Source organism: Enterobacter sp. T2 (assembly GCF_010692925.1).
GTDB lineage: Bacteria > Pseudomonadota > Gammaproteobacteria > Enterobacterales > Enterobacteriaceae > Enterobacter > Enterobacter kobei.
Window position 1 is genome coordinate 458,769 of the sequence record NZ_CP048736.1, and the last position, 461,373, is coordinate 920,141.

409 protein-coding genes, 7 tRNA genes, 3 rRNA genes, 13 pseudogenes, 1 riboswitch and 1 other annotated feature (2 of these 434 running past the window's edge) are annotated in these 461,373 nt (G+C 54.6%); of the genes and pseudogenes, 233 read left to right on the forward strand and 199 right to left on the reverse strand.

Annotation, left to right across the window (positions count from 1 at the left end):
• The 5 genes from ytfQ to G0034_RS02210 form a co-directional block, all read left to right on the forward strand.
• Positions 1-426, forward strand: the 3' portion of a protein-coding gene (gene ytfQ / locus G0034_RS02190) for a galactofuranose ABC transporter substrate-binding protein YtfQ (protein ID WP_047626912.1). The gene continues 531 nt to the left of window position 1, outside the view; only the last 426 of its 957 coding nucleotides appear in the window; its start codon lies beyond the left edge, outside the window; its stop codon occupies positions 424-426.
• Between the two features lie 102 nt (positions 427-528).
• Positions 529-2,031: a galactofuranose ABC transporter, ATP-binding protein YtfR gene (ytfR, locus tag G0034_RS02195; protein WP_045134407.1), complete on the forward strand. Its 1,503-nt coding sequence runs from the start codon at positions 529-531 to the stop codon at positions 2,029-2,031.
• A gap of 10 nt (positions 2,032-2,041) precedes the next feature.
• On the forward strand, positions 2,042-3,067 hold the full coding sequence (gene ytfT, locus G0034_RS02200; RefSeq protein WP_014882273.1) for a galactofuranose ABC transporter, ATP-binding protein YtfT: 1,026 nt from the start codon (positions 2,042-2,044) through the stop codon (positions 3,065-3,067).
• The gene (gene yjfF / locus G0034_RS02205; protein ID WP_023331880.1) at positions 3,054-4,055 is read left to right on the forward strand and encodes a galactofuranose ABC transporter, permease protein YjfF; all 1,002 of its coding nucleotides are present in this window, start codon (positions 3,054-3,056) and stop codon (positions 4,053-4,055) included. Before ytfT ends, yjfF begins: the two co-directional genes overlap by 14 nt.
• Before the next feature lie 93 nt (positions 4,056-4,148).
• Positions 4,149-5,720, forward strand: coding sequence for a methyl-accepting chemotaxis protein (locus tag G0034_RS02210; RefSeq protein ID WP_014882275.1), 1,572 nt, complete (start codon positions 4,149-4,151; stop codon positions 5,718-5,720).
• On the opposite strand, the gene G0034_RS02215 is transcribed toward G0034_RS02210, so the two are convergent.
• Together G0034_RS02215 and fbp are read right to left on the reverse strand one after the other, a co-directional pair.
• A complete protein-coding gene (locus G0034_RS02215) occupies positions 5,692-6,048 on the reverse strand; it encodes a helix-turn-helix domain-containing protein (protein WP_179120455.1) in 357 nt (118 codons plus the stop codon). The two genes, G0034_RS02210 and G0034_RS02215, sit on opposite strands and share 29 nt — an antisense overlap.
• 150 nt (positions 6,049-6,198) lie before the next feature.
• Positions 6,199-7,197, reverse strand: coding sequence for a class 1 fructose-bisphosphatase (gene fbp, locus G0034_RS02220; RefSeq protein ID WP_014882277.1), 999 nt, complete (start codon positions 7,195-7,197; stop codon positions 6,199-6,201).
• A gap of 197 nt (positions 7,198-7,394) precedes the next feature.
• On the opposite strand from fbp, the gene mpl reads away from it, so the two are divergent.
• Positions 7,395-8,768, forward strand: coding sequence for a UDP-N-acetylmuramate:L-alanyl-gamma-D-glutamyl-meso-diaminopimelate ligase (gene mpl, locus G0034_RS02225; RefSeq protein WP_014882278.1), 1,374 nt, complete (start codon positions 7,395-7,397; stop codon positions 8,766-8,768).
• Positions 8,769-8,868: 100 nt separating this feature from the next.
• On the opposite strand, the gene yjgA is transcribed toward mpl, so the two are convergent.
• Positions 8,869-9,420 carry a ribosome biogenesis factor YjgA gene (gene yjgA, locus G0034_RS02230; RefSeq protein WP_014882279.1) on the reverse strand — a complete coding sequence of 184 codons (552 nt, stop codon included), beginning with the start codon at positions 9,418-9,420 and terminating at the stop codon, positions 8,869-8,871.
• A gap of 95 nt (positions 9,421-9,515) precedes the next feature.
• Here yjgA and pmbA point away from each other — a divergent pair, with 95 nt between their 5' ends.
• From pmbA to G0034_RS02300, 14 genes and pseudogenes are all read left to right on the forward strand, one after another.
• The gene (gene pmbA, locus G0034_RS02235) at positions 9,516-10,868 is read left to right on the forward strand and encodes a metalloprotease PmbA (protein WP_023336694.1); all 1,353 of its coding nucleotides are present in this window, start codon (positions 9,516-9,518) and stop codon (positions 10,866-10,868) included.
• A gap of 38 nt (positions 10,869-10,906) precedes the next feature.
• Positions 10,907-11,293 (forward strand): cytochrome b562, encoded by a 387-nt coding sequence (gene cybC, locus G0034_RS02240; RefSeq protein WP_032637638.1) that lies wholly within the window; start codon positions 10,907-10,909, stop codon positions 11,291-11,293.
• A gap of 316 nt (positions 11,294-11,609) precedes the next feature.
• A complete protein-coding gene (locus G0034_RS02245) occupies positions 11,610-11,948 on the forward strand; it encodes a glycine dehydrogenase (RefSeq protein ID WP_086527803.1) in 339 nt (112 codons plus the stop codon).
• A 10-nt stretch (positions 11,949-11,958) separates the two neighbouring features.
• The gene (locus G0034_RS02250) at positions 11,959-12,321 is read left to right on the forward strand and encodes an SFCGS family glycine-rich protein (RefSeq protein WP_006179053.1); all 363 of its coding nucleotides are present in this window, start codon (positions 11,959-11,961) and stop codon (positions 12,319-12,321) included.
• A gap of 2 nt (positions 12,322-12,323) precedes the next feature.
• The gene (locus G0034_RS02255; protein ID WP_008501409.1) at positions 12,324-12,623 is read left to right on the forward strand and encodes a DUF4312 family protein; all 300 of its coding nucleotides are present in this window, start codon (positions 12,324-12,326) and stop codon (positions 12,621-12,623) included.
• 22 nt (positions 12,624-12,645) lie between these two features.
• Entirely contained in the window at positions 12,646-13,422 is a 777-nt protein-coding gene (locus G0034_RS02260) for a DUF4311 domain-containing protein (protein WP_008501408.1), read from the forward strand.
• A gap of 13 nt (positions 13,423-13,435) precedes the next feature.
• Positions 13,436-14,077, forward strand: coding sequence for a DUF4310 family protein (locus tag G0034_RS02265; protein ID WP_003856081.1), 642 nt, complete (start codon positions 13,436-13,438; stop codon positions 14,075-14,077).
• Positions 14,078-14,119: 42 nt separating this feature from the next.
• Positions 14,120-15,253 (forward strand): amidohydrolase/deacetylase family metallohydrolase, encoded by a 1,134-nt coding sequence (locus G0034_RS02270; RefSeq protein WP_048997304.1) that lies wholly within the window; start codon positions 14,120-14,122, stop codon positions 15,251-15,253.
• A complete protein-coding gene (locus tag G0034_RS02275; RefSeq protein WP_179120456.1) occupies positions 15,237-16,355 on the forward strand; it encodes a DgaE family pyridoxal phosphate-dependent ammonia lyase in 1,119 nt (372 codons plus the stop codon). The genes G0034_RS02270 and G0034_RS02275 overlap by 17 nt, the downstream gene beginning before the upstream one ends.
• Entirely contained in the window at positions 16,352-17,095 is a 744-nt protein-coding gene (gene dagF, locus G0034_RS02280) for a 2-dehydro-3-deoxy-phosphogluconate aldolase (RefSeq protein ID WP_179120457.1), read from the forward strand. Before G0034_RS02275 ends, dagF begins: the two co-directional genes overlap by 4 nt.
• Before the next feature lie 17 nt (positions 17,096-17,112).
• A complete protein-coding gene (locus tag G0034_RS02285) occupies positions 17,113-18,249 on the forward strand; it encodes a lactonase family protein (RefSeq protein WP_023338954.1) in 1,137 nt (378 codons plus the stop codon).
• Between the two features lie 19 nt (positions 18,250-18,268).
• Positions 18,269-20,179 (forward strand): BglG family transcription antiterminator, encoded by a 1,911-nt coding sequence (locus G0034_RS02290; RefSeq protein WP_023338955.1) that lies wholly within the window; start codon positions 18,269-18,271, stop codon positions 20,177-20,179.
• A gap of 77 nt (positions 20,180-20,256) precedes the next feature.
• Entirely contained in the window at positions 20,257-20,499 is a 243-nt protein-coding gene (locus G0034_RS02295; RefSeq protein ID WP_023331889.1) for a type II toxin-antitoxin system RelB/DinJ family antitoxin, read from the forward strand.
• Positions 20,459-20,566 (forward strand): annotated as a pseudogene (locus G0034_RS02300) (hypothetical protein); the annotation flags it as partial. The gene G0034_RS02295 and the pseudogene G0034_RS02300, both read left to right, overlap by 41 nt.
• A gap of 28 nt (positions 20,567-20,594) precedes the next feature.
• Here the strand turns inward: G0034_RS02300 and nrdG are convergent.
• The 5 genes from nrdG to G0034_RS02325 all read right to left on the reverse strand — a co-directional run bounded on the left by nrdG (position 20,595) and on the right by G0034_RS02325 (position 28,294).
• Entirely contained in the window at positions 20,595-21,059 is a 465-nt protein-coding gene (nrdG, locus tag G0034_RS02305; RefSeq protein ID WP_023338956.1) for an anaerobic ribonucleoside-triphosphate reductase-activating protein, read from the reverse strand.
• Between the two features lie 141 nt (positions 21,060-21,200).
• Positions 21,201-23,339 (reverse strand): anaerobic ribonucleoside-triphosphate reductase, encoded by a 2,139-nt coding sequence (nrdD, locus tag G0034_RS02310; protein WP_014882293.1) that lies wholly within the window; start codon positions 23,337-23,339, stop codon positions 21,201-21,203.
• Between the two features lie 369 nt (positions 23,340-23,708).
• Positions 23,709-24,281 (reverse strand): PTS sugar transporter subunit IIA, encoded by a 573-nt coding sequence (locus tag G0034_RS02315; RefSeq protein WP_050862213.1) that lies wholly within the window; start codon positions 24,279-24,281, stop codon positions 23,709-23,711.
• Position 24,282: 1 nt separating this feature from the next.
• A complete protein-coding gene (locus G0034_RS02320; protein ID WP_050862212.1) occupies positions 24,283-26,880 on the reverse strand; it encodes a glycoside hydrolase family 38 N-terminal domain-containing protein in 2,598 nt (865 codons plus the stop codon).
• A gap of 10 nt (positions 26,881-26,890) precedes the next feature.
• On the reverse strand, positions 26,891-28,294 hold the full coding sequence (locus tag G0034_RS02325) for a PTS fructose transporter subunit IIC (RefSeq protein WP_071978045.1): 1,404 nt from the start codon (positions 28,292-28,294) through the stop codon (positions 26,891-26,893).
• A 179-nt stretch (positions 28,295-28,473) separates the two neighbouring features.
• Between G0034_RS02325 and G0034_RS02330 the strand changes: the two genes are divergently transcribed.
• Positions 28,474-29,133 (forward strand): MurR/RpiR family transcriptional regulator, encoded by a 660-nt coding sequence (locus G0034_RS02330; RefSeq protein ID WP_014882297.1) that lies wholly within the window; start codon positions 28,474-28,476, stop codon positions 29,131-29,133.
• Between the two features lie 8 nt (positions 29,134-29,141).
• Here G0034_RS02330 and G0034_RS02335 read toward each other — a convergent pair whose 3' ends face one another.
• The 4 genes from G0034_RS02335 to treR form a co-directional block, all read right to left on the reverse strand.
• The gene (locus tag G0034_RS02335) at positions 29,142-29,888 is read right to left on the reverse strand and encodes an oligogalacturonate-specific porin KdgM family protein (protein ID WP_023331894.1); all 747 of its coding nucleotides are present in this window, start codon (positions 29,886-29,888) and stop codon (positions 29,142-29,144) included.
• A gap of 136 nt (positions 29,889-30,024) precedes the next feature.
• Positions 30,025-31,680, reverse strand: coding sequence for an alpha,alpha-phosphotrehalase (gene treC / locus G0034_RS02340; RefSeq protein ID WP_032637631.1), 1,656 nt, complete (start codon positions 31,678-31,680; stop codon positions 30,025-30,027).
• Positions 31,681-31,731: 51 nt separating this feature from the next.
• Entirely contained in the window at positions 31,732-33,150 is a 1,419-nt protein-coding gene (gene treB / locus G0034_RS02345) for a PTS trehalose transporter subunit IIBC (RefSeq protein ID WP_014882300.1), read from the reverse strand.
• 127 nt (positions 33,151-33,277) lie between these two features.
• Complete coding sequence (treR, locus tag G0034_RS02350; RefSeq protein ID WP_023338960.1) at positions 33,278-34,225, reverse strand: trehalose operon repressor TreR; 948 nt, start codon at positions 34,223-34,225, stop codon at positions 33,278-33,280.
• A 390-nt stretch (positions 34,226-34,615) separates the two neighbouring features.
• On the opposite strand from treR, the gene mgtA reads away from it, so the two are divergent.
• Positions 34,616-37,324, forward strand: coding sequence for a magnesium-translocating P-type ATPase (mgtA, locus tag G0034_RS02355; protein ID WP_047343872.1), 2,709 nt, complete (start codon positions 34,616-34,618; stop codon positions 37,322-37,324).
• Between the two features lie 200 nt (positions 37,325-37,524).
• Positions 37,525-39,909 carry a beta-N-acetylhexosaminidase gene (locus tag G0034_RS02360; protein ID WP_179120458.1) on the forward strand — a complete coding sequence of 795 codons (2,385 nt, stop codon included), beginning with the start codon at positions 37,525-37,527 and terminating at the stop codon, positions 39,907-39,909.
• A gap of 85 nt (positions 39,910-39,994) precedes the next feature.
• On the opposite strand, the gene gbpA is transcribed toward G0034_RS02360, so the two are convergent.
• From gbpA to G0034_RS02385, 5 genes are all read right to left on the reverse strand, one after another.
• Entirely contained in the window at positions 39,995-41,446 is a 1,452-nt protein-coding gene (gene gbpA, locus G0034_RS02365; RefSeq protein ID WP_059373012.1) for an N-acetylglucosamine-binding protein GbpA, read from the reverse strand.
• A 133-nt stretch (positions 41,447-41,579) separates the two neighbouring features.
• Positions 41,580-41,966 carry a 2-iminobutanoate/2-iminopropanoate deaminase gene (gene ridA, locus G0034_RS02370; RefSeq protein WP_014882305.1) on the reverse strand — a complete coding sequence of 129 codons (387 nt, stop codon included), beginning with the start codon at positions 41,964-41,966 and terminating at the stop codon, positions 41,580-41,582.
• 74 nt (positions 41,967-42,040) lie between these two features.
• Positions 42,041-42,502 (reverse strand): aspartate carbamoyltransferase regulatory subunit, encoded by a 462-nt coding sequence (gene pyrI, locus G0034_RS02375; protein WP_014882306.1) that lies wholly within the window; start codon positions 42,500-42,502, stop codon positions 42,041-42,043.
• A gap of 12 nt (positions 42,503-42,514) precedes the next feature.
• Positions 42,515-43,447, reverse strand: a complete 933-nt coding sequence (pyrB, locus tag G0034_RS02380) for an aspartate carbamoyltransferase (RefSeq protein WP_014882307.1) — start codon at positions 43,445-43,447, stop codon at positions 42,515-42,517.
• Between the two features lie 34 nt (positions 43,448-43,481).
• Positions 43,482-43,586 carry a pyrBI operon leader peptide gene (locus G0034_RS02385; RefSeq protein WP_176608854.1) on the reverse strand — a complete coding sequence of 35 codons (105 nt, stop codon included), beginning with the start codon at positions 43,584-43,586 and terminating at the stop codon, positions 43,482-43,484.
• Between G0034_RS02385 and G0034_RS02390 the strand changes: the two are divergent.
• Positions 43,566-43,683 (forward strand): annotated as a pseudogene (locus G0034_RS02390) (hypothetical protein). The gene G0034_RS02385 and the pseudogene G0034_RS02390 overlap by 21 nt on opposite strands.
• Positions 43,684-43,686: 3 nt before the next feature.
• On the opposite strand, the gene G0034_RS02395 reads toward G0034_RS02390, so the two are convergent.
• The 5 genes from G0034_RS02395 to arcA (G0034_RS02415) form a co-directional block, all read right to left on the reverse strand.
• The gene (locus G0034_RS02395; protein WP_014882308.1) at positions 43,687-44,166 is read right to left on the reverse strand and encodes an arginine repressor; all 480 of its coding nucleotides are present in this window, start codon (positions 44,164-44,166) and stop codon (positions 43,687-43,689) included.
• Positions 44,167-44,246: 80 nt separating this feature from the next.
• Positions 44,247-45,650 carry a YfcC family protein gene (locus G0034_RS02400; RefSeq protein WP_045134401.1) on the reverse strand — a complete coding sequence of 468 codons (1,404 nt, stop codon included), beginning with the start codon at positions 45,648-45,650 and terminating at the stop codon, positions 44,247-44,249.
• Positions 45,651-45,697: 47 nt separating this feature from the next.
• Positions 45,698-46,702: an ornithine carbamoyltransferase gene (gene argF, locus G0034_RS02405; RefSeq protein WP_023310201.1), complete on the reverse strand. Its 1,005-nt coding sequence runs from the start codon at positions 46,700-46,702 to the stop codon at positions 45,698-45,700.
• Between the two features lie 26 nt (positions 46,703-46,728).
• The gene (arcC, locus tag G0034_RS02410) at positions 46,729-47,640 is read right to left on the reverse strand and encodes a carbamate kinase (protein ID WP_032637623.1); all 912 of its coding nucleotides are present in this window, start codon (positions 47,638-47,640) and stop codon (positions 46,729-46,731) included.
• Positions 47,641-47,650: 10 nt separating this feature from the next.
• On the reverse strand, positions 47,651-48,871 hold the full coding sequence (gene arcA, locus G0034_RS02415; protein ID WP_014882312.1) for an arginine deiminase: 1,221 nt from the start codon (positions 48,869-48,871) through the stop codon (positions 47,651-47,653).
• Between the two features lie 675 nt (positions 48,872-49,546).
• On the opposite strand from arcA (G0034_RS02415), the gene G0034_RS02420 reads away from it, so the two are divergent.
• From G0034_RS02420 to G0034_RS02440, 5 genes and pseudogenes are all read left to right on the forward strand, one after another.
• The gene (locus G0034_RS02420) at positions 49,547-49,999 is read left to right on the forward strand and encodes a YhcH/YjgK/YiaL family protein (RefSeq protein WP_179120459.1); all 453 of its coding nucleotides are present in this window, start codon (positions 49,547-49,549) and stop codon (positions 49,997-49,999) included.
• A gap of 227 nt (positions 50,000-50,226) precedes the next feature.
• Positions 50,227-51,135 (forward strand): annotated as a pseudogene (gene yagE / locus G0034_RS02425) (2-keto-3-deoxygluconate aldolase).
• 14 nt (positions 51,136-51,149) lie between these two features.
• Positions 51,150-53,117 (forward strand): xylonate dehydratase YagF, encoded by a 1,968-nt coding sequence (gene yagF / locus G0034_RS02430; RefSeq protein WP_014882315.1) that lies wholly within the window; start codon positions 51,150-51,152, stop codon positions 53,115-53,117.
• Between the two features lie 224 nt (positions 53,118-53,341).
• On the forward strand, positions 53,342-54,724 hold the full coding sequence (locus G0034_RS02435; protein WP_014882316.1) for an MFS transporter: 1,383 nt from the start codon (positions 53,342-53,344) through the stop codon (positions 54,722-54,724).
• Positions 54,725-54,735: 11 nt separating this feature from the next.
• Positions 54,736-56,346, forward strand: coding sequence for a glycoside hydrolase family 43 protein (locus tag G0034_RS02440; protein WP_179120460.1), 1,611 nt, complete (start codon positions 54,736-54,738; stop codon positions 56,344-56,346).
• Positions 56,347-56,350: 4 nt separating this feature from the next.
• Here the strand turns inward: G0034_RS02440 and xynR are convergent, their stop codons facing one another.
• From xynR to argL, 3 genes are all read right to left on the reverse strand, one after another.
• The gene (xynR, locus tag G0034_RS02445) at positions 56,351-57,109 is read right to left on the reverse strand and encodes a DNA-binding transcriptional repressor XynR (protein ID WP_179120461.1); all 759 of its coding nucleotides are present in this window, start codon (positions 57,107-57,109) and stop codon (positions 56,351-56,353) included.
• 185 nt (positions 57,110-57,294) lie between these two features.
• Complete coding sequence (argF, locus tag G0034_RS02450; RefSeq protein WP_023331910.1) at positions 57,295-58,299, reverse strand: ornithine carbamoyltransferase; 1,005 nt, start codon at positions 58,297-58,299, stop codon at positions 57,295-57,297.
• The gene (gene argL / locus G0034_RS23235) at positions 58,269-58,364 is read right to left on the reverse strand and encodes a putative translational regulatory protein ArgL (RefSeq protein ID WP_217906299.1); all 96 of its coding nucleotides are present in this window, start codon (positions 58,362-58,364) and stop codon (positions 58,269-58,271) included. The genes argF (G0034_RS02450) and argL overlap by 31 nt, the downstream gene beginning before the upstream one ends.
• A 99-nt stretch (positions 58,365-58,463) precedes the next feature.
• Here argL and rraB point away from each other — a divergent pair, with 99 nt between their 5' ends.
• The 10 genes from rraB (at position 58,464) to G0034_RS02500 (ending at position 71,879) form a co-directional block, all read left to right on the forward strand.
• Positions 58,464-58,889 (forward strand): ribonuclease E inhibitor RraB, encoded by a 426-nt coding sequence (rraB, locus tag G0034_RS02455; protein ID WP_179120462.1) that lies wholly within the window; start codon positions 58,464-58,466, stop codon positions 58,887-58,889.
• A gap of 46 nt (positions 58,890-58,935) precedes the next feature.
• A complete protein-coding gene (gene miaE / locus G0034_RS02460) occupies positions 58,936-59,694 on the forward strand; it encodes a tRNA isopentenyl-2-thiomethyl-A-37 hydroxylase MiaE (RefSeq protein WP_179120463.1) in 759 nt (252 codons plus the stop codon).
• A gap of 30 nt (positions 59,695-59,724) precedes the next feature.
• Positions 59,725-60,447, forward strand: a complete 723-nt coding sequence (locus G0034_RS02465) for a topoisomerase II (RefSeq protein WP_179120464.1) — start codon at positions 59,725-59,727, stop codon at positions 60,445-60,447.
• Between the two features lie 106 nt (positions 60,448-60,553).
• Positions 60,554-60,638, forward strand: a tRNA-Leu gene (locus G0034_RS02470).
• A 197-nt stretch (positions 60,639-60,835) separates the two neighbouring features.
• Positions 60,836-62,092, forward strand: coding sequence for a tyrosine-type recombinase/integrase (locus G0034_RS02475; RefSeq protein WP_179120465.1), 1,257 nt, complete (start codon positions 60,836-60,838; stop codon positions 62,090-62,092).
• Positions 62,093-62,431: 339 nt separating this feature from the next.
• Positions 62,432-65,956 carry a type I restriction-modification system endonuclease gene (gene hsdR, locus G0034_RS02480; protein WP_179120466.1) on the forward strand — a complete coding sequence of 1,175 codons (3,525 nt, stop codon included), beginning with the start codon at positions 62,432-62,434 and terminating at the stop codon, positions 65,954-65,956.
• A gap of 79 nt (positions 65,957-66,035) precedes the next feature.
• Positions 66,036-67,655: a class I SAM-dependent DNA methyltransferase gene (locus tag G0034_RS02485; protein WP_179120467.1), complete on the forward strand. Its 1,620-nt coding sequence runs from the start codon at positions 66,036-66,038 to the stop codon at positions 67,653-67,655.
• The gene (locus G0034_RS02490; RefSeq protein WP_062936021.1) at positions 67,655-69,010 is read left to right on the forward strand and encodes a restriction endonuclease subunit S; all 1,356 of its coding nucleotides are present in this window, start codon (positions 67,655-67,657) and stop codon (positions 69,008-69,010) included. Before G0034_RS02485 ends, G0034_RS02490 begins: the two co-directional genes overlap by 1 nt.
• Positions 69,010-70,713 (forward strand): AAA family ATPase, encoded by a 1,704-nt coding sequence (locus G0034_RS02495; RefSeq protein ID WP_062936002.1) that lies wholly within the window; start codon positions 69,010-69,012, stop codon positions 70,711-70,713. The genes G0034_RS02490 and G0034_RS02495 overlap by 1 nt, the downstream gene beginning before the upstream one ends.
• Positions 70,713-71,879, forward strand: coding sequence for a hypothetical protein (locus tag G0034_RS02500; RefSeq protein ID WP_074135968.1), 1,167 nt, complete (start codon positions 70,713-70,715; stop codon positions 71,877-71,879). The genes G0034_RS02495 and G0034_RS02500 overlap by 1 nt, the downstream gene beginning before the upstream one ends.
• 34 nt (positions 71,880-71,913) lie before the next feature.
• Here the strand turns inward: G0034_RS02500 and G0034_RS02505 are convergent, their stop codons facing one another.
• Positions 71,914-73,080 (reverse strand): PD-(D/E)XK nuclease domain-containing protein, encoded by a 1,167-nt coding sequence (locus G0034_RS02505; protein ID WP_286079228.1) that lies wholly within the window; start codon positions 73,078-73,080, stop codon positions 71,914-71,916.
• Complete coding sequence (locus G0034_RS02510; protein WP_286079229.1) at positions 73,068-75,194, reverse strand: argonaute/piwi family protein; 2,127 nt, start codon at positions 75,192-75,194, stop codon at positions 73,068-73,070. The genes G0034_RS02505 and G0034_RS02510 overlap by 13 nt, the downstream gene beginning before the upstream one ends.
• A 53-nt stretch (positions 75,195-75,247) precedes the next feature.
• Between G0034_RS02510 and G0034_RS02515 the strand changes: the two genes are divergently transcribed.
• Positions 75,248-76,228, forward strand: coding sequence for an IS5-like element ISKpn26 family transposase (locus G0034_RS02515; protein ID WP_000019473.1), 981 nt, complete (start codon positions 75,248-75,250; stop codon positions 76,226-76,228).
• A gap of 843 nt (positions 76,229-77,071) precedes the next feature.
• Here G0034_RS02515 and G0034_RS02520 read toward each other — a convergent pair.
• Both G0034_RS02520 and G0034_RS02525 read right to left on the reverse strand, forming a co-directional pair.
• A complete protein-coding gene (locus tag G0034_RS02520) occupies positions 77,072-77,464 on the reverse strand; it encodes a VOC family protein (protein ID WP_179120468.1) in 393 nt (130 codons plus the stop codon).
• Between the two features lie 47 nt (positions 77,465-77,511).
• A complete protein-coding gene (locus G0034_RS02525) occupies positions 77,512-77,763 on the reverse strand; it encodes a zinc ribbon domain-containing protein (RefSeq protein WP_074026060.1) in 252 nt (83 codons plus the stop codon).
• Between the two features lie 337 nt (positions 77,764-78,100).
• On the opposite strand from G0034_RS02525, the gene G0034_RS02530 reads away from it, so the two are divergent.
• Complete coding sequence (locus G0034_RS02530) at positions 78,101-78,643, forward strand: DUF1062 domain-containing protein (protein ID WP_286079245.1); 543 nt, start codon at positions 78,101-78,103, stop codon at positions 78,641-78,643.
• A 245-nt stretch (positions 78,644-78,888) separates the two neighbouring features.
• On the opposite strand, the gene G0034_RS02535 is transcribed toward G0034_RS02530, so the two are convergent.
• Both G0034_RS02535 and G0034_RS02540 read right to left on the reverse strand, forming a co-directional pair.
• Entirely contained in the window at positions 78,889-79,098 is a 210-nt protein-coding gene (locus tag G0034_RS02535) for a helix-turn-helix transcriptional regulator (RefSeq protein ID WP_179120469.1), read from the reverse strand.
• A gap of 107 nt (positions 79,099-79,205) precedes the next feature.
• Positions 79,206-79,784 carry a YagK/YfjJ domain-containing protein gene (locus tag G0034_RS02540; RefSeq protein ID WP_179120470.1) on the reverse strand — a complete coding sequence of 193 codons (579 nt, stop codon included), beginning with the start codon at positions 79,782-79,784 and terminating at the stop codon, positions 79,206-79,208.
• 419 nt (positions 79,785-80,203) lie between these two features.
• Between G0034_RS02540 and G0034_RS02545 the strand changes: the two genes are divergently transcribed.
• The gene (locus G0034_RS02545) at positions 80,204-81,121 is read left to right on the forward strand and encodes a hypothetical protein (protein ID WP_179120471.1); all 918 of its coding nucleotides are present in this window, start codon (positions 80,204-80,206) and stop codon (positions 81,119-81,121) included.
• A 400-nt stretch (positions 81,122-81,521) separates the two neighbouring features.
• On the opposite strand, the gene G0034_RS02550 is transcribed toward G0034_RS02545, so the two are convergent.
• From G0034_RS02550 to G0034_RS02560, 3 genes and pseudogenes are all read right to left on the reverse strand, one after another.
• Entirely contained in the window at positions 81,522-82,964 is a 1,443-nt protein-coding gene (locus tag G0034_RS02550) for an IS1182 family transposase (RefSeq protein ID WP_179120472.1), read from the reverse strand.
• A 224-nt stretch (positions 82,965-83,188) separates the two neighbouring features.
• Positions 83,189-83,284, reverse strand: a pseudogene (locus tag G0034_RS23585) (major capsid protein); the annotation flags it as partial.
• 11 nt (positions 83,285-83,295) lie between these two features.
• Entirely contained in the window at positions 83,296-83,997 is a 702-nt protein-coding gene (locus G0034_RS02560; RefSeq protein WP_047057990.1) for a lecithin retinol acyltransferase family protein, read from the reverse strand.
• Positions 83,998-84,250: 253 nt separating this feature from the next.
• Here G0034_RS02560 and G0034_RS02565 point away from each other — a divergent pair, with 253 nt between their 5' ends.
• Positions 84,251-85,177 carry a hypothetical protein gene (locus tag G0034_RS02565; RefSeq protein ID WP_286079230.1) on the forward strand — a complete coding sequence of 309 codons (927 nt, stop codon included), beginning with the start codon at positions 84,251-84,253 and terminating at the stop codon, positions 85,175-85,177.
• Positions 85,178-85,345: 168 nt separating this feature from the next.
• On the opposite strand, the gene G0034_RS02570 is transcribed toward G0034_RS02565, so the two are convergent.
• The 3 genes from G0034_RS02570 to G0034_RS02585 form a co-directional block, all read right to left on the reverse strand.
• The gene (locus G0034_RS02570) at positions 85,346-85,624 is read right to left on the reverse strand and encodes a hypothetical protein (protein WP_179120391.1); all 279 of its coding nucleotides are present in this window, start codon (positions 85,622-85,624) and stop codon (positions 85,346-85,348) included.
• A 705-nt stretch (positions 85,625-86,329) separates the two neighbouring features.
• Positions 86,330-86,926, reverse strand: coding sequence for a hypothetical protein (locus G0034_RS02580; protein WP_179120474.1), 597 nt, complete (start codon positions 86,924-86,926; stop codon positions 86,330-86,332).
• Positions 86,927-87,106: 180 nt separating this feature from the next.
• Entirely contained in the window at positions 87,107-87,703 is a 597-nt protein-coding gene (locus G0034_RS02585; RefSeq protein ID WP_179120475.1) for a hypothetical protein, read from the reverse strand.
• Between the two features lie 350 nt (positions 87,704-88,053).
• Here G0034_RS02585 and G0034_RS02590 point away from each other — a divergent pair, with 350 nt between their 5' ends.
• From G0034_RS02590 to G0034_RS02635, 10 genes are all read left to right on the forward strand, one after another.
• Entirely contained in the window at positions 88,054-88,929 is an 876-nt protein-coding gene (locus G0034_RS02590; RefSeq protein WP_179120476.1) for a GTPase family protein, read from the forward strand.
• A gap of 243 nt (positions 88,930-89,172) precedes the next feature.
• A complete protein-coding gene (locus G0034_RS02595; RefSeq protein WP_160862976.1) occupies positions 89,173-89,889 on the forward strand; it encodes a helix-turn-helix transcriptional regulator in 717 nt (238 codons plus the stop codon).
• Between the two features lie 35 nt (positions 89,890-89,924).
• The gene (locus G0034_RS02600; protein ID WP_031593203.1) at positions 89,925-90,377 is read left to right on the forward strand and encodes a hypothetical protein; all 453 of its coding nucleotides are present in this window, start codon (positions 89,925-89,927) and stop codon (positions 90,375-90,377) included.
• A 71-nt stretch (positions 90,378-90,448) separates the two neighbouring features.
• Positions 90,449-90,922 (forward strand): YfjT/YkfB family phage-associated protein, encoded by a 474-nt coding sequence (locus G0034_RS02605; protein ID WP_031593204.1) that lies wholly within the window; start codon positions 90,449-90,451, stop codon positions 90,920-90,922.
• A gap of 120 nt (positions 90,923-91,042) precedes the next feature.
• Positions 91,043-91,864, forward strand: coding sequence for a DUF932 domain-containing protein (locus tag G0034_RS02610; protein WP_179120477.1), 822 nt, complete (start codon positions 91,043-91,045; stop codon positions 91,862-91,864).
• 30 nt (positions 91,865-91,894) lie between these two features.
• The gene (locus G0034_RS02615; protein WP_160862973.1) at positions 91,895-92,338 is read left to right on the forward strand and encodes an antirestriction protein; all 444 of its coding nucleotides are present in this window, start codon (positions 91,895-91,897) and stop codon (positions 92,336-92,338) included.
• A gap of 12 nt (positions 92,339-92,350) precedes the next feature.
• Positions 92,351-92,893: a RadC family protein gene (radC, locus tag G0034_RS02620; RefSeq protein WP_179120478.1), complete on the forward strand. Its 543-nt coding sequence runs from the start codon at positions 92,351-92,353 to the stop codon at positions 92,891-92,893.
• 10 nt (positions 92,894-92,903) lie between these two features.
• Entirely contained in the window at positions 92,904-93,245 is a 342-nt protein-coding gene (locus G0034_RS02625) for a type IV toxin-antitoxin system YeeU family antitoxin (RefSeq protein ID WP_179120479.1), read from the forward strand.
• Between the two features lie 20 nt (positions 93,246-93,265).
• Positions 93,266-93,607, forward strand: coding sequence for a TA system toxin CbtA family protein (locus G0034_RS02630; protein ID WP_179120480.1), 342 nt, complete (start codon positions 93,266-93,268; stop codon positions 93,605-93,607).
• 276 nt (positions 93,608-93,883) lie between these two features.
• Positions 93,884-94,873, forward strand: coding sequence for a restriction endonuclease (locus G0034_RS02635; protein WP_077905735.1), 990 nt, complete (start codon positions 93,884-93,886; stop codon positions 94,871-94,873).
• A gap of 275 nt (positions 94,874-95,148) precedes the next feature.
• On the opposite strand, the gene G0034_RS02640 is transcribed toward G0034_RS02635, so the two are convergent.
• The 7 genes from G0034_RS02640 to G0034_RS02665 form a co-directional block, all read right to left on the reverse strand.
• Positions 95,149-96,990, reverse strand: coding sequence for a response regulator receiver domain (locus tag G0034_RS02640; protein WP_179120481.1), 1,842 nt, complete (start codon positions 96,988-96,990; stop codon positions 95,149-95,151).
• Entirely contained in the window at positions 96,980-97,639 is a 660-nt protein-coding gene (locus G0034_RS23240) for an ATP-binding protein (protein ID WP_286079247.1), read from the reverse strand. The genes G0034_RS02640 and G0034_RS23240 overlap by 11 nt, the downstream gene beginning before the upstream one ends.
• Positions 97,640-97,681: 42 nt before the next feature.
• Positions 97,682-99,019: a hypothetical protein gene (locus G0034_RS23245; RefSeq protein ID WP_286079231.1), complete on the reverse strand. Its 1,338-nt coding sequence runs from the start codon at positions 99,017-99,019 to the stop codon at positions 97,682-97,684.
• Positions 99,001-99,981: an IS5-like element ISKpn26 family transposase gene (locus G0034_RS02650; RefSeq protein WP_000019473.1), complete on the reverse strand. Its 981-nt coding sequence runs from the start codon at positions 99,979-99,981 to the stop codon at positions 99,001-99,003. Before G0034_RS02650 ends, G0034_RS23245 begins: the two co-directional genes overlap by 19 nt.
• 40 nt (positions 99,982-100,021) lie before the next feature.
• Positions 100,022-101,152, reverse strand: coding sequence for an ATP-binding protein (locus G0034_RS02655; protein ID WP_179120482.1), 1,131 nt, complete (start codon positions 101,150-101,152; stop codon positions 100,022-100,024).
• Positions 101,153-101,224: 72 nt separating this feature from the next.
• Positions 101,225-102,409 carry a DNA cytosine methyltransferase gene (locus G0034_RS02660; RefSeq protein WP_179120483.1) on the reverse strand — a complete coding sequence of 395 codons (1,185 nt, stop codon included), beginning with the start codon at positions 102,407-102,409 and terminating at the stop codon, positions 101,225-101,227.
• Between the two features lie 155 nt (positions 102,410-102,564).
• The gene (locus tag G0034_RS02665; RefSeq protein WP_179120484.1) at positions 102,565-103,437 is read right to left on the reverse strand and encodes a phosphorothioated DNA-binding restriction endonuclease; all 873 of its coding nucleotides are present in this window, start codon (positions 103,435-103,437) and stop codon (positions 102,565-102,567) included.
• Positions 103,438-103,738: 301 nt separating this feature from the next.
• On the opposite strand from G0034_RS02665, the gene G0034_RS02670 reads away from it, so the two are divergent.
• The 4 genes from G0034_RS02670 to G0034_RS02680 all read left to right on the forward strand — a co-directional run bounded on the left by G0034_RS02670 (position 103,739) and on the right by G0034_RS02680 (position 105,722).
• Positions 103,739-104,209: a SymE family type I addiction module toxin gene (locus G0034_RS02670; RefSeq protein WP_179121305.1), complete on the forward strand. Its 471-nt coding sequence runs from the start codon at positions 103,739-103,741 to the stop codon at positions 104,207-104,209.
• Positions 104,210-104,421: 212 nt separating this feature from the next.
• Positions 104,422-104,880, forward strand: a complete 459-nt coding sequence (locus G0034_RS23250; protein WP_286079232.1) for an STM2901 family protein — start codon at positions 104,422-104,424, stop codon at positions 104,878-104,880.
• Positions 104,874-105,206 carry a DUF1493 family protein gene (locus G0034_RS02675; protein WP_179120485.1) on the forward strand — a complete coding sequence of 111 codons (333 nt, stop codon included), beginning with the start codon at positions 104,874-104,876 and terminating at the stop codon, positions 105,204-105,206. Before G0034_RS23250 ends, G0034_RS02675 begins: the two co-directional genes overlap by 7 nt.
• A gap of 18 nt (positions 105,207-105,224) precedes the next feature.
• On the forward strand, positions 105,225-105,722 hold the full coding sequence (locus G0034_RS02680) for an Hcp family type VI secretion system effector (protein WP_023315311.1): 498 nt from the start codon (positions 105,225-105,227) through the stop codon (positions 105,720-105,722).
• Between the two features lie 573 nt (positions 105,723-106,295).
• On the opposite strand, the gene trpS is transcribed toward G0034_RS02680, so the two are convergent.
• Positions 106,296-107,300: a tryptophan--tRNA ligase gene (trpS, locus tag G0034_RS02685; RefSeq protein ID WP_179120486.1), complete on the reverse strand. Its 1,005-nt coding sequence runs from the start codon at positions 107,298-107,300 to the stop codon at positions 106,296-106,298.
• 199 nt (positions 107,301-107,499) lie between these two features.
• Here trpS and fosA point away from each other — a divergent pair, with 199 nt between their 5' ends.
• Entirely contained in the window at positions 107,500-107,925 is a 426-nt protein-coding gene (fosA, locus tag G0034_RS02690; RefSeq protein ID WP_032637598.1) for a FosA/FosA2 family fosfomycin resistance glutathione transferase, read from the forward strand.
• Here fosA and G0034_RS02695 read toward each other — a convergent pair.
• Positions 107,911-108,918 (reverse strand): LacI family DNA-binding transcriptional regulator, encoded by a 1,008-nt coding sequence (locus G0034_RS02695; RefSeq protein WP_179120487.1) that lies wholly within the window; start codon positions 108,916-108,918, stop codon positions 107,911-107,913. The two genes, fosA and G0034_RS02695, sit on opposite strands and share 15 nt — an antisense overlap.
• Positions 108,919-109,103: 185 nt before the next feature.
• Here G0034_RS02695 and G0034_RS02700 point away from each other — a divergent pair, with 185 nt between their 5' ends.
• Both G0034_RS02700 and G0034_RS02705 read left to right on the forward strand, forming a co-directional pair.
• Positions 109,104-110,192 (forward strand): cellulase family glycosylhydrolase, encoded by a 1,089-nt coding sequence (locus G0034_RS02700; protein ID WP_179120488.1) that lies wholly within the window; start codon positions 109,104-109,106, stop codon positions 110,190-110,192.
• A 50-nt stretch (positions 110,193-110,242) separates the two neighbouring features.
• Entirely contained in the window at positions 110,243-111,637 is a 1,395-nt protein-coding gene (locus G0034_RS02705; protein ID WP_179120489.1) for an MFS transporter, read from the forward strand.
• A gap of 40 nt (positions 111,638-111,677) precedes the next feature.
• Here the strand turns inward: G0034_RS02705 and mcrC are convergent, their stop codons facing one another.
• The 6 genes from mcrC to G0034_RS02735 all read right to left on the reverse strand — a co-directional run bounded on the left by mcrC (position 111,678) and on the right by G0034_RS02735 (position 119,638).
• The gene (gene mcrC / locus G0034_RS02710; RefSeq protein WP_179120490.1) at positions 111,678-112,811 is read right to left on the reverse strand and encodes a 5-methylcytosine-specific restriction endonuclease system specificity protein McrC; all 1,134 of its coding nucleotides are present in this window, start codon (positions 112,809-112,811) and stop codon (positions 111,678-111,680) included.
• Positions 112,808-114,760 (reverse strand): AAA family ATPase, encoded by a 1,953-nt coding sequence (locus G0034_RS02715; protein ID WP_179120491.1) that lies wholly within the window; start codon positions 114,758-114,760, stop codon positions 112,808-112,810. Before G0034_RS02715 ends, mcrC begins: the two co-directional genes overlap by 4 nt.
• 131 nt (positions 114,761-114,891) lie before the next feature.
• Positions 114,892-115,713 carry an alpha/beta fold hydrolase gene (locus G0034_RS02720; protein WP_179120492.1) on the reverse strand — a complete coding sequence of 274 codons (822 nt, stop codon included), beginning with the start codon at positions 115,711-115,713 and terminating at the stop codon, positions 114,892-114,894.
• Positions 115,714-115,743: 30 nt separating this feature from the next.
• Positions 115,744-117,363 (reverse strand): MFS transporter, encoded by a 1,620-nt coding sequence (locus tag G0034_RS02725; protein WP_023331926.1) that lies wholly within the window; start codon positions 117,361-117,363, stop codon positions 115,744-115,746.
• A complete protein-coding gene (locus tag G0034_RS02730) occupies positions 117,360-117,767 on the reverse strand; it encodes a DoxX family protein (RefSeq protein WP_014882379.1) in 408 nt (135 codons plus the stop codon). Before G0034_RS02730 ends, G0034_RS02725 begins: the two co-directional genes overlap by 4 nt.
• A complete protein-coding gene (locus tag G0034_RS02735; RefSeq protein WP_179120493.1) occupies positions 117,767-119,638 on the reverse strand; it encodes an amidohydrolase in 1,872 nt (623 codons plus the stop codon). The genes G0034_RS02730 and G0034_RS02735 overlap by 1 nt, the downstream gene beginning before the upstream one ends.
• 216 nt (positions 119,639-119,854) lie before the next feature.
• Here G0034_RS02735 and G0034_RS02740 point away from each other — a divergent pair, with 216 nt between their 5' ends.
• The 5 genes from G0034_RS02740 to G0034_RS02760 all read left to right on the forward strand — a co-directional run bounded on the left by G0034_RS02740 (position 119,855) and on the right by G0034_RS02760 (position 127,074).
• The gene (locus tag G0034_RS02740) at positions 119,855-120,541 is read left to right on the forward strand and encodes a hydrolase (protein WP_023331928.1); all 687 of its coding nucleotides are present in this window, start codon (positions 119,855-119,857) and stop codon (positions 120,539-120,541) included.
• 61 nt (positions 120,542-120,602) lie between these two features.
• Positions 120,603-120,818 carry a DUF1427 family protein gene (locus G0034_RS02745; RefSeq protein WP_179120494.1) on the forward strand — a complete coding sequence of 72 codons (216 nt, stop codon included), beginning with the start codon at positions 120,603-120,605 and terminating at the stop codon, positions 120,816-120,818.
• Entirely contained in the window at positions 120,815-121,075 is a 261-nt protein-coding gene (locus G0034_RS02750; protein WP_014882383.1) for a XapX domain-containing protein, read from the forward strand. The genes G0034_RS02745 and G0034_RS02750 overlap by 4 nt, the downstream gene beginning before the upstream one ends.
• Before the next feature lie 23 nt (positions 121,076-121,098).
• Complete coding sequence (locus G0034_RS02755; RefSeq protein ID WP_014882384.1) at positions 121,099-121,479, forward strand: response regulator transcription factor; 381 nt, start codon at positions 121,099-121,101, stop codon at positions 121,477-121,479.
• Between the two features lie 9 nt (positions 121,480-121,488).
• On the forward strand, positions 121,489-127,074 hold the full coding sequence (locus G0034_RS02760) for a trifunctional serine/threonine-protein kinase/ATP-binding protein/sensor histidine kinase (RefSeq protein WP_179120495.1): 5,586 nt from the start codon (positions 121,489-121,491) through the stop codon (positions 127,072-127,074).
• On the opposite strand, the gene G0034_RS02765 is transcribed toward G0034_RS02760, so the two are convergent.
• A complete protein-coding gene (locus tag G0034_RS02765; protein WP_023338979.1) occupies positions 127,075-127,692 on the reverse strand; it encodes a response regulator transcription factor in 618 nt (205 codons plus the stop codon). It lies immediately after the preceding gene.
• 275 nt (positions 127,693-127,967) lie between these two features.
• Here G0034_RS02765 and G0034_RS02770 point away from each other — a divergent pair, with 275 nt between their 5' ends.
• Together G0034_RS02770 and G0034_RS02775 are read left to right on the forward strand one after the other, a co-directional pair.
• The gene (locus G0034_RS02770) at positions 127,968-128,570 is read left to right on the forward strand and encodes an ATP-dependent Clp protease proteolytic subunit (protein ID WP_014882387.1); all 603 of its coding nucleotides are present in this window, start codon (positions 127,968-127,970) and stop codon (positions 128,568-128,570) included.
• Positions 128,571-128,704: 134 nt separating this feature from the next.
• The gene (locus G0034_RS02775; protein WP_014882388.1) at positions 128,705-129,826 is read left to right on the forward strand and encodes a ribosomal protein uL16 3-hydroxylase; all 1,122 of its coding nucleotides are present in this window, start codon (positions 128,705-128,707) and stop codon (positions 129,824-129,826) included.
• Between the two features lie 61 nt (positions 129,827-129,887).
• Here G0034_RS02775 and G0034_RS02780 read toward each other — a convergent pair whose 3' ends face one another.
• Positions 129,888-131,306 (reverse strand): aminotransferase-like domain-containing protein, encoded by a 1,419-nt coding sequence (locus G0034_RS02780; RefSeq protein WP_014882389.1) that lies wholly within the window; start codon positions 131,304-131,306, stop codon positions 129,888-129,890.
• Positions 131,307-131,482: 176 nt separating this feature from the next.
• Between G0034_RS02780 and G0034_RS02785 the strand changes: the two genes are divergently transcribed.
• Positions 131,483-131,644: a DUF1127 domain-containing protein gene (locus G0034_RS02785; protein ID WP_014882390.1), complete on the forward strand. Its 162-nt coding sequence runs from the start codon at positions 131,483-131,485 to the stop codon at positions 131,642-131,644.
• A gap of 40 nt (positions 131,645-131,684) precedes the next feature.
• Here G0034_RS02785 and pdxR read toward each other — a convergent pair whose 3' ends face one another.
• Positions 131,685-133,073, reverse strand: a complete 1,389-nt coding sequence (gene pdxR, locus G0034_RS02790; RefSeq protein WP_179120496.1) for a MocR-like pyridoxine biosynthesis transcription factor PdxR — start codon at positions 133,071-133,073, stop codon at positions 131,685-131,687.
• 103 nt (positions 133,074-133,176) lie between these two features.
• On the opposite strand from pdxR, the gene G0034_RS02795 reads away from it, so the two are divergent.
• Positions 133,177-133,656 (forward strand): carboxymuconolactone decarboxylase family protein, encoded by a 480-nt coding sequence (locus tag G0034_RS02795; protein WP_014882392.1) that lies wholly within the window; start codon positions 133,177-133,179, stop codon positions 133,654-133,656.
• On the opposite strand, the pseudogene G0034_RS02800 reads toward G0034_RS02795, so the two are convergent.
• A pseudogene (locus G0034_RS02800) lies at positions 133,643-134,531 on the reverse strand (LysR family transcriptional regulator). The gene G0034_RS02795 and the pseudogene G0034_RS02800 sit on opposite strands and share 14 nt — an antisense overlap.
• 100 nt (positions 134,532-134,631) lie before the next feature.
• Here G0034_RS02800 and G0034_RS02805 point away from each other — a divergent pair.
• The 7 genes and pseudogenes from G0034_RS02805 to G0034_RS02830 all read left to right on the forward strand — a co-directional run bounded on the left by G0034_RS02805 (position 134,632) and on the right by G0034_RS02830 (position 140,071).
• Positions 134,632-136,047, forward strand: coding sequence for an aldehyde dehydrogenase family protein (locus G0034_RS02805; RefSeq protein ID WP_179120497.1), 1,416 nt, complete (start codon positions 134,632-134,634; stop codon positions 136,045-136,047).
• A gap of 153 nt (positions 136,048-136,200) precedes the next feature.
• Complete coding sequence (locus tag G0034_RS02810; protein WP_179120498.1) at positions 136,201-136,530, forward strand: antibiotic biosynthesis monooxygenase family protein; 330 nt, start codon at positions 136,201-136,203, stop codon at positions 136,528-136,530.
• Positions 136,509-136,643, forward strand: a pseudogene (locus G0034_RS23255) (amino acid-binding protein); the annotation flags it as partial. The gene G0034_RS02810 and the pseudogene G0034_RS23255, both read left to right, overlap by 22 nt.
• Positions 136,618-137,319, forward strand: a complete 702-nt coding sequence (locus G0034_RS02815) for an ArsR/SmtB family transcription factor (protein ID WP_179120499.1) — start codon at positions 136,618-136,620, stop codon at positions 137,317-137,319. The pseudogene G0034_RS23255 and the gene G0034_RS02815, both read left to right, overlap by 26 nt.
• 151 nt (positions 137,320-137,470) lie before the next feature.
• On the forward strand, positions 137,471-137,941 hold the full coding sequence (locus tag G0034_RS02820; RefSeq protein ID WP_014882398.1) for a MarR family winged helix-turn-helix transcriptional regulator: 471 nt from the start codon (positions 137,471-137,473) through the stop codon (positions 137,939-137,941).
• The gene (locus tag G0034_RS02825) at positions 137,938-139,005 is read left to right on the forward strand and encodes an HlyD family secretion protein (protein ID WP_179121306.1); all 1,068 of its coding nucleotides are present in this window, start codon (positions 137,938-137,940) and stop codon (positions 139,003-139,005) included. The genes G0034_RS02820 and G0034_RS02825 overlap by 4 nt, the downstream gene beginning before the upstream one ends.
• Positions 138,995-140,071 carry a DUF2955 domain-containing protein gene (locus tag G0034_RS02830; RefSeq protein ID WP_014882400.1) on the forward strand — a complete coding sequence of 359 codons (1,077 nt, stop codon included), beginning with the start codon at positions 138,995-138,997 and terminating at the stop codon, positions 140,069-140,071. The genes G0034_RS02825 and G0034_RS02830 overlap by 11 nt, the downstream gene beginning before the upstream one ends.
• Here the strand turns inward: G0034_RS02830 and G0034_RS02835 are convergent.
• Genes G0034_RS02835 through G0034_RS02845 form a run of 3 tightly spaced genes read right to left on the reverse strand, consistent with a single transcriptional unit; the run spans position 140,068 to position 142,787 of the window.
• Positions 140,068-141,339, reverse strand: coding sequence for a DUF445 domain-containing protein (locus G0034_RS02835; RefSeq protein ID WP_014882401.1), 1,272 nt, complete (start codon positions 141,337-141,339; stop codon positions 140,068-140,070). The genes G0034_RS02830 and G0034_RS02835 overlap by 4 nt on opposite strands.
• Before the next feature lie 3 nt (positions 141,340-141,342).
• Positions 141,343-141,996, reverse strand: coding sequence for a LysE family translocator (locus G0034_RS02840; RefSeq protein WP_014882402.1), 654 nt, complete (start codon positions 141,994-141,996; stop codon positions 141,343-141,345).
• A gap of 38 nt (positions 141,997-142,034) precedes the next feature.
• The gene (locus tag G0034_RS02845; protein ID WP_045268934.1) at positions 142,035-142,787 is read right to left on the reverse strand and encodes a helix-turn-helix domain-containing protein; all 753 of its coding nucleotides are present in this window, start codon (positions 142,785-142,787) and stop codon (positions 142,035-142,037) included.
• 151 nt (positions 142,788-142,938) lie between these two features.
• Here G0034_RS02845 and G0034_RS02850 point away from each other — a divergent pair, with 151 nt between their 5' ends.
• The gene (locus G0034_RS02850; protein WP_023331941.1) at positions 142,939-144,309 is read left to right on the forward strand and encodes an NAD-dependent succinate-semialdehyde dehydrogenase; all 1,371 of its coding nucleotides are present in this window, start codon (positions 142,939-142,941) and stop codon (positions 144,307-144,309) included.
• 102 nt (positions 144,310-144,411) lie between these two features.
• Here G0034_RS02850 and G0034_RS02855 read toward each other — a convergent pair whose 3' ends face one another.
• A complete protein-coding gene (locus G0034_RS02855; protein ID WP_023331942.1) occupies positions 144,412-144,957 on the reverse strand; it encodes a YfaZ family outer membrane protein in 546 nt (181 codons plus the stop codon).
• 410 nt (positions 144,958-145,367) lie between these two features.
• Here G0034_RS02855 and G0034_RS02860 point away from each other — a divergent pair, with 410 nt between their 5' ends.
• A complete protein-coding gene (locus G0034_RS02860; RefSeq protein ID WP_063666880.1) occupies positions 145,368-146,726 on the forward strand; it encodes an esterase-like activity of phytase family protein in 1,359 nt (452 codons plus the stop codon).
• Between the two features lie 45 nt (positions 146,727-146,771).
• Here the strand turns inward: G0034_RS02860 and yjiA are convergent, their stop codons facing one another.
• The 14 genes from yjiA to hpaG all read right to left on the reverse strand — a co-directional run bounded on the left by yjiA (position 146,772) and on the right by hpaG (position 161,722).
• Positions 146,772-147,725 carry a GTPase gene (gene yjiA, locus G0034_RS02865; RefSeq protein ID WP_023331944.1) on the reverse strand — a complete coding sequence of 318 codons (954 nt, stop codon included), beginning with the start codon at positions 147,723-147,725 and terminating at the stop codon, positions 146,772-146,774.
• Positions 147,726-147,735: 10 nt separating this feature from the next.
• Complete coding sequence (locus G0034_RS02870; protein WP_003856610.1) at positions 147,736-147,939, reverse strand: YbdD/YjiX family protein; 204 nt, start codon at positions 147,937-147,939, stop codon at positions 147,736-147,738.
• Between the two features lie 97 nt (positions 147,940-148,036).
• Positions 148,037-150,190, reverse strand: coding sequence for a carbon starvation CstA family protein (locus tag G0034_RS02875; protein ID WP_014882408.1), 2,154 nt, complete (start codon positions 150,188-150,190; stop codon positions 148,037-148,039).
• A 191-nt stretch (positions 150,191-150,381) separates the two neighbouring features.
• Positions 150,382-151,299, reverse strand: a complete 918-nt coding sequence (locus tag G0034_RS02880) for a helix-turn-helix transcriptional regulator (RefSeq protein ID WP_023338986.1) — start codon at positions 151,297-151,299, stop codon at positions 150,382-150,384.
• A gap of 178 nt (positions 151,300-151,477) precedes the next feature.
• Positions 151,478-151,987 carry a 4-hydroxyphenylacetate 3-monooxygenase reductase subunit gene (locus tag G0034_RS02885; protein WP_014882409.1) on the reverse strand — a complete coding sequence of 170 codons (510 nt, stop codon included), beginning with the start codon at positions 151,985-151,987 and terminating at the stop codon, positions 151,478-151,480.
• 17 nt (positions 151,988-152,004) lie between these two features.
• Entirely contained in the window at positions 152,005-153,567 is a 1,563-nt protein-coding gene (hpaB, locus tag G0034_RS02890; protein WP_023331946.1) for a 4-hydroxyphenylacetate 3-monooxygenase, oxygenase component, read from the reverse strand.
• Positions 153,568-153,762: 195 nt separating this feature from the next.
• A complete protein-coding gene (hpaA, locus tag G0034_RS02895; RefSeq protein WP_045268931.1) occupies positions 153,763-154,653 on the reverse strand; it encodes a 4-hydroxyphenylacetate catabolism regulatory protein HpaA in 891 nt (296 codons plus the stop codon).
• Positions 154,625-155,977, reverse strand: a complete 1,353-nt coding sequence (gene hpaX / locus G0034_RS02900) for a 4-hydroxyphenylacetate permease (protein ID WP_045281853.1) — start codon at positions 155,975-155,977, stop codon at positions 154,625-154,627. The genes hpaA and hpaX overlap by 29 nt, the downstream gene beginning before the upstream one ends.
• 21 nt (positions 155,978-155,998) lie before the next feature.
• Positions 155,999-156,796, reverse strand: coding sequence for a 4-hydroxy-2-oxoheptanedioate aldolase (gene hpaI / locus G0034_RS02905; protein ID WP_014882413.1), 798 nt, complete (start codon positions 156,794-156,796; stop codon positions 155,999-156,001).
• A 10-nt stretch (positions 156,797-156,806) separates the two neighbouring features.
• Positions 156,807-157,610: a 2-oxo-hept-4-ene-1,7-dioate hydratase gene (hpaH, locus tag G0034_RS02910; RefSeq protein WP_014882414.1), complete on the reverse strand. Its 804-nt coding sequence runs from the start codon at positions 157,608-157,610 to the stop codon at positions 156,807-156,809.
• A gap of 127 nt (positions 157,611-157,737) precedes the next feature.
• Positions 157,738-158,118 carry a 5-carboxymethyl-2-hydroxymuconate Delta-isomerase gene (locus G0034_RS02915; protein ID WP_014882415.1) on the reverse strand — a complete coding sequence of 127 codons (381 nt, stop codon included), beginning with the start codon at positions 158,116-158,118 and terminating at the stop codon, positions 157,738-157,740.
• Between the two features lie 9 nt (positions 158,119-158,127).
• Positions 158,128-158,979 carry a 3,4-dihydroxyphenylacetate 2,3-dioxygenase gene (hpaD, locus tag G0034_RS02920; protein WP_045281852.1) on the reverse strand — a complete coding sequence of 284 codons (852 nt, stop codon included), beginning with the start codon at positions 158,977-158,979 and terminating at the stop codon, positions 158,128-158,130.
• Between the two features lie 2 nt (positions 158,980-158,981).
• Positions 158,982-160,448 (reverse strand): 5-carboxymethyl-2-hydroxymuconate semialdehyde dehydrogenase, encoded by a 1,467-nt coding sequence (gene hpaE / locus G0034_RS02925; protein WP_014882417.1) that lies wholly within the window; start codon positions 160,446-160,448, stop codon positions 158,982-158,984.
• A complete protein-coding gene (gene hpaG / locus G0034_RS02930; protein ID WP_023331949.1) occupies positions 160,445-161,722 on the reverse strand; it encodes a 4-hydroxyphenylacetate degradation bifunctional isomerase/decarboxylase in 1,278 nt (425 codons plus the stop codon). Before hpaG ends, hpaE begins: the two co-directional genes overlap by 4 nt.
• 270 nt (positions 161,723-161,992) lie before the next feature.
• Here hpaG and hpaR point away from each other — a divergent pair, with 270 nt between their 5' ends.
• Together hpaR and tsr are read left to right on the forward strand one after the other, a co-directional pair.
• The gene (hpaR, locus tag G0034_RS02935; protein WP_014882419.1) at positions 161,993-162,433 is read left to right on the forward strand and encodes a homoprotocatechuate degradation operon regulator HpaR; all 441 of its coding nucleotides are present in this window, start codon (positions 161,993-161,995) and stop codon (positions 162,431-162,433) included.
• 83 nt (positions 162,434-162,516) lie between these two features.
• Positions 162,517-164,181: a methyl-accepting chemotaxis protein gene (gene tsr, locus G0034_RS02940; protein WP_014882420.1), complete on the forward strand. Its 1,665-nt coding sequence runs from the start codon at positions 162,517-162,519 to the stop codon at positions 164,179-164,181.
• A 138-nt stretch (positions 164,182-164,319) separates the two neighbouring features.
• Here the strand turns inward: tsr and G0034_RS02945 are convergent, their stop codons facing one another.
• From G0034_RS02945 to G0034_RS03030, 18 genes are all read right to left on the reverse strand, one after another.
• Entirely contained in the window at positions 164,320-164,826 is a 507-nt protein-coding gene (locus tag G0034_RS02945) for a GNAT family N-acetyltransferase (RefSeq protein ID WP_179120500.1), read from the reverse strand.
• A gap of 29 nt (positions 164,827-164,855) precedes the next feature.
• Positions 164,856-165,329, reverse strand: coding sequence for a FidL-like protein (locus G0034_RS02950; protein WP_179120501.1), 474 nt, complete (start codon positions 165,327-165,329; stop codon positions 164,856-164,858).
• A gap of 1 nt (position 165,330) precedes the next feature.
• Positions 165,331-166,071 (reverse strand): winged helix-turn-helix domain-containing protein, encoded by a 741-nt coding sequence (locus G0034_RS02955; RefSeq protein WP_032637566.1) that lies wholly within the window; start codon positions 166,069-166,071, stop codon positions 165,331-165,333.
• 128 nt (positions 166,072-166,199) lie between these two features.
• Positions 166,200-167,156 (reverse strand): Csu type fimbrial protein, encoded by a 957-nt coding sequence (locus tag G0034_RS02960; RefSeq protein ID WP_179120502.1) that lies wholly within the window; start codon positions 167,154-167,156, stop codon positions 166,200-166,202.
• Positions 167,147-169,426, reverse strand: a complete 2,280-nt coding sequence (locus G0034_RS02965) for a fimbria/pilus outer membrane usher protein (protein WP_232952330.1) — start codon at positions 169,424-169,426, stop codon at positions 167,147-167,149. Before G0034_RS02965 ends, G0034_RS02960 begins: the two co-directional genes overlap by 10 nt.
• Entirely contained in the window at positions 169,347-170,123 is a 777-nt protein-coding gene (locus tag G0034_RS02970; RefSeq protein ID WP_023331956.1) for a fimbrial biogenesis chaperone, read from the reverse strand. The genes G0034_RS02965 and G0034_RS02970 overlap by 80 nt, the downstream gene beginning before the upstream one ends.
• Before the next feature lie 2 nt (positions 170,124-170,125).
• Complete coding sequence (locus tag G0034_RS02975) at positions 170,126-170,623, reverse strand: Csu type fimbrial protein (protein ID WP_117580860.1); 498 nt, start codon at positions 170,621-170,623, stop codon at positions 170,126-170,128.
• Positions 170,624-170,655: 32 nt separating this feature from the next.
• Positions 170,656-171,198 carry a helix-turn-helix transcriptional regulator gene (locus tag G0034_RS02980; RefSeq protein ID WP_117580862.1) on the reverse strand — a complete coding sequence of 181 codons (543 nt, stop codon included), beginning with the start codon at positions 171,196-171,198 and terminating at the stop codon, positions 170,656-170,658.
• The gene (locus tag G0034_RS02985) at positions 171,195-171,833 is read right to left on the reverse strand and encodes an EAL domain-containing protein (protein WP_023331959.1); all 639 of its coding nucleotides are present in this window, start codon (positions 171,831-171,833) and stop codon (positions 171,195-171,197) included. The genes G0034_RS02980 and G0034_RS02985 overlap by 4 nt, the downstream gene beginning before the upstream one ends.
• A gap of 180 nt (positions 171,834-172,013) precedes the next feature.
• Complete coding sequence (opgB, locus tag G0034_RS02990; protein WP_014882430.1) at positions 172,014-174,305, reverse strand: phosphatidylglycerol--membrane-oligosaccharide glycerophosphotransferase; 2,292 nt, start codon at positions 174,303-174,305, stop codon at positions 172,014-172,016.
• Positions 174,306-174,575: 270 nt separating this feature from the next.
• Positions 174,576-175,058, reverse strand: coding sequence for a YjjA family protein (locus G0034_RS02995; protein WP_179120503.1), 483 nt, complete (start codon positions 175,056-175,058; stop codon positions 174,576-174,578).
• 84 nt (positions 175,059-175,142) lie between these two features.
• Positions 175,143-175,880, reverse strand: coding sequence for a replicative helicase loader DnaC (gene dnaC, locus G0034_RS03000; RefSeq protein ID WP_014882432.1), 738 nt, complete (start codon positions 175,878-175,880; stop codon positions 175,143-175,145).
• Positions 175,877-176,422, reverse strand: a complete 546-nt coding sequence (dnaT, locus tag G0034_RS03005; RefSeq protein ID WP_023338998.1) for a primosomal protein DnaT — start codon at positions 176,420-176,422, stop codon at positions 175,877-175,879. The genes dnaC and dnaT overlap by 4 nt, the downstream gene beginning before the upstream one ends.
• A gap of 148 nt (positions 176,423-176,570) precedes the next feature.
• Positions 176,571-176,999: an organic hydroperoxide resistance protein gene (locus G0034_RS03010; RefSeq protein WP_010427173.1), complete on the reverse strand. Its 429-nt coding sequence runs from the start codon at positions 176,997-176,999 to the stop codon at positions 176,571-176,573.
• Positions 177,000-177,083: 84 nt separating this feature from the next.
• Entirely contained in the window at positions 177,084-177,536 is a 453-nt protein-coding gene (locus G0034_RS03015; RefSeq protein ID WP_014882434.1) for a MarR family winged helix-turn-helix transcriptional regulator, read from the reverse strand.
• A 41-nt stretch (positions 177,537-177,577) separates the two neighbouring features.
• A complete protein-coding gene (locus tag G0034_RS03020) occupies positions 177,578-178,219 on the reverse strand; it encodes a TetR/AcrR family transcriptional regulator (RefSeq protein WP_023331963.1) in 642 nt (213 codons plus the stop codon).
• Positions 178,220-178,286: 67 nt separating this feature from the next.
• Positions 178,287-178,760 (reverse strand): threonine/serine exporter, encoded by a 474-nt coding sequence (locus tag G0034_RS03025; RefSeq protein WP_014882436.1) that lies wholly within the window; start codon positions 178,758-178,760, stop codon positions 178,287-178,289.
• Positions 178,751-179,527, reverse strand: coding sequence for a threonine/serine exporter family protein (locus G0034_RS03030; RefSeq protein ID WP_014882437.1), 777 nt, complete (start codon positions 179,525-179,527; stop codon positions 178,751-178,753). Before G0034_RS03030 ends, G0034_RS03025 begins: the two co-directional genes overlap by 10 nt.
• A 410-nt stretch (positions 179,528-179,937) precedes the next feature.
• Here G0034_RS03030 and G0034_RS03035 point away from each other — a divergent pair, with 410 nt between their 5' ends.
• On the forward strand, positions 179,938-180,675 hold the full coding sequence (locus G0034_RS03035; RefSeq protein WP_023331965.1) for a helix-turn-helix transcriptional regulator: 738 nt from the start codon (positions 179,938-179,940) through the stop codon (positions 180,673-180,675).
• Positions 180,672-181,307 (forward strand): DNA-binding transcriptional activator BglJ, encoded by a 636-nt coding sequence (bglJ, locus tag G0034_RS03040; protein WP_032637559.1) that lies wholly within the window; start codon positions 180,672-180,674, stop codon positions 181,305-181,307. The genes G0034_RS03035 and bglJ overlap by 4 nt, the downstream gene beginning before the upstream one ends.
• 36 nt (positions 181,308-181,343) lie before the next feature.
• Here the strand turns inward: bglJ and G0034_RS03045 are convergent, their stop codons facing one another.
• The gene (locus tag G0034_RS03045; protein ID WP_014882440.1) at positions 181,344-181,802 is read right to left on the reverse strand and encodes a YbaK/EbsC family protein; all 459 of its coding nucleotides are present in this window, start codon (positions 181,800-181,802) and stop codon (positions 181,344-181,346) included.
• Positions 181,803-182,130: 328 nt separating this feature from the next.
• Between G0034_RS03045 and G0034_RS03050 the strand changes: the two genes are divergently transcribed.
• Positions 182,131-183,477, forward strand: coding sequence for a PTS sugar transporter subunit IIC (locus G0034_RS03050; RefSeq protein ID WP_179120504.1), 1,347 nt, complete (start codon positions 182,131-182,133; stop codon positions 183,475-183,477).
• 97 nt (positions 183,478-183,574) lie between these two features.
• Here the strand turns inward: G0034_RS03050 and fhuF are convergent, their stop codons facing one another.
• Together fhuF and G0034_RS03060 are read right to left on the reverse strand one after the other, a co-directional pair.
• Positions 183,575-184,363 (reverse strand): siderophore-iron reductase FhuF, encoded by a 789-nt coding sequence (fhuF, locus tag G0034_RS03055; protein ID WP_023336732.1) that lies wholly within the window; start codon positions 184,361-184,363, stop codon positions 183,575-183,577.
• A 94-nt stretch (positions 184,364-184,457) separates the two neighbouring features.
• A complete protein-coding gene (locus G0034_RS03060) occupies positions 184,458-185,522 on the reverse strand; it encodes a GGDEF domain-containing protein (protein ID WP_087529116.1) in 1,065 nt (354 codons plus the stop codon).
• A 216-nt stretch (positions 185,523-185,738) separates the two neighbouring features.
• Here G0034_RS03060 and G0034_RS03065 point away from each other — a divergent pair, with 216 nt between their 5' ends.
• Entirely contained in the window at positions 185,739-186,008 is a 270-nt protein-coding gene (locus G0034_RS03065) for a DUF1435 domain-containing protein (RefSeq protein ID WP_173674974.1), read from the forward strand.
• A gap of 42 nt (positions 186,009-186,050) precedes the next feature.
• Here the strand turns inward: G0034_RS03065 and G0034_RS03070 are convergent.
• The 4 genes from G0034_RS03070 to rsmC all read right to left on the reverse strand — a co-directional run bounded on the left by G0034_RS03070 (position 186,051) and on the right by rsmC (position 187,571).
• A tRNA-Leu gene (locus G0034_RS03070) sits at positions 186,051-186,137 on the reverse strand.
• A 32-nt stretch (positions 186,138-186,169) separates the two neighbouring features.
• Positions 186,170-186,255: transfer RNA gene (locus G0034_RS03075), tRNA-Leu, on the reverse strand.
• 28 nt (positions 186,256-186,283) lie between these two features.
• Positions 186,284-186,370: transfer RNA gene (locus tag G0034_RS03080), tRNA-Leu, on the reverse strand.
• 172 nt (positions 186,371-186,542) lie between these two features.
• A complete protein-coding gene (gene rsmC / locus G0034_RS03085; protein WP_048996654.1) occupies positions 186,543-187,571 on the reverse strand; it encodes a 16S rRNA (guanine(1207)-N(2))-methyltransferase RsmC in 1,029 nt (342 codons plus the stop codon).
• A 102-nt stretch (positions 187,572-187,673) separates the two neighbouring features.
• Here rsmC and G0034_RS03090 point away from each other — a divergent pair, with 102 nt between their 5' ends.
• The 8 genes from G0034_RS03090 to G0034_RS03125 all read left to right on the forward strand — a co-directional run bounded on the left by G0034_RS03090 (position 187,674) and on the right by G0034_RS03125 (position 194,035).
• Complete coding sequence (locus G0034_RS03090; protein ID WP_014882446.1) at positions 187,674-188,087, forward strand: DNA polymerase III subunit psi; 414 nt, start codon at positions 187,674-187,676, stop codon at positions 188,085-188,087.
• Positions 188,056-188,499, forward strand: a complete 444-nt coding sequence (rimI, locus tag G0034_RS03095) for a ribosomal protein S18-alanine N-acetyltransferase (RefSeq protein WP_014882447.1) — start codon at positions 188,056-188,058, stop codon at positions 188,497-188,499. Before G0034_RS03090 ends, rimI begins: the two co-directional genes overlap by 32 nt.
• A 19-nt stretch (positions 188,500-188,518) precedes the next feature.
• Positions 188,519-189,196, forward strand: a complete 678-nt coding sequence (gene yjjG, locus G0034_RS03100; protein WP_014882448.1) for a pyrimidine 5'-nucleotidase — start codon at positions 188,519-188,521, stop codon at positions 189,194-189,196.
• A 91-nt stretch (positions 189,197-189,287) separates the two neighbouring features.
• The gene (prfC, locus tag G0034_RS03105; RefSeq protein WP_008502076.1) at positions 189,288-190,877 is read left to right on the forward strand and encodes a peptide chain release factor 3; all 1,590 of its coding nucleotides are present in this window, start codon (positions 189,288-189,290) and stop codon (positions 190,875-190,877) included.
• A gap of 299 nt (positions 190,878-191,176) precedes the next feature.
• Complete coding sequence (gene osmY, locus G0034_RS03110; protein WP_023332031.1) at positions 191,177-191,794, forward strand: molecular chaperone OsmY; 618 nt, start codon at positions 191,177-191,179, stop codon at positions 191,792-191,794.
• A gap of 127 nt (positions 191,795-191,921) precedes the next feature.
• Positions 191,922-192,083, forward strand: a complete 162-nt coding sequence (locus G0034_RS03115; protein ID WP_003856556.1) for a DUF1328 domain-containing protein — start codon at positions 191,922-191,924, stop codon at positions 192,081-192,083.
• Positions 192,084-192,203: 120 nt separating this feature from the next.
• Positions 192,204-193,256, forward strand: a complete 1,053-nt coding sequence (locus G0034_RS03120; protein ID WP_179120505.1) for a patatin-like phospholipase family protein — start codon at positions 192,204-192,206, stop codon at positions 193,254-193,256.
• Positions 193,253-194,035 (forward strand): TatD family hydrolase, encoded by a 783-nt coding sequence (locus G0034_RS03125; RefSeq protein WP_179120506.1) that lies wholly within the window; start codon positions 193,253-193,255, stop codon positions 194,033-194,035. Before G0034_RS03120 ends, G0034_RS03125 begins: the two co-directional genes overlap by 4 nt.
• Here the strand turns inward: G0034_RS03125 and G0034_RS03130 are convergent.
• On the reverse strand, positions 194,030-194,890 hold the full coding sequence (locus G0034_RS03130; RefSeq protein WP_014882453.1) for a YjjW family glycine radical enzyme activase: 861 nt from the start codon (positions 194,888-194,890) through the stop codon (positions 194,030-194,032). The genes G0034_RS03125 and G0034_RS03130 overlap by 6 nt on opposite strands.
• Complete coding sequence (locus tag G0034_RS03135) at positions 194,865-196,400, reverse strand: YjjI family glycine radical enzyme (protein WP_047344055.1); 1,536 nt, start codon at positions 196,398-196,400, stop codon at positions 194,865-194,867. Before G0034_RS03135 ends, G0034_RS03130 begins: the two co-directional genes overlap by 26 nt.
• Positions 196,401-196,662: 262 nt before the next feature.
• Between G0034_RS03135 and deoC the strand changes: the two genes are divergently transcribed.
• From deoC to deoD, 4 genes are all read left to right on the forward strand, one after another.
• Positions 196,663-197,442, forward strand: a complete 780-nt coding sequence (gene deoC / locus G0034_RS03140; RefSeq protein ID WP_023310320.1) for a deoxyribose-phosphate aldolase — start codon at positions 196,663-196,665, stop codon at positions 197,440-197,442.
• Positions 197,443-197,551: 109 nt separating this feature from the next.
• Positions 197,552-198,874, forward strand: a complete 1,323-nt coding sequence (gene deoA, locus G0034_RS03145; protein ID WP_023332036.1) for a thymidine phosphorylase — start codon at positions 197,552-197,554, stop codon at positions 198,872-198,874.
• 53 nt (positions 198,875-198,927) lie between these two features.
• Positions 198,928-200,151, forward strand: a complete 1,224-nt coding sequence (gene deoB, locus G0034_RS03150) for a phosphopentomutase (RefSeq protein WP_179120507.1) — start codon at positions 198,928-198,930, stop codon at positions 200,149-200,151.
• 103 nt (positions 200,152-200,254) lie between these two features.
• Positions 200,255-200,974, forward strand: coding sequence for a purine-nucleoside phosphorylase (gene deoD / locus G0034_RS03155; protein WP_014882458.1), 720 nt, complete (start codon positions 200,255-200,257; stop codon positions 200,972-200,974).
• Between the two features lie 42 nt (positions 200,975-201,016).
• Here the strand turns inward: deoD and G0034_RS03160 are convergent, their stop codons facing one another.
• The 8 genes from G0034_RS03160 to G0034_RS03195 all read right to left on the reverse strand — a co-directional run bounded on the left by G0034_RS03160 (position 201,017) and on the right by G0034_RS03195 (position 209,196).
• Positions 201,017-201,721: a DUF1120 domain-containing protein gene (locus tag G0034_RS03160; RefSeq protein WP_023332037.1), complete on the reverse strand. Its 705-nt coding sequence runs from the start codon at positions 201,719-201,721 to the stop codon at positions 201,017-201,019.
• 112 nt (positions 201,722-201,833) lie between these two features.
• Positions 201,834-202,391: a DUF1120 domain-containing protein gene (locus tag G0034_RS03165; RefSeq protein WP_179120508.1), complete on the reverse strand. Its 558-nt coding sequence runs from the start codon at positions 202,389-202,391 to the stop codon at positions 201,834-201,836.
• Entirely contained in the window at positions 202,388-204,778 is a 2,391-nt protein-coding gene (locus G0034_RS03170) for a fimbrial biogenesis usher protein (protein ID WP_240512288.1), read from the reverse strand. The genes G0034_RS03165 and G0034_RS03170 overlap by 4 nt, the downstream gene beginning before the upstream one ends.
• A gap of 45 nt (positions 204,779-204,823) precedes the next feature.
• On the reverse strand, positions 204,824-205,525 hold the full coding sequence (locus tag G0034_RS03175) for a fimbria/pilus chaperone family protein (protein ID WP_023332040.1): 702 nt from the start codon (positions 205,523-205,525) through the stop codon (positions 204,824-204,826).
• Between the two features lie 69 nt (positions 205,526-205,594).
• Positions 205,595-206,311: a DUF1120 domain-containing protein gene (locus G0034_RS03180; protein ID WP_179120509.1), complete on the reverse strand. Its 717-nt coding sequence runs from the start codon at positions 206,309-206,311 to the stop codon at positions 205,595-205,597.
• Positions 206,312-206,550: 239 nt separating this feature from the next.
• Positions 206,551-207,261: a DUF1120 domain-containing protein gene (locus tag G0034_RS03185; RefSeq protein ID WP_014882464.1), complete on the reverse strand. Its 711-nt coding sequence runs from the start codon at positions 207,259-207,261 to the stop codon at positions 206,551-206,553.
• Between the two features lie 234 nt (positions 207,262-207,495).
• A complete protein-coding gene (gene lplA / locus G0034_RS03190) occupies positions 207,496-208,512 on the reverse strand; it encodes a lipoate--protein ligase (RefSeq protein ID WP_032637539.1) in 1,017 nt (338 codons plus the stop codon).
• Positions 208,513-208,551: 39 nt separating this feature from the next.
• The gene (locus G0034_RS03195) at positions 208,552-209,196 is read right to left on the reverse strand and encodes a YtjB family periplasmic protein (RefSeq protein ID WP_014882466.1); all 645 of its coding nucleotides are present in this window, start codon (positions 209,194-209,196) and stop codon (positions 208,552-208,554) included.
• A 117-nt stretch (positions 209,197-209,313) separates the two neighbouring features.
• Between G0034_RS03195 and serB the strand changes: the two genes are divergently transcribed.
• From serB to nadR, 3 genes are all read left to right on the forward strand, one after another.
• Complete coding sequence (gene serB / locus G0034_RS03200) at positions 209,314-210,282, forward strand: phosphoserine phosphatase (RefSeq protein WP_008502066.1); 969 nt, start codon at positions 209,314-209,316, stop codon at positions 210,280-210,282.
• A 74-nt stretch (positions 210,283-210,356) separates the two neighbouring features.
• Entirely contained in the window at positions 210,357-211,742 is a 1,386-nt protein-coding gene (gene radA, locus G0034_RS03205; RefSeq protein WP_179120510.1) for a DNA repair protein RadA, read from the forward strand.
• 35 nt (positions 211,743-211,777) lie between these two features.
• A complete protein-coding gene (gene nadR / locus G0034_RS03210) occupies positions 211,778-213,010 on the forward strand; it encodes a multifunctional transcriptional regulator/nicotinamide-nucleotide adenylyltransferase/ribosylnicotinamide kinase NadR (protein ID WP_006810194.1) in 1,233 nt (410 codons plus the stop codon).
• 53 nt (positions 213,011-213,063) lie between these two features.
• On the opposite strand, the gene G0034_RS03215 is transcribed toward nadR, so the two are convergent.
• A complete protein-coding gene (locus tag G0034_RS03215) occupies positions 213,064-214,065 on the reverse strand; it encodes a zinc-binding alcohol dehydrogenase family protein (RefSeq protein ID WP_063666895.1) in 1,002 nt (333 codons plus the stop codon).
• A 109-nt stretch (positions 214,066-214,174) separates the two neighbouring features.
• On the opposite strand from G0034_RS03215, the gene G0034_RS03220 reads away from it, so the two are divergent.
• The gene (locus tag G0034_RS03220; RefSeq protein WP_179120511.1) at positions 214,175-215,074 is read left to right on the forward strand and encodes a LysR family transcriptional regulator; all 900 of its coding nucleotides are present in this window, start codon (positions 214,175-214,177) and stop codon (positions 215,072-215,074) included.
• A 126-nt stretch (positions 215,075-215,200) separates the two neighbouring features.
• Here G0034_RS03220 and ettA read toward each other — a convergent pair whose 3' ends face one another.
• Entirely contained in the window at positions 215,201-216,868 is a 1,668-nt protein-coding gene (gene ettA / locus G0034_RS03225) for an energy-dependent translational throttle protein EttA (RefSeq protein ID WP_014882470.1), read from the reverse strand.
• Positions 216,869-217,095: 227 nt separating this feature from the next.
• Here ettA and sltY point away from each other — a divergent pair.
• Both sltY and trpR read left to right on the forward strand, forming a co-directional pair.
• Positions 217,096-219,032 (forward strand): annotated as a pseudogene (sltY, locus tag G0034_RS03230) (murein transglycosylase).
• Between the two features lie 55 nt (positions 219,033-219,087).
• Positions 219,088-219,414 carry a trp operon repressor gene (trpR, locus tag G0034_RS03235; protein ID WP_014882472.1) on the forward strand — a complete coding sequence of 109 codons (327 nt, stop codon included), beginning with the start codon at positions 219,088-219,090 and terminating at the stop codon, positions 219,412-219,414.
• Here the strand turns inward: trpR and yjjX are convergent.
• Complete coding sequence (gene yjjX, locus G0034_RS03240) at positions 219,411-219,926, reverse strand: inosine/xanthosine triphosphatase (RefSeq protein ID WP_014882473.1); 516 nt, start codon at positions 219,924-219,926, stop codon at positions 219,411-219,413. The genes trpR and yjjX overlap by 4 nt on opposite strands.
• Positions 219,927-219,977: 51 nt before the next feature.
• Between yjjX and gpmB the strand changes: the two genes are divergently transcribed.
• A complete protein-coding gene (gpmB, locus tag G0034_RS03245) occupies positions 219,978-220,625 on the forward strand; it encodes a 2,3-diphosphoglycerate-dependent phosphoglycerate mutase GpmB (protein WP_014882474.1) in 648 nt (215 codons plus the stop codon).
• On the opposite strand, the gene robA is transcribed toward gpmB, so the two are convergent.
• Positions 220,622-221,491: an MDR efflux pump AcrAB transcriptional activator RobA gene (robA, locus tag G0034_RS03250; RefSeq protein WP_023336739.1), complete on the reverse strand. Its 870-nt coding sequence runs from the start codon at positions 221,489-221,491 to the stop codon at positions 220,622-220,624. The genes gpmB and robA overlap by 4 nt on opposite strands.
• Positions 221,492-221,702: 211 nt before the next feature.
• On the opposite strand from robA, the gene creA reads away from it, so the two are divergent.
• Genes creA through creD form a run of 4 tightly spaced genes read left to right on the forward strand, consistent with a single transcriptional unit; the run spans position 221,703 to position 225,710 of the window.
• Positions 221,703-222,173: a protein CreA gene (gene creA, locus G0034_RS03255; protein WP_023332045.1), complete on the forward strand. Its 471-nt coding sequence runs from the start codon at positions 221,703-221,705 to the stop codon at positions 222,171-222,173.
• 14 nt (positions 222,174-222,187) lie between these two features.
• Positions 222,188-222,877: a two-component system response regulator CreB gene (gene creB, locus G0034_RS03260; RefSeq protein WP_014882477.1), complete on the forward strand. Its 690-nt coding sequence runs from the start codon at positions 222,188-222,190 to the stop codon at positions 222,875-222,877.
• Positions 222,877-224,301: a two-component system sensor histidine kinase CreC gene (gene creC, locus G0034_RS03265; RefSeq protein ID WP_179120512.1), complete on the forward strand. Its 1,425-nt coding sequence runs from the start codon at positions 222,877-222,879 to the stop codon at positions 224,299-224,301. The genes creB and creC overlap by 1 nt, the downstream gene beginning before the upstream one ends.
• Before the next feature lie 56 nt (positions 224,302-224,357).
• Positions 224,358-225,710, forward strand: coding sequence for a cell envelope integrity protein CreD (gene creD / locus G0034_RS03270; protein ID WP_014882479.1), 1,353 nt, complete (start codon positions 224,358-224,360; stop codon positions 225,708-225,710).
• Between the two features lie 49 nt (positions 225,711-225,759).
• On the opposite strand, the gene arcA (G0034_RS03275) is transcribed toward creD, so the two are convergent.
• Positions 225,760-226,476, reverse strand: coding sequence for a two-component system response regulator ArcA (gene arcA, locus G0034_RS03275; protein ID WP_003856501.1), 717 nt, complete (start codon positions 226,474-226,476; stop codon positions 225,760-225,762).
• 95 nt (positions 226,477-226,571) lie between these two features.
• Here arcA (G0034_RS03275) and yjjY point away from each other — a divergent pair, with 95 nt between their 5' ends.
• The 7 genes from yjjY to G0034_RS03310 all read left to right on the forward strand — a co-directional run bounded on the left by yjjY (position 226,572) and on the right by G0034_RS03310 (position 233,427).
• Entirely contained in the window at positions 226,572-226,712 is a 141-nt protein-coding gene (gene yjjY / locus G0034_RS03280; RefSeq protein WP_085928893.1) for a YjjY family protein, read from the forward strand.
• Positions 226,713-227,111: 399 nt separating this feature from the next.
• Positions 227,112-227,798, forward strand: a complete 687-nt coding sequence (locus G0034_RS03285; RefSeq protein WP_023336742.1) for a tRNA/rRNA methyltransferase — start codon at positions 227,112-227,114, stop codon at positions 227,796-227,798.
• A 211-nt stretch (positions 227,799-228,009) separates the two neighbouring features.
• The gene (thrL, locus tag G0034_RS03290) at positions 228,010-228,078 is read left to right on the forward strand and encodes a thr operon leader peptide (protein ID WP_015572623.1); all 69 of its coding nucleotides are present in this window, start codon (positions 228,010-228,012) and stop codon (positions 228,076-228,078) included.
• Positions 228,017-228,134 (forward strand) — a sequence feature (Thr leader region). (Overlaps the previous gene by 62 nt.)
• Positions 228,135-228,158: 24 nt before the next feature.
• Complete coding sequence (gene thrA / locus G0034_RS03295; protein WP_014882481.1) at positions 228,159-230,621, forward strand: bifunctional aspartate kinase/homoserine dehydrogenase I; 2,463 nt, start codon at positions 228,159-228,161, stop codon at positions 230,619-230,621.
• A gap of 1 nt (position 230,622) precedes the next feature.
• Positions 230,623-231,552, forward strand: coding sequence for a homoserine kinase (gene thrB / locus G0034_RS03300; protein WP_014882482.1), 930 nt, complete (start codon positions 230,623-230,625; stop codon positions 231,550-231,552).
• A gap of 3 nt (positions 231,553-231,555) precedes the next feature.
• Positions 231,556-232,842 carry a threonine synthase gene (gene thrC, locus G0034_RS03305; protein ID WP_179120513.1) on the forward strand — a complete coding sequence of 429 codons (1,287 nt, stop codon included), beginning with the start codon at positions 231,556-231,558 and terminating at the stop codon, positions 232,840-232,842.
• A gap of 291 nt (positions 232,843-233,133) precedes the next feature.
• Positions 233,134-233,427, forward strand: a complete 294-nt coding sequence (locus G0034_RS03310; protein ID WP_014882484.1) for a DUF2502 domain-containing protein — start codon at positions 233,134-233,136, stop codon at positions 233,425-233,427.
• Positions 233,428-233,459: 32 nt separating this feature from the next.
• On the opposite strand, the gene yaaA is transcribed toward G0034_RS03310, so the two are convergent.
• Positions 233,460-234,233, reverse strand: coding sequence for a peroxide stress protein YaaA (gene yaaA / locus G0034_RS03315; protein ID WP_014882485.1), 774 nt, complete (start codon positions 234,231-234,233; stop codon positions 233,460-233,462).
• A 66-nt stretch (positions 234,234-234,299) separates the two neighbouring features.
• A complete protein-coding gene (locus G0034_RS03320; RefSeq protein ID WP_023336743.1) occupies positions 234,300-235,730 on the reverse strand; it encodes an alanine/glycine:cation symporter family protein in 1,431 nt (476 codons plus the stop codon).
• 262 nt (positions 235,731-235,992) lie between these two features.
• Here G0034_RS03320 and tal point away from each other — a divergent pair, with 262 nt between their 5' ends.
• The 3 genes from tal (at position 235,993) to G0034_RS03335 (ending at position 239,089) form a co-directional block, all read left to right on the forward strand.
• Entirely contained in the window at positions 235,993-236,946 is a 954-nt protein-coding gene (tal, locus tag G0034_RS03325; RefSeq protein ID WP_014882487.1) for a transaldolase, read from the forward strand.
• A gap of 110 nt (positions 236,947-237,056) precedes the next feature.
• Positions 237,057-237,644, forward strand: coding sequence for a molybdopterin adenylyltransferase (gene mog / locus G0034_RS03330; protein WP_032637529.1), 588 nt, complete (start codon positions 237,057-237,059; stop codon positions 237,642-237,644).
• A gap of 122 nt (positions 237,645-237,766) precedes the next feature.
• Entirely contained in the window at positions 237,767-239,089 is a 1,323-nt protein-coding gene (locus G0034_RS03335) for an MFS transporter (protein ID WP_179120514.1), read from the forward strand.
• Here G0034_RS03335 and satP read toward each other — a convergent pair.
• The gene (satP, locus tag G0034_RS03340) at positions 239,066-239,632 is read right to left on the reverse strand and encodes an acetate uptake transporter (protein WP_048996009.1); all 567 of its coding nucleotides are present in this window, start codon (positions 239,630-239,632) and stop codon (positions 239,066-239,068) included. The genes G0034_RS03335 and satP overlap by 24 nt on opposite strands.
• A 296-nt stretch (positions 239,633-239,928) precedes the next feature.
• Between satP and dnaK the strand changes: the two genes are divergently transcribed.
• From dnaK to nhaR, 4 genes are all read left to right on the forward strand, one after another.
• Positions 239,929-241,842: a molecular chaperone DnaK gene (gene dnaK, locus G0034_RS03345; RefSeq protein WP_014882491.1), complete on the forward strand. Its 1,914-nt coding sequence runs from the start codon at positions 239,929-239,931 to the stop codon at positions 241,840-241,842.
• Positions 241,843-241,929: 87 nt separating this feature from the next.
• Complete coding sequence (dnaJ, locus tag G0034_RS03350) at positions 241,930-243,075, forward strand: molecular chaperone DnaJ (RefSeq protein WP_014830600.1); 1,146 nt, start codon at positions 241,930-241,932, stop codon at positions 243,073-243,075.
• A 172-nt stretch (positions 243,076-243,247) separates the two neighbouring features.
• Positions 243,248-244,423, forward strand: coding sequence for a Na+/H+ antiporter NhaA (gene nhaA / locus G0034_RS03355; RefSeq protein ID WP_063943959.1), 1,176 nt, complete (start codon positions 243,248-243,250; stop codon positions 244,421-244,423).
• Between the two features lie 57 nt (positions 244,424-244,480).
• Positions 244,481-245,380 carry a transcriptional activator NhaR gene (nhaR, locus tag G0034_RS03360; RefSeq protein WP_014882493.1) on the forward strand — a complete coding sequence of 300 codons (900 nt, stop codon included), beginning with the start codon at positions 244,481-244,483 and terminating at the stop codon, positions 245,378-245,380.
• A gap of 57 nt (positions 245,381-245,437) precedes the next feature.
• Here the strand turns inward: nhaR and rpsT are convergent, their stop codons facing one another.
• On the reverse strand, positions 245,438-245,701 hold the full coding sequence (gene rpsT, locus G0034_RS03365; RefSeq protein ID WP_003856458.1) for a 30S ribosomal protein S20: 264 nt from the start codon (positions 245,699-245,701) through the stop codon (positions 245,438-245,440).
• 152 nt (positions 245,702-245,853) lie between these two features.
• On the opposite strand from rpsT, the pseudogene G0034_RS23260 reads away from it, so the two are divergent.
• The 10 genes and pseudogenes from G0034_RS23260 to G0034_RS03420 all read left to right on the forward strand — a co-directional run bounded on the left by G0034_RS23260 (position 245,854) and on the right by G0034_RS03420 (position 258,082).
• A pseudogene (locus tag G0034_RS23260) lies at positions 245,854-246,021 on the forward strand (DUF2575 domain-containing protein).
• A 7-nt stretch (positions 246,022-246,028) separates the two neighbouring features.
• Entirely contained in the window at positions 246,029-246,955 is a 927-nt protein-coding gene (ribF, locus tag G0034_RS03380) for a bifunctional riboflavin kinase/FAD synthetase (protein WP_014882494.1), read from the forward strand.
• A gap of 45 nt (positions 246,956-247,000) precedes the next feature.
• Positions 247,001-249,817 carry an isoleucine--tRNA ligase gene (ileS, locus tag G0034_RS03385; protein ID WP_023332058.1) on the forward strand — a complete coding sequence of 939 codons (2,817 nt, stop codon included), beginning with the start codon at positions 247,001-247,003 and terminating at the stop codon, positions 249,815-249,817.
• Positions 249,817-250,317, forward strand: a complete 501-nt coding sequence (gene lspA, locus G0034_RS03390; RefSeq protein ID WP_008502034.1) for a signal peptidase II — start codon at positions 249,817-249,819, stop codon at positions 250,315-250,317. Before ileS ends, lspA begins: the two co-directional genes overlap by 1 nt.
• A 117-nt stretch (positions 250,318-250,434) precedes the next feature.
• On the forward strand, positions 250,435-250,884 hold the full coding sequence (fkpB, locus tag G0034_RS03395; protein ID WP_003856450.1) for an FKBP-type peptidyl-prolyl cis-trans isomerase: 450 nt from the start codon (positions 250,435-250,437) through the stop codon (positions 250,882-250,884).
• Position 250,885: 1 nt separating this feature from the next.
• Positions 250,886-251,836, forward strand: a complete 951-nt coding sequence (gene ispH / locus G0034_RS03400; protein ID WP_014882496.1) for a 4-hydroxy-3-methylbut-2-enyl diphosphate reductase — start codon at positions 250,886-250,888, stop codon at positions 251,834-251,836.
• A gap of 205 nt (positions 251,837-252,041) precedes the next feature.
• Positions 252,042-252,863, forward strand: coding sequence for a 4-hydroxy-tetrahydrodipicolinate reductase (gene dapB, locus G0034_RS03405; protein WP_179120515.1), 822 nt, complete (start codon positions 252,042-252,044; stop codon positions 252,861-252,863).
• Between the two features lie 454 nt (positions 252,864-253,317).
• A complete protein-coding gene (gene carA, locus G0034_RS03410) occupies positions 253,318-254,466 on the forward strand; it encodes a glutamine-hydrolyzing carbamoyl-phosphate synthase small subunit (RefSeq protein WP_014882498.1) in 1,149 nt (382 codons plus the stop codon).
• Positions 254,467-254,484: 18 nt separating this feature from the next.
• Positions 254,485-257,709, forward strand: coding sequence for a carbamoyl-phosphate synthase large subunit (carB, locus tag G0034_RS03415; protein WP_014882499.1), 3,225 nt, complete (start codon positions 254,485-254,487; stop codon positions 257,707-257,709).
• 139 nt (positions 257,710-257,848) lie between these two features.
• Positions 257,849-258,082: a YgdI/YgdR family lipoprotein gene (locus G0034_RS03420; protein WP_014882500.1), complete on the forward strand. Its 234-nt coding sequence runs from the start codon at positions 257,849-257,851 to the stop codon at positions 258,080-258,082.
• A 46-nt stretch (positions 258,083-258,128) separates the two neighbouring features.
• Here the strand turns inward: G0034_RS03420 and G0034_RS03425 are convergent.
• Positions 258,129-258,932 (reverse strand): annotated as a pseudogene (locus G0034_RS03425) (autotransporter family protein); the annotation flags it as partial.
• Positions 258,933-259,012: 80 nt separating this feature from the next.
• Here G0034_RS03425 and G0034_RS03430 point away from each other — a divergent pair.
• Positions 259,013-260,035: an IS110 family RNA-guided transposase gene (locus tag G0034_RS03430; protein ID WP_000156887.1), complete on the forward strand. Its 1,023-nt coding sequence runs from the start codon at positions 259,013-259,015 to the stop codon at positions 260,033-260,035.
• Positions 260,036-260,288: 253 nt separating this feature from the next.
• Here the strand turns inward: G0034_RS03430 and G0034_RS03435 are convergent.
• A pseudogene (locus G0034_RS03435) lies at positions 260,289-262,394 on the reverse strand (autotransporter outer membrane beta-barrel domain-containing protein); the annotation flags it as partial.
• Between the two features lie 375 nt (positions 262,395-262,769).
• On the opposite strand from G0034_RS03435, the gene kefF reads away from it, so the two are divergent.
• The 3 genes from kefF (at position 262,770) to folA (ending at position 265,752) form a co-directional block, all read left to right on the forward strand.
• The gene (gene kefF, locus G0034_RS03440; RefSeq protein WP_014882502.1) at positions 262,770-263,300 is read left to right on the forward strand and encodes a glutathione-regulated potassium-efflux system oxidoreductase KefF; all 531 of its coding nucleotides are present in this window, start codon (positions 262,770-262,772) and stop codon (positions 263,298-263,300) included.
• A complete protein-coding gene (kefC, locus tag G0034_RS03445; protein WP_032637522.1) occupies positions 263,293-265,158 on the forward strand; it encodes a glutathione-regulated potassium-efflux system protein KefC in 1,866 nt (621 codons plus the stop codon). The genes kefF and kefC overlap by 8 nt, the downstream gene beginning before the upstream one ends.
• 114 nt (positions 265,159-265,272) lie before the next feature.
• Positions 265,273-265,752, forward strand: coding sequence for a type 3 dihydrofolate reductase (gene folA / locus G0034_RS03450; RefSeq protein ID WP_006173915.1), 480 nt, complete (start codon positions 265,273-265,275; stop codon positions 265,750-265,752).
• Positions 265,753-265,786: 34 nt separating this feature from the next.
• Here folA and apaH read toward each other — a convergent pair whose 3' ends face one another.
• The 6 genes from apaH to lptD are packed head-to-tail and all read right to left on the reverse strand — an operon-like array spanning position 265,787 to position 272,516.
• Positions 265,787-266,635, reverse strand: coding sequence for a bis(5'-nucleosyl)-tetraphosphatase (symmetrical) ApaH (gene apaH, locus G0034_RS03455; RefSeq protein WP_063614425.1), 849 nt, complete (start codon positions 266,633-266,635; stop codon positions 265,787-265,789).
• A gap of 4 nt (positions 266,636-266,639) precedes the next feature.
• The gene (apaG, locus tag G0034_RS03460) at positions 266,640-267,017 is read right to left on the reverse strand and encodes a Co2+/Mg2+ efflux facilitator ApaG/CorD (protein WP_014882505.1); all 378 of its coding nucleotides are present in this window, start codon (positions 267,015-267,017) and stop codon (positions 266,640-266,642) included.
• Between the two features lie 3 nt (positions 267,018-267,020).
• The gene (gene rsmA, locus G0034_RS03465; protein ID WP_008502020.1) at positions 267,021-267,842 is read right to left on the reverse strand and encodes a 16S rRNA (adenine(1518)-N(6)/adenine(1519)-N(6))-dimethyltransferase RsmA; all 822 of its coding nucleotides are present in this window, start codon (positions 267,840-267,842) and stop codon (positions 267,021-267,023) included.
• The gene (gene pdxA, locus G0034_RS03470) at positions 267,839-268,825 is read right to left on the reverse strand and encodes a 4-hydroxythreonine-4-phosphate dehydrogenase PdxA (protein WP_014882506.1); all 987 of its coding nucleotides are present in this window, start codon (positions 268,823-268,825) and stop codon (positions 267,839-267,841) included. The genes rsmA and pdxA overlap by 4 nt, the downstream gene beginning before the upstream one ends.
• Positions 268,825-270,111, reverse strand: a complete 1,287-nt coding sequence (gene surA, locus G0034_RS03475) for a peptidylprolyl isomerase SurA (protein ID WP_023332066.1) — start codon at positions 270,109-270,111, stop codon at positions 268,825-268,827. The genes pdxA and surA overlap by 1 nt, the downstream gene beginning before the upstream one ends.
• Before the next feature lie 53 nt (positions 270,112-270,164).
• Positions 270,165-272,516, reverse strand: coding sequence for an LPS assembly protein LptD (gene lptD, locus G0034_RS03480; protein WP_014882508.1), 2,352 nt, complete (start codon positions 272,514-272,516; stop codon positions 270,165-270,167).
• A gap of 239 nt (positions 272,517-272,755) precedes the next feature.
• On the opposite strand from lptD, the gene djlA reads away from it, so the two are divergent.
• On the forward strand, positions 272,756-273,571 hold the full coding sequence (gene djlA, locus G0034_RS03485; RefSeq protein WP_014882509.1) for a co-chaperone DjlA: 816 nt from the start codon (positions 272,756-272,758) through the stop codon (positions 273,569-273,571).
• 30 nt (positions 273,572-273,601) lie between these two features.
• On the opposite strand, the gene rluA is transcribed toward djlA, so the two are convergent.
• From rluA to araB, 6 genes are all read right to left on the reverse strand, one after another.
• On the reverse strand, positions 273,602-274,261 hold the full coding sequence (rluA, locus tag G0034_RS03490; protein WP_023332069.1) for a bifunctional tRNA pseudouridine(32) synthase/23S rRNA pseudouridine(746) synthase RluA: 660 nt from the start codon (positions 274,259-274,261) through the stop codon (positions 273,602-273,604).
• A gap of 13 nt (positions 274,262-274,274) precedes the next feature.
• Entirely contained in the window at positions 274,275-277,181 is a 2,907-nt protein-coding gene (gene rapA / locus G0034_RS03495; protein WP_014882511.1) for an RNA polymerase-associated protein RapA, read from the reverse strand.
• Positions 277,182-277,309: 128 nt separating this feature from the next.
• Positions 277,310-279,667, reverse strand: coding sequence for a DNA polymerase II (gene polB, locus G0034_RS03500; protein WP_179120516.1), 2,358 nt, complete (start codon positions 279,665-279,667; stop codon positions 277,310-277,312).
• 115 nt (positions 279,668-279,782) lie between these two features.
• A complete protein-coding gene (araD, locus tag G0034_RS03505) occupies positions 279,783-280,478 on the reverse strand; it encodes an L-ribulose-5-phosphate 4-epimerase (RefSeq protein WP_179120517.1) in 696 nt (231 codons plus the stop codon).
• 47 nt (positions 280,479-280,525) lie between these two features.
• The gene (gene araA / locus G0034_RS03510) at positions 280,526-282,028 is read right to left on the reverse strand and encodes an L-arabinose isomerase (protein ID WP_014882514.1); all 1,503 of its coding nucleotides are present in this window, start codon (positions 282,026-282,028) and stop codon (positions 280,526-280,528) included.
• A 10-nt stretch (positions 282,029-282,038) separates the two neighbouring features.
• The gene (araB, locus tag G0034_RS03515; RefSeq protein WP_179120518.1) at positions 282,039-283,748 is read right to left on the reverse strand and encodes a ribulokinase; all 1,710 of its coding nucleotides are present in this window, start codon (positions 283,746-283,748) and stop codon (positions 282,039-282,041) included.
• A 337-nt stretch (positions 283,749-284,085) separates the two neighbouring features.
• Here araB and araC point away from each other — a divergent pair, with 337 nt between their 5' ends.
• Both araC and G0034_RS03525 read left to right on the forward strand, forming a co-directional pair.
• Positions 284,086-284,931: an arabinose operon transcriptional regulator AraC gene (gene araC / locus G0034_RS03520; protein WP_014882516.1), complete on the forward strand. Its 846-nt coding sequence runs from the start codon at positions 284,086-284,088 to the stop codon at positions 284,929-284,931.
• A 128-nt stretch (positions 284,932-285,059) separates the two neighbouring features.
• The gene (locus G0034_RS03525) at positions 285,060-285,827 is read left to right on the forward strand and encodes a DedA family protein (protein ID WP_014882517.1); all 768 of its coding nucleotides are present in this window, start codon (positions 285,060-285,062) and stop codon (positions 285,825-285,827) included.
• Positions 285,828-285,869: 42 nt separating this feature from the next.
• Here G0034_RS03525 and thiQ read toward each other — a convergent pair whose 3' ends face one another.
• From thiQ to sgrR, 4 genes are all read right to left on the reverse strand, one after another.
• Positions 285,870-286,571 (reverse strand): thiamine ABC transporter ATP-binding protein ThiQ, encoded by a 702-nt coding sequence (gene thiQ / locus G0034_RS03530; protein WP_045134562.1) that lies wholly within the window; start codon positions 286,569-286,571, stop codon positions 285,870-285,872.
• A complete protein-coding gene (thiP, locus tag G0034_RS03535; protein WP_045134563.1) occupies positions 286,555-288,165 on the reverse strand; it encodes a thiamine/thiamine pyrophosphate ABC transporter permease ThiP in 1,611 nt (536 codons plus the stop codon). The genes thiQ and thiP overlap by 17 nt, the downstream gene beginning before the upstream one ends.
• On the reverse strand, positions 288,141-289,124 hold the full coding sequence (gene thiB / locus G0034_RS03540; protein WP_047344030.1) for a thiamine ABC transporter substrate binding subunit: 984 nt from the start codon (positions 289,122-289,124) through the stop codon (positions 288,141-288,143). The genes thiP and thiB overlap by 25 nt, the downstream gene beginning before the upstream one ends.
• A 31-nt stretch (positions 289,125-289,155) precedes the next feature.
• A riboswitch (TPP riboswitch) is annotated at positions 289,156-289,256 on the reverse strand.
• 36 nt (positions 289,257-289,292) lie between these two features.
• A complete protein-coding gene (gene sgrR / locus G0034_RS03545; protein WP_179120519.1) occupies positions 289,293-290,948 on the reverse strand; it encodes an HTH-type transcriptional regulator SgrR in 1,656 nt (551 codons plus the stop codon).
• Between the two features lie 88 nt (positions 290,949-291,036).
• Between sgrR and sgrT the strand changes: the two genes are divergently transcribed.
• The 3 genes from sgrT to G0034_RS03560 all read left to right on the forward strand — a co-directional run bounded on the left by sgrT (position 291,037) and on the right by G0034_RS03560 (position 292,858).
• Positions 291,037-291,189, forward strand: coding sequence for a glucose uptake inhibitor SgrT (sgrT, locus tag G0034_RS03550; protein ID WP_014882529.1), 153 nt, complete (start codon positions 291,037-291,039; stop codon positions 291,187-291,189).
• Positions 291,190-291,309: 120 nt separating this feature from the next.
• A complete protein-coding gene (locus G0034_RS03555) occupies positions 291,310-292,488 on the forward strand; it encodes a sugar efflux transporter (RefSeq protein ID WP_179120520.1) in 1,179 nt (392 codons plus the stop codon).
• A 217-nt stretch (positions 292,489-292,705) separates the two neighbouring features.
• Positions 292,706-292,858: a Hok/Gef family protein gene (locus G0034_RS03560; protein WP_010427008.1), complete on the forward strand. Its 153-nt coding sequence runs from the start codon at positions 292,706-292,708 to the stop codon at positions 292,856-292,858.
• A gap of 92 nt (positions 292,859-292,950) precedes the next feature.
• Here G0034_RS03560 and leuD read toward each other — a convergent pair whose 3' ends face one another.
• The 5 genes from leuD to leuL form a co-directional block, all read right to left on the reverse strand.
• Complete coding sequence (gene leuD, locus G0034_RS03565; protein ID WP_014882531.1) at positions 292,951-293,556, reverse strand: 3-isopropylmalate dehydratase small subunit; 606 nt, start codon at positions 293,554-293,556, stop codon at positions 292,951-292,953.
• Between the two features lie 10 nt (positions 293,557-293,566).
• A complete protein-coding gene (gene leuC, locus G0034_RS03570; protein ID WP_014882532.1) occupies positions 293,567-294,967 on the reverse strand; it encodes a 3-isopropylmalate dehydratase large subunit in 1,401 nt (466 codons plus the stop codon).
• A 2-nt stretch (positions 294,968-294,969) separates the two neighbouring features.
• On the reverse strand, positions 294,970-296,061 hold the full coding sequence (gene leuB / locus G0034_RS03575; protein WP_014882533.1) for a 3-isopropylmalate dehydrogenase: 1,092 nt from the start codon (positions 296,059-296,061) through the stop codon (positions 294,970-294,972).
• Entirely contained in the window at positions 296,061-297,632 is a 1,572-nt protein-coding gene (leuA, locus tag G0034_RS03580; protein ID WP_179120521.1) for a 2-isopropylmalate synthase, read from the reverse strand. The genes leuB and leuA overlap by 1 nt, the downstream gene beginning before the upstream one ends.
• Before the next feature lie 91 nt (positions 297,633-297,723).
• A complete protein-coding gene (gene leuL / locus G0034_RS23515) occupies positions 297,724-297,810 on the reverse strand; it encodes a leu operon leader peptide (RefSeq protein ID WP_099458923.1) in 87 nt (28 codons plus the stop codon).
• A 615-nt stretch (positions 297,811-298,425) separates the two neighbouring features.
• Here leuL and leuO point away from each other — a divergent pair.
• The 23 genes from leuO to mutT all read left to right on the forward strand — a co-directional run bounded on the left by leuO (position 298,426) and on the right by mutT (position 325,602).
• Positions 298,426-299,370 (forward strand): transcriptional regulator LeuO, encoded by a 945-nt coding sequence (leuO, locus tag G0034_RS03590; protein WP_032629721.1) that lies wholly within the window; start codon positions 298,426-298,428, stop codon positions 299,368-299,370.
• Between the two features lie 379 nt (positions 299,371-299,749).
• Positions 299,750-301,474 (forward strand): acetolactate synthase 3 large subunit, encoded by a 1,725-nt coding sequence (ilvI, locus tag G0034_RS03595; RefSeq protein WP_045281052.1) that lies wholly within the window; start codon positions 299,750-299,752, stop codon positions 301,472-301,474.
• Between the two features lies 1 nt (position 301,475).
• Positions 301,476-301,967 (forward strand): acetolactate synthase small subunit, encoded by a 492-nt coding sequence (gene ilvN, locus G0034_RS03600; protein WP_014882536.1) that lies wholly within the window; start codon positions 301,476-301,478, stop codon positions 301,965-301,967.
• Between the two features lie 180 nt (positions 301,968-302,147).
• Positions 302,148-303,155: a catabolite repressor/activator gene (cra, locus tag G0034_RS03605; protein WP_014168621.1), complete on the forward strand. Its 1,008-nt coding sequence runs from the start codon at positions 302,148-302,150 to the stop codon at positions 303,153-303,155.
• 598 nt (positions 303,156-303,753) lie between these two features.
• The gene (gene mraZ / locus G0034_RS03610) at positions 303,754-304,212 is read left to right on the forward strand and encodes a division/cell wall cluster transcriptional repressor MraZ (protein ID WP_014882537.1); all 459 of its coding nucleotides are present in this window, start codon (positions 303,754-303,756) and stop codon (positions 304,210-304,212) included.
• A 2-nt stretch (positions 304,213-304,214) separates the two neighbouring features.
• Entirely contained in the window at positions 304,215-305,156 is a 942-nt protein-coding gene (gene rsmH, locus G0034_RS03615; protein WP_014882538.1) for a 16S rRNA (cytosine(1402)-N(4))-methyltransferase RsmH, read from the forward strand.
• Positions 305,153-305,518 (forward strand): cell division protein FtsL, encoded by a 366-nt coding sequence (ftsL, locus tag G0034_RS03620; RefSeq protein WP_014068894.1) that lies wholly within the window; start codon positions 305,153-305,155, stop codon positions 305,516-305,518. The genes rsmH and ftsL overlap by 4 nt, the downstream gene beginning before the upstream one ends.
• 15 nt (positions 305,519-305,533) lie before the next feature.
• Positions 305,534-307,300 carry a peptidoglycan DD-transpeptidase PBP3 gene (gene ftsI, locus G0034_RS03625; RefSeq protein WP_014882539.1) on the forward strand — a complete coding sequence of 589 codons (1,767 nt, stop codon included), beginning with the start codon at positions 305,534-305,536 and terminating at the stop codon, positions 307,298-307,300.
• Positions 307,287-308,774 carry a UDP-N-acetylmuramoyl-L-alanyl-D-glutamate--2,6-diaminopimelate ligase gene (gene murE / locus G0034_RS03630; protein WP_179120522.1) on the forward strand — a complete coding sequence of 496 codons (1,488 nt, stop codon included), beginning with the start codon at positions 307,287-307,289 and terminating at the stop codon, positions 308,772-308,774. Before ftsI ends, murE begins: the two co-directional genes overlap by 14 nt.
• A complete protein-coding gene (gene murF, locus G0034_RS03635; protein WP_045134570.1) occupies positions 308,771-310,129 on the forward strand; it encodes a UDP-N-acetylmuramoyl-tripeptide--D-alanyl-D-alanine ligase in 1,359 nt (452 codons plus the stop codon). Before murE ends, murF begins: the two co-directional genes overlap by 4 nt.
• On the forward strand, positions 310,123-311,205 hold the full coding sequence (gene mraY, locus G0034_RS03640; protein WP_008501985.1) for a phospho-N-acetylmuramoyl-pentapeptide-transferase: 1,083 nt from the start codon (positions 310,123-310,125) through the stop codon (positions 311,203-311,205). The genes murF and mraY overlap by 7 nt, the downstream gene beginning before the upstream one ends.
• A 2-nt stretch (positions 311,206-311,207) precedes the next feature.
• On the forward strand, positions 311,208-312,524 hold the full coding sequence (gene murD, locus G0034_RS03645) for a UDP-N-acetylmuramoyl-L-alanine--D-glutamate ligase (protein WP_032637505.1): 1,317 nt from the start codon (positions 311,208-311,210) through the stop codon (positions 312,522-312,524).
• Complete coding sequence (gene ftsW, locus G0034_RS03650) at positions 312,524-313,768, forward strand: cell division protein FtsW (protein WP_014882543.1); 1,245 nt, start codon at positions 312,524-312,526, stop codon at positions 313,766-313,768. The genes murD and ftsW overlap by 1 nt, the downstream gene beginning before the upstream one ends.
• Positions 313,765-314,829, forward strand: a complete 1,065-nt coding sequence (murG, locus tag G0034_RS03655) for an undecaprenyldiphospho-muramoylpentapeptide beta-N-acetylglucosaminyltransferase (RefSeq protein WP_014882544.1) — start codon at positions 313,765-313,767, stop codon at positions 314,827-314,829. The genes ftsW and murG overlap by 4 nt, the downstream gene beginning before the upstream one ends.
• A gap of 56 nt (positions 314,830-314,885) precedes the next feature.
• Positions 314,886-316,361 carry a UDP-N-acetylmuramate--L-alanine ligase gene (murC, locus tag G0034_RS03660; protein ID WP_014882545.1) on the forward strand — a complete coding sequence of 492 codons (1,476 nt, stop codon included), beginning with the start codon at positions 314,886-314,888 and terminating at the stop codon, positions 316,359-316,361.
• Positions 316,354-317,274: a D-alanine--D-alanine ligase gene (locus G0034_RS03665; RefSeq protein ID WP_014882546.1), complete on the forward strand. Its 921-nt coding sequence runs from the start codon at positions 316,354-316,356 to the stop codon at positions 317,272-317,274. The genes murC and G0034_RS03665 overlap by 8 nt, the downstream gene beginning before the upstream one ends.
• A gap of 1 nt (position 317,275) precedes the next feature.
• On the forward strand, positions 317,276-318,118 hold the full coding sequence (gene ftsQ / locus G0034_RS03670; protein ID WP_014882547.1) for a cell division protein FtsQ: 843 nt from the start codon (positions 317,276-317,278) through the stop codon (positions 318,116-318,118).
• Positions 318,115-319,371 carry a cell division protein FtsA gene (ftsA, locus tag G0034_RS03675; RefSeq protein WP_006173845.1) on the forward strand — a complete coding sequence of 419 codons (1,257 nt, stop codon included), beginning with the start codon at positions 318,115-318,117 and terminating at the stop codon, positions 319,369-319,371. The genes ftsQ and ftsA overlap by 4 nt, the downstream gene beginning before the upstream one ends.
• A gap of 63 nt (positions 319,372-319,434) precedes the next feature.
• Positions 319,435-320,586 carry a cell division protein FtsZ gene (ftsZ, locus tag G0034_RS03680; RefSeq protein WP_008501978.1) on the forward strand — a complete coding sequence of 384 codons (1,152 nt, stop codon included), beginning with the start codon at positions 319,435-319,437 and terminating at the stop codon, positions 320,584-320,586.
• Between the two features lie 101 nt (positions 320,587-320,687).
• Positions 320,688-321,605, forward strand: a complete 918-nt coding sequence (lpxC, locus tag G0034_RS03685) for a UDP-3-O-acyl-N-acetylglucosamine deacetylase (RefSeq protein ID WP_014882548.1) — start codon at positions 320,688-320,690, stop codon at positions 321,603-321,605.
• 279 nt (positions 321,606-321,884) lie between these two features.
• On the forward strand, positions 321,885-322,388 hold the full coding sequence (secM, locus tag G0034_RS03690; RefSeq protein WP_072169721.1) for a secA translation cis-regulator SecM: 504 nt from the start codon (positions 321,885-321,887) through the stop codon (positions 322,386-322,388).
• A gap of 58 nt (positions 322,389-322,446) precedes the next feature.
• Positions 322,447-325,152: a preprotein translocase subunit SecA gene (gene secA / locus G0034_RS03695; RefSeq protein WP_179120523.1), complete on the forward strand. Its 2,706-nt coding sequence runs from the start codon at positions 322,447-322,449 to the stop codon at positions 325,150-325,152.
• A gap of 57 nt (positions 325,153-325,209) precedes the next feature.
• Positions 325,210-325,602: an 8-oxo-dGTP diphosphatase MutT gene (gene mutT / locus G0034_RS03700; RefSeq protein WP_014882551.1), complete on the forward strand. Its 393-nt coding sequence runs from the start codon at positions 325,210-325,212 to the stop codon at positions 325,600-325,602.
• A 33-nt stretch (positions 325,603-325,635) separates the two neighbouring features.
• Here mutT and yacG read toward each other — a convergent pair whose 3' ends face one another.
• From yacG to coaE, 3 genes and pseudogenes are all read right to left on the reverse strand, one after another.
• Complete coding sequence (yacG, locus tag G0034_RS03705; protein WP_014882552.1) at positions 325,636-325,830, reverse strand: DNA gyrase inhibitor YacG; 195 nt, start codon at positions 325,828-325,830, stop codon at positions 325,636-325,638.
• 9 nt (positions 325,831-325,839) lie between these two features.
• A pseudogene (gene zapD / locus G0034_RS03710) lies at positions 325,840-326,582 on the reverse strand (cell division protein ZapD).
• Complete coding sequence (gene coaE / locus G0034_RS03715) at positions 326,582-327,202, reverse strand: dephospho-CoA kinase (RefSeq protein ID WP_023332085.1); 621 nt, start codon at positions 327,200-327,202, stop codon at positions 326,582-326,584. The pseudogene zapD and the gene coaE overlap by 1 nt, the downstream one beginning before the upstream one ends.
• A 228-nt stretch (positions 327,203-327,430) precedes the next feature.
• On the opposite strand from coaE, the gene G0034_RS03720 reads away from it, so the two are divergent.
• A complete protein-coding gene (locus G0034_RS03720) occupies positions 327,431-328,474 on the forward strand; it encodes a GMP reductase (protein WP_045269083.1) in 1,044 nt (347 codons plus the stop codon).
• 38 nt (positions 328,475-328,512) lie between these two features.
• Here G0034_RS03720 and hofC read toward each other — a convergent pair whose 3' ends face one another.
• The 4 genes from hofC to nadC form a co-directional block, all read right to left on the reverse strand.
• Positions 328,513-329,697, reverse strand: coding sequence for a protein transport protein HofC (gene hofC, locus G0034_RS03725; RefSeq protein ID WP_179120524.1), 1,185 nt, complete (start codon positions 329,695-329,697; stop codon positions 328,513-328,515).
• The gene (gene gspE / locus G0034_RS03730) at positions 329,687-331,069 is read right to left on the reverse strand and encodes a type II secretion system protein GspE (RefSeq protein WP_179120525.1); all 1,383 of its coding nucleotides are present in this window, start codon (positions 331,067-331,069) and stop codon (positions 329,687-329,689) included. Before gspE ends, hofC begins: the two co-directional genes overlap by 11 nt.
• Before the next feature lie 10 nt (positions 331,070-331,079).
• A complete protein-coding gene (gene ppdD, locus G0034_RS03735; protein ID WP_014882558.1) occupies positions 331,080-331,517 on the reverse strand; it encodes a prepilin peptidase-dependent pilin in 438 nt (145 codons plus the stop codon).
• Positions 331,518-331,690: 173 nt separating this feature from the next.
• Positions 331,691-332,584, reverse strand: coding sequence for a carboxylating nicotinate-nucleotide diphosphorylase (gene nadC / locus G0034_RS03740; protein WP_045281046.1), 894 nt, complete (start codon positions 332,582-332,584; stop codon positions 331,691-331,693).
• A gap of 87 nt (positions 332,585-332,671) precedes the next feature.
• Here nadC and ampD point away from each other — a divergent pair, with 87 nt between their 5' ends.
• Together ampD and ampE are read left to right on the forward strand one after the other, a co-directional pair.
• Positions 332,672-333,223, forward strand: coding sequence for a 1,6-anhydro-N-acetylmuramyl-L-alanine amidase AmpD (gene ampD / locus G0034_RS03745; protein ID WP_014882560.1), 552 nt, complete (start codon positions 332,672-332,674; stop codon positions 333,221-333,223).
• Between the two features lie 9 nt (positions 333,224-333,232).
• Complete coding sequence (ampE, locus tag G0034_RS03750) at positions 333,233-334,087, forward strand: beta-lactamase regulator AmpE (protein ID WP_023332090.1); 855 nt, start codon at positions 333,233-333,235, stop codon at positions 334,085-334,087.
• Positions 334,088-334,105: 18 nt separating this feature from the next.
• Here the strand turns inward: ampE and G0034_RS03755 are convergent, their stop codons facing one another.
• The 4 genes from G0034_RS03755 to G0034_RS03770 all read right to left on the reverse strand — a co-directional run bounded on the left by G0034_RS03755 (position 334,106) and on the right by G0034_RS03770 (position 338,271).
• Complete coding sequence (locus G0034_RS03755; protein ID WP_179120526.1) at positions 334,106-335,056, reverse strand: glycoside hydrolase family 43 protein; 951 nt, start codon at positions 335,054-335,056, stop codon at positions 334,106-334,108.
• A gap of 10 nt (positions 335,057-335,066) precedes the next feature.
• Positions 335,067-336,464, reverse strand: a complete 1,398-nt coding sequence (locus G0034_RS03760) for a glycoside-pentoside-hexuronide (GPH):cation symporter (protein ID WP_014882563.1) — start codon at positions 336,462-336,464, stop codon at positions 335,067-335,069.
• Between the two features lie 163 nt (positions 336,465-336,627).
• Positions 336,628-337,998, reverse strand: a complete 1,371-nt coding sequence (aroP, locus tag G0034_RS03765) for an aromatic amino acid transporter AroP (protein WP_047625524.1) — start codon at positions 337,996-337,998, stop codon at positions 336,628-336,630.
• Between the two features lie 45 nt (positions 337,999-338,043).
• The gene (locus G0034_RS03770; RefSeq protein WP_078309342.1) at positions 338,044-338,271 is read right to left on the reverse strand and encodes a hypothetical protein; all 228 of its coding nucleotides are present in this window, start codon (positions 338,269-338,271) and stop codon (positions 338,044-338,046) included.
• A gap of 263 nt (positions 338,272-338,534) precedes the next feature.
• On the opposite strand from G0034_RS03770, the gene pdhR reads away from it, so the two are divergent.
• The 5 genes from pdhR (at position 338,535) to traT (ending at position 346,522) form a co-directional block, all read left to right on the forward strand.
• Positions 338,535-339,299, forward strand: a complete 765-nt coding sequence (gene pdhR / locus G0034_RS03775; protein WP_014882565.1) for a pyruvate dehydrogenase complex transcriptional repressor PdhR — start codon at positions 338,535-338,537, stop codon at positions 339,297-339,299.
• Between the two features lie 123 nt (positions 339,300-339,422).
• On the forward strand, positions 339,423-342,086 hold the full coding sequence (aceE, locus tag G0034_RS03780; RefSeq protein WP_014882566.1) for a pyruvate dehydrogenase (acetyl-transferring), homodimeric type: 2,664 nt from the start codon (positions 339,423-339,425) through the stop codon (positions 342,084-342,086).
• 14 nt (positions 342,087-342,100) lie between these two features.
• Positions 342,101-343,996: a pyruvate dehydrogenase complex dihydrolipoyllysine-residue acetyltransferase gene (gene aceF, locus G0034_RS03785; RefSeq protein WP_014882567.1), complete on the forward strand. Its 1,896-nt coding sequence runs from the start codon at positions 342,101-342,103 to the stop codon at positions 343,994-343,996.
• A gap of 175 nt (positions 343,997-344,171) precedes the next feature.
• The gene (gene lpdA / locus G0034_RS03790) at positions 344,172-345,596 is read left to right on the forward strand and encodes a dihydrolipoyl dehydrogenase (protein WP_023332094.1); all 1,425 of its coding nucleotides are present in this window, start codon (positions 344,172-344,174) and stop codon (positions 345,594-345,596) included.
• A gap of 194 nt (positions 345,597-345,790) precedes the next feature.
• Entirely contained in the window at positions 345,791-346,522 is a 732-nt protein-coding gene (traT, locus tag G0034_RS03795; RefSeq protein ID WP_047026716.1) for a conjugal transfer complement resistance protein TraT, read from the forward strand.
• 63 nt (positions 346,523-346,585) lie between these two features.
• Here the strand turns inward: traT and G0034_RS03800 are convergent, their stop codons facing one another.
• Together G0034_RS03800 and G0034_RS03805 are read right to left on the reverse strand one after the other, a co-directional pair.
• Entirely contained in the window at positions 346,586-347,377 is a 792-nt protein-coding gene (locus G0034_RS03800; RefSeq protein ID WP_045269077.1) for a DUF2950 family protein, read from the reverse strand.
• A 10-nt stretch (positions 347,378-347,387) separates the two neighbouring features.
• A complete protein-coding gene (locus G0034_RS03805) occupies positions 347,388-348,941 on the reverse strand; it encodes a DUF3300 domain-containing protein (protein ID WP_045269076.1) in 1,554 nt (517 codons plus the stop codon).
• Between the two features lie 429 nt (positions 348,942-349,370).
• On the opposite strand from G0034_RS03805, the gene acnB reads away from it, so the two are divergent.
• Together acnB and yacL are read left to right on the forward strand one after the other, a co-directional pair.
• The gene (gene acnB, locus G0034_RS03810; RefSeq protein ID WP_023332097.1) at positions 349,371-351,968 is read left to right on the forward strand and encodes a bifunctional aconitate hydratase 2/2-methylisocitrate dehydratase; all 2,598 of its coding nucleotides are present in this window, start codon (positions 349,371-349,373) and stop codon (positions 351,966-351,968) included.
• A 189-nt stretch (positions 351,969-352,157) separates the two neighbouring features.
• A complete protein-coding gene (gene yacL / locus G0034_RS03815; protein ID WP_121527449.1) occupies positions 352,158-352,520 on the forward strand; it encodes a protein YacL in 363 nt (120 codons plus the stop codon).
• Positions 352,521-352,567: 47 nt separating this feature from the next.
• Here the strand turns inward: yacL and G0034_RS03820 are convergent, their stop codons facing one another.
• The 4 genes from G0034_RS03820 to G0034_RS03835 form a co-directional block, all read right to left on the reverse strand.
• On the reverse strand, positions 352,568-353,539 hold the full coding sequence (locus G0034_RS03820) for a hypothetical protein (RefSeq protein ID WP_121527450.1): 972 nt from the start codon (positions 353,537-353,539) through the stop codon (positions 352,568-352,570).
• An 18-nt stretch (positions 353,540-353,557) separates the two neighbouring features.
• Entirely contained in the window at positions 353,558-354,007 is a 450-nt protein-coding gene (locus G0034_RS03825; protein ID WP_048995960.1) for a lysozyme, read from the reverse strand.
• Entirely contained in the window at positions 354,000-354,719 is a 720-nt protein-coding gene (locus tag G0034_RS03830; protein WP_045134585.1) for a DUF2589 domain-containing protein, read from the reverse strand. The genes G0034_RS03825 and G0034_RS03830 overlap by 8 nt, the downstream gene beginning before the upstream one ends.
• Before the next feature lie 79 nt (positions 354,720-354,798).
• On the reverse strand, positions 354,799-355,470 hold the full coding sequence (locus G0034_RS03835) for a DUF2589 domain-containing protein (RefSeq protein ID WP_023332101.1): 672 nt from the start codon (positions 355,468-355,470) through the stop codon (positions 354,799-354,801).
• A gap of 312 nt (positions 355,471-355,782) precedes the next feature.
• Here G0034_RS03835 and G0034_RS03840 point away from each other — a divergent pair, with 312 nt between their 5' ends.
• Positions 355,783-356,403: a LuxR C-terminal-related transcriptional regulator gene (locus G0034_RS03840; protein ID WP_179120527.1), complete on the forward strand. Its 621-nt coding sequence runs from the start codon at positions 355,783-355,785 to the stop codon at positions 356,401-356,403.
• Between the two features lie 66 nt (positions 356,404-356,469).
• On the opposite strand, the gene speD is transcribed toward G0034_RS03840, so the two are convergent.
• From speD to G0034_RS03855, 3 genes are all read right to left on the reverse strand, one after another.
• Positions 356,470-357,264, reverse strand: coding sequence for an adenosylmethionine decarboxylase (gene speD, locus G0034_RS03845; RefSeq protein ID WP_014882580.1), 795 nt, complete (start codon positions 357,262-357,264; stop codon positions 356,470-356,472).
• Positions 357,265-358,134, reverse strand: a complete 870-nt coding sequence (gene speE, locus G0034_RS03850) for a polyamine aminopropyltransferase (protein WP_014882581.1) — start codon at positions 358,132-358,134, stop codon at positions 357,265-357,267.
• Positions 358,135-358,249: 115 nt separating this feature from the next.
• Positions 358,250-358,597: a YacC family pilotin-like protein gene (locus G0034_RS03855; protein WP_014882582.1), complete on the reverse strand. Its 348-nt coding sequence runs from the start codon at positions 358,595-358,597 to the stop codon at positions 358,250-358,252.
• Positions 358,598-358,742: 145 nt separating this feature from the next.
• On the opposite strand from G0034_RS03855, the gene cueO reads away from it, so the two are divergent.
• Positions 358,743-360,302, forward strand: coding sequence for a multicopper oxidase CueO (gene cueO, locus G0034_RS03860; RefSeq protein ID WP_045269070.1), 1,560 nt, complete (start codon positions 358,743-358,745; stop codon positions 360,300-360,302).
• Positions 360,303-360,435: 133 nt separating this feature from the next.
• Here cueO and G0034_RS03865 read toward each other — a convergent pair whose 3' ends face one another.
• Complete coding sequence (locus tag G0034_RS03865) at positions 360,436-362,826, reverse strand: glucose/quinate/shikimate family membrane-bound PQQ-dependent dehydrogenase (protein WP_023332104.1); 2,391 nt, start codon at positions 362,824-362,826, stop codon at positions 360,436-360,438.
• A gap of 208 nt (positions 362,827-363,034) precedes the next feature.
• Here G0034_RS03865 and hpt point away from each other — a divergent pair, with 208 nt between their 5' ends.
• Entirely contained in the window at positions 363,035-363,571 is a 537-nt protein-coding gene (gene hpt / locus G0034_RS03870) for a hypoxanthine phosphoribosyltransferase (RefSeq protein ID WP_014882585.1), read from the forward strand.
• Between the two features lie 129 nt (positions 363,572-363,700).
• Here hpt and can read toward each other — a convergent pair whose 3' ends face one another.
• Positions 363,701-364,363, reverse strand: a complete 663-nt coding sequence (gene can, locus G0034_RS03875) for a carbonate dehydratase (protein WP_014882586.1) — start codon at positions 364,361-364,363, stop codon at positions 363,701-363,703.
• Between the two features lie 107 nt (positions 364,364-364,470).
• On the opposite strand from can, the gene G0034_RS03880 reads away from it, so the two are divergent.
• The 4 genes from G0034_RS03880 (at position 364,471) to G0034_RS03895 (ending at position 368,020) form a co-directional block, all read left to right on the forward strand.
• Positions 364,471-365,397, forward strand: coding sequence for an ABC transporter ATP-binding protein (locus G0034_RS03880; RefSeq protein ID WP_023332105.1), 927 nt, complete (start codon positions 364,471-364,473; stop codon positions 365,395-365,397).
• Positions 365,394-366,164, forward strand: coding sequence for an ABC transporter permease (locus G0034_RS03885; RefSeq protein ID WP_023332106.1), 771 nt, complete (start codon positions 365,394-365,396; stop codon positions 366,162-366,164). The genes G0034_RS03880 and G0034_RS03885 overlap by 4 nt, the downstream gene beginning before the upstream one ends.
• 104 nt (positions 366,165-366,268) lie before the next feature.
• The gene (locus G0034_RS03890) at positions 366,269-366,709 is read left to right on the forward strand and encodes a PTS sugar transporter subunit IIA (RefSeq protein WP_032637491.1); all 441 of its coding nucleotides are present in this window, start codon (positions 366,269-366,271) and stop codon (positions 366,707-366,709) included.
• Positions 366,710-366,772: 63 nt separating this feature from the next.
• Complete coding sequence (locus G0034_RS03895; protein ID WP_045269069.1) at positions 366,773-368,020, forward strand: polysaccharide deacetylase family protein; 1,248 nt, start codon at positions 366,773-366,775, stop codon at positions 368,018-368,020.
• A 2-nt stretch (positions 368,021-368,022) separates the two neighbouring features.
• Here the strand turns inward: G0034_RS03895 and G0034_RS03900 are convergent, their stop codons facing one another.
• From G0034_RS03900 to thpR, 16 genes are all read right to left on the reverse strand, one after another.
• Positions 368,023-369,099: a fimbrial protein gene (locus tag G0034_RS03900; RefSeq protein ID WP_157843862.1), complete on the reverse strand. Its 1,077-nt coding sequence runs from the start codon at positions 369,097-369,099 to the stop codon at positions 368,023-368,025.
• 25 nt (positions 369,100-369,124) lie between these two features.
• Positions 369,125-369,727: a fimbrial-like protein gene (locus G0034_RS03905; protein ID WP_014882592.1), complete on the reverse strand. Its 603-nt coding sequence runs from the start codon at positions 369,725-369,727 to the stop codon at positions 369,125-369,127.
• A 13-nt stretch (positions 369,728-369,740) separates the two neighbouring features.
• Positions 369,741-370,304 (reverse strand): fimbrial protein, encoded by a 564-nt coding sequence (locus tag G0034_RS03910; protein WP_047026707.1) that lies wholly within the window; start codon positions 370,302-370,304, stop codon positions 369,741-369,743.
• A gap of 25 nt (positions 370,305-370,329) precedes the next feature.
• A complete protein-coding gene (locus G0034_RS03915) occupies positions 370,330-370,902 on the reverse strand; it encodes a fimbrial protein (protein ID WP_023332110.1) in 573 nt (190 codons plus the stop codon).
• Positions 370,903-370,925: 23 nt separating this feature from the next.
• Positions 370,926-373,523: an outer membrane usher protein gene (locus tag G0034_RS03920; RefSeq protein WP_045134590.1), complete on the reverse strand. Its 2,598-nt coding sequence runs from the start codon at positions 373,521-373,523 to the stop codon at positions 370,926-370,928.
• A gap of 77 nt (positions 373,524-373,600) precedes the next feature.
• Positions 373,601-374,344 (reverse strand): fimbrial chaperone, encoded by a 744-nt coding sequence (locus G0034_RS03925; protein ID WP_179120528.1) that lies wholly within the window; start codon positions 374,342-374,344, stop codon positions 373,601-373,603.
• Positions 374,345-374,425: 81 nt separating this feature from the next.
• Complete coding sequence (locus G0034_RS03930; RefSeq protein ID WP_023336764.1) at positions 374,426-375,037, reverse strand: fimbrial protein; 612 nt, start codon at positions 375,035-375,037, stop codon at positions 374,426-374,428.
• Between the two features lie 333 nt (positions 375,038-375,370).
• Positions 375,371-375,751 (reverse strand): aspartate 1-decarboxylase, encoded by a 381-nt coding sequence (panD, locus tag G0034_RS03935; protein ID WP_014882598.1) that lies wholly within the window; start codon positions 375,749-375,751, stop codon positions 375,371-375,373.
• Between the two features lie 32 nt (positions 375,752-375,783).
• Positions 375,784-376,635: a pantoate--beta-alanine ligase gene (panC, locus tag G0034_RS03940; RefSeq protein WP_014882599.1), complete on the reverse strand. Its 852-nt coding sequence runs from the start codon at positions 376,633-376,635 to the stop codon at positions 375,784-375,786.
• A gap of 11 nt (positions 376,636-376,646) precedes the next feature.
• On the reverse strand, positions 376,647-377,438 hold the full coding sequence (panB, locus tag G0034_RS03945; RefSeq protein WP_014882600.1) for a 3-methyl-2-oxobutanoate hydroxymethyltransferase: 792 nt from the start codon (positions 377,436-377,438) through the stop codon (positions 376,647-376,649).
• Positions 377,439-377,559: 121 nt separating this feature from the next.
• Positions 377,560-378,039 (reverse strand): 2-amino-4-hydroxy-6-hydroxymethyldihydropteridine diphosphokinase, encoded by a 480-nt coding sequence (gene folK, locus G0034_RS03950; protein WP_179120529.1) that lies wholly within the window; start codon positions 378,037-378,039, stop codon positions 377,560-377,562.
• Positions 378,036-379,433, reverse strand: a complete 1,398-nt coding sequence (pcnB, locus tag G0034_RS03955; RefSeq protein WP_232952366.1) for a polynucleotide adenylyltransferase PcnB — start codon at positions 379,431-379,433, stop codon at positions 378,036-378,038. Before pcnB ends, folK begins: the two co-directional genes overlap by 4 nt.
• Positions 379,434-379,475: 42 nt before the next feature.
• Positions 379,476-380,366, reverse strand: a complete 891-nt coding sequence (gene gluQRS, locus G0034_RS03960; protein WP_014882603.1) for a tRNA glutamyl-Q(34) synthetase GluQRS — start codon at positions 380,364-380,366, stop codon at positions 379,476-379,478.
• 59 nt (positions 380,367-380,425) lie between these two features.
• Positions 380,426-380,881, reverse strand: coding sequence for an RNA polymerase-binding protein DksA (dksA, locus tag G0034_RS03965; RefSeq protein WP_001155232.1), 456 nt, complete (start codon positions 380,879-380,881; stop codon positions 380,426-380,428).
• A gap of 176 nt (positions 380,882-381,057) precedes the next feature.
• Positions 381,058-381,762, reverse strand: coding sequence for a DNA/RNA nuclease SfsA (gene sfsA, locus G0034_RS03970; protein WP_014882604.1), 705 nt, complete (start codon positions 381,760-381,762; stop codon positions 381,058-381,060).
• The gene (thpR, locus tag G0034_RS03975) at positions 381,762-382,307 is read right to left on the reverse strand and encodes an RNA 2',3'-cyclic phosphodiesterase (protein ID WP_032637482.1); all 546 of its coding nucleotides are present in this window, start codon (positions 382,305-382,307) and stop codon (positions 381,762-381,764) included. Before thpR ends, sfsA begins: the two co-directional genes overlap by 1 nt.
• A 73-nt stretch (positions 382,308-382,380) precedes the next feature.
• Here thpR and hrpB point away from each other — a divergent pair, with 73 nt between their 5' ends.
• The 10 genes from hrpB to fhuB all read left to right on the forward strand — a co-directional run bounded on the left by hrpB (position 382,381) and on the right by fhuB (position 398,840).
• Positions 382,381-384,810, forward strand: coding sequence for an ATP-dependent helicase HrpB (hrpB, locus tag G0034_RS03980; protein ID WP_248229205.1), 2,430 nt, complete (start codon positions 382,381-382,383; stop codon positions 384,808-384,810).
• Between the two features lie 182 nt (positions 384,811-384,992).
• A complete protein-coding gene (gene mrcB / locus G0034_RS03985) occupies positions 384,993-387,518 on the forward strand; it encodes a bifunctional glycosyl transferase/transpeptidase (RefSeq protein ID WP_014882607.1) in 2,526 nt (841 codons plus the stop codon).
• A 344-nt stretch (positions 387,519-387,862) separates the two neighbouring features.
• Positions 387,863-388,435 carry a fimbrial protein gene (locus G0034_RS03990; protein ID WP_137984526.1) on the forward strand — a complete coding sequence of 191 codons (573 nt, stop codon included), beginning with the start codon at positions 387,863-387,865 and terminating at the stop codon, positions 388,433-388,435.
• Between the two features lie 42 nt (positions 388,436-388,477).
• Positions 388,478-389,191 carry a fimbrial biogenesis chaperone gene (locus G0034_RS03995; protein ID WP_047344006.1) on the forward strand — a complete coding sequence of 238 codons (714 nt, stop codon included), beginning with the start codon at positions 388,478-388,480 and terminating at the stop codon, positions 389,189-389,191.
• A gap of 20 nt (positions 389,192-389,211) precedes the next feature.
• Positions 389,212-391,689: a fimbria/pilus outer membrane usher protein gene (locus tag G0034_RS04000; RefSeq protein ID WP_179120531.1), complete on the forward strand. Its 2,478-nt coding sequence runs from the start codon at positions 389,212-389,214 to the stop codon at positions 391,687-391,689.
• A gap of 13 nt (positions 391,690-391,702) precedes the next feature.
• Positions 391,703-392,707: a fimbrial protein gene (locus tag G0034_RS04005; protein WP_014882611.1), complete on the forward strand. Its 1,005-nt coding sequence runs from the start codon at positions 391,703-391,705 to the stop codon at positions 392,705-392,707.
• Positions 392,708-392,912: 205 nt separating this feature from the next.
• Positions 392,913-395,123, forward strand: coding sequence for a ferrichrome porin FhuA (fhuA, locus tag G0034_RS04010; protein WP_045134597.1), 2,211 nt, complete (start codon positions 392,913-392,915; stop codon positions 395,121-395,123).
• 50 nt (positions 395,124-395,173) lie between these two features.
• Positions 395,174-395,971 (forward strand): Fe3+-hydroxamate ABC transporter ATP-binding protein FhuC, encoded by a 798-nt coding sequence (gene fhuC / locus G0034_RS04015; protein WP_014882613.1) that lies wholly within the window; start codon positions 395,174-395,176, stop codon positions 395,969-395,971.
• Entirely contained in the window at positions 395,971-396,861 is an 891-nt protein-coding gene (gene fhuD / locus G0034_RS04020; protein WP_045134599.1) for a Fe(3+)-hydroxamate ABC transporter substrate-binding protein FhuD, read from the forward strand. The genes fhuC and fhuD overlap by 1 nt, the downstream gene beginning before the upstream one ends.
• On the forward strand, positions 396,858-398,840 hold the full coding sequence (gene fhuB / locus G0034_RS04025) for a Fe(3+)-hydroxamate ABC transporter permease FhuB (protein ID WP_179120532.1): 1,983 nt from the start codon (positions 396,858-396,860) through the stop codon (positions 398,838-398,840). Before fhuD ends, fhuB begins: the two co-directional genes overlap by 4 nt.
• 96 nt (positions 398,841-398,936) lie before the next feature.
• Here the strand turns inward: fhuB and hemL are convergent, their stop codons facing one another.
• Entirely contained in the window at positions 398,937-400,217 is a 1,281-nt protein-coding gene (hemL, locus tag G0034_RS04030; RefSeq protein WP_179120533.1) for a glutamate-1-semialdehyde 2,1-aminomutase, read from the reverse strand.
• A gap of 177 nt (positions 400,218-400,394) precedes the next feature.
• On the opposite strand from hemL, the gene clcA reads away from it, so the two are divergent.
• Positions 400,395-401,795 (forward strand): H(+)/Cl(-) exchange transporter ClcA, encoded by a 1,401-nt coding sequence (gene clcA / locus G0034_RS04035; protein WP_023332123.1) that lies wholly within the window; start codon positions 400,395-400,397, stop codon positions 401,793-401,795.
• A 79-nt stretch (positions 401,796-401,874) separates the two neighbouring features.
• Entirely contained in the window at positions 401,875-402,219 is a 345-nt protein-coding gene (gene erpA, locus G0034_RS04040) for an iron-sulfur cluster insertion protein ErpA (protein ID WP_008501923.1), read from the forward strand.
• 59 nt (positions 402,220-402,278) lie between these two features.
• Here the strand turns inward: erpA and G0034_RS04045 are convergent, their stop codons facing one another.
• The 3 genes and pseudogenes from G0034_RS04045 to mtnN form a co-directional block, all read right to left on the reverse strand.
• The gene (locus tag G0034_RS04045; protein ID WP_014882618.1) at positions 402,279-402,902 is read right to left on the reverse strand and encodes a TRIC cation channel family protein; all 624 of its coding nucleotides are present in this window, start codon (positions 402,900-402,902) and stop codon (positions 402,279-402,281) included.
• Between the two features lie 27 nt (positions 402,903-402,929).
• Positions 402,930-403,729 (reverse strand): annotated as a pseudogene (gene btuF, locus G0034_RS04050) (vitamin B12 ABC transporter substrate-binding protein BtuF).
• Complete coding sequence (mtnN, locus tag G0034_RS04055; protein WP_014882620.1) at positions 403,722-404,420, reverse strand: 5'-methylthioadenosine/S-adenosylhomocysteine nucleosidase; 699 nt, start codon at positions 404,418-404,420, stop codon at positions 403,722-403,724. Before mtnN ends, btuF begins: the two are co-directional and overlap by 8 nt.
• An 82-nt stretch (positions 404,421-404,502) precedes the next feature.
• On the opposite strand from mtnN, the gene dgt reads away from it, so the two are divergent.
• From dgt to cdaR, 3 genes are all read left to right on the forward strand, one after another.
• Positions 404,503-406,017 carry a dGTPase gene (gene dgt, locus G0034_RS04060; protein WP_050861693.1) on the forward strand — a complete coding sequence of 505 codons (1,515 nt, stop codon included), beginning with the start codon at positions 404,503-404,505 and terminating at the stop codon, positions 406,015-406,017.
• Positions 406,018-406,148: 131 nt separating this feature from the next.
• Positions 406,149-407,585 (forward strand): serine endoprotease DegP, encoded by a 1,437-nt coding sequence (degP, locus tag G0034_RS04065; protein WP_179120534.1) that lies wholly within the window; start codon positions 406,149-406,151, stop codon positions 407,583-407,585.
• Between the two features lie 146 nt (positions 407,586-407,731).
• Positions 407,732-408,889: a DNA-binding transcriptional regulator CdaR gene (gene cdaR, locus G0034_RS04070; RefSeq protein ID WP_014882623.1), complete on the forward strand. Its 1,158-nt coding sequence runs from the start codon at positions 407,732-407,734 to the stop codon at positions 408,887-408,889.
• A 105-nt stretch (positions 408,890-408,994) separates the two neighbouring features.
• Here cdaR and G0034_RS04075 read toward each other — a convergent pair whose 3' ends face one another.
• The gene (locus G0034_RS04075) at positions 408,995-409,384 is read right to left on the reverse strand and encodes a DUF3461 family protein (RefSeq protein WP_008501916.1); all 390 of its coding nucleotides are present in this window, start codon (positions 409,382-409,384) and stop codon (positions 408,995-408,997) included.
• 321 nt (positions 409,385-409,705) lie between these two features.
• On the opposite strand from G0034_RS04075, the gene G0034_RS04080 reads away from it, so the two are divergent.
• A complete protein-coding gene (locus tag G0034_RS04080) occupies positions 409,706-410,338 on the forward strand; it encodes an ECs1377 family protein (protein ID WP_023332126.1) in 633 nt (210 codons plus the stop codon).
• On the opposite strand, the gene dapD is transcribed toward G0034_RS04080, so the two are convergent.
• The 3 genes from dapD to map form a co-directional block, all read right to left on the reverse strand.
• Positions 410,335-411,159 carry a 2,3,4,5-tetrahydropyridine-2,6-dicarboxylate N-succinyltransferase gene (gene dapD, locus G0034_RS04085; protein WP_008501915.1) on the reverse strand — a complete coding sequence of 275 codons (825 nt, stop codon included), beginning with the start codon at positions 411,157-411,159 and terminating at the stop codon, positions 410,335-410,337. The genes G0034_RS04080 and dapD overlap by 4 nt on opposite strands.
• 32 nt (positions 411,160-411,191) lie before the next feature.
• The gene (gene glnD, locus G0034_RS04090) at positions 411,192-413,867 is read right to left on the reverse strand and encodes a bifunctional uridylyltransferase/uridylyl-removing protein GlnD (RefSeq protein WP_032637948.1); all 2,676 of its coding nucleotides are present in this window, start codon (positions 413,865-413,867) and stop codon (positions 411,192-411,194) included.
• Positions 413,868-413,929: 62 nt separating this feature from the next.
• Positions 413,930-414,724 carry a type I methionyl aminopeptidase gene (map, locus tag G0034_RS04095; RefSeq protein ID WP_014882626.1) on the reverse strand — a complete coding sequence of 265 codons (795 nt, stop codon included), beginning with the start codon at positions 414,722-414,724 and terminating at the stop codon, positions 413,930-413,932.
• A gap of 321 nt (positions 414,725-415,045) precedes the next feature.
• Between map and rpsB the strand changes: the two genes are divergently transcribed.
• The 20 genes and pseudogenes from rpsB (at position 415,046) to tilS (ending at position 438,529) form a co-directional block, all read left to right on the forward strand.
• Positions 415,046-415,771: a 30S ribosomal protein S2 gene (gene rpsB, locus G0034_RS04100; protein WP_003856207.1), complete on the forward strand. Its 726-nt coding sequence runs from the start codon at positions 415,046-415,048 to the stop codon at positions 415,769-415,771.
• A gap of 117 nt (positions 415,772-415,888) precedes the next feature.
• Positions 415,889-416,740, forward strand: coding sequence for a translation elongation factor Ts (tsf, locus tag G0034_RS04105; protein WP_014882627.1), 852 nt, complete (start codon positions 415,889-415,891; stop codon positions 416,738-416,740).
• 150 nt (positions 416,741-416,890) lie between these two features.
• On the forward strand, positions 416,891-417,616 hold the full coding sequence (pyrH, locus tag G0034_RS04110) for a UMP kinase (RefSeq protein WP_023332129.1): 726 nt from the start codon (positions 416,891-416,893) through the stop codon (positions 417,614-417,616).
• A gap of 167 nt (positions 417,617-417,783) precedes the next feature.
• On the forward strand, positions 417,784-418,341 hold the full coding sequence (gene frr / locus G0034_RS04115; protein WP_014882629.1) for a ribosome recycling factor: 558 nt from the start codon (positions 417,784-417,786) through the stop codon (positions 418,339-418,341).
• A gap of 95 nt (positions 418,342-418,436) precedes the next feature.
• On the forward strand, positions 418,437-419,636 hold the full coding sequence (gene ispC / locus G0034_RS04120; protein ID WP_179120535.1) for a 1-deoxy-D-xylulose-5-phosphate reductoisomerase: 1,200 nt from the start codon (positions 418,437-418,439) through the stop codon (positions 419,634-419,636).
• Between the two features lie 186 nt (positions 419,637-419,822).
• Positions 419,823-420,580, forward strand: a pseudogene (ispU, locus tag G0034_RS04125) ((2E,6E)-farnesyl-diphosphate-specific ditrans,polycis-undecaprenyl-diphosphate synthase).
• 12 nt (positions 420,581-420,592) lie between these two features.
• On the forward strand, positions 420,593-421,450 hold the full coding sequence (gene cdsA, locus G0034_RS04130; RefSeq protein ID WP_014882632.1) for a phosphatidate cytidylyltransferase: 858 nt from the start codon (positions 420,593-420,595) through the stop codon (positions 421,448-421,450).
• 11 nt (positions 421,451-421,461) lie between these two features.
• Positions 421,462-422,814, forward strand: a complete 1,353-nt coding sequence (gene rseP / locus G0034_RS04135) for a sigma E protease regulator RseP (protein ID WP_014882633.1) — start codon at positions 421,462-421,464, stop codon at positions 422,812-422,814.
• A gap of 31 nt (positions 422,815-422,845) precedes the next feature.
• The gene (gene bamA, locus G0034_RS04140; RefSeq protein ID WP_179120536.1) at positions 422,846-425,263 is read left to right on the forward strand and encodes an outer membrane protein assembly factor BamA; all 2,418 of its coding nucleotides are present in this window, start codon (positions 422,846-422,848) and stop codon (positions 425,261-425,263) included.
• A 122-nt stretch (positions 425,264-425,385) separates the two neighbouring features.
• On the forward strand, positions 425,386-425,880 hold the full coding sequence (gene skp, locus G0034_RS04145; RefSeq protein ID WP_014882635.1) for a molecular chaperone Skp: 495 nt from the start codon (positions 425,386-425,388) through the stop codon (positions 425,878-425,880).
• A gap of 3 nt (positions 425,881-425,883) precedes the next feature.
• Positions 425,884-426,909, forward strand: coding sequence for a UDP-3-O-(3-hydroxymyristoyl)glucosamine N-acyltransferase (lpxD, locus tag G0034_RS04150; RefSeq protein WP_179120537.1), 1,026 nt, complete (start codon positions 425,884-425,886; stop codon positions 426,907-426,909).
• Between the two features lie 102 nt (positions 426,910-427,011).
• Complete coding sequence (gene fabZ / locus G0034_RS04155) at positions 427,012-427,467, forward strand: 3-hydroxyacyl-ACP dehydratase FabZ (protein WP_010426706.1); 456 nt, start codon at positions 427,012-427,014, stop codon at positions 427,465-427,467.
• Between the two features lie 3 nt (positions 427,468-427,470).
• Positions 427,471-428,259 carry an acyl-ACP--UDP-N-acetylglucosamine O-acyltransferase gene (lpxA, locus tag G0034_RS04160; protein ID WP_014882637.1) on the forward strand — a complete coding sequence of 263 codons (789 nt, stop codon included), beginning with the start codon at positions 427,471-427,473 and terminating at the stop codon, positions 428,257-428,259.
• Positions 428,259-429,407, forward strand: coding sequence for a lipid-A-disaccharide synthase (lpxB, locus tag G0034_RS04165; RefSeq protein ID WP_179120538.1), 1,149 nt, complete (start codon positions 428,259-428,261; stop codon positions 429,405-429,407). The genes lpxA and lpxB overlap by 1 nt, the downstream gene beginning before the upstream one ends.
• Positions 429,404-430,000: a ribonuclease HII gene (gene rnhB, locus G0034_RS04170; RefSeq protein ID WP_179120539.1), complete on the forward strand. Its 597-nt coding sequence runs from the start codon at positions 429,404-429,406 to the stop codon at positions 429,998-430,000. Before lpxB ends, rnhB begins: the two co-directional genes overlap by 4 nt.
• A gap of 38 nt (positions 430,001-430,038) precedes the next feature.
• Positions 430,039-433,521, forward strand: coding sequence for a DNA polymerase III subunit alpha (dnaE, locus tag G0034_RS04175; protein ID WP_179120540.1), 3,483 nt, complete (start codon positions 430,039-430,041; stop codon positions 433,519-433,521).
• 12 nt (positions 433,522-433,533) lie between these two features.
• The gene (accA, locus tag G0034_RS04180) at positions 433,534-434,493 is read left to right on the forward strand and encodes an acetyl-CoA carboxylase carboxyl transferase subunit alpha (RefSeq protein WP_013095666.1); all 960 of its coding nucleotides are present in this window, start codon (positions 433,534-433,536) and stop codon (positions 434,491-434,493) included.
• 100 nt (positions 434,494-434,593) lie between these two features.
• Positions 434,594-436,726 (forward strand): lysine decarboxylase LdcC, encoded by a 2,133-nt coding sequence (locus G0034_RS04185; protein WP_014882641.1) that lies wholly within the window; start codon positions 434,594-434,596, stop codon positions 436,724-436,726.
• Between the two features lie 65 nt (positions 436,727-436,791).
• Positions 436,792-437,181 (forward strand): VOC family protein, encoded by a 390-nt coding sequence (locus tag G0034_RS04190; protein ID WP_014882642.1) that lies wholly within the window; start codon positions 436,792-436,794, stop codon positions 437,179-437,181.
• Between the two features lie 58 nt (positions 437,182-437,239).
• Positions 437,240-438,529 carry a tRNA lysidine(34) synthetase TilS gene (gene tilS, locus G0034_RS04195; RefSeq protein WP_014882643.1) on the forward strand — a complete coding sequence of 430 codons (1,290 nt, stop codon included), beginning with the start codon at positions 437,240-437,242 and terminating at the stop codon, positions 438,527-438,529.
• Positions 438,530-438,557: 28 nt separating this feature from the next.
• Here the strand turns inward: tilS and rof are convergent, their stop codons facing one another.
• Together rof and G0034_RS04205 are read right to left on the reverse strand one after the other, a co-directional pair.
• Positions 438,558-438,818: a Rho-binding antiterminator gene (gene rof, locus G0034_RS04200; protein ID WP_014882644.1), complete on the reverse strand. Its 261-nt coding sequence runs from the start codon at positions 438,816-438,818 to the stop codon at positions 438,558-438,560.
• The gene (locus G0034_RS04205; protein WP_008501889.1) at positions 438,805-439,005 is read right to left on the reverse strand and encodes a YaeP family protein; all 201 of its coding nucleotides are present in this window, start codon (positions 439,003-439,005) and stop codon (positions 438,805-438,807) included. The genes rof and G0034_RS04205 overlap by 14 nt, the downstream gene beginning before the upstream one ends.
• Positions 439,006-439,200: 195 nt before the next feature.
• Between G0034_RS04205 and G0034_RS04210 the strand changes: the two genes are divergently transcribed.
• From G0034_RS04210 to nlpE, 3 genes are read left to right on the forward strand one after another with little or no spacing between them, the layout of a single operon-like run.
• Positions 439,201-439,746: a YaeQ family protein gene (locus G0034_RS04210; RefSeq protein ID WP_014882645.1), complete on the forward strand. Its 546-nt coding sequence runs from the start codon at positions 439,201-439,203 to the stop codon at positions 439,744-439,746.
• Positions 439,743-440,165, forward strand: coding sequence for an alternative ribosome rescue aminoacyl-tRNA hydrolase ArfB (arfB, locus tag G0034_RS04215; protein WP_014882646.1), 423 nt, complete (start codon positions 439,743-439,745; stop codon positions 440,163-440,165). Before G0034_RS04210 ends, arfB begins: the two co-directional genes overlap by 4 nt.
• 34 nt (positions 440,166-440,199) lie before the next feature.
• Entirely contained in the window at positions 440,200-440,898 is a 699-nt protein-coding gene (gene nlpE / locus G0034_RS04220; RefSeq protein WP_014882647.1) for an envelope stress response activation lipoprotein NlpE, read from the forward strand.
• 47 nt (positions 440,899-440,945) lie between these two features.
• Here nlpE and proS read toward each other — a convergent pair whose 3' ends face one another.
• The 6 genes from proS to metN all read right to left on the reverse strand — a co-directional run bounded on the left by proS (position 440,946) and on the right by metN (position 446,525).
• Positions 440,946-442,664, reverse strand: coding sequence for a proline--tRNA ligase (gene proS, locus G0034_RS04225; protein ID WP_014882648.1), 1,719 nt, complete (start codon positions 442,662-442,664; stop codon positions 440,946-440,948).
• A 112-nt stretch (positions 442,665-442,776) separates the two neighbouring features.
• Complete coding sequence (tsaA, locus tag G0034_RS04230) at positions 442,777-443,484, reverse strand: tRNA (N6-threonylcarbamoyladenosine(37)-N6)-methyltransferase TrmO (protein WP_014882649.1); 708 nt, start codon at positions 443,482-443,484, stop codon at positions 442,777-442,779.
• Positions 443,481-443,885 carry an envelope stress sensor lipoprotein RcsF gene (rcsF, locus tag G0034_RS04235; RefSeq protein WP_008501883.1) on the reverse strand — a complete coding sequence of 135 codons (405 nt, stop codon included), beginning with the start codon at positions 443,883-443,885 and terminating at the stop codon, positions 443,481-443,483. Before rcsF ends, tsaA begins: the two co-directional genes overlap by 4 nt.
• Before the next feature lie 106 nt (positions 443,886-443,991).
• Positions 443,992-444,807, reverse strand: a complete 816-nt coding sequence (gene metQ / locus G0034_RS04240) for a methionine ABC transporter substrate-binding lipoprotein MetQ (protein ID WP_014168729.1) — start codon at positions 444,805-444,807, stop codon at positions 443,992-443,994.
• Between the two features lie 40 nt (positions 444,808-444,847).
• Positions 444,848-445,501: a methionine ABC transporter permease MetI gene (locus G0034_RS04245; protein WP_003856130.1), complete on the reverse strand. Its 654-nt coding sequence runs from the start codon at positions 445,499-445,501 to the stop codon at positions 444,848-444,850.
• The gene (gene metN, locus G0034_RS04250) at positions 445,494-446,525 is read right to left on the reverse strand and encodes a methionine ABC transporter ATP-binding protein MetN (RefSeq protein WP_014882650.1); all 1,032 of its coding nucleotides are present in this window, start codon (positions 446,523-446,525) and stop codon (positions 445,494-445,496) included. Before metN ends, G0034_RS04245 begins: the two co-directional genes overlap by 8 nt.
• Positions 446,526-446,713: 188 nt before the next feature.
• Between metN and gmhB the strand changes: the two genes are divergently transcribed.
• From gmhB to dkgB, 8 genes are all read left to right on the forward strand, one after another.
• A complete protein-coding gene (gene gmhB / locus G0034_RS04255) occupies positions 446,714-447,280 on the forward strand; it encodes a D-glycero-beta-D-manno-heptose 1,7-bisphosphate 7-phosphatase (protein ID WP_014882651.1) in 567 nt (188 codons plus the stop codon).
• A 368-nt stretch (positions 447,281-447,648) separates the two neighbouring features.
• Positions 447,649-449,188: ribosomal RNA gene (locus G0034_RS04260) — 16S ribosomal RNA — on the forward strand.
• Between the two features lie 70 nt (positions 449,189-449,258).
• Positions 449,259-449,335 (forward strand) — tRNA-Ile (locus tag G0034_RS04265).
• A 42-nt stretch (positions 449,336-449,377) separates the two neighbouring features.
• Positions 449,378-449,453 (forward strand) — tRNA-Ala (locus tag G0034_RS04270).
• Positions 449,454-449,633: 180 nt separating this feature from the next.
• Positions 449,634-452,537 (forward strand): 23S ribosomal RNA (locus G0034_RS04275).
• Positions 452,538-452,602: 65 nt separating this feature from the next.
• Positions 452,603-452,718 (forward strand): 5S ribosomal RNA (rrf, locus tag G0034_RS04280).
• The 16S, 23S and 5S rRNA genes sit together here with 3 tRNA genes alongside, the layout of an rRNA operon.
• A 56-nt stretch (positions 452,719-452,774) precedes the next feature.
• A tRNA-Asp gene (locus G0034_RS04285) sits at positions 452,775-452,851 on the forward strand.
• Between the two features lie 160 nt (positions 452,852-453,011).
• Positions 453,012-453,815: a 2,5-didehydrogluconate reductase DkgB gene (gene dkgB, locus G0034_RS04290; RefSeq protein ID WP_023336782.1), complete on the forward strand. Its 804-nt coding sequence runs from the start codon at positions 453,012-453,014 to the stop codon at positions 453,813-453,815.
• Between the two features lie 29 nt (positions 453,816-453,844).
• Here dkgB and yafC read toward each other — a convergent pair whose 3' ends face one another.
• Complete coding sequence (yafC, locus tag G0034_RS04295; RefSeq protein ID WP_023336783.1) at positions 453,845-454,750, reverse strand: DNA-binding transcriptional regulator YafC; 906 nt, start codon at positions 454,748-454,750, stop codon at positions 453,845-453,847.
• 104 nt (positions 454,751-454,854) lie between these two features.
• On the opposite strand from yafC, the gene G0034_RS04300 reads away from it, so the two are divergent.
• The 3 genes from G0034_RS04300 to G0034_RS04310 all read left to right on the forward strand — a co-directional run bounded on the left by G0034_RS04300 (position 454,855) and on the right by G0034_RS04310 (position 457,816).
• Positions 454,855-456,030, forward strand: a complete 1,176-nt coding sequence (locus G0034_RS04300; RefSeq protein WP_023332149.1) for an MFS transporter — start codon at positions 454,855-454,857, stop codon at positions 456,028-456,030.
• A gap of 135 nt (positions 456,031-456,165) precedes the next feature.
• Positions 456,166-456,966, forward strand: a complete 801-nt coding sequence (locus G0034_RS04305; RefSeq protein ID WP_014882655.1) for an endonuclease/exonuclease/phosphatase family protein — start codon at positions 456,166-456,168, stop codon at positions 456,964-456,966.
• 76 nt (positions 456,967-457,042) lie between these two features.
• On the forward strand, positions 457,043-457,816 hold the full coding sequence (locus G0034_RS04310) for a class I SAM-dependent methyltransferase (protein WP_014882656.1): 774 nt from the start codon (positions 457,043-457,045) through the stop codon (positions 457,814-457,816).
• A 52-nt stretch (positions 457,817-457,868) separates the two neighbouring features.
• Here the strand turns inward: G0034_RS04310 and mltD are convergent, their stop codons facing one another.
• Both mltD and gloB read right to left on the reverse strand, forming a co-directional pair.
• Positions 457,869-459,233 (reverse strand): murein transglycosylase D, encoded by a 1,365-nt coding sequence (gene mltD / locus G0034_RS04315; RefSeq protein WP_023336785.1) that lies wholly within the window; start codon positions 459,231-459,233, stop codon positions 457,869-457,871.
• A 68-nt stretch (positions 459,234-459,301) separates the two neighbouring features.
• Positions 459,302-460,060 carry a hydroxyacylglutathione hydrolase gene (gloB, locus tag G0034_RS04320; protein WP_179120541.1) on the reverse strand — a complete coding sequence of 253 codons (759 nt, stop codon included), beginning with the start codon at positions 460,058-460,060 and terminating at the stop codon, positions 459,302-459,304.
• A gap of 32 nt (positions 460,061-460,092) precedes the next feature.
• On the opposite strand from gloB, the gene G0034_RS04325 reads away from it, so the two are divergent.
• Entirely contained in the window at positions 460,093-460,809 is a 717-nt protein-coding gene (locus tag G0034_RS04325) for a class I SAM-dependent methyltransferase (protein ID WP_179120542.1), read from the forward strand.
• Here G0034_RS04325 and rnhA read toward each other — a convergent pair whose 3' ends face one another.
• Positions 460,810-461,277 carry a ribonuclease HI gene (rnhA, locus tag G0034_RS04330; RefSeq protein WP_014882660.1) on the reverse strand — a complete coding sequence of 156 codons (468 nt, stop codon included), beginning with the start codon at positions 461,275-461,277 and terminating at the stop codon, positions 460,810-460,812.
• Positions 461,278-461,340: 63 nt separating this feature from the next.
• Here rnhA and dnaQ point away from each other — a divergent pair, with 63 nt between their 5' ends.
• Positions 461,341-461,373, forward strand: the 5' end (the start) of a protein-coding gene (gene dnaQ / locus G0034_RS04335) for a DNA polymerase III subunit epsilon (RefSeq protein WP_032629739.1). 699 nt of this gene lie beyond the right edge of the window; the window shows 33 of its 732 coding nt (coding positions 1-33); the start codon lies at positions 461,341-461,343; its stop codon lies off the right edge, out of view.

The window sequence follows — 461,373 nt, forward strand, 5'->3', positions numbered from 1 at the left end:
GCGCCAAACATCAAGATTATCCGCTCTCAGTCCGGCGACTTTACCCGCAGTAAAGGTAAAGAGGTCATGGAGAGCTTCATTAAAGCGGAAAACAACGGCAAGAACATCTGCATGGTTTACGCCCATAACGATGACATGGTGATTGGTGCGATTCAGGCGATTAAAGAAGCGGGCCTGAAGCCGGGCAAAGATATCCTCACCGGCTCTATCGACGGTGTGCCGGATATCTACAAAGCGATGATCGACGGCGAAGCCAACGCCAGCGTAGAACTGACGCCAAATATGGCGGGTCCGGCATTTGATGCGCTGGAGAAATTCAAGAAAGACGGCACGATGCCTGAGAAGGTGACCGTCACCAAGTCCACGCTCTACCTGCCTGACACGGCGAAAGAAGAGTTAGAGAAGAAGAAAAACATGGGCTACTAAGCCAGTGAAATTGCCGGGTGGCGCTGCGCTTGCCCGGCCTACGATACGCTCTTTTGTAGGCCGGATAAGCGTAGCGCCACCCGGCTTGATGTAGGGGGAACCATGACCACTGAACAGCACCAGGAAATCCTCCGCACAGAGGGCTTAAGCAAATTTTTCCCGGGTGTAAAAGCGCTGGATAACGTTGATTTCAGCCTGCGGCGCGGTGAAATTATGGCGCTGCTGGGCGAGAACGGCGCGGGAAAATCGACGCTGATTAAATCTCTGACCGGCGTTTATCACGCCGATCGCGGCACCATCTGGCTGGAAGGCAATGCCATTTCGCCAAAAAATACCGCCCATGCTCAACAGCTTGGGATTGGGACGGTCTACCAGGAAGTGAACCTGCTGCCAAATATGTCGGTGGCGGATAACCTGTTTATTGGTCGTGAACCAAGACGTTTTGGCCTGCTACGGCGCAAAGAGATGGAAGCGCGGGCGACGAAACTGATGGAATCCTACGGCTTCTCCCTCGACGTTCGCGAGCCGCTGAACCGGTTTTCCGTCGCGATGCAGCAGATCGTCGCCATTTGCCGCGCGATCGATCTCTCCGCGAAGGTGCTGATCCTCGACGAACCTACCGCCAGCCTCGATACCCAGGAAGTCGAGATGCTCTTTACCCTGATGCGCCAGCTGCGCGATCAGGGCGTCAGCCTGATCTTCGTCACACACTTCCTCGATCAGGTGTATGAAGTGAGCGATCGCATTACCGTACTTCGTAACGGCAGCTTTGTTGGCTGCCGTGAAACCCGCGAGCTGCCGCAGATTGAGCTGGTCAAAATGATGCTGGGCCGTGAGCTGGAGACCAATGCGCTCCAGCGCGCAGGGCGCACGCTGCTGAGCGAAAAACCGGTGGCCGCGTTCAGCGATTACGGCAAAAAAGGGATCATCTCACCGTTTAACCTCGAAGTGCGCCCCGGCGAAATTGTCGGGCTGGCGGGGCTGCTAGGGTCAGGCCGGACCGAAACCGCCGAGGTGATCTTCGGCATCAAGCCTGCGGACAGCGGTACCGCGTTGATCAAAGGTAAACCGCAAACCCTGCGATCGCCGCATCAGGCCTCCTGTCTGGGAGTGGGGTTCTGCCCGGAAGACAGGAAAACGGACGGCATTATTGCCGCCGCCTCGGTGCGGGAAAATATCATTCTGGCGCTACAGGCGCAGCGCGGATGGCTGCGTCCAATTCCGCGTAAAGAGCAAAACGCCATTGCCGAGCGCTTTATTCGCCAGCTGGGTATTCGTACGCCGAGCGCGGAACAGCCGATCGAATTTCTCTCCGGCGGTAACCAGCAGAAAGTGCTGCTGTCACGCTGGCTGCTGACCAAACCGCAGTTCCTGATCCTGGATGAACCCACGCGCGGCATTGACGTTGGCGCGCACGCCGAAATTATCCGGCTTATCGAAACGCTGTGTGCCGACGGGCTGGCGCTGCTGGTCATTTCGTCCGAGCTGGAAGAGCTGGTGGGGTATGCCGATCGCGTGATCATCATGCGCGATCGCAAACAGGTGGCTGAGATCCCGCTGGATAAGCTGTCCGTTCCGGCGATCATGAATGCCATCGCGGCATAAGGAGTGAATTGTGATGTCCCGTTCGCTTTCGCAAACCGGTGAGTCAAAGCGCCGCTTTAACTGGCCAACCGGCACGCCGCAAATCGCAGCGCTGCTGGTGGTGTTACTGGTGGATAGCCTTGTCGCACCGCATTTCTTCCAGATTATTGTTCAGGATGGTCGCCTGTTTGGCAGCCCGATCGATATTTTGAACCGTGCCGCGCCCGTCGCGCTGCTGGCGATTGGTATGACGCTGGTGATTGCCACCGGCGGGATTGACCTCTCCGTCGGCGCGGTGATGGCTATTGCCGGGGCCACCGCAGCCTCCATGACCGTAGCGGGCCATAGCCTGCCGGTGGTACTGCTGGCGGCATTGGGAACCGGCGTGCTGGCCGGACTGTGGAACGGCATTCTGGTGGCGGTACTAAAAATTCAGCCTTTCGTCGCCACCCTTATTTTGATGGTGGCCGGGCGCGGGGTGGCGCAGCTGATCACCTCCGGACAGATAGTCACCTTTAACTCCCCGAGTCTGGCGTGGATCGGCAGCGGCAATTTCCTGTTCTTTCCAACACCGGTGATCGTGGCTCTGGTTACATTAGTGGTGTTCTGGCTTTTCACCCGCAAAACAGCGCTCGGCATGTTTATTGAAGCGGTGGGGATCAACATTCGTGCGGCACGAAATGCCGGGGTCAATACGCGGCTGATGGTGATGCTGACCTACGTGCTGAGCGGCGTTTGCGCCGCCATTGCCGGGGTGATTGTCGCGGCCGATATCCGCGGGGCCGATGCCAACAATGCCGGGCTCTGGCTGGAGCTGGATGCCATCCTCGCGGTGGTGATTGGCGGCGGATCGTTGATGGGCGGGCGCTTTAACCTGCTGCTCTCGGTCATTGGCGCGCTGATCATTCAGGGCATGAACACCGGGATCCTGCTCTCCGGTTTTCAGCCGGAACTCAACCAGGTGGTAAAAGCGGTGGTCGTACTCTGCGTGCTGATCGTCCAGTCACCGCGCTTTGTCAGCATCATTAAGGGGATCCGTGGCCATGATAAAACGTAATTTACCGTTAATGATCACGCTGGGCGTGTTTGTGCTGGGGTATCTCTACTGTCTGACCCAGTTCCCCGGTTTTGCCTCAACACGCGTGATTTGCAACATCCTGACCGATAACGCCTTTTTAGGCATCATCGCCGTCGGGATGACCTTTGTGATCCTCTCCGGTGGGATCGATCTCTCCGTTGGCTCGGTGATCGCGTTTACCGGCGTGTTCCTCGCCAAAGCGATCGGTTTCTGGGGGATCTCCCCTCTGGTGGCGTTTCCGCTGGTGCTGGCGATGGGCTGTGCGTTTGGCGCCTTTATGGGGCTACTGATCGACGCGCTAAAAATTCCCGCTTTCATTATTACCCTCGCCGGGATGTTCTTCCTGCGCGGCGTGAGTTACCTGGTATCGGAAGAGTCCATCCCGATTAACCACCCGGTGTACGACACGCTCTCCAGCCTGGCGTGGAAAATCCCCGGCGGTGGCCGTCTGAGCGCGATGGGGTTATTGATGCTGGGCGTGGTGGTGGTGGGTATCTTCCTTGCCCACCGTACCCGGTTCGGTAATCAGGTTTACGCCATTGGCGGGAACGCCACGTCGGCAAACCTGATGGGGATCTCGACCCGCAGCACGACCATCCGCATCTATATGCTCTCAACCGGCCTGGCAACGCTGGCGGGTATTGTCTTCTCGGTGTATACCCAGGCGGGCTATGCCCTTGCAGGCGTAGGCGTGGAGCTGGACGCGATTGCCTCTGTGGTCATTGGCGGCACGCTGCTCAGCGGCGGAGTGGGGACGGTGCTGGGAACGCTGTTCGGCGTAGCGATCCAGGGGCTGATCCAGACCTATATCAACTTTGACGGCACGCTCAGTTCCTGGTGGACCAAGATCGCCATCGGCATTCTGCTGTTTATATTTATTGCCCTGCAGCGCGGTCTGACGGTGCTCTGGGAGAACCGTCAAAGCTCGCCTGTTACTCGCGTAAACACCTCGGTAACAGAGCGATAACACGCTGAATTTGCTTAAAGTCTAAACATTTTCCGGTAGCGGCCGATAACCTTTTTTTCTGTCCAGAAATATCTCGCTACCGGAAATAATATCATGCTTAAAACGCTATCGATTCGTACCGGCTTGCTCTCTTTACTGGCCGTTATGACCCTTCTGCTGCTGATTGTCAGCGGCATTGGCATTTATGCCCTCACACAGAGTTCTTCTTCACTGCAGCGCATTAATCACCTTCAGGGTGAGCAGATGGTGCAGCTAAATACCGGCTATACGCTGATTCTGCGCGCGCGCAATGAGGCGGGCCAGGCCGTCCGGATGATGGAAATCGGCATGCTCGATGATGCGGCCAAATCGGTCAAAAACATCAATCAGGAAATCGCCGTGGCTCAGAAAACGCTGAAAGGCGTGATCGACGGCGGCGTGGCTGACGAGCAGGGGCAAAAGTTGCTGGATAACGTGGCAACCAGTCTGGCGACGTATAACCAGCAGGGCATCAACCCGATGCTAAAAACCCTGAATGACCAGAGCGCGGACAGTTATTACGACCTGCTGGAGAATACGCTGATCCCCGTGGCGAAGCAGTTTGATAACGATATGCAGGCGTTTCAGACATGGAGCGAAGCGCGAGGGAAGGCGGAAGTCACTGCCGTGCAGGCGAGTAAAACCCGCGTGCTGATCCTGATTATTGTCGCCGCGCTGCTGACGGCTGGCATCATCGTGCTTGCCTGGCTGGTGCTGCGCCATATGCTGCTTAAGCCGCTCTCTGCTTCCATTGCTCAGCTGGAGAATGTGGCGGCGGGCGATTTAACCCACACGCTGAATGCCCCGGCGAGCCAGGAATTTAACCGCCTTAACGCGGCGATAGAGGTGATGCGTCAGTCGCTGATGCACTCGGTGATGCGGGTACGCGATGCCAGCTCGCAAATCGACACCGGCAGCCGTGAGCTAACGGCGGGCAACCGGGATCTTGCCGAGCGTACAGAATCCACCGCCACCTCGCTTGAGCAGACCGCTGCCAGTATGGAACAGATTACCGCCACGGTGAAACTCAACGCCGATAATGCCGAGCAGGCGCACCAGCTGGCGAAATCGGTTTCTGATACCGCCGATCACGGCAGCGAAATGGTCTGCTACGTGATTGAAAAAATGCGTGATATCTCCGGCAGTTCAGCGCGTATTGCTGACATCCTGAGCGTGATCGATGGCATTGCCTTCCAGACCAATATTCTGGCCCTTAACGCCTCCGTGGAAGCGGCGCGCGCGGGCGAGCAGGGGCGCGGGTTCGCCGTCGTGGCGGGTGAAGTGCGTAACCTTGCCAGCCGCAGCGCCGACGCGGCGAAAGAGATCCGCTCCCTTATCAGCGATTCGCAGACCCACGTTAACGAGGGCAGCGAGCTGGCCCAGCAGGCGGGTGAAACGATGGATGAGATTGCCACCGAAGTGCTGCGCATGACCAAACTGATGCGCGAGATTGCGACCGCGTCTCAGGAGCAGAGCCGCGGCATTGAGCAGGTGAATATTGCGGTGAATCAGATGGACGAAACGGCGCAGCAGAATGCGGCGCTGGTGCAGCAATCCTCCGCCGCGACCCGCTCTCTGGAAGAGCAGTCGCGTCAGCTGATGGAGGCCATGTCATCATTTAAATTAACGGCTCAGACTGCGGCATAATATTTCCCTGCCCCGGTACGTTCTGTGCCGGGGATTTATTTCGCCCTGAATTAATGGCCGCAATATTATCGTGAATATCGCCCATTAATATTTCCAGCGAGTGGGTTAACGCTAACGCTTTTTCAGTTGGCTCAAGGTATAAACCTTTGCGGAAAAATAATGGCTCATCAAACAGTTGATTAAAACGCTTCAGGGCCAGGCTCACCGCAGGACGTGACATCTCCAGGCGCACAGAGGCCTTTGCCATGCTGCCGCAGCGGACCACTTCAATAAATACAGGAATAAGGTTTAAATCAATGCCGGTATTCGCCCGGGAATAATTTTTCATTGCGATACTGCTCCACGAAATATCTGTCAAACTGTTATGGAAATAATGCAGGAGCAATGGCGAATATTAAAGCGTGTTTTTTATAAACACTTATACGGTAAAAGATATAAATGTGTTGGGGAGCCAGACGGGCTCCCCGGGAGTGAGAGATTACGCGTCCGGATACTCGCGGATAAAGCGCTCAACGTCTTCAACCATGTGGTTGTTGCCGACGAAGAAGGAACGACGCTGGTGGAGGCTTTCCGGCACGATGTCCAGAATACGCTCTTTACCGTCGCTCGCCTTGCCGCCCGCCTGTTCGGCCAGGAACGCCATTGGGTTGCACTCGTACAGCAGGCGCAGCTTTCCGTCAGGGTGGCTGGCGGTACTTGGGTAGAGGTAGATACCGCCTTTCAGCAGGTTACGGTGGAAATCCGCGACCAGCGAGCCAATATAGCGGGAGGTGTACGGGCGCTGAGTCGCTTTATCTTCTTCCTGACAGAATTTGATGTACTTCTTCACGCCGTTCGGGAATCGGATGTAGTTGCCTTCGTTGATGGAGTAGGTGTTGCCCTTCTCCGGGAAGCGCATACGCTCCTGGCTCAGACAGAAGACGCCCAGCGATGGATCGTAGGTAAAGGCGTGAACACCACACCCGGTGGTGTACACCAGCATGGTGGAGGAGCCATAGACGACGTAACCGGCAGCCACCTGATTACTGCCCGGCTGCAGGAAATCTTCCTCGGTCACCGGCGTGCCAACTGGCGTGACGCGGCGGTAGATGGAGAAAATGGTACCGACAGAAACGTTAACGTCGATGTTGGAGGAACCGTCGAGCGGATCCATCAGTACAACGTATTTCGCGTGTTCACAGCCTTCGAAAACAACAATTTCATCTTCTTCTTCGGAGGCGATACCCGCAACGATGTCGCGCGCGCGCAGTGCAGCTTTCAGTTTTTCATTTGCGAACAGATCGAGTTTCTGTTGAACCTCGCCCTGAACGTTCTCGGCACCGCTGGCACCCAGGATATCGACCAGACCGGCCTTGTTGATATCACGATGGATGATCTTAGCGCCCAGCTTTATTGCCGACAGCAAAGCAGTGAGTTCACCCGTAGCATGAGAGAACTCGTGCTGCTTTTCGACAATAAATTCACCTAACGTTTTCATAACACTTTCCCTGCATCTTTGTGAGTAGAGCGATTGTATGTTCACTAAAACGACTAAAGCCCAACAATCTTAACAAATATTCAAATAGTAGCGCAGAGGTGAATCGCGCCAGCAACATACGGATTTACCTGAAATGCGTTTCACAGCCGCTAACATGTGAGTAAAATGTGCGCCACATTGAAGAAGGATAGTGACGTATGCGCATTCATATATTGGGGATTTGTGGCACTTTCATGGGCGGGCTGGCAATGCTGGCGCGCTCGCTGGGCCATGAAGTGACAGGTTCGGACGCCAATGTGTATCCGCCGATGAGCACGCTTCTGGAGAAGCAGGGTATCTCTCTGATTCAGGGCTACGATGCAAGCCAGCTGGATCCCGAGCCGGATCTGGTCATTATTGGCAACGCCATGACCCGCGGCAATCCGTGCGTTGAAGCTGTGCTGGAGCGCAATATTCCGTTCATGTCCGGCCCGCAATGGCTGCATGATTTCGTCCTGCGTGACCGCTGGGTGGTTGCCGTTGCGGGTACCCACGGCAAAACCACCACCGCCGGCATGGCGACCTGGATCCTCGAAGCCTGTGGCTACAAGCCGGGCTTTGTGATCGGCGGCGTGCCGGGTAACTTCGACGTTTCTGCGCGTCTGGGCGATAGCCCATTCTTTGTCATTGAAGCGGATGAATACGACTGCGCGTTCTTCGACAAACGCTCCAAGTTTGTCCATTACTGCCCGCGCACGCTGATCCTCAACAACCTTGAGTTCGATCACGCGGATATTTTTGACGACCTGAAAGCGATTCAGAAGCAGTTCCACCACCTGGTGCGCATCGTGCCGGGGCAGGGCCGTATCATCCTTCCGGAGAATGACATTAACCTGAAGCAGACTCTGGCGATGGGCTGCTGGAGCGAGCAGGAGCTGGTGGGCGAGCAGGGTCACTGGCAGGCGAAGAAACTCAACGCGGATGCCTCCGAGTGGGAAGTGTTGCTCGACGGCGAAAAAGTGGGTGAGGTGAAGTGGGGTCTGGTGGGCGAACACAACATGCACAACGGCCTGATGGCGATTGCAGCAGCGCGTCATGTCGGCGTTCTGCCTGCGGATGCCGCCAATGCGCTGGGCACGTTTATCAATGCCCGCCGTCGTCTGGAACTGCGCGGTGAAGCGAATGGCGTGACGGTGTATGACGATTTTGCACACCACCCAACGGCTATTCTGGCGACGCTTGCCGCGTTGCGTGGCAAGGTCGGCGGCACCGCGCGCATTCTGGCCGTGCTGGAACCGCGCTCGAACACCATGAAAATGGGCATCTGCAAAGACGATCTGGCCCCGTCGTTAGGCCGTGCCGATGAAGTCTTCCTGCTGCAGCCGCAGCATATTCCGTGGCAGGTGGCGGAAGTGGCCGATGCCTGCATTCAGCCTGCCCACTGGAGTGCGGATGTGGATGCGCTCGCGGATATGGTGGTGAAAGCCGCACAGCCTGGCGACCATATTCTGGTGATGAGCAACGGCGGGTTTGGTGGGATCCATCAGAAGCTGCTGGACGGTCTGGCGAAAAAGGCCGAGGCCGCAGAGTAAAAAAAGCCCGGTGGCGCTAGCGCTTACCGGGCCTGGATTTTGCACGACCTTGTAGGCCGGATAAGGCGTTTACGCCGCCATCCGGCGAGAACCGCACAGATTACCCTTCGTTCTCAGACAGCTCGCGCAGATACTGGAAAATCAGACGCGCAGACTTCGGCGGTTTATTCCCTTCTTTCTCTTTCTTCGCGTTGCGGATCAAAGAGCGCAGCTGCTGACGGTCGGCATTCGGCCACAGGTTCAGCACTTCCGGTACCGCATCATCGCCCTGTTCAATCAGACGATCGCGGATCTGCTCCAGCTTATGGAACAGCGCAACCTGCTGGTTGTGGCGGTTTTTCAGTTTATCCAGCGCCTGGCGGATCGGATCTACGTCGCGCTGACGCAGCATTTTCCCGATAAGCTGAAGCTGGCGACGACGGCCTTCTTTTTTGATTTTCTGTGCCAGTTCAATGGCATCACGCAGATCCTGGTCGAGCGGGATTTTGTCCAGCGCGTTTTTACCCAGTTCTACCATTTCTGCGCCAAGCTGTTTTAACTCTTCGGCGTCGCGTTTAATTTCACTTTTACTGACCCAGATGATCTCATCATCTTCGTCTTCGATGTCATCACCGGGAACGTCGTCGAGCCAGTCTTCGGGCTGCTTAGTCATGTCAGGCTCCTTAAAAAAAGAGGCTAATGTTACCAGTTAAGACGCGCACTGAAAAACGGTTCTCTGTTAGACTTCATTTAACTCTCTCTTACAGTATGGCATTTGCGATGAAAGTAACCTCACAAGTTGAAGCGCAGCGTAAGATTCTGGAAGAAGCCGTCTCCACCGCGCTGATGCTTGCTTCAGAAAAATCAGATGGCGCCGAAGTGGCGGTCAGCAAAACCACCGGTATCAGCGTGAGCACCCGCTATGGCGAAGTGGAGAACGTAGAATTCAATAGCGATGGCGCGCTTGGGATCACGGTGTATCACCAGAATCGCAAAGGCAGCGCGTCGTCTACCGATCTCAGCCCGGATGCCATTGCCCGCACGGTGCAGGCGGCGCTGGATATCGCCCGATACACCTCGCCGGATCCTTACGCCGGCGTGGCCGATAAAGAGCTGCTGGCCTTTGACGCGCCGGATCTTGATCTCTTCCACCCGGCAGAAGTCACCCCGGATGAAGCCATCGAGCTGGCCGCGCGTGCCGAGCAGGCTTCCCTGCAGGCCGACAAGCGCATCACCAATACCGAAGGCGGCAGCTTCAACAGCCACTACGGCATCAAAGTTTTCGGCAACAGCCACGGCATGCTGCAGGGCTACTGCTCCACCCGTCACTCGCTCTCCAGCTGCGTCATCGCCGAAGAGAACGGTGACATGGAGCGTGACTACGCTTACACCATTGGCCGCGCGCTGGGGGATTTGCAGTCGCCGGAGTGGGTGGGCAAAGAGTGTGCCGAACGCACGCTGTCTCGCCTGTCGCCGCGTAAACTCTCTACCATGAAAGCCCCGGTGATTTTTGCCAATGAAGTGGCAACCGGTCTGTTTGGTCATCTGGTGGGCGCTATCGCCGGTGGCTCCGTTTACCGTAAATCCACCTTCCTGCTCGACTCGCTGGGCAAGCAGATCCTGCCGGAATGGCTGACCATTGAAGAACACCCGCATCTGCTGAAAGGGCTGGCCTCTACGCCGTTCGACAGCGAAGGTGTGCGCACGGAACGCCGCGATATCGTTAAGGACGGCATTCTGACCCAGTGGCTGCTGACCAACTACTCCGCGCGCAAGCTGGGGCTGAAAAGTACTGGTCACGCGGGCGGTATCCATAACTGGCGTATTGCCGGGCAGGGCCTGAACTTTGAGCAGATGCTGAAAGAGATGGGCACCGGTCTGGTGGTAACCGAACTGATGGGCCAGGGCGTCAGCGGCATCACCGGAGACTATTCTCGCGGGGCGGCGGGCTTCTGGGTCGAAAACGGTGAAATTCAGTATCCGGTGAGCGAAATCACCATCGCCGGCAACCTGAAGGACATGTGGCGCAACATCGTTACGGTCGGTAACGATATTGAAACACGTAGCAATATACAGTGTGGTTCTGTACTGCTGCCCGAGATGAAAATTGCGGGTCAATAAAGATAGCGTTTTGTTAATAATAAAAAAGGAAGTGAGCAATGCGTAAACATCTGTTAGCGATCGTCGCGGCTTCAACGCTGGTTCTTGGCTCTTCTGCGTTTGCTGCCGATCTTGAAGAAGACATGGGCATCCTCGGGCAAAACCTGAAGGTGGTGCAAAAGACGGACAATGCGGCGGAAATGAAAGACGCCCTGACCAAAATGCGTGAAGCGGCGCTGGACGCCCAAAAAGCGACACCGCCGAAGCTGGAAAGCAAAGCGGCTGACAGCGCAGAGATGAAAGACTATCGCCACGGCTTTGACGTGCTGGTCGGCCAGATCGACGGCGCGCTGAAGCTGGCCAACGAAGGCAAAGTTAAAGAAGCCCAGGCGGCAGCCGATCAGTTCGTGACGACCCGCAACACGTATCACAAGAAATACCGTTAACCGATCGCGCATCGGACCAACACCCAACGGGAGCCAGTGGCTCCCGTTTTTTTTGCGTGGTGATAAGTAAACCCTATCGCCATCACATTTTTGCATTACCACGCCTGAACGTTTTCGTTGCCTCTGCCCGCCTTTGACCGCTGGAATCAGTGATATTCATCACGTAAATGCATTGATTTGACCGCATTCACCGTATTTATGTGGCACAGATCACTGCCGCGGCTTGCCTTTCCACTTCGAAGTGGAAAACAACTCGCTACAAACCCTTCCTCCCCACCGTTAGTTTTATTCCAGAGCCATTAACGGGGTAAGACGAGTGATTAACGGAGCGGTAATGAACGACGTTGGGGAACAGGCGGTGCAAACAGAACAGCTCGCGAACACCATGCTACAGCAGGTCTATGCCCTGCTGGCCCGGCACAACATCATCCCCAACGCAGTACAGGAGCAAATGCTCACCTCCCACGTTCGCGCCATGGCGCACCGGTCCGTGACCGGCGAGCCGCTGCCGGAGGTTGAAGCAGAGCTGTTTGACGAAATTTCACCGGATTCAATGCGGCTTGCCCGTGAAGTGGTGGCGCAGTTTGGCAACCTTCCTGATGAAGAGGCCTGGCTGCTCTCCGTTCACTTTGAAGTCGCGAAAGACAACCTTTAAGGAGCAACACATGGAACAGATTACAGTCGTGATTGGCGATCGCCTGGGTAAAGGTCAGAAAGTGGCGGCCGGGGTGGAAAAAGCAGGTGGACGCGCGGTGGTTGTGCCGGGCATGGCAGCGGATATGAAGCTCGGCGACGTAATGAAAGCGGAAAACGCCACCTTCGGCATCTCCTTCTGCGGCAGCGGCGGCGCGGGCGCGATTACCGCGCAAACCAAGTATGGCTACAAAGCCAAATACGGCATGCGTTCGGTGGATGAAGGCGTCACCGCCATCAACGAAGGCTGCAACGTGCTGGGCTTTGGCTTTATGGACAAAGAAGAGCTGGGCGAGCGTCTGGTGCAGGCGTGGCAGAAGAAACACGGCGCATAAGCATGAAAGAACAGTTCACAACCACGGTGAGAGTGAAGGGGAAGGGCGACGCCAAAGCGCGCGCCTTTGCCGACGCGCTCAACCACGTTCAGGCCGCGGTGATGAAAGCCTCACCGCATATCTTACTGCGTATTGAGCCACAGGATGTGCAGGTCGTTCAGGCGCAAGAAGCGGTGCGTAAAGAAGCGTTTCTGTTCTTCTTTTTGCGCCGGGAAAGACGCACCTACAGCGTGGAGCTGGATGTGACCGTCAACGTGACCGCCATCAATCTCGATCGGGTGGACTTCGTCACGCAACGCTGATTATTCATAAAAGGGCAGACTGATGTTCTTAATTATATTAATAAAATCGCTCATTATCGGCGGCCTGGTAGGCGTCGGTGTTGGGGCCGGGGCTGCACGCATGTTTCATGCGCCTACCACTCAGGGTATGGGCGCGTTTCGTACGTTGGGGGAACTAAACTCCTGCGAAGGGGATCCCGCTTCTCACTTCTCCTTTGGGTTAGGTTTCTTCTTTAACGCCTGGGCCTCTTCCGTGGCCGCGGGTGCTTTCACACAGGACGTTGACCACCGCATCATCCCGAACTGGGGCGCGGCGGCACTGATGATCAAAAACCGTAACGTCGGCGAAACGCTGCACGATCCGCGCAAAATGGCGATTGCCTGTGGCGTGATCGGCATGATCGTCGTGACTTTCCTTAACCTGACGGCCTCCTCCGTACCGGCTGCGCTTCAGGTCACCGCCGTGAAGGTGCTGGTGCCCGCTGCGAACCTGCTGGTCAACACCGTGATGCCGGTGATCTTCTGGCTGGCGGCCATCGACGCCGGTAAAAAATCGGGCTTCTGGGCCACAATCTTTGGCGGCGCGGCACAGCTGATCATGGGTAACGCCGTACCGGGCCTGGTGCTGGGGATCCTGATCGGTAAAGGCGTTGAAGAGAGCGGCTGGAACCACGTCACCAAAGTGATGATGGCGGCGATCGTTCTGCTCTTCGTGCTGAGCGGCTTCTTCCGCGGCTTCGACATGAAGATGATCGAATCCTTCCATCTGACCGTGCCGAACTGGCTCGACATGATCCACAACTCGCTCAGCGGTAAATAACAGGAGCCTCGACATGGAACAGAATAAAGGTTTTTGGTATGCCGACTGGTCGTTCCCGATCTTCGTTGGCCTGCTCTCCTCCGGCGTGTTCGCCGGGACGCACATGTACTACCTCTACGGCATCGGCGCGTTTAACGAAGTGGCCTTCGTGGCGATGCTGAAAGCCGGGATTGATACCGGGGTCTACGGTGCGGTGGCGGCATTCGGCGCAAGCTTCCTGTTCGCCCGCATCATTGAAGGCTCACTGGTGGGTATTCTCGACATCGGCGGTGCGATTCAGACCGGCGTCGGGCTCGGCGTGCCGGCGCTGCTGTTGGGGGCGGGGATCATGTTCCCGGTGACCAACTTTATTGCCTCGCTGATTACCGGCCTGGTGATTGGCCTGGCGATTGGCTACGTCATCATCCTGGCGCGTAAGTTCACCATCAACCAGAGCAACTCCACCTACGGGGCTGACGTGATGATGGGCGCGGGTAACGCCTCAGGCCGCTTCCTCGGGCCGTTGATTATCCTCAGCGCCATGACCGCCTCTATTCCTATCGGCGTCGGTTCGCTGGTGGGCGCGCTGCTGTTCTACATCTGGCAGAAGCCGATCACCGGTGGCGCCATCCTCGGTGCAATGATTTTGGGCTGGCTGTTCCCGGTCGCCCTTTAATACCCGCGGGCGCTCAGGCGCCCGCCTTATCAGGAGAACCCCATGTTTGATTTACTCCTGCGCCGCGCGCGCCTCGCCGACGATACCCTGACCGATATCGCCATTCAGGACGGGAAAATCGCTGCGCTGGGCGACATTGACGCTCCCGCCCGTAAAACGGTTGAGCTGAGCGGTAATGTGTTCGTCAGCGCAGGCTGGATTGACTCTCACGTCCACTGCTATCCGAACTCGCCGATTTATCACGACGAGCCGGACAGCGTAGGCATTGCCACGGGCGTCACCACCGTGGTGGATGCCGGCAGTACCGGGGCAGATGACGTGGATGATTTCTATGAAATTACCCGCAAAGCCGCCACCGAGGTGTTTGCCCTGCTGAACATCTCCCGCGTCGGGCTGATTGCCCAGAACGAACTGGCCAATATGGCGAATATTGATGCCGATGCCGTGAAGCAGGCAGTAAAACGCCACCCTGATTTTATCGTCGGCCTGAAAGCGCGCATGAGCAGCAGCGTGGTCGGTGAAAACGGCATTACGCCGCTGGAGCGCGCGAAAGCCATCCAGAGCGAGAACGGCGATCTGCCGCTGATGGTGCACATCGGCAACAACCCGCCGAACCTCGACGAAATCGCCGAACTGCTCAGTTCCGGCGACATCATCACCCACTGCTACAACGGCAAACCCAACCGTATTTTGACGCCCTCCGGCGAGCTGCGCGCCTCCATCACCTCCGCCCTGAAGCGCGGCGTGCGTCTGGACGTGGGGCACGGTACGGCGAGCTTCAGCTTTGAGGTGGCGAAACGCGCCATCGCGATGGGCATTCTGCCGCACACCATCAGCTCGGATATCTACTGCCGTAACCGGATTAACGGACCGGTCGGGTCGCTTGCAAGCGTGATGTCGAAGTTTCTCGCCATCGGCATGTCTTTGCCGCAGGTCATTGACTGCGTCACCGCCAACGCCGCGGATGGCCTGCGCCTGACGCGTAAAGGCCGCATCCAGCCCGGCCTTGACGCCGACCTGACGCTGTTCACGATTAAACGCCAGCCAACGGTGCTGACGGATGCCGAAAACGACAGCCTGCAGGCTGAACATATTCTGGTGCCGCTTGCCGCGATCCGCGCGGGCAAGGGCTACATGACCGAACAAGGGAGCACGGAACATGCCTTCGATTTATGAGAAGTACCACTTAAAGCAAGTTATCAACACCTCGGGCCGCATGACGGCGCTGGGCGTTTCCACGCCGCGCCCGGAAGTGGTGCAGGCGGCAATGGACGGCATGAATCACTATTTTGAGATGAAGGATCTGGTCAACAAAACCGGGGAATACATCGCGAAGCTTCTTGATGTGGAAGGCGCGACGGTGGTCTCCTGCGCGTCGGCGGGCATTGCCCAGTCCGTAGCGGCAGTGCTGGTCAAAGACAGCGACTGGCTGCTGGAAAACCTGCACGTGACCCCGATTGCGAACAACGAGATTGTCCTGCCGAAAGGCCACAACGTTAACTTTGGCGCGCCGGTGGGCACCATGGTCGCGCTGGGCGGCGGAAAACTGGTCGAAGCGGGCTATGCCAACGAATGTTCCGCCGATCAGCTGGCGGCGGCGATCACCCCGCGCACGGCGGCGATCCTCTATATCAAATCTCACCACTGCGTGCAGAAAAGCATGCTCAGCGTCGAGCAGGCGGCAGTAGTCGCACGTAAACACGATCTGCCGCTGATCGTCGATGCCGCAGCGGAAGAAGATCTGCATGTTTACTACCGTTCCGGCGCAGATCTGGTGATCTATAGCGGTGCGAAGGCGATCGAAGGGCCAACCAGCGGGCTGGTGATCGGCAAAACCCAGTACGTTGAGTGGGTGAAACGCCAGACGGCAGGTATTGGCCGCGCGATGAAGGTGGGTAAAGAGGGCATTCTCGGCCTGACCTGCGCCATCGAACACTACCTCACGGCGACCAAAGAGAGCGGTGCCGAGATGGTGGCGAAGATGATGCCGTTTATCGACGCGCTTAACACCCTGAACGGCGTCACCGCGCGCGTAGTCTGGGATAGCGCCGGGCGCGATATTGCCCGCACCGAGATTAAATTTGACGAAGCGACCACCGGCGTGGGCACCGGTGACCTGGTGAATAAGCTCAAGCAGGGTGAATACGCCATCTATTTCCGTGGCTACAAGGCCAACGAAGGGATTATCGAAGCGGACGTGCGCAGCGTAAATGTTGACCAGCTGAACATCGTGTACCGCCGCATTAGCGAAGTGTTAGGACAGGAGAAAAACGCATGAAACTGACCCCCAATTTTTACCGTGACCGCGTCTGCCTGAACGTGCTGGCAGGTTCGAAGGCCAATGCCAGCGCCATTTACGAGGCGGCGGAAGGCCATGTGCTGGTGGGCGTGCTCTCCAAAAATTACCCGGACGTGGCAAGCGCGGTGGCGGATATGCGCGAGTACGCGGCGCTGATTGATAACGCGCTTTCCGTGGGACTGGGCGCGGGCGACCCGAACCAGTCGGCGATGGTCAGTGAAATCTCCCGTCAGGTACAGCCGCAGCACGTCAACCAGGTCTTTACCGGCGTGGCGACCAGCCGCGCGCTGCTGGGGCAGAACGACTCTGTGGTGAACGGTCTGGTCTCACCGACCGGCACCGTCGGTATGGTGAAAATTTCCACCGGTCCGCTGAGCAGCACGGCACCGGACGGTATCGTCCCGGTGGAAACCGCGATTGCCCTGCTGAAAGATTTTGGCGGCAGCTCGATCAAATACTTCCCGATGGGCGGCCTTAAGTGCCGTGACGAATACCTGGCGGTAGCGGAAGCCTGCGCCCGTTACGACTTCTGGCTGGAACCGACCGGCGGGATCGATCTGGAAAACTTTGAGGCGATCCTGCAGATCGCCCTCGACGCGGGCGTGAGCAAGATCATCCCGCATATCTATAGCTCGATTATCGACAAGGCCAGCGGTGATACGCGTCCGGAAGATGTGCGTACGCTGCTTGAGATGACGAAGAAACTGGTTAAGTCATAACACCCAAAGGAGCCACCATGCACACCCGTAACCTGCTTGTTGCTTCACTCTCTTTGCTTGCTACCGCCGCCGTCGCGCAAACCCAGTATGCCTGGGTCGGCACCTACAACCCCAACGGCGAAGGGCTGTACCGTTTTACCGTTGACGCGCAAACCGGCGCACTCGGCAACAAAACGCTGGTGAGCAAACTGCCGAACGCCGCGCAGTTGGCCGTCTCACACGATGGCAAAACGCTCTATCTGGCAAGCGAAGTGGAGCAGGGCGTGGTGCAGGCGCTGCGGGTGGAAGATAACGGCGAGCTGAGCGAGTTGAATCAGGTGGCCTCCGGCGGCGCGGGGCCGGTTTATCTTTCGCTGACGCCGAATGGCCAGCACCTGCTGGTGGCCAACTACGTCAGCGGATCGATTGCCGTTTTGCCGGTCAAAGCAGACGGCAGCCTGGGAGATGCCACGGATAAACATCAGGATCAGGGCGAACCGGGTGCAGCAAAACCAGAAGCCGCTGTAGAGGGCAGTTTTGCTATCAGCGATCACAACGGTCCTCATGCGCACATGATCGCCGCCGATCCGAGCGGGAAGTACGTGTTTTCGACCGATCTGGGGTTAGATCGCATCTATCAGTACCGTTTTGACGATCGAAGCGGAAAGCTGACCCCCAACGATCCGCCGTTTATCAGCGCCTCCTCGAAAGGGGCCGGACCTCGCCATTTCGTCTTTACGCCGAAAGGGGATGCCCTGTGGCTGATTAACGAAGAGGCCTCAACGCTCACCCATTATACCGTGAATGCCAACGGCACCTTGAAAGCGGGTAAAACACTCTCTGCCCTGCCAAAAGGGTACAAAGGCACCAGTTTTGCTGCCGGGCTGGCGTTAAGCGCCGACGGTAAACAGCTGTATGTGGCTAACCGTTTGCATAACAGCATCGGGCACTTTACCGTAACAGCAGAAGGCACGCTGAGGCATCAGGATGACGTGTGGACGCGTGGCGACTACCCGCGCACCCTGACGCTCGATAAACAAGGACGCTGGCTGTACGTTATGAACCAGCGCAGCGATAACATTACCCGTTTTCGCGTGGCGCAGGATGGGAAGTTGAGCTTCGAGCCAGACTATACGCCGGTCGGCAGCCCATCCCAGATGGTCATTTCACCCTAAGCCGTAAGAGGACAACGACGTGCGATTTCCGAACCAACGTTTAGCGCAACTTTTCGATCTGTTGCAAAACGAGACGCTGCCGCAGGACGAGCTGGCGCAGCGGCTGTCGGTCTCCACGCGAACCGTCCGTGCTGACATCACCGCCCTGAACGCGCTGCTGGCGAGCCACGGGGCGCAGTTTATTCTGAGCCGTGGAAATGGCTATCAGCTTAAAATTGACGACGCCGCGCGTTATCAGCAGCTCCAGGCCTCCCATCCGCGCGCGCTGCGTATTCCCCGTACGGGCGCGGAGCGCGTGCATTATCTGGTGGTGCGTTTTCTGACGTCGGCGTTTTCGCTTAAGCTGGAGGACCTGGCGGACGAGTGGTTTGTCAGCCGCGCCACGCTGCAAAGCGACATGGCGGAAGTGCGCGAGTGTTTTCATCGCTATAACCTGACGCTGGAAACCCGTCCACGCCATGGGATGAAGCTGTTTGGCAGCGAAATGTCGGTTCGCGCCTGCCTGACCGATCTGCTCTGGGAGCTGGCGCAGCAGGACAGCCTGAACCCGCTGGTGACGGACGTCGCGCTCAATGCGGGCGTGGCGGAAAAGATGGTGCCAGTGCTGCACGACGCGCTGACGCGTCACCACATTCGCCTGACGGACGAAGGGGAATTGTTCCTGCGCCTGTACTGCGCGGTATCGGTGCGACGCATCAGCGAAGGCTATCCGCTGCCGGAATTCCATGCGGAAGATGTGGAGGAGAACGTGCGGGAAGCGGCGAAAGATATTGCCGTGGCCATTCAGGAACTGGCGGGCAAAGCGCTTGCACCCTCGGAGGAGAACTGGCTCTGCGTGCACATCGCTGCGCGGCAGATCCAGGAGATCGCCCCAAGCGCCATTAACGCCGATGACGAAGAGGCGCTGGTGAACTACATCCTGCGCTACATCAACACCCACTACAACTACAACCTGCTCAGTGACGCGCAGCTGCACGCGGATCTGCTCACGCACATCAAGACGATGATCACCCGCGTGCGGTATCAAATCATGATCCCCAATCCGCTGCTGGATAACATCAAGCAGCACTACCCGATGGCCTGGGACATGACCCTGGCGGCGGTATCGAACTGGGGAAAATACACGCCGTATGCGATCAGCGAAAACGAAATTGGTTTCCTGGTGCTGCACATTGGCGTCGGGCTGGAGCGTCACTACAACATTGGCTACCAGCGCCAGCCGCGCGTGCTGCTGGTCTGTGACGCCGGTAATGCGATGGTGCGTATGATTGAGGCGGTACTCCAGCGTAAATACCCGCAGATTGAGGTCACGCGCACGCTCACGCTGCGCGAGTACGAGCAGGTGGAATCGCTCAGCGAGGACTTTGTTATCGCTACCGCGCGCGTCAGTGAAAAAGCAAAACCGGTAGTGATGATCGCACCGTTTCCGACTGATTATCAGCTGGAGCAGATTGGCAAGCTGGTGCTGGTAGACCGCACCCGCCCGTGGATGCTGGATAAATACTTCGACGCCGCCCATTTCCGCATCATCGACGCGCCGATTGACCAGCAAACGCTGTTCCGCGAGCTGTGCGAACAGCTTGAAGGTGAGGGGTTTGTGGGGACGGCGTTTCTGGAGTCGGTGGTTGAACGTGAAGCCATCGTCAGCACCATGCTCGGTGACGGCATTGCGCTTCCGCACTCCCTCGGTCTGCTTGCCCAGAAAACCGTGGTCTACACCGTACTCGCCCCGCAGGGGATTGCGTGGGGTGACGAAACCGCGCACGTGATTTTCCTGCTCGCCATCAGCAAAAGCGAGTATGAAGAGGCGATGGCGATCTACGATATCTTCGTCACCTTCCTGCGCGAGCGCGCCATGGCGCGGCTCTGTAGCTGCGGCGATTTTGCCGAGTTTAAAACGGTGGCGATGGAGAGTTTGAGTCGGTTTTGAGAGGCGTTATCCAGAATTCGATGTAATGCGAATGTAATGCTAAACTGCATTACACATTCAATTCTACTGGAGACATAATGGCCACGCTGAACGTCCGTCTGGATGACAAACTCAAAAATGAGGCTTATGCCGTGCTGGAAAAACTCAATATCACGCCAACGGAAGCTGTGCGTTTACTGTTTCAGTATGTCGCGGAAACGGGACGCATGCCGGTGAAAACGGTCACCATTAGCGACAGTGAAGATGAACTGATACAGACAGTCCGGGAGCGACTGGCTAATCCGCAAAAGGGAATTAAGGTCAGTCTGGATGACTTATGAACTGGTATTTGACCCGAGGGCGTTAAAGGAGTGGAGCAAGCTGGGCGATACCGTAATCAGCCGTTTATCATGACGCAAACAAACGGCTTTAGCGATTACCGCAAATGATGCACAACCTGGTTACTGCTGCCGCGCCAGATCAGCGCGGGGTCTTTTAAATCCTGAACGAACTTGCCGTCGACCAGCACGTTAATCAACTCCACCACTTCCATCTGAGCCGCATTCAGTTCATCCAGCCTGTAACCCGTCCAGACCCAGATATCCTTTCCTGCGCACTCGCGGCGAATGCGTTTTACCAGATTCAGGATCTCCGGCACGTTTTGCGGGTGAAGAGGATCGCCGCCGGAGAGCGAAATTCCCTGTCGTTTGATGCGCGTATCGTTGAGATCGTTAATGATCCGGTCTGCCATTTCCGCGGTAAACGGCATACCAGAATTTAAGCGCCAGGTGCTTTTGTTATAGCAACCCGGGCACTCGTGGACGCAGCCTGACACGAACAGGGTGCAGCGGGTGCCGGGTCCGTTGACGATATCAACGGGGTAGTATTGATGGTAATTCATAGCGTTAACCTGATGCCCTCACCCCGGCCCTCTCCCACAGGGAGAGGGAGAAAACCGGAGCCGGGCTCAACAATATGCTCGATCGGTTCCCTCTCCCTTGAGGGAGAGGGGTAGGGTGAGGGGGAGAACCCAGAGCAGAACTTACCCGATCTGCCCATTCCCCAGATGCTTCACGCGGCGTTTCACCTCTTCCTGCTTACCGGCGTTAAACGGACGCGCATCCGGGCTACCGAGATAGCCGCACACGCGGCGGGTTACCGACACGCGTGCCGCGTCGTGGTTACCGCATTTCGGGCAGGTAAAGCCTTTGCTGGTACACTCGAACTCACCGGTAAAGCCGCACTCGTAGCATTCGTCGATGGGCGTGTTGGTGCCGTAATACGGCACATGCTGATAGCTGTAATCCCACACGTCTTCCAGCGCCTTCAGGTTGTGCTGAATGTTCGGGTACTCGCCGTAGCAGATGAAGCCGCCGTTGGCGATCGGCGGATACGCCGCTTCAAAGTCGATCTTGTCGTACGGGTTTACCTTCTTCTCCACGTCGAGGTGGAAGCTGTTGGTGTAGTAACCTTTATCGGTCACGCCTTCCACGATGCCGAACTCGGCGGTGTCCAGACGGCAGAAGCGGTCGCACAGGTTCTCGCTTGGGGTACTGTACAGGCTGAAACCGTAGCCGGTTTCCTCTTTCCACTGGTCCACGGCATCGCGCAGGCGCTGAACAATCGCCACGCCTTTTTCACGCAGCGCGTCGCTGTCATACATATGCGTGCCGCCAGACAGGGCATTGATGGTTTCATGGATGCCGATATAGCCCAGCGAAATCGACGCGCGGCCGTTTTTGAAGATCTCAGACACGTCATCGTCCGCTTTCAGGCGCACGCCGCAGGCCCCTTCCATATAGAGGATAGGTGCCACGCGGGCTTTGACCCCTTCAAGGCGAGCGATACGGGTCATCAGCGCCTTGCGCGCCAGCTGCAGACGTTCATCCAGCAGCGTCCAGAATTCCGCTTCATTGCCTTTCGCCTCCAGCGCGATGCGCGGCAGGTTCAGGCTGATGACGCCGAGGTTGTTACGCCCGTCGTGGATCTGCTCGCCGTTTTCATCTTCGTATACGCCGAGGAAGCTGCGGCAACCCATTGGCGTTTTAAATGAACCGGTTACTTTTACGACCTGATCGTAGTTCAGAATATCCGGGTACATGCGCTTGCTCGCGCACTCCAGCGCCAGCTGTTTGATGTCGTAATTCGGATCGCCAACTTTGTGGTTCAGCCCGTCGCGGATGGCGAATACCAGTTTCGGGAACACCGCCGTTTTGCGGTTCTTACCGAGGCCGGAGATACGGTTGCGCAGGATGGACTGCTGGATCAGACGCGATTCCCAGCTGGTGCCCAGGCCAAAACCGAAGGTCACAAACGGCGTCTGGCCGTTGGCGGTATGCAGGGTATTCACCTCATACTCCAGCGACTGGAACGCGTCATAGCACTCTTTCTCGGTGCGCGAGTGCGCATAGCCGTCGGCGTCCGGGATCTGCCACTCTTCGGCCGTTTTGCGGTGCTTGTTGAAGCTTGCGGTCACAAACGGGGCCAGCACTTCGTCAATGCGGTTAATGGTGGTGCCGCCGTAAATGTGGCTGGCGACCTGGGCGATAATCTGTGCCGTGACCGCAGTGGCGGTGGAGATGGATTTTGGCGGTTCAATCTCGGCGTTACCCATTTTAAACCCGTGGGTCAGCATGCCTTTCAGGTCGATCAGCATACAGTTGAACATCGGGAAGAACGGTGAATAGTCGAGATCGTGATAGTGGATCTCACCGCGCTCGTGCGCTGAGACCACATCGCGCGGCAGCAGGTGCTGACGGGCATAGTGTTTGGCGACGATACCGGCCAGCAGATCGCGCTGGGTGGGGATCACTTTACTGTCTTTGTTGGCGTTTTCATTGAGCAGGGCAGAGTTGGTCTGCTCTACCAGGCCACGGATCTCCTGGTTCAGGCGGCCGCGCTTTTCACGCTGCACGTCACGATCGTGGCGGTACTCAATGTAGGCGCGGGCCAGCTGCTTGTAGGGGCCCGCCATCAGCTGATTTTCAACCGCGGTCTGGATCTCGTTGATATCAACCTGGCTGCGTTCATTCATCTGGCTGCTAACGACTTCTGCGACGGTGGCGCAGTAATCTGCGTCATCGACTCCCGCTGCTTTAGCTGCACGCAGAATGGCTTCCTGGATGCGCTCTGATTTAAACGGCACTTTACAGCCATCACGTTTCATCACATGCGGTGTCATGATCACTCCATTTTTAAAAACAGTTTATCCACAGAGGTGGAGAAGTATTCACCGGGCGCATTCCCCGCCAGGCCAAAGACTTCCCGCGTTCCCGGCTCGTGTTATCCACAATTCCGGCCAGCGTAAGCGCCGTCTTGTTGTTGGAATAGTAGACGATTAATACAACATGTTGGGTCGGCGAGCATTTTAAGTGCTACATATAGTGATTTGCATCAAACTTGTTTGCGATTTATTTGATGCAGAACAAAGTAAAAAGACGAGAGTACAAACGGCGGGCGCTTCAGCGATTGTAAAGACCAGAAGGAAAAATCTGATTAATTATTCAACAAAAACAAGCGCTCAGCACGGTCTGTACTGAGCGCTACGTGATTAATGGATGCCGCGCACCCAGCTTAAACCTGCCTGTAAAAAGGCGGCGATAGCGACAGTGCCCAGCACCAGTGGGATGAGAAGGGAACGCGCGGCCACCGCATCCTCAATGTGCGGTTCTTCCGTACTCAGGGCAGACAGCGCCTCTTCCCGGGTGCGTGCCGCCAGAAGCTGCTCACGCACACGGTCTTCCGTCAACAGGCTGGTTAGCGTCGTGAGCAGCTGCATATGCGTGCTGCCTGCTTCAGCAGGGGGAATGGCGAGCAGGAAGACCATTCTGACCTCTTCATCCCCCTCCAGCCCCGGCCAGCGTATCGGGTCGTCAAAAAGCGCCAGACAAAACGCCGCCTCATGCACCGTCTCGGTTTTACCGTGTGGAACGGCAAGTGCTTCGCCCAGAGCCGTGGGACCTTCACTTTCACGCTTTAAAACGCTCTGGATAAATGTCTCTTGATCGCCGATGACGTTTCGCCTGACGAGCGGTTCGGCGAGCCAGCGGATCAGCGCTTCAGGGGTACGGTGCGGCGGGTTGATAAAAACCAAATCGGGGTGCGTCAATGCAAGCAAGTTCATATTAAGCCTCTAACAAAAAATCGCAGGTCGCGGAAGGGTGGATCGCCGTTACCGGCTGCACGGGCTCTTCCAGATAGTTGATCTGAGGAAGCCCCGCGAGATCTGCCGGAACGGGAACCGGCTGCGTGCCAGCGTTAAACACGCGGATGACCGTGCCATGCGACTGTTGGGCATGGGGCAGGGCAGACAGAATAAGCGGCTCCGGTAGGGTCAACAGCGAGAAGTGTGCCGGAAGCTGGCGTTCGGGCAGGCGCAACGAAAAGCGCTCAAGGCGATGATCGAGCGTGTGCAGCGTTTGCCGTTGATAGGTAAACGGCTGCCCGGTCGCGAGATTTTCCAACTGACGTAGCGTCAGATGATCGGCACTGTCGGCCAGCGCGACGCTGAATGAAAAGTGCAACGGCTTCAGCAATTGGGCATCGGGGGTCTCAACCACCGTATTATTAATCCCGGATGCCCGACCCGGTCGCCAGTCAAGGTCATTTCGTCCGAGCACACCCGTTGACTTAAACAGCGTCAGGGCAATCACTGCCGGTTCGTGCCCGAGGATCTGAAACTCCTTCATGCCGCGGCTATTCACCACCAGCGCTTTGCCTTCTTCTGCGACAGCGATAATGCCCTCGCTGGTTTCGATATCCACGGGCAGCTCGCGATAGCGTTCCTGCCAGTTTTCATCGTCATACCCCGTTTCGCGTTGGATGATCGCAAAGGGCTGTGAGGCGATAGCGTGATGCGTGTGAATATCGCTGTTGATCAGCAAGCGCAGCCGGTGATCGCAGTGGCTGTTTTCCAGCGCACCGTCGACATACAGGTTCGGATCGTCATGGCGCAATTCACACGCCAGACGCAGGCATAACGGTTTTCTGACTGCATCCTGATGTCCGGCGAGATCCGGCGGCAGAAGCAGCGTCGCCTCAATAACCAGCTTTTCGACAAGAGGCGTTTTCAGGCAATCAATGAGTGTGAAATGGGAACAGCGCGTTGGCGTATCGCCTGCAAGCGGGGAGAAATCGTAGCTGTCGCCCGCATCCGCGCAGTCTTCGAGGGTAAAGAACGCGGGGATGCATCTGCCCGTGTGTTTGTCCTCAAGGGTAAGCGTTCCGGCGTCCAGCATCAGCCGATAATGCGCATTTTCTATTTCGCGGCCCTTTTCCTGTTCAGGCTGCCGTAACGGCGCAGGGTTATTCTCAACGTTCACGGTGAGATAGCCAACCGACGGCAGAACCGGCGTATGCACAGCAATGTGCCAGCGGAAATAGGGAGGAAGAGGCGTTTCACACTCGCCTTCGGCAGTGAGGGAGATCGCCGTTCCGCCGGGTAAAATGTCTCTTTTCAGGACGTCGAAGCGCACGGGCTGCCCCTGATACGTCAGCGCGATATGTTCAGCCCGGCTATACAGCGTGGTTTTAACCACGCGCCGCATTGGGGTGGTCAGCGGATTGAAGATCAGCAGGTCCCCTTCCTGAGCACAGGCGGCGGCCAGCGTTTTTACCACCAGATTCCACAGGCTGTGACACAGCTGCTCGGTTTGTTCCAGCCGATGCAGAATGTCGCGATTGGTCGCATCGCTATTACAGCCGCCGATAGAGTCGTGGGCGTGGCTTCGCAAAAGCGTCTTCCAGAGGGTATCGACCACAGAGAGATTGACCGGTAGCCCCTGATGCCGCGCCATGGCAATCGTCGGCTCCAGCTGTCGCAGGATAAACTGCTCAATCTCATCATTTTTCTTTTTAATGTCGTAGCGCACGGAGCCGATCGTTTTATGGATGCGGGTGTAGCGTGGCGATTTCAGCTCGCCTTCCCAGCATTCAAACTGCTCACGCTGCGCGCGCAGGATGTCCACGTAACGCTCCAGCGAACTGATGGTGTACCAATCCTGGTTGGGAGAGTGTTTGCTGGCGACCTGCAGGATAGTCGGCAGCGCCGGGTCGATGCTGACCTGATCGCCGCCGCAGGGCAGGAGCAGGTCATCGATACCGGCCCGTGAACGCAGCAAATCGACCATCGGGTAGATTTTCCCCTGCAGATGGCTGGCTTGCGAAGCGATATTTTTAGCCGCGCCATACCCGAGCGCCATCGCGCAGGCGATGACGCTCGCCCCTGACGGTGCGCGCCAGATAAACTGGCTGCGTTTGGCCTGCCGGTCGTGATCGATACCGCGCCAGAAGACGATGTTATCGATATTGCAGCTCTGCAAAATCGTCGGCATTTGCGCATTGTGGCCGAAGGTATCAGGCAGATAACCGACCTGCATCGCATGTCCCAGCGTTCGTGCGGCGAAGATGCCGTACTTCAGGTTGCGGATAATGGATTCGCCATGCACGTTGTAGGTGTCCGTCTGGGTATACCACGGCCCGACGAAAATCCTTTTTTCTCTGACCAGCTTTTCCAGCCTGGCGCGATAATCGGGATTGATCGCAAGAAAGTCCTCCACGACCGCCATCTGCCCGTCAAGGTGATAGCAGGCATAAGCCGGGTCCTGCTCCAGCGTGTTGATAACATCCGCAAAGTTATATGACGCCAGCACCATGCTGTCCTGACGGGTGAAATACCACTCCTGATCCCAGTGCGTGTGGGCAATAACGTGGATCTGACTCATGATGTTTCCCTCACCTGACGTTCTTTGGGCTGACATAAAGCACGCCCAGGGCGCAAATCAGTGCGCCAATAAAGACGCTCGCCAGATAGCCCGCCACATTGGTCGCCAGCGGCCAGCCCCAGATGGCGGGCAGAGGCAGCGTCTGCTTCACGCCGAGTGCAATCGCCACCAGTGCACCGGCGACGGCACCGGTCATGAACACCGGGATCAGGCGTGGGTTTTTCAGGATGAACGGGATAGCGCCTTCTGAGATCCCGATTACGCCCAGCAATAACGAGGTGCTGCCAACGGTTTTTTCTTCCCGGCTGAAGACATCCGGCAGACCAAAGCGGCCGTTGAGGAATGCGGCAAAACCGACGCCAATGGAGGGGATCACGATAGAGAGTTCGCGGGCGGTTAAATCAAACGTCTCGCTCATGCCATTCAGGCCGAGCGCGACCGAGCCTGCCGCCTTATTGACCGGACCACCAAGGTCGAAAGCGGTGCCCGCGGCGATCATTGCGGAATAGAACCCGCGACCGGTGTCGCCTGCCGAGGTAAAAAAGACCACCATCAGCTGATTAAGCGAGCCAAAAATCGGGTTAATCAGATATTCCATGACCATCACCAGCGTAATGCCGGTGATCAGCGGGACGATTAGCATGGTTTTAATGGTGGTGAGCTGCTGGCGGACATGAATCGAATCGTTGAGCCAGCGCACCAGATAGCCCACAAAGAAGCCAATCCCAATCGCGCCAAAAAAGCCGGAGGGCATAAAGCCCTCGATATCAAAGAAGCGCTTGTAGACTTCGTCTGACATGATGCCGCCGATAAGCCCGGGGATCAGCGCCGGTTTTCCGGCAATGGCAAACGCCAGATACATGGCGAAGACCGGATACATGAACTTGATGGTCATAAAGCCCACTTTATCCAGCACGCTGAACGGCGAATGTTCAATGTTAATAAACTGGCCGGTAATTTTGGCCGTCGCCATCATCAGCCCCCCCATGACCACGACCGGTAACATATAGCTGATGGCCGCCATGATATGGCCAATAAATATCTGGTAAGCCGAACGCCGGAGATCGTCTTCGTCTTCATCTGCTACAGCGGTAGCATTTTTTTCCATTGCCAGCGCCTGACGCAGATAGCGATCGGTGTGCTTGATCAGCTCTTGTGTTCGTGTCTGAAGGTGAGGAATGTCATCAAAACGTTCGGCATCCTGAATGGGGACGTCGGTTGCCAGAATAATGGCGGTGGCAGAGGCAATTTCCTGTTTTGTTAAGCGATTTTTAACACCGTCGCTACCCTGCGTTTCGACCTTTACCTCAATGTTATGCGCTTTAGCCCATGCGATAATTTTATTCGCGGCCATAAACGTGTGTGCAATGCCTGTCGGGCAGGCCGTTACCGCGACAACTTTTTGTTTCGTCATTGTCATAATTCCCTGGATGTGAAAACAGGGAAAGTATAAAGAGAAGCCAAAACAGTTTTTAATGTTTGCTAATACTTATTACGTATCGTCATACGCGGGCTTGCAATATGTGAAGCGCCTTCCAGAGGATATTTTTCGGCTGTGGTAAAATCATGGCAGGATTAAACAGGGTGTAATATATGAATTCATTTCAGGGAAGTGAGCGTTTGATATTTGAATACATTCAGCATCACGCTACTCATATTTCTACTATATCGGCAAAAGAGATTGCCCGTGATACTTTTACCACGACAACCTCCGTTAATCGCGTGTGTAAGAAAATGGGCTATAAGAGCTATACAGAGCTTCGGTATCGTTTTTTACGCGATCATTTTACCCCTGCGCCTGTAAACCCTGACGTGGGGCCGCAGGCGGAGGAGATTGTGGTGGAGATGTCCAGGTTGCTGACCCATTCCAGCCATATTTTTCTCTATGCACGGGGCGCATCACTCACCAGCCTCAACTACCTGTCGCGTTTTTTATCTCTGGCGAGCCTGCCGCATCTTATTCTCAACGATATGCACCAGCTGACGCGGGTATCGAAGGGAACGCTGGTGTTGATCAGTAAATCCGGAGAGACGCAGTCGTTAATTGAAATGGCGCGTAACGCGCTGCGCAAAGGATTAAAGATTATTGCGATCACGCGCGAGGGGTCTACGCTGGCCGCGCTCTCTTCTCTATGCTGGCCGTTGTTGATTGATATCAACGCGGTATCGTTATATCAGCGGGAAGGGCAGCTGGAACTGTTAAGTGCGGTAGACCGTATCGGCTGCAGGCTGCTGCAGCACGATACGGTGTAGTCAGGTCGTCAGAGCTGCTTCACTATCCCCAGACGGACGGCATAATCATTTTCATGGTTGCCGTCATCGTTGATATAGGTTTTATCCAGTGAAACCAGTTCGACGTAAGGCGTCCAGCCATCGTCGAGCTTGTAGTTGAAGGCGACGGTATGTTCCCAGTAGGTATCATCCCCGGTTCCCTGATCGACACCATCCTGCCAGCGGAAGCGTGGGTTGTAGGACATCCCGAATTTGCCAATGTTATACGCGAACCAGATGTCGAACTGGTGTGACTGGCGGCGGGTATACCCGCTGCCGTCGAGTTCTTTGTCGCTGTGCGCGTCATTGACGGTGTTATAGCGATAACGGGCGGCGAGATTCAGACCGTTATCGAACGCTTTCCAGCCCTGAATGAAGGGGCGGTAATGGGTATTGCTGGCGGTGAAAACCGTCACCATGCCCGGCGCTACGGCAAAGCCGTTTCCAAGATCGAAGCGCCAGCGCGTTTCAATCTCTTGTGCCGCTTCCGTTAAGCCTTTTTCGTCTGGGTTATATCGGTCGGTATCGCCAAAAAAGGTATCATTGTGGTTTTGTGCGGCTTCAACGGAGAAGTAAAAACCATTCTCCGCCTGATGCATGACCTTAATACGGGAATCATTGACGTCTGAGTTTGTGTTGTGACCAAAACGAAGGTCGACGGATGTATTTCCGCACCATCCCTGTGTACTTAATAATAGTGCGCTAATACACGTTGCTTTAATAATTCTCTTTTTCATAATGTCCTGCCGAGGTTATTTGATTGGCAGGGCTATTTTTATTTTCGGCACGCCACGATGTAAAAGTTATCGTCGTACATTTAGCGTATCGCTAAACATAAAAAAAAGAGATACAGCATGCTGTATCTCCTGATAGTTATTCCTGCACCCACCAGATAGCTTCAAACGGGCGCAAGAGCAGCGTGTCGGGACGGGTGGGGACATCATCATAGTTGCTGAGTGCGACCCGCCATGCGCCCTGTACCGGCTCCGGTTGCCACTGCTGACGCTCGCGGCTCAGGTTCGCCACCACCCTCAGCGTCTGCCCCTGCCACTGACGGCGATAACACCACAGGGAAGGATGGTCCGGGAGCAGATCCTCGTAGTCGCCCCACGTGAGCAGCGGCAGCGTTTTGCGCAGGCGAATCAGCGACTGGTAGGTGTAAAACACCGAGTCCTGGTCGTCCAGCGCCGCGCGGGCGTTCACGGTTTCGTAGTTATCGCAGACGCCAATCCACGGCTCGCCCTCGCTAAAGCCCGCATTGTGCGAGGCGTCCCACTGCATTGGCGTGCGGCCGTTATCGCGGGATTTGCTTGCCAGAATCGCCAGCAGTTCCTCAGGATCGCGACCGTTTGCCCGCATTTCGGCGAACATATTCAGGCTTTCCACATCGCGATAATCGGTGATGCGGCTGAAGTGCGGGTTGGTCATCCCCAGCTCCTCGCCCTGATAAATGTACGGCGTGCCCTGCATACCGTGCAGCACCATGCCCAGCATTTTCGCTGCGGCTACGCGGTGTTCCCCTTCGTCGCCAAAGCGTGAAACGATGCGCGGCTGATCGTGGTTACACCAGAACAGCGCGTTCCAGGCTTTGTTGTGCATCCCCTGCTGCCAGTGGCGGAAGAGGGTTTTCAGCGCGACAAAGTCCGGTTTCGCCTTCGTCCATTTTTCACCGCCCGGGTAATCCACCTTCAGGTGATGGAAGTTAAAGGTCATCGACAGCTCGCGCCCGTCGAGCGAGGCATACTGCTGGCAATTCTCCAGCGAGGTCGAGGACATTTCGCCCACCGTCATCAGGTTGCGCGGGGTAAAGACGTCGCGGCTCATCTCCTGAAGATATTCGTGGATGCGCGGCCCGTCCGTGTAGAAGCGGCGACCGTCGCCCGTTTCGTCATTCGGGAAATCCTGATCTTTTGAAATCAGGTTAATGACGTCCAGACGTAAGCCGTCCACGCCGCGATCGGCCCAGAACTCGCATACCTTTTTCAGCTCGGCGCGCACCTCCGGGTTTTCCCAGTTGAGATCCGCCTGCTCCGGCGCGAAGAGGTGCAGGTAATACTGCTCGCTCTCGGCGTGCCAGCGCCAGGCGTTGCCGCCAAACTTGGAGCGCCAGTTGTTAGGCAGTTGCTCCGGCGTACCGTCGCGCCAGATGTAGAACTGGCGGTACGGGCTTTCCTTATTCAGTGATTCCCGGAACCAGGCGTGCTGGGTTGACGTGTGGTTGAACACCATATCCAGCACGATGCGAATACCGCGTTGATGCGCCCCGGCGACCAGTTCGTCAAAATCATCCAGCGTACCGTACGCCGGGTCGATGGCGATGTAATTCGCCACGTCATAGCCGTTATCCACCTGCGGCGAGATATAAAACGGCGTCAGCCAGATGGCGTCAATGCCGAGGGTTTTCAGGTAGTCCAGCCGCGCGGTCACGCCGCGTAAATCGCCGGTGCCACTGCCGGTCGTGTCCTGAAAACTCTTTGGATAGATCTGATAGATGACGCCGTTCTGCCACCAGTGAGGAAGGGTATTCATAATGCGTTCCTGCAAATGCGAAGGGGCGCAACTGCGCCCCGAAAGATGAAGTTAAACAATCTGCAGCGCGCCCTGACGGAACTTACGCTGATAAACCACGGTGGTGAGTGCCATTGGGACGATAATCGCAATCGCCATTGCCAGGGCAAACACCTGCCAGTAAGCGGGCTGGATGGAGAGAATGCCCGGCAGACCGCCCACGCCAATCCCGTTCGCCATCACGCCGTTCAGACCACACACCAGGCCTGCCAGACCGGAACCGATCATCGCGCAGAGCATCGGGAAGCGGTATTTCAGGTTGATTCCGTACATCGCCGGTTCGGTGACGCCGAGGTAGGCGGAGATCGCGGCCGGAACGGAGATCTCGCGCTCGTTGTGCTTACGGCTGACGATGATGATGCCGGTCACCGCAGACGCCTGCGCAATGTTAGACAGGGCGATAATCGGCCAGACCGGCGTGCCGCCGAGGCTCTGGATCATCTGCATATCAATGGCCAGCGTGGTCTGGTGTACACCGGTGATCACCAGCGGGGCGTACAGGAAGCCAAACAGCGCGGCGCCAATCGGTGCGAAGCTGCCGGTCATCAGGTGGCGCACCGCGAAGGCCACGCCGTCGCCGATCATGCGGCCAAACGGACCGATAAACGCATGTGCCAGGAAGACGGCCAGAATCAGCGAGCAGACCGGAACGACCACCAGATAGAGATAATCCGGCACGATGCGCTTCAGGCGTGTCTCAATAAAGCCCAGCATCAGCCCCGCCAGCAGGGCCGGGATAACCTGCGCCTGATACCCCACTTTGGCGATGGTGAACAGACCGAAGTTCCACACTTCAGGCACCTGCTGACCAAGTAAGTAAGCGTTCATTAACTGCGGAGAGACCAGCGTGACGCCCAGCACGATACCGAGAATCGGCGTACCGCCCATTTTGCGCACCGCGGACCAGCAAATCCCGACCGGCAGATAGAAGAAGATCGCTTCACCAATCAGCCACAGGAAGTCGTAAACGGTTTTCAGCGCCGGATACATCTGCGCCAGGGTTTTGCCGTCGCTCATCGGCACATCACCGATGACGTTACGGAAACCGAGAATTAAGCCGCCGCTGATCAGCGCCGGCAGCAGCGGGAAGAAGATCTCCGCGAAGTGGGAAATCAGCTGCTCGTGCCACTTCATATTCTGGCGTGCAGCCTTCTTGGCCTGCTCTTTATCCGCCGAGCTGTGCCCGGTGGTTGCCAGCAGAGCCTGATAGTAATCGCCCACTTCGGTACCAATGACCACCTGGAACTGCCCGGCGTTGGTGAAGCAGCCTTTAACCATTTTGAGTTCTTCAATCGCCTTCGGGTTCGCTTTGGCCGGATCGTTCAGCACGAAGCGCAGGCGGGTAATGCAATGGCTAACGGTTGCGATGTTTTCGCGGCCGCCGACCAGGACGATCAGCTGATCAATATCTGCTTGTTTGACTTTACTCATCATGAAACCTCATGACAGATGGTGAGGGGTGTAATGACCTGAGCGCAAGCCTACTCTTTCAGCGTGACGGCGAAAATGGGAACGTTCCCGAAATCGGGCGAAGATCACAATAAACGCTTCAGGGGGGCTATGAAAGATGAGCGGGAATCACGATCTGCCGCGGCTCACTCCGCCCGTTGATCTGCTCGATCAGCTGCGCGGCGGCCTGTCTGCCGGACTCGGCATAACCCGGATCGACGGCGATGATCTCCGGGTGCAGAAACTTCATCAGCGGCGTGCTGCCGACGCTCGCCACCTGCAGGCTGTCGATGCGCTGCTCCTGAAGGTATTTGCTGGCTCCCAGCGCCAGCGTATCCGTGGCGCACACCAGCGCGGTTGTCTGCGGGGTCAGGACACTGGCAACCTGCTCGTAGCCTTGCTTCATGCCCAGACCCGGCAGGGAGGCGACGGCCGGGAGGTTGTGCTTTTTGCAAAACGCCAGATAGGCCTCATGGCGACGCTTGCCGGTGGTGACGTCGGTGTGGGGTACGCCGAGGAAGCTGATATGGCGATGGCCTTTATCGTACAAACGCTGCATCAGGGTGATAATCGCCCCCTCGTCGTCATAACAGACAGAGGCAAAACCGTGGGCGTCGCGCGCCATCATGACCAGTGAGGGCTGCCAGGGTTTTAGCATCTCGTCTTTAATGCCGGTAAAGCCGAACAGCACCACGCCGTCAATGTTGCGTCGCTGGAGCATGCCCAGATGCTCTTCAACCAGCTGCGGCGAGAACTGGCTCTCCATCATGATGGGGTCATATCCCTGCTCGTAAAAGGCGGGCAGCATGGTCTGCACGGCAAGGTTCTCCGAGAGCGAATCCAGACGAGAGACAATAATCGCGACCACTTTATCACTCTGCCCACGCATAGCGCGCGCGGAGCGGGAAGGGGAAAAGCCGTGCTGATTCATCACCGCCTCGACGCGCTCGCGGGTGCGTTCGCTGACACCGCTTTCGTTATTCAGCACGCGTGAGACGGTCGATTTCCCCACGCCGCTTAAACGCGCGATGTCTTTAATGGTAAGGCGGTTCTGCATGCTGTTTTCCCTGTAACAACGACAAAATGATCAATTGAGCCTAATGCTATAGCGCGATTTCGCTATGGGCAAAGTCTGGTTTACGTTCGGTTTATTTGCAGGGGGGTATAATACCGCCCGAATCGTCACAAAGGGTACGCTTAAATCCTTATACTGCGCGGCGACACCCTGTTTTTTACTTACCGGAGGCTCCATGGATCCCGATCCCACACCTCTCCTGAACGGGAGAACACGTTCTTTCCGGTAAGCCAGCTTTTGCTGTCTCACCGGTGATGTGAGGCAGCAACGTCCCAAACGTTCCTGCTTGAAAAATTGAGTGCCTGACAGGTACGGCTTTGCCATGCCTGAAGGGAATGCTGCGTCCGCCGTTGCGGATGCGGAGGAATGACTATGTTTAAAAATATCACCCGGCAGCTGCAGGCTCTGCTGAGCCGCCACCTGCCACATCGTCTTATTCAGCGCGACCCGCTGCCTAATGCCAAAAACATCGCGGGTGCAGCGATTCCCGCTTCCCTGACCGAACGCTGCCTGAACGTGGCGGCAATGGATGAGAACGAAGTCTGGCGCGCCTTTGGCGGCCACCCGGAAGGGCTGAACGCGACGGAAGTGGACAAAATCCGCGCCGTGCACGGCGATAACCACATTCCGGCGCAAAAACCATCTCCGTGGTGGGTGCACCTGTGGCTCTGCTACCGCAACCCCTTCAACCTGCTGCTGACCGTGCTCGGCATCATCTCCTACGCGACGGAAGATCTCTTTGCCGCTGGGGTGATTGCCCTGATGGTGGGGATTTCCACGCTGCTGAACTTTATTCAGGAAGCCCGCTCCACCAAAGCGGCGGACGCCCTGAAAGCGATGGTCAGCAACACCGCGACCGTCTCGCGCGTGATTAACGACCTCGGCGAAAACGCCTGGGTGGAGCTGCCCATTGACCAGCTGGTGCCGGGTGACCTGGTGAAGCTGGCCGCGGGGGACATGATTCCTGCGGATTTACGCATCATTCAGGCGCGGGATCTGTTTGTCGCCCAGGCCTCCCTGACCGGGGAATCCCTGCCCGTTGAAAAGGTGGCGCGCAGCCGTGATCCGCAGCAGATGAACCCGCTTGAGTGCGACACCCTGTGCTTTATGGGAACCACGGTCGTCAGCGGTACGGCGCAGGCGATTGTCACCGCGACCGGGGGCAACACCTGGTTTGGTCAGCTTGCCGGACGCGTCAGCGAGCAGGAGAGCGAGCCGAATGCCTTCCAGAAAGGGATTGGCCGCGTCAGCATGCTGCTGATCCGCTTTATGATGGTGATGACGCCGATTGTGCTGTTGATCAACGGCTACACCAAGGGCGACTGGTGGGAGGCGGCGCTGTTTGCCCTCTCCGTGGCCGTTGGCTTAACGCCGGAAATGCTGCCGATGATTGTCACCTCCACGCTGGCGCGTGGGGCGGTGAAGCTCTCGAAACAGAAAGTGATCGTCAAGCACCTCGACGCTATCCAGAACTTTGGCGCGATGGACATTCTCTGCACCGACAAAACCGGCACCCTGACGCAGGATAAAATCGTGCTGGAGAACCACACCGATATCGCCGGTAAAACCAGCGAACGCGTGCTGCACAGCGCGTGGCTGAACAGCCATTACCAGACCGGGCTGAAGAACCTGCTCGACGTGGCGGTGCTGGAAGGGGTCGATGAGGAAGCCGCCCGCACGCTCTCCGGTCGCTGGCAGAAGGTGGATGAGATCCCGTTTGACTTTGAACGCCGCCGCATGTCGGTGGTGGTGAGCGAGCAGCCGGACGTGCACCAGCTGATCTGCAAAGGCGCGCTGCAGGAGATCCTGAATGTGTCGACGCAGGTGCGCCATAACGGTGAGATCGTGCCGCTGGACGACACCATGCTGCGCCGCATCAGGCGCGTCACCGACAACCTGAACCGTCAGGGGCTGCGCGTGGTGGCGGTTGCGAGCAAGTTTCTGCCCGCGCGCGAGGGGGACTATCAGCGTATCGACGAATCCGATTTGATCCTCGAGGGTTACATCGCATTCCTCGATCCGCCGAAAGAGACCACCGCGCCTGCGCTCAAAGCGCTGAAGGCGAGCGGTATCACCGTTAAAATCCTCACCGGCGACAGCGAGCTGGTGGCCGCGAAAGTGTGTCACGAAGTAGGGCTGGATGCGGGCGATGTGGTCGTGGGCAGCGACATTGAGCACCTGTCCGACGACGAGCTGGCGAAACTGGCGCAGCACACCACGCTGTTTGCCCGCCTGACACCGATGCACAAAGAGCGCATTGTTACCCTGCTGCGTCGTGAAGGGCACGTGGTCGGCTTTATGGGCGACGGCATCAACGATGCGCCCGCCCTGCGTGCCGCGGATATTGGCATCTCCGTGGACGGCGCGGTGGATATTGCCCGCGAAGCGGCGGATATTATCCTGCTGGAAAAAAGCCTGATGGTGCTGGAGGAAGGCGTTATCGAAGGGCGTCGCACCTTTGCCAACATGCTCAAGTACATCAAAATGACCGCCAGCTCCAACTTCGGTAACGTGTTCAGCGTCCTGGTGGCCAGCGCGTTTCTGCCGTTCCTGCCGATGCTGCCGCTGCACCTGCTGATCCAGAACCTGATGTACGACGTGTCCCAGGTAGCGATCCCGTTTGATAACGTCGACGACGAGCAGATCCAGAAGCCACAGCGCTGGAACCCGTCCGATCTGGGGCGCTTTATGCTGTTCTTTGGGCCGATCAGCTCCATCTTCGACATCCTGACCTTCTGCCTGATGTGGTTTGTATTCCATGCCAACACGCCGGAACATCAGACCTTGTTCCAGTCCGGCTGGTTCGTGGTGGGTCTGCTGTCGCAAACGCTGATTGTGCATATGATCCGCACGCGCCGCATTCCGTTCATCCAGAGCCGTGCCGCATGGCCGCTGATTGTGATGACGGGCATTGTGATGGCGCTCGGCATCGCGCTGCCGTTCTCGCCGCTGGCAAGTTACCTGCAGCTTCAGGCGCTGCCGCTGAGCTACTTCCCGTGGCTGGTGGCGATCCTCGCGGGCTACATGGTGCTGACGCAGATGGTGAAAGGGTTTTATGCGCGTCGGTATGGGTGGCAGTAACGGCAAGCCCGGTGGCGCTGCGCTTACCGGGCCTACGTTCGGATCGTAGGCCGGGTAAGGCGAAGCCGCCACCCGGCAACTGGCTTTCCTCCCAAATTTAACAACCTGTGATCGCCGTTGGCGCATTCGCTTGACGACAATTTGTACGCATGTTAACAGAATGTTTTGCCTTTATTTGGCCCGTCAGATAAGGAACATTCATGTTACGGTACAGTCTCTTAACCGCCGGGCTGCTGCTCGGCGCCTCTGCCTTTGCCGCCCCGGCAGGGGATCTCCCGTTAATGCCCTGGCCTGCGAAGGTGGAACGCCCGACCACGCAGGGCGCACTGGTGCTCACCAGCCAACTTTCCGTGACCGTCAGCGGCGACGATCTCGGCGCCGCTGTCAACCGCCTGCGTCAGCGTATCGCCCTGCAAACCGGCTGGACGCTACAGCCGCAGGCTGAGCAACCGGACAAACCGACCATTCGCATCGCCATCGCCAAAAAGGTGAAGCCACAGCCGCTGCCGGACAGCGATGAAAGCTATAAGCTCACGGTGGATGCCAACGGTGTGAACATCTCCGCCAACACCCGCTTCGGCGCGCTGCGGGCGATGGAAACGCTGCTTCAGCTGGTGCAAAACGGCGCGGAAAACACGTCGCTGCCGTGGGTGACCATTGAAGACGCGCCGCGCTTCCCGTGGCGAGGGCTGCTGCTCGACTCGGCGCGCCATTTCATTCCCGTCGCGGATATCAAACGCCAGATTGACGGCATGGCGGCCGCAAAGCTTAACGTCCTGCACTGGCACTTAACCGACGATCAGGGCTGGCGCTTCAGCTCGAAGCGTTACCCGAAGCTGACGCAGCTTGCCAGCGACGGGCTGTTCTATACCCCTGAGCAGATGCGCGAGATTGTTCGCTATGCCACCGAGCGCGGCATCCGCGTGGTGCCGGAGATCGACATGCCGGGCCACGCCTCGGCGATTGCTGTGGCCTACCCGGTGCTGATGAGCGCGCCGGGGCCCTACAAAATGGAGCGCAACTGGGGCGTGCTGAAGCCGGTGCTTGATCCGACCAAAGAGGCCACATACGCCTTTGCTGACGCGATGGTCAGCGAACTGGCGGCGATCTTCCCGGATCCGTATCTGCACATCGGCGGGGATGAGGTGGACGACAGCCAGTGGAAAGCGAATCCTGCCATTCAGCAGTTTATACGTGACCACAAGCTGGCGGACAGCCACGCGCTGCAGGCCTATTTCAACCGCAAGCTGGAGACGATCCTCGAGAAACATCATCGGCAGATGGTCGGCTGGGATGAGATCTATCATCCTGACTTACCGAAAAGCATTCTGATCCAGTCCTGGCAGGGGCAGGACGCGCTGGGTAAGGTGGCGCAAACCGGCTACAAGGGCATTCTTTCGACCGGTTTCTACCTCGATCAACCCCAGTCCACCGCCTATCACTACCGCAATGAAATCGTTCCCCAGGGGCTGAATGGCGTGGACGTGATAGCAGACACCGACAGCGCCCAGAGCTGGGCCTTCTCCATGCCGCGTCTGAAAGGCAAGCCAGTCGAGGGGAGTTTTACCCTGGTGAAAGGGGACGCCGGCTGGCGCGGTTTTATTGATTTTGCCGGGAAATCCCGCCGTGCGGTGCAGGATATTGCGTGGCGCGACGACAATCAGGTGACGTTTACCGTTGACACCTGGATGGGCGAAACGCGCCCGGTCGTCTCGGTCGATAACGACAAGCTCACCGGTTACTTCCTGGTGGGCAATACCCGCTATCCGATTAGCGGTAGCCGTCTGGACGAGGTGCCGAAAGGGATCCCACCGGTAGTGCCGGACGTGGCGAATCAGGCTAATTTGCTCGGCGGAGAAGCCGCGCTGTGGGCGGAAAACGTGGTCGCGCAGGTGCTGGATATCCGCCTGTGGCCTCGGACGTTTGCGGTGGCGGAGCGGTTATGGTCCGCGCAGGACGTCAATGATGTCGACAACATGTATACCCGCCTGCAGGCGATGGACAGCTGGACGACGGTGTCGGTTGGCCTGCAGCAGCATACCCAGCAGCAGGTGCAATTCACGCGGCTCGCGAATAATGCCGACACGTTGCCGCTGCAAATCCTCGCGCAGGCGCTTGAACCGGCCCAGTATTACACCCGTCAGCACCTCAAGTTCCAGGCGAGAAACTATCACCAGTTTGAGCCGCTTAACCGCCTCGCGGATGCGCTGAATGCGGAAAGCATCACCGTGCGTCAGATGAACAAATGGGCGGACCGTCTGGTGAGCGATGCGGAAGACACGGAAAGCGCCGACGCGCTGCGCCACGTCTTTAATCGCTGGCAGAGCAACACCAGCGACGCGCTGGCGCTGAGCGAAAACAGCTATCAGCTGAAGGCGATTAAACCGGTGATCCTGGAGGTGGATAAGCTTGCCGCAATTGGCCTGAGGCTGACGGATCTGGTGGCGCGACAGGGCACGCTGGATGACAAAGAGATCGCCTCGATTCAACGCGAGCTGGATAACGCGGCGAAGGTGCAGGACGAAGTGGTCATCGCGGCGGTCTATCCGCTGGAGACGCTGCTCAGGGCGACGCGAAACCAGTAACATAAGCGCCCGGTGGCGCTACGCTTACCGGGCCTACGTGACGTGTAGGCCCGGCAAACGAAGTGCCGCCGGGCGTAAAGGCAACTCAGTTCTTCAACATCCACGCCTCTTTCCAGTCTGATCCCACGCCGGGCTCGAACTGGGTAGAGGTCGAACTGTACTGTTTGCAGTACCCGCTGTACGGGAATGGCTTGCACTCGTAGGTCTTACCGTCTTTTGGCTGCAACACCACGGTGCCCGCCTTATAAGAGGCAAGGTTATCCGGGAAGATAAAATCAGATTTACCGGTATCGCCGGAGGTTGCTTCACCTTCGAGCATCATATCCAGCACGTCCTGCGCGAACAGGGTGCCGGCTTTATTGGTAGCGTAGTATTTCAGCATGTGGTGCCCTGGCGTGACGTTTGTCAGGTTCATGGTCACATCCTGGTTGCTGTTATTCATATCCTGCTTCAGATAACCTTTTTCCGCTCCGGGATGGTTCAATACGTGTGCTTCAAGGTTCACGTCACCCTGCGTATTGACGTGGAATGTCACCGTCGCGGCACCGTGAGTCACTTTGCTGTAATGCAGGTCAGTCACGGCAATGGATTCATTAACCACCGCTTTTTGCTCTTCATAAGAGATAGCCACTGACTTCAGCGTACTGTCTTCTTTTACGAAGACGCTGTTTGCGCCGTGAACCGGGCTAACGTCTCCGCTTTCATCCTTCACGCCGACGCGCACGTCGTGATGAGCGCTGTTAATTTTTTGCGCAAGATCGTAGGCCCACTGGTTGGCATCTCCCTGTTGAGCCGAGGCGATAGTCAGCTCGGTCGCCATGGAGGCAATTTCGCCGTTGGCATCGAAGAAGCGAGCAATCACTTTATCGCCCACGTTGAGGTTGTTACCTGCAACCTGGCCGCTCAGCGTTTTGCTCCATACGGAGGCGGCGGCCGGGGTTTCATCCGGCGTGACGTTGCCGCCGTTACCGAAGTCCACGTCGATGGCCTGATAGAAACTGTTGGGCGTATCGGCAATTTCCCACACGCCGTAAATCACCTGATAACCGGTACGTTCCGGCACGTTACAGTTCATCGACTGGGTCATTGCTGGCGCCTGGCCGTTGCCGTTTACCGTACAAAACGGCGTTAAGTCGAACTGGTCGCGGGTCAGCGGCTTATTCGGGTTCCAGTTTTGTTTGGTGATGTAATAGCGCCAGTTGGTGGTTTTGTGCGGCGCGGTGTGGTGCCAGACAAACTGATGTACCCCGGCTGTCATCGGCGTTTTGGTCCAGGCATTCTGGCTTTGCTTATCAAGCTGCGAGTAGTTGGCAATCCCGGCGCTGGCGAGTTCGCCATCCGGCGGCAGGCTCCCTGACGGGAAACCGGAGGCACGTTCTACGCTCTGGGGTTCATATTCCACCAGACCGCAGTCAATATTTTGTCCCTGTTTACACATATAAGCGCGGCTGGCAGGGGATTCGATATAGCCGTGTGCCAGCGCAGAAGAGGCTACCGTAAGAGTGGCCATAGCCAACGCAATTCTGGAGATTTTCATTTTTGTCCGAAGCGGGAATTTATAAAGGTGTGCGAGTGTATTTATTCCCGGACCGCGTCGTCATCGTATTACGAAGGTAAAAATAGCCAAATAAAAAAGGCAGCCGAAGCTGCCCTGGTTTGCCTGAAATTGATTAGCGGCGCACGGCGATCGCTTCGATTTCAATTTTCACGTCTTTTGGCAGACGCGCCACTTCAACGCAGGAGCGCGCCGGGAAGGTCGCATTGTGTTCGGTAAAGAATGCTTCGTAAGTGGCGTTAACGGTCGCGAAATCGTTCAGATCTTTCACGAACACGGTCGTTTTCACGATGTCGCCCACTTTCAGACCGGCAGATTCAACGATAGCCTGCACGTTTTCCAGCGACTGACGCGCCTGTGCCGCTACGTCGGCTGGCACTTCACCGGTTTTTGGGTTCACCGGGATCTGGCCCGAGGTGATGATCATGCTGCCCAGATCAACGCCCTGAACGTACGGGCCGATAGCCGCGGGTGCATTTTCCGTCGCGAGTACTTTGGTCATGATTTCTCCAGAATAACAGCTGATTAAATGTTCCCGGCCATTATAGGGAGGCCGGGATCCTTTACCAACCTCAATTAGTTGGCCAGCACCACATAATGAGAAAACTCTTTTTCGCAGTATTTACATTTGAGTGCGATGTCATCAGCGCGTTTTTTCACTGCAAAACTGGATGAAACCGGCTCAGCATGACTGATGCAGTTGCTGTTCGGACAGACCAGCACACTCTCGATGCGATCCGGCAGGCCAGGATGGGATTTGCCGACCACTTCATACTCGTCGATGCGGTTGACGGTGGCATCCGGTGCGTACAGCGACAGCTGGTTGACCTGCTCGTCGGTCAGGAAGGTATTCTCGATTTTGATCAAGTCCTTGCGGCCCATCTCGCCCGACGGCAGGTTCAGGCCAATGGTGATGCGCTGATCGGTTTCGGTCAGTTTGAACAGCGTCAGCAGCTTAAAGCCCACCTGCGCAGGGATGTGGTCAATCACGGTGCCACGTTTGATGGCTTCAACCTGGAGTTTGTTATCGTGTGTCATGGTCGTCTCCCCTTACAGAGCTAAGTCGCGATTCAGAACCAGTGCCAGTAACGCCTGGCGGGCGAAGATACCGTTCCCGGCCTGCTGGAAGTACCAGGCGTGCGGCGTTTTATCCACGTCTGTGGTGATCTCATCGATGCGCGGCAGCGGGTGCAGCACCTTCATGTTGTCGCGCGCGCCGTCGAGGTCGCTGGCGCGCAGGACAAACTGCGCCTTCACGTTGGCGTACTCGGAAGGATCCAGACGCTCTTTCTGCACGCGGGTCATGTAGAGAATATCCACGTGGCTCATCACCTCTTCGATGCTGGCGTGCAGGCTCCACGCAATGCCTTTTTCGTCCAGCATATCGAGAATGTACTGCGGCATCGCCAGCGCGTCTGGGGCGATGAAGAAGAAGCGGTTGCCGTTAAATTTCGCCAGCGCCTGGGTCAGGGAGTGGACGGTGCGGCCATATTTCAGGTCGCCGACCATGGCGATGTTCAGGTTCTCCAGCGTGCCCTGCGTCTCCTGAATGGTGAACAGATCCAGCAGGGTCTGAGTCGGATGCTGGTTAGCACCGTCCCCGGCGTTCAGTACCGGGATGCCACCGGAAAACTCGGTCGCCAGGCGCGCCGCGCCCTCCTGCGGGTGGCGCATCACAATCGCGTCTACGTAGGTGCTGATCACTGAAATGGTATCCGCCAGGGTCTCGCCTTTTTTACCCAGCGACGTGTTGCTGCTGTCTGAGAAGCCCACCACGCTCGCGCCCAGGCGGTGCATGGAGGTTTCAAAGGAGAGGCGGGTGCGGGTCGAGGCTTCAAAGAAGCAGCTCGCAATCACCTTGTGCTTCAGCAGCTCCGGTTGCGGATTGGCCTTCAGTTTTGCCGCGGTTTCCAGAACCAGTTCCAGCTCTTCGCGGCTGAGGTCGTTTATGGAAATGATGTGTTTTTGATAAAGCGGATTCATGTTTATCTCCTGACGCCGGGCAAAAAAAAGCCCCTCAAATGAGGGGCTCTGGGAATAGATTACGCAACGGGAAGAAAAACGGCAGGCCAGCGTCTGATTTCAGACGCGGTAAGACGTTATGTCGTACACGCTTGACCATGCTTCCTCCCGGCAAATTGTCGGGCATTATACGCAGCTCGCTTTGCGGATCAAGCGATTTAATGCACGCTTTACTCAATGCAAACGGTTCTTTATGAATATTAATGCGTTCTGAGTAAATAATTAATTTGCTTATGCACCAGCGCGGTGCGCTTCACCACCCGAGGGGCGACCCAGACGATACTGCTTCCGGCCACCACGCCTAAAATTTCCGGTAACTGGTGATAATCCAGGATACGCGCCACCGCGCGGCCATATCCGGCAACGGTATGGATAAGGATAAATTCGCTATTGTGCTCAACGCTCACCACCATTTCGGACACGGTGCGCGCGGCATCAGGAGCCGGGCGCAGCTGGGGATTCAGCGAATAAATCTTTAGCCCTTTGGCATTTCGAATTTTTATGACACCGAGCAACTTGAGCAGACGTGAAACGGTGGACTGGCTGATGGTCTCAAAACCCCGCTCCTGTAAGTCGCGGCGGATCTCCTCCTGAGAGAGATAGCCCTTTTCCGCGATCAGACGCTGGCAGACCGTTAGCTGTAGTTGCTCTTTGGGAGAGTACTCTTCGTAATCCATCATAGTTCCCATATCAGTTCCCGAAATAACCGGTGACACCGCACCGATCCACAGGCCGGATAAGCGCAGCGCCATCCGGCAAATTACAACAACGCCCCCAGACTTAACGCCACCATAATCACCACCGTTAAAATCCCCAGCAGCGGCGCGACCCATTTCAGATAGCGCACGTAAGGCACGCGGGCGATAGCCAGCCCGCCCATTACGACGGCAGAGGTGGGAGTGATCAGGTTAACGATACCGGACGCCGACTGGTAAGCCGTAACCACCAGGTCGCGGTTGACGTTAGCGAAATCGGCAAGAGGCGCCATGATCGGCATCGTCAGAACGGCCAGGCCGGACGAAGAAGGCACAAGAAACGACAGCACCACCTCCAGCCAGTACATCACGTTGATGAACGCTACCGTCGATAAGCCGGTAACCATTCCCTCGGCGCTGTGCAAAATGGTGTGGGTAATCATGCCCTTATCCATGATCACTACGATACCGCGCGCGATACCGATAATCAGCGCGACGCCCAGCAAATCTCGCGCGCCGTTGATAAAGGTTGAGGTCAGTTCCTCTTCGCTCATGCGGGCGATCAGGCCGACGATTATTGCACTGGCGAGAAACACCGCTGAGATCTCCGCCATCCACCAGCCGAGCACCGCCACGCCGTAGATCATGACCGCGAAGGCAAGGGCGAAAATCACCAGGATGATTTTGCGCACCGGGGTGAATTCCAGCGACTGTTCGCCCTTGTTGCCGAGGAAGTGGGCGAGGTTCTCCTCCTGTTTGTCCGCCACGATGGAGAGAGAGGGATCCTTGCGCACTTTACGGGCATAGCGCATCACCCACGCCACGCAGATGATCCACCCGATGACCAGCAGAGCCACGCGCAGGGCGATACCGTTGGTGAAGGGGATCCCGGCGGCGTTGGCGGCGATCACCGTCGCGAACGGGTTAATGGTGGAGCCAAGCGTGCCGATCCCGGCGCCGAGCAGCACGGTGGAGGCGGCTACCACCGGGTCGAAACGTGCGGCCAGCATCACCGGTACCAGCAGGGTATAGAACGGCAGGGACTCTTCGGCCATGCCGTAAATGGTGCCGCCTGCGGCAAACAGCGCCATCAGGATCGGGATCATCCACTCTTCACGACCGCGCAACCGGGTGGTGACGCGTTCGATCCCGGCGTCAATGGCCCCGGTTTTGGTGACGATCCCGAGGAATCCCCCGATGATCAGTATAAACAGCGCAACGTCGATCGCCCCGGCCTGGCCGGACTCGGGATCGTACAACCCGGCAATCGGGGCCATCAGCACGGAAACCAGCCCCTGCGGATGGGCCGCTACGTGCGCATAGGTTCCGGCAACTGGCACGTCCTTGCCGAGCGCCTCGTTCATGGCCATGTGATACTGCCCGGCCGGAACAATCCACGTCAGGACGGCAACGACGGCAATCAGAAAAAAGAGAATGGTGTATGCGGAGGGAAATTTGAACTTGCCCATGATGTTCTCCTGAAACCCGGCGCACCCCGCGGCGCGCCGGGCGGTGATTAGTCGCCGAGTGTCGCCACCATGACCGCTTTAATGGTATGCATGCGGTTTTCTGCTTCATCAAAGACGATAGAGTTCGGGGATTCGAAGACCTCTTCCGTCACCTCCAGCCCTTTCAGGCCATAGGCCATTTCGATTTCGCGGCCCACTTTGGTGTGCTCGTTGTGAAACGCCGGCAGGCAGTGCATGAACTTGACGTTCGGGTTGCCGGTGGCTTTCATGACGTCCGCGTTGATTTGATACGGCTTCATCAGGCTGACGCGTTCGGCCCACGCCTCTTTCGGCTCGCCCATGGAGACCCACACGTCGGTGTAGAGGAAATCCGTCCCGCGCACGCCTTCTTCCACGTCGTCGGTCAGGGTGATGCGCGCGCCCGTTTCTTTCGCGATGGCACGGCACTGCTCAACCAGACCCGCTTCCGGCCAGAAGGATTTCGGTGCCACCAGGCGGATGTCCATCCCCATTTTGGCCGCGCCGACCATCAGGGAGTTGCCCATGTTGTTGCGTGCGTCGCCGAGATAAGCAAAGCTCAGCTCCGGCAGGGTTTTGCCCGGGGCGTGCTCCAGCATGGTCATCAGATCGGCGAGGATCTGCGTCGGATGGAATTCGTCGGTCAGGCCGTTCCACACCGGTACGCCCGCGTATTCACCCAGCTCTTCAACAATCGCCTGGCCGTAGCCGCGGTATTCGATACCGTCATACATACGCCCCAACACGCGGGCGGTGTCTTTCATCGACTCTTTATGGCCGATCTGCGACCCGCTTGGGCCGAGGTAGGTCACCTGCGCACCCTGGTCAAACGCGCCCACTTCGAAGGCGCAGCGGGTGCGGGTGGAGGTTTTTTCAAAGATCAGGGCGATGTTTTTGCCGACCAGGGTTTGCTTTTCGCGTCCGGCTTTTTTGGCCGCTTTCAGCTCGATGGCGAGGTCGATCAGGTACTGGATCTCCGCCGGGGTGTAGTCCAGCAGTTTCAGAAAGTTGCGGTTTTTCAGGTTGATGGTCATATGGGAAATCCTTTTTAAATGTATGTTCAGTTACGAATCAACGTGCCTTTCTCGCCCGCCAGAATCTCTGCCCCATCGGCCAGCGCGCCGATCCCGGCAATGCCGTTGCAGGCTTCAACAAACTCGCGGCAGGCGGCCACTTTCGGCCCCATCGATCCGGCGTCAAACTGCATGCCTCTGAGCAGTTCTGGCGTCACCTGCGCCAGCGGGCGCTGGGTCGGTTTTCCCCAGTCGAGGTACACCGCGTCGGCATCGGTGAGGATCAGCAGGGCGTCGGCCTCAATCTGGCGCGCCAGCAGGGCGGCGGAGAGGTCTTTATCGATCACCGCCTCAATGCCGTGATAGCCGTTGGCGTTTTCCACCACCGGCACGCCGCCGCCGCCGTTGCAGATCACCAGGTGGTCGCGCTGGATCAGCGCCGTGATGGCGTCGCTCTCGACGATGCGTTTCGGCTGCGGTGACGGCACCACGCGACGGAAGTAGCTGCCGTCGGCCTTAAACACCCAGCCTTTTTCCGCGGCCAGCGTTTTTGCCTGGGCTTCGCTGTACACCGGGCCGATGTATTTGGTCGGGTTGCTGAACGCCGGGTCGGCGGCGTCCACTTCCACTTGCGTAAGCAGGACGCTCACCTCACGCTGCGGCAGGCTGTTTTTCAGCGCCTGCTGGAGCATGTAGCCGATCATCCCCTGGCTTTCGGCACCAAGAACGTCCAGTGGGTAAGGGGTCACTTTGTCGTAGGCGCTGTTCTGCAGCGCCAGCAGCCCGACCTGTGGACCGTTGCCGTGGACCAGCACCACGCGCCACTGCGCCGTGAGCCCAGCGATGGTGCGGGCGGCCTGCTCAATGTTCTGGCGCTGGATCTCTGCTTCCAGCGGCTCGCCGCGCTTCAGCAGCGCGTTGCCGCCAAGGGCCACAACCAGAGTGGGTTTTCGTTCCATGATGGCTCCTTTAAATTCCGTCGCGTTCCAGTGGGCAGCTCATGCAGCGTGCGCCGCCGCGGCCGCGTCCCAGCTCATCGCCCGGGATGGGCAGCACGGTGATGCCGGCTTTGTCGTACTTCTCGTTAGTCCAGACGTTGCGTTCGTAGCCAATCACCACGCCGGGACGGATGGTCAGAACGTTGTTGGCGTCATTCCACTGTTCGCGTTCGGCTTCAAAGGCGTCGCCGCCGGTGGTGATCAGGCGCACCTGGTTAATGCCGAGCGCTTTCTCGATGGCGTGCAGCAGGTCGGTTTCCTGGGTACGTTGCAGGCCGCCGCGCCCGTCCGGGGTGAGCGTCCAGCACTGGGCGTCTTTGCGCACCACTTCCGGGTAGACGGAGAAAGTGTCCACGTCGATGTGGGTCATCACGGTGTCGAGGTGCATGCAGGAGCGGTGTTTTGGCAGCTCAACGGCGATCACGCGCTCGGCCTGGCGGTGTTTGAACAGGCTGTTGGCGAGGAACTCCACGCCCTGCGGCGTCGTGCGTTCAGACATGCCGATCAATACCGCCCCGCGACCAATCACTAATACGTCGCCGCCTTCCAGGGTGGCATGATCGTAATTAATATTTTCGTCGCCGAAATACTTTATAAAATCGCCGTCGGCAAATGCCGGATGCCAGCGATATATTGCCCGAAGGTTATTAGTTTCACGCTGACGGGCGGGTTTAGCCATCGGGTTAATGGACACGCCGTTATAAATCCAGCAGGAAGTGTCGCGGGTAAATAAATGGTTCGGCAGCGGCTTCATAATAAAGTCATTGGCCGTGTGGGTATCTACCACCATATTTTTGATGGCCGCCGGAATTTCGCCGTAGGTTAATCCGCCGCTTAATCTGCGCGCCAGTTCACGGTGCGGCATGTCCGCCAGCCAGCCGCGCACGTCGCCCGCAAAGGTAGGCCCGAGGCGATAGTCCGAGATTTGCGTCTCCAGCAGCCAGGCTTTCGCTTCAGTAATATCAAGCGTTTGTGTCAGGAGGTCGGTTAACAGCAGGACTTCCACACCCTGCTCGCGCAGCGTGTTTGCGAAGATATCATGCTCTTCGCCCGCCCGTTCAACCGAGAGCACATCATCGAAAAGCAGTTCCTGACAATTCGATGGCGTTAAACGTTTCAGACTTAAATTTGGGCGGTGCAGCATAACGCTACGCAATTGACCAATTTCAGAACCGACGTAATGCTTTTCCATAATTATTCCTTTAACTGTTTTTCAGAATAAAAAGGGCATGCGCCATGTGATGTGTTTAATTTCATGGCGGCTAAGCTCAATTGATTTCGTGGTTCATACTAGGCGGTTAAATAATCATTGTTGTGATGCAGTTCACGCGAAAATGGATATTAAGGTGTTTGTTTTCATTTGCATGATTCGCATCAGATAATGATTAATTTCATATTATTGGCACGTGAATAGCTAAGCAGCATTCGGTGGCAATATTTGTATTTGTTATTATTTTGTAGAATTTAATGTTTCGAAATAATTAGTTATATCATTGATTTTAAATGTTAAAATTTGGTGGTGGGAATACCTATGCAATAATGGCAGTTAACTATTTTTGACTTAAGGAAAATCCATAAATAATTATGAGTTTATAAAGGAAATTATTAAAGTGATAAAATGTGATACGGCAGCAGGTTTTGTGATTTACGCTTTCGATTCAGGAAGTTATGTTGGCGCTATCGCGCGCGCGAAATGAGGTTATGCATAACCGCTGCATAATTGCCTGTGTGTGATTAACAGTGAATTAACACCTTTCCCGATAAACATGCGCTCGCGCAAAGGTCACAGAAAAAGGACTGGTATGGCAGCGCGAACTCTCGTATAAAAGACAAAAATGAAACGTCGTTTTACATTGAGAGGTTTTTCATGATCATCGGCAACATCCACCATCTCCAGCCCTGGCTGCCTGACGCGCTGCGCCAGGCCATTGACTATATAAAGCGCCACGTCACCGACGCCACGCCGCCCGGCAAGCATGATATCGATGGCAACACTCTGTTTTATCTGGTCTCGGAAGACATGACTCAGCCGTTTGCTGAACGCCGCGCCGAGTTTCATGCGCGCTATCTGGACATCCAGATCGTGATGAAGGGTCAGGAAGGGATGACCTTCAGCACCCTGCCGCACGGTACGCCGGATACCGACTGGCTGGCGGACAAAGACATCGCGTTCCTGCCGGAAGGCGAGCAGGAGAAAACCGTGGTGCTGAGCGAAGGGGATTTTGTGGTGTTCTGGCCTGGCGAAGTCCATAAGCCGCTGTGCGCGGTGGGGGCGCTTACTAAGGTGCGAAAAGTCGTGGTGAAAATGCTGATTGAATAACTCCATTACCCCCGGTAGGGAGTAAAAGTCCTCTCTCCCTGTGGGAGAGGGAGAGGGTTAGGGTGAGGGCAACAGACCGCCTCCTTCAATCTGTGATCCAGCTTAAATTTCCCGCACTACCTCCTCATCTCCCATTTACCTGCGCTTTTTCTGCGTCATAGTATGTTCGTTAAATTAATGAACGCTGTTCTATAATGTAGAACAAAATGATTCAGCAAGGAGATCTCATGCCGCAGCCTGTGTTGTTTACGGGAATCATTCCCCCTGTCTCCACCATTTTTACCGCCGATGGCCAGCTCGATAAGCAGGGCACCGCCGCGCTGATCGACGATCTGATCGCCGCAGGCGTTGATGGCCTGTTCTTCCTCGGCAGCGGCGGCGAATTCTCCCAGCTCAACGCCGAAGAGCGTAAAACCATTGCCCGCTTTGCTATCGATCATGTCGATCGTCGCGTGCCGGTTCTGATCGGCACCGGCGGCACCAACGCCCGGGAAACCATTGAACTGAGCCAGCACGCGCAGCAGGCGGGCGCGGACGGCATCGTGGTCATCAACCCCTACTACTGGAAAGTCTCGGAAGCGAACCTGATTCGCTATTTCGAATAGGTGGCCGACAGCGTCACGCTGCCGGTGATGCTCTATAACTTCCCGGCGCTGACCGGGCAGGATCTCACGCCAGCGCTGGTGAAAACCCTCGCCGACTCGCGCAGCAACATCGTAGGCATTAAAGACACCATCGACTCCGTCGCCCATCTGCGCAGCATGATCCACACCGTCAAAGCGGCCCACCCGCACTTCACCGTGCTGTGCGGCTACGACGACCATCTGTTCAATACTCTGCTGCTCGGTGGCGACGGGGCGATCTCGGCGAGCGGCAACTTTGCGCCGCAGGTGTCGGTAAATCTTCTGAAAGCCTGGCGCGATAAGGACGTGGCGAAAGCGGCTGAGTATCATCAGACCTTGCTGCAAATCCCGCAGCTGTATCAGCTGGATACGCCGTTCGTGAACGTCATTAAAGAGGCGATTGTACTTTGCGGTCGCCCGATCTCCACGTACGTGCTGCCGCCCGCTTCACCGCTGGACGAGCCGCGCAAAGCGCAGCTGAAATCCCTGCTGCAACAGCTCAAGCTCTGCTGAGCCGGAAGATAACCATGACCATCGAGAAAATTTTCACCCCACAGGACGATGCGTTTTATGCGGTGATCACCCACGCGGCGGGGCCGCAGGGCGCGCTGCCTCTGACCCCGCAGATGCTGATGGAATCCCCCAGCGGCAACCTGTTCGGCATGACGCAAAACGCCGGGATGGGCTGGGACGCCAACAGGCTGACCGGCAAAGAGGTGCTGATCATCGGTACCCAGGGCGGCATCCGCGCCGGGGACGGACGCCCGGTTGCGCTGGGCTACCACACCGGGCACTGGGAAATTGGCATGCAGATGCAGGCGGCAGCGAAGGAGATCACCCGCAACGGTGGGATCCCGTTCGCGGCCTTCGTCAGCGACCCCTGCGACGGGCGCTCTCAGGGCACGCACGGCATGTTCGACTCCCTGCCGTACCGCAACGACGCGGCGATCGTGTTTCGTCGTCTGATCCGCTCCCTGCCGACGCGCCGGGCGGTGATCGGCGTGGCAACCTGCGATAAAGGGCTGCCTGCGACCATGATCGCGCTGGCCGCCATGCACGATCTGCCGACCATTCTGGTGCCGGGCGGCGCGACGCTGCCGCCGACCGTGGGTGAAGATGCGGGCAAGGTGCAGACCATTGGCGCGCGCTTTGCCAACCACGAGCTGTCGTTGCAGGAGGCCGCCGAGCTGGGCTGTCGCGCCTGCGCGTCGCCGGGCGGCGGGTGTCAGTTTCTCGGCACGGCGGGCACCTCTCAGGTGGTTGCGGAAGCGCTGGGTCTGGCACTGCCGCACTCCGCGCTGGCACCGTCCGGGCAGGCGGTGTGGCTGGAGATCGCCCGCCAGTCGGCGCGGGCGGTGAGCGAGCTGGATAACCGCGGCATCACCACGCGCGATATCCTCACCGATAAGGCCATCGAAAACGCCATGGTGCTCCACGCGGCGTTCGGCGGTTCCACCAATTTACTGCTGCACATACCGGCCATCGCCCACGCGGCGGGCTGCACCCTTCCTGACGTCGCGCACTGGACGCGCATCAACCGTAAAGTTCCGCGCCTGGTGAGCGTCCTGCCCAACGGCCCGGACTACCATCCGACCGTGCGCGCGTTCCTGGCAGGCGGCGTGCCGGAGGTGATGCTCCACCTGCGCGATCTCGGCCTGCTGCATCTGGATGCCATGACCGTGACCGGCCAGACGGTGGGCGAGAACCTCGACTGGTGGCAGGCCTCGGAACGTCGGGCGCGCTTCCGTCAGTGCCTGCGCGAGCAGGACGGCGTCGATCCGGATGACGTGATCCTGCCGCCCGAGAAGGCCAAAGCGAAAGGGCTGACCTCAACGGTCTGCTTCCCGACGGGCAACATCGCGCCGGAAGGATCGGTGATCAAGGCCACGGCGATCGACCCGTCGGTGGTCGGTGACGATGGCGTTTACCGCCACACCGGTCGGGCGCGGGTGTTTGTCTCAGAAGCGCAGGCGATTAAGGCCATCAAGCGGGAAGAGATTCAGCAGGGCGATATCATGGTGGTGATCGGCGGCGGACCGTCCGGCACCGGTATGGAAGAGACCTACCAGCTCACCTCCGCGCTGAAGCATATCTCGTGGGGCAAAACGGTGTCGCTGATTACCGATGCGCGCTTCTCGGGCGTGTCGACGGGCGCCTGCTTCGGGCACGTGTCGCCGGAGGCGCTGGCGGGCGGGCCGATTGGCAAATTGCGGGATAACGACATCATTGAGATTGCCGTGGATCGTATGACCCTGACGGGCAGCGTGAACTTTATCGGCACGGCGGACACCCCGCTGACGCCGGAAGAGGGCGCGCGCGAGCTGGCACGGCGGCAGACGCATCCGGACCTGCACGCCCACGACTTTTTGCCGGACGATACGCGGCTATGGGCAGCATTGCAGTCGGTGAGCGGCGGCACCTGGAAAGGCTGTATTTATGACACCGATAAAATTATTGAGGTAATTAACGCCGGTAAAAAAGCGCTCGGCATTTAATTATTTTTAGAAAAAAACGTCTGCGGGAAATATTCCGCGGACGGCTTTCGTGTTTTTATAATTTATTAATTTAAACAATCAGTTGCGATATATCGCTGGCGTCACAAAAGCAAAATAACATAATTCAGAAATAAGATATGACCATTGCTGGTTAATTGAACAGCTCATTACACTCCATTAACACGATGTTGTTATTCAGCACACGACATAAGGGTGTAATTCTGATGACGCAATTAACCATGAAAGACAAAATTGGCTACGGGCTGGGTGACACCGCCTGCGGCTTCGTCTGGCAGGCCACGATGTTTCTGCTGGCCTATTTCTATACCGACGTCTTCGGCCTGTCGGCGGGCATTATGGGCACGCTGTTTTTGGTCTCCCGCGTGCTCGACGCCGTCACCGACCCGCTGATGGGGCTGCTGGTTGACCGCACCCGCACGCGGCACGGCCAGTTCCGCCCGTTCCTGCTGTGGGGCGCGATCCCGTTCGGCATCGTCTGCGTACTGACCTTCTACACGCCGGACTTCTCGGCGCAGGGCAAAATCATCTACGCCTGCGTGACCTACATTCTCCTGACCCTGGTCTACACCTTCGTTAACGTGCCGTACTGCGCCATGCCGGGCGTCATCACCGCTGACCCGAAAGAGCGTCACGCCCTGCAATCCTGGCGTTTCTTCCTGGCGGCGGCGGGTTCGCTCGCCATCAGCGGCATTGCCCTGCCGCTGGTGAGCATCATCGGCAAAGGGGACGAGCAGGTGGGCTATTTCGGCGCCATGTGCGTGCTGGGGCTGAGCGGCGTGGTGCTGCTCTACGTCTGCTTCTTTACCACCAAAGAGCGTTACACCTTTGAGGTGCAGCCGGGCTCGTCGGTGGCAAAAGATCTCAGGCTGCTGTTCGGCAACGGCCAGTGGCGCATTATGTGTGCCTTTAAGATGATGGCGACCTGTTCCAACGTGGTGCGCGGCGGGGCGACCCTCTACTTCGTCAAATACGTGATGGATCACCCGGAGCTGGCGACCCAGTTTTTACTCTATGGCAGTCTCGCCACCATGTTCGGCTCGCTCTGCTCCTCCCGCCTGCTGGGCCGCTTTGACCGCGTCACCGCCTTCAAGTGGATCATCGTTGCCTACTCGCTGATCAGCCTGCTGATTTTCGTCACCCCGGCGGAGCATATCGCCCTGATTTTCGCCCTCAACATTCTGTTCCTGTTCGTCTTTAACACCACCACGCCGCTCCAGTGGCTCATGGCCTCTGACGTGGTGGATTACGAGGAGAGCCGCAGCGGGCGCCGCCTCGACGGGCTGGTCTTCTCCACCTACCTGTTCAGCCTGAAGATTGGCCTGGCGATTGGCGGGGCGGTGGTGGGCTGGATCCTGGCGTACGTCAACTACTCCGCCAGCAGCAGCGTGCAGCCGGTTGAGGTGCTGACCACCATCAAAATTCTGTTCTGCGTGGTGCCGGTAGTGCTCTACGCGGGCATGTTCATCATGCTGTCGTTCTATAAGCTCACCGACGCCCGCGTGGAGGCCATCAGCCAGCAGCTGATCAAGCACCGCGCGGCCCAGGGGGAAGCCGTTCCCGACGCCGCGACAGCCGCATCCCATTAACCGGAGGCACTATGGAAATCACTAACCCGATACTCACCGGCTTCAACCCGGACCCGTCCCTCTGCCGCCAGGGCGAGGACTACTACATCGCCACCTCGACCTTCGAGTGGTTCCCGGGCGTGCGCATCTACCACTCCCGCGACTTAAAAAACTGGTCGCTGGTCAGCACCCCGCTGGACCGCGTGTCGATGCTGGACATGAAGGGCAACCCGGACTCCGGCGGCATCTGGGCGCCGTGCCTGAGCTACGCCGACGGCAAATTCTGGCTGCTCTACACCGACGTGAAGATTGTCGACTCGCCGTGGAAAAACGGCCGCAACTACCTCGTCACCGCGCCGTCCATTGAGGGGCCGTGGAGCGAGCCGATCCCGATGGGCAACGGCGGGTTCGACCCGTCCCTGTTTCACGACGACGATGGCCGCAAATATTACCTTTACCGCCCGTGGGGGCCGCGCCACCACAGCAACCCGCACAACACCATCGTGATGCAGGAGTTCGATCCGCAGACCGGCACCCTCTCGCCGGAGCGTAAGACCCTGTTTACCGGCACGCCGCTCTGCTACACCGAAGGCGCGCACCTGTATCGCCACGCAGGATGGTACTACCTGATGGTTGCCGAAGGCGGCACCAGCTACGAACACGCCGTCGTGGTGCTGCGTTCAAAAACGATCGACGGGCCGTACGAGCTGCACCCGGACGTGACGATGATGACCAGCTGGCACCTGCCGGAGAACCCGCTGCAGAAGAGCGGCCACGGTTCGCTGCTGCAGACCCACACGGGGGAATGGTATATGGCGTACCTCACCAGCCGCCCGCTGCGCCTGCCCGGCGTGCCGCTGCTGGCCTCCGGCGGGCGCGGCTACTGCCCGCTGGGGCGCGAGACCGGCATCGCCCGCATCGAATGGCGCGACGGCTGGCCGTATGTCGAAGGCGGCAAGCACGCGCAGCTGACCGTGAAAGGCCCGCAGGTGGCCGAGCAGCCTGCGGCCGCTCAGAACAGCTGGCGGGACGATTTCGACGCCAGTTCGCTTGACCCGGAACTGCAGACCCTGCGCATTCCGTTCGACGACACCCTCGGCTCGCTCACCGCGCGCCCCGGCTATTTACGGCTCTACGGCAACGACTCGCTTAACTCGACCTTCACCCAGTCGACCGTGGCGCGCCGCTGGCAGCACTTTACCTTCCGGGCGGAGACGCGGATGCAGTTCTCGCCGATCCACTTCCAGCAGAGCGCCGGGCTGACCTGCTACTACAACAGTAAAAACTGGAGCTACTGCTTTGTGGACTACGAGGAGGGGCAGGGGAGAACCATAAAGGTGATCCAGCTCGACCACAACGTGCCGTCATGGCCGCTGCACGAGCAGCCGATTCCGGTACCGGAGAGTGCGCAGAGCGTCTGGCTGCGCGTCGATGTGGATACGCTGGTCTATCGCTACAGCTACTCGTTCGACGGCGAGACGTGGCACACCGTGCCGGTAACCTATGAGGCGTGGAAACTGTCGGACGACTACATCGGCGGGCGCGGCTTCTTCACCGGCGCATTTGTGGGGCTGCACTGCGAGGACATCAGCGGTGACGGCTGCCACGCGGACTTCGACTACTTTACCTACGAGCCGCTGTAGCGGCTCAGGCCGGGTAGCCCAGCGCGCGTGAGAGCTGGAGCCCGGCCTGCTGAAGCTGCTCGCGGAAATTAGCCAGCTCGGCGTCGTCCACGCGCGAGGTCAGCGTCGACAGGCTCAGGGCGGCAATCACGCGTGACTCGTGGTTCCACACCGGCACCGCCACGCAGCGCACGCCCTGCTCGTTCTCTTCGCTGTCCAGGGCGTAGCCTTGTTCGCGGGTTTTTTTCAGCGCATCCACCAACGCTTCGCGGGTGGCAAGAGTGGAAGGGGTAAAGGTAGTGTACTGATAGCCCTCCAGCAGGGCGTTCAGCTCGGCCTCGCCCAGCCAGGCAATCAACACCTTGCCGATGGCGGTGGCATGAACCGGCAGGCGACGGCCAATGCGCGAATAGGCGATGGCGGCCAGCTTGCCTTCAATCTTCTCGATATAGACCCCTTCACGCCCGTCCAGGATCCCCAGATGGGTGGTCTGCCCAGTCCGCCGGGATAGATCCGTCAGCCAGCCTTTTGCCTTCTGACGAATATCCATTGAGCCCACGACGAAATGGCCGCGCTCGACCAGCTTCATGCCGAGGCGATATTTACCGTTCTCCGGGTTCTGATCGATATAGCCGTAAAGCTGCAGGGTTTTCAGCAGCGAATGGAGGGTACTTTTGCTCAGCCCCATCAGTTTGCTGATGTCGGTGATCTTAAGCTCGGTGGCCTGCTCGTTGAACAGGTCGAGGATCTGCAACGCACGTTCAACAGACTGAATAATCGGCATAATGCTGGCATGTCCACGCTGGAATTAAGGCGAAAACGTACCTTTTTTGGGGTGAAAAATCAATTGAGCAGGCCTGATTTGCCCGGCGGCGCTTCGCTTGCACGGGCCTACGGGTTTTGTAGGCCGGGTAAGCGCAGCGTCACCCGGCAAGAAGAGCGCACCGAATAAAAATGTGGGAGAGAGGATCACTCCCCAAGCGTCGCCACCATCACCGCCTTAATCGTATGCATCCGGTTTTCCGCCTGGTCGAACACGATGCTCGCCGCCGACTCAAACACCTCGTCCGTCACCTCCATCCCGCCGTGCAGATCAAACTCTTTCGCCATCTGCTTGCCGAGCGTAGTCTGGTCGTCATGGAACGCCGGCAGACAGTGCAGGAACTTGACGTTCGGGTTGCCGGTCAGCGCCATCATCTGCGCGTTCACCTGATACCCACGCAGCAGCGCAATCCGCTCCGCCCACTTCTCTTTGGCTTCGCCCATCGACACCCACACGTCGGTATAGATAAAGTCCGCGCCCTTCACGCCGGCCGCTACGTCTTCCGTCAGGGTGATTTTGCCGCCGTGCTTCTCTGCCAGCGCGCTGCACTCCGCTACCAGGCTCTCTTCCGGCCAGCAGGCTTTCGGGGCCACCAGACGCAGATCCAGCCCGGTCAGCGCCGCCGCTTCCAGCATCGAGTTGCCCATGTTGTTGCGCGCGTCGCCCGCGTAGACCAGCGTCATCTCGTTAAACGCTTTGCCCGGCAGGTGCTCCTGCATGGTCAGCAGGTCCGCCAGCAGCTGCGTCGGGTGGAACTCGTTGGTCAGGCCGTTCCACACCGGCACGCCCGCATATTGCGCCAGCGTTTCGACCACGTCCTGGCCGTGGCCGCGATACTGAATGCCGTCGTACATCCGCCCGAGCACCCGTGCGGTATCCTTAATTGACTCTTTATGCCCAATCTGGCTGCCGCTCGGCCCTAAATAAGTGACGCGTGCGCCCTGGTCAAATGCGGCAACTTCGAAAGAGCATCGTGTACGGGTCGAGTCTTTTTCGAAGATGAGCGCGATGTTTTTACCAGTAAGCTTTTGTACTTCCTTGCCCTTTTTTTTATCGGCTTTAAGCTGTGCGGCAAGAGTCAGCAGAGAAGTGAACTGTGCAGGGGTAAAGTCGAGCAATTTCAGAAAGTGTTTCTTGTACAAATCGGACATTTTATCCTCGCCTGGCAAACGCCACTTATTGAATTAAAATTCACTTTATATGTGTAATTATTCATTTGCAACCCCGTTTCACAATTCTTTCTTACAAAGGTGGAGGCAAACCCGTCCGTGTGTGAAAATAGAAGTATCTGCCGCACTTTAAAGAGGATTGAGCCATGGCAAACCCGGAACACCTGGAAGAGCAACGCGAAGAGACGCGTCTGATTATTGAAGAGCTGCTGGAAGACGGTAGCGATCCGGACGCGCTGTACACCATCGAGCACCATTTCTCTGCGGATGATTTCGACGCGCTGGAAAAAATGGCGGTGGAAGCCTTCAAGCTGGGTTACGAAGTGACCGAGCCGGAAGAGCTTGAAGTGGAAGAGGGCGACACCGTCATCTGCTGCGACATCCTGAGCGAAGGCGCGCTGAAGGCGGAGCTGATCGACGCGCAGGTAGAACAGCTGATGAACCTGGCCGAGAAGTTTGAGGTGGAGTACGACGGCTGGGGAACCTACTTCGAAGATCCGAACGGTGAAGACGACGAAGAAGGCGACGACGAAGATTACGTCGACGAAGACGACGACGGCGTGCGTCACTAAGCGTTTCAGGCGGTGGCCCTCGCCACCGCTTTTTCAAGGCAGAACCATGGATTACCCGCAGATACTCGCCCCCGTACTCAACTTCCTCCCGTGCCCGACCCCGCAAGCATGGATTGATAAAGCCCGCGACCCGGCAAACCTGCCGCTGCTGCTCACCGACCACATGGTGTGCGAGCTCAAGGCCGCCCAGACCGCGCTATTACTGGTTCGTAAATACGTCGCCGACGAAAGCGGTGCCGACGCGCTGCTCGACTGGCTCAAACCCTACGAACTGTTCACCTTCCGCGACGGCCCGGAGCCGGACTTTATTGCCCTGCACAGGCAGATTGGCAAAAGCGTGATGCCCAAAACCGACGACCCGTGGGGCCAGGCGCTCATCGACAGCATGGTGCTGCTGATTAAAGAGGAACTCCACCACTTCTGGCAGGTGCGCGAGGCGATGCTGGCCCGCGACATTCCGTACGTCAAAATCACCGCCAGCCGCTACGCCAAAGGGATGCTTAAAGAAGTGCGCACCCACGAACCGCTGACGCTGATCGACAAACTCATCTGCGGCGCCTACATCGAAGCCCGCTCCTGCGAACGCTTCGCCGCGCTGGCCCCGTTCCTCGAGGACGACCTGCAAAAGTTTTATCTCTCGCTGCTGCGCTCGGAAGCGCGCCACTATCAGGACTACCTGACGCTGGCCCAACAGGTGAGCGACGACGATATCTCACCGCGCATACAGCATTTTGGCGAAATTGAAGCCACACTTATCTCGACACCGGACAACGAGTTTCGCTTCCACAGCGGCGTGCCGGTGTAAACCGGCATAACGCAAGGATAAGGATGCGAGATGAATAAAACGTGGACCCGTATTGTGATTGTCGTCGTCGCGGCCGCCGCCGTGGCGTTCTGGGTGTTCTTCGACAGGCAGCGCGCGCCGGAACAACAGATGGATGCTGCCCTCAACGCGATGCCCGCCTGGCAGGTGATTAAGGAGCAGGAGCCTGCGCTGCATCAGCGCATCCTCGACCAGATGGCCGCCCTGCAAAAAGCGGGCGAGCCGGAGCAGCAGATTATCGACACCATCCAGCCGCAGATCCTGCATCTGCAGATGTCGCGCCTGCAAAACGCCCCGGACGCCAACGTGGTGAACTACATGACCATCAACATGGAGCAGACCGCCGCCATCCAGAAGGTGAGCGACGACGCCTGCTTCCGCTTCCTCTACCCGATGGTGAAGGGCGGCGTGAACCCAATGCGCATGCTGGATAAAGACCTGATGGCGCGGCGCATGCAGGCCGACGCCGACATGATGCGCGCGGCCTACGGCAAAAACCGCCACACCGTGACCAAGGCCGAACGCGAGGCGGCAGTCGAGGATGTGCGGCCGATTATGAAGGCGCTTGCCGATAAGTACGGCGAGGACATCCAGCTGTTGCAGATGCCGGAGAAGGCGGCGGGCAAAGAGAAGCTCTCCTGCGATATGGTGCAGGAGATGTGGGCGAAGGTGCTGGCGCTGCCGGAGCAGAAGGCAGCAGGGGTGATTCGGCTGGCGGTGTCTGAGCTGGAGTGACGAAGGGCGCTGGTTTTTTGGGCACTTAGCGTGGGTTTCGCGCGTCGCCGCTTGCATGGCGGCGCGCGACAGGTATAATCCACAACGTTTCCGCATCCCCTTCAGTGCCGAAGTGGCGAAATCGGTAGACGCAGTTGATTCAAAATCAACCGTAGAAATACGTGCCGGTTCGAGTCCGGCCTTCGGCACCATCGGAACATCAATAGACGTCAACGGACGTCTTTTTTTGTGCCTGAAATCCAGTATCCGCAAGGCTTTCCTCGCTTTTTCACTCAACCTAAGTCAACCTGATTCAATCTACATCAACTTACTGATGCGGGTACAACTGCGGGTATATCCCGGTTCGATAATGGTTGTACCCACACAGACCCTTGAAAGGATACTCATCATGGCTCTGAGTGATGTGAAGGTTCGTTCGGCTAAGCCTGAAGCAAAAGCCTATAAACTAACTGACGGTGAAGGCATGGTTTTGCTGGTTCACCCTAACGGTTCCAAATATTGGCGGCTTCGTTATCGCTTTGGAGGTAAGGAGAAGATGCTGGCGCTGGGGAAATATCCTGAAGTGTCGCTGGCGGATGCCCGGGCACGCAGGGATGAAGCGCGTAGGCTATTAGCTAATAGCGTCGATCCTAGTGAGAACAAGAAAGCTGTTAAGGTAGGACAAGAGCAAGAAGCGATAACGTTTGAATCGGTCGCCAGAGACTGGCATGCCAGCAATCAAAAGTGGTCGGCATCGCATAGCGCTCGTGTATTGAAAAGCCTTGAAGATAATCTTTTTGCTGTCATCGGTAAGCGGAACATTGCTGAATTGAAGACGCGGGATCTTCTTGTACCCATCAAAGCGGTGGAATCATCCGGACGACTCGAAGTTGCGGCTCGTTTACAACAGCGAACTACCGCGATTATGCGGTTTGCCGTTCAGAGCGGCTTAATCGACTACAACCCTGCACAAGAAATTGCCGGTGCGGTTGCTACGGCGAAAAGACAGCACCGTGCTGCTCTGGAACTTAACCGTATTCCTGAATTACTTCACCGTATTGATCACTATTCTGGCAGGCCGTTAACTCGACTGGCTGTCGAACTCACGTTGTTGGTTTTCATCCGTTCAAGCGAGCTGCGTTTTGCCCGCTGGTCAGAAGTAGATTTTGAAACGGCCATGTGGACGATCCCCGGTGAGCGTGAATCGTTGGACGGTGTTAAACATTCTCAACGTGGTTCAAAGATGCGGACTCCCCATCTTGTTCCTTTATCGCGACAGGCTCTGGCTATTTTGGAAAAAATCAAAAGCATGAATGGGAATCGAGAACTGATATTCGTGGGCGATCACGATCCATGTAAGCCTATGAGTGAGAACACGGTGAACAAAGCTTTGCGAGTGATGGGCTATGACACGAAAACGGAAGTGTGTGGCCATGGTTTCAGGACGATGGCGTGTAGTTCTCTGATTGAGTCAGGATTGTGGTCGAGGGATGCGGTAGAGCGGCAGATGAGTCATCAAGAGCGTAGCTCTGTGCGTGCGGCGTATATTCATAAGGCCGAGCATCTGGATGAGCGCAGACTGATGCTGCAGTGGTGGGCTGATTTTTTGGATGTGAATAGGGAGAAGGCGGTTAGTCCGTTTGATTTTGCCAAGCTTGGGCGGTGATTAGTCGCGGTTTCTCCCACAACATGCGGAGTGGGGACTGTGCATAAGTTAAAGCGGTCTATCCAAAGGAGACCAACAGTGCCAGCAGTGATGCTGGTGCTGCTAGTTAATGACACTGCTTATTTTTTGTCTATTTTGCAATATGCGTTATGTCTCTCGAGAGTAACCCTGTGTTAAATATCTATAGGGCCAGTCTGCCGCAATGAATAATCGAAAGAAGGAATTGATTTAAGTGGGGGAGTGTTTACTTACCTGTTCTGACCGATTTTTTTCGATACAATGCTACCAAGTATTTAACAAATTCTAAGCACAGGCGCTTTATAATCGAGAGGCGATTGAATGGATGCTTTAAGGGCTACAACATCGACAAATTTCAGTTTTCTCGCTGAACATGACCCGCTGTTTCTACAAATCGCCACTGCTGCAGAAAACGCCTTCTCAGGCGATCCCAACACCACCTTGATTAAGTTGCGCCAACTAGGTGAAGCCTTAGCACAACATATTGCTGCGCTGGTCGGGCTCACGTTTGATGAACCGCCCACTCAGGCTGATTTACTCTACCGCCTCAATCGCGAGCTAAAATTTGAACCCACGGTACGCGAGCTATTTCATCTATTGCGGATAGAGGGCAACAAGGCCACTCACCAGTTCAAAACTAAGCACAAAGAGGCGCTAGATGGCTTAAAAGTGGCGCGAGCGCTAGCTATCTGGTTCCACCAATCTTTCGGCAAGCAGGGCGCGGCCTTTAAACCCGGCGCTTTTATTGCTCCTCCAGACCCGAGCAATCAGCTCAGGCAACTCCAAACGGAAATCGATCGCCTCAAAAGTGAGCTCACTACCGCCAACATACAGCTAGATTCCAGCCAACAGCTGCAAAATTTGCTGGTGCAGGAAAAGAGTGAATATGAAACGCTGGCGCTAGCCATGGATGATGAAACTAAGGTGTTAGCATCGCAGGCGAAAGAGCAGGAAATTGCACTCGAACAGCTTCGACAGCAATACGAAGAAAAATTAAAAATCCTGCAAGCGCAACTGACCGAAAAAGATGAAAAGCAGGCCCGAACACAACGGCAAGAGTTTGCCCAGAAGAGCCGCCGTGCCAGCCAACATATCGCGTTAAATGAAGAACTCACCCGTATACTGATTGACCAAAGCTTAAATGATGCGGGCTGGCTTGCTGACAGTCAGGAACTGACCTGGGCTAACGGAACTCGCCCTGAAAAGGGGATAAACAAAGCCATTGCCGAATGGCCTACGGAGCATCAGGGTAAAAAAGGTCGCGCTGATTACGTTCTATTTTGCGGCTTAACTCCGCTGGCCACGGTCGAAGCCAAAAAAGAAAACACCGATGTTGCGGGAAAAATTCCGCAGGCAGAACGCTACAGCAAAGGCTTCAAAATCACTTCCCCCATGATTGGCGCATGGGAGCGGGAAGGCCGAACCATTGCATGGGCGGATGAAACTGACGGGCATTACATTATCCCGTTTGTATACTCCTGCAACGGTCGCCCCTACGTGCCACAGTTGGTCGAGTCATCAGGAACTTGGTTCCGGGACGTGCGCGAACCGTCCAACATCCGCCGTGCGCTGCAAAAGTTTCATACCCCGCAAGGCTTGCTGGATAAACTCGAACGCAGCAAAGACAGCGCCGAACAGAAGCTAAAGCAAGAAGGCTTCGCTTACCTCCGGTTACGCGATTATCAGCAAAAGGCCATTCTCGCCGTTGAAAGCACATTGGCGCAAAACATCCGCAATGCCCTGCTGGCGATGGCGACCGGCACCGGGAAAACACGCACCATTGTTGGTCTAATGTACCGTTTTCTGAAAACTGAACGCTTCAAGCGCATCCTGTTTCTGGTTGACCGTACGGCTTTGGGCGAGCAAGCCACGGACACCTTCAAAGAAGCGCCGTTGGAGCAAAACCAGACGCTGTCTCAGATTTACAATATCGCTGAGCTCGGCGATATGGCTACACAGGCAGAAACCCGAGTACAGGTCGCGACGGTACAGGCCATGGTTAGCCGCATTTTTTCCTCGGACACACCACCGCCGGTGGATGAATTTGACTGCATCATCGTTGATGAAGCCCACCGAGGCTACACCTTAGATCAGGAAATGACTGAAGGGGAACTCTCGACCCGCGACGCCAGCCAATATCTCTCCAGCTACCGTCGGGTGCTCGATTATTTCGACGCGGTAAAAATCGGCCTTACCGCCACACCAGCGAAACATACCAGCGATATCTTCGGCAAACCGATTTACATCTACTCCTACCGAGAAGCCGTGGCGGATGATTGGCTCATCGATCATGAACCCCCAATCCGTTATGAAACGCTGCTGACGCAAAATGGCATCCACTTTGACAAAGGGAGCCAGGTGCATGCCATTAATATCCACACCGGAGAGGTTGAGATTGATCAGCTAGAAGACGAAGTGGATTTCAACGTTGATGCATTTAACCGTAGCGTCATCAGTGAAAACTTTAATCGGGTTATTTGCCAACAGCTCGTGAAAGAGCTCGACCCCTTTGGCGAAGAGAAAACGCTGGTTTTCTGCGTTACAGACAAACATGCCGACATGGTCAAACGCTTGTTGGATGAAGCGTTCTCTGCCGAATATGAAAACTATAATCAAGCGGCCGTCGAGAAAATCACCGGTGAAAGTGACAAAGTCAAACAGTTGATCAAACAGTATAAAAATGAACGCTATCCGAATATTGCAATCACCGTTGATTTGCTCAGCACCGGCATTGACGTGCCGAAGATTTGTAATCTGGTTTTCATGCGTCGGGTGAAGTCACGTATTTTATTTGAACAAATGATTGGTCGCGCAACGCGCCGCTGTGATGACATTGGCAAAACGGTCTTCCGTATTTACGATCCAGTGGATATTTATGAGGCCCTCAGCGACGTCAACACTATGAAACCGTTGGTCAAAGACCCCAATATCACGCTTGAGCAATTGGTCAGCGAGTTAATCGATACTGAACAGCTTGAAAAAGCGCTCAACAGCCCCGGCGAACAGACAGGTGAAACTCAGGCTGATGTGGTGCTCAGTCAGTTAAGCCAAAAGGTGATGCGCATCCTGCGTAAAGCGGAAAAACGGGCAGAAAATCGCCCAGCGGTGAAACAAAAATTGGCTGACCTCCATCAAATGTGGGGCGTTGAGCCAAAACAGCTGCATCAACATCTGCATCACTTAGGGCCGCGTCAGGCGGCAGCCTTCATCCAACAACAGCAAGGGCTAATTAGCCAGCTCAACGAGATAACTACATTACTCGGAAGTGAATACCGGCCGATTATTTCTGAGCATCATGACCAGCTACAGGAACGTAATCAGAGCTACGGTAGCCATCAGCGGCCAGAAGATTACCTGGAAAGCTTTGCGGATTTTATTCAGCAGCAGCTTAACCAATCCACTGCGCTGGCCGTGGTTGTCAACAAACCCCGCGACCTCACTCGTGAACAGCTTAAAGAGATCCGCTTATTATTAGACGGTGCGGGTTATTCCGAAGCTAAACTACAAACTGCCGTGCGTAATCAAACCAATCAGGATATCGCCGCAAGCATTGTCGGCCATATTCGCCGTGCTGCACTAGGGGAACCGCTTGTGCCTTTTGCACAGCGCGTATCACAGGCAATGATCAACATTTATAACAGCCACGCATGGACAACCCTGCAACGAAAATGGTTGGATCGTCTGGCAAAACAGCTGGTTCATGAAGTGATCATTGATCACCAATTTATTAACAGTAGTTTTGCTGATGACGGCGGCGTAAAACAGCTTAATAAGATATTGGTAGACCAATTGGACAGCGTGCTGGATGAACTTAACGGTGCGATCTGGCCACAACAAAGCGCGTGATTTTAGTAAAATTCGCCGCTGAAATTAGCTTTTTTAATCGTGCTTGCGGCATGTTCCGTGAGCGAATGCAGGAAAAATAATGAGTAAAAATAACGATATCGTACAAAAACTGTGGAACCTGTGTGATGTACTACGTGACGACGGCATCAACTACAGCGATTACGTCACCGAACTAGTACTTCTGCTATTTATCAAAATGGTGCATGAAAATACCGAAGCAGAATTATTAGATCAGCACACCTTACCGCAGGGCTGCCGCTGGGGCGATCTTAACAGTTTATCGGGCCTTAACCTGCTTAACCATTACAAGCAAATGCTACTGAAACTTTCCACCGGCAAAGATGCTGAAGGCAATTTGATTCATGCCGACCCGCTGATTAGCGCCATTTACGCCGATGCGCAAACTCGCCTGCGTGAGCCTCGTCATCTCGAACAGATGATCCGCACCCTCGACCAGATTGACTGGTTTAGTGCTAAAAAAGACGGTCTCGGCGATCTTTATGAAGGTCTGCTGGAGAAAAATGCCGGAGAAACAAAATCTGGCGCAGGACAATATTTTACGCCGCGAGCCTTAATTAACAGCATGGTACGCTGCATTAAGCCACAGCCTGGAGAAGTGATCCAAGATCCCGCTGCGGGCACCGCAGGATTTTTGATTGCCGCCGATCAATACATCAAGCAACAAACCGACAACCTCTACGACCTGACGGCCAAAGCGAGAGCCTTTCAAAAAAATAAAGCCTTTGTTGGTGTAGAACTGGTTCCGTCTACGCGCCGCTTGGCACTGATGAACTGCCTGCTGCACGGCATGGAAGGGGATGACGAAGGCGTCGTGCATCAGGGCAACGCGCTGGGCATGGCGGGCGCTAGCTTGCCCAAAGCCGATATCATTCTTGCTAATCCTCCGTTCGGTACGGCGAAGGGCGGTGAAGCTAGCATTACCCGTGATGACTTAACCTACCCAACCAGTAACAAACAGCTAGCGTTTTTACAGCATATCTACCGTAACTTAAAACCGGGTGGCCGTGCAGCCGTGGTGCTGCCCGACAACGTCCTGTTTGAAGCGGGCGTCGGCACCGATGTACGCCGTGACCTGATGAACAAATGTAATCTGCACACCATTTTGCGTTTACCCACCGGGATTTTTTACGCGCAAGGCGTGAAAACGAACGTTTTATTCTTCACTAAAGGTAGTGTCAGCAACAAACATCAGGATGAAAACTGCACCGAAAACGTCTGGGTCTATGACTTGCGCAGCAACATGCCAAGCTTTGGTAAACGCACCCCGTTTGGTGAGCAACATTTAAAACCTTTTGAAGCGGTTTACGGTGACGATGCCAACGGCCAAAGCCCGCGCAGCGAAGGGGAATGGAGCTTTAACTCCGATGAGCTCGACGCGCCCGATAACGCCGAAAATCAGCACGTTGACGACCGCATGGCGATCAGCCGCTGGCGCACATTCAGCCGCGACTGGATCCGCGATGTTAAAGGTGATTCATTAGATATCTCATGGCTGAAAGATAGCAACAGCGTTGATGCGGCTAACCTACCTGAGCCATCGGTGCTGGCTGCCGAAGCTATGGGCGAACTGGTTCAGGCATTGGGAGAACTGGATAGGCTGATGCGCGGGCTGGGTGCTAGTGATGAAGCCGATGTACAAAAGACGTTATTGAATGAGATGTTGGGTGGTGTTAAGTGATTAGCGAGATAAAATTACCGGAGGGGTGGGTAGAAGCAGAATTACAAGAAGTAGCTGTTTGGGGCTCGGGTGGAACACCCTCGCGTAAGTACCCTGAATATTATAATGGTGATATTCCTTGGATAAAAACGGGTGATTTAGGACCTCGGCTTATTACCCGATCTAGTGAGTATATAACTAAGCAGGCAGTTCAAAACTCAAACGCAAAGTTATTCTCAAAAAATTCTGTAGTAATAGCTATGTACGGGGCAACCATTGGTAAGACTTCTATCTTAGGGATTGATGCAACAACTAACCAAGCATGTGCCGTTGGTTTACCAATAGAAAATGTAACTACAAGCATTTTCCTATACTATCTTTTGTTAAATGAAAAAAAATCATTTATTGCAAAAAGTAAAGGTGGAGCACAACCTAATATCTCACAAGCACTAATTAAAGAGCATAAAGTTCCCTTTCCCTCTCTAGCCGAACAAAAAATCATCACCGATAAACTCGACACTCTGTTAGCACAGGTCGATAACACCAAAACACGCCTTGAGCAAATACCACAAATCCTAAAACGTTTTCGTCAGGCAGTGTTGGCGGCTGCGGTGAGTGGGAAATTGACGGAGGAATGGCGTGGTACAGCTATCCTAACTGATTGGAAAAAAGGGACACTTAAAAATTTCATAAAGAAACCATCTTACGGTACCTCTGCAAAGTCACAAAAAGAAGGTTTAATCCCTGTTTTAAGAATGGGAAACCTCCAGAATGGTAAATTGGACTGGTCAGATTTAGTTTATACATCAGATAAAAATGAAATTGAAAAATATAAACTAATAGCTGGCGACATATTATTTAATCGAACAAACAGCCCAGAGTTAGTAGGCAAGACCTCTATTTACAGAGGTGAGAGAGATGCTATCTATGCTGGGTATTTGATTAAAGTTCAGTGTTTAGATGGGCTTAATCCTGAGTATCTTAATTACCATCTCAATAGCAATATTGCGAAGCAATATTGCTATGAGGTTAAATCTGATGGCGTAAGTCAATCAAATATTAATGCCCAAAAACTGGCGGCATACCCGCTGGAAGTACCACCAATCAACGAACAACACGAAATCGTCCGCTGCGTAGAACAACTCTTCACCTATGCTGACGGCATCGAAAAGCAGGTACAAAACGCCCTTGAGCGCGTCAACAACCTCACACATTCGATCTTGGCTAAAGCATTTCGTGGGGAACTCACGGCACAATGGCGGGCAGAAAATCCCGAATTAATCAGCGGTGAAAATAGCGCAAAGTCATTGCTGGTAAAAATTCAACACCAGCGTACAAGTATAAAAAATATCAAGCAAAGAAAAGGTAAAAGTTAATGAGACTGATATCTTTAAACTTGAGTGGCGGCTACAAAGGCTTGAAAGATCAGTTCTTTGATTTTAGTTATGCACAAGATAATATATTTGCATTGATTGGCCTTAATGGTTCTGGTAAATCTCAATTGCTTGAGTTAATCGGGGAAACTTTTGCTTATCTAGAGCGATGGCAACGTGCAGAGTTCAAAAATAAAACATCGTTAGGTTTTAGCGTTGCGGTACACTATCAATGGGATCTTAGAAATGATAGTGCTGTTATGTCTTACCCAGACGAGCTCATGAGTCATGGTGAGAGTATTGAGCTAAAGGTAACTATTGAGCTTGACGGAAATGTGGTTTTAAATGTTCGTGGTACTGATGAGTGGCATGTAATACAGCTTGGTGAGCGCCATTTTCCCATCCCTCTCGTGGTTGGTTATGCTTCGGGGCTAAACGAAAATTTACAGCGAAGTTTTATGAAAAATGCTGTGCAATATTTTGAAGTTCGTCGAATTAGTAGCCAGCGTCTAAAAATGCTATCACGAGAAATCAATGATGAACAGTTGGCTGAAATTAACAAAAAGTATCTTAAAAAATACCCACACATATTTGATCCTTTATCAGAAGGTGATTTTGTTCCAAATTATCACCTGAATTTGAGAGAAGTGAACCCTGCCCCTAGCAATTTTAACTATCTTGATTACGATAATATTGGGCTCTTAATTTTATCGCTATCGATTCTTCCGGCTGGGACAGTATTTCAACTATTAGATGAAATAACATATAAATATCCAGTCAAAGCCGTACTTCATTACGATTTTCGTTCAGGTATCATAGAAGATGATGCCATTCGTGATGTGAAAATGTTGATCCGTATAGCAGGCACCGATCAAGTAAGGCCAACAGGAGGCCGAACTACAGATAGCCAGTATGAACTTTATGAGTTAGAGCATTTGTCTGGAGAAATAACTCTCGAATTAAGTGATGAGGCTGTTTTAAAGAGACTTCGTGAAGAAAACTACCATGATTCTTTTGCATTATTTAAAAGACTTAACAATATTCAACAGCTTGGTATAAAAAATTGGACTCGTACATCTCGTTTGAAGTTGATGATAGATAATTTTATAGGTACGGTAAAAAAACCGCTTCAGTCAAGATTACCTTTATCTGTTGTTGAGTTATTAATGGCTAATGAAAAGGGTGATACCGTGAAGTTTGATGATTTATCTGACGGTGAAGCTCAATTGATTCAGGTTATCGCGGCCACAAGAATATTCAGTCAGGTTCAAGCTCTATTTCTTTTTGATGAGCCAGAAACACACCTTAATCCATCTTGGCGCACCTATTTTCACCAGCGTTTAACCAAAGCATTTACACCTGAAGACGAGAGAAAAGGTCAATCGCAGTTCTTTTTATCTACTCACTCACCATTCATGATTTCCTCGCTCAAACGCGAGAATGTATTTTTCTTCGAGCGTAATGATATGGGTTGTATCAGTATGGAACCGGTGTCCAGCCAGACTTATGGCACATCATTTGATGTCTTGGTTAAGAACCACTACGGTCTGCGTTCCCTTATTTCACAGACAGTGGTAAAGGATGTTAAAAATCGATTACCAGAAGATAATAATCCTGAAGCAGTTATAGCTGCGCGACTCTGGATTGAGGAAAATCTGGGAGAGTCAATGGAAAAGGCTTATCTGCTAAGGAAACTAGAGAGCTAATGTTATTTTCACTTAATCCACAGACGCCTCAATGTTCGGTATTTGCATTTCTTAATGCTGAATTTCTTCATTTTTTGCAAGCTTCTATTAATGCTGATGTATTCTCAGAAAACTTATTCCGCACTTTTCCTGAGATGATTGAAAATATAGAAGTACTTGTCCCTAGTGTATGTTGGAGTAATGAGCCCACAAGAGAGAAATTTCTTGGGTTATGGAAAGCGCGGCCTACGACCGTTGCGCAGCGACGGGAGTTGTCAGACCAAATAAGTCAGGCTCAGGATATTAATTTATTTTTCAACAATACCCAAGCTGTATTGCCGCAATTAGTACCAGACTCCTTATTCGAAGCATGTAAGGCGTTAACAACTCATTTGTTTACACGCACCAAAGATCTAGCTCAAGCAAAGTCACAATCCAATAGTTCTATTGAAAAACATTATCAGAATTTCGTCAGAGAAAATAATAATAGCCATCTATGTCCTATTTGTGGCACTGCACTTCTCTCTCAAAATCGAGAAAGCGTAGCAGAGGAAGAACAATGGCGATCAGATTATGACCACATTCTTTGCAAAGATAAATATCCAGTTTACAGTGTCCATCCAGGAAACTTCATTCCGACTTGCCATATTTGTAATAGTAAAGCTAAAGGGGCAAGGGACTTACTGAACACTGCTGATCTCCAGAGACGATTAGCGTTTTATCCACTTCCCCCATCACAAGAGTCATGTGAGCAATTTGTTGTGGTATCGCTTCACCTCAGCGACCGTAGAGATTTAATTGTGAATAGTTGGGAAACACCGTTGGGGTCAGCATCCATTTTATTCCCTAGAGCTCCAGCTGACATAGTAGATAAAATAGGTGTATGGAAAGAAGTTTATAAAGTACCAGAAAGAGTTGAACAGCATCTTAAGGTCAACTTTTGCGAGCGTGTGGCCGCTGATCTACGACCAGTAAGCTTTGATGATTTCTGTGAGCAATTACATAGATATTCGAGACAAATGCCAGCAGACTATAGAAAATCGGAATGGAGGTTTTGGTGGCAGAAAGTCTATGAATTCTTATCAGATCAAAATAGAGACTATTTACATGATGTGTGGATATTAATTGACTGGAAGTTAAGGTTATCAAATGATGCTGATATGGCTGATACTTTTAATCACATTTAAATATTACTTCAACAGGGTGAGAGTATTGTTACTCTCACTTTTTAAAATTCATTGTAGAAGGTGCGCTTATTACTACGCAACCATCAATGCCTTTTATCTTCAATACTCCCTCCTTGAATTTAACATGTTCTTGTGTTGCTCGAGTGCAGTCCCACAGGAAGCTGATGATATAAGAATCCTTATATTTTTCGTCGACACGATAAAGTGACGCATCTTCTGCAATTTCTCCTATTAGTGCAGGAAACGATTTCTTTGTATCTTTTCGGTATTTTACTTCAATAATTGTGTGCAGTGATGGCAGATAAAGGTCTATGCGGGGGTTTTTTTGCCCGACAGGCTGAAGATTCACCTCATCTGCAATATCGTTGAATATTGGTGCAAGTAGGATATAAAGCAGATTCTGAACATGATATTCATTTTCAACTTGCCACTTTACGGGCTCTGCGGCTCTAGTTCGACCTGAGTCCTCCCATGTCCACCGTTTTAACCCAGCAGGGATATGTTCCAGAAATCCTAGCAGGTCATCCAGTGTCCATCCAGACGGTGGAGCAATGGCAATTTCCTGATTAATTTGATTAAAAACGTAAAGCATTACGCACAAGAGAGTAACTGAAGGATTTTCTGTAGCTTGTGCTTGAAATTCGCTCATGAAACGTCCGACAAGAGAAAGTCGGTTCTGATGGCTATTGATCTCCAGTAACTTTCGATAATGAAGGAAGAGTGGTATGCAGGCACTACTAAAGGAGGCTGATTCGCTGTTACTGACATATGCCGCGATATCTTTCTCGAAGATACTTAGATGGTAGCTTTCAATCTGCTGAGCCAGAAACCCTGAAATCCACTTTTCGAACTCGTGATCTATGCTCTCATCTTGCATCTGTGCGGTTAGCCATTTCACTGCCATTACACCGAACATATCCGATACCCAAGGTCTCGGTGTTGAATCTATCTTGGGAGCTTGTCCGAGCAGGCGAGAGACATCCTGGACCGAGACAGTTTCATCAAGAATACCTAAACCTGAAATTGCACAGCGTTGGTATAAAGATAGGTCCGCAAAGCTAAAATTCGTAATGCAGCTTTTAACTCCTTCCAGGAGACTAAAAAAGCAGGACTTAAATGGATCAATGTGAGCGGATTCGATCACCTTACTGTGAAAATAGTCGCGTAGCTGATAAACGTTTTCTTTCTCTATAGGAACCATTGTGAATGCCCTATTTTTCCAATCATGACTGAGTCACTCCAGCCCGGAAGCTGATTCAACCATCCTAAATTATGGGCGATAAGATCGGAATAAGTGATGGTAACTGGCATGGGATTGGGGAAGTAACTACGCCAGGAGTGTGATGCGAAACTGTAGAGCTGAGCACTCAAATACTTAATATCTTTGAAGGTCGAGTCTTTATGAACGTTGACGATCACACCACGTGGATGACCGTCCGTTTCTTGTCGTAATTCACGTTGGCCGATCAGGTAAACAAGCATTTCGTTTTTAGAAAGCTTAAACGTTTTTCCGCGATGTGTCGCCAGGCGTCCTTTCGACATGGTCGCCGTTGAAGAGTCGAACATGTGGAGTCCATGATTCTCTGAGATTTTTACGAAGGCATACTCGATCTGGTAATCTCTATACTTGTCGATTACCGCACGGACTGCCTGAATCTCTTCCTTATTGAACTTTTTGACTTGTACATGGAAAATTAAGCGAATCGTATCGCCTTTCTGCCAGTTCATTCGCCTTTGTATTTTTTCTATATTCTCGGCTAGAACAGAGGTTAGAGCGCCGCAGTAAGCTTCCGGTACAACGGCTTTGGACGTACTCGAGACAATGTAACTACCGTCTCCCGAAAATACGGTGGTGATTCCCATAATGCGCTGATTATGGGCACCACGCTCTTGGACTATATTTGCACTGCCAATACCGATCACGAGTTCATGGGATAGTGTTGGCGATGATTTGAGTAGCCACGGGACTCCACCCATCTTCGCATAGCAGGCCAGTGACATGTTATTAAGCGAGTAGCCGAGTGAATAATCAGACTGCGCTAGCAGCTCTATTGTGAAATCCTGTACAGGAACTTGGTGCAAGTAAAATAGGCTTTTACCAAGATAGTAAGGATTATCAGCAACTTTGAGTTTTTTAAATGACTGCCGCACCTGTACGAGGGCCAGATCCCAACGTCCTCCTTCATCAGCTTTTTTGCGTATTGCAGCTTCGATGGCATTTTTGTATGCATCGACGCTGTCTGTGGATGTTTCGAACACTTCAACACGACTGGTTCCAAGTGCAAATTTACCCTCAAGGCCATTTCTGAAATATTTGCTATTAGCCATGCCTTTCAGAAGCTTACGGACGAACTGCTCGACTCGCCCTTTGTCATGTTGGGCGCAGATCACGCAGATTGATGGATCGTTCCTATCGAAGGTTCGCTTTGTATAGGGGCCATTTTGTGTAAGACCCTTCTCCGTCCAATCTGCTTCACCGTTATCGTTGAAGACGAACACCGGCTTTTGCATCTGTGCACAATCTTTTTGAATGTCGTATGGATCCTCAATTTCGATACGCGTTCCATCGAGCAGCGAGATGTTTGTCGTTTGGATATACCTCTTAAGGGCGTCGATGCGGTCTTTTTTATTCTCGCCTCCGTTGAAAATGGAAACGGACTGCCGAATATGTTCGACAATGGAGTCTTTCTTCGTACCATGCGTATGAAGGATGTAGTCGTCAAAATTCGCTCGACTAGCTTCGAGATAAACGTCTTTAGCCTCAGCATGAACTGCTTGGCCGTCGGGACGAATAACACTCAGAGTTCTCCCTTCGTGGCAGCTTTCTACAAACCCTAAAAGTTTTCTAAATCCGTCGTCCTGCTCAGTGACGACGTAGCGACCAATAACATTGAATCCGGTTTTTAGGAAAAACAGGCAGTTCTCTTTTACTACACGACGTGTTGAGCAATCAATTATAAGACACGGTTGACCCTGGACAGTACGAGTGTCGATTGAATACTTGGCACAAATTTTTAAGGGATAAGCCTCACCAAGAATTGAGGCTAAAAGATTGTCTTTTGCTTTGGCACTTACCACCTCGATAGGATTGAAGCCGCAAGGAGTTCGACCCAACCCAGCGAAGTGCTTGAGCAGACCATCTTTGACCAGAGAGCAAAAGGTTCCCAAATTATCCTTTAGTTGCAGTGTCTGCGGTGTACCAGATTTGGGGAATGTACCATCACTCGAAAAGATCTGAATATTGTCACCCTGACGCCGGAAGACGTGCGTCGCTTTATGGGAGGAGCGGAGGCTATCTAGGGAAGGTGCGAACAAGTTCCTGATATGAGATCATCATATTCATCCGGAGCGCATCCCAGAGGGACATCATGAGCCATCAACTCACCTTCGCCGATAGTGAATTCAGCACTAAGCGCCGTCAGACCCGAAAAGAGATTTTCCTCTCCCGCATGGAGCAGATTCTGCCATGGCAAAACATGGTGGAAGTCATCGAGCCGTTTTATCCCAAGGCGGGCAATGGCCGACGGCCCTATCCGCTGGAGACCATGCTGCGTATTCACTGCATGCAGCATTGGTACAACCTGAGCGACGGTGCCATGGAAGATGCCCTGTACGAAATCGCCTCCATGCGCCTGTTTGCCCGATTATCCCTGGATAGCGCCCTGCCGGATCGCACCACCATCATGAATTTCCGCCACCTGCTCGAGCAGCATCAACTGGCCCGTCAATTGTTCAAGACCATCAATCGCTGGCTGGCCGAAGCAGGCGTCATGATGACCCAAGGCACTTTGGTGGATGCCACCATCATTGAGGCACCCAGCTCTACCAAGAACAAAGAGCAGCAACGCGATCCGGAGATGCATCAGACCAAGAAAGGCAATCAGTGGCACTTTGGCATGAAGGCCCACATTGGTGTCGATGCCAAGAGTGGCCTGACCCACAGCCTAGTCACCACCGCGGCCAACGAGCATGACCTCAATCAGCTGGGTAATCTGCTTCATGGAGAGGAGCAATTTGTCTCAGCCGATGCCGGCTACCAAGGAGCGCCACAGCGCGAGGAGCTGGCCGAGGTGGATGTGGACTGGCTGATCGCCGAGCGTCCCGGCAAGGTAAAAACCTTGAAGCAGCATCCGCGCAAGAACAAAACGGCCATCAACATCGAATACATGAAAGCCAGCATCCGTGCCAGGGTGGAGCACCCGTTTCGCATCATCAAGCGGCAGTTCGGCTTCGTGAAAGCCAGATACAAAGGGCTGCTGAAAAACGATAACCAACTGGCGATGTTATTCACCCTGGCCAACCTGTTTCGGGTGGACCAAATGATACGTCAGTGGGAGAGATCTCAGTAAAAACCGGAAATAACGCCAGAAATGGTGGAAAAAATAGCCTAAATAGGCTGATTCGATGTGTTTGCGGGAAAAAAATCGGCCCAGATCCGCGAAATTTTAATCAGCGAGTCAGCTTGGGAAGAAATGACCTGCTTATTCGCACCTTCCCTAGAGTCGTCTTGTCGTAGGGTATCTGGACAAATTTCAACTCCAATTCAGGGATTTTCAGTGGAAACGCATTCAGGACAATCGGCAAGACCCACCCCTTTTGTGTTAGTGAAAAATCCAACATACTGCGTCTCGATAATTATTCCCAGTCAGGGATGTGCTGGCACCTGCTGTGGGTTCCCTCCATCCGACTCTGGAAATAACTGTTCAACAATTAATTTTCCTACACTGTAGCGTAAATTTTCTTAAGGCTCCCAAAGCGATTATTTAACTCTTTAAACTAATCTAATGTAAAGACTAGGGAAATGATACGAGTGTAGTCTATGTCTTCGCTGTGATGAGGATCTATTCTTCGGTGTACATAGGGGTACTTAAGTTCCGATATAACACTCAACCAGCCTAAATTACACCTGCAGGATCTCATGATTAAAATGATCTATGTGGTAGGTCATTAAATGGAGTAACCGGTCTCTCACAAGCAGGCGTAAGCCACCCCTAAGGGGCAGACAGATGCCATGCAGTTGAATGGTTTAAAGGGTTTGAGAGGGTGATAGTGCTGCGGTTGTCACACTATAGAGTTATGGCGTAAAAACAGTCAGACATCCCGGCATTTATTAACTCGTCCAACGCTCCTCTGAAATTTGCGGGATCGGTTTAGTTTCAGGTGGAGGCGCTGAGGCCCCCGATTTATCGTACTCAGGATTGTGCGGTGTAATAGACGAAAGCCTGCTTGTTGCCATCGGGGTCTCTAACATAAGCGCTGTAGAAACCTTCGCCGTAATGCAAGCGCAGGCCAGGTCCTCCCTCGTCCGTGCCGTCCTGGTTTAAAGCGAGCGCGTGAAGCTGCTGGATATGTTCGGCAGAGCGGGCAATCAGGGCGACCATAACACCATTTCCGGTCGTGGCATCCTGTTTATCAAAAGGTCTGCCGATACCCAGTGCCGTCGTGTTATTACCGTTGAAAACGCCCCACCATGCGACGTCCTCATTCCTGCCGCCACGGGGATACCCCAGCATCTCCATCAGCGGATCGTAGAATGTAATGGCGCGTGGCAGGTCGTTGGTTCCAGGCATAAGGTAAGAGAACATTGGCTCTCCTTAATGGATTCAGGGGGAGTGACGATAATCAGCTCAAATCACTCGTCCGCTTTATGAGCCCAGGCGGGCATCGCCGTCAGATAACGTTTTGCCCGCTTCCGTGCTTCTTCAGAGCCGACCTTTTGCCATGAGTCAAGAAACTCAGCCAGGCCATTTACGGCCTCTTCCCATGGTTTCAAGTTACCATCCGCATCGCTACACCAGGCGCAATATTGCTCGCTGGCTACATTGACATCCCGTTCGGATATTGGCATTCCGCAAGCCTGACAAAATCTTTCATTCTGTTCCATAACGCGCTCCTTCGGTTGTTTGGTTGTCTACTAAATATACAAATTTGTCGCGCGGCATTCAGTGGTTCAGATCAATAGAACCCGCAGTAAACTTCATGAATATTGATTGAACTCATTTACCGGATGATTGCCGCTTTGCTAGTCTCGGCATATCACTTTGGACGCCGACAGGATTTTAGCGTTGGAAATCTTTTTTTAACCCGCTGAAAAATATCTCTTAAATATTTTTCATACACAAACATTCATGGTCCGTTTAGTACGGATCCGATTTTGTATGGGGTAAAAAAGGTACGTTATGAAAGTTACATGGACCGTCGTGCCTGTGGGGTATTAGCGCATTGCGAAACGATGCCCTTCTTGCAAGATTAAACGCGACTTCACGCCGTCAGGTGCATTTCGGGTTAATTCTCAAAAGAAGCTGCTGGATGTATGGAGTATCTATAAATGCACACACTGCGATTACACCTGGAATATCTCTCTGTTCTCGCGTCTGCACGTCAGCAAAATTGAGCGCCAGCTTTATCATCGGCTAATGATAAACGATGCGGCTACGGTACAGCACTTTGCAAGTGATATCGCGATGCTGAAGCGGAACAACGCAGAGCTATCGGGTCGGCCTAATTTTACCGTTCAGGAGCGCTGGCCGGTAAGCATCACCGCCCACCAGCGGGTCCGCGTTAGTGTCAGAATTTCCCGTTCATTTCAGGTCAGCTTGCTGTCAATTTTGAAGCAACAGCTCATGCTGAGCGCTGGTGAAATTCAGAGAAAGGTGGAAGCAGGTCAGATTTGGGGCGTTACGATGAAGATGCTTAAATCGAGAAAGCTAAAGGCAGCAGAATATGAATTCCAGCTGTCTGCGGAAACGTTATATGCCCGGTGAAGGATTGTTCTGACACGTCGTTAAAAAATAAGAAGCTCACCCCTGGAAATAAACGTCAGTATGGCAGGCGTTAACAGAATGAGGGATATACCGGGATAGGGTGGGCTTCTATTTTTCAAATTCTGAGCCAGAAATCGTTGCGATTAAATCTGATAAATAATATCGCGTGAATTGTTTTAGAGCTGAAGGGTGCTTTAAAGGATTGGTATATTGGGAAAGGCGTAGCTTAGAACGAATGGGCTGTATCAATGGCTGCGTGAATCAGCAATGCGTTGCTGTAGCCAGTCTTCGATTTCACTTTGCTTCCAGCGGGAGCTGCGACCCAGCTTGATTGGCTTCGGGAATTGGCCGTCTTTTATCAGTTTGTAGAACCACTTGTCCGTCAGCCCTGTAAGCTTCGTGATGAAGCGCATATCCACCAGTTGGTCATCGAGCAAAGAAATATGTTCTGTCATGATGTTTTCTTCCATTGTGGGATAATCCTGAACTGGTGGTTGATTGCTCGTGACTACCAGCCCTTCCACATCAATGGATTGATACGTAAAAAAGTGCAGAACGTGAGCTACACCGTGCGAGGCCGCCCCAGTCCGCTGGGCGGCGGTACCTCGCTGGCTCCGTAATAATAATGACCGTGCTTTTGCTCTTCTTTGGCAAGATAGCTGATGATGTAGCGCAGGTTATCGATGGCTTCGGTATCGCCGTAGTTCACCGGCTTATCAATACTGACGTCATAAGTGGGTTTGTACTCGCAGCGGTTGTAATAGCCTTCTCGTTGCGTTATTCCCCGCCATATTGTTCCTACTCTCTCAGCTATTGGGTAGGTAGCCTGGTTAAGGTGCCTGTCGAGATAGAACACGATATGGGCATGGCAGCCGTGGTCTACAGAGTTCTCGAGTACCCAGAAGTACCCTGCCAGATTTGTGTGCTGCATAGTGCGTTCAACCAGCATACGCACCTCTCGTTCTGTTTCGTTCCATGAATGACGTTTATAGCGCTCTGTACCTTTTTGGTAGAACAGGTCGAGTCGGAGTGCCTGTATTCGGGAGTATCGGTTCAGTAGCTGATTCAGGTGGTCATTGAGTAGAGAAAGTAGAAACCAGTTCATCGTGTATCTGGAATTAAAAGGGTAAGGTGTGTGCATTGATTTATCCTTTGTCAGGTGGAGTACAAAGGATTGGGATAAGATGTAATTTTTAAGAGAAGCAGGGATACGGCAGATACAGGGAACTATGTATCCAGGGGAATACAGGCAGGGTTAATGAATGAGGGAAGAAGCTGTGAACAGGGTGGTATAGAAACAGGGAGTTCCCTTAATTATACTAAAAACCCAAATGTTCATATCTGCTGTTGAACGATTCTAATGAGGTGAACAGAGGAGATTCGTAGAGTAAAAGCCACAGGAATAACGCAGTAAAATGTCAGAACATTATCACAATAAAATCAGCAAGATATCAGTTAAAAATCAGTCATTCTTCAGGTCTGTGACCCGACTCCACCAACCAAAAAGGTGCTAATGCTAATCTATTTTTGGGAGTCAGAAAGAAGCAGAGGGAAGAGACGATGTTGCATTACGATATGATCCGCTACGAGATAATGTACATAAAAACGCTGGATAGGTTCTTCAATACAGATCACTCGTTACTGTGCAGTACTTATGATACGCCGGATCAGTTTCGACATTTGATCTCTCAGATACTTGAACGGCATTTTTCTGGCGATCAGGACAGAATCAAAGCTGCGCGGAAAACACTTAAAGAATGGGCCGACCTGCAACTGATTGATAAAGATTATTTTGATTGTTTCAAAGGTACACCAAGAGCATCGTGGTTTGCTCACCATTATATTTTTGAATACCCAGTATTATCTGCAGGGCTGACGCTTGGTGGGTTAGGGAATGACGTCGGTTGTTCTGGTAGTTTTAATTCTCTTTTAATAGACGATAATATCTTCACCAATCTTGATTTCTCAAATTTGAATATCGATTTGGACGATATTGATTGGGATCTGATAACAAATCCACAGGCTACTGCTTCGAAAAAACCGAAACGTGTTTTCTCCCGATTTTATCTGAACGCGGGAGCAAGTACCGATGTGTACAATCCCACTCCGGTAACTGAGCGTGAACTCATCAATGGTGTGATGAGGTACATTGATGAAGCTCCATGCTCACTTGGAGATAAGATCTCTTATTTCAAAAAGCTGCATGAGCGCTGGCTTGAGCAATACGATTTTTTTCTGACAGATTTTGACTGGATGTCACGTGATGATGAAACTCAGTTAGTATATCTCTGGGACTATCTCAAAGGAAAAGGACGAATAGCTGGCTATCTTCGCCCTTATAATACGTCTATGCGTTATGACATGATTATTGCGGCTATAGATGTGTGGAACGTCCAACCTGAAGAGAAGCTGGAGTTTATTGAGAAGATGAAACATGCCTGGCAAGCGGCGAAATCTTATCGGCGATCTGCTAAATAGCGTTGTAATCTCAGTGGTTTCTTCGTCGGATTTCTCAGTATAGTAATGAATCTTAATGGACCAAGGTCTATTGCTATCTCTCTCTTGTCCCGTTACGTAGAGAGCACATACTTGTTAAAGATTAATATGGCGGGGTATGGATGATGGAGCGGTTGCCTGTTTACTAGAATGTATGTTTTTGGCTCGAACCTTACAAGCTAACTGAGCTGAAGGTCCGCTGTGAGCGCAGGCTGTGTGAAAACTCATAGCTTTGAGTAGCCAAACAATATTTCTCATCTGTGTTTTGAGAATGCTGTTTAAGTTGACGAGGTAATCTGTGATTTTATTCGGGTGTCTCAGAGATTTTTATTGCGGGAAAGAGCCTAATATTTGTTTCTGGAGGATAAAACGGCCGGAACCGTTAGCCGTATTGTTCCAGAAGCTGAAATATCAATCCTGTAGTACCCCATATCGATATCATCCTTTTCAGGTTATAAGCCAATATGTGTAGACTTATTTCCGTACTGACATTTTTAAATTTCCGCATCAGGAAGTGCGTTGCACCCATCCACATTTTAATTGTCCCAAAGGGATGTTCTACCGTTTGCTTTCGCATGACCACCGCCTGAGGAAATGCCTCAAGTCTGGCATGCATTTCTTCCATTTCAGCTTCATGAACCCAACGCCGTATACGCCTTGGATCGCGTTTCGATGTAGTGCACCTGGAGCGCTGGCTGCAATCGCGACAGGCAATATTGTTAAAGTACAACTGTTGCTCCAGCCCGTCCTCTATTGAGGTAAATCGATTCTGAAGCTCATTGCCCATTGGGCATACATAAACATCTTTTTCCCTGTTATATCTGAACATTGAGCGATTATAGAGCCCCTTACGTTCAGCACCAGAGGTATCTCCTTTTGGCACTAACGCCACGGCTCCGCTATCCAGAACTGTTTTAATATCGCTGCGACTGTAATACCCTTTGTCGGCAAGTACTGTTATGTCCCTCCGGCCAACAGCTTTCTGAGCCAGTGTTGCTACTGAACCAAGTTGCCCATTATCTGTTGTGTTGGTGACTTTATGCGCAACAATCAAGTGGTTCTTCGTATCCACAGCAGTCTGAACGTTGTAGCAAACTTGCCGATTCATATTATTTGTTTTCATCAACCGGGAGTCAGGGTCGGTTAAAGAGAGTTGTTTATCTGGCTGTTGTGCGACTGCTTGTTGGATCTCCTGAAGCTCACGTAAACGCTTTTTTAACCAGGCCAGTTTAGTGGCTGTTAACTTTGTGTTTGCATCGGGCTCAGTATTCTTGTCGGCTTCATCCAGTTTGTTTAAATAATAAGTAATACTTTGCTCAACGCGCTCAATATGGTCTTTGGCTTTCTGAGATGTGAAGTTGTTGGGTTTGCTGTTTACTGCTTTAAATTTGCTGCCGTCGATGGCAATAACGACATCAGTGAACATTTGCATTTGCCGGCACAGGCCAATAAAGGCCCTACAGGCATTCCTGATACCTTCACCGTTATCTTTTCTGAAGTCTGCAATGGTTTTAAAATCAGGCGTTAATCGTTCAAGTAACCACATCAGTTCAACATTCCGATGGGCCTCTTTTTCCAGTCTACGGGAGGACTGAATTCGGTTGAGATATCCGTAAATGTACAACTTAAGTAGGGTGGCAGGGTGATATCCGGGTCGTCCGGTTCGCTTAGCATCAACTCTTCTGAAACCAAGAGAATCGAGCTTTAGTCCATCAACAAAGATATCAACCACTCTGACGGGGTTATCTTCAGTGACAAAATCATCCAGTGCATCAGGGAGTAATGTCACCTGATGCCTGCCTTGTCCTTGAATGTGATTGGCCATGTCGGCATCCGAAATATTCATTCGTATGTCTCTAATTTTAATGAAAAAGTCAGTTCGTCGCATGGGTTTATCAAGAATGGTTGATCATATGAAACCAACGCTTAGACCAAAAAGTGATCAGGAGTTTTCACACAGCCTGAGCGAGGAGCAGACGTTCACAACTATCATCGCCATTGATAATGCTCTACTCACCTTCCCGTGTGTTAACCGACAGGGAGCAGATCACCGTATTTTACATAGCCCTCTAGCGTTGCATCCGCAACGTCGATTCCGATCACCTCGGAGAACTCATCGACACTACGACCACGGCGTTTAAATGCTTATTTGAGAATTAGTCGCTAAGCCATGACCATACTTTATATACACCATACCCAACTAAAGCTACGCCTCCCGCGGCAAGCACAACGGGGGCCGCAGCTACTGTAGCTGCTGAAGCTCCAGTTAAGCCAACAATAGTACTCGCTCCACCAGAGAAAGCTGCTGTAGTTAACCCTGCACCACTAGCAACAGACGATATACCGGTCAATGCTGAAGTACCGGATGTCATTGCCCCTGATGCTATAGCTCGCGTAGCAACCTGACGGCTTGCCATGGACGCCGCAGTTCTTAATACCGTGGGGGCTGTTTGAGTTATTTTATAATAGCTGTAAGCATTGACCCCCGCCTGCCCTACAGATACTGCCATAGTCTTCACTGTTTTGACCTGAGCGCTTTCACTAACGCCAGTCACACACCATGTCGCAAAATGCTCACAGTTGTTGTTGAATATATTATATCCATCCTCACCCAGTCTGGATTTAGCCCTTTTCACAATATCTACATTGGAGTAAACACATTTAGCATCCAGATGTTCGATAATGGCAACTTCGCTCTGGTTCTGATTGAAGTCTTCAAACGAAGTCTCACAGATTTTACCTTTGCTTAACCCACTTGCCAGACCTGAATAATGGATAACTTTACCACTCCCAATGTAAATACCATGATGAGTATATCCGGTACGTTTGGATGAAAGGTGTGCGCCAAGGGTAAACATCGATTACTCCATTTTCAGCTAATCATATCCGCCGAGTTTATACCCGTAAGTATTGTTTGGAAATCACCAAGCGTTCAAATTATTTTGTAAAGACTTTTTCCCCTTATGACAGGAGAAGTTAAACGAGGTTAATGATGTCCGCGTTGAGCGAAAAGCGGTCAGATCGCAATCTTGCACCACAATCTGGTACGAGTCAGGCAAGCATTTGGGGTAAAAGCTTGTCCTGAGTGAGAATCTAACCAAGCATTGTGTTATGTTTAACAACTGGAGTAGGCTACAAAATCAATTAATTAAGGATCTTGAGATGACTATAGCCGCAGCTTGGGTAAGAACTTTAAGAAATTGCAAAGAATTGATTGTAGTATCAGATAGTAGATTAAATGGTGGTATGAAAATGGATTGTGGGCAGAAGATAATAACTCTGCCTCGTTCAGATGCTTTCATATGTTTCGCGGGTGATACTAGTTGGGCATATCCTTTGATGCATCAAGTGGCATCAGCAATTGATATATATGATCGTTGCTCCTCACGAGCCCAAGATATTAAAGAACTCAAAACCCATATTCTTAAAATTTTTGAACGACTGAGAGAGCAAATTCACGATGCCATAGGTGACATGGATATACCCGATGCAAAATTCATATTCGGGGGATATTCATGGATAAGAAAAAAATTCATGATTTGGCACATCACCTACCAAAAGAGTACCAACTCTTTTCGTGCGGATCCTGCACGTGAAATATATGGATCACCTGTTGTATTTACTGGTGATGAAGAACATGTAATTAAAGCTAATGCTATGCTTCGTGAAAAATTAAAATCAAGAGGGAAGCTGGATAATTTAGAAAAAGGCATAAAAAATACTGTTAAATTTGAATGGGAACCATTTGAAGTTATTCGAGACATGCTTTACAAAGTTAATGAAAGTTCTTATGAATTCAAAAACTCATCAATTGGAGGTGCGCCCCAAATCCTAAAAATCTATGAACATTTATCAAGTCAAAAACTTGGTGTTCTGTGGATGAACAGGATGGATAGTGAACCGAGCATATATTTGTCGGGCCGAAGGCTTACTAATTATGGTCCGCGAGATATGTGGATACTAGACCCTGAAAAACTGATAACGTACAATCCATTGAAAAGTAATTCCGATAAGGAGGTGGTTAATCAATTTATTTAATTTTCCGGGTGTTGAATTATACTTTATTAAAGATGGAATTATTATATTTGCATTTTTAATTTTTATGATGGTTGTAAACAAAACTGTTAAGCATTGTGAAGAGAACGGGGCAATGAAAAGAAGCCGAGTTGTATTTCGTAGCCCCATCCCCTGGCCAATATTTTGAAATCAGGATATTTCGATAGCTAAAACTCGTACAGGTACGTCTTTGGTGTTTTGTGCTGAGCGACTAAGATCAAAATCGGCAACAGGAATTTTTTGAATATCCTCGCAGCTTGTAAGTGTTAGTTTTACCCCTTGCTCAAAAAACAGTTCTTTCTCATGCCCTGTATCTATATCTTCACTGTTAAAGAAAAAACCTTTTGCACGTGGTTCACTAACCCGAAGTACAAATAGATCAATTGCATTATTACGATATGCCCTACCATGCCACTGTGGAACTCCCATCGCGATATTGGGACATAATGTTGTTGATAATGGCGAGTGGTTTCAAACATAGCGCCGTGTTTATATTCAGCGGGCCACTTTCCGCCCTGAAATAGATATTGACCTGGCATCACCGACCTACCACTTAAGCGAATTGCTTCTGATACTGCCTTTAGACCACAGCAATAAGTATCACCTTGATATTCTGCAATCGGCTTAGGTGTAGTTTCTGGCATGTAAGACAACCACGAAGGGTGTTGCTTTATAGCGTCTTCGATATGGAAAGTTAATCCTTGTTCTGTACCCACAGTTTTGGCAGCATGAACTGCTGCCTGATATGGGGATGTCAAACAGCAGTTCATGTAACTGTGTGTGTATGGAGTTCCAAACAGGTCGATAAGAGGTAAGATCATAATCTTCAAATCCCATTTTTTGGCTAAGTCGGTCTCCTAGTTCTCTACTTTTAAATATTATTTTCAGTAAGACCTAAAAAGAGAATGGTAGTCGCGATGGCAATGCCCATGCCCATGCCCATGCAGTTTGGTATCTGTAACGGGTCGTTTAATCTGTATCTCTGACCTGTTCCCGATTGATTACTCTTGGCACGAAGCGGACCGCATGAACCGCCGAAGAGGACGGCTTGTTAACGTATTCACATATTAATCTACGGGGAGCAGGTCACGTGAAGCATCCAAAATCTAAATAAAAAACACCCGAAGGAGCTTTTTATGTTCCAAATATCCCACCATTTTCATCAAACGTCGCCAACAATTCTTGAACTCTCATGACTTCATCAAGAATGGGTTGAACATTATGTCTTTCCCCCAATATTTGATAAATTCCATTATTTAGATAGTAGGCTCTGAAGATATGATGCGGCACATCTGTTTCTTCTGGTTTGTCCAAGATTAGACTTGGAAAGATATGTCCTACAATTCCAACTTCAAGATACATATCCAGTCGTTCATCAAAGTGCTCTATTGCATTTCTAAGTTTCTTATCATGCAAAGGGCTGCTTTCTGTCACATCAAAAATTTGCCTCAGATACTCAGCACGATTCTTATGTAAAACCTTCTCACCTTTCCCACCAATCATTGATGGAAAGAAATAGCGAGCTATAGCAGCACTATGATTGATGAAGTTTTGTAGACAGTCTAGAAGCTCATCTTTCCGATCTTGTAGCCCTAGCTTCCCTTCACTGATATCTTGGATGTACTTAGATGCTCTTTCCACAGCCTGTAGAGCCGATGTTGTATTGAACAACATAGATTGAATATAGAAGACCTGGTACGGAGGCCATATTGATAGCTCATTTTTATCCATTATCTATCCTTTGTTTAGTCGCATAACAATTTTGGCCACATAGGCAGAAGTGTTGAACATCTGCTTCTGGCATCGATCGGGAATTGATTACCCGCTCTGTTCATAGTCTCATCTGGACGAAGCGGCATTGCTGTCCAGCGCCAACAAAAAGCCGCTTTCGCGGCTTTTTGAGCAGTTATCTCACTTATCGAGCAACGAATGGGGGGGCATAGGAATTGGAGGTAAATTTGTGCTAGCCTTTGCTTTATAGGGCTTTGTGCCTAATCGCCAGAGAGAATCAATATTTCTTAAATATGTAACCACTCGATGGTCTGCATCATTGATTATTCCACAAGTGTACGTTTGATGCGGCGACGTTGGTGAGCGATCGAACGTACCAATTTCAACAGGCCAATAATCGCCATCAGAGGATTCATCGCATATTCTCTGTAGCTGCTGCTGATATGTTCTTATATCTGGGGTACCACCATAATAAAAGCAAGATGCGACTATGACGCTCAACGTACCCTTTCTCTCGCCAATGAATTGGATCGGTGAGAGCAGCCCAGAAGCATAAATATTTTCGATTACGTTGATGACTCGAGTATCGTGATCTTCATCCCAGATGACAGAGAAATCATGAATTTCACATGGCTGGGTGGGAAAACGAAGAACATCAAGCCATTCGACGGTTCTAAAGACTGAGTAGTGAGTCCCGCGACCTAAGAAACCTATTGGTTCAGGTTCATCATAGAGGCAGGAAAACAGGGTGGAGTACTGGCGTATTGGTGATTTCATATTAAATACTTCCGATTTCATCAGAAAAAGTGGGATTCGCTCCACTATGAGAAAGCTTTCGGCTTACTCAAGGTTCACTATCGAAATTAACATGTTTTTATTATTACGCAATAGACAGATGGCTATGATCTCCCCCCGGTCAACTGTACCCACCACTGTTTGGCGAAATTCGAGATATCTATAACGTCCGCTTCTGGCACTAAGCGGACATCTTTTAGTTCTGCGCTGTAGAAGTCCGTTTACGTATTAATCTAAAATTCCAAATAATTTCAGATAGATATCATCTCTGTGAATCCCCGCCTTCCTGACTGGAACGCGGGGTTTTTAATTTTTCACGCTGAGACTACTGTATGAATAAACCTGATGGCCTTCAGGGCCTTGAACAACCGCTCGCGTCGCTTCCGCACACGCTTCGCCAGCTTATTCTTGAACGTATCCAGAACCTGACCCACTACGAACCGGTGATTGGCATCATGGGCAAAAGTGGTGCAGGTAAATCCTCTCTCTGCAACGAACTTTTCCGGGGGGAAGTGTCCCCGGTGAGTGACGTGAATGCCTGTACTCGCGACGTACTTCGCTTCCGGTTGCGCAGTGGTCGTCACAGTCTGGTGATTGTCGATTTACCGGGGGTAGGTGAAAACGGGCGGCGGGATCATGAATACCGGGCCCTGTACCGTCGTATGTTGTCGGAGCTTGATCTGGTGCTGTGGATCATTAAGGCCGATGATCGGGCACTGACTGTGGACGAGCAGTTCTGGCACGGCGTGATGCAACCTTACAGGCAAAAGGTTCTGTTTGTGATTAACCAGGCCGACAAAATCGAACCCTGTCATGAATGGGATACCCTCACCAGCAAACCTTCACCGCACCAACAGGGAAATCTTAAAGCGAAGCAGGCTGCGATTATGGCGATGTTTAAACCGCATCATCCGGTCTGCGTGGTGTCCGCCCGCACTGGATGGGGCATTGAGGAGATGGTGGCAACCATGATGCGCTGTCTGCCTGACCGCGCCACCAGCCCGGTGGTGACACAACTGCAAGGGAGACTCTGCACAGAGCCGGTAAAGTCGCAGGCCCGTGACAGTTTCGGTGACGCTGTGGGCCGGGTTTTCGATACGGCTGAGTCATCTTCGTTCCTGTCTTCATCGCTGAAAACGGCGATTCGTAGCGTGCGTGATGCGGTGGTGTCGATCGCAAGGGCCATCTGGGACTGGATATTCTTCTGATATCGCAATTTTCTCTGCGAATGATGAACTGGTTGTTAATGATTTGTTGATTGTGGTCACGTCCTTTCCACTGCGTTTTACCATCAATTAAATCAGGCGAAGCATCATTATCTGTCAGACGAGCGCCCACAAGGCCGTGCTGCTCATAAAAAATAGTTCCGATGTTGTCCATACCCTGTCCACCCCTTCCTTTAAAGTAATCATCATTAATTCAGAGAGTTAACTTCTCAGGAGAAATCTTTCATGACGCTTCAGGAGCGGCGACATGACCGGCTTGCCGTCAGGTTGTCGTTGATTATCAGCCGCCTGGTGTCCGGTGAAACTCTGTTTATTCGCAAACTGGCAACTGAATTCGGGGTGTCAGAGCGCACGCTGCGTCGTGACTTTCGGGAACGTCTGATGTATCTCGACCTGGATTACTACCAGGGGCAGTGCAGTCTGCGCTCGGATATTCACAGTACTCGGCAGGAAATAGATATTCTGACCTTTGCTCACCGCACGGGGTTGGCCGGAGTTTTCCCGGGCTTTGACCGACGACTGGTCAGCAGCCTGCTGGACTGTGATGATCGACCCTGTCTGGTATGGCATCAGGACAGGTCTCATCCCCCGGCAGGAAAGCTCTGCTTCTACAGGCTGGTCAGAGCTATTTCGGGATGTCAGCGCATCACCATTCTGACTGAAGGGGAGCGTCATGAGGCCGTTGCACCTTACCGGCTAATCGCTCTGGATGGCTACTGGTATCTGGTCGCTGAACATAACAGGCAATTACGTGTCTTCCGGCTGGATGAGATTCATCTGGTAAGGCCATCCCGGGAAACATTTATTCGCAGTGAGCTTCTCCATCAGCTGTCGGAGGACAAACATTTTATCTCAGCCTTACCTCATTTCCGTTTTATTCAACAGTCGCTGAATTCATTTTCTCCATCAGAAAGTCGGGGGCAATCCGGACAAACTGATTAGAGATGGTCTCCATAATTAAATGTAAGGCTAATGCAATGAAAAAATTGAACTTATTGTCTTTACTGCCAGTCATGTTGTTCCCCTTACTTATCGCAGGTAATGCTCACGCAGCACGTCCTTATAGCGGGTTCCTGCCTGCGGCAGTGAATAATAAGAGTGGGAATATATTCTGGTGTGATGCCCACCGACAGGTCAGAAAACTGTGTACAGCGACGGAAGTGGATTCAATGGGATGGTTTATTGTTGTTCGCTCGAAACCTTCCAGAGATTGTCCGGGTGGCATATGGGGGTGGATCACTCCCAGTAAAGACGGTGTAGCAACAGGCTATACGATTACGCCAGGTAAAGAATTCAATCTCACCATGAAGGATATGTGCAGTCCGGATATGAAAGTAACGTTCCGCACGAATAAAAAGGACCCTCGTTATGACGATCTCGTCGGGATTTATGCCGGGAAAGAAGCGTTTCGCTACAAACAAATAAAATAACCCAGCTGTTTATTCATTACTTTATTGTTTTGAACAACAAAAGCTTTATTACATGATTTGAGGACAACATTATGCGATTGCCTTACGTAATATTTACAGCAGCTATACTGGCTTCTGTATCAACAGCACAGGCTATTCCCAATATGTGGACGAGTGGTTTTGGGATGGGCGTGACCGAATATATCATTACCAGCCCGGAGAAGGTGGTGTTTAATCTGAACTGTACTGGCAATCCGGATGCGCAGAATATTCTGCAACACGGTGTTGATCTCACCCTGCCTGATGGAACATCAGTAAGTTCTCACGACGACGGGACAGAAATAACGGTCGTCATGGATAACAGTCAGTATCCGTTACCGTCATTCCTCGGCTGGCGAAACGGTGACAATGCCTGGGTGTCATTTATTGACGCGCTGGGTCAGTCGTCTAATTTCGATGTTTACGTCAACAATAACAAAGTTGGCACCTTCAGTCCGGGGCTGAAGAATACGCAGAAAGAATTGTCTGACCTCAGCGGCTGCAGAACCACCCATTACAGCGATTAATCCTTCACATTTTAGACCTCTCCAGCCCGCTACGTACCAACACCAGATAGCAACAGGCCATGCTCCTTCGGGAACATGGTCTTTTTTGTTTTTATTTCATTATCAGATAAGGAGTTAGCCATGCGATTAGCCAGCCGCTTTGGCCGTATAAATCAGATACGCCGTGACCGGCCTTTGACCAACGAAGAGCTGATGAGTCATGTCCCCAGCGTGTTCGGGAGTGACAAGCATGAATCTCGTTCAGACCGTTACACCTACATCCCGACCATCACCATCCTCGAAAGCCTGAAGCGTGAAGGCTTTGAGCCGTTTTTTGCCTGCCAGACAAAGGTTCGGGACCAGAGCAAGCGGGAGCACACCAAACACATGCTTCGCCTGCGTCGTGCCGGGCAACTGACCGGGCATCAGGTACCGGAAATCATCCTGCTCAACAGTCATGACGGTTCATCAAGCTACCAGATGCTGCCGGGGCTCTTTCGCGGCGTCTGTACTAATGGTCTGGTCTGTGGTCAGTCATTAGGCGAAGTGCGGGTGCCGCATAAGGGTAATGTTGTCGAGAAGGTAATTGAGGGGGCTTACGAAGTGCTCGGGGTGTTTGACCGGGTAGAGGAGAAGCGCGATGCAATGCAGTCACTGGCACTGCCAGAACCAGCCCGTAACGCCCTGGCGAATGCTGCACTGAAGTATCGCTTTGGTGAAGACCACCAGCCGGTCACGGTATCGCAGTTACTGACTCCGCGTCGCCGGGAGGACTACAGCGACGACCTGTGGACTGTCTACCAGCGCGTGCAGGAGAACCTTATGAAAGGTGGATTGTCAGGGCGAACCGCTCAGGGGAAAAGCAGCCGCACCCGTGCTGTTACAGGTATTGATGGCGATGTGAAGCTCAATCGCGCCCTGTGGGTTATGGCAGAAAACATGCTCGATTTTTTCGGGCGTTAAACAACCGTTCCGGCATAAGGAGATAGTTTAATGAATACACAAAATCATCAGTTCGCGGAGCATACCGCAATTACTGCCTCAGTGGTTCCGGACGAGTTACGCATCGGCTTCTGGCCGCAGCACTTTGGCTCCATCCCACAATGGATAACCCTTGAACCCCGCATTTTCGCCTGGATGGATCGGCTGTGTGCCGATTACCAAGGTGGTATCTGGCGCTTTTCGACACTCAGCAACGGCGGCGCTTTTATGGCTCCCGAGTCAGATCACGATGAGAAGTGGACATTGTTCAACAGCATGAACGGCAATGGCGCAGAGCTTACCAGTGAAGCTGCAGGGATGGTCGCCTGTCTGATGGCTTACAACCACCACGCCTGTCGCACCGAGTGTGACGCGATGACTGAACACTATTATCTCTTACGCGACTACGCGCTAATCCATCCAGAATGCAGCGCCATTATGCATCTAATCGACTGAGGAATACCTGAAATGAATACTGCATTATCCCCGGCGTCAACGCAGCCTGAACTCTTTCCACTGGCGATTATGGCCCCGCATGGTTATTTGCTCCCTGCGACCTCCGGATTAACCCCCTATGCCCAACGCACCATTCGTCGTGCCATCAACCTGCTGGATAAATATCTGCGTCAGCCCGGCAAATCCTTTACCTCTAGTACTGCTGCCCGTGACTGGCTTCGGTTACATCTGGCAGGACAAGAACGGGAAGTGTTTATGGTGCTCTATCTCGATAACCAGCACCGTTTACTGGAGAGTGAAACGCTATTTGCCGGTTCGATTAACCATGTGCAGGTCCATCCCCGTGAGGTAGTGAAATCAGCGCTTCGCTTCAATGCTGCGGCTGTTGTGCTGGCGCATAACCATCCATCCGGTGATCCGGAGCCCAGCCAATGCGATCGCAACATTACCGGTAGGCTTAAAGAAGCCCTGGCACTGGTTGATGTGAACACGCTCGATCATCTGGTTATTGGATCAGATGGCATTGTGTCGTTTGCTGAGCGAGGCTGGATATGAGGGTACTTCAATGAAATCAACTGATTCAGAGAACGATTCATTTCTCAAGTGGGGTCTGAATCGTAATGTGACACCTTGCTTTGGCGCTCGTCTGGTACAGGAGGGAAACCGGCTGCACTATCTGGCTGACCGGGTCAGTATCACCGGTAAGTTCAGCGAAGCAGAATGTCTTAAGCTGGATGTGGCATTCCCGCATTTTATCAGCCAGATGGAATCGATGCTGACTACTGGTGAAATGAATCCTCGCCATGCCCACTGTGTCACCCTGTACCACAATGGTTTCACCTGCGAAGCCGATACCCTTGGCAGTTGCGGCTACGTATACATCGCCGTTTACTCCACCCATCGTTAACTACTTTCACAAGAGCAAATATGAAAACTCTACCTGCAACAAATCCGCAGGCGGCGAAGCTATGTCTGTCGCCCGTGGCTGTCTGGCAAATGCTGCTTGCACGCCTGCTGGAACAACATTATGGCCTGACACTCAACGACACGCCATTCAGTGATGAAACGGTAATTCAGGAACATATCGATGCCGGTATATCTTTGGCCGATGCCGTTAATTTTCTGGTGGAAAAGTACGGGCTGGTTCGTATTGATCGCAGGGGATTCGGCTGGCAAGAACAGTCCCCATATCTGCGGGCAGTCGATATTCTGCGGGCGCGACAGGCAACTGGTTTATTGAAAAGAAATCGTATTAGCGCGGCACGGTGAACATTGGGAATAGCCTTCCTGATTCACACTGCAGCTTTCCTTACTTATTTACTCATTCCAAAAAGCACCTGCCGATGCTGGTTGGTGCTTTTACTTATATGGACGAAATATCATGCAAATAGAAGCTGTAATTTTTACTGGGCACATTATCGCAAGTACAATCCGGGAATGCTGGACCGTCGTTGTTGATGGTTTTGACGCATGCGACGAACAAGCTTATGATCCAGCTTAATTTCTTTTCCTCATGAAGGGACTGGTATGGGCAACAGAATGTGGATGATTCGTGGCGATGGCGGCAAGCTCTATGACGATTTTCGCGATAAGCAAATTGTAGGCATCGGTTGGTCTCAGCTGGCTCCATTAGTCAAACCCGGCCTGTCCCGAGCCCAGTTACTGGCCTTATACCAGGAGGCAGATCCCTTAACAAAGCTGGGAACAGCCCGTTCTGGTGCATCGCAGGTCTGGCGTTTTGTGAATGAGATCCAAAAGGGTGATTGGGTTATTACCTATTCGCCAGCCAATCGTACTTATCTGCTAGGTAAGGTTACATCTGATTTCCAGTACCACCCTGAATGGGTAGAAGAGGGGATGGGAATCGCTCGACAGGTTAAATGGAATACTGAAGAAATCGATCGCGATCGATTGTCTGTTGCTACCAAAAACACATTGGGCTCCACGCTGACGGTTTTCCAGCTTCCAGAATATGCTCTAGAAGAGCTTTTGCAGGATAAGAAACCCACTGCAGATGTAATTACTCAGAATCCAATTGTGATAGATGAAGATGAGGTCGTTTCTGATCCGCTCCGCGATATGGAAATGCTGGCGTTTGAAGGTATCAAAGATCGCATCAACTCTCTTGACTGGGACGAGATGCAAAATCTGGTTGCCGGAGTTTTACGCAGTATGGGCTATAAAACGCAGGTGTCACCTGCGGGAGCCGATCGGGGTAAAGATATCATTGCTTCACCTGATGGATTCGGTTTTGAAAATCCACGTATTATCGTTGAGGTAAAACATCGCAGGGAGCAAATGGGAAGCCAACAGATCCGCAGCTTTATCGGCGGTCGCCATAAAGACGATCGCGGGCTTTATGTCAGTACCGGTGGTTTTACAAAAGATGCTCGATATGAAGCCGACCGTTCGACGATACCACTAACGCTCTGGACGCTTGATGATCTCGTCCGTGCGCTTATTGAGAACTATGAGCAAGTGGATATTGAGACCAAACTTTTGGTGCCTCTGAAGAAAACTTTCCTGCCTGCCTGAATCTTGCTTTGATAGCCATATCGGTGTTCTACTGGTATGGCTTTATACCCACTAGTAATGTCTATTTTTTGTACGGATTTTAACTTGTGGGTACAAGTGCGGGTATAACCATTTATTACTGCTTTTAAACAACATTGATATCAGTCTATTAGGTGTGAAATTCGAGTCCGGCCTTCGCACCAAAAGATGCAAATCAAAGTCGCTTAAGGGCGGCTTTTTTTGTGTCTGTTATACTTTGAAGATAGTCCGAGTGCTAAGCACTCGGACTTAACTAGTCAATTTATAAAATCTAAGCCAACTCTAGACTTTGATACCCCTAATTTACTTAAAAGATTTAATGCATATTCATATCTTAATTCAGCCACGACCTCAGCATTAAATTCTTTGATGATGATATTATTCTCTGTATCACCTGGTTCTGCATATTTTATTGTAATATTATTAGTTTCTGCATCAAATACACCTTGGTTTTCCACATAAAAATCCATTGCTTTTGGATTGGCTTTCCCATCAAGACCAACAGTGAAACTTAAAATTTTTACTTCATCTTTTTTATTTTCGGGGCGAATAAATAAAAGATTGTTTTGTGTGGAATATTTAAGTATATGTTTGATCTCTTCTTCTTTAGAAAGTTTGGGTATTGCTTCAAGCTCTAAAGCTTTTCGCATATTTTCCCGAGAGTTTGCTAAAGCAGCTTTTGCATCATACATTTTCACTAATGTTACTGAAATAAGTTTATTACTTGACTCTTTTTGGCCCGGAACTAAATCACACATAGGGGTAAGACATAACCAGAAGTTATTCTCGAAACTGAGGACGTGGCCAGTTACTAAGTGATGAGTACTTATTTTCTTAGAACAGCTAAAGCAATTCGCATGTATTGCTTGGTTAGCTTCATTATTTAATGTTTCTTTTTCAATGAAATAATCCAGGGGAGTATCCATAGTTTTTAAAGAATTTACAAGATTAATTGTAAATTCATCTAAACCTTCTTTTATTTCATATGCTAACTCCTCCCATAGTTTTGTAACTGCTTGCCATGCTGAAGTTTTGATCGCAGTGGTAGAATTACTTTCTTTTAATAACTCTTTTAGCCATGCAGCCTGTAAGAATTTTTTATTTAATATATTGCTTGCAGCAAAGCTCCCTTTGCTTTCTATTTCATGTCGTAGTTTCGATAAGATTAATTTATGTGGATGAGGGCGTGAGTCAGACATTGCTTGTAATAGCTGCATAGGGATATCACTAATAGGGGTGTCTTTTTTCCCTAAAACCGTTAAAAACAAATCCTCTGTTCTAATCCAATTAATATTACCTTTAACTCCCCAATCGAAGAAACTGGATGTTTCTGATGCAAAACACTCTTCATATACTTGTAATTTTTTTAAAGAAAGCCATTTAAATAACTTGTGTTTTTGTATATTAATGTCTTCTGGTTTGTTTTGGTAAAGTGAATCAAACTCCTCTAAAAACTTGTGTTTAAAATGAGGGTTATTTAATTGCCCATTGAATTTATTTATTAAAAATAAAAGATCTAATGTTGATATTGAATCACGAAGCGAGTCTATGATGCTATCATCTTCAATTTGCCATTCATCCATCATCTCATTAATGGTCGAAATTTCATTTTCTTTGAGGTTAAGAAAGTCTGGCCGTTTCTGCAATGAGACTACAATATCTATTAATACATCTTGTACTGTGCCTTTCTCGCCAGTATAACCTTTTGTATGCACGGCTACTATATTGAAATGACGATTCACAGATAAGCTTTTTATTATTTCAATTGATTTTCTACAATATCCAGAATCCTCACCATCAAGGTGATAATCAAGTATCAAAAGATCGCTATGGTGTAATCTATTCGTTACAAGGCCTTTTTTTATTTTTTGTTCTTTGCCGTTGTATACGTCAAGCAACCAATTATATTGCTCGCTTCTGCTTATTTTAATTATCTCTTGCAATCTGGCTAAATTATCAGATCCGAATTCAGTCTTCTCGGGTGATATAAGTTCATCTATAGTTGGATATTCATCATCAATTATAGTAACGGTACGAATAGGATCGATGTACGCCTTTTTTAAATGAGGGATGTAATCGAAATTAGAATTAGTTTGCATTTTTTAATCCTTTAAACTGAATGACAAAGTTTGCGCCATTTAATATTTTTTTAGTATCACGTGTTTCATAAAAAATAGAGTGTCCACTTGCGGCAAGATTTTGTTTGCAAAGATACAATCCCACTCCACGGCCGCCCCTTTGTTTTTTTGAAAAGAATATCGTGAATAATTCGACAACATCATCAATATCAACTCCAGGGCCATTGTCGCTGATATATACAAACTTATCTTTCACATCAAGAAGTATTTTCCTAGGAGTAGAGTTATTTTCCTTTACCCAATATCTTGAGTTATTTACTAAATTAATAAAAACAGGATAAATTCGAGATGGTTGCTCATAAATGGATATTTTTTTAAATGCATCTGTACAATCAAAAGCTATATCATCTTTTTCTAGTTTGTTACTGAAGAATTTGTGTACATAATTATATATATCCTCACCAGTTAAATCAGTGCGAATTTTCTCTCCTGACAGTTTCAATGGACTCAAAAAACGCCATGAATCACTTAGCGACTCGTGAGCATTTTTAATGGCTTTTAATGCTTTAAGCTGAATATCATCTAGTCCAGTTAAGAGTAGGTTTTTTATACCTCGCTCAATTGTCATATCAAAACCTTCAACTTCATGGCCAATGATTTCTACAGTAATTCCTAGTTGGGCTAGACTATTTACTTGTTCAACTTGTTTTTTTTAGCGAGAATTCTCATTTACAGATACAAGAGCTAAAGCCTCCAGATCAATTTGCTCACTTAAACTTTCGAAAGCTGAAATGTATGGCTTGAGTTTTTGTGTGACCTCAATATCTTGAATTTGATACTCATCATCAAGCAATTCAAGAGCTTTTTTTAAAGAAATATTGTTATTCTTAAGATCAGATATTATGTAGGCTGTTTTTTCGTGAAATGCCTTGTTAATTTGACTAATAGTATCTTCAAATTTTGTCTTTTCTTCATTTAAAGCTTCTCTGCCCTTTAAGGACAATTTTCTAATCTTTGCATGAAGAATTGCCGATTTACTACGGAAATCTTTTTCTGCTATTTCATCGTCATTTTTTATTATTAGTTTTTCGAGCGCACTGTTGATTGAATTATATATAACCTTAAGGAAGGATTTTGCTTCTAATTCTAAATCTCTATATTCTCTATATTGCTTTTCAATACTACCTAAACTTCTAGGAACAGTGCCGAGAGACAAACTTTTTAAAGTTGAGTCAATTCCATCTACTTCTTCTCTAAGCGACAAGAAATCATTTTGATCTTTAATAATTTCATTATTGCTTAAATGATCCATAATGCCTGAAAGTTCATTTCGTAGATTTAATAAATTATTTATATCTTTCTGAATAGCATTTTTAATTCGTTTTTGTTCTTTTCGTAATAATTTTTTACGATCATCATCGGCCTTTTGTGCATTATATTTAGTGTTTATCTCTTCTAATTTTTCTTCACGAATATCTGATGAACGGCCAATGAATTTTTTTGCGACTTCAATTAGAATGTTTTCTACTACTTCTCTAAAAAGTTTAGAGGCTTTATTATCAATAATTCCTTCTCGGCCTGCTTTATCTCTTAAATTGGGATTGTCATTTTTAGTTATACAAACGCCACCGAAGCATGCTCTGTTACTAAACATATACATACCCGCGTTTTTAGTACGGCGTTTTTCTATCTCAAAGAAATCATTGTCTTCTCGTCCGTATGGCATCACCCTGAGATGATCTCTAAACACCATAACTCCACCGAATTTATCCCGAGTGGATTCAAAAGTTGCATGCTGTTCATCTGATAACGTGGTATTTTTCTTTAAAATTTCAAATGTGCCAATTCGTAAGAAAAACGGGCCAAATCGACTGTCTCTTCTAGGGAAGGTGCGAATAAGCAGGTCATTTCTTCCCAAGCTGACTCGCTGATTAAAATTTCGCGGATCTGGGCCGATTTTTTTCCCGCAAACACATCGAATCAGCCTATTTAGGCTATTTTTTCCACCATTTCTGGCGTTATTTCCGGTTTTTACTGAGATCTCTCCCACTGACGTATCATTTGGTCCACCCGAAACAGGTTGGCCAGGGTGAATAACATCGCCAGTTGGTTATCGTTTTTCAGCAGCCCTTTGTATCTGGCTTTCACGAAGCCGAACTGCCGCTTGATGATGCGAAACGGGTGCTCCACCCTGGCACGGATGCTGGCTTTCATGTATTCGATGTTGATGGCCGTTTTGTTCTTGCGCGGATGCTGCTTCAAGGTTTTTACCTTGCCGGGACGCTCGGCGATCAGCCAGTCCACATCCACCTCGGCCAGCTCCTCGCGCTGTGGCGCTCCTTGGTAGCCGGCATCGGCTGAGACAAATTGCTCCTCTCCATGAAGCAGATTACCCAGCTGATTGAGGTCATGCTCGTTGGCCGCGGTGGTGACTAGGCTGTGGGTCAGGCCACTCTTGGCATCGACACCAATGTGGGCCTTCATGCCAAAGTGCCACTGATTGCCTTTCTTGGTCTGATGCATCTCCGGATCGCGTTGCTGCTCTTTGTTCTTGGTAGAGCTGGGTGCCTCAATGATGGTGGCATCCACCAAAGTGCCTTGGGTCATCATGACGCCTGCTTCGGCCAGCCAGCGATTGATGGTCTTGAACAATTGACGGGCCAGTTGATGCTGCTCGAGCAGGTGGCGGAAATTCATGATGGTGGTGCGATCCGGCAGGGCGCTATCCAGGGATAATCGGGCAAACAGGCGCATGGAGGCGATTTCGTACAGGGCATCTTCCATGGCACCGTCGCTCAGGTTGTACCAATGCTGCATGCAGTGAATACGCAGCATGGTCTCCAGCGGATAGGGCCGTCGGCCATTGCCCGCCTTGGGATAAAACGGCTCGATGACTTCCACCATGTTTTGCCATGGCAGAATCTGCTCCATGCGGGAGAGGAAAATCTCTTTTCGGGTCTGACGGCGCTTAGTGCTGAATTCACTATCGGCGAAGGTGAGTTGATGGCTCATGATGTCCCTCTGGGATGCGCTCCGGATGAATATGATGATCTCATATCAGGAACTTGTTCGCACCTTCCCTAGTCTTATAGGCAGTTTTAGGTTTGATTGTAATATTTTCATACCAATCCCCAAAAGCTTTAACCCTCCCTTTAAAAAGTCCAGTTTCGTCAATATCCCCTTCGACAATATGTTCTAATTGATCAAAATTTGATATGTCAAAGTTACGTACTTCATCTATAATAAAACGTTGAAGATCACCATTCCATGCAATTACACTAGTTTGAAAATCTGTGATTTTCTCTTCGTTATCTCTTCTAAAAGGGTTCACAAAACTGTTAAGAGTCTGAATAAATCTTTCTTTTGCTCTTACTTCACTACCTTCAGCTTCGGAACCTGAATCATTAGATAATTGGGCAATCAAGTCATCATGGATACCAGCAATGAACATTGCTGTTCCATGTTCCTCATTTTTACCCCAGACTGGCCATGATAAAAAATGTCTTTCATCAAAATAAGCATCGATGACAGTTTTCTCAATTGAGTTTTTAGTTGATTCTTTCTTTTCTCTCTCTTCCAGTTCTGAAAATAATCTCCAAGCTTGTTCGATTCTTTCATCTCGTAGCCTATCTTTACCAGAACCCCACACATTGCTTAATAAAGCATCAAACATGCTGGGTAAAATAAGGGATAATTCTTCCTTTGTATCGAACTCAGTTATTGGTATATTTATATCATTCAACATTAAATAAGGATTTTCAAAAAGTCTCCAATCTAATAAACAAGCTACATATGGTTTATTTAGTTTTTTAGAAACTAACAGCATTAACGATCCTAATGCTGCACATGATAAACGACCAATACCTTTTTGCCCTTGTTTAACCCTATCTTGAGGTATTCCGTTTTTGTCCTCTAATGGGACATCGTTATTAGTTGCTTTGGATTCGGTCCCAACTGTCAACCATTTGTTTACTACATCATCGATCGACATCCCGTGCCCATCATCCACTAACGTAGCTACAGGGATATTGCCATCGAAAATGTTAAGTGAAACATTTCTAGCATAGGCATCATAAGCATTTTTCCAAAGCTCTGATATGGCTGTTGGGCAATCCGCAATTTGTTCTCGACCTAAGTGATCAATCGTCCTTGCTCTTGTCTGAAACGTTGCTGATATAACCATTTTCGTCCTCATATAATTAATAAAATAATATTTTGCTATTCCCTTTAAGCAACTTAAATATGATATTTTACATCATAGGTTTTGTAATATATATTTTATGAGCGCAGTACCCAACTCAGGAGGAACCGCATTTCCAATTTGTCTCGCTTGTTCTGTTGAATTGCCTGTAAAAATAAAATCATCTGGAAAGGTTTGTAACCTGGCGGCGTGCCTTAAGGTGATACCGTGATTTTCCCATGGATGGACAAATCTACCTTTAGAAGGATTATGGCAACCAGTTGTAATTGTATTAGAAGGAAGATGAATCATCATGCGCCCGTAAACATCTTTATGTCCTTCATAACCATTTGAATGACATTTTAATTGAAATTCTTCTCCTGCATCTGTTCTACTACCATTTAAAATAGTTGCTTTAAAACGTTCCTCCATTCTTTGTGTAGGAATCATATGAATATTGCAAGGGTCATCTTCAGGGATTGGTTTGCTTTCGTATTCTAAGTTATTGAGAAGCACTCTCGCGACATCAGAGGATATTTTAGTTTTACGAAGAAAATATTCTTCAATATATCTTTCAAGAATTTCATTGCTAATTTTTGGAAACACACAAGAAGCTGTTCTCCATGTTTTTATTGATTTTCCTTCGCCTGAGCTGGCACTGGGATTAAAGTGGGTAGCCGGAGGCGGAAAAGAGAAATTAGTTTCTTTATTATAAATATCATTCCTTACCCCTAAAATAAATACGCGCTTTCTATTTTGGGGAACACCGTAATCCCTAGCGTTTACGATATCACAATGAACTAAAATATAACCATTCTTTGACGTTAATTCTTTGAATTCTTTGAGATAATCACTGTGCCGCTCCCATAATAAACCAGCAACATTCTCGACGAGAAATGCCTTAGGAAGAAATTCACATACAAAATCAAAATATCTAAGTAGTAATTTATTCCTAGGATCATTTACCCCTGAATCTTTAATTCTGTGGCTAGAAAAACCCTGGCAAGGTGGGCCGCCAAGAATGATAGTTAGTTCTTTTTTATTTAAATTTAATTGTTCTCTAAGCTCTTTTGGGTTAACCAAAAGTATATCTTCTTGTAATAATTTTGTTTGATGTTTAAGACGGTTGATTAAATTCATTTCGTAGGTATGTGCAGCAGCCCTGTCGAACTCTATGGCAGCAACGACACTTAAAGAATTGATGCTATGGGCTGCTAAACTAAATCCCCCTGCGCCTGCAAATAAATCTAATGCTTTCATATATGTCCAAAAAAGATTATAAACCTATGCATTGTACACTAAGGTCTTTTAAAATCAATAATCAAGCAATAATCGGTTTGTTGTAACTTATTGAAAATAAATGTTTTTTATTGTTGTAAATTATTAAGTATAAAATTTTGATTGAAAGAGAAGATTTAATTGAGTTTAAACACCTCCCTCCTATGCCATTCCACAAACCCTTCCCCTGGATAATTCCCTTTTACCATCGGCAAAGCAATCTGTTTCCCGGCAAAATCCCAGAACAGTTGCCCAACAATCCCGCCCCCATTCACCGCCTCAGATACCAGCACCCGCATATTCTCATCCAGCCCAATCGATCCCTTATCAAACGCCTTATGATGAATTGCGCACAGCGCCAATCCGTTCGGGATCTCACAAGGCCCGCCAAACTGCTTCCACTTGATATGCGCAGCTTCAAGTCCAACTGAAGCGTTATCGTGCCGCATGTTGAACCCGCATATGGCGCACTCATAGTTATAAGCACGCAGCACCTGCTGGCGGAACAGTGGATCGCGAACCTTACGGATCTGCTGGATATTAAATCCCATCTCATCCGCGATCTCTTCCTGAATACTTTCAGGAAAATGCGCTTCAAGGATCTGATGTGCCAGCGAGCCGATCAGGTTTTTGTTCTTACTCAGCAGCGTAAAGTGTTCTTCATCAAACCCGCCTGCAACGTTATTTTCTATAAGTTCTTTAACAGGAGGTTGCTTACTGCCAGTGGTCGAACAAAACTCAGTGTTCTGAAGATCCCAAAAACCGTCCCCTTTGAGCCGCCAGAAGGGCATATTTGGATAATGCGCCTTCCGCTGTGGGCCAAAGCGTTCTAACAGGCTAAGTAGCTGCTCATGGACCTCGGTTCCATAATCAAACAGTCGCGCATGCCCCTGCTGATAGTTCGCCAGCACGTACAAAAGCAATAAAGGCTTATGCGGCGCACGCTGTTCGCCTTTGCGCCAGATGGTTATGTCGGCAATTGCCTGTTCGAGAGTTTTGCTGGAAGCCATCGCGTTACGGGAGAAGGTAAATAATTGCGATGATGCTCGCAAAACCTAGACCAATCAACCCTCAAACAACAAAAACATGACCTTACCGCACACAACACTATTTCCTGAATCCCCCTCGCAAATTCCAAATTTACCCCACGCCAAACCGCTGTATTTATATTCAGCCCCGTATAATAAGCACCAGAAATTACGCCAATCGGCGAAAGGAAGTATCAAAGAAATTTAAACGAGGAATTCGCGATATGAAGGTGCTGCAACACCCCCATACCGCTAACCACAAACAACTGAAAAGGAGTTGAAAATGGCTGCGACGAATTTTAAGCCAGAGTTTACTGTTTGCAAAACAGAATCAGACGCTTTCACCGGCATGATTGAAAACCGCGAGCTGGTAAGCAAAAACAGCGCCCGCCGTCTTCACGGCAACCAGCCAAACGCGGCCCCCGTCCATCCCCGCGCGGAAACGCCGCAAGACAGTGCCGCCTGCTGCGAACTTTATGCACGCATAGACATGAAATATCTTCTTCTGGGCGGCGACTGGTTAAACCGTGCAGGCTTTATCAACGGTATGCCCGTAAAAATCCGCGCCATGAAAGACTGCATTGTGATTACACCACAGCATACAAGAGAATTATGGGGATGCCTGGAAGGTATGAGTGTGGTGAATATAAATAAGCAGAAAGTCGCGCAGTGGTTGAAGACGTTTCCGGGGGCGCTGAATGATACAGGTGATATCCCGGTAGTTAAGCGTAATATAGGGCAGGCAAAACAATAACGCAGTGGAACACCCTTGATCCTGAATCGAGGGTGTTTAAATTAGTGGAAGGCGTAATCTTTTTTTCAATAACATTATTGAACTGAATGTTATGGCTGTGTTTTTATCATTGTGGTTATATAAAGAGGATTTTCAGAAGTATGTTGGAGATCTCAATTTAATTATTGTCCAACATTTATGATTCTTCCTGGAGCAACTCAATGGAATGAACTATGGACACAACAGAAGAACTAAATGGAACGTATTTTTATGCTGGCAGAACCAATCTTACCGCGGCAGGACTTTTCTTTATGATTTACTGTGAGTCAATTGCCGATCATTTTGGTATTGACGATGTCGCCGGAATTGCCGCGTTATACAGTGGTGCTAATAATCAAACGACTAGAAAGAAACCCGCGGGAGCTACGGAAGGAACGTCCCGAGCCTCGAAAGCCATGAGGAACTATTTCAAACAGGCGAAATTTCCTTATGGCATTAAGCTGCCTACCTGGGTTGGTGGGTGCACTCCGTGGACAGTAAAGTGTCGAATGGTATCGAAAGTGAGTGCGTTTGTTGGCAGGACAATACCGTTAATAGGCATAGTGATATTAGTCGCTGATGTATCACTAATCACCTATGCTGCTATACGTGATTATAATCGAATCGCACGGGGCACTGACAAACTATGGTAGAGGATATTGAACAGCGCATCTTTGCCTTAGCTAGGCGCTATAACGGCGTTTATCTGATGAATAACGAAGCGAAGCAAAAACTACTGAATGCAAAAACCGATTTGGATACTGACATGCAGCTTGATGTCACTGAAGCAGAAGATTTAATGGAAGAATTTTTTAAAGAATTTGATATTGATAGAGGGAATTTTAACATAAACACCTACTACCCTGATGAGCCTTTTTCATGGAATCCATTCAAAAAATTCCCGGTGGTGATGGTTCCAGATTTCACTATTGGAATGCTTATCGAATCCGCAAAAGCGGGCAAATGGTTATACGACTGAAACGCAAGGAGCAATGGAATGGCCGTACCTGTACATCTTTTTTTAACCAATGACGGCGGCACAATGATTTGTGGTTCTTGTGACGTTGCACAAAGGGAAGGAAGTATTGAGCTAAGAGGATTACAACATAACCTCAGCCTGCCAACCGACTCGGCAACGGGAAAGGTCACTGGCACTCGCCAACATTCGCCGTTTCAGTTTACCAAGGAGCTGGACAGCTCTTCGCCCTATCTGTTCAAGGCGGCAGCAACGGGTCAGACCCTTAAAACGGCAGAATTCAGGTTTTACCATATTAACTATTCCGGGCAGGAGGAGGAGTATTACCGAATCACGCTCGAGAATGTTAAGGTCATTTCTGTGAGTCCAGTAATGTACGACACCCGAGGCTGTCCGGGGACGGGGCATATGGAGGAAGTGGCGTTTAATTATGAGAAGATTACCCATTTATACAAGGACGGTAACTTGTTAGCGCACGACGCGTGGAACGAACGTCCAACATCGGGTTCCGCTGCTTGATGCTATCTTGAACTTGCCCGCCAGCTTTTCGTTTGTGCGGGCAGAGAATATCATTCTTTATTCATTTTCGTAAATGATGGTCGAAACATCATAAAAATAACCCACGCAAACATTCCAATAATCTTCATAGGCCAGGGTTCAAACACATCCAGACACATAATTGCTCCAATCACTAATAGCGGACCCTCTACCAGTTCAGCTATCCCCTCTAAAATATGTAACTTATTAGGCAGTACCCGATTAAGTAATGTCGTAATAAGCTGTGCACTTCCTAATATGATTGTTATTGCGATTGTACGGTCCTCTCAGTTATCAAAACTAACCAAAGAAATGAGGCATGTAGCCAGTACATAACCACAAAATAATATATTCAGAATGTAAATAATAAACTTACTCATAACAGTTGCCGCGGCGTTTGAAATATAAAGAGTCTATGAATATAGCGCTCTCAAAAGAATGACAAACGACATTGGCTAATAATGCATTTCAGAATTTATTGCGCCTCGCTGAGTTCCGTAGTTATCAAGTTAGCGGCTTCAGGCTAATCTCCCGCACTCCACCGCTATATCGACTTTAATTAAACACCGGCACCCCCAGCCCAACCTTCACCTCCCTCAACGTCACTTGCGTCACCCCCTGCGCCCGTTCCGTCCCGCGCTTCAGCATCGCCATCAGCTCGCCTTTATCCTGCATATACCTCGCCCTCCGCTCCCGCATCGGCGCAATCAGCTCCTGCAAACACCCCTCCAGCTCGTTCTTACACGCCCGGTCACCCAACCCGCCCGCCTGATAGTGCGCCTTCATCGCCGCCACTTTCGCCTTGTCCGGATGAAATGCGTCGAGGTAAGTAAACACCACGTTCCCTTCAATCTGCCCGGGGTCGCTAACCTGCAGGTGGTTCGGGTCGGTGTACATCGCGCTCACCGCACGGTGAATGGTCTCTTCGCTGGCCGAAAGGTGCAGCGTGTTGCCCAGCGATTTCGACATCTTGGCGCTGCCGTCGATGCCGGGCAGGCGGCTGGTGTCGCTCAGCATCGCCTTGCAGTGGCGCAGTACCGGGGCGGGCAGCAGGCTGTTCATCTTGTGCACAATCTCGTTGGTCTGCTCAATCATCGGCAGCTGGTCGTCGCCGACGGGTACGCACTCGGCCTTAAACGCCGTGATGTCCGCCGCCTGGCTGATGGGGTAGGCCATAAACCCGACCGGCAGCGAGCGGGCGAAGCCCTTCTGCGCAATCTCGTTTTTCACCGTCGGGTTACGCTCCACGCGGGCGACGGTGACGATGTTCATATACAGCATCGTCAGCTCGGCGAGGGCGGGCAGGGCGGACTGCAGGCAGATCGTGGTCAGGTTCGGGTCGATGCCCGCGGCGAGGTAGTCGGCCAGCACTTCGGGGATGTTGTCGCGGATTTTTTGCGGGTTGCTGCCGTTGTCGGTCAGCCCCTGCAGGTCGGCAATCAGCACAAACTGGCTGTGAGTCTGCTGGAGCGCCACGCGCTGGCGCAGCGATCCGACGAAGTGGCCGAGGTGCAGCGGGCCGGTTGGGCGGTCGCCGGTGAGGATGGTTGGTGCGTTCATAAAGACTCCTTAATGTGCAGTTGCCGAAAGGGGTCTTAGATGTGAGAAAGCCGCCTTTCGGCGGCTATCTGAAAATGGGGAAAACAACTCCGAGCCGCCTTTAAGAAGGCAGCCACCAGCGGTTTACGGTGAGCACGGCGTGGTTTATGTTCATCTCTTTACCGTATCACGTCCGGCGCGAAAAACAAAAGGGCACATTATGCTGCAATCACTTAACCACCTGACCCTCGCGGTCAGCGACCTGCAAAAAAGCATCACCTTCTGGCACGAGCTGCTGGGGCTGACGCTCCACGCCCGCTGGAATACTGGGGCTTATCTCACCTGCGGCGATCTGTGGGTCTGCCTGTCTTACGACGAGGCGCGCCAGTATGTGCCGCCGCAGGAGAGCGACTACACCCACTACGCGTTTACAGTGGCGGAGGCGGATTTTGAACCGTTCTCGAATAAGCTGGAGCAGGCGGGCGTCACCGTCTGGAAGCAGAACAAAAGCGAGGGGGCATCGTTCTATTTTCTCGACCCGGACGGGCACAAGCTGGAGCTGCACGTGGGCAGCCTCGCCGCGCGGCTGGCGGCGTGTCGCGAGAAGCCCTATGCGGGCATGGTGTTTACCTCAGACGAGGCTTGAGGCGCGCACCTTCAGCCTGCCCGCCAGCGTCACGTGCGTGGCGGCATCTTCCTGATTGCACAGGTACTCCACCGCCAGCCGTCCCAGCTCGCTGTAGGGCAGCTGGATACTGGTCAGCGGCGGAGTGAGCTGCTCGGAGATCTTCTGGTCGTCGTAGCCCGCCAGCAGCATGTCCTGCGGGATGCGCACGCCGTTCACCGCCAGCGCCTGATAGCAGCCAATCGCCAGCCAGTCGCTGGCGCAGAAGATGGCGTCCGGGCGCTCGGCCAGTTCCAGCAGGGACGTGGTGGCGGTAAAGGACTCGCTGAACTGCCAGTTGGTCTGGCGCACCAGGCAGTCGTCACACGCGAGTCCGGCCTGCTGTAATGCCGCCTGGTAGCCCGCGAGACGCTGGCGGGAGGCCTCCATCCAGCTCTCCCCGGTAATGTGGGCGATGCGCGTCGCCCCGCAGGCAATCAGGTGTTTAGTGACCTGAAAAGCATTGGCGTAGTCGTCCGGAATAAACGACGGCAGCAGCGGCGAGCCGGGGTCGCGCTGGTTGAGCAGCACCAGCGGGATGCGGGTGCAGTCCTGGAAAGCCGTCATGTCCACCAGCGTGGTGACCGGAGACGCGAGAATAATCCCGATGCAGTTGCGCTTCTCCAGCTGGCGGATGATGTTCAGCGCCAGCTCGATGTCGTCGCCGTAGTCGTAGACGGTGAGCAGGGTCTCGTTGCGCCACGCCGCTTCCCGCGCCTGGCTGATGGCGTCGATAAACGGGTCGAAGCTCTGAACGGAGCTGACCAGCAGGGCGATCTCTTCCTGGTTGCGCGGGGCGTGAACGGCGGGGAGGCGGTCGTAGCCGAGCTCGGTGGCGACACCAATCACCCGCTGGCGGGTGTCGTCGCTGAGCTTGATGTTGCGGGACTGGTTAAGCACCAGCGATACCGTCGCCTGCGACACCCCTGCCGCCCGCGCAATATCGTTCATCGTCACTTTCGGTTTTCGCTTCATCCGTCCTCTCCCTTTCGCGAATTCGCATCATACCCTAACCGCGCGCTTACGCGCCGGCGATCACGTTTCTCATTCATCGAAGCGCGAACTTTGTGAAGGCCGTCGCTTTTCGGCGTGCCGTGATTTGCGCATTTATCCCGCAACTAATATTTATTAGCTAAATATTATCAGTAAGAGGACGCGTAATGAAAGAGCAGTGGAGCAGGGAGCAGGCACAGGCGTGGTATGAGCAAAAAGGCTGGCTGTGCGGGTTTAACTATTTGCCGTCGACGGCGGTGAACTGGACCGATATCTGGCAGGAAGAGACCTTCGATGCCGAGACCATCGACCGCGAACTGGGCTGGGCGGCGGAGGCGGGCTACAACACCCTGCGCATCAACCTGCCGTTTATCGTCTGGGAGCATGACCGCGACGGGCTGATGGCGCGCATCGACCGGTTTTTGACCATTGCCGACGGCCGCGGGTTCAGCACCATGCTGACCCTGATGGACGACTGCGGCTTCTCCGGCGATGAGCCGTACCTCGGCCCGCAAAAGCCGCCCGTACCGGGCAAGCACAACAGCCAGGCGGCGGCGAGCCCGGGGCGGGATAAGGTGTGCGATCCCGACTGCTGGCAGCAGATTGAGCGCTATATCCGCGACGTTGTCCGCCAGTTCCGCGCGGACAAGCGCGTGCTGCTGTGGGATCTCTACAACGAGCCGGGTAACCGCGGCATTTTCGCGACGGGCACGCAGGAGGTGCAGTACGACGCGAAGCTGGAGATCTGCGCCCATGAACTGATGAAGCTGGCGTTCCGGTGGGTGCGTGAGGAGAACCCGACCCAGCCGCTCACCGTCTGCGCCTGGCGTCTGCCGCCGGAAGAGGAGGGCGAAACGTTCTTCCAGCATCCGCTGGACCAGACAGCGCTGGCGCTCTCGGACGTGGTGAGCTTCCACGCCTACACCCATACTGGGCGCATGACGGCGATTATCCAGCAGCTGCAAACGCTCGGTCGTCCGCTGTTCTGCACCGAATGGCTGGCGCGCCACGTGGGCAGCACCATCGAAGAGCAGCTCCCGCTGATGTATGCGGCGAAGGTCGCGCCCTACCAGTGGGGGCTGGTGCGCGGCAAAACCCAGACGTGGCTGCCGTGGCCGGTGGTGATGAAGGAGTCCACGGACTACTGCCGCCTCTGGTTCCACGACGTGTTTGAGGAGAACGGCATTCCGTTCTCACGCCGTGAAATCGCCCTGATGCAGCAGCTGCGTAAGATCGCCCCGAAGGCGCAGGACTAATAATATCGACCCGGCGGTCCACCGCCGGGCAACCAGGCAGGCATATAACAATGGCAATGACAATGAAAATACCGTCTCGCGAGTTGTGGTCTTATTTTGGTTATGGTTTAGGTCAGTGTTTTAGCTTTGGTTTAGTGGGTTCGTTTATTAACTATTTTTACACCGACGTGCTGGGCATTTCGGCGCTGGCGGCGAGCACCATTTTCCTGATTGCCCGCGCGTGGGACGCGGTTCACGATCCGCTGTTTGCCAGCATTATGGACACCATTAACAGCCGGTTCGGCAAGTTTCGCCACTTTTTGCTGATCGCCCCTTTGTTGATTACCGGCGTCACGCTGCTGTCGTTCTATAAAATTGAAGCGGACATGACCACCAAAATCCTCTACGCCGGGGTGACCTACATCCTGTGGGGGACGCTGTATGCCATCTCCGATATTCCGTTCTGGTCGATGTCGTCGGTGATGACCAACGACTCCGCCCAGCGCACCCGCGCGGTGACGGCGGCGATGCTCGGGGTGAACGCCGGGATTGCCTGCGCTAATATCTTCTTCCCGAAGCTGGCGGCGTTCTTCGCCCAGTACAGCAACGACAAAGGCTACTTTATGGCGGCGCTGGTGATGATGCTGGTGGGGCTGCCGCTGATGCTTAACGGCTTTATGCAGATCAAAGAGCGCGTGCCGCCGAGCCCGGAAAAGGTGACCATCCGCGATACCTTCTACAACCTGCGTCAGAACAAGCCGCTGTTTATCGTCCTGCTGTCGTTCTTCTTCTGCGTGTTCCATAACGTGGCGGGCGGGCTGTATATCTACTTCTTTATCAACAACCTGGGCGACGGCAGCCTGCAGATGGCGATTGGCGTGATGGGGATTGTCGCGGCAGTGCTGTGCCTGGTCGCCCCGACGCTGACGCGCCGGATGCAGAAGCGGAAGCTGTTTATGATCCTCTGCGGGCTGGACGTGGCGGTGCGCGTGGTGATGTGGTTTGTCGGGTATCAGCAGGTGACGATGCTGTTTATCCTGCTCGGCCTGAGCACCCTGTTTGTGATGATGACCAACATCCTCACCTCGTCGATGATTGCCGACACCATCGAGTACGCGGAGTACCACACCCACAAGCGCTGCGCGGCGATCACCTTCTCCGGGCAGACCTTTACCGGCAAGATGTCGGTGGCGGTGGGCGGCGGGTTGATCGGCGTGTTTCTGACGATGATAGGCTACGTGCCGCAGGCGCAGATCCAGAGTGAAGGCGTGTTGGAGGGGCTGTTCTTTGGGATTTGCCTGCTGCCGGCGATGGGGTCAGCGATCCGAATGGGCTTTATGTCGCGCTTTACCTTTACCGAGGAGAAGCATGCGGAGATTTGTCGGCTGCTGGCAGAGCGTCGGCATCATTTAAAAAATAGCCGTGCGGAAAATGAGCGGCTGGAGCGCCCGGCACCGGCGAACTAATCCAGGTGGGCGCCTGTCATGCAGGCGTCCACTTTAGAACTTAATTCACGTCAGCTATCCCACAGCAATCATGGGCTAATTTCAATAATTGCTGAGTCATTATGACGGCATCTGCTGCTAAATCAACGGTGGCAAAGTGGATTTTATGCCCCTGTACCTCAACGAATTCGGAGAGCATTACGTTGACGGCTGGATGAAGTAATAATCCAGCCGAACGGAGAGATAGCGGGTCTGTTCGATTCTCCTGCGTGCGCAGATAGGTATACATCTGGTAGATATAACCGCTGCGCAAGCTCCGATCACGATACCAGCCTTTAATCAGAATGTTATTGAATTTAGTGTCGATGATGATGCGCTGTGCAGGTTGCCTGTGCTCAAGAATGATGTCTGAGTTCATGGTTGGGAAAATACTTTCGCTACCTGCACTTTGAGACGTTAATCTCCATTTCAACTCTTTTCCGGCAGCGACTGTCCAGTCTTTTTTGGGAAGGTGGACGTGATAGAAACCCGCCATACTTTTCTCGAACAGCTTACGCATCCAGTAAGGGTCATCAGACGGCGTTGGCAATAGTTTTTGCCCCGCAGTTTGGGTTGGTAGCCATAATTCAAATGCCAGCTGCGCGGCATCTACCATGGCTTTATCCGCCGCATCATGGCGACCAAAGCGCGCGATTGATGGCAGTTCACCTTTGCTCGGCATACCGCCTTCGATACCTCGACGACGCAAATTGATTGCCATTGCGCGACATTGCGCAGCCAGCGCGCCGTCGCTGAGTAGCGGGACAAGGTGCTCTAACGCAGAACGAACATAGCGATTACGGGGAGTATCCAGCGTCATTTCCTGAAACTGACAGGCTACCTGTGCCCGCTCAAGCAATTGTCGACTGGTTGTGCGCAGAACATCAATGCGTCCCCTTACCCTGTTTAGCGTGGCGCGGCGAGTTTGGTATCCCATACTTAAATGCCTTAACAGCCGCTGCTCTACTTCGTGAAGCAGGATCCTGGCCACCAGCGCCGGGATTTCCTCCGGGTTGTTTTCAGCGGCAACCATGCTGCGCCCGTGATGGCGAAACAGACTAGAGGCATACAGCATCAATAGCCAGATATTGCGCAAAGGAATGCGCAATACGGCTGCCCGAGCCTGCGTATCGCCACGTTCATCAAGATCGGTCATACGCTGAGGAGTTCCTTTCTGGCATCCAGGACTTTCTCCGGCGCATCGAACCAGTATTCGGCAAGCAAAGGACAGATTTCGGTTTCGACAACCTGCTTGTACCAGGCCATACCGTCGTCAATCTTCAACCCCGCTGGTGGGGTAACATAGCTATGCCCGATACAAAACTGTGGCCCCAGGGCCGCATCCCTGGACAATTTTTCATTTAACGCAGTTATTTGGGATTCGATTAGGGCTAATGTTTCCACGCTCACATTAAACCGTTGGTTAACCCATTTTTTCCACGCGTCGTTAAACTCGGGCTTAAGATCAATAAAAGCAAAGCGGCGCCGTAATGCAAGGTCGAGCAGGGCAAGCGAGCGGTCAGCGATATTCATCGTCCCGATGATGTACAGATTCTCAGGAATGTAGGTTTTTTCATCCATATCAGATCGGTATGAGAGCTCAAGCGCCTCATTCGGCGTGCGTTTATCCGCCTCCATCAGCGTCAGCGTCTCGCCAAAAATTTGCGCAGGATTACCCCGGTTAATTTCCTCAATAATGACCACGTACTTAGTTGTCGGATCGTTTACTGCTTTGTCGATCGCATGGAGAAAAGGCCCGTCTACCAATGCCAAACGTCCTTCATTGTTAGGACGCCAGCCGCGAATAAAGTCTTCGTAGGAGAGGGTGGGGTGGAACTGCACCGCGCTGATGCGCTTAGAGGTTTCCTCGCCCATAAGGCAATACGCCAGGCGGCGGGCAAGCCAGGTTTTACCGGTTCCCGGCGGGCCCTGCAGGATAAGGTTTTTTTTGGCCTGTAACCGCTGAAGGATGAGTTGGATTTTTTCCTCTTCTAAAAAGCAGCCCTCATCGATCAAATTGCTTATCGCGTAAGGCTTATGGGGGATTTCCGCTGGCACGTTCTCTTCAACCGTTTCCTCGGTGATGCTCTGGAATTCACCTTTATCGAAGTTGAGGTATTCATAGTTGCCGGGGGTCTGAAACTCCAGTTCATCATCATCACGTAGTTTTTGCAGATAATATGAAATGGACGATTCAACCGTATTGTTATTGGGATAATCCGCCTTAATCTCATCCAGATAAGCCTCTTTTAACTCCCTCAAGGAGAAATATGGGCTGTCTTTTTTCAGGCACAGTAGTTTGATTTTATTAAGCAAATACGCTTTCCATGTCAGCCGCTCGACTTCATCATTTGACTGATGTAAATCGATATTCCATGCCGCCAGGGAGAGTTCAGGGAAGGAGTGAACCGGATAGTTTGGCTGGGTAAAGGCCTTTTTGAGCGCCAGCGCTACGGTCTGGTAGTTGTGTCCGCTGCAGCGCCCTTTGGCACCTTTTTTAATGATTTTAATATTCAGGACTTTCTGGATGTAGTACTGAGACTGGCTATCCAGCGTAGGGTAGAACCAGGGGCGTAGCCAGTACAATCCCATCGTCAGGTTCCAGCCAACATTGCGCACGTTAGATGCGGCGTCATAAGAAAACAGGAAGTCCGTGGGATCGGCGTTTGGGGTGTCGGCGAAGGAGATTGCCTGAGAAAACATTTCCCACAGCGTATCGATGTCTTCAGGCTTACGTGATTTCTCATAGCCAAAGAACCATGACTTCTGATTGTTCAGAAGCGGAATACCGTCGAACGACTCAGGAACCGGTTCGCTAACGCCTATCAGTTTTGCCAGGCTGGCTGCGATATTTCTTCGGTTGGTAACGGTAAGCGAGCGATTAAATAAACCCATAGTGGTGAAAGGACAAATGTCTTTCAAAGGATGGGGAGCGCCATTAGCGGGCTTGTCCTGCAGGTGTGACATACTGCCAATCTCAGCAGCAATGCGGTGAATACCCGCCACCAGCTCCTCTCTTCGATTTCGCCAGGTCAGTAGCTGAGAGGCAAATGCCTGATAGAAGTCTGCCCATGCGAATCTGACGTCTTGCTCAACTGCGTCCATATGCTCTCCAGTAAAATTTCAGGCTTCAGTAACCTGGCGACTGAATTTTACGGGATTGTAAGCCTTAGTGAATAACTACCTAAAACAGTGATCTATAAGGGCATGCCGGAACGACATGCCCTCATATGACATTACAGCGACTTCACAAACGCCAGCAGATCTTCGTTGAGCTGGTCCTGGTGGGTCAGCGCAAAGCCGTGCGGCGCGTTGTCGTACACCTTCAGCGTGGCGTTTTTGATCATCTCCGCCGCCAGCTTGCCGGTGCTTTCAAACGGCACGATCTGGTCGTTACTGCCGTGAATCACCAGCGTCGGCACGTCGATTTTCGCCATATCCGGGCGGAAGTCGGTTTCGCCGAACGCGGTCACGCAGTCGATGGTGCCTTTCAGCGATGCCAGCAGGGCAATGTTCAGCGTCTGGGTCACGGCACCGGCAGAAACGGTTTGTCCGGCGTTGATACCGTAGAACGGGGTGGCGAAGTCGCTGATGAACTGGGCGCGATCTTTACGCAGTCCGTCGCGAATGCCGTCGAATACGCTTTGATCTACACCTTGCGGGAAGGAGTCGGATTTACCGAAGATCGGCGTGACCGCGCCCAGCAGCGCCAGACCGGCGACGCGTGAGCTGCCGTAGTTATTGATGTAACGGGTCACGTCGCCGCCGCCCATGGAGAAGCCCACCAGCGTCACGTCGCGCAGATCCAGGGTGGTGATCAGGTCATTGATGTCGGACGCAAAGGTGTCGTAGTCGTAACCGTTCCACGGCTGATCCGAGCGGCCAAACCCGCGACGGTCAAAGGCGATGGCACGGAAGCCGCGCTCGGCCAGGTAGTTCAGCTGGCTGTCCCACATGTCGCCGTCCAGCGGCCAGCCGTGGCTGAAGAGAACCGGTTTACCCGCGCCACAGTCTTTGTAGTAAATCTGCGTGCCGTCTTTTGCCTTAAACGTTGCCATAGTGTGTTCCTGTACAGGTGATGGTTATGGTTATACCGGCGCGACCAGGTAGCGAATAGCCGGTGAGGTTGTGCCCTGATGAAAAGCCAGAACGCGGCTCTGCAGCAGGAGGTCATTCATGGTGTGGCGCTCCTGCTGCCGCAGATGCTCAATCCACGAGCCCATCAGGAAGGTCTCGATAAACAGACCGGGGCGCTCGATATCTTCATACACCGCCCAGCTCATCGCCCCGGCGCGGCGGCGCACCCGGCGCAGCTCGTGGACCGCCTCCAGGAAGGCTTTGGCGTGTTGCGGGTCGATGAGGTACTCGTGCGAGACCAGCACCGGGCCGCGTTCGTTTGGCAGGTCAATCTCCACGCCGTCCAGCGGCTGACCGCTCAGGTCGAGGTTCAGGTCCGGATCTTTCTCCAGCTTCCAGCGGAACACCGTCGCGCTCGCCAGCACCATCCCCAGCGTGGCGACAACCAGCGAGGTTGGGGTACCGAACCGGGAGGCGATCTGCCCCCAGAGTGCGCTGCCTGCGGTCATCGAGCCGAAGAACACCGTCAGATACACCGCCAGCGCGCGGGCCTTCACCCAGCGGGCGGCGCTGCGCTGCGCACCGAGATTGAGGGTGGAGAGCACCGCAATCCACGCGAAGCCAGTGAAAAACTCAAACAGGTTAAGCAGCCAGACGTGGCGCACAAACGCCAGCGCCAGCATGGTGAGGGCAAAGGTCAGGCTGGCGGCCACCATCAGGCGGTCGGCATTCAGCCGCTGGCGCAGGCGCGGCAGCAGAATCGCACCGGCAATCGCCCCCAGGCCAATGCACGCCAGCATTACGCCGTAGCCCGCCGGGCCTAAGCCCAGCTCGCGGCGCGCCACCAGCGGCAGTAACGCCCAGCCCGCGCTGCCGAAAACGAAGAAGGCCACGGTGCGCACCAGCACGTTGCGCAGCACCGGCGCGGCGTGCACGTAGCGAATGCCGGATCGCACCGCCGAGAAGAAATGCTCCGGCGGCAAACGCTGCACGGTCGGGGCCTGACGCCAGCGCCACAGCACCCACGCCACGCCGACCACGGACAGCGCGTTCAGGGCAAACACCATCCACGGCCCGGCGAGCGACAGCAGAAAACCACCCAGCGCGGGACCAATCGCCCGGCTGATGTTTACCCCGAGCGAGTTCAGCGCCACGGCGGCACCCAGCTCGGGCTTGCTCACCAGGTCCGGCACCACGGCCTGAAACGGCGGCGAGCTCATTGCCGCGCCGACGCTCAGCAGAAATGTCGCCACCAGCAGAACGGCGGGAGTGACGTGTCCGGTGAAGGAGAGCACCGTCAGCCCGGCGGCGGCGATAAACACCCACAGCTGGGAGAAGAGCAGGTATTTACGTCGGTCGACGATATCCGCCATTACCCCGGACGGCAGGGCGAAGAGGAACATCGGCAGGCTGCTGGCCGCCTGCACCAGCGCGATGTCCAGCGGATCGGCGCTCAGGGTCAGCATGCTCCAGTTGATGCCGACATCGCTCATCCATGAGCCGACGTTAGAGACCACCGTGGCGATCCACAGCATCCTGAACACCGGCTGGCTTAGCGGCTGCCAGGGCGAAACCGTTGATGTGTGCGTCGTCTCGACGTGTGCATCGCGAACGTCGTTAACCTGGGTCATGCGAACCTCTCCGCTGCCTTACGCTGCAATCGCCACTGGCCCGGGCCGGTGAGGGCAAGGGTGGTAAAGATAATCAGCAACAGCCAGCCAAACTGCCCTTCGGCAATCGACCAGTTCGGGTGCACCGCCAGCATGGCCACCAGCAGCACGGCGATAATCGGCAGGCACGCCAGGCGGGTATACACGCCCGCAATGATAAACAGCGGGCAAATTACCTCGGCGACGATGGCCGGGATCAGGCTGGCATAGGGCCCGAAGCCGAACGGATCTTCAATGCGCGTCAGCTCTTCACTGAAGTGCAGTACCTTTGGCAGGCCGTGCACGTACAGCAGCAGCAGGCTGCCGGTCAGGCGCAGGAAGAACAGCCCCAGGTCAACCCGGGGCGGAGCAAGCGTGTTTTTCATCAGAATGCAAAGCAGCTGCAGCCCAGCGCCCCCCAGAAAGCGTTATCGTCGGACACAGGCATTTCTGACGTGCGGGCAAAATCATGCTGGTGGCTGTGAACCCCGCACGGGCCGCTGCAGTGGTGAACGGCGCTCATGCCCACGCGTGCGGCCTGCGGCGGTGCGCTGCGGTAGTGGCCCGGTACTTTCACGACCGGGGACCAGTCGGGCAGAACCGGAATGGCGGGCGGCGCGAGCGGGCCAAAGGTGCCTGCCGCGTAGACGATATCGCCGTTGACCACCGTCAGGACGGACTCGATGCCCTTGATCTCCTCTTCCGGCACGCGGAAGTAGTCTTTGCTGAGTACGGCCAGGTCGGCGAGCTGGCCGACCTTGATCTGCCCCTTCTGATTCTGCTCGCTGGAGAACCACGCGCTGCCCTGGGTCCAGAGCATCAGGGCGGTATCGCGATCCAGACGGGCGCTGTGGTCGTACATCTGCATCCCGCCGACGGTGCGGCCGGAGACCAGCCAGTAGAGCGCGGTCCACGGGTTGTAGCTCGCCACGCGGGTGGCGTCCGTACCTAAGCCCACCGGTACGCCGGTCTCCAGCATTTTCGCCACCGGCGGTGTATGGCGGGTGGCTTCGATACCGTAACGTTCGGCAAAGTACTCGCCCTGGAAGGCCATACGGTGCTGTACGGCAATGCCGCCCCCGAGCGCTTTGATGCGGTCGATGTTGGCCTGGGTGACGGTTTCCGCGTGGTCAAAGAACCAGTGCAGGCCGGTGAACGGAATGTCGCGGTTCACCTTCTCGAAGACGTCCAGCATGCGGCTGATGGATTCGTTATAGGTGGCGTGCAGGCGGAACGGCCAGCGGTGCTCCACCAGATGGCGCACCACGCGCTCCAGCTCGTCCTCCATGCCCGGCGCGAGATCCGGGCGGGGTTCGAGGAAATCTTCAAAATCGGCGGCGGAGAAGACCAGCATCTCGCCCGCGCCGTTATGGCGGAAGAAGTCGCTGCCCTGACCCGGCGTGAGCATGTCGGTCCATTTCTCAAAGTCCTCCAGCTCGTGGCCCGGACGCTGGGTAAACAGGTTGTAGGCGATGCGGATGGTCATCTGCTTTTTCTCGTGCAGCTCGGCAATCACCTCGTAATCTTCCGGGTAGTTCTGGAAGCCGCCGCCCGCGTCGATGGCGCTGGTCAGCCCCAGACGGTTCAGCTCGCGCATGAACTGACGGGTGGAGTTAACCTGCTGCTCCAGCGGCAGCTTCGGTCCTTTGGCCAGCGTGGCGTAGAGGATCATGGCGTTCGGGCGCGCAATCAGCATCCCGGTTGGGTTGCCGTTGGCGTCACGCTGGATCTCGCCGCCCGGCGGGTTCGGCGTGTCTTTGGTATAGCCGACCACCTTCAGCGCGGCGCGGTTGAGCAGGGCGCGGTCATAGAGGTGCAGGATGAAAACCGGGGTGTCCGGGGCGGCGGCGTTGATCTCGTCCAGCGTCGGCATGCGGCGTTCGGCAAACTGGAACTCGGTCCAGCCGCCCACCACGCGTACCCACTGCGGCGACGGCGTGCGCAGAGCCTGTTCTTTCAGCATCCGCAGGGCATCGGCCAGCGACGGCACGCCTTCCCAGCGCAGCTCGAGGTTGTAGTTCAGCCCGCCGCGAATGAGGTGCAGGTGTGAATCGTTCAGCCCGGGGATGGCGGTGTGGCCTTTCAAATCGACCACTTTCGTACCGTCGCAGTGATGTTGCATCACCTCAGTGACGGTACCCACTTCCAGAAATTTTCCATCGCGCACGGCAACGGCTTCCGCGATGGGGTTCTCGCGATCGACGGTATGAAACTGGCCATTAACCAGAATGAGATCGGCTTTACCGAGGGTAACCATAACTGCTCCTGACTGAGAGGGGAATGGTCAGGATTATGGGAACCGGTTTCGGCAAAGATCCAGTTATACAATAGGATAGGTATACCAAAGTATAACTATACCTAAGGTTAACTATACGAAGAGATAATTACGCCCAGGGGCGATAAACCGCAGGATGAGCGTGACTTTATCGCCGTGCGCTCACGGCGATTTCACCCTTAACCACTGGAAAATGCTATGACCTCTTCAAAGCTCGAAGTGTTAACCCCTGCGAACTGTCAGATAATCTTTATCGATCACCAGCCACAGATGGCGTTTGGCGTGCAGTCTATTGACCGCCAGGTGCTGAAAAATAACACCGTGGCGCTGGCGAAAGCGGCGAAAGTCTTCAATATCCCGACCATCATCACCACCGTAGAGACCGAAAGCTTTTCCGGTAACACCTATCCGGAACTGCTGGACGTGTTCCCGGGCCAGGACATTCTGGAGCGTACCTCCATGAACTCCTGGGACGACCAGAAAGTGCGTGACGCGCTGAAGGCCAACGGCAAGAAGAAAGTCGTGGTAGCAGGTCTGTGGACCGAAGTGTGCAACAACAGCTTTGCCCTGTGCGCGATGCTGGAAGGCGATTATGAAATTTACATGGTGGCGGATGCCTCCGGCGGCACGTCAAAAGAAGCCCACGACTTCGCGATGCAGCGCATGATCCAGGCGGGCGTGATCCCGGTGACCTGGCAGCAGGTCATGCTGGAGTGGCAGCGCGACTGGGCGCGTAAAGAGACCTACACCGCGGTAATGGATATCGTGCGCGAGCACTCCGGCGCGTACGGCATGGGCGTCGATTACGCCTACACCATGGTGCACAAAGCGCCATCTCGCCAGAAGAGCGAGCACCGCACCTTAGCGCCGGTCCCGGCTCGCTAAGCCCTGTCGGCGGGCTGGTCCCTCATCCGGCTCGCCGCTGCTTTTTTCTCTGGAGTTCACAATGAGTACTGGGCTGATATCCCTTGCGGCAGGCGGGTTGATTGGCCTGATGTATGCCGTGCTGAAGGTGCGCTCCCCCGCGCCGCCCGCGCTGGCGTTGATTGGCCTGCTGGGGATGCTGGCGGGTGAACAGGCGACGCGGCATCTGTTATCCCGCGACAGTGCGCCTGCTCAGGTCACCGTTCCGGCAGCACCGCAGACAGGAGCATCGTCATGAAAGCATGGATTATTTCGCTGGTGTGCGGCGTAGTAGCTGGGGTAATTTACGCTCTGCTCGACGTCCATTCGCCGGCACCGCCGGTTGTCGCCCTGCTTGGCCTGTTTGGCATGCTGGTGGGGGAACAGCTCATCCCGGTGGGACGGCGCTTAATGAGTCGCGAACCGCTGACCCTCGCCTGGTTTCGTCACGAATGCGTACCGAAAATCAGCGGCACGGCGCCCCCGGCGCCCGCGAAGGACACGCGCGACGTTTAATGATTTGTGAGAGGAAAGACCGCATGACGCTGCCGTGGCGCATTGCCATCATTGATGACGAACGTTCCGTCCGCAGCGGGTTGAGTAATCTCCTGGAGTCGGAAGGGTATTCGACCGATACGTTTGATTCGGCTGAGGGGTTCCTGAGCCATCCTCTCGCGCTGTCCGGCGCGGCGCTGGTGATCACCGATATCAAGCTGCGAGGCATGAGCGGCCTTGAGCTGTTCGACAAGCTGCGGCTGCTGGCCGTACCGCCACCCCCTGTACTCTTTATCTCCGGTCATGCTGATGAAAATATGCAGCGGTACGCCCTCAGTCTGGGCGCCGCTGCATTTTTGCGTAAGCCGATTAACATCGATATTCTGCTGGATCATATTCAGCGGGAGCTGGCCCGCCGACAATAAGGATCGCGGATGAACGAAAACGAGCAGCCTGCATTCTGGCCCGCCCAGGGAAATCTTCATCAGGGGCGGGTTTTTGTCCTTAAAGAGGATGTGATTTTTACCGTGCTGGCGCAGGAGGGCGGCATCGCCTGGATGAACGCACGTCATCCCCATTCCGGCGGCTCCTTCATCATTGCCACCGCGGTGAGTGACGAAGAGGAAGAGCGGGCCACCCGGCTGCTGAAAAACGAGTTTGCGCTGCGCGACGTGCTCCAGGACAGCTGGGCCATTCGCGCCGTCGCCTCTACCCAGTATCGGGGGCGTTTCGCGCTGGTTTACGCCCCGTTTTCGTTTGAGCTGCTGGCGCGACGCGCGGGCAGGGCGATCTCCGGGATTGCGCGCTTTATCGAGCTGGCGATCCAGATCTGCGCCCCCCTGCGCCAGATGCATCTGCAAAACCTGATCCACGGCGATATCAAACCCGGCAGTATTTTTGTTTATCACGATGCCACCTGCCGTCTGGGCAGCTTTGGTCTCTCCTGCCGTTTTTCCGATGCCTTCTCGCAGACCCGTCTTACCGTTTCAGGCGGTACCCCCGCCTGGATGTCGCCGGAACATACCACCCGCACCCGTCGCCCCGTCGACAGCCGCAGCGATCTCTACAGCCTCGGCATGGTGCTGTATGAACTTCTGACCGGACGCCTGCCGTTTGAACTGGGCGCGGACGATCAGACCAACTGGGCACACTACCATATTGCCTCGGAGCCGCTGGCCCCGGACGTGATACGCCCGGACGTGCCGGGAATGCTCTCGACCATCCTCCTCAAGCTGCTGGAAAAGCATCCTGATAACCGCTATCAGACGGTGGACGGGCTGATTGCCGACCTGCGACGCTGCCAGGCAACGTTGACCGGTGAGGGCGAGATCGCCCCCTTTACTCCCGGTCAGCAGGATCGCACCCCGGCGATCCATCTGGCGGATTCCCTGTTCGCGACGCATCCGCAGGCGAATGACGTCATTGCCGCGTTTGAGCGGGTCGGGCAGAGCCGGGTGCCAGAGCTGGTGACGATCGGCGGACCGTCAGGGATCGGGAAATCCTCGATCATCGCGACGGCGCTTAAAACGCTGCAGCAGCGTACGGTGCTGCTGGCGGTAGGCAAGATGGACCAGTTTTCGCCGTCACTGCCTTACGGCGTGCTAAGTTCCGCGTTTCGCACCCTGACGTTGCACCTGCTGGGGCTGCCCGCAGACGACGTGGCGAAGTGGAAAATCCGTCTCTCGCGCGCGCTGGAGGGCCACGAGGCGCTCGCCGTCAGTCTCGTGCCTGAACTCGGGCTGCTGCTTGAGAGCAAACCGCGCTTCTCGCCGGATACGTTTTCCATTGATGCCCGGGCGCGCTTCAGCCATATGGTGCTGGCGCTGGTCAAAACCTTTGCCTCTCAGGGCTGCCCGCTGGTGCTGGTGCTTGACGATCTTCAGTGGAGCGACGCCGCCAGCCTGCATACGCTCAAATACCTGCTGGTGAACAGCGGGGCAATCCCGCTGCTGGTGGTTGTTGCTCACCGGGATATCTGTTCGTTATCCGATGCCACTTTACAAGCGCTGCTGACGAGTCTTCCGGAAGCGGCGCTAAACGCGAGCGAAATTGTCCCTCAGGCGCTGTCCGTGAAAGCGGTAGCGCGCTGGCTGGCGACGCTGTTTCGAACCCGCAGCACGGCGACGTCTGACCTCGCCACGCTGATCCATGAAAAAACCGGGGGCAACCCGCTCTTTGTGCATGAGTTTTTCCGCCGCATTGTCGATGACGGGCTGGTGGTGCATAACAAATATCAGGATAAGTGGCACTACGATCTGCAGGCGATCCGCGCCCGGCATTACACCGAAAACGTCGTCACCCTGGTGCTGGAGCAGCTCGAAGAGTTGCCCGACGAGACGCGTCGCCTGCTGGGGAGTTTTGCCTGCATCGGCGGCAAGGGCGAGATGGAGATGATATGCCGCGTTGTCGGCATGTCGATGGCGGAAATGCGCTATGCGCTCCATCCGGCGGTCATGGCGCAGCTCATCGTGCTGACGGAAAAAGAGTACGCCTTCACCCACGACAGGGTGCAGGAAGCCGCCTTCGCGCTGCTGGATCCGCATGAGAAAAGCCACCTTCATCTGACCACCGCCAGCCTGCTGGCCGATGCCGCGCGGCAGGCTGCGGGAAACGAACTGCTTTTCCGCGCCGTTCACCATGTTACGGCCGCACTGGACAGTATCCAGCCCGCTCCGCAGCGGCAGATGTTCCGCGAGCTGAGCCTGCTGGCCGCGCGCCGGGCGAAACGCACGGGCGATTATCTTTCGGCACTGAGCTACATCCAGACGGCGAGAGCGCTGGGCAATGCCGGGGTGGTGTCAGACTTTGTGCTGGATATTGAAGAGGCGGGCTGCGAGTTTGCGCTCGGCCATCTGGAGCGGACCCGTGAGCTGTGCGATGCGATCCTGGGCTGCCCCGGCGGGCTGACCGAAAAAGCGCTGGCGGCCAACCTGCTGGTGGAAGTCTATATTCGCCAGTCGGATAGCCGTCTGGCGCTGGAGGCGGCGCTCTGCTGGCTGGGTATTTTTGGTATTCAGATCGGCCGCCATCCGGAAGATGCCGACTGCGATGCTGCCTGGAAAGACTTCTGTAACCGCACGGGCGACGCGCCGCAAAGCCGCTATGCCCAGCTCTCGCGGATGGAAAATCCGGAAACGGAAGCGGTAATGAACCTGCTCTACAGCGCCAGCATTTGCGCCAGCTTCATCTGTCCGCGTCTGCACTTTTTGCTGCTCTGCCGCATGATGCACCTGACCCTCGACCACGGCATCACCGGCGCCTCCACCACGGCGATGGCTTGGTTTGGCGTGTTGATCGGCCACCGCTATGCCGAGTATCGCCTCGGGTTCCATTACGGCACGCTGGCCCGCGAGCTGGTCAATCGCCACGGCTATGATGCGTATGAAGCGAAAACCCTGCTGCCGCTCGATCAGCTCAGCGTCTGGACTCAGCCGCTGTCGTTCACCATTGAGTGCGCAAAAGCCTGCTTCACCGCGGCGGTAACCCACGGTGATATGACGATGGCCTGCTTCGCGGCCTGCCACCAGGCCATTAACTTCCTCTCTCGGGGCGATCATCTCGACGGGGTGCTGACCAGCATCGATCGCGGCCTGGCCTTTGTGCGGAAAACCCACTTCCAGGACGTTGAGACCATTTTGATGGTTCAGCGTGGCTACGTGGAGTTTTTACGCACGCCGGTGATCGGCACCTGGACCGCCTCGCAGGTGCTGCCGGAGGCGCTGCTGCCTGCTTCGCCAGAGCAGGCTCCGGAACAGACGTCGACCATGCTGTTCTGGTACTGGCTCTATCGCGGTATGGCGCACTTTACCTGCGGCGAATTTGCCGATGCGCAGGCGGATCTTGAGATGGCGGGCTGGTACGCGTGGTCTGCGCCTGGCCACATCCATCTGCTGGATTACCATCTCTACAGCGCCCTGGCGCTTTCCCGCCAGCTAACGCCGGAGACGTTCTCGGCGAATCATCGACGCAGTATTCACGCTCACTACGACAAAATTGCCCTCTGGGCGCGCATTAATCCGGGGACGTTTGCGGATAAAGAAGCGCTGATTTACGCCGAAATCGTGCGTCTGGACGGCATGAACAGCATTGCGCTTGAGCAGTATGAGAAAGCGGTCCGGCTGTCACGCGAGGGCGGCTTTAATCCGATTAACGCCCTGGCGCACGAGCTGGCGGGTCGCTTTGCGCTGTCCTGCGGTTACCCGACCGCGTCAGATGCGCATTTTCGCGGCGCCATTGCCGCCTGGGGCCGTGCCGGGGCACAGGCTAAGGTGCGCCAGCTGGAGCAGGATTTCCCGCATCTGCTGGCCTCCGGACAGGCCAGCGCCTATGACACGGTGGCGTTTGCCCAGAATGAAGTGATCCGCGATCTGCAGAGCGTGATCAAGGCCTCACGTGCCCTGTCGGAAGAGATCAACCTTGAGCGGCTTATCGAAAACCTGATGACGCTGCTGCTCGAACGTGCCGGGGCGCAGCGCGGCCTGCTGCTTCGCGTGAGCGATAACCTGATTCCGGAGATCGAAGCCAGCGCGTGGACCAGCACCGAGGGCGTGCGGGTGCGGATCCTGAAGGACGTACCGGTAGCGACCGACATGCCGCTGTCGGTGCTGGCGGCGGTGATCCGCACCGGACAGGAGATCCGTACCGGTAAACCGGAGGAGTTCCATCCCTTCAGCCAGGATCCCTACCTGGTGACCTCGGGGGCGGCCGTGATGTGCGTTCCGATGTTCAAACAGGCGCGGCTGGTGGGGGTGCTCTATCTGGAAAACCGCCTGATGCCGGAGGTCTTCACCGCCGAGCACTCTCGCGTGGTGAGCCTGCTGGGGGCGCAGGCTGCGGTCTCTCTGGAGACGGCGCGGCTGTACGCCGAACTGCTGGCGGAGAACATCCAGCGCCGACGCGTGGAAAAAGAGCTGCGCGCCAGCCAGAACTCGCTGATGCTGGGTGAGCAGATCAGCCACACCGGGAGCTGGCGCTGGGAGCTGGAGCAGGATCTGATGTTTATGTCCGAAGAGTACGCCCGTATTCTCGGCCTGCCCGAGCAGCAAAAGATGATCTCCATGGCGGAGTTTTTGACCTTCGTCCATGAGGATGATTACGCCCGCATCAGCGCCATCGTCACCCAGAGCGTGCGCGAGGGGCTCTCTATGCGCGCGGAATTTCGTATTAAGCGTACCGACGGTTCCACGCGCTATATCCTCGGGATTGGCGATCCGGTGGGCGTGGGCAGTGAGGTGAACGAGTATTACGGCATCATTACCGATATCACCAGTCAGCGCGCCGCGGAGGATGCCATGCGGGTGGCGCAGGCGGAACTGGCGCGGGTGTCGCGTGCCACCACGGTCGGTCAGTTAACCTCTTCCATCGCCCACGAGATCAACCAGCCGCTGATGTCGATCGTCTCTAACGCCGGGGCAAGCCTGCGCTGGCTTAACCGTGAACCCGCCCGGCTGGATAAAGTGCGGGAAGGGCTGGAGGAGATCGCCGCGGAAGGCGCCCGGGCGGGGGAGATCATCCGCAGCATTCAGTCCCTGACGCGCAAGCAGGATCCGACCTTCGCGCGTATCGATCTCCACTATCTGATCCACCACATTATTACCCTTTCCCGCAGCGAGCTGGAGCAGAGACACATCAGCGTGGATTATCTGTTAAACGCCGGTGACAGCTTTATCACCGGGGACAGCGTGCAGATCCAGCAGGTGCTGCTGAATCTGGTGATGAACGCCGTTGAGGCCATGGCGGAGGTTAACGATCGCCCCTGCATCATCACCCTCAGCACCGTCAACGCCGACGGGAACGTTATCGTCGAGATCGCCGATACCGGCAGCGGCATTCAGCCCGAGCGGCTGGAGAAGATTTTTGACTCGTTCTATTCCACCAAGGCGCAGGGAATGGGGATGGGGCTGACCATCAGCGCCAGCATCATTGAGCGACACAGAGGAAAACTGAGCGCGCGCCGCCGGGAGCCACACGGCACGGTGTTTGCGTTTGTGTTACCGCTTGCCGGACAGACAGGGGAGTAGTTAATCCGAAGGCTGGCTGTGGGTCAGGCGCTCAACGGCCCTGACCAGCTCCGCCACGGAGCGCACCTGCATTTTTTCCATTACGCGACGGCGATGCACTTTCACCGTGATCTCGCTGACGCCAAGCTCGGCGGCAATTTGCTTGTTCAGCATCCCGCTTATCGCCAGTGTTAACACCTCATGTTCCCGTGGCGTAAGGGACATGTGGCGCTGCTTCAGGGCGTAGTGCTCTTTGTTGCGCACGGCGTTGTTTTCCGCCAGCTGAAGCGCAGACTGAATGGCGTCGATCAGCGCGGTGGATTCAACGGGCTTGGTGAGAAATTCGTACGCGCCGCCTTTAATGGCGCGCACCGACATCGGGATAGTGCCGTGGCCGGTGAGAAAAATAATCGGGATGTCGCGCCCGCTGTCCTTGAGGGCGTCCGCTACGTCAAAACCTGAAATGGCGGGCATTTGCATATCGAGGATCACACACGAGGGCAGATCCTCAAAACGGTGCTGAAGAAACGCCTCTGCTGATGAAAACCCCATGGCGTCTAAATCCGCTGATTCCAGCAGGCCGAGAACGGACTGCCTGACCGCGTCATCGTCGTCAACCACATACACAATGTGTTCCATTCACTGCCCCGGTGCTGAGTTAACTGTCGAGAAAATATACACGTCCCGTCACGTAAGAGACTGTTTCTGCTGGCTTTCATCTTAACACATTAAATATCATTATCATTTAACAATATGATAACCGTATGAAGAGGAAGTATAGCGAACGGTTGTCGACTGGCGTGCCGTTTGCCTGCGCACGTTTCATCATCGTTCTCGCGATCTGTCTCTGAGGACTTTACCCCGTAAAACAGGCTACACTCTGGTTTTGAGCGCGACAAGCTGAGGAAACAACAATGCTCTACACACTGAAAGAAAGCGACAAGGATAAGGCGGAAGGGTCAAACGGCGCGGGCGCTCTGCAGCAAAAACTGCTGGAATCCCGTTCGATTGTGATCTCCGGGGAGATCAACCAGGAGCTGGCGCAGAAGGTGATCACCCAGATGATCCTGCTGCAAAGCGTCAGCAACGATCCGATCAAGCTGTATATCAACAGCCAGGGCGGCCACGTGGAAGCGGGTGACACCATCCACGACTTTATCAAATTCATCCGTCCGGAAGTGCACGTCATCGGTACCGGTTGGGTGGCGAGCGCGGGGATTACCATCTTCCTGGCGGCGAAAAAAGAGCACCGTTATTCCCTGCCTAATACCCGCTTTATGATCCACCAGCCGCTGGGCGGCGTGCGCGGTCAGGCAACGGATATTGAGATCGAAGCGCGCGAGATCATCCGCATGCTGGATCGCGTGAACAAGCTGATCGCTGACGCCACCGGCCAGCCGCTGGAGAAAGTGAAAAAAGACACCGACCGCAACTTCTGGATGTCGCCGGCAGAAGCGCTGGACTACGGCATCGTGGGCAAGCTGATTACCCACTATGACGAACTGAAGCTGGACTAAGTTTTAGCGCCGTATTGCGTCGGGTGACGGCTATGCCTTACCCGACCTACGCGAGCTGGTTTGACCCATGACAAGTTCCCCCTCCACCGTCTCCCCTATAATCGCGCCTGTTTCCCCTCTCACTGGTGCTACCCATGGCGTATCAACTGAACCTGAACTGGCCGGAATTTCTCGAAAAATACTGGCAAAAACAACCCGTAGTGCTGAAAAATGCCTTCCCGAATTTTGTCGATCCGATTACCCCGGACGAGCTGGCAGGTCTGGCGATGGAGCCGGAAGTTGACAGTCGTCTGGTGAGCCACGCTAACGGCAAATGGCAGGCCAGTAATGGTCCGTTTGAACACTTTGACGATCTGGGCGAAACGGGCTGGTCGCTGCTGGCGCAGGCGGTGAACCACTGGCATATGCCCGCGGCGGAACTGGTGCGTCCGTTCCGCGTTCTGCCGGACTGGCGACTGGACGATCTGATGATCTCCTTCTCCGTGCCGGGCGGCGGCGTGGGTCCGCATATCGATCAGTACGATGTGTTTATCATTCAGGGGATGGGCAGCCGCCGCTGGCGCGTGGGGGACAAGCTGCCGATGCGTCAGTTCTGCCCGCATCCGGCACTGCTGCATGTCGATCCGTTTGAGCCGATCATCGACGAAGATCTTGCGCCGGGCGATATCCTCTACATTCCACCAGGATTCCCGCACGACGGCTTTACCCACGAAACGGCGCTTAACTATTCCGTCGGTTTCCGCGGGCCGAACGGTCGCGATCTTATCAGCAGCTTCGCCGATTACGCGCTGGAAAACGATCTGGGCGGCGAGCACTATAGCGATCCGGATCTGACCTGTCGTGAACACCCGGGCCGCGTGGAGCAGTACGAGCTCGATCGCATTCGTCAGATGATGATCGAGATGATCAGCAAGCCGGATGATTTCACAAAATGGTTCGGCAGCTTTGTCTCGACGCCGCGCCACGAGCTGGATATTGCCGCCGCCGAGCCACCGTATGTGCCGGAAGAGGTGCTGGATGCGCTTCAGGGCGGCGAAACGCTGTCTCGCCTGAGCGGCCTGCGCGTGCTGAATATTAACGGCAGCTTCTTCGTTAACAGCGAACAGCTTGAGACGGTGGATGCGAAGGCCGCGGATGCGCTGTGCCGCTACACCGAACTCGGCCAGGCCGAGCTGGGCGATGCGCTGAAAAACCCGGCGTTTGTTGAAGAGCTCACCGGGCTGATTAACCAGGGGTACTGGTACTTCGACGAGTAGTGCGGCACGGTTTTCTCCCTCTCCCTGTGGGAGAGGGTCGGGGTGAGGGCATCAGGCCGCACTAGCCCTCCTCCATCGCAATCACAATCGCTTCACCCATCTTCTTTAATGCCTCGCGATTTTTGTCCGTCGGCGGCAGCGCCACGTTGATGCGCAGGCAGTTGCGGTACTTCCCTGAAGCGGAAAACAGCGACCCGGCTGCGGCCTGGATCTTCAGCCGACACAGCTGCTTGCTGACGCACACCATATCCACCTTCTCCGGCAGCTCAACCCACAGCAGGAAGCTGCCCTGCGGGCGGGTCACGCAAATCCCTGCCGGAAAATACTGCCGTACCCAGCAGGTATAGGTTTCCATATTCTGCTGATAAATCTGGCGCATACGGCGGACGTGGCGATGGTAATGGCCGTCGCGAATAAACGCCGCCACCGCCATCTGCGTGCCCGGTACGTTAAACCCGCCCGCGGCGTATTTCATGTGCATCACCCGGTCGTAATAGCGTCCCGGCACAATCCAGCCCACGCGCAGACCTGGTGCCACGGTTTTGGTAAACGAGCTGCAGAGGATCACCCGGCCGTCGATATCCATCGAATGAATGGTTCGCGGACGCGGGTACTCCGCCGCCAACTCGCCGTAGATATCATCTTCAACAATCACAATGTCGTGCCGCTGGGCGAGGGCTAAGACCTGCTTTTTCCGCGCTTCCGGCATGATAAACCCGAGCGGGTTATTGCAGTTGGGCACCAGGATCACCGCTTTGATCGGCCACTGTTCCAGCGCCAGCTCAAGCGCCTCAATGCTGATCCCGGTTTCCGGGTCGGTGGGAATTTCAATCGCCTTGATGTTAAACCCGCGCAACATCTGCATGGTGCCGTGAAACGACGGCGACTCCACCGCCACGATATCCCCCGGTTGACACACCGAGAGCAGGGCAATCGACAGCGCGCCGTGGCAGCCGTTGGTGATGACAATCTCGTTCGCTGCCACGGTGGAGCCGCCGTCCAGCATCAGGCGGGCGATCTGCTCGCGCAGCTCCAGGCGCCCGTCGAGCACGTCATAGCTCAGCATCTCACCCGGATTATGCTGCGCGATGCGGCTCATCTCGCGCCACAGGGGCTTCAGGCTCGGCTGGTTAATGTCCGGCGAACCGCCGCCAAAAGAGATCATCTCTTTGTCAGCGCGGGCGTCCAGCAGCATCATCACCTCATCCCACTGGGTGACGTCCACGGGGCGCTGCACCGGGCGCGTCATCGCCGGGACGGGCGGCTGGGCTTTACGCTGCGAAACAAAATAGCCGGAGCGCGGCTGGGGCGTGATCAGTTGGAGGTTTTCAAGGATCTGATAAGCCTGCTGTATGGTGCTGATGCTCACGCCGTGCTCCTGGCTCAGCGTGCGCACCGACGGCAGACGTTCGCCGCTGCGATACAGCCCTTGTTCAATGCGTTCTGCCAGGAGATTGGCCAGATGTTGATAGCGCGTCATGCTGTATCCTTTGTTTTCACCATACAGATTGTAAAACCAGTACAGATTGCCGTAAAAAATGCCATGCAGATACCGTTTTAGCGGATCTGTATGGTAAACAAAAGGTGTTTTTGCATCTGTATTGCACAGGCGGATTTCCAGGATGATAACCCCACTGGCACAGTGAGGAGAGCATCATGGAATTTTTCGAGAATCGTTCTAAAAGACCGTTTATCGTGTTTGTCTGGATCGCGAAAACGCTGCGTAACTGGTATCGCATCAACCGTACCCGCCGCATCCTGAGCCAGATGAGCGATGAGCAGCTCAAAGATGTGGGTTTATCCCGCAATGACATTTAAACCGTAGGCCGGGTCGGGCGCAGCCGCCACCCGGCGATGTTCAACTCAACAGCGCAAGCGTCTGCCGTTTCGGCCTTTCCAGCAACGCCACCGCCTCCTGGTATGTCCGCACGTTGTTGTAGCCCATCACCAGTCCGTAGCGTTTTCCCGACCCGCGGTACCACTCGGAGAGCGCGTTAACCTGCAGCTGCTGTTCCTGCCAGCAGCGCGCCACTTCCCGGTCACAACTTCCTTTGGTCAGAAACGCCACGATATGCATCCCGCCGTCGTTCTGCTCGGTGAAAAACAGATCGCCATACACCTCGCGCAGGGCGGCAATCATCCAGTCGCGGCGGGTCTGATACAGCGCGCGCATCTTTTTCAGGTGACGGAAAAAATGGCCTTCGTTGAGAAATGCGGTGAGGATCTTTTGCGTCAGCACCGGCTGGCCGCTGGTGGTAATGACCGCACAGTCGGTAAACGCCCCGACGGTGCTGGCGGGCATCACCACGTATCCCATGCGCAGCGACGGCATGATGGTTTTGCTGAAGGTGCCCATAAAAATTACCCGGTCGTGCTGGTCGAGGCTTTTCAGCGACGGCAACACCTTGCGAGTGTAATGAAACTCGCCATCGTAATCGTCTTCGATGATCCACGCCTCGTTCTGGCTGGCCCAGTCGAGCAGCTGCTGTTTACGCGGCAGGGAGAGCGTCACCGCCAGCGGGCTCTGGTGCGACGGGGTGACGAGGGCAAAACGGGCGTCGCGATGGTGGCGGAGGAGGTATTCCGTGTCCATGCCGCAGCGATCGACCGGCACCGTGTGCAGACGCGGCACGATCCGCTTCAGGAGCTGCTGGCCCATAAAATAACCCGGATCTTCGAACACCACCTTGTCGCTGCGGCTGGCGAGCGTGTCGAGGATCAGGCGCAGGCTGCCGCTGTAGCCGCTGGTGATGAGCACCTGCCCGGCGGTGCAGGACAAGCCACGCGAGATATTGAGATAGCTGGCGATGGCCTGGCGCAGCGGGTACCAGCCCAGAACGGGCGGGTTAAGCATCTCCTCCTGACGCATGGCGCGCGTCGCCTGGCCTGCCAGCAGCAGCCATTTTTTGTACGGAAAGCTGTCGAGGGATGGGATGCCAGGGCGCAGAAACCCTGCCCGCTCGCGCTGGCTGATAAGCGATGCCGGAAGCGTACCGGTAGGCTGTTCCGTTGGGGCAGGACGCTCCGGCAACAGTAAGTCCGGGTTGACCCGCGTGCCGCGCGCGCCCTGGCTAACCAGATACCCTTCGCCCGTCAGAATGGCATACGCCGTTTCGACCGTTTTACGCGCCACCTTCAGCTCTTCGGCCAGCACGCGGATGGCGGGCACTTTGTCGCCCGGCTTGAGCACGCCGCGCGTAATGTTGTCGCGATAGCGGGAGTAGATCTCGTGATAGCCCGGCTTCATGTCCTACCTCATTTCACGCTTTTTGTGTCTTTTTACTATGTCATGAACGGCGTAGATTTGCCTCATCGCATCACCGATGCCGCACAAAAAAAGAGGAAAGACCATGAGCACTCGCGTCAACCACCATAAAGTTACACCTGCCCTCGCTAACGCACTGTCTGCCCTGAGCATGGAGGTGGCGAAAACCTCCATCGACCCGGCGCTGAAGCACCTGATCGACATTCGTGTGTCGCAGCTGAACGGCTGTACCTTCTGTCTGGATATGCATTCGAAAGAGGCCAAAATTGCCGGCGAACGCGAGCTGCGCCTGTACCATCTGGCAGCGTGGCGTGAATCCCCGCTGTTCAGCGCCCGCGAAAAAGCCGCGCTGGCCTTTACCGAAGCGCTGACGCAGATTGGCGTGCATGGCGTGAGCGATGCCCTGTACCGCAGCGTGGCGGAGCACTTCTCGGACGTTGAGATTTCAGAGCTGAACTTCGCCATCGTGGCGATTAACGCCTGGAACCGTCTGGGAATTACCTCCCGCATGGCGCCAGGCTCGCTGGATGCGGCTTACGGGTTGAATAAAGCTAACCTGGAATAATGCCGCGCTCGCGGATCATCGCTACCAGCGCCCGTAACCCTGGCGGGACGTGGCGATGACCAGAGCCCGGCAAACGGCTGCGTCCAGTCGTTTAGCACGCTCACCAGTTCCCCGCTCTCAAGCTCTTCCTGGATATAGAGTTCCGGCAAAAATCCCACGCCTAACCCCGCTTTTACGGCGCGGATCGAGGCGAAAAGATCGGACGTCGCAAAGCGCGGCGGCACGGCAAGCGCGTACGTTTCCCCCCGACGGGCCAGCTCCCAGCGGTAGATCCCGCCGTGAGCCATACGCATGCCGATCCCCTGATGTTGCAGCAGATCGTCCGGCGTTTGCGGAATGCCGTGACGTGCGAAGTAATCTGGCGTGGCGGTGACGAGCTGGCGGATCTCCCCTGTCAGCGGTACGGCGATCATGTCCTGCGGGATGGACTCTTCGAGGCGGATCCCCGCGTCGTAACCCTCGGCGACGATGTCGATCATGCGTGCTTCACTGACGATCTCCACGCGCATTTTCGGGTAGCGGATCATAAAGTCGATCAGTAGTTGGTCGAGAAAAAGCGAGCCGATATGGTTCGGCACGTTCAGACGCAGCGTTCCGGCAGGTTCCCCGGTGTCGCTGTGGATCTCCTCCCCCGCGAGGCGGATTTCCTGCAAGGCCGGCCCCACGCGCGCCACGTAGCGCTGCCCGGCGTCCGTAAGCGCCACGCTGCGGGTGGTGCGGTTAAAGAGGCGAGTCTCAAGGCGGCTCTCCAGCCCGGCGATGGCATTGCTCACCGCCGTCGCGGACATCCCGAGCTCCTGCGCCGCGCCGCGAAAACTGCCGCGCCGCACCACGGCCATCACCACTTCCAGCTCTGTCAGACCTGAACGATGCATAGATTATCCTGAAAATCGAAACAACCCTTGCAGCATAGCGTGGATTATCGCAACGGAGAAGCCGTGCCAGACTGTGCTCACACAGCCTGAGGAGGTTTATATGCACCAGATCGAACAGATTTTTATTAACGGCGAGTTTGTTACCCCGCACGGCACCGAATGGTTTGATTTGTATAACCCGGCGACGGCGCAGGTTATTGGTCAGGTTCGTCTGGCGGATGAGGTTGACGCCGGGCGCGCCATCGCGGCGGCGAAGGCAGCGTTTCCTGCGTGGTCGCAGACTACGAAACAGACGCGTATCGCCGCGCTGAAACGCATGCACGCGGCCATAGCGGCTCGCCATGACGCGCTGCTGGACGCTGTCATCGAGGAGTACGGCGCACCTGCTTCGCGATCGGCGTGGATGGCCCGCTATCCGGCCGAGGTGATTGCCCATGCCATTGAGGCGCTGGAGGCGTTTGAGTTCGAGACAACCGCGGGGGCCGCGACGGTACAGATGACGCCCCTTGGCGTGGCCGGGCTGATCACGCCGTGGAACAGCGACGCGGGTTTTATCTGCGGCAAGCTGGCGGTCGCGCTGGCGGCAGGCTGTACGGCAGTGATTAAGCCGAGCGAAATGAGCGCCCTGCAAACCCGGATTGTCACCGAAGCGTTGCGCGATGCTGCTTTGCCGCCGGGCGTGTTTAACATTGTCACCGGGCGCGGTGAAACCGTCGGGGACACCATCAGCCGCCATCCGGACGTGGCGAAAATCTCGTTTACCGGTTCGACAAATACCGGCAAGGCCATTCTGCGTAACGCGGCGGAAAGCTTTAAGCGCGTGACGCTGGAGCTGGGCGGTAAATCGCCGACGATCCTGCTGGATGATGTGGACTTAGCGCAGGCGATCCCGCTGGTGATTCAGGCCGGGTTTATGAACAGCGGGCAGGCGTGCGTGGCGGGAACGCGCATTCTGGTGCCGCAGTCGCGTAAAACGGAAATCGAAACCGCGCTGGCGCAGGCCGTGGCGGCGGTGAAATCCGGTGACCCGCGCGACAGTGCCACGGACGTCGGCCCGATGGTCAGCGAGAAGCAGTGGCTGCGGGTGCAGGGGTATATTCGTCAGGGGCTCGACGGGGGCGCACGGCTGCTGGCAGGAGGCGAAGGGCGGCCAGCGGGGACGCAGGACGGCTGGTTTGTACGCCCGACGCTGTTTGCTGACGTGAATAATGACATGGTGATTGCCCGCGACGAGATTTTTGGCCCGGTGCTGTGCATCATTCCCTATCAGGACGAAGCGGAGGCTATCGCGATTGCCAATGATACCGAGTACGGCCTGAGCGCGATGGTGCTGGGTGAGGATGTGGACCGCGCCCGCCGCGTGGCGCAGCAGATTGTCTCCGGGCGCGTGCTGGTGAATACGCTTGCCCATGAGCCGAAAGCGCCGTTTGGCGGGTTTAAGCACTCCGGCGTGGGGCGCGAGATGGGCGAGTGGGGGATTCGGGCGTTTATGGAGCCGAGGTCGATTCTGGGCTAAAACCTGCCCGGTGGCGCTGCGCTTACCGGGCCTACAGGCGCTCGTAGGCCGGATAAGCGCAGCGCCATCCGGCAAAAACACTTCGTCAGTCGCCGAAGTATGAAGTTAATTTTCTCTGCATTCTCTCCTCACTATCACAACGGAGAGACACTTATGATCGCAGTCCTTTTCGAAGCCAAAGCGGAGCCTCATCATCAGGCCCGCTACCTGCAACTCGCCGCCGAACTCAAACCTTTGCTGGCCGACATTGATGGTTTTATTGATATCGAACGCTTTCAGAGTTTGACCACCGACGGCAAAATCCTGTCCCTTTCCTGGTGGCGGGATGAAGAGGCCATCCGCAGCTGGAAGCAAAACGTCTTTCACCAGGCGGCGCAGGCCGAAGGGCGGGGATCCATTTTTGCGTACTATCGCATTCGCGTGGCACAGGTCGTGCGGGAATATAGTTCCGAAAACGGAGGGCGAGCGGCGTGCCTTTCCTGACCCAGTACAGCGACCATGCGAATCACCTTATTCTGCTGACGGATGATGATAAGCTGGCCGCAGAGATCACCGAACCCTGGGCGCCCCATGTTAAAAACGAACCAGCCTCCTGAGAACAGCGCGGCACTGGAACAGGCCATTGCGGCGGTGGCGGCGGCAATGGCCGATCCCTCGCGCGTGAAGATGCTCTGCACGCTGATGGACGGGCGGGCGTGGACCGCTACCGAACTCAGCACTGCGGCAGATGTTGCGCCGTCGACCGCCAGCGGGCATCTCGCCCGGCTGGTGGAGGGAAAGTTGATTACGTGTTTATCGCAAGGGCGGCACCGCTATTATCGCCTTGCCGGGCACGACGTCGCGGCGCTGGTCGAGCAGATGATGGGGCTCTCCTGGAGCCGCATTACGCCGCCGGAAACGTCTGCGCCAAAAGCCCTGCGTGAAGCCCGCACCTGCTATAACCATCTTGCCGGAACGGTGGCGGTTCAGATCTATGATTTTATGCAGGCGGAAGGCTGGCTGGAGGCTGACGGTTCCGCGCTCACCTTGTATGGCCGTGAGCAGTTTCTGAAACTCGGCATTCCATTAAATGCTCATCCCCGTCGCAAGGCCTGCTGCGCCTGCCTCGACTGGAGCGAGCGACGGTTTCATCTGGGGGGAGAAGCGGGTACGGCGCTGCTCACTTATCTGGAGAGTAAAGGCTGGATCCAGCGGGTGATGGGGTACAGGGAGGTAGTGGTGACGGCGTCGGGGAAAAGTGCCATTACCCGACATTTTAGCTTTAGCCGTTAAATTCCGCTGCGGGCTGATGCCCTCACCGCGGCCCTCTCCCACAGGGAGAGGGAGAGCCTCGTTTTCGCAATTCCTGCGCTTTCGTCCCTCGTTTCTTGATACTTACCCTGATAACTATTATCTTGACTGCGTGTGACGAGAGGGACTCCCTATGAGTGAAGAAGAACTGTTTAGCCGCAGGCCAATGGGTATGCGGATGGCGATGATCGTGCGTCAGTGGCGTGCGGTGATCGACGATGCCATTCTCGATACCGGGTTAACCCAGTCGAGCTGGACGGTGATGATGCAGCTTTTTCAACTTGGGGATAACGTCTCAATGAGTGAGCTGGCGGAGGTGCAGGGCATTGAACTGCCGCCGCTGATGCGCACGCTCACACAGCTGGAAAAACAGGGTTACCTGCTGCGCACCACATCGCCTTATGACAAGCGCATCCGGCTTCTGACGCTGACGCCTGAGGGAAAAGCCATTTTAAAAAGGCTTACTCAGGTGATTGAGACCTATCAGGCGCGGGTATCGCAAAATATCGCGCCGGAACATATCGAGATCTTCAGCGCCACCCTGAATCAAATCGCCTGTAATTTGCGGACAATCCGCGAAGAAGACAACAAGACCGAAAAATAATGACCCCTGAACAAAAGTTTGCCCGCTGGGTAAGGGTGAGTATTGCCTCTTTCCTGCTGATGTTTATCTATTTTGTCGTCGCGGATATCTGGATCCCGCTGACGCCGGACTCCACCGTGATGCGCGTGGTGACGCCGGTTTCTCCGCGCGTCTCCGGCTATGTGGCGGCCGTGCATGTGCACAACAACAGCCAGGTGAAGCGGGGCGATCTGCTGTTTGAACTCGACGACACGCCGTTTCGCAATAAAGTGGAAGCGGCGCAAATCGCGCTGGAGCAGGCTCGTCTTTCCAACCAGCAGCTGGACGCGCAGATTGCCGCCGCGCAGGCCAGCCTGAAAACCGCCGTGCTGACCGCGCGTAACGATAAAGTGACCTTCGAACGTTATCAGAAGCTGAGCACGTTACAGAACGTCGCGCAGGCGGATCTGGATAAAGTCCGGACCACCTGGCAGAGCAGCGAGCAGTCCGTCAGCACGATCCAGGCGAATATCCAGAACCTGCGTATTCAGCGCGGCGAGCGGGATGAACACCGCAACGTCACGCTGCAAAAATACCGCAACGCGCTGGATGAGGCGGAGCTGAATCTCGGCTGGACGAAGGTGTATGCTCAGGCAGACGGCACGGTCAGTAACCTGCAGTTAAGCCCCGGTTTTTATGCCTCCTCAGGCGCAGCGGCGCTGGCGCTGGTGAACAACCAGACCGACATCGTGGCCGATTTCCGCGAGAAAAGCCTGCGCCATACCCATCAGGGCACCGATGCCGCGGTGGTGTTTGACGCCTTTCCGGGACGCGTCTTCCGCGCCCACGTGACCAGCAGCGACGCGGGGATCCTCGCGGGTCAGGAGGCGGTGAACGGTCAGCTCTCCGAGCCGGAAACCTCGAACCGCTGGGTGCGTGACGCCCAACGCATGCGCATTCACGTCATGCTGGACGAGGCGCTGCCGAAGCCACTGCCGACCGGGGCGCGGGCGACTGTCCAGCTCTATAACAGTGAAGGGCCGTTTGCGCGCTTCTTCTCCGGGATGCAGATCCATCTGGTGAGCCTGCTGCATTATGTCTATTAATACGCTGGCGCGGGTGTTTACCCCGCACGGTAACATCGTCTACACGGCAAACGACTTTCGCCAGACTTTGCGCATCGTCTTTGCAGGGATGATTGCGCTGAGCATTTCCAGTTTCTACAACACCAGCTACGGCGTGTTTTTTGTGGTCTACCCGATCATGCTGCTCTCGCTGGTGCCGGTCTTCAACCGCCATGTGGCGAAGCAGTTTATCTTCAGTGCATCGCTGAACTGCGTTGAAATGGTGATTATCATCGGCTATCTGTCGCAATGGCCGGTCATCATGACGCTGGTGGTGTTTGCCCTGTACGTCATGCGTTTTCGCTTTATGAGCAAAGGGCCGCTGTTCCTGTTCGGGTCGATGGGCGTGGTGTGCCAGAGCGTGATGCTCAATTTTATGAGCTACCCCACCACCAACTGGCACACGCTGCTGTTTTCCAACATCGAAGCGAGCGTGATGGCGGTGTGCCTGAGCGCGCTGATGAACTATCTCCTGCCGGACGTGGAACCCCGCAAGCCGCCGCCATTGATTGAGAAAGACGATGCCCGCGTGCGCCATGAGTCGCTGCTCTCCGGCACCGTCGCGACGCTGATTTTCGTCGTTTTTCAAATCAGTGACTTAAGCGATTCCCTCTCGGCGCTGATGGCCGGGATTTTGATCCTGTTCCCGATGCACTATCGTGGCGCGGTGATGAGCTCCATCTGGCGCGTGGTCGGCGTGGTATTGGGCTGTCTTTATATCCTGGTTGTCCAGCTCATCCTCTACGACCACAGTAGCCATATGCTGCTCATGATGCCGCTGATTGGCCTTGGGCTGGCGTTTGGCGCACGTCTGCATGTGATGGAGAAAGTAGGCGCAGGCGTAGGATTTTCCAGTATTACCACCATCGGCATTATGTTCGGGCAGAACATGCATCCTGACAGCGACCTGGTGTTCAGCGATCTTTATCGCATCACCTCCGTCACGTTTTCGCTGGTGGCGACGCTGACGATGGTCTTTCTTGTGCATTTAATCCTGAATCGCTTCGAGGCGACGCGCTATATCATCGCGCCGCCCAAAGCGGATTAATGCCCCAGCACGGCAGGCAGCTGCGAGAGTAAAAACAGGATCAGGCCAATCGTCCCGCCCACCAGCGTACCGTTGACGCGGATAAACTGCAGATCTTTGCCGATATTCAGCTCGATCTGGCGGGACATGTCTTTAGCATCCCAGCTTTTCACCGTGTCGCTGATGTGGCGGGTCAGGAACGCGGCGAAATCCGGCGCGACGCGATGCGCGGCCTGCTCCAGATGCTCGTTCAGCGACGCCCGCAGGCTGGCATCGTTTGTCAGCGTTTCGCCAAACCACAGCCCGGCGTTGGCGATGCGCTGCTTCACGCGCGAGTCTTCACTTTGCATATCCGCCTTCAGCCACTGGCGCAGATCGGCCCACATTTCCCCCAGATAGCGGTTAAACGCCTCGTCATTTTTCAGGTAGTGCTTGATGTTGTCGGCTTTCGCCGCCATTTCCGGATCGTTTTTCAGGTTGTCGATAAGCTTCAGCGTGGCCCGGTCGAACGCCTGACGGATCTGGTGCGTGCGGTCGTGGCTGATATCGTCCAGCAACGTGTTCACCGCATTCGATACCATCTCTGCACTCTGATCGCCCAGCCACTCGGTGGGCAATACCATCGCTTTGCGGGGATGTTCGGTCTTCAGCCAGTGGACGATCTGGTCAGAGATAAATTCCCGCGTGCTGTCGCGCTGAATCAAGGTAATCAGGCGGTTGATGATGGCATCGAGCAGCACCTGGTGGCGGTTGTTTTTGGTCATGCTCTCCAGCATCACGGCGCTGGTTTCGGTGAAATCGACCTTATCGATGGCCTTATGCACCGCGCGTTTGAGCATCCGCTGAATGCGCCCGTCGTCGGTCAACTCAAGGAACCCGCTCATCACCTGCATCAGATGCAGCCCGACGCGCTGGGCGTTGTCAGGCTTGCTGAACCAGGCACCGATCATGTGCGCGGGTTCATAGCGGCGGATTAACGCTACCAGGGACTGGGTATCCAGAAACTTCTCCTGCACAAACTGGCCAAGATTGTCGCCGATACGGTCTTTATTGCGCGGGATAATCGCCGTATGGCGCGCGATAAACGGAATGGGGACCCGGCGAAAAAGCGCAACGACGGCGAACCAGTCCGCCAGTGCGCCGACCATCGCCGCCTCGGCAATCGCCTTTACCCCGCGCACCCAGAAAGTCTGCGGCAGGAACAGAGTGAAGATAAACGCCGCGGCGGCAACCAGCAGCAGCGACAGCGCGAGAAGCTTAGCGCGTTTGAGTTCAGCTATTTTTTCCATGGGTTAAGGATAGAGGGAGACGGGAAGAAAATGCAAAAATCGCCACAGCACCCACCCACCAAACCCCATCAGCACCACGCCCGCCGTGCGTTCAATCCACCCGAGCGCACGGCTGAGCTTCTGTTGCACCGCTCGCAACCCCATTAGCGACACCAGCGCCAGATCCCACACCAGCACCACCATCACCATCCAGACGCCGCAGGTTGCCTGCTGAAGCAGCGTGACGTCTGGCCCCAGTAACGCCGTCATCAGCGCCAGATAGAACAGCGCGTTCTTCGGATTAAGCAGTGCCGAGCCGAGCCCCAGCAGGATTTGCTTACGCAATGCGGGAAGCCGCTGATGAGTTTCATTCAGCGCCAGCGTCTGCGGGCGGCTGCGCACCAGGTGCGAGCCAATCCACAGCAGGTACAGCGCCCCGGACAGTTCGATTAGCGTAAACAGCCACGTAAACTGGCGCAGGGCGCTCCAGCCGACAATCACCAGAACAATATAGAGCGCATTACCCGCGGCGATGCCGAGGCACAGCCCGGCGCTGCCGCGCAGTCGGTAGCGCGCCGCGTAGCCCACAAGCAAGAAGAAATCCGGACCCGGGCTTAACAGCGCAACAAAATGCGCCAGCGCCAGGGCGAGAAAAGCGGAAGGGAAGAACAGTTCCATAGTGACCTCATAGCCGTAACTGAGATCACCTTACGGTGTTACGTATCCTGATTATTGTCTGATATTGATCGTCCTGTGGCGTACTGGCGCGGCGTAGCGGCGCTATAGCGAACGAAGGTCTTATGGAAATGGCTCTGATCGGCAAACCCACTCTGGTAGCTCACGTCGGCAATATCATCCCCGGCGCGCAGCCGTGCTTTGGCGTATTCCACGCGGGAGATATTAAGGAAGCTGCCCGGCGTCAGCCCGGTGTCCTGCCGGAAGGTACGAATCAGCGTCTCCTTGCGTAGCGAGAAGCGTTGAGCAAGTTCATCAAGCGAAGGCGGTGCAGCCAGATCGGCAAGAAGTGCCTGCTGAATATGCTGGCTGGTTGAACGCAGCGCATCAGGGTTATCCGCACGGTGGGGAAGGACAGAAAGCAGCCTGTCCACGGATGCAGGCGACATTGTCTCAACAATATCAAGGAAGTGCTTAAAGAACGTAGCGTTACGGATCACCTGGAGCGCCAGAGGACGATCGGTGTCGATATAGAGCATATGGTAGCTGCGCGCTTGCCCGGCGATGGGGTTGCAGCTGTGCGGCGCATAAGCCGGGATCACAATCAGATCCCCGGGATGAAGGATGTACTCCCTGTCATGGCACACGCAGCAGGTCTGGCCTTCCACAATCGCGCCAAGAGAGAGTTGGGTATGACAATGACGTTTGTAGGCCTGCGTGCTCTGCCATGTGCTGCGCAGCTCAATGCCTGAGGCGCGGTGAAAAGTCTGGAGGATGTGTCGGGTATCGGTCATGGGAACTCCTTCTGGACATTTTTTATACCACGTCAGGGAACCGTCTGGCAGCGCTTCATTAGGAACCGTCCGGATATACCCAACTTTACGTCCATAGCCAGTCATGTTGACTACCCTTAATACCCTAAGCGGTAAAACATGGAGATTCGAAATGGCTTATCAGACAGTAAATCCTGCCACTAACCAGCTCATCAAAGAATACCCCTCACATACCGACGCGGATATTGAAGCGGCCCTGAAGGCGGCTGATGCGCTTTACCATTCTGACTGGGCGAAAGGCGACATCAACCAGCGTCTCCCGGTGTTGCATAAGCTTGCCGACCTGATCGACGAGCGCGTGGACGATCTGGCGAAAATCGCCAGTCAGGAGATGGGTAAGCTCATCGAGCAGAGCCGCGGCGAGGTGAAGCTGTGCGCACAAATCGCCCGCTACTACGCCGACAATGCGAAGCAGTTCCTGGCGCCGGTGAAGTATCCCTCTGAACTTGGGGAAGCGTGGGTGGAGCATCACCCCATCGGCGTACTGATGGCCGTTGAGCCGTGGAACTTCCCGTACTACCAGCTGATGCGCGTTCTGGCGCCGAACCTGGCGGCGGGGAACCCGGTCATCGCCAAACACGCCAGCATTGTACCGCACTGCGCTGAGACCTTTGCCCATCTGGTACGCGAGGCGGGTGCGCCGGAAGGGGCGTGGACCAACCTGTTTATCTCGTCCGACCAGGTGGCGAACATCATCGCTGACGATCGCGTCCAGGGTGCCGCGCTGACCGGTTCCGAAAAAGCCGGTAGCGTCGTGGCCGCACAGGCGGCGAAGCACATCAAGAAATCCACGCTGGAATTGGGCGGTAACGACGTCTTCGTGGTGCTGGATGACGCCGACCTCGAAAAAGCGGTGAAGACGGGGGTCAGTGCGCGCCTCAACAACGCCGGGCAGGTCTGTACCGCGGCGAAGCGCTTTATCCTGCATGAAAAGATTGCGGATGCCTTCCTGACTAAATTCACCGAGGCGTTTAAGCAGGTGAAGATTGGCGATCCGCTGGACGAAAGCACCACGCTGGGACCGCTGTCGTCTAAAGATGCGCTGGAAACGCTGACCAAACAGGTTAACGAGGCGGTGAAAAACGGTGCGACGCTGCACTATGGCGGTAAACCTGTTCAGCGTGACGGCAGCTTCTTCGAGCCGACGATTCTGACGAATATCTCTCGCGACAACCCGGCGTATTTCGAGGAGTTCTTCGGTCCGGTGGCCCAGATGTATGTGGTGAAAAACGACGACGAGGCCGTCGCCCTGGCGAACGATTCACACTATGGCCTGGGTGGGGCGGTATTCAGTCAGGATATCGAGCGCGCGAAGAAAATGGCGTCGCGGATTGAGACCGGGATGGTGTACATCAACTGGCTCACCGATACCGCGCCAGAGCTGCCGTTCGGCGGCGTGAAGCGCTCCGGTTATGGACGCGAGCTGTCGGATCTGGGGATCAAAGAGTTTGTGAACCAGAAGCTGGTGGTGGTGCGTAAATAACGTCATCGCCTTTCTTCCCGGGTGGCGCTGCGCTTACCCGGCCTACAAAACCCGTAGGCCCGTGCAAGCGTAGCGCCGCCGGGCGAAACGCGCAATACAGCCTTAGAAGGACACACCACCGCCCACGTATGCGCCGTCAATCAGCGTGTGGCCAGGACGACCGTCTTTGCCATCAACGCTCACGTGGCGGTAACCCACTTTCAGGGTCAGCGGCGTGACAGGCGTCCAGCTTACGCCGCCGTTGGCTTCCACGTAGTTTTTCACGCTGTTGTTCAGGCCTTCAGGCGCAACGTAACCTTCGCCATAGACATGGATGCTGTCAGTCAGCGCAACGTTTACGCCGCCACCAATCGGGAACGCCACGCCGTTATCGCCTTTTTTCGGGCCGATGTAGATCGCCTTCGCGCCTGCGTTCAGCATGACCGGGCCCACTTCCAGGTTGTAGCCTGCGCCTACGCCACCGGTCTGGGTACCGTCATCGGTGTTTTTGAGCCAGTTGCTTTCGGCGTACAGGCCGGATGAGGATTTGCCCATTTCCAGATTGAGGTTAGTAAAGTTTTTACCCTGCTCAACGCTACCGCCCATGGCCAGTGCGGAACCAGAGAGGGCGGTCAGTGCAGAAAGAAGAAGGATATTCAGTTTTTTCATGTTTCGTGCCTCATCATCAAATTAATCTGGAGGCACCATAACAAGCGATGTTTATGACTGCAAATGTGATGCAAGTCGCTGTTTTATGCTGGTTTTGTTAAATTTAATTTATTTAATGTTGCGTTTTTGTTTGATTGAACGGGAGTCAACGCGTGATTTTCAGGCGTTTAGAAGCCGTTTAGTTTTTTGACTAAATATAAACTGAACGAGGACGGGATAGTGACTGGAGGTGTAATAATGGAGTTTCTAGAAATTCCCAAAAATATTTCAAAAATCACATAAAACAACAAAGATTTACACTTATGGTGGTGAAAACACGTCCTCTCGCGCAGGCGCCTTTCCCTGCGATGTCATTTTTCTGACACGTTTGTTCATTACGTTGTTGGCTTCTCTTACTGGATGCTAACAATATGAAAAGAAAAATCATTCCTGTGCTGGTTGGTTGTGCGTTCTCTTTCTCTGGCCTGGCGGCACAGCCCACGGCTGAACGCTATGTCGTCAGCTTACCTGAAGGCTCACACGTCAACTACAGCGGCGCGTTCGCCAGCGCATTTCCGAACGGACTCCCGGTGGGCATTGGCTCTGGCCTGCTGTTTACGGGTAAGCAGGGCGATGCTCTGACCTTTGCAACCGTGACCGATCGCGGTCCAAACGCCGATGCGCCAAAAATGGGTAAAAATGAAGCCAAAATTTTTGTCACGCCGGATTTCGCGCCGCTGCTGATGACCATCCGCGTGCAGAACGGTAAAGCAGAAGCGACGGATGCCCGCCCGCTGCATGACGATAAAGGCGAGATTAACGGTCTGCCGCTGCAAAGCGGCGTGATTGGATCCACCAATGAGGTGGCGTTTAGCGACACTCTCAAGACGCTGAAGGGTGACAACCGCGGGCTGGATACGGAAGGCATCACGCCGGATGGCAAAGGCGGCTACTGGCTGTGCGACGAGTATGGCCCGTTTCTGATTAACGTCGACAGTAAAGGGAAAATCCTGGCGATCCACGGCCCGCAGGCGGCGGAAGGGGAAAAGTCGATCGCGGGCGGTCTGCCAAACGTTATCAAATGGCGTCAACCGAACCGGGGCTTTGAAGGCCTGACCCGTATGCCGGACGGGCGCATTATCGCCGCGGTACAAAGTACGCTGGATATCGACGGTAAAAGCAAAAAGCAGGCGCTGTTTACGCGTCTCGTGAGCTTCGACCCGGCGACCGGCAAAACAGCGATGTACGGCTACCCTATCGACAGCGCGGCCTACAGCAAAAACAGTGATGCCAAAATCGGTGACATCGTGGCGCTTGATGACCAGCATATCCTGCTGATTGAGCAGGGCAGCGATAAAAATGACGGGATGCGTAACCTTATCTACAAGGTGGACCTCAGCAAGGCGAGCGACCTGAGCGCCTTTGACAAGCCGGGCGAGTACCCGGAGTTTGATGATGAGAAAACCCTGAAGCAGCGCGGCATTACCCTTGCGGCAAAAACGCAGGTCGTTGATTTGCGCGCGCTGGGCTGGCAGCAGGAGAAGGCCGAAGGGCTGGCGCTGATCGACAGCAAACGGCTTGCCGTGGCGAACGATAATGACTTTGGCGTGAAGGTGGCGATGCAAAATCCGGTCGAGGGCAAGAAGCTCAAGGATTATCGGGTGAACGCGGAAGGCAAGCTGACGCTGGATGATAAACCGGTTGAAACCACGCTTAGCGTGAAGCCGCTGAAGAAGCCGGAGTCGGATAGTGAGCTGTGGATTGTGATGCTGCCGGAGGCGTTGAAATAAGTTTAAGCACCCCTCACCCCACAGGGGAGAGGGGAAGCAGGGCGGTTATTTTTTCAGATCTGCAAACGCCGCGCGAATCTCTTCCTCCGGCAGCTGTATGCCAATAAATACCATTACGCTACGCGGCGCTTCATCGCCCCACGGGCGATCCCAGTCGGCGCTGTATAAGCGCTGCACGCCCTGGAACAGCAGGCGGTTCGGTTCGCCGTCGATCCACAGCATCCCTTTGTAGCGCAGCAGTTTGTCGGCAAATGACAGCAGGAGGTTCTCCATCACGCGGGAGACCTCGCTGATATCCACCGGGTAATCCAGCTCCACCACAATCGACGTCACGTCGTTTTGCTTGTCTCCCATAAAGTGGAAACGCGGTTTCGTGGTGACGTTCTCTTCCAGCATAAAGCCGTTGGTGTTGAACAGCTGTGAGAGGTCGATATCGCCGTGCGTCACGGTGTAAATCGGCGCGCGGGAGTTAATGCGGGTCAGACGTTCACGCAGTTTCTCGCTGTCACCCGCCACGTCGGTTTTGGTCAGCAGGATGCGGTCAGCGTAGCCCACCTGAGACTGGGCGATGGTGAACTGGTTCATCTGATCGTTGGCGTGAACCGCATCGACCAGGGCGATGACGCCGTCCAGCAGGTAGCGCTGGCAAAGAATGTCATGGGAGAAAAAGGTCTGAATAATCGGGCCGGGGTCGGCCATGCCGGTGCATTCAATCACCAGGCGGTCGAAGTCGATTTCACCGCGATCGCGGCTGTCGAGCAGATCCAGCAGGGCGTCTTCCAGCTCGTTTGAGCGGGTACAGCAGATGCAGCCGTTGGTCAGGGTTTTGATCTGCGTGGCGCGATCGCCAATCAATTGATCGTCCACGGAGACTTCGCCGAATTCGTTTTCGATGACGGCGATCCTGAAGCCGTGCTGCTCGTTCAGGATGTGGCGCAGCAGGGTGGTTTTACCGGCGCCGAGGAAACCGGTCAGCAGGGTGACGGCAATCGGGGTCATGTTCTCTCCTTTAGCAGCAGCGGACGCCGCCTTCTCCACTTCCACCGTAGCGTGCTTCCTGACGCTCGCGGAAGAATTCAGTGTAGGTCATGTACGGTTTATCCGGATGGTTGGTCTTCATATGCTCAACGTAGTTGTCATAGTCCGGAATACCAATCAGCATTTTTGCCGCCTGACCGAGGTATTTTTTCGCTTCGCCTAAGTTACCAAACATAATGCATCCTGATAAGACAAAGCCCGGTGGCGCTACGCTTACCGGGCCTACAGTACCGTTGTAGGGCGGGTCAGCGTAGCGCCACCCGCCATTTTTTTTAATGGTGTGAAGAGGTCTTCACGCCGCCTTCCGGCACCGGCACGTACGGCGTTTCTTTATCCGTACGGCCTTCGGCGTTACGCACTTTCAGCCAGGTTTTGATACCGTAGAAAATGATGCTGTACACCACCACCAGGAACAGAATGCTCAGACCTGCGTTGGTGTAGTTGTTCACCACGATATGGTTCATGTTGGCAATCTGCTGCGCGGTCAGATCTGCGCCGCCTGCGGCAATCTTCTCTTTGTACTGGTTCGCCATGAAGAAGAAGCCTTCCAGCTGCGGGTTGGTGCTGAACAGCTTCAGGCCCAGCGCCCAGGTAGTGCAGAGCAGCAGCCACAGTGCAGGAATGACGGTCACCCAGATGTATTTGGTGCGTTTCATTTTCACCAGTACGACGGTGCCAAGTACCAGAGCCACAGCGGCCAGCATCTGGTTAGAGATACCGAACAGCGGCCACAGGCTCTTCACGCCGCCGAGTGGATCAACCACGCCCTGATACAGCAGGTAACCCCACAGGCCTACGCAACCCGCAGTGCCGAGCACACCCGCCACCAGAGAGTCGGTTTTCTTCAGGAACGGCACGAAGTTACCCAGCAGGTCCTGCAGCATGAAGCGGCCCGCACGGGTACCGGCATCCAGCGCGGTGAGGATAAACAGCGCTTCAAACAGAATACCGAAGTGGTACCAGAAGCCCATGTCTGCCCACGGCAGCACTTTATGGAACACATGCGCAATACCGACAGCCAGGGTCGGTGCGCCACCTGCGCGGTTCAGCACGGACGGTTCGCCGATGTCTTTCGCGGTCTGCATGATCTGCTCAGGGGAGATCACGAAGCCCCAGGAGCTGACGGTCGCTGCCGCGTGGGCGCTGGCATCCTTCAGCTGTGCCATGATCAGCGCGGTATTTTCGCCGCCCATCTCATGCAGGTTTGGCATGGTGATGCCCAGACCCGCAGGCGGGGTGTTCATTGCGAAGTACAGGCCCGGTTCGATGATAGACGCCGCAACCAGCGCCATGATCGCCACGAAGGATTCCATCAGCATCGCGCCGTAACCGATAAAGCGCGCGTCGGTTTCGTTGGCCATCAGCTTCGGCGTGGTGCCGGAGGAGATCAGCGCGTGGAAGCCAGACACGGCACCACAGGCGATGGTGATAAACAGGAACGGGAACAGCGCGCCTTTCCACAGTGGGCCGGTGCCGTCAATGTACTGAGTCACCGCCGGCATTTTCAGCTCAGGGTTGATGATTACAATCCCGATAGCCAGCCCGACGATAACCCCGATTTTCAGGAAGGTCGCGAGGTAATCACGTGGTGCCAGAATCAGCCATACCGGCAGCAGGGCGGATACAAACGCGTAACCAATCAGCGCGAAGGTGATGGTGGTGTCCTTAAAGGTCAGCGCCGGGCCCCAGTACGGGTCATGCGCAATGACGCCGCCAAAGTAGATAGAGGCAACCAGCAGCACGATACCAATCACGGAGACTTCGCCCACGCGCCCCGGGCGCAGGAAGCGCATGTAAATGCCCATGAACAGCGCAATCGGTACGGTAGAGCAGACGGTAAACACGCCCCACGGACTTTCGGCCAGCGCTTTTACGACGATCAGCGCCAGCACCGCGAGGATAATGATCATAATCAGGAAACAACCGAACAGGGCAATGGTGCCCGGCACGCGACCCATCTCTTCTTTGATCATCTCACCCAGCGACGAACCGTTACGGCGTGAGGAGATAAACAGCACCATAAAGTCCTGCACCGCGCCCGCCAGCACCACGCCCGCCAGCAGCCAGAGCGTACCCGGCAGGTAGCCCATCTGCGCGGCCAGTACCGGGCCGACCAGCGGGCCAGCGCCTGCAATGGCGGCAAAGTGGTGACCAAACAGCACGTAGCGGTTGGTTGGCACGTAGTTCAGGCCGTCATTGTTAATGACCGCCGGCGTGGCGCGCGTTGGGTCGAGCTTCATGACCTTCTGCGCGATGTATAAGCTGTAGTAGCGATAAGCCACAAGATAGACGGAAACGGACGCGACGACGATCCACAGGGCGCTGACGTGTTCGCCCCGGCGTAATGCGACAACCGCCAGACAGAAAGCACCGAGGATCCCGAGTAAGGCCCAGGGCACGTGCTTAAGTAGTTTTTTAGTATCCATAGTAAGACCTGGTTTTTTATGTAAAGAAAAAAGGGTCAAGGTTCGTTGTGAGGAGGTATTGAGTAATGCTGGAGCGATCGTGCCAGATCCTCGCGCGTGTAAAGGTGGGTAAATGAATGAGTGGTTGAAAGTGACGGGTGAGCGGTCAAAGGAAGCAGCGAGTGGTTAAGGCTCGCCGCCGCGGGAGGAAATTATGTGATTGAGATCACGTGGTTATCCGGGCTGCGCGCCATCGCCAGATAGTTTTCCAGCGTTTTAACCAGTTTCTCCTTCAGCCAGTTCGGCTCCAGGATTTGAATATTCGGCAGCCAGTAGAACAGCAGCGGCAGGATCTGGTTCTCGTGTGCCGCCCGGCAGCGCAGCGTGATACCGCCGCGTTGTTCTTCCAGCAGCTCTTGTTCCGGCAGAAGATCCCGGCGCAGGAAGTAATGTGAAATATTATCTTTAATGAATATTTTCACTGTGAAAGTATCTTCAGACACCCACGGATCGAGGCTTTTTTCCAGGAGCGCGCGGACATTCTCTTCAGGGGTAAAAAGGGTTTTCTGAATATCAAACCAGCGAATCTGACTCAATGAAAAGGATTTAAGCCGACTATTTTCGGTAGCTTGTAAATACCATATATTTTTTTTGTTAATGAGTTTATAGGGATTAATCAGGCGGGTTTTACCCTTATAAACGATCTGGCAAACATTATGGTTATTAATAGATTTCTCAATTTTCGCTAAATGACGGCTGATATCACGTTGTACCGTGTGCTCTGCGTCGTTACCAAGGATAAGAATATGATTTTCGTCAACGCGTGTTTCCAGCTTTTGCCAGAATTCCGTATTTCTTTCAGGGAAAAAGTTATCTGCATTCAGGAAGTTAGCCAGTGTGTGATGTAACCCTTGTCCGCCGGGAGATTGTGCGGAATGGATCAGCCGATATAGCCCGTTACCGGTATGTTCAACGATAGGAGAGAGCGCATTTAAATCCCGGTAGACGGTACGCTCGGTAATTTTAAATTTGGTCATTAGCGCACTGCGGTTTACCACACCGTTTAAATGTAGCTCAACCAGAATATCGACCAGACGTTCAGCCGAGCGGCTCCGCGTCGTTTTAGCCATAAGGTAATCCTGTATATTAGGTATGCGCTGAATGAAGCGGGAAGCACTGACCAGAGATGTCAGTATTCAGGCACAGAAAATTTATCTTATGGTTGTATAACGGCGTGATTTAGCGGAAACCTTAGGAGTTTTTGCAGAAAGTGGCGCTGGCCGAAAAAAAGGCCAGCGCGCGGGAGAATTACGCGGTGGCTTCCACCTCCATCATGACCGGGTGGAAACGGCGTTTGAAGTAGATCAGGCCGTGTCCTGCATCACTCAAAATGATATTTTTAATTTCAACAAGATACACCAGATGCGTGCCGATGGTTTGCACCTGGCTTATCTCGCCTTCCAGGCTTGCCAGCGCACCTTTCAGCATCGGCTGCGCCAGCGGGCCTTTCTGCCAGCAGGAGAGGGCAAAGCGCTCCTCCATTGTCATACCGGTCATCCCGGCGAAGTGGCGAGCCATGATCTCCTGCTCGTGGTTCAGCACGTTTATGCACAGTCTGCCGTTGCCCTGGAATACCGGGTTCATGGCGCTGTTGGCGTTGATGCACACCATGACCGACGGCGGCGTGTCCGTAACCGAACAGACTGCGGTGGCGGTAATGCCGCAGCGGCCTGCTTCCCCCTCGGTGGTGACGACATTGACTGCGGCCGACAGGCTGGCCATCGCGTCGCGAAAACGCAGGCGTTCTTCTGATTGCATTGAAACCTCCCGCTGCGCTATTTCAGCAGCTTATCCAGCATGTTGATATCGCTGTTGTTGTGCAGGTGCGGCACCGTCCAGCCGTGTTGGTCGTATTCGGACATACAGCGGTCGACCATCGCCATCATTTTGTCCATGTTGCCGGAGCTCTGCGCCTGGCGCAGACACTGCAGGCGAATTTCATCCTGGCTACCGGAGTAGTTGATCTCATACAGCTCGTGACGGCCGCCAAACTCGCTGCCAATGGCATCCCACATCAGCTTCAAAATCTTGATGCGTTCGACGTGATCCATGCCGTTGGAGCCGCGCACGTATTTCGCCAGATACTGGTCAATCTGTGGGTTATTCAGGTCCCGCGCGCTGGACGGCAGATAGATCAGCCCGCTGGTGACGTTACGTTCGATAATATTCTTAATCTTCGCGTAGGCCATCGGAGCCATCACGCGGTAGGTCTGCAGCGCCGCGTGGTCCGGCAGATACGCGCCATTGACCCACGGCGTGGCTTCAGAGCACATGGAGTCGCTCAGCGCCCAGAACATATTGCGCCAGGCCACCACCTCGCCGAGATCCGCCTGTACGCCGCGGAATTCAAGGGTGCCGGTACACTCCAGCGATTTTTTCAACAGGGCGGTGATGAAGTCGAGCTTCACTGCCAGGCGCACGCATGCCTGTAGCGGATACATCCGCGCAAAGCCACCTTCCATCGTCCAGCGACGACAGCGGTCGAAATCGCGGTAGATCAGCACGTTTTCCCACGGGATCAGCACATGATCCATCACCAGGATCGCGTCGTTCTCATCAAAGCGGCTGGAGAGCGGGTAGTCATACGGGGAGCCGGTTGCGCCAGCCACCATCTCGTAAGAGGCACGGGAGATGAGCTTGACGCCTTCGGCATCCATCGGTGCGACGAACATCAGCGCAAAGTCCGGGTTTTCGCCCATCACCTGCGCGGAGCCGAAGCCGATCATGTTGTAGTGGGTCAGCGCCGAGTTGGTTGCCACCACTTTCGCCCCGCTGACAACGATCCCGGCGTCGGTCTCTTTCTCCAGTTTGATGTAGACGTCTTTCACCTCATCCGCCGGTTTGTGGCGGTCGATAGGCGGGTTAACGATGGCGTGGTTGAAATACAGGCCGGTTTCCTGAATGCGGGTGTACCAGCTGCGGGCGTTCTGCTCGAACTGACCGTAGAAGGCCGGGTTGGCACCGAGCGCGCAGCCGAACGCGGCCTTATAGTCCGGCGTACGCCCCATCCAGCCGTAGCTTAGGCGTGACCATTCGGCGATAGCGTCGCGCTGCTGGCGCAGGTCGTCGGCGCTTTTCGCCACGCGGAAGAACTTGTGGGTGTAACCGCCGCTGCCGGTGTCGGTGCCCCAGCACAGCGTGTCCTGCATGTCCGGCTTGTGCAGGGCATCGTACATCTGCGCGATGGAGGCTGCCGCATTGCGGAACGCCGGATGGGTGGTGACGTCTTTGACGCGCTCGCCGTAGATATAAATCTCACGCCCGTCCTGCAGGCTTTTTAAATACTCTTCACCGGTTAACGGACGTTTGGCATCGGCGCGGAAATCTTCAGGCTTCATAGGGACCTCGTATCGGAATAGTGATGTTAAATTTATGTTTTGTTTTTGTTGTTTAATTGAAGCGTGAGAGGGGCGGGACGTGAAGGGACGATTGGGACAACGGCGGGTACTTTTCGGGTGGGATGTGGATTTGTGATCTGTGCGGCTTTTCGGCGGGTGGCGCTGCGCTTACCCGCCCTACGAACCGTGATGCGTTCAGGAAACCGGTACTTTCTGCGCCCGATATGCGCTTGGCGAGCACCCCACTAAGCGGTTAAAAAAGCGGGCGAAATAGGCCGGATCTTTAAACCCCAGCTGCCAGGCAATCTCGCTGACCGCGCTGTCGGAAAAGAGCAGCAGCCGTCTGGCTTCCCGCAGCTGTCGGTCGAAGATCAACCGCTTCGGCGGGCGGTTGGCGAAGCGGCGACAGATATCGGTTAGCCGGGATTCGGTCAGGTGCAGTTCGTTGGCATATTCCGGCACTGTCCAGTGCTGGTGGTAGTGCGTGTCGATCAGCTGGGTAAAGCGCTGGAACAGCTTCAGCTCGCCGCGCATACCGCCTGAAGCGTGATCGTCGAGCTTCGCGTTGCGCAGCAGCAGAGTGAATACGGCCTGCGCCAGCAGAACCAGCGTATGCTCGCGGCCCGGCAGCTGTTCCATGGACTCCCGGGCTATCAGCTGCCAGTAGTGTTTCAGCGCCGCCAGTTCATCAGGCTTGTCGGCCAGCGACAGGCAGATCCCCGGCAGACCAAACGCTTCCCGGGTGCCGGGGTAGAGCACCTCCAGCAGCGGCCAGATCAGATCCTCGCGCACCGTCAGCACGTGCCCGTCGCTGTCGGATTCGGTAATAAACGCGTGCGGCACCGACGGCGGCGTGAGAACGAAAAGCGGGGCCTGCACCGAGTAACGGTGATCGTCGAGCTGGAGTTCAATCTGCCCGGTATCCAGAAAGTGCATCTGAAAATACTGGTCGTGACGATGCGCCTGCATGTCGCGGCCAAAAAAGGCCGCCATGCGTGCGAACGACTGGTAGTGCACATCGTCGGTGCCCAGACTTTCGTCGTACTCCTTGCTGATATCAATGTTGGCGATAGGGCTCTGGCACATGATCGTTCCTCTGTTGATCCCGCTGCGTCATCGGAATGCGCGTCAGCACCAGCGCGCCGACCACCAGTAGCCCGGCCACGAACCACAGCCCGGAGCTGAAGCTGCCGGTCGCGTCGCGCAGAATGCCGATCAGCAGCGGGCTAACGGCAGAACCCACGTTGCCGATGGCGTTGATCACCGCCAGCGCCACCGCGCGGGACTGCAGGCTAATCACCCGATCTGGCGTGGTCCAGAATATCGCCATGGCGGTAAATGATCCGGTTGAGGCCATGATGATGCCAAGCAGCTGGATCAGGCTGTGATCGGTGGCGGAGGCCAGCATCCATCCCGCCGCCGCGAACAGGTACGGCAGGATGGTGTGCTTTTTTCGCTCTTTCAGCCTGTCGGATCGGCGGCTCCACCAGATCATCCCGAGGATGGTGCAAAACTGCGGGATCGCCGCCAGCAGGCCAATGACGATATTGCTGCTGCCGGTGTTAAAGCTCTGCAGGATCTGCGGCGTCCAGATGTTGATCGCGCTCAGCGTGTTGGTCAGGCAGAAGTAGGCCAGCGTATAGAGCAGCACGGCGGGCGTCAGCACTTCTCGCAGCGTCGAGCGCGGCGTGACGGCGCGGGCAATAGTGACCTCCTGCTCGCGGGCGATCATGGTTTTCAGCGCCTGCTTTTCGTCCTCATCCAGCCAGGTGGCCTGATCCGGCGTGTCGTTAAGGTAGAACCAGGTTACTACCCCGAGCACCACTGACGGCAGCCCTTCCAGCAGGAACAGCCACTGCCAGCCCTTCAGGTTCCACAGCCCGTCCATCGCCAGAATGTACCCGGAGAGGATTGAACCGAGCATCATGGTGACCGGCATGGCGATCATAAACAGCGCGTTGGCGCGGGCGCGGTGATAGGCCGGGAACCACCAGGTGAGATAGACCAGGATCCCCGGCAGGAAACCGGCTTCGGCAATGCCCACCAGCATGCGCAGGACGTAAAGGGTTTCAGGGCTGGTGGCGAACATGGTGCAGGTGGAGGCGATGCCCCACACCACCATGATCCCGGCGATCCAGCGCCGCGCGCCGATCTTCGCCAGCATGATGTTGCTTGGGATCCCGCACAACACATAGGTGACGTAAAACAGGGTTGCGGCCAGGCCAAACATGGTGGAGGTGAGGCCGAGATCTTTACCCATCGTCAGTCCGGCAAAGCCGATGTTGATGCGGTCGAGAAACGAGAAAACAAACAGGATAAAGAGAAACACGATTAAACGTCGGAACAGCTTGTTAATGGCGCGTTGTTCAACAGCTTTATTATCATGGGTTTGCAGGGTAGAGGTCGTCATGATGCGCTCCAGATCTTACGTTTAGTAGACGGATTTATTGTTATTAACTGACGTAACCGGTTGTTCGATAAAGCGTGCAGCCAGCGCTTCCGCACCGCGGGCGAGCAGGGTAGTGTCGACGCCGACGGCGACAAACAGCGCGCCAAGGTCGAGATAGCGTTTTGCCAACGCCTCGTTTGCCATCAGGATGCCGGGGGCTTTGCCCGCGCTCAGGATCTGCGCGATCGCCTGCTCGATAGCGGCCTGGACCTCCGGGTGCTGCGGATTACCGGCAAAGCCCATGTCGGCGCTGAGATCGGCCGGGCCGATAAACACGCCGTCGACGCCTTCCACGTCGAGGATCTGCGGCAGGTTTTTCAGCGCCTCACGGGTTTCGATTTGCACCAGTACGCACATGGCGTCGTTAGCCTGCTGCAGATAGTCCGGAATGCGGTTCCAGCGCGACGCTCTTGCCAGCGCGCTGCCGACGCCGCGAATGCCCGCCGGTGGGTAGCGGGTGGCACGTACCGCCAGCCGCGCTTCTTCGGCGTTTTGCACCATCGGCACCAGCAGGGTTTGTGCGCCGACGTCCAGCAGCTGTTTGATCTGCACCGGATCGTTCCACGACGGGCGCACCACCGGTTGGCTCGGATAAGGGGCGATGGCCTGCAATTGGGTTAAGACGGTTTGCACGCTGTTCGGGGCGTGCTCGCCGTCGATCAGCAGCCAGTCGAAGCCTGCCCCGGCCAGCAGTTCGGCGCTGTAGCTGCTGGTGAGCCCCAGCCATAAGCCGATTTGTGGACGGCCCGCTTTCAGCGCCGCTTTGAATGCATTCTGCATGATTGTCTCCTTACACAAAGCGGCAGCTGATGGAGCCCATGTTGCCGTAGTCAACGTGGAAAGTGTCGCCTCTGCTGGCGGGCACCGGGCGGGTAAACGAGCCGCCGAGGATGATCTGCCCCGGCTCAAGCTGCACGTCGTACGGCGCTAGCTTGTTCGCCAGCCACGCCACGCCGTTCGCCGGGTGGTTAAGCACGCCAGCGGCCACGCCGGTCTCTTCGATCACGCCGTTGCGGTAGAGCAGGGCGGAGATCCAGCGCAGATCCAGCGCGTCGGGCTTAATCGGGCGACCGCCGAGGATCACCCCCGCGTTGGCAGCGTTATCGGAGATGGTGTCGAACACCTTGCGCGGGCGCTGGGTTTCCGGGTCAACGTTGTGGCAGCGGGCGTCGATCAGCTCCAGTGCCGGGATCACGTAGTCCGTGGCGTTGTAGACGTCGAAGATCGTGCAGTTCGGGCCGCGCAGCGGTTTTGCCAGCACGAACGCCAGCTCTACTTCGATGCGCGGGACGATAAAGCGATCGACGGGGATGTCGCTGCCGTCGTGGAAAAACATGTCGTCCAGCAGCGCGCCGTAGTCCGGCTCGCTGATCTGCGAGCTGGCCTGCATCGCTTTGGAGGTGAGGCCGATCTTGTGACCCTTCAGCACGCGGCCTTCGGCGATTTTCAGGTTTACCCATTCGCGCTGAACGGCGTAGGCGTCGTCAATGGTGATCTCCGGGTAGTCCAGCGAGATCGCGCGGATCTGCTCCCGGGTTTGTTCCGCCTGATGCAGGCGGTGGGCGATCAGGGTATGGGTGTGTTTATCGAGCATGGCGATATCCTGTTGTATTGTTTTCTCCCTCTCCCCGTGGGAGAGGGCCGGGGTGAGGGCATCAGGCCGCTGAGATTTCCCTCACCCTAACCCTCTCCCAAAGGGAGGGGGGACAGATCGAGCGGTATTACTTAAACAACGCGTGCACGTTGTTTTGTTTGTAATTGAGCGTCGGGTGCAGTTCGTCCAGCTCGAACGACAGCGCCAGATAGCGGGCAGCCATCAACGCAGCAAAGTGCGCTTTGATAAGCCCAAACAGCATTTCCCCTACGGCTTCCCGACTTTCCAGGCTGCGCCCGGAACCGATCTTCAGCGTCATATGTACAAAGGCGTAATCCTGCTTACCGTCGGCCATCTGCCAGGTATCCAGCCAGTGGGCGCGGCTGCGGATACCGCCGATCGGGAAGATGCCCGTGGCGGCCAGCGCCTCGTTCACTTTGGCGAACAACCCCGGCAGGTCTGCCTGCTCGCGGATGTTGTCGGTACATTCAGCAATAAAGTGCGGCATGGTGGCTCCTCACGCGGGCAGGGGGAAAACGGCGTTAACCTGGCCGGTACCGGAGCTGGCGAACAACTCGGTGAGAAACTCCACCTTGCCGTCGTATTTGTCCCAGCCGAGCATGCCCAGCAGCATCACCGTGTCATGCATATTGCCTTCGCCGTAGCAGTAGTCGGCGTATTCCGGCAGCATGCTGCAGAATTCTTTGAACTGCCCCTCGCGCCACAGCTTCACCACGCGCTCGTCCATCTGGCGGTCAAACTCGCGGGTATAGCTGTTCATCCCTTCTTCCGCGCGCTGGTCGTCGATAAAGCGGTGCGACAGTGAGCCGCTGGCGAGCACCGCCACGGTGCCGTCGTATTTTTTGATGGCGCTGACGATGGCCTCACCGAGTTTGCGGCTGTCGGCGAAGTCGTGAACGGTGCAGAACGCCGAGATAGAGACCACTTTGAAGTGTTTATCCGGGTTCATGTAACGCATCGGCACCAGCGTGCCGTACTCCAGCTTCAGACTCGGGATGTTGTGCGCCTTGGCGCGCACGCCGAGCTTCACCGCCTCGTCGGCAATCAACTGGCCGAGCGCCGGGTTGCCGTCGTAGTCGTAAGTCATGTCGCGGATAAAGTGCGGCAGTTCGTTGCTGGTGTAGACGCCTGAAAAATGGTCCGCACAGTTGATGTGGTATGCGCTGTTCACCAGCCAGTGGGTATCGAAGACGATGATGGTGTCCACGCCCAGCTCGCGGCAGCGCTTGCCGATCTCTTTATGCCCGTCGATGGCGCCCTGACGGCAGCCGCGGTTTTTCCCCGGCAGCTCGGAGAGATACATTGACGGGACGTGGGTGATTTTTGCCGCTAACGCTAATGTACCCATGATCAGATCCCCCATTTAGGAATCGGATGGTCGCCCATGGAGATGCAGACGTTCTTCATCTCCGCAAACACCTCAAAGCTGTACTCGCCGCCTTCGCGCCCGGTGCCGGAGGCCTTCACGCCGCCAAACGGCTGGCGCAGGTCGCGCACGTTCTGGGTATTGACGAACACCATGCCCGCTTCGATATTGCGCGCCAGGCGCAGCACTTTGCTGACGTCCTGGGTCCAGATGTACGACGCCAGACCGTACTCCACGTCGTTCGCCAGGCGCAGACCTTCCGCTTCATCCTTAAACGGCAGCAGGCAGGCCACCGGCCCGAAGATCTCCTCCTGCGCCACGCGCATGCGGTTGTCGACGTCCGCCAGTACGGTCGGGCGCAGGAAGTTGCCGCCTTTCAGATGCGCAGGCAGGTCGGTCGGTTTGTCCGGGCCGCCCGCCAGCAGGGTCGCGCCCTCTTCAATGCCGAGGCGAATATAGCCAGAGACTTTCTCCCAGTGTGACTTGCTGATGAGTGCCCCAATCTGGGTGGTCGGATCGGTCGGGTCGCCCACGCGCAGACGGTTGGCACGCTCCGCAAAGCGTTTGACGAACTCCGGGTAGATGCTCTGCTGGATGAAGATGCGCGAGCCCGCGGTGCAGCGCTCGCCGTTGATGGAGAAGATGGTGAACAGGGCGGCATCTAGCGCGCGCTCGATGTCCGCGTCTTCAAAAATCAGCACCGGGGATTTGCCGCCCAGCTCCATGGAATACTTCTTCAGCCCGGCGTTTTTCATAATATTGCGCCCGGTGGCCGTGCCGCCGGTAAAGGAGACGGCGCGCACGTCGTGATGACGCACCAGCGCATCGCCTGCCGTCGCGCCGTAGCCCTGCACAACGTTGAGTACACCCGCCGGAATGCCCGCCTCCAGCGCCAGCTCGCCCAGACGGTCGGCGGTCAGCGGGGAGAGTTCAGACATTTTCAGTACCGCGGTATTGCCGAGCGCCAGGCACGGGGCGACCTTCCAGGTGGCGGTCATGAACGGCACGTTCCACGGTGACACCAGCGCGCAGACGCCCACCGGCTGCACCAGGGTGTAGTTGAGCATTTTGTCGTCAACCGGGTAGGTTTTGCCGTTCATCTGCTGGCACACCTCGGCGAAAAACTCGAAGTTGTGCGAGGCGCGCGGGATCAGCACGTTTTTAGTCTGGTGGATCGGCAGGCCGGTGTCGGCGGTCTCCATAGCGGCGATCTCGGGCACGTTCTGATCGATTAGATCGCCCAGACGACGCATCAGCCGCGCGCGTTCCTTCATCGGCAGGTTGGCCCATTTTGGAAACGCCTCTTTCGCGGCGGCTACGGCCTGATGGATTTCGGCTTCACCGCCGGAAGCCACTTCGGCCAGCACCTCGCCGGAGGCCGGATTGGTGGTGTGGAAATAGTCGCTTCCCGCCACGTTTTTGCCGTTGATCCAATGGTTAATTTTTTTCATTTTGCCGTCTCCTCACTCACAATTCGGTTTACCAGGCGTCCTACGCCTTCCACTTCCACCACCACTTCATCCCCCGGCACCACGTCGGACAGCCCCTTCGGCGTGCCGGTGGCAATCATGTCGCCCGGTTGCAGGGTCATAAAATCGCTCAGGTAGGCAATCAGGAACGGGATGCTGAAAATCAGATCCGCCGTCGTGCCAAGCTGTCGCAGTTCGCCGTTAACGAAGGTGCGCAGGGCGAGGTTGTGCGGGTCGGGAATGGCTTCTTTTGGTACGATGTTTGGGGAAATGGGGGTCAGCCCGTCGCGGCTTTTCACCCGCAGGTTTGGGCGGTAGTAGTTCTCGAGATAGTCGCGGATGGCGTAGTCGTTGCAGACCGTGTAGCCCGCAACAACGTCCATCGCCTCGGCTTCACTCACCTTGCGGGCGGTTTTGCCGATGACCACCACCAGCTCCGCTTCGTAGTGCATGTAGTCGATGTTGTTCGGGCGCACCGAGGTCTGGTCGTCACCGTTGAAAGTGTTCGGCGCTTTGATAAACACCAGCGGCTCGGTGGGGGGCTTGAAGTCCAGTTCGCTGGCGTGGTCGGCGTAGTTCAGGCCAAGGGCGAACAGCGTGGCGTGCGGGGGCGTGCGGTGAGCGATAGCGACGTCGCGTTCGTCCACCACCGGGTTTTCCAGCGGCGGAAAACCTTTTGCCAGAATGCGTACCCGGTCTCCAGGGCGGATCTCGACGCGGCTGTGCGGGGTGCCGAGCAATATCGCATCGCCGGGATTAAGGGTCGCGAACTCACTCAGGGCGCTCAGCAGCTGCGCGGCGTTGCGATGCAAATCGGCCGTATTCCAGTGGTCCGCCTCGCGGCCGTTAATCTCGGTGATGAGGGTCAGGTTATCCACGTTATCAACGTTGACCAGCTCGCCCAGCGGGCAGAATCCGTCCCGGCATTTCGCCTTGATCGCCGGGCGGTAGAAGCTCTCTTCCGGCAGACTCACCTCGTTGGCCAGCGCATATCCGGCAATGTACGCCGCCGCGTCTTCCTCGCGCACCTTGCTGGCCGTTTTGCCCACCACCAGCGCGACAGTCGCGCCGCTTAGCACCGTTTCACCCTGCGGGAAGGGAATGGGATCGCCTGCGCGGATCACGGTGTTATGCGGTTTGATAAACCACACTGCCGTTTTCGGCGGTGTGTTGTAGGGGGCTTTTTCAAACGCCTCAGCCCAGGCATCGCGCTGGCTTTGATGATTCAACGCGACGGCAAAAACGGTACCTTTCATTCACCTGCTCCTCACCCCGGCAGTCCGGGTTATGATTTCATTAATATGTTAATGATCTGGTTTTATGCTTTTGCTGTTTATTTCGCAATCAGAAGTGAAAAATTTGTGATATGAATAACAATAAATTTACATATTGGTTTTTATTTTGATTAAAATCAGTGTGTTAACAAAATTGGCGGGTTTCTGTTAGACTTTTCGGCAGAAAACGTGTTGTTTATAAAAACATCTTTTATGAATTGTTTACTTGTTAATGAAGGGCGGGGAGAGGCTATGCATGATTCATTAACCATCGCGCTGCTGCAGGCGCGGGAAGCGGCGATGTCGTACTTCCGACCCATTGTGAAGCGACATAACCTGACCGAGCAGCAGTGGCGGATTGTGCGCGTGCTGGCGGAACATCCGTCGATGGATTTTCACGATCTGGCGTTTCGCACCTGCATTTTGCGTCCCAGCCTGACCGGCATTCTGACGCGCATGGAGCGCGACGGCCTGGTGCTGCGCTTAAAGCCAGTGAACGACCAGCGCAAGCTGTACGTGTCGCTGACCAAAGAGGGCAATGCGCTGTATGAGCACGCCCAGGCGCAGGTGGAAGAGGCATACCAGCAGATTGAGGCGGAATACACGCCGGAGAAGATGAAACAGCTGACGACGCTGCTGGAAGAGTTTATTGAACTCGGAAACCGGCATAACGCAGCGCGGGAAGAAGAGTAAAAACCACAAATTCCAGGATGATTTTCGTAAAGTTTTCCCTTTCCAGGCCGAAAATTCTGTATCTGTCTGAGGAAAGAGAAAACATGTTAAACCGTATCAAGATTGTCACCAGTTTAATGCTGGTTTTAGCTATATTTGGCCTGTTACAACTCACATCCGGTGGTCTTTTCTTCAATGCCCTTAAGCATGACAAAGAGAATTTCACCGTCCTGCAAACCATTCGCCAGCAACAATCCACGCTGAATGCCAGCTGGGTGGCGTTGCTGCAAACCCGTAATACCCTGAACCGCGCGGGTATTCGCTACATGATGGATCAGAGCAATATCGGCAGCGGCGCGACCGTTAACGATCTGATGCAAATCGCGTCCACGTCGCTGAAGCAGGCGGAAAAAAACTGGGCCGCCTACGAGGCCCTGCCGCGCGATCCGCGTCAAAGCGATGCGGATGCCATGGAGATCAAGCGTAACTACGATATCTACCACGGTGCGCTGGCGGAGCTGATTCAGCTGCTGGGTGCGGGCAAAATCAACGCCTTCTTCGATCAGCCGACCCAGAGCTACCAGGATGGTTTTGAGAAGCAGTATGTCAGCTACCTGCAGCAGAACGACAAGCTGTATCAAATGGCGGTTGAAGACAGCAAGAGCTCCTTCAGCCAGGCCATCTGGGTGCTGATTAGCGTGCTGCTTGCCGTGCTGGTGGTGATCGTGGCCGTCTGGTTGGGTATCAAGCAGGCGCTGATTTCGCCGCTGACGCGCCTCATCGACAACATTCGCCATATCGCCAGCGGCGATCTGGTGAAGCGCATTGAAGTGGAGGGCTCCAACGAGATGGGCGAACTGGCCGATTCTCTGCGTCATATGCAGAGTGAGCTGGTACGGACCGTTGGCGACGTGCGTAATGGCGCGAATGCTATCTACAGCGGCGCGAGCGAAATCGCGATGGGCAATAACGACCTCTCTTCCCGTACAGAACAGCAGGCTGCGTCCCTGGAAGAGACTGCTGCCAGCATGGAGCAGCTGACGGCGACCGTGAAGCAGAACGCCGAAAACGCCCGTCAGGCGAGCCATCTGGCGCTGAGCGCGTCCGAGACCGCGCAGAAAGGCGGTAAAGTGGTGGACAACGTAGTGCAGACCATGCGCGATATCGCCGGTAGTTCGCAGAAGATTGCCGACATTATTAGCGTGATCGACGGAATTGCTTTCCAGACCAACATCCTGGCACTGAACGCGGCGGTAGAAGCGGCGCGCGCAGGCGAGCAGGGCCGTGGTTTTGCGGTGGTGGCAGGTGAAGTGCGTAACCTGGCCCAGCGCAGCGCCCAGGCAGCACGTGAAATCAAGAGCCTGATTGAAGACTCTGTGGGTCGCGTGGAAGTGGGTTCAACGCTGGTAGAAAGCGCCGGTGAAACCATGGGCGAGATCGTGAATGCGGTAACCCGCGTTACGGATATCATGGGCGAAATCGCCTCGGCTTCTGACGAGCAGAGCCGCGGTATCGACCAGGTAGGTCTGGCGGTCGCCGAGATGGATCGCGTGACCCAGCAGAACGCCTCGCTGGTGGAAGAGTCTGCCGCAGCGGCGGCGGCGCTGGAAGAGCAGGCGAGCCGCCTGACCCAGGCTGTCGCGGTGTTCCGCATTCAGCAGGAGCAGATGAAAGCGCGCGAGTTCGCTTCGGCGAAAAGCGTTGCTACCCCGGTGATGTCGCGTAAAGCGGCAACCGCTGATGCGGGTGATAACTGGGAAACGTTCTGATCGTGCGTGTTGTGCCGGGTGGCGGCTTCGCCTTACCCGGCCTACGGGGAGGGGTATGTGCCGGGTGTCGGCTATGCCTTACCCGGCCTACGGTTCAGGGTTTTGTAGGCCCGGTCAGCGCAGCGCCACCGGGCGATATCAAAGCGGCAGACGCATGGCGCAGCGGGAGTCAAACGCTAAGCCGTGCGCTGTCTCATCTTCCCTTTTCTGACGCAGTTCAGGCGTGAGTTCAGTGACGTATTCAAACCCCAGCCGCTCATAGAACGGCGCATTCCACGGTACGTCGCAGAATGTCGTCAACGTCAGCGACGACAGCCCCCCTTCGCGGGCATGGTCAGCCACAGCGTTAATGAGCTGCCGACCAATCCCCTTTCCCTGCCAGTCCAGATGCACCGAAAGTTCGACAATAAACAGCGATGTCGCGTGCGCCTCTGCGAGGATAAACCCAACGGGATGGTCGTTCGCCAGCGCCAGCCAGCTTAGCCCCCGTTCGGCATAGTTGAGATGCTCTTCAGTTGAAATCACCTCACCCTCGGCAAGCCAGGCGAGAGGGGGGATTTCACGAAAACGCTCGCCCGCCGCGCGTTCAATGGCGGGCAGGGTGGCAGCATCGCTGAAGGTGGTAGGGCGAATGCGAATGTTCATGGCGGGAAGTATAGCCTGACCCGTCGGTATTATTCTGTGCAGACCAGCACCGGCGAGTAAAAATTGCTGATAACCAGTGCATCATGCGTCGTGCGCTCTATCGCCAGGAGCCTTTTTTTCCCCTGGGTCAGGCCCGCGACGTATTTCTCAAATACGCCCGGCGGCATGGCGTCATGGCCAAAACGCTCCACTTTTTGAATAACGATCTCATACAGTTCCCCTTCCACGTGGCGCCATTTAAACATCTCCTGACGGGACACTTCCCAGTGGTTTGGGGCATTCTCCACGTTACCGTTTAGCGTGATGTACCCGGTTTTGTTGGGGTGAAACTGCATGATGACCTCCCCGTCAAACGTGAAATCGTGGCTGTCACGTTTGTCGGAGAAGGTCAGGTATCCATTGCATGCCATCGACAGCGGTGGCGTGTAGAAATACCACGCCAGTGCAGCGCCGGTAATCATCAGGTTAAGGGCCAGAATGAGCCAGATTTTTGTGTATCTCATATCACCACTCGTAATAGTAAAGCGTACGACAGGCGCTCGCTTGCCCCTGCGTGAGCGAGCATTGGGAGAGCACCAGTCGTCCCTCGTGGCCGTAGAAAAGCGTTCGCTGAATGTGCATGTAGAAAATTGAATTTTCCAGGCACGGAAGGTGACCGTCCTGCTGAAGGCTTTGCGCCAGCGCAGCCGCCCGCTCGTGAAACACATCCGCCAGCGGCGTAAAGGTATAGACCGGACAGTTCCCGATATGGGTCAGCAGATGAATGTCCTTCTGCCGGGTTTCGGGTTTGATAGCCGTTATCCAGAGGCACAGCGCTACGACCGCCAGCGTAAGCGCGCCCCAGAGCAGCCGCTCCGGTCGGGCGGGTACTGCAGTTTTCGCCGTTTCGGCGGCCGGTGTTTCTTCCTCCAGGGCTGTTACCGTGACGTCTGCGCTGAGCATAAAGCCCGTCCTGGGGACGGTGACGATAAACAGCACGTCGGGAAGCAGGCTGGCCAGCATTTTGCGCAAGATACTGATGTACTGGTTTAACGAATTGTTAGACCCCTGGAGCCCACGCCGATCCCAGACGTCATGCAGGAAGGTCTCCCGCTCGACCACGTTCCCATGATGCTGCACCAGCAGCTTCATAATGCTATTGGCTGTGCAGGTGAGGATCTGCGCATCCTCAGGCGGCACATTGATAAGAGAAACAGAACCGTCCTCGTCGTTGTAGACGATGGCGTCAGCAAGCAGGTATTTCATAAGTTGTTGTAAAACAGACAGAGATAACGAATAAAAAAAGAGAAGGTTTACGCCTTGTATGCAGAGCTGGTGGCTATTTTAACGCCATTGTTACCGATAACATTGATCCAGACAGGATTTTGGTCTGTTTAATAAGTCAGCGTGATTATCACGTCATCAATAAATTCCCCTGTACCGCTCAGGGGCTGAGCGGGGACTTCCCCGTAAACGGTGAAGTTCTGGGTGCCGCCAGTGGGATGGGTGACATGCAGCGCATCGCCGCTGTGCAGAGCGCCCCAGCTTTGCGTGGCACCCGCATCCTGCCAGAGCCCGTAGCGCAGGCACTGACCCTCATCGTTACACAGCTGCCGCTGATTCCCGATGGCATGGTTGCCGTTGCCCATGCCAAGCGTAAACGCTGTACCGGCCGGACAGCGCGTGGTAAGGGTTGCGGTGGAACGCGTCGGGCGCAGCGTGGCGGTACTGTTGAGGGTGCCGAAGTTAAGCGGGGTGACGCGTTCTATGTAGCAGCCCTGGCTGATTTCGGCCTGCGCATTGGTACCGCCCTGCACCTGCTCCCCCTCCGCAGAGCCATCCGAGCAGTTTTGCAGTGCATCCTGACGGCTAGCGCTGTGCCAGGCGATGCGCAGATTCATGTTGTAGTTGTAATAGTGGTACGCCGGAAGTTGGTTTTGCCCTGCCGGGACGGTGGCGATAAGCGGAAAGCTCCCGCTGATGTTGGCATTGCTGTCGGCGGTCAGAGTCTGCTGAATGAGTTCCCCGCTGCTGGCGGGACCGAGTTCCTGAGCGCGCGCGTCGCCGTTAAGCAGGCGGAAAAGCAGGGTGTACTGTTTACCCTCCGAATCTCCCGGTGAGACCATCTGAAAGGGCGGTGCGTCGATACTGCTCAGACAGACGTTGATATATTCCGTCGTGCCGTTGTTGTCAGCCTGACAGCTAAATTTAACTTCGGTGTTGGTCGACGCGGCATTGCCCGCCACGACATTGCCAAAGTTGATGACGGCAGGTGATGTTATCCAGCATGCGGCGGCCATCGCCTTCACGGACACCGCAAGCAGCAACAAGAACGGTGCTTTTAATGACACTGTTGTTCTCCAATATTCTGTATGGGTGACGCAGTACGGGGGGCCGGAAGTCTGACCCGGCACTCACCCTCACCAGTTTTTACCACCAGCTCACCCGGCAGAGGCGGGTCTTCAAGCCAGATAAAACCGTCACGCCCCACAATGGTGGCACCGCGTGGCGTTGAGACAATGCTGCCGAGCGGGAGCGGATTGTGGTGGCTGTCCACCAGTCGGGCCTGAACTGTGACGGCGTGATGGACGTTAAAATCGACTTTTACCGCGCCGCCGTTGCCCGGTCTGGCCTGCATGTCGGTGACGGGGGCAATCACGTCGGCAGGCAGATCCAGCGGATTGATGCTGACTTTACTGGCGTGGTAACGCGGCAGGTCGGTCAGCAGCAGATACCCTTTCTCGTCGGTTTCGCCTGCCGGGCGGTTTTCCAGCATCACTGGCACATGTCCGACACCGTGCGTGGAGACCAGGGCCAGGCTTTGTTGGCTGTAGCGCAGCGTGTGCAGGCTGCCATCCAGCAGCGTCAGGCTACCCTCGGCTGAGGCATAGTTAGCGCCCTGCGCCATCCCGACGTGCCACTCACCTGCGTGGCCCAGATAGCCCACGTCCGCATAGGTTTCCCGGTGCTCGCCAAAGCCTCGCCCCAGCTGCCATGACCAGCCGCCGACCTGATCGTCCGGCTGATGGCGATAATCCATGCGCGGCATATCGCGGCTGGCCTGAACGGAGAGGGTATCCTCACGCCCTAACGGGATCGAGAGCATCAGCTGAACGTGGCTCGATGCATCCGTAAACGAGCGGGTGTAGCTCAGCGTGGTGGAAATGTGTGCCGGCAGCGAGGCGGACCAGGAGGCGTTGAGATAGCGTTGTTTGGTGCCCTGAATGTTTTGCTGTACCCAGCCCGCACCGAAGGTACCTGAATGGGGTATCGACTGGCTGACCCAAACGCTATCGCTGCGTCTGACGGGGAGGGTACCGCTCATGCGGGCGTTATCGGCAAATGTGGCATCGGTACGAACGGTACTGGCAGAGATCCCCGTCCCGCGACCGTTCCATTGCCAGCCAAGGCCCCACTGTTTTCCCTGACCGTAGGGGCTGTCGCTGATGGCGACATGCTGGCTGATAATCCCTGTCCCGGGCGAGATCAGCCAGTCGACCCCTGTCCCGACATTGCGCAGTTTACTCTGCTGCTCCGTGTGCAGCGCCAGCGTCAGCTGGTTATTCACCCCGTAGCGCCACCCTGCGTCGAGCATGGGCGAGGCGGCATAGTCATTGGATCGCAGGGCGTAGTTTTGTCGCATCCAGCCGATATCCAGCGAGCCGCTGCTGAGTCCTTCCGCCAGCATCCCCGGCGCACCGTAGAGATCGAGCTGTACGGTACGACGCTGACCGTTGATGTCGGTAATGACCACCTGGGCCTGCCCGCTTCCGGTAAATGAGGGCAGGGTATCCAGCAGAAAATCGCCCGGCGTGACGCGCTGGCTGCTCTGCTTAAGCCCGTCGATGTACAGATCGACCGTAGAAGGCAGAACCGCCGTGTCGCTGTAACAGCTACGCGGTTCGGTGTTGAGCTGCGGATTGAGCTCAAAATTACGCGCCCAGTGCAGCCCGCCAAAGCGTACCTGTCGGCTCCAGCGGGAGCCCGTGGTGATGTTGTCGCCCAGCGCCAGACTCGTGAGCGAGTCCGTGTTGTCCCACTGCCAGCGGGTTTCAAGGCGTGTGTGGCGGGGCCGACCTGCGCTGTTTTCCTCACCGGCATGGCTCGAAAAGCTGCTGCTGAACGTTCCGGGAAGCGCCCCGGATGCGGTGAGCGACGTTTGCGCGTTAAGCTGGCGTTTCCCCTCTGCGCCGCTGCCATAAAGCGCATACCCGAGCGTCAACACGCTAATGGGCTGCGCCTCAGGATAGCGATACTGCGGCGTCGGCCTCCCGACAGACAGATGCTGTTGGCCCTCAAGCGCCTTTGCGTCGGCGGTAATGGAGACCTGCTGAGCATGCAAATCGAGACTGACTTTCAGACCCGGCAGGGACGTCAGCGCGACCCACTCGTTGGCGTTATCCGGGGCGCGAAGCCCCAGTTTTTTGAGGTCGCGGTGGTCCATCCACAGCGCATCTCCCACTACCCGGCAGGCCCACAGATCCCCGCGCGGGTCGTGGTTCACGGTGATTGCCAGCCATTGCAGGGTATCGGCGGCGGGTTCAGTCCGGGCTGACAGCATCAGCGGTAGCCAAAACAGGAGCGCGAGAAGCAAGCGGGCGCAGGGGTATCTGGCTGGCATGGTGGTCGTCATTGAGATAGGCGCGCAACGCGCTGAACGTGTGGCGCGAAGTGTGCTTTAGCGTTATAAGCGCGGTCTGTCCCGGCAGAACATAGCCCGCCAGCCCTTTCAACGACCCGACGACCTGACCGGTGGCCGTCAGAACCTGCAGGTGGCTCAGGCGGATATGGCTGTTTCCGGCGTTATAGCAGCGGATCGTTCCCGGGGTGTCCGCCTGTTCGCAGCTCAGGGCATCGCGGCTGACGGGCATATTCTGGTTTCCGGCAATGAAGACAGGAATGGAGTAGCGAAGCAGAAAGTGTATCGCGTTGGGATTGGCCGCGCGGGACGTTGCATCCGGTAGCTCATCAATGACCAGCCGGTAACTTTGCTCCTGTTCACGGATCCCTGGCTGCATCACGATTATGCGCACCAGCTGCTGCTGGCCCGGCGCCAGTGAGGTCATCGCCGGGCTGCTGACCACCTCGTCGGTGGCCGTTAATACATCTTTACCGTTTTGCTGGGTCCATTCGTAAACCCGTATCTGCGCATGGATGGCCGCTTTACCGCTGTTAGTGAGGTAGACCGCCGAGGCGCTTTGCCCGCTCTGGAGGTCGAGCGTCACTGGGGCCACCTGAAGCGTGGCGGCCATCGCGTAGCGTGACAGCAGCGCCAGCATCATGAACCACAGAATGAAGCAGGGGAGAAAACGACGCATGATCAATACACCAGATTCAACGTGACATCATCGCTATAGGCGCCAGCCTGCGCGGTTGTCAGGGCACCTGCGTCAATCACGCCATACAGCGTCTCTTGCTGTTCCATGCCGTTGCCGGTGTCGGTGAGTCCATCGGTGTTGGTAATTTGCGTCTGTTTGCCCTCATCGGCAAAAAGTTTCCAGGCAATCTTCTGTGCGCCCGTTTCACCGTTTTCTGGCTTCAGCCAGAAGGTGCCGTTGTCGCTGCTATCGTTGCTGGTAGCAGAGAGCGTGAACGGCGTCCCGTTGGTACAGACGATATCGACCTGCGTTTTGGCCTGAATTTCGCTTGATTCATCCGAGCCGTGGCGCGAGAAATTGAGGTCGTTGGCTTTGAGCGTGCAGGACTTCACCACCTCAAGTGAAACGTGCATCGTCGCGCTTGTGGTGCTGTCTGCGGCGATTGCAGCAGCAGGAAGCAGGAGAACGGAACAACATACAACAACAGGGATAATTCTCATGATCGTATTTCCTGACGTGAATAACAGTGCAATTACAAAGAAGAGGGGAGCGCGTCCAGCAGGCAGAGTTTTTGATGGAATTCCGCCAGGTTCTGGCAGCAAAATTTGTTCATCGCGTTACGTTTGTGGGTGTAGATCGTTTTAGGTGACTTATTAAGGATTTGCGCAATACGTATCGGGCTGAATCCTTTATGGAACAGCATGCAAACCCGCATCTCCTGACAGGTGAGCGTGGCGGTATTCTCGAAAGAGAAGCTTGTGTCGCTAAAACAGAGGCTTAGCTGCGCGAGAGACACATTGTCCGCAACCACTCTGACCCGCGCGTTGTGTAGCCAGGCGTTAATGTCGTTGACCCGGGCCGCGTCCGTCAATAACAGCCAGTTTCCCCCGACGTGCGTATTGAGCAGCAGTGTCTGCAGACGCATAAGCCCTTGTGGATTAACGTTGTTAATCCAGTACGCCTCAGGACGGGGTGATACGGCTGTCGACAGGATCGAATTCAGGCCAAGCCATAAAAAAGCGTTGCTGCTCAGAACGATAACCTGATAGCCGGCATTTGCGATGAAAGGCGTCATTTTAGACCCCACAGATAACCCTGGCCGTAATCGGCCGCGCTCGCCCGGGCCAGTGCGAAATCGCCCGCCGTTTCGATGCCTTCAATAAGGACTTTACTGGCGACACGCTTACATTGACGGGTGAGATGCAGAAACTTCGCCTGCTCTGTGCGCCCGCTCCAGAAAGTATGTTTGTCAATTTTGACGCCACAGAAGCGGATCTGGCTGGCAAGCAGTTCGGGAAGAATGGCTTCACAGACATCATCAGCCCACACTTCAATTCCCCAAAGATGAAGTGTCGCAATGCAGTTTCGCAGGACCCGGCTTTGCGTATCATCGAGTTGTACCATCGTATGGAGATCGGTCACTTCGATAGCAAGCCTCTCCGGACAGGGTGTTGCTTCTTTTAGCCTGTCGAGGAAGTCCGTTTCCAGCAGCAAATCTGATGTCGCGTTGAGATAATATTTGTCGCCCTCTTCGCAAAACATGGCATGGCGAAGCTGCGCAAAGAAAAGTTGTTTACGCTGCGTCGAAGGCATGGCGTCAAAATAGTCTTCGAGATTGACGTGGGGTTTTGCCGTGGACAATACCTCCCAGGCAATCACATGTTCACTGCGCAGTGCCCGGATGGATTCGAACTTATAGCCGGTTAGCATGATAAAAGTGTGTCACTCTCCGTCGTTACTTTAGGAGTTACACATTTTATAGAATGGTGTTTTTTCGGGATATTTATAAATAAAAATGACTTATATATGGTGTTTTTATCTAATTTATAATCAATTTATAGGTTTATTTATTTTTATAAGCACCCGGCAGGGACGCCGGGTGCTCAGGCATTAACCTTGTCTGCTGACAATTTTGATTTCGACCATGCCAATCCCGAGCTCGCGCGGTGAGTGGCCAAGAATATTTCCTTCATTGGTGGACTGCGGGTCTGGCGGCACAATCACCAGGGTATTGCTGCGCGATGGGTTGGCAAAATGCAGAGTGTGCGTGCTGACATCATTCCCAAGCGTCAGCGTCTGCTCCTCATCGCCCACGCGCACCGGCACTGGCTTATTCGCGTTAGGTCCATACGCTCTGGCTGTGATCACCAGGTCAAATTGCTCCGGCAGGGGATGGGTGTACTCAATTTTCACTTCGTTACCCAACTGCGCGTTTGACCAGCGTCCCCACGACTCCGGACGAGAGATGCCGCTAAACTGCTTCACTTCTTCAGGCGCGCCGGCCACGTTGAAGATGAAGCTGTCTGCTTTATAGCGAATGTCGTTGTCGACGATTTTCAGCATGTCGATGTTGTGCTGATAGCGTGTGGTATCAATCACCGTATCTTTAAAGGCGGTTTTGCCTTTCCACTGGGCTTTGTCCACATGCTGCACGGTTTGCTCCCCGCCAAGCTGCCCCTGAGAGACGCACCAGTCGGTCGACAGCGCCAGCGGCTGTGACCAGAGCTGACCCATTTTGTAACACCTGTCGATCCAGACAAAGTTATCGCGTGGGGCGAAATCGGCCAGCTGGAAACGCAGCGGTGCGGAATATTCACTTTCCGGTAGCGGTTCAACGCGACTGTCCGACACCCGTACCAGCAGCGGCAGACGGAAGTTACTGCCAGAGAAGGCAATCGTGTTTTTCTCCCGATCGATGGTGAAGTCTTTCATCTCTTTCGGGAAGTTCCACAGCCGGATGATGTCGGGCTTCCAGGCGAGGATTTTCTCCTTCATGTTGAGGAACACTTCCGACAGGGATTGCCCGGACAGCGTGCTGCGACCCAGGCCAATAAAGTTGTCGCCACCCAGAATGTCCAGCACGGTTGCGCCGTTATCCATGGAGTTGCGTTTGGTGGCGATCACCTCTTGTTGCGGCTGGTCGCCGCGCAGAACGAAGAACAGGTTGCTGCGATCCTGCTTGTTGAGCTGATCCCAGGCGCTGTTTTTCATCGCCAGATGGTCAGACGAGACGACGATGACGGTGTTTTTAAAATACGGCGAGGCTTTGATTTTCTCGACCAGCGCGGCGATATGCTCCTGGCTACAGGTCACGGCGCTAAAGGAGGCGTTGCTTTTGCCGTCCACGTCATAGCGTTTGCGTTTACAGGTGCGCGAGACGAAACCATCCGGATGGTGCGTATCTACCGTCAGCGCGAAGAGGGAAAAACGCTTCCCGGCGCGGGAAAGCGCCTCGAATTTCTTCCAGGTTTCGTCCAGTACGGTATCGTCATAGAAACCCCAGTCGTTGCGGTAGGTCGGGTCGGCAACCGTCGTCTTTAACTCTTCTGAGCCGTACAGGTGATCAAAACCGTGGGATTTCAGGAACACATCTTTTCCGGCAAAGCGCAGGTTTGCACCCTGCACGAAGTAGTTTTCGTAACCGGAATTTTTCAGTATATCGCCCAGGCAAATATTCTGCGGGAAGAACGTCGACATCGAGGCTGAAGCGTTACCTTCAAAAGGTGCGAACAGCGGGATACCGCACTGGGAAGCCACCATCCCGGCGATAGTGTAATCCGTGCCGGGTAACTGCATGGTGTGGCTGAAATCGAGACCTTCATCTTTCAGCGCCCCCAGGTCCGGGGTCAGGTTCGGGAACGCAGTGTTGTCGAAGTAGGTGCGCTCAAGGCTTTCACCGTAGATATAGACCAGGTTGAGTTTCGGGTTGGCGATCGTTTTCGATGGCTCTTTGTAGTACGCCACAAAGTCTGGATCGCCGTCACGCGACTGAGATTTCACCAGTTCGGTGATCTGATGAAACGCCGGGCTGGCGTCGACGGAGGCTAACGCCAGGAAAAGCGCCAGCAGGCTGTAACCATGATGATGAGGAAGATGGCGCCGGCGGCGCAGCACCCAGGCGAGTGCGCCAAATATGGTTACCAGCGCCACAACCAGGCCCAGCCCCGGAAGAATGTACTTGCCCACTCCCGCGCCCGTCAGGCTGTTCGTCAGGGTATAAAGTACCGCATCGTTGATCCCGTCACCGGTGAAGTAATCGCTGGCGTATAAGGTAATGTTCAAAATAATAAAAAAGCCGAGTACGACCAGTGTGGCGATAAACCACCAGGTGTTACGGCCGGCTTTCCAGGCATAAACGCCCACAGAAGCCAGAAAAAGGACAAGAGACATGAATTCTGACAACAGCATATCCTCATGACGCCAGGTGCTTCGCTGGCTAACTGTTTATTTTTTGGGTTATACAATGTAATGGCGATGTCGTTTAGCTGCAATTTTAGTGTCACGAAAGTGTGCTGTTGTTAGGATTTGGTTTAGAAAATCGTTTTTATGAAGAAGGTCGCATCCTGACAAACGGACGCTGAGACGGTGGCAGGTTGGAAAAACGCTCGTTTCACGCCGCGATGCAAGACTATCGCATTAAACGCGGCGTGTTGTGGCAGAAAATGGGGGAAATCAGGAGATGAAATTAACGCCTTGTTTCAACACCAGATCGCAGGCTTTGGTTTTCACCTGTTTCGCCATAGAAGAGTTGCCAAGGGTGCTCAGGTTAAGTTGCTGACCGTTTTGTGCGTTAAGCAGACCCTGAATGCCATCCATATAGCTGGTATCCGCTTTTTGCTCCTGAGTATCGAGACCCAGTTTACCCAGCACCTGGTTTTTCACGTTTTGCGCGTCGGTCACCGAGGCCAGTTTTTGCTTCGCGCAATATTCCAGAATCCCCGCCGCGTTGTTCATCGTGCCCGCGCTCAGGCTTTGGGAGCTGTTGCTAAGCAGGCTGGTGAGGGAAGAGGCGGAGAGCCCACCCTGAGTGCTGCTGCTCTCTTTGGTCAGCTCGTTTGCTGCGCTTGAGAGGGACTCCTGCCAGGACGCCGCTTGCGCTGCGCTGGTAACCAGCAGCGCGCCTAAAAAGGTGCTGATAAGGATCTGTTTTTTCATAATGGCTTTCTCAAAAAGGTCCGTTTTGGGCCGGAAGGGGTTCCAGTATATACCTGTGTCCCGCTGGCGATTCCTGGAACTGTCTTAATACTCTTTGCCGGTAACGCGGCTGCGGTAACTGTCCCAGTCGAAGATGACATACAGACTGTTACCCAGCTTCATACGGTCCATGACGCGTTCGCCCAGTAAGCGGGTCATCTCGTCGATGTTGTGGTTTGTGAGCATGCCGGTGGGGCGTTTGGAGGAAGAACGGCGATCGACAATCTGATTGATGATGACCTTTTCATAACGGGATTCCGTCTGAACGCCAATCTCGTCGATGACCAGTAAATCGACATTACTCAGATCGTTAAGCAGCTGTTCTTCGCTGGTTTCGCGGTTGCTGAAGGTGTCTTTCATGGCGGACATGATATCGGCCACGGTGATAATGAGCACCGATTTACCGCGCAGAAGCAGTTCGTTACAGATGGCCGCGGCAAGATGGTTCTTCCCGGTGCCCGGTTTACCGCTAAAAATGAAGCTGGCGATATTACCGTCAAATTCATCCACGTACTGACGTGCGGCGGCGAGCGCGTTCATCTGCCCGCTGGTTTCAACTTTATAGTTATCAAACGAGCAATTCTGATGCAGAGGGCGAATACCGGAGCGGTTAAACGTGCGCTGCATTTTCATCGCCCGGTTTTCGCGGGCGAGCGCGGCGGCACGGATTTTTCCTTGCTCTTTTTGCCACGCCAGCAGTTCTTCCCCCGTCGTGAAAGCGGGCTTCACGTTAGCTGGCATCATTTTTTGCAGACGTTTCATCAGGTCACCGACGTTCTTCATTTCGCACCTCGGAATCCACTGGGGATCTGTTTATCCGGTTCTGAAAACGCGTTGATATCGCGTTTTGGCTGGCCGTTATTGCTGGCGCGGGTAATCTGCAGATGACGCGCTAGCTTTTGCTGCCACTGAATATGGGTGAAAACTTTACCCTCTGCCTGCCACCAGGCCGTAAAGGCGGCGAGCTCTTCCGCGGTGGCCGGTTGGGTTAACGCAATGCCCCACAGTGCGGCCTGCCGTTGAAAATCGGCGTCGGGCTGCCAGCCCGCATACAGGGCAAATTTGCCCATCGGAACGGTCACCGGGGCGTTAACCGGTTCATCAAACAACTGGTTATCCAGCGTGACATCGCTCACCGGGCGGGATAATTGCGCTTCAGTCTCCAGAAGCTGTGCCAGACGTTCCGGCGTGATTGCGTAAAACGCCGGCGCGTTGTCGGCAAAAACCGCAACCGTGCCGCCTTCGGCGTGAGTCAACACACCGCGTGGGTCGCGCATAAAGGCATCAATGCCAGCAATGCTGGTGGTCAGAATTCTGGAGGACATAACGCTTACTCTACTGATAACGACGGGCGTGATAAGGGCTTATGGTAGCACAGAGAGGGGGAAGGGAAGGAGGGGATTTCCCCGGTGGCGCTGCGCGTACCGGGGCTACAGTCATAGACCTGATAAGCACAGCGCCATCAGGCATTTATCACGCGATGATATTCAGGGTCACATCGATGTTGCCGCGGGTCGCGTTAGAGTAAGGGCAAACAATGTGCGCCGCATCGACCAGTTTTTTGGCTTCCGCCGGATCCATCCCTTCAACGTGGATGTTCAGTTTTGCTTCGATACCAAAACCGGTTGGCAACGGACCAATACCCACTTCGCCTTCAATAAAGGCTTCTTTAGGCAGGGCAAATTTGTCGCGAGCCGCGACAAACTTCATTGCGCCCAGGAAGCAGGCGGAGTAGCCAGCAGCAAACAGCTGCTCAGGGTTAGTCACTTCACCCCCCATGCCGCCCATCTCTTTTGGCACGCCCAGTTTGACATCCAGAACGCCATCGGAAGAGGTCGCACGGCCGTCACGGCCCCCGGTGGCTTTTGCTTTGGCGGTATAAACAACTTTTTCTAAAGACATGGCAGGTTCCTCATCTTACTTTTATGTGTGCTATTAAATAGCGTGCGATATACATGGGTAAAGAAATACGCGTAAAGTATAGCGTCACGCGCGTTGAATCTGTTGTCGCAAAACTTCCAGCTGCTGCTTGAGCGACAGCATGGTCTCGGTATCACACTGTGCCGCGCATCCCACCGCATGAGGGATCCCTGCGGCCTGCTGCTGTAGGTGACGTCCTGCATCAGTCAGGGTGACAGCGACCTGACGTTCGTCTTTACGCGAGCGGTGACGGTTGATGAGACCGGCGCTTTCCAGACGCTTCAGCAGCGGCGTCAGCGTTGCGGAATCAAGGAACAGCCGTTCACCGATGTCTGATACCGTCACGTCATCCTGCTCCCACAGCACCAGCATCACCAGATATTGCGGGTAAGTCAGGTTTAGCGGTGCCAGCAACTGCCGGTACAGCTTGTTAAGCGCCAGATTTGCCGAATAGAGGGCAAAGCAGAGCTGGTTATCCAGCAGGAGCGCAGCGGTCGTGTCGTTCGTTTTCGCGTTCATGAGATGAATATAGATAGTGTGCGATTTAATTGCAAGCAATTTTATGGGCAGGTATATCGCAGCGCCACCTGAACGGCCATTTTACGGTAGTGCTGGCGCTGAGCCCGCTCGTCGGCACCCTCTTCAAACAGCAGAGTGAAGGTGTAGCTGTTGGCGACGTAGTGAAAGCTGAAGCTGCTTATCAGGCGGTGGAGATCGCGGGCGTCAACCGTCTGGCTGAACAGCAGTTTCTCTTTGCCGCGACGCAGGATCTCTTCCAGCAGGTCGAGTGCGCTGCGGTTAACCTGGCGCAGATAATTCGACTGCTGCATAAAGCGGCCACGCTGCATGTTTTCCATGCAGATGATACGGATGTAATCCGGATGGTCAGCATGATAGTCAAAGGTGGTTTCAACCAGGTGGACCAGCGCTTCGACGGGGGGCATATCCGCCAGGCTAAGCGCTTTTTCGCTGGCGCGAATTTCGGTGTAAACGTGTTCCAGCACCAGCAGATAAAGATTTTCTTTATTCTTAAAATGGTAAACCACCATGCGTTTGGTGGTGCCCGCTTTCTCCGCGATCTGCTCCATGCGGGCGCCGTTCAGTCCGTATTCGGCAAACAGCGCAATAGCGCTCTGAAAAATTTTCTCTTTCAGGCTGGACTCTTCGTTGTGCTCGGGGTGTTCGCTGCCAGGGTTAGCCACATCCTTTCCTTATTTTCACCAAACGGACCAGAAAGATTATCTCCACGGTAACGAAATAACACAAATATCAAACGCGCGGGCGTTTGCGGTACAGCCACAATCCGGGGATCGACAGCCCGATAGAGAGCGCACCGACAATGGACGACGCTTTAAGAAAGTTGCTCAGAAGAAGGATCATCTGCGGCTCGGTGTAGCCAAAATGGCTGATTTTCACCGCCGAAATCATTGCCGTATACGCCGATATGCCAGGAAACATTGGGATCACGGCGGCGACGGTGAAGACTTTAGGATGCGCCAGATACCAGCGCGACCATTGAATGCCGATGCTACCGACCAGCATAGAGGCCATAAATGTCGACCATTCGATATTAAAACCCGCCGCCATCATGGCCATTCGCGAGCCGTGACCAATCGCCCCCAACAGTGCACACCACGGCAGAGCACGTTGCGGAACGTTAAAGACCATCGCAAAGCCGACGGCAGGAATGGCGGCCAGGATCATATCCTGTGCCAGTGCCAGCAGAAAATCTATCACGCCCATCCGCGTAACCCCCAGAGAGTCATAGCCATGACCACGCCGATACAGGTTGCCAGCGTCAGCAGGCTGGCGATGGCCCAGCGTGCCAGACCGGTATTAATGTGCCCTTTAAACATATCGGCGACGGCGTTGATTAACGGAAAGCCCGGCACCAGCAAAAGCACGCTGGCCGCCATGGCAATCGTCGGGGTGTTGGCGAGCTGCGGCAGGCGCAGCAGCAGGCCTGAAACGGTAGTGGCGACAAAAGCGGTAATGCAGAAGTTAATTTGCGGGTGCAACTGCCGATGGGTCAGCAACTGGCGTACATACATGGCGATACTGCTGGCGAAAAAGGTGACCAGTGCGCCATCCCAGCCGCCTTTATTGAGCTTACAGAAACAGGCGCATGAGAGCCCGACCATCAGCACGACAAGCCAGCGCGGATAACGTAACGGTTTGATTTGGTTGAACCGTTTTTCAATCTCTTTGAGATCGAGAAGCTTATGCTCCGCAAGGATGACGATATGCTGCACTTCGGTCACAACGTGCATGTTAATGCCACGGTCCTGGTTTTTACGGGTGGAGGTCAGGCACTGACCGTCCTTGATCGTGGTCAGCACAATGGCGTTGGAAGAGATGGCGCTTTCCACGCTGTCCATCCCCAGCGCCAGCCCCAGCCGGGTTGAAAGTTCCTCAACCAGCGCGCTTTCCGCGCCGTGCTGGAGCAGAAAAAGACCGCACTGAATACAGAGCCGCGTGATAGCACGCTGCGTTGACCGTTCTGCCTGCATGTCGTGTCCTGAAGAGAAGGTGAAGAGTAGCCGCGTGGCCCGTAGTGCCTACTTTTAGCACAAAATGCAGTGGCAGTTGCTGTGGGTCAGATCAAGGTTTATGCAAACAGTTGCAGCCTGGCTGACGAAAGACGTTGGGATCAATTTATCAATTCGGTGAATTATTGGTTTGGAAATATAGAATATTTGTATTTAGTTATTCTAATTTTATATTGTCGATATTTTAATGATTGTCGAATTAAATTTATTGTCGCTTTGTGAGATATTAGTGCAGTTTTAGGCATTTCTTAAACTTAAAACATTTCTCATCTTCTGCTTGTATTAATCAGTTTTACACTCAGGGACGAAAATACGTATAACTTGATGCGTTTTAACGTTACTTATCAAATGAAAATGGACACGGAGGGTCTATGTTGTCATTGCACGGTAAGCATGGCGTTGTCATTAGCCGGATACCCGTAATGCAAAATGGGTTAGGGGATGTGGTGACACGACATTTTCCCGATTTTGAATTGACCTATTGCCGCTCACTGCAGGAGTTGACCCTGCTTCAGTTACGCCGCGCAGATGTGATTATTGCCGATGTTTCAGGCGAATACAGGAACCCGCGGGGTGCGCTCGAAGAGTATTACCGCTTATTGAATCAGTACAGGGATATCCACTGGATCTTTTTGGTTTCCCGGCCATTTTATCCTATTGCCGTTGAGCTGCTTATGCGCCCGGAAACCACGTTGCTTTCTGATATGGAACCTATCGAAGGTGTCGTGAACGCTATCCGGGCAGGAAGTGAACGCGCAGAGCGGATTAGCCAGACGTTATTAACTCCCGAATCTCAGGAAGGCGAAGAGGAAGACGAACACGTCATTGCGCTTACAAATTCTGAGCGCAAGGTACTTCGTCTGTTAGGTAAAGGGTGGGGGATTAACCAAATCGCTACGTTGCTTAAGAAGAGCAATAAAACGATCAGTGCGCAGAAAAACAGTGCGATGCGAAGGCTGTCATTACGGAGTAATGCCGATATGTACGCCTGGATCAACAGTACACAGGGAATGAGAGAGCTGAATCTCATGTCAGCCTATGGAGAGTTCGAGGAATGGAAAAAACCGATTCAACACGACATATCGCCATCATCGAAAATTGCACGATGAGTGCCATTGGGCTGCAGCATCTTTTTGCGCAGTCCGAACTCAGTCAATATCAACTGCACCTGTTCAATGATTTCGATGGCTTTAAGAAGGCGCTTTATCACATTAATTTTTTCTCGCTGATCTATTCCCTTTCCGATGCGCGAGAAGCACGTCGCAACTGCCTGGCGCACCTGAGGGATCTCGCGTTTACGCATAGCCATATTCAACGCATTATACTGGTATCTGATGAGATGGAGGCGCGGCTGATTAGCCATCTTTCCCCTTCTCGCCTTCACGGTGTGGTCAGTAAATCAGTGACGCTTGAACACCTGCGGAAAGAATTCATGGTGCTGTTGAGCGAAACGCTGCGCATAAATGACAATATGCTTAATCATTGGTACTGCAGCCAGAACCGGATGTTAAGCCCGACGGAGAGGGCAATATTGCGTTATATGTCGTGCGGCTATTCCATCCCAGAAATCGCGGCGCAGCTTAAGCGCAATATCAAGACTATCCGCGCACATAAGTTTAATGCGATGGTGAAGCTGGGGGTGAATTCTGACGTCGGGTTGCTCGATGCCGCGGATATTCTTACGCATTTGCCGGTAAGAGAAACGCGTAGTGTGGGGTTAAACAAACCGACATTTTTGTAACCTGCCTTTTGCGCCAGAGATCTTCTGGCGCATCAATCAGATGCACACATCGACCCACTTTGCGGATGTCAGCTCTGCCATTCTGTCCGGAGAAATACGCACAGCACTATGGATTGCGCCAGCGGCAGGAAGCACTTCCGCGTACTGTTTTAGAGAGATATCACAGTAAACCGCGAGCGGGTTTTCCAGCCCGAACGGGCAGACGCCGCCAACGGGATGGCCCGTCACGGTGACCACTTCATCACTGCTGAGCATGCGCGCTTTTGCGCCAAAGGTGTCTTTCAGTTTTTTGTTATCCAGACGCGCATCACCCTTCGCAACGACCAGTATCACCTCATTTTTAATCTTCAAAGATAAGGTTTTGGCGATTTGTCCCGGTTCCACACGATGGGCGGCAGCAGCCAGCGCAACGGTAGCCGTACTCTGGCTAAGTTCTATAACTTCTATCTCCGGCGCGTTGTCGGCAAAAAACTGCTGTACGGACTGCAAACTCATTATTTCCTCCTGACAAATAACATGCGTAATCTGTCATAAGAATTTATGCTCTGTAAATATCTCTTAAGTAACAAATATCCCGGATGGCTGATTTCTGGATCCCCTTCACAATCACAGAAACCGGTTACAGTAACCGGTTGCAGAGCGTGATGCGTAGATTAATACTGAGTATGTAACGTCCCCTGTATCCAATAATAAGAGCCAATTATGAAACCATTTCGTCTGAGCAGTACCGCGGGTACACAAGCCAGCAAGGTTGTGAAGCTGAGTTATGGAACAACGTGCGGCGCGAGCGCGTCCGTTAAAAACGTCTGACAGGAGAGCTGCCATGTCTGCCAACCATGCTGCGTTTAATCTGATATTCCGTTTCGTTGAAAATTACGTTAGCCCTATTGCCGGGCGCATCTCTTCTCAACGTCATGTGATGGCTATCCGTGATGGCTTCATCTCCGCGATGCCGTTTATGATTGTGGGTTCATTTTTATTAGTGTTCGCTTACCCGCCGTTTTCGCCTGATACCACCTGGAGTTTCGCACGCGCCTGGCTGGATATGGCGAAACAATTTGAAGGCCAGATCCTCATGCCGTTTGATATGACGATGGGGATTATGTCCATTTATATTTGCGCGGCCATTGCCTATAACCTGGGCAAACACTATGTCAAAACGCACCAGCTCGATCCGTTTATGTGTGCCATGCTGTCGCTCATGGCATTTTTGCTGGTCGCGGCACCGAAAACCAAAGGCACACTTCCTGTCGATAGCCTCGGTGGAACCGGTATTTTCACCGCCATTCTGGTCGCGATTTACTGCGTTGAGATGATGCGTTTCCTCAAGGCGCATAACATCGGTATTCGCCTGCCAGACCAGGTACCGCCGATGATCAAAAACTCCTTTGACCTGCTGATCCCGGTGCTGGTGGTGGTGTTAACGCTCTATCCGCTGAGCCTGGTGATTCAGTCTCAGTTTGACATGCTGATCCCGCAGGCGATTATGTCGATCTTTAAACCCCTGGTTTCCGCGGCAGACTCACTGCCTGCGATTCTGCTGGCGGTACTGATTGGGCATTTGCTGTGGTTCGCCGGGATCCACGGCGCGGCCATTGTCTCCGGGATGCTGCAGATGTTCTGGCTGACAAACCTTGGGGCCAACCAGACCGCACTGGCCGCCGGTCAGCCTTTGCCACATATTTTTATGGAAGCCTTCTGGACGTTCTTCATCGTGATCGGTGGGTCGGGCGCGACGATGGGGCTGGTGATTTGCTATCTGCGTAGCCGCTCGGCGCATTTACGTTCTATCGGGCGTTTGAGCGTGGTACCCAGCTTCTTTAACATCAACGAACCCGTTATCTTCGGCACGCCGATTGTGATGAATCCGGTGTTCTTTATACCGTTCCTGCTGGCCCCCATGGTTAACGCCGTCCTGGCCTGGGCCGCGATGACCTTTGATTTGATAGGCCGCGTCATTTCCGTCGTACCCTGGACAGCACCGGCGCCGATAGGCGCAGCATGGGCCCTGGGCTGGGATTTCCGTGCAGCTATTCTGGTTGTCGTTCTGGCCTGCGTATCGGCCATCATCTACTACCCGTTCTTTAAAGTTTACGAGAAACAACTGCTGGAGCAGGAAGCTGAAGAAGCGCAGCGTAATACAGAAGAGGATAATCAGCAGGTGGCCTAGGTAAAAGCAAAACGGCAACTTTCAGGTTGCCGTTTTTAGTGTTTGTTCCCTCTCCCCGTGGGAGAGGGGCAGGGTGAGGGCATCAGGCCGCACCCAATTACTTCAGCGTACAATCCCCGCACTGCTTAACGTCCGGCAGGCGATAGCGCTGGCAGCAGGTGCGGCGCACCAGGAGTCCGTCACGGAGTACAACGGTACGAAAGAGCGGGTTATCGCGGCCGTCTGAAAGCTGTTTTGCAAAAAAACAGGACTGACGCAGTGCATCAACGTTCTCATCACCAAGCAGCGGTTTCATTTCCGTTAAATACCAGTGGATTAAATATCCAGTATTACTCCAGATAAGCTTTCCGTTGATCTCCCCCGTCGCTTCAAGTGCATCCACCACCGGGATCAAGGCCTGAATGACAAGTTGCTCCAGTCGTTCCTGGGCAGAGAGTGGCGCCGCGTTCAGGTCCTCGTGCAGATCGATCCAGAAACAGGCCGCTCGACCGGTTTCGTGGAACTCGACATGGAAATGTTCCGGGGAGAGCGCCAGCATGCTTTTCTGGGTTAACACCGCCAGCATGAGCGGAGGCACCATCAGCCCGATATACCATTGTGCCCACAGGGAAAGCAAAGGCTTATTTTCTCGCGTCAGGGCTGGCTGATTGCGATAGATATGGTCGGAATAGGTGGCAAGCAGCGACTGCAGCGTAGAGGGTTGTCGCCACTCCGCGAGGGTCATGGCGTGGTGCGGGGGCGCTTCATCAAGCCGGATAAAGTCCAGCAGGTGAGCGCGTGTTTCCGCAATCTTATCCCGTATGGCATCCGCAAGCGAGGCATTCCCGTTGGTGAGGGGCGCTCGCCAGAGAAGGGGTTCAACAATGTGTGCGGTATGCGTAGCCATAGTTGAGATAGGAATCTAAATGATAATGATTGCCAATCCTAACTATTGCTTATACCAATGGCAAGACTTTTGTCCTGATTCAACGCCGACTCGTCTACGCGGTTTGCAGCTCTTCGCTCAGAAGAATGTTGTTACGTCCAAGATGCTTTGCTTCATAGAGCGCTCTGTCGGCTCTCTCCAGCGCGCCTTCGACATCTTCATTTTCAAAAATGGCAATACCGATGCTGATGGTGACATTGGTGGCGACGCTTTCGTTGAAGAGATGCGGGATTTTCAAATCGTAGACTTTCTGCCGGATCCGCTCTGCCGTATGACGGGCGTGTTCAAGTGAAATATTCGTCAGCAGCACCATAAACTCTTCCCCGCCGAAACGCGCCACAATGTCACGCGAACGCACGGCGTCGCGGATTGCTGCAGAAACACGTTTCAGGGCCTGGTCACCCATCATATGGCCGTAGTGGTCGTTATAGGCTTTGAAGTGGTCGATATCCATCAGCAGAACAAAGTGTTCACCGTTTTCCACCGCTGGCAGGTTCTCCAGGCGGCTCTGCAGGCCGCGACGATTATAGAGGCCGGTAAGCGGATCCATCATGCTGAGATCGGTAAGGGTCTCCCGTTCTTCCAGCAGCCGGGAAAGCAATTCCTGCGCAAAGCGATCGTTACGTCTTTGCAAAATGTTATGAATAGCGATAGCTACCACAGGAAGTGCGAAAGAATAGGTCATTCTCAGCCACATCTCTGGATCGCTTAACCACAGACAGACAATAAACGCGGGGAGTGAATGCAGAGTAAATGCTTTGATATTACTGGCGAATGCCAGCGTTCCGATAAAAAGCACCGTTAATAGGGCGATTAACAAATACGTCGCCTGGTTATGGGTAATTAGCGAAAATTTCGAATCAATTTGCCATGCCCACAAAATACCGAAGATCCCTGAAACAACAGGAATATTTATCTTTCGCGCACACTTTTTCCAGTGCCAGACAAACAGGCCTATGCTGATGGAAAAAATTGCAATCAGCGGGGCGGAAAACACGCGCACGGAATAGAGCGGATTTGTTACCGAGAACACCGCTGAGGTTGCATTCAGAAATAAAAATAAACGTAACGATAATTGATATTTTCGTTGAACCAAAGACCGCCAGGATTGTGATGTCATAGTCGTGCGTTTTTATTAAAATTTAATTAAAACAGATAAATAGGCGTTGTTTCGCAATAAAATATGCAAAAAACTCAAAGAGTAATTATAAGAAAAACTTTATGTGTAGTTAACAGGTGAGCAATTTATCACCTTAGGCTATTCCTGTCATTCTACATAGCGGTAAAGGTCGAACTTTTTTGATTGTCTGCGCTGACAAATGATAATTTTTATCATATGATATTGTTTATCATTATCGTTATGAAAGGGCGATGCATGTTGAACAGGGTGCTGGGAAGTGCATGGGGGGTACTGCTGCCGGGCACCGTGCTTGGCGGTTTGATGTTCGCCGATCTCTCCATTGATGTCTGGAAAACCATTCTTGTGTCGGGATTGCTGGTGACTTCATGCATGATCTGGCATAAGCAACTACGTCACTTTGTTTTACTGCCATCCGGTATGGCACTGATTGGTGGAATTCTGGTAATACTGATGAGTTTGAAATAACAGGGAAAAATAAGAGGTACAACAGAAGGGATGCAAGATAATTGGTGCGAGGGGGGGGACTCGAACCCCCACATCCGTAAGGACACTAACACCTGAAGCTAGCGCGTCTACCAATTCCGCCACCTTCGCACAGTTATCTTACTGGTTTGATATCGCCTCGTTGGTGCGAGGGGGGGGACTCGAACCCCCACATCCTAAGGACACTAACACCTGAAGCTAGCGCGTCTACCAATTCCGCCACCTTCGCCCAGTGCGAGCAATATCAACGTGATTTATGGTGCGAGGGGGGGGACTCGAACCCCCACATCCGTAAGGACACTAACACCTGAAGCTAGCGCGTCTACCAATTCCGCCACCTTCGCATACCATCGATACTGTAAAAGTATCGTAACCACGGAGGCGCATTCTAGATGTTTTCAGCTTTACGTCAACAGAAAAGTGCGCACGATTTATTGATCGCTGCAAAAATGGTCGGGAGCGAGGTGCCTGTTTGCCGGATAGCGCATGCGCTTATCTGGCAAACAGAACGGGAGATTACTTTTTGGCCTGACGCGTCATCACGGTGCGATACACCTTAAAGCGGCCGGTCTGGGCGATCACTTCGTGGAAGCCAAAGGTTTCATCCAGCACTTTCGGATACGCCAGGAAGGCGTTCGCGACGATACGCAGTTCACCGCCACTGTTGAGGTGACGGGTCGCACCACGAATCAGCGCTTGCGCCGCTTCGAGGCTGGTCTCCATACCGTCGTGGAACGGCGGGTTAGAGATGATCATGTCAAAGCGGCCGGTCACGTCAGAGAAGACGTTGCTGGCAATAACATCGCCTTCAATGCCGTTTGCCGCAAGCGTTGCACGGCTGGCTTCTACCGCCGGGGCGCTCACATCACACAGGGTTAAACGGACTTTAGGCGAATGGCTGGCAAGCACCGTTGAAAGCACGCCCGCGCCGCAGCCCACATCCAGCACTTTGCCTTTGGTGTGTGGTGTCAGGGTAGAAAGCAGCAGCTTACTGCCGGTATCCAGCGCATCACGGCTGAACACGCCCGGCAGAGTTTTGATGGTCAGGCCGTCAAGCTGATACTCGTCCCAGTAGGTGTTAGCATCGAATTCTGTCTGTTTTTCCAGACGACCATGGTACAGACCGCAGCGACGCGCGCTGTCGACTTTATTCAGTGGCGCATAGCCTTCCAGCATCTGTTCAGCACTGCGCACGCCGCTGCGGTTCTCACCGACAACGAAAATGTCGCAACCCACCGGCAGCAGGGAGAGCAGGTTCATCAGCTGGAACTGGGCTTCCGGCTTGTTCTTCGGCCAGTAGTAGATCAGCGTATCGCAGTCAGCAATATCGCGCTGCTCCGCCACCAGGCTAAAGCGCGCGCGCTCGCCCATCTGACGGTTCAGCACCTGCCAGTGGTGGTAGTATTGGGTATGGGCACGGCTTTCAGCACAGTCGAAACGCGCAGGCAGATCATCCTGCATATCTCCGGCAAACAGAATACGGCTTTCTTCGAAATCATCACTGTGACGCAGCAAGACTTCACTTGCCGGGGTAAATGCAGACATGAATTGTTCCTCAATAAACTCAGGCGGGGATTATAGTAGGTAGATGGCGCACTTTCGACACATTTGCTATATTTGCGCGCCTGAGAGACAGGAGTTTTCGCTATGACATCCCGACGAGACTGGCAGTTGCAGCAGCTGGGCATCACCCAGTGGGCCTTGCGTCGCCCGACGGCGTTGCAGGGCGAAATCGCTATCTCCATCCCGGCGCACGTCAGGCTGGTGATGGTGGCGGAAGAACTGCCTGCCCTGAATGAACCCCTGATTGGTGATGTCCTTCGCAGCCTGAAGCTGACTTCCGACCAGGTTTTACAGCTGACGCCGGAACGGGTGGCAATGCTTCCTCCTGAGAGTCGGTGTAACAGCTGGCGCATCGGAGAGACGACCGACATCTCTCTTCAGGGGAGCCAGATCTGCTCGCCAGCGCTGGACGAACTGAAAGCCAACCCAAAAGCGCGCAGCGCGCTATGGCAACAAATCTGCGAATATGAACACGATTTCTTCCCTCACGACGCCTGACCTGACCACCGCGTTCGCGATTGAAACACGCGCCCACGCGTTTCCGTGGAGCGAAAAAACGTTCGCCAGCAACCAGGGCGATCGGTACCTCAACTACCGGCTGGACGTTGACGGCACTATGGCGGCGTTTGCCATAACGCAGGTCGTCCTTGATGAGGCGACGCTGTTTAACATCGCGGTTGATCCTGCGTTTCAGCGCCGGGGACTGGGAAGAGAACTGCTTGAGCATCTCATTCGTGAGCTCGAAACCCGTGACGTTTTTACCCTCTGGCTGGAGGTGCGCGCGTCGAATGTCGCCGCCATCGCGCTATATGAAAGCTTAGGCTTTAACGAGGCGACAATCCGCCGTAACTACTACCCCACCGCAGAGGGACGTGAAGACGCCATTATTATGGCTCTGCCAATTGGATAACAAAGATAAGGTTGTAACGATGAAATGGGACTGGATTTTCTTTGATGCCGACGAAACGCTGTTTACCTTTGACGCGTTCGGCGGCCTACAGCGGATGTTTCTCGACTATAGCGTGACCTTCACCGCTGAAGATTTTCAGGACTATCAGGCGGTGAACAAGCCGCTGTGGGTGGATTATCAGAACGGCGCCATCACCGCGTTACAACTCCAGCACCAGCGTTTTGACGCGTGGGCGGAACGCTTAAACGTCAGTCCGGGCTCGCTGAACGAAGCTTTTCTCAATGCGATGGCAGAGATTTGCTCCCCACTGCCGGGCGCGGTTTCCCTGCTGGATTCTCTCAAAGGTAAAGCGAAGCTTGGGATCATCACCAACGGCTTTACCGCGCTGCAGCAGATCCGCCTTGAACGCACCGGCCTGCGCGATCATTTTGACGCGCTGGTGATCTCCGAAGAGGTGGGTGTGCCGAAGCCGGATCCGCGAATTTTTGATTATGCCCTGGCGCAAGCCGGAAATCCTGACCGCGACCGCGTGCTGATGGTAGGGGATACCGCAGAGTCTGATATTCTGGGGGGTATGAACTCCGGTCTGTCGACTGTCTGGCTGAATGCGCATGGCCGCGTGAAGCCTGAAGGCATTGAGCCGACCTGGACCGTCACGTCGTTGAACGAACTGGAGCAACTCCTGTGTAAACAATGATTGCCTGCCCCCCATTGATGGGTAAAATAGCCGCAATTTTGTATTCCATGACGCGTGGCGTGCTGCCGCGCTTATAAAAGAAGATTTAATTATGACGTTGTCTCCTTATCTGCAAGAGGTGGCCAAGCGCCGTACTTTTGCCATTATCTCGCACCCGGATGCCGGTAAAACGACCATCACCGAGAAGGTGTTGCTGTTCGGACAGGCGATCCAGACTGCGGGTACCGTTAAAGGCCGTGGCTCCAGCCAGCATGCGAAATCAGACTGGATGGAGATGGAAAAGCAGCGTGGTATTTCGATTACCACCTCCGTGATGCAGTTCCCGTATCACGACTGCCTGGTGAACCTGCTGGACACCCCGGGCCACGAAGACTTCTCCGAAGATACCTACCGTACACTGACGGCAGTGGACTGCTGCCTGATGGTGATCGACGCCGCGAAAGGGGTAGAAGATCGTACCCGTAAGCTGATGGAAGTTACCCGTCTGCGCGATACGCCGATCCTCACCTTTATGAACAAACTCGACCGTGACATCCGTGACCCGATGGAGTTAATGGATGAAGTGGAAAACGAGCTGAAGATCGCCTGTGCGCCAATCACCTGGCCTATTGGCTGCGGTAAGCTGTTTAAAGGGGTGTATCACCTCTATAAAGACGAAACTTACCTGTATCAAACCGGTAAAGGGCACACCATTCAGGAAGTGCGCATTGTGAAAGGTCTGGACAACCCGGATCTGGACGCTGCGGTCGGTGAAGAGCTTGCCGCGCAGCTGCGCGATGAGCTGGAGCTGGTGAAAGGTGCCTCGCATGAGTTCGACAAAGAACTGTTCCTGAGCGGTGAAATTACCCCGGTGTTCTTTGGTACCGCGCTCGGTAACTTTGGCGTAGACCATATGCTCGACGGTCTGGTGGAGTGGGCGCCACAGCCGATGCCACGCAAAACCGACACCCGTGAAGTGGAAGCGAAAGAAGAGAAATTCACCGGCTTCGTATTCAAGATTCAGGCCAACATGGACCCGAAACACCGTGACCGCGTCGCCTTTATGCGCGTAGTGTCCGGTAAGTATGAAAAGGGCATGAAGCTGCGCCAGGTGCGTATTGGTAAAGATGTGGTGATCTCCGACGCGCTGACCTTTATGGCGGGTGACCGCTCGCACGTTGAAGAAGCGTATCCGGGTGACATCATCGGTCTGCACAACCACGGTACGATCCAGATCGGCGATACGTTCACTCAGGGTGAAATGATGAAGTTCACGGGTATTCCTAACTTCGCCCCTGAGCTGTTTCGTCGTATTCGCCTGCGCGATCCACTGAAGCAGAAACAGCTGCTGAAAGGTCTGGTTCAGCTCTCTGAAGAGGGGGCGGTGCAGGTCTTCCGTCCTATCGCCAACAACGATCTGATCGTCGGTGCGGTCGGCGTACTGCAGTTCGACGTTGTCGTTGCGCGTCTGAAAAGCGAATACAACGTGGAAGCGATTTACGAATCGGTGAACGTGGCGACGGCGCGCTGGGTTGAGTGTTCTGACGTGAAGAAATTCGAAGAATTTAAGCGTAAGAACGAAGTACAACTGGCGCTGGATGGCGGCGATAACCTGACCTATATTGCCCCAACCATGGTGAACCTGAACCTGACGCAGGAGCGTTATCCTGACGTTCAGTTCCGCAAAACGCGCGAACACTAATTCCCTCTCAGAGCACGGCACTCGCCGTGCTCTTCTTTATTTCCTGTCTTATTAGTCCCTTGCGGAATGTTCTTAATTCACTGCGTTTTCACGCCTTTTGCCTATTTTTTGCCCAAATCTGAAAGCGGCATTGTGAGAGTGATCTATATTTAACTCAGTGTTTAGCACCGGGCGTGGATAAATTAACTGTTCAATGCATGGCTTTAGGTTATCCATTTCGCCCGTGTGTTTATTCGCAATATATAAAACTACTAAGGAAGTATGTAGCCCGAATAACGGGTCAACACAGGAATACATCGATGAATATGACAAGACTGAAGATTTCTAAAACTCTGCTGGCTGTAACACTGGGTAGCGTTCTGGTTAGCGGTTCCGCTCTGGCGGAAAGCAGCACCATGGATAAAGCACAGTCCACAGCCGATAGCGCAGGGCAAAAAATCGATAGCTCTATGAATAAAGTCGGTAATTTCATGGACGACAGCTCTATCACAGCAAAAGTGAAAGCCGCACTGGTGGATGACGAAGCGATCAAGAGCACCGATATTTCCGTTAAAACCGACAAGAAAGTCGTGACCCTGAGTGGCTTTGTGGAAAGCCAGGCCCAGGCCGAACAGGCTGTCAAAGTGGCGAAGGGTGTTGAGGGTGTCACCTCCGTGAGCGATAAACTGCACGTTCGCGACAGCAAAGACGCTTCAGTGAAAGGTTATGCCGGGGATGCGGCAACCACCAGCGAAATCAAAGCTAAACTGTTAGCAGATGACATCGTACCGTCCCGTAAGGTGAAAGTGGAAACCACCGATGGCGTGGTTCAGCTTTCCGGTACGGTTGATTCCCAGGCGCAAAGTGAACGCGCCGAGTCAATTGCGAAAGCGATTGATGGTGTGAAAAGCGTTAAAAACGATCTGAAAACGAAGTAAATCTGGACCAGTCGCCCGCCAGGCTCAACCCTGCGGGCGAAATAAGAACGACTCTGGAAAAACGCCGGTGAGTGACCTGAGCGCTCACGTTTAGCGGCCGACATTAACTATGGTAAAGGAGAAGCTTATGTTTCGTTGGGGCATTATATTTCTGGTTATCGCGTTAATTGCCGCCGCATTGGGCTTTGGTGGACTGGCAGGTACAGCGGCATGGGCAGCTAAAATTGTCTTTGTTGTGGGTATTATTCTGTTCCTGGTCAGCCTGTTTACAGGGCGTCGACGTCCATAGCAAACGCAATATTCCATCAACAAAATAAAGCCAGTCACTGCGACTGGCTTTTTCTTATTTGCGTTACAGGTCGGGTGCGTTACTGTGGTGTTATAAAATAATCAAAACAGGAAAGCAGAGGTGGGGCAACGAATTCCCGTTACGCTCGGCAATATTGCGCCGCTGACGTTAAAACCGTTTCGCGCGGGTCAACTCGCACTGGTCTGTGAGGGCGGTGGGCAGCGCGGTATTTTCACCGCTGGCGTGCTGGATGAGTTTATGCGCGCGCAGTTCAACCCGTTTAATCTCTACTTTGGCACGTCTGCCGGGGCGCAGAATCTCTCAGCCTATGTCTGCAACCAGCCTGGCTACGCGCGAAAAGTGATTATGCGCTACACCACGGCGAAAGAATTTTTTAACCCGGTGCGCTTTGTGCGCGGCGGCAACCTGATCGATCTCGACTGGCTGCTGGAGTCGACCTCCAGCCAGATGCCGCTGGCAATGGACACGGCGGCCCGTCTGTTTGATAGCGGAAAAGAGTTTTGGATGTGCGCCAGTCGGGGGGATGACTATTCCCCGGGCTATTTCTCTCCGCAGAAGGAGAACTGGCTGGACATCATCCGCGCCTCCAGCGCCATTCCCGGTTTTTATCGTACCGGCGCCCTGCTGGACGGCATCAGCTATCTGGACGGCGGGATCAGTGACGCGGTACCGGTGCAGGAAGCCGCCCGTCGCGGTGCGAAAACGATCGTGGTGATCCGTACCGTGCCGTCGCAAATGTACTATACACCGCAGTGGTTTAAGCGGATGGAGCGCTGGTTGGGTGACAGCAGCCTGCAACCGCTGGTGAACATCGCGAAGCAGCATGAAACCACCTACGGCGCGATGCAGCGTTTCATTGAAAAACCGCCGGGTAAGCTGCGAATTTTCGAAATCTATCCTCCTAAGCCATTGATCAGCATGGCGCTGGGCAGCCGCGTCCCTGCGCTGCGCATGGACTACAAAACGGGGCGGCTGTGCGGACGCTACTTCCTGGCGACGGTCGGTAAGATGCTGGCGGAGCAACCGCCTCTGCATCGGCATAAACCCATCATTACGCCCCCTGCAATTGTCGCCAACGACGCCCTGACGATGCCGCTGGTGGACATTCCACAGGCGAATGACGCTTTATTAGATAACGAGGATCTGGCGTGACGCACCGCTTTGTTGATACCCACTGCCACTTTGATTTTCCGCCGTTTACGGGAGATGAGGCGCAAAGTATTGCGAAAGCCGCTGAGGCAGGCGTTCAGGCGATCGTTGTACCGTCGGTAGAAGCGGCTGATTTTTCGCGTGTGCTGACGCTCTCCACGCGTTACCCCGCTCTCTATGCTGCGCTCGGCCTGCATCCGATAGTGATTGAGCGCCACCTTGATGAGCATATTGAGGCACTTGATGAAGCCCTGCAGACCGCAGGAGACAAACTTGTCGCGATCGGCGAGATCGGGCTCGATCTCTATCGTGAGGATCCTCAGTTTGAACGCCAGCAGACGATCCTCGACGCGCAGCTTCGGCTGGCTAAGCGTCACGACCTGCCGGTGATCCTCCATTCAAGACGCACGCACGATAAGCTGGCGATGCACCTGAAACGCATCGATCTACCGCGTAGCGGCGTGGTGCACGGTTTTTCCGGCAGCCTGCAGCAGGCGCAGCGTTTTATCGAACTGGGCTATAAAATTGGCGTGGGGGGCACCATTACCTATCCGCGCGCCAGTAAAACCCGCGATGTGATGGCACAGTTGCCACTCTCTGCGCTGCTACTGGAAACGGATGCCCCGGATATGCCGCTGAGTGGTTTTCAGGGCCAGCCGAATCGTCCGGAGCAGGCGGCGCGCGTGTTTACCACCCTGTGTGAGCTGCGAACGGAGCCTGAAGAGGTGATTGCCGATGCGTTACTGGAAAATACGCGTGCGGTATTTGGCATCACGCTATAGGTAAAGTGCCGGACGAATCACCGTTATCTTCTGTTTTTCCAGTGCCTGCGCCAGCGGTTCAATGTCCTCCGGCGTGGCGCTGCGCCATGACGCCGCCTCTCCGTAAACCCCATGCGCATGAAACGCGTTAATACGCACCGGAACATTCCCAAGCCCGCGGATAAACGTGGTCAGCGGCTTAAGATGTTCCAGATAATCGCACTGCTCCGGGATAACCAGCAAGCGCAGTTCCGTCAAACGGTGGCGATCGGCAAGCCAGCGAATGCTCTGTTTAATCAGCGGGTTTTCGCGCCCGGTCAGGAAACGGTGATGCGCGTTTCCCCATGCCTTGAGATCCAGCATCGCCCCATCCAGTACCGGCAGCAGTTTCTCCCAGCCGGTTTCGCTTAGCAGCCCGTTGCTATCCACCAGGCAGGTTAAATGCTGCAGTTCAGGATCGGTTTTGATTGCGCTAAAAAGGGCGATTAAAAACGGCAGCTGTGTTGTGGCCTCGCCGCCGCTCACGGTAACGCCCTCAATAAAGGGGGCAGCTTTTCGGATCTGCGTGAGGATCTCCTCCACGCTCAGGCGGTGCGCCATGGGCGTGGACTGCTGCGGGCAAAGATGAAGGCAGGTATCACACTGCTGGCAATGACTCTCCTGCCACCATACGCGTCCGGCCTGAATGTTGAGTGCATCATGAGGGCAGTGGGGCACGCAGTCGCCGCAGTCGTTGCAGCGCCCGATGGTCCATGGGTTGTGGCAGGTTTTACAGCGCAGGTTGCAGCCCTGCAGGAACAGGGCCAGGCGACTGCCCGGCCCGTCCACGCAGGAAAAAGGAATGACCTGACTAACTAAAGCGCATCTGTTGTTCATGGCTTATCACGCGCGGCTGACGTTCCAGGATGCGGGTATTGCGTGCGGCTTCTTCGCCAAGCCAGGTCGTATTGGTGCGCGAACCAGCTTCGCGGAATTTTTCCAGGTCCGACAGGCGCACCATGTAGCCCGTCACGCGGACCAGATCGTTACCCGCAACGTTGGCGGTGAACTCCCGCATACCGGCCCTGAACGCGCCCAGACAAAGCTGCACTATCGCCTGTGGGTTGCGTTTTACCGTCTCATCGAGCGTTAAAATATCGCTGATACCGGAGTGATAGTGTCTGTGGTGTGGCGCAACGGCCAGCAGATGGCTGATGGGATCCGGTTCGTCACCATAAGGCAGACGCGCGCCTGGCGTGGTGCCGGAATCAGAGCTGATGCCCGACTGCGCATGGAGCATGGCGCGCTGTTTCCAGCCGTGCTTCACCGGCGTGTTTTCTACAAACGCCGCAAGCTGTTCGCTGATGCGATAGCCCAGCGCGTTAGCCTGCTCGTCTTTGCCATAGCGACCGTTGATTCCGTCCTTCTCACAGAGCGTGTTTACCGCTTCCGCCAGGCCGTACATGCCAAACATCGGCACAAAACGTCCGGCATCAATCAGCCCCTCTTTTACCAGGAAGCTATTCTCAAAGAAGCCTGATTGTTGATAGAGAAAATCACAGCGGGCATCAATGATGGCGATTTGCTGCTGACAGTAGTGCGGAAGCGTACGGTTGAAGAAGTCGTCAACGGAGGTGCTGTGCTCCGCAATGGCTTTGAGGTTAAGGCGCACCAGGGTGCTGCCACCGCCAGCCAGCGGCAAGGAGTTGTAACAGCTCACCACGCCAAAACGGCCTTTTGTGAAAATTTTATCATTCACGGGGCCGTTTGAAATATGCGGTTTACTGCATTCGCAAATGTTTTTTGCCACCTCAAGCAGCAAATCGTCCGGGGTGATTTCAGGATCGTAAATAAAGGTCAGATTCGGCGCGACCTGCTTAAGCTCTGCATCTGCACGTAGAATGGCGCGGATGATGGGGCCGTCAGCGGGCCCGATGTTTGCGTGCATAAACGCATCAGGGAGCGTTCTGTCGAGATAGCGCCAGAAACGTTTTATTCGGCTATCGATTTCTTCTTGTGTTAGAATTCTAACATATGGATTCAGTATCGCATCAAGCTGCCCCAGATAGACCGGCATAGATGTCACTGAAGGAACATGATGGTAGAGAATGGTTAATAGCGAGAGGGCATCATCCAGATCCTTTGCCCCTTCCAGCTCCAGCCATTCAGAACCGTTAGCCAGGAATTTTTCATAATCCGGCAGGACGTAGCGCGGTTTGTAAGGCGCATGGCCTTCGAACATGTCGCAGATAAATCCCTCGTCCAGCGCGGCGCGGGCGGCTTCAGGAAGTGCCGGATAAGGCAGGTTGTTTTCCGCTTCCAGCGCCAGAAAATGACGTTTTTGTTCCGGGGTTAACACCGGGCTTGTCACAATGTGATGGCAACGTTGTTGCAGGGTATCTGGCATGTTCGCTTCCTTGAGTGTTCTGCTGATGATGAACAAATTGTAGAAAGCCAGCCTGTTGGGGCTTTTGATCCCACAGGGGGTATCGCGGCTTTAGTCAGCAATAAGTGCGCTAAAGTTTGAAGAGGATCTCATTACAGTAATGCAAATTTGTACGCAGTTTTCATTAACTGTGATGAATGTCGAAGTGTGGATGCGGGTGGATGTTAAAATACTCACAGACCCGCAAGGTAAAATTGATACGGCACTGCCGTTGGAGAATGTTATGACCGATTTAACTGCAAGCAGCCTGCGCGCGTTGAAACTGATGGACCTGACTACCCTGAACGATGACGACACCAATGAGAAAGTCATCGCCCTGTGCCATCAGGCGAAAACGCCAGTGGGTAACACCGCAGCCATCTGTATCTACCCGCGCTTTATTCCGATTGCCCGCAAAACGCTGAAAGAGCAGGGCACGCCGGATGTGCGCATTGCAACCGTAACTAACTTCCCGCACGGCAACGACGATATCGAGATTGCGCTGGCAGAAACCCGCGCGGCCATTGCTTACGGTGCAGACGAAGTTGACGTGGTATTCCCGTACCGCGCGCTGATCGCCGGTAACGAGCAGGTTGGCTTCGACCTGGTGAAAGCCTGTAAAGACGCGTGCGCGGCGGCAAACGTGCTGCTGAAAGTGATCATCGAAACCGGCGAGCTGAAAGAAGAAGCGCTTATTCGTAAAGCGTCTGAAATCTCCATCAAAGCCGGTGCGGATTTCATTAAAACCTCCACCGGTAAAGTACCGGTGAATGCGACCCCGGAAAGCGCGCGCATCATGATGGAAGTCATTCGCGATATGGGCGTGTCCAAAACCGTTGGTTTCAAACCTGCGGGCGGCGTGCGTACTGCCGAAGACGCGCAGCAGTTCCTGGCGATTGCCGACGAGCTGTTCGGCGCCGACTGGGCCGATTCCCGTCACTACCGCTTCGGTGCGTCCAGCCTGCTGGCAAGCCTGCTGAAAGCGCTGGGTCATGGCGACGGTAAGAGCGCAAGCAGCTACTGATTGCCAGACAATGCCGGATGACGCTTTGCTTATCCGGCCTACAGGGTCGTAGGGCGGGTAAGCGTAGCGCCACCCGCCACAATTCCCCCGATTCCGCATGGAGGTTACCGTGTTTCTCGCACAAGAAATTATTCGTAAAAAACGTGATGGTCATGCATTAAGCGACGAAGAGATCCGCTTCTTTATCAATGGCATTCGTGATAACACCGTCTCTGAAGGGCAGATTGCGGCTCTGGCGATGACCATTTTCTTCCACGATATGTCGATGCCCGAGCGCGTGTCGCTGACCATGGCGATGCGAGATTCAGGAACCGTTCTGGACTGGAAAAGCCTTAACCTTAACGGCCCGATTGTGGACAAACACTCCACCGGCGGTGTGGGTGACGTGACCTCCCTGATGCTGGGCCCAATGGTGGCCGCCTGTGGCGGTTACATCCCGATGATTTCCGGGCGCGGTCTGGGCCACACCGGCGGTACGCTCGACAAACTGGAAGCCATTCCGGGCTTCGATATCTTCCCGGATGACAACCGCTTCCGCGACATTATTAAAGACGTGGGTGTGGCAATTATCGGCCAGACCAGCTCTCTTGCCCCGGCAGACAAGCGTTTCTACGCGACCCGCGACATCACCGCCACCGTTGACTCCATTCCGTTGATCACCGCCTCTATTCTGGCGAAAAAGCTGGCAGAAGGGCTGGACGCGCTGGTGATGGACGTGAAGGTGGGCAGCGGTGCCTTTATGCCGACCTATGAACTTTCTGCCCAGCTCGCCGAAGCGATCGTTGGCGTCTCCAACGGCGCAGGCGTGCGCACCACCGCGCTGCTCACTGACATGAACCAGGTACTGGCCTCCAGCGCCGGTAACGCGGTCGAAGTGCGTGAAGCCGTCCAGTTCCTGACGGGGGAATACCGCAACCCGCGCCTGTTCGACGTGACCATGGCGCTGTGTGTAGAGATGCTGATCTCCGGCAAGCTGGCGAAAGACGAGGCGGAAGCCCGCGCGAAACTGCAGGCCGTGCTGGACAACGGCAAAGCGGCAGAGATCTTTGGCCGTATGGTCGCCGCACAAAAAGGCCCGACCGACTTCGTTGAGAATTACGCCAAATACCTGCCAACCGCGACGCTCAGCAAAGCCGTATATGCCGACAGCGAGGGCTTTGTCTCAGCAATGGACACCCGTGCTCTGGGTATGGCGGTGGTCTCGATGGGCGGCGGTCGTCGTCAGGCGTCAGACACCATTGATTACAGCGTCGGCTTTACCGATATGGCCCGTCTGGGCGACAGCGTTGATGGCCAACGTCCGCTGGCGGTGATCCACGCCAAAGACGAAGCCAGCTGGCAGGACGCGGCGAAGGCGGTGAAAGCGGCCATTACGCTTGCTGATAAAGCGCCAGAAAGCTCACCTTCGGTCTATCGCCGTATCACCGAATAGCGGTATACTGATCTGATCGAATTTTTATGAAGCACTACGTACGGAGAACAATTATGAAACGTGCATTTATTATGGTGCTGGACTCATTCGGCATCGGCGCAACCGAAGATGCAGAACGTTTTGGTGACGTGGGTTCCGATACCATGGGTCACATCGCGGAAGCCTGTGCGAAAGGCGAAGCGGACAACGGTCGTAAAGGCCCTCTGACCTTGCCAAACCTGACCCGCCTCGGTCTGGTGAAAGCGCATGAAGGTTCTACCGGTAAAATCGCAGCCGGTATGGACGGCAACGCGGAAGTGGTGGGCGCCTACGCCTGGGCTCACGAGCTCTCTTCCGGTAAAGATACCCCGTCTGGCCACTGGGAAATCGCCGGTGTGCCGGTCCTCTTCGACTGGGGTTATTTCTCCGATCACGAGAACAGCTTCCCGCAGGAGCTGCTCGATAAGCTGGTGAAGCGTGCCAACCTGCCGGGCTACCTCGGTAACTGCCACTCTTCCGGCACCGTGATTCTGGACCAGCTTGGCGAAGAGCACATGAAAACCGGCAAGCCGATTTTCTACACCTCCGCTGACTCCGTTTTCCAGATTGCCTGCCACGAAGAGACGTTTGGCCTGGATAAACTCTACGAGCTGTGTGAAATCGCCCGTGAAGAGCTGACCGAAGGCGGCTACAACATTGGTCGCGTTATCGCCCGTCCGTTTATCGGCGATAAAGCAGGTAACTTCCAGCGTACCGGTAACCGTCACGACCTGGCCGTTGAGCCACCGGCCCCTACCGTGCTGCAGAAACTGGTCGACGAGAAAGACGGTCACGTGGTGTCCGTGGGTAAAATCGCAGACATCTACGCTAACTGCGGCATCACCAAAAAAGTGAAAGCCACCGGTCTGGATGCGCTGTTCGATGCCACCATCAAAGAGATGAAAGAAGCGGGCGATAAGACCATTGTCTTCACCAACTTCGTGGACTTCGACTCTTCCTGGGGGCACCGTCGTGACGTCGCGGGCTATGCTGCCGGTCTGGAACTGTTCGACCGCCGTCTGCCAAAGCTGATGGAGCTGGTGGGTGAAGATGACATTCTGATCCTGACTGCCGACCACGGCTGTGACCCAACCTGGACCGGTACCGACCACACCCGTGAGCACATTCCGGTGCTGGTGTACGGACCGAAAGTCAAACCAGGTTCACTGGGACACCGTGAAACCTTCGCAGACATCGGCCAGACCCTCGCGAAGTACTTTGGTACGTCAGACATGGAATATGGCAAGGCTATGTTCTGAGGTCATTGCCCGGTGGCGCTTCGCTTACCGGGCCTACGGCTTTGTAGGCCGGGTAAGGCGTAGCCGCCACCCGGCAAAAACAACAATGTAAAAGGAACTGAAGATGGCAACTCCTCACATTAACGCAGAAATGGGTGATTTCGCTGACGTCGTATTGATGCCGGGCGACCCGCTGCGCGCGAAGCACATTGCAGAAACTTTCCTCGAAGACGTGCGTGAAGTGAACAACGTGCGCGGCATGCTGGGTTTCACCGGTACCTATAAAGGCCGCAAAATCTCCGTGATGGGCCACGGTATGGGTATCCCATCCTGCTCTATCTACACCAAAGAGCTGATCACTGATTTCGGCGTGAAGAAAATCATCCGCGTGGGATCCTGCGGCGCGGTGCGCATGGATGTTAAGCTGCGTGATGTGGTTATCGGCATGGGCGCATGCACAGATTCTAAAGTGAACCGTATTCGCTTTAAGGATCATGACTTCGCGGCGATTGCTGACTTCGACATGGTGCGTAACGCGGTGGACGCGGCCAAAGCGCTGGGCGTTGATGCGCGCGTAGGCAACCTCTTCTCTGCCGATCTGTTCTACTCCCCGGACGGTGAAATGTTCGACGTGATGGAGAAGTACGGCATCCTCGGCGTGGAGATGGAAGCGGCGGGTATCTACGGCGTAGCGGCAGAATTCGGTGCGAAAGCACTCACCATCTGCACCGTCTCTGACCACATCCGTACCCACGAGCAGACGACCGCTGCTGAACGTCAGACCACCTTCAACGACATGATCAAAATCGCGCTGGAATCCGTTCTGCTGGGCGATAAAGAGTAATGTTGTGCTGCCGGGCGGCGAAAGCCGCCCGGTTTCTGTGACTTACAGGTACACCACGCTGATGGTGGCCTGACCATCAAACTCGGTATCTTCTGTCAGAGACAGTTTCTTCAGGTTTTCCACTGCCAGCGAGATGTTCAGCGGGAAAGAGACGCTGGTCACCGCCATCGGGGCCGTTTTGCCCGCAGAGGCGACGCTCATTAAGCCCAGATCCTTATTGGCGATAGTGCCACCATTGGCTTTTTGCCAGCGACTCATGCCCACACCAGCAGTGACTGCCGTACGAATCGGTTCAACCGTCGCCCCGTTTGCCGTCACTTCACCCGTGCTGGTATAGATGGAATAGGCACCGATATTCTTGCCATCGTGCGTTTTGCCAAGGCCAAAGGTCGTCATGCTGCCGCGCAGTTCGCCGCCGTTTGACGTGGCGTTCTGCACCTTCAGGTTTGAGTCGGTTCCGGTGCTGGCGTTCGAATCCGTACGGTTGTCGGCAATACTCCAGCCCACTTTGGTAGGGGTAGGGCAGGTGATAGTCAGCGTCAGACCCTTTTCACCTAGCTGCGTGGTCTGGGTTTGCGAGAGATCGCCAACCTGAACGGTACCGAAGTCAATCACGCCATCGTTGCTGAGTTCCGGCGTACAGGAGTTGCTGGTCAGTGAGGCTTTCACTTTCAGCACTGCCGTATCTCCCGCATGAGCACAGGTCGCTGTCAGCGCCAGCGCAGCGGCAAGGAGACTCTTTTTCATGGTTATTCCTTAACATAGATATATCGTTAAAATAAATGGACGAATCCACGTGTTTTGCCTTTATTTTTCTTCTTTTCTCTTCACCCGAATAATCTATTCGGCGGTGAATGCGTTACTCTGTCGTTAATAGCTCCCAGGCGAGTGCGCTTTCCAGCTCGGTATTATCTGGAATGCCGCGCAGCTGATCGTCATTAATGACAGGTATAATTTTTATCGTCACACTCATTTGTTTGCCACGTACCGGCAGGCCATTTTGATATGCAAGGATGCCGTCATTATTCCTCAGAAAGACTTTTTCCTTGGGGGTTTCCGCAGAGGTGAACGAGACCCGGTCAGAGGTCCTGACCAGATTATAGTGATGACCATCGACCAGAATATTGCTGGCAACCAGCGCCAGTCGGCTCTTCTGACCAAACAGAACGCCCCCGTTGCTGCCGGACGTAGATTGCAGAAAAAGCGCCATCACCCTTGGCTGCGGGCAAAAAACCGCGGCGGTGACCTCTTTGCCCGGCATGCGGTTCCAGTTTTTACGCGAGGCGATAATGTCATCCTGTTTGAATCTGCCAAAGGAGACGTTCGGTTGCGACAGCGTAATTTGACACGCTTCGGCCACGACATAGGACGAAAAAAGTGATGCTGCACCGATGAGCACTGCGTTAACTATTTTCACTGGCAAACTCCTTCTGCTTTTTCGTAATAGGCGTCTTTATCTTTTTCGTCTTTCAGGGTGTAAGCGATCTGGCAGAGTTTGGTTAAATTGTCGTCCACCACATAAAGCGCAGGCGTATCCGACGCATCGGGAATAAATACGCTGCCGTTATCCATTACGCTGACAATATAGTTACCGTCCTGATCCACCACGCTCAGCCCTTTTTCCAGCCATGACCCGTTGACTCGCTTGACGTCCAGCATGACGCGACGCGTATTCAGCACGTTGAAATCGATCAGCGCAAAAGAGCCATACGCGGCGGAGACGGTCTGAATACCGTTTGATAAATCCATTCCCTGAGGTAGCGAGCTGGCATTAATCACTATTTGCGATTTTTGCCATTCCCGAAGTCCGGGAACCACGGCCTGTCCCCAGCGATCTGTCCAGACGGTTCCATCGGGGGTGGTGATTTCAATACCGCTTTCCGGTTCGCTTAACCGGGCGATGCCGAATGTCTCTTTTACCGGATAGGGCGAAAACGTCATGCCATGACGATGCAGCGCTACGCCACCGTTTAAGGATGCGCTGTAGTTATGCTGATTGCCGTCATTCAGGCCAGCGGATAAACCGAGCTGCGTATAGTGAAGATTGGTGGTGATATTGCCGTTAAAGGCGTTACTCTTATCCTGATTATCGCGGTCTGCAGAGACGTTGTAGTTAAGGTTTTGACCGATAGAGCCGCTTTCCTGAACGCCATAATTTTGTTTTTCCCCCTGAGCGCGCATGTAGGTACTGACGCGATCCTCGCCAAAAGGAACGATCAGGCTGACATAAAAGAGATCGTCATCGCGGCTGGTGCTGCTCTGGTTCTGGGTATCACTATTGCTCATGGCATGCTGCCAGTTTACGGACAGCGAGGTACGCCCGAGACTTTTACTCCAGGAAGCCATCAGATAGCGTGAATCACCGCTGTTTTCATCACCGGAATTCACGCTGTATTGCATTGAGATCGCGCCAATGTACTCATTGTTCCAGGTGAGGCTGGCGTTCCAGTTATTTTCGTAGGTCTGCGCCTCTTCATCCATGGCTTCCGTGAGTTCGCGGAAGCCGCCACTGAACTGGGACGCACTTACCCCCATCGTCAGCTGGGCGGGCAGTAAGATATTGCTGCTAAGTTCAGCCTTGCTGCCTTTCAGTCGATCGTAAAAGTGGGACTGGCTCAGTAAAAAGCTCGGTGAGATCGCCCAGTTTTCGTTGATGGAAACGTCGAGTTTGGCACCGGTAGCCTGATATTTTTCTGCCAGTACGCCGGCGGCTACGGCGGACATGCGCGTGTTCAGCATCGTTCCGTCAGAGAGCGTAAATACCCAGGGCGTACTTGACTCATCCCCGCTGTCGCGAACCCGTCCGAGAGAGAGGTTTAACCCTTCGGCACGGTTACTTCCCTGTATATTGAGGGCGGAAGAGGGAACGGTAAATTGGGTTGTCGAACCGTCCGTTTCCACCACGCTGACGTCAAGATCGACATTTCCGCGCACCAGGGGCACGTCCGTCAGGGAGAAAGGGCCTGCGTTGACCAGGGAAGAGTAGATCAGCTGTCCCGACTGGCGAACCTCTACGCGGGCCTGATTCGTCCGGGCAATTCCCGACACCTCAGTGGCCTGGATATTAGGCTGAAGGCCGGTTTCAGGCATCAGCTGCACGCCGGTGATTTGCGCGCCGCTAAACAGGGCCGAATTGACGTTGATCTGCCCAACCTGCGCCCGCATTTTCCGCTCTTCAAAAACGTGTTCAGCGTATGTGTACAGGTTCTCTGTGCTGCGAGTCCCGTTGTCATCCGTCAAAATGAAATTGCTGCGCAGCGTCCAGTTCGCAAGGTTAATGCCTGCCCCCAAATTTCCCTGGGCATAACGGCTGCTCCCGCCCGAGCCGTACTCGTTAATGTTACTGAAGGCGCTATAGTTGATTAAGCCCGCAACACCGCCGTGCGAGTAATATTTCGCGGCATAAAATCCAGTGTCCATTGCCTCTGCGGGAACGAAAATCTCCAGTGATTCGGTATTCGGTAGAAGCGTTACCGTCGCGGAAGGGTAATCTTTCAGCAGGTTATGACATTTCTCTTTTTCGCCGATATTCAATGGCAGAAGGCCAGCTGCACGGGTGAAGTCATCATCAATGCAAAGCTGCCCTTCTTCTCCAACCCGAATGGCCAGGCTCCCCTTCTCAACGCCGTTAATTTTGACCTGCACGGCATGCTGGCCGGGCAGGTAGCGTTGTGCATCAGAGAAGTAATGGGCGAGATTAGTACTGATTCCCCGCGAGGCCAGTATATCGGTATTGAAATCCAGATCGGATGCATGCAGCGCCGACGACGGCAGAAAAGCGACCGCCACTGCTGTTCGACGCATCGTGTTTTGCAAAGCGCGCGGTATCACTAAAAATTCCCTGTGATATCAGCGTGTAAGCGCGGCAGTGTACTTGTCCACTTCAATCCCGTAGCGACTGGCAGGGTTGAACTCGACGGCATTATCGCCGCTACCGATCGGGGTATTTGTCTGCACCTTCATGGTCTCACCCGGCAGGATAAAGGTTTTATTAACCACTCCCTCGGTGTGGGAAGGCAGTAGCGTCACTGATGTGGAAAAACGTACAACGTACGGCGAGGTATTACGGACCTGAACCTCTTTCTCTTGTACGGACCAGGTCAGTAATTTCCATGCATCCGTGACAACAGGAAGATTTTTAGGATGGATCAACACCGGTAAATCCTGACGAAGATTGATACCGACTTTAACGTTTTTATCTTTGGTTTTAGGCGGAATGCCTTCAAAAATCACGCGTTTATAATGTTCAACGGTCAGCGGTTCTTTGGTTTCAAGAATAAAGCGCACCTGCTGTTCCTGGCCTGGCTCAAGGCGTACAACCGGCTGAGTGACGTTGAGCTTGACCCCATTCTCCCCCTCGATGTCGTTAATGGAGGTATAAAGCAGGGTGGGGATGGAGTCCGTGTTTTTCACACTCATGACACCGCCGTGGTTGGCTTCATCAATCATCAGCAGTGTGGTTTCTGGCACCATGCCTGCAGCATAGACTGTCGCTGGAAGGGTGAGAAAAAGAGCGCAGACCAAAGGAGAAATTTTCACAATTCTTTCCATGAATATTGATATTGAACAATGGGTTAAAACTCCCCGCCTGAGCGGGGAGTTTAGCGTCGTGAATGCGGGTTACAGATAAACCAGCGTGATTGTGGACTGACCGTCCAGGTCGGTCCTGTCAGTCAGGGGCAGATTTTTGCTTGGCGCAATCGCCAGCGCGATCTTCAGAGGGAAGGCCGCCGTCGTGAAGGCCAGCGGAGCGCGTTCGCCGGTTTTGGCAACGGTCATGACGTCGGTACCATCGTTAGTGAGGATGCCGGTGGCCCACAGGTTGATCCAGCTTCTGCTGCTGATGGTACCGCCGGTATACATCGCTGCGGCGATAGGCTGAACGGTTGCACCGTCAGCAGTGACCGCGTTCATGTAAGTTGAAACTGAATAGGCACCGATACTTTCGCCAGCGCTGGTTTTTCCGACACCGTTGAGCTGGTAATCGCCGTATGCCTGCGCGCCGCTCGCGGTAGCGTTATCCACATGGAACTCGCTTGACGTTTTATGTGCGCCCGCGTTTGAGTCTTTGCGGTCATCTTTGATTGTCCAGCCGACGCGGGTCGCAGACTGACATGTGATGGTCAGAGTGACATCTTTATGCCCAGCCTGATAAGCCACACCGGAGGAGAGTGAGTCCAGACCCACTTCGCCAAAATCGGCCACGCCGCCGTTGCTAATTTCAGGAACGCAGCCTGCGCTGGTCAGCGTACCGTGAACTTTTAACATTGCAGTAGGTTCGGCATAAACTGCTGTCGCCGCCATCATGATAACGGTGGCGAGAAGGCACTTTTTCATTGTTATTCCTTAACCATAGAAAGAGATAATTCGGATATTTTTAATTTGAATGAATCTTGCCAAAAGATAATTTCTGGCATAAGAGTCGCGGCCGATTCTATTAACGAATCAACGCATTAAATAGTTAGATTTTCTTACGACAGTATTGAGATTTTATAATGTCGATTAAACATTTCTGAACGTATGTTTTATGCAGAAACGGCGGAAATATCCGCCGTTGAGTCACGCGTTTTTATCTGTTAGAGATAAACCAGAGTGATGGTGGTTTCGCCGCTCAGCTGCGCTTCGTCTGTGGTGGTCAGACGGTCAGTGTTAACAATGGCCAGAGAGACTTTGAACGGGTAGACAACGCTGGTGATGGCCAGCGGTGCGGTATAACCTGGTCTGGTAGCGGTCATGATCTCGGCGTTACCGTTGGCAATCACACCGGTGGCCAGGTTACGCCACATATATTCGCCTTTGCTGTTGAGGAAGTTTGGCGCAAAGATCGCCTGAGCAGGCACACCGTTAGCGGTGATCTCATTGATACGGGTACTGATTGCATAGGCGCCAATTTTATCGCCAGCAGCGGTGGTACCTACGCCGTAGGTGGTACCTGAACCGTAAACGTCCCCACCATTGTCTGTGGCGTCACGAATGTAAAACTCGCTGGAGTTCAGGTAGGTCGCCGCATTGGAATCTTCTTTGTTATCAGCAATACTCCATGCCACTTTAGTCGCTGACGGGCAATTGATCGTCAGAGACATATCTTTATGACCCATCTGGTTGGTCTGGGTTGGAGAAAGCTGGTCCAGCGCGATTGTGCCAAAATCAATCGATCCGCCGTTACTGAGTTCCGGCGTACAGGATGCATGGTTCATCTTGCCCTGAACCTTCATGACGATGCTGCCTTCGGCGAATGCAGCCGAAGAGGTCATCGCAATCAGCGTTGCGAGAAGAAGCTTTTTCATTGTTATTCCTTAACCATTAATAAAATAAATGTATAAATTTCCGTGAAGTCATTAACTTGCTGAAATGCAAGCGCAGGGATTCTATTAATGGTTATTGTTATTTCTGTAATGAGTATTTCTAATCTCTGAATTGAGTTTTATTAAAATGTGTAAATACATTCACGGTTGTATTTACACATTCCGGCAGGATAAGAACGGAGGAAGCTATTTTCTCTTCTTAACCGGGGGCGAGAATTATTTTATCGCCTGAGCGATCCACGCCGACAATTCCCGAAGTTCCCGCTCTTGTTCCGGATAATGTTCAAGCAACCCGTCGCACACATGTTGCAGCATATCGGGACGGTATACACAGCCCTGCAGGCGTGACGCCAACGCTTCCAGCGGTGCCGGGTTAAGACTATCCGTAAAAATTTGTGTGCGGGTAATATGACCTTTCTCCACGTCAAAGTGCAGCTCCACGCCGCCCCAGGTAAAACGCTCATCCAGCAGATGTGAAAACGCCGGTGCCTGGCCGAAGTTCCACTCCCAGCTGCTCTGGCGGGCAAAGGTTTCAGCGAAGTTGGGCAGGTCAGGCGTTTTATCAGGGGAAATCACTTCCGCCTCCACACGCTCGCCGTAGTGCGCAAAGAAGGCCTCACGGATCGCGTCGCAAATCTGCTCGTGAGTAATACCCGGCAGAAGCTCCACCAGATTCGCCACGCGGCCGCGTACGGAGGTAATGCCCTTAGCCTGTAACTTTTTCTTGTCAGGATTGAGGTAGTTAGCCAGCCGGCTGAGATCGGCATTCAGCAGCAGAGTGCCGTGGTGGAACCCGCGATCCATTGTTTCGCGATAGGCTGAGCCGGAGACCTTCCGGTCGCCCTCGGGGGTCTTGACGACCAGATCGTTCCGGCCTGACGCCTCCGCGGTTACGCCGAGCGCATTCAGCGCGTTCAGCACAATCGACGTAGAGATGCTTTTGTCGTATTCCGGCTTGCCTGCCATAAAGGTAAAGCAAGTGTTGCCCAGATCGTGAAACACGGCTCCACCGCCGCTGCTGCGGCGCGCCAGGCGGACGTGGTCCTCTTCCATGCGGCGGGTATTGCACTCTTTCCACGGGTTTTGCGCGCGGCCAATCACCACCGTGTCGGCATTGCGCCAGAGAAACAGTACTCGCTGGGTGGCGGGCATCTGGCGGAAGATGCACTCTTCCACCGCGAGATTAAACCAGGGATCGTAAGAGTCAGAGATAAGCAGGCGTAACGTCGTCATGGCAGAGTTCCTTTTCCATATCCTCCGCCTACTTTATCACTATTCTTTCTTCTCGCTCTCTTCGTCTTCCGGAACCGACTTGCTGGCAGTCAGCAGGAACGGCGACTGTTGCCATCGGGTGCGCTTACCCTGCAGCAGCGTGCGCGCCAGCACCACGCCAATCGCCAGTGAGAGTAATAACATCAGGCGCAGAATATTGGTGGTGTTATCCACCTGCTTGGCTTCGGTCGGCAGGGTGTGAGTGTCGAGCGTCAGGCGCAGATAGCCCAGCGGGCCATTTTTTCCCTGAACAGGTTCGACGAGCTGCTGGTTGAAATAGCCTCCGGCTTTTTTGCCGTCCAGCGCCAGCCTGTCGCGCACGTCGACGTGCTCACCGGCGCGGGCAATCAGGTCGCCTTTTTCATCGTACACGCCCGCATCGAGAATGCGGCTGTTTTCCGTAAGCTGACGCAGGATCTGGCCGATGCGCTTATCGTCCGGCGTCTCGGTGCGCATATAGGGGGCGACGTTAAGGGTCACCTGACGCGCCAGCGTGCGGGCCAGCTCTTCAAACTGCGGGTTACGCTGCCGTTGATGATTCTGGCTAAACCACGATGCCCCTTGCATCAATGCCACTAACAGTGCGAGACAGGAAAGGACAATCACGGCGCGATGAAGCCGGAATTTCAGTTTTGCGCGAGCCATATTCCACCTGCTGAAAATTTAGGGCTTAATGTTGCCAGAAGTGATGGTTACAGGGTAGCCTCATGCGTTATTTTCCCTCTGGAACCTTCCGGCGCGAACGAAATTACAGGAGCTTTGATGCCGAACATTACCTGGTGTGACCTGCCAACGGATGTCTCTTTATGGCCAGGATTGCCGCTCTCGTTAAGTGGCGATGAGGTGATGCCTCTGGATTACCACGCTGGCCGTAGCGGCTGGCTGCTGTATGGACGCGGCCTGGATAAGCAACGCCTGACCCAGTATCAAACCAAACTGGGTGCGGCAATGGTCATCGTCGCCGCCTGGTGCGTAGAAGATTACCAGGTTATCCGCCTGGCGGGTTCTCTGACGCAGCGTGCCACGCGTCTGGCGCATGACGCAGGGCTGGACGTTGCCCCGCTCGGTAAAATTCCGCACCTGAAAACGCCGGGTCTGCTGGTCATGGACATGGACTCCACCGCTATTCAGATCGAGTGTATTGACGAGATTGCTAAACTGGCAGGCAGCGGTGAGCTGGTGGCGGAAGTCACTGAACGTGCGATGCGCGGCGAGCTGGATTTCACCGCCAGCCTGAGACAGCGCGTGGCGACCCTAAAAGGGGCCGATGCTAACATCCTGCGCCAGGTGCGTGATGTGCTGCCGCTGATGCCAGGACTGACGCAACTGGTGCTGAAGCTGCAGTCCCTTGGCTGGAAGGTGGCGATTGCCTCCGGTGGCTTCACCTTCTTCGCGGATTATCTGCGCGAGAAACTGCATTTGACCACCGTGGTGGCCAACGAACTGGAAATTATGGACGGCAAGCTGACCGGACAGGTGATTGGTGACATCGTGGATGCGCAGTACAAAGCTAACACCCTGACCCGTCTGGCCGAAAAATATGAAATCCCGGTGGTCCAGACCGTCGCCATCGGGGACGGTGCGAACGACCTGCCGATGATCAAAGCTGCTGGTCTTGGCATTGCCTACCATGCCAAGCCAAAAGTGAACGAAAAGACGGAAGTGACTATCCGTCATGCTGACCTGATGGGGGTGTTCTGCATCCTTTCTGGCAGCCTTAATCAGAAATAACGGTCTGCTTTGTAGGCCGGGTAAGCGTAAGCGCTACCCGGCACGCAGTCCGCACAGAAATAACGAGGTACACCGTGGCGAAAGCTCCAAAACGCGCATTTGTCTGTAATGAATGTGGTGCGGATTATCCGCGCTGGCAGGGGCAATGCAGCGCCTGTCATGCCTGGAACACCATCACCGAAGTGCGTGGTGTGGCGGCTTCGCCGAGTGTGGCCCGCAACGAACGCCTGAGCGGCTATGCGGGCAATGCAGGCGTGTCGAAGGTGCAAAAGCTTTCAGACATCAGCCTGGAAGCGTTACCGCGCTTCTCCACCGGGTTTAAAGAGTTTGACCGCGTGCTTGGCGGCGGCGTGGTGCCGGGCAGTGCGATTCTGATCGGCGGTAACCCCGGAGCGGGTAAATCGACCCTGCTGCTGCAAACGCTTTGCAAGCTCACCGAGCAGATGAAAACCCTTTACGTCACGGGGGAAGAATCACTCCAGCAGGTTGCGATGCGTGCGCACCGCCTGGGCCTGCCAACCGGCAACCTGAATATGCTGTCGGAAACCAGCATTGAGCAGATCTGCATGATCGCCGAAGAAGAGCAGCCGAAGCTGATGGTGATCGACTCCATTCAGGTGATGCACATGGCGGACATTCAGTCCTCGCCGGGCAGCGTGGCGCAGGTGCGCGAAACCGCGGCCTACCTGACACGCTTCGCCAAAACGCGCGGCGTGGCGATTGTGATGGTCGGCCATGTGACGAAAGACGGTTCCCTGGCCGGGCCAAAAGTGCTCGAACACTGTATCGACTGCTCGGTGATGCTCGACGGCGACGCGGATTCCCGCTTCCGCACCCTGCGCAGCCATAAAAACCGTTTTGGCGCGGTGAATGAATTAGGTGTTTTTGCCATGACGGAGCAGGGGCTGCGTGAGGTCAGCAACCCGTCGGCCATCTTCCTGAGCCGTGGCGACGAAGTCACCTCTGGCAGTTCGGTCATGGTGCTGTGGGAAGGAACGCGCCCGCTGCTGGTTGAAATCCAGGCGCTGGTGGATCACTCGATGATGGGCAACCCGCGTCGCGTGGCGGTGGGTCTGGAACAGAACCGTCTGGCGATCCTGCTGGCGGTGCTGCACCGTCACGGTGGTCTGCAGATGGCGGATCAGGACGTCTTCGTGAACGTGGTGGGCGGGGTGAAGGTCTCGGAAACCAGCGCGGACCTGGCGTTGCTGCTGGCGATGGTCTCCAGCCTGCGCGACAGGCCGCTGCCGCAGGATCTGGTGGTGTTTGGCGAGGTTGGCCTGGCAGGAGAGATCCGTCCGGTGCCGAGCGGCCAGGAGCGTATCTCCGAAGCGGCAAAACACGGCTTCCGCCGCGCGATTGTGCCCGCCGCTAACGTGCCGAAAAAAATCCCCGAAGGGATGCAGGTTTTTGGCGTTAAGAAACTCGCAGATGCGTTAAATGTCTTTGACGACTTATAATTACGTATTCGATTTTGCAGGAGGCACCGTAATTTATGTCATCATTTGACTACATCAAAACCGCAATCCGCCAGAAAGGCTGCACGTTGCAGCAGGTGGCGGACGCCAGCGGTATGACCAAAGGCTACTTAAGCCAGTTGCTGAACGCCAAAATCAAAAGCCCCAGCGCGCAGAAGCTCGAAGCGCTGCACCGTTTCCTGGGACTTGAATTTCCCCGTATGCAAAAGAACATCGGCGTGGTGTTTGGCAAGTTTTACCCGCTGCATACTGGTCACATCTACCTGATTCAGCGCGCCTGTAGCCAGGTGGACGAGCTGCACATCATTATGGGGTACGATGAAACCCGTGACCGCCAGCTGTTCGAGGACAGCGCCATGTCGCAGCAGCCGACGGTGCCTGACCGCCTGCGCTGGCTGCTCCAGACCTTTAAGTACCAGAAAAACATTCGCATTCATGCTTTTAACGAAGAGGGCATGGAGCCCTATCCGCACGGCTGGGACGTGTGGAGCAACGGCATCAAAGCGTTTATGGAAGAGAAGGGCATTGCGCCTAACTGGATCTACACCTCTGAAGAGTCCGACGCGCCGCAGTTCCGCGAGCATCTGGGCATCGAGACGGTGCTGATCGATCCGAAACGGACCTTCATGAACATCAGCGGGGCGCAGATCCGCGAAAACCCGTTCCGCTACTGGGATTATATCCCGACCGAGGTAAAGCCCTTCTTTGTACGTACCGTTGCGATCCTGGGCGGTGAGTCAAGCGGAAAATCCACTCTCGTTAATAAGCTGGCGAATATCTTCAACACGACCAGTGCGTGGGAGTATGGCCGCGATTACGTTTTCTCGCACCTCGGCGGTGACGAGATGGCGCTGCAGTATTCCGACTACGATAAAATCGCGCTAGGACACGCCCAGTACATTGATTTTGCGGTCAAATATGCCAACAAAGTGGCGTTTATTGATACCGATTTCGTCACCACGCAGGCGTTCTGTAAAAAGTACGAAGGGCGCGAGCACCCGTTCGTGCAGGCGCTGATTGACGAATACCGCTTTGACCTGGTGATCCTGCTGGAAAACAACACGCCATGGGTCGCTGATGGCATGCGCAGTCTCGGCAGCTCCGTAGACAGGCGCGAGTTCCAGTCCATGCTGGTGGAGATGCTCAACGAAAACAACGTTGAGTTTGTGCATGTTGAAGAGTCGGACTACGACTCCCGTTTCCTGCGCTGCGTCGAGCTGGTGAAGGAGATGATGGGGGAGCAGGGTTAATCTTACCCCTCACCCTAACCCTCTCCCCAAAGGGGAGAGGGAACGATTACCCCTCAGAACGCAACCACCACTTTCCCTCGCATATGTCCCTCCAGCACTTTGCGGTGCGCCTCGGTAATGCTTTCCACGCTCAGTCCGTGAAGCGTTTCGCTGAGCGAGCTTTCCACCACGCCGTTGTCCACCAGCTTTGCAACCTCGTTTAAGATCTCGCCCTGACGCGCCATATCAGCGGTCTGGTACATGCTGCGGGTGTACATAAACTCCCAGTGCAGGGCGGCGGATTTCGATTTCAGCTTATCCTGGTTCAGCGGATGCGCGTTCTCAACGATGGAGCAGATGTGCCCCTGCGGTGCGATCAGTTCGCTGACGGCATCCCAGTGGCCGTCGGTGTCATTGAGGATGAAAATATAATCCACATAAGTGATACCCTGTTTTGCCAGCTCACCTTTCAGGTCGCGGTAGTTCACGACCCGATCCGCACCGCGCTCGCGGCACCACCGGGCGGAATCTTCTCTTGATGCTGTCGCGATGATGTTCACCTTGCTGTTGTGCTTTGCAAACGGGATCGCCAGCGAGCCCACGCCGCCCGCGCCGCCAATAATCAACAGCGTTTTATCCGCGTCCGCATCCTGAATGTTCAGCCGTTCGAACAACCCTTCCCAGGCGGTCAGCGCGGTCAACGGCAATGCGGCTGCTGCCGCCCAGCCAAGGCTGGCAGGTTTGTGCCCGACAATACGCGCATCGATCAGCTGATGGGTGGTATTGCTGCCCGGACGAGTGATATCCCCCGCGTACCACACTTCGTCACCGGGTTTAAATCCCGTAACGGCCGTTCCCACGGCTGTTACGATACCGCTGGCATCCCACCCGAGAATGCGCGGCTCGTTCAGCCCGTTTTTGACAATGCCTGCATGCACCTTGGTGTCGACCGGGTTAACAGACACGGCTTTCACTTCGACAAGCAGATCGTGCTCGCCGGGCTGCGGCATCGGCGGGGCGATTTCAATGAACGTGCCGGGATTCGCAGGATTAACGGCAATGGCTTTAACTGACATGGATGGACTCCTCAATGGCATGCGTTTTGTTGAGGCTAGTCTATTAAGTGGTCAGCTGCATGATAAGATGGACAATCAAGAACGAAGTGTTCTCACAGGATGAACAATCATGTTTAAACAGCTTCAGGATATGGCGCTGTTTGCGCTGGTGGCCGAGATGGGCAGCTTTACTGCTGCGGCACAGAAGGCTGAACTGCCAAAATCCAGCGTCAGCCAGCGAATAAGCCAGCTGGAGCAGCAGGTAGGAATACGCCTGCTCAACCGCACGACGCGCAGAATCAGCCTGACTTTTGCAGGCGAGCATTATCTGGTGCACTGTCGCGAAATGCTGGCGGCCAGCGAGCGGGCGGAGTATGCCATTCAGCGGCTACGCGAAAACCCGAGCGGGCGGCTGCGCATCACCTGCCCGGCGGGGATTGGTGCGACGCTGCTGGCGCATATGAATGCCGAATTCCAGCTTCGCTATCCTGACGTGTCGCTGGACGTGTCGATCTCTGATGATGTGGTGGATCTGGTCGAGTCCGGCTTTGACGTGGCGCTGCGTACCGGTAAGCCGCAGGACTCCTCCCTGATTGGCCGGATGATCGGACATTGTCCGCGCTATATGCTGGCTTCACCCGACTATCTGGCGCGTCGGGAGCCGTTAATCCATCCCCGCCAGCTGGTGGAGCACCGCTGCATTATCCACAAAGCCTGGTCTGAGTGGCTGCTGCGAAGCGAGAGTGATGATTACCGCTACCTGCCGGATAACGCCCACATGACGGATAACCTGGTGTACGCCCGTGAATGTGCGATTGCTGGCGCCGGGATCACGCTGTTACCCGCCTTTCTTCTGGAAGATAAGATTGAGACAGGGGCGCTGGTGAAGGTGCTGCCTGAATGGAACGTCGAGGGGAATGATTTGTGGCTGGCTTATCCGAGCCGCAAGCTGAACTCGCCTGCGCTGATGAGCTATATCGACTTTGCGATACAGTTTGACGAGGTGAAGCGGTATTACGTGGACAAATAAAAAAGCCGGGTGGCGCTGACGCTTACCCGGCCTACGAACTGTGCGGCCTGATGCCCTCACCTGGCCCTCTCCCACGGGGATAGGGAACAAATACTAAAAACGGCAACCGAAGTTGCCGTTTTGCTTTTATTTCGCAATACGCTTGTACTTAATACGCTTCGGCTCCAGCGCGTCAGCGCCCAGCGTGCGTTTCTTGTACTCTTCGTATTCGGTGAAGTTACCTTCAAAGAACTCCACTTTCCCTTCATCCTGGTAGTCCAGAATGTGGGTCGCGATACGGTCAAGGAACCAACGGTCGTGCGAGATAACCATCGCGCAGCCCGGGAACTCCAGCAGGGCGTTTTCCAGCGCGCGCAGGGTTTCGATGTCCAGGTCGTTGGTCGGTTCATCGAGCAGCAGTACGTTACCGCCAACCTGCAGCAGCTTCGCCAGGTGCAGACGACCGCGCTCACCGCCGGACAGCTCGCCCACGCGTTTGCCCTGGTCGGTGCCTTTGAAGTTGAAGCGGCCAACGTAAGCGCGGCTTGGCATCTCGGTGTTGCCGATACGCATAATATCCAGACCGCCGGACACTTCTTCCCACACGGTTTTGCTGTTATCCATCGCGTCACGGAACTGGTCAACGGACGCCAGCTTCACGGTTTCACCCAGGGTGATAGAGCCGCTGTCAGGCTGCTCCTGACCGGACATCATGCGGAACAGCGTCGATTTACCCGCGCCGTTCGGACCGATGATCCCGACGATAGCCCCTTTTGGTACGGAGAAGGTCAGATCGTCAATCAGCAGGCGATCGCCGTATGACTTACGCAGATTGGTGACTTCAACCACTTTATCCCCCAGACGTGCTCCAGGCGGAATAAACAGTTCGTTGGTCTCGTTACGTTTCTGGTATTCGGTGTTGTTCAGCTCTTCAAAGCGTGCCAGACGGGCTTTGCCCTTAGACTGACGGCCTTTAGCACCCTGACGAACCCACTCCAGCTCTTTCTCGATAGACTTACGACGCGCGGCTTCCTGAGAAGCTTCCTGCGCCAGACGCTGATCTTTCTGCTCCAGCCAGGAGGAGTAGTTACCTTCCCATGGAATACCTTCACCGCGGTCCAGCTCCAGGATCCAGCCTGCGACGTTGTCGAGGAAGTAACGGTCGTGGGTAATTGCCACCACGGTGCCTTCGAAGTCGTGCAGGAAGCGTTCCAGCCACGCCACGGATTCCGCATCCAGGTGGTTGGTGGGTTCGTCGAGCAGCAGCATGTCTGGTTTTTCCAGCAGCAGGCGGCACAGCGCTACGCGGCGGCGTTCACCCCCGGAAAGATTGGCGATTTTCGCATCCCAGTCCGGCAGGCGCAGGGCATCGGCCGCGCGCTCCAGCTGCACGTTCAGGTTATGACCGTCGTGCGCCTGGATAATCTCTTCAAACTTGCCCTGCTGAGCGGCCAGCTTGTCGAAGTCTGCATCCGGCTCGGCATATTTGGCATACACTTCATCCAGACCTTTCAGGGCGTTAACCACTTCGGAAACCGCTTCTTCAACGGATTCACGAACGGTGTGTTCCGGGTTCAGCTGAGGTTCCTGCGGCAGGTAGCCGATCTTGATGCCAGGCTGCGGACGGGCTTCACCTTCGATGTCTGTATCGATGCCGGCCATGATGCGCAGCAGGGTGGACTTACCGGCACCGTTGAGACCCAGAACACCAATTTTTGCGCCCGGGAAGAAGCTCAGCGAGATATTTTTAAGAATATGACGTTTCGGCGGGACAACTTTGCCGACACGATGCATGGTATAAACGAATTGAGCCACGTTGGACTTCGCCTCTTTTATCGTAATGAGAAGGAATTTCAGCCTCGAAGTGTAGCCTTTTTCACGCCCTAATCCCAGCCAGGAACGTCGGGAGTGTTAAAACGCGCAAGAAAGGTAAAAAAGTGTCCATAACGTGGCGCGTTGCAGGATGCCTGGTTAGCATAAGTTGGTGTGACTTTGACGTGGCAAGACGCTGCAATTGACGAAAAAACAATGGGGAAGAGCTTGTGGAAAAAGCCAAACAGGTGGTCTGGCGTCTGCTGGCTGCCAGCGTATGCGTAATGGCGGTAAGCCAGGCGGTGCATGCCGATTCACTGGATGAACAACGTAATCGCTACGCCCAGATTAAACAGGCGTGGGACAATAAGCAGATGGATACCGTGCAGGCGCTGATGCCGACGCTGAAGGATTATCCGCTGTATCCGTATCTGGAGTATCGCCAGATCACTGACGATCTCATGAACCAGCCGACCGTCACCGTGAATAATTTCATTCAGGCGAACCCGACCCTGCCGCCTGCGCGAACCCTGCAATCTCGTTTTGTGAATGAACTGGCGCGTCGCGAAGACTGGCGCGGGCTGCTGGCGTTTAGCCCCGATAAGCCGAATACCACCGAAGCGCAGTGTAACTACTACTATGCGAAATGGGCGACCGGACAGCAGGAAGAGGCCTGGGCCGGGGCGAAGGATCTTTGGCTGACCGGCAAAAGCCAGCCGAATGCCTGTGATTCGCTGTTTGGCGCGTGGCGAGCCTCCGGCAAGCAGGATCCGCTGGCCTATCTTGAGCGTATTCGCCTGGCGATGAAAGCCGGCAACACGCGCCTGGTGACCGCGCTGGCGGGGCAGATGCCCTCCGATTATCAGACGATCTCTACGGCCGTTATCGCGCTGGCAAACGATCCGAACAGCGTCCTGACCTTTGCCCGCAGCACGGGCGCGACTGACTTTACCCGTCAGATGGCGGCGGTGGCTTTTGCCAGCGTGGCGCGCGACGATGTGGAAAACGCCCGGCTGATGATCCCGCAGCTGGTGCAGGCTCAGCAGCTGAATGACGATCAAACCCAGGAGCTGCGTGACATCGTGGCGTGGCGACTGATGGGCACGGATGTGACCGACGAACAGGCACGCTGGCGAGATGATGCCATTATGCGTTCGAACTCCACGTCGCTGGTGGAGCGCCGCGTGCGCATGGCGCTGGGCACCGGCGATCGCCGGGGGCTGAATACCTGGCTCGCACGTTTGCCGATGGACGCCAAAGAGAAAGATGAATGGCGCTACTGGCAGGCCGATCTGCTGATGGAGCGCGGTCGTGATGATGAAGCCAAAGAGATCCTCCACGGCCTGATGCAGCAGCGCGGCTTCTACCCGATGGTAGCCGCGCAGCGCCTGGGCGAGGAGTATACCTTCCGCATTGATAAAGCGCCCGCGAATGCGAACCCGGCGCTGACGCAGGGGCCAGAGATGGCGCGCGTGCGCGAGCTGATGTACTGGAATATGGACAATACCGCGCGCAGCGAGTGGGCGAATCTGGTAACCAGTCGCACCACCGACGAGAAAGCCCAGCTTGCCCGCTATGCGTTTGATAACCACTGGTGGGATCTGAGCGTGCAGGCGACGATCGCCGGTAAGCTTTGGGATCATCTTGAAGAGCGTTTCCCGCTGGCGTACAACGATCTTTTCGAACGCTACACCAGCGGCAAAGATATCCCGCAAAGTTACGCGATGGCGATTGCCCGTCAGGAGAGTGCCTGGAATCCGAAAGTCCGCTCCCCGGTGGGGCCAGCGGTCTGATGCAAATTATGCCGGGAACGGCGACCCATACGGTGAAGATGTTTAACATTCCCGGGTACAGTAGCCCCTCACAGCTTCTCGATCCGGATACCAACATCAACATCGGTACCAGCTATCTGCAGTATGTTTATCAGCAGTTTGGCAATAACCGCATTTTCTCGTCGGCGGCGTATAACGCGGGGCCGGGGCGCGTGCGTACCTGGCTCGGCAACAGCGCCGGACGCATCGATGCCGTGGCGTTTGTGGAGAGCATTCCGTTCTCAGAAACGCGCGGTTATGTGAAGAACGTGCTGGCGTACGATGCTTACTATCGCTACTTCATGGGGCAGAAAGATACCCTGATGAGCGATGCCGAGTGGCAGAGACGTTACTGATCGGCGTGGGTTGTGTTATGCTGTACTCGCTAATGAGTACAAGAGGCAGCATAACATGACCCAGCATTCCCCGTATTCCTCGGCAATGGCCGAACAGCGTCACCAGGAGTGGCTTCGTTTTGTGGAGCTGCTTCGCCAGTCTTACGATCAGGATTTGCACTTACCTCTTATGCAGCTGATGCTGACCCCAGACGAGCGTGAAGCGCTGGGCACGCGCGTGCGGATCATTGAAGAACTACTGCGCGGTGAGATGAGCCAGCGTGAGCTGAAAAATGAGCTGGGCGCGGGCATCGCGACGATCACCCGCGGCTCGAACAGCCTGAAGTCTGCGCCGGTCGAGCTGCGCCAGTGGCTGGAAGCGGTGTTGTTGAAAAATACCTAACGATAAATCGCGTTATGGAACGGGCTTAACGCCAAAATCACCGCCTGGTGGTAAACGCCTGAACGCGTGAGCGTGCCTGCAGTAAAGACGCCAATCGCCCCTTCTTTACGTCCAATCTCATCAATGCCGGTGTACTGTGACATCACCGGCCCGAGCGCTTCGCCTTCGCGCACTTTGTTCAGAATGATCTCTGGCAGCGGCAGGGTGGCAGAACGCGCTTCACCGCGCTGCTCTCGGCTTTCTATCACTACCCAGCTAAAGGTGGCACCTTCGTCGATCCCGGCTTCAATGGCGACCCAGAAGTCCGCCTTTGGGGCCGCGGCTTTAGCATTTGCCACGCGATTTCGTGCGCCAGCGCGCGTTTCCTCGCTGCCAAACGGCTGTTCAGGTACGCCACTCTCGACGCCGATGGCTTCGATATGGCAGGATCCTTCGCCGAAAATCTCTTCAAAAGCCTTTAGAATTGCCTGAATTTTGGCAGGATTGGTGGTAGCAGAGACAACATGGTGCATAATTAAGCTCGATTCAAAAAAAAACTCATCGCAGTATAACGGAAAAAAAGCATGTTACAGGTATACCTTGTTCGCCACGGTGAAACGCAGTGGAACGCCGAGCGACGTATTCAAGGCCAGTCAGACAGTCCTCTCACTGAGAAGGGGATCCAGCAAGCGTGGCAGGTGGCAGAGCGTGCCAGGACGCTGGGCATTACCCACGTGATCACCAGCGATTTAGGTCGCACGCAGCAGACAGCGCGCATCATCGCAGATGCCTGCGGCTGTGACGTGATGCTTGAGCCGCGTCTGCGCGAGCTGGATATGGGCGTGCTGGAAAAGCGCCATATCGATACGCTGACCGAAACGGAAGAGGGCTGGCGTCGTACGCTGGTCAACGGTACCGAAGATGGCCGCATCCCTGAGGGGGAATCCATGCAAGAGCTGAGCGTGCGTATGCATGCCGCACTGGCGGAATGTCTGAAGCTTCCGGCAGGTAGCCGTCCGCTGCTGGTGAGTCACGGTATTGCGCTGGGCTGCCTGGTGAGCACCATTCTGGGATTACCGGCTTATGCTGAACGTCGTCTGCGTCTGCGCAACTGCTCTATTTCCCGAATTGATTATCAGGAAAGTGCGTGGCTGGCGTCGGGTTGGGTCGTGGAGATGGCAGGGGACATTTCGCATCTCGATGCCCCTGCGCTTGATGAACTGCAGCGTTAACGACGTATCGGAATTAAGAATTCCATCCGCAGATTGATTGGGCCTTCTTCCGGTTTCGCATCCTGCGCCGGGTAGTAGCGCTCAATGTCCTGACCTTTACGGCGATTCAGATTCAGCATCGGCATGCAGGTCCCGTAAACGGTCAGGATGAACTCCTGAACGCCCGTTCCCAGTCCTTCATACGAGAACATCACATATTCGCCGCCTTCCAGCACGACCGGTTTAGACCCCTGAATATAACCATTTGCCATCTCTGGCGTCAGCGCGGTGGTGTAGAACACCTCCTGCTCGTCGTCTTTTTCCTGGCTTGGGTGCGTTTCGTTGAGACCATAGAGGATCGGTGGGATCGCTGGCGCATGACTCAGGAAGTCGCGCCAGAACTGGACACGCATCTGATGACGGAACTCAGAAATCTGCTCAAGAGAACAGGAGTAGCTCTGGGTCGTACCGATCAGATGGGTTTCCGGCAGCGTGACAATTTCGTATTTCGGCATGGCGAACTCGCCCAGACGCAGCGGCGGACGCATACCAAACGAGCTCCAGTCTGGCGAGCGGCGATAGAGCGCTGGCGTCAACGAGAACTGTTTTTTAAACGCACGGGTGAAGGTCTGCTGCGAATCAAAACGATACTGCAAGGCAATATCCAGAATGGGCCGCGCGGTCAGGCGCAATGCCACCGCAGACTTAGACAAACGACGTGCGCGAATATAGGCCCCGATAGCATGACCGGTGACATCCTTGAACATCCTTTGCAGATGCCACTTGGAATAGCCTGCTTTAGCCGCCACATTATCCAGTGACAAAGGCTGGTCGAGATGACCTTCCAGCCAGGTGAGCAGGTCGCGAATAATTCCAGCCTGATCCATATACTATCCTCATCCTTAAAACAGCAGGTGCCTGATAACAGGTTAGCGGATAATAGCATTTTTTGATGTTTTAGCATTCAGTGTTTTTTTTGCGCATTAATGCCTTTTCTCCCTTATTTTGGGCAAATATATTCTAATCCTGTGATCTTGCTACATTTTTGTCTAAAGTGTTGAATAATCGCTCAATGCAATTTTAAAGAATGGTAACAATATGAAATACAAGACTTTGCTTCTTACCGCTCTGTTGCTGGTTGTTGGCCGTGCGGCGCAAGCGGAACAGATTGGATCTGTCGATACCGTGTTCAAAATGTTTGGCCCGGACCACAAAATTGTGGTGGAGGCGTTTGACGATCCAGATGTGAAAAACGTCACCTGCTACGTCAGCCGTGCGAAGACGGGCGGTATTAAAGGCGGTCTGGGGCTGGCGGAAGATACCTCAGATGCGGCGATCTCCTGCCAGCAGGTGGGGCCGGTTGAGCTGAGCGATAAAATCAAAAACGGTAAAGCGCAGGGTGACGTGGTGTTCCAGAAACGGACGTCGCTGGTGTTCAAAAAGCTGCAGGTAGTGCGTTTCTATGATGCGAAGCGCAATACGCTGGCTTATCTTGCCTATTCCGACAAAGTGGTGGAAGGCTCGCCGAAAAACGCCATCAGCGCCGTGCCGATTATGCCATGGCATTAATTCAGGGATGAACCATGCAACAACCTGTGGTCTGGCTGGTTGAAGACGAAACCAGCATCGCCGATACGCTTATCTACATGCTTCAGCAGGAAGGCTTTGCGGTAAAGGCGTTTGAGCGCGGTTTACCGGTGCTGGAGGAGGCGCGGCGGCAGATCCCGGCGCTCGCCATTCTGGATGTTGGGCTGCCGGACATCAGCGGCTTTGAACTCTGCCGCCAGCTGCTGGCGCAGCATCCGTCACTTCCGGTGCTGTTTCTCACGGCACGCAGTGATGAAGTGGATAAACTCCTCGGGCTGGAAATGGGCGCCGACGACTACGTCGCCAAGCCTTTTTCTCCGCGAGAGGTTTGCGCCCGGGTAAGGACAATTTTACGGCGGATGCAAAAATCCGCCGCGCCAGCAGAAACGATGCGTATCGGGCAATTTGAGCTAAATGAACCTGCCGCCCGAATAAGCTGGTGCGGTGAAGTTTTACCCCTGACCCGCTACGAGTTCTTGCTGCTCAAAACCTTTTTACAGGCCCCCGGGCGGGTATTTTCGCGCCAGCAGCTGATGGACAAGGTATGGGGTGAAGACGGCGACAGCTTCGATCGCACTGTGGATACCCATATCAAAACCCTGCGCGCCAAGCTGCGGGCGGTGAACGATGAACAGTCTCCCATCAGTACCCATCGCGGTATGGGCTACAGTCTGGGCCTTTACTGATGCGCATTGGGATGCGGTTGTTGCTGGGATATTTCCTGATCGTGGGCATCGCCGCGTGGTTTGTGCTGTCGATTTTTGTTCAGGAAGTGAAGCCCGGCGTGCGCAGGGCCACCGAGGGGACGTTGATCGATACCGCGACCTTGCTTGCCGAAATCGGGCGCGACGATCTTCTTTCGGGGAATGCGCAGCAGGGCAAACTGGCGCAGGCCTTTTCACAGCTCCATCAGCGGCCTTTCCGCGCCAACCTCGGCGGCATCTATAAGGTGCGTAACGAATATCACGTCTATATGACCGATGTGCAGGGCAGAGTGGTGTTTGATTCCGCCGGTCTGGCCGTGGGGCAAGATTACTCGCGCTGGAACGATGTCTGGCTGACGCTTCGCGGTAAATACGGCGCGCGCAGCACTCAGAGCAATCCAGACGATCCTGAGAGTACGGTGATGTATGTTGCCGCGCCGGTTGTGGAGCAGGGTAAGATTATCGGCGTGCTGTCGGTCGGGAAACCGAACAGCGCGATGGCTCCGGTTATCCACCGCAGCGAGCGGCGGATCCTCTGGGCGGGTGGCGCGTTGCTCGGCATTGCCTTGCTGATTGGTCTCCTTGTCGCCTGGTGGATCAATCGTTCTATCAGTACGTTATCGCGCTATGCCGATTCGGTGACCACCGACACGCCTCTCCCGCTACCTAATCCGGGCAGCAGCGAATTGCACAAGCTTGCTCAGGCGCTGGAGAATATGCGCATTCGTCTCGAAGGGAAAAATTACATTGAACGCTATGTCCATGCGCTCACCCACGAGCTGAAAAGCCCGATGGCGGCCATACGCGGCGCGGCGGAAATCCTTGCCGAGCAGCCGCCGCCGCAGGTGGCAGCACGCTTTATTGATAACATTCTGGTACAAAACGCACGCATGCAGTCGCTGGTTGAAAAACTGCTCGCGCAGGCGCGGCTTGAAAATCGGGTCGAGATTACGCCGGAGGTCATCCGGGTCAATTCACTGTTTACGCGGCTTGCTGACGCGCGCTCGGCCCTGCTATCGGCAAAAGCGATTGTGCTGACTATCCAGCCTGTTCCGTTTAATGTTGAAGGCGATCCCGATCTCCTCGAACAGGCGCTCGGCAATTTGCTGGATAACGCCATCGATTTTACGCCTCAGGGCGGAAGCATTGAACTGGCGGCCCGGGAAGAGCAGGGGCAGATACAGCTTGTCGTCATCGACAGCGGAAGCGGGATCCCGGGTTACGCGCTGGATCGTATTTTTGAACGCTTCTATTCCCTTCCGCGCGAGAACGGGCTTAAGAGCAGTGGGCTCGGGCTGGCCTTTGTGCAGGAGGTGGCGCGTCTGCATCAGGGAGAGATTACATTGCGCAATCGTGATGAGGGCGGCGTGATGGCCACGCTGACACTTCACCGTCCCTTCACATAACTTCAAACTGCCCCCACACAGCCTGGTTACGCTCTCTTCATCACAAAGGAGACGTAATGATGAAATCCCCCCTGTTCTGGAAAATAAGCACCCTGCTGGGGTGCATTCTGCTGCTGTTAGTCCCGCTGTTTATGGTAAGTAACCTCATTGCAGAGCGTGAAAGCTACCGTAATGATGTCGAAAATACGCTTCGCCAGAGCACCAGCGGACCGCAAAAACTGGTCGGCCCGCTGATTGCGATTCCGGTGACAGAGATCTTTTACAAGCTAGAGGATGAGAAGAAGGTCGAGTACAAGAAAAGCTATCTGCATTTTATCCTGCCGGAGTCGCTGCTTGTTGAGGGTAACCAGCGCGTTGAGTCCCGAAATATCGGCATCTATGACGGACAGATCTGGAACACCGATCTCAAAATAAAAGCGCAGTTCAGCACCGAAAAAATGACGCAGCTTAAAGGGGAGACGATGACCCTGGGGCAGCCGTTTATCGTTGTTGGAGTGGGCGATGCACGCGGTATTGGCACGGTGAAAGTCTCCAGTATCAACGGCGAGACGCTGAGCGTAGAGCCGGGTTCGGGCGTATCTGGCGCGCTTTCCGGTGTTCATATCCCGCTGACGGATAAAGCGCTGGAGTCAAAAACGTTTGCCATGGAGATGTCGCTGAATCTGGCGGGGACGGGGAGTTTTGCCGTGGTGCCCGTGGGACGTAACAGCGAAATGGCGCTGAACAGCAACTGGCCGCATCCGGGCTTCATGGGCAACTATCTGCCGGTGAAACACAAAATCGGTGATTCAGGTTTTCAGGCGAACTGGCAGAGCAGCTGGTTTGCGAACAACCTTGAGAGCTGGTTCAACGGGAGTGAATCTCCTGCGTGGGAGTCGATCCCGGCTTTTAGCGTCACGGTAGCCACACCTGCCGATCAGTATCAGCTGACTGACCGGGCAATCAAGTATGCTATTTTGCTGATTGCGCTGACGTTTATGGCCTTCTTTGTCTTCGAAACCTTAACCGGGCTGCGCCTGCACCCAATGCAGTATCTGCTGGTGGGGCTGTCGCTGGTGCTGTTCTATCTGGTGCTGCTGGCGCTGTCAGAACACGTCGGCTTTACGCCTGCCTGGGTTGTTGCAAGCCTGGTGGGTGCTGCGATGAACGGGATGTACCTGCAGGCGGTGCTAAAAAGCTGGAAGCGCAGCGGGTTGTTTGTGCTGGCCTTGCTGGGGCTGGACGTGGTGATGTGGTTCCTGCTGCGCTCGGAGGATAGTGCGCTGCTGTTGGGGTCAGCGGTGCTCGCACTGGCACTGTTCGCCGTGATGTACCTGACCCGGCATTTCGACTGGTATTCGCTTTCACAGCCGAAGCGCCCTGAGCCACCCGCAGAGCCCGATAACGACACGATGCGGATCTGGAAATAAAAAAAACGGCGCGAATGCGCCGTTTTTCTTTATTGCATTGACTGCGGGATTACTCCTGCAGGTCTCCGCAGAAACGGTACCCTTCGCCGTGGATAGTGGCGATGATTTCCGGCGTATCAGGCGTAGATTCGAAATGTTTACGAATACGACGGATGGTCACGTCTACGGTACGGTCGTGTGGTTTCAGCTCACGGCCGGTCATTTTCTTCAGCAGTTCTGCACGGGACTGAATTTTGCCCGGGTTTTCGCAGAAGTGCAGCATCGCGCGGAATTCGCTGCGCGGCAGTTTATACTGCTCACCGTTCGGGCTAATCAGCGAACGGCTATTGATATCAAGTTCCCAGCCGTTGAATTTGTAGCTATCGACGCTACGACGCTCTTCACTGACCGTGCCCAGGTTCATGGTGCGGGACAGCAGGTTGCGTGCACGAATGGTTAACTCGCGTGGGTTGAACGGCTTGGTGATGTAGTCATCCGCACCGATTTCCAGGCCAAGAATTTTATCAACTTCGTTGTCACGGCCTGTCAGGAACATTAACGCGACGTTCGCCTGCTCACGCAGTTCGCGCGCCAGAAGAAGCCCGTTTTTGCCCGGCAGGTTGATATCCATGATTACCAGGTTGATATCATTTTCAGAAAGGATCTGATGCATCTCTGCGCCATCGGTCGCTTCAAAGACATCGTAGCCTTCTGCTTCGAAAATGCTCTTTAACGTGTTGCGTGTTACCAACTCGTCTTCAACGATAAGAATGTGCGGGGTCTGCATGTTTGCTACCTAAATTGCCAACTAAATCGAAACAGGAAGTACAAAAGTCCCTGACCTGCCTGATGCATGTCGCAAATTAACATGATCGGCTTAACGTGACTAAAGTACGTAATTGCGTTCTTGATGCACTTTCCATCAACGTCAACAACATCATTAGCTTGGTCTTGGGTACTTTCCCTTTGGACCCGACAGTGTCAAAAACGGCTGTCATCCTAACCATTTTAACAGCAACATAACAGGCTAAGTGACACCAGACACCCAATAAAACTACGCTTCGTTGACATATATCAAGTTCAATTGTAGCACGTTAACAGTTTGATGAAATCATCGTAGCCGAATGCTAGCCTTTGTCACAATTTTTCAATAAACCAACTAGTTGCGGACATTGATATATAAACGAAGCGAATCCAATCAGAATAGGGTATTCATGATGCCATTATCATTATAAAACATAAGGATAATGGTCTTCTGTTAACATTCTAACTGATTGTTCAGACACAAAATAGTTTAGCGTCTTTAATTTGTTATGAAACGCTATTTCGGTGATTTGTGTTGCAAATTTGTAAATTTGCGCTGCGTAATATGTTGAAGTGCATCACATTTTTACCCGCTAACTGATTAAAAAGAGAGCATAAATGCATCTGTCGATTGTACTGGTCGCCCCAGCCAGAGCAGAAAATATAGGCGCTGCGGCGCGTGCCATGAAGACCATGGGTTTTACCGATTTACGTATTGTGGACAGCACTGCGCACCTGGAGCCTGCTGCCCGCTGGGTGGCGCATGGTTCGGGAGATATTCTCGATAATATAACGACTTACGCTACGCTTGCCGACGCACTGCATGACATTTCGTTTACCGTTGCGACCACCGCCCGCAGCCGCGCGAAGTTCCATTACTACGCCACGCCTGCTGAGCTGGTGCCCATGCTGGAAGAGAAAAGCCAGTGGCTTGAGAAAGCGGCGCTGGTGTTTGGCCGCGAAGATTCCGGACTCACTAACGAAGAGCTGGCACTGGCGGACGTTCTGACTGGCGCGCCGATGGTCGCGGATTATCCGTCTCTGAATTTAGGCCAGGCGGTCATGGTCTATTGCTATCAATTAGCATCCTTAATACAAATCCCCCAGCCGCCCGATACAGGAACCGATGAAAACCAGCTGGCTGCACTTCGCGCTCGCGTGGAGAACTTGCTCTTGCGGCTGGATGTGGCGGACGATCAAAAAATGGCTGACTGGCTACACCAGCGTCTCGGACGACTTGAGCAGCGGGACACGGCAATGTTGCACCGTTTGCTGCACGATATTGAAAAAAAATTAGCCGAGTAAAATGCTGTCATACGTTTTTACTATGGAGAAATTGTCTGTCATGGAGGGTTGCATTTGGGGGAATCGGATGAAAATAAATCGGCAAACAGCGGGGCGTGAGTCTCTGCGGAATTGTGATCAAATTAAAAATTCATTGACTTAAGGTGCCCGATCCTTTAACCCTAAAAGAATACAGCACAGACAGATAATAATGACAGAGTACACAACATCCATGAAACGCATCAGCATCACCACCATTACTACAACCATCATCATTACCACAGGTAACGATGCGGGCTGACGCGTACAGGAAAAACAAAAAAAAGCCCGCACCTGAACAGTGCGGGCTTTTTTTTCGGCTAAAGGAAACGAGGTAGAACCATGCGAGTGTTGAAGTTCGGCGGTACATCAGTGGCAAATGCAGAACGTTTTCTGCGTGTTGCCGATATCCTGGAGAGCAACGCCAGGCAGGGGCAGGTTGCGACCGTGCTCTCTGCCCCGGCAAAAATCACGAACCATCTGGTGGCGATGATTGAAAAAACCATCGGTGGTCAGGATGCACTTCCGAACATCAGCGACGCCGAGCGTATCTTCGCTGAGCTGCTGCAGGGGCTGGCGGAGGCACAGCCCGGCTTCCCGCTCGCACAGCTGAAGTCTTTCGTTGAGCAGGAGTTTGCTCAGATCAAACATGTACTGCACGGTATCAGCCTGCTGGGCCAGTGTCCGGACAGCATCAACGCGGCGCTGATCTGCCGCGGTGAGAAACTGTCAATCGCCATCATGGCTGGCCTGCTGGAAGCGCGTGGCCACGGCGTGACCGTCATCAATCCGGTTGAAAAACTGCTTGCGGTGGGCCACTACCTCGAATCTACCGTTGATATTGCCGAATCAACCCGCCGTATCGCCGCGAGCAAAATCCCGTCTGACCACATGATCCTGATGGCGGGCTTTACCGCCGGAAATGAGAAGGGTGAGCTGGTGGTGCTGGGCCGTAACGGCTCCGACTACTCTGCCGCCGTGCTGGCTGCCTGTTTACGCGCAGACTGTTGTGAGATCTGGACTGACGTCGACGGCGTGTATACCTGCGACCCGCGCCAGGTACCGGACGCCAGGTTGCTGAAGTCGATGTCTTACCAGGAAGCGATGGAGCTTTCCTACTTCGGCGCCAAAGTGCTTCACCCACGTACCATCTCCCCGATTGCCCAGTTCCAGATCCCTTGCCTGATTAAAAATACCGGTAACCCGCAAGCGCCAGGCACGCTGATTGGCGCCAGCTCCGATGAAGATGGCCTGCCGGTGAAAGGCATCTCCAACCTCAATAACATGGCGATGTTCAGCGTCTCCGGTCCGGGGATGAAGGGCATGGTCGGCATGGCGGCGCGCGTATTTGCCGCAATGTCACGCAACGGTATCTCGGTGGTGCTGATCACGCAGTCCTCTTCCGAGTACAGCATCAGCTTCTGCGTGCCGCAGGCCGACTGCCTGCGCGCACGCCGTGCGCTGGAAGAAGAGTTTTATCTGGAGCTGAAAGAGGAGTTGCTGGAGCCGCTCTCCATTCAGGAGCGTCTGGCCGTCATCTCCGTCGTGGGCGACGGGATGCGCACCCTGCGCGGTATCTCCGCGAAGTTCTTTGCCGCGCTGGCCCGCGCCAACATCAATATCGTGGCGATTGCCCAGGGCTCGTCTGAGCGTTCTATTTCCGTCGTGGTGGATAACGACGATGCCACCACCGGCGTGCGCGTGGTGCATCAGATGCTGTTCAATACCGATCAGGTCATTGAGCTGTTCCTGATTGGCGTGGGCGGTGTCGGCGGCGCGCTGCTCGAGCAGGTGAAGCGTCAGCAGGCGTGGCTCAAGAAGAAGCATATCGATCTGCGCGTCTGCGGTATTGCCAATTCCAGAGCGCTACTGACCAATGTGCATGGTCTGAATCTTGAAAACTGGCAGGCCGGGCTGGAAGAGGCGAAAGAGCCGTTTAATCTGGGTCGCCTTATCCGTCTGGTAAAAGAGTACCATCTGCTTAACCCGGTGATTGTCGACTGTACGTCAAACCAGGCCGTTGCCGACCAGTATGCGGATTTCCTGCGCGAAGGCTTCCACGTGGTGACGCCGAACAAAAAGGCCAACACCTCGTCGATGGATTACTATCACCAGCTGCGTCTGGCGGCGAGCAAGTCGCGCCGTAAGTTCCTGTACGACACCAACGTGGGCGCAGGCCTGCCGGTTATCGAAAATCTGCAAAATCTGCTGAATGCGGGCGACGAACTGCAGCGTTTCTCCGGCATTCTCTCCGGCTCCCTGTCGTTTATCTTTGGCAAGCTGGACGAGGGCATGAGCCTCTCGGAAGCCACCCGCGCCGCGCGCGAGCTGGGCTATACCGAGCCGGATCCACGTGACGATCTCTCCGGCATGGACGTGGCGCGTAAGCTGCTGATCCTCGTGCGCGAAACCGGTCGCGAGCTGGAGCTTTCGGACATTGTGATTGAACCCGTGTTGCCAGCCGAGTTTGACAGCAGCGGTGATGTCAGCACCTTTATGGCGAATTTACCCCAGCTTGACGATGCTTTTGCCGCGCGCGTGGCGAAAGCCCGTGATGAAGGTAAGGTATTGCGCTATGTTGGCAACATTGAAGAAGATGGCGTGTGCCGGGTGAAGATTGCCGAAGTGGATGGCAACGACCCGCTGTACAAAGTCAAAAACGGCGAAAACGCCCTCGCGTTTTACAGCCACTATTATCAGCCATTGCCGCTAGTGCTTCGCGGCTATGGCGCAGGGAACGATGTTACAGCGGCGGGTGTGTTTGCCGATCTGTTGCGTACCCTGTCATGGAAGTTAGGAGTTTAACATGGTCAAAGTTTATGCCCCGGCTTCCAGCGCCAATATGAGCGTCGGATTTGATGTGCTGGGTGCGGCGGTCACGCCGGTGGACGGTTCGCTGTTGGGCGATACGGTTACGGTTGAGGCGGCGGCGAGTTTCAGCCTCAATAACGTGGGCCGATTCGCCAGCAAACTTCCCTCTGACCCGCGCGAGAATATCGTCTATCAGTGCTGGGAACGCTTCTGTCAGGAGATCGGCAAAAACGTGCCGGTCGCCATGACGCTGGAAAAAAGTATGCCGATTGGTTCGGGGCTGGGCTCCAGCGCCTGTTCCGTGGTTGCCGCGCTGGTGGCGATGAACGAGCACTGCGGCAAGCCTTTGAATAACAGCCGCCTGCTGGGGTTAATGGGCGAGCTGGAAGGGCGTATTTCCGGCAGTATCCACTATGACAATGTGGCACCGTGCTTCCTTGGCGGTATGCAGCTGATGATCGAAGAAAATGGCATCATCAGCCAGCAGGTGCCAGGGTTTGATGAGTGGCTGTGGGTGCTGGCGTATCCGGGAATTAAGGTCTCTACCGCGGAAGCGCGTGCGATCCTGCCTGCGCAATATCGTCGTCAGGACTGTATTGCTCACGGACGTCATCTGGCGGGCTTTATCCACGCCTGCTATACCCGTCAGCCGCAGCTGGCGGCGAAGCTGATGAAAGATGTCATTGCCGAGCCGTACCGCACGAAGCTGCTGCCTGGCTTTAACGAGGCGCGACAGGCCGCCATGGATATCGGCGCGCAGGCGTGCGGCATCTCCGGCTCCGGCCCGACGCTGTTCGCCCTGTGCGATAAGCCAGACACCGCGCAGCGCGTGGCGGACTGGCTCTCTAAACACTACCTGCAAAATCAGGAAGGCTTTGTTCATATTTGCCGTCTGGACACGGCTGGCGCACGAGTACTGGGATAACGAATGAAACTCTATAACCTTAAAGATCATAACGAGCAGGTCAGCTTCGCGCAGGCAGTGACTCAGGGGCTGGGCAAAAATCAGGGGCTGTTCTTCCCGCATGACCTGCCGGAATTTCAGCTGACCGAGATTGATGAACTGCTGAAGCAGGACTTTGTCACCCGCAGCACCAAAATTCTGTCTGCGTTTATCGGCGACGAAATCCCTCAGGAGCTGCTGGAAGAGCGCGTGCGTGCGGCGTTTGCCTTCCCGGCTCCGGTGCAGCAGGTGGAGCCTGACGTCGGTTGTCTGGAGCTGTTCCACGGCCCGACACTGGCGTTTAAAGACTTCGGCGGCCGCTTTATGGCGCAGATGCTGACCCACATTAGCGGCGACAAGCCGGTGACCATTCTGACAGCCACCTCCGGCGATACCGGTGCCGCGGTCGCGCATGCGTTCTACGGCCTGAAAAACGTCCGCGTGGTGATCCTCTATCCAAAAGGCAAAATCAGCCCGCTGCAGGAAAAACTGTTCTGTACGCTCGGCGGCAACATTGAGACCGTGGCGATCGACGGTGACTTTGATGCCTGTCAGGCGCTGGTCAAGCAGGCGTTCGATGATGAAGAGCTGAAGGCCGCGCTGGGGCTGAATTCCGCCAACTCCATCAACATCAGCCGTCTGCTGGCGCAGATTTGCTACTACTTCGAAGCGGTAGCACAGCTGCCGCAAGAAGCGCGCAATCAGCTGGTGGTGTCCGTACCAAGCGGTAACTTCGGTGACCTGACGGCGGGATTACTGGCGAAATCGCTCGGTCTGCCGGTGAAGCGCTTTATCGCCGCTACTAACGCCAACGACACCGTGCCGCGCTTCCTGAAAGACGGGAAATGGGCACCGAACCCGACGCAGGCGACGCTCTCCAATGCCATGGATGTGTCACAGCCAAACAACTGGCCTCGCGTGGAAGAGCTGTTCCGCCGCAAGGTATGGCGTCTGGTGGACCTGGGCTACGCGGCGGTGACGGATGAGACCACTAAAGCGACCATGCGCGAGCTGAAGGCGGTGGGATATACCTCTGAGCCGCACGCGGCAATTGCGTATCGCGCACTGCGCGACCAGCTCAACCCGGGGGAATATGGTCTGTTCCTCGGTACCGCCCATCCCGCCAAGTTCAAAGAGAGCGTGGAAGCGATCCTGGGCGAAACGCTGCCGCTGCCAAAAGAGCTGGCCGAGCGTGCCGACCTGCCGCTGCTGTCACACGAGCTGCCTGCGGATTTTGCCGCGCTGCGTAAGTTGATGATGACTCGCGCGTGATTGTGTTGCCCGGTGGCGGCTACGCCTTACCGGGCCTACGGGGTTTGTAGGCCGGGTAAGCGCAGCGCCACCCGGCAAAAGCAGCACCGATCTTTAGGCCGGGAAAGGCGAAGCCGCCACCCGGCTTTTTTTTGTGAAGAAAATAAGGAGGAATAAAGCAGGAAAAAAGCAGGAATTCCCAATAAATGCGGTCACTTAGCGTTTAGGATTGCAGAGAATAACATCCCCCGTTCCCCTCGCGTACTCTCCTTACATCGGCCCACGTTGGGCAAGAAGAATAAGGAGTCACAGATGTCTACACTGAAACCTGCACTCATCGCGCTTTCACTGGTGCTGGTCGCTCCCATGGCGGCACAGGCATCCGAAATCACCCTCGTACCGGCGGTTAAACTGCAGATTGGCGACCGGGACAACAGCGGGCATTACTGGGACGGCGGCCGCTGGCGCGACCACGACTGGTGGAAGGCGCATTATGACTGGCGTGATAACCACTGGCGCCCGCATGACGAACATCGCGATCGTGACGATCGACACGACCATCATCATGACGATCGCCATCCAGGGCCGGACTGGAAGCACCATTAATGCAACACCCCGCCAGCAGGCGGGGTGTTGTTTTACTGTTCGTGGCGTTTAAAGACCAGTTCGCCTTTCCCCGACGCGTCTTCGTCAAAGAAATAGCCTTCACTGTTAAAACCGGTCAGCTGCTCCGGCTTGGTCAGGCGGTTCTGAATGATATAGCGGCTCATGAGGCCCCGCGCCTTTTTGGCATAGAAGCTGATGACCTTGAACTTGCCGTTTTTCTCATCCAGGAAGACCGGCTTGATGATCTCCGCATCCAGCTTTTTCGGTTTCACCGACTTGTAGTATTCATCGGATGCCAGGTTAATCACCACGTTATCGCCCTGAGCGCGAAGCGCCGCGTTCAGCTTATCGGTGATGATTTCGCCCCAGAAATGGTACAAGTCTTTGCCTTTGGCGTTTTCCAGACGAATGCCCATCTCCAGACGGTACGGCTGCATCAGATCCAGCGGACGCAGTACGCCATACAGACCCGACAGCATACGCAGATGCTGCTGGGCAAAATCGAAGTCGGCTTCACTGAAGTCTTCCGCCTGCAGACCGGTATAGACATCACCTTTAAACGCCAGAATCGCCTGACGCGCGTTAGCAGGGGTGAAATCCGGATGCCATTCATGGAATCGGGTCGCGTTCAGGTCCGCCAGCTTGTCGCTGATGCCCATCAGCGAGGCGATTTGCGGCGCAGAGAGCTTGCGCGCTTCACGGATCAGCTGCTGTGAATAATCCAGCAGTTCTGGCTGGGTATAGCGCTCAGTGGCGAGCGGGCTCTGGTAGTCGAGCGTTTTTGCAGGTGAAATCAGAATCAGCATATCCAGTCCTTGCAGGAAATTTAGAGCGACTTTAACAAAAAATCGCCCTGAATTGATCGATAGCTGTTATCGCCGGGGCAAATCATCCCAGGTGCCAGGGGCAAGTTGTGACGCAATTTCGGGGTAACGTGATGCATCAAATACCGGGGCAACCCCCAGCTTGCGCTGGCGAAGATAATCTTTGGCAATAAGCGTCACAACGGGGGAGAGCAGCAGGATCGCCGTCAGGTTAGTGATTGCCATTAGCGCCATAATGACATCCGCCAGCTGCCAGATCATAGGCATCGTCAGAAGGGCGCCCGCGAACACCATCAGTATCACCCCCAGGCGAAGCAGGAGGATAGCAGGGCGAGCGTTGAATCTCAGGAAAATGAGGTTGTTTTCAGCGTACAGATAGTTGACCACAATTGAGCTGAAGGAGAACAACATCAGTATGAGCGAGACAAAGCCAGCCCCCCAGCCGCCGGTCAGGTTCACCAGCGCCTGCTGAAGAAATTGTATCCCGACGGCATCCGAGGTATGGGGTACCGGGCCGGCCAGCAGGAGGATCATGGCACTGGCGGAACAGATGATCACCGTATCCATAAAGACGCCGATCATCTGCACAATACCCTGCGCAGCCGGGTGTGGCGGCCACGAAGAGGCGGCCGCTGCGACGTTGGGAGTGGAACCCATTCCGGCTTCATTGGAGAACATGCCCCGTTGAAAACCTGCCATCAATGCCTGGCTCAGGGTATAGCCCAGCGCGCCTGATGCGACTTCTCGCCAGCCAAAGGCGCTTTTAAAGATGGACGCAATGACCCCAGGAACCTGTTCGAAATGCAGTGCTGCAACGACCAGACTCGCGGCAACCCAGAGCAGGGCCATAATGGGCACCAGCCACTGCATCAGGCGGGCGACGCCCCTAAGGCCGGCAGAAATGGCGAGCAAAACAAAGAGGGCTAACACGCTGCCCGTGAGCCACTCCGGACAGGAGAAGGTATAGCGCAGAGCATGGGCAACCGAGTTTGACTGGACGGTATTAAAAATGAGGCCGTATGCGAACAGTAAAAAAAGCGAGAACAGCACGCCCATCCAGCGCATCCCTAAGCCACGCGCCATATACCATGACGGGCCGCCGCGAAACTGTCCGCTTTTATCCTTCTCTTTGTAGAGTTGTGCCAGCGAACTTTCGGCGAAAGAGGTGGCCATCCCCAGAAGTGCCGTGACCCACATCCAGAACACTGCGCCAGGCCCTCCTGCGCTGATGGCCAGCGCAACGCCTGCCAGATTGCCGCTGCCAAGGCGTGCCGCAAGGCTGGTACACAGCGCCTGAAACGAGGTGAGTCCGCCCGGATGGGGCGTGACGCTGTTTTTCAGACTTCTGCCAAACTTGCGAATATAGCGAAACTGGATAAACCCACTGCGTAGCGTAAACCAGATACCTGCTCCCAGGAGCAGGTAAATCATTATCGAGCCCCAGAGGACTTCGTTAATAAAGAAAAAGAAATCAGGCATTAACGTCCCTCTTGTTGATGCCAATGTGAATATGTAAGCGCTACCACTGATTGGGCATGCTGTTGCTTAGCAGCCTGTTAATATTCTCAGTTTATCATACTCTGCCTAAGCGCACTGTCTGCGGTTGCGCTACCCCTCCGTCGTGTTATCATCAGGGCAGACCGGTTACATCCCCCTAACAAGTAAACCTGTCATTTTTCCGCTGCAGGCATGCTGTCGGTAGCGTGAATTATCCAGGGCACGTTAAAAGAGAAACACTATCATGACGGATAAATTGACCTCCCTTCGTCAGTTCACCACTGTCGTAGCTGACACCGGAGATATCGCGGCAATGAAGCTGTACCAGCCGCAGGATGCCACAACTAACCCTTCTCTGATCCTTAACGCCGCACAGATCCCTGAGTATCGCAAACTGATTGACGAGGCCGTGACCTGGGCGAAAGCACAGAGCAATGACCGCGCCCAGCAGGTTGTGGATGCTACTGACAAACTGGCCGTGAACATCGGTCTGGAAATTCTGAAACTGGTCCCGGGCCGTATCTCCACCGAAGTGGATGCACGTCTGTCCTACGACACCGAAGCGTCAATTGCTAAAGCAAAACGTCTGATCAAACTGTACAACGATGCGGGCATCAGCAACGACCGTATCCTGATCAAACTGGCGTCTACCTGGCAGGGCATCCGCGCGGCGGAGCAGCTGGAAAAAGAAGGCATCAACTGTAACCTGACCCTGCTGTTCTCCTTCGCGCAGGCGCGTGCTTGTGCTGAAGCTGGCGTATACCTGATTTCTCCGTTCGTAGGCCGTATTCTGGACTGGTACAAAGCCAACACCGACAAGAAAGAGTACGCGGCTTCTGAAGATCCAGGCGTGGTTTCCGTGACTGAAATCTACGAATACTACAAACAGCATGGTTATGAGACCGTGGTGATGGGCGCAAGCTTCCGTAACGTCGGTGAAATCATCGAACTGGCTGGCTGTGACCGCCTGACCATCGCCCCTGCGCTGCTGAAAGAGCTGGCAGAAAGCGAAGGTACCATCGAGCGCAAACTGTCCTACACCGGTGAAGTGAAAGCACGCCCAGAGCGCATCACTGAATCCGAGTTCCTTTGGCAGCACAACCAGGATCCAATGGCGGTAGACAAACTGGCGGACGGTATCCGTAAGTTTGCTATTGACCAGGAAAAACTGGAAAAAATGATCGGCGACCTGCTGTAATCATTCTGCGTGACCGGGTCCCCGGTCACGCTACTTCTTTCGTACTCTGTCTGAATTTCCCCTCTGCGTGTATCATTCCCTTTAATCAGTACTTTTTGAATGGAATGGATATGAATACCTTACGCATCGGCTTAGTGTCGATTTCCGACCGCGCCTCCAGCGGCGTTTACCAGGATAAAGGCATCCCTGCTCTGGAAGAGTGGCTGGCAAGCGCGTTGACCACCCCGTTTGAGATCCAGACCCGCCTGATCCCGGACGAACAGCCAATCATCGAGCAGACCCTGTGTGAGCTGGTGGATGAAATGAGCTGTCACCTTGTGCTGACGACGGGCGGAACCGGCCCTGCGCGCCGCGATGTTACCCCGGACGCGACGCTGGCGATTGCCGATCGTGAAATGCCAGGCTTCGGTGAACAGATGCGTCAGATCAGTCTACACTTTGTCCCGACGGCCATTTTGTCTCGCCAGGTGGGGGTGATCCGCAAACAGGCGCTGATTCTGAACCTGCCGGGCCAGCCGAAGTCCATCAAAGAGACGCTGGAAGGACTGAAAGCGGAGGATGGCAGCGTCATCGTCCACGGCATCTTTGCAAGTGTACCGTATTGTATACAGCTGCTGGAGGGGCCGTACGTCGAGACGGACGACAAAGTGGTAGCAGCATTTCGTCCTAAAAGCGCCCGCCGCGAGACAATCTCCTGAAGTTAATTAAAATGTGACATTAGCATCAGCCGCAGTGGCGTGTAAATGGATTTACGATATAGTAATTTTTTCTTTACGTTTGCTGTAAAAAATAATCCACAATACATGCACAATGGTTCGCTATGTCACATAACACCCGACCTCTGAATCGACAGGATTACAAAACCCTCACGCTCGCCGCTCTGGGCGGCGCGCTGGAGTTTTACGACTTCATCATCTTTGTTTTCTTCGCCGCTGTGGTAGGGGAGTTGTTCTTCCCGGCGGATATCCCGGAATGGCTGCGACAGGTGCAAACCTTCGGCATTTTTGCTGCCGGATATCTGGCACGTCCGCTGGGCGGCATTGTGATGGCGCACTTTGGCGATCTGGTCGGGCGCAAGAAAATGTTTACCCTGAGTATCTTGCTGATGGCCGTGCCGACGCTGGCAATTGGCCTGCTGCCAACCTATGCCTCAATGGGTATTGTTGCCCCGTTATTGCTGCTACTGATGCGTATTCTTCAGGGGGCGGCGATCGGTGGTGAGGTACCGGGGGCGTGGGTGTTTGTTGCGGAACATGTTCCGGCGCGCCGCATTGGTATCGCCTGCGGCACCTTAACCGCGGGGTTAACGGTGGGGATTTTGCTTGGTTCCATCGTTGCGACCATTGTAAACATCAGCATGACGCAGCAGGCTGTGCACGACTGGGGCTGGCGCTTACCGTTCCTGCTGGGCGGAGCGTTTGGCCTGGTGGCGATGTACCTGCGTCGCTGGTTGCAGGAGACGCCGATTTTCCTTGAGATGCAGCAGCGCAAAGCGCTGGCTCAGGAGTTGCCGGTCAAAGCCGTGGTGGTGCGCCATAAAAAAGCGGTCGTGGTGTCGATGCTGCTCACCTGGCTTCTCTCGGCGGGCATCGTAGTGGTGATTTTGATGTCGCCGGTCTGGCTGCAAAAACAGTACGGGTTCGCCCCGGCAGTGACGTTACAGGCGAACAGTATCGCGACCATTATGCTTTGCTTTGGCTGTCTGGCCGCCGGGCTGGCTGTCGATCGCTTCGGTGCCAGCGTGACCTTTATCGTCGGCAGCCTGTTACTGGCCGTATCAAGCTGGGCGTTTTACCATTTGGCAGGCAGCCACCCTGAACAGCTGTTCCTGCTGTACGGTGTGGTAGGCCTGTGCGTAGGCGTTGTCGGGGCGGTACCGTATGTGATGGTACGCGCGTTTCCGCCTGAGGTGCGCTTCACCGGCATCTCATTTTCTTACAACGTCTCGTATGCCATCTTTGGCGGACTGACGCCGATTGCGGTGACGGTATTAATGGGGGTGTCTCCCCTGGCGCCGGCCTGGTACGTGCTGGCGTTGTCGTTAATGGGGCTGGTATTGGGGATTTGGCTTCGGCAGTCAGGGGAAAATCGTGCCCGCGAGGCGGGCACGACAGACGAATCAGTGTTTTTCACCAATCGGTAGAATAGTGCGGCCGAACTGCTCGTTCAGCACTTCACCCATGGCCAGGTAGATAGCGCTTGCGCCGCATACCAGGCCAATCCAGCCTGCAACGTGTACGAGGCCTTCGTTATCCACCAGGTGGCCGATGGACAGCAGGGCGAACAGTACGGTCAGGCTCAGGAAGACGAACTGCAGCGCGCGGTTCCCCTTCAGCGTGCCGAAGAACATGAACAGGGTGAAGACGCCCCACAGACCCAGATACACGCCCAGGAAGTGGGCATTCGCTGCGTCTGCCAGACCCATTTTAGGCATCAGCAGGATAGCGACCAGCGTCAGCCAGAACGAGCCGTAAGAGGTGAAGGCGGTTAAGCCGAAGGTGTTGCCTTTCTTATATTCCAGCAGACCCGCGAAGATTTGTGCGATGCCGCCGTAAAAAATGCCCATCGCCAGGATAATGCCATCCATCGGGAACATCCCGATGTTGTGCAGGTTCAGCAGGATAGTGGTCATGCCAAAACCCATCAGGCCCAGCGGAGCCGGATTAGCCAACTTAGTGTTGCCCATAAGTCCTCAAAAAAATCATCATTAATATGGTGAAATGGTTAAACCCGCGTCATTACTCCCTGACGGGGCGCGGCATCATAATGGGCGCAATCGATGCCGTCTATGATCTCATCAGGGTGAAATTAAAAATTTTTTTACGCTTGCCCCTTGATGGATGCCGTAGCGACCCCATCTTGTAGTCAACCGCAGTGTGTGGACCTGAAAAAAATCAAATCTGGGCAGTTGAAAAAGCACGTTCTGCCCTTATTACAGGTACACAACCACATGTTGACTGAATTTTTAGTGGAGACGTTTAGATGGGTAAAATTATTGGTATCGACCTGGGTACGACCAACTCTTGTGTAGCGATTATGGACGGCACTACTGCACGCGTGCTGGAGAACGCCGAGGGCGATCGCACCACGCCTTCTATCATTGCTTATACCCAGGATGGTGAAACTCTGGTTGGTCAGCCGGCTAAACGTCAGGCAGTGACAAACCCGCAAAATACCCTGTTTGCGATTAAACGCCTGATCGGCCGCCGCTTCCAGGACGAAGAAGTTCAGCGTGACGTTTCTATCATGCCTTACAAAATCATCGCAGCAGATAACGGCGATGCATGGCTTGATGTGAAAGGCACCAAAACTGCACCACCGCAGATCTCTGCTGAAGTGCTGAAAAAAATGAAGAAGACTGCTGAAGATTACCTGGGTGAGCCAGTAACTGAAGCCGTTATCACCGTACCTGCCTACTTTAACGATGCTCAGCGTCAGGCTACCAAAGATGCTGGCCGTATCGCAGGTCTGGAAGTAAAACGTATCATCAACGAACCTACCGCAGCGGCTCTGGCTTACGGTCTGGATAAAGAAGTGGGCAACCGCACTATCGCGGTTTACGACCTGGGTGGTGGTACCTTCGATATCTCTATTATCGAAATCGACGAAGTTGACGGCGAAAAAACCTTCGAAGTTCTGGCAACCAACGGTGATACCCACCTGGGTGGTGAAGACTTCGATACCCGTCTGATCAACTACCTCGTAGACGAGTTCAAGAAAGATCAGGGCATCGACCTGCGTAACGACCCGCTGGCCATGCAGCGCCTGAAAGAAGCCGCTGAGAAAGCGAAGATCGAACTGTCTTCCGCTCAGCAGACCGACGTTAACCTGCCGTACATTACTGCAGATGCGACCGGTCCTAAACACATGAACATCAAAGTGACCCGTGCAAAACTGGAAAGCCTGGTCGAAGACCTGGTGAACCGTTCTATCGAGCCACTGAAAGTTGCTCTGCAGGATGCTGGCCTGTCCGTGTCTGATATCAATGACGTTATCCTCGTTGGTGGTCAGACCCGTATGCCAATGGTCCAGAAGAAAGTGGCTGAGTTCTTCGGTAAAGAGCCACGTAAAGATGTTAACCCGGACGAAGCCGTTGCTATCGGTGCTGCCGTTCAGGGTGGTGTATTGACCGGTGAAGTGAAAGACGTTCTGCTGCTGGACGTTACCCCGCTGTCTCTGGGTATCGAAACCATGGGCGGCGTGATGACTGCGCTGATCACTAAAAACACCACTATCCCGACCAAGCACAGCCAGGTGTTCTCTACCGCTGAAGACAACCAGTCTGCGGTAACCATCCATGTGCTGCAAGGTGAGCGTAAACGTGCGTCTGATAACAAATCTCTGGGTCAGTTCAACCTGGATGGTATCAACCCGGCACCACGCGGCATGCCGCAGATCGAAGTGACCTTCGATATCGATGCTGACGGTATCCTGCACGTTTCCGCGAAAGACAAAAACAGCGGTAAAGAGCAGAAGATCACCATTAAGGCTTCTTCCGGTCTGAACGAAGAAGAGATCCAGAAAATGGTTCGTGAAGCAGAAGCGAACGCGGAATCTGACCGTAAGTTCGAAGAGCTGGTTCAGACCCGTAACCAGGGTGACCATCTGCTGCACAGCACCCGTAAGCAGGTTGAAGAAGCGGGCGACAAACTGCCAGCGGAAGATAAAACGGCTATCGAAGCTGCACTGACCGCGCTGGAAACGTCTCTGAAAGGCGAAGACAAAGCGGATATCGAAGCGAAGATGCAGGAGCTGGCACAGGCTTCCCAGAAGCTGATGGAAATTGCTCAGCAGCAGCACGCGCAGCAGCAAGCGGGCGCTGACGCTTCCGCGAACAACGCGAAAGACGACGACGTTGTCGACGCTGAGTTCGAAGAAGTTAAAGACAAAAAATAATCGCCCTGATGCAGGGTAATTAATCGGCACGGGCGTAGGAGAACTCTCCACGCCCGTGCTCGCATGTTAAGGGGCTTAAAAAAACCAATGGCAAAGCAAGACTATTACGAGATTTTAGGCGTTCCGAAAACTGCGGAAGAGCGTGAAATCAAAAAGGCGTATAAGCGCCTGGCCATGAAATTCCACCCGGACCGCAACCAGGGGGATAAAGAGGCTGAAGCAAAATTTAAAGAGATCAAAGAAGCCTACGAAGTCCTGACCGATGCACAAAAACGTGCGGCCTATGACCAGTACGGCCACGCAGCCTTTGAACAGGGCGGTATGGGCGGCGGCGGATTCGGTGGCGGCGGCTTTGGCGGCGGTGCTGATTTCAGCGACATCTTCGGCGACGTATTCGGCGATATCTTTGGCGGCGGTCGTGGTCGTCAGCGCGCAGCGCGCGGCGCAGACCTGCGCTACAACATGGAGCTGACGCTGGAAGAGGCCGTTCGCGGTGTCACCAAAGAGATCCGTATCCCGACGCTGGAAGAGTGTGACGTGTGCCACGGCAGCGGCGCGAAAGCGGGTACCCAACCGCAGACCTGTCCAACCTGTCACGGTTCCGGTCAGGTGCAGATGCGTCAGGGCTTCTTCGCAGTACAGCAGGCCTGTCCTCACTGTCATGGCCGCGGTACGCTGATTAAAGATCCGTGCACTAAATGCCACGGTCATGGTCGCGTTGAGAAAACCAAGACCCTGTCCGTCAAAATCCCGGCAGGCGTGGATACGGGCGACCGCATCCGTCTGGCAGGTGAAGGTGAAGCCGGTGAGCACGGCGCACCGGCAGGCGATCTGTACGTTCAGGTTCAGGTGAAGCAGCATGCCATCTTCGAGCGTGAAGGTAACAACCTGTACTGTGAAGTGCCGATCAACTTCGCCATGGCGGCGCTCGGTGGTGAAATTGAAGTGCCTACCCTGGATGGTCGCGTCAATCTGAAGATCCCGGGCGAAACCCAGACCGGTAAGCTGTTCCGCATGCGCGGTAAAGGCGTGAAGTCCGTTCGCGGCGGTGCTCAGGGCGACCTGCTGTGCCGTGTGGTTGTAGAAACCCCAGTGGGGCTGAACGACAAGCAGAAACAGCTACTGAAAGAGCTGCAGGAGAGCTTTGGCGGCCCAACGGGCGAGAAAAACAGCCCGCGCTCCAAAAGCTTCTTTGATGGCGTCAAAAAATTCTTCGACGATTTGACCCGCTAATCTGTTAGCCGGTTTTCCACGATATAAAGCCTGGAAGCGATTCCGGGCTTTTTTATTTTGGGGGATAGATCGGTAAAACTGAGTCTACACTCAATATTAATCTGTTTTTGCCGAGTTATTTGGCTTGGTATTATGGTTTTATCGAGGTATTGTTGTAAAAGAGAGAACTTAAATGAAATTACTACACCGTTTCTTTAGCAGTGAGGCGTCCGGTGGTGTGATCCTGATTATTGCCGCGGCAGCCGCAATGGTGCTGGCGAACCTGGGCATGACGCGCGATCTCTATCACGCATTTTTGGAAACACCCGTTGAGCTGAAGGTCGGGGCGCTGGAAATTAACAAGAACATGCTGCTGTGGATCAACGATGCGCTAATGGCGGTGTTCTTCCTGCTGGTGGGACTTGAGGTCAAACGGGAGCTGGTGTTGGGCTCCCTCGCCAGCCGTCAGCGCGCCGCCTTTCCGGTGATCGCCGCTATCGGCGGGATGGTCGTTCCGGCACTGCTGTTCCTTGCGTTTACCTGGCAGGATCCTGTTGCGCGTGACGGGTGGGCTATCCCGGCGGCAACGGATATCGCGTTTGCGCTCGGTGTCTTAGCCTTGCTCGGCAGCCGCGTGCCGATGGCGTTGAAAATCTTCCTGATGGCGCTGGCGATCATTGATGATCTGGGCGCGATCGTGATTATCGCGCTGTTTTATACCAGCGATCTGTCGATTCTGTCGCTGAGCGTGGCAGCAGGTGCAATTGCGGTCCTGGCGCTGCTGAACATTTTCAATGTCCGCCGCATCGGCATTTACATCCTCGTGGGGATGGTACTCTGGACAGCGGTATTGAAATCCGGCGTGCATGCCACGCTGGCCGGGGTGATTGTTGGCTTCTTTGTGCCGCTAAAACCGCAGGAGGGTAAATCCCCTGCTAAACAGCTTGAGCACGTCCTGCACCCGTGGGTCGCCTTTATGATCCTGCCACTGTTTGCCTTTGCTAACGCCGGTGTTTCCCTGCAGGGCGTGACGCTGGATGGGCTGACGTCTGTCCTTCCGCTGGGCATTATTGCCGGGCTGTTTATTGGTAAACCGCTGGGGATCAGCCTGTTCTGCTGGCTGGCGCTGAAGATGAAGCTGGCATCGCTGCCGAACGGCACCACCTTTGGTCAGATTATGGCTGTCGGCGTGCTGTGTGGTATTGGATTTACCATGTCGATCTTTATCTCGACGCTGGCGTTTGGCACAAATGCCCCTGAACTCATCGTCTGGGCGAAGCTCGGCATTCTTATCGGGTCATTACTGGCCGCGGTAATCGGTTATACCTTGTTGAAGGTGAAATTGCCCGGACAGGCTGTCCAGGCATAACGGAAACCGGGAGAAGATGAGCCTTCTCCCGTTACATACTCAGGGAGTGAAGACGCTATGTCTCATTTGAATTACAACCATCTTTACTACTTCTGGCACGTCTACAAGCAGGGCTCGGTGGTGGGGGCGGCTGAGGCGCTCTATCTCACGCCGCAGACCATTACCGGCCAAATCAAGGCGCTGGAAGAGCGCCTGCAGGGCAAGCTGTTCAAGCGTAAAGGCCGCGGGATTGAGCCAAGCGAACTTGGGGAACTGGTCTTTCGCTATGCGGACAAGATGTTCACCCTGAGCCAGGAGATGCTGGATATCGTCAACTATCGCAAAGAGTCTAACCTGCTCTTTGACGTCGGCGTGGCGGATGCGCTGTCCAAACGGCTGGTGAGCGGCGTGCTGGATGCCGCGGTGGTGGAAGATGAACAAATCCATCTGCGCTGCTTTGAATCCACCCACGAGATGCTGCTGGAACAGCTGAGCCAGCATAAGCTGGATATGATTATCTCGGACTGCCCCATCGACTCCACGCAGCAGGAAGGGCTGTTCTCAGTGAAGATTGGCGAATGCGGTGTCAGCTTCTGGTGCATTAATCCACCGCCGGAAAAACCCTTCCCGGCCTGTCTGGAAGAGCGTCGCTTATTGGTGCCGGGAAGGCGGTCAATGCTCGGGCGTAAGCTGTTGAACTGGTTTAACTCGCAGGGGCTGAAGGTGGAGATCCTCGGTGAATTCGACGATGCGGCACTGATGAAAGCCTTTGGCGAAGCGCACAATGCCATCTTCGTTGCGCCAACGCTGTACGTGCTCGATCTCTATTCAGACAACAAGATTACGGAGATTGGCAGAGTGGATAACGTGATGGAGGAGTATCACGCCATATTTGCCGAAAGAATGATTCAGCACCCGGCGGTGCAGCGAATCTGCAACCGTGACTACTCGGCGCTGTTTACGCCACCGGCAATCTGAAGACATAAAAAAACCCGCGTTAAGCGGGTTCTTTAAACAAGCAACAACAAGTAGCGATTAAGCCAGTTTGTTGATCTGCGCGGTCAGGTTTGCTTTATGACGCGCTGCTTTGTTTTTGTGGATCAGACCTTTAGCAGCCTGACGATCCACGATTGGTTGCATTTCGTTAAATGCGTTCTGCGCTGCAGCTTTGTCGCCAGCTTCGATTGCTGCGTATACTTTCTTGATGAAAGTACGCATCATAGAGCGACGGCTTGCGTTGTGCTTACGAGCCTTTTCAGACTGAACGGCACGTTTCTTAGCTGATTTGATATTAGCCAAGTCCAACTCCCAAATATGATCTATGTGGACAATTCAAAGGCCGAGGAATATGCCCTCTTTGCCTTCTTTTGTCAATGGATTTGTGCAAATAAGCGCCGTTAAAAAGCGACGCTACGTTACGTAGTGATGGCGCAGGATTCTACCAGCTTGTCTTGCGTGAATACAGCCTTTCGGCATAAAAATCGCAGTTCACGCGCAGATTTTTTCGCTGTGAAAGGTCAGCCTGATGAAATCATTACGGCTTTCTGTTTTGCGCGAACAATCGCCGGTTAACCTTAACCGCGGTACAAGGTATACTTTGGCGATTTTCACTGTTTTGAGCCAGACATGAAGCTGATACGCGGCATACATAATCTCAGCAGCGCACCACACGGGTGCGTGCTGACTATTGGTAATTTCGACGGCGTGCATCGTGGTCATCAGGCGCTGTTGCAGGGATTGCGTAAAGAAGGGGAGGCCCGTGGCCTGCCCGTGGTGGTGATGATTTTCGAACCGCAACCGCTGGAGCTGTTTGCGGGGGATAAATCGCCCGCCCGTCTCACTCGCCTGCGTGAGAAGCTGCGCTACCTGGCAGAGTCCGGCGTCGACTACGTGCTGTGCGTGCGTTTCGATCGTCGCTTTGCCGCACTGACAGCACAAAATTTCGTCAGCGACCTGCTGGTTAAGCGTCTTGGCGTACAGTTTCTCGCCGTGGGGGATGATTTCCGCTTTGGCGCTGGTCGTCAGGGTGATTTCTTGCTATTACAGAAGGCGGGCCTGGAGTACGGTTTTGACGTCACCAGCGCGATGACCTTCTGTGAAGGCGGCGTGCGCGTCAGCAGCACGGCGGTGCGTCAGGCGCTGGCGAATGATGAACTGGATACGGCAGAAACGCTGCTGGGGCACCCGTTTACTATCTCAGGCCGCGTCGTGCATGGCGACGCCCTGGGGCGCACGATAGGTTTCCCGACGGCGAATATCCCGCTGCGTCGTCAGGTTTCCCCGGTTAAAGGGGTCTATGCGGTGGAAGTGGCAGGACTGGGCGATAAGCCGTTTTACGGCGTTGCCAACATTGGCACGCGTCCCACTGTCGCCGGTGTACGTCAACAGTTAGAAGTGCACCTGCTGGACGTTGTAATGGACCTTTATGGTCGCCATATAGATGTAATACTGCGTAAAAAAATACGCAATGAGCAGCGATTTGCTTCACTGGATGAACTAAAAGCGCAGATTGCGCGTGATGAATTGACGGCCCGCGAGTTTTTTGGGCTATGAACCCGGCTTAAATGCCTACGTGATAAATACGGAACCGAGAATCTGATGAGTGACTATAAATCAACCCTGAATTTGCCGGAAACAGGGTTCCCGATGCGCGGCGATCTCGCCAAGCGCGAACCGGGAATGCTGGCGCGTTGGACCGATGATGACCTGTACGGCATCATTCGTGCAGCCAAAAAAGGCAAAAAAACCTTCATTCTGCATGATGGCCCTCCCTATGCGAATGGCAGCATTCATATTGGTCACTCTGTAAACAAGATTCTGAAAGACATTATCGTGAAGTCCAAAGGCCTCACGGGATATGACTCGCCTTACGTTCCGGGCTGGGACTGCCACGGTCTGCCAATCGAGCTGAAAGTAGAGCAAGAGTTTGGCAAGCCAGGTGAGAAGTTCACCGCCGCTGAGTTCCGTGCAAAATGCCGCGAATACGCTGCCACGCAGGTTGACGGCCAGCGTGCGGACTTTATCCGTCTGGGTGTATTGGGCGACTGGTCGCACCCGTACCTGACTATGGACTTCAAAACTGAAGCCAACATCATCCGTGCGCTGGGCAAAATCATCGGTAACGGCCATCTGCACAAAGGCGCGAAGCCGGTGCACTGGTGCGTGGACTGCCGTTCTGCGCTGGCAGAAGCCGAAGTAGAGTATTACGACAAAACCTCGCCTTCTATCGACGTGGCGTTCGACGCTGTCGATCAGGATGCGGTGAAAGCCAAATTTGGCGTTTCCTCCGTTAACGGCCCGGTCTCGCTGGTGATCTGGACCACCACGCCGTGGACGCTGCCAGCCAACCGTGCAATCTCCCTGTCCGGTGAGTTTGACTACGCGCTGGTGCAGATTGAGGGGCGCGCGGTTATCCTGGCGAAAGATCTGGTGGAGAGCGTGCTGAAACGCGCGAACATCTCCGACTACACCGTGCTGGGCACCGTGAAAGGTGACGCGCTGGAGCTGATGCGCTTCAAGCACCCGTTCCTCGACTTCGATGTCCCGGCAATCCTGGGCGATCACGTCACGCTGGAAGCCGGTACCGGTGCGGTGCATACCGCCGGTGGCCATGGTCCTGACGACTACAACATCAGCCTGAAGTACGGTCTGGAAATCGCTAACCCGGTTGGCCCGGACGGCTCGTACCTGCCTGGTACTTATCCGGCTCTGGACGGTATCAACGTCTTTAAAGCCAACGACATCATCGTGGATATGCTGCGCACCAGCGGCGCGCTGCTGCACGTTGAGAAAATGCAGCACAGCTATCCATGCTGCTGGCGTCACAAGACGCCGATCATCTTCCGTGCAACCCCGCAGTGGTTCGTCAGCATGGATCAGAAAGGCCTGCGTGAGCAGTCTCTGAAAGAGATCAAAGGCGTGCAGTGGATCCCGGACTGGGGCCAGGCGCGTATCGAATCCATGGTCGCTAACCGTCCTGACTGGTGTATCTCTCGTCAGCGTACCTGGGGCGTGCCGATGTCTCTGTTCGTACATAAAGAGACGCAGGAACTGCACCCGAATACCCTGGAACTGATGGAAGAAGTGGCGAAGCGCGTCGAAGTTGACGGCATTCAGGCGTGGTGGGATCTCGATGCCCGCGACATCCTGGGCGCGGACGCGGACAACTACGAGAAAGTGCCAGATACCCTGGACGTGTGGTTCGACTCTGGTTCGACCCACGCCTCGGTGGTTGACGTGCGTCCAGAGTTTGCCGGTCACGCTGCCGACATGTATCTGGAAGGGTCTGACCAACACCGCGGCTGGTTCATGTCATCCCTGATGATCTCCACCGCCATGAAAGGTAAAGCACCTTATCGCCAGGTACTGACTCACGGCTTCACCGTGGATGGTCAGGGTCGTAAGATGTCTAAATCCATCGGGAACACCGTTTCTCCGCAGGATGTGATGAACAAGCTGGGCGCAGACATCCTGCGTCTGTGGGTGGCTTCTACCGACTACACCGGCGAAATGGCGGTGTCTGACGAGATCCTGAAGCGTGCTGCCGACAGCTATCGTCGTATCCGTAACACCGCGCGCTTCCTGCTGGCGAACCTGAACGGTTTTGATCCAGTGAAGGACATGGTGAAACCGGAAGAGATGGTCGTGCTGGACCGCTGGGCGGTAGGCTGTGCGAAAGCGGCGCAGGACGATATCCTGAAAGCCTATGAGTCTTATGATTTCCACGAAGTGGTGCAGCGCCTGATGCGCTTCTGCTCCATCGAAATGGGCTCGTTCTATCTCGACATCATCAAAGACCGCCAGTACACCGCGAAAGCGGACAGCGTGGCGCGTCGTAGCTGCCAGACCGCCCTGTTCCACATCGCTGAAGCGCTGGTTCGCTGGATGGCGCCGATCATGTCCTTCACCGCAGATGAAATCTGGGGCTACCTGCCAGGCGACCGTGAGAAATATGTCTTCACGGGCGAGTGGTACGAAGGTCTGTTCGATCTCTCCAGCACCGAAGCGATGAACGATGCCTTCTGGGACGAGCTGCTGAAAGTGCGTGGCGAAGTGAACAAGGTTATCGAACAGGCGCGTGCGGACAAGAAAGTCGGCGGCTCTTTGGAAGCGGCAGTCACCCTGTACGCCGAACCTGAGCTGGCGGCAAAACTGACCGCGCTGGGTGATGAATTACGATTTGTCCTGTTGACCTCCGGTGCGAAAGTTGCGGATTATGCCGAGGCCTCTGCTGATGCTCAGCAGAGCGAGCTGCTCAAAGGACTGAAAGTCGCGCTGAGCAAAGCCGACGGTGAGAAATGCCCGCGTTGCTGGCATTACACCACGGATGTCGGCCAGGTGGCGGAACACGCAGACATCTGCGGACGCTGTGTAAGCAACGTCGCCGGTGACGGCGAAAAACGTAAGTTTGCCTGATGAGTAAAACTCTCTGTTCAACAGGACTGCGCTGGCTGTGGCTGGTTGTGGTAGTGCTGATTATCGATCTGGGCAGCAAGTTCCTGATCCTCCAGAACTTTGCTCTGGGGGAGACGGTCCCGCTGTTCCCGTCGCTTAACCTGCACTACGCACGTAACTACGGTGCGGCGTTTAGCTTCCTTGCTGACAGCGGTGGCTGGCAGCGCTGGTTCTTCGCGGGTATCGCTTTAGGTATTTGCGTCATACTGGCAGTGCTGATGTACCGTTCGAAGGCAACGCAAAAGCTGAATAACATCGCCTACGCGCTGATCATTGGCGGCGCGCTGGGTAATCTGTTCGATCGCCTGTGGCACGGCTTTGTGGTCGATATGATCGACTTCTACGTCGGCGACTGGCACTTCGCGACCTTTAACCTCGCCGATAGCGCAATTTGCATCGGTGCGGCGTTAATCGTGCTGGAAGGTTTCTTGCCGAAACCGGCCGCGAAAGAGCAGGCGTAAGCATCAACGCCGGGTGGCGCTACGCTTACCCGGCCTACAGAATTTGTGGCCTCCCGTAGGCCCGGTAAGCGTAGCGCCACCGGGAAACAGGTGACCCAAAACAAGCGAGCAATTTGCATGTCTAAATCCGTACAGAGCAACAGCGCGGTTCTCGTCCACTTCACGCTGAAGCTGGATGATGGCTCCACGGCTGAATCCACCCGCAATAACGGCAAACCGGCCCTGTTCCGTCTTGGCGATACCTCCCTGTCTGAAGGTCTTGAGCAGCAGCTTCTTGGCCTGAAAGAGGGCGAGAAAAAAGCCTTTTCGCTGGAGCCAGATGCTGCGTTTGGTGTGCCAAGCCCGGATCTGATCCAGTATTTCTCGCGTCGCGAATTTATGGACGCTGGTGAGCCGGAAATCGGGGCGATTATGCTCTTTACCGCTATGGACGGCAGCGAAATGCCTGGTGTGATCCGCGAAATCAACGGTGACTCCATTACCGTTGATTTCAACCATCCGCTTGCCGGGCGTACCGTTCATTTTGATGTTGAAGTGCTGGAGATTGACCCAGCACTGGAGGCCTAAAATGCAGATCCTGTTGGCTAACCCGCGCGGCTTCTGCGCCGGTGTAGACCGCGCTATCAGCATTGTTGAAAACGCGCTGGAAATTTACGGCGCGCCGATTTATGTGCGTCACGAAGTGGTGCACAACCGCTACGTGGTCGACAGCCTGCGCGAGCGTGGTGCTATTTTCATCGAGCAGATTAGCGAAGTGCCGGACGGCGCGATCCTGATCTTCTCCGCGCACGGCGTCTCTCAGGCCGTCCGTAACGAAGCGAAAAGCCGCGATCTGACGGTCTTTGATGCCACCTGTCCGCTGGTGACGAAAGTGCATATGGAAGTGGCGCGCGCCAGCCGTCGTGGTGAAGAGTCGATTCTGATTGGCCACGCGGGTCATCCGGAAGTCGAAGGCACGATGGGGCAGTACAGTAACCCGGAAGGGGGCATGTACCTGGTGGAGTCGCCGGAAGATGTCCTGACGCTGAACGTCAAAAACGAAGCCCGTCTGTCGTTTATGACCCAGACGACGCTCTCCGTTGACGATACCTCTGATGTGATTGACGCACTGCGCCAGCGCTTCCCGAAGATCGTCGGGCCGCGTAAAGACGATATCTGCTACGCCACCACCAACCGTCAGGAAGCGGTGCGCGCGCTGGCTGAACAGGCGGATGTGGTGCTGGTGGTCGGCTCGAAAAACTCCTCTAACTCTAACCGTCTGGCCGAACTGGCACAGCGTATGGGTAAAGCGGCATTTCTGATCGACGACGCGACGGATATTCAGGAAGCGTGGGTGAAAAATGCGGCCTGCGTCGGCGTGACCGCAGGCGCTTCCGCGCCGGATATTCTGGTGCAGAACGTCATTGTCCGCCTGCAGGAACTCGGCGGCGGCGAAGCGGTTCCGCTCGAAGGACGCGAAGAGAACATTGTTTTCGAGGTCCCGAAAGAACTGCGTATCGATGCGCGCGAAGTGGAATAACCCCTTATCTGATGAAAGGCCAGCATCTCATGTGCTGGCCTTTTTTTTGCCCCGTACTTTATCGTGACGACAAAATCATGTCTTTTACTGATATTTAAGTCTGTTTCACGTTAAATTCTAATTATCGGTGTTTTCAGTTGGCAGCCTTTGCGAAGGCTGGTTAATCTGAAAACGATTTACATCATTTTAACGTAAGAGAATAACTATGCATGATGCACAGATCCGTGTCGCCATTGCGGGCGCGGGTGGACGTATGGGCCGTCAGCTGATTCAGGCGGCACTTCAGATGGATGGCGTGGCACTGGGCGCGGCGCTGGAGCGTGAAGGGTCATCACTGTTGGGAGCCGATGCAGGTGAACTGGCGGGCGCAGGAAAGACCGGCGTCACCGTACATAGCAGCCTGGAAGCGGTTAAGGATGACTTCGATGTATTTATCGATTTTACCCGCCCGGAAGGGACGCTGACGCATCTTGCGTTTTGCCGGCAGCACGGTAAGGGGATGGTGATCGGCACCACCGGTTTTGACGACGCAGGTAAGCAGGCCATCCAGGATGCATCGAAAGAAATTGCGATTGTCTTCGCGGCAAACTTTAGCGTGGGCGTTAACGTCATGCTGAAGCTACTGGAGAAGGCGGCGAAGGTGATGGGCAACTACACCGACATTGAGATTGTTGAAGCGCACCACCGCTACAAAGTTGATGCGCCATCAGGCACGGCGCTGGCGATGGGCGAAGCGATTGCTCATGCACTCGATAAAGATTTGAAAGACTGCGCGGTCTATACCCGCGAAGGTCATACCGGCGAACGCGTACCGGGCACGATTGGTTTTGCTACCGTCCGTGCGGGTGACATCGTCGGTGAACATACGGCGATGTTCGCCGATATTGGCGAACGCGTCGAAATTACGCATAAAGCTTCCAGCCGAATGACGTTTGCCAATGGTGCAGTGCGTTCCGCTTTGTGGCTGAAAGGAAATAAGAGCGGCCTTTTTGATATGCGAGATGTGCTTGATCTCAACAATCTGTAAGCATTATTACCCATCGTGATGTGGTTATTGCAGTCGTAATATATTGATTGCATAGGGCAATATTTTATTGCCCTTTTATTTTACCTCATTTTCTTTAATTTTTGCTCTAAAGCTTAAAAACAAGCGCTTTTATCTCTTGTTTTCGTTACTGTAATGTAAATTTTGACCATTTGGTCCACTTTTTACTGCCTGGCCGAATAGTTTTTCATTAAACCATGCACGCAAGCGTTTTCTACAGTGATTTACCTGATCTTTTTGTCGCTTAAGTGGCTTTACTCTCGCCAGGCTTGCAAAAGGATAAACAAAATATCCGTTTTAAGTTGACTTTTAGCCTCCCAATCTCCAGAATGCCGCCGTTTGCCAAAAATCCGCTGGCAACACATTTGCATTGATTCATGACATGGTTATGAATTAATATGCAAATAAAGTGAGTGAATATTCTCTGGAGGGTGTTTTGATTAAGTCAGCGCTATTGGTTCTGGAAGACGGAACCCAGTTTATCGGTCGGGCCATAGGGGCAACGGGTTCGGCGGTTGGGGAAGTCGTTTTCAATACTTCAATGACCGGTTATCAAGAAATCCTCACTGATCCTTCCTATTCTCGCCAAATCGTTACTCTTACTTATCCTCATATCGGCAATGTCGGCACCAATGCGGCTGACGAAGAATCTTCTCAGGTACATGCGCAAGGCCTGGTCATCCGCGACCTGCCGCTGATTGCCAGCAACTTCCGCAGCACTGAAGATCTCTCGTCTTACCTGAAGCGCCATAACATCGTGGCGATTGCTGATATCGATACCCGTAAGTTAACGCGTCTGCTGCGCGAGAAGGGTGCACAGAACGGCTGCATCATCGCGGGTGATAACCTCGATGCCACGCTGGCGCTGGAAAAAGCGAAAGCCTTCCCGGGTCTGAACGGCATGGACCTGGCGAAAGAAGTGACTACCGCTGAAGCCTATAGCTGGACGCAGGGTAGCTGGACGCTGGAAGGCGACCTGCCGGAAGCGAAAAAAGAGAGCGAGCTGCCGTTCCACGTGGTGGCCTATGATTTCGGCGCCAAGCGCAACATCCTTCGCATGCTGGTTGACCGCGGCTGCCGTCTGACGGTGGTTCCGGCGAAAACCTCTGCCGAAGACGTACTGAAGATGAACCCGGATGGCATCTTCCTTTCTAACGGTCCTGGCGACCCGGCACCGTGCGACTACGCTATCGACGCCATCAAGTCCTTCCTGGAAACTGACATCCCGGTATTCGGCATCTGCCTCGGCCATCAGCTGCTGGCGCTGGCGAGCGGTGCGAACACCATCAAGATGAAGTTCGGCCACCACGGTGGTAACCACCCGGTGAAAGATATTGATAACAACACGGTGATGATCACCGCGCAGAACCACGGTTTTGCCGTCGATGAAGCGTCAATGCCGGCTAACCTGCGCGTGACGCATAAATCACTGTTCGATGGCACTCTGCAGGGGATTCATCGTACCGATAAGCCAGCGTTCAGCTTCCAGGGCCACCCGGAAGCCAGCCCGGGCCCGCACGACGCCGCGCCGCTGTTCGATCACTTCATCGAACTTATCGAGCAATACCGTAAGACCGCTAAATAATCAGGAGCCGAGAAGACCATGCCAAAACGTACAGACATAAAAAGCATCCTGATCCTTGGCGCTGGCCCGATTGTTATCGGCCAGGCCTGTGAATTTGACTACTCCGGTGCGCAGGCATGTAAAGCCCTGCGTGAAGAGGGTTACCGCGTTATCCTGGTCAACTCCAACCCGGCGACCATCATGACCGACCCGGAAATGGCGGATGCAACCTACATCGAGCCGATTCACTGGGAAGTGGTACGCAAAATCATTGAGAAAGAGCGTCCGGATGCTGTGCTGCCAACCATGGGTGGCCAGACGGCGCTAAACTGTGCGCTCGAGCTGGAGCGTCAGGGCGTGCTGGCCGAGTTCGGCGTGACCATGATTGGCGCGACCGCCGATGCAATTGATAAAGCAGAAGACCGTCGTCGCTTCGACGTGGCGATGAAAAAAATCGGCCTCGACACCGCGCGTTCCGGTATCGCGCACAATATGGAAGAGGCGCTGGCCGTTGCGGCTGAAGTGGGCTATCCGTGCATCATCCGTCCATCCTTCACTATGGGGGGGACCGGCGGCGGTATCGCCTACAACCGCGAAGAGTTCGAAGAGATTTGCGAACGCGGTCTGGATCTCTCGCCAACCAAAGAGCTGCTGATTGATGAATCGCTGATTGGCTGGAAAGAGTACGAGATGGAAGTGGTGCGTGATAAAAACGACAACTGCATCATCGTCTGCTCCATCGAAAACTTCGATGCGATGGGTATCCACACCGGCGACTCCATCACTGTTGCGCCAGCCCAGACGCTGACCGACAAAGAGTACCAAATCATGCGTAACGCCTCGATGGCGGTGCTGCGTGAAATCGGCGTGGAAACCGGCGGCTCAAACGTGCAGTTCTCGGTGAACCCGAAAACGGGGCGTCTGATTGTTATCGAAATGAACCCGCGCGTGTCCCGTTCCTCCGCGCTGGCCTCCAAAGCGACCGGCTTCCCGATTGCGAAAGTGGCGGCGAAACTGGCGGTGGGTTACACCCTCGATGAGCTGATGAACGATATCACCGGTGGCCGCACGCCAGCCTCCTTCGAACCGTCCATCGACTACGTTGTGACCAAAATTCCACGCTTCAACTTCGAGAAATTCGCCGGTGCGAACGACCGCCTGACCACCCAGATGAAATCTGTCGGTGAAGTGATGGCGATTGGCCGCACGCAGCAGGAATCCCTGCAGAAAGCGCTGCGCGGTCTGGAAGTGGGTGCAACCGGCTTTGACCCTAAAGTCAGCCTGGACGACCCGGAAGCACTGACCAAAATTCGCCGCGAACTGAAAGATGCGGGTGCAGAGCGTATCTGGTACATCGCCGATGCCTTCCGTGCTGGCCTGTCCGTCGACGGCGTATTCAACCTGACCAACATTGACCGCTGGTTCCTGGTGCAGATTGAAGAGCTGGTGCGTCTGGAAGAGAAAGTGGCAGAGCTGGGCATCAACGGCCTGGACGCAGACTTCCTGCGTATGCTGAAGCGTAAAGGTTTCGCCGATGCGCGCCTGGCTAAACTGGCGGGCGTACGTGAAGCGGAAATCCGCAAGCTGCGTGACCAGTACGACCTGCACCCGGTTTACAAGCGCGTGGACACCTGTGCGGCGGAGTTCTCCACCGACACCGCGTACATGTACTCTACCTATGAAGACGAATGTGAAGCGAACCCGTCCGTCGACCGCGACAAGATTATGGTGCTGGGCGGCGGTCCAAACCGTATCGGCCAGGGCATTGAGTTTGACTACTGCTGCGTACACGCCTCGCTGGCGCTGCGCGAAGACGGTTACGAGACCATCATGGTCAACTGTAACCCGGAAACGGTCTCAACCGACTACGACACCTCCGACCGCCTCTACTTCGAGCCGGTTACTCTGGAAGACGTGCTGGAAATCGTGCGCATTGAGAAGCCAAAAGGCGTTATCGTGCAGTACGGTGGTCAGACTCCGCTGAAGCTGGCCCGTGCGCTGGAAGCCGCAGGCGTACCGGTTATTGGTACCAGCCCGGATGCGATTGACCGTGCGGAAGACCGCGAGCGTTTCCAGCAGGCGGTTGACCGTCTGAAGCTGAAACAGCCAGCCAACGCCACCGTCACCGCCATTGAGATGGCCGTTGAGAAGGCGAAAGAGATTGGCTATCCGCTGGTGGTGCGTCCTTCTTACGTCCTGGGCGGCCGCGCGATGGAAATCGTGTATGACGAAGCTGACCTGCGTCGTTACTTCCAGACGGCGGTGAGCGTTTCTAACGATGCGCCAGTGCTGCTCGACCGCTTCCTCGACGACGCGGTGGAAGTGGACGTTGACGCCATCTGCGACGGCGAAATGGTGCTGATTGGCGGCATCATGGAACATATCGAGCAGGCGGGCGTGCACTCAGGTGACTCAGCCTGTTCTCTGCCAGCCTACACCCTGAGCCAGGAAATTCAGGATGTGATGCGTCAGCAGGTGCAGAAGCTGGCCTTCGAGCTGCAGGTTCGCGGCCTGATGAACGTCCAGTTCGCGGTGAAAGACAACGAAGTCTACCTGATTGAAGTGAACCCGCGTGCGGCACGTACCGTCCCGTTCGTTTCCAAAGCCACCGGTATTCCGCTGGCGAAAGTGGCGGCGCGCGTGATGGCGGGCCAGACGCTGGCGCAGCAGGGCGTGACCAAAGAGATCATTCCGCCGTACTACTCGGTGAAAGAAGTGGTGCTGCCGTTCAACAAATTCCCGGGCGTTGACCCGCTGTTAGGGCCAGAAATGCGCTCTACCGGGGAAGTGATGGGCGTGGGCCGCACCTTCGCTGAAGCGTTCGCGAAAGCGCAGCTCGGCAGTAGCTCCACCATGAGAAAATCAGGTCGTGCGCTGCTCTCCGTTCGCGAAGGCGATAAAGAGCGTGTGGTTGACCTGGCGGCCAAGCTGCTGAAACAGGGCTTCGAGCTGGATGCAACTCACGGTACGGCGATTGTGCTGGGTGAAGCCGGTATCAACCCGCGCCTGGTGAACAAGGTGCATGAAGGTCGTCCGCACATTCAGGACCGTATCAAGAATGGCGAATACACCTACATCATCAACACCACCGCAGGTCGTCAGGCGATTGAAGACTCCAAGCTGATTCGCCGCAGCGCGCTGCAGTACAAAGTGCACTATGACACTACCCTGAACGGCGGTTTCGCAACAGCTATGGCGCTGAATGCGGATGCCACCGAGAAGGTGATTTCAGTGCAGGAAATGCACGCGCAGATTAACAAGTAAGACAAAATGCCCGGTGCCATTCGGTTGCCGGGCATTCTTCCCCTCTTCAGAACCTTCTGGTTTTCCATCCGCTTTCAGTCAGTTAGCCTAAAATGGTTAGGTCGATAACGAAATTCATCTGAGAGCAGGGGAAAACACCATGCAAAATAAATTACTGATCGCTTCCGTTCTGGCTGCCACTGCACTGTTTACCGTAGCAGGCTGTTCGTCTAACCAGGCAGTCAAAACCACCGATGGCAAAACCATCGTGACTGACGGGAAACCGCAGGTAGATGATGACACCGGACTGGTGTCGTACAAAAACGCCGAAACCGGTCAAACGGAGCAGATTAACCGTGACCAGGTGAAATCCATGGGCGAGCTGGATAACTAAAAAAAAGCCGTGGCAAATGCCACGGCTTTTCGCTTTTGCTGGACGATTACCAGCGGTGGTTCAGCAGGATATGGCCGCCATAGGCAGCATAGCTGTTCTCACCCCATTCGCCGCTGGCGCGCAGCGAAAGCGTCGTGGTTTCGTTCAGGTTGCCGGTGACGCCCAGTTCTAACTGACCACGATCTTCCGGCGTATCGTTGCTCACGGTTTCATCATTAAACGCCAGATCGTTTTGGCCTGCCCCTTTCAGCCAGTTCACCGCAACGTACGGCTGCCAGGCTTTCACGTCCTTCTGCTCGAAGTAGCTGGACTTAACGCCCAGACGACCAAAGATGCCGTCGTTGTCCAGGGTCGTTACGCGTACGCCGTCGCGATCGGTATGATTTTCCTGATCGAGATAGCTGTAGATCACCTGCGCCTGCGGCTCGATCTTCCAGGTACGCGCGTTTTCTGACGGGATAACCCACGCGTGGCCAACTTCGACAGACGCAGCGAAGCCTTCGCTTTCGTAGTCTTCATCATTGCGGTTGCTGGTCACTTTATTGTTGTACCAGCTATAAGCGGCCCAGGTATCAATGTAGCTGCCCAGACGTAATTTCTGATCTTCCTGCCAGGTGGCATACACCCCAACATTGAAACCGTCCACCTTGCCTTGAGCATCACGCACGTTGTGCTTCGCATCCGAATGAGTCTTCGCCTGGCCAGCACCGAACATGCCACCGGCACGCAGGATCCCGTTGTCCATTGGCTTGCTCATGAAATCGCTGCCGACTTGCAGAACGGTCGTGGTGGTGTCGTAGCTGACTTTATCGCCGCCCGCGTCGTTCTCGTGATAACGCCCCTTAACGAATGGAAGGGACTTCCCCTGATTATGCGCCTGATTAACTCTTGTGCAATCATGGGGTACACATCGTCCCGGAGGAATTCGTTATGACTATCACGACTGTCGGTATCGATCTTGCTAAAAATGTGTTTGCTGTTCACGGTGTTGATCAAAATGGTAGAACTGTTCTGGTTAAGCCTAAAGTATCGCGTGCTGCACTTCCTGAGTTAATTGCAAGTTTGCCTCCCTGTGTTATCGGGATGGAAGCATGCTCCGGGGCTCACTACTGGGCAAGATTGTTTCGGCAGTATGGTCATGAGCCACGTCTGATGGCTGCTAAGTTTGTATCGCCTTATCGTATGGCCGGAAAATCAGGAAAAAATGATGCAGCTGATGCTCAGGCTATCTGTGAAGCTGTTCGTCGTCCGCATATGCGGTTCGTACCAGTGAAAGACGAAAGCCAGCAGGCCATGCAGTGTTTACATCGTACCCGTCAGGGTTTTATCGAAGAGAAAACAGCAACGTATAATCGTCTGCGAGGATTGATATCTGAATTCGGTGTCATCGCGCCACAAAGTGCTGATGCCCTGCGCCACATGGTTTCTGTGCAGAAGAGCTCTTTACCGCTTCAGGTTCAGCAATGTGTTGATGATTTGATGGAACACGTTGATCGCATTGAAGCTAACATCACTGAATATGACCGAATTTTGTCCCACATAGCCAAAACAGATCATCGCAGTCAGCGGCTGATGGAGCTAAAGGGCGTTGGTCCCACAACGGCCTGTGCACTGGTCGCCAGTATCGGTAATGCACATGATTTTAAAAATGGACGTCAACTGGCAGCCTGGCTGGGGCTGACGCCATCACAATACAGCAGCGGGGGAAAGTCGAAACTCGGCAGGATCACAAAAGCCGGTGATTCGTATCTGCGAACGCTTCTGGTTCAGGGGGCTCGTTCAGTGCTTATTGGCGCCGGGAAAAGGACTGACTCATTCAGCCGTTGGGTTTGTATGTTGGTTGAGCGCAGAGGGTACTGGCGGGCTGTTGTGGCCATCGCCGCCAAAAATGCGCGGCTGTGTTGGGCATCACTACATTACGGTGATGATTTCCGGCTGTACTCAGTCAACTAAAGCTCGAAGCTGTATAACCATCTGACCTGCAATTCGTTGATGATAAAGGGTTAGACCCCGTGAGGCCTATCTGGCTATTGTACAGGATATACGTATCCGCTTAACGAACAAGAACCTCACGCGCGTCTTTCATCAGGGCCCGAATCGATGACGATTCATCATGGCCGTTTATAGTACCGCAGTCTCTCCCCTTTATTTTTACTGAAGAGCAGACAGAAACCATAAATACCGGCTTTGACATGCCGGGGAAGTCCTTATAGTACATCCAGGTGTTCAGATCGTCTTCATTGCGGAAGGTGATTTGATCGCGGTCGTCACGCTTGTGCAGGAACATACCCTGGGCAGCAAGGTAGTTGCCTAAGTAAGCGCCAACTTCAGGTGCCATAACTTCAGGGGCTGAGTTGCCACCGTTATCGCTATTACCGCCGTTATCCGTGTTGCCACCGTTATCGCTATTACCGCCGTTATCCGTGTTGCCACCGTTATCGGTATTGTCGCCGTTATCGGTATTACCACCGTTATCGGTATTGTCACCGTCGGTGTTTCCGCCGTCATCATTATCGTCTGCCGGCTCATCTGATGGCGTCGCCTTCGATTCCAGATACCAGTTGCCGTCGCCGTGCTGATACAGATTGTATTCATACGCCCCGGCAACAATCGGTGCTGCCAGCGTCAGTTGGGCTTCAGAACTGCCACCGACGCTCACAACTTCCATACCGTTTACCGTTTGAGCGCCCAGACCGCCCATATTACTAACATTAACCTGGGACTGACCGAAGCTGCTGCCCGTAATGGTGAGGTGGTCGGTTGGTGCGTTATCTTCGCCGAGGCTGCTGTTCATTACGATCAGGCTACCTGAAGAACCCGTGTAGTCGCCGTTAATGGTGAAATTGTTGCCAACACTGTTATTGGCCGCGCTGAGTAACAGCGTGCCACCGTTGGTAACGTTGCCGTTAACCGTATCGATACCTGAAACGCTCAGGGTCGTGTTACCCTGAACCGCATTCCATGCCGCCAGCGTACCGCCGGTCAGGATATCAATGTTGTTATTCACTTCACCAGCCGTGGCAAACGCTGCACCATTTTCAACGGTGACGGTGGCGTTACTGCCTTTCACGCCGAGCGTTGCACCACTGGCGATCAGCGTCGTGCCGCTATGCAGAACGGTATTTCCCGTGTAGCTATTATTGCCGGTGAGCGTCAGGGTGTTTGAATCTACTTTTTCGACATTACCGCTACCGGTAATGCCGGTGGCGAATGTGGAGGAACTGCCCTGATTAAAAATAACGGTGCCGTTGTTGGTCAGGCCACCGCTCAGCGTGGCGGTGTTCTTGCCATCACCAAGCTGGAGAGAGGCATCTTTTGCAACGAGGGTATTACCGGCATTCGCGACCGCGCCTGACAGGACTAAATCACCGCTGTTGACCTGTAAAGAGTCATCTGCGCCGATAATGTCTATATTGCCTGACAGCGTCCACTTTTCACCATCCATTTTTACTGACGCAAAGCCATCCCCTTCCTTCAGTCCGATGAAATTGCTGTCTTCTGTGCCCGTACCAACCAGTGAAAGCGTGTTGCCTTTTGACGCGGTGGAGATGACATCTCCTTTGAGTGACGATCCTGTGTTCAGTACCAGCGTATTATTTTTCGTGCTGGCAAACATAATAGCTGTCGTATCGCCACTAATCGCGCCACTGTTTGTGATGTCCGCTTTCGACGTGTCCGTGACGTTGATACCGTACTGCGTTCCCTCTAAGGTGCCGGTATTAATAATTTTGGTATTACCATCGCTCAGGCTGATACCATCGCCGTTTGTACCCGTTATTTTTCCGCTATTATTTATTCCCACACCAATCTGAGAACTCAGGCCTGTGTTGCCTCTGATTATGCCTGTGTCAGTGTTAGCGATATTGACGGCTGAAGAGCTTTCACTGACGAACACGCCATTCTCTGTGCCTGTGATGTTTCCATCATTGTTTAGATCGCCAAGCATTGACTGAACATTTACGGCATTGGCTGTTGTAGAGGAAATGGTTGCACCGCTTTCATTATGAATAATGACTCGCTGAGCCCCGGTATTAATATCTAATCCATTTCCCTTTCCGGAAATATTACCTTTGTTGATAGTGGAAGTGACATTGATACCTGTGACCGATACGGCACTCTCGCTTCCCGCGGAGGAAATGGTGACATCTTTATTTATCACGTATTCCGCATCTGCGGAAAAATCCTGGGGTACTGAGGTTGACTGGCTAATAGTTCCAGCGAAGGCCACTACTGGTGTGAATATAAGTAAAGCAGGAAATATATTTCCCAGAGTTTTTGTGGTCTTGTTTAATTTGAATATTTTGTTGCGCATTTACACGTCCATTTGAAAAGAAGTGGCGCTAATTAATGACTTAAATAGCGCTTCTGGGCTACTTAAAAGAATGATTCAACGATAAAAAGCGTAAAATTATTATTTTTTCAATGTGTTATGTATAGATCATTTTGCTAAAGAATAATTTTATATTTTCTTAATTGATCACTTGCTAATATGATTTAGTGCTTAATTATTCATTTCAAATATCATCTGATAACAGTTATTTTTGTTGGTTTGAGGTCGGCTATACCCGCCAGGAAGGAGGGTTGCCAATAGTTGCGTTTTACCTTTACGCGGCCTGTTGACCCTTTCACCGGGCGGGTTAACTGTCTACACTCACTGCTACAAGAAGAGAAGAAGACAGGTCATTTGATGATACTCATAATTTACGCGCACCCTTATCCGCAGCACTCGCATGCGAATAAGCGGATGCTTGAGCAGGTAAGGACGCTTGATAACGTAGAGATACGTTCCCTCTATCAACTTTATCCCGATTTTAATATCGATATCGCTGCTGAACAGGATGCGCTCTCCCGTGCCGATCTGATTATCTGGCAGCATCCAATGCAGTGGTACAGCACGCCTCCGCTCCTGAAACTGTGGATTGATAAAGTCTTCTCCCACGGTTGGGCGTATGGCCACAATGGCAATGCGCTAAAAGGGAAAAGCCTGATGTGGGCGGTGACCACTGGCGGAGGGGAAAGCCACTTTGATATTGGTTCTTTCCCGGGGTTTGACGTGCTGGCCCAGCCGCTACAGGCCACTGCACTCTATTGTGGTTTGAACTGGATCCCACCTTTTGCGATGCACTGCACGTTTGTCTGCGACGATGAAACGCTGCAGGCGCAGGCTCGCCATTACAAACAACGCTTACTTGAGTGGCAGGAGACGCACCATGGATAGCCATACGCTGATACAGGCGCTGATTTATCTCGGCGCGGCGGCGCTGATTGTGCCCGTGGCGGTACGCCTGGGGCTGGGCTCGGTTCTCGGCTACCTGATTGCGGGCTGCGTCATTGGGCCGTGGGGTTTTCGTCTGGTTACGGATGCAGAGGCGATTCTCCATTTCGCTGAAATCGGTGTTGTGCTGATGCTGTTTGTGATTGGTCTGGAGCTCGATCCGCAGCGCCTGTGGAAACTTCGCGCCTCGGTATTTGGCGGTGGGGCATTGCAGATGGTGGCCTGCGGCTTGCTGCTGGGCGGGTTCTGCATCCTGCTGGGAATGGACTGGAAAGTGGCTGAGCTCATCGGCATGACGCTGGCACTCTCCTCGACGGCCATTGCCATGCAGGCGATGAACGAGCGAAACCTGACGGTCTCCCAGATGGGGCGCAGTGCGTTCTCGGTGCTGCTGTTCCAGGATATAGCGGCGATTCCGCTGGTGGCGATGATCCCGTTGCTGGCGGCAAGCGGCTCCTCCACCACGCTGGGCGCGTTCGCGCTGTCGGCACTGAAGGTTGTAGGGGCGCTGGCACTGGTGGTCCTGCTGGGCCGCTACGTGACCCGTCCGCTGCTGCGTTTCGTCGCCCGCTCGGGTCTGCGCGAAGTATTCAGCGCCGTGGCACTGTTCCTGGTCTTTGGTTTTGGTTTGCTGCTGGAAGAAGCCGGGCTGTCGATGGCGATGGGGGCATTCCTTGCGGGCGTTCTGCTGGCAAGCTCTGAATACCGGCACGCGCTGGAAAGCGATATTGAGCCGTTCAAAGGGTTGCTGCTGGGACTGTTTTTCATCGGCGTGGGGATGTCCGTCGACTTTGGCACGCTGGTCACACACCCGCTGCGGATTATCATCCTGCTGGTCGGTTTCCTGGTCATTAAAATGGCAATGCTGTGGCTGATTGCGCGGCCATTAAATGTGCCGGGTAAACAGCGCAGCTGGTTTGCCGTACTGCTGGGGCAGGGGAGTGAATTTGCGTTCGTGGTCTTTGGCGCCGCGCAGATGGCAAACGTGCTGGATCCTGAGTGGGCAAAAGCGCTGACGCTGGCGGTCGCACTCTCGATGGCGGCAACGCCTGTTCTGCTGGTGGTGCTGACTCGCCTCGAAAAATCGGGTAGCGATCAGGAGCGCGAAGCCGATGAAATCGACGAGGAGCAGCCACGCGTGATCATCGCTGGTTTTGGTCGCTACGGACAGATCGTAGGGCGTTTGCTGCTGTCGAGTGGGGTGAAAATGGTCATCCTCGACCACGATCCCGACCATGTCGATACGCTGCGTAAATTTGATATGAAAGTGTTTTACGGTGATGCCACCCGTGTCGATCTGCTGGAATCCGCGGGGGCCGCAAAAGCGGAGGTGTTGATTAACGCCATTGACGATCCGGAGACCAGCATACAGATGGTGGAGCTGGTAAAAGAACATTTCCCGGCGCTGACGATCATTTCCCGCGCGCGCGATGTGGATCATTACATCCGACTACGTCAGGCAGGCGTTGAGGCACCCGAGCGTGAAACATTCGAAGGTGCGCTGAAATCCGGGCGTATGGCGCTCGAGAATCTGGGGCTCGGGGCGTATGAAGCGCGCGAACGTGCGGATCTGTTCCGCCGCTTTAACACCGGGATGGTGGAAGAGATGGCGGCGATGGCAGGCAGCACGGCCACGGAGCGGGCGGCGGTGTTTAAACGCACCAGTGCGATGCTGACGGAAATCATCAATGAGGACCGTAATCATCTGTCGCTGATCCAGCGTCATGGCTGGCAGGGCACGGAAGAGGGCAAGCATACCGGCGATCCGGCTGACGAGCCCGAGAGTAAACCTTCAGTGTGAAGTGGCGTTGCCAGCAATATTAAAAAATTTCTGTATCTTTACTCTGCCGCCAGTCGACGAAAGATTAAGCTTTCCGTATAGTGGCGGCAATTTTTTGCATCCGGGAAATTTTCAATGATCAGTCTGATTGCAGCGCTGGCGGTAGACCGCGTTATCGGTATGGAAAATGCCATGCCGTGGAACCTGCCTGCCGATCTCGCATGGTTTAAACGTACGACGTTAAACAAGCCGGTAGTGATGGGCCGCCTGACCTGGGAGTCGATTGGTCGTCCATTGCCGGGCCGTAAGAATATCGTTATCAGTAGCCAGCCGGGTACTGACGATCGCGTCGAATGGGTTAAGTCCGTAGATGAAGCGATTGCTGCCTGCGGTGATGCCGAAGAGATCATGGTGATCGGCGGTGGTCGTGTGTATGAGCAGTTCCTGCCTAAAGCGCAGAAGCTGTATCTGACCCACATTGATGCGGAAGTGGAAGGGGATACCCATTTCCCGGATTACGATCCGGACGAGTGGGAATCCGTATTCAGTGAATTCCACGACGCCGATGCGCAGAACTCCCACAGCTACTGCTTCGAGATTCTGGAACGTCGTTAAGTTTTTCCCCCTCACCCTGGGTGAGGGGGATTCATCAGGAGGCGACGGCCTCACTCTCCCCTGAGTCCTGCTGTCGGTTGGATGGCTGCACGAAGTAAGCTTTATCTTCCCAGCGTAAGCAGGTTAACTCGCCTCCCCAGCAGCAGCCGGTATCCAGACCGTAGATGCCCTCTGGCATGCCTTTGCCCTCCAGTGCCGCCCAGTGACCAAACGCTATGCTATATTCGGTTGTTACCGGCCCCGGAATGGCAAACCACGGTTTGAGGGGGGCAGGCGCGCTTTCCGGCGTTTCCTTGGAATACATGTCCAGCTGCCCGTTCGGGAAGCAGAATCGCATGCGGGTGAACGCATTGGTGATAAAGCGCAGGCGGGCCAGACCGCTGAGCTCTTCGCTCCAGTGGTTCGGCATATCGCCGTACATGGCATCCAGGAAGAAGGGATACGAGTCGCTCGCCAGTATCGCTTCTACGTCACGCGCACAGGTTTTTGCCGTCTCAAGATCCCATTGCGGGGTGATCCCGGCATGGGCCATGACCAGTTTTTTATCCTCGTCGACCTGCAACAAGGGCTGACGGCGCAGCCAGTTAATCAGATCGTCCGCGTCTGGCGCTTCCAGCAGCGGAGTGAGGCGATCTTTAGGCTTGTTGCGGCTGATCCCGGCAAACACGGCCAGCAGATGGAGATCGTGATTACCCAGCACCATGCGCACGCTGTCGCCCAGCGATTTGACGAAACGTAAAACCTCAAGCGAGCCCGGGCCGCGCGCGACTAAATCGCCCGTCAGCCAGAGGGTGTCCTGCCCTGGCGTAAAGTCGACCTGTTTTAACAATGCGATCAGTTCATCGTAGCAACCGTGAACGTCGCCAATCAGATATGTAGACATTAGATTAATGAATGAGTGTGGTTACGGCGAGACGGAACACAGGAATAGCAACGCGGAACACATTGCCATCGACGTCGACCATTTCGTAATGGCCTTGCATGGTACCCAGCGGCGTTTCAATCACCGCACCGCTGGTGTACTGGTACTCTTCGCCAGGGGCGATGTGGGGCTGTTCGCCCACGACACCTTCACCCTGAACTTCAATTTCGCGGCCATTGCCGTTGGTGATAAGCCAGTAGCGCCCGCGCAGCTGCACGGGCATCCGCCCCAGATTGCGAATGGTCACGGTGTAAGCAAAGACAAAACGCTCTTCATCGGGTGAGGATTGCGATTCAACATAGACGCTTTGTACATGGACACATACGCGGGGCGAATCAATCATGGCTTAACTCTCCTTCGGCGGCGCATTTTCGCTGATGTAATTAGCCAGCTTGCAGTACTGCTCTACGGAAATGTTCTCCGCACGCATTGCCGGGTCGATCCCCAGCTCGGCTAACACCTCAACGGTAAATGAATTGCTCAGGCTGTTACGGATCGTTTTACGGCGCTGGTTAAAGGCTTCTGTGGTAATGCGGCTGAGGACACGCAGATCTTTAACCGGATAGGGTTTCGTTTTATGTGGCACAAGGCGCACAACCGCTGAATCCACTTTCGGTGGTGGTGTGAACGCTGACGGCGGCACTTCGAGTACCGGGATCACGTTACAGTAATATTGTGCCATCACGCTTAAACGACCATACGCTTTACTGTTCGGCCCTGCAACCAGACGGTTAACCACCTCTTTTTGCAACATGAAGTGCATATCGGCAATGGCATCAGTATAGCTAAACAGGTGGAACATGAGCGGCGTGGAGATGTTGTACGGCAGGTTGCCGAAGACGCGCAGCGGCTGACCCATTTTCTCCGACAGTTCGCCAAAGTTCATGGTCATGGCGTCCTGCTGGTAGATGGTCAGCTTCGGTCCGAGGAACGGGTGCGTTTGCAGGCGTGCGGCAAGATCGCGGTCCAGTTCGATGACGGTCAGCTCGTCGAGGCGTTCGCCTACCGGCTCGGTCAGTGCAGCAAGGCCCGGACCGATTTCGACCATAGCCTGACCTTTTTGCGGATTAATAGCCGAAACAATGCTTTCGATCACGAACTGATCGTTGAGGAAGTTTTGCCCGAAGCGTTTTCGGGCTAAGTGGCCCTGATGGACTCGATTAGTCATTGAGTATTAACAATCATTTTGATGGCGAGATTAAGCGCCGTAATAAAACTGCCGACATCCGCTTTCCCCTGTCCTGCCAGATCCAGCGCAGTACCGTGGTCAACGGACGTTCGAATAAAGGGTAAACCGAGGGTGATATTCACCCCGCGGCCAAAGCCCTGGTATTTTAGCACGGGCAGGCCCTGATCGTGGTACATCGCGAGGACGGCGTCGGCATTATCCAGGTATTTCGGCTGAAAAAGCGTGTCCGCAGGGAGCGGCCCGCTAAGATTCATCCCTTTAGCGCGCATTTCTTCAAGCACCGGAATAATGGTGTCGATCTCTTCGGTGCCCATGTGTCCACCTTCTCCCGCATGCGGATTCAGGCCGCAAACCAGAACGTGTGGCTGTTTGATGCCGAATTTGGTTTGCAGGTCATGATGCAGGATCCCGATGATCTCCCGCAGCAGTGCCGGGGTGATGGCATCAGGAATGGCCTTAACAGGCAGATGGGTGGTCACGAGCGCAACGCGCATTGCCTCCGTCGCCAGCATCATCACTACTTTCGGGCTGTGCGAGCGCTCTTCAAAGAATTCCGTGTGCCCTGTAAAGGGGATACCCGCTTCGTTGATGACGCCCTTGTGCACGGGGCCGGTGATCAGGGCAGCAAATTCACCCTTCAGGCAACCGTCGCAGGCGCGCGCGAGGGTTTCCACGACGTAGTGGCCGTTTTCCGTGCTGAGCTGGCCTGGAATGACCGGTGTACGAAGAGGGACAGAAAGAACCGTGAGCGTACCGGCTTGCTGTGGTGCTGGCTGTTGGCCTTCAACGTAAGGAATAAGCGTTAAAGGCAGACCGAGCAGCTTCGCCCGGTCTTGTAACAGTGTTGCATCTGCGCAGACAACCAGTTCCACCGGCCAGCTTCGCTGGGCGAGCTGGACAACGAGGTCTGGCCCAATCCCGGCGGGTTCGCCGGGGGTGATCACAACACGATGCGGTTTCATTAGTTACTCAGAACTTTCACGTAAGCACTGGCGCGTTGTTCCTGCATCCAGGTTGCCGCTTCTTCAGAGAACTTACGGTTAAACAGCATACGGTAAGCGCGGTCTTTCTGCGCCGCATCCGTTTTATCCACGTTACGGGTGTCCATCAGCTCGATCAGATGCCAGCCAAATGAAGAGTGTACCGGAGCACTGATCTGGCCTTTGTTCAGCTTCATCAGCGCATCGCGGAAGGCAGGATCGTAAATATCTGCTGCAGCCCAGCCCAGATCGCCGCCCTGATTAGCAGAGCCTGGATCCTGAGAGAACTCCTTCGCGGCATTGGCAAACGAGGTTTTACCGCTCTTAATGTCTGCCGCAATCTGCTCCAGCTTCGCACGTGCCTGATCGTCAGTCATGATCGGTGACGGTTTGAGCAGAATATGACGAGCGTGAACTTCAGTCACGGAAATGTTCTGGCTCTGACCACGCAGATCGTTCACTTTCAGAATGTGGAAGCCCACACCGGAACGGATTGGACCCACGATATCGCCTTTCTTCGCCGTACTCAGCGCCTGGGCAAAGATGGATGGCAGCTCCTGAATACGTCCCCAGCCCATCTGGCCGCCTTTCAGCGCCTGTTGGTCAGCGGAGTAGGTGATAGCCAGCTTGCCAAAGTCGCCGCCGTTACGCGCCTGTTCGACAATAGAACGTGCCTGACTTTCTGCTTCCGCAGCCTGATCGGAGGTTGGGTTCTCTGGCAGTGGGATCAGAATGTGGCTCAGGTTCAGCTCTGTGCTCGCATCGTTCTGGTTACCCACCTGTTTTGCCAGCGCGTCCACTTCCTGCGGCAGGATCGTGACGCGACGACGGACTTCATTGTTACGCACTTCCGAAATCAGCATCTCTTTACGGATCTGGTTGCGGTAGGTGGCGTAGCTGATGCCGTCATAGGCCAGACGACTGCGCATCTGATCCAGAGACATGTTGTTTTGCTTTGCGATGTTAGTGATGGCCTGATCGAGTTGCTCGTCAGTCACCTTCACGCCCATTTTCTGACCCATCTGCAGAACGATCTGATCCATGATCAGTCGTTCCAGGATCTGATGGCGCAGCGTGGCGTCATCCGGAAGTTGCTGACCTGCTTCGCCCGAATTGAGCTTCACAGATTTCATCAGACCGTCAACGTCACTTTCGAGCACGACGCCGTTGTTAACAACAGCGGCGACCTTATCAACAACCTGGGGGGCCGCGAAGCTGGTATTCGCAACCATAGCGACACCGAGCAGCAGCGTTTTCCAGTTCTTCATACTTTTTCCATTTCAATTAACCGCAAAGCGGATTACGTTGTAAATCAAATACATTACAAGGAACTACGGTATGGCAGGATGTTCGAACGCAGCATCTGCTGGGTGCCCAGGCCGTAGTTGGAACTCAGGCCGCGCAGTTCGACATTAAAGCCAATCACGTTATCGTATTTGCTCTGATTGTTTTGAGTATCCCAGCCGTTAAGCTTACGTTCGTAGCCGACACGCAGCGCATAACAGCAGGAGTTATATTGCAGACCCACCATCTGGTCAGCAGGTTTATTGGCGTTAGTGTCAAAGTAGTAAGCGCCTACGATTGACCAGCGATCGGCGATAGGCCAGCTTGCTGCGCCACCCACCTGCGAAATCCCATCTTTGTATTGGTCAGCATTGGCGTAGTTCGGCAATGTCGCCTGAATATATTCCGGACTGGCATAGCGGTACGTCAACTGCATCATACGGTCTTCATCACGACGGTATTCAATAGCTGCACTGCTCGTCGCGATATTGTCCAGTCGCGTATCGTACTGCAACCCACCGCGCAGACCCCAGCGATCGGTCATGCGCCAGTAGGTATCACCCGCCCACACCAGTGAACCCGTTTTGTTGTCTTTCTCCCAGTTAATGTCGTCATCACCCGTACGAGACTCGGTGAAATAGTAAATTTGACCAACAGAAACGTTAAAACGTTCAACGGCAGATTCATCATAAACGCGCGTTGTGACACCGGTCGTTAACTGGTTAGCGGAAGCAATTCGGTCGAGACCACCGTAGGTACGGTCGCGGAACAGGCCGCTATAGTCCGATTGCAGGAAAGAGGAGTCGTAGTTCTGAATCTTGCTCTGATCGCGATAAGGCACGTAAAGATACTGCATGCGTGGCTCAAGCGTCTGAGTATAGCCATCCGCCAGGAGTGCCATATCACGTTCGAAAATCAGTTTACCGTCCATCTTAAACTGGGGAAGCGTACGGTTTACTGATTCTTCAAGATCGGTACCATAGCGATTGTTGTACCAGTCCAGATTTTTCTGCTGATAGTGCGTCGCCATGAGCTTGGCTTCGGTATTCAGACTTGCCCAGTCATTTGACCAGGGCAGGTTGACCGTCGGCTCAATATGAACGCGTGTGGATTCTGGCATATCCGAGTTGGTATTAACGAAATGCACCGCCTGAGCGTAGACGTGGGTGTCGAAAGGACCGACATCGTTTTGGTACCAGTTCACGTCCAGTTGCGGTTCAGCACCGTAGGTACTTGCTGTTTGGGTATTAAAGACCTGGAACTGCTTGGTTGACACCGTGGCGTTAAAGTTTTGAATCGCATAGCCAACGCTGAATTTCTGCGTCGCATAGCCATCGGTACTTGAACCGTACTTGGAGTCAAAGTCATTAAAGTAGTAAGGATCGCTGACCTTGGTATAGTCGACGTTAAAACGCCAGACCTGATCCAGTACCCCGGCATGCTGCCAGAAATACATCCAGCGGTGCTTGTCGCCTTCGGTCGGGTGCTCATCCTGGAAGACTTTATCTGACGGCAGATAATCCAGCTCCATCAGACCCGCACCGGCCTGAGTCAGGTAGCGGAACTCGTTCTCCCACATGACGTTACCGCGCTTATGGATATAGTGCGGCGTGATCGTGGCGTCCATGTTGGGCGCGATGTTCCAGTAATACGGCAGGTAGAACTCAAAGTAGTTCGAGGTGCTGTATTTGGCATTGGGGATCAGGAAGCCCGAGCGACGCTTGTCACCCACGGGAAGCTGAAGATAAGGGCTGTAGAATACCGGTACCGGACCCAGCTTAAAGCGGGCGTTCCAGATCTCCGCGACCTGCTCTTCACGGTCGTGGATCACTTCGCTCCCGACCACGCTCCAGGTGTTTGACCCTGGCAGACAGGAGGTAAAGGAGCCATTTTCCAGGATCGTATAGCGGTTTTCACCGCGCTGTTTCATCAGGTCCGCTTTACCGCGTCCCTGGCGACCCACCATCTGGTAATCACCTTCCCAGACGTTAGTATCTTTCGTATTCAGGTTTGACCAGGCTTTCGGACCTTTCAGGATGACCTGATTGTCGTCATAGTGCACATTACCCAGCGCATCCACCGTTCGTACCGGCTCGGCCGCGCCTTCCGGCTGCTTCTGGTGCAACTGCACTTCATCTGCCTGCAGGCGGCTATTGCCCTGGTTAATATCCACATTGCCCGTAAACGTGGCGTTGTCAGGATAAGTACCCTTAGAACTGTCTGCAGTAATGGTTACCGGCAAGCTATTTGTATCACCCTGCACCAGTGGGCGATTATAACTTGGAACGCCAAGCATACACTGCGAGGCGAGATCGGCCGCCAGCCCCTGTTGACTGTACAGGGCGGTGCCAATCATTGTGGCCAGAAGGGTGGGGATACGTTTTTTCATACGTTGTATTTTATTGTTCCGTCATCAGTGGCTACGGCTTACAAACGCTCAGAGACTATCTTACTCATCAGCGCAGTACCAGCGTTAATCCTGCCCGTTTGCGTGCCAGAGTGTTAGGCTCGCTATCGAATGACGAGTATGATAAAGCAAATTATAGGCGATGTCCTTCAATTGACCGTGGCTTGAACACTGTGATGATGACGTTGCGTCGGCCAGGAATATGACTATCCGGGGAGTATATGCAGTATTGGGGTAAAATAATCGGCGTTGCGTTCGCCATCATCATGGGTGCCGGGTTCTGGGGAATCGTGCTTGGGCTCATTATAGGTCATATGTTTGATAAGGCGCGCAGCCGCAAAATGGCCTGGTTTGCGAATCAGCGCGAGCGCCAGTCACTCTTTTTCTCCACCACCTTTGAAGTCATGGGGCATTTAACCAAATCCAAAGGCCGCGTGACCGAAGCCGATATTCAAATCGCCAGCATCTTTATGGACCGCATGAATTTGCATGGTGAATCCCGTGTGGCCGCGCAGAATGCGTTTCGCATTGGGAAATCAGATAACTATCCGCTGCGTGAAAAAATGCGTCAGTTCCGCAGCATCTGCTTCGGACGTTTTGATTTAATTCGGATGTTTCTGGAAATTCAAATCCAGGCGGCGTTTGCTGACGGTTCACTGCACCCTAATGAACGTGATGTTCTGTACGTCATTGCAGAAGAGTTGGGCATCTCCCGAATGCAGTTCGACCAGTTCTTACGCATGATGCAGGGCGGCGCGCAGTTTGGCGGGGGGTATCACCAGCAGTCTTCCGGCGGTGCATGGCAGCAGGCGCAGCGTGGACCGACGCTGGACGATGCGTGCAACGTACTTGGCGTGAAACCCACTGACGATCAAACCACCATCAAACGCGCCTATCGCAAGCTGATGAGCGAGCATCACCCGGACAAACTGGTCGCGAAAGGCTTACCGCCGGAAATGATGGAGATGGCGAAGCAGAAAGCGCAGGAAATTCAGAAGGCTTACGAGCTGATTAAAGAGAAGAAAGGTTTCAAATAAAAAAGGGCCCGACAGTGTCGGGCCCTTTTTTCAGAAGTCCACCGGGGCGTTAAACGTCATCGTGTTACCGAAGGCCGGATGGGTAATGGTCAGCGTCTGGGCGTGAAGCTGCAGACGCGGTGCTAACGCCAGCGCTTCCGGCGGCGCGTAAAACCGGTCGCCTAAAATCGGATGACCCAGCGCAAGCATATGCACGCGCAGCTGGTGTGAACGTCCGGTAATCGGCTTAAGGAGTACGCGCGCGGTGTTATCCGGGGCGTACTCCAGCACTTCATACTCGGTCTGCGCGGCCTTGCCGGTTTCATAGCAGACCTTCTGCTTAGGCCGGTTCGGCCAGTCGCAGATCAGCGGCAGATCCACCAACCCTTCTGCCTGTGCAGGATGTCCCCAGACGCGCGCCACGTACTGCTTCTTCGGCTCGCGCTCGCGGAACTGGCGCTTCAGCTCGCGCTCCGCCGCTTTATTGAGCGCCACCACAATCACGCCGCTGGTTGCCATATCCAGACGATGCACAGATTCCGCCTGTGGATGATCGCGCTGAATGCGCGTCATCACGCTGTCTTTGTGCTCATCCAGACGCCCCGGTACGGACAACAGGCCGCTCGGCTTGTTAACTACCATAATGTGTTCATCCTGATACAGGATGACCAGCCAGGGATCCATCGGCGGATTGTAGGGCTCCATTACCATTTTTTTGCTCTTCTTACTGATGCGTGACAACAATCAGACGCAATGCGTCCAGTCGCCAGCCCGCCTGATTCAGGCTTTCCATAATTTGCTGACGGTTGCTTTCAATGGCAGCCAGTTCATCGTCACGGATGTTCGGGTTCACCGCCTTCAGCGCTTCCAGACGGGACAGCTCTGCTGAGAGTTTCTCATCGGCCTCGGTGCGTGCAGCATCGATCAGCGCACGGGCCGCTTTCTCGATCTGGCTTTCGCCCAGCTGCAGAATGGCATGCACGTCCTGCTGTACCGCATTCACCAGCTTGCTGCCCGTATGGCGATTCACCGCGCTCAGCTGACGGTTGAAACTCTCGAATTCAACTTGCCCTGCCAGGTTGGTACCGTTTTTATCCAGCAGCAGACGCACAGGCGTTGGCGGCAGGAAGCGGGTCAGCTGGAGCTGTTTCGGTGCCTGGGCTTCCACAACGTAGATCAGTTCTACCAGCAGCGTACCCACCGGCAGTGCCTTGTTCTTGAGGAGTGAAATCGTGCTGCTACCGGTATCGCCGGAAAGGATCAGATCCAGTCCGTTACGGATCAGCGGGTGTTCCCAGGTGATGAACTGAGCATCTTCGCGGGACAGCGCCACATCACGCTCGAAGGTGATAGTACAACCATCTTCCGGCAGGCCCGGGAAATCCGGCACCAGCATGTGATCGGACGGGGTCAGGACAATCAGGTTCTCGCCGCGATCGTCCTGGTTAATTCCGACGATGTCGAACAGGTTCATGGAGAAGCTGATCAGACTGGTGTCATCATCTTGTTCTTCAATGCTTTCAGCCAGCGCCTGCGCTTTCTCACCGCCGTTGGAGTGAATTTCCAGCAGGCGGTCGCGACCCTGCTCAAGCTGCGCTTTCAGCGCTTCATGCTTCTCGCGGCAGGATTTGATCAGATCGTCAAATCCGTCACTGTTTTCCGGTGCGGCCAGGTAGCCGATCAGATCGCTATGCACCTGATCGTAAATGGTGCGGCCCGTCGGGCAGGTATGCTCAAACGCATCCAGACCTTCGTGGAACCAGCGCACCAGCACGGACTGGGCAGTTTTTTCCAGATACGGCACGTGGATCTGAATATCATGCGCCTGGCCGATACGATCCAGACGACCGATACGCTGTTCCAGCAGATCCGGATTGAACGGCAGATCGAACATCACCAGATTACTGGCAAACTGGAAGTTACGGCCTTCAGAACCGATTTCCGAGCACAGCAGAACCTGTGCGCCACTGTCCTCTTCACCGAACCACGCCGCGGCGCGGTCACGTTCAACGATGGACATCCCTTCGTGGAACACGGCGGCGCGAATACCTTCACGCTCGCGCAGCACCTGCTCCAGCTGCAGCGCGGTAGCTGCTTTGGCGCAGATCACCAGCACCTTCTGGGAGCGGTGGGCGGTCAGGTAGCCCATCAGCCACTCCACGCGCGGGTCGAAGTTCCACCAGGTGCCGGTATCGCCTTCAAATTCCTGGTAGATTTGTTCCGGGTAGAGCATGTCGCGGGCGCGCTCTTCCTGGGTTTTGCGCGCGCCCATAATGCCAGAGACTTTGATCGCCGTCTGATACTGGGTGGGCAGCGGAAGCTTGATGGTATGCAGCTCGCGTTTCGGGAACCCTTTCACGCCGTTACGGGTGTTGCGGAACAGCACGCGGCTGGTGCCGTGGCGGTCCATCAGCATGTCGATGAGCTCTTTACGCGCAGGCTCCGCGTTATCGCTATCGCTGTTCGCGGCCTGCAGAAGCGGTTCAATATCCTGCTCGCCAATCAGCTCGCTCAGGGTGTTGAGTTCCTCATTAGAAAGACGATTGCCTGCCAGCAGCATGGCCACGGCATCCGCGACCGGACGGTAGTTATTCTGTTCTTCCACGAACTGCCCGAAATCGTGGAAACGGTTTGGGTCAAGCAGGCGCAGACGGGCGAAGTGGCTTTCCAGACCCAGCTGTTCCGGCGTTGCGGTCAGCAGCAGGACGCCAGGGACGCGCTCCGCAAGCTGTTCGATAGCCATATACTCGCGGCTTGGCGCGTCTTCGCTCCAGACTAAATGGTGCGCTTCGTCAACGACCATAATGTCCCACTCGGCATCGCACAGGTGCTCGAGGCGCTGCTTGCTGCGGCGCACGAAGTCCAGGGAGCAAATAACCAGCTGTTCGGTTTCAAACGGGTTGTCGGCGTCGTGCTGCGCTTCGGCATAGCGTTCGTCGTCAAACAGGGAGAAGCGCAGGTTAAAGCGGCGAAGCATCTCGACCAGCCACTGGTGCTGCAGGGTTTCAGGCACCACGATCAGCACGCGCTCGGCGGCACCGGAAAGCAGCTGTTGATGCAGGATCATACCCGCTTCAATGGTTTTACCCAGGCCCACTTCATCGGCCAGCAGTACGCGAGGGGCATGGCGACGGCCCACGTCATGGGCGATATTCAGCTGGTGGGGGATCAGGCTGGTGCGCTGACCGCGCAGGCCGCTCCACGGCATGCGGTACTGTTCACTCTGGAACTTGCGCGCGCGATAGCGCAGCGAGAAGCGATCCATACGGTCAATTTGCCCGGCAAACAGGCGGTCCTGCGGCTTACTGAAAACCAGTTTGCTGTCGAGCAGCACTTCACGCAGGATGACATTGGCTTCGTCCGTATCAAGACGCGTACCAATGTAAGCGAGCAGTCCATTCTCTTCTTTTACGTCTTCAATCTTGAGCTGCCAGCCGTCATGGCTGGTCACGGTGTCACCCGGATTGAACATCACGCGGGTTACAGGGGAGTCATTGCGAGCGTACAGGCGGTTTTCACCGGTGGCAGGGAAGAGGAGGGTAACCATACGCGCATCGACGGCAACGACGGTTCCTAATCCAAGTTCGCTTTCTGTATCGCTGATCCAGCGTTGACCAAGTGTAAAAGGCATAGTTGTTCGGCTCTAATCTTTAATTGCAGGCAATAGTTCGACCCCCGTCAAAAAAGACGGTCATCGAAAAATGGGTCCGGGAATGGAAAGGGCGCTATGGTACTGGATGGCAGCCATTTCGTCACGTGTCAAAATAGGCCAAGTTGCCCTGTCACTAGTGTAGCAAAATCGTCGTCGATGAAGGGCAAAATTCCGTCGGCGACCGGCTGAAGCTGACGCGTCAGGTAGTGATCGTAATCGAGCGGTGAGTATTGATAATCTACCGGTTCCGGGCCGTTAATTGTCCAGACGTATTTGATCGTTCCCCGGTTCTGATACTGGGGGGCGCGGCCGCGCTTCACGTTCTCTTCATCCGCCAGGCGCGCGGCGCGTACGTGGGGAGGCACATTACGTTGATACTCTGCCAGCGGGCGGCGCAGGCGTTTGCGGTAAACCAGTTGGTTATCCAGCTCACCCGCCATCAGGCTGGCGATGGTTTCGCGCACGTAATACTGATAGGGCTCATTGCGGAATACCCGCAGGTAAAGCGTTTGCTGGAACTGCTGCGCCAGCGGGGTCCAGTCGGTGCGAACCGTCTCCAGCCCTTTGAACACCATCCGCTGCGTGTCACCTTCCTGAATCAGCCCGGCGTAGCGCTTCTTGCTGCCCTGGTCGGTACCGCGAATGGTGGGCATTAAAAAGCGGGCGAAATGGGTTTCAAATTCCAGTTCTAACGTGCTGGTTAACCGCTCTTTTTGCAAACTTTCGCGCCACCAGGCGTTCACGAAGGCGACCAGTTCTTTGCCGATTCGCGCGGCGTCCTCTTCAGAATGGGCGGCTTTCAGCCAGACAAAGGTGGAGTCGGTATCGCCATAAATGACGTCATAGCCCCGGGATTCAATCAGCGCTTTGGTTTGACGCATGATTTCATGCCCGCGCATGGTGATGGATGACGCCAGTCTGGGGTCGAAAAAGCGGCAGGCGCTGGTGCCCAGCACGCCGTAAAAGGCATTCATAATGATTTTCAGCGCCTGCGAGAGGGGCTTATTGCCGTGACGCTTCGCCTCGTCGCGCCCGTGCCAGATGTTTCCCACAATTTCAGGCAGGCAGTGTTTTTCACGCGAGAAACGGGCGCCGAGAAAGCCTTCAGTGCTGTGCGCGTCGTCCGGCTGCGCCATCCCTTCCACCAGCCCCACCGGGTCAATCAGGTACGTGCGGATAATCGACGGATACAGGCTTTTATAATCCAGAACCAGCACCGAATCGTAAAGCCCTGGCCGGGAGTCCATCACATACCCGCCGGGGCTGGCCTGTGGCGGTACGTCCCCGAGGTTGGGGGCAACGTACCCTGCCCGGTGCATGCGGGGGAAATAGAGGTGGCTAAAGGCCGCTACCGAGCCGCCGTGCCTGTCGGCCGCGAGGCCGTTTACCGTCGCGCGCTCCAGCAGGAATGGCATGATCTCGGTTTTGTGGAAAATCTGCGTAACCAGCTCGCAATCTTTCAGGTTATAGGTGGCGAGCGCCGGTTTATCTTCGTTAAAGCGTCGGTCAATCTCATCCATTCTGTCCCAGGGATTGTCAATGGATTTGCCCTCGCCAAGCAGCGCCTGCGCTACGGCTTCAAGAGAGAATGACGAGAAGTTCCAGAAGGCGGATTTCAGTGCCTCGATGCCGTCGATAATCAGGCGGCCATTGGCCTGGGCGAAGAAGACGCCATTCTTAAAGCCGTGCTCGCGCCACTCCAGCTCGCTGTTGCCGCGCCCGAGTATCAGCGGAATGCGATACCGCTCGGCATGTTTTTGCAGCACGCGCAGGTCGAACTGCACCACGTTCCAGCCGATCAGGACATCGGGATCGTAGTCGGCAAACCACTGGTTAAGCTTCTCCAGCAGCTTGGGTCGGCTATTGACATATTCAAGCCGGAAATCCAGCGTGGACGCATCGCCATTTGGCGGCCCAAGCATGTACACAACCCGATCGCCGCAGCCTTCCAGACCAATGCAGTACAGCTCGCCGTGGCGGGTGGTTTCAATGTCCAGGGAGACCCATTTTAGCGGCGGGCGATAGCCCGGGTTAGGCTTCAGACGAGCGTTAACGAGGCGACCGTTTTGCGCTGTGCCATCCACCCAGACGGGCGCGGTAATAAACCGTTCCATCAGGAAACGCTCGGGGGGACGGATATCCGCTTCGTAGAGCGTTACGCCCGCCTCGCGCAGCAGCTTTTCATAGCGCATCAGTTGACGATGGGCGCGACAGTAAAGGCCGTATACCGGCTGACGGTGGAAATCTTTCAGCTCAAGAGGGGTGATGCGCCAGCCGTTTTCGCCGCGCAGTAGTTGTTTGACTTTTTCGACGTGCGCTTCAGGAATAAACGCCACGGACTCCTGCGGCGGGAGCGTTACGTGCAACGGGCCGCTGTCCGTCGCCAGCCAGAATTCAACCTCAGTGCCCTGAGGCGTATCCCGCCAGTGCCGGGTCAGTAAAAAGCCTTCTTGCGCCTGCGTCACACCGTTATCCCATAAACAAAACCAGGCTTGATTATAGCCTGGTTAAGGGGTGTTTGCTGGGGTTTTATACAGTGTCTGTTTTGCCGGATGGCGCTGCGCTTATCCGGCCTACAAGCTACTGCCCGTAATACGCTTTCGCGCCGTGCTTGCGCAGGTAATGCTTATCCAGCAGGGTTTGCTGCATATCCGGTAGCTGCGGCACGAGCTGGCGACAGAAGATCCCCATATAGGCGACCTCTTCCAGCACGATGGCGTTATGTACCGCGTCTTCCGCGTTTTTACCCCAGGCGAAGGGACCATGGGAGTGCACCAGCACGCCAGGCATCTGCGCCGCGTCGATACCCTGTTTTTCGAAGGTTTCGACAATCACGTTGCCGGTTTCCCACTCGTACTCACCGTTGATTTCCGCCTCGGTCATTAAGCGCGTGCAGGGAATGGTGCCGTAAAAGTAATCCGCGTGGGTGGTACCCGTGGCCGGAATGGACTGGCCCGCCTGCGCCCAGATGGTGGCGTGACGCGAATGGGTATGCACGATGCCGCCGATGGTCGGGAATGACTGATACAGCAGACGGTGGGTAGGCGTATCGGAGGAGGGTTTTTTGTTGCCTTCCACCACTTCACCCGTTTCGATGCTGACCACCACCATATCGTCTGCCGTCATCACCGTGTAATCCACGCCAGAAGACTTGATCACGAACACACCTTTTTCGCGGTCAACGGCACTGACGTTGCCCCAGGTCAGGGTCACCAGGTTATGTTTCGGCAGCGCCAGGTTGGCTTCGAGCACCTGTCGTTTGAGATCGTCTAACATTGTTGTCTCCCTGCCCGGTGAACACGGTGCCACCGGGCATTTCGTACTTAGCGTTTCGAACCGTAATAGACTTCGTTCCAGCGCAGCGCATCTTTGAACGCAGGCAGGCGGGTGTCGTTATCAATCACGGTCAGTTCGATATCGTGCAGCTCGGCGAACTGACGCATGTCATTCAGATCCAGCGCGTGGCTGAACACCGTGTGGTGCGCGCCACCGGCCAGGATCCAGGCTTCTGACGCGGTTGGCAGGTCTGGCTGTGCTTTCCACAGGGCGTTGGCGACCGGCAGTTTTGGCAGTGAATGCGGCGTTTCAACTGCATCGACGCAGTTCACCAGCAGGCGGAAACGATCGCCCAGGTCGATCAGACTGGCGTTGATGGCCGGGCCCGTTCGGGTGTTGAAGATCAGACGAGCCGGATCGGCTTTACCGCCAATGCCGAGGTACTGCACGTCAAGAATCGGTTTCTCTTCCACCGCAATAGACGGGCACACTTCCAGCATGTGCGAGCCGAGTACCAGGTCGTTGCCGTTTTCGAAGTGGTAGGTGTAATCCTCCATAAAGGAGGTGCCGCCCTGCAGACCGGTTGACATCACCTTCATGATGCGAAGCAGAGCGGCAGTTTTCCAGTCGCCTTCGCCTGCAAAGCCGTAGCCCTGCTGCATCAGACGTTGTACTGCCAGACCCGGGAGCTGTTTCAGGCCGTGGAGGTCTTCAAACGTTGTCGTAAAGGCGTGGAAGCCGCCCTGTTCCAGGAAGCGCTTCATGCCAAGCTCAATGCGCGCGGCATCCAGCACGTTCTGGCGCTTGTCGCCGTTGATTTGTGCCGCAGGCGTCAGGCGGTAACGGCTTTCGTACTCGTCTACCAGCGCGCTCACGTCGCCATCGCTGATTTCATTCACTACCTGCACCAGGTCGCCCACCGCCCAGGTATTGACGGAGAAACCGAACTTGATTTGTGCTGCGACTTTATCGCCATCGGTGACCGCCACTTCACGCATGTTGTCACCGAAACGCACCACTTTCAGATGGCGGGTATCTTGTTTCGATACCGCCTGACGCATCCACGAGCCGATACGGTTTTGCGCCTGGCTGTCCTGCCAGTGACCAGTCACGACGGCATGCTGCTGACGCATACGCGCGCCGATGAAGCCGAACTCGCGGCCGCCGTGCGCGGTCTGGTTCAGGTTCATGAAGTCCATATCGATGCTGTCCCACGGCAGGGAGGCGTTAAACTGGGTATGGAACTGCAGCAGCGGTTTGTTGAGGATAGACAGGCCGTTGATCCACATTTTGGCCGGTGAGAAGGTGTGCAGCCACACGACCAGACCGGCGCACTTGTCGTCGTAGTTCGCGTCGCGACAGATATGGGTGATCTCATCCGGCGTTGTACCCAGGGGTTTCAGCACCAGTTTGCATGGCAGTTTGGCTTCCGCGTTGAGGGCATTAACGACGTGCTCCGCATGTTTCGTCACCTGCTGCAGCGCTTCCGGCCCGTACAGGTGCTGGCTGCCAATCACAAACCACACTTCATAATTATTAAAAATGGTCATCATCGTGTCCTTAATGGGTCAGGGTTGCCGTCGTGTCCGCGGTGTGTTTTGACGGGGCGGCGACAGGGAGATAGTGAAGTTCGGCGCTTTTTGCCCATTGCTGGTAGCGCTGATAAAGCTGTTCAAAGCGTTGTGCCTGCTGGGCACGCGGCTGGAGTGTGTTTTCGACGGCGCTCGCCATATGCTGCTGCGCGGTGGGGATATCCGCGTGGACACCGGCTGCCACGGCGGCGAAAATCGCCGCGCCCAGCGCGCAGCATTGATCGGACGCGACAATCTGCAGCGGACGGTTCAGCACGTCGCAGCAGGCCTGCATAATGACCGGATTTTTACGGGCGATGCCGCCCAGTGCCATCACGTTATTCACGTCGATACCCTGTTCGGTGAAGCACTCCATAATGGCGCGCGCGCCGAAGGCAGTGGCGGCAATCAGGCCACCGAACAGCGCAGGGGCGTCGGTCGCCAGGTTGAGATCGGTAATCACCCCTTTCAGTCGCTGGTTGGCAAACGGCGTGCGGCGGCCGTTAAACCAGTCCAGCACCACCGGCAGGTGATCGAGAGACGGATTTTTCGCCCAGGCTTCCGTGAGCTGTGGCAGAAGGTGTTTTTTGCTGTCGGCGATCTGGCTTTTCAGTTCAGGATGCGCAGCCGCGAGCTGATCCAGCGGCCAGCCCAGCACGCGGCCAAACCAGGCGTAGATATCGCCGAAGGCGGATTGACCCGCTTCGAGACCGATGAAGTCCGGCACCACGCTGCCGTCAACCTGGCCGCAAATGCCTTTTACCGCGCGATCGCCAACGGTGGCTTTATCCGCCGTCAGAATGTCGCAGGTGGAGGTGCCGATAACTTTCACCAGCGTGTTAGGTTGTGCGCCTGCCCCCACGGCACCCATATGGCAGTCAAACGCGCCCCCGGAAATCGCCACGTTCTGCGGCAGGCCGAGGCGTTTTGCCCACTCTTCGCAGAGCGTGCCCACCGGAATATCGGCGGTGAAGGTGTCGGTAAACAGCGGGTAGGTCAGGTTTTTATTGATAATTGGATCGAGTTCATCGAAGAAGGCTGCCGGAGGCAGACCGCCCCAGCTTTCATGCCACAGGGATTTATGCCCGGCGCTGCAGCGTCCGCGGCGAATATCCTGCGGACGGGTGGTGCCGGAGAGCAGGGCGGGAACCCAGTCACACAGCTCAATCCACGATGCCGCAGCCTGCGCGACGGTCGCATCGGCACGGGTGACATGCAGGATTTTGGCCCAGAACCATTCGCTGGAGTAAATCCCGCCGATATAGCGTGAGTAGTCTGTTTTGCCCGGCTGATGGCAAAGACGGGTGATGGCCTCGGCCTCTTCCACGGCGGTATGGTCTTTCCACAGCACGAACATGGCGTTCGGGTTGTCGGCGAATTCCGGGCGCAGCGCCAGTACGCGGCCTTCGGCATCCACCGGGGCAGGCGTTGAGCCGGTGCTGTCGACGCCAATCCCAACGACATCGGCCCGCTGGGCATCCGTCAGTTCCGCCAGAACGGTTTTGACGGCCGCTTCCATCGACTCGATATAGTCACGCGGGTGGTGACGGAACTGGTTATTTGGCGCATCACAGTAGCGCCCCTCTTGCCAGCGCGGGTACCACTCAACGCTGGTTGCTATCTCCTGGCCAGTCGTACAGTCCACTGCCAGCGCGCGAACCGAGTCGCTGCCAAAATCGAGGCCAATTGCAATTGCCATGGTGTTGCTCCATCCGAAAAACAGGTATGGAAGAACATTAGAGACTGGGGACAAAAATCGTCAGGCAGGATTCGCTAATCTTATGGATTAAATTGCTGTTACAGCGGAAAGTGTGACGCCGTGCAAATATTCAATGTGGACATTTCTGCCGCACTTATAGACACTTTTGTTACTGCTTATCTGCCTCCTCTGGCGGAGAAATCAGGGGGAAAGGCTGAAACATGGCGGACGTAAAAGAGGCGTGATGCTTTCTGGATCTTTACGCAGACCATTTTTGACCTGCTTTTAGTGATATGGACAATTGGTTTCCTTCAGGACCGTTGGGAGAACTGAATCTATGGCCGAAACGCAAAACGATCCCTTGTTGCCGGGATACTCGTTTAACGCGCACCTTGTGGCAGGGCTGACCCCTATCGAGGCTGAGGGATATCTCGATTTTTACGTCGACCGACCGCTCGGGATGAAAGGGTATATCCTCAACCTGACCGTGCGCGGAGAGGGGATCATCAAGAATGGCGACCAGCAGTTCGTCTGCCGCCCCGGCGATATCCTGCTGTTCCCGCCGGGGGAGATCCACCACTATGGCCGTCATCCGGATGCCAAAGAGTGGTATCACCAGTGGGTCTATTTCCGTCCGCGCGCCTACTGGCAGGAGTGGCTTACCTGGCCGGCTATTTTTGCGCACACCGGTTTTTATCGCCCGGATGAAGTGCATCTGGCGCAGTTCCGTGAGCTGTTCGCGCAGATTATTGACGCGGGGCAGGCTGGTGGTCGCTACGCTGAACTGCTGGCGATAAACCTGCTTGAACAACTGCTGCTGCGACGGATGGAGGCCATTAACGAGTCGCTTAATCCTCCGCTGGATAACCGTGTGCGCGACGCCTGCCAGTACATCAGCGACCATCTCGCCGACAGTCAGTTCGATATTGCCAGCGTCGCCCAGCATGTGTGTCTGTCGCCGTCACGGCTGTCACATCTGTTTCGCCAGCAGCTTGGCGTCAGCGTCCTGAGCTGGCGTGAGGATCAGCGTATCAGCCAGGCGAAACTGTTGCTCAGCACCACCCGGATGCCGATTGCCACCGTGGGGCGTAACGTTGGCTTTGAAGATCAGCTCTATTTTTCTCGCGTCTTTAAAAAATGCACCGGTGCCAGCCCGAGTGAATTCCGCGCGGGATGTGAATAAACGGTAAAAAAAGATAAACAAACAGGTGAACGCAGAAAGCTACCTGTAAACTATTCAGACAATTGTTGCCTTGACGCAGTGCGGGGCGCTAAGCAGAATCGCTGATTCGTTTTCTGACCGGAATAGTTATGCAGGCATTGCTGGAACACTTTATTACCCAGTCCGTTATGTATTCGCTCATCGCCGTGGCGCTGGTGGCCTTTCTGGAGTCGCTGGCGCTCGTGGGGTTAATCCTGCCCGGCACCGTGATGATGGCGGGTCTTGGCGCGCTGATTGGCAGCGGCGAGGTCAATTTCTGGCAGGCGTGGCTGGCCGGGATAATCGGCTGCCTGCTGGGCGACTGGATCTCCTTCTGGCTGGGCTGGCGCTTTAAGAAGCCGCTGCACCGCTGGTCGTTCATGAAAAAGAACAAAGCGCTGCTGGATAAAACCGAGCATGCGCTGCATCAGCACAGCATGTTTACTATTCTCGTCGGCCGCTTTGTGGGACCCACGCGTCCTCTGGTGCCGATGGTTGCCGGAATGCTGGATCTGCCCGTTGCAAAGTTTGTGGTGCCGAACATCATCGGCTGCGTCTTCTGGCCGCCGTTCTACTTCCTGCCGGGGATCCTGGCCGGTGCGGCCATCGATATTCCTGACGGCATGCAAAGCGGTGAGTTTAAGTGGCTGTTGCTGGCAACGGCGGTGCTGCTGTGGCTGGCTGCGTGGCTGTGCTGGCGGTTATGGCGCAGTGCGAAAGCCAGTGTCGATCGCCTGACACGCTATCTTCCGCGCACTCGTCTTTTGTGGCTGGCCCCCCTGATGCTGGGCGTTGCGGTGGTGGCGCTGGTCGCACTGATTCGCCATCCTCTGATGCCGGTGTACGGTGAAATCCTGTTGAAGGTGGTGAGCCGTTAATGGGTTTCCCTCTCCCTGTGGGAGAGGGCCAGAGTGATGGCATCAGACTGCGCTGATGCCCAGCAGCGACGACGCGGTAGCGTTACCCTTCAGAAGTTCTTCTGTCATCCCATCCCACACAATTCGTCCTTCGGCAATGACCACCGATCTGGGGGCAATCCGTGCGGCATCTTCGATGCTGTGCGAAACCATCAGCATCGTCAGCTGCTGGCGCTGACAGACGTCCTGCACAAGCGTCAGCATCTCCTGGCGCAGCGCCGGGTCGAGCGCAGAGAACGGTTCATCCAGCAGCAGTATCGGCTGTTCGCGGACCAGACAACGGGCAAGCGCCACGCGCTGACGCTGGCCGCCGGAAAGCTCGCCGGGCAGCCTGTCGAGAAATTCCGCGATCCCCATCTGAGCGGCAATGACCTCCAGCTTCTGGCGCTGGGGGACGTTCAGCTTGAGTCCCGGATGCATCCCCAGCGCGATGTTTTGCCGCACCGTCAGGTGGGTAAACAGGTTGTTTTCCTGAAACAGCATGGAGACAGGACGTTTTGCAGGCGGCGTATGGGTATGGTCCCGATTTTCAATGATTATCGATCCGCTTGCCGGCTGCAGAAACCCCGCAACCAAATTGAGCAGCGTGCTTTTTCCCGCACCGCTTGGGCCAAGCACCGCAATAATCTCTCCCTGACGCACGGAGAGCGTGAAGCGCATCGGCAGATGCTGGTAAAGCCAGGTTACATCAGTCAGTTTTAACATCACGCCCCGGAAGTTTTTCGATAACGGTAAAGAGTCCAAAGCACAGCAGAAGCAGCAGCAGCGCCGTGACGGCCCCGTCCTGGCTGCGGTAGGAGCCAATCTGCTGATAAAGCCAGAACGGCAGCGTGCGGAAATCGTCATTGCCGAAAAGGGCTACCACGCCAAAATCCCCGATGGAGAGTACGCAGGCGAAGGCCAGCGCCTGAGCGAGCGGTCGTTTCAGGGCGCGAAGTTCCACCACCTTTAACCGCCGCCAGCCGGTTATCCCAAGGGACTGACACAGGACGCTGTAGCGGCTGTTGACATCCCGCATAGGATTTTCCAGTACTTTCAGCGCGTAGGGGATGGCCATTAAGGCATTGGTAAAAATGACGATGCCGTCGGCGCTTTCCGGCAGGCCGACGGTGGTGTTGAACAGCAGAAAGAAACCGGTCGCCAGCACAATGCCCGGCATCGCCAGGATCAGCATGCCCGTTAGCTCCAGCGCTTGTCCGGCATTACGGGCATGACGCGCGTAGAGCTCACGGCTGCTCCAGAGCAACATCATGGTCAGGATCACGCATAGCGCTCCGGCTGCCAGCGCAATGCGTACCGAGGTCCACGTCGCTTGCCACAGCACGGGCTGTTGCAGTACTGACACCACATTCCTGTTCAGGCCATCAACGATAACGGCCAGCAGCGGTGGCAACAGAAGCAGGAGTGCCAGCACGATCAGGATAAAATCGGAGACGCGGCTGTGCAGGCTATCCTGCGGATCGCGCCAGCCCGAGAGGCTATTGCTGCCCGGGGGAATCGCTTTGCTCAGGCGCTGGCTCAGCAGCACCAGCACCAGACAGCACGCCATCTGCACGATCGCCAGAAGCGCGGCGCGGCCCGGCTCGTAGTCGTAACTTAAGGCCTGATAAATCGCCAGCTCAATGGTGGTCGCCTGTGGCCCGCCGCCGAGAGAAAGCACGGTGGCGAAGCTGGCGAAGCAGAGCATAAAGATCAGCGCGGCAACCGGGGCAATCTGACGTCTTAACCAAGGCCATTCGACAAAGCGGAAAAACGACCATCCACGCATGCCAAGCTGAGCGGCAATCTGGCGTTGTTCGCCAGGAATATTCTCCAGTGCCTGCAAAAAGAGGCGCGTTGCCATCGGCATATTGAAAAACACGTGCGCCAGCAGAATGCCCTGCAGGCCGTATGGCGAGAAGGTCCATTCCAGACCAAACCGGGCAAACAGCAACGCCAGCCAGCCCTGTCGACCGTAAACGCTCAGGATACCAAATACCGCGACCAGCACGGGCAGGATCAGCGTCATGGCGCACAGGCGCAGCAGGACTACTCTTCCGGGGAAATGCCGACGATACAGAGCCCGCGCAAGAAAAATAGCCGGGAGCGCTGACAGCAGGGCAGAAAGAAACGCCTGCCAGAAGGAGAAACGAATGACGTGCCAGAGATAGCTATCGCGCCAGAGCGCGAGCAGATCGCTCTCCGGCGCGTTGAACCACAACGCAAGGAATGCTCCCAGACTGACTACCACCATCAGCATGGCGGCGAGCAGTCCGGGAAGTAACCAGCCGGGAATTAACGGCTGACGGCGCGTTGCCATTCACTTACCCATGCTGCTCGCTGCGCGGCCACCTGCTGCGGCGTAAACTCCAGCGACGTTTGTGGTTTGGTTAACTGGTCGAAACCGGCTGGCAGTGCAACGTGGGTGACGGGATACATCCAGTTGCCCGCAGGAATGGCATTCTGGAACGCCGGAGAAACCATAAATTTCAGGAACTTCTCGGCGAGTTCCGGCTGTTTGCTGGCAGCGGTACGCGCGGCAACCTCCACCTGCAGATAATGCCCTTCGGCAAAATTCGCGGCGGCGTAGTTGTCTTTCTTCTCGGCGATAATGTGGTAAGCCGGCGAGGTGGTGTAGCTGAGCACCAGATCGCTTTCGCCTTTCAGGAACAAACCATACGCTTCACTCCAGCCTTTGGTCACAGTGACGGTTTTGGCGGCCAGCTTCTGCCACGCTTGCGGCGCGTTCTCCCCGTAGACCTTCTGCATCCACAGCAGCAGTCCCAGGCCTGGCGTGCTGGTACGCGGATCTTCATAAATCACGCGCCATTTCTGGTCGCTCTCCACCAGCTCCTTCAGGCTCTTCGGCGGATTTTTCAGCTTGTTTTTGTCATAGACGAAAGCAAAGTAGCCGTAGTCGAACGGCACAAAGGTGTCGTTGTTCCAGCCGCCCGGCACGTTGACGGCCTCTGCCGCTACGCCGCTTTTGGCAAACAGTTTGGTTTGCGTGGCGGCTTCCAGCAGGTTGTTATCCAGCCCGAGCACCACGTCGGCTTTGCTGTTTTTCCCTTCCATACGCAGACGGTTAAGCAGCGACACGCCATCTTCCAGCGCCACGAATTTCAGCTCGCAATTACAGTCAGCTTCAAAGGCTTTTTTGACTACCGGGCCAGGGCCCCAGTCGGCAGAGAACGAGTCGTAGGTATAGACCGTCAGGACGGGCTTCGCGAACGCAGGCAGCGCAAACAGCGCCAGCAGAGGAAGAACTTTTTTTAACACTTTGCACCTCAGGGTTGAGTGGCAAAGGATTTTGAGAGACAGCCTCAAATCCCTTCGCCGGCGTTATCCGGATCAGGTTCGACGGGTATTATCTCAGCGCACATCTGTGATGCAGCACCCCGTTGAGAACGGCGCTATTGTAATGATTTGGTGAATATTACGAAAGCGTTATGGCTCCGGCGGCGCAAACCAGGCTGATTTGAAATCAAACCAGCCCAGGGTGTTCATCCGCAGACCGCGCATACTGCGTTGACCCTGGATCATCAGCCAGTGGTGTATCAGAGGTACAATCGCCTGTTCAGCCAGCAATTGCTGGCACCACACGGCAAGATTCATGTCGCCAGCGCGCCACTGGGCAGCGTCCTGCTGCCAGTCACGGTTGATACAGTGCTGGATCAGCGGGATCTCATACAGATGAGAAAAGAGCGAGAAATCGAGCGGCAGGGTGAAGTTGGCGCTGTTTAGCCAGATATCACTGACGATCTCCCCCCGGTGCCATTCGTCATAGTCCACTTCTTTGATCTCCAGCGTCACGCCTTCGGCTGCCAGCAGCCTGGCCATGATCCCGGCGATAAAACGATGCTCCACGTGCTCGCGGTAGTAGGTCAGGGTGATGGACTCCAGCCCGGCAGGTCTGTCGCAGTGCGCCGGGCGGGCGTGGTGCCAGCGCGGAAGCAGGCCGTACGCCGGGAACCAGTATGTCTGGTACTGCTCTTCCGCATGGTAGATCAGATTGGAGGGGGACAGCACGTGGCTGACCCACTGACGAACGGCCTGGTTTGCCCCGCGGTGGGTGCGGCTATCAAACAGCAGGTAGTAGCATCCCTCCTCCAGACGACTCTCCACCGCTTTTTCTCCCGTGGTGGGGCCTTCCAGCGTCAGCCCGCAACTGAGATCTTCATTGAGATCCGGTAATACCCAGACGTTCACCTCGTCGATCAGTGCCCGATAGCCAAAGTAGTCATCAAACGCGCGAATTTTCAGCTGGTTGTTGTTATTGCGGGACACGGAGTAGGGGCCGGTGCCAATCGGCAGGTTGGCGAAATTGTTCAGCGACTCCCACTCGGCGGGCAAAATCATCGACGGCACATAGCCCAGCAGCCAGGGAAGCCATTTGTCCTGCTGCGACAGCTCAATATCCAGCGTCCATGCCGTCGGGGAATGGACGCGGGAAATGTGTGAATAAAGCGGTAGCTTGCGGGCACGTTCCAGAGAGGCGATGACGTCGCGCATGTCCAGTTCGCGACCGTGGTGAAAGTGGATGCCGGGGCGTAAGAAGAAGCGCCAGTGGCACGGGGAAAGTTGCTGCCAGTGATGCGCGATATCCGCTTCCAGTTCCCCATTTTCCTCATTTATCCGCGTCAGGCCGCTGAAAATCTGCCGGGCCATGTGGGTTTCAGAACGCCGTAACGCCGTGCCGGGTAACAGATTTTTCATCGGACGGTAGTAGAGCACCCGCAGAATGTGGCGGCCCTGACGAAAGCTACGTCCAAGATGTGAGACCAGCATCTGGCGCACGGCGGCTTTGTCGCCCACCAGCTGCACCAGCTGGTCGATGCGATCCTGCTCCAGCAGATCCTCCGCGCGCTGCTGCTGCAACGCCAGACCGGTATAGAGAAAGGTCAAACGTGAGCGCTTCCCGCGTCCTGCCTCCGCTTCCCAGCTTAACCAGCCCTGCTGCTGCATGGTGTTAAGCAGCGTGCGCATATGACGGCGCGAACAATTGAGCAGGTCAGCCAGCTCGTTGAGCGTGGTCTCCTGCGATTGCCCCTCGCAGCACTGCCAGAGGCGGATAAATTGTTGTTGCAGACGACCAGAAGGCATAAAAGGGGAACTCCTGACAAAAAACCAGCAATTTATTTATCCCTATATTAGGCCAATAATTCTCCCCGATGAAGTGAGGAGGTAAATTATGAAGAGGTCTACCGCACGTCAGTTTTATCAGCAGTACTTTTCAGCGACAAAAGGAGCGTCCTGGCTGGCCCGCCGGTGTGCAGAGCAGCGGCTGAAAATGTTAGAAGAACTGATGCAGTGGGACGTTACGAAACCGACTTCTTCCCGCTAACTCGCCTCGATCATGTGTGACTGAGTATTGGTGTTTATCACCCGCCAGCAAAATGTTTTTGCTGGCTTTTTTCGTTTATTCTTTCACCCAATTTCGATTCGCTTTCACAAGGACTTGCGTATGCTGTGGTTGATGACGATGGGGCGCCGCCTGAATGGCGTATATGCCGCTTTTATGCTGGTAGCCTTTATGATGGGCGTGGCGGGGGCGTTGCAGGCGCCGACGTTGAGCCTGTTCCTCAGCCGCGAGGTGGGGGCGCAGCCGTTTTGGGTCGGCCTGTTTTACACCGTTAACGCCATTGCCGGGATCCTGGTCAGCCTCGCGCTGGCGAAACGATCGGACAGCCAGGGCGATCGCCGCAAGCTGATCCTCTTTTGCTGCGCCATGGCCGTGGGCAACGCGCTACTCTTTGCGTTCAATCGCCATTACCTGACGCTCATTACCTGCGGTGTCCTGCTGGCATCGCTGGCGAATACCGCCATGCCGCAGCTTTTCGCCCTGGCCCGAGAATACGCGGATAACTCCGCGCGGGAAGTGGTGATGTTCAGCTCGGTGATGCGTGCTCAGCTTTCACTTGCATGGGTCATCGGCCCGCCGCTGGCCTTCATGCTGGCGTTGAACTACGGTTTTACCGCCATGTTCTCCATTGCCGCGGCCATTTTTGCCATCAGCCTGGCGCTGATTGCCTTCGTGCTACCGTCTGTGGCGCGCGTCGAACAGACGACGGATAAGCCGATTACGCAAGTGAGCGGCTGGCAGGACAAAAACGTCCGTATGCTGTTTATCGCCTCCACGCTGATGTGGACCTGCAATACCATGTACATCATTGATATGCCACTGTGGATCAGCAGCGATCTCGGTCTGCCGGACAAGCTCGCCGGGATCTTAATGGGAACGGCTGCCGGGCTGGAGATTCCGGCGATGATTCTGGCAGGGTATTACGTAAAGCGCTTCGGTAAACGCAAAATGATGGTGGTTGCGGTTGCCGCCGGGGTGTTGTTCTATCTTGGGCTGATCTTCTTCCATTCGCGCGAAGCACTGCTGGCGCTGCAGCTGTTCAATGCCATATTCATCGGGATCGTGGCCGGGATCGGCATGCTCTGGTTCCAGGACTTAATGCCGGGACGCGCTGGCTCGGCGACCACGCTTTTCACCAACAGCATTTCGACAGGCGTCATTCTGGCGGGGGTGATTCAGGGAGTGCTGGCGCAGAGCTACGGACATGCCTCGGTTTACTGGATGATTGCCGCGATTTCGGTCATCACGCTTGGGCTGACATGCCGGGTTAAGGATGTTTGATTCTGGAAGGCGGCTTCACGAAATGAAACGACTTTCTGACAGATGAAGGGAAGGCGCATAGAGTGCGTGGCGGGTGCTTGAGGCTGTTTGCCTCAGGCTTTCGCAAGAGGCAAACAGTGGAGAGTCCCACATCAATAAAACTGATGGGGAGACCAACTTCACAACACACATTGCGAGGTTAGTCTCTTCATTGCCGAAAAGCAATAAGGAGGCTGGAATGCCAAAACGTACTCTGCTGTTAGGTTTGTTTCTGATCTGTACGACGCTATTGATCTTCACCTGGATGGTGCGTGATTCGCTATGTGAATTGCATTTCAGACAGGAGAAAACAGAGCTGGCAGCAGTGTTGGCTTACGAAGCAAAACGTTAGCGGTATTGGCGGGGAAGGTTTCCCCGCCTCTCCAGAGTGGTTGAGCCTCAACGCACCCTTATCAATGGCCCGCTTTTCGCGGGCCATTGCCTTTAGCCCATAAAAGCAGGCTGTTTTTTCTCGTACGCTGAGATGGCGTCTTCATGCTGGAGCGTCAGACCAATGCTGTCCAGACCGTTCAGCATGCAGTGACGGCGGAATGCATCAATGCTGAAGCTGTAGGTCTTCTCACCCGCTTTAACCACTTCCGCTTCCAGATCCACTTCAAACGCCATGCCCGGATTCGCCTTAACCAGCGCAAACAGCTCATCAACCTGTTCGTCACTCAGCGTCACCGGCAGCAGCTGGTTGTTGAAGCTGTTACCGTAGAAGATATCCGCGAAGCTCGGGGCGATAACCACCTTAAAGCCGTAATCGGTGAGCGCCCAGGGAGCATGTTCACGCGAAGAACCGCAGCCAAAGTTTTCCCGCGCCAGCAGAATGGACGCGCCTGTGTATTCCGGGAAGTTCAGCACAAATTCTGGATTAGGCACTTCGCCTTTGTCATCCAGGAAACGCCAGTCGTTGAACAGGTGTGCACCAAAACCGGTGCGGGTCACTTTCTGCAAAAACTGCTTAGGAATGATGGCGTCAGTATCGACGTTAGCGGCATCCAGGGGGACAACCCGGCCTGTGTGTTGGGTAAATTTCTCTGCCATGATTGTCTCCTTATTTCAGGCTGCGAATGTCGGCGAAATGGCCGGTAACGGCTGCAGCGGCGGCCATTGCCGGGCTGACCAGATGGGTACGCCCACCGCGGCCCTGACGGCCTTCAAAGTTACGGTTGCTGGTGGAAGCACAACGTTCGCCTGGATTCAGACGGTCGTTGTTCATGGCCAGACACATGGAGCATCCCGGCAAACGCCACTCAAAACCTGCTTCGATAAAGATCTTATCCAGCCCTTCCGCTTCTGCCTGAGCCTTCACCGGACCGGAACCGGGAACCACCAGCGCCTGCACGCCCGGCGCAACTTTGCGGCCTTTAGCAATCTCTGCAGCAGCACGTAAATCTTCGATACGGGAGTTGGTACAGGATCCAATGAAGACTTTATCAATGGTCACGTCGGTCAACGGCACGCCGGGCTTCAGTCCCATATAGGCCAGCGCTTTCTCCGCACTGGCACGCTCGACCGGATCGGCAAAGGAGGCCGGGTCAGGAATGCTGTCGTTAACGGAAATCACCTGACCCGGGTTGGTGCCCCAGGTCACCTGAGGCGCAATCTCTTCTGCCTGCAGCGTGACAACGGTGTCAAAGGTTGCCCCGTCGTCGGTTTTCAGGGTTTTCCAGTACGCGACCGCATCGTCAAAATCCTGGCCTTTTGGCGCGTGCAGACGACCTTTCACATAGTTGAAGGTCGTTTCGTCTGGTGCCACCAGGCCTGCTTTGGCGCCCATCTCAATGGCCATGTTGCACAGGGTCATACGACCTTCCATGCTCAGCGCCTGAATAGCGTCGCCGCAAAATTCCACTACGTGACCGGTACCGCCTGCGCTGCCGGTTTTGCCGATGATAGCCAGCACGATGTCTTTCGCCGTGATCCCCGGTGCGGCTTTACCTTTCACTTCAATCTTCATGGTTTTGGCGCGGCCCTGTTTCAGGGTCTGCGTCGCCAGAACATGTTCCACTTCAGACGTACCGATACCAAACGCCAGCGCGCCAAACGCGCCGTGCGTTGCGGTATGAGAGTCACCGCAGACGATGGTCATGCCCGGCAGGGTAATCCCTTGCTCCGGCCCCATCACGTGGACGATGCCCTGATAAGGGTGGTTCAGATCGTACAACTCCACGCCAAATTCGTTGCAGTTCTTGATCAGTTCCTGCATCTGGATACGTGCCATCTCACCCGACGCATTGATGTCTTTGGTCTGAGTGGAAACGTTATGATCCATCGTCGCGAAGGTTTTTCCCGGCTGACGCACGGGACGCTTGTGCGCACGCAGGCCGTCAAATGCCTGTGGGGAGGTCACTTCGTGTACCAGATGACGGTCGATATACAGCAGTGGGGTTTCGTTTGGCGCCTCGTAGACAACGTGTGCATCAAACAACTTTTCATATAAGGTTTTGGCCATGATTACACCCCTTCAGCGACATAGCGGGCAATGATGTCGCCCATTTCATCAGTACTGACTGCTGCCGTGCCGCGAGCTAAATCACCGGTACGGACGCCTTCTTCTAACGCCCGGTTAATGGCGTTTTCAATTGCTGTTGCTGCATCACCTGCATCAAGGCTGTAGCGCAGCAGCAGAGCCAGGGAGAGGATCTGTGCAATCGGGTTGGCGATGTTTTTGCCTGCGATATCCGGTGCGGAGCCCCCGGCAGGTTCGTACAGCCCGAAGCCTTCTTCATTCAGGCTGGCGGATGGCAACATCCCCATGGAGCCGGTGATCATCGCGCACTCGTCAGACAGGATATCGCCGAACAGGTTAGAGCAGAGCAGCACGTCAAACTGGGAGGGATCCTTAATCAGCTGCATGGTCGCGTTATCAATGTACATATGCGACAGCTCAACGTCCGGATACTGCTTCGCGACTTCGCTGACGATCTCACGCCACAAAATGGACGACTGCAGCACGTTCGCTTTATCAATGGAGGTCACTTTATGACGGCGTTTACGCGCCGACTCAAAGGCGATATGGGCGATACGTTCAATTTCGAAACGGTGGTATACCTCGGTATCGAATGCTTTTTCATGCTGGCCGCTGCCTTCGCGACCCTTTGGCTGACCGAAGTAAATTCCGCCGGTCAGCTCGCGTACGCAGAGAATATCGAAACCGTTAGCGGCGATATCCGCACGCAGCGGGCAGAATTCTTCCAGGCCCTGATACAGCTTCGCCGGACGCAGGTTGCTGAACAGCTTAAAGTGTTTACGCAGCGGCAGCAGCGCGCCGCGCTCTGGCTGCTCAGCCGGCGGCAGGTGTTCCCATTTTGGGCCACCGACGGAGCCAAACAGCACGGCGTCGGCATTTTCGCAGCCTTCGACGGTGGCTTTTGGCAGCGGCGTACCGTGGTTATCAATGGCAATACCGCCCACGTCGTAATGGCTGGTGGTGATTTTCATCGCAAAACGCGAGCGAACGGCTTCCAGTACTTTCAGCGCCTGTGCCATCACTTCCGGGCCAATACCGTCACCCGGCAACACAGCAATATGGTAATTCTTCGACATTACACGGTTTCCTTGTTGTTATCTTTATTCTGAGCTTTGCGTTGCAACTCTTTTTCGACTTCAGCGGCGCGCCAGATGTTGTTCAGGACATGCACCATTGCTTTCGCGGAGGATTCGACAATATCCGTCGCCAGACCCACTCCGTGGAAACGGCGACCGTTGTAATTGACGACGATATCCACCTGGCCTAAAGCGTCTTTACCATGCCCTTTCGCCGTCAGGTCATATTTCACCAGCTCAACGTCGTATTCGGTGACGCGGTTGATTGCCTGATAGATGGCGTCGACAGGGCCGTTACCGTTTGCCGCTTCGGCTTTAATCTCGTCACCACAGGCCAGTTTGACCGAGGCGGTGGCGATGTCGCTGGAGCCGGACTGCACGTTGAAGTAATCCAGACGGAAGTGCTCTGGCTCTTCCTGCTGTTTGTTAATAAAGGCCAGCGCTTCCAGGTCATAGTCGAACACCTGACCTTTTTTGTCGGCCAGCTTCAGGAATGCGTCGTACAGCTGATCCATGTTGTAATCGCTGTCCTGATAACCCATCTCTTCCATACGGTGTTTCACCGCGGCGCGGCCGGAACGAGAGGTCAGGTTCAACTGCACCTGGTTCAGACCGATAGATTCCGGGGTCATGATTTCGTAGTTTTCGCGGTTTTTCAGTACGCCGTCCTGGTGGATACCAGAGGAATGCGCGAACGCGCCCGTGCCGACAATCGCTTTGTTGGCCGGGATTGGCATGTTGCAAATCTGGCTGACGGTCTGGCTGGTGCGCCAGATTTCGTTGTGATTGATACGGGTGTGCACGTTCATGATGTCTTTGCGCACTTTGATCGCCATGATCACTTCTTCCAGCGAACAGTTGCCCGCGCGTTCACCGATACCGTTCATCGCGCCTTCTACCTGGCGCGCACCGGCGTGGACAGCGGCGATGGCATTGCCCACCGCCAGCCCTAAATCATCGTGGGTGTGGACGGAGATAATTGCTTTATCAATATTCGGTACGCGGTCATACAGGCCGGTGATGATGTTTGAGAACTCAAACGGCATGGTGTAGCCGACGGTGTCCGGGATGTTGATGGTTTTCGCGCCCGCGTTGATGGCGGCTTCCACAACGCGCGCCAGGTCTTCGATTGGCGTACGGCCCGCGTCTTCGCAAGAGAATTCAACGTCATCGGTATAGTTACGTGCGCGCTTAACCATATACACCGCGCGTTCAATCACCTCATCCAGCGTGCTGCGCAATTTGGTTGCGATATGCATTGGCGAGGTAGCAATGAAGGTGTGAATACGGAAGGCTTCGGCCACTTTCAGCGACTCGGCCGCAACGTCGATGTCTTTCTCTACACAGCGTGCCAGGCCACAGACGCGGCTATTTTTAATGGTGCGCGCAATGGTCTGTACGGATTCGAAATCACCCGGAGAAGAGACCGGGAACCCCACCTCCATGACGTCGACGCCCATTCGCTCGAGAGCCAGCGCAATCTGCAGTTTCTCTTTTACACTCAGGCTTGCCTGTAATGCCTGTTCACCGTCACGTAAAGTAGTATCGAAAATAATGACTTGCTGGCTCATGGGTTAGGTCCTTGTCAGTCTTAGGGCGCCTTGCTACGAGCATAAAAAAACCCGCGCAGTGGCGCGGGTTTTTAGTCTTACTGGTGACGATTCAACGCTGAATTTCGCCCGCCAGTCTACCGCGCACAGAAGATGCGTTTAGTAGTAGTAGACCGGTGAAACGATGGGTGCGTGTCATGAATCGTGCTCCGTTAAATTCAATATACTTTTAGTGGTACTGGATACGGCTGTTCATGTCAACCCCTGACGGTAAAAACGGTTCCGACAGACTGAACAGACAGGTTATAGGCTTTAGCTTATTGTGCTGGATTTTGCTTTTCGGGCTATATGAATTGTCTAAAATTGGACTCAAAAAACATTTGCAGAAATAAGTACATTTAGCAGGTATTTTGAAATATGTATTTTTCGTCGTGGATGTTTTCTTTTTAAAGTATTTAATATCATTGATTTACCATTCACATAGGCATTCTTTCTCTCTGGCCGTGAATGAATGGGAATAACAGATTATTAACGTAAGTATACGCAAAGTCGATAACAGTTTAATTATACTTAAGTCATCCTTAACCAGATGACCATTGTGTATTGACTTGGTTTATGGTTTCATTCTAACTATAAAGTCAAATATATCTGTTATGCCGGTTTTCATTTGTGTGTTATCGCGTGATCTTTATATATTCCGATTTTTAAACAATTCTCTTTTGTTGGACGTATTGGCATGGTAAATCATATTTTTCGGGATTATTACAATGCGTCGGCGAAGGACGTGCTGTGTAGCGTGACAGTGGAGTCAGAAGTGTCAGAAAATAATATTAAACAACCTCAAGTTACAGATGGGATTAAACCCCAGCTACGCACGGTGGATCTTAATCTACTGACGGTGTTTGATGCTGTCATGCAGGAGCAGAATATCACCCGGGCGGCGCAAGCGTTGGGGATGTCACAACCTGCCGTGAGTAATGCCGTTGCCAGGCTTAAGGTGATGTTCAACGACGAATTATTCGTTCGCTACGGACGAGGGATTCAGCCTACTGCGCGGGCATTCCAGCTCTTCGGCTCTATTCGCCAGGCTCTGCAACTGGTGCAAAATGAGCTGCCGGGCTCGGGTTTTGAACCACTAAGCAGTGAACGCGTATTCCATCTCTGCGTCTGCAGTCCGTTAGATAATTATCTGACATCTATTATTTATAATAAGGTTGAAGAGATTGCGCCAAATATTAATCTGGTGTTCAAATCATCCTTAAATCAAAACACAGAACACCAGTTACGTTACCAGGAAACCGAATTTGTTCTGGGATACGAAGAGTTTCGTCGCCCTGAATTTTCGTGCGTGCCGTTGTTTAAAGATGAAATGGTATTGGTTGCCAGTAAAAAACATCCACGATTGAATGCTCCGCTACGTGAAAGTGATGTTTATAGCGAACAACATGCCGTGGTTGCGCTCGACAGATATGCCTCATTTAGTCTGCCGTGGTACGACACAGCAGATAAACAGGCGAGCGTGGCATATCAAGGAATGGCAATGGTCAGCGTATTAAACGTCGTTTCCCAGACGCAGCTGGTGGCTATTGCACCGCGCTGGCTGGCGGAAGAGTTCTCTGACGCGTTAAATCTGCAAATTTTGCCTCTGCCGCTTAAGCTTAATAGCCGTACCTGTTATCTCTCCTGGCATGAAGCTGCAGGGCGGGACAAAGGGCATCAGTGGATGGAAGAATTACTTATCAGCATCTGCCGCCGTTAATTAGGTCAGGATAAATTGCATCTTTGCATGTGGTTTATCCTGGTTTTGTTTTGTTAACTGCTATTTTATTCTGTTCTGAATCTTTTCTGGCGGTTGCCAGACCTGTAAAAATAGATGATTTCCTGAATCATCGCGCTTTTCAACGATGATTTATCATCTCCTCCTCTAATTTCAGATGAATTAACCATATCCTCTGGCAATGTCTGTTTTTTCTGCTTTAACCGCCTCTTCGCTCTCCGGGTTTGCTAATTGCCTGCCTCATAACGAGCGGTTAAGGTAAGTATCACTCAGCTAATAGAAGACGGGTTCATCCCGATCGCAAGACGGTGCAGAAATGAATTCGGCGGTCCGTCTATAACAAAATGCCTGGAGGCAAAGCATGGAGATGTTGTCTGGCGCGGAAATGGTCGTCCGATCGCTTATCGATCAGGGCGTGAAACAAGTGTTCGGCTATCCTGGCGGTGCGGTCCTTGATATTTATGATGCACTGCATACGGTAGGCGGCATTGACCATATCCTTGTTCGTCATGAACAGGCGGCGGTGCATATGGCTGATGGCCTGGCGCGTGCGACGGGGGAAGTGGGCGTGGTGTTAGTCACGTCGGGACCCGGTGCGACAAACGCTATTACCGGCATTGCGACCGCGTACATGGACTCTATTCCGCTGGTGATCCTCTCCGGGCAGGTGGCAACCTCACTGATTGGCTACGACGCATTTCAGGAGTGCGACATGGTCGGGATATCGCGTCCCGTTGTGAAGCACAGCTTCCTGGTCAAGCAAACCGAAGACATTCCTGGCGTGCTGAAAAAAGCATTCTGGCTGGCGGCAAGCGGACGTCCGGGACCGGTGGTGGTCGATCTGCCTAAAGATATCCTGAATCCGGCAAACAAGCTGCCTTATGTCTGGCCGGAATCGGTAAGCATGCGTTCTTACAACCCCACCACGCAGGGCCACAAAGGCCAGATCAAACGTGCGCTGCAGACGCTACTGACCGCTAAAAAACCGGTGGTCTATGTCGGCGGTGGGGCAATCAATTCTGCGTGTGAGCCACAGCTTCGTGAACTGATCGAAAAGCTCAATCTTCCTGTTGCGTCGTCGCTGATGGGACTCGGGGCGTTTCCCGCCACCCACCGTCAGGCGCTGGGCATGCTGGGTATGCACGGTACCTATGAAGCCAACATGACGATGCATCATTCCGATGTGATCTTTGCCGTCGGCGTGCGCTTTGACGATCGTACGACCAACAATCTGGCGAAGTATTGCCCGAACGCCACGGTGTTGCACATTGATATCGACCCCACGTCGATTTCAAAAACGGTGTCAGCTGATGTGCCTATCGTCGGCGATGCCCGGCAGGTACTGGAGCAAATGCTGGATCTGCTGACCCAGGAGAGCACGACTCAACCGCTGGATGAGATCCGCGACTGGTGGCTGCAAATTGAGCAGTGGCGCGCGCGCCAGTGTCTGAAATATGACACTCAAAGTGAGCATATTAAGCCTCAGGCCGTGATTGAAGCGGTCTGGCGACTGACGAAAGGCGACGCTTATGTCACTTCAGACGTGGGTCAGCATCAAATGTTCGCCGCCCTCTATTATCCCTTTGATAAACCGCGTCACTGGATCAATTCGGGGGGGTTAGGAACGATGGGCTTTGGTTTGCCTGCCGCGCTGGGCGTGAAGCTGGCACTGCCAAATGAAACCGTCGTCTGCGTGACCGGGGACGGCAGTATCCAGATGAACATTCAGGAACTTTCCACCGCGCTGCAATATGAGTTGCCGGTACTGGTGCTTAACCTCAACAACGGCTATCTCGGTATGGTGAAGCAGTGGCAGGATATGATCTACTCTGGCCGTCACTCTCAGTCATACATGCAGTCGCTGCCGGATTTTGTTCGTCTTGCTGAAGCTTATGGCCACGTGGGGATGCGGGTGACCGATCCCGCTTTGCTGGAATCGTCGCTCGCACAAGCGCTTGAGCAGGTTAAAAACAACCGCCTCGTCTTTATGGATGTCATCGTTGATGGGACCGAGCACGTTTATCCGATGCATATTCGCGGCGGTGGTATGGATGAAATGTGGTTAAGCAAAACGGAGAGAACCTGATATGCGCCGGATATTATCTGTATTGCTGGAAAACGAGTCTGGCGCACTGTCGCGCGTCATTGGGCTTTTCGCGCAGCGCGGCTATAACATAGAAAGCCTGACCGTTGCCCCCACGGACGACCCGACGTTGTCGCGTATGACGATTCAGACCGTTGGTGATGCCAAAGTGCTTGAGCAGATTGAGAAACAGCTGCATAAACTGGTTGATGTCCTGCGCGTGAGCGAGCTGGGGCAGGGGGCTTACGTTGAGCGTGAGGTCATGCTGGTAAAAATTCAGGCCAGCGGCTACGGGCGTGAAGAGGTCAAACGCAATGCGGATATTTTCCGCGGGCAGATCATTGACGTCACGCCTTCTCTTTATACGGTTCAACTGGTCGGGACCAGTGACAAGCTGGACGCTTTTCTGGCGTCCGTGCGGGATGTAGCAAAAATTGTTGAAGTGGCCAGATCGGGCGTTGTGGGTCTGTCACGCGGCGAGAAAATCATGCGTTAGTTGTCAAAAAGGTTCGCCTCTTTCTGCCCGGTCACCAAAGCCGGGCTTTTTTTTTGCGTAATCAGCCAATAACGCAGATAAAAGCGGTTGCCGCGAAGGCTTTTCTGCGTTTAGATGTTAAAAGATTTAACCATAACCTTGACAGGGCCATGGACTCTTTTCTTTTTTTAAGGGGCAATTGTGAAACTGGATGAAATCGCCCGGCTAGCCGGCGTGTCACGAACAACGGCCAGCTATGTGATTAACGGTAAAGCAAAGCAGTACCGTGTCAGCGATAAAACCGTTGAAAAAGTTATGGCGGTGGTTCGTGAGCATAACTACCATCCGAATGCTGTCGCTGCCGGCCTGCGCGCCGGGCGCACCCGATCGATTGGTCTGGTGATCCCCGATTTGGAAAATACCAGCTATACCCGTATCGCCAACTATCTTGAGCGTCAGGCTCGCCAGCGCGGCTACCAGTTGCTGATTGCCTGTTCTGAAGATCAGCCGGACAACGAGATGCGCTGCATTGAACATCTGCTCCAGCGCCAGGTGGATGCCATCATTGTATCGACCTCCTTACCGCCAGAGCATCCATTCTACCAGCGCTGGGCGAACGATCCTTTCCCTATCGTTGCGCTGGATCGTGCGCTCGATCGCGAGCATTTCACCAGCGTAGTGGGTGCCGACCAGGATGATGCGGAAATGCTTGCCGCGGAGCTGAGAACCTTCCCTGCTGAAACGGTACTCTATCTTGGCGCGTTGCCTGAACTTTCAGTGAGCTTCCTGCGTGAACAGGGGTTCCGAACCGCCTGGAAAGACGATCCGCGTGAAGTTCACTATCTCTACGCCAATAGCTATGAACGTGAAGCCGCTGCGCAGCTCTTTGAGAAATGGCTGGAAACGCACCCGATGCCCCAGGCGCTGTTCACGACATCCTTTGCACTCTTGCAGGGGGTGATGGATGTGACCCTACGCCGTGAAGGTAAGCTTCCCTCCGACCTGGCTATTGCCACTTTCGGGGATAACGAGCTGCTCGACTTCCTGCAGTGTCCGGTGCTGGCCGTGGCACAGCGTCACCGTGATGTGGCTGAACGCGTACTGGAGATTGTTCTGGCGAGCCTGGATGAGCCGAGAAAACCGAAGCCGGGTCTGACACGTATCAAACGTAATCTCTATCATCGCGGAATTCTTAGCCGCCATAAATGAAATGACGGGGCGGTGAAAACGGCCCCTTATTGCGGGAATAATTCGCTGAGTTAATTCCCGCAATGAAATTAGGATAATTCCTGCAGGATCATAATCTCCTCATTTTCTTAATTCATTTTGGCTTTTAAACTGCCCTTTAAGGAGCCTGAAAGCGATTTTAAACCGCTATCTTTGTATTATTTTGTTACAAACCGGCTTCGGTCGATGAATATTCAGACGTTTTTCCTGAACCCTGACCAGCCAGCGTGGCAACGGCCGCCTTAACCACGCGTCTGAATGAATCTGACGCTGTTATCCCCTGAGAATCTGTCATAAAATGCTGCCCGCGTCGCAAACTGACACTTTATATTTATCTGCGATGATATTGAGTGAGCTTTAACGCTAGTGTGCATATTCGGTTTTTTTCTTACAAATATTCATAACGTTAATTTTGCCTCGCCAGTTGTTCAGTTATTAGTCAGGTCTGTTTATCTCTGTAAATAGAGGGCTTTCGGGTCCTTATAGGGAGAGTCCTGGCTTGACAAGCTTTTCCCTCGCTCCGTAAACTCCTTTAGGTGGGAATTTGTGGGTTAAAGTGGTGAGGAGGGGTGAGACTGGCATGTTCCGTGGAGCTACGTTAGTCAATCTCGACAGCAAAGGGCGTTTATCGGTGCCAACCCGATACCGCGACCAGCTGATTGAGAACGCTTCGGGTCAAATGGTTTGCACCATTGACATCAACTCCCCCTGCCTGCTGCTTTACCCCTTACCCGAATGGGAAATTATTGAGCAAAAGCTGTCGCGACTGTCGAGCATGAACCCGCAAGAGCGCCGCGTACAGCGGCTGTTATTGGGACATGCCAGTGAGTGTCAGATGGATAGCGCCGGGCGATTACTGATTGCGCCTGTGCTGCGGCAACATGCCGGTCTGACTAAAGAAGTGATGCTGGTCGGGCAGTTCAACAAGTTTGAACTGTGGGATGAAACGACCTGGTATCAACAGGTCAAGGAAGATATCGACGCTGAGCAGTCCGATTCTGCAACTTTATCGGAACGGCTGCAGGACTTGTCTCTATAAATATGATGGAAAATTATAAACACAAAACGGTGTTACTGGATGAGGCCGTGAACGGCCTGAATATTCGTCCGGATGGCATCTACATTGATGGTACGTTTGGTCGCGGTGGTCACTCGCGTTTGATTCTCTCCCAGCTTGGAGAGGAAGGACGTCTGCTGGCAATTGATCGCGATCCGCAGGCGATTGCCGTTGCACAGACCATCAATGACCCTCGCTTTTCCATCGTGCATGGACCTTTCTCTGCGCTCGCGGATTACGTTGCCGAGCGCGGCCTGACGGGCAAGATCGACGGGATTCTTCTCGATCTTGGCGTCTCTTCACCACAGCTTGATGATGCTGAACGCGGTTTCTCCTTTATGCGTGATGGTCCGCTGGATATGCGTATGGACCCGACGCGCGGCCAGTCTGCTGCCGAATGGCTGCAGACCGCTGACGAAGCGGATATTGCATGGGTGATCAAAACCTTTGGCGAAGAACGTTTTGGCAAGCGCATTGCGCGCGCCATCGTTGAGCGCAACCGCGTTGAGCCCATGACCCGTACCAAAGAGCTGGCCGAAGTGATCGCGGCGGCGACGCCGGTGAAGGATAAGCACAAACATCCCGCGACCCGTACCTTCCAGGCGGTGCGCATCTGGGTAAACAGTGAACTGGAGGAAATAGAGCTGGCGCTAAAAAGCTCGCTCGACGTACTGGCCCCGGGTGGGCGGTTATCCATCATCAGCTTCCATTCGCTGGAAGACCGCATTGTGAAGCGCTTTATGCGTGAGCAAAGCCGCGGTCCTCAGGTTCCTGCGGGGCTGCCGATGACGGAAGAACAACTCAGGAAGCTGGGTGGTCGTCAGTTGCGAGCATTAGGCAAGTTGATGCCGGGCGAAGAAGAGGTGGCAGAGAATCCACGCGCCCGTAGTTCAGTGCTGCGAGTTGCAGAGAGGACGAACGCATGATCAGCAGAGTGACAGAAACCCTAAGCAAAGTTAAGGGATCGTTAGGAAGCAACGAGCGCCATGCCTTGCCTGGCGTGATCGGCGACGATCTTTTGCGGTTCGGGAAACTGCCACTCTGCCTGTTCATTTGCATCATTGTTACGGCAGTCACGGTGGTCACCACAGCCCACCATACACGTTTATTGACTGCGCAACGCGAGCAGATGGTACTGGAACGCGATGCGCTGGATATTGAATGGCGAAATCTGATCCTTGAAGAAAACGCGCTCGGCGATCACAGCCGGGTTGAACGGATCGCAACGGAAAAGCTGCAACTGCAGCATGTTGATCCTTCCCAGGAAAATATCGTAGTACAAAAATAAGGGAAAACGCGACGCATGAAAGCAGCGGCAAAAACGCTAAAACCAAAACGTCAGGAAGAACAGGCCAACTTTGTCAGTTGGCGTTTTGCGTTGCTTTGCGGCTGCATTTTACTGGCGCTGGGTTTCCTGCTGGGACGTGTGGCGTGGTTGCAAATCATCGCCCCTGACATGCTGGTACGTCAGGGGGATATGCGCTCTCTGCGTGTGCAGGAAGTGTCGACATCACGTGGGATGATCACTGACCGTTCTGGTCGCCCGCTGGCCGTGAGTGTGCCGGTAAAAGCGATTTGGGCCGACCCGAAAGAGCTGCACGACGCTGGTGGCATTACGCTGGACAACCGCTGGAAAGCGCTGTCAGATGCCCTGAAAATGCCGCTGGATCAGCTGGCTTCCCGCGTTAACGCCAACCCGAAAGGGCGTTTTATCTATCTGGCGCGTCAGGTTAACCCTGACATGGCGGACTACATTCGTAAACTGAAGCTGCCGGGCATTCATCTGCGTGAGGAATCCCGTCGTTATTATCCGTCCGGCGAAGTAACCGCTCACCTCATCGGCTTCACTAACGTCGATAGCCAGGGGATTGAGGGCGTTGAAAAAAGCTTCGATAAGTGGCTCACCGGCCAGCCGGGCGAGCGCATTGTGCGTAAAGACCGCTATGGGCGCGTCATCGAAGATATTTCCTCTACGGACAGCCAGGCGGCACACAACCTGGCACTGAGTATCGACGAGCGCTTGCAGGCGCTGGTTTATCGCGAGCTGAACAACGCCGTAGCGTTCAACAAAGCGGAGTCTGGCAGTGCCGTGCTGGTTGATGTCAGCACCGGCGAAGTGCTGGCGATGGCTAACAGTCCGTCCTACAACCCGAATAACTTTACCGGTACCGCAAAAGATGCGATGCGTAACCGGGCAATTACCGACGTGTTCGAACCTGGCTCCACGGTGAAACCGATGGTGGTGATGACGGCGCTTCAGCGCGGCATCGTCAATGAAAACACGGTTCTGAACACGATCCCTTACCGTATCAACGGCCACGAGATTAAAGACGTGGCGCGCTACAGCGAATTGACCCTGACCGGGGTGTTACAGAAGTCGAGTAACGTCGGTGTTTCAAAGCTGGCGTTAGCGATGCCGTCCTCAGCGTTAGTAGAGACTTACTCACGTTTTGGACTGGGAAAGGCGACCAATTTGGGGTTGGTCGGAGAACGCAGTGGCTTATATCCTCAAAAACAACGGTGGTCTGACATAGAGAGGGCCACCTTCTCTTTCGGCTATGGGCTAATGGTAACGCCGTTACAGTTAGCGCGAGTCTACGCAACGATTGGCAGCTATGGCGTCTATCGCCCGCTGTCGATTACCAAAGTTGATCCACCGGTTCCGGGCGAGCGTATCTTCCCGGAATCCATCGTTCGTACCGTTGTGCACATGATGGAAAGCGTGGCGCTGCCCGGCGGCGGCGGCGTGAAGGCGGCGATCAAAGGCTATCGCATTGCCATTAAAACCGGTACAGCGAAAAAGGTGGGGCCAGACGGCCGCTACATCAACAAATACATTGCCTATACCGCAGGCGTAGCGCCTGCAAGCAATCCGCGTTTTGCGCTGGTGGTCGTCATAAACGATCCACAGGCGGGTAAATACTACGGCGGCGCCGTCTCCGCGCCTGTGTTCGGAGCTATCATGGGCGGCGTGTTACGTACCATGAACATTGAACCGGATGCGCTGGCGACGGGCGAAAAAAGTGAATTTGTAATTAATCAAGGCGAGGGTACAGGTGGCAGATCGTAATTTGCGCGACCTTCTCGCTCCGTGGGTGCCAAATGCACCGGAGCGAGCACTGCGAGAGATGGTACTGGACAGCCGCGTTGCGGCTTCTGGCGATCTTTTTGTGGCGGTGGTCGGTCATCAGGCGGACGGGCGTCGTTATATCCCGCAGGCGATTGCGCAAGGTGTTGCTGCCATTATTGCTGAGGCCAAAGATGAGGCAACCGACGGTGAGATCCGTGAAATGCACGGTGTGCCGGTTATCTATCTCAGCCAGTTGAATGAACGTCTTTCTGCTCTGGCAGGACGTTTTTATCACGAACCTTCCGACCAGCTGCGTCTGGTTGGCGTGACGGGCACGAACGGAAAAACCACCACCACGCAGCTGATGGCGCAATGGGCCCAGTTGCTGGGTGAAACCGGCGCGGTAATGGGCACCGTGGGTAACGGCTTGCTGGGCAAAGTCAGTCCAACGGAAAACACCACCGGCTCGGCAGTTGACGTACAGCATGTTCTTGCCGGTCTGGCAGGGCAGGGGGCAACCTTTGCTGCGATGGAAGTTTCTTCGCACGGTCTGGTGCAGCATCGTGTTGCGGCGCTGAAGTTTGCCGCCTCTGTGTTTACCAACCTGAGTCGCGATCATCTTGATTATCACGGTGATATGGAGCATTACGAAGCCGCGAAATGGCTGCTGTTCTCGACTCACCATTACGGACAAGCCATCATCAACGCCGATGATGAAGTCGGTCGCCGCTGGCTTGCGAAGCTGCCAGACGCGGTTGCGGTGTCGATGGAAGACCATATCAATCCGAACTGCCACGGCCGCTGGCTGAAGGCCGTTGACGTTAACTATCACGACAGCGGGGCGACGATCCGCTTTGCCTCTTCCTGGGGTGAAGGTGAAATTGAAAGCCGCCTGATGGGCGCCTTTAACGTCAGCAACCTGCTGCTGGCCCTGGCAACGCTGCTGGCGCTGGGTTATCCGATGGCTGAACTGCTGAAAACCTCAGCGCGTCTGCAGCCTGTATGCGGCCGTATGGAAGTGTTCAGCGCGCCGGGCAAGCCGACCGTTGTGGTTGATTATGCCCACACGCCGGATGCGCTGGAAAAAGCGCTGGAAGCGGCCCGCCTGCACTGTTCCGGTAAACTGTGGTGCGTCTTTGGCTGCGGCGGCGATCGCGATAAAGGCAAACGTCCACTGATGGGCGCGATTGCGGAACAGTTCGCGGATATTCCGGTAGTAACCGATGACAACCCGCGTACGGAAGAGCCGCGTGCCATCATCAACGACATTCTGGCGGGCATGCTGGACGCCGGTCGCGCCCGCGTGGTGGAGGGCCGTGCGGAAGCCGTGACCAACACCATCATGCAGGCCAAAGAAAATGATGTGGTTCTGCTGGCAGGTAAAGGCCACGAAGATTATCAGATTGTTGGCAATCGTCGTCTGGACTACTCCGACCGCGTAACGGCAGCGCGTCTGCTGGGAGTCGTCGCATGATTAGCATCACCTTAAGCCGGGCCGCTGCGGTACTGCACGGCGAACTGTTGGGTCCAGATCTGACCATTGACGCGGTAACCACCGACACCCGCAAAGTGACCGCGGGTTGTCTGTTTGTGGCGCTGAAAGGCGAGCGTTTTGACGCGCATGATTTTGCCGGGCAGGCTAAAGAAAACGGCGCAGGCGCGCTGCTGGTCAGCCGTAAACTCGATATCGAACTGCCGCAAATTGTGGTGAAAGATACGCGTCTCGCCTTCGGTGAACTGGCCGCCTGGGTTCGTCAGCAGGTGCCAGCTCGCGTTGTCGCGCTAACCGGATCATCAGGCAAAACGTCAGTGAAAGAGATGACGGCGGCGATCCTCAGCCAGTGCGGCAATACACTTTATACCGCGGGCAACCTCAATAATGACATCGGCGTGCCGATGACATTACTTCGCCTGACCAACGAGCACGAATTTGCGGTGATCGAGCTAGGGGCAAACCACCAGGGGGAAATCGCCTGGACCGTGAGCCTGACGCGCCCGGAAGCGGCGCTGGTGAATAACCTGGCGGCGGCACATCTGGAAGGCTTTGGCTCGCTGGAAGGCGTGGCGAAAGCGAAAGGCGAGATCTACACCGGTCTGCCCGCTGACGGTATTGCCATTCTCAATGCCGACAACAACGACTGGCTGAACTGGCAGAACATCATTGGCTCGCGTAAAACCTGGCGCTTCTCGCCGAATGCGGCCAACAGTGATTTTACCGCGACCAATATTCATGTGACGTCGCACGGTACAGAGTTCACGCTCACGACCCCAACGGGTGACGTAGACGTGCTGTTACCGCTGCCGGGTCGCCATAACATCGCCAATGCGCTTGCGGCTGCGGCGTTGTCGACGGCCGTGGGCGCGTCGCATGAGGCGATTAAAACCGGGCTGGCAACGTTAAAAGCCGTGCCGGGACGCCTGTTCCCGATCCCGCTTGCGGAAAACAAGCTGCTGCTGGATGACTCTTATAACGCGAACGTTGGCTCAATGACGGCGGCGGTGCAGGTGTTATCTGAAATGCCGGGCTACCGCGTCATGGTGGTCGGCGATATGGCCGAGCTGGGCGACGAAAGCGAAGCCTGTCATATCCAGGTCGGGGAAGCGGCGAAAGCGTCAGGGCTGGACTGTGTGCTGAGCGCAGGAAAACTGAGCGAGGCGATTAGCCGTGCCAGCGGCGTTGGCGAACATTTTGCCGATAAAGCTGCGTTGATTGAGCGCCTGAAGGCGTTGATTACAGAAAAACAAATTGTGACTGTGTTAGTGAAAGGTTCACGTAGTGCCGCCATGGAAGAGGTTGTGCACGCATTACAGGAGAACGGGACATGTTAGTTTGGCTGGCCGAACACTTGGTCAAATATTATTCAGGCTTTAACGTCTTTTCCTATCTGACGTTTCGTGCCATCGTCAGCCTGCTGACTGCGCTGTTCATCTCATTGTGGATGGGCCCGCGCATGATTGCCCGTCTGCAAAAACTCTCTTTCGGCCAGGTGGTGCGTAACGACGGTCCTGAGTCGCACTTCAGTAAACGCGGTACGCCGACCATGGGCGGGATTATGATCCTGACTGCGATCGTTGTCTCCGTGCTGCTGTGGGCGTATCCGTCTAACCCATACGTCTGGTGCGTGCTTACCGTGCTGGTGGGCTATGGGATCATTGGTTTTGTGGATGATTACCGCAAAGTCGTTCGCAAAGATACTAAAGGCCTGATTGCCCGCTGGAAGTACTTCTGGATGTCGGTGATCGCGCTTGGTGTGGCCTTCGCGCTCTATCTGGCAGGAAAAGACACGCCCGCGACCGAGCTGGTGGTGCCGTTCTTTAAAGACGTCATGCCGCAGCTGGGGCTGTTCTATATCCTGCTGGCCTACTTTGTGATTGTCGGAACCGGCAACGCCGTGAACCTGACCGATGGCCTGGATGGTCTGGCCATTATGCCAACCGTCTTTGTGGCGGCCGGTTTTGCACTGGTGGCGTGGGCTACCGGTAACATGAACTTTGCTAACTACCTGCACATCCCTTATCTGCGACACGCGGGTGAGCTGGTGATCGTCTGTACGGCGATTGTCGGCGCGGGGCTGGGCTTCCTGTGGTTCAACACCTATCCGGCGCAGGTCTTTATGGGCGACGTCGGTTCTCTGGCGCTGGGCGGCGCGCTGGGCATCATCGCCGTGCTGCTGCGTCAGGAGTTCCTGCTGGTGATCATGGGCGGTGTGTTTGTGGTCGAGACCCTGTCGGTGATTTTGCAGGTCGGCTCCTTCAAGCTGCGCGGTCAGCGCATCTTCCGTATGGCGCCAATTCACCACCACTATGAACTGAAAGGCTGGCCGGAGCCGCGCGTGATTGTGCGCTTCTGGATTATTTCGCTGATGCTGGTGCTGATTGGCCTGGCAACGCTGAAGGTACGTTAATCATGGCAGATTACCAGGGTAAAAAAGTCGTTATCATCGGGTTGGGCCTTACCGGCCTTTCCTGCGTGGACTTTTTCCTTGCGCGTGGCGTGACGCCGCGCGTGATGGATACGCGTGTCTCTCCGCCGGGTCTGGACAAGCTGCCGGAACAGGTTGAACGCCACCTTGGTGGTCTGAATGATAACTGGCTGCTGGCCGCCGATCTGATTGTCGCCAGCCCGGGGATGGCGCTGGCGCACCCTTCACTCAGCGCTGCGGCTGATGCGGGGGTGGAGATTGTCGGTGATATCGAGCTGTTCTGCCGTGAAGTGCAGGCGCCCGTTATTGCGATTACCGGTTCTAATGGTAAAAGCACCGTCACCACTCTGGTGGGCGAAATGGCGAAAGCCGCAGGCATGAACGTCGGCGTGGGCGGTAATATCGGTCTGCCCGCACTGATGCTGCTGGACAAAGGCTGCGAGCTGTATGTCCTTGAGCTTTCCAGCTTCCAGCTGGAAACCACCTCCAGCCTGCGCGCAGCTGCCGCGACGATCCTTAACGTGACCGAAGATCATATGGACAGGTATCCATTTGGTCTTCAGCAGTACCGCGCCGCCAAGCTGCGCGTGTATGAAAATGCCAAAGTCTGCGTGGTTAACGCCGATGATGCGCTGACCATGCCGGTGCGCGGCGCGGACGATCGCTGCATTAGCTTCGGTATCACCATGGGGGATTATCATCTGAACCGTCAGTTGGGTGAAACCTGGCTGCGCGTGAAAGGTGAGAAAGTGCTGAACGTGAAAGAGATGAAGCTCTCCGGCCAGCATAACTACACAAATGCTCTGGCAGCACTGGCGCTGGCGGATGCTGTTGGCCTGCCGCGCTCTTCCAGCCTGAAAGCGTTAACCACGTTTTCCGGTCTGGCGCACCGTTTCCAGCTGGCGCTGGAGCACAACGGCGTGCGCTGGATTAACGACTCCAAAGCCACCAACGTGGGAAGTACGGAGGCCGCGCTGAACGGTCTGCATGTTGCCGGTACCCTGCATCTGCTGTTGGGCGGTGACGGCAAATCCGCTGATTTCTCCTCCCTGAAGCCGTACCTTTCAGGCGATAACATCCGCCTGTACTGTTTCGGTCGTGACGGCAGCGAGCTGGCTGAATTACGCCCGGAGATTGCCGAGCAAACTGAAACGATGGAACAGGCGATGCGGCTGATCGCCCCGCGCGTGAAGCCGGGGGATATGGTGCTGCTCTCTCCAGCGTGCGCGAGTCTCGATCAGTTTAAGAATTTCGAACAGCGTGGCGATATCTTTACTCGCCTGGCGAAGGAGTTAGGCTGATGCGTTTATCTCTGCCTCGCCTGAAAATGCCGCGCCTGCCAGGATTTGGAATTCTGGTGTGGCTGTTTGCGGCACTGAAAGGCTGGGTGATGGCTTCGCGGGAAAAAGACTCCGATAGCCTGATTATGTACGACCGCACCCTGTTCTGGCTTACGCTGGGGCTGGCGGCGATCGGCTTTATCATGGTGACCTCGGCCTCGATGCCCGTCGGACAGCGTCTGGCTAACGATCCCTTCCTGTTCGCCAAGCGTGACGGGCTGTACATCATTCTGGCATTCTGCCTGGCGCTGGTGACGCTTCGTCTGCCGATGGCATTCTGGCAGCGGCACAGTACGGCGATGCTGATTGCGTCAATTATCATGCTGCTGATCGTACTGGTTGTCGGGAGCTCCGTTAACGGGGCATCGCGCTGGATTGCGTTTGGCCCGCTGCGTATTCAGCCGGCGGAATTCACCAAGCTTTCGCTGTTCTGCTACCTGGCGAACTACCTGGTGCGTAAGGTCGACGAAGTGCGTAATAACCTTCGCGGCTTCTTAAAACCGATGGGCGTGATTCTGGTGCTCGCGATCCTGCTGCTGGCGCAGCCTGACCTCGGTACCGTGGTGGTGCTGTTTGTCACGACGCTGGCGATGCTGTTCCTGGCAGGGGCCAAGCTGTGGCAGTTCATCGCCATCATCGGAATGGGGATTTCAGCGGTAGTGCTGCTGATCCTCGCCGAGCCTTACCGTATCCGCCGTGTGACCTCGTTCTGGAACCCATGGGAAGATCCGTTCGGCAGTGGTTATCAGCTGACGCAGTCGCTGATGGCGTTTGGTCGCGGTGAGGTTTGGGGGCAAGGGCTGGGTAACTCGGTACAGAAACTGGAGTATTTACCGGAAGCGCACACTGACTTCATCTTCTCCATTATTGGGGAAGAACTGGGTTATATCGGTGTGGTATTGGCGCTATTAATGGTATTCTTCGTCGCTTTCCGCGCCATGTCGATTGGCCGAAAAGCGCTGGAGATCGATCACCGCTTCTCAGGTTTCTTAGCCTGTTCAATTGGGATCTGGTTTAGCTTCCAGGCACTGGTTAACGTCGGCGCCGCAGCGGGTATGCTGCCGACCAAAGGTCTGACGTTGCCGTTGATCAGTTATGGTGGTTCGAGCCTGTTGATCATGTCGACGGCCATTATGTTTTTGTTACGCATAGATTATGAGACGCGTCTGGAGAAAGCCCAGGCGTTTACACGAGGTTCACGATGAATCAACCGAAGCGGTTAATGGTGATGGCAGGCGGTACCGGCGGACATGTGTTCCCGGGGCTGGCGGTTGCGCACCATTTAATGGAGCAGGGCTGGCAGGTACGCTGGCTGGGAACCGCAGACCGCATGGAAGCCGATCTGGTACCGAAGCACGGTATTGAGATCGACTTTATTCGTATTTCCGGCCTTCGTGGCAAAGGTCTTAAGGCGCTGCTGCTGTCTCCGGTGCGTATTTTTAACGCCTGGCGTCAGGCACGCACCATCATGAAGCGTTTTAAGCCTGATGTGGTACTGGGCATGGGTGGCTACGTCTCTGGCCCAGGCGGGTTGGCTGCGTGGTCGCTAGGTATTCCCGTCGTACTGCATGAGCAGAACGGTATTGCCGGTCTGACCAACAAGTGGCTGGCGAAAATCGCCACCAAAGTTATGCAGGCGTTTCCCGGTGCGTTCCCGAAAGCGGACGTGGTGGGTAACCCGGTGCGTGTGGATGTGCTGGCGCTGCCGCTGCCGGACACACGCCTGACGGGGCGTGAAGGACCGGTACGCGTTCTGGTTGTGGGCGGCTCTCAAGGGGCGCGCATTTTAAACCAGACGATGCCGCAGGTGGCTGCAAAGCTGGGTGATGCCGTGACCATCTGGCACCAAAGCGGGAAAGGCGCGCAACAGACCGTTGAGCAGGCTTACGCCGCTGAAGGCCAGCCGCAGCACAAAGTGACCGAATTTATTGACGATATGGCTGCAGCCTATGCCTGGGCCGATGTCGTGGTTTGCCGCTCTGGCGCACTGACGGTAAGCGAAATTGCTGCCGCCGGTTTGCCCGCGGTGTTTGTCCCGTTCCAGCACAAAGACCGACAGCAGTACTGGAACGCGCTGCCGCTTGAGAAAGCCGGTGCGGCGAAGATATTTGAACAGCCACAATTTACCGCCGACGCGGTCGCCACTACCCTGGCGGGCTGGAACAGAGATGCATTGCTGGAGATGGCACAACGCGCGCGCGCGGTGGCAATCCCGGATGCGACTGAACGGGTGGCAAAAGAAGTGAGCCTGGCAGCCCAGGCTTAACCCTCGCAGCGCGTGTTGCGCTGCACGAATTTTAAGTAGTCGATGGCGTTTAGAGAATGAATACACAACAACTGGCAAAACTGCGTTCAATCGTGCCCGAGATGCGTCGCGTCCGGCACATTCACTTTGTTGGCATCGGTGGTGCTGGCATGGGCGGTATTGCCGAAGTGTTAGCTAACGAAGGTTATCAGATCAGCGGGTCTGACCTGGCGCCAAACCCTGTTACGCAGCAACTGGCGTCGCTTGGGGCGACTATTTATTTCAACCATCGCCCTGAAAACGTGCGCGATGCAAGCGTGGTGGTGGTATCGAGCGCTATCTCCTCTGACAACCCGGAAATCGTTGCCGCGCATGAAGCGCGCATTCCGGTGATCCGCCGTGCGGAAATGTTGGCGGAACTGATGCGTTTTCGTCACGGCATCGCGATTGCCGGGACCCACGGTAAAACCACGACGACTGCGATGGTTTCCAGTATTTATGCCGAAGCGGGTCTCGACCCGACGTTCGTCAATGGCGGTCTGGTCAAAGCCGCAGGCGTGCACGCGCGTCTGGGTCACAGCCGTTACCTGATTGCGGAAGCAGATGAGAGCGATGCGTCGTTCCTGCATCTGCAGCCGATGGTGGCGATTGTCACCAATATCGAAGCCGACCATATGGATACCTACCAGGGCGACTTTGAGAATTTAAAGCAGACCTTTATCAACTTCCTTCACAACCTGCCGTTTTATGGCCGCGCGGTGATGTGTGTGGATGACCCGGTCATCCGCGAACTGCTGCCGCGTGTGGGGCGTCAAATCACCACTTACGGCTTCAGTGAGGATGCTGACGTTCGCGTGGAAGAGTACAAACAGGTTGGTGCGCAGGGGCACTTCACGCTGGCGCGTCAGGACAAAGAGCTGCTGCACGTCACGCTGAATGCGCCAGGGCGTCATAACGCCCTCAACGCCGCAGCGGCGGTGGCGGTGGCGACAGAAGAAGGCATCGATGATGAAGCGATCCTGCGCGCGCTGGAAAGCTTCCAGGGCACTGGCCGTCGTTTCGATTTCCTCGGCGAATTCCCGCTTGAGGCAGTAAACGGTAAAGCCGGCACCGCTATGCTGGTGGATGACTACGGCCACCATCCAACCGAAGTGGACGCGACCATCAAAGCTGCACGCGCTGGCTGGCCTGAAAAAAATCTGGTCATGATCTTCCAGCCGCACCGCTATACGCGCACCCGCGATCTGTATGACGATTTCGCCAGCGTACTGTCGCAGGTGGATACGCTGCTGATGCTGGATGTTTATGCAGCGGGCGAAACTCCGATTCCGGGGGCTGACAGTCGTTCTTTGTGTCGCACGATTCGCGGACGCGGTAAAGTTGACCCTATTTTGGTTTCTGACCCGGTACAGGTGGCGGAAATTCTGGCACCGGTGCTGACCGGTAACGATCTGATTCTGATTCAGGGTGCGGGAAATATCGGCAAAATCGCCCGTACCTTAGCTGAAATCAAACTGAAGCCGCAAACTCAGGAGGATGAGCATCATGGCTGATAAGATTGCTGTCCTGTCTGGCGGCACGTCCGCCGAGCGCGAGGTTTCTCTGAATTCCGGCGCTGCCGTACTGGCGGGTCTGCGTGAAGGGGGCGTCAATGCGCACCTGGTCGATCCAAAAGAGGTCGACGTGACGCAGTTAAAAGCAATGGGCTTCGATAAAGTCTTTATCGCATTACATGGCCGTGGCGGAGAAGACGGAACCCTGCAGGGGCTTCTGGAGTTGATCGGCATGCCGTACACCGGCAGCGGCGTGATGGCGTCTGCCATCTCTATGGATAAACTGCGCAGTAAGTTACTGTGGCAGGGCGCGGGGCTACCGGTTGCACCGTGGGTGGCGCTGACGCGTCGCGAATTTGAATTGGGCCTGTCTGACAGCGTTAATACACGCATTGCGGCACTGGGCTTACCGGTTATTGTAAAGCCGAGCCGGGAAGGGTCGAGCGTAGGAATGTCAAAAGTAGATAAAGCTGAAGATATAGCGTCGGCTTTAGCATTGGCATTTCAACACGATGAAGAAGTTCTGATTGAAAAATGGCTCAGCGGGCCGGAATTTACCGTCGCGATGCTTGGCGAAGAAATTTTACCGTCAATTCGCATCCAACCCGCCGGAGTCTTCTATGATTATGAGGCGAAGTATCTCTCTGATGAGACGCAATATTTCTGCCCTTGTGGTCTGGAAGCTGAGCGTGAAGCAGATTTACAGTCCCTGGTGCTTAAAGCCTGGAATATTCTTGGGTGTCGCGGCTGGGGACGCATTGATGTGATGCAGGACAGTGACGGGCAATTTTACCTGCTGGAAGCCAATACCTCTCCGGGAATGACCAGCCATAGCCTTGTGCCGATGGCTGCGCGTCAGGCAGGAATGAGCTTCTCTCAGTTAGTCGTACGTATTCTGGACCAGGCGGGCTGATATGTCTCAGGCTGCATTGAACACGCGCAACCGCGATGACGAAGAAGAATATGCTTCTTCACGCCGGAGTAATGGAACGCGTCTTGCAGGGATTATTTTCCTGCTCGGGGTGCTGTGCACCGTGTTTATCAGCGGCTGGATGGTGCTGGGCTGGATGGAAGATGCGCAGCGGTTGCCTCTGTCAAAGCTGGTGGTGACCGGCGAGCGTCACTACACGCGTAACGATGATATTCGCCAGTCAATTCTGGCGCTGGGATCGCCCGGCACCTTTATGACTCAGGACGTCAATATTATTCAGAGTCAGATTGAACGTCTGCCCTGGATAAAACAGGCGAGTGTCAGAAAGCAATGGCCTGATGAATTGAAGATTCATCTGGTTGAATATGTGCCCATTGCGCGTTGGAATGATCAGCACATGGTTGACGTAGACGGAAATTCCTTCAGCGTCCCATCCGATCGTGTCAACAAGCAAAATTTACCGATGTTGTATGGCCCCGAAGGTAGCGAAAACGAAGTCTTGCAGGGTTTTCGTGAAATGGGTCAGGTGCTGGCGAAGGACAGGTTTACGTTAAAAGATGCTGCAATGACGGCGCGCCGCTCCTGGCAGCTGACGTTGACGAACGGCATTAAGCTCAACCTGGGGCGCGGCGACACAATGAAACGTCTGGCGCGTTTTGTAGAACTTTACCCGGTTTTACAGCAGCAGGCGCAGACGGACGGCAAACGGATAAGCTACGTTGATTTGCGCTATGACTCAGGCGCAGCAGTCGGTTGGGAGCCGGCTCCGGTCGAGGAACCTAATCAGCAACAGAATCAGGCACAGGTACAGGCAGAACAACAATGATCAAGGCGACGGACAGAAAACTGGTAGTTGGACTGGAGATTGGCACCGCTAAGGTTGCCGCTTTAGTAGGGGAAGTTCTGCCCGACGGTATGGTCAATATCATTGGCGTGGGCAGTTGCCCGTCCCGTGGTATGGATAAAGGTGGGGTAAATGACCTTGAGTCGGTGGTGAAATGCGTGCAGCGCGCCATCGATCAGGCTGAATTAATGGCGGATTGCCAGATTTCTTCTGTCTATCTGGCCCTTTCTGGCAAGCACATCAGCTGCCAGAACGAAATCGGTATGGTGCCGATTTCCGAAGAAGAAGTGACGCAGGAAGACGTTGAAAACGTGGTGCATACGGCGAAGTCCGTGCGCGTGCGCGATGAACATCGTGTACTGCACGTGATCCCGCAGGAATATGCGATTGACTATCAGGAAGGGATCAAAAACCCGGTCGGTCTGTCTGGCGTGCGTATGCAGGCAAAAGTGCACCTGATCACATGTCACAACGATATGGCGAAGAACATTGTAAAAGCCGTTGAACGTTGTGGCCTGAAAGTTGACCAACTTATTTTCGCCGGTCTGGCGGCAAGTTATTCCGTGCTGACTGAAGACGAACGTGAACTCGGTGTCTGTGTGGTCGATATTGGTGGTGGTACAATGGACATGGCTGTCTATACAGGCGGTGCGCTGCGCCACACCAAAGTGATCCCTTATGCCGGGAACGTTGTGACCAGCGATATCGCATACGCTTTTGGTACGCCACCGAGCGATGCAGAAGCGATTAAAGTGCGCCACGGCTGTGCGCTGGGTTCAATTGTTGGCAAAGATGAGAGCGTTGAAGTGCCGAGCGTGGGCGGTCGTCCGCCGCGCAGCCTGCAACGTCAGACGCTGGCAGAGGTGATTGAGCCGCGTTATACCGAGCTGCTCAACCTGGTCAACGAAGAGATTTTACAGTTACAGGAACAGCTTCGTCAGCAAGGTGTGAAACATCATCTCGCGGCGGGGATTGTATTAACCGGCGGGGCAGCGCAAATTGAAGGTCTTGCGGCCTGCGCTCAGCGCGTGTTCCATACGCAGGTGCGTATTGGTGCGCCGCTGAATATTACCGGTTTAACGGATTATGCTCAGGAGCCTTACTATTCGACGGCTGTGGGCCTGCTCCACTACGGGAAGGAATCTCATCTCAGTGGTGAAGCAGAAGTGGAAAAACGCGTTTCAGTGGGGTCGTGGGTCAAACGACTGAACAACTGGCTGCGAAAAGAGTTTTAATTTTTTTAAGAGACCGGAGAGAATTAGCGGTCTCGGGCGACAGGCACAACGGAGAGAGAAATTATGTTTGAACCTATGGAACTGACCAACGACGCGGTGATTAAAGTCATCGGCGTCGGTGGCGGCGGCGGTAACGCCGTAGAGCATATGGTGCGTGAACGCATTGAAGGTGTTGAATTCTTTGCAGTTAACACCGATGCGCAGGCACTGCGTAAAACAGCAGTTGGCCAGACTATCCAGATCGGCGGTGGCATCACCAAAGGGCTAGGCGCTGGGGCAAACCCGGAAGTCGGTCGCAACGCGGCTGAAGAAGATCGTGAAGCCCTGCGTGCTGCACTGGAAGGTGCGGACATGGTCTTCATCGCAGCAGGTATGGGCGGCGGTACGGGTACCGGTGCAGCACCTGTTGTCGCAGAAGTCGCTAAAGATTTAGGTATCCTGACCGTTGCTGTCGTGACCAAGCCTTTCAACTTTGAAGGCAAGAAGCGTATGGCTTTCGCGGAGCAGGGTATTACCGAACTGTCCAAGCATGTGGACTCGCTGATCACCATCCCGAACGACAAACTGTTGAAAGTTCTGGGTCGCGGTATCTCCCTGCTGGACGCCTTCGGCGCGGCAAACGACGTGCTGAAAGGCGCGGTTCAGGGTATCGCCGAACTGATTACCCGTCCTGGCCTGATGAACGTTGACTTTGCAGACGTTCGTACCGTGATGTCCGAAATGGGCTACGCGATGATGGGCTCTGGCGTGGCAAGCGGTGAAGACCGTGCAGAAGAAGCGGCTGAAATGGCTATCTCTTCTCCACTGCTGGAAGATATCGACCTGTCTGGTGCGCGCGGCGTGCTGGTCAACATTACCGCTGGCTTTGACCTGCGTCTGGATGAGTTCGAAACCGTGGGTAACACTATCCGTGCGTTCGCCTCTGACAATGCCACCGTGGTAATTGGTACGTCTCTCGACCCGGAAATGAACGACGAGCTGCGTGTAACTGTTGTTGCCACCGGTATCGGTATGGACAAGCGTCCTGAGATCACCCTGGTGACCAACAAACAGACTCAGCAACCGGTAATGGATCGTTACCAGCAGCACGGTATGTCTCCTCTGACTCAAGAGCAGAAACCGGCCGCGAAAGTGGTGAACGACCCTACGCCGCAAACGGCGAAAGAGCCAGATTATCTGGATATCCCGGCGTTCCTGCGTAAGCAAGCTGACTAAGAATTGGCTGGAATTTGGGGATTTGCGCTCTTTGTGCTAAACTGGCCCACCGTTAGTGATATACACTTTCGGTTGGATAGTTAATTTGGCGAGATTATACGATGATCAAACAAAGGACACTTAAACGTATCGTTCAGGCGACGGGTGTCGGTTTACATACCGGCAAGAAAGTCACACTGACGTTACGCCCTGCGCCGGCCAATACCGGGGTCATCTATCGTCGCACCGACTTGAATCCACCGGTAGATTTTCCGGCCGATGCCAAATCTGTGCGTGATACTATGCTCTGTACTTGTCTGGTGAACGAGCATGACGTGCGGATTTCTACCGTAGAGCACCTGAACGCCGCCCTGGCGGGTCTGGGTATCGACAACATTATGGTTGAAGTCGATGCGCCAGAAATCCCGATTATGGATGGCAGTGCTGCTCCGTTCGTTTATCTGTTGCTGGATGCCGGCATCGAAGAACTGAACTGCGCGAAGAAATTTGTTCGCATCAAAGAGACCGTTCGTGTCGAAGATGGCGACAAGTGGGCTGAATTCAAACCGTACAATGGTTTCTCGTTGGACTTTACCATCGACTTTAACCATCCGGCGATTGATGCCAGCACCCAACGCTATGCGATGAACTTCTCTGCTGATGCGTTTATGCGCCAGATTAGCCGCGCACGTACGTTTGGCTTCATGCGTGATATCGAATATCTGCAGTCCCGCGGCTTGTGCCTGGGCGGCAGCTTCGATTGTGCCATCGTTGTTGACGATTATCGCGTACTGAACGAAGACGGCCTGCGTTTTGAAGACGAATTCGTGCGTCACAAAATGCTGGATGCGATCGGCGACCTGTTTATGTGTGGTCACAACATCATTGGTGCATTCACCGCGTTTAAATCCGGTCATGCACTGAACAACAAACTGTTGCAGGCAGTCCTGGCAAAACAGGAAGCCTGGGAATATGTGACCTTTGAAGACGAAGCGGAACTGCCGCTGGCCTTCAAAGCACCAAGCACGGTTCTGGCTTAACGGTTCACACCGTTTCGTAAAAAATCGACTGGTTAACCTGGTACTCTCTCCGACCAGGAAGACCAGTCGTTTTTATTTTTACCCGTCTTCGTTTGCCTCAATATTCTCTCTTGTTTGTCTTGCGCAGAAAATGTGTGCGTTAGCTGCATTCTTGACCGTTTTTCCCTGCAACGATGCCTCATTCCTGCTGTTGTGTAGCGGCATTAGTGGTAATATCTGGGCGCTTAAAAAAAATAACTGAATTTAGCCTGTAACTGGCGGGCTTATGTGGTGGAGCAAGTGAGCGGAATACTGACGCGCTGGCGACAATTTGGCAGACGATACTTCTGGCCGCATCTCTTATTGGGGATGGTCGCGGCGAGTCTCGGCTTGCCTGCGCTCAGCAACAGTGCCGAAGCGGCGACGCCAGCGAAAACCTCCACAACCAAACACGATCTCAACACGCGGGTTAACTTTACTAACCTCGCGTGGCTTGAAGCCAGTCGTCGCCCGAATTTCTCCGTTGATTACTGGCACCAGCACGCTATCCGCACGGTCATTCGTCATCTGTCATTTGCGATGGCGCCGCAGACAATGCCTGTTGCCGAAGAGACGTTGCCGGTACAGGCGCAGCACCTTGCGCTGCTGGATACGCTCAACGCGTTGCTCACGCAGGACGGCCAGCCGCCCGTCATGGTTCGCCAGACGGCGCAAACTGTGCTCGCTCCGCCAGTCTCATTCTCTGTATCAACCTGGATTAGCCAGGCCCACGGCATCCGCGCCGGGCCGCAACGCCTCAGCTAAATTAACTTTTTCAATACCTTAATTTATCTGCCCACGATGGGGCGTTTGAGAATTTATTATGCTAATCAAATTATTAACTAAAGTTTTTGGTAGTCGTAACGATCGTACACTGCGCCGTATGCGCAAAGCTGTCGCTGTCATCAACGGTATGGAACCGGCGATGGAGAAGCTCTCCGATGACGAGCTGAAAGCAAAAACCCTGGAATTCCGCGCGCGTCTGGAAAAAGGGGAAACCTTAGAAAGCCTGATCCCGGAAGCCTTCGCCGTAGTGCGTGAAGCGAGTAAACGTGTGTTTGGCATGCGTCACTTCGACGTTCAGCTGCTGGGTGGTATGGTGCTTAACGAGCGCTGCATCGCGGAAATGCGTACTGGTGAAGGTAAAACCCTGACCGCAACATTGCCGGCTTACCTGAACGCGCTGACCGGTAAAGGCGTTCACGTGGTTACCGTCAACGACTATCTGGCCCAGCGTGACGCCGAAAACAACCGTCCACTGTTCGAATTCCTCGGCATGACGGTCGGCATCAACATGTCCGGCCTGCCTGCGCCAGCCAAGCGTGAAGCGTATAACGCGGACATCACCTACGGCACCAACAACGAATACGGCTTCGACTACCTGCGTGACAACATGGCCTTCAGCCCTGAAGAGCGCGTCCAGCGTAAACTGCACTACGCGCTGGTGGATGAGGTGGACTCCATCCTGATCGATGAAGCGCGTACCCCGCTGATCATCTCCGGCCCTGCCGAAGACAGCTCTGAGATGTACCGCAAAGTCGACAAAATCATTCCGCACCTGCTGCGTCAGGAGAAAGAAGACTCCGACACCTTCCAGGGTGAAGGTCACTTCTCCGTTGATGAAAAAGCGCGCCAGGTGAACCTGACCGAGCGCGGTCTGGTGAAAATTGAAGAGCTGCTGGTCGCTGAAGGCATTATGGAAGAGGGGGAGTCCCTGTACTCTCCGAGCAACATCATGCTGATGCACCACGTAACGGCTGCACTGCGCGCCCACGCGCTGTTCACCCGTGACGTCGACTACATTGTGAAAGACGGCGAAGTCATCATCGTCGATGAACACACCGGCCGTACCATGCAGGGACGTCGCTGGTCTGACGGTCTGCACCAGGCTGTGGAAGCCAAAGAAGGTGTGGATATTCAGAATGAAAACCAGACCCTGGCGTCCATCACCTTCCAGAACTACTTCCGTCTGTACGAGAAGCTGGCGGGCATGACCGGTACTGCTGATACCGAAGCGTTTGAATTCAGCTCCATCTACAAGCTGGATACCGTTGTCGTTCCAACCAACCGTCCAATGATCCGTAAGGATATGCCGGACCTGGTGTACATGACCGAAGCGGAAAAAATTCAGGCAATCATCGAAGATATTCGCGACCGTACTGCCAATGGGCAGCCGGTTCTGGTGGGGACCATCTCCATCGAGAAATCTGAAGTGGTTTCCAATGAGCTGACGAAAGCAGGCATTAAACACAACGTTCTGAACGCCAAGTTCCATGCTAAAGAAGCGGATATCGTTGCTCAGGCGGGTTATCCGGCTGCCGTGACCATCGCTACCAACATGGCGGGTCGTGGTACCGATATTATGCTGGGCGGTAGCTGGCAGGCTGAGGTTGCTGAGCTGGAAAACCCAACGCCAGAACAGATTGCACAAATCAAAGCCGACTGGCAGGTACGTCACGACGCGGTTCTGGCTTCCGGTGGTTTGCACATTATTGGCACCGAGCGTCACGAATCTCGTCGTATCGACAACCAGTTGCGTGGCCGTGCGGGCCGTCAGGGGGATGCCGGTTCTTCCCGCTTCTACCTGTCTATGGAAGATGCGCTGATGCGTATTTTCGCCTCCGACCGCGTGTCCGGCATGATGCGTAAACTGGGCATGAAACCAGGCGAAGCCATCGAGCACCCGTGGGTCACTAAAGCGATTGCCAACGCGCAGCGTAAAGTGGAAAGCCGCAACTTTGATATTCGTAAGCAGCTGCTGGAGTATGATGACGTTGCGAACGATCAGCGTCGTGCGATCTACACCCAGCGTAACGAACTGCTGGACGTGTCCGACGTGAGCGAAACCATCAACAGCATTCGCGAAGATGTGTTCAAAGCGACCATTGACGGGCATATTCCGCCGCAGTCTCTGGAAGAGATGTGGGATATCGAAGGCCTGCAGGAACGTCTGAAGAACGACTTTGACCTCGATCTGCCTATCAAAGAGTGGCTGGACAAAGAGCCTGAGCTGCACGAAGAGACGCTGCGCGAACGTATCTTTGAAACCGCGCTGGACGTTTATAAGCGTAAGGAAGAAGTGGTTGGCGCTGAGATGATGCGTCACTTCGAAAAAGGTGTGATGCTGCAGACGCTGGACTCCCTGTGGAAAGAGCACCTGGCGGCAATGGACTACCTGCGTCAGGGTATTCACCTGCGTGGCTATGCGCAGAAAGATCCGAAGCAGGAGTACAAGCGTGAATCCTTCTCCATGTTTGCGTCTATGCTGGAGTCGCTGAAGTATGAAGTGATCAGCACCCTGAGCAAAGTTCAGGTACGTATGCCGGAAGAAGTGGAAGCGATGGAACAACAGCGTCGTGAAGAAGCTGAGCGTCTGGCGCAGATGCAACAGCTGAGCCACCAGACTGACGAGAGCGAAGCTGCAGCGGCGATCGCCGCGCAGACTGGCGATCGTAAAGTGGGTCGTAACGATCCGTGCCCGTGTGGTTCCGGTAAAAAATATAAGGCCTGCCACGGCCGTCTGAGCTAAGTTCATAAGACAATGAAAAGGCGCAGATATCTGCGCCTTTTTTATGGAAGTGACAATATGAAAATACTGCAAATTGCCGTCGGGATTATTCGCAACCCGCAAAACCAGATCTTCATTACCCAGCGCGCTGCCGATGCCCATATGGCGAACAAATGGGAGTTTCCCGGTGGAAAAATCGAATCAGGGGAGACGCCGGAAGAGGCGCTGGTGCGTGAGCTTCAGGAAGAAGTAGGGATTACGCCAGTTGGCGCAACGCTGTTCGATAAGCTCGAATACCAGTTTCCGGACAGGCACATCACGCTTTGGTTCTGGCTGGTCGAAAACTGGGAAGGCGACCCCTGGGGAAAAGAGGGGCAACCCGGTAACTGGGTGGAGCTTCAGGCCAGTGATGCCGATAAATTCCCACCGGCAAATGCGCCCGTCATATCCCGACTGACGGACGACCTGTAGGCCTGCTAAGCGAAGCGCCAGCAGGCTTTAAAGCTATTGCTGCTCTTCACTCCAGTCATCGCTGTCCGAGAGATCGCCTTTGCTCGGAATGCGTTTCTCTTCCGCCGCCCATTCTCCCAGGTCAATTAACTGACAGCGCTTGCAGCAGAATGGACGGAACGGACTCATTTCGCCCCATACAACGGTTTTACCGCAGGTGGGGCAGTTTACGGTGGTCACTTCAGACATCGGCACTCCTTAACAACAGGCCAGTTCAAAATCGAGGCGTTCCGGCACGGTGCCATTCTCGCTGTCCAGAGGCATAAAGCGGATCGCAAAACGACTCTTATGCCCGGAAATCTGTGGGTAAAGCTGCTCGCCGAGCGATAAATTCAGACGCAGAAGATCGGCATCATCGCCGTTATCCTGATAGAAACCGTTCAGGCTGGTTTGCTTGCGGAACGGCGCCGAGTTACGGATGAGGTCGAGAATTAGCGACAGCGTCTGGTGCATGGGGGCGAGACTTTCCAGCCAGCTGTTCACCTGCGCATCACGCTGTGCTTGCGGCATATGCAGCCACATATGCAGCGTTGGCAGGTCGAAACTACAGCAGCCACCAGGAATACTCAGGCGCTGGCGCACCAGGCCGATCAGGCGATCTTCTCGCAAAAATTGCCCGACACGAGGTGCGGCCATCAGCGTACTGCTGCTGTTTTTAAGCTGCTGACGAAGTGAATCAATGCGGCTCTGATCCACGCCCGGCACTTCGGCCCAGGCCTGTAATTTACGCTGCTGGCGCTCCAGTTCTTTCAGAAGCTCTGTGCGGACGTCGCCCCGCTCAATGACATCCAGCAGATCCCCACGTTGCGGAAGAAGTGCAACGCAGTGGCATGATCGCTGACGGGCAAATGTTGTGAAAGTTGTTGAATTAGAAATTCGATACGCAGCCAGGTACGCATTTTTTCGTTGAGCGGATGCTCAAAAAGGATGTGGGTCGACATTATGGTTTTTCCTGTGCAACGGCCTGCGCGGCGAACGCCAAATACTGCGCATGCAGGCGGGCAACATCCGATGCAATGGCATCTGGTGCGCCGTTATTATCAATAACATCATCCGCAACGGCAAGGCGCTGAGCGCGCGTGGCCTGAGCGGCAAGAATTTGTTCAGCCTGTTCGCGCGAGACACGATCGCGCGTCACGGTGCGCTGGATTTGCGTTTCAGGCGAGACATCAATGACCAGCACCCGATCGGCTTTATTGTGCAGCTGATTCTCTACCAGCAGCGGAACCACCCACAGAACATACGGCGAGCGGGCTGCGGCAATTTGACGCTGAGTTTCCTGGTGGATAATGGGGTGGAGCAGGGCATTAAGCCAGAGTTTTTCCGCAGAATCGGAAAAAATGCATTCGCGTAGCTTGCGGCGATTTAACGTGCCATCTGCACTGATAATTGCCGGACCAAAATGGTTTTCGATGGCTTTTAGCGCGGGTGTATTGGGCTCTACCACCTGACGGGCAATGATATCGGCATCAATAATCGTGATACCCAGACGAGAAAATGCGTCCGCAACGGTACTTTTGCCACTACCGATGCCGCCGGTTAATGCGACGATATACCCCATTAAATCAAATCCTGGGAATTATTCATTATTAAAATCAGTTGGTTAAATTTCAAACGTGCTTCAGCCACTGTTTAGCCCTGTTTACCGGCTTTTTACCAGGTAAATTTATAGGATTGTAGCGTAAAAAAAGAGAATTTCGCAGTCTTGCGGAGCAGGTATTAGTGCGTATGATAGCGTCACTGGAGTTGTGCTTTTAACATATTTGCCTCTAACCCCAGGAATCCGCACATGCGTATCGAAGAAGATCTGAAGTTAGGTTTCAAAGACGTTCTTATCCGCCCTAAACGCTCTACACTGAAAAGTCGCTCAGACGTTGAACTCGAACGTCAATTCACCTTTAAACATTCCGGTCAGACCTGGTCTGGCGTGCCGATTATCGCCGCCAATATGGATACGGTGGGCACCTTCGGGATGGCAACCGCCCTGGCGCAGTTCGATATTCTCACCGCAGTGCACAAACACTACAGCCTGGAAGAGTGGAATGCGTTTGTTGCATCCGCCTCTGCGGATGTGGTGAAGCATGTGATGGTCTCCACCGGCACCTCTGATGCTGATTTCGAGAAGACCAAACAGATCCTGAATGCGAACCCGGCGCTCAATTTTGTGTGTATTGATGTGGCGAACGGTTACTCCGAGCATTTCGTGCAGTTCGTCAGCAAGGCGCGTGAGGCCTGGCCAACGAAAACCATCATCGCGGGCAACGTGGTGACCGGTGAAATGTGTGAAGAGCTGATCCTCTCCGGTGCCGACATCGTGAAAGTGGGCATTGGCCCGGGCTCCGTATGCACCACGCGCGTCAAAACCGGCGTTGGGTATCCGCAGCTGTCCGCCGTTATCGAATGTGCCGATGCGGCGCATGGCCTGGGCGGCCAGATCATCAGTGACGGCGGTTGCACCATGCCGGGCGATGTGGCGAAGGCGTTTGGCGGCGGCGCAGACTTCGTGATGCTCGGCGGTATGCTGGCCGGTCATGAAGAGAGCGGCGGCACCGTGGTGGAAGAAAACGGTGAGAAATTCATGCTGTTCTACGGTATGAGCTCTGAGTCTGCAATGACCCGTCACGTTGGTGGTGTGGCAAAATACCGTGCGGCAGAAGGCAAAACCGTGAAGCTGCCTCTGCGTGGCCCGGTTGAAAACACCGCGCGCGACATCCTGGGCGGCCTGCGCTCAGCCTGTACCTACGTGGGTGCCTCCCGTCTGAAAGAGCTGACGAAACGTACGACGTTTATTCGCGTTCAGGAGCAGGAAAACCGCGTTTTCAATAGCCTGTAATGGCTTTCGCTGGCGCATGTCCGTGCGCCAGCTATTGGCTATCCCGCGCTCATCGCATCCCCCAAATGGAAAATGGGCAAATACATTGCCACCACTAGCGTGCCGATGATGACCCCCGTGACAACCAGTAGTAACGGCTCCAGGAGTGCTGCCAGATTGTCGGCCAACTGAAAAGTTTGCTCCGTATGATGACGAGCAAGGTTTGCCAGCATGATGTCCAGTGAACCTGACATTTCGCCCGTTCGTAAAAGCTGAATACAGAGCGGGGTAAACATTGCCGCTTTCTGAAAGGATGACCAGACGGGAAGCCCTTTTTCAATATCTTCGCGTATTCTGCGAAGGATCCCTTGCCAGTAGCGGCTTTCGACGGTCTCTTCTGCGCTCTCAAGCCCCTGTAAAAAGGCAATGCCTGCCTGCTGCGTGAGCGACAGCACGGTGAAGATCTGCCCCAGCTTTTGCCCTTTCGCCAGCGCCCCCATTACAGGTAGATGCAGAAGAAATCGCTGCCAGCGAGGCGTGTGACGCAGAGTCCAGGCTGCGGTTAACGGAACAAGCAGCACCGCGAACAGTGCGAGAGCGTAGGACTGCATAAACGCGGATATACTCATCACCATCCGCGTCAGCGCCGGAAGGGGAGTGTTAAACGTTTTGTAGATTGCGGCGAACTCGGGCAATACCAGGGTGACCATGGCGAGTACGACGAGTACCGCCAGCGTCAGGATGATCGCCGGGTAGCGCAGCGCTTTTTTCACTTTCTGACCGAGCTGCTGCTGCGCTTTTTGTTGCTGGGCGAGCTGGCGACAGCACTCTTCCAGCTTCCCTGTCAGCTCACCCGTTTTTACCATTGAGATATGCAATGGGGTAAAGACCGTGGGCCACCGCCTGAGCGCCTCAGAAAAAGGGCACCCTTCATTGAGTTCATCGGCAACGCTTTGCAGCAGTGCCCGCCACGGTTCTGATGGATGCTGGTCAGCCAGCATTTGCAGGCTATGCGCAAGCGTTAGTCCGGCCTGCAGCAGCGTGGCGAGCTGGCGAAACATCTCGTAGCAGTGATGAGGGCGCCAGCGGTGTCTCTGAGGGCATCGGGAGAGGGCCAGAGGATGCAGGTCGTTCCGCATTAGCCTGGTGAAGGCCGCGTTGCGGTCTGTGGCCCAGAGTGTCCCGCTTCGGGGTTCTCCTTCTGTGGAGAGGGCTCGCCAGCGCCAGAGGTGATTAGTGGCCATCGGGCATACCCAAAACACGCAATAATTCTTCGAGCGTGGTTAGCCCTTGCTCAATGGCCATACAGCCGTGTTCAAACAGCGAGATTAACCCTGCCTGCCGGGCACTGGCTTCTATCACTTCGGTGCCTGCCCCGCTGGCAATTGCCTGGCGCAGAGGGTTGTCGATTGCCAGTACTTCAAAAATCGCCACCCGGCCGTAAAAACCGTGATAGCAACGATCGCAGCCTGTGGGTTGCCAGCGGGGAAGTGGTCGCGGCCAAACCGGGCGGGGTAAGCCCGAATGCTCCCCGTTTTGCTGTCGGCAATGTGGACAAAGACGCCGAACCAGCCGTTGGGCAATCACCATAGAGAGTGCGGAAGATATCATCCAGCGCGCGACGCCCATCTGCTCCAGGCGAATCAGGGTTTCCGTTGTCGAGTTGGTATGCAGCGTCGACAATACCAGGTGCCCGGTCTGCGCGGCATTAATAGCGATCTCTGCCGTTTCGCCATCACGAATTTCGCCGACCATAATGATATCCGGATCCTGACGCAGCAGCGCCCTTAGCACGCTCTGAAATGTCAGGCCCGCTCGCGGGTTAATCTGCGTCTGATTCAATCCCGCAAGCGGGATTTCAATGGGATCCTCTACGCTGCAGATGTTGACGTCAGGGGTGTTAAGCGCCTGTAACGCGCTATAGAGGGTGACGGTTTTGCCGCTGCCTGTGGGGCCGGTAACCAGAATCAGCCCCTGAGGCTGGTGCAGTGAAGCAGTAAAACAGGCCAACTGCTCAGCGCTCATGCCGAGTGCTTTCGGTTCAAGAGCCTGCTGAACCTGATGCAGCAGTCGCAGCACAATTTTCTCACCGCCGTTGCAGGGAAGCGTGGCGATACGAAACGAGACCGGCTCGTTTGTCAGCTCAATGGTAAACTGACCATCCTGCGGTAAGCGGCGTTCAGCAATATCCAGATTACCCAGCACTTTTAACCGGGCGCTGAGCATCGTTGCCAGCGCGGCGGAAAGCGGAGGTTGCGGGCAAAGTACGCCATCGATACGTAAGCGAATCTGGCACGCGTGCTCCATCGGTTCAATATGGATGTCGGAGGCGCGCTGGTGTATCGCCTGTTGCAGCGTGTGGTTGAGGATATCCACCGCGGAATGTGCCTGCGAAACGTTAGGCAGATGCGATTGCGCGCTTAACTGCCGATGCTTTTCCATGCGTTCAGCGCTCCAGCACTCGATATCAATCCGTTTCTGCGTTGCGAAGCGCAGGGCTTCCATCAGTTCAGGGGCGGGGCTTCCCACGACGGCGATACTGACCATGTCACTGTCGCTGGTGAGCAGCAGAGCATGATGGCGAAGGCAAAGTGCCACGAGTTGATCGGTGTTCATTGTCCGCCCCTCAGTTATTGTCGAAGCGGAAGACGTCTTCACAGGCCTGCTTAAGCTCGCTGTCAGCACTGATGTTGCAGTCACGCGTCCAGCCTGTCATACCGTTGCCGTTATTCCACTGTGGCGTCATGGTCACCGTCAGTCCGTTGAGACTCTCCTGACCCGTCAAGGTCACGATCCCTTTTGCCACGTTCATTGCTGAGACGTAACGCGTCGTCGTCGGGGAAGGGATGCCGTTACTGCCTGCGTCACAGCTCTCCACGCCACCGTGATCGAGCGCGCAAAGCTCAATGGCAGTGCGATAGGGAATGAAGGTTTGCAGCATATCGGTGAGGGCGGCTTTACGCAGGTAGTTCTGATAGGCGGGAACGCCGATGGCGCTCAGAATCGCAATAATGCCAATGACCACCATCAGCTCAATGAGTGTGAATCCTTGTTGTCTGTCCATATCTGCTCCTTATGCAAAGTGGCGCTACTCTGGCAGTGCGAAAGGAGAGAAACGAGGGGCAAAAAAGGGAACGGGAAAGGGGCTTCAGAGAATTCATGCAGTGTTGCAGAGAAGAACAACGGATTTGCGAGCAGGACTGAAATTCCCCTCTCCGGGCGGAGAGGGGAAGCGTGTTATTTGAAGCGCATGGAGAGGTCAAGGGCGCGAACGTGTTTGGTCAGCGCGCCGACGGAGATGTAGTCCACACCGGTTTCGGCGAATTCACGGATCGTGTCGAACGTGACGTTCCCGGAAACTTCAAGCTGGGCGCGGCCGTTAGTCAGTGTTACTGCCTCGCGCATCTGCTCAGTTTCGAAATTGTCGAGCATGATGATATCGGCTCCGGCCTTAACGGCCTGCTCCAGCTCTTCCAGGCTTTCGACTTCCACTTCAACAGGGACATCCGGGTGCAGCCAGAAGGCTTTCTCAACGGCCTGGCGCACGGAACCCGACGCAATAATGTGGTTCTCTTTGATCAGGAAGGCATCGGATAAGCCCAGTCGATGGTTGGCGCCGCCGCCACAGAGCACCGCGTACTTCAGCGCAGTGCGCAGGCCTGGCAGCGTTTTGCGGGTATCCAGCAGCTGAGTGTGGGTGCCGGCCAGGAGGTCAACATAGCGACGCACTTCGCTGGCGACGCCAGAGAGCGTTTGTACAAAATTGAGCGCGGTGCGTTCGCCGGTCAGCAAGACGCGCGAGGGACCGTCCAGCTCGAACAGCGGCTGATTGGCTGTAATCGCATCACCATCTTCAACGTGCCAGGTCACCTGCACATCATCGCCCGCCAGTTGAGTAAATACCTCTTCAACCCAACGCTTGCCGCAAAAAACGCCCTCTTCACGGGTAATAATGACCGCGTGGGAACGTGTCTCTTTTGGCAATAATTGTGCGGTAATGTCTTTATCGGCATTCACGTCACCCCCAAGGTCTTCTTTTAACGCATGGGCAACGCTTGCCGGAATATCCATATTAATACGTTCCAGAAGTGCTTCACGTCGGTGGTCGGGGTTGTAGCGGCGAGGCGGCATGATAAAACTCCAAATTGGTAACGAATCATAATATTGAAACATGCTACTCTGAACCGAGTCATTGCACCATACAGAAGGAGTTCCAGCATGTTGTTAGAAAACGGATGGCTGGTGGATGCGCGGCGTGTACCCTCGCCGCACCACGATTGCCGCCCGGAGGATGAAAAGCCCACACTGCTGGTGGTTCATAATATTAGTCTCCCGCCGGGTGAATTTGGCGGCCCGTGGATCGATGCGTTATTCACGGGAACGATAGATCCCAATGCCCATCCTTTCTTCGCTGAGATTGCGCATTTGCGCGTGTCGGCTCACTGTCTGATTCGTCGTGATGGTGAGGTGGTTCAGTATGTTCCTTTTGATAAGCGCGCCTGGCATGCCGGGGTGTCGATGTATCACGGGCGCGAACGGTGCAACGATTTCTCCATTGGGATCGAACTGGAAGGCACGGATACTACGCCCTACACCGACTCACAGTATCAAAAGTTAGCGGCTGTGACCCGTACGCTTATCGGACTCTACCCGGCAATCGCCGACAACATTACCGGACACAGTGATATCGCTCCGGCGAGAAAAACCGATCCTGGCCCGGCATTTGACTGGCCCCGCTTTCGCGCCATGCTCACCGCGTCGTCAGAATAAGGAGATACCATGACGTTGTTTACCATGCTGCTGGTTATCATCGCTGAACGTCTGTTCAAGCTCGGTGAGCACTGGCATCTGGATCACCGGCTGGAGGTGTTATTCCGCCGCATCAGGCACTTTTCCATGCTGCGCACGCTGCTGATGATGGCGGGTGTGATGGTGATTACCTTCCTGCTGCTGCGCGCGCTGTACGGACTCTTTTTCAATGTGCCGCTGCTGGTGGTGTGGATCCTGCTTGGCGTGCTGTGCATTGGTGCGGGCAAGGTGCGTTTGCACTACCACGCTTATCTTAAAGCGGCCTCCCGCGATGATGCCCACGCGCGCGGTGCCATGGCGAGCGAACTGACGATGATCCACGGCGTGCCGCCGGATTGCGACGAGCGCGAGTTCCTGCGCGAGCTGCAAAATGCGCTGCTGTGGATTAACTTCCGTTACTACCTCGCGCCGCTGTTCTGGTTTGTGGTGGGCGGCCCGGTGGGACCCGTCTTGCTGATGGGGTACGCGTTCCTGCGTGCCTGGCAGACCTGGCTTGCCCGTTATCTGACACCGCATGAACGTTTGCTCTCCGGCATTGATGCCATCCTGCATGTGCTCGACTGGCTGCCGGTGCGTCTGGTGGGTGTGGTGTATGCGCTCATTGGCCATGGTGAAAAAGCATTGCCAGCGTGGTTTGCGTCTCTGGGCGACCGACACACCTCGCAGTATCAGGTGTTAACCCGTCTGGCGCAGTTTTCCCTGGCGCGAGAGCCGCATACCGACAAGATTGAAACGCCAAAAGCAGCGGTTTCAATGGCAAAGAAAACGTCGTTTGTGGTGGTGGTGGTGGTGGCGCTGCTGACCATTTACGGCACGCTGGTGTAAGCCAGCGCGCCGCAAACGCTATAGCGTATCCGCAGGCGGGATGCCGAAATCAGGCATCCCGCTTTCGTCCCAACAAACACGCTTCAGTCGGGTATGGCGATTCGGATCGTACAGCGGGTCGCCCTCAATTTCGGTGTAATTCCGCGCGTGATACACCAGCACATCTTCCCCTTCCGGCGTTTGCGTAAAGCTGTTGTGACCCGGGCCGTACTGACGATTTTCGTAGCTGGTAACGAACACCGGACGCGCAGATTTGTGCCAGTTCGCCGGCTGTTGCGGATCGGCATTCAGGTCTATCCACAATAACCCCATGCAGTAGTTCTCATCGGTGGCGCTAGCGGAGTAGCTGATAAACAGCTTGTCACCGTGAACCAGCACCGCCGGACCTTCGTTAACCAGAAATCCGCGGCATTCCCAGTCATATTCAGGTTTACTGAGCATCACCGGCTCGCCTTTCAGCGTCCACGGATTTTCCATTTCACACAGATAAAGGTTGGAGTTTCCGGCGATATCCGGCGCTTTTTGCGCCCACAGATACCAGCGTTTCCCCTGATGGACAAAGGTGGTGGCATCGAGGGCGAAAGTGTCGAATGGCGTTTTTATTTGCCCCTTCTCGACCCACGTACCGGCGAGCGGATCGCTGTCGGTACACTCCAGCGCAAACATTCGGTGCTGGAACATGCCGAGGCTATCAAGCGCCTGGGTGTGCGTCGCGGCAAAATAGATGTACCACTTCCCGTCGATGTGATGCAGTTCTGGGGCCCAAATCAACTGGCTCATTGGACCGGTGTCGGGTTTGCGCCAGACCACTATCTCTTCGGCGCTGCGCAAGCCCTCCAGCGAGTCAGCACGGCGGATAGCCAGCCTGTCGTACTCCGGCACGGAGGCAATAAAATAGTATTCCCCCTCATGATGTAAAATGTACGGGTCGGCGCGTTGTTCAATAAACGGGTTTGGCCAGGTTTGCATGCAACTTTCCTTATTTTGTCTCTGCGGCTTTGAGTTCCTGATAAGCGTTCAGCTCGCGGTAGTTGGCGCGGCGCTTTTCCAGATCGGACTGGATCATCTTCATGGTTTCGCGGTCCACTTTCAGCAGGCGTACAACGCCCGCGGTAATTAAGTATCCAACGCCAGGAATAACGGTAAACAGCAGTACGATACCGTTAATGGCCTCCGCGCTTTGCGCTTTTGCGCCTGCGTCGTAACCGTACCAGGAGAGCAGAAAACCGACCATTGCCCCGGCAATCGCCAGACCCAGCTTCAGGAAGAAAATGTTGCCGGAGAAGCTGATCCCGGTGATGCGTTTCCCGGTTTTCCACTCGCCGTAGTCATCCACGTCAGCCATCAGCGACCAGTGCAGCGGAGACGGGATCTGGTGCAGGATGTTCAGCAGAACGTAGAGCACCACGATGGTGACGGTGGCTTTCGGGTCGAAGAAATAGAAGGCGCAGGAAAATATCGCCAGCACGATATTGGTCCAGAAGAAGACCTTCAGTTTACACCAGCGGTCGGTCAGCACTTTTGCCAGCACGCTGCCAAGCATCATGCCGATAACACCCAGGCTGATAAACACGGTGGCGAAGTGGGTGCTCTGGCCCATCACCCAGGTGACGTAATACATGGTAGCCGCCATGCGGATAAAGCCCGGACAGACGTTGCAGAGCGTCAGGAGCAGAATGCGCACCCACTGGTCGTTTTTCCACACGTCTTTCAGGTCGTTTTTCAGCTCGTCGTGGGTCTGCACCGCCGGGCGCACGCGCTCGCGCACGGTGGCGAAGCAGAACAGGAACATGCAGGTGCCAATCAGCGCCAGTACGGTCATTGCCATCTGGTAGCCTTTGGCTTTGTTATCCCCGCCAAACCAGTCGGCCATCGGCAGCAGCGTCAATGACAGCAGCAACGTGGCGATGCCGACCAGCACGAAGCGGTAGGACTGGCAGGCCACACGCTCTTTCGGATCGTTGGTGATCACCCCTCCTAACGAGCAGTAAGGGATGTTGATGGCCGTATAGGTTAATGAGAGCAGGAAGTAGGTGACAAACGCATAGATAACTTTGCTGTTATAGCTCCACTCCGGTGTGGTGAACATCAGAATACTGAACAGCGCGTAGGGGAAGGCAATCCACAGCAGCCATGGACGAAAACGGCCATATTTACTGCGGGTGCGGTCGGCAATTGCCCCCATGATAGGGTCGGTGACGGCGTCAATCACACGGACCGACAGCAGTAAGACCCCCACCAGCGCAGGCGCGAGGCCAAATATGTCGGTATAAAAATAGTTAACAAACAGCATGATGGCGCCAAAGATGATGTTGCAACCTGCATCGCCCATCCCATAGCCGATCTTTTCTTTTACTGACAGTTTAGCGTTATCCATAGACTGCTCTCCGGGTTTCGGTATGGAGAGAATTATTTGCTGGCAAACGAATATATGCGTTGCAGTATCAGGGCGGTGATATGGATAAAAACGCTGTAGGGATGAAAGTGTGAGGGAGGTAACAACGCGCGGTACCCGCAAAAGCAGGTACCGCGGAGGAGGCTTAGTGGGCCTTCATGGCCTTGCGGCTTTTCTGGCTGAAGAGATAGCCAACGCCCAGCACGGCAATCCAGACCGGGATCAGGTAGACGGAGATTGCCATACCCGGCGTGATCAGCATGATCACCAGCACGGCCGCCATAAACAGCAGGCAGATCCAGTTACCCAGCGGATAGAGCAGGGCAGGGAAGCGCGTCGTCACGCCCTGCTGCTGTTTCGCGCGGCGGAACTTGATGTGCGCCAGGCTGATCATCGCCCAGTTGATGACCAGTGCAGAGACCACCAGCGCCATTAGCAGGCCAAATGCGGATTCCGGCGCCATGTAGTTAATCAGTACGCACAGCGCCGTCACGATGGCTGAAACAATGATGGTGTTGACCGGCACGCCGCGTTTATCAACGTTGAGCAGCATCTTCGGCGCATTGCCCTGCTGGGCCAGGCCGAACAGCATACGGCTGTTGCAGTATACGCAGCTGTTGTACACGGAAAGCGCCGCGGTCAGCACCACGACATTGAGCGCGTTCGCCACGACGGTATCACCCAGTTCGTGGAAAATCAGCACGAACGGACTGGTGTCGGCAGTGACGCGCGTCCATGGCAGCAGGGAGAGCAGGACCGCCAGCGAGCCCACATAGAAGATCAGAATTCGGTAGATAACCTGATTCGTCGCTTTCGGGATGCTCTGCTCAGGGTTGTCGGCTTCTGCGGCGGTGATACCCACCAGTTCCAGACCGCCGAAAGAGAACATAATGATGGCCATCATCATCACCAGACCGGTCATGCCGTGAGGCAGGAAGCCGCCCTGTTCCCAGAGGTTACGCACGGTTGCCTGTGGGCCACCGTTGCCGCTGAACAGCAGCCAGCCGCCAAAGATAATCATCGCCACGACGGCGATCACTTTGATGATGGCAAACCAGAACTCCATCTCACCGAACACTTTTACGTTGGTGAGGTTAATGGCGTTGATAATGACGAAGAAGGCTGCAGCGGAAGCCCAGGTTGGGATGTCGGGATACCAGAACTGAATATACTTCCCGACGGCAGTCAGCTCGGCCATGGCAACCAGAACGTACAGTACCCAGTAGTTCCAGCCGGAGGCGAAACCGGCAAAGCTGCCCCAGTACTTATAGGCAAAGTGGCTAAAGGAGCCAGCGACCGGCTCCTCGACAACCATTTCACCTAACTGGCGCATGATCAGAAAAGCAATGAAACCCGCAATCGCGTAACCCAAAATAATGCCCGGACCGGCAGACTGGATAACGGATGCGCTGCCCAGAAACAGGCCGGTACCAATAGCACCGCCCAGTGCGATGAGCTGAATATGGCGGTTTTTTAGCCCGCGCTTTAGCTGATCGCCGTGCTGTTGAGCTTCCATTTGAAACCTCGTGTGTGGTTGTTATGTCACGCTGTGCGTGTGTAATTATGAAAATCCATATTCTGTATTTATTTCTTTACGGTTAAACGAACCGAAAAAAGCGGAGATGACTTCCGTAAGCGCCAGAATAGTGGTAAGTGCCTGTGAATGCACCTGCTTTATGAAGGGCTGATGACGAGTTGAATAAAAAGAAAGCATTTGTAAATCACTCCGCTCTCGCTTCTTACCCCAACCTATAGAATAGAAATGCGCCTTAAGTGGGCGAATTTTCATAATTTGCCTTGTTGAATCGCTTCAGATTGCAAAAACCCTCGTTTCATTATGGTTAAAACTCCCACTTTGGGAGTAATCAACTCATTTGTGCAAAGTTACATTTCTGAAACGTTATTTCTGTAAGGTTGTTAAAATGTGCAGGGTTTACTGATTTCAATCAAAACCAATATGGACAGAAGGTGAATACTTTGTTACTTTAGCGATACGAAATATAAATTGGTAAGACCAATTGACTCCGGGCAAAAAGGCGTAAGACAGGGAATATGGCCTACAGCAAAATTCGCCAACCAAAACTATCTGATGTGATTGAGCAGCAGCTGGAGTTTTTAATCCTCGAAGGGACTCTGCGCCCGGGTGAGAAACTTCCGCCAGAACGCGAACTGGCAAAACAGTTCGACGTTTCACGTCCCTCTCTGCGTGAGGCGATTCAACGCCTCGAAGCAAAGGGCTTGCTGCTTCGTCGCCAGGGCGGCGGAACCTTTGTGCAAAACAGCCTGTGGCAGAGCTTCAGCGATCCGCTGGTAGAACTTCTCTCTGACCACCCAGAATCCCAGTTTGACCTGCTTGAGACCCGTCACGCGCTGGAAGGTATTGCGGCCTATTACGCCGCCCTTCGCAGCACTGATGAAGATCGCGTGCGTATCCGCGAGCTGCATCAGGCCATTGAACGGGCACAGCAGTCCGGCGATTTAGACGCCGAGTCCAGCGCCGTCGTCCAGTATCAAATCGCCGTCACCGAAGCGGCACACAATGTGGTGCTCCTCCATCTGCTACGCTGCATGGAGCCGATGCTGGCCCAGAACGTTCGTCAGAATTTTGAATTGTTGTATGCCCGTCGGGAGATGCTCCCACTGGTAAGCAACCATCGCACCCGAATATTCGAGGCGATAATGGCCGGGGAACCGGAGCAGGCGCGCGAAGCGTCGCACCGTCACCTGGCTTTCATTGAGGAAATCTTGCTGGACCGCAGCCGTGAACAATCGCGTCGCGAACGTTCATTACGCCGCATACAGCAACGAAAGGATTAAGCGCCAGGTACTTTTAGAGCGCGGCAACTAAACGCAGAACCTGTCTTATTGTGTTCTTGCCGAAGAGCACAATGGGACAGGTTCCAGACAAATCAACGTATTAGATAGATAAGGAATACCCCCATGTCAGAACGTCTCCAAAATGACGTGGATCCGATCGAAACTCGCGACTGGCTACAGGCGATCGAATCGGTCATCCGTGAAGAAGGTGTTGAGCGCGCTCAGTATCTGATTGATCAGCTGCTTTCTGAAGCCCGCAAAGGCGGCGTGAAGGTTGCTTCAGGTGCAGGGGCTAGCAACTACGTAAACACGATTGCCGTTGAAGACGAACCGGAATACCCGGGCAATCTGGATCTGGAACGTCGTATCCGTTCAGCTATCCGCTGGAACGCCATCATGACTGTTCTGCGCGCGTCCAAGAAAGATCTGGAGCTGGGTGGCCACATGGCGTCCTTCCAGTCTTCTGCGACCGTTTACGAAGTGTGCTTTAACCACTTCTTCCGTGCAGCGAACGAGAAAGACGGCGGCGATCTGGTGTACTTCCAGGGCCACATCTCTCCGGGCATCTATGCACGTGCATTCCTGGAAGGTCGTCTGACTGAAGAGCAGATGAACAACTTCCGTCAGGAAGTTCACGGTAAAGGTCTGTCTTCTTACCCGCACCCTAAACTGATGCCTGAATTCTGGCAGTTCCCGACTGTATCCATGGGTCTGGGTCCAATCGGTGCGATCTATCAGGCTAAATTCCTGAAATATCTGGAACACCGTGGTCTGAAAGACACCTCTGAGCAGACCGTTTACGCCTTCCTGGGCGACGGCGAAATGGATGAACCAGAATCTAAAGGTGCGATCACCATCGCAACCCGTGAGAAGCTGGACAACCTGTGCTTCATCATCAACTGTAACCTGCAGCGTCTGGATGGTCCGGTAACCGGTAACGGCAAGATCATCAACGAACTGGAAGGCATCTTCGCGGGTGCTGGCTGGAACGTAATCAAAGTCATGTGGGGTTCCCGTTGGGACGAACTGCTGCGTAAAGACACCAGCGGTAAACTGATCCAACTGATGAACGAAACCGTTGACGGTGACTACCAGACCTTCAAATCCAAAGACGGTGCCTACGTGCGTGAGCACTTCTTCGGTAAATATCCTGAAACCGCCGCACTGGTTGCAGACTGGACTGATGAGCAGATCTGGGCGCTGAACCGTGGTGGTCACGATCCGAAGAAAATCTACGCGGCACTGAAAAAAGCGCGTGAGACCAAAGGTAAAGCGACTGTTATCCTGGCCCATACCATCAAAGGTTACGGCATGGGTGATACCGCAGAAGGTAAAAACATCGCTCACCAGGTTAAGAAAATGAACATGGACGGCGTGCGTTATATCCGCGACCGTTTCAACGTTCCAGTGACCGATGAGCAGGTAGAAAACCTGTCTTACATCACCTTCCCGGAAGGTTCTGAAGAGCACAAGTACCTGCACGAACGTCGTCAGGCGCTGAAAGGCTACCTGCCAGCTCGTCAGCCTAACTTCACCGAGAAGCTGGAACTGCCAGCGCTGGAAGACTTCTCTCAGCTGCTCGAAGAACAGAACAAAGAGATCTCTACCACTATCGCTTTCGTTCGTGCCCTGAACGTGATGCTGAAGAACAAGTCGATCAAAGATCGTCTGGTGCCAATCATCGCCGACGAAGCGCGTACTTTCGGTATGGAAGGTCTGTTCCGTCAGATCGGTATCTACAGCCCGAACGGCCAGCAGTACACCCCGCAGGACCGTGAGCAGGTTGCTTACTATAAAGAAGACGAGAAAGGTCAGATCCTGCAGGAAGGTATCAACGAGCTGGGCGCAGGCGCATCCTGGCTGGCTGCTGCGACCTCTTACAGCACCAACAACCTGCCGATGATCCCGTTCTACATTTACTACTCCATGTTCGGGTTCCAGCGTATCGGTGACCTGTGCTGGCAGGCAGGCGACCAGCAGGCTCGCGGCTTCCTGATCGGTGGTACTTCTGGTCGTACGACCCTGAACGGTGAAGGTCTGCAGCACGAAGATGGTCACAGCCACATTCAGTCTCTGACTATCCCTAACTGTATCTCTTACGACCCGTCTTACGCGTACGAAGTGGCAGTCATCATGCATGACGGTCTGCAGCGCATGTACGGTGAAGCGCAAGAGAACATTTACTACTACATCACCACCCTGAACGAAAACTACCACATGCCGGCAATGCCAGCAGGTGCCGAGGAAGGTATCCGTAAAGGTATCTACAAACTCGAAACTGTTGAAGGTAGCAAAGGTAAAGTTCAGCTGCTGGGCTCCGGCTCTATCCTGCGTCACGTGCGTGAAGCCGCACAGATCCTGGCGAAGGACTACGGTGTCGGTTCCGACGTGTACAGCGTGACCTCCTTCACTGAACTGGCTCGTGATGGCCAGGATTGTGAGCGCTGGAACATGCTGCACCCAATGGAAACTCCACGCGTTCCGTACATCGCTCAGGTGATGAACGACGCGCCAGCGGTGGCGTCTACTGACTATATGAAACTGTTCGCTGAGCAGGTTCGTACTTACGTTCCAGCTGATGATTATCGCGTACTGGGTACTGACGGCTTCGGTCGTTCAGACAGCCGCGAAAACCTGCGTCACCACTTCGAAGTTGATGCTTCTTACGTGGTTGTAGCAGCACTGGGCGAACTGGCTAAACGTGGCGAAATCGATAAGAAAGTGGTTGCGGACGCAATTACCAAATTCAACATCGATGCAGATAAAGTTAACCCGCGTCTGGCGTAAGAGGTAAAAGAATAATGGCTATCGAAATCAATGTACCGGACATCGGGGCTGATGAAGTTGAAATCACCGAGATCCTGGTCAAAGTGGGCGACAAAGTTGAAGCTGAACAGTCGCTGATCACCGTAGAAGGCGATAAAGCCTCTATGGAAGTCCCGTCTCCTCAGGCTGGCATCGTTAAAGAGATTAAAGTCTCTGTTGGCGATAAAACCGAGACCGGCAAACTGATCATGATTTTCGATTCCGCCGACGGTGCAGCAGCTGCTGCACCTGCGCAGGAAGAGAAGAAAGAAGCCGCTCCGGCTGCTGCTCCAGCAGCTGCCGCCGCAGCAAAAGAAGTGAACGTGCCTGACATCGGCGGTGACGAAGTTGAAGTCACCGAAATCCTGGTGAAAGTGGGCGACACCGTTGCGGCTGAGCAATCACTGATCACCGTAGAAGGTGACAAAGCCTCTATGGAAGTCCCTGCGCCGTTCGCGGGTACCGTTAAAGAGATCAAGATCAACACCGGTGACAAAGTGTCTACCGGCTCTCTGATCATGGTCTTCGAAGTGGCGGGTGCTGCACCTGCTTCCGCGCCTGCTCAGGCTGCTGCTCCGGCTCCGGCCGCTGCACCGGCTGCTGCTGGCGGCGCAAAAGACGTTAACGTACCGGACATCGGCGGTGACGAAGTTGAAGTGACGGAAGTGATGGTGAAAGTGGGCGACAAAGTTGCCGCTGAACAGTCACTGATCACCGTTGAAGGCGATAAAGCTTCCATGGAAGTTCCTGCGCCGTTCGCGGGTACCGTTAAAGAGATCAAAATCAGCACTGGCGACAAAGTGTCTACCGGCTCTCTGATCATGGTCTTCGAAGTGGAAGGCGCTGCGCCTGCCGCCGCTCCGGCTGCCGCTGCTGCTCCAGCACCGGCTGCTGCACCGGCTCAGGCTGCTAAACCTGCTGCTGCCCCTGCTGCGAAAGCTGAAAAATCTGAATTCGCTGAAAACGACGCGTATGTCCACGCCACCCCGCTGATTCGTCGCCTGGCGCGCGAGTTCGGTGTGAACCTGGCGAAAGTGAAAGGGACTGGCCGTAAGGGTCGTATCCTGCGCGAAGACGTTCAGACCTACGTGAAAGACGCGGTGAAACGTGCCGAAGCTGCACCTGCTGCAGCCGCTGGCGGCGGTATCCCGGGCATGCTGCCATGGCCGAAAGTGGACTTCAGCAAGTTCGGCGAAATCGAAGAAGTGGAACTGGGCCGTATCCAGAAAATCTCTGGTGCTAACCTGAGCCGTAACTGGGTGATGATCCCGCACGTTACGCACTTCGACAAAACCGATATCACCGATCTGGAAGCGTTCCGTAAACAGCAGAACGCCGAAGCTGAGAAGCGTAAACTGGACGTGAAATTCACCCCAGTGGTCTTCATCATGAAAGCCGTTGCCGCTGCACTTGAGCAGATGCCACGCTTCAACAGCTCCCTGTCTGAAGACGGCCAGAAGCTGACGCTGAAGAAATACATCAACATCGGTGTTGCGGTTGATACGCCAAATGGTCTGGTTGTTCCGGTCTTCAAGGACGTGAACAAGAAGAGCATCACTGAGCTGTCCCGTGAACTGACCACCATCTCCAAAAAAGCGCGTGATGGTAAGCTGACTGCCGGCGAAATGCAGGGCGGCTGCTTCACTATCTCCAGCATCGGTGGCCTGGGCACTACCCACTTCGCGCCGATTGTGAACGCGCCGGAAGTGGCTATCCTCGGTGTGTCCAAGTCCGCGATGGAGCCGGTGTGGAATGGTAAAGAGTTTGTGCCGCGTCTGATGATGCCAATCTCTCTGTCCTTCGACCACCGCGTGATCGACGGTGCTGATGGTGCGCGTTTCATCACCATCATCAACAACATGCTGAGCGACATTCGCCGCCTGGTGATGTAATCGAAAAGCCGGCCAGTCGGCCGGCTTTTTTCTGGTAATCTCATGCTGTTTTTGAGGTTACTGGCGTAAGCAAAAATTCATGAGCCGTTTGTTGTTTCAAAATTGTTAACAATTTTGTAAAATGCGGGCGGATAGAACGACCCGGTGGACGACGGGTATAAATTAAGAGGTCATGATGAGCACAGAAATCAAAACTCAGGTCGTAGTACTTGGGGCAGGCCCGGCAGGTTATTCCGCAGCATTCCGCGCCGCGGATTTAGGTCTGGAAACCGTCATCGTAGAACGTTACAGCACCCTCGGTGGTGTTTGTCTGAACGTCGGCTGTATCCCTTCTAAAGCGCTGCTGCACGTCGCGAAAGTGATCGAAGAAGCCAAAGCGCTGGCTGAACACGGTATCGTCTTCGGCGAGCCGAAAACCGATATCGACAAAATTCGTACCTGGAAAGAGAAAGTTATCACTCAGCTGACCGGCGGTCTGGCGGGTATGGCCAAAGGCCGTAAAGTGAAAGTGGTAAACGGTCTGGGTAAATTCACCGGTGCGAACACCCTGGAAGTGGAAGGCGAAAACGGCAAAACCGTGATCAACTTCGACAACGCGATCATCGCGGCAGGTTCTCGCCCAATCGAACTGCCATTCATTCCACATGAAGATCCGCGCGTGTGGGATTCCACCGATGCACTGGAGCTGAAAACTGTTCCTAAGCGCCTGCTGGTTATGGGCGGCGGTATCATCGGTCTGGAAATGGGTACCGTGTACCATGCGCTGGGTTCAGACATTGACGTGGTTGAAATGTTCGACCAGGTTATCCCGGCTGCAGACAAAGACATCGTTAAAGTCTTCACCAAACGTATCAGCAAGAAATTCAACCTGATGCTGGAAACCAAAGTAACTGCCGTTGAAGCCAAAGAAGACGGTATTTACGTTTCCATGGAAGGCAAAAAAGCCCCATCCGAACCACAGCGTTACGACGCCGTGCTGGTGGCTATCGGCCGTGTGCCGAACGGTAAAAACCTCGACGCGGGCAAAGCTGGCGTGGAAGTGGACGACCGTGGCTTTATCCGCGTTGACAAACAGCTGCGCACTAACGTGCCGCACATCTTTGCTATCGGCGATATCGTCGGTCAGCCAATGCTGGCGCACAAAGGTGTTCACGAAGGTCACGTTGCCGCTGAAGTTATCGCCGGCATGAAACACTACTTCGATCCGAAAGTGATCCCATCTATCGCGTACACCGAGCCAGAAGTGGCATGGGTGGGTCTGACTGAGAAAGAAGCGAAAGAGAAAGGTATCAGCTACGAAACCGCCACCTTCCCGTGGGCTGCTTCTGGCCGTGCTATCGCTTCCGACTGCGCAGACGGTATGACCAAACTGATCTTCGACAAAGAGACTCACCGCGTGATCGGTGGTGCGATTGTCGGGACCAACGGCGGCGAGCTGCTGGGTGAAATCGGTCTGGCGATCGAAATGGGTTGTGACGCGGAAGACATCGCGCTGACCATCCACGCTCACCCGACTCTGCACGAGTCCGTGGGCCTGGCGGCAGAAGTGTTTGAAGGTAGCATCACCGACCTGCCAAACGCGAAAGCGAAGAAGAAATAAGTTTCTTTTGATTGCTAAACGCCTCTCCGGAGGCGTTTTTTTTGCCCTGAAACTACCCAAATTGGTAGTCATCTCGTTGATATTTCCGCTAAAAATTCCTCTTCATCTGCCGATACTTTTTTCACCGTTGTGTGGCTACTGGCTGCGCTGTTCAGGGGTTCTGGACTTTTAATTACACGAAAAAAGGAAAACGCATGTCTTTTAAGAAAGTTGTGGGAATTGGCTTACTGGCGTCAGTCATGACGCTGACCGGATGTGGCGCGATGACGACAGCCGTGAAAAAACGCAACCTGGAAGTGAAAACCCAGATGAGTGAGACCATCTGGCTTGAGCCTTCCAGTGAAAAAACGGTCTACATCCAGGTTAAAAACACCTCCGATAAAGACATGAGCAACCTCCAGACGCTGCTGGCAAACGATCTGAGCGCTAAAGGGTATAAGGTAACGTCCTCACCTGACAGCGCATACTACTGGGTGCAGGCTAACGTCCTTAAAGCAGACAAAATGGACCTGCGCGAGTCTCAGGGCTACCTGAAAACCGGCTATGAAGGCGCCGCCGTGGGGGCCGCTCTGGGTGCCGGTATTACCGCCTACAACAGCAACTCCTCTGGCGCCGCGCTGGGCGTGGGTCTGGCTGCTGGGCTAATTGGCATGGCGGCAGATGCGATGGTAGAAGATGTGAACTACACCATGGTTACCGACCTGCAGATCTCTGAGCGTAGCAAAGCGAAAGTCACCACCGATAACATTGCGGCGCTGCGTCAGGGTACGTCCGGCGTGAAGCTTCAAACCAGCAGCGAGCAGGGCGATCGCGCGAAGTATCAGACCCGTGTGGTATCGAATGCTAACAAGGTCAATTTGAAATTCGAAGAAGCGAAACCAGTTCTGGAAGCGCAGTTGGCGAAATCAGTGGCAAATATTCTGTAAGTAAAATAGCCGGGTGGCGGCTTCGCCTTACCCGGCCTACAAAACGTGGTCCGTTGACATTACTCAGGGTTCGACGGGCTGCCAGGTTTTATCCGGGTTATACGCGGTCATCGCCCGGGCTTTCTGCTCAGAATCGCGACCGAGATCGGACTGGTAAACCTTGTCGTTCTGGTTTATCACGAAGCTCATCACGCCGGTTTGACCATAGCTGACCGGCCAGGCCACCATCGCGAAACCGTTATTATCCGGCAGGATGCGGAAGCGATAGCCGTGGTATCCCGCCCCAGGCTCTTTCGGACTGAACGCCGGACCAAGTGGGCTTGGCGTTTCGCCTGGCGAGACGGGCCAGTACAAACCATCCTTTTTCCCGTCCGCGCTGACAATTTTCTGCGCGTATTTCTGGTTCAGCGCAAAATAGTTCTGCTGGGCATCCACATAGGCATGTAAGGCTTCAATGGCGGCAAGCTCGTTACGCCCAATCTCGCGGGTCAGGATCTCCTCGGCCCCTTCTTTCATGTCAAATTGCCAGCCGGAAGCGGTTTTAACCACCGGGATGGGAAGCTGCCAGCCGCTGTCTCCGACAGCAAGATGTGCTGTGTTACCCTCGACAACCGTGTTGTGCCGGACTTTCCAGTCGCGCAGGAAGCGAGCAACGGCATCAGGATCTACCCCTTCAGGCGGCAGAAAGTCGCGCCAGTTTTCGCCGAGCAGATTGCTCATCGCACTTTCGTTTTGCTCGCTGATGGCGCTGGCCAGCGCATCTGTTGCCTGTTCTGGCGTGCTGAAAGATTGCTGCGCCATCGCGGCCGCCGACATCATGAACACCACCATTCCACAGAGAAGTTTATTTTTCATGTTTGCTCCCTTAACGATGACGGAATTCACGGTGTTCAACACGTCCGGCAGATGCCTGACGCGGCGGCTGATGACGGGCAGCCAGTTGTCTGCTTTGAGAACCACGCTGCTGCTGGGCTTGCCAGTTGGCGGAGCGACTGTCGTTACCGCTCAGCGCATTCGCCCGGGGCTGACTGGTTCGCTGCTGTAGCGCGTGTTGCTGCGCAGGTTGTGAGATTCGTTTCTCCTGTCGCTGCGTTGCGGTCTGGCGGTTTTCGCGCTGCTGTGTGGTTGTCCGCTTCGCCGTCTGAGGTTTGGTGTCATAGCCACGGTAGTTACTGCGCTGAGAAATCTGCTTCAGCTGTTCGCTTGAGGCCTGCCGCTGTGCATCTTTAATCCCCGGGTGCGCTGTCTGTGGGAAGGTTTTGCCTGTCGATTTCTCCATCTGGCTGAGGGCGGCCTGACGCTGGCTATCGCGGCTAACCGGTTTTTGCTGTGTTGCGCTGAGCCCCGTAGCCGTGTTGGTGGAGTGGAAGCGCTTGTTGAGCTGGTTTGTCGGGTAGGGCACACCTTCCCGATAGGCCGGGTTGTGCTGCCAGGTGCGGCTGGCGTCCGTCAGACGCTGACCACTGATTTTATTAAAGTTCTGAACGTTAATATTGATGTTGTTATCACCGTTGCGATTATAGCCGCCGTGATCCCAGTCATCGTCATGATGGTGATGATCCCAGTCATCATCGTCATCCCAGTCGATATTGCTGAAAATGGCGTAGGTTGTCGCCACGCCCAGGCTAAAGCCTAAGCCTTTCACCAGGCTGTCGGTAAATTGCTCGCCAGGCGAGGGCGGGAGATAGGTTGGCGGATACGCGGTGTTTGGCCAGGTACCGTAAACCGTATTGGGGTTATAGGTAGGGACATAAACAACCTGCGGATCGGCAGATTCAATTTTGATTACCGTTGGGGCGGGCGCGGAAGTCGTGGCTGTCGTTGTCTCAGTGGTGCTGGTTTTCGCTGCCGCCGGTTTTGTCACGGTGGTGACCGTCTGCTGAGGCGTGGATTGTAAAGCGCCGGTCTTCTGCGCCAGCGCGCGCAGGCGCTGAACGGAATCCATCACGTCCTTCGGCTGCGCGAGAAACGCATCGCCGAGGTTTTGTACCCACGGCGGATTTCCGCCCATCAGCGACATTAACTGAGGAAATGCCACCAGCGATTTCACGCTGGGATCCCACGGCTGGCTCGCCACCGCCTGAATCGCGGCATCGCCCTGCATGTTGGGGTTATCTTTTGACCACTGCGCGGCCTGGATAACGTTGGCCGGATAGGTCGATGCCATTAAAATTTGAGACAGCAGCGCGTCCGGGTAGAGCGCAATCGGGGCGACCCACTGATCGATTTGCGCGGCCGTGTAAGCTGGTGCGACAACGGGGGCGGGTTGGGCCGCAGGTGTTGCCACCTGTTGTTGGGCGACAGGCGCGGGAGCGACAGGCTCTGATGCACGGCTTTTGACAAACATCACGCCAGAGGCGGCAAACAGCCCGGTACTGCACAGAAGGACGAGCAGATGTGGCTTAAAGGGCAACTTCATATAGTGACTCCAACGAGACAAGCGCTGTGCCGTGAGGTGTTACGGTTGGCGTGAGTATTATTCACCCGTCTTTTACGGTTTTGACTTTTCTTGGGAAGCGTCGAATTTGTCCGGACAAAGAGTGTGAATATTTATTACGCAATTATATGTGATGCGGAAAAAACCGCCGGGGATTTAGAAACCCTTTCCTGTGATCGACCGGGAGTAACAGGAGGGGGGCGCTTTATTTCGTCTCGTTTCCCCGCTACACCATGCTTAACGATTCAGCAAATATTTTAATGTTGCTTTTTTGTAAACAGATTAACACTGTGCAGAAATCCTGCTATGCTGCCCGACGCGGTATCGGGCATTTACCCTACAAACTGCTGTCTCACAGGAGCGTGAAGAGAACGCCCGCCGCATATGACAATGAGAGCGAGGAGAACCGTCGTGCTAGAAGAATACCGTAAGCACGTAGCAGAACGTGCCGCCGAGGGAATTGTACCCAAACCGTTAGATGCAACCCAAATGGCCGCGCTCGTCGAGCTGCTGAAGAACCCGCCTAAGGGCGAAGAAGAATTCCTGTTAGATCTGCTGATCAACCGCGTACCGCCTGGCGTAGATGAAGCTGCCTACGTAAAAGCCGGATTCCTTGCTGCTATCGCCAAAGGCGAAGCCACCTCCCCACTGGTTACTCCTGAAAAAGCCATTGAACTGCTCGGCACTATGCAGGGTGGTTACAACATTCATCCGCTGATTGACGCGCTGGATAACGACACGCTGGCACCGATTGCCGCGAAAGCGCTCTCTTCAACGCTGCTGATGTTCGATAACTTCTACGATGTCGAAGAAAAAGCCAAAGCGGGCAATGTCTATGCGAAGCAGGTGATGCAGTCCTGGGCGGACGCCGAATGGTTCCTCAACCGTCCGGCCCTGGCAGAAAAAATTACCGTGACCGTCTTCAAAGTGACCGGTGAAACCAACACCGATGACCTCTCTCCGGCGCCGGATGCGTGGTCTCGTCCTGATATCCCTCTTCACGCCCTGGCGATGCTGAAGAACGCCCGTGAAGGCATTGAGCCGGATCAGCCGGGTAGCGTCGGCCCGATCAAACAGATCGAAGCGCTTCAGGAGAAAGGTTTCCCGCTGGCCTATGTGGGTGATGTTGTGGGTACCGGTTCTTCCCGTAAGTCCGCAACCAACTCCGTACTGTGGTTCATGGGTGACGACATTCCGCACGTGCCTAACAAGCGCGGCGGCGGCCTGTGCCTCGGCGGCAAAATTGCCCCTATCTTCTTTAACACCATGGAAGATGCAGGTGCGCTGCCAATTGAAGTGGATGTCAGTAACCTGAACATGGGCGACGTGATTGACGTCTACCCGTATAAAGGCGAAGTGCGTAACCACGACACTAACGAACTGCTGGCAAGCTTCGAGCTGAAAACCGACGTGCTGATCGACGAAGTGCGTGCCGGTGGCCGTATCCCGCTGATCATCGGTCGTGGCCTGACCACCAAAGCGCGTGAAGCGCTGGGCCTGCCGCACTCAGACGTGTTCCGTCACGCGAAAGATGTTGCGGAAAGCAACCGTGGTTATTCGCTGGCGCAGAAAATGGTGGGTCGCGCGTGCGGCGTTGCGGGTATTCGCCCTGGCGCATACTGCGAGCCGAAAATGACTTCCGTGGGGTCTCAGGACACCACCGGCCCAATGACCCGTGACGAACTGAAAGACCTGGCGTGCCTGGGCTTCTCTTCTGATCTGGTGATGCAGTCCTTCTGTCACACAGCGGCGTATCCGAAGCCGGTTGACGTGACCACGCACCACACGCTGCCAGACTTCATCATGAACCGTGGCGGTGTCTCCCTGCGTCCGGGTGACGGTGTTATCCACTCCTGGCTGAACCGCATGCTGCTGCCGGATACCGTGGGTACCGGTGGTGACTCCCACACCCGTTTCCCTATCGGTATCTCCTTCCCGGCGGGCTCCGGTCTGGTGGCATTTGCGGCTGCGACCGGCGTGATGCCGCTGGATATGCCGGAATCAGTGCTGGTGCGCTTCAAAGGTAAAATGCAACCGGGTATCACCCTGCGCGACCTGGTTCACGCGATCCCGCTGTATGCGATTAAACAGGGCCTGCTGACCGTTGAGAAGAAAGGGAAGAAAAACATCTTCTCTGGCCGCATTCTGGAAATCGAAGGTCTGCCGGATCTGAAAGTGGAGCAGGCGTTCGAGCTGACCGATGCCTCCGCTGAGCGTTCTGCGGCGGGCTGTACCATCAAGCTGAACAAAGAGCCGATTATTGAGTATCTGACCTCCAACATCGTGCTGCTGAAGTGGATGATTGCAGAAGGCTACGGCGATCGTCGTACGCTGGAGCGTCGTATCCAGGGCATGGAGAAATGGCTGGCGGATCCGCAGCTGCTGGAAGCGGACGCTGACGCAGAGTATGCGGCAGTGATCGACATCGATCTGGCGGATATCAAAGAGCCAATCCTGTGTGCACCGAACGATCCTGACGATGCGCGTCTGCTCTCTGATGTGCAGGGCGATAAGATCGACGAAGTGTTCATCGGCTCCTGCATGACCAACATCGGTCACTTCCGTGCTGCCGGTAAGCTGCTGGATACCCATAAAGGCCAGCTGCCGACCCGCCTGTGGGTGGCACCGCCAACCCGTATGGATGCCGCACAGCTGACGGAAGAAGGTTACTACAGCGTGTTTGGTAAGAGTGGTGCGCGTATCGAAATCCCAGGTTGTTCCCTGTGTATGGGTAACCAGGCGCGCGTGGCGGACGGTGCGACGGTGGTCTCCACCTCTACCCGTAACTTCCCGAACCGTTTAGGTACCGGTGCGAATGTTTACCTGGCTTCTGCGGAGCTGGCTGCGGTTGCGGCGCTGATTGGCAAGCTGCCAACGCCGGAAGAGTACCAGACCTTTGTGGCTCAGGTAGATAAGACGGCGGTGGACACCTATCGCTATCTGAACTTCGACCAGCTCTCTCAGTACACCGAGAAGGCTGACGGGGTTATCTTCCAGACGGCAGTATAAACGGCAAAACCGTCTCTACGAGACGGTTTTTAGTGTTTGCACCCTCTCCCGTGGGAGAGGGACGGGGTGAGGGCATCAGGCCGCTGGGTCTTGCTCTCACTTTTTATTTTCATTCCTCCCGCCTCTCCCGCTTTTTTTCTTCCTCTCTGCTGCGATAATTACCCTAATGGCTTTGCAGAGGAAAATACTATGGATTACGAATTTCTGCGCGACATCACCGGAGTGGTGAAAGTGCGTATGTCGATGGGGCACGAAGCCGTTGGCCACTGGTTTAACGAAGAGGTGAAAGAGGATCTCGCGCTGCTGGATGAAGTTGAACAGGCGGCGAAGACGTTAAAAGGCAGTGAACGCTCCTGGCAACGTGCCGGACATGAATACACGCTGTGGATGGATGGCGAAGAGGTGATGGTGCGCGCCAACCAGCTGGAGTTTTCGGGTGATGAGATGGAAGAGGGGATGAGCTACTACGATGAAGAGAGCCTGTCGCTGTGCGGCGTCGAGGACTTTTTGCAGGTGGTAGCTGCGTACCGGGCGTTTATGAAACAGAAGTAACGGAAATTCCCTCCGGAGAGTACCGGAGGGAATCTGCGGGTTTTACGCTACAGTAAAAATCTCACAAAATTAGCGGTAGGGTTGGTCGCTGCAACTGGCGTTGCCCTCCCGGCGCTGAATGACCACGCCTGGCATTGGGAGGCGACTGGCATACCGTCGTTACGTACAAGGAATTTCACCCCACCCGGGTTTTGCGGCGGATCGCTGACCGGCATTCCGCAGGCGATCAGAAAATCAATGTCGCTGTTTTTGCTCTGCAGCTCCGCTATCCGTTGCTCCCAGCCCGCCGGGCGAACATTCCCCTGCGTGAAGTAATCCAGACAGATATCAATGCTGAACGGCTTATCGCCCGCATAAGTATTGGTGAAGTAATCGGTGACAACGATCCCATGCAATGATTCTGCCGACACTTCGCTGCTGTCGCCGATATGAATGATCTGACCATCCGGCAATTGGGCAGAAATATGCCCCGGGATCGCGTGACCGTTTGCCTGAGGAAAGAAATCAATCGTGGAAACGTAGCGTTTCGGCCACATCGTCAGGGACTTATCGGTACGGGTATTTTGCCCGCACAGCAGCCAGTTCACGGCGTGAAAAACGGTGTCGTGGCAGGGCGTCTTCTCACTCTCGTCATCGTCGCGATACAGGATGGCGCAGGTTCCCGCCAGAAAGGTGATGGCAGAGGAGGGATCCCCGGAACGGGCAGGGAAGGCATCAATCAGTCTGTTAACGTAGTCGCTAACATTGCTCATGTAGAAGTCACCGAGCTTCATGATGTCATCTTCACTGCGCACATTACTCCAGCGGGTATTCCAGAAGAATTCTGGAAGCGTGACAAAGGTATGGTCCCAGCTGCCGGTGTCGGTTTCCAGTACCGTTTTGAGCTGAGCACTGACCTGATTCAGACGGAACGCCATCCGCTCTTTGGCGTGTGCCAGCAGATCTTCATCCGCCCCTCGCAGGTCGTCTGCCTCATGCGTAAAGGAGTCAGCACACCAGGAAAGAATTCGAATTGTCATGTTACACCTCGTGATTGATCAGGATAAAAACAGGTTTTTTTCAGCGTTCCGACGTGCAGTCAGGCCCGCCAGAACCTGGCCACCGGCATGGTTCCATTTCGGAAATTCCTCAGCTGCGCCGTTGAAGTCTCCGCTGTTCACTTTGCGCAACAGGGTTGAACTCTTCAGATTGGCTGGCCCCAGGTTAAAGGCGAAGCTCACCAGGGCATCGAACTGGTTCTGGGTGACTTCCACCGTCAGCATGTTGTTGACGTCATGCTCAAAACGCTGCAAGTCCTCACGAAGGATCTGCTCCGCGGCTTCAGCGGTGATGGTTCGCGTGCCGCCTGGTGGGATCGGGTTTTCGACATGGCCATAACCGATGGTTGGAATGCCGACGGCATCTTTGTAGGTGGTTAAACGCAGGCCTTCATACTGTTTGATAAGGGCAATGCCGCCATTGCCCGTTGTTTTCAAAGCATCACTCATGGTTTTTCTCCTTTACGGGGACGGGAGTCATACGGTGGATGAATTCATCAAGCAGGCGCAGCACCGCTTCTGGCGGCTCCTGAGCGACAAAATCAATTTCAATATCAATGTTTTGGGTGTCCGTTTTACCTTCATGGGGCTGGGGCGCCATGGTGACGAGGAAGTGGCCACGCTCTCCCTGTCCCGTTAGCGTGCTTATGGATTCGGTAGCATCACCGCGAACGGTCAGGCGCATCTTCATTCTCTCCATCGAGAGATTGCGCGGTGGTGCAAGCGTGACAAGCGGCACGTTCAAACGATGCTCATCATCCAGCTGAAGCTCGGCGTAGTCGGGTTTGTAGCTACCGTCCGGAGCCTGCTCAAACAACTGGGAGAGCACGGCGATGTACTGATGGGTCATATACTGGTTGGCACTGAAAGCCGCGTGCTGGAGCCCTTGTACCAGGGTATCTAAGCCCATAGCGTGGTTGCCCTTGTTGCCGGCAGGAGGCGGCGGCGTACCGTTATCGCCTCCACCGGCACCGCCGTTATTTCCCCCGTCATTGCCTCCGGTGTTGCCACTTTCCCCTGTGGGAGCATGGGACGGCGTTATGTCCGGTGGATCTTCTGATGACAGCGTTGTCGGTTTATCCGCCGGGGTTTCGGGACTGGTTTCAGGCGTTACAGCGTCGGGCGATTTACGGCTGAACCAGAATCGACGTGAATCAGGCATGCTTTTTCTCCTTCAGGCAGGTGTCCGTAAGCCGGGCACCTGCCAGGGGTATTAAATGCGTTTGAATGTGTGGTGTGGGTTAACCATTACCCCCTTGAGGCGGCGCGACCGGGGCAGGGGCCGGTGCTGGGGTAATCAGACCTGAACTGTTGGTGGCAGGCAGTGTGGCAGGCTGATCTTCTGCGCGTTGTGCCGGTTTGGTGGCAGCATTTGTCAGATAATCGACCACGCGGCTGAGCGCCTCCGGCATCGGCTGACGTTTTACAGAGGTGTGGATGGAGTATTTGGCTCGGGTATCGGTCGAGCGGGTCTGTTCTGACTTATGGCTAACACTCCCCTTCACGCTGACGGAGAATGGACCCCAGCCGATTTTGCCCTCCAGGGAGCCTTCCTGGCTGCTGCTTTCGTTGCTGGCTGCGCTCTGGTGGATCTCAAGCTCGAAGTCGATAGTCCCTTCTTCGATACAGATGATGGGATGCACGACTGCCGCGAGCAGAGGAATACGCATGACTTTGGTCTGCGTACCGGTCGTCACGCCTTTCTCATCGACGAGCGTTTCCTCATAATCAAACTGTACCGAAACGGCCTTGCCGTCCTTAATACAGACACTTAATAAGAAATCGGTATAACTCTTTGCTGCCTGGGTTTGGGCTTTAATCATTGCCTGTAGTGGCGCAGAAATCATACTGTCTAGCGGCAATGAACTAATAACTGAACCTATAAATCCGGCATCAACATTTGCATCTGGCATAATTCATTCCTCGATATTTTGGTGGTTGCAGAATATGTCTGCCCCTTAATCATGGATATCGATGAATAAAGCATCTATGAGCGTAAAGTTATGTTTTCAGAAATCATTCCGTCTGTATGGAATGGTCTGTATCGAAAGTTACATGGCGAAATGTGACGGGCTGTGCTTAATAAATTAAACCGGCATTACTCCTGCAATTGAAAATTTCATCTGGTGTTATTGCTTTTCATCGCACAGCAGCTCTCGCGTTGAGGTCTGTATGAGGTTTTTAAGTGCCGCTAACAAGATAACGATTATTTAAGTGGGACGACAATGAATATACTTATTTATGATGAATTGCCGCTGTTCATTCATGGCATCCGATGCCGTTGGGCTGAACTTGCGCCCGCACTACATATCACAGCAGCACATAGCGAAGATGAGGTCTGGAAAGGTTTAATAAAAAACCGGGTTGATATTATTATTCTGGATGCTGATTACGAGATTGAGAAAAAAATAGCATTATTAACGCAGTTAACATCACAGGCGGATCATGTTTTCGTGTTGATGAACTTTTCACGGCTGGATAATGTAAACCCGATTTATTTTTTGGAGAATGGTGCCGCCGGGATTTTGACAAAGAAAATGGAGTCGGAAGAGTTATTGCAGGCGATCGAATGGGTGCGGCAAGGGAGAATATATTTACCGGATAGTTGCCTGCGTGAGCATAAATTAATACGAATGCATAATTCCCCGCCCCCTTTGCGCACACTCTCACCCCGGCAGCGCGAGATCCTGCATCTTGTTGTCCAGGGACACAGTAATAAACAAATTTGTCGTGTGCTGGGGATTGCGGAAGGAACGGTTAAGAATCATCTCCATGCCTTGTTTCGTCAACTGGGTGTCAGAAATCGTACGGAAGCGGCGATGATACTGGCACAAACGCCGGTTTAAGAAACAAACAAAATAATAAAGAAGGAAAAATCATCGCTTTTCCTTCTTTATCCGTTTGCATGCGTGTTACACGGCAGGAATATTGCGGCCGTAGTAGATTTCCCGCATCTCTTTCCAGAGCAGGTCGGTAATGGCCTTGCGCTCGTCTTCGCTCAAATCTTCTGGACGGGTGTGGAACATGTAGTGCTTAAGGTCAAACTCCTTAAGTAACATCTTGGTATGGAAGATGTTTTCCTGATACACGTTCACATCCATCATGTCATACAGCGACTTCATGTCGTCAGACATAAAGTTCTGGATGGAGTTGATCTCATGGTCGATGAAGTGCTTCATCCCGTTGATATCGCGGGTAAAGCCGCGCACGCGATAATCAATGGTCACGATGTCCGATTCCAGCTGGTGGATTAAATAGTTCAGCGCGTTCAGCGGGGAAATCACGCCACAGGTCGACACTTCTATGTCAGCCCGGAAAGTACACAACCCACCTTCCGGGTGGCTCTCCGGATAGGTGTGCACGCAGATATGGCTTTTATCGAGGTGCGCGACGACCACTTCCGGCAGCGGGCCCGGATGCTCCGTTTTGTCGATAAGCTTAGGGTCGACCGGCTCTTCGCTGACCAGAATGGTCACGCTGGCACCCTGGGGTTCGTAATCCTGACGCGCAATGTTCAGGATGTTGGCGCCAATGATTGAACAGGTTTCTGTCAGGATCTCGGTCAGACGGTTGGCGTTGTAGAGTTCGTCGATATAGGCGATGTAACCATCGCGTTCTTCCGCTGTTTTGGCATAGCAGATATCGTAAATACAAAAACTCAGGCTTTTGGTCAGGTTGTTAAAGCCATGCAGTTTAAGCTTTTTCAATTAGCTCACCCCCTTAGTGGATAATGCGTCTTGCAGGTACTGCGGCAGCGCAAACGCGGCGGTATGAATTGCCGGATTGTAGTAGCGGCACGTGAGACCAGCCTGATGGAAGCGGGCCTGAATAATTTCAGTCGAGAGGTGGCGCAGCACGTCGTTATCCGTCGCCCAGGCAAAGGTCATGATCCCGCCGTAATAGGTAGGAATGGCCGCCTGATAGAAGCTGACGTCAGAAAAATAGGTGCTGAGCTTGCGATGGCTGTCGAGCGCTTCATCCTGCTGCAGGAAGCAGACGCCATTTTGTGCGACAAAGATCCCGCCAGGGTTCAGGCAGCGCTTACAGCCTTCGTAGAACGAGGAGGTAAACAGCGATGCGCCCGGGCCGATAGGGTCGGTGCAGTCGGAGATAATGACGTCAAAGGTCTGCGAGGTCTGGTTAACGAAGTTAACGCCGTCGTCAATCACCAGGTTAAACCGCGGATCGTCATAGCTACCGGCATTGTGGTTGGGCAGGTACTGACGGCAGAAAGAGACCACACCCGCGTCGATCTCGACCATCGTAATGGTTTCAATCGATTGATGACGGGACACTTCACGCAGCATTGCGCCGTCGCCACCGCCGATAATCAGAACGTGTTTCGCGTGCCCGTGCGCCAGCAGCGGAACGTGGGTCATCATCTCGTGATAGATAAACTCGTCACGCTCGGTCGTTTGTACTACGCCATCCAGTGCCATGACGCGGCCAAAAGCGGCATTCTCAAAGATGATGAGATCCTGGTGATCGGTTTTCTCATGATAGAGCACGTTATCAACGGCAAAATACTGACCAAACTGGTCATGCAGTGTTTCATGCCACAACGTGTGGTCGGCCATACGCGGACTCCTCCTTTGTTAACATCCGTAACACTCATAAAAAATGAGCGAAACATGATAGCTAACTATAACCATGGTTGCACGGTTATAGGGTGAACAGGGGGCGTCGGGAAGATTATTTCACGTAGGCGAGCAGGCTGAGTGAATCGCGAGCCAGCGCTTTGCATTTTTTAGCCGTGGGAATGCCAATACCGCTCAAGTCACGGTAACTGTCTTCACCGAGCGCCTTCATGTCAAAGCTGTCGTAGTTGCTGAGATCCCATTGGTTCTGCTGGGCGAAAAAGACCAGCGCACGGCGAATTTGCCCGTTGGGTAAATTCTGGTAGCCACAATCATTTTTCAGGAATACAAAAACCGCCGTCAGGTCGGCCATATCTTCCGCTTCATTTTCACTGAGCGCATAGCTGTTCGCACACATTGCCATCAGGCTACCGAACAAAATTGTCCTGAAAAACGTCTTCATTGCTTCTACCACTTCTTCACGGAAAATTAACGTTAGCATACTTGATGCCAGTGCGACGATCTTTATTATTGCCGCCCGACTTGACCTTCCGGTAAGGGGAGGGTTTATGCTCAAAAGATCGCCTGCTGGAAATAAGGAAATGAACATGCAACGTCGTGATTTTTTAAAATATTCCGTTGCGCTGGGGGCTGCCAGCGCACTACCACTCTGGAGCCGCGCCGTTTTCGCGGCTGAAAGACCTGCCTTACCCATCCCTGATTTACTGACCGCTGACGCCCGTAGCCGTATCCAGCTCGTTGTTCAGTCCGGTCAAACATCCTTTGGCGGGCACAACGCCACGACGTGGGGCTATAACGGCAATTTGCTCGGTCCGGCGCTTCAGCTACGTAAAGGGAAAGCGGTGACGGTGGATATCCACAACACGCTCGCAGAAGAGACGACGCTCCACTGGCACGGGCTGGAAGTGCCGGGTGAAGTCGACGGTGGACCACAGGGCATTATCAAGGCCGGTGGTAAACGTAGCGTGACTTTTACGCCCGAGCAGCGTGCGGCGACCTGCTGGTTCCATCCGCATCAGCATGGCAAAACCGGCCATCAGGTGGCGATGGGGCTGGCCGGGCTGGTGCTGATTGAAGACGATGAAAGCCGCCTGCTGCGTCTGCCGAAACAGTGGGGCATCGATGATGTGCCGGTGATTGTGCAGGACAAAAAATTCACCGCAGACGGGCAGATTGACTACCAGCTGGACGTCATGAGCGCGGCGGTCGGCTGGTTCGGGGATACGCTGCTGACCAACGGTGCGATTTACCCTCAGCACGCCGCGCCAAAAGGCTGGCTGCGTTTACGTCTGCTTAACGGCTGTAACGCGCGTTCCCTTAATTTTGCGACCAGTGATAAACGCCCTTTGTACGTGGTCGCCAGCGACGGGGGGCTTCTGCCCGAGCCAGTTAAAGTGGATGCGCTGCCGATGCTCATGGGGGAGCGCTTTGAGGTGCTGGTGGATATCAGCGACGGCAAGGCGTTTGACCTGGTGACCCTCCCGGTCAGCCAGATGGGGATGGCGGTTGCGCCATTTGATAAGCCGCATCCAGTGTTACGCATTCAGCCGTTACTGGTTACCGCGTCGGGCACGCTGCCGGATACGTTAACCACGCTGCCTGCACTCCCGTCGCTTGACGGGCTCACGCAACGCAAGCTTCAGCTCTCCATGGACCCGATGCTCGACATGATGGGCATGCAGGCGCTGATGAAGAAGTATGGCAATCAGGCAATGGCGGGAATGCATCACGGTCAGATGATGGGCCATATGAATATGGACCACGGCAAAATGGGCGGCATGGATCATGGTGGTCATGGCTTTGATTTCCACAACGCCAATAAGATCAACGGTAAAGCGTTTGATATGAACACGCCGATGTTTGCCGCTACAAAAGGGCAGTTTGAGCGCTGGGTGATTTCAGGCGAAGGCGACATGATGCTGCACCCGTTCCACATCCACGGCACGCAGTTCCGCATTCTTTCTGAGAACGGCAACGCGCCGGATGCGCATCGCGCAGGCTGGAAGGACACCGTGAGAGTGGAGGGCGGCGTGAGCGAGGTGCTGGTGAAGTTTGACCACGACGCGCCGAAGGAGTTTGCCTACATGGCGCATTGCCATCTGCTGGAGCATGAAGATACGGGGATGATGCTCGGTTTTACCGTATAAAAAAAGCCGGGTGGCGGCTTCGCCTTACCCGGCCTACTTTTCGCTGGTGCGGCCTGATGCCCTCACCCTGACCCTCTCCCACGGGGAGAGGGAACAGACACTAAAAACGGCAACTTTCGTTGCCGTTTTGCTTTTACCTTGCGTCGTCAGGCAGCGCATACGCGACGATATAGTCGCCCATCTTCGTGCCAAACGAACCGTGACCACCCGCAGAGATGACAACGTACTGCTTGCCATTCACTTCATAGGTCATCGGCGTTGCCTGTCCACCCGCAGGCAGACGGCCTTGCCACAGTTTCTCACCGTTGGTCATGTTGTACGCGCGCAGGTAGTTATCTGCGGTTGCCGCGATGAACAGCACGTTACCGGCGGTAGAGATTGGGCCACCCAGCATTGGCATACCCATATTGAACGGCACCGGAACCGGCATCGGGAACGGCATGCTGTCCTGTGGCGTACCAATACGTTTTTTCCACACAATCTGGTTGGTTTTCAGATCCAGACCGGAGATGTAACCCCAGGCAGGCTGTTTACACGGCAGACCAAACGGTGACAGGAACGGGTTCAGGGTCACGCCATACGGTACGCCGTACTGCGGCTGGATACCGGCTTCGGTACCGCTGCCTTTCGCATCTTTCGGCTGCTCCATTGGGTTGCCCGGACCGCGTGGGATCAGGCGGGAAACGAACGGCAGCGCCATTGGGTTGGCGATAGCAACCTGACGGTTCGGGTCGACGGAAATACCGCCCCATTCGAACATCCCCAGGTTACCCGGGAAGACCAGCGTGCCCTGCTCAGAAGGTGGTGTGAAGATGCCTTCATAGCGCAGCTGATGGAACATCACGCGGCATACCAGCTGGTCAAACATGGTGGCACCCCACATGTCTGCCCCGCTCAGGTCTTTCTTCGGACGGAAGCTCAGGTCAGAGAACGGCTGCGTTTTAGAGACGTAGTCGCCTTTCGCCGCGCCCTGCGGAACCGGTTTTTCCGGCGCAGGCACAACCAGCTTGCCGTTGCTGCGATCCAGCACGAAGATGTTGCCCGTCTTGGCCGGAGCGTAAATCACCGGAACGGTTTTGCCGTTAACGGTAATGTCGGCCAGCGTCGGCTGGGACGGCATATCCATATCCCACAGATCGTGGTGAACGGTCTGGTAGCTCCAGGCCAGCTTACCGGTGGTCGCGTTCAGCGCCACGATGGCGCTCGCATAGCGCTCCTGCTCCGGCGTACGGTTACCGCCCCAGATATCTGGCGTGGTCACACCCATCGGCAGGTACACCAGGTCCAGCTTCGCGTCATACGCGGCAGGCGCCCAGGAGTTTGGCGAGTTGAAGGTAAACGTGTGTTCGTCTGACGGAATCGCGTTAGGATCTTTCGCGCCCGGATCGAAGGCCCACAGCAGTTTACCGGTATTCACGTCGAAGCCGCGGATCACGCCCGAGGTTTCACGCGTGGAGAAGTTATCCGTCACCGAACCGGCAATCACGATGGTTTTATCGGTGATGATTGGCGGAGAAGTCGGTTCATACAGACCCGGCGTGGTGTCCGGCATGTTGGTCTGCAGATTCAGGATACCTTTGTTGGCGAAGGTTTCGCACAGCTTGCCGGTTTCTGCGTTGATAGCGAACAGACGACCATCGTTGACCGGCAGCATAATGCGGCGCGGACAGTCGGCAATGACTTCCGGGCTGGCATTATCGGCACGCGCTTCATGGTAAGAGACACCGCGGCAGGTCACGTGCTGGAACGACGGGTTGGAGTTCAGCTGTGGATCGAAGTGCCATTTCTCTTTACCGGTGGCCGCGTCGAGCGCGAACAGGCGCTGGTGCGCCGTACACAGATAAAGCATGTTGCCGACTTTAATTGGCGTCACTTCGTTGGTCAGTTCGCCCGGATCGTTCGGCATCTTCAGGTCGCCGGTACGGAATACCCAGGCTTCTTTCAGGTTTTTAACGTTGTCCGCGTTGATCTGCTTAAGCGGGGAGTAACGCTGACCTTCCTGGTTACGGCCATAGGCCGGCCAGTCACCGTCAGCAACCTGCGAGATAGCCGCCGCAGGGGTAGACTCCGCATTCAGCGTCCCGTTGATCTCCTGTGGATCGTTAAAACCGGCCCAGGTGAGCATACCGCCGCTGATGAGCAACGCCACCAGCAGTGCCGCCACGGCACCGCGGGAAGGCACAATCAGGCGACGCCAGACGAACGGCAGGATCAGCCAGATACCGAAGAAGACCAGGATGTCGCTGCGCGGCGTCAGTGCCCAGAAGTCGAAGCCGACTTCCCAGACGCCCCAGATCATGGTTGCGAGGAGTAAAACTGCATACAGCCACAGTGCAGATTGTTTTCTACGCCAGAGCAGGACGGTTACGCCAAGCATAACCAGGCCCGCGATTGGGTAGTACCAGGAGCCGCCGATCGCGACCAGCCAGACGCCACCGATTAACAGGTACAGGCCGCAGAAGGCGGCGAATAACGCTGTTAGTGTCACCAGTAGACGCGGCTGTTTAGAGTGTGTTTCAGCCATAGAAAGTGTACTCGTCAGTTTTTGTTAATAATTTGCTAGCAACTAATTATAGGTATTAACAAGTGTGATCGGAATCACAATATTTGCTTTTTATAACTCATACGCCAGGCTTATCCATTTGCTGATATAATGGCTGGCTTGCGTATCAATGCCTGAAGTGAGTTCATCTGCATTGAGAGATTTTCATTAAAATCATATGGTTAGTAATATGAAACATACTGTTGAAGTGATGATCCCGGAAGCCGAGATCAAAGCGCGTATCGCCGAACTGGGTCGTCAAATCACCGAACATTACAAGGACAGCGGCAGCGAAATGGTGCTGGTTGGTCTGTTGCGTGGCTCTTTCATGTTCATGGCGGACCTGTGCCGTGAAGTGCAGGTGCCTCACGAGGTCGATTTTATGACCGCCTCCAGCTACGGCAGCGGCATGTCCACAACCCGTGATGTGAAAATCCTGAAAGATCTGGATGAAGATATTCGTGGCAAAGACGTGTTGATCGTGGAGGATATTATCGACTCCGGTAACACGCTCTCTAAAGTGCGCGAGATCCTGAGCCTGCGCGAGCCGAAATCACTGGCAATTTGTACGCTGCTGGATAAACCTGACCGTCGCGAAGTGCAGGTCCCGGTAGAGTTTGTCGGTTTCTCCATTCCGGACGAATTCGTGGTGGGTTACGGCATCGACTACGCACAGCGTTATCGTCATCTGCCGTATGTGGGAAAAGTGGTATTACTGGACGAGTAAACGAGTTGGGTGCGGCCTGATGCCCTCACCCCGGCCCTCTCCCACAGGGAGAGGGAGCAAACCCAAAAAACGGCAACCTGGTTGCCGTTTTGCTTTTACCTCGGCGCCACCCGGCTTTTTAACGTGCACTTATTTATGGTTCACATGCTTAAGCTTGAGGTTAGCAATCCCTGAGCGGTAACGCTGTTCCAGCGTTTCGCGGTTGGTGGCGGTGACTTCCAGATTGCGCAGCAGACCATCGTGAATACCGTACGCCCAGCCGTGGATAGAGACCTTCTGCCCGCGTTTCCACGCTGACTGCATGATGGTCGAATGCCCAAGGTTATACACCTGCTCCATCACGTTGAGTTCGCACAGGGTGTCCATGCGACGCTCCTGCGGCATTTCGCCCAGCAGTGAGCTATGTTTGAACCAGATATCGCGGATGTGCAGCAGCCAGTTATCAATCAATCCCAGTTCCGGGTTTTCAACCGCCGCCTGCACGCCGCCGCAGCCGTAATGGCCACAAATAATGATGTGCTCGACTTCCAGAACGTCAACGGCATACTGAACCACAGACAGGCAGTTGAGATCGGTGTGAATCACCAGGTTGGCGACATTACGGTGAACAAACAGTTCTCCTGGCTCAAGGCCAGTCAGACGTTCCGCCGGCACGCGGCTGTCGGAACAGCCAATCCAGAGAAAGCGCGGGTTCTGGGCTTGTGCGAGTTTTCCAAAAAATCCGGGGTCTTCCTCCACCAGCATTTTTGACCATAGTGCATTGTTGCTAATGAGTGTATCTATGTCGTTCATGGAGGTTAGCGACCTGTAACCAAGTAATTGCGTTGCGCTACTATAGGGTAACCCGACTTTTAATGAAACCACACAACGTGTGTAAGAACTGAAGGTAAGTTAAATTCATGGCAATTGCACTGGAGCTTGAGCAGCTTAAAAAAACCTATTCGGGTGGCGTTCAGGCGCTACGCGGGATAGATCTTAAAGTAGAGGCCGGGGATTTTTACGCGCTTCTGGGGCCGAATGGGGCAGGGAAATCTACCACCATCGGGATCATCAGCTCGCTGGTGAACAAAACCTCCGGCCGCGTTAGCGTGTTCGGATACGATCTGCAAAAAGATGTGGTTAACGCCAAACGCCAGCTGGGGCTGGTACCGCAGGAGTTCAACTTCAACCCGTTCGAGACGGTGCAGCAGATCGTCGTTAACCAGGCGGGTTATTACGGCGTTGAGCGCAAAGAGGCGCTGGAGCGCAGCGAAAAGTACCTGAAGCAGCTCGACCTGTGGGAAAAACGTAACGAACGTGCGCGGATGTTGTCCGGCGGGATGAAACGCCGCCTGATGATTGCCCGTGCGCTGATGCATGAGCCAAAACTGCTGATCCTCGATGAACCGACCGCGGGTGTGGATATCGAACTGCGCCGCTCGATGTGGGGCTTCCTGAAGGATCTGAACGATAAAGGCACCACCATTATTCTGACTACCCACTATCTGGAAGAGGCTGAAATGCTGTGCCGCAACATCGGCATCATTCAGCACGGCGAGCTGGTGGAAAACACTTCGATGAAAAACCTGCTTTCCAAGCTGAAATCAGAAACCTTTATCCTCGACCTGGCGGCAAAAAGCCCGCTGCCGAAGCTGGAAGGGTACCAGTATCGTCTGGTGGATACCTCGACGCTGGAAGTGGAAGTGCTGCGCGAGCAGGGGATCAACAGCGTGTTCTCTCAGCTGAGCGCGCAGGGGATTCAGGTTTTAAGTATGCGTAACAAAGCGAACCGACTGGAAGAGCTGTTTGTCTCTCTGGTGCAGGATAAACAAGGAGACAAGGCATGACGCATCTTTATTGGGTCGCGCTGAAAAGCATCTGGGCGAAAGAGATTAACCGCTTTATGCGTATCTGGGTGCAAACCCTGGTGCCACCGGTGATCACCATGACGCTCTATTTCATCATCTTCGGTAATCTGATTGGTTCCCGGATTGGTGAGATGCACGGTTTTACCTATATGCAATTTATCGTGCCGGGTCTGATCATGATGGCGGTGATCACCAACGCCTACGCGAACGTGGCGTCGTCGTTCTTTAGCGCCAAATTCCAGCGCAATATTGAAGAGCTGCTGGTGGCACCCGTGCCGACGCATGTGATTATCGCCGGGTACGTGGGCGGCGGCGTGGCGCGCGGTCTGTGCGTGGGGATCCTGGTGACGGCGATTTCGCTGTTCTTCGTCCCGTTCCAGGTCCACTCCTGGCTATTTGTCGCGCTGACGCTGCTTCTGACGGCAATCCTGTTCTCGCTGGCCGGTCTGCTGAACGCGGTATTTGCCAAAACGTTTGACGACATCAGCCTAATCCCGACCTTCGTGCTGACGCCGCTCACCTACCTCGGCGGGGTCTTCTACTCCCTGACGCTGCTGCCGCCCTTCTGGCAGGCGCTGTCGCACCTGAACCCGATCGTCTACATGATCAGCGGCTTCCGCTTTGGCTTCCTCGGTATTACCGATGTACCGCTGTTTACGACGGTGGCGGTGCTGGGGGTATTCATTGTCGCGTTCTACCTGCTGTGCTGGTATCTGATTCAGCGCGGTCGCGGTCTTCGCAGCTAACCTTTTGCCCGGCGACGCTCTGTTTGCCGGGCGCTTTCTTTGACAGTTATCACCGTAAGCTAACCTTCACTCCGCTAAACTACTTGCCTGCTAAGGAGAGAGTTATGCTGGGATGGGTTATCACCTGCCATGATGAACAGGCGCAGGAAATGCTGGACAAGCTTGAGGCCAGATTGGGTCCGCTGGTGCAATGCCGGGCGGTTAATTACTGGCGTGGGTTAAGCACCAACATGCTCAGCCGGATGATGTGCGATGCGCTGCATGAAACAGACTCCGGCGACGGGGTAATTTTTCTGACGGATAAATCAGGCGCTGCACCTTATCGGGCCGCCGCGTTGCTGAGCCACAAGCACGATAATTGTGAAGTGATCTCCGGTATCAGTCTGCCTTTACTCGAAGCCATGTATCCCCTTCGCGCCTCATTAAGCAGCGCGGAGTTTCGTCACGCCATTGTGGGGGAGGGCATGCCTGGGGTGAGCAGCTTGTGGCACCAGCAGCAGAAGAACCCGCCTTTCGTTCTGCTTCACGATCTGTATAAACATTAAACATTGGTATTGATGTCGCTTTTGCTACAATGGCGACTGATTTTCCGTGTCGATTTATATCCTATGTTCATGCGCGTTATCTTTATCCTTTTGCTGCTGGTGTCCGGTGGGGCGTCTGCCAGCCTGATTAGCCAGCAAGGGCTCCCTGCTCACTATATGCAAACCACTGAGGATGCAGCCATCTGGGCTCAGGTGGGTAACGACGTGGTTAACGTGGGCAATGTGCGCGCCGGGCAGATCCTCGCGGTCTTTCCCGCCGCGGCGGATTATTATGAATTTCGCTTCGGGTTCGGCACGGGGTTTATTGATAAAGCGCACCTTGAAAACGTGCAGGGAAAGCAGCGTGTAGAGGACAGTCTGGGGGATCTGAATAAGCCGCTCAGTAACCAAAACCTCATCACCTGGAAAGATACGCCCGTCTATAACGCGCCCAGTAGCGGAAGTGCGCCCTTTGGCACCCTTAGCGCCAACCTGCGTTACCCCATTCTGAATAAGCTCAAAGACCGTCTGAATCAGACGTGGTATCAAATCCGCATTGGCAATCGCCTAGCGTGGATCAGCAGCCTGGATGCGCAGGAAGATAACGGCATCCCGGTTCTCACCTACCACCATATTCTGCGCGACGAAGAAAACACCCGTTTTCGCCATACCTCCACGACCACCAGCGTACGTGCGTTCAGCAACCAGATGACCTGGCTTCGCGATCAGGGATACGCGACGCTGACGATGTACCAGCTGGAAGGCTACGTGCGTAACAAGATGAACCTGCCCGCGAAGGCGGTGGTGATTACGTTTGACGATGGGCTGAAGTCGGTGAGCCGTTACGCTTACCCGGTTTTGAAAGAATATGGCTTCAACGCGACCGCGTTTATTATTTCGTCACGCATCAAAGGTCATCCGCAGAAGTGGGACCCAAAATCGCTGCAGTTTATGAGCGTTCAGGAAATTAAGGGCATACAGGACGTGTTCGACATTCAGTCTCACACTCACTTCCTGCATCGCGTGGATGGGTATAAACACCCGATTTTATTGAGCCGCAGCTATCACGTGATCCTGTTCGATTTTGAACGTTCCCGCCGTGCGCTGTCGCAGTTCAACCCGCGCGTGCTGTACCTTTCTTACCCGTTTGGCGGCTATGACAATAAAGCGATCAAGGCAGCGAACGACGCCGGTTTTCATCTGGCGGTAACGACGGTGAAAGGGAAGGTCAAGCCGGGGGATAATCCGTTCTTACTGAAACGCCTCTATATCTTAAGAACGGATTCGCTGGAGACGATGTCGCGGCTGATCAGCAATCAGCCGCAGGGGTAGGATTAATTGTAGGAGATGGTGAACACGCCGGTGGCGCTAAACGCGCCGGGGGTGATCATGCCGCCATCTGCGATCAGTTGGGCCACAAAGTTTATCTGCGTCGACGTGGGGACGCCTGTTTCCGTCATAACATATGACGAGTTCGCATCATTGGGAATAAGCTGCGAGTTCCCGTTGTTATACAAGATCTTCACGCCTGCACCTTGCGCCCCTGTCGAAAGCGTATTGCCGAGAAGGTCATGGTCTATACCCGTCAGCCTGGTTGTCGTGAGCTTAGTGGTATATTGCGCCACGCTGGTGCAGTCGTTGAAATTTATGCTAAAAGGCACGTCCTTGACGCGCTTGTATCTGATGTCGGAAACAAAATAATCTCCCAGATCCACCGTGTGCGTGCCGTTACCCAGCATGACGATATCACAGGTAGGCAATACGATAGGTACCTGGAATGAGTTCTCGTCCACTGTGAACGTCCAGGGCTTGTTATTGCTGTCCGCGGGATCGCCTATCGACATTTTCCCCAGAGTACCCGGTTTCGGTTTTATGACGGTTTCCCTGTTCGGGTTACCCTGGTAGTCATAACCGACGTAGAGGTATACGAAAGTGTTAATCCATCTGTCCTGTATAGGGGTATTTTGCCCCCATGCTGCAGTGGTATACCAGCCGGAAGTATTCGTTCCAAATAGGCCGCCGATTCCAGTGTCGGAGGTTTTTACCTTCACGCTGTAATAGATGCCGGGGATATTGGTCGCAAACATGCCCTCGTTGTACTTGCTGCCTGCCAGTAGTTCAGGGCTGGTTTGCGCCATCAGATTGTAACCGTCATTCCCGGGGCCACAATGTATCTGGATGCCCGGCGTGATGTTAACGGTAAAGATTTCATTGATATACGCCCCCTGATCGGGTAAGCGAATTGTTGCCCCCGAGTATTCAGAGTTGACCAGTTTTGTTGTACCGCCATCGCCATCATCCATTCGACATTCTGCAGCCCAACCTGACTGGCAAAAAGAGAAAAGCAGGCCGGTTAAGGCAACCTTCGCAGCACCGCTAATAAGGGGGCTGTGTGTGAATTCTTTGAACATTCTCATCCATTTCCTGTTCTGGTTATTATTCATAAGTGACGTCAACGCGTATTTTGCTGGTCACCGTCCCGCCAGTAACAACGCCTGTGTTTTGATATCTGACGTAGAATTCATAATCCGTTATATATGCAGAACCCTCACCACTCACGTCGTAAACGACTTTTGACGTTCCGTCGTTATTTAATACGTTGGCTTTATTTTTTCCGGAAAAAATCACCACGCCGACGTTTCTCGCCGTTCCTGCAGCAGTATCATCGCTTTTAAATACCTGGTTTTGTCCCGGCCAGAATCCTGATTGAGGAGAGAAGCTGAAATTCAGCTTTGCAGGGTTGCCGCTTTCACCATAGCAGTCATCGACATGAATCTTAAAAGGTGTGCCGCCTGCATCATCGCCAGGAACATAGCGATCGCTACCATCAGCGTTATAAAACCAACTACGTATAACCGTGGGGAGATAGATTTCTCCTCCATTATCAACGGTTACCTTACAACTGCTATTAACAATGTTAGCGGTAATGTTCGTATCCAGGCCTGAATTTGCCCGGCCTACGTCAGGTAAAAGCCCACCAGCCAGGCCGACAAGCAACACAAGACCGGGCTGGCGAAAGAGAATCGGTAATTGTTGCATGACAATTCCTGTATTACTGATAGGTTACGGTGAAGGTCACAGGCGCAGTTACCGAGCCTGTACCCACATCAGCGATGGTCTTATCCTTCGCGATCACGATACGGGAGTTCATCGGGAACTCACCCACGCCGCTGGTGATGGTAACCGCCTGCGCTGCGGGGGGTGTTTTACAGTTCAGTTGAAGGCCGGAATCCACCGCGCCAGACCAGAGCTCAAAGGCGGTGTTCTGGCCGGCGGCATAAGCGTCCCCGTCCAGGTTATTACCTGAGCATGAGCCGCCTGTACCGGACGCCGCAGACACCATGGCTTTTTTCACGCCAGCGCAGCCCGTGAATGAGATTTTCAGCGGTTCTACGCGACTTTTGTTTTCCAGATCAGCTTTATACACATCACCAAAGTTCACCTCAGTGGCATCCGCGCCCGCGCTGTTGGTCACTTTCGCCGTACAGGTGCCAGCGGTGATGGTTGACTGGACGGTTAGCTTGGCGCTGGGGGTGCCTGTAATCGCTGCATTTGCCGTGTCGGTAGCGAAAAGGGCAGCAACGGACAGGGCGAGTAAAGTTGAGTTAAATTTCATTTGAGTGCTCCGTTATCTGCACAAATCATTCGTAGCTGAATTCAAACGTCACTATGGCTTCGAAATCGCCTGTGGTCATTTTGCCGGTTTGGGTTTCTTTCAGAGTCGCCACCAGGGGGATTTCCTTGCTGGTGATTTCCGCCGCGGACCAGACCAGACGCTGAGCATCGTTGGTCGAGTTAATGGTGAACGGTGCGTCCGGGGCGGATGCACGGGCAATGGTGACGGCTGCATAATCTGCACCGCCGCTGGCGGTCGTTTTCGAGTTACTTACACCCGTTAACAGATCGGTGTTCTGCGTACCCTTCACCGTGGTTTTCAGGTCGCTCAGCGAGGACGGACATTCAACGATGGCCAGCTTGAATTCAGCTGTCGCTGTACCGGCCTGCACCTGGTCGAGACGGATTTTGCCCTGTGAGTCTCCGATTTTAAGCGTCTGCTCGGTATTGGAACCTGAGCCGCCAACCAGCTTCATATCACAGGTCGTTTCACGAAGGTTGGCGGTAAAGTTAACCGTAAGATCGGTACTGTGTGCCGTCCCTGAAAGCGTCAGCGCTGTCATGACAATGACAGACAGGCTGAGAAGCATCTTTTTCATATGATTTCTCTTAATTTCCCGGATTACATTTCACATGTTTGGTTATTGAGGAGGGTAATGAGCCCGGCTTTCTCTAAATCGGGTTTCAGCTGATAGCGCACTGTGCAGGAGCCGTCCTTGTCACCGCTCCAGACCACGCGGAGCACGCCGCTGTTCTCGATACCGCGAACATAGGCCTGACCGGCCTGGCCCACGGAACCCACCGATTCATTTTTTTCATTCAGCACGTCAGCGCCCAGTGGAATAAAGCCGTTATCGTTACGCTTAAGCTCAAGAACGACCGAACGTCCTTCGTCGGTTTCAAAATTCACCAGCACGACAGAACCGCTGCGCGGTACGGTGGTGGTGGTGGTATTTTTCACTTCAACGTCGTTTTCGAGGGTCCTGATATCCAGCGAAACCCGGTTTTCCCGATACGCGGACATATACGGCAGAATGCCGTAGCCCGAGTCGTCAATTGTGCCTGCGCCGTAGCCCACACCCGCGCCCTTCGCACCGCTGGCCTTGACTACCGCGATGGCATCGTTATCGCCAATGCTGCCCGGTGCGAAGGCGATGCCGCCCGCGTGTGCGACCATCCCGCCGCTGTAAGAGGCGGAGAACTGCTTGCTATTGTCGTCACCAAACGAGGCGGAAACGCCGAGCGGACCATAGCTGCTATTTAGCGAGCTATAACCACTGATTTGGTTCAGGTTGCCGTAGTTACCGCTGCTGGACGACGTACTGACGGAGTAGCTGACCTTGTTATCCTGAGTGTTGCCACTCGCGGAGCTGTTGAAGTTAGTACCGCCTTTAAGATCGGAACGCAGGCCCATGTTGACGTTCGAGAACCCAGCTAAACGCGAGTTGTCCTGCGAGAAGACGCTCAGCGGCACGCTCAGGCTGAGGTAAACGCTGTCATCCTGTTGACCGCGCTGGTCGTAAGTCCGCTGTAACGACAGGCTATAGCTACCGTAGGCGAAGCTGTTGTTGTAGCCCACGTTGTAGTTAGAGTTAGAGCCTTCCCCGTTCCAGTAATCTTGCCAGGTTCCGCTGACGTACAGTGAACCGTAATCCTTTTCAGCCGCCCTCAGAGGCTGGTTAAGGCTGATTTGGATCTGGTTTTTAGTACGCTGGTAGTCATCGTAAAGAGCCGTATTTGACTCATAGCTACGGTTGGCATAGTTCTGCTGTTTGATGCTGTTACGCAGTTGCGCGGCATCGTTCAGGCTCAGATAGTCTTCGGTAGAGAAGCGATAGGCCGCCACGTTGAACGAGGTGTTCGTGGCTTCAATGCGCTTACTGTATGTCAGACGATAACTCTGCCCACTGCGCGTGCCCAGGTCTTCGATATCCGCGTGCGACTGGGTGATGTCCAGCGCGAAAGCACCGATGGGGGTGTTCATTGCCAGGCCGAGGATGCCTGCATAGAAGTCCATGTCGGTGTACTGGGCGCCAGCATAGCCCGTGAAGGTATTGTTGAGGCCGTAGTAGAGCGTACCGTAGCCTACCTGGGGCTTGTCGATCAGCGAGTCGTCGTTCAGTTCACCCATGCCAACGTCCCAGCGTGAGGATCCAGGGCGTAGCATCTGGGTCACGGACGAGAACGGCACCGTGAACGTGCGCTTGCTGCCGTCCGCCTCTTCAATGGTGACCAGCAGATCGTTACCGTAGCCCGTGGTGCTCAAATCGTTGATCTCAAACGCGCCCGGCGGCACTGAGGTCTCATAAATTTTATTGCCGCTCTGCGTGACGCTGACTTTGGCATTGCTGTTTGCCACGCCGCGAATCACCGGTGCATACCCCGTTGAACCGTTTGGCAGCATACGTTCGTCGCTATACAGACGTGTTCCGCGCAGGCTCAAGGAGTCGAAGGCTTCTCCGTTGGTAAAGGAGTCACCGAGTACCCATTGCGCGTCAAGAGAGGTGATGTCACGCTGAAGATAAATATCCTGGCTGCTGTAGTGCGTGCCGTTGTCTTTATCCCAGTTCAGACTGCCGCGCGATCGCAGGCGCCATGGTCCCATGTTGAGACCATAGCGCAGGCCCGCATAGGCGCTTTCAGAGGTTGAACCGCTGTTTTCGCTGTGCCAGCCGTTGAGATCGTAAGACAGAAGCGCCGCCGGAATGCCGTTATCCCAAAGGGACGGGTCGACATAGCCTAACGGGCGCTTAACCACGTAAATTTGCGGGAAGTTGAGGTTCAACACCTGCTTAGCACTGTCGTAGTTGACCGACGCTTCAGGATAGAATTTTTTTACATCGATGCAGGTCTCGTTGTCGTCGTCGTCCAGCTCGTCTCCGAGTGCGCGGGTATCCACACCGGACTGCGAGAGCAAAAGCCTCGTAATACAGGGTGTCGCGCGCGGCGTCCCGTTATCTTTAAAGATAATGTCAACCGTCGATTTTAACGTGCCGTTTAAATTGACCCTGGTACGGTACGTACCCGGCGCCACCGGGTTACCATGCGCAAAGCGGCTTACGTCAATATTTGTGCTTCTTGAGAGAAGAAACTGTTCGTTAAATTCGACCGCATCTTCGTTTTCCTGCGCGGTGTCATTAGCTGCGTGACTGTCTGCACAAACATGTAAGGGGAATGCCGTGCCGATCGCAAGGCATAAAAGAGAACGTCGGAACACCATGGCACATCCATTTATCAGTGCGGATAAACATATCCGCAGAGCTCATGCTATCTATTGTTATGTTGTCGGGTGGCAAATTACTTCAGCGTGGTTTCGTGGTTGTCGACCCCACCGTTATCGTTAATTGTTTCGTATGCCACTTTGCCGGTTGTGGTGGTGGTTAATCCTTTGACCAGCATGGCTTTCTCGCTGAAAGGCAGAACAGACTGGTGGGCTACCTCATAGGTCTTTTGGCCCGACTTAAGTTTGACCATTGAAATCGCTACGTTGTACGGGGACTCGTTATGGGCGACGAGGCTGACGCCGTTGCCGTCTTTCTTCATGGTCCAGGTGACATGGTCGGCGGCTTCCAGCGCTGAGCCTTTCAGTCCGTCTGGACGGAAAAAGAATTTAATGCGGGTGCGGAACGCCAGCTGAAGCTGGTTTGTATTTTCGGCGTTGGCATTTTTAGGTTTTGGCGGAATTTCTAATACGTTAAACCAGAACAACGATTCGCGGTCTTTTGGCAGCGACTGACCCATGTAGGTGATGCGCAAAGACTGACCTTGCTTAGGGTCGATACGTGAAACTGGCGGGGTGATCACGAACGGGAGCTTAAGTTCTTCCGGGCTTTTTTCGTCGCGACCGTCGTCGAGCCAGGACTGAACCAGCAGAGGTTTTGCACCACGGTTATCCAGGTTAACGATGACGTCTTTTGATGACTCAGGGTAAACAATGCGGGTGCCGGAAATAACAATATCGGCACTGGCGTGTGATGCTGAAAATAAAGCAGCAGTAAACAGCGCGATCTTTAATCCTTTAATTACGGATGCGTTAAACATAATTTTTCCACTTCCTGTTGGAATGATAAGAATAATCCCCCAGAAGCGGGGGATTATTTAAAACCTGCAAAACAAAGAGGTTTATTCGTAGTTCATGGTGAAGGCAACTTGTGCCTGCACGGTACCGGCGGATACTGGGTTAGTGGTTTGATCCCAACCCTGGCCCTGGGTATAAGCTACTTTGTAGTACAGCTTAGCCGCGCCGCTTGTATCAACAGTGGCCTGTTGAGTGTTGTTAGTCTGGTCGATTTTCACCAGATCGGTTTTGGTGTTGCCATCGTTGCTCAGTACGAGGTTAACGTTCTTCGCAGAACCCTGAGCGTTTGCTGGTGGAACCAGCAGGCCGCCTTCGGTAGAAGTAGAACCCGCCCAGGAATTGAACTGTGCAGATGCTTTAGCCACGGTAGCAGTATCACAACCGGTCAGCGCCAGGTTGAATTTTTTCTGGCCCAGGGTGCTGGTAGTACCCAGTGCAGTGGTGCCAAAATCAGCAACAGATACGGTGTCCAGGGTGACATCGAAATCGTTACCACTCTGGTCAATTTTCTGATCCAGGGAAACTTTACAAGTGGTGTTAGACACCATGCCGTGGAAAGTAATCGTACCTGTGTCACCTGGAACAGCTGCAACTGCGGAACCTGCGCTCAGAGCCAGTGCAATTGCCATACCCATGCTAACTTTTTTAAAAGACATACCAATATCCATATTTTGAAGTTAAAACATTTAAATCAATAATTTTTTTTGGAGCTATTGATTTAAAATCTGAAATGTTATTTCGTGGCGGATTCTAGAGATTTATTTGGGATAAGACTAGTCAACGGGGGTGATTAAAACTGCAGGTTGGTTTAAGTTTTTCTTAATGGGTGGGAATTATGATTTGGGAATTATATAATATAATTCTCTGAGATTTCTTTGGTTATTTATTTAAATCCTATTAAATGCGCTATAATTGATCGTGGCTTGCACAAAAAAGACTGGACTCATTTTGATAGTGAATGGGATAAAAATGAGTCCAGGGAAAAGAAATCAGGCGACCTGAACAGGAATAGCTTTTGCCGTGCGCTTCATTTCGTTATCGCCTTCAAAATAGGCCACTTTGGGCTGCCAGCGACGCGCTTCTTCGTCAGACATCATCACGAAGCTGGCGATGATCACGATATCGCCCACCTCTGCGCAGTGTGCTGCCGCGCCGTTGACGGAGATGATTTTGGACCCGCGTTCGGCGGCAATTGCATAGGTAGAGAAGCGTTTGCCGTTATTGACGTTCCAGATATCGATCGCTTCGTTCTCAAGAATACCCGCCGCGTCGAGGAAATCCTGGTCAATGGCGCAGGAGCCTTCATAGTGCAGGTCTGCCTGAGTCACTTTCACACGGTGAAGCTTACCTTGCAGCATTTTGCGAATCATTACGTTTACCTTTCATCTTCCGGGTAGAAAAACTACGCCAGCTCAACCACTTTGTTGTCAATCAGGCGAGCCTGGCCAAGCCATGCCGCCACCAGAATTACCGCACGTTTGCTTGTCTCTGCAAGTTCGAGCAGCGTATCAGCATCGCGGATTTGTACATCGTCAGCCCGGAGACCTTTGTCGTTCAGCGCCTGTTCCGCAAGAGCAATAATCTCTTCTGCGGTTAATGCTTTCGCCAGAAGCTGTTCTGCCATGCTGTTCATGACCTTGCTTAACGCCGGGGCGATTTTACGCTGCTCGGCGGTCAAATAGCCATTGCGGGAGCTGAGCGCCAGCCCGTCTTTAGCGCGCACGATCGGCACGCCCACAATCTCAATATCATATCCCATGTCCGCCACCATTTTGCGGATCAGCGCCAGCTGCTGGAAATCTTTCTCGCCGAAGCAGGCGATATCCGGCTGTACCAGGTTAAACAATTTGCTGACAATGGTGGAGACGCCGCGGAAATGGCCCGGACGGCTGGCGCCTTCCAGCATGGTCGAAATTCCCGGAACGTCCACGTAGGTTGCTTCGCCGGTTCCCTGAGGATAAACGTCTGCCGGAGACGGCGCGAAAACAATGTCCGCCTGACGCTTTTTGAGCTTCTCGCAGTCTTCCTGCAGGGTACGCGGGTAGCGCGCCAGGTCGTCTGCGCGGTCAAACTGCATGGGGTTTACGAAGATACTGACCACCACGATATCTGCACGGGCTCTTGCTTCGTCGACAAGCTTCATATGGCCGTCATGCAGGTTGCCCATGGTCGGGACCAGTGCGATACGTTTACCTTCCTGACGCGCGCGACGGATGTGCTGGCGAAGCAGCGGCAGGGTTTCAATGATTAGCACAACGAGACTCCTTAATGGAAACTGTGTTCTTCACCCGGGTAAACACCGGATTCAACGTCGGCAATATACTGCCTGACCGCGGCGCGCATGTCGCCCGCTTCGGTAAGGAAATTTTTCGCAAATTTCGGGATATGCCCACCGGTAATACCAAAGGCGTCGTGCATCACTAAAATTTGCCCGTCGGTCACGTTGCCAGCACCAATACCAATCACCGGAATCGACAGCGCTTCAGTGATACGTTTCGCCAGTTCAACAGGCACGCACTCCAGTACCAGCAATTGCGCGCCTGCAGCTTCCAGCGCCAGGGCATCATCAAACAGCGTCTGTGCCGCATCGCCACGGCCCTGCACCTTGTAGCCGCCAAAGATGTTGACGGACTGTGGCGTCAGGCCCAGATGGCCGCACACCGGCACGGCGCGTTCGGTGAGCATCTTCACCGTATCCACCAGCCAGGCTCCGCCTTCAATTTTGACCATATTGGCCCCGGCACGCATGACCGCCGCCGCGTTTTCGAATGCCTGCTCCGGTGTGGCATAGGCCATAAACGGCAGATCGGAAAGCAGGAGGCAGGCTGGCGCACCGCGGCGCACGGCGCGGGTATGGTAAGCAATATCCTCAACCGTGACCGGCAGGGTGGAATCATGTCCTTGTACCGTCATCCCTAACGAATCTCCGACCAGCATGACGTTGATACCCTCTTCGGCAAACAGTTTGGCGAAGCTGTAGTCATACGCGGTGATGGTGGCGAAGCGTTTTTTTTCCTGTTTGCATTTCTGCAGTAAGGAGATGGTGGTTGGTTTCATACTGTTTCCTGATAGCCCAAAGCGAATCTTTGCGCATTCTAACAGTAACATTCCGGGGAACAATGATTTTAGGCAACCGATTAACCACAATTATTTAGCGGCTAACCGGTGGGGGAGAGGTTTACCAGCGAGCGGGTTTTTCCGCGTTCAGGTTGTCCAGAACGGTCTTTAACGAGGTACCGTCCGGGAAGGTGATATCGGGGGCGACTTCAAAGAGCGGCCAGAGCATAAATCCGCGATTTTTCATATCATAATGCGGTACGGTGAGGCGATCGGTATGAATCACCTCATCGCCAAACAGCATGATGTCGAGATCGAGGGTGCGCGGTCCCCAGCGTTCGGCTTTGCGCACGCGGCCCTGCTGGAGCTCAATGCGCTGGGTGTTATCCAGCAGCGCTTCTGCATCAAGGGCTGTTTCCAGCACCACGGCAGCGTTCAGGTAATCAGGCTGATCCTGTGGGCCGAGCGGCGGGGTACGATAAAACGACGAGACGGCGACGATCCGGCTTTGCGGAATCTCGCCCAGCGCCTTTACGGCAGCGTTAACCTGCTCCAGCGGAGAGGCTAAGTTACTGCCGATGGCGATACAGGCGAGTGTCATGCTGAACCTTCACGACGCGGCGCACGTTTGCGCGGACGACGATGACGGCGACGCGGTGCGGGCTCTTCATCCAGCCCGGTCAGCATATCCTTCTGTTCCGGCGGAGCGGAAACCTGGAATTCAGCCCACCACTGCGCCAGACGCTGCAGCTCCTGATTGCGTTCAATTTCCGCACGCAGGGACAGCAGATCGAACGCGGCGCGGAACTTTGGATGTTCCATCAGTTTCCAGGCGCGTTTACCCTGGCGGCGGGACATGCGCAGCTGAAGCTGCCAGATGTCGCGCACCAGCGTGGTAATACGTTTCGGGATCGCCAGCGTACGGCACCCTTCGTCCAGCACGTCGTTTGCGGCCAGCGCGAAGGCATCGTAATAGGCCAGGCCGCTCTCTTGAGTAATTCTTTGCGCGGTTTCCAGCAGGGGATACCAGAACATCGCCGCAAACAGGAATGCCGGGTTCACGCGCATGTCATTCTTGATGCGGGTGTCGGTATTTTTCAGCACCTGCGCAATCATGCGCTCCATCGGGCTGTCACCGTTTTCGGTGAAGTAGCGCGTAATGGTCGGGAACAGCGGCTGGAACAGGTTGTATTCGCGCAGCAGCTTGTAGGTTTCAAACCCGTAGCCAGCCTGCAATAGCTTCAGCGCTTCTTCAAACAGACGGGCAGGCGGCACGTCGTTGATCAGCGTCGCCAGACGCGGGATCGGCTCTGCCGTCTCCGGGCTGATGCGCATGTTGAGCTTGGCAGCGAAACGCACGGCACGCAGCATACGCACAGGATCTTCGCGATAACGCGTTTCTGGCGTGCCGATCAGGCGGATCAGGCCCTCTTTCAGGTCCTGCATACCGCCCACGTAATCACGCACGGTGAAATCCGCCACGCTGTAATAGAGGCTGTTGATGGTGAAGTCGCGGCGCTGGGCATCTTCTTCGATAGAACCGAAAATATTGTCACGCAGCAACATACCGTTCTGGCCGCGCTGGGAGGTCGTGCGATCGGATGCGCCCGCTTCGTGGTGGCCGCGGAAGGTCGCCACTTCGATAATTTCTGGCCCAAACATGACGTGAGCAAGACGGAAACGGCGGCCAACAAGACGACAGTTACGGAATAACTTGCGCACCTGCTCAGGCGTGGCGCTGGTCGTCACGTCGAAATCTTTTGGTTTTTTGCCCAGCAGTAAATCACGCACCCCACCGCCAACGAGATAGGCCTCGTAGCCCGCTTTATTCAGACGATAGAGCACCTTGAGGGCATTTTCACTGATATCTTTGCGGGAAATAGTGTGCTGCTCACGCGGAATAACCGACATGTGTGGCTGTGCAATAGCATCGTTCGCCATGCTCTCTTCGCGGCTTAGCACTTTACGGCAAAAATTAGCGACTCGGGTAAAAATGGTACACCTCGTAGTGTGTTTTGTTATGAAAAAAGCGGCTAATCATAGCTCAGCGCAACGCATTTGAGAATGCTGGATTTTTGGCACCGCCGTGAGCGTCCATTGCGCGATGGCCATTTTCAGCAGTTCGTCAATACGCAGATCCTGCCATTCGTGGGTTACATTTTGGTTGAGAAATCGCAGCGCGTCGATCAAAACAGGACGCGGATCGCCGTCTGGCAGGGCTGGGGCGTGGTTTTGCTTGGACAGTTTAATGCCCTGCGCATTGACCGCCAGCGGCAGATGAAGGTAACCCGGTACCGTCCAGCCAAACTGCTGATACAGCGATATTTGCCGCACGGTAGGTTCGACCAGGTCTGCCCCACGCACAATTTCCGTGACGCCCTGGAAATGGTCGTCGACGACCACGGCCAGGTTATAAGCAAACAGACCATCACGACGGTGAATAATAAAATCTTCGCGCGCCAGACGTTCATCGGCACGGATCTCTCCGGAGAGCAGATCGTGGAAACGGGTGACGGGCGCACGTTGCAGCAGGCGCACGGCGGCGTTCTCCGGGGGATGATTGAGCGTACGGCAGTGCCCGTCATAGACGCCGCCAACGCTCTGGATACGCGCGCGGGTGCAGGTGCAGTTGTAGGAAAGCCCTTGCTCAGCGAGCCAGGCCAGACGCTCCCGATACGCCTCGTGGCGTTTTGATTGCCAGAGAACCTCGCCGTCCCAGTGCAGGCCGTAATGTTCCAGCTGACGCAGTATGGTCTCTGCAGCACCGGGAACTTCACGCGGCGGGTCAATATCTTCTATGCGGACGAGCCATTTGCCCTGGCTGGCGCGAGCCTGCAGGTAGCTGCCGAGCGCGGCAATTAATGAGCCGAAGTGTAATTCACCGGAGGGAGATGGCGCGAAGCGCCCGATATAGTGTGATTCAGACATATCAACGTTAACAAGGCGGGAGAGACTCCCGCCTTTGGAGTGGGTAAACAGCGCTGGTATTAACCGGCCATCTGTTTTTCGCGGATTTCGGCCAGCGTTTTACAGTCGATGCACAGATCGGCGGTTGGACGCGCTTCCAGGCGACGAATACCGATTTCAACACCGCACGATTCGCAGTAGCCAAAATCTTCGTCTTCGACTTTTTTCAGCGTTTTCTCGATCTTTTTGATCAGTTTGCGTTCGCGGTCACGGTTACGCAGTTCGAGGCTGAACTCTTCTTCCTGAGCGGCACGGTCTACCGGATCCGGGAAGTTTGCAGCTTCATCCTGCATATGCGTAACGGTGCGATCGACTTCATCCCTGAGTTGATTACGCCATGCTTCAAGAATACGCTTGAAGTGCGACAGCTGGGCTTCGTTCATATACTCTTCGCCCGGTTTCTCTTGATACGGCTCCACCCCAGCGATGGCGAGAATACTCAGGGACGATGTTTTACGGTTTTGCCCTTCTTGCATGTTGCTTCTCCTTAACACGCACTATCGATCCCCGTGTTGGGGGAAAAATCAGGTCGCTATAAATAGCAGATGCTTTTCCGTATGGCAATTATCTAAACGTAACACTTGACAAGCCTGTGAGGAAAAGCGTATTTGCGCACGCGGCCAGAACACATAATCATCAATCGTCTAATCCCTTATAAGACAATGGGAAGAGAGGATCTCAGAGTCATATTATCGGCAGAAAGTTCCGCCTTATAAGCGAAAACCTCTACCCCCTGCTTTTGTGCCTCATTCAACAATTGCGCGTATTTAGGGTCAATATGGCGGGCAGGTGAGAACCGTTCAATGGCTGAATGCAGTACCGCAAACAGCAGTACGGCGCGTTTGCCCGCCGCCGCAACACTCATTAGCTCCCGCAGGTGCTTCTGTCCACGTAGCGTAACCGCATCCGGGAAGTAGCCATTTTCCTGTTCCGCTAACGTCACTGATTTTACTTCAATATAGCACTCCGGCCTGTCTTCCGCCTGTAACATGAAGTCAATTCTGCTGCTTTCATCGCCATATTTCACTTCACTTTTATGCGTACCATAACCCACCAGTTCGGGAATAGTGCCATGGGTCAGCGCTTCCTTAACCAGTTGATTGGCGCGCAGGGTATTAACGCAAATAAATGCCCCACTTTGTGTCTCAGTTATTTCCCAGGTATGGGGATATTTGCGTTTAGTATTTTCTGAAGTGGAATACCAGACCGTGTCACCCGGCGTGGCGCAACCGGTCATGGCTCCGGTGTTGGGGCAGTGCAGAGTGAGCGTTTCCCCCTCAGGTGTCACCACGTCGGCGAGGAAGCGTTTGTAGCGTTGGATCAGCGTGGCGGGCTGGAGTGCAGGGCTAAACTTCATCAGGATTCCTTCATCGTGTCGCCCAGCGTCCAGCGCTGTAGCGGCGTATAGCGTGTGCGTCCTTGAGCAAAGACAGATTCATAAAGCGCGAATGCATTGACCGGGAAAGCCCAGTGAAAACCCGGGGCCGGGAGGGCAACGGCCTGACCGGCATCGCGCAGCAGCGTGATATGCGGATGAAATGGCTGCGGGCTCTGATAACAGCCGCTGCGCGCCGCCTGCGCGCGCAGCATATTTGCCAGCTGCAATAATCCGCGCGGTGGCTGGCGCGTGCCCAGCCAGACCACGCGCGAACGTAGCCATTGTCCTGCATCGTCGAGGTGCAGCGTAAACGGCGGCTGAGAAATCCGCCCGGCCATGGCGGCTAACGCCCGCTGTTTCCCGGCACTCACGTCGCCCAGGAATGCCAGCGTCAGATGCAGGTTCGCGGCTGAAACGGGCCGACCTGCTTCCGGTGGAAAATGTTCAGCGCGCCAGCGAACGATTTGCCGCTGAACAGGGGCGGGCAGCTCAATGGCAAAAAACAGTCGTTTTGACTCAGACATACGGGGGACTCGGTAATGATATGCGCCGATGCTACAATGTACGCCGACTAATGTTAACCCTCTGGAGCTGTTAGTGTCCTCATTGCCGGTCGCCGTCGTCCTTCCCGAGCTTCTTGCTGCCTTACACCACGCCCCGCAGGTTTTGCTTAACGCGCCTACGGGGGCGGGCAAATCCACCTGGCTGCCGCTACAGATCCTCAAGGAAGGGAAGATTGCCGGAAAAATCATCCTGCTGGAGCCGCGCAGGCTCGCCGCACGCAACGTGGCGCAGCGACTGGCGGAACTGCTGAACGAAAAACCGGGCGAAACGGTAGGTTATCGGATGCGTGCCGAAACCTGCGTTGGCCCGTCCACGCGCCTTGAAGTGGTTACCGAGGGCATTCTCACCCGCATGCTGCAAAACGATCCGGAACTGACCGGCGTTGGGCTGGTGATCCTGGATGAATTCCACGAACGCAGCCTGCAGGCGGATCTGGCCCTGGCGCTGTTGCTGGACGTCCAGCAGGGGCTGCGCGACGACCTCCGGCTGCTCATTATGTCGGCGACGCTGGATAACGCGCGGCTGCAGCAGACGCTGCCTGATGCCCCAGTGATTGCCTCCGAAGGTCGTGCATTCCCAGTGGAGCGGCGCTATCAGCCGCTACCTGCCCATCAGCGTTTTGACGAAGCGGTGGCTGTCGCCACGGCTGAACTGCTTCGTCAGGAGCCGGGGTCGCTGCTGCTATTTTTACCCGGTGTGGGAGAAATCCAGCGCGTACAGGAGCAACTGGTATCACGGGTGAGTAGCGACATTATTCTGTGTCCGCTCTATGGCGCGCTGTCGTTGGCCGATCAGCGTAAAGCGATCCTTCCCGCCCCGGCGGGGCAGCGCAAAGTGGTGCTGGCGACCAATATCGCGGAAACCAGTTTGACCATCGAAGGCATTCGCCTGGTGGTGGATAGCGCCCAGGAGAGGGTGGCCAGTTTTGACCCGCGCACCGGGCTGACTAAGCTGCTCACGCAGCGCATCAGCCAGGCGTCGATGATCCAGCGTGCGGGCCGTGCCGGGCGTCTTGCGCCGGGCATTTGTCTGCATTTGACCAGCGCGGAGCAAGCTGAGCGTGCCGCACAGCAAAGCACGCCAGAAATTTTACAAAGTGATTTGTCTGGCCTGGTGATGGATCTCCTGCAATGGGGCTGTCCTGACCCTGCCCAGCTCACATGGCTCAACCCTCCGCCAGCGGTTAACCTCACGGCGGCGCGCAGCCTGCTGACTCAGCTTGGCGCGCTGGAAGGCGAGCGTCTGACGGCGCGCGGGCAGAAAATGGCGGCGCTGGGTAACGATCCGCGTCTGGCTGCCATGCTGGTGGCCGCGCAAGGGAACGATGAAATTGCCACGGCGGCCAGGCTGGCGGCTATCCTTGAGGAGCCGCCGCGCGGTGGCAGTAGCGATCTGGTACAGGCATTTTCGCGTAATCAGGGGAACTGGCAGCAGCGGGCGCAGCAGCTGGCCAAACGCCTGAATAGCCGGGGCGGTTCACCTGACAGCGATAAAATTGCCTCCCTGCTGTCAGAAGCCTTCCCGGACAGAATTGCCCGCCGCCGCGGGCTGGACGGGCGCTATCAGCTGGCAAACGGCATGGGGGCGATGCTGGACAGCGATGATGCGTTAACGCGTCACGAATGGCTGATTGCCCCGCTTTTGCTTCAGGGGAGCCACTCTCCTGACGCACGTATTTTACAGGCGTTTGCCGTAGACATTGATGCGCTGACCCGCGCTTGTCCGCAGCTGCTGCAGCAGTCCGATATCGTGGAATGGGATGAGACTCAGGGCACGCTAAAGGCGTTTCGCCGCAGTCAGATTGGCAAACTGACGCTCGGGACGAAACCGCTGGCGAAGCCGTCAGAAGAAGAGTTACACCAGGCGATGCTGAACGGCATCCGGGAAAAAGGGCTGAGCGTACTGAACTGGACGCCGGAAGCTGAACAGTATCGTATACGCCTGCACTGCGCCGCGAAGTGGCTGCCGGAACACGGCTGGCCAGCGGTGGATGATGAGACGCTGCTGGCTACGCTTGAGCACTGGCTACTGCCGCAAATGAGCGGCGTACACTCCTTGCGTGCGCTCAAGGCACTTGATGTTAAGACCGCGTTACAGAATTTACTGGACTGGTCATTACGTCAACGTCTGGATAGTGAGCTGCCTGGGCATTACACTGTGCCCACCGGGAGCCGGATTGCCATTCGTTATCATGAGGATAATCCTCCGGCGCTGGCGGTACGGATGCAGGAGATGTTTGGTGAAGCCACCACACCGTCTATCGCAGAAGGGCGTGTGCCGTTGGTGCTTGAGCTGCTGTCGCCTGCGCAGCGTCCGCTGCAGATCACCCGCGATCTGGGCGCGTTCTGGGCGGGAAGTTACCGGGACGTGCAGAAAGAGATGAAAGGGCGCTATCCCAAACACGTCTGGCCGGACGATCCGGCGAACACGGCGCCGACACGGCGGACGAAGAAGTATTCGTGAATCAGGGGAAGAGGGGAGTGCGGCCTGGATTGTGCGGGCTGGATTGTGCGGCCTGATGCCCTCACCCCGGCCCTCTCCCATGGGGAGAGGGAGAAAACTAATTTTGAGAGATTTCTTCTTTCACAGGTCAGTGGAAGAAATGAGAATCGGGCCTTTGCGCCTGAACGTTGCGGAGAAAAAGCATGGCGGGGAATGACCGCGAGCCAATAGGACGTAAGGGAAAACCCACGCGTCCGGCGAAAGAAAAGGTAAGCCGTCGTCGCCTCAGAGATGAGGACTATGACGATGACTATGAAGACGATTATGAGGATGAAGAACCGATGCCGCGTAAAGGAAAAGGCAAAGGGCGCAAGCCTCGGGGCAAACGCGGCTGGTTCTGGCTGCTGCTGAAGCTGTTCATTGTTTTTGTTGTGCTGATGGCGATTTACGGCGTTTATCTGGATCAGAAGATCCGCAGCCGTATCGACGGTAAAGTCTGGCAGTTACCTGCGGCAGTGTATGGCCGTATGGTGAACCTTGAGCCAGATATGTCCATCAGTAAGAACGAGATGGTGAAACTGCTGGAAGCGACCCAGTATCGTCAGGTGTCGAAGATGACGCGCCCTGGCGAATTTACCGTTCAGGCGAAAAGCATTGAGATGATCCGCCGTCCGTTCGACTTCCCGGACAGCAAAGAGGGGCAGGTGCGCGCGCGTCTGACCTTTGACGGCGATCGTCTGGATACCATCGAGAACATGGATAACAACCGTCAGTTCGGTTTCTTCCGTCTCGATCCGCGTCTGATCACCATGCTCTCGTCGGCAAACGGCGAGCAGCGCCTGTTTGTGGCGCGTAACGGCTTCCCGGATCTGCTGGTGGATACGCTGCTGGCAACCGAGGACCGTCACTTCTACGAGCACGACGGCATCAGCCTTTATTCTATCGGCCGTGCCGTACTGGCGAACCTGACCGCAGGTCGTACCGTGCAGGGGGCGAGTACGCTGACTCAGCAGCTGGTGAAGAACCTGTTCCTCTCCAGCGAACGCTCTTACTGGCGTAAAGCCAACGAAGCGTACATGGCCGTGCTGATGGATGCGCGTTACAGCAAGGATCGTATTCTTGAACTGTACATGAACGAGGTTTACCTCGGTCAGAGCGGCGATAACGAAATCCGCGGCTTCCCGCTGGCAAGCCTGTACTACTTTGGCCGCCCGGTGGAAGAGCTGAGCCTGGACCAGCAGGCATTGCTGGTGGGCATGGTGAAAGGGGCGTCCATCTACAACCCGTGGCGTAACCCGAAACTGGCGCTGGAGCGTCGTAACCTGGTCCTGCGTCTGCTGCAACAACAGCAGGTGATCGATCAGGAACTGTACGACATGCTGAGCGCGCGTCCGCTTGGCGTGCAGCCGCGCGGTGGGGTGATCTCTCCTCAGCCTGCGTTTATGCAAATGGTGCGTCAGGAGCTGCAAAGCAAGCTCGGTGATAAGGTCAAAGATCTCTCCGGCGTGAAGATCTTCACCACCTTTGACTCCGTGGCCCAGGATGCAGCAGAAAAAGCCGCGGTGGAAGGTATTCCGGCACTGAAGAAACAGCGCAAGCTGAGCGATCTGGAAACCGCCATGGTGGTGGTTGACCGCAACACTGGCGAAGTACGCGCGATGGTGGGCGGTGCCGAGCCGCAGTATGCGGGCTATAACCGTGCCATGCAGGCGCGTCGTTCGATTGGTTCTCTGGCAAAACCGGCGACCTATCTCACCGCCCTGAGTCAGCCGAATCTGTATCGTTTGAACACCTGGATTGCCGATGCGCCAATCTCACTGCGTCAGCCTAACGGTCAGGTCTGGTCCCCGCAGAACGATGATAAACAGTTCAGCGGCCAGGTTATGCTGGTGGATGCGTTGACCCGTTCCATGAACGTCCCCACGGTTAACCTCGGTATGGCGCTGGGCCTGCCTGCGATTGTCGACACCTGGCAGAAACTGGGCGTGTCGAAAGATCAGCTGCATCCGGTTCCGGCGATGATTCTGGGGGCACTTAACCTGACGCCGATCGAAGTGGCACAGGCGTTCCAGACCATTGCCAGCGGCGGTAACCGTGCGCCGCTTTCGGCCCTGCGCTCGGTGATTGCCGAGGATGGATCCGTGCTGTATCAGAGCTTCCCACAGGCAGAACGTGCGGTGCCTGCGCAGGCGGCCTATATGACGCTGTGGACCATGCAGCAGGTTGTGCAGCGCGGTACTGGCCGTCAGCTGGGGGCGAAATATCCGGGTCTGCATCTGGCGGGTAAAACCGGGACCACCAACAACAACGTCGATACCTGGTTTGCCGGTATTGATGGCCGTGAAGTGGTGATCACCTGGGTAGGCCGTGATAACAACCAGCCAACCAAGCTGTACGGTGCAAGCGGGGCGATGTCGATTTACCAGCGCTATCTGGCGAATCAGTCTCCGGTGCCGCTGAACCTGGTTGCGCCGGAAGATATCGTCGATATGGGCGTGGACGGTTCCGGTAACTTTGTTTGCGGCGGTGGGATGCGTACCCTGCCGGTCTGGACCACCAACCCGGACTCCCTCTGCCAGCAGAGCCAGCCTGAACAGCCAACGGGCAACCCGTTCGATCAATCTTCTCAGCCTCAGCAGCCGCAGCAACAACAGCCGCAGCAGCAGAATGAGAAGAAAGACAGCGATGGCGTAGCCGGCTGGATTAAGGACATGTTTGGCGGGAATTAATTAATTCCCTGAATAAAAGGCCGCTTTATTTTAAAGCGGCCTTTTTTATTGTTTACAGTCCGCAATCCTTTAAAAAAAGTTAATTCAAAATTAAGAATTCCTAAGATTCATTATTTTTTATTTAAAACATAGTCTTGTGCGCCATTATGTGCAGGAGGTTTTTAGGCTATCTGGACACTGGTAAGAATGATCTGATTTAATCGCCTCAAGGAATCACAGGCTTTCCTGAAACATGGCTGGGTTAATTACCCCTGTATGAGTGATATGAGCGCTTAAATAACATTCTGACGCACAGTATTGGGGCGGGAATGGATGACTGCATCGATATATATAAGGATATGATTATGAGTAAGTATGTTCTTTCTTCATTTTTGGCTGCAAGCATAATGGCATCGCTGTCTCTGCCAGCATTTGCCGGAAACGATTCTGGCACGGTGAACTTTGCCGGGAAAGTGGTGGCCGACACCTGTGAAATTAATGTTGATGGCTCCGGTACGACCTCGTCAACCGTCACGTTCCCCGATACCTATGCGTCGGACTTTGGCACTGATGGCGCAGTGGGCACCAGCAAAACGTTTAATATTGAAGTGAAAAAATGTGACCCGCTGGTTGCCAAACTCAACCTCAAATTCAGCGGAACGACAACGGATGCCGCGCATAAACGTCTGAAGAACGACCTCAGCGGCGCCGGTAATGCCACCAACGTTGGCATCATCGTCAGCAATGAAAACGGCACGAAAGACGATGTGGTATTTGATGGCTCCCTGCCTTCGACGGGAACGGATGTGGCTAACGATGCGACGGGAACAAATGCCTCAGTCTTTAACTACATCGCGAAGGTGATTCAGATTGGTGATACTGCACCCACCGCAGGCCGCTATTCTTCTTCGGCAACTTTCGAGGTTGTCTATCGCTAAGTCATTACTGGCAGCCTTTATGGCTGCCTTTTGGAACGTTGTATGAAGACTTTATTTAAATTGTTATGTGGTTGTTTAATTATTTCTTGTCTGTCAGCGCAGGCCAGCGTGGTTTTGGGTGGTACTCGTATTATTTATCCATCAAATAAAGCTGAAGTACAAATAGCCCTTAAAAATAAAGATCCCCATACGCGTTATCTGGTACAAAGCTGGGTCAGCTATGTCAATAATGCAAAAGCGCCCTTCGTTATTACCCCTCCTGTTTATAAGCTGCAGGAAAATCGTCAAACCCTTTTACACGTTATTTTTACTGGCGATAAAAAAAGCCTGCCATCAGACCGTGAATCGCTGTTCCTGGCGAATGTGAAATCGGTCTCCGCGCTGTCGCCTGAGCTGAAAGAGAAAAATACCCTGCAGTTCGCGATGAAAACGCGGCTGAAGCTTTTCTGGCGCCCGTCTCAGTTAAAAGAGGCCGATGCGCTGGTGGCGGATGAAAAAATCACGTTCCGTCGTCAGGGCGACACGCTTATTGCTAAAAACCCCACGCCGTTTTACGTCTCCTTTGGCGAGCTGGCCGTGGGCGGGAAAAGCGTACCGGTGAAAGAGACCGAAACCACGCCGGGGGCTATTTCGATGATGGTTGCACCGTTTAGCGAGCAGCATTTTGCGTTGCCAAAAGGGGCGACGGGTGCGGTGACCTGGACGGCAATCAATGATTTTGGGGCGCAAACCCCTCAGCGCAAGCAGGCCCTTTAACGGGATCGTGTTGGAATGCTATGTCCTCTCCCTCTCGCCAAAAACAGGTATGGTCCGGGATCGTGCTCGCACTGTTCGTCGCGATCCCACCTGCGTGGGCTGATGACGAATTCAACCTGCGGATCCTTGAGCTGGATACGCCGCTGGAAAATACCGCTACGCTCAAAAACTTCATTAATGATAACGGCTTGCTGGCAGGGCGCTATCTGACCACCATCATGTGGGATCGGGACGTCGTGGATAAACGCGAGGTCACCTATGTGCTTTCTGACGATAAGCAGCAGCTTCTGCCGGAGCTGACCAAAGCGGATCTGCGTGAATTTGGCGTGAACGTCGACGCGGTGCCGGATCTCAAAGATATGGACGATGCGGCCTGCATTCGGGATATCTCCCATTTTATCGAACATGCTCGCTACGATTACAATCAGGATAACCAGACCCTGACGCTGGTCATTCCCCAGGCCTACCGCAACCGCGCGGCTGCGGGCGCCATTAACCCGAAATTCTGGGATGACGGTGCTCCGGCGGCCTGGACAAGCTATCAGCTCAGCGGTTCTCAGCAGCATTACAGCACGGGCCAAACCTCATCAACCTGGCTTGGCCTGACGTCGGGTCTTAATCTGGGCGCGTGGCGGCTGCGCAACAACAGTACCTGGAGTGACTCTTCGGGCTGGGAAGCCATCGCCACCACCCTGCAGCGCGATATCAAAGCGCTGAAAAGCCAGCTTGAACTGGGCCAGACGTACACCAACAGCGAGCTGTTCGACAGCGTGCAGATGACCGGCCTGACGCTGGAAACGGATACGGCGATGCTACCGGTCAGCCAGCAGGGGTTTGCGCCAGTCGTGCGGGGGATTGCCAACAGCGATGCAAAAGTCACCATTAAGCAAAACGGCTACACCCTTTATCAAACCAACGTCTCGCCGGGGCCATTTGAGATCCGTGATTTAAGCCAGGTCGCCTCCGGCGCGGATCTGGAAGTCACCGTTGAAGAGGCGGATGGCTCGGAGCATAGCTTCATACAGGCCAGCGCGTCGGTGCCGGTCCTCCAGCGTGAGGGCGGGTTTAAGTATTCGCTGGCGGCCGGGCGTTATCGCGGCAATGAAGGGGAAGATGAGCCCACCTTTGTGCAAGGTACGGCTATTTATGGCCTGCCGTATGGCGTGACGGCCTACACCGGCGCTCAGGGTGCGTCGATGTATCATGCACTATTGCTGGGGGTTGGCGCGGATTTGGGTCATCTGGGCTCAGCCTCGGTGGATATCACCACCGCGAGAACCGCCTTTGATGACGGACGTGATGACGCAAATGGACTTTCATGGCGAGCGCAGTATTCAAAAGATATTCCCGACACAGATACCACCGTCACGCTTGCCAGCTACCGCTATTCCACCTCCGGGTTTTATACCTTTCAGGAGGCTATCGATCAGCGCGACAGCGAGATTGATGACGGCATTTATACCTATCGCAGAACCAACAACCGCCGAAGCCGCATGCAGGTAAACCTTTCCCAGCGGCTTTCTGACTGGGGCTCGGCGTATCTTAACGGCTATCAGCAGGATTACTGGGATATGGACGGCCACGAGCGCAGCGTCAGCGCCGGGCTGAGCTCCAGCTGGCGGGATATTACCTGGTCGATAAGCTACAACCTGACCCGCACGCCAGATGCCGATTCCGATCGGCAACTGGCGCTGAACGTCAATATCCCGTTATCGCACTGGCTCTCTAACGCGTGGGCAAACTACAGCGTAAATACCGCAAGCGGCGGGTATGTCTCGCACCAGGTGGGGATCGGGGGGACCGCGCTTGAGGATAACAAGCTGAGCTATAACCTCCAGCAGACTTACGCCAACAAAGATACGGGCTATGGCGGCAGCGTATCCGGGCGCTATCGCGGCTCGTCCGGCGAAGTTGGCATGGGGTACAGCTACGGCGGGGATAACCGCCAGTGGAACTATAACGCTCAGGGATCCATCGTGGCTCACGGTCAGGGCGTTACGCTGGGGCAGCCCGTGCGGGACGCTTTCGCGATTGTACACATCAACGACGTAGAGGATGTCAACGTTCAGAGCGGCCGCGGCATTTATACCGATGCGTTTGGTAATGCCATCGTGCCGTCGCTTACCGCTTACCGACACAACACCCTCACGGTAAACACGCAGGAACGCAGCGATATTGATATTGACGCGGCAACGTTAGATCTCGTGCCGACAAAAGGCGCGGTGATACTGGCGAACTTCGAGGCCCGCGTTGGGCGCCGCGCGCTGGTCACGCTGCGTCATCAGGGTAAACCAGTGCCGTTTGGTGCCATCGTGGCGCTTGATAACACCACCGCGATTGTCGGGGATGATGGCGAGGTCTACCTCTCAGGGCTTAATGGACACACATCGTTCAGCGCGCAGTGGGGAGAGGCGGGCGACGAACAGTGTTATGGCGTCATCGATTTACCCGATGACAATGGCGAGGGAATCATTAATACCGCGGTCAATTGCAAATGAGGCTGGAGAGAAAATGCGCGTGACTATTCTGGTGAGAACCGTTATCTCTGCCGTACTGCTGGTCGCCGCCGCGCGGGTACATCCGGCATTTGCTCAATGTACTTTCAGCGGCGGGGATGGATCTGGCGGCATTGTTACCTTTCAGCTTCCAGCGGTCTTTATGCTCGATCCCGATACCCCTGTGGGGACCGTAATTTATGACAATGCCGTCGAATCCAATGAAATTACGGTGCACTGTGGCGGAGCTGACGCGCAAATCCGGCGCGGCTATTTGACCCTGACGGATGCCGACGCGCGTGAGGACGTTCTGCCGGGAGTCTATAAAACCAACGTGCCGGGGATTGGCATCCGTGCGGCGGCGTCAAGCGAACGGTTGCCCGACTATATAGAGGAGGACCTCATTCGTCCCTGGCAGTATTATGGCTACAAACATGGCGGGTCTGATGGCACCCACGTCTTTCGGGCCGCCGCTCAACTGGTGGTCATCGGCCAGGTCCAGGACGGGATGCTGGATACCTCGCGCCTGACCTCGCAGGATACGCTCGGCGGTGTCGTGGTCGGTGAAATGCGTTTTTCGCCCACCAGCGTCCATATTACGACCAATACCTGTAATCTGGTTGACCGTAACATTTTTGTTCCTCTCAAAACGGTCAATTCTCAGGATTTTGACGGGCAATACTCAGAGATACTGACTGACGGTGGTTTTAAGATTGCAATAAACGACTGCGCGGCGGGAACAAAGATTGACTATCAGTTCACCCGCACGGGGTCGACGGGGGTGACCAACGGCTCGATTTTGGGCATTGCATCCGGTGATGCTGCCGCACAAGGGTTGGGGATTCAAATTCTCGACAGCAACGATACCGTCCTTCAGTTTGACCAGACCTATACTGCGATATCCGCTACGCAGGACAAGGTGCCCGCAGAGATCCCCCTGAAGGCCCGCTACGTCAAAACGGGGGAGGTCAAACCCGGAAAAGTCGAGGCGGTCGCCACGTTCGAGCTGTTTTACCGCTAATGCTTCCCGCCCGCTCCGGCGGGTTTTGGCGATCCTTTCGCTAACATCATTAACCCCCTGTTTTCATCTGGTTAATTCTTAATCCCTCAATTCACGTAGGGCCGCTTATTGCTTGCTATGCAACCGGCGTTTCGCCTATTATTCTTGCGCTCATAATAATAATTCTCGTTTACGTTATCATTAACCTTTCCATCAGAGATACAACATGGCGCTTTCCAATACTGCTCAGCCAATCAACACGTCGCTGCGAAAAGTCGCGGTCGTCGTAGCCACAGCGGTTGCCGGCATGTCGGCTTATGCACATGCTGCCGAAACCCCGAAAAAAGAAGAAACCATTACGGTAACCGCAGCGCCTGCGGCACAGGAAAGTGCCTGGGGACCGGCACCCACGATTGCGGCCAAGCGCACCGCCACGGCGACCAAGACCGATACGCCAATTGAGAAAACCCCGCAGTCTATTTCCGTAGTCACTCGTGAAGAGATGGACATGAAGCAGCCGGGGACGGTGAAGCAAGCGCTGGCCTATACGCCGAGCGTTTTTGCTACTCGCGGTGCATCAACAACATATGATGTAGTTTCTATCCGTGGTTTCACCACTTCCACTACCGTGAATACTAACCAGTACCTGGACGGGATGAAGCTACAGGGTGATAACTATTCTGAAGCGTCAATGGATCCCTATTTCCTTGAGCGTGTCGAACTGCTGCGTGGCCCAACATCCGTTCTGTACGGTAAAAGCCACCCGGGCGGCGTGGTCAGCATGGTCAGCAAGCGCCCAACCACCGAGCCACTGAAAGAAATCCAGTTCAAAATGGGTACCGATAACCTGTGGCAAACCGGGTTTGATTTTAGCGATGCGATTGATGATGACGGCGTGTGGTCATACCGCCTCACCGGTCTGGGGCGCAGCGAAAATGCACAGCAGGAAATGGTTAAGTCCACCCGCTACGCCATTGCACCCGCTTTCAGCTGGCGTCCTGACGATAAAACTGATTTCACCTTCCTGAGTAATTTCCAGAGCGATCCGGATGCAGGCTATTACGGCTGGCTGCCGCGGGAAGGCACCGTTGTGCCGTACTATGATGCCAATGGCAATGCGCACAAGCTGCCGACAGACTTCAATGAAGGTGACGAAGACAACAAGATCTCCCGTCGCCAGAAGATGGTGGGCTACAGCTTCTCACATGAGTTTGACGATACCTTTACCGTACGTCAAAACCTGCGCTATACCAAAGTTAATACACTCTACCGTTCTGTTTACGGCAACGGCTATATCGCGCCGGGGAAAATCAGCCGCGCCTATGTACGTTCTGATGAAAACCTGAATTCGTTTACAGTTGATACCCAGCTGCAATCCAAATTTGCGACCGGTGCAGTGGATCATACCCTGTTAACGGGTGTCGATTACTTGCGCATGCGTAACGATATCGATGCTGATTACGGCACCGCTGACCCTATCAGCATGAGTAATCCGCAGCATAACAATGCCAATATCAACGTGAACTTCCCGTATGCCGTGCTCAATCGTCAGGAACAAACGGGCCTGTACGCGCAAGATCAGGCTGAATGGGATAAGTGGGTCATGACCCTTGGCGGACGCTATGATTTCGCCAAAACGTCCACGTTGACGCGTTCCTCTGACACGACGGCTGAAATCAACGATCGGGCGTTCACCTGGCGCGGCGGGATCAACTACCTGTTTGATAACGGTATTACGCCGTACTTCAGCTACAGCGAATCCTTCGAGCCTATTTCCGGCGCAACCCAGGGTGGTAAACCGTTCGATCCGGCTCGTGGCAAACAGTATGAAGCGGGCGTGAAGTATGTACCGAAAGATCTGCCTGTGGTTGTGACTGCAGCGGTATACCAGCTGACTAAAAACAACAACCTGACGGCCGATCCGGCGAACCCGACCAGCGGCTTTAGCGTACAGGGCGGTGAAATTCGTTCCCGCGGGTTCGAACTGGAAGCGAAAGCGGCAGTAACGGCAAACGTTAATGTGACGGCATCCTATAGCTTTACTGATGCAGAATACACGCACGATACCTGGTATGAAGGCCGCCGTCCGGCGGAAGTGCCGCGTAATATGGCGTCTCTGTGGGCAGATTACACCTTCCACGAGACGGCGTTGAGCGGTCTGACGGTAGGGGCGGGAACCCGATACATCGGTAATACCGTTTCTTACTACTCTGCCTCGTCGCCAAAAGCCTACCAGTCGTTCAACGTCGCGGGTTATGCGCTGGCGGATGCGACCGTGAAGTACGACCTGGCTCGCTTTGGGCTGCCGGGCTCTTCTGTCGGTGTCAACGTAAACAACATCTTCGACCGCGAATACGTCTCCAGTTGCTACAGCGAATATGCGTGTTACTGGGGGGCAGGACGTCAGGTTGTCGCCACCGCGACCTTCCGCTTCTAATCTCTCTTTGGGCACGGTTCGCCGTGCCCTTTTTATTTAAGTTGGCTGATATGCAGGATAATCAAACGCAATCCGACACCACCTTCACGCTCAATCATCTCTCCTTTCGCGTACCCGGACGCACGTTGCTGCATCCGCTCTCTCTGACGTTCCCGGCCGGTAAAGTGACGGGCCTGATTGGTCACAACGGTTCCGGTAAATCCACGCTCCTTAAGATGCTGGGACGCCATCAGCCGCCGTCTGAAGGGGATATCCTGCTGGACGGACAGCAACTGGAGAGCTGGAGCAGCAAAGCCTTTGCGCGCAAAGTGGCCTATCTGCCGCAGCAGTTGCCGCAGGCGGAAGGGATGACGGTGCGTGAGCTGGTGGCGATTGGGCGTTATCCGTGGCACGGGGCGCTTGGGCGCTTCGGCGTGGCTGACCGGGAGAAAGTGGAAGAGGCGATTGCGCTGGTTGGGCTAAAACCGCTGGCGCACCGTCTGGTGGATAGCCTGTCTGGCGGTGAGCGTCAGCGGGCGTGGATTGCAATGCTGGTGGCTCAGGACAGCCGTTGCCTGCTACTGGATGAGCCTACCTCTGCGCTGGATATTGCCCATCAGGTCGATGTGCTGGCGCTGGTACACCGGTTAAGCCAGCAGCGTGGCCTGACGGTGATTGCGGTCCTGCACGATATCAACATGGCGGCTCGCTACTGCGATTATCTTGTCGCGCTACGCGGCGGCGAAATGATTGCGCAGGGAACACCGTCAGAATTGATGCGCAGCGAAACGCTGGAACACATTTACGGTATTCCAATGGGTATCTTGCCTCACCCGGCTGGGGCTGCACCGGTGAGCTTCGTGTACTGATGCTGGACAACACATTTATCAGCCGTCGTCGCCTGTTGACGGCAATGGCGCTCTCACCCCTGCTGTTTAACATGACGACGGCGCGTGCTGCCGCGATCGATCCTCACCGCATTGTGGCGCTGGAGTGGCTGCCGGTAGAGCTGATGATGGCGCTGGGCGTCACGCCCTATGGCGTGGCGGACATCCCTAACTATAACCTCTGGGTGAACGAGCCGAAGCTGCCGGACTCGGTGATTGACATCGGCCTGCGTACGGAGCCAAACCTCGAACTGCTTACCCAAATGAAACCGTCATTCCTGTTCTGGTCTGCGGGCTATGGCCCGTCCGAAGAGACCATGGCACGTATTGCGCCAGGGCGCGGTTTTTCCTTTAGCGACGGTAAAAAACCGCTGACCGTGGCGAAAAACTCGATCAACGAGATGGCGCATTTCCTCAACCGTGAAACGGAAGCCAAAAAGCATCTCGATGAATTCGATGCCCTGATTGACGCCCTGAAGCCGCGCTTTGCCGGGCGGGGCGATCGCCCGCTGCTGATGGTGACGCTGCTGGATGCCCGCCATATGCTGGTATTCGGTAAAAACTGTCTGTTCCAGGAGGTGCTGGACAGCTTTGGCATTCGCAATGCGTGGGAAGGGGAGATGACCTTCTGGGGCAGTACCGCCGTCGGTATCGATCGTCTGGCGGCGTTTCGTGATGTGGATGTGCTGTGCTTTGACCACGGCAACGAGCGCGAAATGCAAACGCTGATGGCGACACCGCTCTGGCAGGCGATGCCGTTTGTGCGCGAGAAGCGCTTCCAGCGTGCGCCCGCTGTGTGGTTCTACGGCGCGACGCTATCGGCCATGCATTTTGCCCGCGTACTGGATAACGCGCTGGGAGGTAAAGCATGAGTACCCGTATCGCGCGTTTCCCGGTTCTACTGCTGTCCGTGCTTTTTCTGGCTGCACTGTCATTCACCGGGTTCAATCTCTCGACGGCGTTACCGCGTGCGCAGTGGGGAGCCGCGCTGGCCTCGCCGGATATCGACAATATTCAGCAGATGCTGTTCCACTACAGCCTGCTGCCGCGTCTGGCGATCTCCCTTTTGGTCGGGGCCGGTTTAGGCCTGGTAGGCGTCTTATTCCAGCAGGTATTACGTAACCCGCTGGCGGAGCCAACCACGTTGGGCGTCGCTACCGGGGCGCAGCTTGGGATCACGATCACCACGCTGTGGGCATTGCCCGGCGCGTTAACCTCGCAGTTTGCGGCCCTCGCGGGGGCGTGTGTCGTAGGGGCGCTGGTCTTTGGTGTGGCCTGGGGGAAACGCCTTTCTCCGGTAACGCTGATTCTTGCCGGGCTGGTTGTCAGCCTCTATTGCGGTGCGATTAACCAGCTGCTGGTGCTGTTCCATCACGATCAGCTGCAAAGTATGTTCCTGTGGAGCACCGGCACGCTCACCCAGACCGACTGGAGCGTTGTGCAGCGTCTGTGGCCGCAGCTGGCGGGCGGGGTCGTGCTGACGCTGCTGCTCCTGCGTCCGCTGACGCTCATGGGGCTGGATGATGGCGTGGCGCGCAACCTGGGGCTGGCACTGTCGCTGGCACGCCTGGCGGCGCTCACGCTGGCGATTGTGCTGAGCGCTCTGCTGGTTAACGCGGTGGGCATTATCGGCTTTATCGGTCTCTTTGCGCCGCTGCTGGCAAAAATGCTCGGGGCGCGTCGGCTGCTGGCGCGTCTGCTGCTCGCACCGTTGATCGGGGCGCTGATCCTCTGGCTTTCCGATCAGATCATTCTCTGGCTGGCCCGCGTCTGGATGGAAGTGTCTACCGGGTCAGCAACGGCGCTTATCGGTGCGCCGCTGCTGCTGTGGTTGCTCCCGCGTTTGCGCAGCATCAGCGCGCCTGCGATGGACGCGGGCGATAAGGTCTACGCGGAACGTCAGTCGGTACTGTGGTTTAGCCTTGTCGGTCTGGGAGTATTGCTTCTCGCCTCGTTTGCCGCACTCGCGTTTGGGCGCGATGCCGCAGGCTGGCACTGGGCAACGGGTGATTTACTCAACGAATTACTGCAATGGCGCTGGCCGCGGATCCTCTCCGCGCTTATTGCCGGTGTGATGCTGGCGGTTGCGGGCTGTATTATTCAGCGTCTGACCGGTAACCCGATGGCGAGCCCGGAAGTGCTGGGGATCAGCTCCGGTGCCGCCTTTGGCGTGGTGCTGATGCTGTTCCTGGTGCCAGGGAACGCGTTTGGCTGGTTGATGCCTGCCGGGAGTATTGGTGCGGCGGTGACGCTGATGATTATTCTGATTGCCTCTGGCCGCGGCGGATTTTCCCCGCACCGGATGTTGCTGGCCGGGATGGCGCTCAGCACGGCCTTTACGATGCTGTTGATGATGCTGCAGGCGAGTGGCGATCCGCGAATGGCGAAGATCCTGACCTGGATTTCTGGCTCAACCTACAACGCTACCGCCAGCCAGGTTGTGCATTCCGGGATCGTAATGATTGTGCTGCTGGCGATTGTGCCGCTGTGTCGTCGCTGGATGACCATTCTGCCGCTCGGCGGCGAAACGGCGCGGGCTGTGGGCATGGCGCTGACGCCTACGCGTGTCGCACTTCTCCTGCTGGCAGCGTGCCTCACGGCAACGGCAACCATGACTATTGGCCCGCTGAGCTTCGTCGGGTTGATGGCACCGCATATCGCCAGAATGATGGGGTTCCGCCGGACAATGCCGCACATTGTGATGTCAGCCCTGACGGGCGGAGTCATTCTGGTATTTGCGGACTGGTGTGGAAGGATGGTGCTGTTCCCTTACCAGATCCCGGCGGGACTGCTGTCGACCTTTATAGGCGCGCCGTATTTTATTTATCTGTTGAGAAAGCAGAGTCGGTAGTCAGGTGCGGCCTGATGCCCTCACCCCGGCCCTCTCCCACGGGGAGAGGGAGAATATCGTAGGCCGGGTAAGCGTTAGCGCCACCCGGCAATTCCCTTAAAGCTTCGCAAACACCTTACGCGCCGCGTCGATGGTATTATTGATATCTTCTTCGCTGTGCGCCACGGACATAAAGCCCGCTTCAAACGCCGACGGCGCCAGGTACACACCTTCTTCCAGCATCAGGTGGAAGAAGCGCTTGAAGCGTTCAACATCGCACTTCACGACGTCCTGATAGCTGGTCACGGTTGGCGCATCGGTGAAGAAAATCCCGAACATGCCGCCGACGTGATTGACCACCAGTGGGATACCCGCCTCTTCCGCGGCTTCCAGCAGACCGTTAGCCAGTTGAGTCGTCAGGTCGGTCAGGGTTTCGTGAATGCCTGGTTGCGCCACTTCGGTCAGGCAGGCGAAGCCTGCGGCCATCGCAATCGGGTTGCCGGAAAGGGTACCTGCCTGGTAGACCGGGCCCGTTGGCGCCAGCGCTTCCATCACATCCTTACGGCCGCCGAATGCGCCAACAGGCATGCCGCCACCGATGATTTTGCCGAGGCAGGTCAGGTCCGGCTCAACGCCATAATAAGACTGGGCACCCGCCAGCGCTACGCGGAAGCCGGTCATCACTTCGTCGATGATCAGCAGGGCACCAAACTCATCGCACAGGGCGCGCAGGCCCGGCAGGAAGTCCGGCTGCGGTGGAATGCAGTTCATGTTGCCCGCTACCGGTTCAACGATGATGCAGGCGATCTCCTGCGGATACTGCTCGAACGCCGCGCGAACGGTGTTCAGATCGTTATAGGTACAGGTCAGGGTATGCTTAGCGAAATCCGCCGGCACGCCAGGCGAGTTTGGCTGGCCGAGGGTCAGCGCGCCGGAGCCTGCTTTCACCAGTAAACAGTCTGCGTGGCCGTGATAGCAGCCTTCGAATTTAATGATTTTATCGCGACCGGTAAAACCGCGCGCCAGGCGGATCGCGCTCATGGTCGCTTCGGTACCGGAGTTCACCATACGTACCATGTCCATGGTCGGCACCAGTTCAGTCACCAGCTCCGCCATCTTCACTTCCATTTCGGTTGGCGCACCGAAGCTCAGGCCACGCTGAGCGGCTTCAATGACCGCGTTACGAATGGCTGGGTGGTTGTGCCCGACCACCATCGGTCCCCAGGAACCGACATAATCGATATAGGCTTTGCCATCGACATCATACAGATACGCGCCGTCAGCACGTTCAATAAACAGCGGCGTACCGCCCACGCCGGTAAAGGCGCGAACAGGCGAGTTCACACCACCTGGAATAAGCTCCCGGGCTGCACTGTAGAGGTTTTCAGACTTGCTCATGGCGTCGTTCCTGGTTCGTATAAAATGATTAAGCACACTATTCTAAGTGATTCGCAGTAGGTTATGAAATTTTTAGCCAGATAATGCTTTAAGATTTGTTAAGTATTTTTAAGGGGACGGAGGGAAGGTCTCTGGTAAAATCTCCTCGGCTTTTTGTATGACGAATAAGAACAGGACATGAAATCAGATTCTCCGTCTTTTGAAGAACAACAGTTTACGCGCGCTCAGCACCGGATCAGTATTCGGCGGCTGCTCAATCGCGATAAAACGCCGCTGGCGATCCTGCTGGCTGCAGCCGTGGTGGGGACTCTCGCCGGTCTGGTTGGCGTGGCGTTTGAAAAAGCGGTCAATGCCGTACTCAACTGGCGAGTGGGCACCGTCGCGGGTTTTGCCGATAGCCGGTGGCTGGTCTGGGTCGGGGCATTTGGACTGTCGGCGCTGTTTGCCATGGTGGGGTATTTTCTGGTGCGTAAATTCGCCCAGGAGGCCGGCGGGTCTGGCATCCCGGAAATTGAAGGTGCACTGGAAGAGTTGCGCCCGGTGCGCTGGTGGCGCGTGATCCCGGTTAAATTCATCGGCGGTATGGGGACGCTGGGCGCGGGGATGGTGCTGGGCCGGGAAGGGCCAACGGTACAACTGGGGGGCAACGTCGGACGCATGGTGGGCGATCTGTTCCGGATGCGAAGCGCCGAAGCGCGCCATACGCTGCTCGCCACCGGTGCGGCGGCGGGTCTTTCAGCGGCGTTTAACGCACCGCTGGCGGGCATATTGTTCATCATCGAAGAGATGCGCGCGCAGTTCCGCTACAACCTGATCTCCATTAAAGCCGTGTTTACCGGCGTTATTATGTCGAGCATTGTTTTCCGCCTCTTCAATGGCGAAGGGGCGGTAATTGAGGTGGGTAAACTGACCAACGCGCCGGTCAACACCCTGTGGCTTTACCTGATCCTCGGCATGATTTTTGGCGTGGTGGGGCCGCTGTTTAACACCTGCATCTTACGTGCTCAGGATATGTTCCAGCGTATTCATGGCGGCAATACGACGAAATGGGTGCTGATGGGCGGCCTGCTGGGCGGGATGTGCGGCGTGCTCGGCTTTATTGAGCCGAATGCCGCAGGCGGCGGCTTCGGGCTGATCCCCATCGCCGCAGCGGGAAATTTCAGCGTCGGTCTGCTGCTGTTTATGTTTATCTCCCGGGTTATCACAACGGTTCTGTGCTTCTCCTCCGGTGCACCCGGCGGGATTTTCGCCCCGATGCTGGCGCTTGGTACGCTGCTGGGCACCGCGTTTGGTATGGCAGCTAAAGTGGGCTTCCCGGCGTATCATCTTGATGCTGGCACCTTCGCGGTGGCCGGTATGGGGGCACTGCTGGCAGCGTCTCTGCGTGCACCGTTGACCGGTATCGTGCTGGTGCTGGAGATGACAGATAATTACCAGCTCATTTTGCCAATGATCATTACCTGTCTCGGGGCGACACTATTAGCCCAATTCCTGGGCGGGAAACCGCTATACTCCACCATCCTCGCGCGTACCCTGGCAAAGCAAGAGGCGGAGCGGGCCGCCGCGCAGAATACTTGAATGAATTACCAGGGTATTAGATAATGACGAAAAGAATTGGGTGAATTTTACCCAATAGCAGTATTCATGGGAGCATAAGATGAGTGATGACGTAGCTGTGCCGCTGGAATTTACCGAAGCAGCAGCCAACAAAGTGAAAACCCTGATTGCCGACGAAGACAATCCGGATCTGAAACTGCGTGTCTATATTACCGGTGGCGGCTGCAGCGGCTTCCAGTACGGTTTTACTTTTGACGATCAGGTGAACGATGGTGATATGACCATCGAGAAGCAGGGCGTTGCGCTGGTGGTTGACCCGATGAGCCTGCAGTATCTGGTCGGCGGTTCAGTGGATTACACCGAAGGTCTGGAAGGGTCACGCTTTGTGGTGACTAACCCGAACGCAACCAGCACCTGCGGGTGTGGTTCTTCGTTCAGTATTTAAGCCTGAATGCGGATTTGTAGGCCCGGTAAGCGAAGCGCCACCGGGCTTATAAACGACGCCTATCTTGAATTTTCATCCAGCGCAAACGTCGGCAGCTTCAGGTGCCAGCGTATTGCCGCCAGACGAATCACCAGCGTCACGACCATCCCCAGCATCGCAGCATTTTCCAGCGGCACCGCAAAGGTGTAATACGCCGTGGCGTGCACAATCCCGCCAATAATACAGGCAGTAGCATAGATCTCGGTACGCAGGATCATCGGTACTTCACGCGCCAGAATGTCGCGAATAATGCCGCCGCCCACGCCGGTTAATACGCCCATGCAGATCGCGACCATCGGGCCGGTTCCGGCATTGAAGGCTTTATTGACGCCAATACCGACAAACACGGCCAGACCCACGGCATCCAGCACCGGGAGTATCCATTTCGGTAATCTGCGGGGCTGGCGAACCAGCACAATGGTTAACAGACAGGTCACCATGGCTACCACCAGATCGGTCGGATCTTTCACCCAAAACACCGGGCCATTCGCCAGCGCCATATCACGGATAGTCCCGCCGCCAACGGCAGTGACTACGCCAAGCACCAGCACGCCAAACGGATCCATGCGTAGTTTTCCGGCGAGCAGAACGCCGGAGATAGCAAAAACGGCTGTGCCAAGAATATCCAGCCAATAAACGAGCATCGTTAAATCCTCGAAAAAGGTCTTCTGTTAGTGACTCTCTGCCAGTGCGGCACAGAGCTGTTTTGCGGCGAGGATAATACGCGGGCTGGCGCGTTCAAACCAGTCACTGTTGAGTGGGATCACCGGAATTTTTAGCTGGCTTTGCCAGAATTGTTTAATTTTAGGAATCTCGCTCGCATTTCCGACCACGACGATGGCCTGCGGCTGGCGCGCCAGAACCTGCTCACGGCTAACCTGCGGCCACGGTACCCGGCTGGCAGCAAAAATATTTTCACCGCCACACACTTCCAGGACCTGGTTCTGAATTGACCCTTTACCTGTGGTAAACAGCGGCTGACTGCCAAACTGCAGGAAGATGCGCTTTTTAACGGACGTATCGTATTGAGCTTTCAGCGCAGCATAGTCATTGAGCATCTGGCTCGCCGCATGCCTGGCTTTTTCAGGCGCAGGGCTATAAGGGGCAAGGGCTCGCAGTGCCTGAGCGACTTGCTCAATACTTACGGCGTCAACCCACATGACCTTGATGCCAAGCGAGGTAAGCTGATTGACCTGCCGTTCGGCGTTACCGCCACGCCAGGCCAGCACGAGATCGGGTCTCAGCGCCACGATGCGCTCAAGGTTCATCCCTTGCCAGGTCGCAACGTGTTCAATGTTGGCCGCCTGGGGGGGTAATCCGAAAAGCTACTCACGCCAACGGGGGTGATGCCAGCGGCAAAGGCCAGCTCGGTGTTAGCGGGAGAGAGCGTAATTACGCGAGGCGCGGCACAGAGCCACGCTGAAGCAAGCAGAAGCAGGGCGGCAAGCGCCCTGAGGGATGGTTTAGCCACGTGCCAGGTTCTGCACCAGGCGTTCCACCATCACGGTGGACTGTTTTGCCGCAACGGTCAGGAACTCGTCGAAGCTGATGTGAGACTGCTGGTCTGCGACGTCAGAGATGGCGCGAACCACCACGAACGGTACGCTGAAGTTGTGGCAAACGTGCGCAATCGCGGTCGCTTCCATCTCAACGGCAACCGCCTGCGGGAAGTTATGACGGATTTTTGCCAGACCGACGGAGCCATTGATGAACGCATCACCGCTGACAATCAGGCCGCGTACCGCGTTAAGATTGAGCTCAGCAATACAGGTTTCAGCCGCCGCAATCAGTTTGTCGTCAGCTTTAAACCCTGCCGGGCAGCCCGGGAGTTGACCGTATTCGTAGCCAAACGCGGTGACGTCGGCATCGTGATAACGCGCTTCGTCGGAGACAACGATATCGCCCACTTTCAGCGTCGGCGCCAGGCCGCCAGCCGAACCGGTGTTCACGATCACGTCCGGCTTGCAGCGCTCAAGCAGCAGGGTCGCACCCAGCGCAGCAGCCACTTTACCGATGCCTGATTTCAGCAGAGCCACGTCAACACCGTTAAGCTGACCGGTGTAGATCTCACACCCCCCCAGAGAGAGGGTCTGACGGTTCTCAATTTTGTCACGCAGGAGCGTAACTTCTTCTTCCATTGCACCAATAATGCCGATTTTCATAGATTTACTCGCGATGTGCCTTGTTAAGATGCATAGTCTATCATGCGGTTAAGGGGAAACGCATTCTCACGCGGGGGAGCACATGTCACCAATCGATTTTCGTACCAAAATTAACTGGCACCGACGTTTCCGCTCGCCACAGGGCGAGAAGAGCGAACATGAGATCCTGCGTATCTTCGAAAGCGATCGAGGAAGGATTATTAACTCGCCCGCCATCCGGCGTTTGCAGCAAAAAACGCAGGTGTTTCCGCTGGAGCGTAATGCCGCTGTACGCACGCGCTTAACCCACTCAATGGAAGTGCAGCAGGTCGGGCGGTATATTGCCAAAGAGATTTTAAGCCGTCTCAAAGAGCTACGTTTACTGGAAACCTATGGTCTGGACGAGCTGACGGGGCCCTTCGAGAGCATCGTTGAGATGGCCTGCCTGATGCATGACATCGGCAATCCGCCTTTTGGTCACTTTGGCGAGGCGGCAATTAATGACTGGTTTAAACAACGCCTTCATCCGTCGGATGCGGCAAGCCAGCCGCTCAGCGATGACCGCTGCATCGTGCGGGATTTACGTCTGCGTGAAGGTGAAGAAGGGCTTAACGATCTGCGTCGCAAAGTGCGTCAGGATCTCTGTCACTTCGAGGGCAATGCCCAGGGTATTCGACTGGTACATTCTCTGATGCGCATGAACCTGACCTGGGCGCAGGTCGGCTGTATCCTGAAATATACGCGTCCCGCGTGGTGGACGGGAGAGACGCCTGCATCCCACAGCTATTTAATGAAGAAACCGGGCTACTACCTTTCCGAAGAGGCCTATATTGAACGGCTGCGTAAAGAACTTTCATTGACGCCAAACGGTCGCTTTCCATTAACCTGGATTATGGAAGCCGCGGATGATATTTCCTATTGCGTCGCTGACCTGGAAGATGCCGTTGAGAAAAGAATATTCAGCGTCGAGGAGCTTTACCAGCACCTTTATGCCGCCTGGGGAACCCACGAAAAAGGTTCACTGTTTGCTCAGGTTGTCGAAAATGCCTGGGAAAAGTCGCGCTCAAATACATTAAGCCGCAGCACGGAAGACCAGTTCTTTATGTATTTGCGCGTCAATACATTAAATAAACTGGTGCCCTACGCAGCCTCGCGCTTTATCGATAATCTGCCGCAGATTTTCAGCGGGGAATTCAATCACGCGCTGCTGGAAGATGACAGCAGTTTTAGTCAACTCCTTGAGCTCTATAAACATGTGGCGATGCGGCATGTGTTCAGCCATCCGGATGTCGAGCAGCTCGAACTGCAGGGCTACCGGGTAATCAGTGGGTTACTGGAAATTTATTCTCCGTTGCTTCAGCTGTCGGTCGACGAATTCAGTGAGCTGGTGGAAAAAGAACGCGTGCGACGAATTCCTATCGAATCCCGGCTTTATCAAAAACTTTCAACCCGTCATCGGCTGGCCTATGTCGAAGCGATAAGTAAGCTGGATCGTCACGCTACGCAGTGGCCGGTAATGGAATATTATTATCGCTGCCGTCTTATCCAGGACTATATCAGCGGCATGACGGATTTGTATGCCTGGGATGAATACCGCAAGCTAATGGCTGTGGAATAAACGCTGAGTTTTGTAAAGACGGCCAATAAATTTTTACCTTTTCCATAAACTTATGGCCGGAACTAAGCGGTATAAAATGAATCTGAGTTACACAGCAATTTTGCGTTACCTGTAAATCGAGATTGAGAAACATGAAAAAAACCACATTAGCAATGAGTGCACTGGCTCTGAGTTTAGGTTTAGCGCTGTCTCCTCTGACTGCTACCGCAGCCGAGACCGCGTCATCGGCAGCAACCGCGCAGCAGATGCCAAGCCTGGCACCGATGCTCGAAAAAGTGATGCCATCGGTGGTGAGTATTAACGTTGAGGGGAGTACGACCGTCAATACGCCGCGTATGCCGCGTAACTTCCAGCAGTTCTTTGGTGACAACTCACCGTTCTGCCAGGACGGTTCGCCATTCCAGAGTTCCCCGTTCTGTCAGGGCGGTGGTGCAGGGGATGACAGCCAGGGCGGCGGCCAGCAACAGAAATTCATGGCGCTTGGCTCGGGGGTCATTATCGATGCAGCGAAAGGCTACGTCGTGACCAACAACCACGTGGTTGATAACGCGAACAGCATTAAGGTTCAGCTGAGCGATGGCCGTAAGTTCGACGCAAAAGTGGTCGGCAAAGACCCGCGTTCCGATATTGCGCTGATCCAGATTCAGGATCCGAAAAACCTGACGGCGATTAAAATTGCCGACTCTGATACGCTGCGCGTAGGTGACTACACCGTGGCTATCGGTAACCCGTTCGGTCTGGGCGAAACCGTGACCTCAGGTATCGTCTCTGCGCTGGGCCGTAGCGGCCTGAACGCAGAGAACTATGAAAACTTTATTCAGACGGATGCGGCCATCAACCGCGGTAACTCCGGCGGTGCGCTGGTGAACCTGAACGGCGAGCTGATCGGTATTAACACCGCGATCCTGGCGCCGGACGGCGGCAACATCGGGATCGGCTTTGCTATCCCGAGCAACATGGTGAAAAACCTGACCGCGCAGATGGTGCAGTACGGCCAGGTGAAACGCGGCGAGCTGGGCATTTTGGGCACCGAGCTGAACTCTGAGCTGGCAAAAGCGATGAAAGTGGATGCCCAGCGCGGCGCGTTCGTCAGCCAGGTGATGCCGAACTCCTCTGCGGCGAAAGCAGGGATTAAAGCGGGTGACGTGATCACCTCCCTGAACGGTAAGCCGATCAGCAGCTTTGCAGCCCTGCGTGCGGAAGTCGGCTCTATGCCGATTGGCAGCAAAGTGACCCTCGGTCTGCTGCGTGACGGTAAGCCGGTCAACGTGAGCCTGGAGCTGCAGCAGAGCAGCCAGAATCAGGTTGATTCCAGCACCATCTTCAGCGGTATTGAAGGCGCTGAGATGAGCAATAAGGGCGCAGACAAAGGTGTGGTAGTGAATAACGTGAAGGCGAATTCACCTGCTGCCCGTATCGGCCTGAAAAAAGGGGATGTGATCATGGGCGCTAACCAGCAGCCGGTGAAAAACATCGCTGAACTGCGCAAAATTCTCGACAGCAAACCGTCCGTGCTGGCGTTGAATATTCAGCGTGGTGATACCTCTATCTACCTGCTAATGCAGTAATCCTCTTAAGCCCCTGTACGCAGGGGCTTTCTTGTTTCTGTGACTTTTCCCACAACTCCATACTTCTTCCGCTCTCTTTGTGCATTCGCACAATGCAGCCGTCACTGAACTTCCCTATGCTTGAGCTCTGCTCAGAGGAGGGTGACATGGCTGGCTGGCATCTTGATACCAAAATGGCGCAGGATATTGTGGCGCGCACGATGCGCATCATTGATACCAACATCAATGTAATGGATGCCCGTGGGCGCATTATTGGTAGTGGCGATCGTGAGCGCATTGGTGAATTGCACGAAGGCGCGCTTTTGGTGCTCTCTCAGGGGCGTGTGGTTGATATCGACGATGCGGTTGCGAAACACCTGCACGGCGTGCGTCAGGGCATCAATTTACCGCTGCGCCTTGAAGGCGAGATTGTGGGGGTTATCGGCCTGACCGGCGAGCCGGAGTCCCTGCGTAAATATGGCGAGCTGGTCTGTATGACGGCGGAAATGATGCTGGAGCAGTCGCGCCTGATGCATCTGCTCGCCCAGGACAGCCGCCTGCGCGAAGAGCTGGTGATGAACCTTATTCAGGCGGAAGAGCTTACGCCTGCACTCAGCGAATGGGCGCAGCGCCTGGGGATCGACCTCAATCAGCCGCGCGTGGTGGCGGTGATCGAGGTCGATAGCGGTCAGCTTGGCGTAGACAGCGCGATGGCCGAACTGCAGCAGCTGCAAAATGCGCTGACGACACCGGAACGCGATAACCTGGTGGCGATAGTCTCGCTGACGGAAATGGTGGTGCTCAAACCCGCGCTCAATCCGTTTGGCCGCTGGGATGCCGAAGATCATCGCCGTCGCGTGGAACTGCTGATTTCCCGGATGCAGGAGAACGGTCAACTGCGTTTTCGCGTTGCGCTCGGCAATTACTTTTCCGGGCCGGGCAGTATTGCCCGCTCCTGGCGCACCGCACGCACCACCATGATGGTGGGTAAGCAGCGGATGCCGGAGAGCCGCAGTTATTTCTATCAGGACCTGATGTTGCCGGTGCTGCTCGACAGCCTGCGTGGCGGCTGGCAGGCCAACGAGCTGGCGCGGCCCTTAGCGCGCCTGAAAGCGATGGACAACAACGGCCTGCTGCGCCGGACGCTGCAGGCGTGGTTCCGCCATAACGTGCAGCCGCTGGCGACGTCGAAGGCGTTGTTTATTCATCGCAATACGCTGGAGTACCGGCTTAACCGGATTTCGGAGCTAACGGGGCTGGATCTGGGGAATTTTGACGACAGGCTGCTGCTGTATGTGGCGTTGCAGCTGGATGAGCAGAGATGAGGTTGTTTGCCGGGTGGCGGCTTTGCCTTACCCGGCCTACCTGCTGGTTTTCTCCCTCTCCCTGTGGGAGAGGGCTGGGGTGAGGGCATCATGCCGCACCGTTAATTACTTATTACGAGTTAACTTCTCAAGATCCGCTTCAATCTCGCTGATCTTATTGGTAACAACGCTTTCAAGGTGACGCAGATCGTCAAGGATCTTACGCTTGAGATCGACTTCAGTGCGGTCGCGCTGACAAATCTGATCGAGTTCATCGATCACATAGCGCAGGTTAGGGCTGATTTCCTGAACTTCTTTGTACCCCTGGCCTACGCCGTCCGCGACGACGGTCTTACGCTGGCGTGGATATTTAAACTTCACGCTTTTGGCGAAAAACTCGCCTTTATCCTTGTGAAAATAAATTTTTAAGATGTCGTTGTTGGCTTCCTGGCGGAGGCTGTAACGATCAATTTCATCAGGATTGGTAATGCCCAGACTTTTCAGATTATCGTACATAGCGGTACCCTTATCTCAACATAACCTTTGAATAATTAATGAAAAAATTCCTTTTTGCCACCCTCGGGTTCAAAAAAAGCGGGGTCGATCCTGATTACCTTTCACTGACATTACCGAGCAGGGAAAATAAATTGCTCCCACTCGTTTATTGTTGTTTTTAACGACCACGTCAAGCGGAAATCAACGTAATAAGGTAATCATTTCTCTCAACGTTAATGCAGCATCGTGAGAGTCGTGAGAAAAGGCGAGCGAGACGGTATTCAAAGCCGGGGAATTCAGGCAAAGTTATCGCACGAAAGCGTAGGCTGCGGGGATAATGACATGTCAGGACGCATTGATTATCAAATTGAAAAATATAGCTTTGGTGCCGTAGAGGAGAACCAAAGACTCACGCATCAGTGGGCAGAAGTCGCCGCCGAATGCCGCCAGCTTCAGGCGGGGGCGGAGGAGCGTTTACGCATTGCCTTGCTCAACGTGGATTATGTCACCAGCTTCGAACTGCCATTTCGGCTGATACTGACCCGCGCCCCGCAGCTAATCGCCGGGCTGCGCGATGAGTTTCAGCTAAACCAGAAGAACGTCATCTTCAACGGCAAGCGCTTTGGCTGCGTTTACAGCCTGAAGGGCGATCTGGATGCGATCCCCGACGCTTTTCAATACCGCATGACCACCCGCATTCGACGGGTCGATCCCACCGGGCTTACGGCGGAGCCATTCCGGCAGATTGCCAGAGAGGTCAAAGCGCCGCGTGAGCGACTGAAGCTGGCGCTGGAATCGGGTCTGGCTGTGACTGCGCTTGACGGGCTTTTCTGGTTGGGGAGCCAGCGTATGGCGGCGGATATTGCAGGGTTGAGAAGAAAGGGAATGGCAATCGTGACTGCGGAAACGGACGTCTTTGATGATTACACCGGGACGCACAGGCGGGTCCCGGTGTATCAACGGGTCAGCGATTAGTCGATGGTGCGCAGCAGTTCGTTGATACCGACTTTACCGCGGGTTTTCGCATCCACTTTCTTCACGATAACGGCACAGTACAGGCTGTATTTGCCATCTTTCGACGGCAGGTTACCGGAAACGACCACGGAACCCGCCGGAACGCGGCCGTAGTGAACTTCGCCGGTTTCGCGATCGTAAATACGGGTGCTCTGGCCGATGTAAACGCCCATGGAGATCACGGAACCCTCTTCCACGATCACACCTTCAACCACTTCTGAACGCGCGCCGATGAAGCAGTTGTCTTCGATGATGGTTGGGTTAGCCTGCAGTGGCTCCAGAACACCACCGATGCCCACGCCGCCGGACAGGTGAACGTTTTTACCGATTTGGGCACAGGAACCGACGGTAGCCCAGGTATCCACCATCGTACCTTCGTCAACGTAGGCACCGATGTTCACGTAGGATGGCATCAGCACGGTGTTGCGTGCGATGAACGCGCCCTGACGCACTGCAGCAGGCGGCACCACGCGGAAGCCTTCTTTCTGGAAACGCGCTTCGTCGTAATCCGCGAATTTCATTGGGACTTTATCGAAGTAGCGGCTTTCTGCTCCGTCGATAACCTGGTTATCGTTGATACGGAAAGAGAGCAGCACCGCTTTCTTCAGCCATTGATGAGTAACCCACTGACCGTCGATTTTTTCTGCCACGCGCAGCGCGCCGGAATCCAGCAGGGAAATCACCTGGTTTACCGCTTCACGGGTCACGGTATCCACATTTGCCGGGGTAATCTCGGCGCGACGCTCAAAAGCGGACTCAATAACGTTCTGTAACTGCTGCATTGTTTACTCTTTCCATTTCACTAAAAAACACGTCACCCTTTATCGTTTGGATTGAGGGCTGCTGTCAACCGTTGTTGCACTTCAAGTTGCAGGTCATTATTAAGGGCACGCCGGTCGGCGGTGGCGATTATAAATAAATCTTCTACTCGCTCGCCAATGGTTGTAATTCGGGCGCCATGAAGCGAAATTCCCAGATCGGCAAAAACCTGGCCGACGCGGGCGAGCAGCCCTGGCTGGTCGAGCGCGATCAGCTCCAGGAACGATTTACGGTCGGTATGGGTCGGCAGGAAATTGACCTCGGTATCGACGGTAAAGTGGCGCAATTTCGCCGGCTGGCGACGCGGCTGCGGTGGCTGCCAGCTGCGCTGAGTGATCGCCTGTTCCAGACCGAAGCGTATCCCTTCATGTCTGTCCGACGAGAGCGGACTGCCGTCCGGCTCCAGCACGATAAAGGTATCCATCGCCATGCCGTCGCGGGTGGTAAAAATCTGCGCGTCGTGAACGCTCAGGTTACGCCTGTCCAGCTCGGCGCAGACCGCAGCAAACAGATAAGGCCGATCCGGGCTCCAGATGAAGATCTCCGTCCCGCCGCGCGTCGCCTGTGGGCTAAGCAGGATCATCGGCTGCGACAGATCGTGCTTCAGCAGATGTCGCGCGTGCCAGGCAAGCTGGTTTGGGCTGTGGCGGACAAAATAGTTGGCACGGCAGCGGGCCCAAATCTGATGCAGTGCTTCTTCATCAATGTTATCCATCCGCAGCAGCGCCAGGGCCTGCAGCTGGTGATGGCGCACGCGTTCGCGCATGTCCGGGGTGTTTTGCATCCCGCGACGCAGCTGTTTTTCGGTAGCGAAATAGAGCTCGCGCAGCAGGCTTTGCTTCCAGCTGTTCCACAGGGTTTCATTGGTGGCACAAATATCCGCGACCGTCAGGCACACCAGATAGCGCAGACGGTTCTCCGTCTGGACCTCTTCGGCGAATTGCTTAATTACCTCTGGATCCTGAATATCACGACGCTGGGCAGTGACTGACATCAGCAGGTGATGGCGTACCAGCCAGGCGACCAGCTGCGTTTCGCGCGAGTTGAGCCCATGCAGCTCGGCAAATTTCAGCACGTCCTGCGCACCCAGCACCGAGTGGTCTCCACCGCGGCCTTTGGCGATGTCGTGGAACAGGGCGGCAATCAGGATCAGTTCCGGATGGGTGAGGCGCGGCCACAGCTCCACGCAAAGCGGGTGGCGGGATCGCGTCTCTTCTTTCGCAAAGCTTTCCAGCTTGAGCATGACGCGGATCGTGTGCTCATCCACCGTGTAGGCGTGAAAGAGATCGAACTGCATCTGTCCGACGATGTGCGACCACTGCGGCATATAGGCCCACAGCACGCTATGACGGTGCATTGGCAGCAGACCACGGCTGACGGCGCCAGGATGACGGAGCATACTCAAAAACAGCGAGCGCGCTTCCGGGATATAGCACAGCGGCTGCGTCAGATGACGGCGCGCATGGCGCAGATGGCGCAGGGTGGTGGAGTAGATCCCGGTAATCGTGCTGTTGCGCACCATGGTGTAGAACATTCGCAGGATCGCTTCCGGCTCGCGGATAAACAGCGTTTCGTCCCGCAGGTCGATAAGCGTGCCGCGCAGCTGGAATTCGTCATCAATTGGGCGCGGCTTTTCGTCCGCCGTCAGGGCCAGAATGGCCTCGTCGAACAGCTGCAACAGCATCTGGTTCAGCTCGGTCACCCGGCGGGTGACGCGGAAGAAATCCTTCATCATCTGCTCAACCGGTTCGTTACCTTCGCCCTGATAATTCAATCGCTGCGCCACGCTGAGCTGGCGGTCAAACAGCAGGCGGTTATCGTAGCGGGTCACTTCCAGATGCAGGGCAAAACGGATGCGCCACAGCAGATGCAGGCACTCGTTCAGTTCGTTACGTTCGGCCTCGGTTAAAAAGCCAAAGCCGACCATCTCGTCCATTGAGGTGGCGCCAAAGTGGCGGCGGGCCACCCACTGTAGCGTGTGGATGTCGCGCAGGCCGCCGGGGCTGCTTTTAATATCGGGTTCAAGATTGTAACTGGTGCCGTGGTAGCGCTGATGGCGATGATTTTGCTCCTCGACCTTCGCGGCGAAGAATTTTTCTGACGGCCAAAAGCCGTCGCTGAAGATGTGTTTTTGCAGCTCCAGGAACAGCGCCACGTCACCGATCAGCAGACGGGTTTCAATCAGGTTGGTGGCGACGGTCAGGTCAGATAAGCCCTCCAGCAGGCACTCTTCTAGGGTTCTCACGCTGTGTCCCACTTCCAGCTTCACGTCCCAGAGCAGGGTCAGCAGCTCGCCAATCTTCTGCGCCTGTTCGTCCGGTAGCTTTTTACGGCTTAAGATCAGGAGATCGATATCGGAAAGTGGATGAAGTTCACCGCGGCCATAGCCCCCGACGGCAACCAGCGCGATGTCGCTCACCTGCCCGAAACCGTAGTCGATCCACAGACGCTGCAGGAGCTGGTCGATAAATTCGGTGCGCGCTTCAATAAGTTGCTCGGCTGAGACCCCTGCGTCGAACGCGCTGCCCAGCCAGCGATGGAAAACATCCATATGGGCTTTGATATGCGCGCAGGTCAGCTCGTGCGACGGCCAGACGCCCGGGTTATCGGGCTGGTCGGGAAGGGTGGGAAGTGCTGTGTTAGCATACTGTTCGGGTAAGAGATTACTCATCGTGCGCCACCCATAAGAAAAAGCTATCGCCATTAAAAAAGCCGGCATTTGCCGGCTTCTTATCACTCAATGTTCGTCAGTATCGCCGGGATGGTGTCATCCTTGCGCAACGTCATAATTTCGCAGCCGTTGTCTGTTACCACAATAGTATGCTCGTACTGAGCAGACAAGCTTCTGTCTTTGGTTTTCACCGTCCAGCCATCTTTCATGGTGCGGATGCGGTAGTCACCGGCGTTCACCATCGGCTCGATGGTGAAGGTCATGCCCTTTTGCAGCACCACGCCGCCGTCATCGGCATCATAGTGCAGAACCTGGGGTTCTTCATGGAAAACGCGGCCAATACCGTGACCGCAGTATTCGCGCACGACGGAGAACCCTTCCGCTTCTACAAACTTCTGGATGGCAGCACCAATGGTACGCAGGCGAATACCCGGCTTAACCATTTTCAGCGCCAGGTACAGGCTCTCTTGTGTCACTTTGCACAGACGCTCGCCCAGAATCGTTGGCTTGCCGACAATGAACATCTTAGAGGTGTCACCGTGGTACTCGTCTTTAATGACGGTCACGTCGATGTTGACGATGTCGCCATCTTTCAGCAGTTTTTCGTCGTCCGGGATACCGTGACAAACCACTTCATTAATAGAAATGCAGACGGATTTCGGGAAACCGTGGTAGCCGAGGCAGGCGGAAACCGCGTGCTGCTCGTTCACGATATAGTCGTTACAGATGCGGTCCAGTTCACCGGTGCTGACGCCCGGCTTCACGAACGGTTCGATCATTTCCAGCACTTCCGCGGCCAGACGACCGGCGACGCGCATCTTTTCAATTTCTTCAGGTGTCTTAATAGAGATAGCCATGTAATCTGTCCATCGGTGTCGATTTTTTCGACAATACTAGTCTAAGTGTCGTCAATGGTATCAGTCAGGCACGCTCCGTGCCAAATTGAGAATCATTAACAGCACACTCCGCCAACAACTGTTGGTTTCTGGTCGTGTTTTGTGGTATAAAGCGCGCCGGACTTCCGATCCATCTCAGATACACAGGCTGGACGGGAGCGACAAATCTCACTTTGTGTAACAACACACACGTATCGGCACATATTCCGGGGTGCCCTTCGGGGTCGGTAATATGGGATACGTGGAGGCATAACCCCAACTTTCAATATAGAGGTTTTAAACATGGCAACTGTTTCCATGCGCGACATGCTCAAGGCTGGTGTTCACTTTGGTCACCAGACCCGTTACTGGAACCCGAAAATGAAGCCTTTCATCTTCGGCGCGCGTAACAAAGTTCACATCATCAACCTTGAGAAAACTGTACCAATGTTCAACGAAGCCCTGGCTGAGCTGAACAAGATCTCTTCCCGTAAAGGTAAGATTCTGTTCGTTGGTACTAAGCGCGCTGCAAGCGAAGCTGTGAAAGATGCTGCTAACAGCTGCGATCAGTTCTTCGTGAACCATCGCTGGTTGGGCGGCATGCTGACCAACTGGAAAACTGTTCGTCAGTCCATCAAGCGCCTGAAAGATCTGGAAACCCAGTCTCAGGACGGTACTTTCGACAAGCTGACTAAGAAAGAAGCGCTGATGCGCACTCGTGAACTGGACAAGCTGGAAAACAGCCTGGGCGGTATCAAAGATATGGGCGGCCTGCCAGACGCGCTGTTCGTAATCGATGCAGACCACGAGCACATCGCTATCAAAGAAGCTAACAACCTGGGTATCCCGGTATTCGCTATCGTTGATACCAACTCCGATCCGGACGGTGTTGACTTCGTTATCCCGGGTAACGACGACGCAATCCGTGCTGTTAGCCTGTACCTGAGCGCTGTAGCTGCTACCGTTCGTGAAGGCCGTTCCCAGGATCTGGCTTCTCAGGCGGAAGAAAGCTTCGTAGAAGCTGAATAATAAGGTTTTACCCCTTATTAGTACCGTGTATGAATAGGGGCCCATTACCGGCCCCTTTTTTCAATTTACACTGTTTGGCCCCCGGCCGGGCAGTTCACATCTCCCGAGGATTTAAGAATGGCTGAAATTACCGCATCCCTGGTAAAAGAGCTGCGCGAGCGTACTGGCGCAGGCATGATGGATTGCAAAAAAGCGCTGACTGAAGCGAACGGCGACATCGAGCTGGCAATCGAAAACATGCGTAAATCCGGTGCGATCAAAGCAGCTAAAAAAGCAGGCAACGTTGCTGCTGACGGCGTGATCATCACCAAAATCGACGGCAACTACGGCATCATTCTGGAAGTTAACTGCCAGACTGACTTCGTTGCTAAAGATGGCGGTTTCCAGGCATTTGCGAACAAAGTTCTGGACGCAGCGGTTGCTGGCAAAATCACTGACGTTGAAGTTCTGAAAGCACAGTTCGAAGAAGAACGTGTTGCGCTGGTTGCTAAAATCGGTGAGAACATCAACATCCGTCGTGTTTCTTCTCTGGAAGGCGACGTTCTGGGCTCTTACCAGCACGGTGCACGTATCGGTGTTCTGGTTGCGGCTAAAGGCGCTGACGAAGAGCTGGTTAAACAGCTGGCTATGCACATCGCTGCAAGCAAACCAGAATTCGTTAAGCCAGAAGACGTGTCTGCTGAAGTGGTAGAAAAAGAGTACCAGGTTCAGCTGGACATCGCGATGCAGTCTGGTAAGCCAAAAGAAATCGCAGAGAAAATGGTTGAAGGCCGCATGAAGAAATTCACCGGCGAAGTTTCTCTGACTGGCCAGCCTTTCGTTATGGATCCAAGCAAGTCTGTTGCTCAGCTGCTGAAAGAGCACAACGCTGACGTAACTGGCTTCATCCGCTTCGAAGTGGGCGAAGGCATCGAGAAAGTTGAGACTGACTTCGCAGCAGAAGTTGCTGCAATGTCCAAGCAGTCTTAATGATTGAAAAGGAGCCGCCTGAGGGCGGCTTCTTTTTGTCACCCGTCATATGAAATCAGACAGGCTCCAGTATCGCTGTGCTGATTTGCGGCATATCATGTCGCCAGAATTAACTCCCATCTTAATCGTTGACAGTCTCAGGAAAGAAACATGGCTACCAATGCAAAACCCGTGTACAAACGCATTCTGCTTAAGCTGAGTGGCGAAGCGCTGCAGGGATCGGAAGGCTTCGGTATTGACGCAAGCATCCTTGATCGCATGGCACAGGAAATCAAAGAACTGGTCGAACTGGGTATCCAGGTTGGCGTGGTCATTGGCGGTGGCAACCTTTTCCGTGGTGCTGGTCTGGCGAAAGCGGGGATGAACCGCGTTGTGGGCGACCACATGGGTATGCTGGCAACCGTCATGAATGGCCTGGCGATGCGTGATGCGCTCCACCGCGCCTATGTGAATGCCCGCCTGATGTCCGCGATTCCACTGAATGGCGTATGCGATAATTACAGCTGGGCAGAGGCGATCAGCCTGCTGCGCAACAACCGCGTGGTGATCCTCTCCGCCGGTACGGGTAACCCGTTCTTTACGACCGATTCCGCTGCCTGCCTGCGCGGTATTGAGATCGAAGCCGATGTGGTACTGAAAGCGACCAAAGTAGACGGCGTGTTTACTGCCGACCCGGCAAAAGATCCTTCCGCCACCATGTACGATCAGCTGAGCTACGGCGAAGTGCTGGAAAAAGAGCTGAAAGTGATGGATCTTGCCGCCTTCACGCTGGCTCGCGACCACAAACTGCCGATCCGTGTCTTCAACATGAATAAGCCTGGCGCACTGCGCCGCGTGGTCATGGGCGAAAAAGAAGGCACTTTGATCACGGAATAATTTCCGTCGGCGATAAATACAGGTAAGATTCCGCTTTATTTTGTAGTGGTATCTTACCCGGGCGCGCCTTTGGCGTTGTCATGAATTAAACGCGACTATACTTAGCACACCTGTAGCGCTGTGCTGGCGGATAGTCTGCCTGAGACAAGTTTTCAAGGATTCGTAACGTGATTAACGACATCAGAAAAGATGCTGAAGTACGCATGGAAAAATGCGTAGAAGCGTTCAAAACCCAAATCAGCAAAATCCGTACTGGCCGTGCTTCCCCAAGCCTGCTGGATGGCATCATCGTGGAATACTACGGTACGCCAACCCCTCTGCGTCAGCTGGCGAGCGTGACGGTAGAAGATACCCGTACGCTGAAAATCAACGTGTTCGATCGCTCTATGAGCCCGGCGGTTGAGAAAGCGATCATGGCCTCTGACCTCGGTCTGAACCCAAGCTCTGCCGGTTCTGATATCCGCGTTCCACTGCCTCCACTGACGGAAGAACGTCGTAAAGATCTGATCAAAGTGGTGCGTGGCGAAGCTGAGCAGGGTCGCGTATCCGTGCGTAACGTTCGCCGCGACGCGAACGATAAAGTGAAAGCGCTGCTGAAAGAAAAAGAGATCAGTGAAGATGACGATCGTCGTTCTCAGGACGACATTCAGAAAATGACCGACGCAGCGATCAAGAAAATTGATGCGGCGCTGGCAGATAAAGAAGCGGAACTGATGCAGTTCTGATTTCTGTCGTACACTGATAAACGCCGTTCAGAGGGACTTCGGGTCTTGCTGGCGGCGTTTTGCTTTTATCTGGTCTAACTTTTTTCGGGCATCCCATGAAGCATTTAACTCTCCTTGGCTCAACCGGCTCTATCGGTTGCAATACTCTCGACGTCGTCCGCCACAATCCTGAACATTATACCGTGACCGCGCTGGTCGCCGGTAAGAACGTGCAGCGCATGGTCGAGCAGTGCCTGGAGTTTATGCCACGTTATGCGGTGATGGATGACGATGAGAGCGCGCGTCAGCTGAAAACTCTGCTGCTTGAGAAGGGCAGTCGAACCGAGGTGCTGAGTGGGGCGCAGGCGGCCTGCGACATGGCGGCGCTGGATGAGGTTGACCAGGTCATGGCGGCCATTGTCGGTGCGGCCGGGTTGCTGCCGACGCTTGCGGCAATAGATGCGGGTAAAGATGTTCTGCTGGCCAACAAAGAGTCGCTGGTGACCTGTGGACGTCTGTTTATGGACGCGGTGAAGCAGCGCGGGGCGCGTCTTTTGCCGGTCGACAGCGAGCACAACGCCATTTTTCAGAGTTTACCGCAACCTTTTCAACAGAACCTGGGGTACGCTGACCTGGAGCAGAATGGCGTCGTGTCGATTCTGCTTACCGGGTCTGGTGGCCCGTTCCGTGAAACGCCACTGTCTGAACTGAGCGCAATGACGCCGGATCAGGCGTGTCGTCATCCGAACTGGTCAATGGGACGTAAAATCTCCGTTGACTCCGCCACCATGATGAACAAAGGTCTGGAATACATTGAAGCTCGCTGGCTGTTTAATGCGTCAGCGAAACAGATGGAAGTTCTGATTCACCCGCAATCGGTCATTCACTCGATGGTGCGCTATCAGGATGGCAGCGTGCTGGCACAGCTGGGCGAGCCGGATATGCGTACGCCCATCGCCCATACAATGGCGTGGCCAAACCGGGTGAAATCGGGCGTGAAGCCGCTTGATTTTTGTAAGCTAAGTTCCCTGACGTTCAGTGAACCCGATTACGATCGCTATCCTTGTCTGAAGCTTGCGATGAATGCCTTCGACCAGGGACAGGCGGCGACGACGGCACTGAATGCAGCCAACGAAATTACCGTTGACGCATTTCTGCATCAGCAAATCCGCTTTACCGATATCGCAACGTTGAATTTATCGGTACTGGAAATAATGGATTTGCGTGAGCCTCAAAGTGTGGAAGAGGTGCTGGCGGTCGATGCTGCTGCACGTGATATTGCGCGTAAACAGGTGAGCCGCCTCGCAAGCTGGTGATAAAGCAAGCACTAGTCGTCGTGCTATTTGTTAGCTTTGGGCTTCAGTGATATAGTCTGCGCCACCTGATCGCAGGAATTTGACTTTATGTGGTCAGGTAAGCCGTGGTTTGACACGGCTTTTTTATGTACAGGCTTAAGTATTCCTGAGTACCGTTAAATCCTTTTCAGGGACAAAAAACGCGTTATGTTGTCTGCGAATCAACCAATAAGCGAAAACTTGCCAGCTCATGGCTGCCGTCATGTAGCAATCATTATGGATGGCAATGGCCGCTGGGCGAAAAGACAAGGGAAGATACGAGCCTTTGGGCATAAAGCAGGGGCGAAATCCGTTCGCCGCGCCGTTTCTTTTGCCGCGAATAACGGCATTGATGCGTTAACGCTCTATGCTTTTAGCAGTGAAAACTGGAATCGACCGCCGCAGGAAGTGACTGCGTTGATGGAACTGTTTGTGTGGGCGCTCGACAGCGAAGTAAAAAGCCTGCACCGCCACAACGTCCGCCTGCGTATCATTGGCGATACCAGTCGTTTTAACTCACGTTTGCAGGAACGGATTCGTAAAGCAGAAGCGCTGACTGAAAATAATACCGGTCTGACGCTCAATATCGCGGCGAATTACGGCGGACGCTGGGATATTATCCAGGGCGTTCGGCATCTGGCCGAACAGGTTCAGGAAGGGCTGTTGAGACCCGACCAGATTGATGAAGAGGCGCTGAGCAAGCAAATCTGCATGAATGAGCTGGCACCTGTGGATTTGGTAATTAGGACAGGGGGGAACATCGCATAAGTAACTTTTTGATATGGCAAATTGCCTATGCCGAACTTTACTTTACAGATGTTCTTTGGCCCGATTTTGATGAACAAGACTTTGAAGGTGCGCTGCATGCCTTTGCCAATCGAGAGCGTCGTTTCGGCGGCACCGAGCCAGGTGGCGACAACGCCTGATGGGGGTAGCTTTTGCTGAAGTATCGCCTGATTTCCGCTTTTGTATTAATACCCATTGTCATTGCGGCGCTGTTTTTACTGCCCCCGGTGGGATTCGCTATTGTCACGCTGGTGGTCTGCATGCTCGCGGCGTGGGAATGGGGACAGTTTAGCGGCTTTACCTCGCGCAATCAGCGAGTATGGCTTGCGGTACTCTGTGGCTTTATTCTGGCCATAATGCTGTTTACGTTGCCTGAATATCACCACGATATTCATCAGCCGCTGGTTGCCGGTTCCTTGTGGATATCGCTGGCCTGGTGGGTGGCGGCATTGCTGCTGGTTCTTTTTTATCCAGGCTCTGCGGCGTTATGGCGTAATTCAAAAGTGTTGCGACTCATTTTTGGTCTGCTCACCATTGTGCCTTTTTTCTGGGGGATGGTCGCGCTACGCGCCTGGCACTATGACGAAAACCACTATAGCGGTGCGATCTGGCTGCTTTATGTGATGATTCTCGTCTGGGGGGCTGACTCCGGGGCCTATATGTTTGGTAAACTGTTCGGCAAACATAAACTGGCGCCGAAGGTGTCTCCAGGGAAAACCTGGCAAGGATTCATCGGCGGCTTGTTTACGGCTGCAGTTATCTCCTGGGGCTATGGCGTCTGGGCGGATCTGGCAGTGGCTCCGTCAATACTGCTGGTATGCTCTATTTTTGCAGCGCTTGCCTCAGTGCTCGGTGATTTAACCGAAAGTATGTTTAAGCGTGAAGCAGGGATTAAGGACAGCGGACATCTGATTCCAGGGCATGGCGGTATACTGGATCGCATTGACAGCCTGACAGCGGCTGTTCCAGTGTTTGCTTGCCTGCTTTTACTGGTATTCGGGACGATTTAACGGAAGGTTTTATGCTGAGCATTCTCTGGAATCTGGCGGCGTTCATTGTTGCACTGGGTGTGCTGATTACCGTGCATGAATTTGGCCATTTCTGGGTTGCTCGCCGTTGTGGTGTGCGGGTAGAGCGATTCTCCATTGGTTTTGGCAAATCACTCTGGACGCGCACCGACCGTCACGGCACGGAATTTGTCATTGCACTTATCCCGCTTGGCGGCTACGTCAAAATGCTCGACGAACGCGTCGAGCCTGTCGCACCCGAGCTGCGACACAGTGCGTTTAACAACAAAACCGTTGGACAACGCGCTGCCATCATTGCTGCCGGACCGGTAGCCAACTTCATCTTTGCAATTTTCGCTTACTGGCTGGTGTTTATTATCGGCGTCCCTGGTGTGCGTCCGGTGGTGGGGGAAATTGCGCCCAACTCTATCGCGGCGAATGCGCAAATTACATCCGGGATGGAACTTAAAGCGATTGATGGCATCGAAACCCCTGATTGGGATGCCGTGCGACTGCAACTGGTAGCCAAAATTGGCGATGCGCAGACAACCCTCAGCGTATCGCCGTTTGGGTCAGACGCGCGTCAGGACAAAGTACTGGATTTACGCCACTGGCGTTTCGAGCCCGATAAAGAAGATCCCGTCGCAGCGCTGGGTATCCGTCCCCGCGGTGCGCAGATTGAGCCGGTATTAGCTGAAGTCCAGCCAAATTCGGCGGCGAGCAAAGCGGGTTTGCAAGCGGGCGACAGGATCGTTAAAGTCGATGGTCAACCATTAACAGAGTGGATGACCTTTGTTACTCTGGTGCGCGATAATCCGGGGACGTCCCTCGCGCTGGAAGTTGAAAGGCAAGGCAGTCCGCTTTCGCTGACGCTGATCCCGGATACGAAGTCGGTCGGCAAAAAGGCAGAAGGGTTCGCAGGCGTTGTGCCAAAAGTGATCCCGCTGCCAGATGAGTACAAGACAATACGCCAGTATGGGCCGTTCAGCGCCATCCTTGAAGCCACGGATAAAACTTGGCAACTGATGAAGCTGACGGTCAACATGTTGGGGAAATTGATAACCGGTGATGTGAAACTGAACAACCTCAGTGGGCCAATTTCGATTGCTCAGGGGGCTGGGATGTCAGCGGAATTCGGGGTGATTTACTATCTCATGTTCCTCGCGCTCATTAGCGTGAACCTTGGGATAATCAACCTGTTCCCGCTTCCCGTGTTAGACGGGGGTCATCTGCTGTTTTTAGCGATTGAAAAGCTAAAAGGCGGACCGGTATCCGAGCGAGTTCAAGACTTTAGTTACCGCATCGGCTCGATTTTGCTGGTGCTGTTAATGGGGCTTGCACTTTTCAATGATTTCTCTCGGTTGTAAGAGAGTTAGTTAGGAAGAACGCATAATAACGATGGCGATGAAAAAGTTGCTCATAGCGTCGCTGCTGTTTAGCAGCGCCACCGTATACGGTGCTGACGGGTTCGTAGTGAAAGACATTCATTTCGAAGGCCTTCAGCGTGTCGCCGTTGGTGCGGCCCTCCTCAGTATGCCTGTGCGCCCCGGCGATACGGTTAATGATGAAGATATCAGTAACACCATCCGTGCTCTGTTTGCCACCGGCAACTTCGAGGATGTCCGCGTCCTGCGCGATGGTGATACGCTGCTGGTACAGGTAAAAGAACGTCCAACGATCGCCAGTATCACTTTCTCCGGTAACAAGTCGGTGAAAGATGACATGCTCAAGCAAAACCTTGAAGCATCCGGTGTTCGTGTGGGGGAATCTCTGGACCGCACAACCCTTTCAGACATTGAAAAAGGTCTGGAAGACTTCTACTACAGCGTCGGTAAATACAGTGCCAGCGTGAAAGCGGTGGTTACGCCGCTCCCACGTAACCGTGTTGACCTGAAGCTGGTCTTCCAGGAAGGTGTTTCCGCGAAGATCCAGCAGATCAACATCGTGGGTAACCACGCGTTTAGCACCGACGAACTGATCTCCACTTTCCAGCTGCGCGATGAAGTGCCGTGGTGGAACGTGGTTGGCGATCGTAAATACCAGAAACAGAAACTGGCGGGGGATCTCGAAACCCTGCGCAGCTATTATCTGGATCGCGGTTACGCCCGTTTCAACATTGATTCGACTCAGGTCAGTCTGACACCGGACAAGAAAGGTATCTACATCACGATTAACATCACTGAAGGCGATCAGTACAAGCTTTCCGGTGTTGAAGTCAGTGGTAACCTGGCCGGGCATTCAGCTGAAATTGAAGCGCTGACTAAAATTCAGCCGGGCGATCTGTACAGCGGTTCTAAAGTCACCAAAATGGAAGACGGCATTAAGAAGCTGCTCGGCCGCTATGGTTATGCTTACCCGCGTGTACAAACACAGCCGGAAATCAACGACGCGGATAAAACCGTTAAGCTGCATGTTAACGTTGATGCGGGTAACCGTTTCTACGTGCGTAAGATCCGCTTCGTCGGTAACGATACCTCCAAAGACTCCGTTCTGCGTCGCGAAATGCGTCAGATGGAAGGGGCATGGTTGGGTAGCGACCTCGTTGACCAGGGTAAAGAGCGTCTGAACCGTCTGGGCTATTTCGAAACCGTGGACACGGAAACGCAGCGTATACCCGGCAGCCCGGATCAGGTTGATGTCGTGTATAAGGTGAAAGAGCGTAACACCGGTAGCTTCAACTTCGGTGTGGGCTACGGTACTGAAAGTGGCGTGAGCTTCCAGGTTGGCGTCCAGCAGGATAACTGGCTGGGTACAGGTTACTCTGTCGGTATTAACGGCACCAAAAACGACTACCAGACCTACTCTGAGTTCTCTGTTACCAACCCATACTTCACCGTTGACGGTGTAAGCCTGGGCGGTCGTATCTTCTATAACGACTTTAAAGCAGACGACGCGGATCTCTCCTCCTATACCAACAAGAGCTATGGTGTAGACGGAACGCTCGGCTTCCCGGTTAACGAATATAACACCCTGCGTGCGGGCTTAGGTTACGTGCATAACGACCTGTCCAACATGCAACCTCAGGTGGCGATGTGGCGTTATCTGGACTCTATCGGCCAGTCTGCGAGTAAAACCAGTGATAACAATGGCTTCGCCGCGGATGACTTCACCTTCAACTACGGCTGGACCTATAACCGCCTCGACCGTGGTTACTTCCCAACGGAAGGTTCTCGCGTCAACCTGAACGGTAAAGTGACCGTTCCGGGCTCTGACAATGAGTTCTACAAGGTAACCCTGGATACCGCGTCCTACTTCCCAATTGATGATGACCACAAGTGGGTCGTTCTGGGTCGTACCCGTTGGGGCTATGGTGATGGTATCGGCAGTAAAGAGTTGCCGTTCTACGAGAACTTCTACGCGGGTGGTTCCAGCACCGTGCGTGGCTTCCAGTCCAACAACATTGGTCCGAAAGCGGTTTACTACGGCGGTAACGATAAAGATAACTGCTATAAATCTTCATCTTCCGAAGTGTGTAGCTCTGATGATGCAGTGGGCGGTAACGCCATGGCCGTGGCCAGCCTCGAGTTCATCACACCAACGCCGTTTATCAGTGATAAATACGCGAACTCCGTCCGTACGTCCTTCTTCTGGGATGCCGGTACGGTGTGGGACACCAACTGGCAGAATACTGCACAGATGCGTGATGCTGGCGTTCCGGACTACAGCGATCCGAGCAATATTCGCATGTCTGCTGGTATCGCATTACAATGGATGTCACCGCTGGGACCGTTGGTCTTCTCTTACGCCCAGCCGTTTAAGAAATACGATGGAGACAAAGCGGAGCAATTCCAGTTTAACATTGGTAAAACCTGGTAATAATCCGCTGCAAAGGAATGCGTTGGCAGTGTAGCGCTGACAACCGGCGATCGGTAAAACGGTCGCCTTGCCACGCAAAGAACGGTACCTTCTGGTGCCAATGGGATGGTAAGGAGTTAATTGTGAAAAAGTGGTTATTAGCTGCAGGTCTCGGTTTAGCGATGGCAACTTCTGCTCAGGCAGCAGACAAAATCGCAATCGTCAACATGGGTAATTTGTTCCAGCAGGTTGCACAGAAAACGGGTGTTTCTGCAACGCTGGAAAACGAATTCAAAGGCCGTGCGAGCGAACTGCAGCGTATGGAAGGCGATCTTCAGTCCAAAATGCAGCGTCTGCAGCGTGATGGTTCTACCATGAAAGCAAGCGATCGCAGCAAACTGGAAAAAGACGTTATGGCTCAGCGCCAGACCTTCTCTCAGAAAGCGCAGGCTTTCGAGCAGGATCGTCAGCGTCGTTCTAACGAAGAGCGTGGCAAGCTGGTCACTCGCATTCAGACTGCTGTTAAAGCAGTGGCTGCCGATCAGAGCATCGATCTGGTTGTTGATGCGAATGCCGTTGCTTTCAACAGCAGCGATGTTAAAGACATCACCGCTGATGTTCTGAAACAGGTTAAATAAGTAATGCCTTCAATTCGACTGGCTGATTTAGCTCAGCAGTTGGATGCAGAATTACACGGTGATGGCGATATCGTCATCACCGCTGTTGCGTCCATGCAATCTGCTAAAGCTGGCACGATTACCTTCATGGTAAGCCCTAAGTACCGTGAACAACTGGCTCAATGCCAGGCGTCAGCTGTTGTTCTGACGCAGGACGATCTTCCCTTTGCCACTGGAAGTGCACTGGTAGTGAAAAACCCCTACCTGACGTATGCACGCATGGCTCAAATTCTTGATACCACGCCGCAGCCGGCTCAGAACATTGCTGCCAGTGCAGCAATCGATCCGACGGCTAAGCTTGGTAACAACGTTGCCGTTGGTGCGAATGCGGTTATCGAGTCTGGCGTTATGCTGGGTGATAACGTCGTGATTGGCCCGGGGTGCTTCGTTGGGAAAAATACGAAAATCGGCGCAGGAACCCGTTTATGGGCCAATGTGTCCATTTATCATGAAGTTGAAATCGGCGAAAATTGCCTCGTCCAGTCCAGCACCGTGATTGGTTCTGATGGCTTTGGTTACGCGAACGATCGCGGTAACTGGGTTAAGATCCCGCAGCTTGGTCGCGTTATTATTGGCGATCGCGTGGAGATTGGGGCCTGTACCACGATCGACCGTGGTGCACTCGACGACACGATCATTGGCAATGGTGTTATCATCGATAACCAGTGCCAGATTGCGCATAACGTTGTGATTGGCGACAATACCGCAGTTGCGGGGGGCGTCATCATGGCGGGCAGCCTGAAAATTGGTCGTTATTGCATGATTGGCGGTGCGAGCGTGATTAATGGCCACATGGAAATATGCGACAAGGTGACGGTGACGGGCATGGGCATGGTGATGCGTCCGATCACCGAACCTGGCGTCTATTCCTCGGGCATTCCGCTGCAACCCAACAAGGTATGGCGTAAAACAGCAGCACTGGTGATGAACATTGATGATATGAGCAAGCGACTCAAGTCTCTTGAGCGTAAGATCGATCAACAAGACTAAACGTCACCCGTTTAACGCTATCTTTCCCGGCCTGTCGGCTTTCTAATAAACCGGCAGGCCGTGTTATTATTGTTATCAGTACATTTTGACAGGAAGAGTATTTTGACTACTGACACTCATACTCTGCATATTGAAGAGATTTTAGAACTTCTGCCGCACCGCTACCCGTTTTTGCTGGTAGACCGTGTGCTGGATTTTGAAGAAGGTCGTTTTCTGCGCGCAGTGAAAAATGTTTCCGTGAACGAACCGTTCTTCCAGGGACACTTCCCGGGTAAGCCTATCTTCCCGGGTGTGTTGATTCTGGAAGCGATGGCTCAGGCTACCGGTATTCTGGCGTTTAAAAGCGTCGGTAAACTGGAGCCAGGTGAACTCTATTACTTCGCAGGTATTGATGAAGCGCGCTTTAAGCGTCCTGTCGTGCCTGGTGATCAGATGATCATGGAAGTCACTTTTGAAAAAACGCGTCGTGGCCTGACTCGCTTCAAAGGCGTAGCGCTGGTTGACGGCAAAGTTGTTTGCGAAGCGACGATGATGTGTGCTCGTAGCCGGGAGTCCTGATACGTGATTGATAAATCCGCCTTTATTCATCCTACTGCTATTGTGGAAACCGGCGCCATCATTGGTGCCAACGTTCACATTGGCCCGTTCTGTATTGTTGGACCCAATGTCGAAATTGGTGAGGGTACAGTACTGAAATCTCACGTTGTCGTGAATGGTCATACGACCATTGGCAGCAATAACGAGATCTATCAGTTCGCTTCCATCGGCGAAGTTAACCAGGATCTGAAATATGCTGGTGAGTCGACCCGTCTGGAAATTGGCGATCGTAACCGTATTCGCGAAAGCGTCACCATTCATCGTGGAACAGTACAGGGTGGTGGGTTGACGAAGGTGGGTAGCGATAACCTGTTTATGGTGAATGCGCATATTGCGCATGACTGTACCGTGGGCGATCGCTGTATTCTTGCCAACAACGCAACGCTGGCAGGACACGTATCTGTTGATGACTTCGCAATTATTGGCGGCATGACCGCAGTCCATCAGTTCTGCATCATTGGTGCACACGTGATGGTCGGTGGCTGCTCCGGTGTGGCGCAGGACGTCCCACCGTATGTGATTGCGCAGGGCAACCATGCCACGCCGTTTGGCGTGAACATCGAAGGCCTTAAGCGTCGTGGTTTTAGTCGCGAAGCGATTACTGCCATCCGTAACGCGTACAAACTGCTGTACCGTAGCGGTAAAACGCTGGAAGAGGCGAAGCCGGACATTGCCGAACTGGCGGATAAGTTCCCGGAAGTGAACGCGTTCATGGAGTTCTTTGACCGTTCAACAAGGGGTCTGATTCGTTAATGGTCGACAGTCGTCCGCTTACGATAGCCCTGGTCGCCGGAGAAACCTCCGGCGATATTCTTGGTGCCGGTCTCATCCGCGCGCTCAAAGCTCGCGTACCTAACGCCCGCTTTGTTGGCGTGGCTGGCCCGCTGATGCAGGCCGAAGGCTGTGAAGCCTGGTATGAAATGGAAGAGCTGGCCGTGATGGGCATTGTTGAGGTGCTGGGGCGTTTGCGACGCTTGCTGCATATTCGTGCCGAACTTACCCGCCGCTTTACCGAGCTCAAACCCGATGTGTTTGTCGGTATCGATGCACCCGACTTCAACATTACCCTCGAAGGTAATCTGAAAAAGCAGGGCATCAAAACCATTCATTACGTCAGTCCGTCCGTTTGGGCGTGGCGACAGAAACGCGTTTTCAAAATTGGACGGTCCACCAACCTGGTGCTGGCTTTTCTGCCTTTCGAAAAAGCGTTTTACGACAAATTTAATGTTCCGTGCCGTTTTATCGGTCATACCATGGCGGATGCGATGCCGCTGGATCCGGATAAAAACGCGGCGCGCGACGTGCTCGGTATCCCTCATGATGTGCACTGTCTGGCATTGCTGCCAGGAAGCCGTGGCGCAGAAGTGGAGATGCTGAGCGCTGATTTCCTGAAAACCGCGCAGATTCTTCGCAAGACGTATCCCGAACTTGAAGTGGTCGTGCCGCTGGTGAATGCCAAACGCCGCGAGCAGTTCGAACGCATTAAAGCGGAAGTCGCCCCGGATCTTCACGTCCGCCTGCTGGACGGGAAAGGTCGGGAAGCGATGTTTGCGAGCGATGCCGCACTGCTGGCCTCTGGCACGGCTGCGCTGGAATGTATGCTGGCGAAATGCCCGATGGTGGTCGGTTATCGTATGAAGCCGTTTACCTTCTGGCTGGCAAAACGTCTGGTGAAAACGGATTATGTCTCCCTGCCAAACCTGCTTGCCGGGCGCGAGCTGGTAAAAGAGCTCTTACAGGATGAGTGCCAGCCTCAGGCGCTGGCGGAGGCTCTGCTGCCGCTGCTCGCCAACGGCAAGACCAGCCACCAGATGCATGATACCTTCCGTGAACTGCATCAACTGATCCGCTGCAATGCAGATGAGCAAGCGGCCGATGCAGTTCTGGAGTTAGCAAAATGATGGAATTTGTATACCCTCACACGCATCTTGTGGCAGGGGTGGACGAAGTCGGTCGTGGCCCGTTAGTGGGGGCTGTTGTGACCGCCGCGGTGATCCTCGATCCCGCCCGCCCGATCGTCGGGCTAAACGACTCAAAAAAATTATCCGAAAAACGTCGACTGGCCCTGTTCAGTGAGATTCAGGAGAAGGCTCTGGCCTGGAGCCTGGGGCGCGCTGAGCCGCATGAAATCGACGAGTTGAATATTTTGCATGCTACAATGCTGGCGATGCAGCGCGCGGTAGCGGGCCTGAAAATTGCCCCGGAATATGTCCTGATTGACGGCAACCGCTGTCCGGCACTGCCGATGCCTTCGATGGCGGTCGTCAAAGGCGATAGCCGTGTCGCCGAGATCAGCGCAGCATCTATTATTGCCAAGGTGACACGCGACGCTGATATGGCCGCGCTGGACCTCACTTACCCTCAGTATGGCTTCGCCCAGCACAAGGGGTATCCTACGGCTTTCCATCTGGAAAAGCTGGCTGAACATGGCGCAACTGAACATCACCGGCGCAGCTTTGGCCCGGTGAAACGCGCGCTGGGACGGGTGTCCTGAATCAATACGCAAGCAATTAAGTAACGCGGAATCTGAAGATGGCTGAACCACGTTTCGTACACCTGCGGGTGCATAGCGACTACTCCATGATCGATGGGCTGGCGAAGACCGGGCCGCTGGTAAAAAAGGCGGCCGCGCTTGGCATGCCTGCGCTGGCGATCACCGATTTTACCAACCTGTGTGGCCTGGTGAAGTTCTACGGAACGGCACATGGCGCGGGGATGAAGCCTGTCGTCGGTGCGGATTTTCATGTGCAGAGCGATCTCATCGGCGATGAACTGACGCAAATTTCCGTGCTGGCCATGAACAACACCGGCTACCAGAACCTCACTCTGCTTATTTCGAAAGCCTATCAGCGCGGCTATGGTGCGCTGGGCCCGTGGATCGACCGGGACTGGCTGGCGGAACTGAACGAAGGGCTGCTGCTGATCTCCGGTGGCCGCATGGGCGACGTCGGCAAATGCCTGCTGCGTGGCAACAGCGCGCTGGTGGATCAGTGCGTCTCGTTTTATGAAGAATATTTCCCGGATCGTTACTATCTGGAAATGATCCGCACCGGCCGCCAGGACGAAGAGAGCTATCTGCACGCCGCTGTTGCGCTGGCTGAAGAGCGCGGTTTGCCCGTGGTGGCGACGAATGATGTGCGTTTCCTGGAATCCGGCGATTTTGACGCCCACGAAATTCGTGTGGCGATCCATGATGGCTTCACCCTTGACGATCCAAAGCGCCCGCGTAATTACTCATCGCAGCAGTATATGCGCAGCGAAGAGGAGATGTGCGAGCTCTTTTCCGATATCCCTGAAGCGCTGGAAAACAGCGTAGAGATTGCCAAGCGCTGTAACGTCACCGTGCGCCTCGGCGAATACTTCCTGCCGCAATTCCCGACGGGTGACATGACGACGGAAGATTTCCTGGTCATGAAATCGAAGGAGGGTCTGGAAGAGCGTCTCGAATTCCTCTTCCCGGATGAAGAAGAACGTAAAAAACGTCGTCCGGAGTATGACGAGCGTCTGGATATAGAGCTTCAGGTTATCAACCAGATGGGCTTCCCCGGCTACTTCCTGATCGTTATGGAGTTCATTCAGTGGTCGAAGGATAACGGGGTGCCGGTAGGCCCGGGACGTGGATCCGGTGCGGGCTCGCTGGTGGCGTATGCATTAAAAATTACCGACCTCGATCCGCTGGAATTCGACCTGCTGTTCGAACGTTTCCTCAACCCGGAACGTGTTTCCATGCCCGACTTCGACGTCGACTTCTGCATGGAGAAACGCGATCAGGTGATCGAGCACGTAGCGGACATGTATGGCCGTGACGCGGTATCGCAGATTATTACCTTCGGTACCATGGCGGCGAAAGCGGTTATCCGCGACGTGGGGCGTGTACTCGGCCACCCGTACGGTTTCGTCGATCGTATTTCTAAGCTGGTGCCGCCCGATCCGGGCATGACGCTGGCAAAAGCGTTTGAAGCCGAACCTCAGCTGCCGGAAATCTACGAAGCTGACGAAGAAGTCAAAGCCCTGATCGACATGGCGCGCAAGCTGGAAGGCGTCACGCGTAACGCCGGTAAGCATGCAGGTGGCGTGGTTATTGCTCCGACCAAAATTACCGACTTCGCGCCGCTCTACTGCGATGAAGCGGGTGAGCATCCAGTCACTCAGTTTGATAAGAACGACGTGGAATACGCCGGGCTGGTGAAGTTTGACTTCCTCGGCCTGCGTACGCTGACGATCATCGACTGGGCACTGAAGATGATCAACCCGCGCCGGGAAAAGCAGGGCCTTGAACCGATAGACATTGCTGCCATCCCGCTGGATGACAAGAAAAGTTTCGACATGCTGCAGCGCTCGGAGACCACCGCGGTCTTCCAGCTTGAATCCCGCGGCATGAAAGACCTGATCAAGCGCCTGCAGCCTGACTGCTTCGAAGATATGATCGCACTGGTGGCGCTGTTCCGCCCGGGGCCGCTGCAGTCGGGGATGGTAGATAACTTTATCGACCGTAAGCACGGTCGCGAAGAGATTTCCTACCCGGACGTGCAGTGGCAGCATGAAAGCCTGAAACCGGTACTGGAGCCGACCTACGGCATCATCCTGTACCAGGAACAGGTCATGCAGATTGCTCAGGTGCTTTCTGGTTATACCCTCGGCGGCGCGGACATGCTGCGTCGTGCTATGGGGAAGAAAAAACCGGAAGAGATGGCCAAGCAGCGCTCCATCTTTGAAGACGGCGCGAAGAAAAACGGCGTTGACGGCGAGCTGGCGATGAAAATCTTCGACCTGGTGGAGAAATTCGCCGGGTACGGATTTAACAAATCCCACTCTGCCGCCTATGCGCTAGTCTCATACCAGACGCTGTGGCTGAAAGCGCACTATCCTGCTGAATTTATGGCGGCGGTAATGACTGCCGATATGGATAACACCGAGAAGGTCGTTGGCCTGGTGGATGAGTGCTGGCGCATGGGGCTTAAGATCCTGCCGCCGGATATTAACTCGGGGCTTTACCATTTCCACGTCAACGACGACGGGGAGATCGTTTACGGGATCGGTGCGATCAAGGGCGTGGGTGAAGGGCCGATCGAGGCGATCATCGAAGCGCGTAACAACGGCGGCTATTTCCGCGAGCTGTTCGATCTGTGCGCCCGTACCGATACCAAAAAACTGAACCGCCGCGTACTGGAAAAGCTGATCATGTCCGGCGCGTTCGACAGGCTGGGGCCGCACCGCGCTGCGTTGATGAACTCCCTCGGCGATGCCCTGAAAGCGGCGGACCAGCACGCGAAAGCGGAAGCCATTGGGCAGGCAGATATGTTCGGTGTGCTGGCGGAGGAGCCGGAGCAGATTGAGCAGTCGTATTCTAACTGCCAGCCATGGCCAGAACAGGTCGTGCTGGATGGCGAGCGTGAAACGTTAGGCTTGTACCTGACGGGTCACCCGATCAACCAGTACATCAAAGAAATTGAGCGCTATGTCGGCGGCCACAGGCTAAAAGACATGCATCCGACAGAACGTGGTAAAATTACCACGGCTGCGGGGCTCGTGATTGCTGCAAGGGTTATGGTCACCAAGCGCGGCAATCGTATCGGCATCTGTACGTTGGATGACCGTTCCGGGCGTCTGGAGGTGATGTTGTTCACCGACGCGCTGGATAAATACCAGCAATTGCTGGAAAAAGACCGCATACTTATCGTCAGCGGACAGGTCAGCTTTGATGACTTCAGCGGGGGGCTTAAAATGACCGCCCGCGAAGTGATGGACATTGACGAAGCCCGGGAAAAATATGCTCGCGGGCTTGCTATCTCGCTGACGGACAGGCAAATTGATGACCAGCTTTTAAACCGACTCCGTCAGTCTCTGGAACCCCACCGCTCGGGGACAATTCCAGTACATCTCTACTATCAGAGGGCGGATGCACGTGCGCGGTTGCGCTTTGGTGCAACGTGGCGTGTCTCTCCGAGCGATCGTTTACTGAACGATCTCCGTGGCCTCATTGGTTCGGAGCAGGTGGAACTGGAGTTTGACTAATACAGGAATACTATGAGTCTGAATTTCCTTGATTTCGAACAGCCGATTGCTGAGCTGGAAGCGAAAATCGATTCTCTGACAGCGGTAAGCCGTCAGGATGAAAAACTGGATATTAACATCGACGAAGAAGTGCATCGTCTGCGTGAAAAAAGCGTAGAGCTGACGCGCAAAATCTTTGCCGATCTCGGCGCATGGCAGATCGCCCAGCTGGCGCGTCATCCACAGCGTCCGTACACCCTGGATTATGTCCGCCTGGCGTTTGACGAATTTGACGAACTGGCAGGCGATCGCGCATACGCTGACGACAAAGCTATCGTCGGCGGTATCGCGCGTCTGGACGGACGCCCGGTGATGATCATTGGTCATCAGAAAGGGCGTGAAACCAAAGAGAAAATCCGTCGTAACTTCGGTATGCCTGCACCAGAAGGCTACCGCAAGGCCCTGCGTCTGATGGAGATGGCTGAGCGTTTCAACATGCCAATCATCACCTTCATTGACACCCCGGGTGCATACCCTGGCGTGGGCGCGGAAGAGCGCGGTCAGTCTGAAGCCATCGCCCGTAACCTGCGCGAGATGTCCCGCCTGAAGGTGCCGGTCATCTGTACCGTCATCGGTGAAGGTGGTTCAGGTGGTGCGCTGGCCATTGGCGTGGGCGATAAAGTGAATATGCTGCAGTACAGCACCTATTCCGTTATCTCTCCGGAAGGCTGTGCGTCCATTCTGTGGAAAAGCGCTGATAAAGCGCCGCTGGCCGCAGAAGCGATGGGCATCATTGCCCCACGTCTGAAAGAGCTGAAGCTGATCGATACCGTGATCCCGGAACCGCTGGGTGGCGCGCATCGTAAGCCGGAAGTGATGGCTGCTTCCCTGAAAGCCCAGCTGCTGGCTGACCTGGCCGATCTGGACGTCCTGAGCAAAGAAGACCTGCTCAACCGTCGTTATCAGCGTCTGATGACTTACGGCTACGCGTAAGCTTCACAATTATCTGAAAAGCCGCACAATGTTGCGGCTTTTTTTATACCCGCCGTTTACCTTAACTATGCTTAGCTAATGTTTTTCAAGGAGGTAGACCGTGAACATCATTGCCATTATGGGGCCGCACGGCGTCTTTTATAAAGACGAGCCCATCAAGGAGCTGGAGCAAGCCCTTCAGTCGCGCGGGTATCAGCTCATCTGGCCGCACAACAGCGCCGACCTGCTGAAGTTTATTGAGCATAACCCGCGAATCTGTGGCGTGATCTTCGACTGGGACGAATACGATCTGGAGCTGTGCAGCGAGATCAACAAGCTGAACGAATATCTCCCGCTGTATGCGTTTATCAATACCCACTCGACCATGGACGTCAGCGCGCATGATATGCGGATGGCGCTGTGGTTCTTTGAATATTCTCTCGGCGTGGCGGAAGATATCGCGACCCGCATTCAGCAGTACACGGGTGAATACCTCGATAACATTACGCCGCCCTTTACCCGCGCGCTTTTTACCTATGTGAAAGAGGGGAAATACACCTTCTGCACGCCAGGGCATATGGCCGGAACAGCCTATCAAAAAAGCCCGGTAGGCTGTCTGTTCTATGATTTTTTCGGGGGCAACACGCTGAAAGCGGACGTGTCAATTTCGGTCACGGAACTGGGCTCTCTGCTGGATCATACCGGCCCGCATCTGGAGGCCGAGGAGTATATTGCCCGCACCTTTGGCGCTGAGCAGAGCTATATGGTGACCAACGGCACCTCGACCTCGAACAAAATCGTCGGGATGTACGCTGCGCCTGCGGGCAGCACGCTGCTGATTGACCGCAACTGCCATAAATCGCTGGCGCACCTGCTGATGATGAGCGACGTGGTGCCGCTCTGGTTATCCCCTACGCGTAACGCGCTGGGGATTCTCGGCGGCATTCCACGCCGGGAGTTCACGCATCAAACCATTGAAAAGAAAGTAGCGGCGATCCCTGGCGCAAGCTGGCCTGTTCATGCGGTGATCACCAATTCCACCTATGACGGCCTGTTATACAACACCAACTGGATCAAGCAGACGCTGGACGTGCCGTCGATCCACTTCGATTCTGCGTGGGTGCCTTATACCAATTTTCACCCGATTTATTCGGGTAAGAGCGGGATGAGCGGCGAGCGCGTGCCGGGCAAAGTGTTCTTCGAAACGCAGTCGACCCACAAAATGCTGGCCGCCTTCTCCCAGGCGTCTCTTATTCACATCAAAGGCGAGTACGACGAGGAGACCTTCAACGAAGCCTTTATGATGCATACCACCACTTCACCGAGCTATCCGCTGGTGGCATCTATCGAAACCGCGGCGGCGATGCTGCGCGGCAACCCGGGTAAACGCCTGATAAACCGCTCGGTGGAGCGGGCGCTGCATTTCCGTAAAGAGGTCCAGCGGCTGAAAGATGAGGCAGACGGCTGGTTCTTTGATATCTGGCAGCCGGAAGAGATCGACGAGGCCGAGTGCTGGCCCGTTGCGCCTGGGGAGAGCTGGCACGGCTTCCGCGATGCCGATGCGGACCACATGTTCCTCGATCCGGTTAAGGTGACGATCCTGACGCCTGGCATGGACGAGCAGGGTGTAATGGGTGATGAAGGTATTCCCGCCGCGCTGGTGGCGAAGTTCCTTGATGAGCGCGGCGTGGTAGTGGAGAAGACCGGCCCCTATAATTTGTTGTTCCTGTTCAGTATCGGGATCGATAAAACCCGGGCAATGGGTCTGCTGCGCGGGCTGATGGAGTTTAAGCGTGCCTACGATCTCAACCTGCGGGTGAAGAATATGCTGCCGGATCTCTACGCGGAAGATCCTGACTTCTACCGCAATATGCGCATTCAGGATCTGGCCCAGGGGATCCACAGATTGATCCGCCAGCACGATCTGCCGCGCCTCATGCTTCAGGCGTTTGACGTCCTGCCGGTCATGAAGCTGACGCCTCACAAGGCCTGGCAGCGGCAGGTAAAAGGTGAGGTAGAAACCGTTGAGCTGGAAAATCTGGTCGGGCGCGTGTCGGCCAATATGATCCTGCCTTACCCACCGGGTGTACCGCTGCTGATGCCGGGGGAAATGATCACCGAGGAGAGCCGGGCAGTGCTCGATTTTCTGCTGATGCTCTGTTCGGTGGGGCGTCACTATCCGGGTTTCGAGACGGATATTCACGGTGCGAAGCGCGATGAGCACGGCGTTTACTGGGTGCGAGTCCTAAAATAAGGGTGACCGCTTGCCAGGTGCGGGTTCTCGGTTGTAACGTTCAGGCATCATAAAAAGGAGAAGCTATGCTGGGTTTAAAAGCGGTTCACCATATTGCGATCATTGCTACCGATTACGCGAAAAGTAAGGCCTTCTATTGTGACATTCTTGGCTTTACGCTGTTGAGCGAGGCCTACCGCGAGGAGCGTGACTCCTGGAAGGGAGATCTCGCTTTAAACGGGCAATATGTGATTGAGCTGTTCTCTTTTCCCTTCCCGCCTGCGCGCCCGTCGCGCCCGGAAGCCTGTGGACTGCGCCATCTTGCCTTCAGCGTTGATGACCTGGATAACGCAGTAAAACATCTGGAAGCGCACGGCGTGACGTGTGAACCGATCCGTGTCGATCCCTTCACCGACAAGCGTTTTACCTTTTTTAACGACCCGGATGGTTTGCCGCTGGAGCTTTACCAGCAGTAATGTTTGTCCTGTGTGATAATGCCCGCTCAGTTCGGGCATTTTTTATGTGTAATTTCCTATGACCTTACCCGCTATCGCACAAGCTGTTTCACCGTACCGCCAGCTGCTGGTGGGGTTTAGCGGTGGCCTGGATTCCACCGTTCTGCTCCATCGCCTGAAACGCTGGCGCGACCGGGAGCCTGACGTCCAGCTTCGGGCTATGCACATCCATCATGGATTAAGTCCTCACGCTGAGGAGTGGGTGGCGCACTGTGAAGCCTTGTGTGCGGCCTGGGCGATCCCGTTCATCGTTGAGCGCGTCACGCTCATTGATGAGGGGAAGGGCATCGAGGCACAGGCGCGGAAAGCCCGCTATGCCGCTTTTTCCGCGGCATTACTTCCTGGCGAAGCGCTGGTCACGGCTCAGCATCTGGACGATCAGTGCGAAACTTTTTTGCTGGCGCTTAAGCGGGGAAGCGGACCGGCGGGGCTGTCCGCCATGCCTGCACGATCTGAGTTTGCCGGGACGCAATTGCTGCGCCCGCTGCTGGGCGAGACGCGGGCGTCGCTGGAAGCCTGGGCGCGGGAATATCAGCTGAACTGGATAGAAGACGAGAGTAACCAGGACGACAGTTACGATCGTAATTTCCTGCGTCTGCGCATCCTGCCGCTGTTGAGCGAGCGCTGGCCGCATTTCGCCGACGCGACAGCGAGAAGCGCCATGCTGTGTGCTGAACAGGAATTGTTACTGGATGAACTGTTGAGTGCGGATCTGGCTGACCTGATTTCTGAAGACGGAGCACTGGCTATAGCGCCCCTGGAGGCGATGAGCCCGGTGCGTCGCGCCGCACTGTTACGCCGCTGGCTGGCTACTCATCATGCAGCGATGCCGTCGCGGGCGATGCTGAGCCGGATCTGGGACGAAGTCGCGCAGGCGCGGGAAGATGCTTCCCCCTGCGTGTATCTGAATGGTTTTGAGGTCAGGCGCTATAAAGGCAAACTCTGGTGGGTCAAATCCACGCCTTCACTGACCGAGGTGGTACTCGACTGGGCGTCGCCAGAGGTACCGCTGATATTACCCTGTGATGCAGGGAGCGTCTCTTTGAGCCCGTCCGGTCATGTGCGTCTGCCGAAGCCTGGTGAGCCGGTAACCGTACGCTTCAAGGCTGGTGGTTTGCTGCATATTGTCGGGCGCAACGGGGGACGGAAGCTTAAGAAGATATGGCAGGAGTGCAGCGTGCCGCCGTGGCGACGTGATACCACGCCACTGCTGTTTTACGGTGAAACGTTGATGGCTGCTGCCGGGGTTTTCATCACGGAAGAGGGATGGTCAGAAGAAGGGCTCAGTTTTGATTGGCAGAAAGTGTAACGGGCAGCCAGGCTGCCCGTAAGTGTCATCAGGATTCGCTCACCACGACGGTGCCGATTTGCGGGTGGCTGAAGCTGGCTATTTTATCCAGACGTAGCTCACGCGTTGCACTGCCGTCTTCAACAACCAGATATTCCACGTTTTTACGTGAAACCAGATCGCTGGCTTTTGCCTTCAATACTTCGCCATCTTTTAGCTCCAGCGTCAGTATTAAATGATGCTGGCAGGCGAGTTCGAGGTTGTCATAGTCATCACAATTGATGGGTTGATAAGTATCATTCATCGACATAATCGCTCACCAGTAAATTCGCCGCAGCGTACGCTGCTTTTTCCCTGACCGACTCTGAAAGGCTCTCATCAGAGGCCACTTCATTAAGCACTTTCAATACACAGCCCAACGCGTCCGGGACATACCCCAGATCTCCGCTGGCGATTTCCGCATACCGTTTGCGAATTAACTCACAATAATTATTCACATCCCCTCCCGCCAGCGCACTGACTTACTGTGAGATATCATTAAGCCTACGAAGATAAACTCGGTTTAGCAAGGTGACTATACCATACTCATTTAAGCAATATCAGCGCCTTGACAGGTGTGATTTATCACCGCGTGACAGCCTTTTGCCTCTGTTTTCGCTACAATGTGCCCCTGATTCGAATGGAGTTCTCTCATGGCGCTTAAAGCGACAATTTATAAAGCAGTGGTCAATGTGGCCGATCTTGATCGCAACCAGTTTCTGGATGCGTCGCTGACGCTGGCGCGCCACCCCTCCGAAACCCAGGAGCGTATGATGCTGCGCCTGCTGGCGTGGATTAAATACGCCAACGAGCGGCTGCAGTTTACCCGCGGCTTAAGCGCAGAGGACGAGCCAGAAGCCTGGCTGCGAAACGATCATCTGGGCATCGACCTGTGGATCGAGCTCGGTCTGCCGGACGAGCGTCGGATTAAAAAGGCCTGTACCCAGTCCGCTGAAGTGGCGTTATTCGCCTATAACCAGCGCGCGGCGGAGATCTGGTGGCAACAAAGCAAGAATAAATGTGCGCAGTATAAAAATCTCACCGTCTGGTATCTGGATGATGAACAGCTGGCGCAGCTCAGTGAGTTTGCCGGCCGGACGATGGCGCTGCAGGCAACCATTCAGGACGGCGCCATCTGGCTCTCTGATTCTCAGAATAATCTGGAAATTCATTTGACGGCCTGGCAGCCTGCGTCATGATTGTTTTGTCCCGAAACGTCAGCATCCCTGATAATGAGCTGGAGATCACCGCCATCCGTGCTCAGGGGGCGGGTGGACAGCACGTCAATAAGGCGTCAACGGCGATCCATTTGCGTTTTGACATTCGGGCATCAAGCCTGCCAGAGTATTATAAAGAGAGTCTGCTTGCTGCCAGCCATCATCTGATCACCAGCGAAGGTGTGATTGTGATTAAAGCCCAGGAGTACCGCAGCCAGGAGTTAAACCGGGAAGCGGCGATAGCCAGGCTGGTGGCCGTTATTAAAGAATTAACAGCAGTACAAAAAAGCCGCCGGGCAACGCGGCCAACCCGCGCATCGAAAGAGCGTCGGTTGTCCTCGAAAGCCCAAAAATCCACAGTGAAAGCACTACGCGGTAAAGTTCGTCGCCCGATGGAGTGACGAAAGGGAACACAATTTTCATAAGGAATTCATTGTGAAAAAAGCATTATTTTCAGCGCTGGCAGTGAGTACGCTGTTTGCGCTTTTCGGGTGTAACAACCGTTCTGAAACGCAGGTTTTGCAGTCCTCGCAGAATGAAGCGTTAAAGCCTATGCAGCAGAGCTGGCGCGGCGTATTGCCTTGTGCAGACTGTGAAGGCATCGAAACGTCCCTGTTCCTGCAAAAAGACGGCACCTGGGTTATGAACCAGCGTTATCAGGGCGCTAAAGAACCCTCTTCGTTTGCGACCTACGGAACCTGGGCGCGTACAGCGGAAAAGCTGGTCCTGACGGATACCACGGGTGAGAAAACGTATTTCCGCGCCAAAGGTGAGGGGATGGAGATGCTCGACCGCGAGGGCAACCCGATTGAATCCCAGTTCAACTATACGCTTGCGCCGGTGAAAGCGGCCCTGCCTGCTACGCCGATGCCAATGCGGGGTATGTATTTCTATATGGCGGATGCGGCGATCTTTACCGACTGTGCAACGGGTAAGAAAGTCAGCGTGGCGAACAACGCGCAGCTTGAACGTGATTACGCCGTGGCGCGTGGCAATGACAGCAAGCCGGTATTGCTGACCGTAGATGGTCACTTTACGCTGGAGCCAAACCCGGATAGCGGAGAGAGCGTGAAAACGCTGGTGGTGGATAAAGAGGCGAAATTTATCGCAGGCAAAGACTGTAACAGTCAATAAGCTGACGATTATCCCTTAAAAAACCCCGCCTGAGCGGGGTTTTTTGTTTAGGCTTTGATGGCTTTCACCAGGTAATCAAGAATATCGCCTGTCTTGATCATCTGTTTCTCGCCGCTACGACGGTATTTGTATTCGATCTCATCGCTGTCGAGGTTACGGTCACCGATGACCACCGTGTGTGGAATACCAATCAGTTCCATATCGGCGAACATCACGCCCGGACGCTCTTTACGGTCATCCATCAGCACTTCGATACCCTGAGCACGCAGCTCGGCGTACAGCTTCTCAGCCAGTTCCTGCACACGGTAGGATTTGTGCATGTTCATTGGCAGAATCGCAACCTGGAACGGAGCGATATTGTCCGGCCAGACGATGCCGCGCTCGTCGTAGTTCTGTTCAATGGCCGCCGCGACCACACGAGTGACCCCGATACCGTAGCAGCCCATGGTCAGGATCTGGTTACGGCCATCTTCACCCTGAACGGCGGCGTTCAGTGCGCGAGAGTATTTGTCACCCAGCTGGAAGATGTGACCGACTTCGATACCGCGCTTAATCATCAGGGTGCCCTGACCGTCCGGACTTGGATCGCCTGCGACCACGTTACGGATGTCTGCCACTTCAGGCGTCGCCACGTCGCGATCCCAGTTAATACCGAAGTAGTGTTTACCGTCGATGTTAGCGCCGGCGGAGAAGTCGCTCATCGCAGCAACAGTGCGGTCAATAACAACCGGAACCGGCATATTAACCGGGCCGAGAGAGCCAGGACCTGCATTGACCACGGCACGGATTTCCGCTTCTGTTGCAAACGTCAGCGGGCTCGCGACCTGCGGCAGCTTCTCTGCTTTCACTTCGTTCAGCTCGTGATCGCCACGCACCAGCAGGGCAACCAGCGGGTAAGCGCTGCCTTCGGTAGATTTCACCAGCAGCGTTTTGACGGTTTTTTCAATCGGCAGACCGAACTGCTCAACCAGCTCAGCAATGGTTTTCGCGTTTGGCGTATCAACCAGCGTCATCTCCTGCGTTGCAGCGCCGCGTGGTTCTTTTGGTGCCAGCGCTTCTGCAAATTCGATGTTCGCGGCGTAATCTGAAGAGTCCGAGAAGATCACATCGTCTTCACCGCTCTGCGCCAGTACCTGGAATTCATGGGATGCGCTACCACCGATGGAGCCGGTATCAGCCTGCACAGCGCGGAAATCCAGACCCATGCGGGAGAAGATTTTGCTGTATGCCTCGTACATTTTGTCGTAGGTCTCTTGCAGCGATTCCTGAGAGGTATGGAAAGAGTAAGAATCTTTCATCAGGAATTCGCGAGAGCGCATCACCCCGAAACGAGGACGAACTTCATCACGGAACTTGGTCTGAATCTGGAAGAAGTTCAGCGGCAGCTGTTTGTAAGAGCTCAGCTCGTTACGGATCAGGTCGGTAATGACCTCTTCATGCGTTGGGCCGAGAACGAATGGACGCTCGCCGCGATCGACGAAGCGCAGCAGCTCTGGGCCATATTGTTCCCAACGGCCGCTCTCCTGCCACAGGTCAGCGGGCTGAACCACAGGCATGGACACCTCGATAGCACCGGCGTTGTTCATCTCTTCACGCACGATGTTTTCGACTTTTTTCAGGACGCGCACGCCGGTCGGCAGCCAGGTATATAACCCGGAGGCCAGCTTGCGGATCATCCCGGCGCGCAGCATCAGCTGATGGCTGATCACTTCGGCGTCGGCAGGCGTCTCCTTCAGAGTGGAGAGCAGATATTGGCTAGTACGCATGTTGTTACGGTTCCATTTCGACGATTGGAACAGGCTGAAACACCAGCCTGACACAAAAAAAGTGGTTTAGTTTACCAGTGTGGCAAAGATGCCAAAAGAGAGGAGAACAAAATTACCTGGGTTCAAGGGCAAACACTTCAAAACCTGCCCCGGTGACGCGCCAGCGCACGTTAAAATCCAGCAGCCAGACGGCGTATGTTTTTCCTGCTTCCTCTTCTTTACGGTAGGCTGGACGGGGGTCCTGTGCCAGCACTTCGGTGATGAAATTCCGCAAACGAGGATAGCGCTTCTCCATCTGGCTAAGCTGCGAGGCGATCTCAGGGGTAAAAGAGACAGGCATATCCGCCTGCGGTGCATCCTGAGCATAACTTGCGCGCGCGTCCGGGAGCGCTTCCGCGAAGGGCAAATAGGGTTTGATGTCGATAACCGGCGTGCCGTCCACCAGGTCCAGACTGCCTAATTCCAGTATCACCCGATCTTTCTGACAACGTATGCCTTTCAGTTCAACCAACGACATCCCGATCGGGTTTGGACGGAAGGTCGAGCGAGTCGCAAATACGCCCATTCGCGCATTTCCACCCAGACGAGGAGGGCGCACGGTTGGTCGCCAGCCGCCTTCCATCGTCTGATGAAAGACAAATACCACCCATAAATGGCTAAATGCCTCAAGCCCGCGTACCGCATCGGCCTGGTTGTAAGGCGCCAGAAGATGAAGCTCGCCCCCGCCGCTGGTCACCAGACCCGGCTGGCGAGGCACGGCGAACTTCTCTTTATAGGGAGAGTGGATAACGCCTATCTGCTCAAACTGAAATGCACTCATTTCGCCGTAATGTTCAGCGCAGAACCGATGCAAACCGCCTGACGATAGCAGCCCGGCGTGCCGCTGGTGACTTCACAGCTGTGCAGCAGAACCGCGTTGGCTTTCATTTTGGCAGCGTTAATCTGCATGCGTTTACGCGCTGTCGGGATATTCGGCGGAGAGTCCTGATTGGTTGCCTGACAGGATTCACCGCTTACTTCACCCAGTTCACGGAACGGTTTACCGACGAGTTCGTCAGCTTTCGTGATAATGCGAACCGGCGCAGGGCGAACCACTTTCGGTTTCGCAGGCTCTGTTTTTGGCGGGGTTGCCGTGCTTTGAACAGGTTCAACAGGAGATCTGCTTAGCATAGAACAGCCGCTCAGCATGAGTGCTAAAAGACAGATCGGTAAAGCACGCATAATAATTCCTCAATGGATAATCAAAACGTCAGATATTGAATCAGTTGACTGCACAAATGACAAGACGGGCATAAGCCCGTCCTGATGATATTACACTGAGGTGAGATTACCAGCCTTTAACCGCGCCACCGTTAAACACTTTGTTGGCTTCCTGGTAAACTTCGTCAGACTGATAAGCCTGTACGAACTTCTTCACGTTTTCCGCGTCTTTGTTGTCTTCGCGAGTCACGATCAGGTTAACGTACGGGGAGTCTTTATCTTCAACGAAGATACCGTCTTTCGCTGGCGTCAGGCCAATCTGGCTGGCGTAAGTGGTGTTGATAACGGCCAGAGCAATCTGCGCATCGTCCAGAGAACGTGGCAGCTGTGGGGCTTCCAGCTCAACAATTTTCAGATTTTTCGGGTTCTCGGTGACATCCAGAACGGTTGGCAGCAGGCCAACACCGTCTTTCAGTTTGATCAGGCCCACTTTCTGCAGCAGCAGCAGGGAACGACCGAGGTTGGTTGGGTCGTTAGGCACCGCAACCTGAGAGCCCGGCTGCAGTTCGTCCAGTGATTTAATTTTCTTGGAGTAACCGGCAATCGGATAAACGAAGGTGTTACCGACACCTACCAGCTTATAGCCACGATCTTTGATCTGCTGATCCAGGTAAGGCTTATGCTGGAAGGCGTTAGCGTCGATATCGCCTTTGCTCAGCGCTTCGTTTGGCAGAACGTAATCGTTGAAGGTCACCAGCTCAACGTCCAGGCCGTATTTCTCTTTCGCCACTTTCTGGGCAACTTCAGCAACCTGCTGTTCTGCACCAACGATAACGCCCACTTTGATGTGGTTTGGATCTTTTTCGTCCTGACCGCAACCCACCAGTGCCAGAGAGCCAATAAGCGCGCCTACTGCTGCAAAGGTCTTTAATTTAAACGCCATGTTTTATCCTTAACTCGTCGAGTTTGTGTTGTGTGTAACGTTATTTGTGAGTAACAGCCCGGACGATGCGATCGCCAGAGAACTGGATTAAGTAAACCAGCACAACCAGCAATACCAGAACGGTATTCATTACGGTAGCGTTATAACCAATATAGCCGTACTGGTAGCCAATCTGGCCTAAACCGCCGGCACCTACGGCACCGCCCATCGCGGAATACCCCACCAGAGTAATAAGCGTAATCGTGGCCGCGTTCACCAGGCCTGGCAGTGCTTCAGGCAGCAGTACCTTGCGGACGATCTGCATAGGTGTTGCGCCCATCGCACGAGAGGCCTCGATCAAACCCGTCGGGATCTCCAGCAGGGCGTTTTCCACCATACGGGCGATAAACGGCGCAGCGCCTACCGTCAACGGAACAATGGCCGCCTGCAGACCGATTGACGTACCAACGATCACGCGGGTAAATGGAATCATCCACACCAGCAAAATAATGAACGGGATGGAACGGAAGATGTTAACCAGCGCAGAGAGCGTACGGTAGAGCTTCGCGTTCTCAATGATTTGACCCGGACGCGTGACGTACAGCAGTACGCCGACCGGCAGGCCAATCACAAAACCAAAGAAACCCGATACGAAGGTCATTGCCAGCGTTTCCCAAACGCCGCGAACCAGCAGCCACATCATCGGCTCAGACATAACCCAGTACCTCTACTTTTACGTGGTGTTCTTGCAGCCAGGCGATTGCCGCCTGGGTTTCTTCTTGTGTGCCGTGCATTTCCGTCAGCATGATGCCGAACTTCACGCCACCGGCGTAATCCATCTGGGCGCTGATAATGTTGTTGTTCACGTTAAAGCGACGCGCGGTTTCGGAAAGCAGAGGGGCATCAACGGACTGACCGGTGAACTCCATGCGCAGCATTGGGACGCTGTCTGCCTCGGGTTCAGTTTTCAAACGCTCCAGATAATCTTCTGGAATATCCAGGTGCAGCGTCGACTGAATGAACTGCTGCGCCAGCGGGGTCTTCGGATGGGAGAATACTTCGCTGACGGTGTCCTGCTCAATCAGTTCACCGTTGCTGATGACCGCCACGCAGTCGCAGATGCGTTTCACCACATCCATCTCGTGCGTAATAAGGAGGATCGTCAGGCCGAGGCGACGGTTAATGTCTTTCAGCAGTTCCAGAATAGAACGCGTGGTAGCCGGATCCAGTGCGCTGGTCGCTTCATCACACAGCAATACCTTAGGATTGCTAGCCAGTGCGCGGGCAATCGCCACACGCTGCTTTTGACCACCAGACAGATTTGCCGGGTAGCTGTCATGTTTGTCACCCAGACCCACGAGGTCGAGCAGTTCGGTAACGCGACGTTTCACTTCTTCTTTCGGTGTGTTGTCCAGCTCCAGCGGCAAGGCGACGTTGCCGAAAACGGTGCGGGAAGCCAGCAGGTTGAAGTGCTGGAAGATCATGCCAATCTGACGACGCGCTTTGGTGAGTTCTTTCTCTGAAAGAGCGGTAAGTTCCTGGCCGCCAACTTCTACGTTACCCTGGGTTGGACGCTCAAGCAGGTTAACACAACGGATCAGCGTGCTTTTACCTGCACCCGATGCGCCAATGACGCCATAAATTTGACCAGCAGGAACATGCAGGCTGACATTGTTCAGCGCCTGAATGGTTCGGTTCCCCTGCTGGAACACTTTGGTGATATTGGAAAGTTTAATCATTAGATTATTTTTATCGTATGTAAGTTAGCCGTGGCATTTTGTTCTGCCAGATACGGGTGATGACCGTAAACAAAACGGATGTTAAGGCATCCAGACGTCTAAATCAATCCAACTCTGTACGATGAGCACTTTATTGCGCTGCGTTTCATGAGATACTAGCTCAACAGGCCTTTTTCAGGAGCAAACCGGTGGCAAAATCAGTACCCGCAATTTTTCTCGATCGTGATGGCACTATTAATGTGGATCACGGTTATGTCCATGAGATTGATGAGTTCGAATTTATCGAAGGCGTTATAGAGGCAATGCGCCAGCTGAAAGAGATGGGCTACGCGCTGGTGGTCGTAACGAACCAGTCTGGTATTGCGCGCGGTAAATTCACCGAAGCGCAATTCGAGACGCTGACAGAATGGATGGACTGGTCGCTGGCGGATCGCGGGGTCGATCTTGATGGCATTTATTATTGCCCACACCACCCTCAGGGAACCGTAGAAGCGTATCGCCAGACCTGTGATTGCCGTAAACCGCATCCGGGAATGTTTATCTCCGCGCAAGAGTTTCTGCACATCGATATGGCCGCTTCTTATATGGTGGGCGATAAACTGGAAGATATGCAGGCAGCAGCAGCTGCAGGTGTGGGGACCAAAATATTAGTGCGCACGGGTAAGCCTGTTACGCCAGAAGCTGAAAATGCCGCGGATTGGGTGATTAATAGCCTGGCCGATCTGCCAAAAGAGATTAAAAAGCACCAAAAATAGCCGTTCTGGTGAAAAGGTGAGCGGTCGAAATAAAAATGCATATTTCCACTTGTCATTCCTCGGCAGCTCCCTATAATGCGCCTCCATCGACACGGCAGATGTGAATCACTTCACAGACAACCCGGTCGGTTGAAGAGAAAAAATCCTGAAATAACGGGTTGACTCTGAAAGAGGAAAGCGTAATATACGCCACCTCGCAACGGTGAGCGAAAGCCGCGTTGCACTGCTCTTTAACAATTTATCAGACAATCTGTGTGGGCACTCAAAGTGACATGGATTCTTAACGTCGCAAGACGAAAAATGAATACCAAGTCTCTGAGTGAACATACGTAATTCATTACGAAGTTTAATTCACGAGCATCAAACTTAAATTGAAGAGTTTGATCATGGCTCAGATTGAACGCTGGCGGCAGGCCTAACACATGCAAGTCGAACGGTAGCACAGAGAGCTTGCTCTCGGGTGACGAGTGGCGGACGGGTGAGTAATGTCTGGGAAACTGCCTGATGGAGGGGGATAACTACTGGAAACGGTAGCTAATACCGCATAACGTCGCAAGACCAAAGAGGGGGACCTTCGGGCCTCTTGCCATCAGATGTGCCCAGATGGGATTAGCTAGTAGGTGGGGTAATGGCTCACCTAGGCGACGATCCCTAGCTGGTCTGAGAGGATGACCAGCCACACTGGAACTGAGACACGGTCCAGACTCCTACGGGAGGCAGCAGTGGGGAATATTGCACAATGGGCGCAAGCCTGATGCAGCCATGCCGCGTGTATGAAGAAGGCCTTCGGGTTGTAAAGTACTTTCAGCGGGGAGGAAGGCGATAAGGTTAATAACCTTGTCGATTGACGTTACCCGCAGAAGAAGCACCGGCTAACTCCGTGCCAGCAGCCGCGGTAATACGGAGGGTGCAAGCGTTAATCGGAATTACTGGGCGTAAAGCGCACGCAGGCGGTCTGTCAAGTCGGATGTGAAATCCCCGGGCTCAACCTGGGAACTGCATTCGAAACTGGCAGGCTAGAGTCTTGTAGAGGGGGGTAGAATTCCAGGTGTAGCGGTGAAATGCGTAGAGATCTGGAGGAATACCGGTGGCGAAGGCGGCCCCCTGGACAAAGACTGACGCTCAGGTGCGAAAGCGTGGGGAGCAAACAGGATTAGATACCCTGGTAGTCCACGCCGTAAACGATGTCGACTTGGAGGTTGTGCCCTTGAGGCGTGGCTTCCGGAGCTAACGCGTTAAGTCGACCGCCTGGGGAGTACGGCCGCAAGGTTAAAACTCAAATGAATTGACGGGGGCCCGCACAAGCGGTGGAGCATGTGGTTTAATTCGATGCAACGCGAAGAACCTTACCTACTCTTGACATCCAGAGAACTTAGCAGAGATGCTTTGGTGCCTTCGGGAACTCTGAGACAGGTGCTGCATGGCTGTCGTCAGCTCGTGTTGTGAAATGTTGGGTTAAGTCCCGCAACGAGCGCAACCCTTATCCTTTGTTGCCAGCGGTCCGGCCGGGAACTCAAAGGAGACTGCCAGTGATAAACTGGAGGAAGGTGGGGATGACGTCAAGTCATCATGGCCCTTACGAGTAGGGCTACACACGTGCTACAATGGCGCATACAAAGAGAAGCGACCTCGCGAGAGCAAGCGGACCTCATAAAGTGCGTCGTAGTCCGGATTGGAGTCTGCAACTCGACTCCATGAAGTCGGAATCGCTAGTAATCGTAGATCAGAATGCTACGGTGAATACGTTCCCGGGCCTTGTACACACCGCCCGTCACACCATGGGAGTGGGTTGCAAAAGAAGTAGGTAGCTTAACCTTCGGGAGGGCGCTTACCACTTTGTGATTCATGACTGGGGTGAAGTCGTAACAAGGTAACCGTAGGGGAACCTGCGGTTGGATCACCTCCTTACCTTAAAGAACCTGCCTTTGCAGTGCTCACACAGATTGTCTGATGAAAAAACAGCAGTAAAAATCTCTGCAGGCTTGTAGCTCAGGTGGTTAGAGCGCACCCCTGATAAGGGTGAGGTCGGTGGTTCAAGTCCACTCAGGCCTACCAAACTCCTTTTAAAGGATGAGCGGTACAGAGATTACAAACGATGGGGCTATAGCTCAGCTGGGAGAGCGCCTGCTTTGCACGCAGGAGGTCTGCGGTTCGATCCCGCATAGCTCCACCATCTTTTACTGCGAACACAAGAAAACTTCAGAGTGAACCTGAAAAGGTGCACTGCGAAGTTTTGCTCTTTAAAAATCTGGATCAAGCTGAAAATTGAAACGACACACAGTTAATGTGTGTTCGAGTCTCTCAAATTTTCGCAAACCGATGGTGAATCGAAAGAAACATCTTCGGGTTGTGAGGTTAAGCGACTAAGCGTACACGGTGGATGCCCTGGCAGTCAGAGGCGATGAAGGACGTGCTAATCTGCGAAAAGCGCCGGCGAGGTGATATGAACCTTTGACCCGGCGATGTCCGAATGGGGAAACCCAGTGTGTTTCGACACACTATCGTTAACTGAATACATAGGTTAACGAGGCGAACCGGGGGAACTGAAACATCTAAGTACCCCGAGGAAAAGAAATCAACCGAGATTCCCCCAGTAGCGGCGAGCGAACGGGGAGCAGCCCGGAGTCTGAATCAGCTTGTGTGTTAGTGGAACGGTCTGGAAAGTCCGACGGTACAGGGTGATAGTCCCGTACACGAAAATGCACAGGTTGTGAACTCGAAGAGTAGGGCGGGACACGTGGTATCCTGTCTGAATATGGGGGGACCATCCTCCAAGGCTAAATACTCCTGACTGACCGATAGTGAACCAGTACCGTGAGGGAAAGGCGAAAAGAACCCCGGCGAGGGGAGTGAAAAAGAACCTGAAACCGTGTACGTACAAGCAGTGGGAGCCTACTTGTTAGGTGACTGCGTACCTTTTGTATAATGGGTCAGCGACTTATATTCTGTAGCAAGGTTAACCGTATAGGGGAGCCGAAGGGAAACCGAGTCTTAACTGGGCGTTAAGTTGCAGGGTATAGACCCGAAACCCGGTGATCTAGCCATGGGCAGGTTGAAGGTTGGGTAACACTAACTGGAGGACCGAACCGACTAATGTTGAAAAATTAGCGGATGACCTGTGGCTGGGGGTGAAAGGCCAATCAAACCGGGAGATAGCTGGTTCTCCCCGAAAGCTATTTAGGTAGCGCCTCGTGAACTCATCTTCGGGGGTAGAGCACTGTTTCGGCTAGGGGGCCATCCCGGCTTACCAACCCGATGCAAACTACGAATACCGAAGAATGTTATCACGGGAGACACACGGCGGGTGCTAACGTCCGTCGTGAAGAGGGAAACAACCCAGACCGCCAGCTAAGGTCCCAAAGTCATGGTTAAGTGGGAAACGATGTGGGAAGGCACAGACAGCCAGGATGTTGGCTTAGAAGCAGCCATCATTTAAAGAAAGCGTAATAGCTCACTGGTCGAGTCGGCCTGCGCGGAAGATGTAACGGGGCTAAACCATGCACCGAAGCTGCGGCAGCGACACTATGTGTTGTTGGGTAGGGGAGCGTTCTGTAAGCCGTTGAAGGTGGCCTGTGAGGGTTGCTGGAGGTATCAGAAGTGCGAATGCTGACATAAGTAACGATAAAGCGGGTGAAAAGCCCGCTCGCCGGAAGACCAAGGGTTCCTGTCCAACGTTAATCGGGGCAGGGTGAGTCGACCCCTAAGGCGAGGCCGAAAGGCGTAGTCGATGGGAAACAGGTTAATATTCCTGTACTTGGTGTTACTGCGAAGGGGGGACGGAGAAGGCTATGTTAGCCGGGCGACGGTTGTCCCGGTTTAAGCATGTAGGCGGAGGTTCCAGGTAAATCCGGTACCTTTTAACGCTGAGGTGTGATGACGAGGCACTACGGTGCTGAAGTAACAAATGCCCTGCTTCCAGGAAAAGCCTCTAAGCATCAGGTAACACGAAATCGTACCCCAAACCGACACAGGTGGTCAGGTAGAGAATACCAAGGCGCTTGAGAGAACTCGGGTGAAGGAACTAGGCAAAATGGTGCCGTAACTTCGGGAGAAGGCACGCTGATATGTAGGTGAAGCCCCTGCGGGTGGAGCTGAAATCAGTCGAAGATACCAGCTGGCTGCAACTGTTTATTAAAAACACAGCACTGTGCAAACACGAAAGTGGACGTATACGGTGTGACGCCTGCCCGGTGCCGGAAGGTTAATTGATGGGGTTAGCGGCAACGCGAAGCTCTTGATCGAAGCCCCGGTAAACGGCGGCCGTAACTATAACGGTCCTAAGGTAGCGAAATTCCTTGTCGGGTAAGTTCCGACCTGCACGAATGGCGTAATGATGGCCAGGCTGTCTCCACCCGAGACTCAGTGAAATTGAACTCGCTGTGAAGATGCAGTGTACCCGCGGCAAGACGGAAAGACCCCGTGAACCTTTACTATAGCTTGACACTGAACACTGGTCCTTGATGTGTAGGATAGGTGGGAGGCTTTGAAGCGTGGACGCCAGTCTGCGTGGAGCCGACCTTGAAATACCACCCTTTAATGGCTGGTGTTCTAACGTAGACCCGTAATCCGGGTTGCGGACAGTGTCTGGTGGGTAGTTTGACTGGGGCGGTCTCCTCCCAAAGAGTAACGGAGGAGCACGAAGGTTAGCTAATCCTGGTCGGACATCAGGAGGTTAGTGCAATGGCATAAGCTAGCTTGACTGCGAGAGTGACGGCTCGAGCAGGTGCGAAAGCAGGTCATAGTGATCCGGTGGTTCTGAATGGAAGGGCCATCGCTCAACGGATAAAAGGTACTCCGGGGATAACAGGCTGATACCGCCCAAGAGTTCATATCGACGGCGGTGTTTGGCACCTCGATGTCGGCTCATCACATCCTGGGGCTGAAGTAGGTCCCAAGGGTATGGCTGTTCGCCATTTAAAGTGGTACGCGAGCTGGGTTTAGAACGTCGTGAGACAGTTCGGTCCCTATCTGCCGTGGGCGCTGGAGAATTGAGGGGGGCTGCTCCTAGTACGAGAGGACCGGAGTGGACGCATCACTGGTGTTCGGGTTGTCATGCCAATGGCACTGCCCGGTAGCTAAATGCGGAAGAGATAAGTGCTGAAAGCATCTAAGCACGAAACTTGCCCCGAGATGAGTTCTCCCTGAGACTATAAGTCTCCTGAAGGAACGTTGAAGACGACGACGTTGATAGGTCGGGTGTGTAAGCGCAGCGATGCGTTGAGCTAACCGATACTAATGAACCGTGAGGCTTAACCTTACAACGCCGAAGCTGTTTTGGCGTGAGAGAGACGATTTTCAGCCTGATACAGATAACAGAATTTGCCTGGCGGCTTTAGCGCGGTGGTCCCACCTGACCCCATGCCGAACTCAGAAGTGAAACGCCGTAGCGCCGATGGTAGTGTGGGGTCTCCCCATGTGAGAGTAGGGAACTGCCAGGCATCAAATTAAGTAGTAAGCCGGTGCATAAATCCGGTGGTTACAAGCAGTCTTCGGTGGAGCGGTAGTTCAGTCGGTTAGAATACCTGCCTGTCACGCAGGGGGTCGCGGGTTCGAGTCCCGTCCGTTCCGCCACTTATTGAAAGCCCTGAGTTAACGCTCAGGGCTTTTTTCTTATCTGCTGTTTAATTATTGCGAAATGAGCAAAAATCCTCTGCGTTTTACGATCTTTTTCAATATAACGACGCCAGCGATAATCCTCCTCAGTTTACGAACATAATGATTGAGGAATACTATGACTCTCCCTGCATTTGGTCTGGGCACTTTCCGCCTTAAAGACGACGTTGTTATCGCATCTGTTAAAACGGCACTCGAGTTAGGCTATCGCGCAATTGATACGGCACAGATCTATGAAAATGAAGCTGCCGTTGGACAGGCCATTGAAGAGAGTGGTGTACCGCGTAACGAGATATTTATCACCACCAAAATCTGGATTGAAAACCTCAGCAAAGACAAACTGCTCCCTAGCCTGAAAGAGAGTCTGAAAAAGCTGCGTACTGACTACGTGGACCTGACGCTGATCCACTGGCCATCACCAAACGATGCCGTTTCTGTAGAAGAGTTCATGCAGGCGCTGATGGAAGCGAAAAAGCAGGGATTAACGCGTGAAATCGGTATTTCAAACTTCACCATTCCGCTGATGGAAAAAGCCATTGCCGCAGTAGGTGCAGAAAATATCGCGACCAACCAGATTGAACTTTCACCTTATCTGCAAAACCATAAAGTCGTGGACTGGGCAACGCAGCACGGTATCCACATTACGTCATACATGACGCTGGCTTATGGTAAGGCACTGAAAGATGAGGCGATTATACGTATTGCAGAAAAACATAACGCGACTCCGGCACAGGTCATTCTGGCATGGGCAATGGGCGAAGGTTATGCCGTGATCCCATCGTCAACCAAACGTGTAAACCTGGCCAGCAACCTGTCAGCGGTCGACCTTCATCTGGATGATGACGATAAAAAAGCGATCGCAGCACTGGAGTGCAACGATCGCCTGGTCAGCCCGGAAGGTTTAGCGCCTGACTGGGATTAAGTTTCACTAACCCTCTGTCGCCTTAACCCTCATACAGCTCCTCCGGGAGCTGTCTTTATATGTTCACTCAGGAAGTCAATAAAAGCACGAATCCGCGTACTCACCGCTCTGTCACTGTAATACACTGCGCTAAAAGGCATCTCGACCGGCAAACGTTTATCCGCCATCAGTTCCACCAGTTCACCTCGTTCAATCTCCTTATCTATCATATAGTCAGACAGGCACGCGATGCCGTTCCCTTCAAGACACAGTTGCTTTAGCGTTTCTCCACTGTTTGACGATAACCCACTGGTAATTTCATGAAGCTGACCATCACGACAGGCGACAGGCCAGGTATTCAGTGATACCGGTTCCGTAAAGCCCAGACAAAGATGCTGCTTCAACTCTTCAACGGTCTCCGGTTTACCGTGCTCAGCAATGTACTGCGGCGACGCGATAATTTTGCGGTAGCTGGCAAACAGCGGGCGGGCGCGCAAGCTTGAATCGGTCAGTGTACCGGCCCGGATAGCCACATCCACTTTACGCTCGATGAGGTTGATAAACGTCTCTGATGAGACCAAAGAAAGCGTCATCTGCGGATAGCGTTCACGAAAAGGTTTGATCAGCGGCATCAGAAAGTGCAGTACTACCGGCGTGGCCGCATCAATGCGCAGCAATCCCCGCGGCGTGCTGCGGCTTTCCATAATTTCTGTCTCTGCTGCAGCCATCTCCTGCAGCACCGACTGCACGCGGCGGAAATAACGCTCTCCTTCTTCCGTCAGGCTCAGTTGCCGCGTCGTCCGGTTGAGCAGGCTCACCCCAAGCTTCATCTCCAGCTTTTTCACTGAGCGGCTGATGGCCGAGTTAGCCTGTCCCAGCTGTTCGGCTGCCCGGCTAAAGCTACCGCTTTCAACAACGGCGACAAAGATTGTCAGCTCTTCTGACGTTGCTTTCATTGTTGCACCACCTGCAAAATTCTATTGATATTTTGACCATTTTTGTTATTTAAGCACTGGCGCATACTGGCTGTCATCTTAATCCTGATGATACGGAGTATTTTATGCCACTGGCGCTACTTGCCCTGACGATCAGTGCCTTTGCAATTGGCACGACCGAATTTGTTATCGTGGGACTGGTTCCCACCATTGCTAACCAGCTTGCGATCTCGCTGCCTTCCGCCGGATTGCTGGTGTCAATCTACGCCCTGGGCGTCGCCGTCGGTGCGCCTGTGCTGACGGCTCTGACCGGACGTTTTCCACGTAAGCAGCTGTTAGTTGCGTTGATGGTGTTGTTCACCGCCGGTAACATTCTGGCCTGGCAGGCACCGGACTACACCACCCTGGTGATTGCCCGTCTGTTGACCGGCCTTGCACACGGCGTGTTCTTCTCAATTGGTTCCACCATTGCAACCAGCCTGGTCCCCAAAGAGAAAGCAGCCTCAGCTATTGCGATCATGTTTGGTGGACTGACCGTCGCACTCGTTACGGGTGTGCCGCTAGGCACGTTTATCGGACAGCACTTCGGCTGGCGTGAGACGTTTCTGGCCGTCTCCTTATTGGGGGTTATTGCCCTTGTTGCTAGCCTGCTGCTGGTACCGTCGACTATTCCAGGCCGGGCCAGCGCCAGCCTGAGCGATCAGCTAAAGGTGCTTACCCATCCGCGTTTGCTGATCATCTACGCGGTCACGGCTCTGGGCTATGGAGGCGTATTTACCGCCTTCACCTTCCTGGCACCGATGATGCAGGACCTGGCAGGCTTCTCCCCGAGTGCCGTGAGCTGGATTTTGCTGGGATACGGTATTTCCGTGGCGATTGGCAATATCTGGGGCGGCAAGCTTGCAGATAAACATGGTGCGGTTCCGGCGCTGAAATTTATCTTCGCCGCCCTGGTGGTTCTGCTGTTGATATTCCAGTTCACGGCGTCCATGCAATATGCCGCACTGATCACGGTACTGGTAATGGGTGTCTTCGCTTTTGGCAACGTGCCCGGGCTTCAGGTTTATGTTGTTCAGAAAGCGGAGCTCTATACGCCAAACGCCGTGGATGTGGCATCCGGACTGAACATTGCCGCGTTCAATATTGGGATCGCGCTGGGCTCCATTATTGGCGGACAAACCGTCGAACACTTTGGATTAACCCAGACTCCCTGGATTGGTGCGGTGATCGTCCTTGTCGCTTTCCTGCTGATAGGGCTGAGTGGCCGCCTCGATAAACCTACTCGCGTAGCACTGGGATAACATCAGTAAGTGCTTGCTTACAAAACTGGAAAGCGGTTTCTCAGAAATTGCGTTGAAAGTGTGACCTAAAGTCCCTATAACATTAGAACCAGTCCGTTTTCGGGCTGGTTCATGTTACAGAGGCCGTTTCCAAAAGTGCGAAAAAATACCTATGCCATGCGTTATGTTGCCGGAATGCCCGCGGAGAGGATCTTGCCTCCGGGGTCGTTTGCGAGCATAAGCCAGGCATTACCCGCAGGGACACCGTTAAGCAGCGATGACAAAATTCGGGTACTGGTCTGGAATATCTTTAAGCAGCAGCGTGCGGAGTGGTTATCGGTACTCAAGAATTTTGGTAAAGATGCTCATCTGGTTCTGCTTCAGGAGGCGCAAACCACACCTGAACTGGTTCGGTTTGCCACAACGAACTATCTTGCTGCCGACCAGGTGCCGGCGTTTGTCCTGCCGCAACATCCTTCAGGCGTGATGACCCTCTCTTCAGCACACCCGGTTTACTGCTGCCCGCTGCGTGAGCGCGAGCCTATACTGCGTCTGGCGAAATCGGCGCTGGTGACCGTCTATCCGCTGCCGGATACCCGGATGCTGATGGTGGTGAACATCCACGCGGTAAATTTCAGCCTGGGCGTGGATGTGTACAGTAAGCAGTTACTTCCCATTGGCGATCAAATTGCCCACCACAGCGGGCCTATCATTATGGCCGGTGATTTCAATGCCTGGAGTCGTCCGCGCATGAATGCGCTGTATCGCTTTGCGCGTGAAATGTCTCTGCGTGAAGTCCGTTTTAGTGACGATCAGCGTAAAAAAGCCTTTGGTCGACCTCTCGATTTTGTCTTCTATCGTGGTCTGAGCGTGCATGATGCCTCTGTTCTGGTCACGCGCGCCTCCGATCACAACCCTCTACTAGTCGAATTCAGTCCCGGCAAACCTGATAAATAATGGTGTGTCAGGTCTGCCGTGGGGCAGGCCTGCGCGGGTGCTGCCCTTTTATTTTTAACCAACAAAGGACAGTACGATGACAACAACACACTCCCATCATGACAACGTAGAAAAACAGTTTGGCTCCCAGGCAAATGCCTATCTGACCAGCGCCGTGCATGCTTCAGGTCGTGACCTGCTGCGTCTCGGCGAACGTCTGGCAGCATTCCCGCAGGCGCACGTGCTGGATTTAGGCTGTGGGGCAGGGCATGCCAGCTTTACGGCTGCGCAGCAGGTGGCGAAGGTCACCGCGTATGACTTATCCAGTCAGATGCTGGATGTTGTTGCTGAGGCGGCGAAGGCGAAAGGGTTGAGCAACGTGGATACGCGCCAGGGGTACGCCGAGTCCTTACCGTTTGATGATGCCTCGTTTGAGGTGGTGATTAGCCGTTATTCCGCGCACCACTGGCATGATGTCGGCCAGGCGTTACGTGAAGTCAAACGTGTCCTGAAGCCGGGCGGGATCTTCATTATTATGGATGTGATGTCTCCCGGGCATCCGGTGCGCGATATCTGGCTGCAGACAGTAGAAGCGCTGCGTGATACTTCCCACGTACAAAACTACTCCAGCGGAGAGTGGTTATCGCTTATCACTGAAGCGGGGTTGATTACCCGAACGTTAACAACAGACCGTTTGCCGCTGGAATACCCTTCGTGGATTGCCCGTATGCGTACCCCGGAAGCATTAAGTCAGGCGATTCGCCTCTATCAGGAGAGTGCCTCTGCTGAGGTAAAAGCGTACTTTGAATTGCGGGAGGATGGATCGTTTACCAGCGATACCATCATGGCTGAAGCGCAAAAAGTGGGATAAACAAAAAAGGCACCGAGGGGAATCGGTGCCTTTTTATCTTTCGATCGTGTAATCAGGAGTCTGGCGTGGCGCTGTTCTTCACAAACAACGTCAACTGGTCGCCTGGTTTCAGATTGTCAGTATCATTGTTCCAGCGCATTACATCTTTGATGTTCACGCCATGTCGTTTTGCGATACTGGACAGTGAATCGCCTTTGCGTACGCGATAAGTGATGCTATCGCTGTTGCTGGCGAGACGCTGTGCGCTGCTACCTGCGCCTACCGTCAGAGTTTGACCCACTTTCAGACCTGAGCTGCGCAGATTATTCCACTGCTGCAGATCTTTCGCCGTCACGCCAAGACGTGATGCAATGCCAGAAAGCGTATCACCTGAACGCACCTTATAGCTGCGGCTGTTAACGGATGAAGCATCGGCGATCAGCGTTGACTGAACGGCGGCAATCTCACCCGATGCTAAAGACTCACGCAATTGCTCAGCATGTTTCTGCGGAACCATCACATACTGCGGGCCGCTAGCCCCCAGCGTTGAGCCTTTAACGCCTGCATTAAAGGTTTTAAGTTTACTTACCGACATACCCGTCATATCAGCAACCTGTTGAATATCCACAGGGTTGCTGAGGCGAACGCGCGCCAGTGCACGACTTTCGTCTGGTGTTGGCAGTTGTACACCGTAACGCTTGCTGTTCTTGAGAATATCGCTCAAGGCCAGCATCTTCGGTACGTAAATCTTCGTTTCCTGTGGCAGTGAGAGCGACCAAAAATCGGTGGATTTACCCCGTGCTTTATTCGCTTTCATTGCCTTCAGTACACGACCCTCGCCACTATTATACGCTGCGACCGTTAACAGCCAGTCGCCGTCAAACATCTTATTCAGACGTTGCATCATGTCGAGAGCGGCTGTCGTTGAAGCGACAACATCCCGACGCGCATCATAGTTGCGGGTCTGTTTCAGACCATAGTTTCGCCCGGTGCTCGGAATGATCTGCCAAATGCCTGCGGCATTGGCGCCAGACGTCGCGTGTGGGTCAAAAGCGCTCTCCACTATGGGTAGGAGTACCAGCTCCATAGGCATGTTACGTTTCTTAACTTGCCCGGCTATCCAGTACATATACGGCTCTGCCCGTAACGTTACATCGTGGAGATAGCTCTTATTTCTTAAATACTTCTGCTTCTGTTCGCGAATCCGGCTGTTTTCCGGAATTCCCATCTTTAGCTCGTCGCCAATAGAGGTCCACAAGTCTTGCTCCTGCGCGAAAGATGTCCCATCGTCCATCCAGCGCGCCGAACTTGTAAACTTCCCTGCTTCCCCTTGACCAGCTGCAGAAAGGCTCTGTGCGTGCTGTTGTACGTTGCTGCCGTTCTGCGACTGGCAACCTACAAGCAGGACAGAGGCGAGTAATATCGCTTTTGCCTTCATGTGTGTGTCAATAGTTGCTTAAAAGACGAGCGATGATAACGGCGAAATTTTGAAAAGGCAACCCGCATTTATCTGAAGTTATCTTTCTTTGACCTTAACCATGCAAATCGCTGTTCTGGTTGTTGCAAATTTGTTTCTTGGTTAATTTTATTAATTAAATCAATATCATCTGTTCGCAGAAATAAATTAATTCGGCGCTCATTTTTCAGAATTGCGGGTAGTGTATTTTGGTTTTTTGCACGTAACTCCTTCACTTTGTGATAATAATCCTGAATCGCCCGATCCTCGGGTAAGAGGCTCACCGCAAACTTCATATTCCCTAATGTATACTCATGGGCACAACAAATAAGTGTGTCATCGGGTAAAGCACTAATCTTTTGTAAAGACTGATACATCTGTTCTGGTGTGCCTTCAAAAAGTCTTCCGCAACCGCCTGAGAAGAGGGTGTCGCCACAAAAAAGATAAGGTTTACTGTAGAAACACAGATGTCCCAAAGTGTGACCTAGCGTAGCAAATACGGAAAACTCCCACTCACGGATGTGGATATTTTCGCCCTCCTGGACTACTTGCGTCGTTCCCTTATCTTGTGTCTCAGCCGGTCCGTAAACCACAAGATGCGGAAAATGAGCGCGCAGTTCCGGCACGCCGCCAGTGTGATCGTTATGATGGTGCGTCAACAGAATGGCTTCTGGCTGCCAGGCGTTCTCCTTTATTGCATCAAGCACAGGGGCGGATTCGCCGGGATCGACAATGACGCATCGACGATCGTTATCGACCAAAACCCAGATGTAATTGTCCTGAAAAGCAGGAATACTGATAAGATTCATACATTACCTCTTATAGCGTGGCGGGTGTTTTGATGAAACCGGCAAGGATACCTCAGACTGTCGCAGCACCGGAACGTTGGGCGGAATTGCCCTGGGGTGAATACTATCGCGAGGAGCTTGAGCAACAGCTGAAGCCCTGGCTCGCGAAAATGTATGGCTTTCACCTGCTTAAGATTGGCAATCTCAGCGCAGAAATCAATACCGAAAGCTGCGCCATCTCACATCAGGTCAATGTCTCTCTCGGAGGATCGCCGGTTCAGGTGAAGGCTGACCCATTGCATCTGCCGTTTGCGGAAAAATCCGTAGATGCGTGTCTTCTTGCCCACGCGCTGCCCTGGTGCAGCGATCCTCATCGTATGCTGCGTGAAGCCGATCGCGTGCTGATTGATGACGGCTGGCTGATACTTAGCGGTTTTAATCCGCTGAGTCTGATGGGGTTACGTAAGCTGGTGCCTGTATTGCGCCGAACGCCACCCTATAACAGCCGGATGTTCACCATGATGCGCCAGCTCGACTGGCTGTCACTGCTCAACTTTGAAGTGCTCAACTATGGCGGTTTTCAGGTACTGCCGTGGGCACGTCAGGGGGGAGTTTTATTGAGTACGCATTTGCCCGCATTAGGCTGCATGCAGTTTATCGTCGCGCGTAAGCGAACCATCCCTCTGACGCTTAACCCCATGAAGCAGAGCAAATCGAAAACGCCCATCCGCCAGACCGTTGGCGCAACGCGGCAGTACAGAAAACCCTGATCAGGATTCAGGCTGGTAGCCAGTATCCTCATGGGCCGGATTTGAGGCCGCCGCGCGCGCCAGTTCATCGCAGCGTTCGTTTTCCGGGTGGCCGGCGTGGCCTTTAACCCACTCCCACTTAATCTCGTGCTGGCCCAGTGCCGCATCAAGGCGCTTCCAGAGATCGACGTTCTTCACGGGCTTCTTGTCTGCAGTTTTCCAGCCGCGTTTTTTCCAGTTGTGGATCCACTGGGTGATACCCTGTCGCACGTACTGGCTATCCGTACTCAACACCACGTCGCAGTGTTCTTTTAAGGCTTCCAGCGCCACAATGGCCGCCATCAACTCCATACGGTTGTTGGTGGTCAGGAAATACCCTTCGCTAAAAGTTTTCTCATGCTGACGATAGCGCATAATCGCGCCGTAGCCGCCGGGGCCTGGGTTCCCGAGACAAGATCCATCGGTGAAAATTTCTACCTGTTTACGCATCTCTGGTAGACTTCCTGTATTGAAACGTTCAGTTAAACGATAAGTCTGACATAAATGACCGCTATGAGCACTGCAATTACTCGCCAGATTGTCCTC

What these genes read in the sequence shown, in the direction of transcription:
- ytfR (WP_045134407.1), top strand. Translation starts at nt 529, where the DNA reads ATGACCACTGAACAGCACCAGGAAATCCTCCGCACAGAGGGCTTAAGC.
- yjfF (WP_023331880.1), top strand. Translation starts at nt 3,054, where the DNA reads ATGATAAAACGTAATTTACCGTTAATGATCACGCTGGGCGTGTTTGTG.
- G0034_RS02210 (WP_014882275.1), top strand. Translation starts at nt 4,149, where the DNA reads ATGCTTAAAACGCTATCGATTCGTACCGGCTTGCTCTCTTTACTGGCC.
- G0034_RS02215 (WP_179120455.1), bottom strand. Translation starts at nt 6,048, where the DNA reads ATGAAAAATTATTCCCGGGCGAATACCGGCATTGATTTAAACCTTATT.
- fbp (WP_014882277.1), bottom strand. Translation starts at nt 7,197, where the DNA reads ATGAAAACGTTAGGTGAATTTATTGTCGAAAAGCAGCACGAGTTCTCT.
- mpl (WP_014882278.1), top strand. Translation starts at nt 7,395, where the DNA reads ATGCGCATTCATATATTGGGGATTTGTGGCACTTTCATGGGCGGGCTG.
- yjgA (WP_014882279.1), bottom strand. Translation starts at nt 9,420, where the DNA reads ATGACTAAGCAGCCCGAAGACTGGCTCGACGACGTTCCCGGTGATGAC.
- pmbA (WP_023336694.1), top strand. Translation starts at nt 9,516, where the DNA reads ATGGCATTTGCGATGAAAGTAACCTCACAAGTTGAAGCGCAGCGTAAG.
- cybC (WP_032637638.1), top strand. Translation starts at nt 10,907, where the DNA reads ATGCGTAAACATCTGTTAGCGATCGTCGCGGCTTCAACGCTGGTTCTT.
- G0034_RS02250 (WP_006179053.1), top strand. Translation starts at nt 11,959, where the DNA reads ATGGAACAGATTACAGTCGTGATTGGCGATCGCCTGGGTAAAGGTCAG.
- G0034_RS02255 (WP_008501409.1), top strand. Translation starts at nt 12,324, where the DNA reads ATGAAAGAACAGTTCACAACCACGGTGAGAGTGAAGGGGAAGGGCGAC.
- G0034_RS02260 (WP_008501408.1), top strand. Translation starts at nt 12,646, where the DNA reads ATGTTCTTAATTATATTAATAAAATCGCTCATTATCGGCGGCCTGGTA.
- G0034_RS02265 (WP_003856081.1), top strand. Translation starts at nt 13,436, where the DNA reads ATGGAACAGAATAAAGGTTTTTGGTATGCCGACTGGTCGTTCCCGATC.
- G0034_RS02270 (WP_048997304.1), top strand. Translation starts at nt 14,120, where the DNA reads ATGTTTGATTTACTCCTGCGCCGCGCGCGCCTCGCCGACGATACCCTG.
- G0034_RS02275 (WP_179120456.1), top strand. Translation starts at nt 15,237, where the DNA reads ATGCCTTCGATTTATGAGAAGTACCACTTAAAGCAAGTTATCAACACC.
- dagF (WP_179120457.1), top strand. Translation starts at nt 16,352, where the DNA reads ATGAAACTGACCCCCAATTTTTACCGTGACCGCGTCTGCCTGAACGTG.
- G0034_RS02285 (WP_023338954.1), top strand. Translation starts at nt 17,113, where the DNA reads ATGCACACCCGTAACCTGCTTGTTGCTTCACTCTCTTTGCTTGCTACC.
- G0034_RS02295 (WP_023331889.1), top strand. Translation starts at nt 20,257, where the DNA reads ATGGCCACGCTGAACGTCCGTCTGGATGACAAACTCAAAAATGAGGCT.
- nrdG (WP_023338956.1), bottom strand. Translation starts at nt 21,059, where the DNA reads ATGAATTACCATCAATACTACCCCGTTGATATCGTCAACGGACCCGGC.
- nrdD (WP_014882293.1), bottom strand. Translation starts at nt 23,339, where the DNA reads ATGACACCGCATGTGATGAAACGTGATGGCTGTAAAGTGCCGTTTAAA.
- G0034_RS02315 (WP_050862213.1), bottom strand. Translation starts at nt 24,281, where the DNA reads ATGAACTTGCTTGCATTGACGCACCCCGATTTGGTTTTTATCAACCCG.
- G0034_RS02320 (WP_050862212.1), bottom strand. Translation starts at nt 26,880, where the DNA reads ATGAGTCAGATCCACGTTATTGCCCACACGCACTGGGATCAGGAGTGG.
- G0034_RS02325 (WP_071978045.1), bottom strand. Translation starts at nt 28,294, where the DNA reads ATGACGAAACAAAAAGTTGTCGCGGTAACGGCCTGCCCGACAGGCATT.
- G0034_RS02330 (WP_014882297.1), top strand. Translation starts at nt 28,474, where the DNA reads ATGAATTCATTTCAGGGAAGTGAGCGTTTGATATTTGAATACATTCAG.
- G0034_RS02335 (WP_023331894.1), bottom strand. Translation starts at nt 29,888, where the DNA reads ATGAAAAAGAGAATTATTAAAGCAACGTGTATTAGCGCACTATTATTA.
- treC (WP_032637631.1), bottom strand. Translation starts at nt 31,680, where the DNA reads ATGAATACCCTTCCTCACTGGTGGCAGAACGGCGTCATCTATCAGATC.
- treB (WP_014882300.1), bottom strand. Translation starts at nt 33,150, where the DNA reads ATGAGTAAAGTCAAACAAGCAGATATTGATCAGCTGATCGTCCTGGTC.
- treR (WP_023338960.1), bottom strand. Translation starts at nt 34,225, where the DNA reads ATGCAGAACCGCCTTACCATTAAAGACATCGCGCGTTTAAGCGGCGTG.
- mgtA (WP_047343872.1), top strand. Translation starts at nt 34,616, where the DNA reads ATGTTTAAAAATATCACCCGGCAGCTGCAGGCTCTGCTGAGCCGCCAC.
- G0034_RS02360 (WP_179120458.1), top strand. Translation starts at nt 37,525, where the DNA reads ATGTTACGGTACAGTCTCTTAACCGCCGGGCTGCTGCTCGGCGCCTCT.
- gbpA (WP_059373012.1), bottom strand. Translation starts at nt 41,446, where the DNA reads ATGAAAATCTCCAGAATTGCGTTGGCTATGGCCACTCTTACGGTAGCC.
- ridA (WP_014882305.1), bottom strand. Translation starts at nt 41,966, where the DNA reads ATGACCAAAGTACTCGCGACGGAAAATGCACCCGCGGCTATCGGCCCG.
- pyrI (WP_014882306.1), bottom strand. Translation starts at nt 42,502, where the DNA reads ATGACACACGATAACAAACTCCAGGTTGAAGCCATCAAACGTGGCACC.
- pyrB (WP_014882307.1), bottom strand. Translation starts at nt 43,447, where the DNA reads ATGAATCCGCTTTATCAAAAACACATCATTTCCATAAACGACCTCAGC.
- G0034_RS02385 (WP_176608854.1), bottom strand. Translation starts at nt 43,586, where the DNA reads ATGGTCAAGCGTGTACGACATAACGTCTTACCGCGTCTGAAATCAGAC.
- G0034_RS02395 (WP_014882308.1), bottom strand. Translation starts at nt 44,166, where the DNA reads ATGATGGATTACGAAGAGTACTCTCCCAAAGAGCAACTACAGCTAACG.
- G0034_RS02400 (WP_045134401.1), bottom strand. Translation starts at nt 45,650, where the DNA reads ATGGGCAAGTTCAAATTTCCCTCCGCATACACCATTCTCTTTTTTCTG.
- argF (WP_023310201.1), bottom strand. Translation starts at nt 46,702, where the DNA reads ATGACCATCAACCTGAAAAACCGCAACTTTCTGAAACTGCTGGACTAC.
- arcC (WP_032637623.1), bottom strand. Translation starts at nt 47,640, where the DNA reads ATGGAACGAAAACCCACTCTGGTTGTGGCCCTTGGCGGCAACGCGCTG.
- arcA (WP_014882312.1), bottom strand. Translation starts at nt 48,871, where the DNA reads ATGGAAAAGCATTACGTCGGTTCTGAAATTGGTCAATTGCGTAGCGTT.
- G0034_RS02420 (WP_179120459.1), top strand. Translation starts at nt 49,547, where the DNA reads ATGATCATCGGCAACATCCACCATCTCCAGCCCTGGCTGCCTGACGCG.
- yagF (WP_014882315.1), top strand. Translation starts at nt 51,150, where the DNA reads ATGACCATCGAGAAAATTTTCACCCCACAGGACGATGCGTTTTATGCG.
- G0034_RS02435 (WP_014882316.1), top strand. Translation starts at nt 53,342, where the DNA reads ATGACGCAATTAACCATGAAAGACAAAATTGGCTACGGGCTGGGTGAC.
- G0034_RS02440 (WP_179120460.1), top strand. Translation starts at nt 54,736, where the DNA reads ATGGAAATCACTAACCCGATACTCACCGGCTTCAACCCGGACCCGTCC.
- xynR (WP_179120461.1), bottom strand. Translation starts at nt 57,109, where the DNA reads ATGCCGATTATTCAGTCTGTTGAACGTGCGTTGCAGATCCTCGACCTG.
- argF (WP_023331910.1), bottom strand. Translation starts at nt 58,299, where the DNA reads ATGTCCGATTTGTACAAGAAACACTTTCTGAAATTGCTCGACTTTACC.
- argL (WP_217906299.1), bottom strand. Translation starts at nt 58,364, where the DNA reads ATGAATAATTACACATATAAAGTGAATTTTAATTCAATAAGTGGCGTT.
- rraB (WP_179120462.1), top strand. Translation starts at nt 58,464, where the DNA reads ATGGCAAACCCGGAACACCTGGAAGAGCAACGCGAAGAGACGCGTCTG.
- miaE (WP_179120463.1), top strand. Translation starts at nt 58,936, where the DNA reads ATGGATTACCCGCAGATACTCGCCCCCGTACTCAACTTCCTCCCGTGC.
- G0034_RS02465 (WP_179120464.1), top strand. Translation starts at nt 59,725, where the DNA reads ATGAATAAAACGTGGACCCGTATTGTGATTGTCGTCGTCGCGGCCGCC.
- G0034_RS02475 (WP_179120465.1), top strand. Translation starts at nt 60,836, where the DNA reads ATGGCTCTGAGTGATGTGAAGGTTCGTTCGGCTAAGCCTGAAGCAAAA.
- hsdR (WP_179120466.1), top strand. Translation starts at nt 62,432, where the DNA reads ATGGATGCTTTAAGGGCTACAACATCGACAAATTTCAGTTTTCTCGCT.
- G0034_RS02485 (WP_179120467.1), top strand. Translation starts at nt 66,036, where the DNA reads ATGAGTAAAAATAACGATATCGTACAAAAACTGTGGAACCTGTGTGAT.
- G0034_RS02495 (WP_062936002.1), top strand. Translation starts at nt 69,010, where the DNA reads ATGAGACTGATATCTTTAAACTTGAGTGGCGGCTACAAAGGCTTGAAA.
- G0034_RS02500 (WP_074135968.1), top strand. Translation starts at nt 70,713, where the DNA reads ATGTTATTTTCACTTAATCCACAGACGCCTCAATGTTCGGTATTTGCA.
- G0034_RS02505 (WP_286079228.1), bottom strand. Translation starts at nt 73,080, where the DNA reads ATGGTTCCTATAGAGAAAGAAAACGTTTATCAGCTACGCGACTATTTT.
- G0034_RS02515 (WP_000019473.1), top strand. Translation starts at nt 75,248, where the DNA reads ATGAGCCATCAACTCACCTTCGCCGATAGTGAATTCAGCACTAAGCGC.
- G0034_RS02520 (WP_179120468.1), bottom strand. Translation starts at nt 77,464, where the DNA reads ATGTTCTCTTACCTTATGCCTGGAACCAACGACCTGCCACGCGCCATT.
- G0034_RS02525 (WP_074026060.1), bottom strand. Translation starts at nt 77,763, where the DNA reads ATGGAACAGAATGAAAGATTTTGTCAGGCTTGCGGAATGCCAATATCC.
- G0034_RS02535 (WP_179120469.1), bottom strand. Translation starts at nt 79,098, where the DNA reads ATGACAGAACATATTTCTTTGCTCGATGACCAACTGGTGGATATGCGC.
- G0034_RS02540 (WP_179120470.1), bottom strand. Translation starts at nt 79,784, where the DNA reads ATGCACACACCTTACCCTTTTAATTCCAGATACACGATGAACTGGTTT.
- G0034_RS02545 (WP_179120471.1), top strand. Translation starts at nt 80,204, where the DNA reads ATGTTGCATTACGATATGATCCGCTACGAGATAATGTACATAAAAACG.
- G0034_RS02550 (WP_179120472.1), bottom strand. Translation starts at nt 82,964, where the DNA reads ATGGCCAATCACATTCAAGGACAAGGCAGGCATCAGGTGACATTACTC.
- G0034_RS02560 (WP_047057990.1), bottom strand. Translation starts at nt 83,997, where the DNA reads ATGTTTACCCTTGGCGCACACCTTTCATCCAAACGTACCGGATATACT.
- G0034_RS02565 (WP_286079230.1), top strand. Translation starts at nt 84,251, where the DNA reads ATGTTTAACAACTGGAGTAGGCTACAAAATCAATTAATTAAGGATCTT.
- G0034_RS02570 (WP_179120391.1), bottom strand. Translation starts at nt 85,624, where the DNA reads ATGGGAGTTCCACAGTGGCATGGTAGGGCATATCGTAATAATGCAATT.
- G0034_RS02580 (WP_179120474.1), bottom strand. Translation starts at nt 86,926, where the DNA reads ATGGATAAAAATGAGCTATCAATATGGCCTCCGTACCAGGTCTTCTAT.
- G0034_RS02585 (WP_179120475.1), bottom strand. Translation starts at nt 87,703, where the DNA reads ATGAAATCACCAATACGCCAGTACTCCACCCTGTTTTCCTGCCTCTAT.
- G0034_RS02590 (WP_179120476.1), top strand. Translation starts at nt 88,054, where the DNA reads ATGAATAAACCTGATGGCCTTCAGGGCCTTGAACAACCGCTCGCGTCG.
- G0034_RS02595 (WP_160862976.1), top strand. Translation starts at nt 89,173, where the DNA reads ATGACGCTTCAGGAGCGGCGACATGACCGGCTTGCCGTCAGGTTGTCG.
- G0034_RS02600 (WP_031593203.1), top strand. Translation starts at nt 89,925, where the DNA reads ATGAAAAAATTGAACTTATTGTCTTTACTGCCAGTCATGTTGTTCCCC.
- G0034_RS02605 (WP_031593204.1), top strand. Translation starts at nt 90,449, where the DNA reads ATGCGATTGCCTTACGTAATATTTACAGCAGCTATACTGGCTTCTGTA.
- G0034_RS02610 (WP_179120477.1), top strand. Translation starts at nt 91,043, where the DNA reads ATGCGATTAGCCAGCCGCTTTGGCCGTATAAATCAGATACGCCGTGAC.
- G0034_RS02615 (WP_160862973.1), top strand. Translation starts at nt 91,895, where the DNA reads ATGAATACACAAAATCATCAGTTCGCGGAGCATACCGCAATTACTGCC.
- radC (WP_179120478.1), top strand. Translation starts at nt 92,351, where the DNA reads ATGAATACTGCATTATCCCCGGCGTCAACGCAGCCTGAACTCTTTCCA.
- G0034_RS02625 (WP_179120479.1), top strand. Translation starts at nt 92,904, where the DNA reads ATGAAATCAACTGATTCAGAGAACGATTCATTTCTCAAGTGGGGTCTG.
- G0034_RS02630 (WP_179120480.1), top strand. Translation starts at nt 93,266, where the DNA reads ATGAAAACTCTACCTGCAACAAATCCGCAGGCGGCGAAGCTATGTCTG.
- G0034_RS02635 (WP_077905735.1), top strand. Translation starts at nt 93,884, where the DNA reads ATGATTCGTGGCGATGGCGGCAAGCTCTATGACGATTTTCGCGATAAG.
- G0034_RS02640 (WP_179120481.1), bottom strand. Translation starts at nt 96,990, where the DNA reads ATGCAAACTAATTCTAATTTCGATTACATCCCTCATTTAAAAAAGGCG.
- G0034_RS02650 (WP_000019473.1), bottom strand. Translation starts at nt 99,981, where the DNA reads ATGAGCCATCAACTCACCTTCGCCGATAGTGAATTCAGCACTAAGCGC.
- G0034_RS02655 (WP_179120482.1), bottom strand. Translation starts at nt 101,152, where the DNA reads ATGGTTATATCAGCAACGTTTCAGACAAGAGCAAGGACGATTGATCAC.
- G0034_RS02660 (WP_179120483.1), bottom strand. Translation starts at nt 102,409, where the DNA reads ATGAAAGCATTAGATTTATTTGCAGGCGCAGGGGGATTTAGTTTAGCA.
- G0034_RS02665 (WP_179120484.1), bottom strand. Translation starts at nt 103,437, where the DNA reads ATGGCTTCCAGCAAAACTCTCGAACAGGCAATTGCCGACATAACCATC.
- G0034_RS02670 (WP_179121305.1), top strand. Translation starts at nt 103,739, where the DNA reads ATGGCTGCGACGAATTTTAAGCCAGAGTTTACTGTTTGCAAAACAGAA.
- G0034_RS23250 (WP_286079232.1), top strand. Translation starts at nt 104,422, where the DNA reads ATGGACACAACAGAAGAACTAAATGGAACGTATTTTTATGCTGGCAGA.
- G0034_RS02675 (WP_179120485.1), top strand. Translation starts at nt 104,874, where the DNA reads ATGGTAGAGGATATTGAACAGCGCATCTTTGCCTTAGCTAGGCGCTAT.
- G0034_RS02680 (WP_023315311.1), top strand. Translation starts at nt 105,225, where the DNA reads ATGGCCGTACCTGTACATCTTTTTTTAACCAATGACGGCGGCACAATG.
- trpS (WP_179120486.1), bottom strand. Translation starts at nt 107,300, where the DNA reads ATGAACGCACCAACCATCCTCACCGGCGACCGCCCAACCGGCCCGCTG.
- fosA (WP_032637598.1), top strand. Translation starts at nt 107,500, where the DNA reads ATGCTGCAATCACTTAACCACCTGACCCTCGCGGTCAGCGACCTGCAA.
- G0034_RS02695 (WP_179120487.1), bottom strand. Translation starts at nt 108,918, where the DNA reads ATGAAGCGAAAACCGAAAGTGACGATGAACGATATTGCGCGGGCGGCA.
- G0034_RS02700 (WP_179120488.1), top strand. Translation starts at nt 109,104, where the DNA reads ATGAAAGAGCAGTGGAGCAGGGAGCAGGCACAGGCGTGGTATGAGCAA.
- G0034_RS02705 (WP_179120489.1), top strand. Translation starts at nt 110,243, where the DNA reads ATGGCAATGACAATGAAAATACCGTCTCGCGAGTTGTGGTCTTATTTT.
- mcrC (WP_179120490.1), bottom strand. Translation starts at nt 112,811, where the DNA reads ATGACCGATCTTGATGAACGTGGCGATACGCAGGCTCGGGCAGCCGTA.
- G0034_RS02715 (WP_179120491.1), bottom strand. Translation starts at nt 114,760, where the DNA reads ATGGACGCAGTTGAGCAAGACGTCAGATTCGCATGGGCAGACTTCTAT.
- G0034_RS02720 (WP_179120492.1), bottom strand. Translation starts at nt 115,713, where the DNA reads ATGGCAACGTTTAAGGCAAAAGACGGCACGCAGATTTACTACAAAGAC.
- G0034_RS02725 (WP_023331926.1), bottom strand. Translation starts at nt 117,363, where the DNA reads ATGACCCAGGTTAACGACGTTCGCGATGCACACGTCGAGACGACGCAC.
- G0034_RS02730 (WP_014882379.1), bottom strand. Translation starts at nt 117,767, where the DNA reads ATGAAAAACACGCTTGCTCCGCCCCGGGTTGACCTGGGGCTGTTCTTC.
- G0034_RS02735 (WP_179120493.1), bottom strand. Translation starts at nt 119,638, where the DNA reads ATGGTTACCCTCGGTAAAGCCGATCTCATTCTGGTTAATGGCCAGTTT.
- G0034_RS02740 (WP_023331928.1), top strand. Translation starts at nt 119,855, where the DNA reads ATGACCTCTTCAAAGCTCGAAGTGTTAACCCCTGCGAACTGTCAGATA.
- G0034_RS02745 (WP_179120494.1), top strand. Translation starts at nt 120,603, where the DNA reads ATGAGTACTGGGCTGATATCCCTTGCGGCAGGCGGGTTGATTGGCCTG.
- G0034_RS02750 (WP_014882383.1), top strand. Translation starts at nt 120,815, where the DNA reads ATGAAAGCATGGATTATTTCGCTGGTGTGCGGCGTAGTAGCTGGGGTA.
- G0034_RS02755 (WP_014882384.1), top strand. Translation starts at nt 121,099, where the DNA reads ATGACGCTGCCGTGGCGCATTGCCATCATTGATGACGAACGTTCCGTC.
- G0034_RS02760 (WP_179120495.1), top strand. Translation starts at nt 121,489, where the DNA reads ATGAACGAAAACGAGCAGCCTGCATTCTGGCCCGCCCAGGGAAATCTT.
- G0034_RS02765 (WP_023338979.1), bottom strand. Translation starts at nt 127,692, where the DNA reads ATGGAACACATTGTGTATGTGGTTGACGACGATGACGCGGTCAGGCAG.
- G0034_RS02770 (WP_014882387.1), top strand. Translation starts at nt 127,968, where the DNA reads ATGCTCTACACACTGAAAGAAAGCGACAAGGATAAGGCGGAAGGGTCA.
- G0034_RS02775 (WP_014882388.1), top strand. Translation starts at nt 128,705, where the DNA reads ATGGCGTATCAACTGAACCTGAACTGGCCGGAATTTCTCGAAAAATAC.
- G0034_RS02780 (WP_014882389.1), bottom strand. Translation starts at nt 131,306, where the DNA reads ATGACGCGCTATCAACATCTGGCCAATCTCCTGGCAGAACGCATTGAA.
- G0034_RS02785 (WP_014882390.1), top strand. Translation starts at nt 131,483, where the DNA reads ATGGAATTTTTCGAGAATCGTTCTAAAAGACCGTTTATCGTGTTTGTC.
- pdxR (WP_179120496.1), bottom strand. Translation starts at nt 133,073, where the DNA reads ATGAAGCCGGGCTATCACGAGATCTACTCCCGCTATCGCGACAACATT.
- G0034_RS02795 (WP_014882392.1), top strand. Translation starts at nt 133,177, where the DNA reads ATGAGCACTCGCGTCAACCACCATAAAGTTACACCTGCCCTCGCTAAC.
- G0034_RS02805 (WP_179120497.1), top strand. Translation starts at nt 134,632, where the DNA reads ATGCACCAGATCGAACAGATTTTTATTAACGGCGAGTTTGTTACCCCG.
- G0034_RS02810 (WP_179120498.1), top strand. Translation starts at nt 136,201, where the DNA reads ATGATCGCAGTCCTTTTCGAAGCCAAAGCGGAGCCTCATCATCAGGCC.
- G0034_RS02815 (WP_179120499.1), top strand. Translation starts at nt 136,618, where the DNA reads ATGTTAAAAACGAACCAGCCTCCTGAGAACAGCGCGGCACTGGAACAG.
- G0034_RS02820 (WP_014882398.1), top strand. Translation starts at nt 137,471, where the DNA reads ATGAGTGAAGAAGAACTGTTTAGCCGCAGGCCAATGGGTATGCGGATG.
- G0034_RS02830 (WP_014882400.1), top strand. Translation starts at nt 138,995, where the DNA reads ATGTCTATTAATACGCTGGCGCGGGTGTTTACCCCGCACGGTAACATC.
- G0034_RS02835 (WP_014882401.1), bottom strand. Translation starts at nt 141,339, where the DNA reads ATGGAAAAAATAGCTGAACTCAAACGCGCTAAGCTTCTCGCGCTGTCG.
- G0034_RS02840 (WP_014882402.1), bottom strand. Translation starts at nt 141,996, where the DNA reads ATGGAACTGTTCTTCCCTTCCGCTTTTCTCGCCCTGGCGCTGGCGCAT.
- G0034_RS02845 (WP_045268934.1), bottom strand. Translation starts at nt 142,787, where the DNA reads ATGACCGATACCCGACACATCCTCCAGACTTTTCACCGCGCCTCAGGC.
- G0034_RS02850 (WP_023331941.1), top strand. Translation starts at nt 142,939, where the DNA reads ATGGCTTATCAGACAGTAAATCCTGCCACTAACCAGCTCATCAAAGAA.
- G0034_RS02855 (WP_023331942.1), bottom strand. Translation starts at nt 144,957, where the DNA reads ATGAAAAAACTGAATATCCTTCTTCTTTCTGCACTGACCGCCCTCTCT.
- G0034_RS02860 (WP_063666880.1), top strand. Translation starts at nt 145,368, where the DNA reads ATGAAAAGAAAAATCATTCCTGTGCTGGTTGGTTGTGCGTTCTCTTTC.
- yjiA (WP_023331944.1), bottom strand. Translation starts at nt 147,725, where the DNA reads ATGACCCCGATTGCCGTCACCCTGCTGACCGGTTTCCTCGGCGCCGGT.
- G0034_RS02870 (WP_003856610.1), bottom strand. Translation starts at nt 147,939, where the DNA reads ATGTTTGGTAACTTAGGCGAAGCGAAAAAATACCTCGGTCAGGCGGCA.
- G0034_RS02875 (WP_014882408.1), bottom strand. Translation starts at nt 150,190, where the DNA reads ATGGATACTAAAAAACTACTTAAGCACGTGCCCTGGGCCTTACTCGGG.
- G0034_RS02880 (WP_023338986.1), bottom strand. Translation starts at nt 151,299, where the DNA reads ATGGCTAAAACGACGCGGAGCCGCTCGGCTGAACGTCTGGTCGATATT.
- G0034_RS02885 (WP_014882409.1), bottom strand. Translation starts at nt 151,987, where the DNA reads ATGCAATCAGAAGAACGCCTGCGTTTTCGCGACGCGATGGCCAGCCTG.
- hpaB (WP_023331946.1), bottom strand. Translation starts at nt 153,567, where the DNA reads ATGAAGCCTGAAGATTTCCGCGCCGATGCCAAACGTCCGTTAACCGGT.
- hpaA (WP_045268931.1), bottom strand. Translation starts at nt 154,653, where the DNA reads ATGTGCCAGAGCCCTATCGCCAACATTGATATCAGCAAGGAGTACGAC.
- hpaX (WP_045281853.1), bottom strand. Translation starts at nt 155,977, where the DNA reads ATGACGACCTCTACCCTGCAAACCCATGATAATAAAGCTGTTGAACAA.
- hpaI (WP_014882413.1), bottom strand. Translation starts at nt 156,796, where the DNA reads ATGCAGAATGCATTCAAAGCGGCGCTGAAAGCGGGCCGTCCACAAATC.
- hpaH (WP_014882414.1), bottom strand. Translation starts at nt 157,610, where the DNA reads ATGCTCGATAAACACACCCATACCCTGATCGCCCACCGCCTGCATCAG.
- G0034_RS02915 (WP_014882415.1), bottom strand. Translation starts at nt 158,118, where the DNA reads ATGCCGCACTTTATTGCTGAATGTACCGACAACATCCGCGAGCAGGCA.
- hpaD (WP_045281852.1), bottom strand. Translation starts at nt 158,979, where the DNA reads ATGGGTACATTAGCGTTAGCGGCAAAAATCACCCACGTCCCGTCAATG.
- hpaE (WP_014882417.1), bottom strand. Translation starts at nt 160,448, where the DNA reads ATGAAAAAAATTAACCATTGGATCAACGGCAAAAACGTGGCGGGAAGC.
- hpaG (WP_023331949.1), bottom strand. Translation starts at nt 161,722, where the DNA reads ATGAAAGGTACCGTTTTTGCCGTCGCGTTGAATCATCAAAGCCAGCGC.
- hpaR (WP_014882419.1), top strand. Translation starts at nt 161,993, where the DNA reads ATGCATGATTCATTAACCATCGCGCTGCTGCAGGCGCGGGAAGCGGCG.
- tsr (WP_014882420.1), top strand. Translation starts at nt 162,517, where the DNA reads ATGTTAAACCGTATCAAGATTGTCACCAGTTTAATGCTGGTTTTAGCT.
- G0034_RS02945 (WP_179120500.1), bottom strand. Translation starts at nt 164,826, where the DNA reads ATGAACATTCGCATTCGCCCTACCACCTTCAGCGATGCTGCCACCCTG.
- G0034_RS02950 (WP_179120501.1), bottom strand. Translation starts at nt 165,329, where the DNA reads ATGAGATACACAAAAATCTGGCTCATTCTGGCCCTTAACCTGATGATT.
- G0034_RS02955 (WP_032637566.1), bottom strand. Translation starts at nt 166,071, where the DNA reads ATGAAATACCTGCTTGCTGACGCCATCGTCTACAACGACGAGGACGGT.
- G0034_RS02965 (WP_232952330.1), bottom strand. Translation starts at nt 169,426, where the DNA reads ATGCCAGCCAGATACCCCTGCGCCCGCTTGCTTCTCGCGCTCCTGTTT.
- G0034_RS02970 (WP_023331956.1), bottom strand. Translation starts at nt 170,123, where the DNA reads ATGCGTCGTTTTCTCCCCTGCTTCATTCTGTGGTTCATGATGCTGGCG.
- G0034_RS02975 (WP_117580860.1), bottom strand. Translation starts at nt 170,623, where the DNA reads ATGAGAATTATCCCTGTTGTTGTATGTTGTTCCGTTCTCCTGCTTCCT.
- G0034_RS02980 (WP_117580862.1), bottom strand. Translation starts at nt 171,198, where the DNA reads ATGACGCCTTTCATCGCAAATGCCGGCTATCAGGTTATCGTTCTGAGC.
- G0034_RS02985 (WP_023331959.1), bottom strand. Translation starts at nt 171,833, where the DNA reads ATGCTAACCGGCTATAAGTTCGAATCCATCCGGGCACTGCGCAGTGAA.
- G0034_RS02995 (WP_179120503.1), bottom strand. Translation starts at nt 175,058, where the DNA reads ATGAAAAAACAGATCCTTATCAGCACCTTTTTAGGCGCGCTGCTGGTT.
- dnaC (WP_014882432.1), bottom strand. Translation starts at nt 175,880, where the DNA reads ATGAAGAACGTCGGTGACCTGATGAAACGTCTGCAAAAAATGATGCCA.
- dnaT (WP_023338998.1), bottom strand. Translation starts at nt 176,422, where the DNA reads ATGTCCTCCAGAATTCTGACCACCAGCATTGCTGGCATTGATGCCTTT.
- G0034_RS03010 (WP_010427173.1), bottom strand. Translation starts at nt 176,999, where the DNA reads ATGTCTTTAGAAAAAGTTGTTTATACCGCCAAAGCAAAAGCCACCGGG.
- G0034_RS03015 (WP_014882434.1), bottom strand. Translation starts at nt 177,536, where the DNA reads ATGAACGCGAAAACGAACGACACGACCGCTGCGCTCCTGCTGGATAAC.
- G0034_RS03025 (WP_014882436.1), bottom strand. Translation starts at nt 178,760, where the DNA reads ATGGGCGTGATAGATTTTCTGCTGGCACTGGCACAGGATATGATCCTG.
- G0034_RS03030 (WP_014882437.1), bottom strand. Translation starts at nt 179,527, where the DNA reads ATGCAGGCAGAACGGTCAACGCAGCGTGCTATCACGCGGCTCTGTATT.
- G0034_RS03035 (WP_023331965.1), top strand. Translation starts at nt 179,938, where the DNA reads ATGTTGTCATTGCACGGTAAGCATGGCGTTGTCATTAGCCGGATACCC.
- bglJ (WP_032637559.1), top strand. Translation starts at nt 180,672, where the DNA reads ATGAGTGCCATTGGGCTGCAGCATCTTTTTGCGCAGTCCGAACTCAGT.
- G0034_RS03045 (WP_014882440.1), bottom strand. Translation starts at nt 181,802, where the DNA reads ATGAGTTTGCAGTCCGTACAGCAGTTTTTTGCCGACAACGCGCCGGAG.
- G0034_RS03050 (WP_179120504.1), top strand. Translation starts at nt 182,131, where the DNA reads ATGTCTGCCAACCATGCTGCGTTTAATCTGATATTCCGTTTCGTTGAA.
- fhuF (WP_023336732.1), bottom strand. Translation starts at nt 184,363, where the DNA reads ATGGCTACGCATACCGCACACATTGTTGAACCCCTTCTCTGGCGAGCG.
- G0034_RS03060 (WP_087529116.1), bottom strand. Translation starts at nt 185,522, where the DNA reads ATGACATCACAATCCTGGCGGTCTTTGGTTCAACGAAAATATCAATTA.
- G0034_RS03065 (WP_173674974.1), top strand. Translation starts at nt 185,739, where the DNA reads ATGATATTGTTTATCATTATCGTTATGAAAGGGCGATGCATGTTGAAC.
- rsmC (WP_048996654.1), bottom strand. Translation starts at nt 187,571, where the DNA reads ATGTCTGCATTTACCCCGGCAAGTGAAGTCTTGCTGCGTCACAGTGAT.
- G0034_RS03090 (WP_014882446.1), top strand. Translation starts at nt 187,674, where the DNA reads ATGACATCCCGACGAGACTGGCAGTTGCAGCAGCTGGGCATCACCCAG.
- rimI (WP_014882447.1), top strand. Translation starts at nt 188,056, where the DNA reads ATGAACACGATTTCTTCCCTCACGACGCCTGACCTGACCACCGCGTTC.
- yjjG (WP_014882448.1), top strand. Translation starts at nt 188,519, where the DNA reads ATGAAATGGGACTGGATTTTCTTTGATGCCGACGAAACGCTGTTTACC.
- prfC (WP_008502076.1), top strand. Translation starts at nt 189,288, where the DNA reads ATGACGTTGTCTCCTTATCTGCAAGAGGTGGCCAAGCGCCGTACTTTT.
- osmY (WP_023332031.1), top strand. Translation starts at nt 191,177, where the DNA reads ATGAATATGACAAGACTGAAGATTTCTAAAACTCTGCTGGCTGTAACA.
- G0034_RS03115 (WP_003856556.1), top strand. Translation starts at nt 191,922, where the DNA reads ATGTTTCGTTGGGGCATTATATTTCTGGTTATCGCGTTAATTGCCGCC.
- G0034_RS03130 (WP_014882453.1), bottom strand. Translation starts at nt 194,890, where the DNA reads ATGAACAACAGATGCGCTTTAGTTAGTCAGGTCATTCCTTTTTCCTGC.
- G0034_RS03135 (WP_047344055.1), bottom strand. Translation starts at nt 196,400, where the DNA reads ATGCCAGATACCCTGCAACAACGTTGCCATCACATTGTGACAAGCCCG.
- deoC (WP_023310320.1), top strand. Translation starts at nt 196,663, where the DNA reads ATGACCGATTTAACTGCAAGCAGCCTGCGCGCGTTGAAACTGATGGAC.
- deoB (WP_179120507.1), top strand. Translation starts at nt 198,928, where the DNA reads ATGAAACGTGCATTTATTATGGTGCTGGACTCATTCGGCATCGGCGCA.
- deoD (WP_014882458.1), top strand. Translation starts at nt 200,255, where the DNA reads ATGGCAACTCCTCACATTAACGCAGAAATGGGTGATTTCGCTGACGTC.
- G0034_RS03160 (WP_023332037.1), bottom strand. Translation starts at nt 201,721, where the DNA reads ATGAAAAAGAGTCTCCTTGCCGCTGCGCTGGCGCTGACAGCGACCTGT.
- G0034_RS03170 (WP_240512288.1), bottom strand. Translation starts at nt 204,778, where the DNA reads ATGCGTCGAACAGCAGTGGCGGTCGCTTTTCTGCCGTCGTCGGCGCTG.
- G0034_RS03175 (WP_023332040.1), bottom strand. Translation starts at nt 205,525, where the DNA reads ATGGAAAGAATTGTGAAAATTTCTCCTTTGGTCTGCGCTCTTTTTCTC.
- G0034_RS03180 (WP_179120509.1), bottom strand. Translation starts at nt 206,311, where the DNA reads ATGAAAAAGTGCCTTCTCGCCACCGTTATCATGATGGCGGCGACAGCA.
- G0034_RS03185 (WP_014882464.1), bottom strand. Translation starts at nt 207,261, where the DNA reads ATGAAAAAGCTTCTTCTCGCAACGCTGATTGCGATGACCTCTTCGGCT.
- lplA (WP_032637539.1), bottom strand. Translation starts at nt 208,512, where the DNA reads ATGACGACGTTACGCCTGCTTATCTCTGACTCTTACGATCCCTGGTTT.
- G0034_RS03195 (WP_014882466.1), bottom strand. Translation starts at nt 209,196, where the DNA reads ATGGCTCGCGCAAAACTGAAATTCCGGCTTCATCGCGCCGTGATTGTC.
- serB (WP_008502066.1), top strand. Translation starts at nt 209,314, where the DNA reads ATGCCGAACATTACCTGGTGTGACCTGCCAACGGATGTCTCTTTATGG.
- nadR (WP_006810194.1), top strand. Translation starts at nt 211,778, where the DNA reads ATGTCATCATTTGACTACATCAAAACCGCAATCCGCCAGAAAGGCTGC.
- G0034_RS03215 (WP_063666895.1), bottom strand. Translation starts at nt 214,065, where the DNA reads ATGTCAGTTAAAGCCATTGCCGTTAATCCTGCGAATCCCGGCACGTTC.
- G0034_RS03220 (WP_179120511.1), top strand. Translation starts at nt 214,175, where the DNA reads ATGTTTAAACAGCTTCAGGATATGGCGCTGTTTGCGCTGGTGGCCGAG.
- trpR (WP_014882472.1), top strand. Translation starts at nt 219,088, where the DNA reads ATGACCCAGCATTCCCCGTATTCCTCGGCAATGGCCGAACAGCGTCAC.
- yjjX (WP_014882473.1), bottom strand. Translation starts at nt 219,926, where the DNA reads ATGCACCATGTTGTCTCTGCTACCACCAATCCTGCCAAAATTCAGGCA.
- gpmB (WP_014882474.1), top strand. Translation starts at nt 219,978, where the DNA reads ATGTTACAGGTATACCTTGTTCGCCACGGTGAAACGCAGTGGAACGCC.
- robA (WP_023336739.1), bottom strand. Translation starts at nt 221,491, where the DNA reads ATGGATCAGGCTGGAATTATTCGCGACCTGCTCACCTGGCTGGAAGGT.
- creA (WP_023332045.1), top strand. Translation starts at nt 221,703, where the DNA reads ATGAAATACAAGACTTTGCTTCTTACCGCTCTGTTGCTGGTTGTTGGC.
- creB (WP_014882477.1), top strand. Translation starts at nt 222,188, where the DNA reads ATGCAACAACCTGTGGTCTGGCTGGTTGAAGACGAAACCAGCATCGCC.
- creC (WP_179120512.1), top strand. Translation starts at nt 222,877, where the DNA reads ATGCGCATTGGGATGCGGTTGTTGCTGGGATATTTCCTGATCGTGGGC.
- creD (WP_014882479.1), top strand. Translation starts at nt 224,358, where the DNA reads ATGATGAAATCCCCCCTGTTCTGGAAAATAAGCACCCTGCTGGGGTGC.
- arcA (WP_003856501.1), bottom strand. Translation starts at nt 226,476, where the DNA reads ATGCAGACCCCGCACATTCTTATCGTTGAAGACGAGTTGGTAACACGC.
- G0034_RS03285 (WP_023336742.1), top strand. Translation starts at nt 227,112, where the DNA reads ATGCATCTGTCGATTGTACTGGTCGCCCCAGCCAGAGCAGAAAATATA.
- thrA (WP_014882481.1), top strand. Translation starts at nt 228,159, where the DNA reads ATGCGAGTGTTGAAGTTCGGCGGTACATCAGTGGCAAATGCAGAACGT.
- thrB (WP_014882482.1), top strand. Translation starts at nt 230,623, where the DNA reads ATGGTCAAAGTTTATGCCCCGGCTTCCAGCGCCAATATGAGCGTCGGA.
- thrC (WP_179120513.1), top strand. Translation starts at nt 231,556, where the DNA reads ATGAAACTCTATAACCTTAAAGATCATAACGAGCAGGTCAGCTTCGCG.
- G0034_RS03310 (WP_014882484.1), top strand. Translation starts at nt 233,134, where the DNA reads ATGTCTACACTGAAACCTGCACTCATCGCGCTTTCACTGGTGCTGGTC.
- yaaA (WP_014882485.1), bottom strand. Translation starts at nt 234,233, where the DNA reads ATGCTGATTCTGATTTCACCTGCAAAAACGCTCGACTACCAGAGCCCG.
- G0034_RS03320 (WP_023336743.1), bottom strand. Translation starts at nt 235,730, where the DNA reads ATGCCTGATTTCTTTTTCTTTATTAACGAAGTCCTCTGGGGCTCGATA.
- tal (WP_014882487.1), top strand. Translation starts at nt 235,993, where the DNA reads ATGACGGATAAATTGACCTCCCTTCGTCAGTTCACCACTGTCGTAGCT.
- mog (WP_032637529.1), top strand. Translation starts at nt 237,057, where the DNA reads ATGAATACCTTACGCATCGGCTTAGTGTCGATTTCCGACCGCGCCTCC.
- G0034_RS03335 (WP_179120514.1), top strand. Translation starts at nt 237,767, where the DNA reads ATGTCACATAACACCCGACCTCTGAATCGACAGGATTACAAAACCCTC.
- satP (WP_048996009.1), bottom strand. Translation starts at nt 239,632, where the DNA reads ATGGGCAACACTAAGTTGGCTAATCCGGCTCCGCTGGGCCTGATGGGT.
- dnaK (WP_014882491.1), top strand. Translation starts at nt 239,929, where the DNA reads ATGGGTAAAATTATTGGTATCGACCTGGGTACGACCAACTCTTGTGTA.
- dnaJ (WP_014830600.1), top strand. Translation starts at nt 241,930, where the DNA reads ATGGCAAAGCAAGACTATTACGAGATTTTAGGCGTTCCGAAAACTGCG.
- nhaA (WP_063943959.1), top strand. Translation starts at nt 243,248, where the DNA reads ATGAAATTACTACACCGTTTCTTTAGCAGTGAGGCGTCCGGTGGTGTG.
- nhaR (WP_014882493.1), top strand. Translation starts at nt 244,481, where the DNA reads ATGTCTCATTTGAATTACAACCATCTTTACTACTTCTGGCACGTCTAC.
- ribF (WP_014882494.1), top strand. Translation starts at nt 246,029, where the DNA reads ATGAAGCTGATACGCGGCATACATAATCTCAGCAGCGCACCACACGGG.
- ileS (WP_023332058.1), top strand. Translation starts at nt 247,001, where the DNA reads ATGAGTGACTATAAATCAACCCTGAATTTGCCGGAAACAGGGTTCCCG.
- lspA (WP_008502034.1), top strand. Translation starts at nt 249,817, where the DNA reads ATGAGTAAAACTCTCTGTTCAACAGGACTGCGCTGGCTGTGGCTGGTT.
- fkpB (WP_003856450.1), top strand. Translation starts at nt 250,435, where the DNA reads ATGTCTAAATCCGTACAGAGCAACAGCGCGGTTCTCGTCCACTTCACG.
- ispH (WP_014882496.1), top strand. Translation starts at nt 250,886, where the DNA reads ATGCAGATCCTGTTGGCTAACCCGCGCGGCTTCTGCGCCGGTGTAGAC.
- dapB (WP_179120515.1), top strand. Translation starts at nt 252,042, where the DNA reads ATGCATGATGCACAGATCCGTGTCGCCATTGCGGGCGCGGGTGGACGT.
- carB (WP_014882499.1), top strand. Translation starts at nt 254,485, where the DNA reads ATGCCAAAACGTACAGACATAAAAAGCATCCTGATCCTTGGCGCTGGC.
- G0034_RS03420 (WP_014882500.1), top strand. Translation starts at nt 257,849, where the DNA reads ATGCAAAATAAATTACTGATCGCTTCCGTTCTGGCTGCCACTGCACTG.
- G0034_RS03430 (WP_000156887.1), top strand. Translation starts at nt 259,013, where the DNA reads ATGACTATCACGACTGTCGGTATCGATCTTGCTAAAAATGTGTTTGCT.
- kefF (WP_014882502.1), top strand. Translation starts at nt 262,770, where the DNA reads ATGATACTCATAATTTACGCGCACCCTTATCCGCAGCACTCGCATGCG.
- kefC (WP_032637522.1), top strand. Translation starts at nt 263,293, where the DNA reads ATGGATAGCCATACGCTGATACAGGCGCTGATTTATCTCGGCGCGGCG.
- folA (WP_006173915.1), top strand. Translation starts at nt 265,273, where the DNA reads ATGATCAGTCTGATTGCAGCGCTGGCGGTAGACCGCGTTATCGGTATG.
- apaH (WP_063614425.1), bottom strand. Translation starts at nt 266,635, where the DNA reads ATGTCTACATATCTGATTGGCGACGTTCACGGTTGCTACGATGAACTG.
- apaG (WP_014882505.1), bottom strand. Translation starts at nt 267,017, where the DNA reads ATGATTGATTCGCCCCGCGTATGTGTCCATGTACAAAGCGTCTATGTT.
- rsmA (WP_008502020.1), bottom strand. Translation starts at nt 267,842, where the DNA reads ATGACTAATCGAGTCCATCAGGGCCACTTAGCCCGAAAACGCTTCGGG.
- pdxA (WP_014882506.1), bottom strand. Translation starts at nt 268,825, where the DNA reads ATGAAACCGCATCGTGTTGTGATCACCCCCGGCGAACCCGCCGGGATT.
- surA (WP_023332066.1), bottom strand. Translation starts at nt 270,111, where the DNA reads ATGAAGAACTGGAAAACGCTGCTGCTCGGTGTCGCTATGGTTGCGAAT.
- lptD (WP_014882508.1), bottom strand. Translation starts at nt 272,516, where the DNA reads ATGAAAAAACGTATCCCCACCCTTCTGGCCACAATGATTGGCACCGCC.
- djlA (WP_014882509.1), top strand. Translation starts at nt 272,756, where the DNA reads ATGCAGTATTGGGGTAAAATAATCGGCGTTGCGTTCGCCATCATCATG.
- rluA (WP_023332069.1), bottom strand. Translation starts at nt 274,261, where the DNA reads ATGGTAATGGAGCCCTACAATCCGCCGATGGATCCCTGGCTGGTCATC.
- rapA (WP_014882511.1), bottom strand. Translation starts at nt 277,181, where the DNA reads ATGCCTTTTACACTTGGTCAACGCTGGATCAGCGATACAGAAAGCGAA.
- araD (WP_179120517.1), bottom strand. Translation starts at nt 280,478, where the DNA reads ATGTTAGACGATCTCAAACGACAGGTGCTCGAAGCCAACCTGGCGCTG.
- araA (WP_014882514.1), bottom strand. Translation starts at nt 282,028, where the DNA reads ATGACCATTTTTAATAATTATGAAGTGTGGTTTGTGATTGGCAGCCAG.
- araB (WP_179120518.1), bottom strand. Translation starts at nt 283,748, where the DNA reads ATGGCAATTGCAATTGGCCTCGATTTTGGCAGCGACTCGGTTCGCGCG.
- araC (WP_014882516.1), top strand. Translation starts at nt 284,086, where the DNA reads ATGGCCGAAACGCAAAACGATCCCTTGTTGCCGGGATACTCGTTTAAC.
- G0034_RS03525 (WP_014882517.1), top strand. Translation starts at nt 285,060, where the DNA reads ATGCAGGCATTGCTGGAACACTTTATTACCCAGTCCGTTATGTATTCG.
- thiQ (WP_045134562.1), bottom strand. Translation starts at nt 286,571, where the DNA reads ATGTTAAAACTGACTGATGTAACCTGGCTTTACCAGCATCTGCCGATG.
- thiP (WP_045134563.1), bottom strand. Translation starts at nt 288,165, where the DNA reads ATGGCAACGCGCCGTCAGCCGTTAATTCCCGGCTGGTTACTTCCCGGA.
- sgrR (WP_179120519.1), bottom strand. Translation starts at nt 290,948, where the DNA reads ATGCCTTCTGGTCGTCTGCAACAACAATTTATCCGCCTCTGGCAGTGC.
- sgrT (WP_014882529.1), top strand. Translation starts at nt 291,037, where the DNA reads ATGAAGAGGTCTACCGCACGTCAGTTTTATCAGCAGTACTTTTCAGCG.
- G0034_RS03555 (WP_179120520.1), top strand. Translation starts at nt 291,310, where the DNA reads ATGCTGTGGTTGATGACGATGGGGCGCCGCCTGAATGGCGTATATGCC.
- G0034_RS03560 (WP_010427008.1), top strand. Translation starts at nt 292,706, where the DNA reads ATGCCAAAACGTACTCTGCTGTTAGGTTTGTTTCTGATCTGTACGACG.
- leuD (WP_014882531.1), bottom strand. Translation starts at nt 293,556, where the DNA reads ATGGCAGAGAAATTTACCCAACACACAGGCCGGGTTGTCCCCCTGGAT.
- leuC (WP_014882532.1), bottom strand. Translation starts at nt 294,967, where the DNA reads ATGGCCAAAACCTTATATGAAAAGTTGTTTGATGCACACGTTGTCTAC.
- leuB (WP_014882533.1), bottom strand. Translation starts at nt 296,061, where the DNA reads ATGTCGAAGAATTACCATATTGCTGTGTTGCCGGGTGACGGTATTGGC.
- leuA (WP_179120521.1), bottom strand. Translation starts at nt 297,632, where the DNA reads ATGAGCCAGCAAGTCATTATTTTCGATACTACTTTACGTGACGGTGAA.
- leuL (WP_099458923.1), bottom strand. Translation starts at nt 297,810, where the DNA reads ATGACACGCACCCATCGTTTCACCGGTCTACTACTACTAAACGCATCT.
- ilvI (WP_045281052.1), top strand. Translation starts at nt 299,750, where the DNA reads ATGGAGATGTTGTCTGGCGCGGAAATGGTCGTCCGATCGCTTATCGAT.
- ilvN (WP_014882536.1), top strand. Translation starts at nt 301,476, where the DNA reads ATGCGCCGGATATTATCTGTATTGCTGGAAAACGAGTCTGGCGCACTG.
- mraZ (WP_014882537.1), top strand. Translation starts at nt 303,754, where the DNA reads ATGTTCCGTGGAGCTACGTTAGTCAATCTCGACAGCAAAGGGCGTTTA.
- rsmH (WP_014882538.1), top strand. Translation starts at nt 304,215, where the DNA reads ATGATGGAAAATTATAAACACAAAACGGTGTTACTGGATGAGGCCGTG.
- ftsL (WP_014068894.1), top strand. Translation starts at nt 305,153, where the DNA reads ATGATCAGCAGAGTGACAGAAACCCTAAGCAAAGTTAAGGGATCGTTA.
- ftsI (WP_014882539.1), top strand. Translation starts at nt 305,534, where the DNA reads ATGAAAGCAGCGGCAAAAACGCTAAAACCAAAACGTCAGGAAGAACAG.
- murF (WP_045134570.1), top strand. Translation starts at nt 308,771, where the DNA reads ATGATTAGCATCACCTTAAGCCGGGCCGCTGCGGTACTGCACGGCGAA.
- mraY (WP_008501985.1), top strand. Translation starts at nt 310,123, where the DNA reads ATGTTAGTTTGGCTGGCCGAACACTTGGTCAAATATTATTCAGGCTTT.
- murD (WP_032637505.1), top strand. Translation starts at nt 311,208, where the DNA reads ATGGCAGATTACCAGGGTAAAAAAGTCGTTATCATCGGGTTGGGCCTT.
- ftsW (WP_014882543.1), top strand. Translation starts at nt 312,524, where the DNA reads ATGCGTTTATCTCTGCCTCGCCTGAAAATGCCGCGCCTGCCAGGATTT.
- murG (WP_014882544.1), top strand. Translation starts at nt 313,765, where the DNA reads ATGAATCAACCGAAGCGGTTAATGGTGATGGCAGGCGGTACCGGCGGA.
- murC (WP_014882545.1), top strand. Translation starts at nt 314,886, where the DNA reads ATGAATACACAACAACTGGCAAAACTGCGTTCAATCGTGCCCGAGATG.
- G0034_RS03665 (WP_014882546.1), top strand. Translation starts at nt 316,354, where the DNA reads ATGGCTGATAAGATTGCTGTCCTGTCTGGCGGCACGTCCGCCGAGCGC.
- ftsQ (WP_014882547.1), top strand. Translation starts at nt 317,276, where the DNA reads ATGTCTCAGGCTGCATTGAACACGCGCAACCGCGATGACGAAGAAGAA.
- ftsA (WP_006173845.1), top strand. Translation starts at nt 318,115, where the DNA reads ATGATCAAGGCGACGGACAGAAAACTGGTAGTTGGACTGGAGATTGGC.
- ftsZ (WP_008501978.1), top strand. Translation starts at nt 319,435, where the DNA reads ATGTTTGAACCTATGGAACTGACCAACGACGCGGTGATTAAAGTCATC.
- lpxC (WP_014882548.1), top strand. Translation starts at nt 320,688, where the DNA reads ATGATCAAACAAAGGACACTTAAACGTATCGTTCAGGCGACGGGTGTC.
- secA (WP_179120523.1), top strand. Translation starts at nt 322,447, where the DNA reads ATGCTAATCAAATTATTAACTAAAGTTTTTGGTAGTCGTAACGATCGT.
- mutT (WP_014882551.1), top strand. Translation starts at nt 325,210, where the DNA reads ATGAAAATACTGCAAATTGCCGTCGGGATTATTCGCAACCCGCAAAAC.
- yacG (WP_014882552.1), bottom strand. Translation starts at nt 325,830, where the DNA reads ATGTCTGAAGTGACCACCGTAAACTGCCCCACCTGCGGTAAAACCGTT.
- coaE (WP_023332085.1), bottom strand. Translation starts at nt 327,202, where the DNA reads ATGGGGTATATCGTCGCATTAACCGGCGGCATCGGTAGTGGCAAAAGT.
- G0034_RS03720 (WP_045269083.1), top strand. Translation starts at nt 327,431, where the DNA reads ATGCGTATCGAAGAAGATCTGAAGTTAGGTTTCAAAGACGTTCTTATC.
- hofC (WP_179120524.1), bottom strand. Translation starts at nt 329,697, where the DNA reads ATGGCCACTAATCACCTCTGGCGCTGGCGAGCCCTCTCCACAGAAGGA.
- gspE (WP_179120525.1), bottom strand. Translation starts at nt 331,069, where the DNA reads ATGAACACCGATCAACTCGTGGCACTTTGCCTTCGCCATCATGCTCTG.
- ppdD (WP_014882558.1), bottom strand. Translation starts at nt 331,517, where the DNA reads ATGGACAGACAACAAGGATTCACACTCATTGAGCTGATGGTGGTCATT.
- nadC (WP_045281046.1), bottom strand. Translation starts at nt 332,584, where the DNA reads ATGCCGCCTCGCCGCTACAACCCCGACCACCGACGTGAAGCACTTCTG.
- ampD (WP_014882560.1), top strand. Translation starts at nt 332,672, where the DNA reads ATGTTGTTAGAAAACGGATGGCTGGTGGATGCGCGGCGTGTACCCTCG.
- ampE (WP_023332090.1), top strand. Translation starts at nt 333,233, where the DNA reads ATGACGTTGTTTACCATGCTGCTGGTTATCATCGCTGAACGTCTGTTC.
- G0034_RS03755 (WP_179120526.1), bottom strand. Translation starts at nt 335,056, where the DNA reads ATGCAAACCTGGCCAAACCCGTTTATTGAACAACGCGCCGACCCGTAC.
- G0034_RS03760 (WP_014882563.1), bottom strand. Translation starts at nt 336,464, where the DNA reads ATGGATAACGCTAAACTGTCAGTAAAAGAAAAGATCGGCTATGGGATG.
- aroP (WP_047625524.1), bottom strand. Translation starts at nt 337,998, where the DNA reads ATGGAAGCTCAACAGCACGGCGATCAGCTAAAGCGCGGGCTAAAAAAC.
- G0034_RS03770 (WP_078309342.1), bottom strand. Translation starts at nt 338,271, where the DNA reads ATGAAAATTCGCCCACTTAAGGCGCATTTCTATTCTATAGGTTGGGGT.
- pdhR (WP_014882565.1), top strand. Translation starts at nt 338,535, where the DNA reads ATGGCCTACAGCAAAATTCGCCAACCAAAACTATCTGATGTGATTGAG.
- aceE (WP_014882566.1), top strand. Translation starts at nt 339,423, where the DNA reads ATGTCAGAACGTCTCCAAAATGACGTGGATCCGATCGAAACTCGCGAC.
- aceF (WP_014882567.1), top strand. Translation starts at nt 342,101, where the DNA reads ATGGCTATCGAAATCAATGTACCGGACATCGGGGCTGATGAAGTTGAA.
- lpdA (WP_023332094.1), top strand. Translation starts at nt 344,172, where the DNA reads ATGAGCACAGAAATCAAAACTCAGGTCGTAGTACTTGGGGCAGGCCCG.
- traT (WP_047026716.1), top strand. Translation starts at nt 345,791, where the DNA reads ATGTCTTTTAAGAAAGTTGTGGGAATTGGCTTACTGGCGTCAGTCATG.
- G0034_RS03800 (WP_045269077.1), bottom strand. Translation starts at nt 347,377, where the DNA reads ATGAAAAATAAACTTCTCTGTGGAATGGTGGTGTTCATGATGTCGGCG.
- G0034_RS03805 (WP_045269076.1), bottom strand. Translation starts at nt 348,941, where the DNA reads ATGAAGTTGCCCTTTAAGCCACATCTGCTCGTCCTTCTGTGCAGTACC.
- yacL (WP_121527449.1), top strand. Translation starts at nt 352,158, where the DNA reads ATGGATTACGAATTTCTGCGCGACATCACCGGAGTGGTGAAAGTGCGT.
- G0034_RS03820 (WP_121527450.1), bottom strand. Translation starts at nt 353,539, where the DNA reads ATGACAATTCGAATTCTTTCCTGGTGTGCTGACTCCTTTACGCATGAG.
- G0034_RS03825 (WP_048995960.1), bottom strand. Translation starts at nt 354,007, where the DNA reads ATGAGTGATGCTTTGAAAACAACGGGCAATGGCGGCATTGCCCTTATC.
- G0034_RS03830 (WP_045134585.1), bottom strand. Translation starts at nt 354,719, where the DNA reads ATGCCTGATTCACGTCGATTCTGGTTCAGCCGTAAATCGCCCGACGCT.
- G0034_RS03835 (WP_023332101.1), bottom strand. Translation starts at nt 355,470, where the DNA reads ATGCCAGATGCAAATGTTGATGCCGGATTTATAGGTTCAGTTATTAGT.
- G0034_RS03840 (WP_179120527.1), top strand. Translation starts at nt 355,783, where the DNA reads ATGAATATACTTATTTATGATGAATTGCCGCTGTTCATTCATGGCATC.
- speE (WP_014882581.1), bottom strand. Translation starts at nt 358,134, where the DNA reads ATGGCCGACCACACGTTGTGGCATGAAACACTGCATGACCAGTTTGGT.
- G0034_RS03855 (WP_014882582.1), bottom strand. Translation starts at nt 358,597, where the DNA reads ATGAAGACGTTTTTCAGGACAATTTTGTTCGGTAGCCTGATGGCAATG.
- cueO (WP_045269070.1), top strand. Translation starts at nt 358,743, where the DNA reads ATGCAACGTCGTGATTTTTTAAAATATTCCGTTGCGCTGGGGGCTGCC.
- G0034_RS03865 (WP_023332104.1), bottom strand. Translation starts at nt 362,826, where the DNA reads ATGGCTGAAACACACTCTAAACAGCCGCGTCTACTGGTGACACTAACA.
- hpt (WP_014882585.1), top strand. Translation starts at nt 363,035, where the DNA reads ATGAAACATACTGTTGAAGTGATGATCCCGGAAGCCGAGATCAAAGCG.
- can (WP_014882586.1), bottom strand. Translation starts at nt 364,363, where the DNA reads ATGAACGACATAGATACACTCATTAGCAACAATGCACTATGGTCAAAA.
- G0034_RS03880 (WP_023332105.1), top strand. Translation starts at nt 364,471, where the DNA reads ATGGCAATTGCACTGGAGCTTGAGCAGCTTAAAAAAACCTATTCGGGT.
- G0034_RS03885 (WP_023332106.1), top strand. Translation starts at nt 365,394, where the DNA reads ATGACGCATCTTTATTGGGTCGCGCTGAAAAGCATCTGGGCGAAAGAG.
- G0034_RS03890 (WP_032637491.1), top strand. Translation starts at nt 366,269, where the DNA reads ATGCTGGGATGGGTTATCACCTGCCATGATGAACAGGCGCAGGAAATG.
- G0034_RS03895 (WP_045269069.1), top strand. Translation starts at nt 366,773, where the DNA reads ATGTTCATGCGCGTTATCTTTATCCTTTTGCTGCTGGTGTCCGGTGGG.
- G0034_RS03900 (WP_157843862.1), bottom strand. Translation starts at nt 369,099, where the DNA reads ATGTTCAAAGAATTCACACACAGCCCCCTTATTAGCGGTGCTGCGAAG.
- G0034_RS03905 (WP_014882592.1), bottom strand. Translation starts at nt 369,727, where the DNA reads ATGCAACAATTACCGATTCTCTTTCGCCAGCCCGGTCTTGTGTTGCTT.
- G0034_RS03910 (WP_047026707.1), bottom strand. Translation starts at nt 370,304, where the DNA reads ATGAAATTTAACTCAACTTTACTCGCCCTGTCCGTTGCTGCCCTTTTC.
- G0034_RS03915 (WP_023332110.1), bottom strand. Translation starts at nt 370,902, where the DNA reads ATGAAAAAGATGCTTCTCAGCCTGTCTGTCATTGTCATGACAGCGCTG.
- G0034_RS03920 (WP_045134590.1), bottom strand. Translation starts at nt 373,523, where the DNA reads ATGGTGTTCCGACGTTCTCTTTTATGCCTTGCGATCGGCACGGCATTC.
- G0034_RS03925 (WP_179120528.1), bottom strand. Translation starts at nt 374,344, where the DNA reads ATGTTTAACGCATCCGTAATTAAAGGATTAAAGATCGCGCTGTTTACT.
- G0034_RS03930 (WP_023336764.1), bottom strand. Translation starts at nt 375,037, where the DNA reads ATGTCTTTTAAAAAAGTTAGCATGGGTATGGCAATTGCACTGGCTCTG.
- panD (WP_014882598.1), bottom strand. Translation starts at nt 375,751, where the DNA reads ATGATTCGCAAAATGCTGCAAGGTAAGCTTCACCGTGTGAAAGTGACT.
- panB (WP_014882600.1), bottom strand. Translation starts at nt 377,438, where the DNA reads ATGAAACCAACCACCATCTCCTTACTGCAGAAATGCAAACAGGAAAAA.
- folK (WP_179120529.1), bottom strand. Translation starts at nt 378,039, where the DNA reads ATGACACTCGCCTGTATCGCCATCGGCAGTAACTTAGCCTCTCCGCTG.
- gluQRS (WP_014882603.1), bottom strand. Translation starts at nt 380,366, where the DNA reads ATGTCTGAATCACACTATATCGGGCGCTTCGCGCCATCTCCCTCCGGT.
- dksA (WP_001155232.1), bottom strand. Translation starts at nt 380,881, where the DNA reads ATGCAAGAAGGGCAAAACCGTAAAACATCGTCCCTGAGTATTCTCGCC.
- sfsA (WP_014882604.1), bottom strand. Translation starts at nt 381,762, where the DNA reads ATGAAGTTTAGCCCTGCACTCCAGCCCGCCACGCTGATCCAACGCTAC.
- thpR (WP_032637482.1), bottom strand. Translation starts at nt 382,307, where the DNA reads ATGTCTGAGTCAAAACGACTGTTTTTTGCCATTGAGCTGCCCGCCCCT.
- mrcB (WP_014882607.1), top strand. Translation starts at nt 384,993, where the DNA reads ATGGCGGGGAATGACCGCGAGCCAATAGGACGTAAGGGAAAACCCACG.
- G0034_RS03990 (WP_137984526.1), top strand. Translation starts at nt 387,863, where the DNA reads ATGAGTAAGTATGTTCTTTCTTCATTTTTGGCTGCAAGCATAATGGCA.
- G0034_RS03995 (WP_047344006.1), top strand. Translation starts at nt 388,478, where the DNA reads ATGAAGACTTTATTTAAATTGTTATGTGGTTGTTTAATTATTTCTTGT.
- G0034_RS04000 (WP_179120531.1), top strand. Translation starts at nt 389,212, where the DNA reads ATGTCCTCTCCCTCTCGCCAAAAACAGGTATGGTCCGGGATCGTGCTC.
- G0034_RS04005 (WP_014882611.1), top strand. Translation starts at nt 391,703, where the DNA reads ATGCGCGTGACTATTCTGGTGAGAACCGTTATCTCTGCCGTACTGCTG.
- fhuA (WP_045134597.1), top strand. Translation starts at nt 392,913, where the DNA reads ATGGCGCTTTCCAATACTGCTCAGCCAATCAACACGTCGCTGCGAAAA.
- fhuC (WP_014882613.1), top strand. Translation starts at nt 395,174, where the DNA reads ATGCAGGATAATCAAACGCAATCCGACACCACCTTCACGCTCAATCAT.
- fhuD (WP_045134599.1), top strand. Translation starts at nt 395,971, where the DNA reads ATGCTGGACAACACATTTATCAGCCGTCGTCGCCTGTTGACGGCAATG.
- fhuB (WP_179120532.1), top strand. Translation starts at nt 396,858, where the DNA reads ATGAGTACCCGTATCGCGCGTTTCCCGGTTCTACTGCTGTCCGTGCTT.
- hemL (WP_179120533.1), bottom strand. Translation starts at nt 400,217, where the DNA reads ATGAGCAAGTCTGAAAACCTCTACAGTGCAGCCCGGGAGCTTATTCCA.
- clcA (WP_023332123.1), top strand. Translation starts at nt 400,395, where the DNA reads ATGAAATCAGATTCTCCGTCTTTTGAAGAACAACAGTTTACGCGCGCT.
- erpA (WP_008501923.1), top strand. Translation starts at nt 401,875, where the DNA reads ATGAGTGATGACGTAGCTGTGCCGCTGGAATTTACCGAAGCAGCAGCC.
- G0034_RS04045 (WP_014882618.1), bottom strand. Translation starts at nt 402,902, where the DNA reads ATGCTCGTTTATTGGCTGGATATTCTTGGCACAGCCGTTTTTGCTATC.
- mtnN (WP_014882620.1), bottom strand. Translation starts at nt 404,420, where the DNA reads ATGAAAATCGGCATTATTGGTGCAATGGAAGAAGAAGTTACGCTCCTG.
- dgt (WP_050861693.1), top strand. Translation starts at nt 404,503, where the DNA reads ATGTCACCAATCGATTTTCGTACCAAAATTAACTGGCACCGACGTTTC.
- degP (WP_179120534.1), top strand. Translation starts at nt 406,149, where the DNA reads ATGAAAAAAACCACATTAGCAATGAGTGCACTGGCTCTGAGTTTAGGT.
- cdaR (WP_014882623.1), top strand. Translation starts at nt 407,732, where the DNA reads ATGGCTGGCTGGCATCTTGATACCAAAATGGCGCAGGATATTGTGGCG.
- G0034_RS04075 (WP_008501916.1), bottom strand. Translation starts at nt 409,384, where the DNA reads ATGTACGATAATCTGAAAAGTCTGGGCATTACCAATCCTGATGAAATT.
- G0034_RS04080 (WP_023332126.1), top strand. Translation starts at nt 409,706, where the DNA reads ATGTCAGGACGCATTGATTATCAAATTGAAAAATATAGCTTTGGTGCC.
- dapD (WP_008501915.1), bottom strand. Translation starts at nt 411,159, where the DNA reads ATGCAGCAGTTACAGAACGTTATTGAGTCCGCTTTTGAGCGTCGCGCC.
- glnD (WP_032637948.1), bottom strand. Translation starts at nt 413,867, where the DNA reads ATGAGTAATCTCTTACCCGAACAGTATGCTAACACAGCACTTCCCACC.
- map (WP_014882626.1), bottom strand. Translation starts at nt 414,724, where the DNA reads ATGGCTATCTCTATTAAGACACCTGAAGAAATTGAAAAGATGCGCGTC.
- rpsB (WP_003856207.1), top strand. Translation starts at nt 415,046, where the DNA reads ATGGCAACTGTTTCCATGCGCGACATGCTCAAGGCTGGTGTTCACTTT.
- tsf (WP_014882627.1), top strand. Translation starts at nt 415,889, where the DNA reads ATGGCTGAAATTACCGCATCCCTGGTAAAAGAGCTGCGCGAGCGTACT.
- pyrH (WP_023332129.1), top strand. Translation starts at nt 416,891, where the DNA reads ATGGCTACCAATGCAAAACCCGTGTACAAACGCATTCTGCTTAAGCTG.
- ispC (WP_179120535.1), top strand. Translation starts at nt 418,437, where the DNA reads ATGAAGCATTTAACTCTCCTTGGCTCAACCGGCTCTATCGGTTGCAAT.
- rseP (WP_014882633.1), top strand. Translation starts at nt 421,462, where the DNA reads ATGCTGAGCATTCTCTGGAATCTGGCGGCGTTCATTGTTGCACTGGGT.
- bamA (WP_179120536.1), top strand. Translation starts at nt 422,846, where the DNA reads ATGGCGATGAAAAAGTTGCTCATAGCGTCGCTGCTGTTTAGCAGCGCC.
- lpxD (WP_179120537.1), top strand. Translation starts at nt 425,884, where the DNA reads ATGCCTTCAATTCGACTGGCTGATTTAGCTCAGCAGTTGGATGCAGAA.
- lpxB (WP_179120538.1), top strand. Translation starts at nt 428,259, where the DNA reads ATGGTCGACAGTCGTCCGCTTACGATAGCCCTGGTCGCCGGAGAAACC.
- rnhB (WP_179120539.1), top strand. Translation starts at nt 429,404, where the DNA reads ATGATGGAATTTGTATACCCTCACACGCATCTTGTGGCAGGGGTGGAC.
- dnaE (WP_179120540.1), top strand. Translation starts at nt 430,039, where the DNA reads ATGGCTGAACCACGTTTCGTACACCTGCGGGTGCATAGCGACTACTCC.
- accA (WP_013095666.1), top strand. Translation starts at nt 433,534, where the DNA reads ATGAGTCTGAATTTCCTTGATTTCGAACAGCCGATTGCTGAGCTGGAA.
- G0034_RS04190 (WP_014882642.1), top strand. Translation starts at nt 436,792, where the DNA reads ATGCTGGGTTTAAAAGCGGTTCACCATATTGCGATCATTGCTACCGAT.
- tilS (WP_014882643.1), top strand. Translation starts at nt 437,240, where the DNA reads ATGACCTTACCCGCTATCGCACAAGCTGTTTCACCGTACCGCCAGCTG.
- rof (WP_014882644.1), bottom strand. Translation starts at nt 438,818, where the DNA reads ATGTCGATGAATGATACTTATCAACCCATCAATTGTGATGACTATGAC.
- G0034_RS04210 (WP_014882645.1), top strand. Translation starts at nt 439,201, where the DNA reads ATGGCGCTTAAAGCGACAATTTATAAAGCAGTGGTCAATGTGGCCGAT.
- arfB (WP_014882646.1), top strand. Translation starts at nt 439,743, where the DNA reads ATGATTGTTTTGTCCCGAAACGTCAGCATCCCTGATAATGAGCTGGAG.
- proS (WP_014882648.1), bottom strand. Translation starts at nt 442,664, where the DNA reads ATGCGTACTAGCCAATATCTGCTCTCCACTCTGAAGGAGACGCCTGCC.
- tsaA (WP_014882649.1), bottom strand. Translation starts at nt 443,484, where the DNA reads ATGAGTGCATTTCAGTTTGAGCAGATAGGCGTTATCCACTCTCCCTAT.
- rcsF (WP_008501883.1), bottom strand. Translation starts at nt 443,885, where the DNA reads ATGCGTGCTTTACCGATCTGTCTTTTAGCACTCATGCTGAGCGGCTGT.
- metQ (WP_014168729.1), bottom strand. Translation starts at nt 444,807, where the DNA reads ATGGCGTTTAAATTAAAGACCTTTGCAGCAGTAGGCGCGCTTATTGGC.
- G0034_RS04245 (WP_003856130.1), bottom strand. Translation starts at nt 445,501, where the DNA reads ATGTCTGAGCCGATGATGTGGCTGCTGGTTCGCGGCGTTTGGGAAACG.
- metN (WP_014882650.1), bottom strand. Translation starts at nt 446,525, where the DNA reads ATGATTAAACTTTCCAATATCACCAAAGTGTTCCAGCAGGGGAACCGA.
- dkgB (WP_023336782.1), top strand. Translation starts at nt 453,012, where the DNA reads ATGACTCTCCCTGCATTTGGTCTGGGCACTTTCCGCCTTAAAGACGAC.
- yafC (WP_023336783.1), bottom strand. Translation starts at nt 454,750, where the DNA reads ATGAAAGCAACGTCAGAAGAGCTGACAATCTTTGTCGCCGTTGTTGAA.
- G0034_RS04300 (WP_023332149.1), top strand. Translation starts at nt 454,855, where the DNA reads ATGCCACTGGCGCTACTTGCCCTGACGATCAGTGCCTTTGCAATTGGC.
- G0034_RS04310 (WP_014882656.1), top strand. Translation starts at nt 457,043, where the DNA reads ATGACAACAACACACTCCCATCATGACAACGTAGAAAAACAGTTTGGC.
- mltD (WP_023336785.1), bottom strand. Translation starts at nt 459,233, where the DNA reads ATGAAGGCAAAAGCGATATTACTCGCCTCTGTCCTGCTTGTAGGTTGC.
- gloB (WP_179120541.1), bottom strand. Translation starts at nt 460,060, where the DNA reads ATGAATCTTATCAGTATTCCTGCTTTTCAGGACAATTACATCTGGGTT.
- G0034_RS04325 (WP_179120542.1), top strand. Translation starts at nt 460,093, where the DNA reads ATGAAACCGGCAAGGATACCTCAGACTGTCGCAGCACCGGAACGTTGG.
- rnhA (WP_014882660.1), bottom strand. Translation starts at nt 461,277, where the DNA reads ATGCGTAAACAGGTAGAAATTTTCACCGATGGATCTTGTCTCGGGAAC.